At 65.9% G+C, this 455364-nt stretch carries 413 protein-coding genes, 6 tRNA genes, 3 pseudogenes and 1 riboswitch (2 of these 423 only partly in view); of the genes and pseudogenes, 195 read left to right on the top strand and 227 right to left on the bottom strand.

Annotated features, from left to right (window positions below):
• From KAQ61_RS18335 to KAQ61_RS18290, 10 genes are all read left to right on the top strand, one after another.
• Positions 1–549, top strand: the 3' end of a protein-coding gene (locus tag KAQ61_RS18335) for a flagellin N-terminal helical domain-containing protein (protein ID WP_210930083.1). Its footprint begins 858 nt before the window's first position; only the last 549 of its 1407 coding nucleotides appear in the window; its start codon lies off the left edge, out of view; its stop codon occupies positions 547–549.
• 262 nt (positions 550–811) lie between these two features.
• Positions 812–1921 (top strand): DegT/DnrJ/EryC1/StrS family aminotransferase, encoded by a 1110-nt coding sequence (locus KAQ61_RS18330; RefSeq protein ID WP_210930082.1) that lies wholly within the window; start codon positions 812–814, stop codon positions 1919–1921.
• A 40-nt stretch (positions 1922–1961) separates the two neighbouring features.
• A complete protein-coding gene (locus KAQ61_RS18325) occupies positions 1962–2186 on the top strand; it encodes an acyl carrier protein (RefSeq protein WP_210930081.1) in 225 nt (74 codons plus the stop codon).
• Between the two features lie 33 nt (positions 2187–2219).
• On the top strand, positions 2220–3599 hold the full coding sequence (locus KAQ61_RS18320; RefSeq protein ID WP_210930080.1) for an AMP-binding protein: 1380 nt from the start codon (positions 2220–2222) through the stop codon (positions 3597–3599).
• A 33-nt stretch (positions 3600–3632) separates the two neighbouring features.
• The gene (locus KAQ61_RS18315) at positions 3633–4424 is read left to right on the top strand and encodes a methyltransferase domain-containing protein (protein ID WP_210930079.1); all 792 of its coding nucleotides are present in this window, start codon (positions 3633–3635) and stop codon (positions 4422–4424) included.
• Positions 4425–4467: 43 nt separating this feature from the next.
• Positions 4468–5541, top strand: coding sequence for a LuxE/PaaK family acyltransferase (locus tag KAQ61_RS18310; RefSeq protein WP_210930078.1), 1074 nt, complete (start codon positions 4468–4470; stop codon positions 5539–5541).
• Positions 5538–6818, top strand: coding sequence for an acyl-CoA reductase (locus tag KAQ61_RS18305; protein ID WP_210930077.1), 1281 nt, complete (start codon positions 5538–5540; stop codon positions 6816–6818). Before KAQ61_RS18310 ends, KAQ61_RS18305 begins: the two co-directional genes overlap by 4 nt.
• A gap of 2 nt (positions 6819–6820) precedes the next feature.
• Positions 6821–7486, top strand: coding sequence for an acetyltransferase (locus KAQ61_RS18300; RefSeq protein ID WP_210930076.1), 666 nt, complete (start codon positions 6821–6823; stop codon positions 7484–7486).
• A gap of 7 nt (positions 7487–7493) precedes the next feature.
• Positions 7494–8255, top strand: coding sequence for an SDR family NAD(P)-dependent oxidoreductase (locus KAQ61_RS18295; RefSeq protein ID WP_210930075.1), 762 nt, complete (start codon positions 7494–7496; stop codon positions 8253–8255).
• Between the two features lie 87 nt (positions 8256–8342).
• Positions 8343–9275, top strand: coding sequence for an IS5-like element ISAav2 family transposase (locus tag KAQ61_RS18290; RefSeq protein ID WP_043387407.1), 933 nt, complete (start codon positions 8343–8345; stop codon positions 9273–9275).
• A gap of 102 nt (positions 9276–9377) precedes the next feature.
• Here KAQ61_RS18290 and KAQ61_RS18285 read toward each other — a convergent pair whose 3' ends face one another.
• Positions 9378–12230, bottom strand: a complete 2853-nt coding sequence (locus KAQ61_RS18285) for an O-linked N-acetylglucosamine transferase family protein (RefSeq protein ID WP_210930074.1) — start codon at positions 12228–12230, stop codon at positions 9378–9380.
• A 1-nt stretch (position 12231) separates the two neighbouring features.
• Positions 12232–12963, bottom strand: a complete 732-nt coding sequence (locus KAQ61_RS18280) for an LbetaH domain-containing protein (RefSeq protein WP_042413579.1) — start codon at positions 12961–12963, stop codon at positions 12232–12234.
• 379 nt (positions 12964–13342) lie between these two features.
• On the opposite strand from KAQ61_RS18280, the gene motA reads away from it, so the two are divergent.
• From motA to KAQ61_RS18235, 9 genes are all read left to right on the top strand, one after another.
• Entirely contained in the window at positions 13343–14200 is an 858-nt protein-coding gene (gene motA / locus KAQ61_RS18275; RefSeq protein ID WP_043382790.1) for a flagellar motor stator protein MotA, read from the top strand.
• A 3-nt stretch (positions 14201–14203) separates the two neighbouring features.
• Entirely contained in the window at positions 14204–15184 is a 981-nt protein-coding gene (motB, locus tag KAQ61_RS18270) for a flagellar motor protein MotB (RefSeq protein WP_042413582.1), read from the top strand.
• A gap of 76 nt (positions 15185–15260) precedes the next feature.
• Positions 15261–15650: a chemotaxis response regulator CheY gene (cheY, locus tag KAQ61_RS18265; RefSeq protein ID WP_042413586.1), complete on the top strand. Its 390-nt coding sequence runs from the start codon at positions 15261–15263 to the stop codon at positions 15648–15650.
• Between the two features lie 4 nt (positions 15651–15654).
• Positions 15655–16431, top strand: coding sequence for a protein phosphatase CheZ (locus tag KAQ61_RS18260; protein ID WP_210930073.1), 777 nt, complete (start codon positions 15655–15657; stop codon positions 16429–16431).
• A gap of 240 nt (positions 16432–16671) precedes the next feature.
• The gene (flhB, locus tag KAQ61_RS18255) at positions 16672–17823 is read left to right on the top strand and encodes a flagellar biosynthesis protein FlhB (protein ID WP_210932004.1); all 1152 of its coding nucleotides are present in this window, start codon (positions 16672–16674) and stop codon (positions 17821–17823) included.
• A gap of 21 nt (positions 17824–17844) precedes the next feature.
• A complete protein-coding gene (gene flhA / locus KAQ61_RS18250; protein WP_210930072.1) occupies positions 17845–19971 on the top strand; it encodes a flagellar biosynthesis protein FlhA in 2127 nt (708 codons plus the stop codon).
• Positions 19968–21491, top strand: coding sequence for a flagellar biosynthesis GTPase FlhF (gene flhF / locus KAQ61_RS18245; RefSeq protein ID WP_210930071.1), 1524 nt, complete (start codon positions 19968–19970; stop codon positions 21489–21491). The genes flhA and flhF overlap by 4 nt, the downstream gene beginning before the upstream one ends.
• Positions 21484–22266, top strand: coding sequence for a hypothetical protein (locus KAQ61_RS18240; RefSeq protein WP_210930070.1), 783 nt, complete (start codon positions 21484–21486; stop codon positions 22264–22266). The genes flhF and KAQ61_RS18240 overlap by 8 nt, the downstream gene beginning before the upstream one ends.
• Before the next feature lie 4 nt (positions 22267–22270).
• A complete protein-coding gene (locus KAQ61_RS18235; protein WP_183303274.1) occupies positions 22271–22987 on the top strand; it encodes an RNA polymerase sigma factor FliA in 717 nt (238 codons plus the stop codon).
• A gap of 180 nt (positions 22988–23167) precedes the next feature.
• Here the strand turns inward: KAQ61_RS18235 and KAQ61_RS18230 are convergent, their stop codons facing one another.
• From KAQ61_RS18230 to flgA, 3 genes are all read right to left on the bottom strand, one after another.
• The gene (locus KAQ61_RS18230; protein WP_043382774.1) at positions 23168–23533 is read right to left on the bottom strand and encodes a hypothetical protein; all 366 of its coding nucleotides are present in this window, start codon (positions 23531–23533) and stop codon (positions 23168–23170) included.
• Between the two features lie 113 nt (positions 23534–23646).
• On the bottom strand, positions 23647–23973 hold the full coding sequence (flgM, locus tag KAQ61_RS18225; protein ID WP_042413606.1) for a flagellar biosynthesis anti-sigma factor FlgM: 327 nt from the start codon (positions 23971–23973) through the stop codon (positions 23647–23649).
• 92 nt (positions 23974–24065) lie between these two features.
• Complete coding sequence (gene flgA, locus KAQ61_RS18220) at positions 24066–24806, bottom strand: flagellar basal body P-ring formation chaperone FlgA (protein ID WP_210930069.1); 741 nt, start codon at positions 24804–24806, stop codon at positions 24066–24068.
• A 170-nt stretch (positions 24807–24976) separates the two neighbouring features.
• On the opposite strand from flgA, the gene flgB reads away from it, so the two are divergent.
• From flgB to KAQ61_RS18110, 22 genes are all read left to right on the top strand, one after another.
• On the top strand, positions 24977–25402 hold the full coding sequence (gene flgB / locus KAQ61_RS18215) for a flagellar basal body rod protein FlgB (protein ID WP_210930068.1): 426 nt from the start codon (positions 24977–24979) through the stop codon (positions 25400–25402).
• Between the two features lie 29 nt (positions 25403–25431).
• Positions 25432–25836 carry a flagellar basal body rod protein FlgC gene (flgC, locus tag KAQ61_RS18210; protein ID WP_042413612.1) on the top strand — a complete coding sequence of 135 codons (405 nt, stop codon included), beginning with the start codon at positions 25432–25434 and terminating at the stop codon, positions 25834–25836.
• A gap of 23 nt (positions 25837–25859) precedes the next feature.
• Positions 25860–26525: a flagellar hook assembly protein FlgD gene (locus KAQ61_RS18205; RefSeq protein WP_043382769.1), complete on the top strand. Its 666-nt coding sequence runs from the start codon at positions 25860–25862 to the stop codon at positions 26523–26525.
• A 17-nt stretch (positions 26526–26542) separates the two neighbouring features.
• On the top strand, positions 26543–27832 hold the full coding sequence (gene flgE / locus KAQ61_RS18200; RefSeq protein ID WP_210930067.1) for a flagellar hook protein FlgE: 1290 nt from the start codon (positions 26543–26545) through the stop codon (positions 27830–27832).
• Positions 27833–27864: 32 nt separating this feature from the next.
• Positions 27865–28602 carry a flagellar basal-body rod protein FlgF gene (gene flgF / locus KAQ61_RS18195; protein WP_045265617.1) on the top strand — a complete coding sequence of 246 codons (738 nt, stop codon included), beginning with the start codon at positions 27865–27867 and terminating at the stop codon, positions 28600–28602.
• Positions 28603–28636: 34 nt separating this feature from the next.
• Positions 28637–29419 carry a flagellar basal-body rod protein FlgG gene (gene flgG / locus KAQ61_RS18190; RefSeq protein ID WP_042413623.1) on the top strand — a complete coding sequence of 261 codons (783 nt, stop codon included), beginning with the start codon at positions 28637–28639 and terminating at the stop codon, positions 29417–29419.
• Positions 29420–29538: 119 nt separating this feature from the next.
• Positions 29539–30282 carry a flagellar basal body L-ring protein FlgH gene (locus KAQ61_RS18185; RefSeq protein ID WP_081770697.1) on the top strand — a complete coding sequence of 248 codons (744 nt, stop codon included), beginning with the start codon at positions 29539–29541 and terminating at the stop codon, positions 30280–30282.
• 21 nt (positions 30283–30303) lie between these two features.
• Complete coding sequence (locus KAQ61_RS18180; protein ID WP_210930066.1) at positions 30304–31449, top strand: flagellar basal body P-ring protein FlgI; 1146 nt, start codon at positions 30304–30306, stop codon at positions 31447–31449.
• The gene (gene flgJ, locus KAQ61_RS18175) at positions 31446–32402 is read left to right on the top strand and encodes a flagellar assembly peptidoglycan hydrolase FlgJ (RefSeq protein WP_210930065.1); all 957 of its coding nucleotides are present in this window, start codon (positions 31446–31448) and stop codon (positions 32400–32402) included. Before KAQ61_RS18180 ends, flgJ begins: the two co-directional genes overlap by 4 nt.
• Positions 32403–32423: 21 nt before the next feature.
• Complete coding sequence (flgK, locus tag KAQ61_RS18170; protein WP_210930064.1) at positions 32424–34394, top strand: flagellar hook-associated protein FlgK; 1971 nt, start codon at positions 32424–32426, stop codon at positions 34392–34394.
• 24 nt (positions 34395–34418) lie between these two features.
• Positions 34419–35624, top strand: a complete 1206-nt coding sequence (gene flgL, locus KAQ61_RS18165; protein WP_210930063.1) for a flagellar hook-associated protein FlgL — start codon at positions 34419–34421, stop codon at positions 35622–35624.
• A 110-nt stretch (positions 35625–35734) separates the two neighbouring features.
• Complete coding sequence (locus tag KAQ61_RS18160; RefSeq protein WP_338026728.1) at positions 35735–36961, top strand: HDOD domain-containing protein; 1227 nt, start codon at positions 35735–35737, stop codon at positions 36959–36961.
• Positions 36962–37148: 187 nt separating this feature from the next.
• Positions 37149–37748 (top strand): LysE family translocator, encoded by a 600-nt coding sequence (locus KAQ61_RS18155; protein WP_042413644.1) that lies wholly within the window; start codon positions 37149–37151, stop codon positions 37746–37748.
• Positions 37749–37974: 226 nt separating this feature from the next.
• Positions 37975–39159 carry an aminotransferase-like domain-containing protein gene (locus KAQ61_RS18150; protein WP_210930062.1) on the top strand — a complete coding sequence of 395 codons (1185 nt, stop codon included), beginning with the start codon at positions 37975–37977 and terminating at the stop codon, positions 39157–39159.
• A 96-nt stretch (positions 39160–39255) separates the two neighbouring features.
• On the top strand, positions 39256–40200 hold the full coding sequence (locus KAQ61_RS18145) for a PhzF family phenazine biosynthesis protein (RefSeq protein WP_244982944.1): 945 nt from the start codon (positions 39256–39258) through the stop codon (positions 40198–40200).
• 114 nt (positions 40201–40314) lie between these two features.
• Positions 40315–41502 carry an imelysin family protein gene (locus KAQ61_RS18140; protein ID WP_210930061.1) on the top strand — a complete coding sequence of 396 codons (1188 nt, stop codon included), beginning with the start codon at positions 40315–40317 and terminating at the stop codon, positions 41500–41502.
• 78 nt (positions 41503–41580) lie between these two features.
• Complete coding sequence (locus KAQ61_RS18135; RefSeq protein ID WP_210930060.1) at positions 41581–43059, top strand: di-heme oxidoreductase family protein; 1479 nt, start codon at positions 41581–41583, stop codon at positions 43057–43059.
• Positions 43059–44063 (top strand): imelysin family protein, encoded by a 1005-nt coding sequence (locus tag KAQ61_RS18130; RefSeq protein WP_210930059.1) that lies wholly within the window; start codon positions 43059–43061, stop codon positions 44061–44063. The genes KAQ61_RS18135 and KAQ61_RS18130 overlap by 1 nt, the downstream gene beginning before the upstream one ends.
• The gene (locus tag KAQ61_RS18125) at positions 44047–45213 is read left to right on the top strand and encodes a DUF1513 domain-containing protein (protein WP_210930058.1); all 1167 of its coding nucleotides are present in this window, start codon (positions 44047–44049) and stop codon (positions 45211–45213) included. Before KAQ61_RS18130 ends, KAQ61_RS18125 begins: the two co-directional genes overlap by 17 nt.
• Before the next feature lie 197 nt (positions 45214–45410).
• The gene (locus KAQ61_RS18120; RefSeq protein ID WP_210930057.1) at positions 45411–46082 is read left to right on the top strand and encodes a histidine phosphatase family protein; all 672 of its coding nucleotides are present in this window, start codon (positions 45411–45413) and stop codon (positions 46080–46082) included.
• A 150-nt stretch (positions 46083–46232) separates the two neighbouring features.
• Complete coding sequence (locus KAQ61_RS18115; protein ID WP_210930056.1) at positions 46233–46841, top strand: hypothetical protein; 609 nt, start codon at positions 46233–46235, stop codon at positions 46839–46841.
• A 120-nt stretch (positions 46842–46961) separates the two neighbouring features.
• The gene (locus KAQ61_RS18110; protein WP_210930055.1) at positions 46962–48605 is read left to right on the top strand and encodes an alkaline phosphatase D family protein; all 1644 of its coding nucleotides are present in this window, start codon (positions 46962–46964) and stop codon (positions 48603–48605) included.
• A gap of 184 nt (positions 48606–48789) precedes the next feature.
• On the opposite strand, the gene KAQ61_RS18105 is transcribed toward KAQ61_RS18110, so the two are convergent.
• Positions 48790–50736, bottom strand: a complete 1947-nt coding sequence (locus tag KAQ61_RS18105; RefSeq protein WP_210930054.1) for a sensor domain-containing diguanylate cyclase — start codon at positions 50734–50736, stop codon at positions 48790–48792.
• A gap of 214 nt (positions 50737–50950) precedes the next feature.
• On the opposite strand from KAQ61_RS18105, the gene KAQ61_RS18100 reads away from it, so the two are divergent.
• The gene (locus KAQ61_RS18100) at positions 50951–52459 is read left to right on the top strand and encodes an ABC transporter substrate-binding protein (protein ID WP_244982943.1); all 1509 of its coding nucleotides are present in this window, start codon (positions 50951–50953) and stop codon (positions 52457–52459) included.
• Positions 52460–52939: 480 nt separating this feature from the next.
• Positions 52940–53272, top strand: a complete 333-nt coding sequence (locus KAQ61_RS18095; RefSeq protein ID WP_210930052.1) for a hypothetical protein — start codon at positions 52940–52942, stop codon at positions 53270–53272.
• Positions 53273–53298: 26 nt separating this feature from the next.
• On the opposite strand, the gene KAQ61_RS18090 is transcribed toward KAQ61_RS18095, so the two are convergent.
• Positions 53299–54960, bottom strand: coding sequence for an adenylate/guanylate cyclase domain-containing protein (locus KAQ61_RS18090; RefSeq protein ID WP_210930051.1), 1662 nt, complete (start codon positions 54958–54960; stop codon positions 53299–53301).
• A 197-nt stretch (positions 54961–55157) separates the two neighbouring features.
• Between KAQ61_RS18090 and KAQ61_RS18085 the strand changes: the two genes are divergently transcribed.
• The 3 genes from KAQ61_RS18085 (at position 55158) to KAQ61_RS18075 (ending at position 56747) form a co-directional block, all read left to right on the top strand.
• The gene (locus tag KAQ61_RS18085) at positions 55158–55874 is read left to right on the top strand and encodes a Crp/Fnr family transcriptional regulator (RefSeq protein WP_210930050.1); all 717 of its coding nucleotides are present in this window, start codon (positions 55158–55160) and stop codon (positions 55872–55874) included.
• 99 nt (positions 55875–55973) lie between these two features.
• A complete protein-coding gene (locus KAQ61_RS18080; protein ID WP_210930049.1) occupies positions 55974–56300 on the top strand; it encodes a DUF4148 domain-containing protein in 327 nt (108 codons plus the stop codon).
• A gap of 45 nt (positions 56301–56345) precedes the next feature.
• Positions 56346–56747 carry a DoxX family protein gene (locus tag KAQ61_RS18075; RefSeq protein ID WP_210930048.1) on the top strand — a complete coding sequence of 134 codons (402 nt, stop codon included), beginning with the start codon at positions 56346–56348 and terminating at the stop codon, positions 56745–56747.
• A 198-nt stretch (positions 56748–56945) separates the two neighbouring features.
• Here KAQ61_RS18075 and KAQ61_RS18070 read toward each other — a convergent pair whose 3' ends face one another.
• Entirely contained in the window at positions 56946–57833 is an 888-nt protein-coding gene (locus KAQ61_RS18070; RefSeq protein WP_042413676.1) for a creatininase family protein, read from the bottom strand.
• Positions 57834–57933: 100 nt separating this feature from the next.
• On the opposite strand from KAQ61_RS18070, the gene KAQ61_RS18065 reads away from it, so the two are divergent.
• Positions 57934–60204 (top strand): protein-disulfide reductase DsbD family protein, encoded by a 2271-nt coding sequence (locus tag KAQ61_RS18065; protein WP_210930047.1) that lies wholly within the window; start codon positions 57934–57936, stop codon positions 60202–60204.
• Between the two features lie 381 nt (positions 60205–60585).
• Here KAQ61_RS18065 and gltS read toward each other — a convergent pair whose 3' ends face one another.
• Positions 60586–61812, bottom strand: a complete 1227-nt coding sequence (gene gltS / locus KAQ61_RS18060) for a sodium/glutamate symporter (RefSeq protein ID WP_231499166.1) — start codon at positions 61810–61812, stop codon at positions 60586–60588.
• 234 nt (positions 61813–62046) lie between these two features.
• Here gltS and hemE point away from each other — a divergent pair, with 234 nt between their 5' ends.
• From hemE to KAQ61_RS18045, 3 genes are all read left to right on the top strand, one after another.
• The gene (gene hemE / locus KAQ61_RS18055; RefSeq protein ID WP_210930046.1) at positions 62047–63180 is read left to right on the top strand and encodes a uroporphyrinogen decarboxylase; all 1134 of its coding nucleotides are present in this window, start codon (positions 62047–62049) and stop codon (positions 63178–63180) included.
• 397 nt (positions 63181–63577) lie between these two features.
• Positions 63578–65743 (top strand): replication restart helicase PriA, encoded by a 2166-nt coding sequence (gene priA, locus KAQ61_RS18050; RefSeq protein ID WP_210930045.1) that lies wholly within the window; start codon positions 63578–63580, stop codon positions 65741–65743.
• A gap of 181 nt (positions 65744–65924) precedes the next feature.
• A complete protein-coding gene (locus tag KAQ61_RS18045; protein ID WP_043382704.1) occupies positions 65925–67058 on the top strand; it encodes an asparaginase in 1134 nt (377 codons plus the stop codon).
• Positions 67059–67384: 326 nt separating this feature from the next.
• Here the strand turns inward: KAQ61_RS18045 and KAQ61_RS18040 are convergent, their stop codons facing one another.
• Positions 67385–68338 (bottom strand): AEC family transporter, encoded by a 954-nt coding sequence (locus KAQ61_RS18040; RefSeq protein ID WP_042413692.1) that lies wholly within the window; start codon positions 68336–68338, stop codon positions 67385–67387.
• 203 nt (positions 68339–68541) lie between these two features.
• On the opposite strand from KAQ61_RS18040, the gene KAQ61_RS18035 reads away from it, so the two are divergent.
• From KAQ61_RS18035 to KAQ61_RS18025, 3 genes are all read left to right on the top strand, one after another.
• Complete coding sequence (locus tag KAQ61_RS18035; protein WP_210930044.1) at positions 68542–70605, top strand: ATP-dependent helicase; 2064 nt, start codon at positions 68542–68544, stop codon at positions 70603–70605.
• A 175-nt stretch (positions 70606–70780) separates the two neighbouring features.
• Complete coding sequence (locus KAQ61_RS18030) at positions 70781–71980, top strand: phospholipase A (RefSeq protein ID WP_210930043.1); 1200 nt, start codon at positions 70781–70783, stop codon at positions 71978–71980.
• A gap of 251 nt (positions 71981–72231) precedes the next feature.
• Positions 72232–72660, top strand: coding sequence for a hypothetical protein (locus KAQ61_RS18025; protein WP_210930042.1), 429 nt, complete (start codon positions 72232–72234; stop codon positions 72658–72660).
• A 51-nt stretch (positions 72661–72711) separates the two neighbouring features.
• Here KAQ61_RS18025 and KAQ61_RS18020 read toward each other — a convergent pair whose 3' ends face one another.
• Positions 72712–73200 (bottom strand): universal stress protein, encoded by a 489-nt coding sequence (locus KAQ61_RS18020; protein WP_210930041.1) that lies wholly within the window; start codon positions 73198–73200, stop codon positions 72712–72714.
• 90 nt (positions 73201–73290) lie between these two features.
• Between KAQ61_RS18020 and tgt the strand changes: the two genes are divergently transcribed.
• Both tgt and KAQ61_RS18010 read left to right on the top strand, forming a co-directional pair.
• Complete coding sequence (tgt, locus tag KAQ61_RS18015; protein ID WP_210930040.1) at positions 73291–74463, top strand: tRNA guanosine(34) transglycosylase Tgt; 1173 nt, start codon at positions 73291–73293, stop codon at positions 74461–74463.
• Positions 74464–74601: 138 nt separating this feature from the next.
• Positions 74602–76077 carry a GGDEF domain-containing protein gene (locus KAQ61_RS18010; RefSeq protein ID WP_210930039.1) on the top strand — a complete coding sequence of 492 codons (1476 nt, stop codon included), beginning with the start codon at positions 74602–74604 and terminating at the stop codon, positions 76075–76077.
• A gap of 89 nt (positions 76078–76166) precedes the next feature.
• Here the strand turns inward: KAQ61_RS18010 and KAQ61_RS18005 are convergent, their stop codons facing one another.
• From KAQ61_RS18005 to KAQ61_RS17990, 4 genes and pseudogenes are all read right to left on the bottom strand, one after another.
• A complete protein-coding gene (locus KAQ61_RS18005) occupies positions 76167–77258 on the bottom strand; it encodes a zinc ribbon domain-containing protein (protein ID WP_210930038.1) in 1092 nt (363 codons plus the stop codon).
• Between the two features lie 63 nt (positions 77259–77321).
• Positions 77322–78632 (bottom strand): annotated as a pseudogene (locus KAQ61_RS18000) (MFS transporter); the annotation flags it as partial.
• A complete protein-coding gene (locus KAQ61_RS17995; protein WP_210930036.1) occupies positions 78629–79900 on the bottom strand; it encodes an FIST N-terminal domain-containing protein in 1272 nt (423 codons plus the stop codon). The pseudogene KAQ61_RS18000 and the gene KAQ61_RS17995, both read right to left, overlap by 4 nt.
• A 52-nt stretch (positions 79901–79952) precedes the next feature.
• A complete protein-coding gene (locus KAQ61_RS17990; protein ID WP_210930035.1) occupies positions 79953–80834 on the bottom strand; it encodes a PhaM family polyhydroxyalkanoate granule multifunctional regulatory protein in 882 nt (293 codons plus the stop codon).
• A gap of 230 nt (positions 80835–81064) precedes the next feature.
• Between KAQ61_RS17990 and KAQ61_RS17985 the strand changes: the two genes are divergently transcribed.
• From KAQ61_RS17985 to KAQ61_RS17975, 3 genes are all read left to right on the top strand, one after another.
• The gene (locus KAQ61_RS17985; protein ID WP_210930034.1) at positions 81065–82090 is read left to right on the top strand and encodes a Bug family tripartite tricarboxylate transporter substrate binding protein; all 1026 of its coding nucleotides are present in this window, start codon (positions 81065–81067) and stop codon (positions 82088–82090) included.
• 81 nt (positions 82091–82171) lie between these two features.
• A complete protein-coding gene (locus KAQ61_RS17980) occupies positions 82172–83662 on the top strand; it encodes an NAD(P)-binding domain-containing protein (protein ID WP_210930033.1) in 1491 nt (496 codons plus the stop codon).
• Entirely contained in the window at positions 83659–84816 is a 1158-nt protein-coding gene (locus tag KAQ61_RS17975) for a CMD domain-containing protein (RefSeq protein ID WP_210930032.1), read from the top strand. Before KAQ61_RS17980 ends, KAQ61_RS17975 begins: the two co-directional genes overlap by 4 nt.
• A 68-nt stretch (positions 84817–84884) precedes the next feature.
• Here the strand turns inward: KAQ61_RS17975 and KAQ61_RS17970 are convergent, their stop codons facing one another.
• The 29 genes from KAQ61_RS17970 to KAQ61_RS17830 form a co-directional block, all read right to left on the bottom strand.
• Positions 84885–85400, bottom strand: coding sequence for a copper chaperone PCu(A)C (locus KAQ61_RS17970; RefSeq protein ID WP_210930031.1), 516 nt, complete (start codon positions 85398–85400; stop codon positions 84885–84887).
• Between the two features lie 248 nt (positions 85401–85648).
• Positions 85649–86035 carry a hypothetical protein gene (locus KAQ61_RS17965; RefSeq protein WP_210930030.1) on the bottom strand — a complete coding sequence of 129 codons (387 nt, stop codon included), beginning with the start codon at positions 86033–86035 and terminating at the stop codon, positions 85649–85651.
• 117 nt (positions 86036–86152) lie between these two features.
• Positions 86153–88240 (bottom strand): exodeoxyribonuclease V subunit alpha, encoded by a 2088-nt coding sequence (recD, locus tag KAQ61_RS17960; RefSeq protein WP_210930029.1) that lies wholly within the window; start codon positions 88238–88240, stop codon positions 86153–86155.
• Positions 88237–92037: an exodeoxyribonuclease V subunit beta gene (gene recB, locus KAQ61_RS17955; RefSeq protein ID WP_210930028.1), complete on the bottom strand. Its 3801-nt coding sequence runs from the start codon at positions 92035–92037 to the stop codon at positions 88237–88239. The genes recD and recB overlap by 4 nt, the downstream gene beginning before the upstream one ends.
• Complete coding sequence (gene recC / locus KAQ61_RS17950; protein ID WP_210930027.1) at positions 92034–95600, bottom strand: exodeoxyribonuclease V subunit gamma; 3567 nt, start codon at positions 95598–95600, stop codon at positions 92034–92036. The genes recB and recC overlap by 4 nt, the downstream gene beginning before the upstream one ends.
• 170 nt (positions 95601–95770) lie before the next feature.
• Entirely contained in the window at positions 95771–96103 is a 333-nt protein-coding gene (locus KAQ61_RS17945; RefSeq protein ID WP_210930026.1) for a DUF3325 domain-containing protein, read from the bottom strand.
• Positions 96100–97743, bottom strand: a complete 1644-nt coding sequence (locus KAQ61_RS17940) for a PepSY-associated TM helix domain-containing protein (RefSeq protein ID WP_210930025.1) — start codon at positions 97741–97743, stop codon at positions 96100–96102. The genes KAQ61_RS17945 and KAQ61_RS17940 overlap by 4 nt, the downstream gene beginning before the upstream one ends.
• The gene (locus KAQ61_RS17935) at positions 97740–98069 is read right to left on the bottom strand and encodes a DUF3649 domain-containing protein (protein WP_210930024.1); all 330 of its coding nucleotides are present in this window, start codon (positions 98067–98069) and stop codon (positions 97740–97742) included. The genes KAQ61_RS17940 and KAQ61_RS17935 overlap by 4 nt, the downstream gene beginning before the upstream one ends.
• A gap of 244 nt (positions 98070–98313) precedes the next feature.
• A tRNA-Phe gene (locus KAQ61_RS17930) sits at positions 98314–98389 on the bottom strand.
• 96 nt (positions 98390–98485) lie between these two features.
• Positions 98486–99196, bottom strand: coding sequence for a response regulator (locus tag KAQ61_RS17925; RefSeq protein WP_210930023.1), 711 nt, complete (start codon positions 99194–99196; stop codon positions 98486–98488).
• Positions 99197–99241: 45 nt separating this feature from the next.
• Positions 99242–101533, bottom strand: a complete 2292-nt coding sequence (locus KAQ61_RS17920) for a sensor histidine kinase (protein ID WP_244982942.1) — start codon at positions 101531–101533, stop codon at positions 99242–99244.
• Positions 101534–101541: 8 nt separating this feature from the next.
• A complete protein-coding gene (locus KAQ61_RS17915) occupies positions 101542–102228 on the bottom strand; it encodes a DUF4390 domain-containing protein (protein ID WP_420839352.1) in 687 nt (228 codons plus the stop codon).
• On the bottom strand, positions 102182–103564 hold the full coding sequence (gene rsmB / locus KAQ61_RS17910; RefSeq protein ID WP_210930020.1) for a 16S rRNA (cytosine(967)-C(5))-methyltransferase RsmB: 1383 nt from the start codon (positions 103562–103564) through the stop codon (positions 102182–102184). Before rsmB ends, KAQ61_RS17915 begins: the two co-directional genes overlap by 47 nt.
• The gene (locus tag KAQ61_RS17905; protein WP_210930019.1) at positions 103561–104145 is read right to left on the bottom strand and encodes a LemA family protein; all 585 of its coding nucleotides are present in this window, start codon (positions 104143–104145) and stop codon (positions 103561–103563) included. The genes rsmB and KAQ61_RS17905 overlap by 4 nt, the downstream gene beginning before the upstream one ends.
• Before the next feature lie 97 nt (positions 104146–104242).
• Entirely contained in the window at positions 104243–108451 is a 4209-nt protein-coding gene (rpoC, locus tag KAQ61_RS17900; RefSeq protein WP_210930018.1) for a DNA-directed RNA polymerase subunit beta', read from the bottom strand.
• Between the two features lie 121 nt (positions 108452–108572).
• The gene (rpoB, locus tag KAQ61_RS17895) at positions 108573–112685 is read right to left on the bottom strand and encodes a DNA-directed RNA polymerase subunit beta (RefSeq protein WP_210930017.1); all 4113 of its coding nucleotides are present in this window, start codon (positions 112683–112685) and stop codon (positions 108573–108575) included.
• A gap of 280 nt (positions 112686–112965) precedes the next feature.
• On the bottom strand, positions 112966–113343 hold the full coding sequence (gene rplL, locus KAQ61_RS17890) for a 50S ribosomal protein L7/L12 (RefSeq protein WP_042413790.1): 378 nt from the start codon (positions 113341–113343) through the stop codon (positions 112966–112968).
• Between the two features lie 40 nt (positions 113344–113383).
• Complete coding sequence (gene rplJ, locus KAQ61_RS17885; RefSeq protein WP_042413794.1) at positions 113384–113911, bottom strand: 50S ribosomal protein L10; 528 nt, start codon at positions 113909–113911, stop codon at positions 113384–113386.
• A 228-nt stretch (positions 113912–114139) separates the two neighbouring features.
• A complete protein-coding gene (rplA, locus tag KAQ61_RS17880; protein ID WP_042413797.1) occupies positions 114140–114835 on the bottom strand; it encodes a 50S ribosomal protein L1 in 696 nt (231 codons plus the stop codon).
• Position 114836: 1 nt separating this feature from the next.
• Positions 114837–115268: a 50S ribosomal protein L11 gene (rplK, locus tag KAQ61_RS17875; RefSeq protein ID WP_042413800.1), complete on the bottom strand. Its 432-nt coding sequence runs from the start codon at positions 115266–115268 to the stop codon at positions 114837–114839.
• 99 nt (positions 115269–115367) lie between these two features.
• Entirely contained in the window at positions 115368–115958 is a 591-nt protein-coding gene (nusG, locus tag KAQ61_RS17870; protein ID WP_042413802.1) for a transcription termination/antitermination protein NusG, read from the bottom strand.
• The gene (secE, locus tag KAQ61_RS17865) at positions 115958–116341 is read right to left on the bottom strand and encodes a preprotein translocase subunit SecE (RefSeq protein WP_210930016.1); all 384 of its coding nucleotides are present in this window, start codon (positions 116339–116341) and stop codon (positions 115958–115960) included. The genes nusG and secE overlap by 1 nt, the downstream gene beginning before the upstream one ends.
• Before the next feature lie 88 nt (positions 116342–116429).
• Positions 116430–116505, bottom strand: a tRNA-Trp gene (locus KAQ61_RS17860).
• 17 nt (positions 116506–116522) lie between these two features.
• Positions 116523–117713, bottom strand: a complete 1191-nt coding sequence (gene tuf / locus KAQ61_RS17855; protein WP_045265651.1) for an elongation factor Tu — start codon at positions 117711–117713, stop codon at positions 116523–116525.
• A 73-nt stretch (positions 117714–117786) separates the two neighbouring features.
• Positions 117787–117861 (bottom strand) — tRNA-Thr (locus KAQ61_RS17850).
• Between the two features lie 30 nt (positions 117862–117891).
• Positions 117892–117965, bottom strand: a tRNA-Gly gene (locus tag KAQ61_RS17845).
• Between the two features lie 56 nt (positions 117966–118021).
• Positions 118022–118107: transfer RNA gene (locus tag KAQ61_RS17840), tRNA-Tyr, on the bottom strand.
• Positions 118108–118175: 68 nt separating this feature from the next.
• Positions 118176–118251: transfer RNA gene (locus KAQ61_RS17835), tRNA-Arg, on the bottom strand.
• A gap of 80 nt (positions 118252–118331) precedes the next feature.
• Positions 118332–118976: a TetR family transcriptional regulator gene (locus tag KAQ61_RS17830; protein WP_210930015.1), complete on the bottom strand. Its 645-nt coding sequence runs from the start codon at positions 118974–118976 to the stop codon at positions 118332–118334.
• 201 nt (positions 118977–119177) lie between these two features.
• Here KAQ61_RS17830 and KAQ61_RS17825 point away from each other — a divergent pair, with 201 nt between their 5' ends.
• From KAQ61_RS17825 to KAQ61_RS17810, 4 genes are all read left to right on the top strand, one after another.
• Positions 119178–120425, top strand: a complete 1248-nt coding sequence (locus tag KAQ61_RS17825; protein WP_420839416.1) for an efflux RND transporter periplasmic adaptor subunit — start codon at positions 119178–119180, stop codon at positions 120423–120425.
• Positions 120426–120437: 12 nt separating this feature from the next.
• Entirely contained in the window at positions 120438–123599 is a 3162-nt protein-coding gene (locus KAQ61_RS17820; RefSeq protein WP_210930013.1) for an efflux RND transporter permease subunit, read from the top strand.
• Positions 123592–125037 carry an efflux transporter outer membrane subunit gene (locus tag KAQ61_RS17815; protein ID WP_210930012.1) on the top strand — a complete coding sequence of 482 codons (1446 nt, stop codon included), beginning with the start codon at positions 123592–123594 and terminating at the stop codon, positions 125035–125037. Before KAQ61_RS17820 ends, KAQ61_RS17815 begins: the two co-directional genes overlap by 8 nt.
• A gap of 118 nt (positions 125038–125155) precedes the next feature.
• The gene (locus KAQ61_RS17810) at positions 125156–125680 is read left to right on the top strand and encodes a c-type cytochrome (protein WP_043387517.1); all 525 of its coding nucleotides are present in this window, start codon (positions 125156–125158) and stop codon (positions 125678–125680) included.
• 43 nt (positions 125681–125723) lie between these two features.
• On the opposite strand, the gene KAQ61_RS17805 is transcribed toward KAQ61_RS17810, so the two are convergent.
• Positions 125724–126257, bottom strand: coding sequence for a DUF2946 family protein (locus tag KAQ61_RS17805; protein WP_210930011.1), 534 nt, complete (start codon positions 126255–126257; stop codon positions 125724–125726).
• Positions 126258–126380: 123 nt separating this feature from the next.
• Between KAQ61_RS17805 and KAQ61_RS17800 the strand changes: the two genes are divergently transcribed.
• The 3 genes from KAQ61_RS17800 to KAQ61_RS17790 are packed head-to-tail and all read left to right on the top strand — an operon-like array spanning position 126381 to position 128451.
• On the top strand, positions 126381–126968 hold the full coding sequence (locus tag KAQ61_RS17800) for a LemA family protein (RefSeq protein WP_210930010.1): 588 nt from the start codon (positions 126381–126383) through the stop codon (positions 126966–126968).
• Between the two features lie 40 nt (positions 126969–127008).
• Positions 127009–127902: a TPM domain-containing protein gene (locus KAQ61_RS17795; protein WP_210930009.1), complete on the top strand. Its 894-nt coding sequence runs from the start codon at positions 127009–127011 to the stop codon at positions 127900–127902.
• 6 nt (positions 127903–127908) lie between these two features.
• Positions 127909–128451, top strand: a complete 543-nt coding sequence (locus KAQ61_RS17790) for a TPM domain-containing protein (RefSeq protein ID WP_210930008.1) — start codon at positions 127909–127911, stop codon at positions 128449–128451.
• A 36-nt stretch (positions 128452–128487) separates the two neighbouring features.
• Here KAQ61_RS17790 and KAQ61_RS17785 read toward each other — a convergent pair whose 3' ends face one another.
• From KAQ61_RS17785 to KAQ61_RS17740, 10 genes are all read right to left on the bottom strand, one after another.
• Complete coding sequence (locus KAQ61_RS17785) at positions 128488–129141, bottom strand: DUF1294 domain-containing protein (RefSeq protein WP_244982941.1); 654 nt, start codon at positions 129139–129141, stop codon at positions 128488–128490.
• Positions 129142–129302: 161 nt separating this feature from the next.
• Positions 129303–129719, bottom strand: a complete 417-nt coding sequence (locus KAQ61_RS17780) for a F0F1 ATP synthase subunit epsilon (RefSeq protein WP_042418847.1) — start codon at positions 129717–129719, stop codon at positions 129303–129305.
• 76 nt (positions 129720–129795) lie between these two features.
• Positions 129796–131205 (bottom strand): F0F1 ATP synthase subunit beta, encoded by a 1410-nt coding sequence (atpD, locus tag KAQ61_RS17775; protein ID WP_042418852.1) that lies wholly within the window; start codon positions 131203–131205, stop codon positions 129796–129798.
• Between the two features lie 34 nt (positions 131206–131239).
• Complete coding sequence (atpG, locus tag KAQ61_RS17770; protein ID WP_042418857.1) at positions 131240–132109, bottom strand: F0F1 ATP synthase subunit gamma; 870 nt, start codon at positions 132107–132109, stop codon at positions 131240–131242.
• 18 nt (positions 132110–132127) lie between these two features.
• The gene (atpA, locus tag KAQ61_RS17765) at positions 132128–133687 is read right to left on the bottom strand and encodes a F0F1 ATP synthase subunit alpha (RefSeq protein WP_210930007.1); all 1560 of its coding nucleotides are present in this window, start codon (positions 133685–133687) and stop codon (positions 132128–132130) included.
• 43 nt (positions 133688–133730) lie between these two features.
• Positions 133731–134270: a F0F1 ATP synthase subunit delta gene (locus KAQ61_RS17760; RefSeq protein ID WP_042418863.1), complete on the bottom strand. Its 540-nt coding sequence runs from the start codon at positions 134268–134270 to the stop codon at positions 133731–133733.
• A 10-nt stretch (positions 134271–134280) separates the two neighbouring features.
• Positions 134281–134751, bottom strand: a complete 471-nt coding sequence (locus KAQ61_RS17755) for a F0F1 ATP synthase subunit B (protein WP_042418867.1) — start codon at positions 134749–134751, stop codon at positions 134281–134283.
• Positions 134752–134786: 35 nt separating this feature from the next.
• Positions 134787–135035: a F0F1 ATP synthase subunit C gene (gene atpE, locus KAQ61_RS17750; protein WP_011803767.1), complete on the bottom strand. Its 249-nt coding sequence runs from the start codon at positions 135033–135035 to the stop codon at positions 134787–134789.
• 46 nt (positions 135036–135081) lie between these two features.
• Entirely contained in the window at positions 135082–135945 is an 864-nt protein-coding gene (atpB, locus tag KAQ61_RS17745; protein WP_043387312.1) for a F0F1 ATP synthase subunit A, read from the bottom strand.
• Between the two features lie 21 nt (positions 135946–135966).
• Positions 135967–136443: an ATP synthase subunit I gene (locus KAQ61_RS17740; protein WP_210930006.1), complete on the bottom strand. Its 477-nt coding sequence runs from the start codon at positions 136441–136443 to the stop codon at positions 135967–135969.
• 281 nt (positions 136444–136724) lie between these two features.
• Between KAQ61_RS17740 and KAQ61_RS17735 the strand changes: the two genes are divergently transcribed.
• Genes KAQ61_RS17735 through lipA form a run of 3 tightly spaced genes read left to right on the top strand, consistent with a single transcriptional unit; the run spans position 136725 to position 138725 of the window.
• The gene (locus KAQ61_RS17735) at positions 136725–137021 is read left to right on the top strand and encodes a YbeD family protein (RefSeq protein WP_244982940.1); all 297 of its coding nucleotides are present in this window, start codon (positions 136725–136727) and stop codon (positions 137019–137021) included.
• Positions 137018–137734 carry a lipoyl(octanoyl) transferase LipB gene (lipB, locus tag KAQ61_RS17730; protein WP_420839351.1) on the top strand — a complete coding sequence of 239 codons (717 nt, stop codon included), beginning with the start codon at positions 137018–137020 and terminating at the stop codon, positions 137732–137734. The genes KAQ61_RS17735 and lipB overlap by 4 nt, the downstream gene beginning before the upstream one ends.
• Positions 137735–137744: 10 nt before the next feature.
• A complete protein-coding gene (gene lipA, locus KAQ61_RS17725; protein ID WP_043387309.1) occupies positions 137745–138725 on the top strand; it encodes a lipoyl synthase in 981 nt (326 codons plus the stop codon).
• Between the two features lie 400 nt (positions 138726–139125).
• On the opposite strand, the gene ptsP is transcribed toward lipA, so the two are convergent.
• From ptsP to KAQ61_RS17705, 4 genes are all read right to left on the bottom strand, one after another.
• Positions 139126–140892: a phosphoenolpyruvate--protein phosphotransferase gene (gene ptsP / locus KAQ61_RS17720; protein ID WP_210930004.1), complete on the bottom strand. Its 1767-nt coding sequence runs from the start codon at positions 140890–140892 to the stop codon at positions 139126–139128.
• Positions 140893–140979: 87 nt separating this feature from the next.
• A complete protein-coding gene (locus KAQ61_RS17715) occupies positions 140980–141249 on the bottom strand; it encodes an HPr family phosphocarrier protein (RefSeq protein WP_042418895.1) in 270 nt (89 codons plus the stop codon).
• Positions 141218–141679, bottom strand: a complete 462-nt coding sequence (locus KAQ61_RS17710; RefSeq protein ID WP_042418898.1) for a PTS sugar transporter subunit IIA — start codon at positions 141677–141679, stop codon at positions 141218–141220. Before KAQ61_RS17710 ends, KAQ61_RS17715 begins: the two co-directional genes overlap by 32 nt.
• A gap of 81 nt (positions 141680–141760) precedes the next feature.
• Positions 141761–142348, bottom strand: coding sequence for a hypothetical protein (locus KAQ61_RS17705; protein WP_244982939.1), 588 nt, complete (start codon positions 142346–142348; stop codon positions 141761–141763).
• A 128-nt stretch (positions 142349–142476) separates the two neighbouring features.
• Here KAQ61_RS17705 and KAQ61_RS17700 point away from each other — a divergent pair, with 128 nt between their 5' ends.
• The gene (locus KAQ61_RS17700) at positions 142477–142980 is read left to right on the top strand and encodes a TlpA disulfide reductase family protein (protein WP_043387303.1); all 504 of its coding nucleotides are present in this window, start codon (positions 142477–142479) and stop codon (positions 142978–142980) included.
• Positions 142981–143110: 130 nt separating this feature from the next.
• On the opposite strand, the gene KAQ61_RS17695 is transcribed toward KAQ61_RS17700, so the two are convergent.
• A complete protein-coding gene (locus KAQ61_RS17695; protein WP_210930003.1) occupies positions 143111–143572 on the bottom strand; it encodes a c-type cytochrome in 462 nt (153 codons plus the stop codon).
• 141 nt (positions 143573–143713) lie between these two features.
• Between KAQ61_RS17695 and KAQ61_RS17690 the strand changes: the two genes are divergently transcribed.
• From KAQ61_RS17690 to KAQ61_RS17680, 3 genes are all read left to right on the top strand, one after another.
• Positions 143714–144397: a cytochrome b/b6 domain-containing protein gene (locus KAQ61_RS17690; RefSeq protein ID WP_210930002.1), complete on the top strand. Its 684-nt coding sequence runs from the start codon at positions 143714–143716 to the stop codon at positions 144395–144397.
• A 72-nt stretch (positions 144398–144469) separates the two neighbouring features.
• Positions 144470–144961 carry a GNAT family N-acetyltransferase gene (locus KAQ61_RS17685; RefSeq protein WP_162524762.1) on the top strand — a complete coding sequence of 164 codons (492 nt, stop codon included), beginning with the start codon at positions 144470–144472 and terminating at the stop codon, positions 144959–144961.
• A 400-nt stretch (positions 144962–145361) separates the two neighbouring features.
• Positions 145362–145934, top strand: coding sequence for a hypothetical protein (locus tag KAQ61_RS17680; protein WP_210930001.1), 573 nt, complete (start codon positions 145362–145364; stop codon positions 145932–145934).
• 89 nt (positions 145935–146023) lie between these two features.
• Here the strand turns inward: KAQ61_RS17680 and KAQ61_RS17675 are convergent, their stop codons facing one another.
• The 21 genes from KAQ61_RS17675 to KAQ61_RS17575 all read right to left on the bottom strand — a co-directional run bounded on the left by KAQ61_RS17675 (position 146024) and on the right by KAQ61_RS17575 (position 160715).
• Complete coding sequence (locus tag KAQ61_RS17675) at positions 146024–146530, bottom strand: peroxiredoxin (protein ID WP_045265663.1); 507 nt, start codon at positions 146528–146530, stop codon at positions 146024–146026.
• 131 nt (positions 146531–146661) lie between these two features.
• Positions 146662–146931 carry a 30S ribosomal protein S17 gene (rpsQ, locus tag KAQ61_RS17670; protein WP_042418916.1) on the bottom strand — a complete coding sequence of 90 codons (270 nt, stop codon included), beginning with the start codon at positions 146929–146931 and terminating at the stop codon, positions 146662–146664.
• Positions 146932–146940: 9 nt separating this feature from the next.
• On the bottom strand, positions 146941–147138 hold the full coding sequence (gene rpmC, locus KAQ61_RS17665; protein ID WP_042418918.1) for a 50S ribosomal protein L29: 198 nt from the start codon (positions 147136–147138) through the stop codon (positions 146941–146943).
• A gap of 11 nt (positions 147139–147149) precedes the next feature.
• The gene (gene rplP / locus KAQ61_RS17660) at positions 147150–147566 is read right to left on the bottom strand and encodes a 50S ribosomal protein L16 (RefSeq protein ID WP_042418921.1); all 417 of its coding nucleotides are present in this window, start codon (positions 147564–147566) and stop codon (positions 147150–147152) included.
• A gap of 2 nt (positions 147567–147568) precedes the next feature.
• Positions 147569–148429 (bottom strand): 30S ribosomal protein S3, encoded by an 861-nt coding sequence (gene rpsC, locus KAQ61_RS17655; protein WP_042418923.1) that lies wholly within the window; start codon positions 148427–148429, stop codon positions 147569–147571.
• 16 nt (positions 148430–148445) lie between these two features.
• The gene (gene rplV, locus KAQ61_RS17650) at positions 148446–148778 is read right to left on the bottom strand and encodes a 50S ribosomal protein L22 (RefSeq protein ID WP_042418925.1); all 333 of its coding nucleotides are present in this window, start codon (positions 148776–148778) and stop codon (positions 148446–148448) included.
• A 9-nt stretch (positions 148779–148787) separates the two neighbouring features.
• Positions 148788–149063, bottom strand: a complete 276-nt coding sequence (rpsS, locus tag KAQ61_RS17645) for a 30S ribosomal protein S19 (protein ID WP_042418928.1) — start codon at positions 149061–149063, stop codon at positions 148788–148790.
• A 10-nt stretch (positions 149064–149073) separates the two neighbouring features.
• Positions 149074–149898: a 50S ribosomal protein L2 gene (gene rplB / locus KAQ61_RS17640; protein WP_042418931.1), complete on the bottom strand. Its 825-nt coding sequence runs from the start codon at positions 149896–149898 to the stop codon at positions 149074–149076.
• A 2-nt stretch (positions 149899–149900) separates the two neighbouring features.
• A complete protein-coding gene (rplW, locus tag KAQ61_RS17635) occupies positions 149901–150215 on the bottom strand; it encodes a 50S ribosomal protein L23 (RefSeq protein ID WP_042418934.1) in 315 nt (104 codons plus the stop codon).
• On the bottom strand, positions 150212–150835 hold the full coding sequence (rplD, locus tag KAQ61_RS17630) for a 50S ribosomal protein L4 (protein ID WP_042418936.1): 624 nt from the start codon (positions 150833–150835) through the stop codon (positions 150212–150214). The genes rplW and rplD overlap by 4 nt, the downstream gene beginning before the upstream one ends.
• Positions 150835–151509, bottom strand: coding sequence for a 50S ribosomal protein L3 (rplC, locus tag KAQ61_RS17625; RefSeq protein ID WP_043387293.1), 675 nt, complete (start codon positions 151507–151509; stop codon positions 150835–150837). Before rplC ends, rplD begins: the two co-directional genes overlap by 1 nt.
• 207 nt (positions 151510–151716) lie before the next feature.
• On the bottom strand, positions 151717–152028 hold the full coding sequence (rpsJ, locus tag KAQ61_RS17620; protein ID WP_005796953.1) for a 30S ribosomal protein S10: 312 nt from the start codon (positions 152026–152028) through the stop codon (positions 151717–151719).
• Between the two features lie 25 nt (positions 152029–152053).
• Positions 152054–153244 carry an elongation factor Tu gene (gene tuf, locus KAQ61_RS17615; protein ID WP_045265651.1) on the bottom strand — a complete coding sequence of 397 codons (1191 nt, stop codon included), beginning with the start codon at positions 153242–153244 and terminating at the stop codon, positions 152054–152056.
• Between the two features lie 174 nt (positions 153245–153418).
• Positions 153419–155527, bottom strand: a complete 2109-nt coding sequence (gene fusA / locus KAQ61_RS17610) for an elongation factor G (protein ID WP_042419053.1) — start codon at positions 155525–155527, stop codon at positions 153419–153421.
• A 154-nt stretch (positions 155528–155681) separates the two neighbouring features.
• On the bottom strand, positions 155682–156155 hold the full coding sequence (rpsG, locus tag KAQ61_RS17605; RefSeq protein ID WP_042419055.1) for a 30S ribosomal protein S7: 474 nt from the start codon (positions 156153–156155) through the stop codon (positions 155682–155684).
• 169 nt (positions 156156–156324) lie between these two features.
• A complete protein-coding gene (gene rpsL, locus KAQ61_RS17600; RefSeq protein ID WP_042419058.1) occupies positions 156325–156702 on the bottom strand; it encodes a 30S ribosomal protein S12 in 378 nt (125 codons plus the stop codon).
• A 156-nt stretch (positions 156703–156858) separates the two neighbouring features.
• Positions 156859–158028, bottom strand: coding sequence for a D-alanyl-D-alanine carboxypeptidase family protein (locus KAQ61_RS17595; RefSeq protein WP_043385779.1), 1170 nt, complete (start codon positions 158026–158028; stop codon positions 156859–156861).
• Between the two features lie 41 nt (positions 158029–158069).
• Complete coding sequence (locus KAQ61_RS17590) at positions 158070–158708, bottom strand: alpha/beta hydrolase (RefSeq protein ID WP_210930000.1); 639 nt, start codon at positions 158706–158708, stop codon at positions 158070–158072.
• Between the two features lie 87 nt (positions 158709–158795).
• Positions 158796–159140 carry a (2Fe-2S) ferredoxin domain-containing protein gene (locus KAQ61_RS17585; protein WP_042419133.1) on the bottom strand — a complete coding sequence of 115 codons (345 nt, stop codon included), beginning with the start codon at positions 159138–159140 and terminating at the stop codon, positions 158796–158798.
• Positions 159141–159153: 13 nt separating this feature from the next.
• Positions 159154–160251, bottom strand: a complete 1098-nt coding sequence (locus KAQ61_RS17580; RefSeq protein ID WP_210929999.1) for a VanZ family protein — start codon at positions 160249–160251, stop codon at positions 159154–159156.
• 41 nt (positions 160252–160292) lie between these two features.
• A complete protein-coding gene (locus KAQ61_RS17575) occupies positions 160293–160715 on the bottom strand; it encodes a CopD family protein (RefSeq protein WP_210929998.1) in 423 nt (140 codons plus the stop codon).
• Between the two features lie 250 nt (positions 160716–160965).
• Between KAQ61_RS17575 and hemB the strand changes: the two genes are divergently transcribed.
• Together hemB and KAQ61_RS17565 are read left to right on the top strand one after the other, a co-directional pair.
• On the top strand, positions 160966–161976 hold the full coding sequence (gene hemB / locus KAQ61_RS17570; protein WP_210929997.1) for a porphobilinogen synthase: 1011 nt from the start codon (positions 160966–160968) through the stop codon (positions 161974–161976).
• Between the two features lie 96 nt (positions 161977–162072).
• Positions 162073–163206: a magnesium transporter CorA family protein gene (locus tag KAQ61_RS17565; RefSeq protein ID WP_183303341.1), complete on the top strand. Its 1134-nt coding sequence runs from the start codon at positions 162073–162075 to the stop codon at positions 163204–163206.
• Positions 163207–163313: 107 nt separating this feature from the next.
• On the opposite strand, the gene KAQ61_RS17560 is transcribed toward KAQ61_RS17565, so the two are convergent.
• Positions 163314–164012: a dienelactone hydrolase family protein gene (locus tag KAQ61_RS17560; protein WP_043385700.1), complete on the bottom strand. Its 699-nt coding sequence runs from the start codon at positions 164010–164012 to the stop codon at positions 163314–163316.
• A gap of 122 nt (positions 164013–164134) precedes the next feature.
• Here KAQ61_RS17560 and KAQ61_RS17555 point away from each other — a divergent pair, with 122 nt between their 5' ends.
• On the top strand, positions 164135–164767 hold the full coding sequence (locus tag KAQ61_RS17555; protein ID WP_042419072.1) for a MarC family protein: 633 nt from the start codon (positions 164135–164137) through the stop codon (positions 164765–164767).
• Between the two features lie 31 nt (positions 164768–164798).
• Here the strand turns inward: KAQ61_RS17555 and KAQ61_RS17550 are convergent, their stop codons facing one another.
• The 6 genes from KAQ61_RS17550 to KAQ61_RS17525 all read right to left on the bottom strand — a co-directional run bounded on the left by KAQ61_RS17550 (position 164799) and on the right by KAQ61_RS17525 (position 169514).
• Positions 164799–165326 (bottom strand): hemerythrin domain-containing protein, encoded by a 528-nt coding sequence (locus KAQ61_RS17550; protein WP_043385696.1) that lies wholly within the window; start codon positions 165324–165326, stop codon positions 164799–164801.
• Positions 165327–165553: 227 nt separating this feature from the next.
• Entirely contained in the window at positions 165554–165772 is a 219-nt protein-coding gene (locus KAQ61_RS17545) for a CsbD family protein (RefSeq protein WP_042419078.1), read from the bottom strand.
• Between the two features lie 173 nt (positions 165773–165945).
• Positions 165946–166599, bottom strand: coding sequence for an ABC-type transport auxiliary lipoprotein family protein (locus KAQ61_RS17540; protein WP_210929996.1), 654 nt, complete (start codon positions 166597–166599; stop codon positions 165946–165948).
• Between the two features lie 11 nt (positions 166600–166610).
• Complete coding sequence (locus KAQ61_RS17535; protein ID WP_210929995.1) at positions 166611–167567, bottom strand: MlaD family protein; 957 nt, start codon at positions 167565–167567, stop codon at positions 166611–166613.
• Between the two features lie 3 nt (positions 167568–167570).
• Positions 167571–168383 carry an ABC transporter ATP-binding protein gene (locus KAQ61_RS17530; protein ID WP_210929994.1) on the bottom strand — a complete coding sequence of 271 codons (813 nt, stop codon included), beginning with the start codon at positions 168381–168383 and terminating at the stop codon, positions 167571–167573.
• A gap of 3 nt (positions 168384–168386) precedes the next feature.
• Positions 168387–169514: an MlaE family ABC transporter permease gene (locus KAQ61_RS17525; protein WP_183303345.1), complete on the bottom strand. Its 1128-nt coding sequence runs from the start codon at positions 169512–169514 to the stop codon at positions 168387–168389.
• 220 nt (positions 169515–169734) lie between these two features.
• On the opposite strand from KAQ61_RS17525, the gene KAQ61_RS17520 reads away from it, so the two are divergent.
• Positions 169735–171456, top strand: a complete 1722-nt coding sequence (locus tag KAQ61_RS17520) for a GMC family oxidoreductase (protein WP_210929993.1) — start codon at positions 169735–169737, stop codon at positions 171454–171456.
• 130 nt (positions 171457–171586) lie between these two features.
• Here the strand turns inward: KAQ61_RS17520 and KAQ61_RS17515 are convergent, their stop codons facing one another.
• Both KAQ61_RS17515 and KAQ61_RS17510 read right to left on the bottom strand, forming a co-directional pair.
• Positions 171587–171907 (bottom strand): hypothetical protein, encoded by a 321-nt coding sequence (locus KAQ61_RS17515; protein WP_042419096.1) that lies wholly within the window; start codon positions 171905–171907, stop codon positions 171587–171589.
• Between the two features lie 41 nt (positions 171908–171948).
• On the bottom strand, positions 171949–173256 hold the full coding sequence (locus tag KAQ61_RS17510; protein WP_210931994.1) for an ammonium transporter: 1308 nt from the start codon (positions 173254–173256) through the stop codon (positions 171949–171951).
• A 349-nt stretch (positions 173257–173605) separates the two neighbouring features.
• On the opposite strand from KAQ61_RS17510, the gene KAQ61_RS17505 reads away from it, so the two are divergent.
• From KAQ61_RS17505 to KAQ61_RS17485, 5 genes are all read left to right on the top strand, one after another.
• The gene (locus KAQ61_RS17505) at positions 173606–174364 is read left to right on the top strand and encodes a sulfite exporter TauE/SafE family protein (RefSeq protein WP_210929992.1); all 759 of its coding nucleotides are present in this window, start codon (positions 173606–173608) and stop codon (positions 174362–174364) included.
• A 291-nt stretch (positions 174365–174655) separates the two neighbouring features.
• Positions 174656–175426 carry an ABC transporter substrate-binding protein gene (locus KAQ61_RS17500; protein WP_042419106.1) on the top strand — a complete coding sequence of 257 codons (771 nt, stop codon included), beginning with the start codon at positions 174656–174658 and terminating at the stop codon, positions 175424–175426.
• A 113-nt stretch (positions 175427–175539) separates the two neighbouring features.
• Positions 175540–176322: an amino acid ABC transporter permease gene (locus tag KAQ61_RS17495; RefSeq protein WP_042419108.1), complete on the top strand. Its 783-nt coding sequence runs from the start codon at positions 175540–175542 to the stop codon at positions 176320–176322.
• A complete protein-coding gene (locus tag KAQ61_RS17490; protein ID WP_042419110.1) occupies positions 176319–177074 on the top strand; it encodes an amino acid ABC transporter ATP-binding protein in 756 nt (251 codons plus the stop codon). The genes KAQ61_RS17495 and KAQ61_RS17490 overlap by 4 nt, the downstream gene beginning before the upstream one ends.
• 120 nt (positions 177075–177194) lie before the next feature.
• Positions 177195–178121 (top strand): DMT family transporter, encoded by a 927-nt coding sequence (locus tag KAQ61_RS17485; protein WP_210929991.1) that lies wholly within the window; start codon positions 177195–177197, stop codon positions 178119–178121.
• A 387-nt stretch (positions 178122–178508) separates the two neighbouring features.
• Here the strand turns inward: KAQ61_RS17485 and mrdA are convergent, their stop codons facing one another.
• From mrdA to KAQ61_RS17465, 4 genes are all read right to left on the bottom strand, one after another.
• On the bottom strand, positions 178509–180566 hold the full coding sequence (gene mrdA / locus KAQ61_RS17480; RefSeq protein ID WP_210929990.1) for a penicillin-binding protein 2: 2058 nt from the start codon (positions 180564–180566) through the stop codon (positions 178509–178511).
• 62 nt (positions 180567–180628) lie between these two features.
• Positions 180629–181147: a rod shape-determining protein MreD gene (gene mreD / locus KAQ61_RS17475; protein WP_042419113.1), complete on the bottom strand. Its 519-nt coding sequence runs from the start codon at positions 181145–181147 to the stop codon at positions 180629–180631.
• Positions 181144–182148: a rod shape-determining protein MreC gene (mreC, locus tag KAQ61_RS17470; protein WP_210929989.1), complete on the bottom strand. Its 1005-nt coding sequence runs from the start codon at positions 182146–182148 to the stop codon at positions 181144–181146. Before mreC ends, mreD begins: the two co-directional genes overlap by 4 nt.
• 150 nt (positions 182149–182298) lie before the next feature.
• A complete protein-coding gene (locus KAQ61_RS17465; RefSeq protein WP_042419115.1) occupies positions 182299–183342 on the bottom strand; it encodes a rod shape-determining protein in 1044 nt (347 codons plus the stop codon).
• Positions 183343–183564: 222 nt separating this feature from the next.
• Between KAQ61_RS17465 and gatC the strand changes: the two genes are divergently transcribed.
• From gatC to KAQ61_RS17445, 4 genes are all read left to right on the top strand, one after another.
• Positions 183565–183864 (top strand): Asp-tRNA(Asn)/Glu-tRNA(Gln) amidotransferase subunit GatC, encoded by a 300-nt coding sequence (gatC, locus tag KAQ61_RS17460; RefSeq protein WP_154164672.1) that lies wholly within the window; start codon positions 183565–183567, stop codon positions 183862–183864.
• 21 nt (positions 183865–183885) lie between these two features.
• Positions 183886–185388, top strand: coding sequence for an Asp-tRNA(Asn)/Glu-tRNA(Gln) amidotransferase subunit GatA (gatA, locus tag KAQ61_RS17455; protein ID WP_210929988.1), 1503 nt, complete (start codon positions 183886–183888; stop codon positions 185386–185388).
• Between the two features lie 115 nt (positions 185389–185503).
• Entirely contained in the window at positions 185504–186952 is a 1449-nt protein-coding gene (gene gatB, locus KAQ61_RS17450) for an Asp-tRNA(Asn)/Glu-tRNA(Gln) amidotransferase subunit GatB (protein WP_210929987.1), read from the top strand.
• A gap of 27 nt (positions 186953–186979) precedes the next feature.
• Positions 186980–188317: a hypothetical protein gene (locus KAQ61_RS17445; protein ID WP_210929986.1), complete on the top strand. Its 1338-nt coding sequence runs from the start codon at positions 186980–186982 to the stop codon at positions 188315–188317.
• Between the two features lie 449 nt (positions 188318–188766).
• On the opposite strand, the gene KAQ61_RS17440 is transcribed toward KAQ61_RS17445, so the two are convergent.
• From KAQ61_RS17440 to KAQ61_RS17430, 3 genes are all read right to left on the bottom strand, one after another.
• Positions 188767–189693: an IS5 family transposase gene (locus KAQ61_RS17440; RefSeq protein WP_042419979.1), complete on the bottom strand. Its 927-nt coding sequence runs from the start codon at positions 189691–189693 to the stop codon at positions 188767–188769.
• A gap of 9 nt (positions 189694–189702) precedes the next feature.
• Positions 189703–190668: an IS481 family transposase gene (locus KAQ61_RS17435; RefSeq protein WP_047219922.1), complete on the bottom strand. Its 966-nt coding sequence runs from the start codon at positions 190666–190668 to the stop codon at positions 189703–189705.
• 600 nt (positions 190669–191268) lie between these two features.
• Positions 191269–192243 (bottom strand): tripartite tricarboxylate transporter substrate binding protein, encoded by a 975-nt coding sequence (locus tag KAQ61_RS17430; RefSeq protein ID WP_183303362.1) that lies wholly within the window; start codon positions 192241–192243, stop codon positions 191269–191271.
• Between the two features lie 404 nt (positions 192244–192647).
• Between KAQ61_RS17430 and KAQ61_RS17425 the strand changes: the two genes are divergently transcribed.
• The 3 genes from KAQ61_RS17425 to KAQ61_RS17415 all read left to right on the top strand — a co-directional run bounded on the left by KAQ61_RS17425 (position 192648) and on the right by KAQ61_RS17415 (position 196395).
• Entirely contained in the window at positions 192648–193694 is a 1047-nt protein-coding gene (locus tag KAQ61_RS17425) for a metal-dependent hydrolase (protein ID WP_210929985.1), read from the top strand.
• A 661-nt stretch (positions 193695–194355) separates the two neighbouring features.
• Entirely contained in the window at positions 194356–195252 is an 897-nt protein-coding gene (locus KAQ61_RS17420) for a DUF817 domain-containing protein (RefSeq protein ID WP_210929984.1), read from the top strand.
• Positions 195253–195861: 609 nt separating this feature from the next.
• On the top strand, positions 195862–196395 hold the full coding sequence (locus KAQ61_RS17415; protein ID WP_042412117.1) for a GNAT family N-acetyltransferase: 534 nt from the start codon (positions 195862–195864) through the stop codon (positions 196393–196395).
• A 66-nt stretch (positions 196396–196461) separates the two neighbouring features.
• Here the strand turns inward: KAQ61_RS17415 and serA are convergent, their stop codons facing one another.
• The 3 genes from serA to KAQ61_RS17400 form a co-directional block, all read right to left on the bottom strand.
• Positions 196462–197694 carry a phosphoglycerate dehydrogenase gene (gene serA / locus KAQ61_RS17410; protein ID WP_042411866.1) on the bottom strand — a complete coding sequence of 411 codons (1233 nt, stop codon included), beginning with the start codon at positions 197692–197694 and terminating at the stop codon, positions 196462–196464.
• A gap of 245 nt (positions 197695–197939) precedes the next feature.
• Positions 197940–200111 carry a methyl-accepting chemotaxis protein gene (locus KAQ61_RS17405; RefSeq protein WP_210929983.1) on the bottom strand — a complete coding sequence of 724 codons (2172 nt, stop codon included), beginning with the start codon at positions 200109–200111 and terminating at the stop codon, positions 197940–197942.
• Between the two features lie 359 nt (positions 200112–200470).
• Positions 200471–201568 (bottom strand): GGDEF domain-containing protein, encoded by a 1098-nt coding sequence (locus tag KAQ61_RS17400; RefSeq protein ID WP_210929982.1) that lies wholly within the window; start codon positions 201566–201568, stop codon positions 200471–200473.
• A gap of 311 nt (positions 201569–201879) precedes the next feature.
• Between KAQ61_RS17400 and KAQ61_RS17395 the strand changes: the two genes are divergently transcribed.
• A complete protein-coding gene (locus KAQ61_RS17395; RefSeq protein WP_210929981.1) occupies positions 201880–202116 on the top strand; it encodes a hypothetical protein in 237 nt (78 codons plus the stop codon).
• 45 nt (positions 202117–202161) lie between these two features.
• Here the strand turns inward: KAQ61_RS17395 and KAQ61_RS17390 are convergent, their stop codons facing one another.
• Both KAQ61_RS17390 and pyrE read right to left on the bottom strand, forming a co-directional pair.
• Positions 202162–202770, bottom strand: coding sequence for a DUF4124 domain-containing protein (locus tag KAQ61_RS17390; protein WP_210929980.1), 609 nt, complete (start codon positions 202768–202770; stop codon positions 202162–202164).
• Positions 202771–202835: 65 nt separating this feature from the next.
• Positions 202836–203534 carry an orotate phosphoribosyltransferase gene (pyrE, locus tag KAQ61_RS17385; protein WP_210929979.1) on the bottom strand — a complete coding sequence of 233 codons (699 nt, stop codon included), beginning with the start codon at positions 203532–203534 and terminating at the stop codon, positions 202836–202838.
• Here pyrE and KAQ61_RS17380 point away from each other — a divergent pair.
• Entirely contained in the window at positions 203533–204345 is an 813-nt protein-coding gene (locus KAQ61_RS17380; RefSeq protein ID WP_045265686.1) for an exodeoxyribonuclease III, read from the top strand. The genes pyrE and KAQ61_RS17380 overlap by 2 nt on opposite strands.
• Here the strand turns inward: KAQ61_RS17380 and KAQ61_RS17375 are convergent.
• The 8 genes from KAQ61_RS17375 to alr form a co-directional block, all read right to left on the bottom strand.
• Positions 204334–205068, bottom strand: a complete 735-nt coding sequence (locus KAQ61_RS17375; RefSeq protein WP_210929978.1) for a hypothetical protein — start codon at positions 205066–205068, stop codon at positions 204334–204336. The two genes, KAQ61_RS17380 and KAQ61_RS17375, sit on opposite strands and share 12 nt — an antisense overlap.
• On the bottom strand, positions 205061–206302 hold the full coding sequence (locus KAQ61_RS17370) for an O-antigen ligase family protein (protein WP_210929977.1): 1242 nt from the start codon (positions 206300–206302) through the stop codon (positions 205061–205063). The genes KAQ61_RS17375 and KAQ61_RS17370 overlap by 8 nt, the downstream gene beginning before the upstream one ends.
• 12 nt (positions 206303–206314) lie before the next feature.
• A complete protein-coding gene (locus KAQ61_RS17365; RefSeq protein WP_210929976.1) occupies positions 206315–207091 on the bottom strand; it encodes a glycosyltransferase family 2 protein in 777 nt (258 codons plus the stop codon).
• Positions 207092–207103: 12 nt separating this feature from the next.
• A complete protein-coding gene (locus KAQ61_RS17360) occupies positions 207104–207928 on the bottom strand; it encodes a glycosyltransferase family 2 protein (protein ID WP_244982938.1) in 825 nt (274 codons plus the stop codon).
• Between the two features lie 99 nt (positions 207929–208027).
• Positions 208028–208237: a zinc-finger domain-containing protein gene (locus tag KAQ61_RS17355; protein ID WP_042411883.1), complete on the bottom strand. Its 210-nt coding sequence runs from the start codon at positions 208235–208237 to the stop codon at positions 208028–208030.
• 91 nt (positions 208238–208328) lie between these two features.
• On the bottom strand, positions 208329–208769 hold the full coding sequence (locus KAQ61_RS17350; RefSeq protein WP_210929975.1) for a glycerate kinase: 441 nt from the start codon (positions 208767–208769) through the stop codon (positions 208329–208331).
• Between the two features lie 73 nt (positions 208770–208842).
• Entirely contained in the window at positions 208843–210228 is a 1386-nt protein-coding gene (radA, locus tag KAQ61_RS17345) for a DNA repair protein RadA (RefSeq protein ID WP_042411887.1), read from the bottom strand.
• A 281-nt stretch (positions 210229–210509) separates the two neighbouring features.
• Positions 210510–211625 (bottom strand): alanine racemase, encoded by a 1116-nt coding sequence (gene alr, locus KAQ61_RS17340; RefSeq protein WP_210929974.1) that lies wholly within the window; start codon positions 211623–211625, stop codon positions 210510–210512.
• A gap of 143 nt (positions 211626–211768) precedes the next feature.
• Between alr and lplT the strand changes: the two genes are divergently transcribed.
• The 3 genes from lplT (at position 211769) to KAQ61_RS17325 (ending at position 214574) form a co-directional block, all read left to right on the top strand.
• Positions 211769–213061: a lysophospholipid transporter LplT gene (gene lplT / locus KAQ61_RS17335; RefSeq protein WP_210929973.1), complete on the top strand. Its 1293-nt coding sequence runs from the start codon at positions 211769–211771 to the stop codon at positions 213059–213061.
• A 75-nt stretch (positions 213062–213136) separates the two neighbouring features.
• Positions 213137–214018, top strand: coding sequence for a DMT family transporter (locus tag KAQ61_RS17330; protein WP_045265694.1), 882 nt, complete (start codon positions 213137–213139; stop codon positions 214016–214018).
• A 64-nt stretch (positions 214019–214082) separates the two neighbouring features.
• The gene (locus KAQ61_RS17325; protein ID WP_210929972.1) at positions 214083–214574 is read left to right on the top strand and encodes a glutathione peroxidase; all 492 of its coding nucleotides are present in this window, start codon (positions 214083–214085) and stop codon (positions 214572–214574) included.
• A gap of 51 nt (positions 214575–214625) precedes the next feature.
• Here KAQ61_RS17325 and KAQ61_RS17320 read toward each other — a convergent pair whose 3' ends face one another.
• The 5 genes from KAQ61_RS17320 to KAQ61_RS17300 form a co-directional block, all read right to left on the bottom strand.
• The gene (locus tag KAQ61_RS17320) at positions 214626–215366 is read right to left on the bottom strand and encodes a ProQ/FINO family protein (protein WP_210929971.1); all 741 of its coding nucleotides are present in this window, start codon (positions 215364–215366) and stop codon (positions 214626–214628) included.
• A gap of 97 nt (positions 215367–215463) precedes the next feature.
• Positions 215464–216705, bottom strand: a complete 1242-nt coding sequence (glcF, locus tag KAQ61_RS17315) for a glycolate oxidase subunit GlcF (protein WP_210929970.1) — start codon at positions 216703–216705, stop codon at positions 215464–215466.
• A gap of 55 nt (positions 216706–216760) precedes the next feature.
• Positions 216761–217873 carry a glycolate oxidase subunit GlcE gene (gene glcE / locus KAQ61_RS17310; protein ID WP_210929969.1) on the bottom strand — a complete coding sequence of 371 codons (1113 nt, stop codon included), beginning with the start codon at positions 217871–217873 and terminating at the stop codon, positions 216761–216763.
• Between the two features lie 260 nt (positions 217874–218133).
• Entirely contained in the window at positions 218134–219498 is a 1365-nt protein-coding gene (locus KAQ61_RS17305) for an ammonium transporter (protein ID WP_081888822.1), read from the bottom strand.
• Positions 219499–219524: 26 nt separating this feature from the next.
• Entirely contained in the window at positions 219525–219863 is a 339-nt protein-coding gene (locus tag KAQ61_RS17300) for a P-II family nitrogen regulator (protein WP_042411906.1), read from the bottom strand.
• Between the two features lie 206 nt (positions 219864–220069).
• Here KAQ61_RS17300 and KAQ61_RS17295 point away from each other — a divergent pair, with 206 nt between their 5' ends.
• Positions 220070–221608 carry a YifB family Mg chelatase-like AAA ATPase gene (locus KAQ61_RS17295; RefSeq protein WP_210929968.1) on the top strand — a complete coding sequence of 513 codons (1539 nt, stop codon included), beginning with the start codon at positions 220070–220072 and terminating at the stop codon, positions 221606–221608.
• Between the two features lie 61 nt (positions 221609–221669).
• On the opposite strand, the gene KAQ61_RS17290 is transcribed toward KAQ61_RS17295, so the two are convergent.
• Positions 221670–222587, bottom strand: coding sequence for a LysR family transcriptional regulator (locus tag KAQ61_RS17290; RefSeq protein ID WP_210929967.1), 918 nt, complete (start codon positions 222585–222587; stop codon positions 221670–221672).
• A gap of 76 nt (positions 222588–222663) precedes the next feature.
• Here KAQ61_RS17290 and KAQ61_RS17285 point away from each other — a divergent pair, with 76 nt between their 5' ends.
• The 4 genes from KAQ61_RS17285 (at position 222664) to KAQ61_RS17270 (ending at position 225743) form a co-directional block, all read left to right on the top strand.
• Positions 222664–223881, top strand: coding sequence for a YbfB/YjiJ family MFS transporter (locus tag KAQ61_RS17285; protein WP_244982937.1), 1218 nt, complete (start codon positions 222664–222666; stop codon positions 223879–223881).
• A 46-nt stretch (positions 223882–223927) separates the two neighbouring features.
• Positions 223928–224527, top strand: a complete 600-nt coding sequence (locus tag KAQ61_RS17280) for a glutathione S-transferase family protein (protein WP_210929966.1) — start codon at positions 223928–223930, stop codon at positions 224525–224527.
• A gap of 155 nt (positions 224528–224682) precedes the next feature.
• The gene (locus KAQ61_RS17275; RefSeq protein WP_210929965.1) at positions 224683–225147 is read left to right on the top strand and encodes a DUF4878 domain-containing protein; all 465 of its coding nucleotides are present in this window, start codon (positions 224683–224685) and stop codon (positions 225145–225147) included.
• Complete coding sequence (locus KAQ61_RS17270; RefSeq protein ID WP_210929964.1) at positions 225144–225743, top strand: YiiX/YebB-like N1pC/P60 family cysteine hydrolase; 600 nt, start codon at positions 225144–225146, stop codon at positions 225741–225743. The genes KAQ61_RS17275 and KAQ61_RS17270 overlap by 4 nt, the downstream gene beginning before the upstream one ends.
• 11 nt (positions 225744–225754) lie before the next feature.
• Here KAQ61_RS17270 and KAQ61_RS17265 read toward each other — a convergent pair whose 3' ends face one another.
• Positions 225755–226531 carry an SDR family NAD(P)-dependent oxidoreductase gene (locus KAQ61_RS17265; RefSeq protein ID WP_210929963.1) on the bottom strand — a complete coding sequence of 259 codons (777 nt, stop codon included), beginning with the start codon at positions 226529–226531 and terminating at the stop codon, positions 225755–225757.
• Positions 226532–226635: 104 nt separating this feature from the next.
• On the opposite strand from KAQ61_RS17265, the gene KAQ61_RS17260 reads away from it, so the two are divergent.
• From KAQ61_RS17260 to KAQ61_RS17250, 3 genes are all read left to right on the top strand, one after another.
• A complete protein-coding gene (locus tag KAQ61_RS17260) occupies positions 226636–227553 on the top strand; it encodes a LysR family transcriptional regulator (protein WP_210929962.1) in 918 nt (305 codons plus the stop codon).
• Between the two features lie 176 nt (positions 227554–227729).
• The gene (locus KAQ61_RS17255; RefSeq protein WP_244982936.1) at positions 227730–228350 is read left to right on the top strand and encodes a hypothetical protein; all 621 of its coding nucleotides are present in this window, start codon (positions 227730–227732) and stop codon (positions 228348–228350) included.
• Positions 228351–228379: 29 nt separating this feature from the next.
• Complete coding sequence (locus tag KAQ61_RS17250; protein ID WP_210929961.1) at positions 228380–228952, top strand: hypothetical protein; 573 nt, start codon at positions 228380–228382, stop codon at positions 228950–228952.
• A 13-nt stretch (positions 228953–228965) separates the two neighbouring features.
• On the opposite strand, the gene KAQ61_RS17245 is transcribed toward KAQ61_RS17250, so the two are convergent.
• The 4 genes from KAQ61_RS17245 to KAQ61_RS17230 all read right to left on the bottom strand — a co-directional run bounded on the left by KAQ61_RS17245 (position 228966) and on the right by KAQ61_RS17230 (position 233685).
• The gene (locus tag KAQ61_RS17245; protein WP_210929960.1) at positions 228966–229742 is read right to left on the bottom strand and encodes an ABC transporter ATP-binding protein; all 777 of its coding nucleotides are present in this window, start codon (positions 229740–229742) and stop codon (positions 228966–228968) included.
• Positions 229739–230500 carry an ABC transporter ATP-binding protein gene (locus KAQ61_RS17240; protein WP_210929959.1) on the bottom strand — a complete coding sequence of 254 codons (762 nt, stop codon included), beginning with the start codon at positions 230498–230500 and terminating at the stop codon, positions 229739–229741. The genes KAQ61_RS17245 and KAQ61_RS17240 overlap by 4 nt, the downstream gene beginning before the upstream one ends.
• Positions 230497–232392 (bottom strand): ABC transporter permease, encoded by a 1896-nt coding sequence (locus KAQ61_RS17235; protein ID WP_244982935.1) that lies wholly within the window; start codon positions 232390–232392, stop codon positions 230497–230499. The genes KAQ61_RS17240 and KAQ61_RS17235 overlap by 4 nt, the downstream gene beginning before the upstream one ends.
• Before the next feature lie 93 nt (positions 232393–232485).
• On the bottom strand, positions 232486–233685 hold the full coding sequence (locus KAQ61_RS17230) for an ABC transporter substrate-binding protein (RefSeq protein WP_210929958.1): 1200 nt from the start codon (positions 233683–233685) through the stop codon (positions 232486–232488).
• Between the two features lie 366 nt (positions 233686–234051).
• On the opposite strand from KAQ61_RS17230, the gene KAQ61_RS17225 reads away from it, so the two are divergent.
• The 3 genes from KAQ61_RS17225 (at position 234052) to KAQ61_RS17215 (ending at position 236625) form a co-directional block, all read left to right on the top strand.
• Complete coding sequence (locus KAQ61_RS17225) at positions 234052–234822, top strand: ferredoxin--NADP reductase (protein ID WP_042411928.1); 771 nt, start codon at positions 234052–234054, stop codon at positions 234820–234822.
• A gap of 104 nt (positions 234823–234926) precedes the next feature.
• The gene (locus tag KAQ61_RS17220) at positions 234927–235730 is read left to right on the top strand and encodes an IclR family transcriptional regulator (RefSeq protein WP_042411930.1); all 804 of its coding nucleotides are present in this window, start codon (positions 234927–234929) and stop codon (positions 235728–235730) included.
• Positions 235731–235851: 121 nt separating this feature from the next.
• Complete coding sequence (locus KAQ61_RS17215; RefSeq protein WP_210929957.1) at positions 235852–236625, top strand: SDR family oxidoreductase; 774 nt, start codon at positions 235852–235854, stop codon at positions 236623–236625.
• A 176-nt stretch (positions 236626–236801) separates the two neighbouring features.
• Here KAQ61_RS17215 and KAQ61_RS17210 read toward each other — a convergent pair whose 3' ends face one another.
• From KAQ61_RS17210 to KAQ61_RS17190, 5 genes are all read right to left on the bottom strand, one after another.
• Positions 236802–237971 (bottom strand): ABC transporter substrate-binding protein, encoded by a 1170-nt coding sequence (locus tag KAQ61_RS17210; RefSeq protein ID WP_210929956.1) that lies wholly within the window; start codon positions 237969–237971, stop codon positions 236802–236804.
• Between the two features lie 177 nt (positions 237972–238148).
• On the bottom strand, positions 238149–238856 hold the full coding sequence (locus tag KAQ61_RS17205; protein WP_210929955.1) for an ABC transporter ATP-binding protein: 708 nt from the start codon (positions 238854–238856) through the stop codon (positions 238149–238151).
• On the bottom strand, positions 238843–239607 hold the full coding sequence (locus KAQ61_RS17200; protein ID WP_043385576.1) for an ABC transporter ATP-binding protein: 765 nt from the start codon (positions 239605–239607) through the stop codon (positions 238843–238845). Before KAQ61_RS17200 ends, KAQ61_RS17205 begins: the two co-directional genes overlap by 14 nt.
• Positions 239594–240568 (bottom strand): branched-chain amino acid ABC transporter permease, encoded by a 975-nt coding sequence (locus tag KAQ61_RS17195; RefSeq protein ID WP_154164032.1) that lies wholly within the window; start codon positions 240566–240568, stop codon positions 239594–239596. Before KAQ61_RS17195 ends, KAQ61_RS17200 begins: the two co-directional genes overlap by 14 nt.
• Before the next feature lies 1 nt (position 240569).
• Entirely contained in the window at positions 240570–241433 is an 864-nt protein-coding gene (locus KAQ61_RS17190; RefSeq protein WP_210929954.1) for a branched-chain amino acid ABC transporter permease, read from the bottom strand.
• 297 nt (positions 241434–241730) lie between these two features.
• On the opposite strand from KAQ61_RS17190, the gene KAQ61_RS17185 reads away from it, so the two are divergent.
• Entirely contained in the window at positions 241731–242072 is a 342-nt protein-coding gene (locus tag KAQ61_RS17185; protein WP_042411941.1) for a YqcC family protein, read from the top strand.
• A 75-nt stretch (positions 242073–242147) separates the two neighbouring features.
• Here the strand turns inward: KAQ61_RS17185 and garD are convergent, their stop codons facing one another.
• The 3 genes from garD to KAQ61_RS17170 form a co-directional block, all read right to left on the bottom strand.
• Positions 242148–243701, bottom strand: coding sequence for a galactarate dehydratase (garD, locus tag KAQ61_RS17180; protein ID WP_210929953.1), 1554 nt, complete (start codon positions 243699–243701; stop codon positions 242148–242150).
• A 97-nt stretch (positions 243702–243798) separates the two neighbouring features.
• Complete coding sequence (locus tag KAQ61_RS17175; protein WP_210929952.1) at positions 243799–244800, bottom strand: Bug family tripartite tricarboxylate transporter substrate binding protein; 1002 nt, start codon at positions 244798–244800, stop codon at positions 243799–243801.
• 53 nt (positions 244801–244853) lie between these two features.
• A complete protein-coding gene (locus KAQ61_RS17170; RefSeq protein WP_210929951.1) occupies positions 244854–246149 on the bottom strand; it encodes a glucarate dehydratase family protein in 1296 nt (431 codons plus the stop codon).
• A gap of 186 nt (positions 246150–246335) precedes the next feature.
• Between KAQ61_RS17170 and KAQ61_RS17165 the strand changes: the two genes are divergently transcribed.
• From KAQ61_RS17165 to KAQ61_RS17130, 8 genes are all read left to right on the top strand, one after another.
• Positions 246336–247145, top strand: a complete 810-nt coding sequence (locus KAQ61_RS17165; RefSeq protein WP_210929950.1) for a FadR/GntR family transcriptional regulator — start codon at positions 246336–246338, stop codon at positions 247143–247145.
• Between the two features lie 241 nt (positions 247146–247386).
• On the top strand, positions 247387–248364 hold the full coding sequence (locus KAQ61_RS17160) for a Bug family tripartite tricarboxylate transporter substrate binding protein (protein ID WP_210929949.1): 978 nt from the start codon (positions 247387–247389) through the stop codon (positions 248362–248364).
• Positions 248365–248412: 48 nt separating this feature from the next.
• Positions 248413–249324 carry a 5-dehydro-4-deoxyglucarate dehydratase gene (kdgD, locus tag KAQ61_RS17155; protein ID WP_210929948.1) on the top strand — a complete coding sequence of 304 codons (912 nt, stop codon included), beginning with the start codon at positions 248413–248415 and terminating at the stop codon, positions 249322–249324.
• 49 nt (positions 249325–249373) lie between these two features.
• Positions 249374–250333, top strand: coding sequence for a Bug family tripartite tricarboxylate transporter substrate binding protein (locus KAQ61_RS17150; RefSeq protein WP_210929947.1), 960 nt, complete (start codon positions 249374–249376; stop codon positions 250331–250333).
• A 251-nt stretch (positions 250334–250584) separates the two neighbouring features.
• The gene (locus tag KAQ61_RS17145) at positions 250585–251568 is read left to right on the top strand and encodes a 2-hydroxyacid dehydrogenase (protein WP_210929946.1); all 984 of its coding nucleotides are present in this window, start codon (positions 250585–250587) and stop codon (positions 251566–251568) included.
• A gap of 36 nt (positions 251569–251604) precedes the next feature.
• Positions 251605–252942, top strand: a complete 1338-nt coding sequence (locus tag KAQ61_RS17140) for an enolase C-terminal domain-like protein (RefSeq protein ID WP_210929945.1) — start codon at positions 251605–251607, stop codon at positions 252940–252942.
• 48 nt (positions 252943–252990) lie between these two features.
• Positions 252991–254091, top strand: a complete 1101-nt coding sequence (locus tag KAQ61_RS17135; protein WP_043385551.1) for an SMP-30/gluconolactonase/LRE family protein — start codon at positions 252991–252993, stop codon at positions 254089–254091.
• A gap of 33 nt (positions 254092–254124) precedes the next feature.
• On the top strand, positions 254125–255573 hold the full coding sequence (locus KAQ61_RS17130) for an aldehyde dehydrogenase family protein (protein WP_210929944.1): 1449 nt from the start codon (positions 254125–254127) through the stop codon (positions 255571–255573).
• Between the two features lie 186 nt (positions 255574–255759).
• On the opposite strand, the gene KAQ61_RS17125 is transcribed toward KAQ61_RS17130, so the two are convergent.
• The gene (locus KAQ61_RS17125; RefSeq protein WP_210929943.1) at positions 255760–256659 is read right to left on the bottom strand and encodes a YihY/virulence factor BrkB family protein; all 900 of its coding nucleotides are present in this window, start codon (positions 256657–256659) and stop codon (positions 255760–255762) included.
• 270 nt (positions 256660–256929) lie between these two features.
• On the opposite strand from KAQ61_RS17125, the gene KAQ61_RS17120 reads away from it, so the two are divergent.
• Positions 256930–258492, top strand: coding sequence for an acetyl-CoA hydrolase/transferase family protein (locus tag KAQ61_RS17120; RefSeq protein WP_045265713.1), 1563 nt, complete (start codon positions 256930–256932; stop codon positions 258490–258492).
• Between the two features lie 72 nt (positions 258493–258564).
• Here KAQ61_RS17120 and KAQ61_RS17115 read toward each other — a convergent pair whose 3' ends face one another.
• Positions 258565–259260 carry an LrgB family protein gene (locus KAQ61_RS17115; protein WP_042411949.1) on the bottom strand — a complete coding sequence of 232 codons (696 nt, stop codon included), beginning with the start codon at positions 259258–259260 and terminating at the stop codon, positions 258565–258567.
• 3 nt (positions 259261–259263) lie between these two features.
• Positions 259264–259731 carry a CidA/LrgA family protein gene (locus tag KAQ61_RS17110; RefSeq protein ID WP_244982934.1) on the bottom strand — a complete coding sequence of 156 codons (468 nt, stop codon included), beginning with the start codon at positions 259729–259731 and terminating at the stop codon, positions 259264–259266.
• A 77-nt stretch (positions 259732–259808) separates the two neighbouring features.
• Here KAQ61_RS17110 and KAQ61_RS17105 point away from each other — a divergent pair, with 77 nt between their 5' ends.
• Positions 259809–260720 (top strand): LysR family transcriptional regulator, encoded by a 912-nt coding sequence (locus KAQ61_RS17105; RefSeq protein WP_210929942.1) that lies wholly within the window; start codon positions 259809–259811, stop codon positions 260718–260720.
• A 50-nt stretch (positions 260721–260770) separates the two neighbouring features.
• On the opposite strand, the gene argE is transcribed toward KAQ61_RS17105, so the two are convergent.
• Complete coding sequence (argE, locus tag KAQ61_RS17100; protein ID WP_210929941.1) at positions 260771–261931, bottom strand: acetylornithine deacetylase; 1161 nt, start codon at positions 261929–261931, stop codon at positions 260771–260773.
• Between the two features lie 531 nt (positions 261932–262462).
• On the opposite strand from argE, the gene KAQ61_RS17095 reads away from it, so the two are divergent.
• The gene (locus tag KAQ61_RS17095; RefSeq protein ID WP_210929940.1) at positions 262463–264493 is read left to right on the top strand and encodes an acetate--CoA ligase family protein; all 2031 of its coding nucleotides are present in this window, start codon (positions 262463–262465) and stop codon (positions 264491–264493) included.
• A gap of 103 nt (positions 264494–264596) precedes the next feature.
• On the opposite strand, the gene KAQ61_RS17090 is transcribed toward KAQ61_RS17095, so the two are convergent.
• A complete protein-coding gene (locus KAQ61_RS17090) occupies positions 264597–265658 on the bottom strand; it encodes an NAD(P)-dependent alcohol dehydrogenase (RefSeq protein ID WP_210929939.1) in 1062 nt (353 codons plus the stop codon).
• 124 nt (positions 265659–265782) lie between these two features.
• On the opposite strand from KAQ61_RS17090, the gene KAQ61_RS17085 reads away from it, so the two are divergent.
• The gene (locus tag KAQ61_RS17085; protein WP_210929938.1) at positions 265783–266274 is read left to right on the top strand and encodes a copper resistance protein NlpE N-terminal domain-containing protein; all 492 of its coding nucleotides are present in this window, start codon (positions 265783–265785) and stop codon (positions 266272–266274) included.
• A 262-nt stretch (positions 266275–266536) separates the two neighbouring features.
• Positions 266537–266917 carry a hypothetical protein gene (locus tag KAQ61_RS17080; RefSeq protein ID WP_043378236.1) on the top strand — a complete coding sequence of 127 codons (381 nt, stop codon included), beginning with the start codon at positions 266537–266539 and terminating at the stop codon, positions 266915–266917.
• A 112-nt stretch (positions 266918–267029) separates the two neighbouring features.
• On the opposite strand, the gene yjjJ is transcribed toward KAQ61_RS17080, so the two are convergent.
• From yjjJ to KAQ61_RS17065, 3 genes are all read right to left on the bottom strand, one after another.
• Positions 267030–268394 carry a type II toxin-antitoxin system HipA family toxin YjjJ gene (yjjJ, locus tag KAQ61_RS17075; protein ID WP_210929937.1) on the bottom strand — a complete coding sequence of 455 codons (1365 nt, stop codon included), beginning with the start codon at positions 268392–268394 and terminating at the stop codon, positions 267030–267032.
• A 124-nt stretch (positions 268395–268518) separates the two neighbouring features.
• A complete protein-coding gene (gene metH / locus KAQ61_RS17070; RefSeq protein ID WP_210929936.1) occupies positions 268519–271257 on the bottom strand; it encodes a methionine synthase in 2739 nt (912 codons plus the stop codon).
• 38 nt (positions 271258–271295) lie between these two features.
• A riboswitch (S-adenosyl-L-homocysteine riboswitch) is annotated at positions 271296–271405 on the bottom strand.
• A 147-nt stretch (positions 271406–271552) separates the two neighbouring features.
• Entirely contained in the window at positions 271553–272041 is a 489-nt protein-coding gene (locus KAQ61_RS17065) for a PACE efflux transporter (protein WP_420839346.1), read from the bottom strand.
• 70 nt (positions 272042–272111) lie between these two features.
• Between KAQ61_RS17065 and KAQ61_RS17060 the strand changes: the two genes are divergently transcribed.
• From KAQ61_RS17060 to KAQ61_RS17050, 3 genes are all read left to right on the top strand, one after another.
• Positions 272112–273032, top strand: coding sequence for a LysR family transcriptional regulator (locus KAQ61_RS17060; protein WP_210929935.1), 921 nt, complete (start codon positions 272112–272114; stop codon positions 273030–273032).
• A gap of 129 nt (positions 273033–273161) precedes the next feature.
• The gene (locus tag KAQ61_RS17055) at positions 273162–274133 is read left to right on the top strand and encodes a Bug family tripartite tricarboxylate transporter substrate binding protein (RefSeq protein ID WP_210929934.1); all 972 of its coding nucleotides are present in this window, start codon (positions 273162–273164) and stop codon (positions 274131–274133) included.
• 64 nt (positions 274134–274197) lie between these two features.
• On the top strand, positions 274198–275544 hold the full coding sequence (locus KAQ61_RS17050) for a hypothetical protein (RefSeq protein WP_210929933.1): 1347 nt from the start codon (positions 274198–274200) through the stop codon (positions 275542–275544).
• A 1-nt stretch (position 275545) separates the two neighbouring features.
• Here the strand turns inward: KAQ61_RS17050 and KAQ61_RS17045 are convergent, their stop codons facing one another.
• Positions 275546–276448: a LysR family transcriptional regulator gene (locus KAQ61_RS17045; protein WP_210929932.1), complete on the bottom strand. Its 903-nt coding sequence runs from the start codon at positions 276446–276448 to the stop codon at positions 275546–275548.
• 151 nt (positions 276449–276599) lie between these two features.
• On the opposite strand from KAQ61_RS17045, the gene KAQ61_RS17040 reads away from it, so the two are divergent.
• The 7 genes from KAQ61_RS17040 to KAQ61_RS17010 all read left to right on the top strand — a co-directional run bounded on the left by KAQ61_RS17040 (position 276600) and on the right by KAQ61_RS17010 (position 283905).
• The gene (locus tag KAQ61_RS17040; RefSeq protein ID WP_210929931.1) at positions 276600–277493 is read left to right on the top strand and encodes an HTD2 family dehydratase; all 894 of its coding nucleotides are present in this window, start codon (positions 276600–276602) and stop codon (positions 277491–277493) included.
• Between the two features lie 69 nt (positions 277494–277562).
• On the top strand, positions 277563–278729 hold the full coding sequence (locus KAQ61_RS17035) for an acyl-CoA dehydrogenase family protein (protein WP_210929930.1): 1167 nt from the start codon (positions 277563–277565) through the stop codon (positions 278727–278729).
• A 158-nt stretch (positions 278730–278887) separates the two neighbouring features.
• The gene (locus KAQ61_RS17030) at positions 278888–280060 is read left to right on the top strand and encodes a CaiB/BaiF CoA transferase family protein (RefSeq protein WP_210929929.1); all 1173 of its coding nucleotides are present in this window, start codon (positions 278888–278890) and stop codon (positions 280058–280060) included.
• Between the two features lie 49 nt (positions 280061–280109).
• Complete coding sequence (locus KAQ61_RS17025) at positions 280110–281465, top strand: MmgE/PrpD family protein (protein WP_210929928.1); 1356 nt, start codon at positions 280110–280112, stop codon at positions 281463–281465.
• A gap of 106 nt (positions 281466–281571) precedes the next feature.
• Positions 281572–282579 (top strand): tripartite tricarboxylate transporter substrate binding protein BugD, encoded by a 1008-nt coding sequence (locus KAQ61_RS17020; protein ID WP_210929927.1) that lies wholly within the window; start codon positions 281572–281574, stop codon positions 282577–282579.
• Between the two features lie 64 nt (positions 282580–282643).
• Complete coding sequence (locus tag KAQ61_RS17015; RefSeq protein ID WP_210929926.1) at positions 282644–283021, top strand: VOC family protein; 378 nt, start codon at positions 282644–282646, stop codon at positions 283019–283021.
• Positions 283022–283032: 11 nt separating this feature from the next.
• On the top strand, positions 283033–283905 hold the full coding sequence (locus tag KAQ61_RS17010) for an HpcH/HpaI aldolase/citrate lyase family protein (RefSeq protein WP_210929925.1): 873 nt from the start codon (positions 283033–283035) through the stop codon (positions 283903–283905).
• 51 nt (positions 283906–283956) lie between these two features.
• Here KAQ61_RS17010 and KAQ61_RS17005 read toward each other — a convergent pair whose 3' ends face one another.
• Positions 283957–285264, bottom strand: a complete 1308-nt coding sequence (locus KAQ61_RS17005) for a Glu/Leu/Phe/Val family dehydrogenase (protein WP_051519304.1) — start codon at positions 285262–285264, stop codon at positions 283957–283959.
• A gap of 132 nt (positions 285265–285396) precedes the next feature.
• On the opposite strand from KAQ61_RS17005, the gene KAQ61_RS17000 reads away from it, so the two are divergent.
• On the top strand, positions 285397–285603 hold the full coding sequence (locus KAQ61_RS17000) for a hypothetical protein (RefSeq protein ID WP_210929924.1): 207 nt from the start codon (positions 285397–285399) through the stop codon (positions 285601–285603).
• A gap of 9 nt (positions 285604–285612) precedes the next feature.
• Complete coding sequence (locus tag KAQ61_RS16995; protein ID WP_210929923.1) at positions 285613–286551, top strand: fumarylacetoacetate hydrolase family protein; 939 nt, start codon at positions 285613–285615, stop codon at positions 286549–286551.
• A gap of 202 nt (positions 286552–286753) precedes the next feature.
• On the opposite strand, the gene KAQ61_RS16990 is transcribed toward KAQ61_RS16995, so the two are convergent.
• The 5 genes from KAQ61_RS16990 to KAQ61_RS16970 form a co-directional block, all read right to left on the bottom strand.
• Positions 286754–290068, bottom strand: a complete 3315-nt coding sequence (locus KAQ61_RS16990; RefSeq protein WP_210929922.1) for a bifunctional diguanylate cyclase/phosphodiesterase — start codon at positions 290066–290068, stop codon at positions 286754–286756.
• 259 nt (positions 290069–290327) lie between these two features.
• Positions 290328–291392 (bottom strand): homocysteine S-methyltransferase family protein, encoded by a 1065-nt coding sequence (locus KAQ61_RS16985; protein ID WP_210929921.1) that lies wholly within the window; start codon positions 291390–291392, stop codon positions 290328–290330.
• A 97-nt stretch (positions 291393–291489) separates the two neighbouring features.
• The gene (gene alkB / locus KAQ61_RS16980; RefSeq protein WP_210929920.1) at positions 291490–292152 is read right to left on the bottom strand and encodes a DNA oxidative demethylase AlkB; all 663 of its coding nucleotides are present in this window, start codon (positions 292150–292152) and stop codon (positions 291490–291492) included.
• A gap of 4 nt (positions 292153–292156) precedes the next feature.
• Entirely contained in the window at positions 292157–292963 is an 807-nt protein-coding gene (hutG, locus tag KAQ61_RS16975; RefSeq protein ID WP_210929919.1) for an N-formylglutamate deformylase, read from the bottom strand.
• 65 nt (positions 292964–293028) lie between these two features.
• Positions 293029–294411: an FAD-binding oxidoreductase gene (locus tag KAQ61_RS16970; RefSeq protein WP_210929918.1), complete on the bottom strand. Its 1383-nt coding sequence runs from the start codon at positions 294409–294411 to the stop codon at positions 293029–293031.
• A gap of 285 nt (positions 294412–294696) precedes the next feature.
• Between KAQ61_RS16970 and KAQ61_RS16965 the strand changes: the two genes are divergently transcribed.
• Positions 294697–296565, top strand: coding sequence for a phosphoenolpyruvate carboxykinase (GTP) (locus KAQ61_RS16965; protein ID WP_210929917.1), 1869 nt, complete (start codon positions 294697–294699; stop codon positions 296563–296565).
• 172 nt (positions 296566–296737) lie between these two features.
• Here the strand turns inward: KAQ61_RS16965 and KAQ61_RS16960 are convergent, their stop codons facing one another.
• The gene (locus KAQ61_RS16960) at positions 296738–296953 is read right to left on the bottom strand and encodes a hypothetical protein (protein ID WP_210929916.1); all 216 of its coding nucleotides are present in this window, start codon (positions 296951–296953) and stop codon (positions 296738–296740) included.
• 146 nt (positions 296954–297099) lie between these two features.
• Here KAQ61_RS16960 and KAQ61_RS16955 point away from each other — a divergent pair, with 146 nt between their 5' ends.
• From KAQ61_RS16955 to KAQ61_RS16945, 3 genes are all read left to right on the top strand, one after another.
• The gene (locus tag KAQ61_RS16955; RefSeq protein WP_042411995.1) at positions 297100–298056 is read left to right on the top strand and encodes a LysR family transcriptional regulator; all 957 of its coding nucleotides are present in this window, start codon (positions 297100–297102) and stop codon (positions 298054–298056) included.
• A gap of 55 nt (positions 298057–298111) precedes the next feature.
• Positions 298112–298966 (top strand): metallophosphoesterase, encoded by an 855-nt coding sequence (locus tag KAQ61_RS16950; protein ID WP_210929915.1) that lies wholly within the window; start codon positions 298112–298114, stop codon positions 298964–298966.
• Positions 298967–299068: 102 nt separating this feature from the next.
• Positions 299069–299494, top strand: a complete 426-nt coding sequence (locus KAQ61_RS16945) for a universal stress protein (protein WP_210929914.1) — start codon at positions 299069–299071, stop codon at positions 299492–299494.
• 77 nt (positions 299495–299571) lie between these two features.
• Here KAQ61_RS16945 and KAQ61_RS16940 read toward each other — a convergent pair whose 3' ends face one another.
• The 3 genes from KAQ61_RS16940 to KAQ61_RS16930 form a co-directional block, all read right to left on the bottom strand.
• Positions 299572–300840, bottom strand: a complete 1269-nt coding sequence (locus KAQ61_RS16940) for an ATP-binding protein (protein WP_420839345.1) — start codon at positions 300838–300840, stop codon at positions 299572–299574.
• A 7-nt stretch (positions 300841–300847) separates the two neighbouring features.
• Positions 300848–301576 (bottom strand): response regulator, encoded by a 729-nt coding sequence (locus tag KAQ61_RS16935; protein WP_043378282.1) that lies wholly within the window; start codon positions 301574–301576, stop codon positions 300848–300850.
• 138 nt (positions 301577–301714) lie between these two features.
• On the bottom strand, positions 301715–303058 hold the full coding sequence (locus KAQ61_RS16930) for an AmpG family muropeptide MFS transporter (protein ID WP_210929912.1): 1344 nt from the start codon (positions 303056–303058) through the stop codon (positions 301715–301717).
• 58 nt (positions 303059–303116) lie between these two features.
• On the opposite strand from KAQ61_RS16930, the gene KAQ61_RS16925 reads away from it, so the two are divergent.
• The 3 genes from KAQ61_RS16925 to KAQ61_RS16915 all read left to right on the top strand — a co-directional run bounded on the left by KAQ61_RS16925 (position 303117) and on the right by KAQ61_RS16915 (position 305732).
• Complete coding sequence (locus KAQ61_RS16925) at positions 303117–303803, top strand: AraC family transcriptional regulator (RefSeq protein ID WP_210929911.1); 687 nt, start codon at positions 303117–303119, stop codon at positions 303801–303803.
• A 65-nt stretch (positions 303804–303868) separates the two neighbouring features.
• Positions 303869–304765 (top strand): DMT family transporter, encoded by an 897-nt coding sequence (locus tag KAQ61_RS16920; protein WP_210929910.1) that lies wholly within the window; start codon positions 303869–303871, stop codon positions 304763–304765.
• 49 nt (positions 304766–304814) lie between these two features.
• Complete coding sequence (locus KAQ61_RS16915) at positions 304815–305732, top strand: M48 family metallopeptidase (RefSeq protein ID WP_210929909.1); 918 nt, start codon at positions 304815–304817, stop codon at positions 305730–305732.
• Positions 305733–305821: 89 nt separating this feature from the next.
• On the opposite strand, the gene KAQ61_RS16910 is transcribed toward KAQ61_RS16915, so the two are convergent.
• The 5 genes from KAQ61_RS16910 to azu form a co-directional block, all read right to left on the bottom strand.
• Entirely contained in the window at positions 305822–306772 is a 951-nt protein-coding gene (locus KAQ61_RS16910) for a lactate/malate family dehydrogenase (RefSeq protein ID WP_043378290.1), read from the bottom strand.
• Positions 306773–308281 (bottom strand): SLC13 family permease, encoded by a 1509-nt coding sequence (locus KAQ61_RS16905; RefSeq protein ID WP_042412010.1) that lies wholly within the window; start codon positions 308279–308281, stop codon positions 306773–306775.
• 272 nt (positions 308282–308553) lie between these two features.
• Positions 308554–308763 (bottom strand): hypothetical protein, encoded by a 210-nt coding sequence (locus tag KAQ61_RS16900; RefSeq protein WP_210929908.1) that lies wholly within the window; start codon positions 308761–308763, stop codon positions 308554–308556.
• A 23-nt stretch (positions 308764–308786) separates the two neighbouring features.
• Positions 308787–309425: an MBL fold metallo-hydrolase gene (locus tag KAQ61_RS16895; RefSeq protein WP_045265744.1), complete on the bottom strand. Its 639-nt coding sequence runs from the start codon at positions 309423–309425 to the stop codon at positions 308787–308789.
• A 99-nt stretch (positions 309426–309524) separates the two neighbouring features.
• Positions 309525–309980: an azurin gene (azu, locus tag KAQ61_RS16890; protein WP_244982933.1), complete on the bottom strand. Its 456-nt coding sequence runs from the start codon at positions 309978–309980 to the stop codon at positions 309525–309527.
• Between the two features lie 426 nt (positions 309981–310406).
• Here azu and KAQ61_RS16885 point away from each other — a divergent pair, with 426 nt between their 5' ends.
• Entirely contained in the window at positions 310407–310913 is a 507-nt protein-coding gene (locus tag KAQ61_RS16885) for a flavin reductase family protein (protein WP_244982932.1), read from the top strand.
• A gap of 81 nt (positions 310914–310994) precedes the next feature.
• Here KAQ61_RS16885 and minE read toward each other — a convergent pair whose 3' ends face one another.
• The 4 genes from minE to KAQ61_RS16865 form a co-directional block, all read right to left on the bottom strand.
• Positions 310995–311258, bottom strand: a complete 264-nt coding sequence (minE, locus tag KAQ61_RS16880; protein WP_042412016.1) for a cell division topological specificity factor MinE — start codon at positions 311256–311258, stop codon at positions 310995–310997.
• A gap of 6 nt (positions 311259–311264) precedes the next feature.
• A complete protein-coding gene (gene minD / locus KAQ61_RS16875) occupies positions 311265–312077 on the bottom strand; it encodes a septum site-determining protein MinD (RefSeq protein WP_210929907.1) in 813 nt (270 codons plus the stop codon).
• A gap of 67 nt (positions 312078–312144) precedes the next feature.
• A complete protein-coding gene (minC, locus tag KAQ61_RS16870; protein WP_210929906.1) occupies positions 312145–312918 on the bottom strand; it encodes a septum site-determining protein MinC in 774 nt (257 codons plus the stop codon).
• 121 nt (positions 312919–313039) lie between these two features.
• Positions 313040–315124 (bottom strand): acetoacetate--CoA ligase, encoded by a 2085-nt coding sequence (locus KAQ61_RS16865; protein ID WP_210929905.1) that lies wholly within the window; start codon positions 315122–315124, stop codon positions 313040–313042.
• Between the two features lie 228 nt (positions 315125–315352).
• On the opposite strand from KAQ61_RS16865, the gene ubiM reads away from it, so the two are divergent.
• From ubiM to KAQ61_RS16850, 3 genes are all read left to right on the top strand, one after another.
• Positions 315353–316639: a 5-demethoxyubiquinol-8 5-hydroxylase UbiM gene (gene ubiM / locus KAQ61_RS16860; RefSeq protein ID WP_210929904.1), complete on the top strand. Its 1287-nt coding sequence runs from the start codon at positions 315353–315355 to the stop codon at positions 316637–316639.
• 245 nt (positions 316640–316884) lie between these two features.
• The gene (locus tag KAQ61_RS16855; protein WP_210929903.1) at positions 316885–318177 is read left to right on the top strand and encodes a solute carrier family 23 protein; all 1293 of its coding nucleotides are present in this window, start codon (positions 316885–316887) and stop codon (positions 318175–318177) included.
• A gap of 380 nt (positions 318178–318557) precedes the next feature.
• The gene (locus tag KAQ61_RS16850; protein WP_210929902.1) at positions 318558–320072 is read left to right on the top strand and encodes an acetyl-CoA hydrolase/transferase family protein; all 1515 of its coding nucleotides are present in this window, start codon (positions 318558–318560) and stop codon (positions 320070–320072) included.
• A gap of 83 nt (positions 320073–320155) precedes the next feature.
• Here KAQ61_RS16850 and KAQ61_RS16845 read toward each other — a convergent pair whose 3' ends face one another.
• The 4 genes from KAQ61_RS16845 to recQ form a co-directional block, all read right to left on the bottom strand.
• Positions 320156–320299, bottom strand: a complete 144-nt coding sequence (locus KAQ61_RS16845; protein ID WP_162858920.1) for a hypothetical protein — start codon at positions 320297–320299, stop codon at positions 320156–320158.
• Between the two features lie 136 nt (positions 320300–320435).
• Positions 320436–321635, bottom strand: coding sequence for a threonine ammonia-lyase (locus KAQ61_RS16840; RefSeq protein WP_210929901.1), 1200 nt, complete (start codon positions 321633–321635; stop codon positions 320436–320438).
• 157 nt (positions 321636–321792) lie between these two features.
• The gene (locus tag KAQ61_RS16835) at positions 321793–323463 is read right to left on the bottom strand and encodes an acyl-CoA dehydrogenase family protein (RefSeq protein WP_210929900.1); all 1671 of its coding nucleotides are present in this window, start codon (positions 323461–323463) and stop codon (positions 321793–321795) included.
• 89 nt (positions 323464–323552) lie between these two features.
• On the bottom strand, positions 323553–325418 hold the full coding sequence (gene recQ / locus KAQ61_RS16830; RefSeq protein WP_210929899.1) for a DNA helicase RecQ: 1866 nt from the start codon (positions 325416–325418) through the stop codon (positions 323553–323555).
• Between the two features lie 206 nt (positions 325419–325624).
• Here recQ and KAQ61_RS16825 point away from each other — a divergent pair, with 206 nt between their 5' ends.
• Both KAQ61_RS16825 and KAQ61_RS16820 read left to right on the top strand, forming a co-directional pair.
• Entirely contained in the window at positions 325625–326182 is a 558-nt protein-coding gene (locus KAQ61_RS16825; RefSeq protein WP_210929898.1) for an acyloxyacyl hydrolase, read from the top strand.
• 98 nt (positions 326183–326280) lie between these two features.
• Positions 326281–326706: a hotdog fold thioesterase gene (locus KAQ61_RS16820; RefSeq protein ID WP_043378714.1), complete on the top strand. Its 426-nt coding sequence runs from the start codon at positions 326281–326283 to the stop codon at positions 326704–326706.
• Between the two features lie 70 nt (positions 326707–326776).
• Here KAQ61_RS16820 and KAQ61_RS16815 read toward each other — a convergent pair whose 3' ends face one another.
• Entirely contained in the window at positions 326777–327547 is a 771-nt protein-coding gene (locus KAQ61_RS16815) for an aspartate/glutamate racemase family protein (protein ID WP_210929897.1), read from the bottom strand.
• Between the two features lie 2 nt (positions 327548–327549).
• Positions 327550–328431 carry an amino acid ABC transporter substrate-binding protein gene (locus KAQ61_RS16810; RefSeq protein ID WP_210929896.1) on the bottom strand — a complete coding sequence of 294 codons (882 nt, stop codon included), beginning with the start codon at positions 328429–328431 and terminating at the stop codon, positions 327550–327552.
• Positions 328432–328730: 299 nt separating this feature from the next.
• Here KAQ61_RS16810 and KAQ61_RS16805 point away from each other — a divergent pair, with 299 nt between their 5' ends.
• Positions 328731–329951 (top strand): D-amino acid dehydrogenase, encoded by a 1221-nt coding sequence (locus KAQ61_RS16805; RefSeq protein ID WP_210929895.1) that lies wholly within the window; start codon positions 328731–328733, stop codon positions 329949–329951.
• A 133-nt stretch (positions 329952–330084) separates the two neighbouring features.
• Here KAQ61_RS16805 and KAQ61_RS16800 read toward each other — a convergent pair whose 3' ends face one another.
• Together KAQ61_RS16800 and KAQ61_RS16795 are read right to left on the bottom strand one after the other, a co-directional pair.
• The gene (locus KAQ61_RS16800) at positions 330085–330984 is read right to left on the bottom strand and encodes a LysR substrate-binding domain-containing protein (RefSeq protein WP_045265754.1); all 900 of its coding nucleotides are present in this window, start codon (positions 330982–330984) and stop codon (positions 330085–330087) included.
• Between the two features lie 170 nt (positions 330985–331154).
• Positions 331155–331727: a cob(I)yrinic acid a,c-diamide adenosyltransferase gene (locus KAQ61_RS16795; RefSeq protein WP_210929894.1), complete on the bottom strand. Its 573-nt coding sequence runs from the start codon at positions 331725–331727 to the stop codon at positions 331155–331157.
• Between the two features lie 163 nt (positions 331728–331890).
• Here KAQ61_RS16795 and KAQ61_RS16790 point away from each other — a divergent pair, with 163 nt between their 5' ends.
• Both KAQ61_RS16790 and KAQ61_RS16785 read left to right on the top strand, forming a co-directional pair.
• The gene (locus tag KAQ61_RS16790; protein ID WP_042412043.1) at positions 331891–332232 is read left to right on the top strand and encodes an EF-hand domain-containing protein; all 342 of its coding nucleotides are present in this window, start codon (positions 331891–331893) and stop codon (positions 332230–332232) included.
• 129 nt (positions 332233–332361) lie between these two features.
• Positions 332362–333774, top strand: a complete 1413-nt coding sequence (locus KAQ61_RS16785) for an FAD-binding oxidoreductase (RefSeq protein ID WP_154164144.1) — start codon at positions 332362–332364, stop codon at positions 333772–333774.
• A 244-nt stretch (positions 333775–334018) separates the two neighbouring features.
• Here the strand turns inward: KAQ61_RS16785 and KAQ61_RS16780 are convergent, their stop codons facing one another.
• Complete coding sequence (locus KAQ61_RS16780; protein ID WP_420839343.1) at positions 334019–335290, bottom strand: MFS transporter; 1272 nt, start codon at positions 335288–335290, stop codon at positions 334019–334021.
• 72 nt (positions 335291–335362) lie between these two features.
• On the opposite strand from KAQ61_RS16780, the gene KAQ61_RS16775 reads away from it, so the two are divergent.
• Positions 335363–336265 (top strand): helix-turn-helix domain-containing protein, encoded by a 903-nt coding sequence (locus KAQ61_RS16775; protein ID WP_154164146.1) that lies wholly within the window; start codon positions 335363–335365, stop codon positions 336263–336265.
• 60 nt (positions 336266–336325) lie between these two features.
• On the opposite strand, the gene KAQ61_RS16770 is transcribed toward KAQ61_RS16775, so the two are convergent.
• From KAQ61_RS16770 to KAQ61_RS16740, 7 genes are all read right to left on the bottom strand, one after another.
• Positions 336326–337192: a class I SAM-dependent methyltransferase gene (locus tag KAQ61_RS16770; protein ID WP_210929892.1), complete on the bottom strand. Its 867-nt coding sequence runs from the start codon at positions 337190–337192 to the stop codon at positions 336326–336328.
• Positions 337193–337338: 146 nt separating this feature from the next.
• Positions 337339–338253, bottom strand: coding sequence for a ParB/RepB/Spo0J family partition protein (locus tag KAQ61_RS16765; RefSeq protein ID WP_210929891.1), 915 nt, complete (start codon positions 338251–338253; stop codon positions 337339–337341).
• 9 nt (positions 338254–338262) lie between these two features.
• Positions 338263–338823 (bottom strand): RBBP9/YdeN family alpha/beta hydrolase, encoded by a 561-nt coding sequence (locus tag KAQ61_RS16760; protein ID WP_210929890.1) that lies wholly within the window; start codon positions 338821–338823, stop codon positions 338263–338265.
• Between the two features lie 61 nt (positions 338824–338884).
• The gene (locus tag KAQ61_RS16755; RefSeq protein ID WP_210929889.1) at positions 338885–339655 is read right to left on the bottom strand and encodes a ParA family protein; all 771 of its coding nucleotides are present in this window, start codon (positions 339653–339655) and stop codon (positions 338885–338887) included.
• Positions 339656–339851: 196 nt separating this feature from the next.
• On the bottom strand, positions 339852–340523 hold the full coding sequence (rsmG, locus tag KAQ61_RS16750) for a 16S rRNA (guanine(527)-N(7))-methyltransferase RsmG (RefSeq protein ID WP_210929888.1): 672 nt from the start codon (positions 340521–340523) through the stop codon (positions 339852–339854).
• Positions 340520–342484 carry a tRNA uridine-5-carboxymethylaminomethyl(34) synthesis enzyme MnmG gene (mnmG, locus tag KAQ61_RS16745; protein ID WP_210929887.1) on the bottom strand — a complete coding sequence of 655 codons (1965 nt, stop codon included), beginning with the start codon at positions 342482–342484 and terminating at the stop codon, positions 340520–340522. The genes rsmG and mnmG overlap by 4 nt, the downstream gene beginning before the upstream one ends.
• A 326-nt stretch (positions 342485–342810) precedes the next feature.
• The gene (locus KAQ61_RS16740) at positions 342811–344484 is read right to left on the bottom strand and encodes a methyl-accepting chemotaxis protein (RefSeq protein ID WP_210929886.1); all 1674 of its coding nucleotides are present in this window, start codon (positions 344482–344484) and stop codon (positions 342811–342813) included.
• Between the two features lie 276 nt (positions 344485–344760).
• Between KAQ61_RS16740 and KAQ61_RS16735 the strand changes: the two genes are divergently transcribed.
• The 3 genes from KAQ61_RS16735 (at position 344761) to KAQ61_RS16725 (ending at position 347658) form a co-directional block, all read left to right on the top strand.
• Positions 344761–344955 carry a heavy-metal-associated domain-containing protein gene (locus KAQ61_RS16735; protein WP_210929885.1) on the top strand — a complete coding sequence of 65 codons (195 nt, stop codon included), beginning with the start codon at positions 344761–344763 and terminating at the stop codon, positions 344953–344955.
• A gap of 110 nt (positions 344956–345065) precedes the next feature.
• Positions 345066–346310 carry an acetyl-CoA C-acyltransferase family protein gene (locus KAQ61_RS16730; protein WP_338026726.1) on the top strand — a complete coding sequence of 415 codons (1245 nt, stop codon included), beginning with the start codon at positions 345066–345068 and terminating at the stop codon, positions 346308–346310.
• A gap of 313 nt (positions 346311–346623) precedes the next feature.
• A complete protein-coding gene (locus KAQ61_RS16725; protein WP_210929883.1) occupies positions 346624–347658 on the top strand; it encodes a sensor domain-containing diguanylate cyclase in 1035 nt (344 codons plus the stop codon).
• A gap of 172 nt (positions 347659–347830) precedes the next feature.
• On the opposite strand, the gene KAQ61_RS16720 is transcribed toward KAQ61_RS16725, so the two are convergent.
• Positions 347831–348823 carry a recombination-associated protein RdgC gene (locus KAQ61_RS16720; RefSeq protein WP_210929882.1) on the bottom strand — a complete coding sequence of 331 codons (993 nt, stop codon included), beginning with the start codon at positions 348821–348823 and terminating at the stop codon, positions 347831–347833.
• 287 nt (positions 348824–349110) lie between these two features.
• Here KAQ61_RS16720 and KAQ61_RS16715 point away from each other — a divergent pair, with 287 nt between their 5' ends.
• Positions 349111–349653 (top strand): Spy/CpxP family protein refolding chaperone, encoded by a 543-nt coding sequence (locus KAQ61_RS16715; RefSeq protein WP_210929881.1) that lies wholly within the window; start codon positions 349111–349113, stop codon positions 349651–349653.
• 1440 nt (positions 349654–351093) lie between these two features.
• On the opposite strand, the gene KAQ61_RS16710 is transcribed toward KAQ61_RS16715, so the two are convergent.
• The 4 genes from KAQ61_RS16710 to dinG all read right to left on the bottom strand — a co-directional run bounded on the left by KAQ61_RS16710 (position 351094) and on the right by dinG (position 356360).
• Positions 351094–352035 carry a TIGR03915 family putative DNA repair protein gene (locus KAQ61_RS16710; RefSeq protein WP_210929880.1) on the bottom strand — a complete coding sequence of 314 codons (942 nt, stop codon included), beginning with the start codon at positions 352033–352035 and terminating at the stop codon, positions 351094–351096.
• Positions 352036–352038: 3 nt separating this feature from the next.
• Positions 352039–353328: a putative DNA modification/repair radical SAM protein gene (locus KAQ61_RS16705; RefSeq protein ID WP_210929879.1), complete on the bottom strand. Its 1290-nt coding sequence runs from the start codon at positions 353326–353328 to the stop codon at positions 352039–352041.
• Positions 353329–353480: 152 nt separating this feature from the next.
• Entirely contained in the window at positions 353481–353834 is a 354-nt protein-coding gene (locus tag KAQ61_RS16700) for a zinc ribbon domain-containing protein YjdM (RefSeq protein WP_210929878.1), read from the bottom strand.
• 360 nt (positions 353835–354194) lie between these two features.
• The gene (gene dinG, locus KAQ61_RS16695) at positions 354195–356360 is read right to left on the bottom strand and encodes an ATP-dependent DNA helicase DinG (protein WP_210929877.1); all 2166 of its coding nucleotides are present in this window, start codon (positions 356358–356360) and stop codon (positions 354195–354197) included.
• A 900-nt stretch (positions 356361–357260) separates the two neighbouring features.
• On the opposite strand from dinG, the gene KAQ61_RS16690 reads away from it, so the two are divergent.
• Both KAQ61_RS16690 and KAQ61_RS16685 read left to right on the top strand, forming a co-directional pair.
• Complete coding sequence (locus tag KAQ61_RS16690) at positions 357261–358109, top strand: undecaprenyl-diphosphate phosphatase (RefSeq protein ID WP_210929876.1); 849 nt, start codon at positions 357261–357263, stop codon at positions 358107–358109.
• 54 nt (positions 358110–358163) lie between these two features.
• Positions 358164–359480, top strand: coding sequence for a hemolysin family protein (locus KAQ61_RS16685; RefSeq protein ID WP_210929875.1), 1317 nt, complete (start codon positions 358164–358166; stop codon positions 359478–359480).
• Between the two features lie 147 nt (positions 359481–359627).
• On the opposite strand, the gene KAQ61_RS16680 is transcribed toward KAQ61_RS16685, so the two are convergent.
• The 5 genes from KAQ61_RS16680 to KAQ61_RS16660 form a co-directional block, all read right to left on the bottom strand.
• Positions 359628–360485: a protein NO VEIN domain-containing protein gene (locus KAQ61_RS16680; RefSeq protein ID WP_244982931.1), complete on the bottom strand. Its 858-nt coding sequence runs from the start codon at positions 360483–360485 to the stop codon at positions 359628–359630.
• A 38-nt stretch (positions 360486–360523) separates the two neighbouring features.
• Positions 360524–360931 carry an NUDIX hydrolase gene (locus KAQ61_RS16675; protein WP_210929874.1) on the bottom strand — a complete coding sequence of 136 codons (408 nt, stop codon included), beginning with the start codon at positions 360929–360931 and terminating at the stop codon, positions 360524–360526.
• Positions 360932–360956: 25 nt separating this feature from the next.
• Complete coding sequence (locus KAQ61_RS16670; RefSeq protein ID WP_043378377.1) at positions 360957–361358, bottom strand: YkgJ family cysteine cluster protein; 402 nt, start codon at positions 361356–361358, stop codon at positions 360957–360959.
• A 263-nt stretch (positions 361359–361621) separates the two neighbouring features.
• Complete coding sequence (locus KAQ61_RS16665; protein WP_042412082.1) at positions 361622–361939, bottom strand: hypothetical protein; 318 nt, start codon at positions 361937–361939, stop codon at positions 361622–361624.
• Between the two features lie 32 nt (positions 361940–361971).
• The gene (locus KAQ61_RS16660) at positions 361972–362511 is read right to left on the bottom strand and encodes a PepSY domain-containing protein (RefSeq protein WP_210929873.1); all 540 of its coding nucleotides are present in this window, start codon (positions 362509–362511) and stop codon (positions 361972–361974) included.
• 313 nt (positions 362512–362824) lie between these two features.
• On the opposite strand from KAQ61_RS16660, the gene KAQ61_RS16655 reads away from it, so the two are divergent.
• From KAQ61_RS16655 to KAQ61_RS16640, 4 genes are all read left to right on the top strand, one after another.
• Positions 362825–363763, top strand: a complete 939-nt coding sequence (locus KAQ61_RS16655) for an ABC transporter substrate-binding protein (RefSeq protein ID WP_043378384.1) — start codon at positions 362825–362827, stop codon at positions 363761–363763.
• Positions 363764–363835: 72 nt separating this feature from the next.
• Positions 363836–364696: an ABC transporter permease gene (locus KAQ61_RS16650; protein WP_051519322.1), complete on the top strand. Its 861-nt coding sequence runs from the start codon at positions 363836–363838 to the stop codon at positions 364694–364696.
• Positions 364689–365489, top strand: coding sequence for an ABC transporter ATP-binding protein (locus KAQ61_RS16645; RefSeq protein ID WP_210929872.1), 801 nt, complete (start codon positions 364689–364691; stop codon positions 365487–365489). The genes KAQ61_RS16650 and KAQ61_RS16645 overlap by 8 nt, the downstream gene beginning before the upstream one ends.
• Positions 365489–366307 carry an alpha/beta hydrolase gene (locus tag KAQ61_RS16640; protein WP_244982930.1) on the top strand — a complete coding sequence of 273 codons (819 nt, stop codon included), beginning with the start codon at positions 365489–365491 and terminating at the stop codon, positions 366305–366307. Before KAQ61_RS16645 ends, KAQ61_RS16640 begins: the two co-directional genes overlap by 1 nt.
• Before the next feature lie 57 nt (positions 366308–366364).
• On the opposite strand, the gene KAQ61_RS16635 is transcribed toward KAQ61_RS16640, so the two are convergent.
• The 5 genes from KAQ61_RS16635 to dnaA all read right to left on the bottom strand — a co-directional run bounded on the left by KAQ61_RS16635 (position 366365) and on the right by dnaA (position 374514).
• Entirely contained in the window at positions 366365–367048 is a 684-nt protein-coding gene (locus KAQ61_RS16635; protein ID WP_210929871.1) for a GntR family transcriptional regulator, read from the bottom strand.
• An 84-nt stretch (positions 367049–367132) separates the two neighbouring features.
• A complete protein-coding gene (atzF, locus tag KAQ61_RS16630) occupies positions 367133–368920 on the bottom strand; it encodes an allophanate hydrolase (protein WP_210929870.1) in 1788 nt (595 codons plus the stop codon).
• A gap of 214 nt (positions 368921–369134) precedes the next feature.
• Entirely contained in the window at positions 369135–371717 is a 2583-nt protein-coding gene (gene gyrB, locus KAQ61_RS16625) for a DNA topoisomerase (ATP-hydrolyzing) subunit B (protein WP_210929869.1), read from the bottom strand.
• 148 nt (positions 371718–371865) lie between these two features.
• Positions 371866–372987: a DNA polymerase III subunit beta gene (gene dnaN, locus KAQ61_RS16620; RefSeq protein WP_042412102.1), complete on the bottom strand. Its 1122-nt coding sequence runs from the start codon at positions 372985–372987 to the stop codon at positions 371866–371868.
• Between the two features lie 117 nt (positions 372988–373104).
• The gene (gene dnaA, locus KAQ61_RS16615) at positions 373105–374514 is read right to left on the bottom strand and encodes a chromosomal replication initiator protein DnaA (RefSeq protein ID WP_042412104.1); all 1410 of its coding nucleotides are present in this window, start codon (positions 374512–374514) and stop codon (positions 373105–373107) included.
• 345 nt (positions 374515–374859) lie between these two features.
• Between dnaA and rpmH the strand changes: the two genes are divergently transcribed.
• From rpmH to KAQ61_RS16535, 17 genes are all read left to right on the top strand, one after another.
• Positions 374860–374994 carry a 50S ribosomal protein L34 gene (rpmH, locus tag KAQ61_RS16610; protein WP_042412105.1) on the top strand — a complete coding sequence of 45 codons (135 nt, stop codon included), beginning with the start codon at positions 374860–374862 and terminating at the stop codon, positions 374992–374994.
• 61 nt (positions 374995–375055) lie between these two features.
• Positions 375056–375556, top strand: coding sequence for a ribonuclease P protein component (locus KAQ61_RS16605; protein ID WP_210929868.1), 501 nt, complete (start codon positions 375056–375058; stop codon positions 375554–375556).
• A 3-nt stretch (positions 375557–375559) separates the two neighbouring features.
• Positions 375560–375832, top strand: a complete 273-nt coding sequence (yidD, locus tag KAQ61_RS16600) for a membrane protein insertion efficiency factor YidD (protein ID WP_081770599.1) — start codon at positions 375560–375562, stop codon at positions 375830–375832.
• Positions 375829–377532 (top strand): membrane protein insertase YidC, encoded by a 1704-nt coding sequence (yidC, locus tag KAQ61_RS16595; RefSeq protein WP_210929867.1) that lies wholly within the window; start codon positions 375829–375831, stop codon positions 377530–377532. Before yidD ends, yidC begins: the two co-directional genes overlap by 4 nt.
• Before the next feature lie 204 nt (positions 377533–377736).
• Positions 377737–379179, top strand: coding sequence for a tRNA uridine-5-carboxymethylaminomethyl(34) synthesis GTPase MnmE (gene mnmE / locus KAQ61_RS16590; protein ID WP_210929866.1), 1443 nt, complete (start codon positions 377737–377739; stop codon positions 379177–379179).
• 239 nt (positions 379180–379418) lie between these two features.
• Complete coding sequence (locus KAQ61_RS16585; protein ID WP_042412110.1) at positions 379419–380741, top strand: tyrosine-type recombinase/integrase; 1323 nt, start codon at positions 379419–379421, stop codon at positions 380739–380741.
• A 208-nt stretch (positions 380742–380949) separates the two neighbouring features.
• Complete coding sequence (locus KAQ61_RS16580) at positions 380950–382500, top strand: type I restriction-modification system subunit M (RefSeq protein ID WP_210929865.1); 1551 nt, start codon at positions 380950–380952, stop codon at positions 382498–382500.
• Positions 382490–383848 carry a restriction endonuclease subunit S gene (locus tag KAQ61_RS16575; RefSeq protein WP_210929864.1) on the top strand — a complete coding sequence of 453 codons (1359 nt, stop codon included), beginning with the start codon at positions 382490–382492 and terminating at the stop codon, positions 383846–383848. Before KAQ61_RS16580 ends, KAQ61_RS16575 begins: the two co-directional genes overlap by 11 nt.
• An 84-nt stretch (positions 383849–383932) precedes the next feature.
• Positions 383933–384838, top strand: a complete 906-nt coding sequence (locus KAQ61_RS16570; protein WP_244982929.1) for a DUF3800 domain-containing protein — start codon at positions 383933–383935, stop codon at positions 384836–384838.
• A 218-nt stretch (positions 384839–385056) separates the two neighbouring features.
• Entirely contained in the window at positions 385057–388161 is a 3105-nt protein-coding gene (locus tag KAQ61_RS16565) for a type I restriction endonuclease subunit R (RefSeq protein ID WP_210929863.1), read from the top strand.
• 120 nt (positions 388162–388281) lie between these two features.
• On the top strand, positions 388282–388770 hold the full coding sequence (locus KAQ61_RS16560; protein ID WP_042416219.1) for a hypothetical protein: 489 nt from the start codon (positions 388282–388284) through the stop codon (positions 388768–388770).
• Positions 388771–388883: 113 nt separating this feature from the next.
• Entirely contained in the window at positions 388884–389120 is a 237-nt protein-coding gene (locus KAQ61_RS16555; RefSeq protein ID WP_042416223.1) for a helix-turn-helix transcriptional regulator, read from the top strand.
• Positions 389121–389130: 10 nt separating this feature from the next.
• A complete protein-coding gene (locus tag KAQ61_RS19040; protein ID WP_338026725.1) occupies positions 389131–389481 on the top strand; it encodes a hypothetical protein in 351 nt (116 codons plus the stop codon).
• Between the two features lie 86 nt (positions 389482–389567).
• The gene (locus KAQ61_RS16545; protein WP_210929862.1) at positions 389568–390794 is read left to right on the top strand and encodes a plasmid recombination protein; all 1227 of its coding nucleotides are present in this window, start codon (positions 389568–389570) and stop codon (positions 390792–390794) included.
• A gap of 46 nt (positions 390795–390840) precedes the next feature.
• Positions 390841–391131, top strand: coding sequence for an HGGxSTG domain-containing protein (locus KAQ61_RS18995; protein ID WP_276514448.1), 291 nt, complete (start codon positions 390841–390843; stop codon positions 391129–391131).
• Between the two features lie 100 nt (positions 391132–391231).
• A complete protein-coding gene (locus tag KAQ61_RS16540; RefSeq protein WP_210929861.1) occupies positions 391232–391501 on the top strand; it encodes a hypothetical protein in 270 nt (89 codons plus the stop codon).
• A 12-nt stretch (positions 391502–391513) separates the two neighbouring features.
• Entirely contained in the window at positions 391514–391813 is a 300-nt protein-coding gene (locus KAQ61_RS16535; protein ID WP_210929860.1) for a putative barnase/colicin E5 family endoribonuclease, read from the top strand.
• 28 nt (positions 391814–391841) lie between these two features.
• Here KAQ61_RS16535 and KAQ61_RS16530 read toward each other — a convergent pair.
• From KAQ61_RS16530 to cbiE, 5 genes and pseudogenes are all read right to left on the bottom strand, one after another.
• A pseudogene (locus KAQ61_RS16530) lies at positions 391842–392009 on the bottom strand (IS5/IS1182 family transposase); the annotation flags it as partial.
• Between the two features lie 871 nt (positions 392010–392880).
• Positions 392881–393723: a precorrin-6A synthase (deacetylating) gene (cobF, locus tag KAQ61_RS16525; RefSeq protein WP_210929859.1), complete on the bottom strand. Its 843-nt coding sequence runs from the start codon at positions 393721–393723 to the stop codon at positions 392881–392883.
• Positions 393720–394550: a precorrin-4 C(11)-methyltransferase gene (gene cobM / locus KAQ61_RS16520; protein ID WP_210929858.1), complete on the bottom strand. Its 831-nt coding sequence runs from the start codon at positions 394548–394550 to the stop codon at positions 393720–393722. Before cobM ends, cobF begins: the two co-directional genes overlap by 4 nt.
• A gap of 4 nt (positions 394551–394554) precedes the next feature.
• Positions 394555–395025 carry a cobalamin biosynthesis protein gene (locus tag KAQ61_RS16515; protein WP_244982928.1) on the bottom strand — a complete coding sequence of 157 codons (471 nt, stop codon included), beginning with the start codon at positions 395023–395025 and terminating at the stop codon, positions 394555–394557.
• Positions 395022–396221: a precorrin-6y C5,15-methyltransferase (decarboxylating) subunit CbiE gene (gene cbiE / locus KAQ61_RS16510; RefSeq protein ID WP_210929857.1), complete on the bottom strand. Its 1200-nt coding sequence runs from the start codon at positions 396219–396221 to the stop codon at positions 395022–395024. The genes KAQ61_RS16515 and cbiE overlap by 4 nt, the downstream gene beginning before the upstream one ends.
• On the opposite strand from cbiE, the gene KAQ61_RS16505 reads away from it, so the two are divergent.
• Positions 396220–396987 (top strand): cobalt-precorrin-6A reductase, encoded by a 768-nt coding sequence (locus KAQ61_RS16505; protein WP_210929856.1) that lies wholly within the window; start codon positions 396220–396222, stop codon positions 396985–396987. The two genes, cbiE and KAQ61_RS16505, sit on opposite strands and share 2 nt — an antisense overlap.
• On the opposite strand, the gene cobJ is transcribed toward KAQ61_RS16505, so the two are convergent.
• The 7 genes from cobJ to KAQ61_RS16470 form a co-directional block, all read right to left on the bottom strand.
• Positions 396948–397763 carry a precorrin-3B C(17)-methyltransferase gene (cobJ, locus tag KAQ61_RS16500; protein WP_210929855.1) on the bottom strand — a complete coding sequence of 272 codons (816 nt, stop codon included), beginning with the start codon at positions 397761–397763 and terminating at the stop codon, positions 396948–396950. The two genes, KAQ61_RS16505 and cobJ, sit on opposite strands and share 40 nt — an antisense overlap.
• Positions 397757–398521, bottom strand: a complete 765-nt coding sequence (gene cobI / locus KAQ61_RS16495; protein ID WP_210929854.1) for a precorrin-2 C(20)-methyltransferase — start codon at positions 398519–398521, stop codon at positions 397757–397759. Before cobI ends, cobJ begins: the two co-directional genes overlap by 7 nt.
• Positions 398511–399140 (bottom strand): precorrin-8X methylmutase, encoded by a 630-nt coding sequence (locus KAQ61_RS16490; RefSeq protein WP_210929853.1) that lies wholly within the window; start codon positions 399138–399140, stop codon positions 398511–398513. Before KAQ61_RS16490 ends, cobI begins: the two co-directional genes overlap by 11 nt.
• Positions 399062–400483, bottom strand: a complete 1422-nt coding sequence (locus KAQ61_RS16485; RefSeq protein WP_210929852.1) for a precorrin-3B synthase — start codon at positions 400481–400483, stop codon at positions 399062–399064. Before KAQ61_RS16485 ends, KAQ61_RS16490 begins: the two co-directional genes overlap by 79 nt.
• Positions 400484–400545: 62 nt before the next feature.
• Positions 400546–402483 carry an esterase/lipase family protein gene (locus tag KAQ61_RS16480; protein WP_210929851.1) on the bottom strand — a complete coding sequence of 646 codons (1938 nt, stop codon included), beginning with the start codon at positions 402481–402483 and terminating at the stop codon, positions 400546–400548.
• A 66-nt stretch (positions 402484–402549) separates the two neighbouring features.
• Positions 402550–403626, bottom strand: coding sequence for an Lnb N-terminal periplasmic domain-containing protein (locus tag KAQ61_RS16475; protein WP_244982927.1), 1077 nt, complete (start codon positions 403624–403626; stop codon positions 402550–402552).
• Positions 403627–403773: 147 nt separating this feature from the next.
• The gene (locus tag KAQ61_RS16470; protein WP_045265806.1) at positions 403774–404331 is read right to left on the bottom strand and encodes an adenine phosphoribosyltransferase; all 558 of its coding nucleotides are present in this window, start codon (positions 404329–404331) and stop codon (positions 403774–403776) included.
• A 264-nt stretch (positions 404332–404595) separates the two neighbouring features.
• On the opposite strand from KAQ61_RS16470, the gene KAQ61_RS16465 reads away from it, so the two are divergent.
• From KAQ61_RS16465 to lptC, 3 genes are read left to right on the top strand one after another with little or no spacing between them, the layout of a single operon-like run.
• Entirely contained in the window at positions 404596–405597 is a 1002-nt protein-coding gene (locus KAQ61_RS16465; protein WP_244982926.1) for a KpsF/GutQ family sugar-phosphate isomerase, read from the top strand.
• Positions 405597–406157: a KdsC family phosphatase gene (locus KAQ61_RS16460; RefSeq protein WP_210929850.1), complete on the top strand. Its 561-nt coding sequence runs from the start codon at positions 405597–405599 to the stop codon at positions 406155–406157. Before KAQ61_RS16465 ends, KAQ61_RS16460 begins: the two co-directional genes overlap by 1 nt.
• Positions 406154–406753, top strand: coding sequence for an LPS export ABC transporter periplasmic protein LptC (gene lptC / locus KAQ61_RS16455; RefSeq protein ID WP_154164819.1), 600 nt, complete (start codon positions 406154–406156; stop codon positions 406751–406753). Before KAQ61_RS16460 ends, lptC begins: the two co-directional genes overlap by 4 nt.
• A gap of 95 nt (positions 406754–406848) precedes the next feature.
• Here the strand turns inward: lptC and KAQ61_RS16450 are convergent, their stop codons facing one another.
• Both KAQ61_RS16450 and KAQ61_RS16445 read right to left on the bottom strand, forming a co-directional pair.
• Entirely contained in the window at positions 406849–407283 is a 435-nt protein-coding gene (locus KAQ61_RS16450) for an RNA recognition motif domain-containing protein (RefSeq protein WP_043378435.1), read from the bottom strand.
• Positions 407284–407497: 214 nt separating this feature from the next.
• On the bottom strand, positions 407498–407842 hold the full coding sequence (locus KAQ61_RS16445) for an RNA recognition motif domain-containing protein (RefSeq protein ID WP_042416267.1): 345 nt from the start codon (positions 407840–407842) through the stop codon (positions 407498–407500).
• 465 nt (positions 407843–408307) lie between these two features.
• Between KAQ61_RS16445 and KAQ61_RS16440 the strand changes: the two genes are divergently transcribed.
• The 4 genes from KAQ61_RS16440 to otnI all read left to right on the top strand — a co-directional run bounded on the left by KAQ61_RS16440 (position 408308) and on the right by otnI (position 411670).
• The gene (locus KAQ61_RS16440) at positions 408308–408886 is read left to right on the top strand and encodes a TMEM165/GDT1 family protein (RefSeq protein WP_183302682.1); all 579 of its coding nucleotides are present in this window, start codon (positions 408308–408310) and stop codon (positions 408884–408886) included.
• A 111-nt stretch (positions 408887–408997) separates the two neighbouring features.
• Entirely contained in the window at positions 408998–410128 is a 1131-nt protein-coding gene (metX, locus tag KAQ61_RS16435) for a homoserine O-succinyltransferase MetX (RefSeq protein ID WP_210929849.1), read from the top strand.
• Complete coding sequence (gene metW, locus KAQ61_RS16430) at positions 410125–410709, top strand: methionine biosynthesis protein MetW (RefSeq protein WP_042416273.1); 585 nt, start codon at positions 410125–410127, stop codon at positions 410707–410709. The genes metX and metW overlap by 4 nt, the downstream gene beginning before the upstream one ends.
• A 139-nt stretch (positions 410710–410848) precedes the next feature.
• Positions 410849–411670, top strand: coding sequence for a 2-oxo-tetronate isomerase (otnI, locus tag KAQ61_RS16425; protein WP_210929848.1), 822 nt, complete (start codon positions 410849–410851; stop codon positions 411668–411670).
• Positions 411671–411826: 156 nt separating this feature from the next.
• Here otnI and corA read toward each other — a convergent pair whose 3' ends face one another.
• The 4 genes from corA to tsaB all read right to left on the bottom strand — a co-directional run bounded on the left by corA (position 411827) and on the right by tsaB (position 415021).
• Positions 411827–412813 carry a magnesium/cobalt transporter CorA gene (gene corA, locus KAQ61_RS16420; protein WP_042416278.1) on the bottom strand — a complete coding sequence of 329 codons (987 nt, stop codon included), beginning with the start codon at positions 412811–412813 and terminating at the stop codon, positions 411827–411829.
• A 203-nt stretch (positions 412814–413016) separates the two neighbouring features.
• A complete protein-coding gene (locus KAQ61_RS16415) occupies positions 413017–413826 on the bottom strand; it encodes a uracil-DNA glycosylase family protein (RefSeq protein WP_210929847.1) in 810 nt (269 codons plus the stop codon).
• A complete protein-coding gene (gene rimI, locus KAQ61_RS16410) occupies positions 413817–414251 on the bottom strand; it encodes a ribosomal protein S18-alanine N-acetyltransferase (RefSeq protein WP_244982925.1) in 435 nt (144 codons plus the stop codon). The genes KAQ61_RS16415 and rimI overlap by 10 nt, the downstream gene beginning before the upstream one ends.
• Before the next feature lie 71 nt (positions 414252–414322).
• On the bottom strand, positions 414323–415021 hold the full coding sequence (tsaB, locus tag KAQ61_RS16405; RefSeq protein ID WP_210929846.1) for a tRNA (adenosine(37)-N6)-threonylcarbamoyltransferase complex dimerization subunit type 1 TsaB: 699 nt from the start codon (positions 415019–415021) through the stop codon (positions 414323–414325).
• Positions 415022–415188: 167 nt separating this feature from the next.
• On the opposite strand from tsaB, the gene dacB reads away from it, so the two are divergent.
• Positions 415189–416580, top strand: a complete 1392-nt coding sequence (dacB, locus tag KAQ61_RS16400) for a D-alanyl-D-alanine carboxypeptidase/D-alanyl-D-alanine endopeptidase (RefSeq protein ID WP_244983100.1) — start codon at positions 415189–415191, stop codon at positions 416578–416580.
• A gap of 372 nt (positions 416581–416952) precedes the next feature.
• Here dacB and KAQ61_RS16395 read toward each other — a convergent pair whose 3' ends face one another.
• From KAQ61_RS16395 to purE, 3 genes are read right to left on the bottom strand one after another with little or no spacing between them, the layout of a single operon-like run.
• Positions 416953–417951, bottom strand: a complete 999-nt coding sequence (locus KAQ61_RS16395; protein ID WP_210929844.1) for an L-threonylcarbamoyladenylate synthase — start codon at positions 417949–417951, stop codon at positions 416953–416955.
• A gap of 9 nt (positions 417952–417960) precedes the next feature.
• Entirely contained in the window at positions 417961–419136 is a 1176-nt protein-coding gene (locus KAQ61_RS16390; protein WP_210929843.1) for a 5-(carboxyamino)imidazole ribonucleotide synthase, read from the bottom strand.
• Entirely contained in the window at positions 419133–419627 is a 495-nt protein-coding gene (purE, locus tag KAQ61_RS16385) for a 5-(carboxyamino)imidazole ribonucleotide mutase (RefSeq protein ID WP_042416303.1), read from the bottom strand. The genes KAQ61_RS16390 and purE overlap by 4 nt, the downstream gene beginning before the upstream one ends.
• A gap of 256 nt (positions 419628–419883) precedes the next feature.
• Here purE and trxA point away from each other — a divergent pair, with 256 nt between their 5' ends.
• On the top strand, positions 419884–420840 hold the full coding sequence (trxA, locus tag KAQ61_RS16380; RefSeq protein WP_210929842.1) for a thioredoxin: 957 nt from the start codon (positions 419884–419886) through the stop codon (positions 420838–420840).
• 89 nt (positions 420841–420929) lie between these two features.
• Entirely contained in the window at positions 420930–421919 is a 990-nt protein-coding gene (locus tag KAQ61_RS16375) for a nuclease-related domain-containing protein (protein ID WP_210929841.1), read from the top strand.
• Positions 421920–421965: 46 nt separating this feature from the next.
• Here KAQ61_RS16375 and KAQ61_RS16370 read toward each other — a convergent pair whose 3' ends face one another.
• The 6 genes from KAQ61_RS16370 to KAQ61_RS16345 form a co-directional block, all read right to left on the bottom strand.
• Positions 421966–422319, bottom strand: coding sequence for a ribbon-helix-helix domain-containing protein (locus KAQ61_RS16370; protein ID WP_210929840.1), 354 nt, complete (start codon positions 422317–422319; stop codon positions 421966–421968).
• Positions 422320–422467: 148 nt separating this feature from the next.
• Complete coding sequence (locus KAQ61_RS16365; RefSeq protein ID WP_210929839.1) at positions 422468–423049, bottom strand: DJ-1/PfpI family protein; 582 nt, start codon at positions 423047–423049, stop codon at positions 422468–422470.
• Between the two features lie 136 nt (positions 423050–423185).
• Positions 423186–423707: an NUDIX hydrolase gene (locus KAQ61_RS16360; RefSeq protein WP_043378465.1), complete on the bottom strand. Its 522-nt coding sequence runs from the start codon at positions 423705–423707 to the stop codon at positions 423186–423188.
• Between the two features lie 60 nt (positions 423708–423767).
• Positions 423768–424298: a GNAT family N-acetyltransferase gene (locus tag KAQ61_RS16355; RefSeq protein WP_183302666.1), complete on the bottom strand. Its 531-nt coding sequence runs from the start codon at positions 424296–424298 to the stop codon at positions 423768–423770.
• A gap of 11 nt (positions 424299–424309) precedes the next feature.
• Positions 424310–425347, bottom strand: a complete 1038-nt coding sequence (locus KAQ61_RS16350) for an HD domain-containing phosphohydrolase (RefSeq protein WP_210929838.1) — start codon at positions 425345–425347, stop codon at positions 424310–424312.
• The gene (locus KAQ61_RS16345; RefSeq protein WP_276514471.1) at positions 425322–429020 is read right to left on the bottom strand and encodes a PAS domain S-box protein; all 3699 of its coding nucleotides are present in this window, start codon (positions 429018–429020) and stop codon (positions 425322–425324) included. The genes KAQ61_RS16350 and KAQ61_RS16345 overlap by 26 nt, the downstream gene beginning before the upstream one ends.
• 272 nt (positions 429021–429292) lie before the next feature.
• On the opposite strand from KAQ61_RS16345, the pseudogene KAQ61_RS16340 reads away from it, so the two are divergent.
• Positions 429293–429493 (top strand): annotated as a pseudogene (locus KAQ61_RS16340) (DUF2061 domain-containing protein); the annotation flags it as partial.
• Positions 429494–429781 carry a DUF2061 domain-containing protein gene (locus KAQ61_RS16335; protein ID WP_210931968.1) on the top strand — a complete coding sequence of 96 codons (288 nt, stop codon included), beginning with the start codon at positions 429494–429496 and terminating at the stop codon, positions 429779–429781. It abuts the pseudogene before it with no gap.
• 237 nt (positions 429782–430018) lie between these two features.
• Here the strand turns inward: KAQ61_RS16335 and KAQ61_RS16330 are convergent, their stop codons facing one another.
• Positions 430019–431020: a Bug family tripartite tricarboxylate transporter substrate binding protein gene (locus KAQ61_RS16330; RefSeq protein ID WP_210929836.1), complete on the bottom strand. Its 1002-nt coding sequence runs from the start codon at positions 431018–431020 to the stop codon at positions 430019–430021.
• 270 nt (positions 431021–431290) lie between these two features.
• Between KAQ61_RS16330 and KAQ61_RS16325 the strand changes: the two genes are divergently transcribed.
• From KAQ61_RS16325 to KAQ61_RS16315, 3 genes are all read left to right on the top strand, one after another.
• Positions 431291–433600: an NADP-dependent malic enzyme gene (locus tag KAQ61_RS16325; RefSeq protein WP_210929835.1), complete on the top strand. Its 2310-nt coding sequence runs from the start codon at positions 431291–431293 to the stop codon at positions 433598–433600.
• A gap of 131 nt (positions 433601–433731) precedes the next feature.
• Positions 433732–434130: a guanyl-specific ribonuclease gene (locus KAQ61_RS16320; RefSeq protein ID WP_045265826.1), complete on the top strand. Its 399-nt coding sequence runs from the start codon at positions 433732–433734 to the stop codon at positions 434128–434130.
• A 128-nt stretch (positions 434131–434258) separates the two neighbouring features.
• The gene (locus KAQ61_RS16315) at positions 434259–434684 is read left to right on the top strand and encodes a barstar family protein (protein WP_043378484.1); all 426 of its coding nucleotides are present in this window, start codon (positions 434259–434261) and stop codon (positions 434682–434684) included.
• 85 nt (positions 434685–434769) lie between these two features.
• Here the strand turns inward: KAQ61_RS16315 and rsmA are convergent, their stop codons facing one another.
• Genes rsmA through KAQ61_RS16300 form a run of 3 tightly spaced genes read right to left on the bottom strand, consistent with a single transcriptional unit; the run spans position 434770 to position 439407 of the window.
• The gene (gene rsmA / locus KAQ61_RS16310; RefSeq protein ID WP_210929834.1) at positions 434770–435543 is read right to left on the bottom strand and encodes a 16S rRNA (adenine(1518)-N(6)/adenine(1519)-N(6))-dimethyltransferase RsmA; all 774 of its coding nucleotides are present in this window, start codon (positions 435541–435543) and stop codon (positions 434770–434772) included.
• Between the two features lie 12 nt (positions 435544–435555).
• The gene (locus KAQ61_RS16305; RefSeq protein ID WP_420839341.1) at positions 435556–436956 is read right to left on the bottom strand and encodes a peptidylprolyl isomerase; all 1401 of its coding nucleotides are present in this window, start codon (positions 436954–436956) and stop codon (positions 435556–435558) included.
• A 12-nt stretch (positions 436957–436968) separates the two neighbouring features.
• Complete coding sequence (locus KAQ61_RS16300; protein WP_420839340.1) at positions 436969–439407, bottom strand: LPS-assembly protein LptD; 2439 nt, start codon at positions 439405–439407, stop codon at positions 436969–436971.
• Between the two features lie 75 nt (positions 439408–439482).
• On the opposite strand from KAQ61_RS16300, the gene KAQ61_RS16295 reads away from it, so the two are divergent.
• The 3 genes from KAQ61_RS16295 (at position 439483) to KAQ61_RS16285 (ending at position 442794) form a co-directional block, all read left to right on the top strand.
• Complete coding sequence (locus tag KAQ61_RS16295) at positions 439483–440580, top strand: aminoglycoside phosphotransferase family protein (protein ID WP_210929833.1); 1098 nt, start codon at positions 439483–439485, stop codon at positions 440578–440580.
• Between the two features lie 100 nt (positions 440581–440680).
• Positions 440681–441424, top strand: a complete 744-nt coding sequence (locus KAQ61_RS16290) for a 16S rRNA (uracil(1498)-N(3))-methyltransferase (protein WP_210929832.1) — start codon at positions 440681–440683, stop codon at positions 441422–441424.
• Positions 441425–441663: 239 nt separating this feature from the next.
• Positions 441664–442794, top strand: a complete 1131-nt coding sequence (locus tag KAQ61_RS16285) for a diguanylate cyclase (RefSeq protein ID WP_244982922.1) — start codon at positions 441664–441666, stop codon at positions 442792–442794.
• Between the two features lie 112 nt (positions 442795–442906).
• Here the strand turns inward: KAQ61_RS16285 and KAQ61_RS16280 are convergent, their stop codons facing one another.
• From KAQ61_RS16280 to pyrF, 5 genes are all read right to left on the bottom strand, one after another.
• Complete coding sequence (locus tag KAQ61_RS16280) at positions 442907–444406, bottom strand: M20 family metallopeptidase (protein ID WP_210929831.1); 1500 nt, start codon at positions 444404–444406, stop codon at positions 442907–442909.
• Between the two features lie 97 nt (positions 444407–444503).
• A complete protein-coding gene (locus KAQ61_RS16275) occupies positions 444504–446483 on the bottom strand; it encodes a methyl-accepting chemotaxis protein (protein WP_210929830.1) in 1980 nt (659 codons plus the stop codon).
• A 163-nt stretch (positions 446484–446646) separates the two neighbouring features.
• Positions 446647–447402, bottom strand: coding sequence for a 5'-methylthioadenosine/adenosylhomocysteine nucleosidase (locus KAQ61_RS16270; protein ID WP_210929829.1), 756 nt, complete (start codon positions 447400–447402; stop codon positions 446647–446649).
• A gap of 80 nt (positions 447403–447482) precedes the next feature.
• Positions 447483–449156 (bottom strand): long-chain-fatty-acid--CoA ligase, encoded by a 1674-nt coding sequence (locus tag KAQ61_RS16265; RefSeq protein WP_210929828.1) that lies wholly within the window; start codon positions 449154–449156, stop codon positions 447483–447485.
• Between the two features lie 294 nt (positions 449157–449450).
• On the bottom strand, positions 449451–450281 hold the full coding sequence (gene pyrF, locus KAQ61_RS16260) for an orotidine-5'-phosphate decarboxylase (protein WP_210929827.1): 831 nt from the start codon (positions 450279–450281) through the stop codon (positions 449451–449453).
• Positions 450282–450319: 38 nt separating this feature from the next.
• Between pyrF and KAQ61_RS16255 the strand changes: the two genes are divergently transcribed.
• Together KAQ61_RS16255 and KAQ61_RS16250 are read left to right on the top strand one after the other, a co-directional pair.
• Positions 450320–451204: a DMT family transporter gene (locus KAQ61_RS16255; RefSeq protein ID WP_154163092.1), complete on the top strand. Its 885-nt coding sequence runs from the start codon at positions 450320–450322 to the stop codon at positions 451202–451204.
• A 194-nt stretch (positions 451205–451398) separates the two neighbouring features.
• The gene (locus tag KAQ61_RS16250; protein ID WP_042416361.1) at positions 451399–451992 is read left to right on the top strand and encodes an exopolysaccharide biosynthesis protein; all 594 of its coding nucleotides are present in this window, start codon (positions 451399–451401) and stop codon (positions 451990–451992) included.
• A 116-nt stretch (positions 451993–452108) separates the two neighbouring features.
• On the opposite strand, the gene KAQ61_RS16245 is transcribed toward KAQ61_RS16250, so the two are convergent.
• The 3 genes from KAQ61_RS16245 to purB all read right to left on the bottom strand — a co-directional run.
• The gene (locus tag KAQ61_RS16245) at positions 452109–453302 is read right to left on the bottom strand and encodes a phosphoglycerate kinase (RefSeq protein WP_042416364.1); all 1194 of its coding nucleotides are present in this window, start codon (positions 453300–453302) and stop codon (positions 452109–452111) included.
• A gap of 79 nt (positions 453303–453381) precedes the next feature.
• Positions 453382–453942: a YaeQ family protein gene (locus tag KAQ61_RS16240; RefSeq protein ID WP_045265837.1), complete on the bottom strand. Its 561-nt coding sequence runs from the start codon at positions 453940–453942 to the stop codon at positions 453382–453384.
• A gap of 147 nt (positions 453943–454089) precedes the next feature.
• Positions 454090–455364: the 3' portion of an adenylosuccinate lyase gene (gene purB, locus KAQ61_RS16235; RefSeq protein ID WP_210929826.1), read on the bottom strand. Its footprint extends 105 nt past the window's final position; the window shows 1275 of its 1380 coding nt (coding positions 106–1380); its start codon lies beyond the right edge, outside the window; the stop codon is at positions 454090–454092.

Below are 455364 nucleotides of genomic sequence, written 5' to 3'. Positions count from 1 at the left end.
ATTGGCCAAGTGGTGGAAGCCGTCAACGCAAAAACCGCAGACACAGGTGTCACCGCATATCTGACCAAAAACGATGATGGCACTTACAAAATGGAGTTGATGTCCAGCAAACTTGCCTATGACGGTGTTGCTGCAGCAGAAGTCAAGATGTATGGCTTTAATGTTGCCAGCACGGGCATCGACGGCGATGGCACAGACCCAGCCTTTGCCGAGCCAGTTGATGCAGACAAAATTGGCATTGAAAGCATTGACGTCACCACCCAGGCCGGTGCATGGATTGCGCTGAAAAAAATTGACAGCGCGGTCGATCAGGTGAACAGCGCGCGCGCAACGCTGGGCGCGGTGCAGGCACGTTTTGAGAACACGGTCAACAACATCGACATTCAGGTAGAAAACCTGTCTGCCGCCCGTGGTCGCATCATCGATGCCGACTTTGCCAAAGAAACTGCCAACCTGAGCCGCACACAAATCCTGCAACAGGCCGGCACCGCCATGGTGGCCCAAGCCAACCAAATTCCGCAAAACGTGCTGCAGCTGCTACAGGGCTAAACATCTAAAACGGCGCCAACCAGGCCGGCGCGACCAAATAGCTGCTCACGCGTGTTTTCTCTGGCTTTCAGATCTCGTCATCTGGAACTCAGAAGATGCAGGCGTGAGTAGCTTTTTTTGGTGGCGCGGCAGAGAAATTCCCCGGTTCCCAATAGCAGAACACTTCTACTTTCCCCTGTCTTCTTGCCCTTTTGCCAGGAATACGTGCTGCTACGCTTGTTGCGAACGTCCACCCTATGACGCCGCAAGGCGCCCCCATGCCATGGCAGCAGAAAAAATCTACGTTACCCAGCCCTACCTGCCCCCCTTGGAGGAGTTCATCCCCTACCTGGAGCAAATCTGGGCCAATAAAGTACTGACCAACGGCGGCCCCTTTCACCAGCAACTCGAACAAGCACTGTGCCGCTATCTGGGGGTGTCGCACATCAGCCTGTTTAGCAACGGCACCCTGGCCCTGATTACCGCCCTGCAAGCGCTGCGCATTAAGGGGGAAGTGATTACCACCCCCTACTCTTTTGTTGCCACGGCCCACGCGTTGCTGTGGCAAAACTGCACACCCGTGTTTGTCGATATCGAGCCGCACACCCTCAACCTGGACCCCGCCAAAATCGAAGCGGCGATCACCCCGCAAACCACCGCCATCCTGCCCGTGCACTGCTACGGCAACCCCTGCGATACCGCAGCGATTCAAAAAATTGCCGACAACTACAACCTGCGCGTCATCTACGACGCGGCCCATGCCTTTGGCGTGCAAGATGCCGGAGGCAGCATCTTGCGCCACGGCGACCTATCGGTACTGAGCTTTCACGCCACCAAGGTCTTCAACACCTTTGAAGGCGGCGCCATCATCTGCCACGATGCCAAAACCAAACAGCGCATTGATCACCTGAAAAACTTTGGCTTTGTGGACGAGGTCACCGTTGTCGCTCCAGGCATCAACGCCAAAATGAGTGAAATCAACGCCGCTTTTGGCCTGCTGCAGCTGGAACACATGCCCCATGTCATGCAGCGCCGGGCCGAAATTGATGCCTATTACCGCGAGCAACTGGCCCATGTGCCAGGCATCAGCTGCCTGCCCCAAGGCCATCAGACCGTAGCCAATCACTCTTACTTTCCGATTCTTGTCGGGCCAGAGTACCCATTGAGCCGTGATGAGCTGTATGAAAAGCTTAAGGCCCATGGAATTTATGCAAGACGTTATTTTTATCCGTTGATTTCAGAATTTCCTATGTATAGGGGGCTACATTCTGCCACCCCAGCCAATGTCAATACCGCTAGCCATGTGGCAGAGCAGGTGTTATGCCTTCCTATTTATCCAAAATTAAAAAGCACCACCCAGGAAAATATTATTAATATCCTAAAAAAACCTTAAAAACCTCACCCCTCAAACATATACACAAGGAAAGCACCAAATGGAAGAAAAACTGCGAAAAATTTTTGCATCCAGCCTAGATATCAGAATCAATGATGTGCATGATGATTTGAAATATGCCACCATTGTTCAATGGGACTCCATTGCACACATGGCCTTAGTTGCTGCTATTGAAGAAGAATTTGACATCATGATGGATGCTGAAGACGTCATTGATATGAACAGTTTCTCCAAGGCCAAAGAGATTATTAAAAAATATCTTTGATACCTAACCCTTTCAAGACTCTCAAATTCAATAATGTTCTGGAGTTTTTGTGCGCAAGATGCCGACCGCATTGCTGCCATAGATGCCAATGGGCAAGCCCTGCGCTATGGTGAGCTGGCAGCGCGGGTGGCAGCAGGTGCAATGCACCTGCGTTGCCTGGGTACACGCCAACTGGGGCTGCTCTTTATCAGCAATACACTGCCCAGCCTGATTGCTTACTTGGCCTGCCTGCAAGCTCGCCATGTGCCCTTGCTCCTGCCTGCTGGCATGGCTGCGAACCTGGCCGACAGCCTGCAAGCTCATTACCAGCCTGACTGGATCATGGGAGAGCACCTTCAGGCCCCTCTTTTGAGAGGGGCAGACTTACCAATCGCCCACCCAGCACCCAACACCCAGCATCCAACTGCACTGGCCCCTGAACTGGCATTGCTGCTGAGTACCTCGGGCAGCACGGGTAGTCCTAAGCTGGTACGCCTGTCTTACGATAATCTCCAGGCCAATGCTGCAGCCATTGCCCAGTACTTGGAGCTAAGCTCGGATGATCGGGCGCTAACGTTGCTGCCACCCCATTACTCCTACGGGCTGTCCGTCATCAATAGCCATTTACACGTCGGGGCCAGTCTGGCGCTGAGTGATGTGAGCGTGCTGGCGCCTACGTTTGCCCAAACTATTCGTACGCAAGCCATCACCTCCCTAGCAGGAGTACCTACTATCTACCAAATGTTGTGGCGCACAGGTTTTAACCGGCAGGAATTTCCTTCACTACGCACCTTGACTCAGGCAGGCGGGCGGCTAGATGACAAGTTAATTCGCGCATTTTCCCAACTGGCCGATGCACGAGGTTGGCGCTTTTTCGTCATGTACGGACAGACAGAAGCCACGGCACGCATCAGCTTTGTACCGCCACATAGGCTGGCAGAGAAAATTGGCTCCATCGGCATTGCTATTCCTGGCGGGCACCTACACATTGACCCGACCAATGACGAACTAATTTACAAAGGCCCCAACGTGATGCTGGGCTATGCCACCAGTCGTGCAGACCTAGCTCAGAACGACGAGCAGCAAGGCTTGCTGCGTACCGGGGATATGGCATGCCAAGATGAGGAGGGGTTTTTTTACATTACCGGAAGGCTCAAGCGTTTCGTCAAGCTGGCAGGTAACCGCATCGGTCTGGATGAAGTAGAGCAGCATTTACAGAACAAGCTGGAGCTGCCTGTCATGGTTGCGGGCCGCGATGAGCGCCTAGTCATCTGGCTGGAAACAATGGATGAGACACTGTTGGAAACCACTAGGCAATGGCTGACCAGCCAGTTCGGCATTCACCACAGCCTTTGCCGCTTCAGACTGGTGCCATTCCTACCGATTCTGAGTAACGGCAAAAAAGACTATTCTGCCCTAATGGCTGATACATAACATGGAAATTTTCTTATTTTGCCTGCTGAATCTATGAATTGCCCCATTTGCAAGTCCAGAACCAATTTTTATTTTTCTAAGGTCTTTGATAACTACAACTTGGGAACCGTCGATTACTGGCGTTGTACGCAGTGCGGCTTTGTCATTTCCAAAACCCATGTAGAACTATCGCCCCAAGCATGGGAGCGACTCAATGTTACATATCACGCCACCTATCAAAATTTAGAAACCAACCCTGATGATCCAAAATGGATTTCTAGACTGGAGGCGCAGGCTGACATGCTGAAATGTGCAGCACAAATTGGACTCATCGAAAAGGGAAGTCGCTGGCTCGATTACGCTTGTGGAGACGGCAAGTTATCCGAACTTTTGCAGCAAAGGGATTTAAAACTACTAAAATACGAGCATTATATGCCTGCCAGATCTGATTACCTAAAAGAATCGGAATTAGAAGCAGGTAAGTTTGATTTTTTGCTGACCACCTCGGTATTCGAGCATCTCACTTGCAGAGAGCATTTTGATGCAATTGAACGATTAATATCCCCGCAGGGAGTAATGGGACTGCACACCCTTGTATGCGAAGAGATTCCCCCAGATCCCTCTTGGTTCTATCTACTACCCGTGCATTGCGCATTCCACACCAACCGCAGCATGCAACTGCTATTCAGGCAATGGGGTTACACCTGCTCTGTGTACCATCTTGAATCAAGACTTTGGCTCTGGTTCAAAGAGGATGCTGCAAGTATCCGGCTACGCCTGAAGAAAGCAGGTGATAGCGGCAATACCTTCATTTTCAAAGAGGATTTCGTTGATTACTGGAAGTGATAGCGTCACGCAACCACCTCAAGCCACACCGGATTTTCCACGTATGGCCCTTACACCGGAAATCCCACCCTACGACCTGAGGGCAGCAAACAAATCCCCCCTGCTGCGGGATGCCTTGAACGCATTGACAGCATGGCATGCTCAGCACTGCCTGTCTTACGCTAACATGCGCCAACGTATGTTTGGCACAGCCCCAGCCACCTGCTGCGAGGATCTGCCTTGGCTACCGGTGCGCCTTTTCAAAACCCAAGATCTGATGAGCTGCGAGCAGAGCAGCATCATTAAAACGCTTACCTCCAGTGGCACGACGGGCCAGGCCGTCTCACGCATCTATCTAGATCGTGAAACATCGTTGCGCCAGACGCGGGCACTGACGGCCATCATGACCAGCTTTCTGGGCAAGCAGCGCCTGCCGATGGTGATCGTCGATAGTGCCGACCTACTTAAAGACCGCAGCCGCTTCAATGCGCGGGCGGCGGGTATCTTGGGGTTTTCGGTCTTTGGCAGACAACACCACTACTGCCTCGATGCCGACCTGAACCTACAAATCGACGCACTGCAAGATTTTTTGACCCAGCACCGGGGCACGCCGATTCTGGTCTTCGGCTTTACCTTCGTGGTCTGGCAACGCTTGCTGCAAGCCGTCATCTCACAAGGTCGCAAACTGGACTTTGGCCCCGGCAGCACCCTGATTCACGGCGGCGGCTGGAAGCGCCTGCAAGACCAGCAGGTAGACAACGCCACCTTCAAGGCACTGTTGCGCGAGTACCTGGGGCTGGAGCGCATCTTCAATTACTACGGCATGGTCGAGCAGGTCGGTTCCATCTTCATGGAATGCGAGCACGGGCACCTGCACGCCCCGGCATTTGCGGATGTCATTGTGCGCGACCCGCTGACGCTGGAGCCGCTGCCGCCTGGGCGCGAAGGCGCAGTGCAAGTCCTGAGTGCTCTACCGGTGAGCTACCCCGGCCACTCCCTGCTGACGGAAGACCTGGGCGTGCTGCACGGCGAGGACGATTGCCCCTGTGGCCGTCACGGGCGTTACTTCTCCGTTCTTGGTCGTCTGCCTCAGACAGAACTGCGCGGTTGCAGCGATACCAGGACCATTCCAGCATGAACGCGATGCCGAAGATTACCTTTTTCCTGGGTGCACGCCCTGACTCCAGCCTGCCGGATGCGCTTGCGCACAGCAGTGCCTTGCCCGCCTGGGAGCCGTTTGACCCGCGTGCCGTCACCTTTGTTGGCAAGTTCTCACAAAAGCTGCTGACCCACCCACGCATCCGCGAATTCCCAGAACTAGCCGCACTGGCGCATTGGTTTCGCGCCGCACGCCTACGCGAGTTGGAGCAAACCCGCCCAACGCTGACAGATGCCATAGTGCGCGGTCGCGGCCTAGTGTTTCACCTAGCTCCAGCCAATGTGGACTCGGTTGCCATGTACTCGTGGCTGATTGCACTACTGGCAGGCAACGTCAACTGGGTACGGGTATCGCAAAAACCTTCGACCCAATTCGATTTCATCATGGCCGTGTTGCAGCAAACCTTGGCCGACGAGGCAGCGGGACACCCCATCGTCGGGCGCGTGGTGCTGCTGACTTACCCGCACGATGAGGCGGTTACACACACCATCTCCGCAGCCGCCATGTGTCGCGTAGTCTGGGGTGGCGATGCCACCGTGGCCGCCATCCGCGCCATTCCCTTGCGCCCCAGTGCCACGGAACTATGCTTTCCCGATCGCTTTTCTGCCGCCGCCATCAACGCCCCTACCGTGCTGGCACTCGATGATGCCGCGCTACACCAACAGGCCGCGGCCTTTTATAACGATGCCTTCTGGTTTGCCCAGCAAGCCTGCTCATCCCCCCGGCTGCTGGCCTGGGTCGGCCATGCCAGCGAATGCGCCCAGGCACAGCAACGCTTTTGGGCTGCGGTGCAAAGCCAAGTAGCGCGCATGCAGCCAGAAAACACCGCCGCTATGCACATGGCCAGACTAGGCGCGGCATTTGATCTGGCAGCACAGGCGCTGGCACACCCCAGCCCAGAGCAAACCGACGGCGCATACCCCTTCTTGCGCCTGACTTTGGAGCAACCGCTGAGCATTGGCATGAAAAACTTGCACTGCGGCAACGGCCTGTTTTTGGAACAACACCTGAACCACCTTCACGAACTGGCCCCACAACTAAGCGACAAGGAACAAACCTTGACTGTTTTGGGCTTTAACCGCGCTGAGTTGTTGGATTTGGTAGACAGCCTGCCGCCCCGTGCCATCGACCGTATCGTGCCATTTGGCGAGGCACTGAGTTTTGCACCGGTCTGGGATGGAGTGGACTTGTTTACCGCCTTCACCCGCCAAATCAGCCTTCCACCCCAAGCCCACTCAACACCCCAAGGAAGCTAACTATGTCACGCATTCTTATCGCTGGAGGCGGGGGCTTTGGCCTGGAAATGTATAGCTACATCACCGCCGATTTGGCCGCCACAGAAGCATCACAGCGCCCCCTGCTTGGTATCCTGAACGATGGCCCGGGCTGCGAAGTGCTACACAAAATCCCACAAGCGCTGTATTTCGGCAACATTCAGGACTACCATCCCCGACTCGGCGATGCTGTCACCATTGCTATCGGCAGCGCCTCCGCGCGCCGCAAGATTGCGGAGCTGCTGCGAGGACGCAGAGCCCACTGGCTGACCTACATTCACCCCACGGCATGGGTTGCTGACACTGCCACCATTGGAGAGGGCTCGATTATTTGCCCCAACAGCATCGTCAACGCTGGTGCCCATATAGAAGAAAACGTTGCCGTCAACGTGTTTTGTAGCGTCGGCCATGGTGCACGTATTGGCGCGCACTCGGTGCTATCACCCTATTGCTCTTTAAGCGGAGATTCAGCACTAGGAGAAGGCGGGTTCATGGGCACACGTGCCACGCTGTTCCCCAAAGTGGTGCTGGGCTCGAACTGTGTGGTGGACGCACACACCCCAGTCAAACAATCCACGCCAGATCGGAAAATCATCTCTAGCCGCGGCCAGTATCTAGTCCTTGACAACCGCACTGCTCCACGAATCTGAAAATCCCATGTCCATCCCACCCGTACTTCTGGATAGAAAAGTCGCCGTCATCACCGGTGCAGCACGCGGTATTGGCTTGGCAACCGCGCAAACGTTTTCCCAGGCTGGCGCCCATGTCATCTTGATGGGGCGCTCCCTGGGGGCCTTGGAGCAAGCCTGCACGCAGATTAGAACCGCCCAGGCTGATGCGCAGGTAGAAGCCATCGCCTGCAACGTGGCTGACCCACACAGCGTGCGCGATGCGTTTCAGGCCGTCTTTCGCAGCCATAAAAAGCTACACGCTCTGGTGGCCAATGCAGGGGTCCTGGACGATGCGCTGATCGGCATGGTCACGCCGCAGCAGATTGAGAACACCTTTGGCACCAACACCTTTGGCACGCTTTACTGCGCCCAATACGCCAGCCGGTTGATAGCGCGCTCAGGCGGGGGCGCCATCATCAATGTCAGCTCCATCATTGGACGCACAGGCAATGTAGGCCAGGCTGTGTATAGCGGAAGCAAAGCGGCCGTGATTGGCATCACTCAATCGCTGGCTAAGGAACTTGCGCCGCAGGCCATCCGCGTCAACGCCATTGCCCCCGGCTTTATCGACACGGACATGGCGCGCTCCATCGGCCCGGAAAAGTTCGCCGAGCGGCTAGCCTCTATCAAAATGGGGCGTATCGGTACGCCCGCAGAGGTAGCCAACGTAGCGCTGTTTCTAGCCAGCGATATGGCTAGCTATGTAACCGGTCAAGTAATTGGAGTTGACGGGGGAATGGCAATTTAGATGAATATAACTTGATACATAATTAATCATAATAAACCGTAGGCGTTGTTGCACAAATGCCGGTCGCAGCTGAGGTAGGCTCGGGAGATGAGAGAGACGAGCTGGGGTCGGGTTAAGTACCGCACAACGAACTGGAAGGCTTACAACGCAGCGTTGAAGGCGCGAGGTGAGCTGACCATTTGGCTCGATAGGGATATGCAGTGGCTAGCTCGGCCCACGGGCAAGCGTGGTCGTTGCCAGAAGTTCTCAGATGCGGCCATCCAGTTTTGCCTGACCATCAAGTGCTTGTTTGGCCAGCCCTTGCGCCAGACACTGGGCCTGGTTGAGTCGCTATTGGGTATGGCAGGCCTGCATTGGCCAGTGCCCGACTACAGCACGGTGTGTCGCAGGCAAAAGAGCTTGGATGTGCAGGTGCGCTACCGTGCAAGTGACAAAGGCTTGCACATGCTGGCCGACTCCACGGGCATCAAGTTCTTGGGCGAAGGTGAGTGGAAAACCAAAAAGCACGGTGCCGAGCGCCGCCGCCAGTGGCGCAAGGTGCATCTGGGTATTGATGCCCAGACACTGCAGATTCGGGCCATCGCAGTAACAACCAATGAAGTGGGCGACTCGCCCATGGCAGCAGACCTGCTAGGTCAAATTCCAAGCAATGAAGAGATAGCTAGCTTTACCGGTGATGGGGCGTACGACACGCAGGATGTACATAAGGCGTGCTACCTGCGGGGAGCCATTCCAATCATCCCGCCGCGCAAAGGAGCGAAGCTGCGCAAAGGGCTGGCATTTGCTCACCGCAATGAAGCGGTCAAGGCGTGTAGGCAGTTGGGGCGGGCTATCTGGAAACGCTGGAGCGGCTACCACCGAAGGTCACTGGTGGAGACCAAGATGAATTGCTTCAAGCGCCTGGGCGAGAAGGTCATGGCCAGGACGTTTGAGCGCCAGGTGACCGAGCTGCACATCCGAGCTTCAATCCTCAATCAATTTACCGCTCTGGGCACGCCCCAGACAGTCGCTGCTGCGTAAATCTATTTGGGATTGGGGATGCCTTGGCCTATGGCCGATTTATGCAACAAAGCCATGCAACAACGCCCTATCACGCTTGAAATCGAGTTTTGCAGAGTTTCCCTAAATAAATTTAAAAAACTCTTCCCAATCGGGAAAATCTTTATTAAAATCTATACTTTCATCATCTATTTTTATATTCCCTGGTTTGCTACCAGAGCACCACATTGACCAAACCGTTAAAAATGATTTAGTAAAACCATCAACTATCTGAGATATTTTTTCATTATTACTTTTAATTAAATATTTTCCCAAATTCTTTCTAATCATATTTAAAAATATTTTATTTTTAGCCATAAAAATAGCCTTCTGAATAAAGTCTTCAAAATCTCGTGCCACTAAGTATTTTTCAAGCCCTACTTGATGAGCCACTAAAGCACCTTGATAGCTTGGATAAGTTTTTCCGGCCAAAGTCAATGTCGGAACTCCCATCCACAATGCATGGAGTGTGGTGGTTCCACCAGTATATGGAAAAGTATCCAAACATAAATCAACCTGATTATGCAACTTGAGATACTCTGAAAAACCAGAACGCGGGTAAAAATACAATCGATCTTCAGAAATACTCTCTTCCTGGAACCAGGCCAATAGCTCTTCAGGAGCTCCATTAGCTGGCATTGCCGCCATTTGTAAACGGGAGTCAGGAACAGCCCGTAATACTGCTGACCACAAAGCAATCACCTCCCTATTGATTTTATTAAGTCGGTTAAAAGAGCCAAATGTAATAAAACCATTTTCTATACAGGGAGCAGCACCAACAGGTTGTATCGTACTTTTTCCATCAAAAGAAAATGCACGTGGCAGTCTGATAATTTTCTCAGTGAACTGGGGACTGATATTTTCCCCCGGCAACAAACTCTCTTCCGTCACAAGATAGTCCATTGCTTTCAACCCCGTCGTTCCAGGATATCCAAGCCACGTCATTTGCACTGGAGCAGGATGGCGTGCAAAAATCTTCAGTCGATCTCCAGCAGTATGGCCACTCATATCTACCAAGATATCAATTTGGTCTTCTCGAATTTTTTCAGCCAGTTTATCGTCTGACCATTGCACGACCGTCCGCCAAACATCCATATTTTTTTGGATAGCGAGCATTGATTCATCCACTGCACCGTGGTTGGAATAGGCATAGGTAATAAATTCTGGTCGCTTATGCAATTCTTCAAAGAATGGAATGACGAATTTAGCTACCGCGTGATTCCTTAAGTCAGCAGAAACAAAGCCTATTTTTAGAGGCCGATCGGTGGTACGGCTATTGGTGTAGGTGGTGTATTCCTTGCCTTTCACCTCTTCTTCAATCAATTTACCGTAAGCACGGTGCTCTCGGTACAGCTCTTCGGGGGTGATTTTGGTGCTATGACTCAGGGCAAACAGCATGCTGCTGCGGGCATGGGAGAAGTTAGGCGCAATTTTCAATGCTTTGCGAAAGCATGCAATCGCATCATCAGCGCGGCTAAGAGAAAGGTTCACAATCCCTAAATTGGTATGTAAGTGCGGAATATTGGGCAAGACTTTAATACTGGCCTTAATTTCCTCCATAGCTGCCAAGGGATCTTCGGTGGCATTCAATGCAGCGCTAAGGGTAATATGGGCCGCAGCGTAATCTGGCTGGGCTTTGATTGCACGGCGCAGCCATTCCAATGCTTCATCTTCTTTTTTCTGCTGCACCAGGTTACGGCCAATTTCATACAGGCTTTCCGGGCTTTCATTGTCGATTTCTGCACAGCGCAGCAAACCGGCTTCGGCTTCGGCAAATCGACCATGCACTTCCAATAAATGGCACAGGTTGCGCAGCGCCTGGGTGTAGCCAGGATGAATTTTTAAAGCTTGCCTAAAAGCATTTTCCGCAGCCCCTAATCGCTCTTGGTTGCGCAAGGTAACACCATAGGCATCCAATAACTCTGCAGAATTTGGACTTGCATCCACAGCGGCTTTAAAACAGACCAAGGCACCGTCTTGGTCACCTTGCAAGCGCAAAGTGGCGCCAAATTTTTCAAGAAAAATTGGATTGTTCGGCTCTTGCTGCAAGGCTCGGGCATAACTTTGCACAGCCTCTTCCAGCGCGCCTTGCGCCTGAAAAACTTGGCCCATCTTTGCATGCGCCGCAGCGTAGTCAGGCTGCATGCGCAGAATCCTCTGTAGAACCGCCGCTGCCTCATGCTGCTGCCCAGCACCCAGCAAGGCGTCTGCCCACAGCATCTGGGCGGATGCATCGGCAGGCAACAGGGATGCAGCCTGTCGATACGCTTCCAGAGCCTTTTGCCAATGCCCGGCACGTTTTTCCGACTCCGCCAGCAATCGCCAAACCGATGCCGATGTCGGGAATCGCACCAGCAAAGTCGAGGCATTCTTTATGGCACGCTCATATTTTTTCTGATTGAAGAGGCTCAGCAATTGCTGCAAATCGGCGATGCTTGGCTCGTCACCCACTGAAGCTACCGCCTGAACAGGCTGCGGCTCTGGCAGTGGAGCGGCCTTTTTCAAAGCGACAGCCACGAGATCGTTCACAGTGGTTCGGGCCAGGCGTATATCTCGCTCAAACGAGGCAATTTGCAAATCGTTGAGCCCATAACCACTGGCCAAACTCAAAACATGTTCGGCCACTTCCAAAGCATCCGCCTTGATCAGCGCATCGATATAACTAAACCAAAACTGCAGACGCGTTGGGTTGATATTGAGTGCGGCCTCAAAGTAGGGCAATGCGGTCGAAGGCTCCAACAGTTGCACCGAAAATAGCACCCCGATATTGTGCAAAGCGCTGGCATCTTCGGGATTCCCCCTTAGCAATTCCTCGTATTTTTTGCGTGCATCTTCAAACCGCCACTGCTGCTGCAGATAGATGGCACATTCCATGCCATCTTCCGGCAAGGATTCAAGAGTCTGGGCTACATTCACAGCCTTATTATTGATTTTCATTTTACCCTCTGCTCTTTTTAAGCATTTGCTTTTTACTCTCTATCAAACCCTGCAGCACATCTATCGCAGCACCTTCTGCCATCCGAGCGAGGTTCAAGAGAAATTTATCATTCTCTACTCGCAACCAGTTCAGGGGCATATTCCACCACTCCAGTTGCAAAAGGAGTTCACGGATTTTTTCCGAAAATCTAAATCTTACTAACCGCGCTGGTGAGCCAACGTAAACACCATATGGTTCCGATTTAAAGTTAGGCGGAAGCAAACTTCGGGCCCCGATCACGCAACCATTCTCCACAACGCTGCCACCGAGGAACATCGCTTCGTCACCAATCCAGACATCATTCTTGATCACTGTGTCCTGGTATTGCGGTACAGGCGTATTTTTCAAACCGTCAGCCAAAAAAGAAAGCATGGCGATGGAGATAGATTCCATATCATGCTGACCATTCAAAATAAACTTGAGCCGCAAACCACCTGCAACATATCTTCCTATTTTGAGTGACTGCGTGGCCGTGTCATACTTCACCACAGATCCGACACCAACACCGGAACATCTTCCAATATAAAAATCACCAAAACCCGCATCCAACAAATCATTATCCAACCAGTCCCTGAAGAACCCATGAGGAATGGTTGACATAGAACCATCTTCATATCTCAGGATATTAAAATTTTTTGACAATGGTGATTTTTTGTCTAGGCCACAAAAATTTTCTTCTGTCTGAATATTCATTGATCTGTCAGTTGAGATATGTGATTGCCATCAGTCGCTGCATGTTCTTCACTCAAACCTGCTCTTTGCGCAGACAGAGGTGCACTGCATACAAACACCTGCACGGATGTCTTGGCACGCCCGCCAGAAACGGCCACCGTCAGAAAAAAAACACGGACATCTGGGCGCCGGCGGACAAGGGCGGGCCGTGGCCTGCCTGCTGAACAAGCCGCCAGGACAAAGCATTCAAGGAACAGGCGAACTTGCCGATAACTGGCAGGTAGCCCACCTTGTGCATCCGAGCTTACCGAGCCATCCCCCACCCAAAACAAAGAAGAGACGCTGGCTTTCACACCAGTTCCTTCCTTTGATCGACATTCAGTCTGACAAAATCACCGCCATGCTTGTACTTATTGGTTACATCATCGCCTTCGGCTGTATCTTCGGCGTGTATGCCCTGCATGGCGGCAACATGAGTGTGCTTGCCAAAGCCCTGCCGTTCGAAATGGCCACCATCGGCGGCTCCGCCCTGGGCGCGTTCATCGTGACCAACCCGCCCAAGGTGCTCAAGGCGACGGCATCGGCGCTGGGCAGCTGCATCAAAAGCGCCAAGCACAACAAAGGCCGCTTCATGAACCTGTTAGCCTTGCTGTACGACCTGCTGCAAAAGGCCCGCAAGGAAGGCTTGATGGCCATCGAAATGGATGTGGAAGAGCCCCAAAATTCGGAAATTTTTCAGAAATATCCCGAACTGCTGGCAGACCAGCATCTGGTGGAGTTCATCACCGACTACCTGCGCATGATGGTGTCGGGCAACCTGAACTCGCACGAAATCGAGTCCCTGATGGAAAACGAAATGGATGCCCACCACCAGGAGGAGCACCGTGTGGTCACGGCGCTGCAGCGCCTGGCCGGTGCCCTGCCGGCGTTTGGTATCGTGGCAGCGGTGCTGGGGGTGGTGAACACCATGGGTTCCGTCGGGCAACCGCCTTCGGTGCTGGGCGGCATGATCGCCTCGGCGCTGGTGGGTACGTTCCTGGGCATTTTGCTGGCGTATGGCCTGGTGGAACCCCTGGCCGGGCTGATCGAGCAGCGCAACCAGGACGCCGCCAAGGAATACGAGTGCATCAAGTGCACGCTGATTGCGAGCATGCAGGGCTACAACCCACCCACAGCGATTGAGTTTGGCCGCAAGGTGCTGTACTCGACCGAGCGTCCGGGCTTCCTAGAGCTGGAAGAGCACGTCAAGAGGAAGTAATCCATGCCGCCACCCAACCAGCCCGGCGGCGCAGCCGCGGGCGCAGCGAATGACAAGAAGCTGCAGCCCATCATCATCAAGCGCGTCAAGAAGGGTGAACACGGTCACCACGGCGGTGCCTGGAAGATTGCCTATGCCGACTTCATGACGGCGATGATGGCCTTCTTCCTGCTGATGTGGCTGCTGGGCTCGACCTCCAAGGGGGACCTGCAGGGGATTGCCGCGTACTTCAACTCGCCCCTCAAGGTGGCGATGGCCGGGGGCGACGGCTCGGGCAACAGCTCCAGCGTCATCCCCGGGGGCGGCAACGACCTGACCAAGGTGTATGGCCAGGTCAAGCGCTCGGAAGCTGAGAGCGAAAGCCAGCGCCGCCAGGTGGACACCAAGCGCCAGCGCGCGCAGCAGGACGCCCAGCGCATCCAGGCCTTGCGCGCCAAGATTGACGCCATGATTTCCAGCAATGCCACGCTGAACGAATACCGCTCGCAGATCCGCATGGACGTGACACCCGATGGCCTGCAGATCCAGATCGTAGACGACCAGAACCGCCCGATGTTCGACATCGGCAGCGCCATGGTCAAGCCCTACATGCGCGACATCCTGCGCGAGGTTGGCTCAGCCCTGGGCGGGGTGGAAAACCGCATCAGCCTGGCGGGCCACACCGACGCTGCGCCGTATGGCATGGGCGAACGCGGCTACAGCAATTGGGAGCTGTCGACCGACCGGGCCAACGCCTCGCGCCGCGAACTGGTGGCAGCCGGCATGCCCAACGACAAACTGGCCCGCGTGGTGGGGCTGGCAGCCAGCGACCTGCTGCACCCGGACGACCCACGCGCGCCGCAAAACCGGCGCATCACGATCACCGTGCTGACGCATGAGGCAGAGGAACGCTTGCTGGGCAAGCAAACCCCGACTGTCCACCCAGACAGCAAATTGGAAACGGAAAAGCAGGACAATCCCCCACCTGCAGCCCAAACTCCGTGACAATTTGTGAAAACAGGACGAAGCCCGTGCTTGGCACAGGTTTCATTCAGAGCTTTTTTGACCGAAAGGGTCCCCCGTGGCCAACGACCTTCGCTTTTTGATTGTTGACGACTTCTCGACCATGCGCCGCATCGTGCGCAACCTGCTCAAGGAGAGCGGCTTCACCGAGGCCGATGAGGCCGAAGACGGCGTGGCGGCATTGCACAAGCTGCGCAACGGCAAGTTCGACTTCGTGGTGTCCGACATCAACATGCCGAACATGAATGGTTTCCAGCTGCTGACGGAAATCAAGTCCGACGACAAGCTCAAGCACCTGCCCGTGCTGATGGTGACCGCCGAAGCCCGCAAGGAAGACATCGTCGCCGCGGCCCAGGGTGGCGCGGCCGGTTACATCGTCAAACCCTTCACCAAGGCCACGCTGGAAGAGAAGGTGAACCTGATCCTGAAGAAGGTGGGCCTGGGGTAAAGCCATGGAACACACACCGCCCAACGCCGGCCCACCCGCAGGCTTCGACCATGGCGAGGTGCACAACAAGATCGGACTGCTGACACGCCAGCTGCACGACGCGTTGCGCGAGTTGGGCTATGCAGACCGCCTGCGCGGGACGGCCCAAGAGCTTCCGGATGCACAAAACCGCCTGTCCTACATTGCCCGCCTGACCGGCCAGGCGGCCGAGAAGGTGCTGACCCTGGTGGACGATGCCAAGGAGCGTCAGTCCAGCATCGTGGCGCGCACCAAGCAGATGCGCCAGTCCATGATTGCCGACCCGGTGGCGGCCGTGGCCAAGGGCCACATCATGAATTACCTGGAAGACATGGAAAAGGCCACGGAGATCGTGGACAACCAGTTGACCGACATCATGATGGCGCAGGACTTCCACGACCTGACGGGTCAGGTGATCGCCAAGGTGGTGACCCTGGCCGGCACGCTGGAGAACCAGCTGATTGAGCTGCTGCTGCAGACCGCCCCGCAACCGGCCGGTCACCAGCCACTGCTGGATGCGGGCGAGGTCAGCGCCGCTGCCGCCATGGCGACCGGTGCGGCCGTGGCCGCCGACCAGGCGGACGATCTGTGGGCGACAGCCCTGGCAGAGGCCGCCCCCGAGGAAGCGGTGCAGGACCCCAGCACGGCAGCCGACCAGCCGGCGCACCCGGTCTTGCAAGGCCCCGTGGTGGACCCCAACGCCCAGGACGTGGTCACCTCGCAGTCCCAGGTGGACGATTTGCTGGCCAGTTTGGGCTTTTAAGAAAAAAGTGAGCTGCCAGCGCTTGCATTTCAAGCACTTTAGATAGTTTTCTCTCTGAAGCACCTGAAAAACAAGCGCTAACAGCTCTGGTATTCAGAGCATTGCTCGGGCACCTAGCAGATTGCCCGCCGCCCGCCACCGCCGCGGGCGTTGAAATAGCGCCGCCTGTGGCGCGCTTTTCCCGCTTTAGCGTTCTGGCCGCTTGCGGACAATGGCATGAGACCTTTCCCTCATGCCGTCATGGAATCGAGCCAAGATAAATCCCTACCAGCCACCGCCAGGAAGCTGCAGAAAACCCGCGAGGACGGCCAGACGTCGCGCTCGCGCGATCTCGGCCACCTGGCCGTGCTGGGGGTGGGCTCGCTGGTCGTGATCGTGGGCGGCCCGACGCTGATGCACCACCTGCGCATCGCCCTGAGCCGGCAGATGTCGTTCAATGCCGAGACCGTGCTGTCGCCGCAACTGATGATGGAGCGCCTGGTGGACATGGCCTGGATCGGCATCCTGGGCTGCGTGATCTTTGCTCTGGTGATCAATGCGGCCTCGATCGCGGCCACGCTGATGTCTGGCGGTTGGATCTACAGCCTCAAGCCCATCATGCCGCAGTTCAACCGCATCAACCCGATCTCGGGCCTTGGCAACGTCTTCTCCAAGCAGCAGCTGATCACGGCGCTGAAGAACGTGCTGCTGATGCTCATCCTGGGCACGGTGGGCTGGTTCCACATCAAGTCCGGCATCCCGGACATGGCCTCCCTGCCCTCCTTGGGCGGCGCGGCCGCCCTGGCGCGCGTGGGCGACTGGATCGTGACCGGCCTGCTGCTGTTGCTGCTGGTGGTGTTTGCCGTGGCGTTGATCGATGTCCCGCTGCAGAAGTTCCTGTTCCTGCAGCGCCTGAAGATGAGCCACCAGGAAGTCAAGCAGGAACACAAGGAGTCCGAGGGCAGCCCCGAGCTCAAGGGCAAGATCCGCCAGAAGCAGCGCGAGATCGCCCAGCGCGCCAGCGTCACCGCCGTGCCCAAGGCCGACTTCGTGGTGACCAACCCCACCCACTATTCGGTGGCCCTGCGCTACGACGAAAGCAATATGGCGGCCCCCCAGGTCGTGGCCATGGGCGCCGACCTGGTGGCCCTGAAGATCCGCGAAGTGGCCAAGGCCCACGACATCCCCGTGCTGGAGTCCCCCATGCTGGCGCGTGCCCTATACGCACACGCCGAAATCGACCAGTCCATCCCGTCCACGCTGTACACCGCCGTGGCCCAGGTGCTGGCCTATGTCTACCGCCTCAAGGCCGCGATGCGCGGCGAGGCCCCTGCCCCGGGCGAGCTGGTTCAGCCCCTGGTGCCCCCGGAACTGGATCCGCACACCCGACGTGCTGCGGCCGCACAGTCTTAAGCGTTAGAAAGCACTGCCACCATGAGCACCGCCTTGTTCAAAAACCTGCAAGCCTGGAACGCCAAGAACGGCATGGCCCTCCAGAGCCTGGGCGCCCCCCTGCTGGTGATTGCCATCCTGGCCCTGATGGTCCTGCCCATGCCGCCATGGCTGCTGGACACCTTCTTCACGCTGAACATCGCCACCGCGCTGATGGTGATGATGATCGCCGCCTACATGGTGCGGCCACTGGACTTTGCGGTCTTCCCCTCGGTGCTGCTGCTGACCACGCTGATGCGCCTGTCGCTCAACGTGGCCTCGACCCGCGTGGTGCTGATGGAAGGCCACACCGGCCCCGGCGCTGCGGGCGCGGTGATCGAGGCCTTCGGCCACTTCCTGATCGGCGGCAACTTTGCCGTGGGCCTGATCGTGTTCGCAATCCTGGTGGTGATCAACTTCGTGGTGATCACCAAGGGTGCCGAGCGTATCGCCGAAGTCTCGGCCCGCTTCACCCTGGACGCCATGCCCGGCAAGCAGATGGCCGTGGACGCCGACCTGAACGCCGGCCTGATCGATGAGCCCGAAGCCAAGCGCCGCCGCCTGGAAGTGCAGGAAGAAGCCAACTTCTTCGGCTCCATGGACGGTGCCTCCAAGTTCGTGCGCGGCGACGCCATGGCCGGCATCCTGATTCTGATCATCACCATCATCGGTGGCTTCATCATCGGCATGGCCCAGCACGGCCTGAGCGCCGGCGATGCCGCCAACAGCTACGTCCTGCTGGCCGTGGGTGACGCGCTGGTGGCCCAGATCCCCGCCCTGCTGATCTCCGTGGCGTCGGCCATGGTCATCTCGCGCGTCGGCAAGGACAACGACACCGGCAAGCAGATCGCCGACCAGATGCTGGCCTCGCCCCGCGCCCTGGCCATCACCGGCGCCATCCTGATCATGCTGGGCCTGATCCCCAACATGCCCCACACCGTGTTCCTGCTGATGGGCAGCCTGTTTGGCTACGGCGCCTGGATGGTGCACCGCAAGAAGCAGCAAAAGAGCCAGGCCGCCGCCAGCGGTGCCGCCGGCGCCGACAGCAGCGCACCCAGCGGTGCACTGGCCGCACCCGCCCAGGACAGCGAGGCCACCTGGGACGACCTGCAGCCCGTGGACCTGCTGGGCCTGGAGCTGGGCTACCGCCTGATCGCACTGGTGGACAAGAAGCGCCAGGGCGACCTGCTGACCCGCATCAAGGGCGTGCGCCGCAAGTTTGCCCAGGAAGTCGGCTTCCTGCCGCCGGCCGTGCACGTGCGCGACAACCTGGAGCTCAAGCCCAGTGCCTACCGCATCACCCTGCGCGGCGTGATGGTGGGCGAAGGCGAGGCCTTCCCCGGCATGTACCTGGCCATCAACCCCGGTGGCATCAGCACGCCGCTGATCGGCACCCCCACCACCGATCCTGCCTTTGGTCTGCCCGCCCACTGGATCGACGAACGCCAGAAGGAAGCGGCACAAATGGCCGGTTTTACGGTCGTTGATTCGGAAACTGTGATGGCGACACATTTGTCACACTTGATGCAAATGCATGCTGCCAAGCTGTTGAGCCGTAACGAGGTGCAACAACTGGTGGAGCACGTGGCCAAGTCCGCGCCCAAGTTGATTGAAGAAGTTATTCCGAAGATGGTCACCGTCACAACGTTCCAGAAGGTCCTGCAGCTGCTGCTGGAGGATGCTGTGCACATCCGTGACATCCGCACCATCATCGAGACGCTGGCGGAGAACGCCGGCACGACCCAGGATGCCGCAGAACTGGCGCGCCGCGTGCGCATCGCCCTGTCGCCGGCCATCGTGCAACAAATCTACGGCCCCACCCGTGAACTCAACGTCATAGCGATCGAGCCCGGTCTGGAACGCTTGCTGGTGCAAGCCCTGTCCAACCCGCAAGCGCCTTCGCTGGACCCCGGTGTGGCCGACATGCTGACCCAACGCGCGGCCGAGGTCGCCAACAAGCAGGAAGAGCTGGGCATGCCCGCCTGCCTGCTGGTGCCCGACGCGATTCGCAACGCCATCGCACGCCTGGTGCGCCGTGTGGCCCCACGCCTGCAGGTGCTGGCGCACAGCGAAATCCCCGAGACCCACACCATCCGCATCGGCCCCATTCTTAAAGGTGCAAACGCATGAACATCCAACGCTTCTTAGCCCCCACGTCCCGCGAGGCACTGGACAAGGCGCGAGCCGCTTTTGGTGACAGCACCCTGATCCTGTCGAACCGCCCCACGGCCCATGGCGTGGAAGTCATGGCCACCGCGGAAGACGCACTGGGCAACCTGGACAAGGGCCGCACCACCAGCCCTGGCCTGATGGCCGCCATCCAGGCGCGCGAGGCCGAAGAGACCCGCGCCCCCAAGCAGGCGCCCAAGTCCCCGCTGCGCGTAGAACCCCAGCTGCAGCTGGCCAAGCCCGTGATCAAGGCCAGTGCACGCCAGAGCGTGGCCGAAGACACCGAGCAGCTGGCCATGAGCACCCTGTCCTTCCAGGACTATGTGCGCGAACGCATGCTGCGCCGCCGCAACGAAGAGATGAGCGACAGCGTCGCCACCGAGGCGCTGCCCACCTTCGCCCGCAAGAACCGCCTGGATGCCGTGCGCGACAGCGCCCCGCTGCCCACCGCCCCGTCGGTCATCAAGCACAACCCCCTGCGCGGTCTGGCGGTGGAGCTGCCCGCCGAACCCCGCAAGGCCAGCGCACCGGCCGCCGCCCCCGCGCTGATGCACGAGCTGCAGTCCGTCAAGGAGCTGATTGAAGAGCGCTTCAACACCCTGACCTGGATGAACCAGACCCGCACCAATCCGCTGCAGAGCAACCTGATGCTCAAGCTGATCCGCGCCGGTTACTCGCCCGCCCTGTCGCGCGCCATGATGGAGCGCCTGCCCCAGGACCACGGCCCCGCCGAGGCCCTGAAGTGGCTGATGCAGGTGCTGGAACGCAACCTGCGCACCGACCGCGCTGAGGCGCCCATCTGGGACAAGGGTGGCGTGTTCGCCCTGGTCGGCTCCACCGGAGTGGGCAAGACCACCACGGCCGCCAAGCTGGCCGCCCTGTGCGCGGCCAAGCACGGCCCCCACAACGTGGGCCTGATCACGCTGGACACCTACCGTGTCGGCGGCCACGAGCAGCTGCGTGCCTATGGCCGCATGCTGGGCGTGGTGGCCCACCTGGCGCACGACAAGGCCGCCCTGCAGGACCTGCTGGGCCTGCTGGCCGGCAAGAAGATGGTCATCATCGACACCACCGGCGTGGCCCCGCGCGACCCGCGCAAGGACGACATCCTGGAAGTGCTGAACCTGCCCGGCGTGGAACGCCTGCTGGTGGCCAATGCCGGCGCCCACGGCGATACGCTGGACGAATCCCTGGCCGCCTTCAAGCGCGACGGCTGCAAGCAGACCATCCTGTCCAAGCTGGACGAGGCCGTGAAGCTGGCCCCCGCCCTGGACGCCCTGATCCGCCACCAGATGGTGCTGCGCGGCATCACCAACGGCCAGCGCGTGCCCGAAGATTTCGAGCGTGCAAATGCCAGCGAGCTGGTCGCCACCTCCATGCGCGCCCACACCAAGTCGGCCTTCGATCCCTCGTCGCTGGACATGGACTTCTACTTCACGGAATCGTCCATCGGCAACGCCCAAGGGGCCTTGCATGCTTGAGAGCGTGTGGCACCAAGGTACCGGCCTGCGCTGGCAGGGCGTGCAGTCCTCGCTGCGCGTGCTGCCCGTGGTGCCCTCCGGTGACAGCGCCGACGCGGCCGCCCTGTGGATGGCCTGCGCCCAGCTGCAGCAACAGGGCTACCCCGTCGTGGTGCTGGATGGCACCGAACAGGAAACCCCCGCCCTGCCCGGGCTGCAGGATCTGCTGCAGCCGCGCCTGGGCTATGCACACACCGCCCTGCCGGCCGACACCGGCAATCCGCTGAGCGTCGCCACCCTGCCCGCAGCGCGCGGCATGGTGCAGCTGCAGCACAAGGCCTCGGTCACCGGCACCCGTCCGCTGGATCTGCTGTACCGCTATGTGCGCAACCACGCCCTGGTGGTGCTGCTGGCCCCCGCCCCCCTGCTGGTGGGCATGCTGCAAGGCTGCCGCCAGGCGCCGCTGCAGCTGGTGCCGGCGCAGTCGCGCAACGTGGTCAGCAGCTACCGCGCCCTCAAGCAGGTGGTTGCCGGCAGCGGCCTGATGCCGCGCCTGGTGGCCATGCGCCCCGCCGACTACGGGCTGGACCCGGTGCTCAAATCGCTGTCGCAGTGTGCGCTGCGCCATTTGCAGGCCGAGCCGCTGTGCGAACAATTCGATCCGCTGCAACCCCGGCACCTGCAACGCTGGGCCCTACAATGCCTGGAGCACGCCGAAACCGTGCAGCCGCCCCAAGAGATGGCGGCCCGCGAAGCGGCGTTTTCTTCTTCCTCGCCTGCTGTGTGGAGCCACTGAGTCGATGTACACCGCCCATGGTCAACTGGACCGCGATGCGCTGATTCGCCAGCATGCCCCGCTGGTGCGTCGCATCGCGCAACACATGATTGCCAAGCTCCCGCCCAATGTAGAGCTGGACGACCTGATCCAGGTCGGCATGATTGGCCTGGCCGATGCCCTGTCGCGCTACGAGGCCAGCCAGGGCGTGCAGTTCGAGACCTTTGCCGGCCAGCGCATCCGCGGCGCCATGCTCGACGAGCTGCGCGAGAACGACTGGATGAGCCGCAGCTCGCGCAAGGGCCAGAAAGACATCGAGAATGCCATCCACCGGCTGGAGCAGCAGCTGGGCCGTGCCCCCAAGGAATCGGAAATCGCCCAGTCCATGGACCTGGCGCTGGGCGAGTACCAGTCCCTGCTGTCCAAGGTGCGCGGCACGCAGCTGGTCTACCTGGAAGACATCACCCCCGGCGATGACGACAACGGCAGCTTCCTGGACCGCCATGTGGCCGATGCCGATGCCGACCCCTTCAGCCTGCTGCGCGACGACCGCATGCGCACCGCTTTGGTGCAGGCCATCGAGAGCCTGCCCGAGCGCGAAAAGTACGTCATGGGCATGTACTACGAGCACGACATGAACCTCAAGGAAATCGCTGCCGTGCTGGAAGTCACCGAATCGCGCGTCTGCCAGCTGCACAGCCAGGCCATCGCGCGCCTGCGCACCAAGATGCGGGCCCACTGACGACCCGGCACAGCCGGCCGCACCCCGTGCGGCATCGCAGTCCTCCCCGCCCACAAAAAAAGCGCCTCATGAGGCGCTTTAATTTTTTCAGGAGCGGTCACCGCAGGTGATTCCGGCGTTTGCAAGGCATTTGTGCCGCAAACACCCGAAAGACGAGCGCCATGCGCTCTCTTTTTAAGATCAACCGCTGATGTGGTACATGCGCGCCACCGAGGCGGCGCTGCCGGGCTGCTTGGCGCCGCCGTAGGTGTGGTGGACCGATTGCTCGGGGATCAGCGATGCCAGCTGCTGGCCGGTAATGGCCGACACCTTGGAGATGTGGCCGCGCATCTGCGTCAGGCGGCCGGACATGGCCTGCATGCGCTGCACGTTCTCGGGCGTGAACTGCTCGGCGCCAAAGCGCTGGGCCAGACCGGCGAAGGCCTGCATGCCGTCGCGCAGCTGGCGGATGGCCTGTTCGGTGGATTCGGGCTGGTTTTCCACGATCAGGGCGCTGACCAGGTCGATCATGCCGTCAATTTGTTCCAGGGCTTCGCTGAGTTGCATGGTGCGGGCGCGACAGGCGCAGGTTGAGCGGGTTCAGATGGAGTTGGGGCGTTGGTCGATCCGTTCAGCCGAAGGTCGGAAGGCTGAGCGGCGGCCAACGCCCCGGGAAGGCTTCAGGCGCGGGACAGACCCAGCAGCGCCGAGGCGTCCACCAGCATCTTGTCGGCGATCACGCTGGCATTCACCTTGAAAGTACCGTTGGCGATGGCTTCGCGGATGGCATGCACCTTGGCCATGTCCACATCCGACGAGGTCTTGCTGTTCTGGTCCAGGGAACGTGCCGAATTCGACATGGTCACGGGCACCCCTGCCGCATTGCTGCGGGTTTGCTGCACCACCTCGCTGGCGGTGCCGTTTTGTTTTTGCTGGGCTTGTTGCGCAGCGTTCTGCTGCAGCTTGGCTGCCAGCATTTCGACGTTGGTGTTCTGTCCGACCTTCATGTTTTTCTCCAATGTCCCCGCTCCGGGCTCTGTAGTCTTGCTATCGGCGGCGTGAAAGATAACTTGAGTATTTTCTTTCAAATCCGTCTGTATCACTGTGCAACCAAGACTTCCCCTTGCGGATTGACGGTTCCGGTGACGGTGCGCCCGTTGTCCATGCGCACCCGGATGTTCTGGCCGGCAGCGCCACCTTCCAGCGCCCGGCCAGTGCCGGTCACCATGAAGCCGCCGCCCTGGGCAATCACTTTGACGGTGGCACCCGGTTTCAGGATCTGCGCCGCCTTGACCATGGTCTGGCGCAGGGCCATCCCGGATGTCAGGTTGCGCGCCGCCGTCTGTCCCACCCAATCTTCGGGCATGGCGATGATGGCATGGGGTGACTCGGCCCAGTCCACTTCGGCCTGCATGGCGTGATCGTAAGTGAGCACTTCGCCCATGCTCACATTGTGGGTCAGCACCCAGGCGGGGCCGAAGGCCTGGATGGTGACCGGCAGGAACACATTCCAGGGCTTGGCACCTTCCACGCAGCGCAGGCCGATGCGGGTGCGGCCCCACAGCTTGCTGCCGCTGGGCAGGTAGGGATCGACATTCTGGCAGGGCGCCAGGTTCAGCCGTGGGTCCAGCCGGCCCACCTGCACTTCCATGCGCAACGGCATGGTCTGCATCTCGGCCGATTTGGACAGTGCACCCTGCAGCCACTCGCTGCTGATCTGCCCCAGGTCCTGCGCCCCAACCCCCAGCACCGCACCGCCCACGGCCACGCTGGCCAGCGTGCGCACCAGGGCGCGTGCAAGACGGAGAGGGGCGGCGGTCGAGAACAGGTCATGGGGCATGCCAGCCACTGTAGTCAGCCCTGCGACTTTTAAACCCCGAAAGTACCCACCCAAGCCTGCTTTCTTCGCGCTTTAGCAAATACGGCGGATTTCCATAATCACTGCACGTGCCAAAGTCCGCCCGACTGGGGCGCCCCGCATTCCGTTTTTCACACCGCACAAGGATTCGCATGCTCAACAAAATGACCGGACGTTTGGACTTCCACAGCGACGCTCTGCTGTTGCGTGCGGAGCGCCAGCGGGTACTGGCCAGCAACATCGCCAACGCCGACACCCCCGGCTATGTGGCGCGGGACTTCAACTTCGCCAAGACGTTGCAGGCCGCGCAGGGCGACAACGGCTCGGTGCGCCAGGCGCTGCAGGCCGCCAGCACCACGCACAGCCAGCACATGCCCCTGCCCACCGAGAAGTTCGGCACCGACGGCAAGGGCCGCCTGGGCTATTCGCTGACCTCGCAGCCCAGCCTGGACAACAACACGGTCGACCTGGACCGTGAACGTGCCAATTTTGTGGATAACGCCGTGCGTTACGAAGCCACGCTGCGCTTTCTGAACGGCAGCGCCAAAACCATGCTCAGCGCCATCACCGGCCAGTAAGCGCACCGACCTACAAGGAAACCACCGCCATGTCCATGTTCTCCATCTTCAGCGTCTCGGGCAGTGCCATCAGCGCCCAGTCGCAGCGCCTGAACGTTGTGGCCTCCAACCTGGCCAACGTCGACGCCGTCGCCGGCCCCGATGGCCAGGCCTACAAGGCCCGCGAAGTGGTCTTCCAGACCGCACCCATGGGCCCCGAAGGGGCGGCCGGCGTCAAGGTCAAGGACGTCACCGAAAACAACACCCCCGGTCGCCGCGTGCACAACCCCGAGCACCCGCTGGCGGATGCCCAGGGCTATGTGACCCACTCCAACGTCAATGCCGTGGACGAGATGGTCAACATGATTTCGGCTTCCCGTTCCTACCAGAACAACGTGGAAGTCATGAACACCGCTAAGTCGCTGCTGCTGAAGACACTGCAGCTGGGCCAATAAGCGCACACAGAAAGTAGGCACGCATGATTTCCGGCGTCTCCAACAACACCTCGTCCAACAGCAACGGCTCGCCCAAGACTGCGGCGGACATGCAGGACCAGTTCCTGACCCTGCTGGTGGCCCAGCTGCAGAACCAGGACCCCACCAGTCCGATGGACAACTCGCAGCTGACCTCGCAGATGGCGCAGATCAGCACCGTCAGCGGCATCGAAAAGCTCAACAGCACCGTGGAAAGCGTGACCAGCCAGTTCGCCTCCATGCAGATGCTGCAGGGTGTGTCCATGATCGGCCACACCGTGCTGTCCGCCGGCAACCACCTGGGCCTGGCCGCCAAGGAAGCCGAGGACGGCACCAAGCACCTGACCGGCACGGCGGCCTTCGACCTGGATGCCTCGGCCTCCAACGTCACGGTCACCATCACCGATGCCAACGGCAAGCTCGTGGACACGATCGAAATGGGTTCGGCCAACGCGGGCCGCAACTACTTCACCTGGGACGGCAGCGACTACACCGGCGAAAGCATGGACCTGCGCTTCAAGGTCACCGCCACCAACGGCGAAGCCGCGGTCAAGTCCACCACGCTGTCGCCCAACGCGGTGGTCGCCACCAGCATCAGCAACGGCTCGCTCATGCTGGAGCTGGCGAACGGTGAAAGCATCAACTACAACAGCGTCAAGGCTGTGTTCTAAATTCGTAGGAGTCAACCATGGGTTTCTATCACGGTCTGTCCGGCCTGAACGCTGCCAGCAAGAACCTGGACGTCATCGGCAACAACATCGCCAACAGCAACACGGTGGGCTTCAAGCACTCACGCGCTGAATTCAATGAAATGGTGGCCAGCGCCATGGGTGCATCCAGCAGCACCAACACCGGCATCGGTGTCAGCGTGGCCGCTGTGTCCCAGCAGTTCACGCAAGGCGTCACCACCCCATCCGCCAACGGCCTGGACATGGCCATCAACGGCGACGGCTTCTTCGTGGTGCAAACCGGCACCGGCACGGCCTACACCCGCAACGGCGCCTTCCAGCTGAACAAGGCCGGCGAACTGGTCACGGTCAATGGCGACAAGGTCCAGGGCTACACCGTCGACCCCACCACCGGTCTGCGCACCAGCGTGGCCCTGAGCAACCTGGTGTTCCCGGCCGGCACCCCCATACCCGCCAAGCAGACCAGCACCGTGACCGCCACGCTGAACCTGGACGCGCGCGTGGACCAGAATGCCGTGCCCGCCCCAGCACGTTCCACCTATGGCACGTCGCTGGAAGTGTTCGACGAACAAGGCATGGCCACTCCGCTGTCCATGTACTTCCAGAAGTCGGGCGCCAACACCTGGACTGTGTACAACAGCCTGGACCCCAATGCCATGCCCATCGGCCAGATGGTGTTCAGCTCCACGGGCAAGCTGCAAACCGTGGCCGCCTACAGCGGCGCGACCGACCCTGGTGGCCTGAACCCCGGGGATCCCGGCTACGTGCCCCAGTTCGCGGCCCCCACCGGCACCACGCTGACCACCACCGTCACCACCACCAACCCCAACAACCCCAACCCCGGCCCCTGGCCAGTGGACATCGACCTGGGCAAGGTGACACAGATGGGCAGCGCCTTCTCCGTGGCCAAGCTGACCCAGGACGGTTATGCGACCGGTGAACTCACCGCGGTGAACGTGGCCTCGGACGGCACGCTGATGGCCACCTACTCCAACGGCGTCACCCGCGCCGAAGCGCAGCTGGCCCTGGCCAAGTTCACCAACAGCCAGGGCCTGCAGCCCGATGGCAACAACAACTGGGTCGCCTCGAACGACTCCGGCCCACCGGTGTACGGCTCGGCCGGCAGCGGCAGCTTCGGCGTGATCCAGGGCAATGCCCTGGAGGAATCCACCGTGGACCTGACCGCCCAGCTGGTCGGCATGATGACCGCCCAGCGCGCCTACCAGGCCAACGCCCAGACCATCAAGACCCAGGACCAGATCTTCTCGACCCTGGTCAACCTGCGCTAAGCGCAGCCGACACGCGCAATTAGGAGTTTGTAATGGACCGCATCATCTACACCACCATGACCGGCGCCAACGCGGCCGCGCAGCGGCAGGCGGTGCTGTCGAACAACCTGGCCAATGTCTCGACCACGGGCTTCCGTGCCGAGCTGAGCACCTTCCGCTCGGTGCCGCTGCAAGGCCAGGGCTCCACCACGCGCGTGTTCGGTCTGGATGCCACTTCCGGCCACCTGGACCAGGCCGGCCCCGCCATCCACACCGGCAAGAGCACCGACCTGATGGCGCGCGGCAATGCCTGGTTTGCCGTGCAGGGGCTGGATGGCCTGGAGGCCTACACCCGCAACGGTGCCCTTGAAGTCACGGCCGAAGGCCAGCTGGTCACGGCCACCGGCCTGCCTGTACTGACCGATGGCGGCGCACCGATCGACATTCCGCAGAACGCCAGCATCAGTTTTGGCGGCGACGGCACGGTGGTGGCCACCCTGGCTGGCCAGGACCCGATCAATGTGGGCCGCCTGAAGATGGTGACCCCCAACCAGGAACAGACCCTGAAGCGTGGCGATGACGGCCTGTTCCGCTCGCCCCAGGGCGACCTGCCGGCCGATGCCAACGCCACCATGGTGGCCGGCTCGCTGGAAGGCTCGAACGTGAACGCCGTGGAAGCCATGGTCGGCATGATCGCCGCCTCGCGCCAGTTCGAGCAGCAGATGAAGCTGCTGACCACCGCCGAAACCAACGACAAGAGCGCCAGCCAGTTGCTGAGCCTGAACGGCTAAAGCCGGCCCCTGAATTACGGAAGGACACTTCACCATGATGAATTCCCTGTGGATTGCCAAGACCGGCATGTCTGCTCAGCAAACCCAGATGGATGTGGTTTCGCACAACCTGTCCAACGTCTCGACCACCGGCTACAAGCGCCAGAGCGCGGTGTTCGAAGACCTGATCTACCAGAACCTGCGCCAGGTCGGTGCCCAGGCCGACGAACAGAACGTGCTGCCCACCGGCATGCACCTGGGCCTGGGTGTGCGCACCGTGGCCACCACCCGCAACTTCACCCAGGGCACGCCCCTGGAAAGTGGCAAGGAACTGGATGTGGCCATCAGCGGTGACGGCTTCTTCCAGATCCAGATGCCCGATGGCACCACGGCCTACACCCGTGACGGCACCTTCAGCCGCAGCGCCACCGGCCAGCTGGTGACGGCGGGCGGCTACCCGCTGCTGGACGGCATCACCGTGCCCCAGGACGCCACCAAGCTGAGCATCAGCAAGAGCGGCGTGGTCAGCGTGACCGTGCCCGGCAACGCCCAGCCCCAGCAGATCGGCCAGCTCAACACCGCCTCCTTCATCAACCCGGCCGGCCTGGAGCCGATCGGAGAGAACCTGTACCGCGAAAGCGCCGCCTCCGGCGCCCCGCAGGCCGGCACCCCCGGCACCAACAACCTGGGCACGGTGATGCAGGGCTTCCTGGAATCGTCCAACGTGAACGTGGTGGAAGAGCTGGTCCAGATGATCCAGACCCAGCGCGCCTACGAGATGAACTCCAAGGCCATCTCCACCAGCGACCAGATGCTGGCCAAGCTCTCGCAGCTGTAATTCACACCTCTATTCAGAGCGCCTGGCGCCTGCGCAGCCAGGGTTTCAAAGCAAAAAGCATTGCAAACCCAGGCTGTACCAGCGCAAGCCGCTCCTGTTTTGCATTTCCCGGAGCGCTTATGTCCGCCGCCTCTCGCCCCTCCTCCCAAGTTTTCGCTTTGGCCCAGCGCACGCCCCGCATCGCGCTGTGGGGCGCGGCCAGCCTGGTCATCAGCGGTTGCGCCTTCAACGACCCGCCCCCGGTCGACCTGCAAAGCCAGACCCACCCGCTGCCTGCCACGGCGATTGCCGTGCCCCAGCAGCAGGCCCAGGCCACGGGCGGCCTGTTCCAGGCCAACCGCTACCGCCCACCATTTGAAAGCCGCCGCGCCCGCCTGGTCGGGGACATGGTCACCATCCAGATCGCCGAACGCGTGACGGCCAGCCAGCAGTCCTCGTCCACGGTCAACCGCGACAGCAGCATGTCGGCCGGCATCACCGACCTGCCGGTGCTGACCGGTGGGGCCCTGGCCACGGCCCAGAAGTTCGGCAAACTCGGCGTGGGCAGCAATGCCGACTTCGAAGGCGGCGGTGGCACCACCAGCGCCAACACCTTCACCGGCTCCATCACCGCCACCGTGGTCGAGGTGCTGCCCAACGGCCACCTGGTGGTCACCGGCGAGAAGCAGATCGGCGTGAACCAGAACGTCGATGTGCTGCGTTTCACCGGCACCGTCGACCCCTACCAGCTGCAGCCCAACAGCGTCATCAGCTCCACCCAGGTGGCCAATGTGCGCGTGGAATCGCGCGGCCGCGGCCAGCAAAATTCAGCGCAGGCAATTGGCTGGTTGTCGCGCTTCTTTTTGAGCTTTATCCCTTTCTAAAGCTCTCCAGAATTGGGCAGTATGAAAGTACTGTCCATGCTCCCCACATTCCGCAGCGCACGCCTCGCACTGGCGTTGCTGGCCCTCAGCGGCGGCATGCTGGCCGCTCCCGCCCACGCCTTGCGCATCAAGGAAGTGGCCTCGGTTCAGGGCGTGCGGTCCAACCAATTGACCGGCTATGGCCTGGTGGTCGGCCTCGATGGCACGGGGGACCAGACCACCCAGATGCCCTACACCACCCAGACGCTGTCCAACTACCTGCAGCAGATGGGCATCACGCTGCCGGCCACGGCCAACACCAACAACCTGCAGCTCAAGAACGTCGCGGCCGTGATCGTGACCGCCGAGCTGCCCGCCTTTGCCCAGCCCGGCCAACAAATCGACATCAACGTCTCGTCCATGGGCAACGCCAAGTCGCTCAAGGGCGGCACGCTGATCACCACGCCGCTGCGCGGCGCCGATGGCGAGATCTACGCCCTGGCCCAGGGCAACCTGGTGGTCGGTGGCGCTGGGGCCTCGCAAGGCGGCTCCAAGGTCCAGATCAACCACCTGAGCGCCGGCCGCATCCCCCAGGGCGCGCAGGTCGAACGGGCCGTGCCCACGCCCATCAATGACGGCGACACCATCAAGCTGGGCCTCAACGACACCGATTTCCAGACCGCCAGCCAGGTGGTCAAGGCCATCAACGGCCGCCACGGCATGGGCACCGCCATGGCCCTGGATGGCCGCACCGTGGAAGTGCGCGCGCCCGTGAACCCCGGCGCCCGCGTCGGCTTCATCGCCGACATCCAGGAGCTGACCCTGCCGATCAACAAGCCGGCCGCCAAGGTGGTGATCAACGCCCGCACCGGCTCCATCGTGATGAACCAGTCCGTGACCCTGGGCCCCTGCGCGATTGCCCACGGCAACCTGGCCATCACCATCGACTCCACGCCCGTGATCAGCCAGCCCGGCGCCTTCTCGCAGGGCCAGACCGTGGTGACCGAGAAGACCAACATCAACGTCACGCAGGAGCCCGGCAAGGTCATCCGCGTGCCGTCCTCGCCGCAACTGACCGATGTGGTGCGCTCGCTGAACACCCTGGGCGCCACGCCCCAGGACCTGCTGGCCATCCTGCAGGCCATCAAGGCCGCCGGTGCCCTGAACGCCGAGCTGGAGGTGATATGAGTCTGTCTCTGTCGGCCAACAATGCGCTGGCCACCGACATCAATTCGCTCAACAGCCTGAAGAGCCAGGCCAACGCGAACAACCCGCAAGCCGCCCGCGAAGCCGCCAAGCAGCTCGAGTCGCTGTTCATGCACGAGATGATCAAGAGCATGCGCCAGGCGACCATGAAAAGCGGCCTGCTGGACAACGACAGCTCCAAGCTGGCCGACTCGATGATGGACCAGCAGCTGTCCGTCTCCATGGCGGGCATGCCCGGCGGCCTGGCCGATGCCATCACGGCGCAGATCGCGCGCTCCATGGGCATCGATCCGTCAGAGGCCGGCGTCAATCCCGCAGCGGCCCTGGGCGGCACCGAACGCAATTTCAGCATCCCCTCCACCGTCAGCTTTGCCGGCCGCACTGCGCGCTATCCGGGGCTGTCGGGCAATTCGGGCGTGGGCAGCACGGCCTTTCTGGACGCCTATGCGCCGTCGCCCAAGGGGCGTGACAACTTCGTCCAGGCCCACAGCAGCGCGGCCGAGCGCGTGGCCCGCGACAGCGGCATTCCCGCCAGCTACATGCTGGGCCAGGCCGGCCATGAAACCGGCTGGGGCAAGAGCGAGATCCGTGGCGACAACGGCAGCAACTCCTTCAACCTGTTCGGCATCAAGGCCACGGGCAACTGGAAGGGCAAGGTGGCCGAGATCACCACCACCGAATACGTCGACGGCATTCCCCGCAAGGTCAAGGCCAAGTTCCGCGCCTACGACTCGTACGAGGACTCCTTCCGCGACTATGCCCGCCTGATCACGGAGAACCCGCGCTACGCGCAGGCAGTGGAAAGCACGGGCAACGCCAAGGCCTACGCCACGGCCCTGCAGAACGCGGGCTATGCCACCGACCCTCTTTACGCCAGCAAGCTGTCCCGCGCGATCGAAAGTGCCCGCGCCGCGCAGCAGGGCACCCAAGGTTAAAGCTTTAGAAAGACCTCCACCATGAGCTTGATGAACGTCGGCGTTTCCGCCCTGGTTGCCAACCAGCACGCCCTGACCACCACCGGCAACAACATCGCCAACGCGAATTCGGCCGGCTACTCCCGCCAGACCGTGGCCACCAGCGCCCTGATCGGCCAGAACGTGGGCAACGGCTTTGTCGGCAAGGGCGTGCAAGTGGCCACCGTCATGCGCCACTACAACGAACTGCTGGGCAAGCAGTCGAACGCAGCGAATGCCGCCAGCGCCGCCGACGCCATCCGCTACCAGTCGCTGATGCAGATGCAGGACGTGTACTCGGGTGGCGACAGCAGCCTGGGCGCCGCCATCAACAGCGTGATGAATGCCTTCGCGGATGTGGAGGCCGCACCGTCCGACGGCACCGCCCGCAACGTGGTGCTGACCCGCATGAGCGAGCTGACGGCGCGTTTCCGCGCGGCCTCGGCCACGCTCAAGGAACAGGACTACAGCACCCAGCAGCAGTTGGGCAACAACGTCACCCTGGTGAACAACCTGGCGGGCCAGGTGGCCGCGCTGAATACCCAGATCAGCCGCGCCGTGGCCTCGGGCCACCAGCCCAACGACCTGCTGGATGCCCGCGAACAGCTGATCCGCGAGATCAACCAGTACGTGCAGACCAGCCAGGTGGACGCCGACAACGGCGGCATCAACCTGTTCGTCGGCGGCAGCCAGCCGCTGGTGCTGGGCAGCAGCGCCGGCCAACTGAGCGTGGCCGAAACCACCGAATACCCGGGCAGTGGCAAGCTGTCGCTGTACTTCAGCCAGCCCAATGGCGAGCAGGTCGAGCTGACCGCCAATATGGTGGGTGGCGGCGAGATCGCCGGCCTGCTGAAATTCAACAACGACGACCTGGTCGTCGGCCGCAACCTGCTGGGCCGCCTGGCACTGGCCATCGGCTCGGAGCTGAACCAGCAGAACAAGCTGGGCCTGACCCTGTCGGGCAACTACGGCACCGACCTGTTCAAGCTGACCACGCAGACCCAGGGCTGGAGCAACATCACCGGCTACGACGTCAGCAACCCGGCCACCAGCGCCACGGCCACCGTGACCGACACACGCAGCCTGGTCGCCTCAGACTACAAGATCCTGTTCGACGGCAGCAGCAACGCCCAGCTGATCCGCATCTCCGACGGCAAGACCACCAACCTGCCCATCGACCCGGTGAACGGCATCGATGCCCAGGTCGATGGCCTGCAGTTCTCCGTGCCCGCCACGGTCACGGCCAGCGCCACCCAGGGCCAGAGCATCCTGTTCCAGCCCTTCAGCGCGGCCGCCGACGAAATCCAGCCGCTGGTGCACAACGCCGGCGACCTGGCCGTGTCCAGCGCCGTGACCGCCAAGATCAACCAGGGCAACCAGGGCACGCTGCAGATGAGCAGCCTGCGCGCCACGGACCTGGCCGGCGTGCCGGCCCAGAACGCCCCGGTGCGCATCACCTTCGACGGCGCCGGCAACTACAGCTACCAGACCTACGACCCGGCCACCAGCAGCTGGAGTGCCGCCTCGGCCGCCGCGCCCTACACCTCGGGCCAGGCCATCCAGATCAACGGCTGGAACATCACACTGACCGGCACGCCCAGCAACGGCGACAGCGTGGACGTGGGCAATGCCCTGGACCTGGGCGATGGTTACAAGCTGAACGCGGGCAATGCCTCGGCCTTCCTGGCCCTGCGCGATGCCACGATCTTTGACGGCGGCACCACGCTGAGCGACGGTTTCTCCTCGGCCATGGCCGTGATCGGCACGCGCACCCAAAGCTCCAAGTACGCGGCCCAGCTGTCGCAGACCGTGGCCAACAACCTGAATGCCGACCGCACCGCCGTGTCCGGCGTCAACCTGGACGAGGAAGCCGCGCGCCTGCTGCAGTACCAGCAGGCCTACCAGGCCTCGGCCAAGATCATTCAAACCGCGCAATCCTTGTTCGACAGCGTGCTCAACGCGGTCGGCGGCTGATTCATCAAGGTTTAGGAGTTCTCCATGAGCATTACACGCCTGGGTACGGCCAACATGTATGACCGCACCATCAGCAACATCAGCAAGCAGCAAGCGGAGCTGGCCAGCCAGATGGAACACACCACGGCCGGCAAGCGCGTGCTGCGCGCTAGTGACGACCCCGTGGCGGCCGCCCTGGCCGAACGCGCCCGCACCCGCCTGGACCGCATCGAGACCGACAAGCGCATGCTGGATGCGCAGACCGCCACCGTCGAGTACGCCGAAGGCACGCTGGGCGAAATCAACAGCGCCGTGCAGGAGCTGCGCACGCTGCTGGTGCAGGCCGGCAACGGCACCTACAACCAGACCCAGCGCGACACCCTGGTCGAGCAGCTGACCAGCCTGCGCGCCCAGATCCTCAAGTACAGCAACCGCACGGACAGCAACGGCCTGCCCCTGTTCCGCGGTCTGGACACCCAGGCCAACACACCGTTCCCGAATGGCGGCAACGGCATCCAGTCCGGCCAGCCCAACAGCAGCGAATACACCATCACCAACTCGCTGGATGGTGCGCTGGCCTTCTTCAGCGGCAAGACCGGCAACGGCGTGCTGGCCGTGGACGCCAACCCGGCCAACCAGGGCAAGGCCCACACCGACGCCGGCGTGATCAAGGACCCGGCCACCGCCACCGCGCTGACCGCGGCGGTGACCATCAGCTTCCACGACGACAGCGGTGTGCTGTCGTACAGCCTGGATGGCGGCACCACGATGCTGCCCTACAAGGCGGGCGACGCCATCGATGTCGCCGGCATGGCGCTGACCATCAGCGGCGAACCGGCCGTGGGCGACAGCTTCACCGTCAAGCCCAGCGAAACCATTTCCGTCTTCGATGCCATCGACCGCGCCATCTCCACGGTGCGCAACGGCGGCAACCCCGACGGCAGCACCAACTCCGGCGCCCTGGCCCATGGCATCGCCCAGTCGCTGGCCGAGCTGGACACCGCGCTGAACCGCATCTCCACCGTGCGCGGCGTCGCCGGGGACCTGCTGAACCAGGCCAAGCGCATGAACAACACGCTGGACGCCCGCGACGAGCAGGTGCAGGCCCAGCGCGTGGCCGCGGAAGACTACGACTCCGAAGGCATGGTGAAGGCGATTGCACAGCTCAAGACCCAGGAGACCGCGGTCTCGGCGGCGCTGCAGTCCTACGCCTCCATCCAGAAGCTGTCGCTGTTCGACTACATCCGCTGAGCGCTGCCCCCACTAGCCTGGGTGCGTGGTCCCGCAACGGCGGGGCCACCCGGTCCCGGGCGGCTGGCAACGGCAGCCCTCCCTAGACCTCAACACGGAGCGCTTGCGCTGTGGAATTCGTTCTGAATGCTTTGGTGATGGGCTATCGCCCGCTGTGGAATGCACAGCGCCACTTGGCGGGCGTGCAACTGTTCCTGCACGACACGCCCGACAACCCGGCCGACACGGCCCACCTGCTGCGCATCCTGCAGGAGATGTGGTCGCCCCACGCCCCCCTGCTGCTGCTGTCGCCACAATCGCCGGCGCTGCTGCAAGGTCTGCTGGCTCAGATCGGCCCCAACCTCTCCTGGGCGCTGGAAGTGCGCGCCGAGTGGCTGAACGCCAACGCCCTGCTGCGCGCCCTGACCACGCGCGCCGCCGAAAAGGGCGTGCGCCTGGTCTGGCGCGGCAGCATGGAACGCCTGCCCACGGCCCAGGAAGCCAACAACTTCGCCTGCAGCCTGCTGCACCTGGAACCCCAGGATGCGCTGGCGCTGATGCACGCCACGGCCGACCAGGCCGTGCCCCAGCGGCTGTCGCTGCTGGAAGGGCAGATGTACGAGGAGATCCACAGCCAGGCCCTGGCACGCCGCTGCCTGGAGCACTACCACGCCAGCGCCATCGCCGGCTGGCCCGACGAGGACGTGCTGCACAAGCTGCGCGGCGCCCGCGTGCTGCACCCCTCGCACGAGCACGTGCTGCGGCTGCTCAAGGCCGTCGATGCCGACCAGTCGCTGGAAACCTTTGAAGAAATCCTCAGCGAGGACCCGCTGCTGGCCTACCGCTTCATGCTGTACGCCAACTCGGCCGCCCTGGGCGCGCGCAACCCCATCAACTCGCTGCGCCGTGCGCTGGTGATGCTGGGCTACGGCACGCTCAAGGAATGGCTGGGCACCCAGCTGATCCACGCCAGCCACGAAAAGGACCTGCAGCCCATCCGCCTGTCGATGGTGATGCGCGCCGCGCTGACCTCGCACCTGCTGGATGCCGGCGTCAGCCAGGAGCTGCGCAGCGAGGTCTACCTGTGCGGCCTGTTCTCGCGCCTGCACGAGGTGCTGGACGAGCCGCTGGAGACCACGCTCACGCGCCTGCCGCTGTCCGAGCGCATCCCCCAGGCGGCCGTACAGGGCGAAGGCCCCTACGCCCCCAGCCTGCAGCTGGCCCAGGCGCTGGAAAGCGAGGACGGCGCCCACGCCATCCGCGCCCTGTGCGAGGAGCACGAGATCAGCCTGGAGCACGTCAACCGCACCCTGCTGCGCCTGGTGTGCGAATGGCCTAACCAGCGGCCCAGCTGGTAAAGCTCTCAAAAATCAAAGCAGCTGGCGCTCATCTGGCAAGCTTTTCATATCGAAAAGTCATCGAACATCAGACGAGATCAGCGCCAGCAGCTTCGGTTTTTGACAAGCTCCCCATGCCGTCGGTGAAAACGCGCTGGCGCGGCACCCCGCAGCGGCCTACAGTGCGCCCCTGTTGACCCCGCCCGCCATGCCCCTGCACGAATTCACCGCCCTGCTCATCCTGGCCACGGCCATGAGCTTCACCCCCGGCCCCAACACCACCTTGTCGACCGCCATGGCGGCCAACCACGGCCTGCGCCACAGCCTGCGCTTCGTGCTGGCCGTGCCCGTCGGCTGGACCCTGCTGCTGGGTCTGTGCGCCCTGGGGGTGGGCGCGCTGATCACCGGCCTGCCACCCCTGCGTGCGGGCATCAAGGCCGTGGGCATCGGCTACCTGCTGTGGCTGGCCTGGAAGCTGTCGGGCAGCGGCCAGCTGGCCCAGGCGCGGCCCGCGCAGCTGCAAATCAGTTTTGCCCAAGGGGTTTTGCTGCAATTCATCAACATCAAGGCATGGTTTTTGGCGTTGACCATCGTCGCAGGATGGGTCGCTGGCCAGGCCAACTTTGCCGAGCGCATGCTCGTCGTGCTGCCCGTCATGGCGAGCTACGCCTTCTGCAGCAACCTGTGCTACGCCTGCATCGGCGCTGCCTTGCGCCAGTGGCTGGCCCACGGCCGGCGCCTGCTGTGGTTCAACCGCCTGATGGCCGCCCTGCTGGTGGGCACCGCAGCCTGGATGCTGCGCGCCTGAAGCGGCGATGATTTTTTCGGCCCGGCCCCTGCAAGCTGCGGTGCTTCGCCCCACAATAGCTGCACCGGCGCCGCCGCCCATCCCGTGCCCGACGTCCATTGCCGCAGCGCCCGGCTATGCGTAGTTTCCGGGTGACGCGGCCATGCCCCACAACGGTATGCTCTTCGCACCACGCCTTGTCCGGCACGCGCACAGTGCGCGCGCCGCTTCTAGAGATTGAGTAGTTATGACGAATTGGACCCTGGCTGCACGTGCCGCCAAGATGAACTCCTCCGCGATCCGCGAGATTCTGAAACTCACCGACCGTCCCGGCATCATCAGCATGGCCGGTGGCCTGCCCTCGCCCGCGGGCTTCCCGATCACGGCCTTCACCGCCGCCTGCAACGCGGTGATGGAACGTGACGGCGCCGCGGCGCTGCAGTACTCCACCACCGAAGGCTTTCCTGCGCTGCGCCAGGCGATCGCCGACTTCCTGCCCTGGGACGTCAACCCCGAGCAGGTGCTGATCACTACCGGCAGCCAGCAGGCGCTGGACCTGATCGCCAAGATCTTCATGGACAAAGGCAGCCGCATCCTGGTGGAAAAACCCACCTACTTGGGCGCCCTGCAGGCCTTCACCCCCATGGAACCCGTGGCCGTCGGCGTGGACAGCGACGACGAAGGCATGCTGGTCGAGGACTTCGCCGCCAAGGTCGGCACCGGTGCCGACAAGGCCCGCATCGCCTATGTGCTGCCCAACTTCCAGAACCCCACCGGCCGCACCATGAGCGAGGCGCGCCGCCAGGCCCTGGTGGAAAAGGCCCAGGAACTGGACATCCCCCTGATCGAGGACAACCCCTACGGCGACCTGTGGTACGAGGGCGAGCCCCCCCTGCCGCTGGCGGCACGCAACCCCGAGGGCGTGATCTACATGGGCTCCTTCTCCAAGGTGCTGGCCCCCGGTCTGCGCGTGGGCTTCATCGTGGCGCCCAAGTCGGTCTACGGCAAGCTGACCCAGGCCAAGCAGGCCGCCGACCTGCACAGCCCCAGCTTCAACCAGCGCGTGGTCGCCGAGGTGATGAAGGACGGCTTCCTCCAGCAGCACATCCCCACCATCCGTGCCATGTACAAGGCCCAGCGCGATGTGATGCTGGTGGCCCTGGAGCGCGAAATGGACGGCCTGGACGTGAGCTGGACACGTCCCGTGGGTGGCATGTTCCTGTGGGTGCGCCTGCCCAAGGGCATGAACGCCCAGGACCTGCTGCCCGAAGCGGTCGAGCGCGGCATGGCCTTTGTGCCTGGCGCGCCCTTCTTTGCCGATGAGGCCGAGCACAACACCCTGCGCCTGTCGTACGTGACCGTCTCGCCCGCGCAGATCAACCAGGGCATTGCCGCCCTGGCCGCCGCCATCCGCGCGCTCCAGGCCAAATAATCGCCTGGACGCCACCCCGGGTGGCGTATCGTGCACAGCGCATAGCTTCTCGCAAGCTATGCGCTTTTTTGTTCGCTCTGATTGGGAACCCCCGCCATGTCCGCCCATTGCCCGCCCCTGACCACCCGCCCGTTCATGACCGTGGACGTCTTCACCGCCGAGCCCTACCGGGGCAACCCGGTGGCCGTGGTGCTGGATGGCCAGGGCCTGGACGAGGGCCAGATGCAAAGCTTTGCGCGCTGGACCAACCTGTCCGAGACCACCTTCGTGCTGCCGCCGACGGAGGTCGGCCGCGCCCAGGGCGCCGACTACCGCGTGCGCATCTTCACCCCGGCCGCCGAAATGCCGTTTGCCGGTCACCCCACCCTGGGCACCTGCCATGCCTGGTTGGCCCAGGGCGGCACACCCCAGAACCCTGCGCGCATCGTGCAGGAATGCGCCAAGGGCCTGATCCCCATCCAGCCTTCGGCCGCCGGGCTGGCGTTTGCCACCCCGGCCACCCGCGCCCTGCCGCTGCCCGCCCACCTGCACCTGATCTACGAGGCCCTGGGCATCACCAACGAACAGGTGCTGGACGCCGCCTACCTGGACAACGGCCCGCACTGGCTGTGCCTGCTGCTGGACAGCCCGGACACCGTGCTCTGCCTGGAGCCGGACCTGGCGCGCATCAAGGCCCTGGGCCACAAGGTGGGGGTGGCGGCGCGCTACCGGGCCGACGACGCCACACCGCTGATCGGCCGCGCCTGCCGCGAGGCCGAAGCCTTTGCCACCGGCCTGCGCGCCGCACCGGCCGCAGCCCAGGCCCAGCTGGAAGTGCGGGCCTTTTCCACCACGGGTGTCGAAGACCCGGTCACCGGCAGCCTGAACGGCAGCCTGGCCGACTGGCTGATCGCGCAGGGCCACCTGCAGGCGCCCTACATGGCCAACCAGGGCGCCTGCGTGGGGCGCGACGGCTGGGTGTCCGTGCAGCAGGACGCGCAGCAGCAACTGTGGATCGGCGGGCAGACCGTGACCTGCGTGCAGGGCACGGTGCTGCTCTGAGCGAAGGCCCGTCAGGCCACGGCCCGGCAGCGTTGCGATAAAGCAAATAAAAATAATTATCAATCGCGTAAAATCCGCGCATCTTTGATTCTGCCTTGTGCCACTGCCTGCCTTATGTATCGCTATCTGATTGCCAGTGCCCTGACCCTTGGTACCCTCGCGGCCACACCGGCCTCCGCCGCCCAACCCGCTGCGGCCAGCGCCGGCCCTAGCGCGCTCCAGGCCTCGGCCGTGGTGCAGCACTACAGCACCCTGGTGTATGCCAACTACAGTGACACCATCGCAGCCGCGCAGCAGATGCAAAAGGCGATCCATGCCTTCCTGGCCAAGCCCAGCCCCGCCACCCAGAATGCGGCGCGCAAGGCCTGGCTGGATGCCCGCGAGTTCTACGGCCAGACTGAGGCCTTCCGCTTCTACGACGGCCCCATCGACAACGCCGACGGCCCCGAGGGCCAGATCAACGCCTGGCCGATGGACGAATCCTATGTGGACTATGTGGTGGGCGATGACAACGCCGGCCTGATCAACAACCGCAAGCTGCCCATCACCAAGGAACGCCTGGCCGCGCTGAACGAGCACGACGGCGAGGAGAACATCTCCACCGGCTGGCATGCCATCGAGTTCATGCTGTGGGGCCAGGACCTGGACGACCACGGCCCCGGCGCGCGCCCCTACACCGACTTCGTGGACGGCAAGAAGCCGAATGCCGACCGCCGCCGCGCCTACCTCAAGGTGGTGACCGAGCTGCTGCTGGACGACCTGCAATCCGTGGCCGACCAGTGGAAGCCCGGCGTGAAGAACAACTTCCGCGCGGCCTTCGACCAGGGCGGCGACGAATCCCTGCGCAAGGTGTTCATCGGCCTGGGCTCGCTGTCGCGCGGCGAACTGGCGGGCGAGCGCCTGGAAGTGGCCATGGCCAGCCGTGACCAGGAAGACGAGCACTCCTGTTTCTCGGACAACACCCACCGCGACGCGGTCACCAACGCCCAGGGCATCCAGAATGTCTGGCTGGGCCACTACCAGCGCCGCAACGGCACGGTGCTGCAGGGCCCCGGCCTGCGCGACTGGGTGGCGGCACAGGACCCGGTGATCGCCGAAAAGACCTCGCTGCAGATTGCCAAGTCCGTGGCCTCGGCACAAGCCATTCCGGCCCCGTTCGACCAGGCCATCCAGGGCGCGCGCGACAGCGCCGCACGCGCCAAGATCCAGGCCACGATCGACTCCCTGACCCAGCAAAGCAAAGACCTGGTGGACGCGGCCAAGGCCGTCGGCTTCGAACAGCTGAACCTGGTCGACCCCTGAGCGGCAGCCACGGCTGCCTGTCCTCCTGCACCGCGGCCTGGCCGCGGTGCCTGTTTCCGGGCCTTCGGCCCCCTGCCTATGACCTTCTTGCTCCGCACCAGCAGCGTGCTGGCCACCGCCCTGGCGCTGGCCGCCTGCACCGCCCGCCCGGCCCCTGGCGACACAGCCGCCACCGCCGCAGATGCCGCGCAGGCCCTGTTTGCGCGCCCTGCCGCCGATGCCCAGCCCGGTGGCAAGACCACCGTGTTCTCCAACGGCCGCAACGCCTTCTCGCTGCCCGCCGCCAACCTGAATGACGCCGAACGCACGCGCTTCGTGGTGGGCAACTCCTTTTTCAAGCGCAACTGGGTCCAGGCCCCGGCCTCCACCACTGCGCGCGACGGACTGGGTCCGCATTTCCTGGCCCGCTCCTGCGGCGGCTGCCACGTGCAGGACGGGCGCGCCCAACCGCCCGACTTCCACAACCCGCTGGCGCCCCAGCCGTTTGCCGGCCTGCTGCTGCGCCTGTCGGTGCCCGGCACCGATGCCCACGGCGGCCCCAAGCACGAGCCCGTGTACGGCGATCAGTTCAACACCATGGGCATCCACGGCGTCCAGGGCGAGGGCGAGGTGCACCTGAGCTACGAGCGCATCGAGGGGCAGTACGCCGACGGCACGCCCTACACCCTGGAAAAGCCCCGCTACCACCTGCGCAACCTGGCCTATGGCCCCATGGCCCCCGACGTCATGGTCAGCCCGCGGATTGCCCCGCAGGTGATCGGCCTGGGCCTGCTGGAAGCCATCCCCGAGGCTGAGATCCTGGCCAACGCCCAGGCCCAGGCGGCCAGCACTGGCCCCATCAAGGGACAGCCCAACTACGTCTGGGATGCCTACGCCGAGCGCATGGTCCTGGGCCGCTTTGGCTGGAAGGCCAACGTCGGCAGCCTGGCGCACCAGACCGCCGGCGCCTTCCTGGGCGACATCGGCATCACCTCCAGCCGCTTCCCGCAGCAGACCTGCACCCCCGCGCAAAAAGACTGCCTGGCCGCGCCGAATGGCAATGCCAAGGGCCGGCAGGGGGTCGAGATCGAGGACTATGCGCTGGACGATGTCATCTTCTACCAGTCGACCCTGGCCCCGGCCGCGCGCCGTAACGCCCAGGACGAGGGTGTGCTGCGCGGCGAAGCCCTGTTCCATGCCGCCCAGTGCGCGCAGTGCCACCGCCCCAGCTACCGCACCGGCGCCGCACTGTTCCCGCGCCTGAGCAGCCCGGCCCTGTCCGGCCAGGACATCACCCCCTACACCGACTTGCTGCTGCACGACATGGGCGAGGCGCTGGCCGATGGCCGCCCGGACTTTGCCGCCAATGGCCGCCAGTGGCGCACGCCCCCGCTGTGGGGCATCGGCCTGCTGCCGGCGGTGAACGACCACCAGCGCCTGCTGCACGACGGCCGTGCCCGCGGCGTCGCCGAGGCCATCCTCTGGCACGGTGGCGAAGCCGAGGCGGCGCGGGAACAATTCCGCCACCTGCCGGCACCGGACCGGGCGGCCCTGGTTCAATTTGTGGAATCTCTGTGATGCGTTGCTCTTTCTTCTCCCTGGGCCTGATCGGGCTGCTGACCGCTGGCCATGCCCTGGCCGCCGCACCGACCACCCCGCCCCTGACCTCCGGTGCCGCCGCCCAGGCGCTGTACGCACAATGGTTTGTGCCGCAATCGGCGCAGGCCAGTGCCTCCGCACAGCAGCTGCACACCCAGGTGCAGCAGTACTGCGCCGGCCAGGCCAGCCTGGCGGCGGCGCGCGCCCAGTTCACCCAGGCCAGCCAGGACTGGGAGCGCCTGTCGGCGCTGGCCATGGGCCCGCAGATCGAACGCCGCACCGCGCGCATGGTCGACTTCCAGCCGCTGCGCCTGCCCCTGCTCAAGACCGCGCTGCGCAAGGCCCCCCAGGATCTGGCCGCCATGGAGACGGTTGGCGCACCGGCCAAGGGCTTCCCGGCGGCCGAGCATTTGCTGTGGGTCGACGTGGCCCAGCCCCACACCCCGGCCTGCCACTACGTCGGCCTGGTCGCTGCCGAGCTGGCCCAGGAAATGCACGACCTGCACCAGGCCAACTTGGCCGCCAGCGCCAGCACCACGCTGGATTTCCACAGCACCGCAGAATTCCTGAACCAGTGGATCGGCGGCCTGGAGCGGCTGCGCTGGCAGTCGATGGACAAGCCGCTGCGCAGCGCCAACCCGGGCAAGCCGGCCGCCGTCACGCGCGCGCCCAGCCAGGGCACGCTGGCCAGCTGGCAGGCGCAATGGGGCTCGCTGCGTCACCTGGCCGTCGGCGACGCCCGCCAGCCGGACCACGTGAGCATCGCCCGCCTGGTCGAAGCCCAGGGTTGGACGCGCCTGGCCGACGAGCTGCGCGCCGCCGTCCAGCAGGCCGATGCCGCCATGCAGGCCGTGGACCGTGTCGAGCTGGCACGCACCGCCCCCGCCAGCCGGGCGCTGAGCCAGCTCAAGCACCTGGTGGAAAACGACGTCGCCCTGGCCCTGGATGTCACCATCGGCTTCTCGGATGCCGACGGTGACTGAGCCCGCCTCGCGCACGCGCCGGCAGTGGCTGCAGGGCATGGCGCTGCTGGCCGCCTGGCCTACGCGCCCCTGGGCGCAAGCCGCCCAGACTCCCCGCTGGGCCGCGGCCTGGGCCGTCGGGCCCGACCTGTTTGTCGGCGTGCTGCAGGCCCCGGCCACCGCCACGGACCGCCTGCAGGTGGTCCAGGCCCATGCCATCCCCACACGGGCCCACGGCATGACCCAGCTGGCCGATGGCCGCCTGCTGTTTGCCAGCCGCCGCCCTGGCGACTGGCTTCTGCAGCTGCACCCGGATGGCAGCGCACACTGGCACTGGATCGAGCCCGACCGCGCCTTCAACGGCCACGTGATCGCCAGTGCCGACGGCCGGCAGCTCTACACCACCGAAACCGACCTGGCCGACAGCCAGGGCCTGATTGGCGTGCGCGACGCACAGACGCTGGAGAAGATCGCCGAATGGCGCACCGGCGGCATGGACCCACACCAGTTGCTGCTGGACCGCGATGGCAGCCTGGTGGTGGCCAACGGTGGCATTCCCACGCAGCCCGAGACCGGGCGCCGCAAGCTGCGCCTGGACCACATGGACTCGTCCATCGTCCGCCTGCGGCCCCAGGACCAGGGCGCCCTCGCCGGCCAATGGCAGTTGCCCGATCCGCGGCTGAGCCTGCGCCACCTGGCATGGGGCCCGGCCGTGGCCTGGAACCCCAGCCAGCGCTGGCTGGGCATTGCCCTGCAGGCCGAGCACGACCTGGCCGAGGACAAGCTCCACGCCCCGGTGCTGGCCCTGTTCGACGGCCAGCGACTGCACGCCGCCCCCCGCTCCACCGGCGCGCCCTGGCAGGGCTATGGCGGTGACATCAGCTGCGACGGCCACCTGTTTGCCGTCAGTTGCCCGCGCGCCGACGTGCTGAGCTGGTGGCAGCCCCCGGCCACACCGGACGCTGCGGCGCGCTGCCTGCGCCAGGATGCCCAGGCCGGCGTGTACAGCCTCAGCAACCCCAGCGTGATCCAGCCGCTGCAGCCGCCGCGCACGCCCGTGTGGTCTGGAGGCACGCAGCAGGTGCTGCAGTGGCCTGGCCAGACGGCCATCGGCCGCAGCGACCACCTGGCCCTGGACAACCATTGGGTGCAGCTGCCACCGCAGCTGTGAATGAAAAGTGGCTGAAGCGCTCATCCCATCAGCGCTGACAGCTATCAAAATCTTCTCTCCACCCCGTCCACGGCGCCCCAGCCTGCAGGCACACGCGGCTGCAGGCCGGCCTGGCCCCCGGGGACTGCGGCTCGGCAGCCACCATCGTCTCCGATAGGACAGGCATTCCGCATCGACCGCTTCCACAATCTGCGGCCATGGGAACCCTCTACCTTGTACGCCATGGCCAGGCTTCATTTGGCGCCGATGACTACGACCAGCTCAGCCCCCTGGGGCTGCAGCAGTCCCAGCAACTGGGCCGCTACTGGCACGAGCGCGGGCAGCGTTTCGACGCGATCTGCACCGGCACGCTGCGCCGCCATGTACAGACGCTGGAAGGCATCCAGGCCACCTTGCCCGGCCTGCCCGCGGCCCAGGCCCTGCCGGCACTCAATGAGTACGACAGCCACGCGCTGATCCGCTGCATCCACCCCGACCCGCTGCCACCGGCAGACACCCCGGAGCGCTACCGGGCGCACTTTCGCCTGCTGTGCGATGCCATCGCGCAATGGATGTCCGGCGTGATCAGCCCCGCCGGCATGCCCACCTGGGAAGGCTTTGCCGACGGCATCCGCCAGACCCTGGACCAGCTGCGCCGCCAGCACCCGGACGGGGACGTGCTGGTCGTCAGCAGCGGCGGCCCCATCTCCACCGCCGCGGGCCTGGTGCTGGGCGCGCCGGCCGAGGTGTCGATTGCCCTGAACATGCGCATCCGCAACACGGCCGTGACCGAACTCAGCACCAGCCCCAAGCGCCTGATGCTGCAGACCTTCAACACCCTGGGCCACCTGGATACGCCCGCCACCCGCGACTGGGTCACCTTCGCCTGAGGCCCTCTGCCGCCGCCCTGCTGCGGCAGTACCGCCGGTGGCTGCCCCCGCCACGGACCGCCACCGCGCACCGGCCACGCTGCGTACGCTGCAGGGACATTGGAATGGGCTTACAACCAAGGCTTTGTACCGCCACGGCAGCAGACCACCATGTCCGGAATCCCCCGCTCCCCGGCGCCCGGCGACCGCCCCGCGCAGCCCCCCAGCCTCGCCACCCTGCAGCAGCTGCGCACGCAGCTGGGCACGGCCCTGTCCTCCCACCAGGCCCTGGCGCTGTTCGCGGTGGAGGGCCCCGTCTGCACCCTGCTGGTCAGCGACAGCGACACCAGCCCGCCCGTGCTGCACCATCTGCCGCTGGGCCTGCAGTCGCTGAGCCAGCGCAGCTTCCAGCAGCGCATGCCCACGCCCGCCCAACTGGAGACCGGCATCATGGAGGTGGAAGACGCCGTCATGCCGCTGGCACGCCTGCTGCCCGCGCACACCCTGCTGGCGACGCGCGATCCCCTGCTGCGCCGCCTGGCCCTGCAGGCCGTCGGTGGCCATGCCCCGGGCCAGGTGCCCGCCATCACACGCGAGGCCATCGAGGCGCTGTTCGAACGCCTGGTGGCCCAGTCCAGCCGCCACTACAGCCACCAAGCCCTAGACCTGCCCCCCGATCCGCGCGCGGCCGCCGCACTGCTGGTCCTGCGCGAAATCCTGCACCACTGGCAGTGCACCCACCTGTGGCTGCTGCCGGACAGCGTGGATGCCGCCCCTTGAGCATTCCGCGGCCGGCACCCCGGTGAGCGGCATCGCGGCCGTGATGCCGGCGCGTCAGGTTGCCCTTGCGGCACGGACGAACTTTCATTCAAAACCACCTCCAGCGCGCACCATACCTGCATGAACAGCTCACTTTTCCATCGTTCGCTCACCGGTCGCCGTGGGTTGCTGCTGGGCGCCAGCCTGGGGGCGGTCCTGGCCCAGGTGCCCGCCTGGGCCCGCAGCGGCAGCGCCCAGCCCGACCACGACCCGTTCACCCTGGGCGTGGCCAGTGGCGACCCGCAGCCGGACAACGCCCTGATCTGGACGCGCCTGACCCCGCCCGCCCACTGGCTGGGCCAGGCCGAGGCCCCGCCGTTGCCCGCGCTGACCGTGCGCTGGGAACTGGCGCACGACCCGGCGTTCCGCCACATCGCCGCCAGCGGCCAGACCCAGGCCCTGCCCGAATGGGGACACGCCGTGCATGTGCAGGTCAACGGGCTGGCGCCGGGGCGCCACTATTTCTACCGTTTCATGCAGGGCGACGCCATCAGCCCCACCGGGCGCTGCGACACCGCCCCTGCGCCCGGGTCGGCGGTACCAAGGCTGCGCCTGGCCTTCGCCGCCTGCCAGCGCTGGGAGCACGGCCACTACGCCGCCTGGCGCTCCGTGGTGCAGGACCAGCCGGACCTGGTGCTGTTCCTGGGCGACTACATCTACGAGTACGCCCAGCCCGCGAACGCCGAAGGCCTGGCCCGCCCGCAACCGCTGCGCACCGCCCGCACGCTACAGGACTACCGGGACCGCTATGCACTGCACAAAAGCGATCCGCTGCTGCAGGCCGCACACGCGGTCTGCAACTGGAGCGTGATCTGGGACGACCACGAGGTGGAAAACGACTATGCCGCCGACCAGGGCATGGGCGATCCCGGCGCCTTTCTGGCCCGGCGCATGGTGGCCTGGCAGGCGTTCTACGAGAACATGCCGCTGCGCGCCGGGGCCCTGCAGCGCAGCCTGCAAGGGCTGCAGCTGTACCGCAGCCTGCGCTGGGGATCGCTGGCCCAGCTGCACCTGCTGGATGGCCGCCAGTACCGCAGCCTGCAGGCCTGTCGCACACCGGGCAAGGCCGACAGCGGCAGCGTGCACACGGACCGCTGCCCGGAGCTGTTCGACCCCGCCCGCAGCTTGCTGGGCCGCGAACAGGAAGCCTGGCTGGGCCGCCAGCTGCAGGCCGACAGCCGCCACCACCCCGAAGCCGCACGCTGGAGCGTGGTGGCCCAGACCACCTTGTTCACCGCCCGCCGCCGGCCCAGCGGCCACCAGTCCACCGACAGCTGGGACGGCTACCCCGCCGCCCGCCAACGCCTGAGCCAGCAGATCGCCGAGGCCGCCCCGCACAACAGCGTGCTGCTGGGCGGCGACATCCACCAGAACTACGTCTGCGCCGTGCCCACGCTGGCCGACCGCCCCCCGGGCGCCGGCAACCCGGTGCTGGCCAGCGAGTTCTGCACCACCTCCATCAGCTCGCGCAGCGGCACCACCCAGGACAAGGTCGACGCCCTGCGTGCCCACAACCCGCAGGTGCTGCTGGCCCGCTGCGAGGAACGTGGCTACAGCCTGGTGGACATCACCCCCACCACCTGGCGCACCCAGCTGCGCACCGTGGCCAACCCCTTGCGCGCGGACAGCCCGGTCACGACGCTGGCGCAATTTGCCGTTGAGGATGGAAAAGCCGGCCCGGTGGAAATTGGATGCAAACCGGCGATGGATGCAGTCCGTCAGTGAGCACATGGGCTTTGGAATCACGAATCGTGCGCTTGCGCTGAATGCCCATCGCGGGTGCGGGCATGGCAACGGCCTGCATCGCGGTACGGACTCTCCGCTGGGGATCAGGGAAACATTTCAGCAGCACCGCACGCCCCAAGGCGAGGTGACGCTAGCGGCACCATCCCGCCAGACCGGAGGCCGATCAGTCTGCGGTTTGCACGCACACCTGGTTGCGCCCAGCGCTCTTGGCTTGGTACAGCGCGGCATCCGCCATGGCCATCAAAGAGCGGCCTCCCAGACAGTCGCCCGTTCTCGGCGTCACGCTGGCAACGCCGACGCTGATCGTGACCACCTGCACTTCCGGAGCTGCGGCGTTCTCGAGGCCTTGCATTTGAACGTCCTGGCAAAGATGGCAGGCTATCTGCTCGGCCTGAGCAAGCGTGGTGTTGGGCAGTAACACCACAAACTCTTCCCCACCAAAGCGGAATGCAGACCCATCCCCCCCTTGCACCTGCTGCTCAAGGACGTGGGCCACTTGCTGCAGGCACACATCCCCCTGCAAATGGCCATAGTGGTCGTTGTAGCTTTTGAAATGGTCGATATCGATCACCAACACCGCCAAAGGCTGGCTGTCACGCATGGCATGTTCCCATGCCTGATCCAATGCCTCATCCAGGGCGCGGCGGTTGGACAGCCCGGTTAAGCTGTCTTTGCGTACCTGGTGCTCCAGCAAAGTACGGTATTTCTCCAGGGCCTGGTCCGTCGCCTTGCGCTGTGTGATGTCCTGGATGGTTCCTATGATTTTGGCCGTTTGATCGTATGCAGCGGCATCTTCCATTTCGCACCAGCACTCCAACATATGCGTATGCGACTGCATGAGTTGGGGACGCAGTTCGAACTCAATTTTCTGCACCGTCCCGAAACGCCGTACCTTGAACAGCTTGCGCAGCGTGCGTTTGATTTGTTCTGCGGGTATGTAGCGTGCCAAGTCGGAAAAATTCAGTTGCCGCTGGCCTTGCGTTCCCAATATCTCTGCCGCCATCGGGGACAGCATGATCTTCCGGTTTGAAAAATCGATCGAAAAAAAGCCCAGCAATGCCGTTTTCTGCGCTCGCTCCAGCCACTTCATGTGGTTTTCAAGTTCGACTTTGAGCACATGTTCGCGCTGACCCGTACGCCAGATCCAGTACAGCACCGTGGACAACATGAGTAAGACTGAAATACCGATCAGCAGGCCCAAGAAAACCCCTTCCTTGCGCTGATCGTGGGCAAATGCCTCAGTCACATCGATTTTGCTCACCAGCAACCACGGAGAATCCGGCACCACGCCACTGGCTGCCAGGACCTGGTGCCGCCGATAGTCTCGGCCGTAAAAAACGCCACGAATACCCGCAAAGGCCTGCACGGACACCAGATCATCCTGGTCGATGGAGGCCAGCCGTTCCAAAGGCTGGGAGATGCGATGTCGCAACGAATTAATGTGCACCACGTCCGAGCCTTCACGCTGCAACAGCATCGATTCCGCAGTGGCACTGCCTTGCTGAATGGCATTCAAGAGTGGAAACAGGTTGGCGCGCAAGTCCACCACCATCCACAGCACCCCCAGAGGCTGCAAACCATCGTACAAAGGGGTGAACACGGAAAACATGGGATACGCAAACTGGGTCTGCCGGTAAGGCTCGACCACCACCGCCTGAGCTTGCTGCAAGGCTTGCTTCAACGCCGCCTGTTCACGCTCAGGGAGCATGCGGTTATCCGCGCCCGCCGTTGTCACCAGGACGCGCCCCTCGGCGTCCAGTAACAGCACCTTGGCAAATTCATTGCGCTCTGTCAGGCTGCGCAGACGGTTCTGCAAATCATCCAGAACCGGTGCTTGCGGCTGAGCCAGCCATCGCGACAAAGCCTGAGCAAACAACCGGTCGTCCATCAGCGACTCGGCGGCGGCCAACGTGCGTGCCCGCCACTTGGCCAAATTCTGGAGCACCTGGTCGTTGCTGCTCTTGAGGGCGCTCTCTATCTGGTGGCGATAGCGCAGTTCACGCTCCGTATAGACGTGTATGCCTGCCCAAGCGAGTACCAGCTGCACGATCACCACAACGGCGATCACATGCCAGAGATGTTTGCCTTTGTACTGTTGAAGCTTGTGCATGCCGATTCAGCGATCTGCCGGCGCCCCCTGGACCATACCGGTACGCCAGTTCCCTGAGCTTATCCGCGCGTTACAAAGATGAAAGCCAACCTCGCAACATGACTCGTAGCGTCAAATAACTGCTGACAAGCCGCGTGCGTTTGGTCAATTATCGGATACTGATTGATGCATACGGTCATCGCAGCCAATAACCAAGGACGCCATGTTCCCTCTCATGCCTGTACCGAACATTCCTCGTCGCCGTTGCCTCCAGCAATTGGGCGCAACCGGCTTGGCGGCTTGTCTGCCACTCTCCGCTATTGCCCAACCCCGGCGTGACAGCGTAACGCTGAATATTGCACTGGAGCCTGATGGCCTGGACCCCACACGATTTGCAGCAGCCGCCTGCGGCCAGGTGGTGCTCTACAACATTTTTGAGGGCTTGGTCAAAATCAGCGAAAACGGAGCCGTCGAACCGTTGCTGGCATCCCGCTGGCAGATCGACGCCAGTCAACGCATCTACACCTTTGAGTTGGTGCCGAATGTGCGCTTTCACGATGGCGCTGCGCTGGATGTGGAGTGTGTGCTCTTCAGCTTTCGCCAAGCACAGGCTCCGAACTCTCCAAACAAGGCCAAGAAAAGCGTCTTTGACAACATTCAGCGCATGACCGCCAAAGGCGCTCTTCGCTTCGAGCTAGAACTGCGCAATCCTGATCCACATTTTCTTTTTCACTTGGGAGAAGCCAGCGCAGTCATCCTTCACCCTAATTCAGCCGCCTCTGCTGCCACGCAACCGATTGGTACAGGTCCGTATGCATTTGTCAGGTGGCGCAAGGGACACAGTGTGCAAATGCGCAAGTCTGCGACCTTTCGAGCACCAGAAAAAGCAGCGATTGAGCACGCCACGTTCCGTTTTATCAATAATTTGGAAGAGCAGGCTCGAGCCTTGGAGCAAGGCGAGGTGGATGTCTTCATCAATTTCATCACACACGATCTGCACCGCTTCCACGGCGATCCGCGCTACCAAGTGCTACTGGGCTCTTCCAGTGGCAAAGGCATGCTGGCCGTCAACCACCGCCACCCTGTCTTGAAAGATGTACGGGTACGCCGTGCAATCACCCATGCAATCGATCGCCAAGCTTTCGTCAGCAGCATTTTGCAAGGCAAAGGCAATGTCATCGGCAGCCACTTTGCCCCTACGGACCCTGGCTTCCTGAATCTTGCGCACCTGCATGCTTACAGCCCGGAGCGTGCCAAAGAGCTGCTCCAACAAGCTGGCATGAAGACGCCCCTGGAACTCACGCTGACCCTGCTTCCCGTTCCGTACGCCCGCGAAGGAGGCCCCTTCATCGCCGCGTATTTGGAGAAAGTTGGCATTCGGGTGCACCTCCAGCCAGTGACCTGGCAGGAGTGGCTGAGCAATACCTTCCAGGGGGACTTCGATCTGACGCTGATCAACCATGTCGAACCGCTGGATCACATGATCTATGCCGATCCCGGGTATTACTTTGGCTATGACAGCGCAGATTTCCGCGACCTGACGCAACGTCACGCAGCATCCCGCAACCCGCGTGAGCGCCAACTGTTGTACGCTGCCATGCAACGCTATTTGGCCCAGGATGCCGCCAACGTCTGGTTGTTCAATTCACAGGTCAGTGCCGTGGCGCGCAAGGGACTGCAGGGCCTGTGGATGAACTACCCCATCTTCACGCATGACATTGCGTCCTTGCGCTGGGCCAGCTAGGCACCGCAGGTGACGGGCGCGCGCACGGTGCCGAATCAGAGGGCACGCGGCACATTGCAGCCGTCCACCACCCTGCGCTCTGCGTGACGCCAGCGGCGCTGGCGCGGCCCGCCAGGGAACGGGCGAGTTGCTGCGTGCTGTGCGCTGCGATCAAAGGCCGCGGACGGGCCAACCTCTATTGCGCCCTGCCACGGCGCGCAGGCCTCAGCCCAGCGGTCTGGGCTCGGCGCCCACGGTCGTGGCCGGTAGCCGGTGCACCTCGGCCAGCAGGGCCGCCAGGCCGACCCCTTGCGTGCGGACAGCCCGGTCACGACGCTGACGCACTGGGTGGTGGAGCACGGCCGGCCCGGCCCCGTGACCGCCTAGGCCGCGGGCCATCCCACCGGGTGTCAGGCCTGGGGCTAGGATGCGTCTGACACATGGCGCCGTGGCCTGCAGGGCGCCGTGGATTCCGCCCATCGGGTACCACCGGAGCAGCCCATGACCCATGAAGAAAGATTCACCACCTCGCACTGGAAGACCCTGCTGCAGCAGGTGGTGCTGGTGGTGCTGGAGGTGCAGCACATGGCCAGCATCTGCCAGGTTGCGCTGGACGCCCCTGGCGTGGCCGAGCGTGTGCTGGCCAACGATGGGTACGTGGCCGGCCACAGCAACCCCGCCGCGTTCAAGAAGCTGCGCGATCTGATGCTGCTGCACCATGCCGTGACCCGGCAGATGGTGGACGAGCTGGGCGGCACGGCGGCCGTGACCATTGCCGAGCAGGTGCGCCAGCACCTGGCCGCCCACAGCCACCACGACCCCGATGCGCCCTAAGCACAGGCGCAAGGGCATGCCCCGGCTTACACGGCGTCCGGCAGCCAATGCTCGCTGGGCCGGGACACGGTATGCACCTCCAGCGGCTCGCTGCGGTCGCGCACAGGCACCGGCTGCGCAGCACCCAACTGGCCGTCCACCTGCGCCAGCCGGGCCACATAGGCGGATAGCACCAGGCGCACCTGTGCCACCTTGGAATACTCCTGCAGCCGGCTGGCGGTGTTGACCACCTCGCCCACGGCCGTGAACGTGGTGTTGTCGGCAAAACCGACGCGGGCCAGCAACACGCTGCCGGCGTGCATGCCCATGCCGAAGTCCAGCCGCTGGCCGAACTGCTCGGCAAAGCTTGCGCTCCAGGCCTGCATCTGCGCCTCGATGCGTGCGGCGGCCTGCACGGCTTGCCGGGCCGCCGTCGGCAGATCCGACGTGCGCCCGAAGATGGCCATGATGCTGTCGCCAATGAATTGGTTCGCCACCCCGCCACAGTCGTGGACGGCACTGCCCACCAGCGCGAAGTAGCGCTCCAGCACCCAGGACAGATCGACCGGCCACTGCCGCTCGGACAGGGCGGACCACTGGCGCAAGTCGACAAACAGCACCACCACCTCGTGCTCCTGCCCGGGTGCGGCCTCGGTGGCTGCGCTGCGCTCCCGGAACAGCGGCGTGACCTGCACATCCCCGCGGGGGCGCAGCTGGCACGCCAGCCGCACATCGGCCGGGGCCTGCACGCGCGCCAAGGTGGCGCGCTCATCGCGCGAGGGCTCGGGCAAGGCCGTGCCCAGGCTGCGCACCCGCACCCGGCAGGTCGAGCAGCGCGCCCGCCCGCCACACAGGGACAGGTGGGGAATGCCGTGGCACCGGCTGGCCTCCAGCACCGACCAGCCCACCGGGACCTGCACGCTGCGCCCCGGGTACTCCAGACGGATCTGCGCGGCGCCACGCGACCGGGCCTGCAGGCTGCGCAGCAGCCAGGGCACAGCCACCGCCAGCGCCAGCAGCAGCCCCCAGGTCCAGCGCACGCCCCATTTCACCCACTGCGCACTGTCGGCCACCTGGGCAGAGGCATAGGCCGGCGCCACCGGCGCCTGCCCGGCCCCCAGCTCCCGGCCCATGGACAGGACCCCGAGCACGGCCAGCACCGGCAACAGGGTGGCCGCAGCCAGCAGCACCGGCTGGCTGCGCTGCCACAGGCGGCGTGCCCGCCATGCGAAGTGCAGCCCCATGCAGCCATGCACCCAGGCCACCGTCAGCAGGCTGAGCTGCAGCGCAACACCCCAGGGGGTCCACAACAGGGCCACCACGCGCTCATAGTGCGTGGGCACCTCCCAGACCGAGGAGACCCAGCGGGTCGCCGCGAAGTGGGCCGCCAGCAGCAGCGGCAAGGCCAGGCCGCACCCCAGGCGCACGGCTTCGGCCACCGGCATGCGCCAAGTGCGCCGCTGCGCCGCCGCCAGCAAGGCCAGGCTGGCATGCACCAGCAAGGCGCCGTACAGCACGCCGGTGCCCGGCAGCGAATGCCAGACCGCATGCAGGCCCTCGCGCACCGCCTCGGCCGCGCGCAGCGAGACCAGGCCCGTCGCATGGTTCAGCAGGTGCAGCAGCACATAGATCCACAGCACCCAGCCACTGCACCAGCGCAGGCCGCGCACCGAAAGCCACGCCCCCGACTGTGGGGGGCGTCGCGTCATCCAAGGCTTCAACAAGGGAAATCGGTGCATGGGAGAAAATGGCGGTCATGGGCTGCGCGCAGTGTGCCCGGCACACCGGCCTGCGCAGCCTTTGGTGTCGGGTTCCCGCAGAAGGTTCACTCACCCGACAGGGCGGCGTGGCTGCCGCACGGCCGGGGCACCGGCCCCTGCCGCTTTTTTCGCTGTTGCTCGCCACCATGTCCCGTCCTGCCGCTCCCTCCCTCCTGGCCTTGCGCCGCGTGCACCTGCTGGCAGAGTGCAGCGACGCCACCCTGCAACGGATCGCAGCTCGCTGCCACTGGCGCAATGTGGCCGCCAAAACCCCGGTGTTCACCCGCGCCTCCGCAGGCAGCGATGTCTACTTCCTGCTCAGCGGGCTGGTGCGCATCACCACCTACTCGCAGCAAGGGCGGGAAGTCTCCTTCCGCGACCACGCCCCGGGTGAGCACTTTGGCGACCTGTCCGCCATCGATGGCGAACAGCGCTCTGCCGACGTGATCGCCCTGCAGGACAGCCAGCTGCTCAGCTTGGGCAGCGCCGATTTCCTGGAGTTGCTGGAGCAGGAGCCCCTGCTGGCACGCCGCATGCTGCAGCACCTGACCCAACTGGTGCGCCAGCTGACGCAACGCGTGCTGGAGCTCAGCACCCTGGGGGTGCCCGCGCGCCTGCATGTGGAACTGCTGCGCCTGGCCCAGGACGTGCAGCCCGATGGCAGCGCACGCATCGACCCCATGCCCACCCACGCCGTGCTGGCCAGCAAGATCAGCACCAACCGCGAGCAAGTGGCGCGTGAGCTGGCTGCCTTGACCCAACAAGGCCTGCTGCGCAAGGCCGGTTCTAGGGTGCTGCACATCGCATCCCTGCACGATTTGCAGGCCCTGGCGGCAGCCGCTACCACCCACGCGGGCGATTGAAAAAACTGTGCGTTTAGGCACATACGTGCCGCGGGCCAATCCAGACACTGGAGTCCATGCAGCCAGTACCGCGCTGCCCCACTCCAAGGATTGAATGTCATGCAATTTGCCCCACACCTGCGCGCCCTGACCATCGTATCGGCCTGCATGGCCGCCAGCACCGCCTTTGCTGCCCCGAACGCGGTGGTTTCGCAAGAAGTCTGGGCCGGCCCCGAACCCGTCGTGGTGGGCCAACCGCTCACACGCGCCGAAGTCCAGGCCGACTGGGAGCTGTGGCAGCAGGCCGGGCTGGATGCCTATGTCCAGGGGGACCGCAGCTTCGCCAACGACCCCAGCTATGAGGCCCGCCTGGCGCAGTACCAGCAATCGCGCAAGGGCACGGCCTACACCGCGCTCGTCCAGCGCCTGCAGGCGCAAGCCCAGTAAGCCGGTAGCCCGGCGCAGCTTCCCCCCTTGCTTCACAGGCTTGTTATGAACGCTTCATTCACACCCCTGGCCTCTTTGCTGGCCCGTGTGCTGCTGGCCGCACTGTTCCTCTACAGCGGCTTTGGAAAACTGATGGCCCCCGAAGGGTCCATGGCCTATATCGCCAAGGCCGGCTTGCCCCTGCCCATGCTGGCCTATGCCGGCGCCCTATTCGCCGAACTGCTGGTGGCGGGCGCCTTCGTCCTGGGCTACCGCACACGCTGGAGTGCCTGGCTGCTGTGTGGCTTCACGCTGATGACCGCCGTGGTGTTCCACAACAACTTCGCTGACAAGATGCAGCTGCTGCAGTTCATGAAGAACCTGTCGATTGCCGGCGGCTTCCTGCAGTTTGCCCTGTGCGTCCCCGGCGCCTGGACGCTGGACCACAAGTTCGGCCGGGCGCGCTGAGCCCCGGGCGTGCACCGCGGCGCACCGGCGCCCATTCCCCCAGGCACGCTCACAGCAGATGCCTGACCCGTGCGGACCTTCACCGATTGCGGCGGAGGTCCGCTCGCGGCCTTGTAGAGAAGCCAAAGGGAGGCGGCCACGCGCGCCGCCCAAAAAAGCCGCTGTGCGGGGGCAATGCCCGCCCGCGCCGGGAGCGTTTCAGCCCAGGGGGCTGGGCTCGGCGCCCACGGTCGTGGCCGGCAGCCGGTGTACCTCGGCCAGCAGGGCCGCCAAGCTGACCCCCACGGCCTCCACCAGCGCCTGACCGCGCGCCGCATCGGCCGCAGCGGCGTTGCCGGCCGCACCGCAGGGGTTGTAGTCCTGCATGGCCCAGCCCAGCTTGGCGCTTTTGCCGTTGCCCAGAATGGGATAGTCCCGGGCGCGTTCCTCGGAGGTGGAGGCGAAGTTCTGCGCGTGCTGCATGCGCACCAGCGCGGGCGCCAGGTGCAGCAGCATCGAGGTTTCCATTTCCCCGCCGTGCACGCCAAAACGGTGTTCGTGGGCACTGAAGGCCGCATCGGCCCCGTGCAGCGGCAGGTTGAACCAGCTGCTGTGGTACACCAGCAGCCCGCACTGCATGCGCAGCTGGCGCGCGACGATGTCCATGCTGCTGACGTTGCCGCCGTGGGCGTTGAAGATCAGCAGCTTGTGCACGCCGGCGCGGGCCACGCAGGCGCCGATTTCGGTCCACAGCGCCAGCAGCGTGGCGGGCGACAGCCCCAGCGTGCCAGCGTAGCTGGCGTGTTCCAGGCTCAGCCCGATCTGCTGCGTGGGCAGCACCAGCACCGGCACCTCGGCCGGCAGATGCGGCAGCGCGGCGGCGACCATGCCGTCCACCAGGGTGCTGTCCACCGACAGCGGCAGGTGCGGGCCGTGCTGCTCCACCGCGCCCACGGGCAGCACCGCCACGGTTTGCGCGGCCAGTCCACTGCGCTGCGCCAGGGCGAAGTCACGGGCCGACACCCCGGCCCAATGGCGCGCGGGCCAGGCCGTCAGCGGCACATCGGGGACATCGGGCGGGTTCACGGGGAGGGGGAAGGAGCACATGGCCCTGATCTTAGAGCGTGTTGCGGCGGTACGCCGCCGCCCGGCCGAAAGGCGCCCTGCGGAAGGAACCACAATACGGTTTCCGCCTCCAAGCTTTGCCATGCCGATATCTGCCCCCGCTTTTCTCCGCCGCCTGCCCCTTGCCTGGGCGCTGATCCTGTTGAGCCTGCTGCTGGTGTGCGGCGCCGCGCTGCCGACCGCGGCCCAGGCGCAGCTGCAGCTCAAGCTGGGCGGCGCGGCGGCGCAGGGGCCCTCCGATACCGTGGTCACGCCGCGCGTGCGCGCCCAGCTGGTGGCACTGGCGCCCGAAGGCATCGCCCCGGGGCGGCCGCTGGCGCTGGGCCTGCGCATCGAGCACCAGCCCGACTGGCACACCTACTGGAAGAACGCGGGCGACTCCGGCCTGCCCACGCAGCTGACCTGGCAGCTGCCGGCCGGCCTGCAGGCGGGCGAGATCGCCTGGCCCGTGCCCCAGCAGATCCGCGTGGGCGACATGCTGAACTACGGCTACGAAGGCACGGTGCTGCTGCCCGTGCCGCTGCAGGTGGCGCCCGACTTTGTCCCCGGCAGCGACGGCGGGGTAGACATCCGGCTGCACGCCAGCTGGCTGGTGTGCCGCGTGGAATGCATTCCGGAGGAAGGCAACTTCCTGCTGCGCCTGCCGGCCTCCGCTCCCCAGAGCCTGTGGAGCGCGGCCTTCGAGGCCGCCCACGCCCAGGCGCCGCTGGCGCTGGACACGGCCCAGGCCAGCGCCAGCGCGCCGGACGGCGGCGAGCGCCTGCAGCTGCGCGTGGCCGGCCTGCCACAGGCGGCCCACGGCCAGACCCTGGCGCTGTACCCCGAGACCGCCGACACCCTGGTGCATGCCGCCGTGCTGGGCCAGGACTGGCACCAGCGCTGGGACGGCGCCGTGTGGACCGCCGACGTACCGCTGTCGCCGATGCGCGGCGAGGCCCCGCCCCAGCTGCCCCTGGTGCTGGGCCTGCCCGCCACCGGCACCGACGTGGCCCACGCGCCGCCCGCCCAGGCCTGGCGCGTGCAGGCCACGGTGCAACAGCCCTGGCAGGCGGCCCAGCTGGCCAGCGTGTCGCCCGCGCTGGCGGCAGCCCTGGCCGCCAACCAGCAGGCCGCGGCCACGCTGCCGGCCCCGCCCGCGCCCAGCGCCAGCGCCGCCACCTGGCTGCTGGCCGTGCTGGGCGGCTTGGTCGGCGGCCTGCTGCTCAACCTCATGCCCTGCGTGTTCCCGGTGCTGGCGATCAAGGTCATGGGCTTTGCCCGCCATGGCACGGACACCGCGGCCCAGCGCCGCCACGGCCTGGCCTATGCCGCCGGCGTGGTCCTCAGCTTCCTGGCCCTGGGCGGCGTGCTGCTGGGCCTGCGCGCGGCGGGCGAACAGCTGGGCTGGGGCTTTCAGCTGCAGTCGCCGGCCGTGGTCGCGGCGCTGGCCGCGCTGTTCACCCTGATCGGCTTGAACCTGGCCGGCGTGTTCGAGTTCGGCCACGTCCTGCCCAGCCGGGTCGCCAACCTGCACGCCCGCCATCCGCTGGGCGATGCCTTCCTCTCCGGCGTGGTGGCGGTGGCGATTGCTTCGCCCTGCACCGCGCCGTTCATGGGCGCCTCGCTGGGCTTTGCCGTGGGCCTGCCGGCGGCGCAGGCGCTGTCGGTGTTTGCGGCCCTGGGCGTGGGCATGGCCCTGCCGTATGTGCTGGTCAGCTGGGAGCCGGCGCTGCTGCGCTGGCTGCCCCGCCCCGGCGCGTGGATGGACACCTTCCGCCGCGCCATGGCCTTCCCCATGTTCGCCACCGTGATCTGGCTGGTGTGGGTGATCGGCCAGCAGACCGGCATCGACGGCGCGGCCACCCTGCTGGCCCTGCTGCTGTGCCTGGCGGCCCTGGCCTGGACGCTGACGCTGCGCGGCCGCACGCGCGCGGTGCTGGCCCTGCTGGTGCTGGCGCTGGCCGGGTGGCTGGCCCACAGCCTGGGGCGCAACCTGCTGGAGCCCGCGCCGGTGGCCACGGCCACCTCGGCGCGCGACACCTGGCAGCCCTGGTCGCCCGACGCCCAGGCGGCGCTGCTGGCCGCCGGTCGCCCCGTGTTCGTGGACTACACCGCCGCCTGGTGCGTGACCTGCCAGGTCAACAAGCGCACCACCCTGGCCGATGCCGAGGTGCTGGCCGACTTCGCGCGCCGCAACGTGGCCCTGCTGCGCGCCGACTGGACGCGGCGCGACCCGGCCATCACCCAGGCCCTGGCCGCCCTGGGCCGCAACGGCGTGCCGGTCTACGTGCTGCTGGCACCGGGCCAGCCCCCGGTGGTGCTGACCGAGCTGCTGTCGCGCCAGGAAGTGCACACGGCCCTGGCGCAGCTGTAAAAACCAGAGCGGCTGGCGCACGTCTAGACTGAATTTCAGATCAAAAACCATCTGAAACAGCCTATGGACGCGCGCCAGGCGCTCTTTTTTCAGATGGCCATAAAAAAACCGCTGCCGGTCCCCAGGGGCGCGGCAGCGGTTCGGTGTTGGCGTGGACCAAGGTTCGGTTGCTTGTGAAGGGGATCAACCAGCCTTCACCCAAAATTCTTCATCAGCCCACGAACGGTATTGTGCAAGCGGCAGATGACAGCCAGATGACGCATCCAGCCCCCTGGTTGCTGGAGCACCAGGCAGGGCATGCCGCAGCGGCCCTGACCACCGCACGATCCCACGTGGACCACGGCGATGGTCCCCATGACCGCCCCCTGGCCTGCGCCCCGCTCAGATCAGCAGCTGGATGATGAGCGCGTTGACGATGTCGACAAAGAAGCCGCACACCAGCGGCACGATGATGAAGGCCCGGTGCGCCGCGCCATGGCTGCGGGTGACGGCCGTCATGTTGGCCACGGCCGTCGCGGTGGAGCCCAGGGCGATGCCGCCAAAGCCCGCAGTGATCACCGCCGCCTCGTAGTCGCGGCCCATGCAGCGGAACACCAGCCACAGCGCGAACAGCACGGTCATGCCGATCTGCAGCGCCAGCACGGTCAGCACAAAACCCATCACGCCCTGCAGCGCCCACAGCTGCAGGCCCATCAGCGCCATGGTCAGGAACATGCCCAGGCAGATGTCCGAAATCATGGCCAGGCCCTGGCGCATGCTGTGCCAGTGGAACTGGCCCAGCTTGCGGCGCTTGCGCGACAGCATCCACTGCCCCAGGGTGTTGCGCAGCACGATGCCGCCGATCAGGCAGCCGACGAACATCGGCAACTGCAGCCCGGCCTCGTGGAACAGCGGGGTGATCACGCCGCCCAGCATCAGCGCCATGTTCAGCCACAGCCAGGCGCGCAGCACGCCGTAGTAGTCCAGCGTGACGGTGAGCTGCTGGTTGGGCACGCCCACATCCAGCGGCCGGGCGCCGCTGCCGTGCACGGCGTGGCGGCGCATCAGGTAGCTGGCAATCGGGCCGCCGATGGTGCAGGCCGCAATCATGCCCACCATGTTGCTGGCCATGCCCAGCTCGACCGCATTCGCGATCCCCAGGCGCTCGACGAAGATCGGCCCCCAGGCCAGCGTAGTGCCCACGCCACCGGTCAGGGAGATGGAGCCGGTCATCAGCCCGGCGCGCGCATCCAGCCCGAACAGCTGCGCCACCCCCATGCCCAGCAGGTTCTGCAGCACGATGAACAGCGTGGCCAGCGCCAGCAGGATCAGCAGCGGCTTGCCGCCCTCCTTCAGGGTGCGCAGGTCCGAGCGCAGGCCGATGGCTGCGAAGAAGTACAGCAGCAGGGTGTCGCGCACGTTCAGGTCGAACTCGATGCGCGTGCCCAGCAGCGCATACGCCAGGCCCACCACGCAGGCGCACAGAAAACCGCCAACCACCGGCTCCGGCACGCTGTAGCGGCGCACCACGCCCCAGTGTGTGGCGATCTTCTGTCCGGCAAAGAACAGCAGGATGGCCAGGGTGAAGCTCTGGAAGGCGGGGATGTGCAGGGTCTCGGGCAGGGTCACGGCGGGCAAGTTGGCAGCAAGATGTAACAAAACAAAGCCGGCGATTGTGCATGAAGCCGGCAGACGCACCAAACCACGGCTTGCGCTGTATCAGTACACCTGCAGCTTGCGTCCAGTACTGCGCGGCGGGCACAGGGCGGCCCGGGGGCATCCGGTACACTGCCCGCTCCCCAGAACCGTCTGTCAGCCCGGGCCCCGCGCCCAGGCTGCGGTCCTTTCTCCGTGCGAGCGCCCATGTCTTTTGCCCCCCTTCTGAACGACACCTTCCTGCGCGCCTGCCGTCGCCAGGCCACCGACTACACCCCGCTGTGGCTGATGCGCCAGGCCGGGCGCTACCTGCCCGAGTACAAGGCCACGCGCGCCCAGGCCGGCAGCTTCATGGGCCTGGCCACCAACGTGGACTACGCCACCGAAGTCACGCTGCAGCCGCTGGAGCGCTTCCCGCTGGATGCCGCCATCCTGTTCAGCGACATCCTGACCGTGCCCGACGCCATGGGCCTGGGACTGTCGTTCGCCGAAGGTGAAGGCCCGCGCTTTGCCAAGGTGGTGCGCGACGAGGCCGCCGTGGCCGAACTGGCCGTGCCCGACATGGACAAGCTGCACTACGTGTTCGACGCCGTGACCAGCATCCGCAAGGCCTTGAACGGCCGCGTGCCGCTGATCGGCTTCTCGGGCAGCCCCTGGACCCTGGCCTGCTACATGGTCGAGGGCAAGGGCAGCGACGACTACCGCCTGGTCAAGAGCCTGATGTACGCGCGCCCCGACCTGATGCACCGCATCCTGGCCGTCAACGCCGACAGCGTGGCCGCCTACCTGAACGCCCAGATCGACGCGGGCGCCCAGGCCGTGATGATTTTCGACAGCTGGGGCGGCGTGCTGGCCGACGGCGCGTTCCAGGAATTCAGCCTGGCCTACACCAAGCGCGTGCTGGCGCAGCTCAAGCGCACCGGCGTGGATGGCACCGACGTGCCGCGCATCGTCTTCACCAAGGGCGGGGGCATCTGGCTGCCCGACATGAAGGACATCGACTGCGAAGTGCTGGGCCTGGACTGGACCGCCAACCTGGGCAAGGCCCGCGCCATCGTCGGCGGCGCAGTCGGTGGCCCCGGCAAGGCGCTGCAGGGCAACATCGACCCGAACGTGCTGTTCGCCCCACCCGAGCAGGTCGCCGCCCAGGCGCGCGCCGTGCTGGACAGCTTTGGCCGTCCGCACACCGACACCACGACGAACGGTCCCACCCACATCTTCAATCTGGGGCATGGCATCAGCCAATTCACCCCACCGGAACATGTGGCCGCCCTGGTCGAGGCCGTGCACAGCCACTCGCGCCAGCAGCGCCAGAGCGCCGCAGCCACGCCACAGCACTGAGCACCCACTCACATGCAGTTTGTAAGTTTTCGGCTTACAGACTGCATGGCAGACCGGGGCGCGGCAGGACGCCCGTTTGCAGCCAAAAAACAACAACTCCGCCCAAGCAGCGGGCATCCCCCTGAGATTTACACGCACTTGACATGTGCACGGCCTTCGACTTATGCACAACTTGGTGCATGCAGCCACCGGCCTTGCTTGCCCCCAAGGCTATAGCAAAAAATCACGCCTTATCGTAGCAAGCCATTGTTTTAAAACACAAAAGTTCGTCACACCTTTGTCATGCCCGATTTTTTTCCCGCGCATGCCTTTCGGGCGACGCCAGCTGTGGTAAACAATCCCCACAAAGTTATCCACAGAAACGTCCCGTGCTTCGGGACTTCCTTCTCCGACACGCATGTCTGACCCGGCTCCTACACCGCATGTAGTGCATGTGGCGGTCCACACCCCCATGCACAGCACGGTGGGCGGGCCTTTGAGCTACACCCACCCCAGCCCCCTGCCCCCCGGCACCCTGGTGCGCGTGCGCCTGGGCACACGCCCTCTGCTGGGGGTGGTCTGGGAGGCACCCCAGGACGCCGAACCGGCACCGGCGCACGTGCAGCTGCGCGCCCTGGACGCCGTGCTGCCCCTGCCCCCGCTGGATGCCAACTGGCTGCGCCTGGTGGCCTTTGCCGCCCGCTACTACCAGCGCAGCCTGGGCGAGATCGCCATGGCCGGCCTGCCCCCGGCGCTGCGCAGCGCCACGCCAGAGCAGTTGGCCAAGCGCCTGCAGCCGCCGGCGCCCAAGAAGCCCCCCCGCAAGTCCGCCCGCGCCGCCGCCGAGGCGGCGGTGGAACCCGTGGCCGCTTTGCCCGCCCCGCCCGAGGCGGCCGTCACCCTGAGCGCCGAGCAGCGCGACGTGGTCGACCAGATCGCGCAGCACCCCGGCCCCTTTCTGCTGTACGGCAGCACCGGCAGCGGCAAGACCGAGGTCTACCTGCGCGTCGTGCAGCGCGCCCTGGAGGCCGATCCCCAGGCCCAGGCCCTGGTGATGGTGCCGGAGATCAACCTCACGCCCCAGCTGCAGGAGCGCTTTGCCACGCGCTTCGCCCCGCTGTTCGGCCCCCAGTCCGTGGTCAGCATGCACAGCGGCATGACCGAGGTGCAGCGCCTCAAGAGCTGGCTGGCCGCCCACCAGGGGCAGGCGCGCATCCTGCTGGGCACGCGCATGGCGGTGTTCGCCAGCCTGCCGGGGCTCAAGGTGATCGTCGTCGACGAAGAGCACGACCCCAGCTACAAGCAGGAAGAAGGCGCGCGCTACTCGGCGCGCGACCTGGCGCTGTGGCGCGGCCATGCCTGCGGCGCCCAGGTGCTGCTGGGCAGCGCCACGCCCTCGCTGGAAAGCTGGCACGCCAGCGACCCGGCCGTGGGCCGCTACCTGCGGCTGCACATGCCCAGCCGCATCGGCGCCGGGGCCTTGCCGCGCGTGCGCCTGGTGGACATGCGCCAGCAGCCCAAGCGCACCGTGTTCGCCCCGCCGCTGCTGGAGGCCATCACCGCGCGCGTGCAGCGGGGCGAGCAAAGCCTGGTGCTGCTCAACCGCCGCGGCTTTGCCCCGGTGCTGTTTTGCACCGATTGCGGCTGGAAAAGCGACTGCCCGCACTGCAGCGCCCACCAGGTGTTCCACAAGGGCGACCGCAGCCTGCGCTGCCACCACTGCGGCCACACCCAGCGCGTGCCGCCGGCCTGCCCGTCCTGCGGCAACCCCGACATCCTGCCGCTGGGCAAGGGCACGGAGCAGCTGGAGGAAGAGCTGGCCCGCCTGCTGCGCAACGTGCAGCGTCCGGACGGCCAGCCGGCCCGCGTTGGCCGCATCGATGCCGACACCACCCGCCACAAGGGGGCGCTGGAGGCCCAGCTGGCCCAGGTGCACGAGGGCGAAATCGACGTGCTGGTGGGCACGCAGATGGTGGCCAAGGGCCACGACTTCCGGCGCATCACCCTGGTGGCCGCGGTGCAGCCGGATGGCGCCCTGTTCTCCAGCGATTTCCGCGCCCCCGAGCGCCTGTTCTGCCTGCTGATGCAGGCCGCCGGCCGGGCCGGGCGCGATGCCGGCTACGTCAGCGACCAGGGCAGCCAGCCCGAGATGTGGGTGCAGACCGCGGAGCCGCAGCACAGCGTCTTCACCGCCCTGCGCCAGCACGACTACCCGGCCTTTGCCGCGCGCCAGCTGCAAGAGCGGCACGACGCCGGCATGCCGCCCTTCGCCTTCCAGACCCTGGTGCGCGCCGACGCCAAGACCCAGGCCGCGGCCCAGGACTTTCTGCGCGCCGTCAGCGACGCGGCCCGCCAGGGCCAGCTGCCGCACCTGGACGACGTGTTCCTGTACCCGCCCATCCCCATGAGCGTGCAGCGCGTGGCCAATGTGGAGCGCGCCCAGATGCTGATCGAGGCCGCCGACCGCCGCGCCCTGCAAAGGTTTTTGCACGCCTGGCAGCCCTGGCTGCACTGGGTGCGCAGCCAGCCCCAGCACAAGGGCGTGGTGCGCTGGCTGATGGATGTGGATCCGCTGTCGCTGTGAAAAGCGTTTTGCAACACTTTTTGCCAGTTCACCCATATCCCGCCTGCGCAGGCCGCTCCTGATTTGTGCGCGCCCCGCTGGGCTCGGTGTTTGTCCGAATGCCAGACGGGCGCGGATGTTGCATCGTGCGCAGCAGCAACTGCCCGCCGGGCGGTGCACTTTCTTTTTTCGGGAACTTCCCATGTCTCTGACTTCCACCTTCCGCCTGAGCCTGATCTCGGCGGCCCTGGCCCTGGCTGGCTGTGCCTCGCAGGCGGCCGGCCCCGGCACCGCGGCGGCCCCAGCCGCTGCCGCTCCCGCCACCACGGCGGCGGCCCCCGCCAGCGCCAAGCCCCATGTGGTGGTGCTGGCCACCGGCGGCACCATCGCCGGCGCAGGCGCCTCGGCCATGAACAGCGCCACCTACTCGGCCGCCAAGGTGCCGGTGGACAAGCTGCTGGCCGGCCTGCCCGAGCTGGGCAACATCGCCAAGGTGTCCGGGGAGCAGGTGTTCCAGATCGCCTCCGAGAGCTTCACCAACGACCACCTGCTGAAGCTGGCCCAGCGCGTGTCGCAGCTGGCCAAGCAGGCCGACGTGGACGGCATCGTCATCACCCACGGCACCGACACCCTGGCCGAGACCGCCTACTTCCTGAGCCTGACGGTGCACACCGACAAACCCATCGCCGTGGTCGGCTCCATGCGCCCCGGCACCGCCCTGTCGGCCGACGGTGCGTTGAACCTGGTCAACGCCGTGAGCGTGGCCGCCTCCAAGGACGCCAAGGGCAAGGGCGTGTTCGTCACCATGAACGACGAGATCAACACCGCCCGCGACGTGAACAAGGACATCAACATCCAGACCGGCGCGTTCCAGAGCCAGTGGGGCCCACTGGGCATGGTGGTGGAAGGCAAGAACTACTGGTTCCGCGCCCCGGTCAAGCGCCACACCAACCAGTCCGAGTTCAACATCGACAGCATCACGGCCCTGCCGCAGGTGGACATCGTCTACGCCTACGGCAACGTGCAGCCCACGGCCGTGAACGCCCTGGTCGCCGGCGGCGCCAAGGCCATCGTGCACGCCGGCACGGGCAATGGCTCGGTGGCCGACCGCATGGTCAAGCCGCTGCAGGACGCGCGCGCCAAGGGCACCGTCATCGTGCGCGCCTCGCGCGTGCCGTATGGCTTCGTGCTGCGCAACGCCGAGCAGCCCGACGACAAGTACGACTGGGTGGTGGCGCACGATCTGCGCCCCGAAAAGGCGCGCATACTGACCATGCTGGCCCTGGCCAAGGGCGCCAGCACGCAGGAGCTGCAGCGCATGTTCTGGGAGTATTGAGCCCCTCTGAGGCGCGGTGCGCCTTCCCCCTCCCGCGCGATGCGAGAGGGGGGCGCCACTGGCGCGGCGGTGCGGCCCTGGCTTGATGGTCACGTGCGGGGCCACGCCCGATGGCGCAGACAGGTCTCCCATCAGCGCCCAGTGCAGTCCCTGACTGTGCTGGGCGCTCTTGTTTTCACGAGCATCTCTCGCGCACACCGCCCACGCAGCGTGCCGCCAGGCACGCACCGGCACCGCCAGGTCACCAAGCCGCCAGGCAGTACGCACCCGGCACCGATACGCGTCAAATTGCCTTCCAGCCCAGTGCCCACCTGCGCTGCACGCTCTTATTTTTTCAGCAACAGATCCACCACCAGCGAAAAGCTCACAAAGGCCAGCGCCGTGCTCACCAGGATGATGCGCGCCACGCGCCCGCCGTGGGCGCCGAAGCGCTCGGTCAGCAGCGACACATTGCTGGCACTGGGCAGGGCCGCCACCAGCACCAGGGCCACCACCGTCTCAGGGGCCAACGCGGCGCCGGCCGCCAGCGCCAGCTGGCAGGCCAGCCAGACCAGCAGCGGGTGCAGCAGCAGCTTGGCCAGGGCGATCGGCACGTAGTGGCGCGCGGCCACCTGTTCGTGCTGGTTCATCTGCGAACGCGCCAGCACCGCCCCGATGGTGAACAGCGCCACGGGCGAGGCTGCCCCGGCCAGCATGGCCACGGTCTGGTCGATGGGCCCGGGCAGCTGCAGCGCGCTGGCCGAGGCCACGGCCCCCAGCGCAATCGCCCAGGGCATGGGGTTGGTCAGCATGCCGCCCAGGGCCTTGCGCAGTGCCGGCAGGGCCCCGCCTTCACCCTGGCCCAGGCGCGACAGCGCGATGCACAGCGAGGTGGTGATCAGCATGTCGATGGCCATGGTCAGGATCACCGTGCCGGCGCTGCCCGCGCCCAGCAGCGCCACCAGCAGCGGCACGCCCATGAAACCGGAGTTGGGAAAGGCCGCCACCAGGGCGCCAAACGCGGCGTCGTTCCAGCCCCAGCGCCGGCGCGTGGCCAGCACCGTGCCGGCCACCAGCAGCAGGCCGCAGCCCAGGTAGACGGCACCGACCACCGGGTCCAGCAGTTGGGCGATGGGCGTCTGCGCCCCAAAGCGAAACAGCATGCACGGCAGCGCGAAATACAGCACAAAGGTGTTCAGCCCCGGAATGGCGGCCAGCGGCAGCACCCCGCGGCGTGTGGCGATGAAGCCGCACAGCACCAGAGCGAAGAAGGGGAAGGTGACAGCAAGAATGGACAGCACGGTGGGCGATTGTGGCAGCAGCGCCCGGACGTTCGCCTACACCGCTTACGCGCAGGCGACAAGTGTTGCCGTCTGCAAACTCTTGGCCCACGCGGGCAAGGCCAGGGCCCCTCGCGGCACCGGGTGGGCTTGCGTATGATGGGGCACGCCTGCCTGCCAGGCGTTTGTTGTTTGTCCGTCTTTGCTGCCCCCCTTCCTGCCCCATGTCTGCTGGTCTGAACCTCGCCCAACTCCAAGCTGTCCATTACACCGAAGGCCCCTGCCTGGTGCTGGCGGGCGCGGGCTCGGGCAAGACACGCGTGATCACGCACAAGATCGGCCGGCTGATCGACAACGGCCTGGCGCCCAAGCGCATCGCCGCCATCACCTTCACCAACAAGGCCGCCGCCGAAATGCGCGAGCGGGCCAAGGGTCTGATCGGCAAGGCCGCCAAGGACGTGATGATCTGCACCTTCCACTCGCTGGGGGTGCGCATGGTGCGCGAGGACGGCCACGTGCTGGGCCTCAAGCCCAGCTTCAGCATCCTGGACCAGGACGACGTGACCGGCATCCTCAAGGACTGCGCCGGCGGCACCACCGACGTGGCCACGGCGCGCCAGTGGCAGTGGACCATCAGCAACTGGAAGAACGCCGGCTGGGACAGCCGCAAGGCCCTGGCCATGGCCCAGGACGACCACGAGCGCAGCATCGCCCTGATCATGCAGCGCTACGAGGAGCGCCTGACCGCCTACCAGAGTGTGGACTTCGACGACCTGATCGGCATGCCCATGCGCCTGCTGCGCGGCCATGCCGAGGTGCGCGAGAAATGGCAGCGCCTGCTGGGCCATGTGCTGGTCGACGAGTACCAGGATACCAACGCCACGCAGTACGAACTGCTCAAGCTGCTGGTGGGCGAACGCGCCCACTTCACCGCCGTAGGCGACGACGACCAGTCCATCTACGGCTGGCGCGGCGCTACGCTGGACAACCTGAAGAAGCTGCCGGTGGACTTCCCGCAGCTCAAGATCATCAAGCTGGAGCAGAACTACCGCTCGACGTCTGCCATCCTGCGCGCGGCCAACAACGTGATCGGCCCCAATCCCAAGCTGTTTCCCAAGACCCTGTTCTCGGAGCTGGGCGAGGGCGAGCCGGTGCGCATCGTCGACTGCGACACCGAGGAGCACGAGGCCGAGCGCGCCGTGGCGCGCATCCTGAGCCTGCGCGCCAACGCCAACCCACAACCGGCCTGGAAGGACTTCGCCATCCTCTACCGCGCCAACCACCAGGCCAAGCCGTTCGAGAAGGCGCTGCGCAAGGCCAGCATCCCGTACAAGGTCTCGGGCGGCACCAGCTTCTTTGACCGGGCCGAAATCAAGGACCTGTGCGCCTGGTTCCGCCTGTGGATCAACAACGACGACGACCCGGCCTTCCTGCGCGCCATCGGTACGCCCAAGCGCGGCATCGGCCACACCACGTTGGGCAAGCTGGGCGAGTTTTCCTCCCAGCACAAGCTGTCCATGTTCGGCGCCCTGTTCAGCCACATGCTCGAGGCCGTGCTGCCCAAGAAGGCGCACGAGGGGCTGCTGGAATTCGGCCGCTACATCAACGACCTGGAATACCGCGCCCGCCACACCCTGGGGGCCGAGGCCAGCCGCAGCTTCATGCTCGACTGGCTCAAAGAGATCGGCTACGAGCAGTACCTCTACGACAGCGAGGACAGCGAGACCGTGGCCGCCGCGCGCTGGAGCAATGTGCTGGAGTTCTGCGACTGGATGAGCCAGCGCGCCGGTGGCCAGATCGAGGACGCGGCCGGCACCACCACGCAGACCGAGGTCAAGAGCCTGCTGGAGATCGCACAGAACATCGCCCTGCTGTCCACCATCAGCGAACGCGAGAAGGAGCAGGACATGGTGGTCCTGTCCACCCTGCACGCCAGCAAGGGCCTGGAGTGGCAGCACACCCAGCTGGTGGGCGTGACCGAGGGCATGCTGCCTTTCAAGCTGGACGACGACGAAGGCCGCCAGCAGAAGGTCAGCGACGACGTCGCCGCCCGCCTGCAGGAAGAGCGCCGCCTGATGTACGTGGGCATCACGCGCGCCCAGCGCACCCTGGCCGTCAGCTGGACCAAGCGCCGCAAGAAGGGCCGCGAGATGGTGCAGTGCCAGCCCAGCCGCTTCATCAAGGAGATGAACCTGGACGCCGCCACCGCACGCGAAGACCCGCGCGAAAAGCTGCGCCAGCTGCGCGAGCAACTGGCTCGCAAGGCCGAAGCCGCGCCCAAGCCCTGATTTTTTCATAGCTGGCCACGCAAGCCCCTCCTGGGCTGCATGGCCCAAAGCGCAACATTTGCACACCGCGACCGCCGGCAACGTCGCCTTTGGCTGACGCCACCGCCTGGACACAGCCCGTATGCTGCGCCAGCATTCCACCGAGGCTGCACAGCAGCACCGCCCCGACACCGCCATGGCACGATCCCTGACCCCTTCCCCCCGCCTGCACTGGACTTCGCTGGCCACCGCGCTGGCCACCCTCACTGCCCTGCCCGCCGCCCAGGCCCAGGCGCCCGCCGCCGTGCGCGAGGAGGCCTGGCGCCAATGCGCCGCCACCACCGACAACCAGGCCCGCCTGGCCTGTTTTGACACCTGGGCGCAGCAACAGCAACCCCTGACCCCGCCCCCGGCCAGCACCTGGCAGGCCCCGGCGGCCAGCGCCAGCCAGCAGCCCGAGGCCGTGCTGCAGCAGGCCGCCAACGCCCCCATGGTGCAGGCCGACGTGCTGCCCGGCCAGGGCCTGGTGCCCACCAACGGCGGCTGCCGCGACCCGCGCTACAGCGAGATCTCGCGCTTTTTCGAGCTGGAGCCCGGCAGCGACTGCGGCACCTTCACCTTCCGCGGCTACAAGCCACTGTCGGTGTCGGTGCTGCGCAGCGACCACATCAACCAGCAGCCCAGCAGCCCCGGCAAGGAGCCCGCCCCGGTGCGCGACTACCAGCCACAGGAAATGCGCATCCAGCTGTCGGCGCGCACCAAGATCGCCTCCGGCCTGCTGACCGACTCCAGCTCCGGCCGCAAGGACTCGGTCTGGGTCGGCTACACCCAGCAGTCGTTCTGGCAGGTGTTCAACCCCGATCTCTCGCGCCCCTTCCGCACCACGGACCACGAGCCCGAGATCTTCTACGTCTACCCCACCGACGCCGCGCTGCCTGGCGGCTGGCGCTGGCGCTACAGCGGCGCCGGCATGGTGCACCACTCCAACGGCCAGAGCGATCCGCTTTCGCGCAGCTGGAACCGCTGGTACGTGATGACCGGCGCCGAGCTGGGCCACCGCTGGCAGGTCCACGCCAAGCTGTGGAAGCGCATGTCCGAAAGCACGCCCGACGACGACAACCCCGGGATCCAGAACTACTGGGGCCGCGGCGAGGTGAAGCTGCTGTGGAACGTCAACGACACCAACACCCTGGGCCTGACGGCGCGCGGCAGCCTGGGCAAGGGCTACGGCTCGGGCCGCCTGGAATGGCTGCGCACCATCGGCTCGGGCTGGAACGGCGGCAAAAGCAACCTGCGCCTGCACGTGCAGCTGTTCAGCGGCTACGGCGAAAGCCTGATCGACTACAACAGCAAGCGCACCTCGCTGGCCGTGGGACTGAGCCTGCTAGACTTCTGAGTGCGGTCACTTCGCAAACGATAGCTTCCAGCGCGCACCAAATGGGTGCTGGAAGCTATTTTTATTAACAATCATCACCGCCGGCGCTTCCGCCCATCGCCAGCGCTTGTGGCCGCCGCGGGCTTGGCGCAGAATCGGCGGCACGTGGGGCGCGCGGAGCCAGCGCTCCCACAAACAGGCGGGGCCCGTCCCGCCATTTCCTTTGTTTGCATGCATGGACGTTCGCAGACAATGCGGCACCAAGGATGACCATGAATCTGCAATACCAGCTCAAAGCCGGCAGCTACTACCTGTACGACATGCGCGACCAGCCCAGCGCAGTCACAGGCGAGCGCCGCTTCAAGCTGAAGACAGATCTGCTGGCCATCGCGTTCGACCTGTACACCGGCGAGGTGCACCAGCACGGCACACCCTCGCGCATCCAGTCCTGGGCCACCACCGCCCGCCGCCGCCTGCGCGCGGCCGGCCAGTGGCAGGCCGCCGAGGACATCATCGTCATCAGTGGCCCCTTCCCCGTCGAAGAAATCAACAAATGCCTGTGGATCCGCGGCTACTGCCGCCGCATGTTCCAGCGGCTGGCCTCCTTGCCGCACGGCAAGCTGCAACCGCGCGCCAGCACGCGCCAACAGGCCCACGGCAGCCAGACGCACAGCAAAGGCTGGCAGCGCCGCGCCGCCTGAAGGCATGCCCCACTCCGGTCAGGCCGCCGGTGGGGCGGCGCCGTCACGATCCTAGGATTCGACCTCTTCGACTTCAGGCTCATCCCCCAGCACAGACTGTGATGGGTCTTCGGGCAGCTTGACCACCAACACCGGGCGGGTGCAGCGGCTGATCACGGCCTTGGAGACCGAGCCCACCAGCACGCTCTCGATGGCGCCCATGCCGCGTGCGCCCAGCAGCACCAGGTCGGCATCGATTTCCTCGGCCATGTCGACCAGCACGGTGGCAGGTTCGCCCAGCACCACCTCCATGGAATAGCCAACGCCCGCGGCGTCCAGCAGGGCGGCGCCTTCGGCCATCAGGTGTTCACCCGCTTCCACGGCAGCGGCGGCAATCGCGTCCGAGTCCTGCGTGGCCAGCTGCAGCAGCGAGGCCGGCTCCTGCACGTTCACCAGGGCGATTTCCGCACGCAGCCCCCGGCCCACCAGGGACAGGGCCTGGTGCACGGCCTGCAGCGATTCCTGGGAGCCGTCGATGGCGATCATGATGTTGGCGTACATGGCGTTCTCCTTGTCGTAGTGGCGGACTGGGTTCCACTATAGACCCGCCCAACGCGGCCCGCCACGGCTTCTGGGACAATGCGCGCCATCATGCTGCAGTTCGAACTTCTCACCACCGATCCGACCAGCCACGCCCGCCGTGGCACCTTGACCCTGAACCACGGCAAGGTCCAGACCCCCATCTTCATGCCCGTGGGCACCTACGGCACCGTCAAGGGCGTGATGCCCCGCAGCCTCGAAGAAATGGGTGCGCAGATCATCCTGGGCAACACCTTCCACCTGTGGATGCGCCCTGGCCTGGACATCATGAAGACCTTCGGCGGCCTGCATGGATTCGAGAAGTGGAACAAGCCCATCCTGACCGACTCGGGCGGCTTCCAGGTCTGGTCGCTGGGGGCGATGCGCAAGATCACCGAAGAAGGCGTGCACTTCCAGAGCCCGGTGAACGGCGACAAGCTGTTCATGTCGCCCGAGGTCAGCATGCAGATCCAGACGATCCTGAATTCGGACATCGTCATGCAGCTGGACGAGTGCACGCCGTACGAGACCAACGGCCACAAGACCACGGAAGCCGAAGCGCGCAAATCCATGGAGATGAGCCGCCGCTGGGCCCAGCGCTCCAAGGACGAGTTCGAGCGCCTGGAGAACCCCAACGCGCTGTTCGGTATCGTGCAAGGCGGCATGTACACCAATCTGCGCGAGGAGTCGCTGCAGGCGCTGGTGGAGATGGATTTCCCCGGCTACGCCGTGGGCGGTGTCTCGGTGGGCGAGCCCAAGGACGAGATGCTGGAGATCATGGCCCACACGCCCCACCTGCTGCCGGCGAACAAGCCACGCTACCTGATGGGCGTGGGCACGCCCGAGGACCTGGTGCAGGGCGTGGCCGACGGCGTGGACATGTTCGACTGCGTGATGCCCACGCGCAACGCGCGCAACGGCACGGTGTTCACGCGCTACGGCGATCTGAAGCTGCGCAACGCACGCCACAAGACCGACCACCAGCCGCTGGACACCACCTGCACCTGCCACGCCTGTGCCGGCGCCAGCGGCGTGAGCTGGGACAACGGCGGGCGCGACGGCTTCAGCCGTGCCTACCTGCACCACCTGGACCGCTGCGGCGAGATGCTGGGCCCCATGCTGACCACCATCCACAACCTGCACTACTACCTGAACCTGATGCAGGAAGTGCGCAACGCGCTGGACGCCGGCACCTTCGCCCAGTTCCGCGCCCAGTTCAAGGCCGACCGCGCGCGCGGCGTCTGAGCCCGCGGCATGCCCACCAGCCAGCCTCCTGCGGGAGGCTTTTTTGCGCCCGCTGGACGGGCCTGCCACCGGCCCAAGTCGACGAACGGCAGCAGGCCGGTCCTGTGTCCTACTTGGGCGCCGCAGGAAATGCCGAGAATGGGTGGGCCCCCACTCCTGCAGCCCCTGCGCCCACCCGTGTCCCTGGATGCCTCCGCCCCTTCTGTCCAGCCCCCGTCCGTCTGGCGCGGGCAAGCCGCGCTGACCGCCGGCATCCTGTTGGCCTGCCTGGTGGGCGTCTACAGCCGCCCGCTGGGGTCCATGGCGGCCTTCTGGCCGGCCAATGCCATCTTGCTGGGCCTGCTGCTGCGCCACCCCGAGCTGGCGCGCCACCCAGGCAGCTGGCTGTGCGCCCTGCTGGCCTACATCGCTGCCGACCTGCTGACCGGTGCCACGCCATTCATGGCCCTCACGCTGAACCTGGCGAACCTGATCGGCGTGCTGGCCGGCTGGCTGCTTCTGGCACGCGTGCGCAACCAGGTGCTAGGCTTCCAGAACCAGCGCTCCGTGATGACCGTCTTCCTGGGGTGCCTGCTGGCGGCCACGGTCAGCACGCTGGCGGGGGCTTGGCCCAGCGCGGTCGCCTTCCACATGCCCTTGTGGCAGTCGGCGCTGCTGTGGCTGTCGGCCGAGTTCTACAACTACGTGCTGATCCTGCCGGTGTTCCTGGCCGCCCCCGGCGGCTGGCCCTGGACCTGGCCATTGACCAAACAGCAACGCTCCTGGAACGACGCCCTGCCGCTGCTGGCCCTGGTCCTCAGCGAGGCCCTCAGCCAGCTGATCGGCGGCAACGGCGCGATGGCCTTCAGCATCCCCGCCATGGTCTGGTGCGCGATGAGCTATGGCGTCTTCCCGATCACCGTGCTGAGCCTGCTGGTCTGCCTGTGGAAAACCGGGTTGCTGGCCTTCAGTTCCTTCGACTTTGTCGTTGAGCACCTGGACGATGTGCTGTCCTACCGCACCGGGCTGGCAATGCTGTCGCTGGCGCCCCTGGCCGTGGCCAGTGCCTACACGCTGCGCATGCAGGCCCTGCAGAAGCTGCACCACGCGGTGCACCATGACTATCTGACCGGGGTGCTGGCGCGGCGTGCGCTGATGGAGCGCGGCCAGAAGCTGCTGTCGCGCCTGGAGGAGGATCGCCAGTCCGTCGCCGTGCTGATGCTAGACCTTGACCATTTCAAACAGGTCAACGACCGCTACGGCCATGCCCAGGGCGATGTGGTGCTGCAGACCTTCGCCCGGCTGGCCAGCGAGGCGCTGCGCCCCGACGATCTGCTGGGCCGCCTGGGCGGTGAGGAGTTCGCCATCCTGCTGCCACGCACCCAGCGCGAACAGGCCCTGGCCGTGGGCCAGCGTATCTGCAAGCGCCTGCGCGACCACCGTTTTCCGCTGGAGGACGGCGCCCCCTTCCAGGTCACGCTGAGCATCGGCCTGCACGCCGTGGTGTCGATTGGCGCGCAGGACAGCATCGAGCAGTTGCTGTCCAAGGCCGACGCGGCGCTCTACATGGCCAAGCGCAGCGGCCGCAACCAGGTGCGCCAGTACGGGCCGGCGCTGGCCCCGTCATCCATGTAAAACCATAGCTGCTGGCACACTCTGCGCGCTGACTTCAAGCATCAAAGCATTGGAAACCCAGCCACAGCGCGCGCCATGCGCTCTCTTTTTTACCAATCTTTGGAAGATGGCGGCGTGACCGGTGCGTCCGGCGCCACCGCATCCGGCGTGGCGGCTGCGGCCCCGCAGTGGAAGCAGAACTTGGCAAAGCTGCTCTTGCGCGACTGGCAGGCGGTGCAGGGTTCGAACAGGCCGATGCCGCAATGCGGGCAGAAATCGGTCACGCCATCCTTGAGGTCCACGGCCCGCTCGCAGCCCGGGCACACGCCCTTGCTGAGGTGGCCCCAGGCCTTGTCGTAGGTCATCTGCGTGCGCCGCTGGGTGGCCGGCAGGGCCTCGGCCTGGCGCTGGCGCTCCAGATAGCGCTGCAGCGCCACGATGGCCCAGCGCCCGATCAGCACCGTCAGCACAATGCCCACGGCCGAGCGCACATAGCCGCCATAGCTGGGCAGGTAGGGCACCAGCTCGACAAAGAAGGCGAACAGCGCGAAGAAGATGAAGCCCCAGACAAAGGGCCACCAGGGGCTCTTGCGCTTTTTCACGAACAGCCAACCGGCCAGCACCAGCAGAGGCAGCGTGAGGGCCAGGCGGTAGAGGAACACCCGCAGCTCCTGCGCGCGCTGGGCACGCTGCAACGCCTCGTGCGCCGTGTCTTCCAGCGCCTGCAGACGGTCGCCCACGCGCGTGGACTGCTGGCGTGCATTCAGCAGTGCTTGCTCCTGGTCCTGCAGCTGCTGCTGGGCCTGGCGCTCAGTCTGGCGCAGTTGCTCCAGCGCCTGGGTGCGGCGGATCACCTCGGGGTCCTGCTCGCTGCGCTGGGTGGCGGAGCGCGTGGCAATCCAGTTGCTGAAGGTGTCGCGCGCCGCCTGCGTGTCGCTGCGCGCCTGCTGCCAGCGCAGCTGGGCCTGGTCGCGGGCCTCCAGCGCCTGGCGCTGCGCCGCGCGCAGCGATTCCTGCTCATTGCGCAGGGGCTGGGCCTGGCGCAGGTCCAGGAAGTCGTCCAGCTCCAGGCGCTGCTCAACCTGGGGCAGGTCGTCCACCACCGCCGAGCCCAGACCGATCAGGAAGCTGGCAAAGACCACCGCCACCAGCCACAGGCCCCGACGAAACCAGGTTTCCGACCAACGCAAAGATTTACCCACGGCCTACCTCCTCATGTACTGCGCGCATTATGCGGATGGCGGATGCATGCGCCCCGCCAGGCGCAGCAGCCAGTGCTTGCTGCGCCGCAGGTACTGCGGGTCGCGCCAGCACATCAGGGCCACGAACACGGCATTCGCCGCCCCCATGCACAAGAACAGCTGCGGCACCGTCAGCCCGGCCGCCAGCAGGGCCCCGGCCAGCACGGCCGACGACACCATGAACAGCGCATTCAGGATGTTGTTGGCCGCGATGATGCGCGCCCGGTGGGTGACCGGACTGCGCTGCTGGATCAGGGCGTACAGCGGCACGCTGTAGACCCCGGCGGCCAGCGACAGGCCGAACAGGTCCAGCAGCACGCGCCAGCGCCCCGGGGCGTGCCAGAAATCCGCCAGCCCCAGCATGCCGGCCGTGGGCGGCAGGCCTTGCAGCGTCCACCACAGGTCGACCGAGCACACGCTCATGCCCAGCGCGCCCAGGGGCACCAGGCCGGGCTCAACACGCCCGCGGGACAGGGACTCGCACAGCAGCGCCCCGGTACCCACGCCCAGCGAGAACACCACCAGCAGCAAGGCGGCCACCTGCTCGCTGCCATGCAGCACCTCCTTGGCCAGCACCGGGAATTCCGCCAGGAACACGGCCCCGAAGAACCACATCCAGCTGATGCCCAGCACGGCCCGGAACACCAGGCCATCGGTGCGCGCCAGCCGCAGGTTGGCCAGGGTTTCGGACCATGGGTTCCAGTTCATGCGGTGCACCACCGCCGGCGTGCCCTGGGGTGGAATGGCGCCAGCGGCCCAGCGACCCAGCAGGGCCAGCGCCAGGCAGCTGGCGGCCACATGGATGCGCCCGACCTCGGGCGTGGCGATCAGCACCCCACCGACCATGTTGCCCAGCAGGATGGCGACGAAGGTGCCCATCTCCACCATGCCGTTGCCCCCGGTCAGCTCCGAGGGCCTAAGCACCTGCGGCAGGTAGGCGAACTTGGCCGGACCGAAGAAGGTGGAATGCACGCCCATGCCCACCAGGCACAGCAGCAGCAGGGCCGGCCACTGCAGGACAAAGCCCAGCAAGGCCGCGGCCATGATGGCGATCTCGCAGTCCTTGACGCGCCGCATCAACACCGCCTTGTCCATGCGGTCGGCCAGTTGCCCGGCCGTGGCCGACAGCAGCACGAACGGCAGGATGAACAATGCCCCGATCACCAGCCCCGCCACCGAGGGCGGCAGCCAGGCCACCTGCAACTGGTAGGTCACCAGCACGGTCAGCGCGAACTTAAACAGGTTGTCGTTGGCCGCCCCCAGGAACTGGGTGGCAAAGAAAGGACCGAACCGCCGCTGGCGCAGCAGTCCGAACTGGGGGGTGTGGTCGCTCATGTCAAAGCCTGCAGCGGCTGGGTGAAAACCAGCAACTGTGCACTCATTTGCTGCAGCGCGGTGCCATCGACTTCATAGGTGCTGGTAAAACCCAGCAGCGGCACGGGACCCAGGGCATGGCGGATCAGCTGCAACTCCGCATCCACCTGGGCGCTGCGGGGCACCGGGTGGCGCAATGCGCTGCGGATGTAGATGGCCCCGCAGATGCTGCGGCCAATCGCCGCGGCCTGGCCATCCTGGGCCGGCGTGGGCTCTGGCGCCAGCCAGTCGCCGATCTCGGCGCAGGCCCGGCGCACCTCGGCGCGCGCTGCCTGCTCGTCCGCCTGGCACAGGGTCACGCTCTGCCCCGGCTGCGGCAGGCCCTCGACAAACACCGCCTGCCGCAGAGGGTCGATCCCCACCACCGACAGCACGTGGGCCGCCAGGGCCACGCTGGCGCCGTAGACCCAGGGGTGGGGGGGTGACAGCGCCAGCAGCGTCTGCCGCAATTCCCCCGGCAGCCGATGGGGCGCCGCACCGGGCGCTGCCAGGGCCTCCTGCCAGTTCAAGTGGCCAAACAGCACCTCCAGGGCCGGCCGGCCATCCAGCGCCAGCAGGGCCGCACCTTCGGCGTGGGTCACGGTGTGGGATGGCCCCATCGGCCGGCAGCCCTGAATGCCCACGCTCAGCAACTCCACCCCAGGCCCGAACAACACCCCCGACAGCCCGCCTTTTTGCACCCCGCCACCGCCCACCGTGGCCGGCAGGCGGCCCGATGCCGTGCTGCCCCAGGCCCACTGGGCATGGTCCTGGCCCAGATAGCCTAGGCCACCCAGCAGATCCGGGCATTCGAGCTGGCGCGCCAGCTCGATCAGTTGCGGCACCAGCACGGAGGCCGCAGCATCGCCATGCACCAGCGCCGCCTGCGCGGTCACGCCCGGCTGCGCCGGTTTGTGGGTGGTGATGTCGGAAAACAATTGGTAGTCGCCCGGCGCCAGCACGGGCAGCATCACCGCCACCGCGCCGGTGTGCCCATAGTCCATGTCCCCGGCCAGCACCGAGTGCGCGGCACAGCCAGCCCAATGCTGCACCTGGGGCAGGGCCTGTGCCAGCGTACCCACGATTTCGGCCGCGTGCGCCGCCAGGGAGGCCGAGACATAGACCAGGCCCAGGCCATGCCGGACCGTCGGTGGCTGCATGCTGATCTGCGCCTGCAACTGCACGATCACCTGCCGGGTCGCGTGCTGCCACAACGGATGACCGGCATGGGCGCAAGGGAAAAACGGCATCACGCGATCGCTCCTTGCGCAGCCACCGCCGCGCCGTGATCAGCCCAGGGACTCAGCGCGCGCCCGCTTTGCGTGCTGCAGCGGACTTGGTCTTCGCCGCCGGTTGGGTAGCGGTGGACTTGCGCGGCGCAGACTTGGTCGTCTTGCTCGCCGTGACCGTTTTGCCAGAAGCTGGTGCACGCTGGTGCGCCGCGGCGGCGGGTGCTGGCTGGCGGGTGGTTTTCTTCGCCGCCGGCGTTTTGGCGGCCGGCGCGGCCTCCGCCGTGGCGGGCATGGCCTGCGACACCGCCTGGCGCACCATGTCGCTGGCGGTCTGGACGGCCACCTTGGCGAAGTCGGAGCCCATCTGCGTGGCCTGCTTCACGGCCTGCTGCTGGGCCGGGTCCAGCAGGGCCTGCTGGGCGATCTGCTGGAACTGCTGGGTCAGCGCCCCCCACCATTGCATGGCCGTGGCCATCCCCGCAGCCGGGGCGGCCTCTGCAGCCGAAGGGGCCGCAGGCTCGGCCGCGTCTGCGGCCGGCGGCACCGGCGCAGCGGGGGCCGGATCGGCGGCCTCCTGGGCCGGCAGGGGCCAGTTGGACAGCGGCTGGTCCGCGGCCGCGTCCACCGCCGCCTTGGCAGCGCCCGCGAAAGGGAAGCCCTGGGCCAAGTCCGCCAGGTTCACATTCATGCCCTGCAAGGTGGACAGCGTCATGCGCTGCACCTGCAAGGCCTGCACCGTGGCGCTGAGGGCGCGGTTGTTCTGCTCCAGCCAGAACTGCACCGCCTTGAGTTCTTCGATGCGTTTGTCGATCTCTTCCACGCTGACCGTGGGGGCGACCCAGTGGGCAAACGGCGGTACCGCCGCTGTGCCCTGGCCGGCCTTGCCCAGGTTCTGCAAGAAATCGAAGCCGGGGATGAATTTGCTGAAACCGAAAGCCGAGGTGTCACTCATAGCAAGCCTGCAAGCAAGAGCCCATGAAAACCCAGGCGCATCCAGCGCTCCGGGCCGCGTGCCACAAGCTTACTGCACAAGGGCGCGCCTGGCTTGTCGTCTGCAACGCACACCGCGCCCCGGCCGAAGCGGACGCGGAAGCACGCTTTATTCCGCATAAGCATATAAAAGCCCGTAATTATTTTGCAATCAAAATAAAGCGATCCCTGATTTTTTAAACGCTTTGCACCATGCGCCTGCTGTCCCGTCCCCTGTCCCGGTCCTTGCGGGCCGCCCCGTCCTCCCTGGCCGCGATGGCGGCACTGGCGCTGCTGCCCTGGGCCGCCCAGGCGGCCGAACCTGCGGCCTGGCCCCAGCACCCCGTGACCCTGATCATGGGCTTCAATGCCGGCTCCGGCGTGGACATGGTCGGCCGCTCGATCCAGGAGCCCGTGTCGCAGCGCCTGGGCCAGCCCATCATCATTGACTACAAGAGCGGCGCAGCCGGCAACATCGGCAGCGAATACGTGGCGCGCGCCAAGCCCGATGGCTACACGCTGTACTTCGGCACCGCCGCCACGCACGGCAGCAACGCCGCGCTGTACAAGAACCTGCCCTTCGATGTGGAGGCCGACTTCATCCCCGTCGCGCCCATCATCGACGTGGCGAACGTGCTGACCGTCAACCCCAACGTGCTGGACGTCAAGAACCTGCAGGAGTTCGTGGCGGCCGTCAAAGCCAACCCCGGCAAGTACAACTACGCCTCCACCGGCAACGGCGCAGGCACCCACATGGCCTTCGCCGAACTCAATGCCCGCCTGGGCCTGGACATGGTGCATGTGCCCTACAAGGGCGGCCCCGAAGCCATCGGCTCGGTGCTGCGCGGCGAGACCTGCTGCATCATGAACCAGGTGCAGAGCGTGCTGCCCCACTACAAGGCCGGCAAGGTGCGCCTGCTGGGCGTGACCACGGCCAAGGCCGTGGAAGCCGTCAAGGAAGTCCCGACCATCGCCTCCAGCGGCATTCCCGGCACCGAGGGCTTCAACAGCTCGATCTGGTTCGGCGTGTTCGCCCCCAAGGGCACGCCCGCACCGGTCATCCGCAAGCTCAGCCAGGCCATCCATGAGGCGCAGCAACTGCCCGAGGTGCGCGATCGCTTCACCGCCCAGGGCAACACCCTGCGCATCGAATCGCCCGAGCAGTTCAAGCGCACCGTGCACCAGGACCGCCTGAAGTGGGCCAAGGTGGTCAAGGACGCCAAGATCAGCATCGACTGATTCCACGTTTAGGATCGCAGCACTGCCTGCTGCTCTGCGCCTGCCGCTCTCACGAGCTTCAGGCGTTTTTTGGATTTTGTTATGTCTTTTTCCGCTGCTTCACACCCCCAGCCGGCTGGTCTGCCGGCCCTGGAAGAACGCCTGCGCGACGATTTCACCACCCTGGGCTGGCCAGCCAAGAGCTGGCTGCCCGCCCGCACCCACCACGGCGAGGCCGTGCACGACGTGCTGGTGATCGGCGCCGGCCAGGCCGGCCTGGCGCTGAACGTGGCCTTGCGCCAGGTTGGCATCCGCCCGGTGCTGCTGGACCGTTCGCCGCGCGATTTCGAGGGCCCCTGGGCCACCACGGCGCGCATGGAGACCCTGCGCTCGCCCAAGGAGCTGACCGGCCCGGCGCTGGGCATTCCTGCGCTGAGCTTCCGCGCCTGGTTCATTGCGCAGTTCGGCCTGGAGGCCTGGACCGCCCTCGACAAGATTCCGCGCCTGCAATGGATGGACTACCTGCGCTGGTACCGCCGCGTCACCGGCGCCGATGTGCGCAACGCGCACGAGGTGCTCGCCGTGCGACCCCAGGCCGATGGCCTGGTGGCCCTGGACGTGCGCGCCGACGGCCACACCCGCACCTGGTTCACGCGCCGCCTGGTGCTGGCCACCGGCCGCGACGGTCTGGGTGGCGCGCAGGTGCCGGCCTTCATGCACGGCATCGATCGCCGCTTCTGGGCCCACTCGTCCGATGCCCTGGACTACACCACGCTGGCCGGCCGGCATGTGGGCGTAGTGGGCGCGGGCGCCTCGGCCATGGACAGCGCCGGCACGGCCCTGGAGCTGGGCGCCGCCAGCGTGGACCTGCTGGTGCGCCGCAGCGACCTGCCGCGCATCAACAAATCCAAGGGCTCGGGCGTGCCCGGCCTGACCCACGGCCAGTACCTGCTGTCCGATGACTGGAAATGGCGCATCCGCCACTACATCAACGCCCAGCAGGTGCCCCCCCCGCAGGGCAGCACCCTGCGCGTGGCGCGCCATGCCAACGCCCACTTCCACCTGGGTTGTGCGGTGCAGCGCGTGGAACCCGTGGGTGACAAGCTGCACGTGCACACCACCCAGGGCGTGTTCGTGCTGGACTTCCTGATCGTCTCCACCGGCTTTGCCATCGACTGGCGCCTGCGCCCGGAGTTTGCCGACATCGCCCCCCACGTGCGCCTGTGGAACCAGCGCTACCAACCCGCCACCGGGCAGGAGGATGCGGAGCTGTCCGCCTCCCCCGACCTGGGCGCATTGTTTGAATTTCAGGAGCACACACCCGGCGCCCAGCCTGGGCTGGAGCGCATTCACTGCTTCTGCTACCCGGCCGCTCTGTCCCACGGCACGATCTCGGGCGACATCCCCGCCATCAGCGACGGCGCCCGCAAGCTGGCCCAGGGGCTGGCCGCGCTGTTCTACCGCGAGGACATCGAGCACCACTTCGCCCAGCTGCAAGCCTATGCCGAACCCGAACTGGACGGCACGGAGTGGACCGCCGCGGACAGCGCCGCACGCATTCGCCAACTGCACGACGGAAACGTTTTTTCATGACCGACACCATTGACCGCCTGGCCGGCCTCGCCGCCGGCAACCCCGTATTCGCCACCCGCCACGAGCGCAGCAAGGTCGCCGTGGCCACCCAGGCCTGCGAAGACCTGCTGCTGGGCGACGCCCTGACGGCTGGCCTGTCGCAGATCGAACGCCTGGTGCTGGCCGCCGAACAGGCCCGCGTCAGCGGCGTGGACGCCCTGGCGGCCGAGTACCGCGCCCGCGCGCTGGCCCTGGGCGACGTGCTCCCCCCCGCGCTGCGCAGCGTCCTGGACCAGGCCGGTACGCAGACCGGCGATGCGCGCCTGGATGCCATGCTGCACTTTGTGCGCACCCTGGCTCTGAAGCCTGCGCACAGCGACCAGGCCACGCTGCTGGCCATCCCGGCGGCCGGCCTGTCGGTGGACGACACCGTGCTGCTGGCCCAGTTGGTCGGTTTTGTGGCCTACCAGGCCCGCCTGCTGGTCGGCGTGCAGGCCATGGCGGCGCTGGGCGGCATCGCCCAGCGTGCGGCCCCCGACACCGTGGCGGCCGCACCTTTTGTGCACCCCGCCAACCTGCCCGCTCCGGGCGAGCCGCTGCGCCGCAACGGCTTCACCAGCGAGACGCTGGACTGGAAGTCCTGGCTGCCAGTGCTGGACCCGGCCACGGCCACGCCCGAACAGCAGAAGGTGCTGGAGATCAGCCACCCCAAGGCCAAGACCATGGACTTCTACCTACTGCTCGGCCGCCAGCCCACCGTGCTGCTGGAGCGTTCACAGGCCTTCAACGCCATCATGTATGCGCCCGGCGGCCTGTCGCGCGCGGAGCGTGAAGTGGCGGCCACGGCCGTGTCGCGCAGCAACGGCTGTGTGTACTGCGCCTCCGTGCATGCCCAGCGTTTCGAGCAACTGGCCAAGCGCAACGACGTGATGGCCCAACTGTTCGATGACCCCGACACGGCCGGCACGAATGCGCGCGAGCGCGCCATCATCCAGGCCTCGCTGGTACTGACGCGCGCACCGGGCGCGTTCGCCGCCCGCGACGTACAGGCCCTGCGCGAGGCCGGTCTGTCCGACCTGGAAATCCTCGACATGCTGCACTCGGCCGCGCTGTTCGGCTGGGCCAACCGCCTGATGCTGAACCTGGGCGTGGAAATCTGGCCCCAGGCCGCCTAAGCCCGGACGCCCCAGGGACCGGATACACCGCCCCCACCTGGCGCACGCCGGCTGGGGGCGGTGGTCCCTCAGTGCTGGTGGCCGCCCGCGGGCATGGCATGGCCGCCATGCCAAGCGGCCTCACCGCCCTTGGGGGCCATGCGCTGCACCGGCACCTGCAGATGCAGGCGTGACTCCGCACCCTGGGCATCCTGGAACACCAGGGTCACGGGCACTTGCGTGCCTTCCTGCAGCGGGGCCTTGAGCTGCTGGAACATCAGGTGCAGGCCTCCGGGCTTGAGTTCGACGGTCTGGCCCGCAGGCAGGTCCAGGCCATCCAGGGCGCGCATGCGCATCACATCGCCCTCCATCTTCATTTCATGGATCTCGCCCACAGCCGCGGCCGGCGTGCGCACGCCCACCAGGCGCAGCGGCTCCTTGGCCGTCAGGCGCACAAAGGCTCCTGTGGCCTGCTGCCCGGCCACGCTGGCACGCGCCCAGGCGCCTTCGGCGGCGACATGGGCCGCATCGGGATGGGCCATGGCAGGGGTTGTCAAGACAGCGCTCAGCAGCGCAGCGGCGATCCACATGGGGGTCTTCAACATCACAAATAGCTTTCAAAAATTCAGGACTCAAGGCAAGCGTGCCACCACAGCAGCGTCCGCTTGCGTGTGCTGTGCACGTGCCAACCGCCTCCACGCGGCGGGGGATGGATAACGGCCTAAGAGGGTGGGGAGGTTAGGCACACACCGACGGCCTGCCCATGGCGCGTGCGGACAACGCCGCCGCGCCCCCAGGCCCCCACCCACACCGGCGTGCGCCGGCTGTGAACACGTGCAGAAAAGACCGTGCGTCAGCCCGGTGGGCCGCGCGCCAGCGGCCCATAGGTCCAGCGCGCCGCCACCGGCACCCAGGCCCAGTCCACCGGGCGGTCCGGCGCTGCGGCCCGGACGCGGGTGGCCTGCACAGCGGGCGGCGGCGCCAGCACCGGCATGCACAGCGGGCAATCAATCAGATGGTGCAGCGCCGCCGACGCATCGGCAACGTCCGTGCTGGCCGGGCTGCGCACCCAGTGCGGCACGCTGTCGCCGGAGCACAGGCGCTCCAGGCTGCCCAGGGCCAGATGGGCCCGCGCCAGCGGTGCCCCAACGCCGGCCGCCACCACGCACAGCCACGCCGCCAACACCCAGACGGTGTAGCGACGCAATCGGAGCGACAGGGCCAGCAGCATGTCAGCCATTCTAGGGCGTGCCCGCCGGCCGGGGCGCAGCAGATCCCCGGCACAGCACCATCAGCATAGGACTATGACTCCCATCGGCTTCCAGCGCCTGTCCCACCTGCGTGCACCGCTCTGTTTTCAGGACGGATCGTCGGCTGCAAGCCAGCGCAGCAAGCCACTGCTGCGCCGGGTCGGGCTGGCGATGGCCGAGGCCAGCAGCCCCGGCGCCTCGGACCACAGCGAGAACGCCTGGCGCGCCCGCGTGATGCCGGTGTAGACCAGCTCGCGGCTGAGCACATTGCCGCCCTGCGCGGCCAGCACCAGGGCCGTGTGCTCGAACTCCGAGCCCTGGCTCTTGTGCACCGTCATGGCGAAGGCGGTCTCCACATGAGCCAGGCGCGCTGTGCTGACATGGTGCAGGTGCTCGCCCTGCAGGAAGTACACGCGCAGCCGCGCCGGGTCGGCAAAGCCGGGCAGCGCCATCCCGATGTCGCCATTGAACACGCCCAGTTGGGCATCGTTGCGCGTGACCATGACCGGGCGGCCCCGGTACCACTCGCCCTCCATGCGGATGGCACCCTGGGCCTGCAAGGCCTGCTCCACCGCGCGGTTCAGGCCCGCCACGCCCCAGGCGCCCTCGCGCACGGCGCACAGCAGGCGGTAGCGGTCGAAGGCGGCCAGCACGTCCCGCACCCATTGCTGGTGCTCGGCCTCGGTGGCAAAGCCGCCCTGGCCACGCTGCGCCAGCCGCTCGGCATAGGCCGCATAGCTGGCCCTGCCGCCACGGCCCTGCACGGCGCTGCGCACCACGGCCTCGACCTCGCCGCCTTCGCGCGCCCAGAGTTCGGCCTGCGGGCCGGCCTGGGTTTGCGTGCGCAGCAGCGCCATGGCACCGGGGGCATCGCCGGCATTCACGGCCAGCGCCAACTGGCCAATCGGGCCGCTGAAACGGCGGCTTGCGCGCAGCATGACGGTGTGCTGGGCCAGCGGCAGCGCAGGGCCACTCGCCCGATAGGACGCCGGCAGCGACTGGCCCGTCACGCGCTCGGCATAGGCCACGGTGTCGGGTGCGTAGTGGCCCTGCTGCGCATCGCGGCACAGGTCGCCCAGCACAGCCCCGGCCTCCACCGAGGCCAGCTGGTCCTTGTCGCCCAACAGAATCAGGCGCGCCGTGGGCGGCAGGGCCTGCAGCAGCGCGGCCATCATCTCGAGGTGGATCATGGAGGCCTCATCGACGATGAGCACGTCGACATCCAGCGGATGGCCCGCATGGTGGGCCAAGCGCCGCGTGTCGGGCCTGGCGCCCAGCAGCGCATGCAGGGTGCGCGCCGCGCCCATGCGCTGGACCAGCGCTTCCAGATCCAGATCGCGGCCCACGGCCCCCTGCAGCTCCCGCAGCGAACTGTCAATCGATTGCTTGAGTCGCGCCGCTGCCTTGCCCGTGGGCGCGGCCAGCGCCACGCGCAGCTGCGCGGCATCCGGCGCCGTAGCAAACAGCAGCGCCAGCAGGCGCGCCGCCGTATAGGTCTTGCCCGTGCCCGGGCCACCGGTGATGACGGACATGCGCCCGCGCAGCGCCAGCGCGCAGGCCAGCTGCTGCCAGTCCACCGCCTCCGCGGCCGCGGCGGACGCGCTGAACAGCCGCCCCAGCCAGTCGCGCACCCGGGGCTCGTCCAGCGCCAGCGCATCCGCCGCCGTGCGCTGGGCGATGTGGGTGGCCACGCTGCGCTCGTAGTCCCAGTAGCGGCGCAGGTACAGCAGGGGCGCCGGGCCATCCCACAGCACCAGCGGCTGCCCGCGGTCGGCCACGACCGCCCCGGGCGGCACGACGCGCACCACGGGGCTGCGGCGCAGGGCCTGCAGCCAGTCGCTGGTCTGGCGCGGCAACTGCTCCCACAGCGATAGCTGCAAGCGCACAGCCTCCTTGGGCCAGGCCAGAATTTCATTCGGATGACTGGCCAACGCCGACAGGGGCAGGCAGCTGTGGCCACGCCCCTCCATCTGCGCCAGCACGGCGGTGGCCACCAGCAGCGCGGGCGCGGCCTCGGCATCCTGTTCGGCCACAAAGGCGGCCAGGGCACTGTCCAGGCGGCGCAGCAGGCCGGCATCGGCCAGGCGCTCCAGCGCGGCCAGCCAGTCGGTGGTGCTCAACACCACGGTGTCGCCGTCATCGGCGGCGGCAAACAGGTCCAGCGTTTGCAGATCGGCTTTGCGGCGGCCCTTCATGGCTGCACCTCCTGGGGTTCTTCGGCGCGGTCGTCGAGCAATGCTTCCAGCCCTTGGAGCAAATCCAGCGATGGCTGCAGCACCTGCATGCCGGCGGCCTCGCCATCGAGGCCGCGCAGGAAGAAATAGAGCGCACCGCCCAGTTGCTCCTGGGGGTCGTACGCCGCGCCCAGCCGGCTGTGCAGCAGGCGGTGCAGGGCCAGCAGATACAGCGCGGCCTGCACGTCATAGCGGTGCTCCAGCATGGCCTGCGCCAACGCCCCGGGGCCATAGGCCGCCGCATCCTGGCCCAGGTGGTTGGTCTTGTAGTCCAGCACCCAGTAACGGCCGCCATGCTGGAACACCAGGTCGGCAAAGCCCATCAGCATGCCGTGCAGCTCGCGCTCGGGCAGCGCCGGGCGCGGCCGACCGGGCAGGATGTGCTGGCGGCACAGCGCGTCGATGCGCGGGGCCGACAGGCGCTGCGCCGGCAGCCAGAACTCCATCTCGGGCAAGAGCGCATCGCCTTCGCCCAGCTGGGCCAGCGAGACACCGAGCGGCGCCAGCGGCTGGTGCACCACGGCGCGCAGCCATTGCAACGCATCGGCCGCCTGCGCCTGGCGGCCCGCGCGCTCGCAGCGGCGCAGCAGGCGGTCCGCCAGGGGTTCGCTGGCCTCGGGGTCGTCGTCGGGCTGCAGCGCAAAGTGCTCGGCGGCCAGCCATTCCAGCTGGTCGTGCAGGAAGTTGCCCACCACCGGGCCGCGCATGAAACGGTGCCAGACCGCCGCATCGCTGCGCGCGCCGGCGCGGGCTGAGGCCACGCTGGGCAAGGCAGTCATGGCGTCGTGGATGGCACCCAGGTCCAGCGCGGCGTCAGCGGCCTCTTGGGCCTGCAGCGCGCGCTCGTCCTCGGCGGGGCTTTGTGCGGCCACCGGCAGGACCGGCAGGCTGGGGGCGGCCATGGCGCGGGTCAGCGACGAAAAGCTGCCGATGCCCCAGCGGCGGTCGAACTGCGCCGCATACACGGGCGCTGCGGCCAGGACGGGCAAGGCCTGCGCCGGCACATAGCGCGTGGGCACGGGCAGTTCGGCCGGCAGGTCCACCACGGCGATCTGCGTGCAACGCTCGGCCAGGTCCTGGATGCTGGCGCGCCAGCCAGCTACGGATTGTGAAGCATCCCCCGCAAGCAGGTAGCCAGCAGCGCCCTGTTCGTTCACACAATGTTTGCTGCTGCCGCGCTTCATCGGCGCCAGCCCCATCCACAGCGCATGGCGCGGGCGGGTCAGCGCCACATACAGCAGGCGCAGGTCCTCGCGCAGGCGCTCCTTGTCGGCCTGCGCCAGCTGCGCCTCGTTGTAGTCCAGCACCAGCTCGCGCGCGGGAGCGCCATCGATCTGCACGGGCAGCGACAGATAGGCCGCCTTGCCATCCACTGGCCGAAAGCTCCCCGCAAACGGCAGACAGACCACGGGATACTCCAGCCCCTTGCTCTTGTGCACGGTGACGACCTTGACCAGATCGGCATCGGACTCCAGCCGCACGATCTGGGCATCGCCGGCCGCGCCCGGGTTCTCGATCTGGGTGGCCAGCCAGCGGATCAGCGCCTGCTCGCCTTCCAGCTGGGCACTCGCGCCTTGCAGCAGCTCGGCCAGGTGCAGATAGTTGGTCAGACGGCGCTCGCCGCCCATGTCCTTCAGCCAGCGCGCCGGCAATTCAAAGCGGTACAGCGTCTGGCGCAGCATGGCCAGCACGCCCAGGCGCAGCCAGAGACTGTGCAGTTCCTTGAGCAGCTCGCTGCGCGCATCGAAGGCCTCGTCATCGCTGGCCAGCCAGGCCAGCTCGTCAAACGACAGACCCATCATGGGCGTGGCCAGACCGGCACGCACGGCCAGTCCGTCCAGAGGCGCTGCCACGGCACGCAGCCACAGCAGCAGATCCTGCGCCTCGACGCTGGCGAAGACCGAGTCTTGATCGGAGAGATAGACCGAGGCCACATTGCGCCGCGCCAGTGCACGGCGCACGGCTGAGGCCTCCTTGCCAGTGCGCACCAGCACCGCGATATCGGCCGGACGCAGGCGCTGCAGCGGCTGGCCGGCTTCGGCAAAGCCCGTGGCACCGTCCATCAGCCACTGCACGATCTGGCTGGCGCAGAACTCCGCCCCACGGCGGCGGATGTCGTCATTGCTCAGCGGCGCATCGCTGCTGCCATCCCAGGCCATGGTCAGCGCAGCCATGCGCTGGCTGCCTTGCATCAGCAGTTCTTTGCGGCCGTTGGCTTTGACGGGTTCGAACGGCAGCGGATTGCGCTGCCCGGCGCGGAACAGGAAGGCCCCTTCCCCATCGCGCACCTCGGCCTGCACAAACCATTGGTTGACCGCATCGACCAGCGCCTGCGTGGAGCGGAAGTTGGTGTCCAGCACATAGTGGCGGTCCTCGGTCGCTTGCCGGGCCTGCAGGTAGCTGTAGATGTCCGCCCCCCGAAAGCCGTAGATGGACTGCTTGGGGTCGCCGATCAGCAGCAGCGCGCTGTCCGCGCGGTTGTCGGCCGTGCGGTAGATCTGGTCGAACAGCCGGTACTGCAGCGGCGAGGTGTCCTGGAACTCGTCAATCAGCGCCACCGGATACTGGGCCAGGATGCCGGCTTGCAGCGCGGGGCCGTTGTCGCCGGCCAAGGCGGCATCCAGGCGCTGCAACATATCGGCAAAGCCAAAGGTGCCCGCCTGGCGCTTGAGCCACAGCAGGCGTTGCTGCACATGCACGGCCGCATGCAGGCGCAGCGCCACATGCAGGGATGGCAGTTGCGCCAGGGCCTCAAGCAGTTGTTCCAGCTCGGCAAACTCGACAGGCAGCAGCAAGTCCATGGTCGAGCCCTTGAAGGCCTCGGCCATGCCCTCGGGGCTGAGGCGCTTGCGCGCGGAGTCGCTGAGTTCCAGCGGCCGGTGCAGCGGGTCTTGCGCCCAGGCGGTGAGGCTCTCGAACCAGCCCTGGTAGTAGCGGGCCTGCAGCTTGCGCTTGTCCCACAGCGCGGCGCGGCCGTCGAGCTCACCCTCAATCCAGCGCAGCATGCGTTCGGCCTTGGCGTCCCAGCCAGCGGCCAGTGCCTGCAACCGCTGTGTGCGCTCCGCCTGCGTCTGCGCAATGCACGCCCCCAAGGTCCCGGTACCCGCTGCAGCGGGCACGTGCTCACGCAGTAGCGACTGCATGTCTTTGACCAGCGCATGCACATCGGGCCAGACCTGCAGCGCCGTCTCCAGCACCTCGCCCGACAGCGGGTAGCACTGCTGGCGCCAGTAATCCTGGGCCGCCTCGGTCTGGCGCTGGCTTTCATCGGCCTCCAGCGTTTCGTCGAACAGGTTGCCGCTGTCGAAGGCATGCTCGCGCAGCATGCGCTGGCACCAGGCGTCGATGGTGTGGATGGCGGCATCGTCCATGCACTGCGCCGCCATGTCCAGACGCCAGGCGGCGGTGTCGCGCTCAGCGCCTTCGGCATAGGCATCGCGCAGATCGCGCAGGAAGCTGTCGTGTGGCGCCGGTTCGGCCTCGCCGCGAAAGCACTGCACGGCCTCGATCAGGCGGGCACGGATGCGGTCCGACAGCTCGCGCGTGGCGGCCCGCGTGAAGGTCATGACCAGGATGTCGGGTGGCATCAAGGGCCTGGCAAAACCGTTCTCGGCGCCATGGCCCAGCACCAGCCGCAGATAGAGCGCTGCAATGGTCCAGGTCTTGCCTGTGCCCGCGCTGGCTTCGATCAGGCGCGAGCCCCAGAGCGGGAAATGCAGGGGCTGCAGCGGCTGGCTGGTGGTTGGATGCGCGCTCATGCCGGCTCTCCCGCTGGTTCTTCTTGATTGGTCATCCCGGGCAGCGCTTCGGTCTGCACCTGCGCAGCCAGCCAGTCATGCAGCGGTCCATAGACCTCCTTGGCCAGTTGGTGAAAACGCAGATCGGCCGTCAGCGCCTCCCAGTCGGGGTAGCAGCGCCCCCAGCTGGGGTCCTCGCACTCGCCGCCCAGCAGGTAGCCGCCCTCGTAGGCCTGTGCGGCGGCGTTCAGGTCGTCCTGGCCGGCAGCGATGGCGGTTTTGAGCGGCAGCGGCAAGGGGTGGTTCTGGCCCGCCAGCCATAGCTGCATCAGAGCCTGCAAGCGCTGCTTGGCAGCTTGCGGCTCCAGCGGCTGCACCCAGACCAGGGTGTCGCGTGCGATCACGCCCATCAGCGTGTCGCTGCCCGTGCTGGACAGCGCCAGGCTGCGCACATAAACGGGCAGCAGCTTGTAAGCCTGAAGTTCGCCCTTTTTGTTCCGCAGCGTGCGCGGCTCCAGCGCAAACCAGCAGCGGCTGTGACCCGCATCCGAAGACGGCTCTTCACGCTCCTGCAAGCCATCCATCCAGTCGTCCAGCGTGACCGCACCGGAGTGCAGCAACAGCCGCTCGCGCGGCGCCGCATGGGGCCATAGTCGCATCTGCTGCTGCCAGGCCAGCAACGACGGCGTGGCCTGGGCCTGCAAGGCCTCGGCCTCGCGCCTGCCAAGACCTGCCAGCGGCAACACGCCGGCACGCCCAAGACGCTGCACCTGGCGCTGCACCTGCAGGCCCACGTCCAGCGCCGCATCATGCGCCAGCTGCGTGCGCACGCCTTGCTGCAGCTGCTGAATCAGGCCGTAGGCGGTCAGGCCATCGACGCTGAAAAGCTCGTCGTCCTCCAGCAGCTCCTCGTCCTGCTCAAAACGCACCTGCAAGCGATTGCGCAGAAAGCTGCGTGCGGGATGGCGCAGAAATTCCGTCAGGCGCGCCAGCGTCAGCGGCACTTCGGGGTCGGGCTCGAAGGCAGCCACGACCGGCAGCACCTGCGCTGCCCGCTCTTCATGCGCGCCATACCATTCGCGCGCGAAGGTCGACAGCCCTGAAGCCTGCTCGAAATAGCGGCGGCTGAAGGGCTGCAAAGGATGCTGGCGGGTACGCTGGGCCAGCAGCAGCTCTCCGCGCTCGCGGGCGGAAAGTCCTGCGCTGCCTTCACCCTGCCAGCCCTGGCTCAGATAGTCGCGCAGCTGCGAGACCAGCACCGAGGGTGGCTGCTCGCTGTTGTCGCGCACATGGCGGCCGGCCCAGCTGATATAGAGCTTGCTGCGGGCCGACAGCAAAGCATCCAGCATCAGCTGGCGGTCATCGTCGCGGCGCGCGCGGTCGCCGGGGCGCTGCTGGCCGGGCTGGGCCATCAGATCGAAGTCCACGCGCGTGGCGCGGCGCGGGTAGTCGCCATCGTTCATGCCCAGCAGGCACACCACGTCGAAGGGAATCGCGCGCATGGGCATCAGCGTGCAGAAGGTCACGCCGCCGGCGCGAAAGCGCTGGTTCAGCGCGGGCTCGGACAGGGCTTGCAGCCAGGCCTCCTGCGCCACCTCCAGCGGAATCAGGGCGTCGAAGCCCGCTTGCTCGCAGGCGGCCTGCCAGCCGACCAGGGCCGTGTCGAGTGCGGCGCACAGGGCCTGGTCCTCATCGCCCTGCGCGACAAAGAAGTCGTCCATCAGGCGGCGAAAACGCTGGGCCCAGACCTCGGGGGCTGCCGCTTCACCCGCCGTGTGCCACCACTGCAGCATGCGCCCCAGCAAGCTGGCCAGCGATCCGGCCAGCTCGGCCGTCAGGCCGCCCACTTCGTCATAGGGCTCCATGCCGGCAAACGCCTGTGCATCGTCGAAGGGGGCCTGCAGCGCCGGCCCGCTGGCATAGCCCAGGAGCATGCGGCGCAGGCCGAACCAGGCGCTGTTGGGATCACCACAGGCCGCCAGGCCCAGCTGGGCGCGCTGCGCATGGTTGAGGCCCCAGCGAATGCCGGCACCGGCCATCCAGTGCGTGAGCTGGGGCAGATCGTCGCTCGCCAGTCCCACGCGCGCCGCCACGGCGGGGACATCGAGCAGATCGCACAGCTCGCTCAGGCGGCAGCGCTGCTGCGGCAGCTTGAGCAGCCATTGCAGCGCGGTCACCAGCGGGCTGCTGGCTCGCGCGCCCACATCGGCAATGTCAAATGGAATATGGCGCGCATCGTGGCGGCCGTACTGGCCGAACACGGCGCGGATGGCGGGCGCGGCCTCTTCGATCGACGGCAGCATGACCACCACATCGCGCGGCGCCAGTGCGGCGCGGCCCGCCGCGGCAGGCTCGGCCAGCCATTGCAACAGTTGGTCGTGCAGCACTTCAAGCTCGCGCACCAGACCATGGGCCTTGTGGAAGACGATGGACTGGTCGGCCGCGGCGATCTCGACTGCGGGGTGCTCCGACAAGGGCACCAGATCGCGGATGCGCTGCTGCACCTGGACCAGCAGCGGTGCGTCGATCAGCGCGCCCGCATCGGCCTCGTCATACACATCGACGCGCGGCCAGCCCCATTGCGCGGCGGTATCGTCCGTGGTGTCAAAAGCATCGAGCTGGCGCACATAGTCGCGGCTCTGCCGACCCCAGGCCGCCAGCAGCGGGTGGGCATGGGCGTGCATGGCCTCCAGCGGAATCTGTGCCAGATCCCTGCCGCCCTTGTCGGCATGGCGGCGGCGCTGCTGGCGCAGCAGCTCGCGCCCGTCGATGGCATCGGCCCAGTGAAAGCGGCAGGGGTTGGGCACGGCAATCAGCACCTGGCTGTGCTGGGCAATGCCGCTGAGGAACTGCATCAGCGACAGCGGCATCTGGCTCATGCCGAACACCACCACGCGGCGCGCCAGCGGCGTGACCGGCGGCTGACCGCTGTGCAGCGCGTCCAGAACCCGCGCCAGCAGGGCCGGGCGCGTGGCGGCGCGCTCCTGTTCATCGAGTTCGGCCAGCAGCTTGCGCCACAGCTGGGGCTGCCAGCGCTGTCCTTCGGGCACGGGCGCGTCGGGGCGGCACGCGGTGCGCAGCACCTCCTCGCCCTGCTCCCAGGCGGCCAACCAGTCGGCGCGGTAGATCTGGTACTGGTCGAACAGGTCGGCCAGCTTTTCGGCCAGCTGCAGCAGGCGCTGCGGCTCGCCAGGGCGCAGAAAGTTGGCAATCGGCGCAAACGCCGGCTCGCCCAGACACTGCGGCAGCAGGCGCATCAGGCGCCAGATCATGGGCGTCTTGTCCAGCGGCGATTCGCGCGGCACGGCGTGCTGGCCCAGAATCTGCCGGTAGCTGCGCCAGACAAAGCGCGCCGGCAGCTCGACCTGGGCCGCAGCGCACACGCCCTGCTGCTCGGCCATGCGCATCTTGAACCACTCGGCCATGCCGTTGCTTTGCACCAGCACGATCTCGGGCTCCAGCGGGCCCAGCGGGTGGGCCTGCATCCAGGCCAGCAACGTGTCGGCCAAGGTCTCAGTGCGGTTGCCATGCAGGGCCATCAGGCCCGGTGCCACAGAAGAAGCCACAGGCCCTTCTCCCCTCATCGTTGTTGTGTGCTGGAAAGCCGCAAGCCTGCCATGGCCGCCGCCTGGGGGCAAGGCTTGCGCCAGCAAGCTTCAACAAAAAGAGCGGCCAGCGCTTGCCTATGCTAGGTTTTCGATCATTTGCATGATCAAACCCAGATTAGACCAGCGCAGACCGCTCCTTTTTCCGATCAGGCAAAGATCCGGACGCCCAGCCCCACGGCGCCGGCCGCACTGCAGGCGGCCAGCACCCGCACCTGCCGCGGCGCATAGGTCAGCACCAGGGCGACAGCCAGGGCCGCGGGCGTCAGCACCCCCAGCCAGGCGGCCACGGCCACCGAGGTGCCCCAGCGCTGCAAACACACCCACAACGCGGCCAGCAGCAGCGCCGTGCCCAGCGCCCGCCAGCCCCAGGCAGCCCGGGCCGGCAAGGCCGCGCCCGGCTGGCTGTGGTGGCGCTCCATCGCCTGGCTCAGGGCCGCAAATGCTGGCACCGCCAGCAGTCCTGCCATCCATGCGTTCATGCTTGCTGCTCCGGTGTCGCCAGGCCAGGGGCCACGCTGCGGGTCGCACGCTGCGGCACGGCCGTGCCCTGCAGGCGCAGCCACAGCCGGCGCGCCACCACGGCGTGCAGGGCGGCCAGCGCCAGCATCATCAGGTCAAAGCCTGCGATGCTCCACTGCCCCTGGGGCAGGGTGTGCCACAGCCCGGCCCCACCCGTCCAGGCGTTGAGCAAGGGCAGCAGGGCAAAACCGATGGCCGCCAGCAGCATCTGCTCCAGCCATGCCCGCGCATGCGGGCGCACGGCGGCGTGCAGCAGGCTGGCCGCCCAGGCGATGAAGAAGCAGCTGATCTCGACACTGCTGCGCTCCAGCACGTCCACCGGCACGCAGCGGTTGGCCCAGAAATAGGTCGCCACCGCCACCGACAGGCCCGCCACGGCGGCCACGTTCAACACCTCCACCAGCCGGTGGCCGCGCGGCGTGAAACCCAGCTTGCGGCGCTCGGGCTGGCGCTTGACCACCCACAGCACCAGCCCGGTGGCCGCCATTGCCGTGCCGACCACACCGGACAGGAACAACAGCCAGCGCACCGCGGGATCGGCAAAACGCCCCAGGTGCACGCTGACCATGCTGTTCATCACGGCACTGACCGCCGACGGTGGGCGCACGGGCTGGCCCGCAGTCATGGCCCCGGTCACCCCGTCAAACACCAAGCGTTGCCCCATGCCGCGGTTCAGCAGCAGGCTGTCGCTGCCTTGCGCCCGCAGCTCCACCGTGGCGCGGTCCGTCTGCGGGTGCTGCACGCTGATGCTGCCCACAACCAGGCCCGGGTATGCGGCCTGCGCGGCAGCCAGGATCGGTGCGATGGGCGCCAATGGTGCTGGCGTGCTGCGGGCCTGGCGACCCTCGCCACGCTCGCCGTTCGGCACCCCCATGGGCATGCCACGGCGCTCGGCATTGAAGCGCTGCGGCTGGCCGTCGTAGACCGCCTGGGCGCCCCAGGGCATCAGCATCGTCATCAGCAGCAGCAATCCGCTGAAGGTGATGACGATGTGGAACGGCAAGGCCAGCACCGCCGTGGCGTTGTGCGCATCCAGCCAGGAACGCTGACCCTTGCGTGGCCGGAAGGTGAAGAAGTCCGTGAAGATCTTCTTGTGGGTGATGACGCCGCTGATGATCGCCACCAGCATCACCATGGTGGCGATGCCCACGATCCAGCGCCCCCAGATGCGCGGCATGGCGTACAGCTCGAAGTGGAAGCGGTACAGGAAGCTGCCGCCACGGGTCTCGCGCACCGGCAGCACCTCGCCCGTGCCGGCATCCAGGTGGGCGCGGCGAATGCCTTCGCGGCCGGGCGGAGCCCCTTCGGGGCGCCAGCTCACCTCCACCGCCGTCTGCCGCGCGCTGGGCAGTTGCACGCTCCAGTTGCTGGCACCGGGCGCCAGCGTCTGCAAGGTACTGAACGCCTTCTCGGCCGCCCCCGCCTGGGGCACGGAGGCATGCAGCTCGGGCCGCATCCAGTCGTCGATCTCGTCGACGAAGTAGCTCAGTGTGCCTGTGAAGAACACGGCATACAGCAGCCAGCCCAGCAGGAGACCACTCCACGTATGCAGCCAGGACATGGACTGGCGCAGGCCCTCGGCCTTGCCATCCGCCCTCATGGCTGGCCTCCGTACAGCCACCACACCGTGGCCAGCAGCACCGCAGCGGGCACCGCCAGCCCCAGCCAGGCCCGCGTGGCCGTGGCACAGGCAAACACCCACAGCACCGCCACGGCATAGACCACGAAGGACAGCATGGTGGACAGGGTCACGGCATCGGCCCTGGCCATGCCGGCACGGTGGGCCACCAGGCCCAGGGCCGCGGCACAGGCGGCACTCACCGCATAGCCCCCGCCGACGGCCGCCACCGCGCGCGAAGCGACGGCCCAGCGGTAACGGACCAACGTGGTCCCGCGAGAGGCGGAAGACGCCACATCAGCACGCATGGTGACCTCCGGCCAGCCCCGGCATCCAGAACAAGGCGCGCACGCTTGGCGCACCTGCTATCGGGTGTGATCGCATGATCGACAGCTCCCAGTGTTATTAATGATAATTATTCTTATTTTATTTATTTAATCTGGGGCTGCCTGTGGCGCTGGACATGAACCCTGGTTGATTTACCAAAGATTTACGCAGACGCCAGGCACAACGAAAAATCCCCTGACCATTGCTGATCAGGGGATTTGAATTTGGTGGCCTGGGACGGGATCGAACCGCCGACACGCGGATTTTCAATCCGCTGCTCTACCAACTGAGCTACCGGGCCTTTACAACTTCAGAGCAGTCTGTCGTTGTACCGAAGCCATGATTGTATGCGAACTTTTTGGCCCCAAAATGAAAAACCGGATTTTTTTGAAAAAACTTATCCGCGGCGGCTGCGCCCCAGGTCCACGCCCAGCTGGCGCAGCTTGCGGTACAGGTGGGTGCGTTCCAAACCAGTCTTTTCTGCCACGCGGGTCATGGAGCCGCCCTCGCGCGCCAGGTGGAACTCGAAATACGCTTTTTCAAACCCATCGCGCGCTTCCCGCAAGGGACGGTCAAGATCGAAGTCCTGGTGGGCACTGGGCATGGCATCCACCGCACGCAAGCCCAGGTGGGGGCGCACCATGGCCTCGCCAGCGCCCACATCGGCCACAGGGGTCACAGGGGTCACACCTACCAACACGCCACCGGCCACCGGCGCTGCGGGCTTGGTGGCGGGTGCACTGGCGTTCTTTGCCAAGCCCTGCTCCACCGCCTTGAGCAGCTTCTGCATGGTGATGGGTTTTTCCAGGAACGACAGCGCACCGATGCGCGTGGCCTCCACGGCCGTGTCGATGGTGGCGTGGCCACTCATCATGATCACAGGCATGGTCAACTGCCCGGATGCGGCCCACTCCTTGAGCAGGGACACGCCATCGGTGTCGGGCATCCAGATATCCAGCAGCACCAGATCGAAGGCGCCTGCATTCCGGGCGGCACGCGCCTGTGTGGCGTTGGCCGCCAACTCAACACTGTGACCTTCATCATTGAGGATCTCCGACAGGAGATCTCGGATGCCCAGTTCGTCGTCCACCACCAGTATGTTTGCCATGGGTTCGAAAAGCTATGTGCTTACAGGTTTCAGGTTCACCGCCTCTCACGGTGCCTCGGTGTTTATGGGGACAAATGATAGCGACACTTGCGCGCCTTTCACCAAGCCCCCCTCCAAACGGTTTGTCAAATCAATCCGTGCGCCGTGTTCGTCGGCAATTTTCTTCACCACGGCCAGCCCCAGTCCTGTGCCTCGCACCTTGGTCGTGACATAGGGTTCGAAGGCGCGCTGCAGGATGTGGGGTGCAAAGCCTGTGCCACTGTCGCAGATCGACAGGCGCACGCGTTTGCTGCTTTCCACCCATTGCGTGGAAATTTCCACGGGCACGGGCGCCACCCCCAGGGCCTGCGCCTGCTGCAGCGTCGCATCTTGCGCGTTTTGCAGCAGGTTGTGGATGACTTGGCGCAACTGCTGTGTGTCCCCGGCAATCCAGGGACAGTGTGGATCCAGCTTGGCCTGGACCGACACCTCGGCATTCTCCTCGCCATACAGCTGCAGCAACTCCAGCACCAGCGCGTTCAGGTCCAGGGGCTGCAACTCGGCCGCCGGCAGCCGAGCATAGTCGCGAAACTCGTTGACCAGCCGCAGCATCGCACCCACCTGGTCAACGATGGTCTTCACCGAGCGGTTGAGCAGGGCCTGGTCCACCGGTTCGAGCTTGTCGTTGAGCTTCAGTGCCAGGCGCTCGGCCGACAGCTGGATGGGCGTGAGCGGGTTCTTGATTTCATGTGCCACGCGACGCGCCACCTCGGCCCAGGCCTTGGAACGCTGGGCCGATACGATTTCCGAAATATCGTCAAACACGATCAGGCGACGCGACTGCGGCAATTCGGCGCCCCGCACAACCAGTGTCGTCTTGTCGTGCGGCACTTCGCCGCCTTGCGGGTCGGCATCCTGGTGGAACGGCAGCTCCAGTACCTGCTGCCAGCGGTCGCGCCCGGCATCGCCCCCCCTGTCCCCGAGGAACAGCGCAAACTGCTCGCGCACCATGTCAGCCATCACCTGCAGACTGGGCACTTCGTCCAGCCTGCGCCCCATGTACACCGCCATCGGCATGCGCAGGATGCGCGTGGCGCTGGGATTGATGGACAGCACGTGCCAAGCATCGTCCAACACCAGCACACCGGACGTCAGGTTGTCCAGAATGGTCTGCAGGTTGGTGCGCGCCGCCTTGACCTCGCCCATGCTCTTGTCGACCGCCATGCGGGCATCCAGCAGCTGCTGCGTCATCAGGGCAAAGGAGCGCGTCAGCCCGCCCAGCTCGTCCTGGGTCTGCAGGGCCATCTTGGGCGTCAGGTCGCCACGCGCCACATCGCGCACGCCCTGCGCCAGCACCAGCAGCGGCCGCGCCAGCTGATTGCCCAGCAGCACGGCCAGCAGCACCGCGCCAAACACCGCCAGGAACAGGCTCAGCGTCAGCGTGCCGATGTACATGCGCTGCAGCCCCTGCCGGGCCAGGGCGCGCTCCTGGTACTCGCGGTTGGCATCCTGTACCGCCAGGGCATTGGTCACCAGCGCGCTGGGCAAGGGAATGGAGGCCTGCAGAAAGCGTTGTTCCCCACGGAATTCCCAGCGCAGATTGGTCACCAGCGCCAGGGTTTTGACGTACACCGCCTGCACGTTGTCGCGCGCCTTGGTGGCGGCCACCTCGTCCAGACCTTCGATGCTGGCCATGGGTTTCAAGCCGGCGCGCAGGCTGCGCAGTTGCTGCGCGCTGGGGCGCTCCGGCGCCAGCTCCAGCAGCGACGTCCCGGCGCTGGCCACCGCTACGCCCGCGCTGTTCCAGAGGATGACGTCGGTCGCACCCAGCTGCTCGCGGATGCGCTCCAGCACCAGGCCCGCCGCGGCATCCGGCACCTGGGCCAGTTGCTGGCTGGCCGAGCGGGTGTTGTTGGCCATGTCGTTGGCGATCGTCTCCAGCGTCACGCTGGCGAGGTTCACCCCGGCGCTCAGCGCCCCTTCCACCTTGACGTCAAACCAGCTCTCGATCGAGCGCGACACAAACTGGTAGGACACCACATAGATCAGCAAGCCGGGCACCACGCCCACCAGGGCAAAGATGGCGGCCAGCTTGAACAGCAGGCGGCTGCCGAACTTGCGCTGGCGCCAGCGCACGGCCAGGCGCACGCCCATCCACAGCAGCACCACCAGCAACGCCGCCGCCACCAGCACGTTCAGCCCGAACAGCCAGGCGTAATGCCGCTCGTACAGCTCCCGGTTATTGGTCGCCTGCATCAGCAAGAACAGCAGGATCAGGCCGAGGGCACACATCACGGCACCGGCCACCCCCAGGGCCCAGCGGGTGGATTTGCGGCTCGCGGAAACGGAAGCGTCCATGGAGGACCTCATTGCAAAACGCCCAGGTCCACGCGCTCGGTGTGCGTGACCAGCAGGTTCCAGCCCGAACGGCCCAAGGCACCGATCTGCAGGGGACGCGGAAACTGCGAAATATCGATCCGGAAGCGCAGCTGCAGCACGGCCTCGCCCTGGCTCGGCAGCTCGGCCGCCGGGCCGATGTGCCAGCGCACGATGCGCTGCATGGCCTGCAGGGCTTCCTGCAGGCCCTCGAAGGAACTGGACAGCGCCGCGCCAAAGCCCTGCCCTTCGAACGGCTGGCTGCCGGTGTACAGGCGCCAGCGCCGCGTCAGGGGCTGGTAGCTCAGGCGCATGTAGCGCTGGGCGCTGAGCAGCTCCTGGTCGCTCCAGTACCAGCGCTCGCGCACCATGTTCACTTCGGCCACGAAATGCACGGGAATGCCTTTGAGCAGCGCATCCAGCACCAGCTCGGGCAGCGACCAGGGCAGGCTGGCCGTCAGCAGCAGGCTGCCCCCTTCGCGCTGCAACTGCACGGCCGATGGCGCCGAGGCGCTGGCGGCCGGCTCGCCCGACTGGGCCCAGGCCGCAGATGCGCAGGCCATGCCCGCCCCGGTGGCCAGCACGGCCAGCGCCAACGCACGGCGCTGCTGCCCGTGCGCAGGCAGGGCGTCAGGCGTGTTTTTGCAGCAGGGCGTAGAAGAAGCCGTCGTGGTCACCCGCGCCATTGTCCGGGAGCTGACCGGCCTGCGCCGGAATTCCCGGAATTAAATGCCCGGGAGACGCCAATAACTGCGCCTGGCTGTTGCGCGCAAGAAACGCTTGAATCTGCGCATCGCCCTCGGCCTTGAAGACCGAGCAGGTGCAGTACAACAGGCGTCCGCCGGCTTGGAGCAGGGGCCACAGCGCATCCAGGATCTGCGCCTGGATGGCCGCCAACTGCGCCACATCGCTGTCCCGGCGCAGCCAGCGCACATCGGGATGGCGGCGCACGATGCCGGAGGCGGTGCACGGCGCATCCAGCAAGATGGCGTCGAACAGCTGGCCACCGTTGGCCTGCTGCCACCACTGCGCGGGCTGGCCCGCATCGGCCACCAGCACCTTGGCATGGTCCTGCAGGCCGGTGCGTTGCAGGGTGTCGTGGATGCGGGCACTGCGCTCGGCATCCACCTCCAGGGCCGTCACCTGCAGGGGCGAGGCCGCCCCGGCGAACTCCAGCAGGTGGGCGGTCTTGCCGCCGGGGGCCGCGCAGGCGTCCAGCACCTGCAAGGGCTGGTCCAGATCCAGGCCCTGCAGCAACAGCGGGGCCGCCAGCTGCGCCGCACCGTCCTGCACCGACACCACCCCTTCGGCAAACCCCGGCAGGGCCTGCACCGCCTGGGGCTGGGCCAGCTCCACGCCATCGGCGCCGAACACACGGCTATCGATATGTATAGCTGTCAGCGCTTGCTGGTATTGGGCTGGAGTGCTTTTTTGTCGATTCACCCGCAAGCTCATGGGCGCGTGCGCATTGTTGGCCTGCAGGATGCGCTGCCAGTCCTGCGGGTGATCGGCCTTCAAGCGATCAATCCACCATTGCGGATGGTTCCAGCGTGCCACCGGGTCGCCGTCGGTGGCGGCCACCAGGGCATCACGCTCGCGCAGGAAACGGCGCAAGCAGGCATTCAGGAAGCCGGCCTGGCGCTGCAGGCTGCCGCGCTTGGCCGCCTCCACCGTCTGGTTGACCAGGGTGAAGGGCTCGTACGGGGCCTGTGCCGTGTCCCAGGCCAGGGCCAGGGCCGTGCACAGCAGGGCATCCACCTTGGCCGGTGGGGCCTTGGGTGCCAGCTGCTTGCGCAGCGCCTGGGCCCGTCCCAGCTGGCGCAGCACCTGGAACAACAGGGCCTGCACCCCGGGGCGCAAGCGTGCCGGGGCGGCCGCCACCGCGGCAGTGCCCGACTGGCCGGACAGGATCATCTGCAGGCCCTGGGCCACCAGCGCCAGCTGCTGCCACAAGGGAATGGGCGCCGCCGCCTGTGCGGCCGGGGCCGTGTCTGGAAAAATTTTTCGCGTCATGCCGTCTGCTGCATCAAAAGCGCAGCGTCTTGTTGAAAGCTGCGGCCAGGCTTCATGCCCAGGATGCGTGCCAGCACCCAGGCCGGGAATTGCCCGATCGCACGGTTGTAATCCTCCACGGCCGCATTGAACTGCGCCGTGCAGTGGCGCTGCACCACCATCAGTTGGCCCCAGTCCTGCGGGCCAGCAGGCGGCGCCTCGGCCCCCTCACCGCCCTGGGGCTCGGGGCACAGCTGCGCATAGGCCTGCCAGGCCACCTGCAGGCTTTGCCAGGCGCTGTCCAGCGCGGCAATCGCCTCGGGCCGCAGCGGGTGCTGGCGCGCCTGCTGCAAGGCCAGCTCCAGCAAATCGGCGCTGGGCAGCAGGGCGTGGCGGGCATGCTGGGCCGAGGCCTCGGCGCCCTCCCCCGCTTCGGCGCGCGCGTAGGTGCGCAGCCATTCCAGGGCGAGCACGAACTGTGCATCCAGTGCCGCAAAGGCACTCTTGCAGGTGGTGCGCAAGCGCTGCAAGCGCTTCCAGGCGCCCGCCACCCAAAACACGGTGATGGCCAGCGACAGCCATTCCAGCGACAAAATCCACATAGGCGCAGTGTAGCGAGGAGCAATAAAAACGCTCCCTACCCACCCGCAGGCAAGTAGGGAGCGTGGAGCACGGGCCTGGTCTCAGGCCACGCGTCGCTTAGGCAGCGCTGTCTTCGGCGGAAGCCTCGACATCACCGGCCATTTCAGCCGCTTCGGCTTCGGCGATGGCACGGCGCTCGGCGTCGTCCATGGCGTCCTTGGCCTTGCGGGCCTGGTGGTAGGCCAGGCCGGTACCGGCAGGGATCAGGCGACCCACGATCACGTTTTCCTTCAGGCCGCGCAGCTCGTCGCGCTTGCCCATGATCGCCGCTTCGGTCAGCACGCGGGTGGTTTCCTGGAAGGACGCCGCAGAGATGAACGAGTCGGTCGACAGCGAGGCCTTGGTGATACCCAGCAGCACGTTGGAGTACGTGGCAGGGATCTTGCCTTGGGCCTGCAGCGCTTCGTTGGTGTTGAGGATCTCGGAACGCTCCACCTGCTCGCCAGCGATGTAGGTGGACTCGCCGATGTTCTCGACCACCACACGACGCAGCATCTGGCGAACGATCACCTCGATGTGCTTGTCGTTGATCTTCACGCCCTGCAGACGGTACACGTCCTGCACTTCGTCCACGATGTAGCGCGACAGTTCCTCGATACCCAGCAGGCGCAGGATGTCCTGTGGATCGGCGGGGCCGTCCACGATCAGCTCACCCTTGTTCACCACTTGGCCTTCGTGGACCAGGATGTTGCGCTCCTTGGGCACCAGCTCTTCCCAGACCTTGCCTTCCAGATCGGTGATCTGCAGGCGGACCTTGCCCTTGGTTTCCTTACCAAAGGACACGGTACCGGTCATCTCGGCCAGCGTGCCCTTGTCCTTGGGCGTACGGGCTTCGAACAGCTCGGCCACACGGGGCAGACCACCGGTAATGTCGCGGGTCTTCTGACCTTCGACGGGGATACGGGCCAGCACTTCGCCGGGGCCCACGTCCTGGCCGTCGCGCACCTGGATCAGCGCGCCCACCTGGAAGCCGATCGTCACCGAGTGGTCGGTGCCGGGGATCTTGACTTCCTGGTTGTTGGCGTCGATCAGCTTGACCTGGGGACGCACCACCTTGGCAGAACCACGGCGCTTGGGGTCGATCACGACCAGGGTCGACAGACCGGTCACATCGTCCACCTGCTTGGCCACGGTCAGGCCTTCTTCCACGTTCTCGAATTTCACCTGGCCGGCGTATTCGGTAATGATGGGGCGGGTCAGCGGATCCCAGTTCGCCAGGATCGTGCCGGCCTTGATGGCCTGGTCGGCCTTGATCGTCAGGATGGCGCCATAAGGCACCTTGTGACGCTCACGCTCGCGACCGTTGTCGCTGATGACGATTTCGCCGGAGCGGGAAATCACCACCAGTTCACCCTTGGTGTTGGTCACATAGCGCATCGTGGCGTTGAAGCCGATCGTGCCGTTGGACTTGGCTTCCACACTCGAGGCGATGGCAGCGCGCGACGCGGCACCACCGATGTGGAAGGTACGCATGGTCAGCTGGGTACCGGGTTCACCGATGGACTGCGCAGCGATCACACCCACGGCTTCGCCCAGGTTCACCATGCCGCCGCGACCCAGGTCACGGCCGTAGCAGGTGGCGCACAGGCCGTAGCGGGTTTCGCAGGTCAGCGCGGTGCGCACCTTGATCTCGTCCACGCCCTGGGCTTCCAGCTCTTCGATCAGGTCTTCGTTGAGCAGGGTGCCGGCAGGCAGCAGCACGGAACGGTTCTCGGGGTGCAGCACGTCTTCGGCGGTCGAGCGGCCCAGCACGCGGTCGCGCAGGGATTCGATCACTTCACCGCCTTCGACGATGGCGCGCATCAGATAGCCGTTGGAGGTGCCGCAGTCCTGTTCGGTCACGACCAGGTCTTGCGTGACGTCCACCAGACGACGCGTCAGGTAACCCGAGTTCGCGGTCTTCAACGCCGTGTCGGCCAGACCCTTACGGGCACCGTGGGTCGAGATGAAGTACTGCAGAACGTTCAGGCCTTCGCGGAAGTTCGCGGTGATGGGTGTCTCGATGATCGAGCCATCGGGCTTGGCCATCAGGCCACGCATACCGGCCAGCTGACGGATCTGCGCTGCAGAACCCCGGGCGCCGGAGTCGGCCATCATGTAGATGGCGTTGAACGACTCCTGGTCCACTTCGTGGCCGTGGCGGTCGATGGTCTTCTGGACCTTGAGCTGGTCCATCATCACCTTGGACACGTCGTCACCGGCCTTGCCCCAGATGTCCACCACCTTGTTGTAGCGCTCGCCGGAGGTCACCAGACCCGAGACGTACTGCTGCTCGATTTCCTTCACTTCGGACTCGGCGCGGGCCAGGATCTCGGCCTTTTGCGGAGGCACCAGCATGTCGTCGATGGACACCGAGAAGCCGGCGTGCGTCGACAGGCGGAAGCCGTTTTGCAGCAGCTTGTCGGCGAACACCACGGTGGCCTTCAGACCGCACTTGCGGAAGGAGGAGTTGATCAGCTTGGAGATCTCCTTCTTCTTCAGCGCCTTGTTCATGTGGCTGAACGGCAGGCCCTTGGGCAGGATCTCGGACAGCAGGGCGCGACCCACGGTGGTTTCCACCAGGCTCAGGCTCTTGACGAATTCGCCGCTTTCCTTGTCCTTGGTCCACTCGGGCAGGCGCACGCTGATCTTGGCGTGCAGCTCGACTTCACCAGCGTCCAGGGCGCGTTGCACTTCGTTGGTGTCCACGAACACCATGCCTTCGCCCTTGCCGTTGATCTTGTCGCGGGTGGCGTGGTACAGGCCCAGCACCACGTCCTGCGAAGGCACGATGGAAGGTTCGCCCGAAGCGGGGAACAGCACGTTGTTGGAGGCCAGCATCAGCGTGCGGGCTTCCATCTGTGCTTCCACCGACAGGGGCACGTGCACAGCCATCTGGTCACCGTCGAAGTCGGCGTTGAAGGCCGCGCAGACGAGGGGGTGCAGCTGGATGGCCTTGCCTTCGATCAGGATGGGCTCGAACGCCTGGATGCCCAAACGGTGCAGCGTAGGCGCACGGTTCAGCATCACGGGGTGTTCCTTGATGACCTCTTCCAGGATGTCCCAGACCACGGGGGTGCCGGATTCGACTTCCTTCTTCGCGGCCTTGATGGTCGTGGCGATGCCCATGGCCTCGAGGCGCGAGAAGATGAAGGGCTTGAACAGCTCCAGGGCCATCAGCTTGGGCAGACCGCACTGGTGCAGCTTGAGGTAAGGACCCACGGTGATCACGGAACGACCGGAGTAGTCCACGCGCTTGCCCAGCAAGTTCTGGCGGAAACGACCGCTCTTGCCCTTGATCATGTCGGCCAGCGACTTCAGGGCACGCTTGTTGGCGCCCGTCATGGCCTTGCCACGGCGACCGTTGTCCAGCAGCGAGTCCACGGCTTCCTGCAGCATGCGCTTTTCGTTGCGCGCGATGATTTCAGGGGCCTTCAGCTCCAGCAGGCGACGCAGACGCGAGTTGCGGTTGATGACGCGGCGGTACAGGTCGTTCAGGTCGGAGGTCGCGAAGCGGCCGCCGTCCAGGGGCACCAGGGGACGCAGGTCCGGGGGCAGCACGGGCAGCACTTCCAGCACCATCCACTCGGGCTTGATGCCGGACTTCTTGAACGCTTCCAGCAGCTTCAGGCGCTTGGCGTTCTTCTTGACCTTGACTTCGGAGCCGGTCAGGTCGCCACGCAGGCGCTCGATCTCGCTGTCGATGTCGATGGATTCCAGCAGGTCCTTGATACCTTCGGCGCCCATCTTGGCCGTGAATTCGTCGTAGCCGAACTCTTGCTGCTTGGCGTCGTAGTCGTCCTCGGACATGATGCTGAACTTCTTCAGCGGGGTCATGCCGGGGTCGGTCACCACGTATGCTTCAAAGTACAGCACGCGTTCGATGTCGCGCAGCGTCATGTCCAGCACCAGACCCAGACGCGAAGGCAGCGACTTCAGGAACCAGATGTGGGCGCAGGGCGCGGCCAGGTCGATGTGACCCATGCGTTCGCGACGCACCTTGGTCTGGGTGACTTCCACGCCGCACTTTTCGCAGATCACACCACGGTGCTTCAGGCGCTTGTACTTGCCGCACAGGCATTCGTAGTCCTTGATGGGACCAAAAATCTTGGCGCAGAACAGGCCGTCGCGCTCGGGCTTGAACGTACGGTAGTTGATGGTCTCGGGCTTCTTCACCTCACCGAAAGACCAGGAACGAATTTTCTCGGGCGAAGCCATGCCGATCTTGATGGCATCGAAATGCTCATCCGGCGTGAATTGCTTGAACAGGTCGAGTAGCGATTTCATGTAACTCTTTCCCTTTTCACAAAATTTATAGCTGCCAGCGCTTGGAGTGCAAGGATTTCAATATCGAAACCCTTGCAAACTCTTGATCAACAAGCGCTAGACGCTCACTTTCTTTAAGGCCTTAGGTACGTTCGAGTTCGATGTCCAGGCCCAGGGAACGAATTTCCTTGACCAGCACGTTGAACGATTCGGGCATACCGGCTTCGATCGCATGTTCGCCCTTCACGATGGATTCGTACACCTTGGTACGGCCCACCACGTCGTCGGACTTCACCGTCAGCATTTCCTGCAGCACGTAGGCGGCGCCGTAAGCTTCCAGCGCCCACACTTCCATTTCACCGAAACGCTGACCACCGAACTGGGCCTTACCGCCCAGAGGCTGTTGCGTCACCAGCGAGTAAGGACCGGTGGAACGGGCGTGCATCTTGTCGTCGACCAAGTGGTGCAGCTTCAGGTAGTGCATGTAGCCGATGGTCGTGGGACGCTCGAACTGCTCGCCGGTGCGGCCGTCGAACAGGTAAGCCTGCGTGCGGGTCTCGGTCAGGCCCTTGCGCGCCTTCAGATCGTCCGGATACGCCAGCTTCAGCATGTCCTTGATTTCCTGCTCGGAAGCGCCGTCAAACACGGGGGTCGCGAACGGCACACCGGTCTTCAGGTTTTCGGCCATGTTCAGCACGTCGGCATCGCTCAGCAGCGACAGGTCTTCCTTGCGGCCACGCGAGTTGTAGACCTCTTCCAGGAAGGCGCGCACTTCGGCCACCGCAGCTTCGTCACGCAGCATGTCGCCGATGCGCTGGCCCAGGCCCTTGCCGGCCCAGCCCAAGTGCACTTCCAGCACCTGACCGATGTTCATACGCGAAGGCACGCCCAGCGGGTTCAGCACGATGTCGGCGGTGGTGCCGTCGGCCAGGTAAGGCATGTCTTCGACCGGAACGATCTTGGAGACCACACCCTTGTTACCGTGGCGGCCGGCCATCTTGTCACCAGGCTGCAGGCGGCGCTTGACGGCCAGGTAGACCTTGACCATCTTCAGCACGCCAGCAGGCAGCTCGTCGCCCTGGGTCAACTTCTTGCGCTTCTCTTCGAAGGCCAGGTCGAATTCGTGGCGGGTCTGCTCCAGGGAGTTCTTGATGGACTCCAGCTGGGCGGCCAGTTCGTCTTCCGCAGGACGGATGTCGAACCAGTGGAACTTCTCCACGCTGTCCAGGTAGGCCTTGTCCAGCTTGGCGCCCTTGGCCAGCTTGTTGGGGCCACCGTTGGCGGTGCGGCCGATCAGCAGCTTCTCGATACGGTCGAAGGCGTCGGCCTCGACGATGCGCAGCTGGTCGTTCAGGTCCAGGCGGAAGCGCTTCAGCTCATCGTCAATGATCTGCTGGGCGCGCTTGTCGCGCTGGATGCCTTCACGGGTGAAGACCTGCACGTCGATCACGGTGCCGGACGAACCCTGGTCCACACGCAGCGAGGTGTCCTTCACGTCGGACGCCTTCTCGCCGAAGATGGCGCGCAGCAGCTTCTCTTCGGGCGTCAGCGTGGTTTCGCCCTTGGGCGTGACCTTGCCGACCAGCGTGTCGCCGGGCTGCACTTCGGCGCCGACGTAGATGATGCCGGACTCGTCCAGACGGTTCAGCTGCTGTTCCGACAGGTTCGGAATGTCGCGCGTGATTTCTTCGGCGCCCAGCTTGGTGTCACGGGCCATGACCACCAGTTCCTCGATGTGGATCGAGGTGTAGCGGTCTTCGGCCACCACGCGTTCGGAGATCAGGATCGAGTCTTCGAAGTTGTAGCCGTTCCAGGGCATGAAGGCGATCAGCATGTTCTGACCAATGGCGATTTCGCCCAGGTCGGTCGATGCACCGTCGGCAATCACGTCACCCTTGGCCAGCACATCGCCGCGCTTGACCACGGGACGCTGGTGGATGTTGGTGTTCTGGTTGGAACGCTGGTACTTGATCAGGTTGTAGATGTCCACACCGACTTCACCGGCCACGGCTTCCGCGTCGTTCACGCGGATCACGATGCGGGTCGCATCCACGTAGTCGACGGTGCCGCCACGGCGGGCTGTCACCACGGTGCCGGAGTCGACCGCGGCCACGCGCTCGATACCAGTACCCACCATGGGCTTTTCGGGACGCAGCACAGGCACGGCCTGGCGCGACATGTTGGCACCCATCAACGCGCGGTTCGCGTCGTCGTGCTCCAGGAACGGAATCAGCGAGGCGGCCACCGACACGATCTGTGCGGGCGACACGTCCATGTACTGCACGCGCTCGGGCGACAGCAGGGTCGATTCACCCTTTTCACGCGCCGACACCAGCTCGCCCACCAGACGGCCTTCGGCGTCCAGCTCGGCGTTGGCCTGGGCGATGATGTACTTGCCTTCTTCGATGGCCGACAGGTAGTCGATTTCCATCGTCACCTTGCCATCCACCACACGGCGGTACGGGGTTTCGATGAAACCGTACTCGTTCAGGCGGGCGTACAGGGCCAGCGAGTTGATCAGACCAATGTTCGGACCTTCAGGCGTTTCGATCGGGCAGACGCGGCCGTAGTGGGTCACGTGCACGTCACGCACTTCGAAGCCGGCACGTTCGCGGGTCAGACCACCTGGGCCCAGGGCGGAAACACGGCGCTTGTGCGTGATTTCGGCCAGGGGATTGGTCTGGTCCATGAACTGCGACAGCTGCGAGGCACCGAAGAACTCCTTCAGGGCCGCAGAGATGGGCTTGGAGTTGATCAGATCGTGGGGCATCAGAGGCTCTTGCTCGGCCTGACCCAGACGTTCCTTCACAGCCTTTTCGATACGTGCCAGACCGGTGCGGTACTGGTTTTCGGCCAGTTCGCCCACGCAACGCACGCGGCGGTTGCCCAGGTGGTCGATGTCGTCGACTTCGCCCTTGCCGTTGCGCAGGTCCACCAGCAGCTTGACCACGGCCAGGATGTCTTCGTTGGACAGCACCATGGCGCCGGTCGCACCGTCGCGGCCCACGCGGGCATTGAACTTCATGCGGCCCACGCGCGACAGGTCGTAGGTGTCAGCGTTGTAGAACAGGCGGTGGAACAGGGCCTGCACGGCGTCCTCGGTCGGAGGCTCGCCAGGACGCATCATGCGGTAGATGGCGACGCGGGCAGCGAACTCATCCACGGTTTCATCGGTGCGCAGGGTCTGCGAGATGTAGGCGCCCTGGTCCAGTTCGTTCGTGTAGATGCACTGCACGTCCTGGATGCCGGCGCTGCGCAGCTTCTTCAGCAGCGCTTCGGTCAGCTCTTCATTGGCCTTGGCGATGATTTCGCCAGTGTCAGGGTCAATGATGTTCTTGGCCAGCACACGGCCGATCAGGAAGTCTTCGGGCACGCTGACGTACTTGGTGCCGGACTGTTCCAGTTCACGGGTGTGGCGCGCGGTGATGCGCTTGTCCTTGGCGACCACGACCTTGCCCGACTTGTCGGTGATGTCGAAACGCGCCACTTCGCCGCGCAGACGGTCGGCCACAAATTCCATTTGTGCGCCGCTGTCCATCAGACGGAAGTTGTCGTTGACGAAGAAGTGCGCCAGGATCTGCTCGGGGTTCATGCCGATGGCCTTCAGCAGGATCGACACGGGCATCTTGCGGCGACGGTCGACGCGGAAGTACAGCAGGTCCTTGGGGTCGAACTCGAAGTCCAGCCAGGAGCCGCGGTAAGGAATGATGCGCGCCGAGAACAGCAGCTTGCCGGAGCTGTGGGTCTTGCCCTTGTCGTGTTCGAAGAACACGCCAGGCGAGCGGTGCAGCTGGGACACGATCACGCGTTCCGTGCCGTTGATGATGAACGAGCCCTTGTCGGTCATCAGGGGCACTTCGCCCATGTAGACCTCTTGCTCCTTCACTTCCTTGACCACCTTGGACTGGGCCGTGGAGGACTCGCGGTCATAAATGATCAGTTGCACCTTGGCGCGCACGGCCGAGGCGAAGGTCAGACCACGGGTCTGGCACTCACGCACGTCGAACGCAGGCTTGGCCAGGTTGTATTCAACAAACTTCATCTCCACAAAACCGTTGTGGGAGACGATGGGGAATGCCGATTCAAAGGCCGCTTGCAGGCCTTCCATCGTACGTTTCTTGGGGGCTACGTCTGCTTGCAGGAATGCGGTATAGGCATCTTTTTGCATCTGCAGCAGGTAAGGCACTTCGAGCACGCTGTCGCGGCTGCCGAAACTCTTGCGAATTCGCTTGCGTTCGGTGTAAGAATAGGCCATGAGATCTCCGGGCAAAGACATGAGTCCTGGGTCTGCGACGACACTGTCCAGCAAAAAGTCACACACTTTCACTGGCTTGGCGGTTGGCCACTACCAACCATGGCTGACGGCGATGCATTGCACATCGCCCGAACCAAGGCATCTTCTGCTGTCGGGTTGTCAGAAGACACTAGAAAAACTGTCGGCAACAGGCTTTCTGGTGTGCTCTCAAATACCTTATCCACAAGCACCAAAGGCTGGAGTGCCTTTTCAGACACTCCAGCCCCAGGAATGGACTGAATTACTTCAGTTCAGCCTTAGCACCGGCTTCGGTCAGCTTCTTCACAGCAGCTTCAGCGTCAGCCTTAGGAGCGGCTTCCTTCACGACCTTAGGAGCGCCGTCCACCAGGTCCTTGGCTTCCTTCAGACCCAGACCGGTGATTTCGCGCACGGCCTTGATCACGGCAACCTTGTTGGAACCGGCTTCAGCCAGCACCACGTTGAACTCGGTCTTTTCTTCAGCAGCGGCAGCACCGGCGCCAGCGCCAGCAGCAGCAGGAGCGGCCATAGCGGCAGCGCTCACGCCAAACTTCTCTTCAATGGCCTTGACCAGGTCGTTCAGTTCCAGAACAGTCATGCTGTCCAGGGCGGTCAAGAATGCGTCTTTATCGAATGCCATGTTAATTTCCTAACAATTTGTTGGTTGTTTGTTGCCGCAATTAAGCTGCAGCGGCTTCTTCGGCGGCAGGTTGCTCTGCGCCTTCGCTCTTCTTTGCGGCCAGCGCGCCCAGCACCACGGCTGTACGCGACATAGGCGACATGAGCAAGCCACACACTTGGGCCAGCAGAACTTCCTTCGAGGGGATGTTTGCCAGCTGCTTCACGCCGTTCACGTCCAGGGCCTTGCCCGAAAACGCGCCACCGCGAATCACCAACTTGTCGTTGGTCTTCGCGAAGTCGGCCACCACCTTGGCGGCAGCCACTGCGTCTTCAGAGAAGCCATAGATCAGGGGACCAGTCATCTGGTCAGCCACCACTTCAAACGCGCTACCAGCCACAGCACGGCGTGCCAGGGTGTTCTTCAACACGCTCAGGCTCACACCCTTGCTGCGTGCATCGGAACGCAGTTTGGTCATGTCGGCGACCGTGATGCCACGGTATTCCGCGATCACAAGCGTTTGAGCTTTAGCGGCGAGGCTGGTCACTTCATTGATGACCGCTTCTTTCTCACTGCGATTCAGACTCAAGGTCTACTCCTTCAAATGCGCATACCCGGTTGCCCCGGTACGCGCGCTCTTGTTGCAGCGACCAACTGTTAGAGGGACATTCATCCATCTGCAGCGGGATCGCCATCTGCGCTGGAAGTATTAAGTGGCAAGCCACACCAGCGGTCTTGGATGACCTACGCCGCTGTAAACAGCGGCGTAGCCCACCACATCGGCTCGCTATTTCTAGCAAGCCGAATATTCTAGCAATTAAGCTGCGATGGATTGCGTGTCGACGCGAACACCCACACCCATGGTGGAGGAAACCGCCACCTTGCGCAGGTACAGGCCCTTGCTGGAAGCAGGCTTGGCCTTGTTCAAGGCATCAATCAGAGCAGCCAGGTTGCCTTGCAGCTTGTCGTTGTCGAACGAGCGACGGCCAATCGTAGAGTGGATGATACCGGCCTTGTCCACGCGGAACTGCACTTGACCTGCCTTGGCGTTCTTCACGGCCGTGGCAACATCAGGAGTCACAGTACCAACCTTGGGGTTGGGCATCAGGCCACGGGGACCCAGGATCTGGCCCAGCTGACCCACGATACGCATTGCATCGGGCGCAGCGATCACGATGTCAAAGGGCATGTCACCAGCCTTGACCATGGCAGCCAGGTCGTCCATACCAACCACATCTGCACCAGCGGCCTTGGCTTCTTCAGCCTTGGCGCCTTGGGCAAACACGGCCACGCGGGTGGTCTTGCCAGTACCGTGAGGCAACACCACAGCGCCGCGCACCACTTGATCCGACTTCTTGGCATCCACACCCAGCTGCACGGCCACGTCGATGGATTCGTCGAACTTGGCAGTTGCAGCATCCTTCACCAGCGCCACGGCGTCAGCAAAGGCGTACAGCTTGGTGGAGTCCACCTTGCCCTGCAGGGCTTTTTGCTTCTTGGTCAACTTGGCCATTTTACAAACCCTCCACGATCACGCCCATCGAACGAGCAGAACCCGCCAGCGTGCGCACGGCGGCGTCAACGTCAGCAGCGTTCATGTCCTTCAGCTTGGTCTTGGCAATTTCTTCCAGCTGTTCGCGGGTGATCTTGCCGACCTTGGCCTTCAGAGGGTTCGAGGAACCCTTGTCCAGCTTGATGGCCTTCTTGATCAGCACGGTGGCAGGAGGTGTCTTGATGACAAAAGTGAAGCTCTTGTCAGCAAACGCTGTGATCACCACAGGCAGAGGCAGGCCGGGCTCAACACCTTGGGTCTGCGCATTGAATGCCTTGCAGAATTCCATGATGTTCAGACCACGCTGACCCAGCGCAGGACCGATTGGAGGGGATGGGTTGGCCTTACCAGCTGGCACTTGCAGCTTGATGAAGCCGACGATTTTCTTCGCCATGTTTTAGCTCCTTACGGGTGATAGCGCCAAACGCACATGCATTTGGCTCCCCGGGGTTAAAGCCCCAATATTTCAATACGCGGGGCCATCAAACGTACCTCAGGTTTTTTCAACCTGAGAGAACTCCAGCTCCACGGGCGTCGAACGACCAAAAATGGCCACCGACACACGCAGACGATTCTTCTCGTAGTTCACTTCTTCGACACTGCCGTTGAAGTCGGTGAACGGACCTTCCTTGACACGCACCAGCTCACCCACCATGAACTCCACCTTGTGGCGAGGCTTATCGGAGCCCTCTTGCATTTGGTTCACAATTTTCTGAACTTCAGCTTCAGAAATCGGAGCAGGACGATTCTTTGCACCACCCACGAAACCGGTCACTTTGCTGGTGTGCTTCACCAAGTGCCACGTATCGTCTTCCATGACCATCTCTACGAAGACATAGCCAGGGAACAAGCGCCGCTCGGTTGTTTTGCGTTGACCGTTCTTCATCTCCACCACTTCTTCGGTAGGGACTAAGATACGACCAAACTTATCTTGCATGCCGGCACGCTGAATGCGCTCGGTGATGTTGCGCTCTACAGCCTTCTCCATGCCCGAGTAGGCATGGACAATGTACCAACGCAGATCCGGATTGACGGGAGCAGTCGCACCAGCCTCACCCGACACAGGTTCGATTGCATCAGTCATTAGCTTCTCCAGCCCAAAATGAGATCGTACAGAACCCATTCAAGCGTTTTATCTGTCAGCCACAGGAACAATGCCATGACCACCACAAACGCAAAAACGTAGGCGGTCATCTGCAAACTTTCCTTGCGAGTTGGCCACACTACTTTTTTGACTTCTTTCCAGGAATCTTTGCCAAAAGCAAGCAATTGCTTACCCTGCTCAGACACAGAAAAAATCGCAGCAGCAGCAATCAAGCCTGCCACGAGAACACCCCATTGAACCAATGGACCTTGCTGTGCCAGAAAATAGAACCCCGCCACAGCAGCGATCACCAAAAACAAAGCGCCAAACAGCTTGGCCTTGTCAGCACCCGTACTGACTGTTTCTACTTGCGATGTGGCCATATCTCACTTTATATGTTGCGAACAATGTCGCCGCACAAGACACTTAAGCCCGCCAGTTTCTGGCGGGCTTAGCGTTACCACTACATCGTGGCAGGGGCAGTAGGAATCGAACCTACAACCTTCGGTTTTGGAGACCGACGCTCTGCCAATTGAGCTATACCCCTAAACCCTAATTACCTAATTAAGCGAGAACCTTAGCAACCACGCCAGCGCCCACGGTACGGCCACCTTCACGGATAGCGAAGCGCAGACCTTCTTCCATAGCGATAGGAGCGATCAGCTTCACAGTGATGGACACGTTGTCGCCAGGCATCACCATTTCCTTGCCTTCGGGCAGCTCGATGGAGCCAGTCACGTCCGTGGTACGGAAGTAGAACTGAGGACGGTAGTTGTTGAAGAAAGGCGTGTGACGGCCACCTTCGTCCTTGGACAGCACGTACACCTCAGCTGTGAAGTGGGTGTGGGGCTTGATGGAGCCGGGCTTGCACAGCACTTGGCCGCGCTCCACGTCTTCACGCTTGGTGCCGCGCAGCAGCAGACCCACGTTGTCGCCAGCTTGACCTTGGTCCAGCAGCTTGCGGAACATTTCCACGCCCGTGCAGGTGGTCTTCTGGGTGTCCTTGATACCGACGATTTCGATTTCTTCGCCGACCTTGATGATGCCGCGCTCGATACGACCGGTCACCACGGTACCACGACCAGAGATGGAGAACACGTCTTCCACAGGCATCACGAAGGCGCCGTCCACAGCGCGCTCAGGCGTGGGGATGTAGGAGTCCAGAGCTTCAGCCAGCTTCAGGATCGCGGGCTCGCCCTTGTCGGACTGATCGCCTTCCAGAGCAAGCTTGGCGGAACCACGCACGATGGGGGTGTCGTCGCCGGGGAAATCGTACTTGTCCAGCAGTTCGCGGACTTCCATTTCCACCAGTTCCAGCAGTTCCTCGTCGTCCACCATGTCGCACTTGTTCAGGAACACGATGATGTAAGGCACGCCCACCTGGCGAGCCAGCAGGATGTGTTCGCGGGTCTGAGGCATGGGGCCGTCAGCAGCGGAGCAGACCAAGATAGCGCCGTCCATCTGGGCAGCACCGGTGATCATGTTCTTCACATAGTCAGCGTGGCCAGGGCAGTCCACGTGAGCGTAGTGGCGAGTGGCGGTTTCGTACTCGACGTGCGAAGTGTTGATCGTGATACCACGGGCCTTTTCTTCAGGCGCGTTGTCGATCTGCGAGTAGTCCTTGGCTTCACCGCCGAAGTGCTTGGACAGCACGGTGGCGATAGCAGCAGTCAGGGTGGTCTTACCGTGGTCAACGTGGCCAATGGTGCCCACGTTCACGTGGGGCTTGGTGCGCTCGAACTTTTCTTTTGCCATTTTTTCGACTCCGAAAAAAATCAAATGCTAACGATGTTTCGGCGCAACCATCTGACACAGAAGCACCACTAATTGGTGCCCATGGGCAGGATCGAACTGCCGACCTCTCCCTTACCAAGGGAGTGCTCTACCACTGAGCCACATGGGCATAAGTCTGCACAAGCAAACTTATGAATCTTGGAGCGGGAGACGGGAATCGAACCCGCGTCATTAGCTTGGAAGGCTAGGGTTCTACCATTGAACTACTCCCGCAAACCTGGGTTTGCGCGCATCGCCAAGCGATGCTTAAATCTCTTCACCTTGAAAGGTGGTGGAGGGAGCTGGATTCGAACCAGCGTAGGCGTAAGCCAACAGATTTACAGTCTGCCCCCTTTAGCCACTCGGGCATCCCTCCGAAGAGATTTAGATTGTAGCAGATTTTTTTATCGCAAAAATATTTTTAGGTATTTTCTTGAGCTTGTTTGGCGCGGCTGGCGGGGATCGAACCCACGACCCTTGGCTTCGGAGGCCAATACTCTATCCACTGAGCTACAGCCGCTAACGACACCCGCTACACGCGAACCACCAAAAAATCTGCAGCCCGCATTCTAACCCGCACTTTTGCGCCGCTTCAGGGAATCACGCAATTTCTTTTTGCAAATCGAACCCCAACCCCTTCAAGTACAGCGCAACAGCCAGCATCCCCTCCGCCTCCAGATCAAAAGATTGCCCATCCCGCAGCAACCAGAAATGCAGCACACCATCAAAGATAGCCTGTAACCCCCGCGCCGCATTTTGACCAGACACAGGCAAGCACACACCTTCTTGCTGAGCTGCCAACACCAACGCCTGCTCTATCTGCAGCGCAAACCGAAGTGCACCCTCTATGCGCCGCTGGCGCACATCCAAGAGCTCACCCACACACTCAACCTTGTACAAAGCAATATCAAATACGCGCCGAGTTGCCGTGTCAGTACTCACAGACCTGAACACCATGCGCAGAACACCCAGGATCTCGGGCAGCACCGCACCGTGCTGCATGAACTTGGCTTGGCCAGCCTCCCACGCCTGCTCGAACGGCAAAGTTGTCCTTTGCATCAAGGCATCAAAAAGATCTACCTTGTCCTTGAAGTGCCAATAAATGGCACCTCGCGTCAAGCCTGCAGCTTGCGCCACCTCCGACAACGAGGCACCCGCCACCCCCTTGGCAAAAAACACCTCCGCGGCAGCATCCAGCAACTTGTTGCGCGTTGCCTCCGCATCCTCTTTGGTACGACGAGCCACAAATCGCCCCTTTCAAGCAAAAATCATCACCGCATCACCCCCAACATCAGCAAGGTAGCGATGACTTGTCGTTAATTATACATTCGCGTATGTATGTATAATTTCCAGACTAACCCGGCCTTTACACTTTGTGCAGAGGCCTATTCTTGTTCTGATCTGTCCCATCCAACCGTACGGCTGCCCACTCTCCCTTCCATGAGGATGTCCATGAACCGCTTCCCCCCTCCTTTTGCACTCCGCCGTCCGATGATTGGCGCATTGGCTTTGGCATCTCTCCTGGCATTGACAGCCTGTGGCAAGGGCGACCAGCCAGCCGGCCATGCAGGCGGTGAAGCGCCCGCTCCCCAAGTGGGCGTGGTGGTCGCCCAGCCCGCGGACGTGGCCTTGGTCACTGAACTGCCGGGCCGCGTCGAGGCCTCGCGCACCGCCGAAGTCCGTGCTCGCGCCTCCGGCATCCTGCTCAAGCGCCTGTTCCGCGAAGGCAGCGACGTCAAGGCCGGTCAGCCTCTGTTCGAAATCGATGCCGCGCCCTACCGCGCCACGCTGCAAAGCGCGCAGGCTGCGGTGGCCCGCGCCGAAGCCACGGTGGCCCAGGCCAAAGCCCTGACCGAACGCTACAAGCCCCTGGTGGAAGCCAATGCCATCAGCAAACAGGACTACACCACGGCCGTGGCCGCCCAGAAACAGGCCGAAGCCGACCTGGCATCGGCCAAGGCCGCCGTGGAAACCGCCCGTATCAACCTGGGCTATGCCTCGGTGACAGCCCCCATCTCGGGCCGCATCGGCCGCGCCCTGGTGACCGAAGGTGCGCTGGTAGGCCAGGGTGAAGTCACCCAACTGGCCACCATCCAGCAGATCCATCCCGTCTATGTGAACTTCACGCAGTCGGCCTCGGACGTCATGCGCCTGCGCCGCGCCATGGAAGCCGGCCAGCTCAAGAAGGTCAGCGGCCAGGATGCGGCCAGCGTGCGCATCGTGCTGGACGACGGCACGGAATACGGCCAGACCGGCAAGCTGCTGTTCTCGGACCTGACGGTGGACGCCACCTCGGGCCAGATCACGCTGCGCGCCGAAGTGCCCAACCCCGGCGGCCAGTTGCTGCCCGGCCTCTACGTGCGTGTGCGCCTGGAGCAGGCCCAGGCAGCCGATGCCATCCTCGTGCCCCAGCAGGCCGTGACCCGCAGCGACCAGGGCGACAGCGTCATGGTGGTCGATGCCGAAGGCAAGGTTGCTCCACGCAAGGTGCGCATCGGTTCGGCCAAGGGTACGAACTGGGTGGTGCTTGAAGGCCTGAAGCAAGGCGAGCAGGTGATGGTCGACGGCTTCCAGAAGCTGCGCGGCGCGCCCAAGGTCCAACCCGTGCCATGGCAGCCCGACGCCGCCAAGGACAACGGTGCCCAGCCCGCCGCCGCGCCTGCGGCCGAAGCGGCCAAGGCAGACAACAAGTAAGGAGCGCCGCAGATGGCCAAGTTCTTTATCGACAGACCCATCTTTGCATGGGTCATCACCATCTTCCTGATGGTGATCGGGGCGGTGTCCATCACCAAGCTGCCCGTCGCCCAGTACCCCGCCGTGGCGCCGCCGACCATCCAGGTTTCAGTGGCCTACCCCGGCGCCACCGCCCAGACGCTGGAAGACAGTGTGCTCGCCGTCATTGAGCGTGAGATGAACGGCGCCACAGGGCTGGCCTATGTGGAAACCACCAGCCAGGCCAACGGCACAGGCACGGTGGTGCTGAGCTTCGAGCCAGGCACCAATTCCGACCTGGCCCAGGTGGACGTGCAAAACCGCCTGTCGCGCGCCACCCCGCGCCTGCCGGCCGCGGTGACGCAGCAGGGCGTGCGTGTGGAGCAGTCGCGCTCCAACTTCCTGCTGTTCTCGATGATCACCACCGAGAACCCGAACTTCAGCCTGGACGCCCTGAACGACTACGCCGCACGCAACATCGTGCCCGAGCTGCAGCGCGTCACGGGCGTAGGTTCGGTCACGCAGTTCGGCGCCGAGCGCGCCATGCGCGTCTGGGTCGATCCGACCAAGCTCAAGGGCTTCAAGCTGTCCATCGACCAGGTCAGCGCCGCTATCAAGGCCCAGAACGCCCAGGTGTCCGCCGGCAACCTCGGTGACCTGCCTGCCGTCAGCGACCAGCCCATCGCCGCCACCATCGTCGTGCGCGGCCAGCTGAGCACGCCCGAGCAGTTCGGCAACATCGTGCTGCGCGCCAACACCGACGGTTCGTCGGTGCGCCTCAAGGACGTGGCCCGCATCGAGCTGGGCTCGCAAAGCTACAGCACCTCGGCCCGCCTGAACGGCAAGTCGGCCGTGGGCCTGGGCGTGCAGCTCACGCCCTCGGCCAACGCCCTGGCCACGGCCACGGCTGTGAAGGGCAAGCTCGCCGAGCTGCAGAAGTTCTTCCCCGAAGGCGTGTCCTTCTCCGTGCCCTACGACACCTCGACCTTCATCTCGGTCTCGATCGAGAAGGTGGTCCACACCCTGCTGGAAGCCGTGGTGCTGGTGTTCCTGGTGATGTACCTGTTCCTGCAGAACATCCGCTACACCCTGATCCCGACCATCGTGGTGCCCGTGGCCCTGCTGGGCACGTTCGCCGCGCTGTTCGCCATGGGCTTCTCGATCAACGTGCTCACCATGTTCGGCATGGTGCTGGTGATCGGTATCGTGGTGGACGACGCCATCGTGGTGGTGGAGAACGTTGAGCGCATCATGGCCGAAGAGGGGCTGCCGCCCCTGGAGGCCACACGCAAGGCCATGAGCCAGATCTCGGGCGCCGTGATCGGCGTGACCGTGGTGCTGATCTCGGTGTTCGTGCCGCTGGCCTTCTTTGCAGGCTCCACCGGCAACATCTACCGCCAGTTTGCGGCCACCATGGCCACGTCCATTGCCTTCTCGGCCTTCCTGGCGCTGTCGCTCACCCCGGCCCTGTGCGCCACCCTGCTCAAGCCGGTCGATCCTGACCACCACAGCGAAAAGAAGGGTTTCTTTGGCTGGTTCAACCGCCGCTTCAAGAGCGCCACGCACAGCTATGAAGGCGCGATGGGCTCCCTGGTGCGCCGCGGCGGCCGCATGATGGTCATCTACCTGGTGCTGGTGGCGGCCGTGGGCTATGTGTTCACCCGCCTGCCCACCTCCTTCCTGCCCAACGAAGACCAGGGCTACATCATCACCAACGTGCAGCTGCCGCCTGGTGCCGCCGAGGCACGCACCAGCGAAGCCCTCAAGCGCGTCGAGGAATACATGCTGGCCCAGCCCGAGGTGAAGAACATCGTGACGGTGTCGGGCTTCTCGTTCTCCGGCCAGGGCCAGAACGCCGGCCTGGCCTTCGTGATCCTGAAGGACTGGAGCGAGCGTGCGGGGGCCGAGCACTCGGCCAGCGCCGTGGCGGGCCGCGCCTACATGGCGCTGAGCCAGGTGCGCGACGCCTTCATCTTCGCGCTCAGCCCTCCGCCCATCCCGGAACTGGGTACGGGCACCGGCTTCAACTTCCGTCTGCAGGACCGTGGCGCCAAGGGCCACGATGCCCTGATGGCCGCGCGCAACCAGTTGCTGGGCATGGCCTCGCAAAGCAAGATCCTGGCAGGCGTGCGCCCCGACGGCATGGAAGACGCGCCCCAGATGCAGCTGGAGATCGACCGCGACAAGGCCAGCGCCCTGGGCGTGGGCTTTGACAGCATCAACTCCGCCCTGTCCACCTCGCTGGGCTCCTCCTACGTGAACGACTTCCCCAACCAGGGCCGTCTGCAGCGGGTGGTGGTCCAGGCCGATGCCAAGGCGCGCATGCAGCCCGAGTCCATCCTGGACCTGCCCGTGCTCAACAACCAGGGCCAGGTGGTGCCGCTGTCGGCCTTTGCCTCCACGCGCTGGATCACCGGCCCGATGCAGACCGTGCGCTACAACGGCTATTCCTCGATGAAGCTGGCAGGCGATGCCGCACCAGGCTATTCGACCGGGGATGCCATGGCCGAGATGGAACGCCTGGCCGCCCAGTTGCCCGAAGGCTTCGGCTTCGAGTGGACCGGTCTGTCGCGCGAGGAAAAGCTCGCCGGCGACCAGGCCATGGTGCTCTACGCCTTCTCGCTGCTGGCCGTGTTCCTGTGCCTGGCCGCGCTGTACGAAAGCTGGTCCATCCCCTTCTCGGTGATGCTGGTGGTGCCGCTGGGCGTGCTCGGCGTGTTGCTGGCCACACTGACCCGGGGCATGGCCAACGACGTGTACTTCCAGATCGGTCTGGTGACCATCATCGGCCTCTCGGCCAAGAACGCCATCCTGATCGTGGAATTCGCCAAGGACCTGCAGGCCCAGGGCAAGAGCGTGATCGAAGCGGCGCTGGAAGCGGCACACCTGCGGTTCCGCCCCATCATCATGACCTCGCTGGCGTTCACCTTGGGTGTGGTGCCCCTGTTCATCGCCTCGGGCGCCAGCTCGGCCAGCCAGCGTGCCATCGGCACCGGCGTGATCGGCGGCATGATCACCGGCACCGTGCTGGCCGTGGTCTTCGTGCCCGTGTTCTTTGTGCTGGTGCGCAGCTTCTTCAAGGGCAGCGAACGACAACGGAAGATATATGCCGCGCACGCGCAAGCCGCCGGCATTGAGGAGAGCAAGCATGAGTAAGACCCCGAGCCTTCGCCTGTCGGTGCTGGCCACCGCCGCGCTGCTGGCCGGCTGCTCGCTGGTGCCCAAGTACGAGCGCCCGGCAGCCCCTGTGCCCACGGCCTTCCCCACGGTCTCCGGTGCCACGGCACCGGCCGCCGCCGAAGGCCAGGCCAGTGCGCCCGTGCCCTGGGAGCAGTTCTTCACCGACGCCCGCCTGCAGCGTCTGGTGCGTCTGGCGCTGGAGAACAACCGCGACCTGCGGGTGGCCGTGCTGAATCTGGAACAGGCCCGCGCCCAGTTCCAGATCCGGCGCGCTGACCAGTTCCCCACGGTGAACGCGGCGGCCAATGCCAGCCGTGGCAACAGCCAGATCACGGGCGACATCGTCAACAACTTCCAGGTGGGCCTGGCGGTCTCGGCCTGGGAGCTGGACTTCTTTGGCCGCATCGCCAGCCTCAAGGAACAGGCCCTGGCCCAGTACCTGGCCAGCGACGAGGGCCGCAAGGCCACCGAGCTGAGCCTGGTGGCCAGCGTGGCCAACGGCTGGCTGACCCTGCTGGCCGACGAGGAGCTGCTGGACATCTCGCGCCGCACCCTGGCCACGCGCGAGGAGTCCATCAAACTGGCCAAATTGCGTTTCGACAACGGCGTGGCCTCGGAACTGGACTACCGCCAGGCCCAGTCGCTGACCGAAGCCGCACGCGCCACCTATGCGCAGCAGATTCGCCAGCGCAGCCAGGACGAGAATGCCCTGGCCCTGCTGCTGGGCCAGCCCCTGCCGGACGACCTGCGCGCCGGCCTGAAGGGGGCCAAGCTGGCTGATGCGGCTGCCATGACCAGCCTGCCAGCGGGCCTGCCGTCCGACCTGCTGGTGCGCCGCCCCGACCTGCGCCAGGCCGAGCAGCAACTGATCGGCGCCAACGCCAACATCGGCGCAGCGCGTGCGGCCTTCTTCCCGCGCATCGCCCTGACCTCCCAGGCCGGCACGGTGAGCAACGAGCTCTCGGGCCTGTTCAAAAGCGGCAGCTGGGGCTTTTCCATCGCACCTTCGCTGACCCTGCCCATCTTCGACGCCGGCCGCAACCAGGCAAACCTCGAAGTGGCCCAGGCCAGCCGCGGCATCGCCCTTGCCCAGTACGAAAAGGCCATCCAGACCGCCTTCCGCGAAGTCTCGGATGCCCTGGCCGGCGAAGCCACGCTGGGCGAGCAGGCGCGGGCCCAACAAGCCCAGATCGAGGCCGAGCAGGCGCGCCTGCGCCTGTCCGAACTGCGCTACAGCAACGGTGTCGCCAGCTACCTGGACCTGCTGGACGCCCAGCGTTCGCTGTTCACGGTGGAGCAAAGTGCAGTGCAGGTGCGTCTGGCCCAGCTGCAGAACCAGGTCGCCCTGTACAAAGCCCTGGGTGGCGGCTGGTCCGAAGCCAGCCTTGGCAAGCAGGAAACCACCAATCGTTGAGGTGCGTCAACTCTGTACCACAGCGGCCGCCAAACGGCCGCTGGGGGACTGGGGCAAAAAAACCCCATCGATATAATCCGCCGTTGGTTTTTCCCCGCCCCGATAACCAGAGGACGCCATGAGCGACAAGCACCACGAAGAAGCCCATACCGGCCCCATCAAGAACCCCAAGCAGTTGCTGATCACGGTACTGCTTGCCTTCATCCTGCCCGTGATCCTGATCATTGGTCTGGTCACCTTCGTGGGCTCGGCGCCCAAGACCGGTGCCGGCGTGGGCATGCAGGAGCTGGCCCAGGCACAGCGCCTGCAAAAGGTGGGCTCCGTGGAGATTCGTGATGCCAACCGCCCCCTGCGCGGTGGCGAGGATGTGTACAAGGGCCAATGTGCCGCCTGCCACGCCACCGGCGTTTCGGGCGCGCCCAAGTTTGGCGCTGCGGGCGACTGGGGTCCCCGTCTGGCCCAAGGCTTTGACGCCCTGGTGCACTCGGCCCTCAAGGGCAAGGGTGCCATGGCCCCCCAGGGTGGTGGCGACTTCAACGACCTGGAAATCGCCCGTGGCGTGGCCTTCATGGCCAATGCAGCCGGCGGCAACTTCCCAGAGCCTCAGCCTGCCGCCCAGGAAGGCGACGCCGCAGCGAAGTAATCGCCAGCGTGCTCCAACAGAAAGGACCCCCAGGGTCCTTTTTTCATGCCTGCGCTGCGGCCCGCTGCGGGCTGCGCACGAACTGGAAGCGCTGCGGCAGCGCGTCCCAGGCCAGGGGCTGGGGGTGCCAGTGCCCCTGCTCCACCACGTCGGCCACATGCACCATGTCCTGCGAGTGCACCACGCCCAGCACCCCGGCACAGCGCAGGTAGACACGGCCTTCGTCATCCATCCAGCAGTCCTGCACCTGCGCCTGGGGCACGCCCGTGTGCGAACAGACGCCGCCCTGCGCATCCACGCGCCAGACCATGGGCGTGTGCTCCAGCTCCACGTACACCCGCTGCGGGCCGTTCTGGAAAAACCATTGGCCTTGTGCGTCGGCCTCGTAATTGCGCCCGATGAAAGCCAGCAGCTTCTCGTGCTCCACCAGGGTCCCCTTGCTGTGTGGAAATGGGCCCTGCGCCTGCACCCCCGCATCCCGCAGCCACCACTGGCCGCGGGCATCCAGGCCCAGCCAGCCGTGCACATGCGGCACATTCGGCCATTTGATCAACGCCTGCTTCACGATCTCATCCATGCTGTCGGTCCTTTGCGCGCTGCCACTTGGCGGCGCCTAACGGTTGCCCGCATTTTGCCTACAAACCCGGGGCATGGTCGGCCACCACAATGGCGCCAGGAATTCCTCTGAAGGGACATGTGCATGAAACGTCTGCTCGCCATCCTGCTGATCGCCACCTCGCTGTCGGGCTGCGGCTACAACGATTTTCAGCGCCTGGACGAAGACACCAAGGCCAAGTGGAGCGAGGTGCTGAACCAGTACCAGCGGCGCGCGGACCTGGTGCCCAACATCGTCGCCTCGGTCAAGGGCGAGGCCAACTTCGAGCGCGACACCCTGACCCAGGTGATCGAAGCCCGCTCCAAGGCCACCGCCATCCAGGCCACCCCCGAGCTGATCAACGACCCCGCCGCTTTTCAGCAGTTCCAGCAGGCCCAGGGGCAGCTGGGCAGCGCCCTGTCGCGCCTGATGGTGGTAGCCGAGCAATACCCGCAGCTGCAGGCCAACCAGGCCTTCCGCGACCTGCGCGTGACACTGGAAGGCACGGAAAACCGCATCAACGTGGCCCGCAATGCCTACATCCAGTCTGTCCAGGCCTACAACGTGCTGGCGCGCAGCTTTCCCACCAACCTGACGGGCAAGCTGTTTGGCTACCAGCCCAAACCCAGCTTCACGGTGGCCAACGAGGCCGAGATTGCCCGCCCGCCGAGCGTCGACTTTGGCAGCAAGTAAGGCCGGCGCGCCCCTGCACCGGCCCGTTGAGGAAGCAAATATGGCTGTATCGCGCATGTGGCAAGCGCTGCTAGCTATCGTTCTGAGTGCATGCTGGCTGCCCGGCTGGGCACATGACGTGCTGCCCGTGCCCGCACTCACCGCCGCGCTGATCGATCAGACCCACACCCTGTCGGTCGAAGAATCCCGGGCGATCGAGCAACGGCTGCGCAGCATCGAAGCCAAGTCGGGCTCACAGGTGGTGGTGCTGATGGTGCCAACGACCGCCCCCGAAGACATCGCCCCCTTCGCCTACCGCGTGGCCAGCAGCTGGAAGATCGGCCGCAAGCACGTGGGCGACGGCCTGTTGATCGTGGTCGCCAAGGACGACCGGCGCATGCGCATCGAGGTGGCCCGCGCCCTGGAGAGCGCCATCCCCGACCTGGCCGCCGCGCGCATCATCGACCAGCAGATGGCCCCGCAATTCCGCCAGGGGCACTATGCCGCCGGCATCCTGGCGGCCCTGGACCAGATAGCCGCGCGCATCGCCGGTGAGGCCTTGCCGGCACCGCAGCCGCCCACCGCCGCCCGTGACCGGGTGGACCTGGAGAGCCTGGCCATTTTTCTTTTTTTCGGGGTGATGGTCATCGGCCCACTGCTGCGCCGCCTGCTGGGCAACAAGCGGGGCGCGCTGCTGGTGGGCGGGGGTGCCGGGGTGCTGGCCTACGCGGTCACCACCAGCCTGTGGCTGGCCGGGGGCGCCGGGGTGCTGGCCGCCCTGGTGACCTTGCTGGCGAATGGCCCACGCGGTGGGGGCGGCCCGCCACTGGGGGGTGGCTGGAATGCGGCCGGCCGGGGAGGCTGGCGCGGCGGGGGCAACGGGGGTTGGGGCGGCGGCTTTCGCTCTGGCGGGGGCGGCAGCTTTGGGGGCGGTGGCGCTTCCGGGAATTGGTGACGCGCCATGGCCCGCCTGCTGCAACGCCTGTACCGACTGTGGCACCACCGCTGGGTGGAGGGCCAGGTGCGCGAGACCTTCCCCGACGACGTGCTACAGCGCCTGGAGCGGGCCGTCGCTGCCAGCGAGCGCCTGCACACCGGCCAGCTGCGCCTGTGTGTGGAAGGCGGACTGCCCTACAGCTACATCTGGCGCCACGCCAGTGCCCGCGACCGGGCCGTCGGGCTGTTTGGCAAGCTGCGCGTGTGGGACACCGAGCACAACAATGGCGTGCTCATCTACCTGCTGCTGGCAGAGCACGCCATCGAGATCGTGGCCGATCGCGCCATGACCCGTGCGGTGCCGCAACTCACCTGGGATGCCATCGTGCGCGACATGCAACAGTCTTTTCAGCAGGCCGCCTACGCGCAGGGGTTGGAGCAGGCGCTGGAACTGGTGTCCGAATTGCTGGTGGCGCACTTCCCGCGCAGCCCCGCAGACCGCACCGACGCCGCAGACAACCTGCCGGATGCCCCGGTGGTCCAGGGCCGTTTCACCAAGGATGTCTAGCCCACGGCCGGGCGCGGCTGGAAAGAATTTTTCACGCTAGAGGGTCCAGCGCGCCAGCCACTCACGCCCTGCGGGCGACTGCAGCCCCACGAACACCACCACATTGCCCAGCACGGTCAGCCAGAAGCGTCCGCGGAAATCGGCTTTGCGGCTTTTGTGGCGCAACCACTGCTGCGCCACAATGGCGCCCGGCCAGCCCCCGAGCAAGGCCAGGGCATGCAGGGTGGATTCCGGCGTGCGCCAGTGCCCCGCCTGGGCTGCCCGCTTGTCCTGCCAGTAGGCGCAGAACGTGACCAGGCTGAGCACCGCGTACCCGGGCAACACCCAGCGCGGCACGCCCCAGACCGCGGCGGAGCCGGCCCACACCAGCGCAAACGCCAGGATCGCCACATAGCCGCAGCCCCCACTCGCCCGCGCACCGCTGGACACCCGGCCCGCCGTGCGCTGGGGACCGCCTGCGTGTGGGCGCACGGCAGGCCGCCATGTCACCTGCTGCGCCCGTGGCTTGCCACCTTCCATGCCCACGGCAAATTCCAGGCGCGACCCCACCTGCGGACGGGACGGGGGTTGGGGCCGTGGCTGCCAGGCGCTGATGTGCACGAACACGCGCGCACCACCCTGGTCCGGCTGGATGAAGCCAAAGCCGCGGTCATCGTTCCACTCCACCAGACTGCCGTGATAGCGCAGCATCAACATCTTTCAAAAACCGGAGCTGCCAGCGCTTGATCAGCAACGCTTTCAGCATATTTATCGATGCAAAGCCTTGTACATCTAGCGCCAAGTGCTTTGTTTTTGAGAACAGGCATAAAGAAAGCCACCTTGCGGTGGCTTTCTTTGCAGAGACCGGTCGATCAGCGCTTGCCGCGGTACTTGCGCAGCGCGGCCATCTGTGCCGCCAGCACAGCCAGCTCGGACTGGGCCTTGGCCATGTCGACGTCATTCTTGGCGTTCTTCATGGCTTCCTCGGCGGCCGCCTTGGCCTGGGAGGCCTTTTGCTCGTCCAGATCCTTGCCACGGATGGCGGTGTCGGACAGCACGGTCACGCAGTGGGGTTGCACTTCCAAAATGCCACCGGCGACGAAGATGAATTCTTCGCTGCCATTGGGCAATTCGATGCGCACGGAACCGGGTTTGATGCGGGAGATCAGCGGCGTGTGCTTGGGCAAGATACCCAGCTCGCCCGCTTCACCAGGCAGTGCGACAAAGCGCGCTGGACCGGAGAAGAGGGATTCCTCGGCACTGACCACATCAACGTGGATGGTGTTCATCTTTGCTCCTGAGAAAAGGTGGGACTGGGCTTGTTGCGACGTGCCACCGGGGCGGGCGCCCCGGTTTCACGACAGCTTAAGCAGCCAGCTTCTTGGCCTTTTCGAAGGCTTCGTCGATGGTACCGACCATGTAGAAAGCCTGCTCGGGCAGATGGTCGCACTCACCGGCGCAGATCATCTTGAAACCACGGATGGTTTCGGCCAGAGGCACGTACTTGCCAGGGGCGCCGGTGAACACTTCAGCCACGTGGAAAGGCTGCGACAGGAAACGCTGGATTTTACGAGCACGGGCCACGACCAGCTTGTCTTCAGGCGCCAGTTCGTCCATGCCCAGAATCGCGATGATGTCGCGCAGTTCCTTGTAGCGCTGCAGGGTGCCCTGCACTTCGCGGGCCACCTTGTAGTGCTCTTCACCCACCACTTGGGGGTCCAGCTGGCGGCTGGTGGAGTCCAGAGGATCCACGGCAGGGTAGATACCCAGCGAAGCGATGTCACGCGACAGCACCACGGTGGAGTCCAAGTGGGCGAAGGTCGTCGCAGGCGAAGGGTCAGTCAAGTCGTCCGCAGGCACGTACACGGCCTGGATCGAAGTGATGGAGCCCACCTTGGTCGAGGTGATACGCTCTTGCAGACGGCCCATTTCTTCGGCCAGCGTAGGCTGGTAGCCCACAGCGGAAGGCATACGGCCCAGCAGCGCGGACACTTCGGTACCGGCCAGGGTGTAACGGTAGATGTTGTCCACGAAGAACAGCACGTCCTTGCCTTCGTCACGGAACGACTCGGCCATGGTCAGGCCGGTCAGCGCCACGCGCAGACGGTTTCCTGGAGGCTCGTTCATCTGGCCGTAAACCATCGCCACCTTGGACTCGCCCAGGTTCTCCTGGTTCACCACGCCGGCGTCCGACATTTCGTGATAGAAGTCGTTGCCTTCACGGGTACGTTCACCCACACCAGCGAACACCGACAGACCGCTGTGGGCCTTGGCGATGTTGTTGATGAGTTCCATCATGTTCACGGTCTTGCCCACACCGGCGCCACCGAACAGACCCACCTTGCCGCCCTTGGCGAAAGGGCAGACCAAGTCGATCACCTTGATGCCGGTTTCCAGCAGCTCCTGCGAAGGCGACAGTTCGTCGTACGCAGGGGCCTTGCGGTGGATGGCGGCCGTCAGGGTCTGGTCCACGGGACCACGTTCGTCGATGGGGTTGCCCAGCACGTCCATGATGCGACCCAGGGTCGCCTTGCCCACGGGCACGGTGATGGCGGAACCGGTGTTGGTCACCATCAGGCCACGCTTCAGGCCGTCGGAAGAACCCAGCGCAATGGTACGGACGATGCCGTCGCCCAGCTGCTGCTGCACTTCCAGGGTCAGGGCCGAGCCTTCCAGCTTCAGCGCGTCGTACACCTTGGGCATCTGGTCACGTGGGAACTCCACGTCCACCACGGCGCCGATACATTGAACAATCTTGCCTTGTACTTGAGCCATTCTTTGCTCCAATCTGTTTGTCTGTTAAAGCCGTTTACACAGCGGCAGCGCCTGCGACGATTTCCGACAGTTCGGTCGTAATCGCGGCCTGACGCGTCTTGTTGTAGACCAGCTTCAACTCGCTGATGACGTTGCCAGCGTTGTCGGTTGCGGCCTTCATGGCCACCATGCGCGCCGATTGCTCGGACGCCATGTTTTCCGCCACTGCCTGGTACACGAGGGACTCCACGTAACGCACCAGCAGATCGTCAATGACGGTCTGGGCATCAGGTTCGTAGATGTACTCCCACGATGCACCCGTCTTCTCGGCTTGCATTTGCTCGTTCGACAGTGGGAGCAGTTGCTCCACCACCGACTCTTGCTTCATGGTGTTGATGAACTTGGTGTAGCTCAGGTACACCGCGCTCAGCTTGCCTTCAGCGTATTGGTCCAACAACACCTTGACAGGCCCGATGAGCTTGTCGAGGTGGGGCTGATCGCCCAGTGCTGTGGCTTGAGAGACCACCTTGGCACCAATACGGCTCAGGAAAGCCAGTCCCTTGCTGCCAATCGCCACGGCCTCCGCCGAAGTGCCCGCATCTTGCAGTTCACGCAACTTGGTCGTGACGACACGCAACACATTGGTGTTCATGCCGCCGCACAAGCCCTTGTCGGTCGTCACCACAATGATGCCGGCCTTCTTCGCATCAGCATGCACTTGCATGAAGGGATGCTGATACTCAGGATGTGCTTCGCCAAGATGAGCTGCAATATTGCGGACTTTTTCGCTGTATGGACGGGCAGCCAGCATCCGTTCCTGCGCCTTGCGCATTTTGGATGCAGCCACCATTTCCATGGCTTTGGTGATCTTCTTGGTGTTTTCCACCGATTTGATCTTGCCGCGTATTTCCTTGCCTGCTGCCATGATGGCTCCTCGTCCGGTTTAAGCGAACGACTTCTTGAACGCAGCGATGGCAGCGGTCAATTCAGCTTCGTCCTTGCCTTCCTTGTCGAAAGCGCGGGTGGCGTTCAGGCGGTCCAGCAGGGCGCCGTGGCTGGTCTTGAGGAACTGGTGCAGACCGGCTTCGAAGGGCAGCACTTGCTTGACTTCGATGTCGTCCATGTAGCCCTTGTTCACGGCGAACAGCGTCGCGCCCATCAGCGCTGTGTTCAGCGGCGAGTACTGGGCCTGCTTCAACAGTTCGGTCACGCGGGCACCACGATCCAGCTGCTTGCGGGTTGCGTCATCCAGATCGGAAGCGAACTGCGCGAACGCAGCCAGTTCACGGTACTGCGCCAAGTCGGTACGGATACCGCCGGACAGGCCCTTAACCAGCTTGGTCTGGGCAGCACCACCCACGCGGGACACCGAGATACCGGCGTTGATCGCAGGACGGATACCAGCGTTGAACAGGCTGGTTTCCAGGAAGATCTGGCCGTCGGTAATCGAAATCACGTTCGTAGGCACGAAGGCAGAGACGTCGCCAGCCTGTGTTTCGATGATGGGCAGCGCAGTCAACGAACCGGTCTTGCCCTTGACAGCGCCCTTGGTGAAGGCTTCGACGTAGTCGGCGTTCACGCGAGCGGCACGCTCCAGCAGACGGCTGTGGAGATAGAACACGTCGCCGGGGAAAGCTTCACGTCCTGGAGGACGACGCAGCAGCAGCGAAACCTGGCGGTAGGCCACAGCTTGCTTGGACAGGTCGTCATACACAATCAGGGCATCTTCACCGCGGTCGCGGAAGTATTCGCCCATCGTGCAGCCGGAGTAAGCCGACACGTACTGCATCGCAGCAGATTCGGAGGCCGTTGCAGCCACGACGATGGTGTATTCCATCGCGCCAGCTTGCTCCAGCGCGCGCACCACGTTCTTGACGGACGAGGCCTTTTGACCGATCGCCACGTAGATACAGGTAACGCCTTGACCCTTTTGGTTGATGATGGCGTCGATCGCAACAGCGGTCTTGCCAGTCTGGCGGTCACCAATGATCAGCTCGCGCTGACCACGGCCCACGGGCACCATGGAGTCGATGGACTTGATACCGGTTTGCAGAGGCTGATCCACGGATTGACGTGCGATCACACCAGGCGCAACCTTTTCGATCACGTCGGTCATCTTGGCATTGATGGGACCCTTGCCGTCGATAGGCTGGCCCAGCGCATTCACCACGCGGCCGATCAGTTCGGGACCCACGGGAACTTCCAAGATACGGCCAGTGCACTTCACAGTGTCACCTTCGGCGATGTGGGTGTACTCACCCAAGATCACCGCACCGACGGAATCACGCTCCAGATTCAGCGCCAAGCCATACGAAGGCTGGCCATCGGCGGAAGCGGGGAATTCCAACATTTCGCCTTGCATCACGTCCGACAAGCCGTGCACGCGCACGATACCGTCCGTCACCGACACCACGGTGCCTTGGTTACGGATATCGGCAGTTGCTTCCAGCCCTTCGATGCGGCTCTTGATCAATTCAGAAATTTCTGCGGGATTGAGTTGCATGACTCTTTCCTTCTTTCTTTGGTTAGCCGAGACCTCAATCCGCTTACGCAGTGAGGGCCGCTTTCATTTGTTCCAGACGAGCCTTGACGGAGGTGTCCAACACCTCGTCGCCCACCACCACGCGAACGCCACCGATCAAAGATGCATCGATCTGGACGGACAGGTTCAGCTTGCGGCCGAAGCGCTTTTGCAGCGCATCGCTGATGTCGTTCAGAGCTGCATCCTCTACGGGGAAAGCGCTGTAAACGATAGCGTCGGACGAGCCATTGAGGCGGTTCACGATGGCACGGAACTGCACAGCCACTTCAGGCAGTGCGTCCAGGCGACCGTTTTCAATGATGACGCGCAGGAAATTGCGAGCGGCATCGGGCAAAGCCGAACGGGCCACGCCAGTGATGACGCCGAGCACTTGCTCGACCGTCACCTTGGGGCTGTCGGCCAGTTGACGCAATTGCGGATCAGCGGCAATCGCCGCCAATTCCTCCACCCAAGCGACAGTGCCGTTCAAGTCAGCTCCGCTGGCGGAGCTGGCCTTGAACAAGGCTTCAGCGTAAGGGCGGGCAATGGTGGCGAGTTCTGCCATTTTGCTTTCCTTACAGCTCTGTCTTCAGGCGGTTCAGCAGATCAGCGTGAACGCCGGCATTCACTTCCTTGCGGAGGATCTGCTCGGCGCCCTTCACGGCCAGTGCAGCGACTTGCTCACGCAGTGCTTCACGGGCTGCAACGGCTTGCTGCTCAGCTTCGGCGCGGGCAGCAGCAACAATCTTGTTGCCTTCTTCTGTCGCGCGGACCTTGGCCTCTTCAATGATGGCCTGGGCGCGGCGATCGGCGTCCGCAAGCCGCGATGCTGTCTCGTTGCGCGTCTGGCTCAGTTCCTGCTCAACGCGCTTGTTGGCAGCGCTGAGCTCGGTCTTGGCCTTGTCGGCAGCAGCGAGGCCATCGGCGATTTTCTGGGCTCGCTCATCCAACGCCTTCGCAATCGGGGGCCACACGAACTTCATCGTGAACAGCACCAAGATCAGGAAGACGATGCACTGAACGAACAGGGTCGCGTTAATACTCACGGCAACACCTTTCTTTCTAGGGCGTTGATCGGAGCTTAGGCCAGGACGAAGGGGTTGGCGAAAGCGAACAGCAGGGCGATAGCAACACCGATCAGGAAAGCGGCGTCGATCAGACCAGCCAAGATGAACATCTTGGTTTGCAGTTCGTTGATCAGCTCAGGCTGACGGGCCGAGGATTCCAGGAACTTACCGCCCATCAGTGCGATACCGATCGAAGCGCCGATAGCGCCCAGACCAACGATCAGACCACAAGCCAGAGCGACGAGACCGAGAATGTTTTCCATGATGACTCCTAGGGATTAAAGGAAAGTTGAAGTTGAAAGGGAAAGGTCAGTGGGCTTCATGCGCCTGGCCGAGGTAAATCAGCGTCAGCATCATGAAAATGAAGGCCTGCAGGGTGATGATCAGAATGTGGAAGATCGCCCAGATAGAGCCCGCAATGATGTGCCCCACAGGGAGCAACACACCAGAGAGCGACATGGCAGCCGCGCCGCCCATCAGGGCAATCAGGCAGAACACCAACTCACCAGCGTACATATTGCCGAACAGTCGCATACCGTGCGAAACCGTCTTGGCAACATATTCAATGATCTGCATCAGCAGATTAACCACGCCCAGGATCAGGGCGAAAACGGGATTCTTCGACGTACCGAAGGGCGCGGTCACCAGTTCGTGCGCCCAGCCGCCAGCACCCTTGATCTTGACGCTGTAGAAGAAGCACAGCAGCAGTACGCCCGTCGACAGACCCAGAGTGGTCGACAGGTCGGCCGTGGGCACCACGCGCAGATAAGCGTGCGAATCACCCTGAGCGGTCTGCCACAGCACGGGCAACAGGTCCACGGGCAGCAAGTCCATGGCATTCATCAGGAAGATCCAGACGAACACGGTCAGCGCCAGAGGGGCGATGAACTTGCGCGATTCAGCATTGTGGATGTTGGCCTTGGCCTGGGTGTCGACCATTTCCACCAGCATTTCAACCGCAGCCTGGAAACGGCCGGGCACGCCAGCCGTGGCTTTGCGGGCCGCCAGCCAGAGCACGAAAAGGCCGATCACACCGCAAATCAGGCTGACCGCGACGGAGTCGAGATTCACCACCGAGAAATCGATGATGGAGTTTTGCTTGATATTTTGCAGATGCTGCAAGTGGTGAACAATGTATTCACTTGCGGTTGGAGCGTGCGCGTCGGCTGCCATCGGTGAACTCTTCTCTCAATATCAATCGGTTTTTCGGACACTGGCCCGTCCTGTCACCAGAACCAGCCAATACGTTTTCATCGTTACCACCATCCCTGCCAGCAACGCCAGCCAATGCAGGTTTGGCACCAAGACAGGGGCTGCGGCCAACATGGCGATGCACAGCACCAGCTTGACAAATTCCCAGGCAAAAAGCCTTGCAATCGCACTCGACGCATACCCTGCACGCCCGCTGTTGCGGGCCACGCCACGGGCAAACAGCGCCGCAGGCACCACGATCGCCAGTGCGCCATAAGCGGCCGACCAGCCGGCCTCGCGACCTGCCACCAGCGCTGCCACCACGGCGCACAGCGCGCCCACCACCACCTGGGCGGCAAGCACACGCCACATGGACATCCGGGGCTGTCGCTGTCGCCACGCCTGCGCTTCTTCGGGCGTCAGGGGCTTGATTTGCGGCTCTTCGTCCTCAAATTCCGTTTCGTGGGCTTGGTGTTTCATGTTGTCAGATGCGCCAGCGCTCAAACCGGAATTTTCACAAAGCCTCTGATTATACGTAGAAACCCGTTTTGCAAGCGCCACCTGCAGCAGGTTGCGGGGGTTTTCCCGGACAATTCCCGCAGCTTATGTCGTCGTGCGGCAACAAGACATCGGGTTTACACCGTTGTAAAAGCACGTAAGTTGCCTTGCAAGACACCTAAACCCGCACCCACGACCAGCGGCGCAACCATAGCGCACAATGGTCTTCGCACCAAGCAAAACCCTTTGCTCCATTTTTCATCATGACCATGTCCGATACATCCGCTAGCACCGATTCCCGCAAGGACTCGCTGATCGAGTATCCAAGCCTGTTTCCCATCAAGGTGATGGGCCTGCACGCGGAAGACTTTGTGCACGCGATCACGCGCGTGGCCCTGCAGTTCGACCCTTACTTCGACGCCAGCACCATCGAGCAGCGTCCCAGCAGCGGCGGCAAGTACCTCGGTATCACCATCACCGTGACCGCCACCAGCCGCGAGCAACTCGACGACCTGTACCGCGCCCTGACCAGCCACCCCCTGGTCAAGGTGGTGCTTTGAGCCAGGTGGCACCGCACGCCATCGACGCGCGCCTGCTAGGCCGCGTGGACTATGCGGCCTGCAACCAGGCGATGCAGGACTTCACCGCCCACCGCGACGAGCACACGGTCGACGCACTGTGGTTGTGTGAGCACGCCCCCACATTCACCCAAGGCCTGGCCGGCAAGGCCGAGCATGTGCTGGTGCCCGGTGGCATTCCCGTCGTGGCCACCAACCGCGGTGGCCAAGTGACTTACCACGGCCCCGGCCAGGTGGTGGCGTATCCGTTGCTGGATTTGCAGCGCCGAGGTTACTTCGTCAAGGAATACGTCTACCGCCTGGAAGAGGCCGTGATCCGCACCCTGGCGCACTTTGGCGTCACCGGCCACCGCGTGGAAGGCGCTCCCGGCATCTATGTGCGCCTGGACGATCCCTTCAGCCACGCCATGCTGGCACAGCGCCCGCAGCGGCGCGCGCCCGGCAGCCCTGCGCCCCAGCCGGACTTCACCGGGTTGGGCAAGATTGCCGCGCTGGGCATCAAGGTCAGCCGCCATTGCACCTACCATGGCGTGGCCCTGAACGTGGCCATGGACCTGGAGCCCTACCACCGCATCAACCCTTGCGGCTACGCAGGCATGGCGACCGTCGACCTTTCTACAATCGGCATCCAGACAACCTGGAACGAGGTGGCGCAAGTGTTCGGCAGCCAGCTGATCACCCGCCTCGCGCCCTGAGACCACCATCATGAGCAGCAACGAAGTCGTGCGCGAAGCACAGTCCGCCGAGAACTACAACCCGCTGGCCAAGCAGAAGGCGGCCGCCAAGCTGTCGCGCATCCCCATCAAGGTCGAACAGGGCGAAGTCCTGAAGAAGCCCGAGTGGATCCGCGTCAAGGCGGGCAGCCCCACCACGCGCTTCTACGAGATCAAGGACATCCTGCGCGAGCAGAAGCTGCACACGGTGTGCGAGGAAGCCAGCTGCCCCAACATCGGTGAATGCTTTGGCAAGGGCACGGCCACCTTCATGATCATGGGCGACAAGTGCACGCGCCGCTGCCCGTTCTGCGACGTGGGCCACGGCCGCCCCGACCCGCTGGACGTGGACGAACCGCGCAAGCTGGCCGAGACCATCGCCCGCCTGCGCCTGAAGTACGTGGTGATCACCAGCGTGGACCGCGACGACCTGCGCGACGGTGGCTCGGGCCACTTCGTGGAGTGCATCCAGCAAACCCGTGCGCTGTCTCCCACCACCCAGATCGAAATCCTGGTGCCCGACTTCCGCGGCCGCGATGACCGCGCGCTGGAAATCCTGAAGGCCGCGCCACCCGATGTGATGAACCACAACCTGGAAACCATCCCGCGCCTGTACAAGGAAGCGCGTCCAGGCTCGGACTACCAGTTCTCGCTGAACCTGCTCAAGAAGTTCAAGGCCCTGCACCCGAATGTGCCGACCAAGAGCGGGCTGATGGTGGGCCTGGGCGAGACGGACGAGGAAATCCTGGAAGTGATGCGCGACATGCGCGCCCACGACATCGAGATGCTGACCATCGGCCAGTACCTGGCGCCCACCAACAGCCACCTGCCCGTGCGCCGCTACGTGCACCCCGACACCTTCAAGATGTTCGAGGCAGAGGCCTACAAGATGGGCTTCAGCCACGCCGCCGTCGGCGCCATGGTGCGCTCCAGCTACCACGCCGACCAGCAGGCGCACGCCGCGGGCGTCTGAGCCCGCACCGCGCACAAAAAAAGCAACCCGCGGGTTGCTTTTTTTTATAGCGCTTGGCGCTCTAGGAGTGCTGACTTCAGCAGCAAAACATTTCGAAAACAAGCAGCAACGCGCGCTGGCTGCTCCTGTTTCATGATCTACATTCACCGTGCGAAAAGATGCGTGGCTAACCGGGCAGTCCGCTGGCTGGCAAAAAACGACGCACAGGCTTGACAGGCCTGTTTGTCGCCCCACGATGAAACCTGAAAGGGCCGGTTCTTGGCATCCCCCACCAGAAGACGTGCTTCCAAGAACCTAGTGCTACGCATCATAGCACTGAATGAGAATTAATCTCAATTAAATTGCAACAATACGCAACCCGCTTTGCGACGGAATGGCGCGCGCGCCCCGGTTTCCCGTGTTACTGCGTCACTTCCAGCAGTGCCGCCGGACTTTCGGCCGCCAGTACCGTCTGCGCCCAGGGCTGCAGCTTGCGCGTGTCGGCGCGCAGCACTTCCTGCTTCACGCTCAGGATCTGCGCCGGGTGCATCGAGAAGCTGCGCAGGCCCAGGCCCAGCAGCAGGCGCGTCATGCCCGCATCGCCCGCCATCTCGCCGCACACGCAGACCTGCTTGCCCATGTCGTTGGCTGTCTGGATGACCTGGGCCACCAGGTGCAGCACGGCCGGGTGCAGGGGGTCGTACAAATGCGCCACGGCCTCGTCGGCGCGGTCGATGGCCAGCGTGTACTGGATCAGGTCGTTGGTGCCGATGGAGACGAAATCAAAATGCTGCAGCAGGCTGCGCACCATGATGGCGGCGGCGGGAATCTCGATCATCGCGCCCAGCTGCACCGGCCCCTGGGCCACGCCCCGCGCGTCCAGCTCGGACTGGGCCAGCTTGACCTGCTGCACGATGCTGTGCACCTCGTGCTGGTGCGACACCATGGGAAACAGCAGCTGCACCGGGCCCAGCGCCGCGGCGCGCAAGATGGCGCGCAGCTGGGTGCGAAACATCGCGGGCTCGGCCAGGCTCCAGCGGATGGCGCGCAGTCCCAGCGCAGGGTTCAGCGAGATGTCGCGGCTGACTTTGTCCAGCGGCTTGTCCGCCCCCACATCGATGGTGCGGATCGTCACCGGCAGGCCCTGCATGCCCTGCACGGCAGCCTTGTAGGCCTCGAACTGCTCCTCCTCGCCGGGCAGCTTGCCTTCGCGCCCCATGAACAGGAATTCGCTGCGGAACAGCCCCACGCCGGCGGCCCCGGCATGCACGGCCGCGCCGGCATCGCCGGGCTGCTCGATGTTCGCCAACAGCTCCACCTTCTGGCCATCCAGCGTGATCGCCGGGGTGTGGCGCAGGCGCGCCAGTCGCTCGCGCTCCAGCACGTCCTGGCGCTGGCGGAAGCGGTACTCCTCCAGGATGATGGGCGAGGGGTCCACCAGCACCACGCCGGCATTGCCGTCGATCACCACCCAGTCATCCTGGCGGATCAGCTGGCTGGCGGCGCGCGCGCCCACCACGGCGGGAATGTCCATGCTGCGCGCGACGATCGCGGTGTGGCTGGTCTTGCCACCGACAGCCGTCACAAAACCGGCAAACACGCTGCGCTTGAACTGCAGCATGTCGGCGGGCGACAGGTCCTGCGCCACCAGCACCAGGGGCGCGTCGGCCAGCCCCTCCAGCATGGGCTGCGAGCCATCCTGCGCCGGCGCGGGCGGTAGGGGCGGGGCCGCCACGGGGCTGGTGGCCTGGCCACGCATCTGCCGCAGGACGCGGTCGGCCACCTGCTCCAGGTCGGTCTTGCGCTCGCGCAGGTAGGGGTCCTCCATCTCGTCGAACTGGCGCGAGATCTGCTCCAGCTGCGTCATCAGCGCCCACTCGGCGTTGTACAGCCGCTCGGCCACCCAGTGGCGCACGCCCGCCGCCAGCACCTCGTCCTGCAGCAGCATCAGGTGCACTTCCAACAGGGCGGCCAGCTCGCCCGGCGCATCATCGGGCAGGTCGCTGACCAGGCGTTGCAGCTCGTCGACCACGGCCGCGCGGGCCTTGCGGGCGCGGTCCAGCTCCGCCTCGACCTGGTTCGCGTCGATGAAGTAGTGCCGCACCTCAACCCGGCTGGCGGCCACCACCACCGCCCGCCCAATCGCAATGCCGCGCGAAACGGCCAGCCCATGGATGGCAAATGTCATGCCTTGATCCTTTTCAACGATGCTCTTGCTGGGCACCGACGGTGCACCATGCAAAAAAACGCAGCCTAACTGCTGCGTTGCCCGTGTTTATTGGCCTTCGCCAAACTTGTCGTTGATCAGTGCCACGAGTGCGTCCAGGGCTTCCTGCTCCTGGGGGCCATCGGTTTCCAGCTCCACCACGGAGCCCACCCCGGCCGCCAGCATCATGACGCCCATGATGCTCTTGGCGTTGATGCGCCGCTCGCCCTTGCTCATCCAGACATCGCAGGGGAAGCTGCCGGCCAGCTTGGTCAGCTTGGCCGAAGCGCGGGCATGCAAGCCCAGCTTATTGCTGATGGTGATCTCTGTCTTGACCATGTTCTTTCCGGGAATTCTGGTTGCGTGGGGCATTGCTGGCCGCCACTTGCAGCATGCCTTGCTGACCGCCTGCCAGCGCACGCGCGGCCTGCTCGTCCAACGGTTCGTAGCGGTAGCAGATGGCGCGCAGCAGCATGGGCAGGTTCACCCCCACCAGCAAGCGCGCGGCACTGCCCTCCACCAGCCGGTGGGCCACATTGCTGGGCGTCGCACCGAACACATCCGCCAGCACCAGGGTGCGCTCGGCCCCGCTGTGCGCCAGCAGGGTGCGTGCCGCCTGCAGCGTGTCTTCGGGAGATTCGTTGGGCGGCACATCCAGCACGCTGACATCCTGGGCGCTGTCAGCAAACACGTGCAGCGCACATTCGCGCAAGGCGTGCGCCAGCGGGGCGTGGGCAATCAGGAGGATGTGGTTGGCAGTCGTGGTCATAAGGCCTTAGTCTGGATTGCCATTATGGCGCGCCAGCCACGCGGTGAACGCCGCACAGCGCAACTGTGCTGGCCGATCCGCTCAGGGGCGGGCTTGCAGCACGATGCTGTTGAAGAACTGGCCCGCGATCTTGTGGTGGGCCTTGGGGGCATAGACCACGGCATGGAAGATGCGCGCCTTGGCGCCCTCCTTGCGTGCAAACCAGACGCCGTGGGTGGTGATGGTCCAGCCTGCGGGGCCGACACCCTCCACCGTGGCGCGGATGGAACGCCCCAGGTCCATGGCGCCTGCGGGCACGAAGGGGGCACCGCTCTTGTCGCCCGCGCCTTCACCATCCACGGCCTTGAGGCGGGTCAGCACCGCGGCCTCCCAGAACGCCAGGGCATCGTCGGCCTGGCTGGCGTCATCCAGCACCCAGTGCGACAGGGCGAAGGTGGAATCCACGGCGTCGCAGCCCATCATGTTGACCGGCACGCGGCCCAGGGACATGCCGAAGTCCACCGGCGTGCGGGCGAACTGCGGATCGCACGGAAACTGCATTTCCAGCCCTGCGTCGTCCAGCGCGACGGGGCGCCAGGGCAACTCCGGTTCGTGCTTGCCACAGGCGCCCAAGGCCAGCGCAGCAGCGGCAACCATGGCACAACGCATCAGGGGGAAAATCTTGCTCATGCCTGGATTATCGGCAAACCCCGGACGAACTGGATGCTGAACTTCTTCGGGGTAAACCACTCCATACATGGGCGTGCTGCGGGGATCTGCCTGGGGCCGCATCCCGGCAACTTGGCACAATACGACGTATGGCAATCAAACATCTGGTGGCAGGCGTGGCGCTTGCTGCATTCGCAGGCCTGGGGGGCTATGTGCTGTGGGGCGAGTCCGCGCAGCCCGCGCCCAGTTCGCAATTCGTGCTGCTCGACGGCTCCAGCACCACCACGCAGCAACTGCGCGGCAAGGTGACGCTGGTCAACTTCTGGGCCACCAGCTGCGTGACCTGCGTAGCGGAAATGCCAGAGGTCATCGCGACCTACAACAAGTACAAGGACCAGGGCTATGACACCCTGGCCGTGGCCATGCAGTACGACCCACCCAGCTATGTGGTGAACTTCGCCCAGTCGCGTCAGTTGCCCTTCAAGGTGGCGCTGGACAACACTGGCCAAATCGCCAAGGCCTGGGGCGATGTGAAGCTGACCCCCACCACCTACATCGTCAACAAGCGCGGCGACATCGTGAAGACCTACATCGGGCAGCCCAACTTTGAAGAGCTGCACCAGTTGATCGAAAAGCTGCTGGCCGAGGCCTGAGACGCGCCAGTACCATCTCAAAAAAAGAGCTGCCAGCGCTGGATGGCGTTGGGTTTCGGGCTTTAAAAGCCTTGAAACCCAATCCACACCTGCGCTGGCAGCTCTTTTTTATTCAAATAACCAGGGGCTATCAACGGTTGCGGAAGGCGTCGTGGCAGGCCTTGCAAGTCTGGGCCGCAGGACCGAAGGCGGCCTTGAGCTGTGCCAGATCCCCGGTCTTGGCGGCCGCGGCCAGCTTGCCGGCTTCGGTCACGAAATCCTTGGCATGGCCGTCGAACTTGGCCTTTTCCTTCCAGACTTCGGGCTTGGTCTTGCCCCCCTCGGTGCCTGCGCCGAACGCCTGCCAGGGCAAGGTGGCCAGCGTCTCCAGCACAGCGCCGTTCTGCTTGGCCAGATCGGCGTTGAACTCGGCCCGTCCGTTGGCCATGGCGCCCAGCGAGCCAAAGTGCTGGCTCATCACGAACAAGGCATTCTGGCGGTACTTGACGGCATCTTCGGTCTTGCCAAACTTCAGCGTGTCGGCCGATGCCGTCGCACCCGCCAGCGCCGCATACAGAGCCAGCGCAGCCACGGACAAGGTTTTGAACTTCATGGGGAACTTCCTTTCTCGGTATGAACCAGACAACCCTGGTTGTAACAGGGGAGTATCGCCGCGCCCCGGCAGTTCCCCAACCCTCCGGCATTTTTTGATGCGCCGCAGCATCTTTCCCCTTCCGCCCCGTACATTCCACCCATGAGCTCACCCACCACCACCCGCCTGCGCATCTGGGACCTGCCCACGCGCCTGTTCCACTGGTCGCTGGCCGCCAGCGTGATCGCCCTGATCGTCACCGCCAACATCGGCGGCAACGCCATGGAATGGCACCTGCGCCTGGGGCACGTGGTCCTGACCCTGCTGCTGTTTCGCATCATTTGGGGACTGGTTGGCGGGCATTGGTCACGTTTCACCACCTTCATCCCCGGCCCCGCGCGGCTGCTGCGCCACCTGCGCGGCCAGAGCCGCCCCGCCGACAAGGCCGGCCACAACCCACTGGGGGCGCTGTCGGTGCTGGCCATGCTGGGCATCCTGGGCCTGCAAGTGGGCACCGGACTGGTCAGCGATGACGAAATCGCTTTTGCCGGCCCCCTGGTGCGCTTTGTCTCGTCCGACACCATCGCCTGGGCCACCAGCTGGCACAAAGGCTGGGGCCAGTGGCTGCTGTGGACGGTGATCGGCCTGCACCTGGCCGCCATCGTGTTCTACAGCCTCGTGCGGCGCGACAAGCTGGTGCCCGCCATGCTGCACGGTGACAAGGGCGGCCTGCCCGCCGACCTGCCCGCCAGCCGCGACGGCCTGGCCAGCTGGGCCTCCGCCCTGCTGTTCGCTGCGGCCTGCGCCGTGATGGCCTACTGGGTCTGGACCCGGGCTGCGTTCTAACCACGGTATCCCTGGCTGCGGCATGCCGCTACACTGGGCTTTTGTTTTGCCCTTGAACACCCAGTTTTGAACGTGGACCACCCCAGCGTGGCCGTCGCCCTCGCCGCGACGCCCCAAGACATGGCCAGCGCCGCATTGCTGTTCAGCGAATACGCCGACAGCTTGGCCCTGGACCTGGCCTTTCAAAATTTTGCCCACGAGTTGGCCACCCTGCCCGGCGACTATGCCGCGCCCCGCGGCAGCTTGCTGCTGGCCCATGTGGGCGATGCCCTGGCCGGGTGCTGCGCCCTGCGCCCCCTGGACACCGCCGACTACCCGAATGCGGCCGAGATGAAGCGCCTGTACGTGCGCAAGGCCTTCCGGGGCTTCGGCCTGGGGCGCCAGCTGGCCGAAAGCGCCCTTGATGCAGCGCGCCAGGCGGGCTATGCCTGCGTGCTGCTGGACACCCTGGACGACATGGAGGCGGCGCGCAACCTCTACACCGACCTGGGGTTCACGGCGATCGAACCCTACTACCACAACCCGATTGCCGGGGCGCACTACCTGAAGGTCGACATCTTCTGAACGACCGCCGCACCGGTCCAGACGCCTGCACAGTGCAAGGTATGGCACTGCAGGGACACACGCAGCCAAGCAAGGCACTGCACACGCCACAGGAAGGCTTGATCGCGTGGCGTGGTGTTACGCCGCATTCACCACAGATCCCACACATTCCCGGCAACCGCGTGGGCTCCACCCGCGCTTGTGCAGCCCTCGGGATTTGGCGCATCGCCGCCGTCGGCCTTACACCGCGATCGACACCTTCTTCCACCACATCACACCGCTGACGGCAGCGTGGTGTGTGTGACCGACACGCGGGATCCGCGCTGGATGCGGGAACGCAGCCCGTGAATAATGCAGCAACAGCGTCGATGGCCACTCCCGCACGGACCCGGCGTTGCGACACAGAACCGACCACTTGCCCATGATCCCCACCGACCGCCCCGTGCTGGGCCGAGACCTTGAGACCGTGCGCCAGGCCTTCGGGCTGGCGACCCAGGACATCATCTGGGTGCTCGGCATGTCCATCACCCGCTGGATGCAGATCGTGCGCCAGGCCCCGGATGCGCCGGTCAAAGACCCAGCCCTGGCCCTGCTGGTGCGCTTTCTGGCACAGCACCCGGAACTGGCCGTCGTACCCAAAGTCCCGACGGCTTCGGAAGTTTTCAGCCTGATGAACGAGGCCACGGACGTCGAGCTCAAGCGTTTTGCCACCTACTTTGGCGCCGAGGCATCCGCCTCCTACCGCTGGATGCGCCCCAACGCACGGCCGGCCTCGGTGGTGGTCCGCCTGATGCACTTCATGAAAACCGCCCTGCTGATGCACGACACGGCAGGACGCGCGCACCTGCTGGAGGGCTGGCGCCAGACTGTGGCCGGCGAAGCCAGCCACCGCGGCGTGCCCGATGTCTTCCAGTCCGGGCGCTGGAGTGTGGTGCCGTTGGTGGACAAAGGGGCCCCCTCGTCACAGCTTCCACCAGCCACCACCCCGCCCTAGCCCCCCCCCACCGGCGAGTGCCGCAGCTGGCGCCAAGCACCATAAAAAAAGCGCTGCAGAAGCAGCGCTTTTTTGCAATCCTCGGCGGCTTAGGCCTTGGCTTGGGCCAACAGCGTGGCGGCGTCCGAGACTTCAAACTTGCCGGGGCCTTCGACGTTCAGGCTCACCACCTTGCCGTCCTTGACCAGCATGGAGTAGCGGTTGCTGCGCAGGCCCAGGCCCTTGCCGTTCAGATCCAGGGTCAGGCCCGTGGCCTTGGCAAACGCGGCGTCGCCGTCGGCGATCATGCGCACCTTGCCGGTGGCGTTCTGCTCACGCCCCCAGGCGCCCATCACAAACGCATCGTTCACGGACACACACCAGATTTCGTCCACGCCTGCCGCCTTAAAAGCCTCGGCCTGCTCGATGTAACCAGGCAGGTGCTTGGCAGAGCAGGTCGGGGTGAAGGCGCCGGGCACGGCGAACAGGGCAATCGTCTTGCCTGCGGCAGCCTGAGGCAGCTCCACAGGGTTAGGGCCGATGCTACAGCCATTGCCTTCCACTTCCACGTACTCCATCAGCTTCACTGCGGGCAGCGCGTCTCCAACCTTGATCATTGTGTGTCCTCCAGGATGTGCATCGCCTTGGCTTGTTCCCGTGCGCACAGCGCCGGGCAAGGCGACAAATAAAAAAGCGACCCACATTGTGGGTCGCTTTTCAAGACTATGCAGTCAAAGCGGTTGAACGCTTAAACCAGAGCAGCCTTTTGCACCAAGCGGGTTGCCACCCAGTTCTTGGTCTTCGACAGCGGACGGCTCTCGGTGATTTCGATGGTGTCACCCATCTTGAATTCACCTTGCTCGTCGTGAGCGTGGTACTTCGAGGACTTCACCACAATCTTGCCGTAGATGGGGTGCATCACGCGACGCTCCACCAACACGGTCACTGTCTTAGCGCGCTTGTCGCTCACCACCTTGCCAATCAAGGTGCGCTTGAGGGATGTTTTAGCTTCCGTCATGTCGGCTCCTTACTTGGCGGCTTGCTTTTCAGCAAGAATGGTCTTGGCACGGGCGATCTCACGGCGTGTGGCCTTCAGAGTCGATGTGTTGCCAAGTTGTTGCGTGGCCTTTTGCATACGCAGACCGAAGTGGGCCTTTTGCAGGGACTTCACTTCAGCTTCCAGGGCGGCCACGTCTTTTTGGCGGAGTTCAGCAGTTTTAGTCATGTTGATTCTCCTTATTCACCAATGTGACGGGACACGAAGGTCGTACGCAGAGGCAGCTTTGCAGCGGCCAGGCGGAACGCTTGACGTGCCAGCTCTTCAGGAACACCCACGATTTCGTAGATGATCTTGCCGGGCTGGATTTCGGCCACGTAGTACTCGGGGTTGCCCTTACCGTTACCCATACGCACTTCAGCAGGCTTGGTGGAGATGGGTTTGTCGGGGAACACACGAATCCAGATACGGCCGCCACGCTTGACGTGACGCGAAATCGCACGACGTGCGGCTTCGATCTGACGTGCAGTCAGACGGCCACGGTCGGTAGACTTCAGACCGAAATCGCCGAAAGCAACAGCGTTGCCACGGGTAGCGATACCGGTGTTGCGGCCTTTGTGTTCCTTACGGAACTTGCGGCGTGCAGGTTGCAGCATGTTTATTCTCCTTTACCGTCCGCTGCTGTAGCGGGCGCGTCAGTCTTGCGAACGCGCTTAACGGAGTCAGCGCCGGCACCAGCAGGCTTGTCGCTGCCGTCTACAGGAGCTGCGTTACCGCCTGTGGGGCGGCGGGCACCACGGCCTGCGCCGTCACGGCGACCATCGCGGCGGGGGCCGCGTGGACGACGCTCGTCATCAGGACGGGGAGTCTCGACGGCGGGCAGGTCGTTGCGGCCCAAGGTATCACCCTTGTAGACCCAGACCTTCACGCCGATGATGCCGTAAGTCGTCTTGGCTTCGGAGAAGCCGTAGTCGATGTCAGCACGCAGAGTGTGCAGAGGCACGCGGCCTTCGCGGTACCACTCGGTACGGGCAATTTCGATACCGTTCAGACGACCGGACGACATGATCTTGATGCCCTGGGCACCCAGACGCATGGCATTCTGCATCGCACGCTTCATAGCGCGACGGAACATGATGCGCTTTTCCAGCTGCTGGGTGATCGAGTCAGCGATCAGCTTGGCATCGATTTCAGGCTTGCGCACTTCTTCGATGTTCACAGCAACGGGCACGCCCAGGCGAGTGGCGAGTTCCTTCTTCAGGTTCTCGATGTCTTCGCCCTTCTTGCCGATCACAACACCAGGACGGGCCGAGAAGATGGTGATGCGGGCGTTCTTCGCAGGACGCTCGATCAGCACGCGTGCCACAGCAGCGTTCTTCAACTTCGCCTTGAGGTACTCGCGAACCTTGATGTCTTCGGCCAGCATGCCGGCGAAGTCACGGTTGCTAGCGTACCAACGGCTAGCCCAGTTACGGCTCACAGCAAGGCGGAAGCCGGTAGGATGGATTTTCTGTCCCATATTCTTCCTTTAGGCCTCAGTTACCAACTGTCACGTAGATGTGGCAGGTAGGCTTGCTGATGCGATTGCCACGGCCCTTAGCGCGAGCGGTGAAACGCTTGAGCGTCGTGCCTTGCTCGACGTAGATGGTCTTGACCTTCAATTCGTCGATGTCGGCGCCGTCGTTGTGCTCGGCATTGGCGATAGCGGATTCCAGAACCTTCTTCACGATCACAGCAGCTTTTTTCTGCGTGAAGGTCAGAATGTTCAGAGCTTGATCCACCTTCTTGCCGCGGATCAGATCCGCGACCAGGCGACCCTTGTCAACCGACAAGCGGACGCCACGGAGGACTGCACGTGTTTCAGACATGGTCGTTCCTTACTTCTTGGCCTTCTTGTCGGCGGGGTGACCCTTGAAGGTACGAGTCAGTGCGAATTCGCCCAACTTGTGACCCACCATTTGGTCGGTGATGTAGACAGGCACGTGCTGCTTGCCGTTGTGCACGGCGATGGTCAGACCGATGAACTCGGGCAGAACCATGGAGCGACGCGACCAGGTCTTGACGGGCTTCTTGTCCTTGGTAGCGACGGCCTTTTCAACCTTGGCAACCAAGTGATGGTCAACAAACGGACCCTTTTTGAGAGAACGAGTCATTTGCTACCCCTTACTTCTTACGACGCGACACGATCATGCTTTGTGTGCGCTTGTTGTTACGGGTACGGTAGCCCTTCGTCAGGTTGCCCCATGGGTCAACAGCGTGACGGCCTTCACCGGTCTTACCTTCACCACCACCGTGCGGGTGGTCGATCGGGTTCATGGCAGTACCACGGACGGTAGGACGGATACCCATCCAACGCTTCACACCGGCCTTGCCGTACTGGCGCAGGCTGTGCTCTTCGTTGGCAACTTCACCGATGGTGGCGCGGCACTCGATGTGAATCTTGCGCACTTCGCCGGAACGCATACGCACTTGAGCGTAGACGCCTTCGCGAGCCAGCAGCGTAGCGGAAGCACCTGCGGAACGGGCGATTTGCGCGCCGCCGCCGGGTTGCAGCTCGATGCAGTGGATGGTCGAACCCACGGGGATGTTGCGGATAGGCAGGGTGTTGCCCACGCGAATCGGAGCTTCGGAGCCGCTCACGATGGTCGCGCCCACAGCCAGATTGCGGGGAGCGATGATGTAGCGACGCTCGCCGTCGGCATAGCACACCAGAGCGATGTGGGCCGTACGGTTGGGGTCGTACTCAATGCGTTCCACCTTGGCGGGGATGGCATCCTTGTTGCGACGGAAGTCCACCACACGGTAGTGGTGCTTGTGACCACCGCCCTTGTGACGGGTTGTGATGTGACCGTTGTTGTTACGGCCAGCCTTCTCCGACTGCGATTCCAGCAGTGGAGCATAGCCAGGGCCCTTGAACAGGTGGTCACGCGTCACCTTCACCGCGCCACGACGGCCAGGCGAAGTTGGTTTGAGTTTGATAACAGCCATGATTAAGCAGCCTCCCCAGACAGGTTCAGCTCTTGACCGGGCTTCAGACGCACATAAGCCTTGCGCACGTTGTCGCGGCGGCCAATGGTCTTGCCAAAGCGCTTGGTCTTGCCCTTGGTGTTCACCACAGAAACGCCAGCCACTTCAACCTTGAACAGCAGTTCCACTGCAGCCTTGATTTCGTGCTTGGTAGCGTTTTGCAGCACCTTAAAAGTCACAGCGTTGGACTTTTCGGCAGCCATGGTGGCCTTTTCGGACACGATGGGAGCGACCAACACTTGCATCAGACGACCTTCGTCAAACTTGAGCGTGCTCATGCGAACATCTCCTTGAGTTTGTCGATTGCGCCCTTGGTGATGAGCACTTTCTTGTAATGCACCAGAGAAACGGGGTCTGCGTAGCGGGGTTCCACCACGAACACGTTCTTCAGGTTGCGCGAAGCCAGGTACAGATTCTCGTCGATCTCTTCGGCGATCACCATCACCGACGACTGCAGATTCATGGACTTGAACTTGTCAGCCAGAACCTTGGTCTTGGGAGTGTCAACGGTCAGGGACTCCACCACTGCCAGACGGCCTTCGCGGGCCAGCTGGGACAGGATGGAAGCCATACCGGCGCGGTACATCTTCTTGTTGATCTTCTGCGAGAAGTTTTCTTCAGGCAGATTCGGGAAGACGCGACCGCCCCCACGCCACAGAGGCGAGGAAGACATACCGGCACGTGCACGGCCTGTACCCTTTTGCTTGAAAGGCTTGGCGGTGGTGTGACGGACCTGTTCACGATCCTTCTGAGCGCGCGTGCCCTGGCGTGCGTTGGCACGGTAAGCAGTCACGATCTGGTGGATCAGGTCTTCGTTGTACGCACGGCCGAACACAGTCTCAGGCGCGTCGAACTTGGACGCGGCTTGGCCTTGTTCATTCAGGAGTTCGAGCTGCATTAGTTCGCTCCTTTGGAAGCTTTAGCCTTGATGGCAGGACGCACCGACACGAAGCCACCCTTCGCGCCAGGGATTGCACCCTTGATCAATAGCAGTTGGCGTGCTTCGTCGATACGAACCACGTCCAGGTTTTGGGTTGTCACGGTCACATCACCCATGTGACCAGTCATGCGCTTACCGGGGAACACGCGACCTGGGTCTTGTGCCATACCGATAGAACCGGGCACGCGGTGCGAACGGCTGTTACCGTGCGAGTTGCGCTGTGCACCGAAGTTGTGGCGCTTGATCGTGCCCTGGAAGCCCTTACCGATGGAAGTGCCTTGCACGTCCACTTTCTGGCCAACGCTGAACAGATCGGCCACGGGCAGGGCTGTGCCTGCTGCGTACTTGGCAGCGATCTCTTCGGTCACTTGGAATTCTTTGGTGACTTCACCGGCTTCAACACCTGCCTTGGCGAGGTGACCGGCTTGAGGCTTGGTCACGCGAGATGCCTTGCGTGTACCGAATGTGACTTGCAAAGCCACATAGCCATCGTTCTCTTGGGTTTTGACCTGGGTCACGCGGTTGTTGGACACATCCACCACTGTGACGGGCACTGCGTCCCCATCATCAGTGAACAGACGCATCATGCCCACCTTGCGGCCCAGCAACCCCAGGGAGTTGCTCAGACTCATTTGTTTGCTCCAAAACTTTCGCCGCTGTAACTGCAATTGGCCCAGCGTTGCACCCAACCAGAATGCCCGGTAAAGCGCACGAAAGAAGGTTAATAAAACTTCGCCAGAAAAGCGAAGCCCCAAATTTTAACGCGAACTGCTTTTTCAAGCAAGTTCGCGTTAAAAGAAGACCTTACAAGGCACCGCGAACGGTGCCCGTGCGAGTTCTTATTGCAGTTTGATTTCGACGTCCACGCCAGCAGGCAGGTCCAGCTTCATCAAAGCGTCCACGGTCTTGTCGGTAGGATCGACAATGTCCATCAGACGTTGGTGCGTGCGGATTTCCAGCTGGTCACGCGAAGTCTTGTTCACGTGGGGCGAACGCAGGATGTCGAAGCGCTTCATGCGGGTAGGCAGAGGCACGGGACCCTTGACGATCGCGCCAGTGCGCTTCGCGGTATCAACGATTTCAGCTGCAGACTGGTCGATCAACTTGTAATCGAAAGCCTTCAGGCGGATGCGGATTTTTTGCTTGGACATGTTAATTCCTAGTTTTTTCTAAGAATTAAGCGAGAACCTTAGCAACCACGCCAGCGCCCACGGTACGACCACCTTCACGGATAGCGAAGCGCAGACCTTCTTCCATAGCGATAGGAGCGATCAGCTTCACAGTGATGGACACGTTGTCGCCAGGCATCACCATTTCCTTGCCTTCGGGCAGCTCGATGGAGCCAGTCACGTCCGTGGTACGGAAGTAGAACTGAGGACGGTAGTTGTTGAAGAAAGGCGTGTGACGGCCACCTTCGTCCTTGGACAGCACGTACACCTCAGCTGTGAAGTGGGTGTGGGGCTTGATGGAGCCGGGCTTGCACAGCACTTGGCCGCGCTCCACGTCTTCACGCTTGGTGCCGCGCAGCAGCAGACCCACGTTGTCGCCAGCTTGACCTTGGTCCAGCAGCTTGCGGAACATTTCCACGCCCGTGCAGGTGGTCTTCTGGGTGTCCTTGATACCGACGATTTCGATTTCTTCGCCGACCTTGATGATGCCGCGCTCGATACGACCGGTCACCACGGTACCACGACCAGAGATGGAGAACACGTCTTCCACAGGCATCACGAAGGCGCCGTCCACAGCGCGCTCAGGCGTGGGGATGTAGGAGTCCAGAGCTTCAGCCAGCTTCAGGATCGCGGGCTCGCCCTTGTCGGACTGATCGCCTTCCAGAGCAAGCTTGGCGGAACCACGCACGATGGGGGTGTCGTCGCCGGGGAAATCGTACTTGTCCAGCAGTTCGCGGACTTCCATTTCCACCAGTTCCAGCAGTTCCTCGTCGTCCACCATGTCGCACTTGTTCAGGAACACGATGATGTAAGGCACGCCCACCTGGCGAGCCAGCAGGATGTGTTCGCGGGTCTGAGGCATGGGGCCGTCAGCAGCGGAGCAGACCAAGATAGCGCCGTCCATCTGGGCAGCACCGGTGATCATGTTCTTCACATAGTCAGCGTGGCCAGGGCAGTCCACGTGAGCGTAGTGGCGAGTGGCGGTTTCGTACTCGACGTGCGAAGTGTTGATCGTGATACCACGGGCCTTTTCTTCAGGCGCGTTGTCGATCTGCGAGTAGTCCTTGGCTTCACCGCCGAAGTGCTTGGACAGCACGGTGGCGATAGCAGCAGTCAGGGTGGTCTTACCGTGGTCAACGTGGCCAATGGTGCCCACGTTCACGTGGGGCTTGGTGCGCTCGAACTTTTCCTTTGCCATTGCAAATTCTCCGAATAAAAGAGCAAACCTGTGTGGGGTTTTAAGGTCTGCATCGCATTGCTGATTCACTTCGCACAGGGAACAAAGTGGCACGCGATCGCAGACCGGCAATCTGTGTTGAAAGCGCCACGAGGGCGCCTTCAACCAAACCGTCGATTATGACCGATTTGCTAATTACTTAGCGCGGGCAGCCACGATGGCTTCGGCCACGTTACGAGGAGCTTCAGCGTAGTGCTTGAATTCCATCGTGTAGGTCGCACGACCTTGTGTCTGCGAACGCAGCGAGGTGGCGTAGCCGAACATTTCGGACAGAGGCACTTCGGCCTTGATGGCCTTGCCGCCACCGACCATGTCGTCCATGCCCTGCACCATGCCGCGACGGGAAGACAAGTCACCCATCACGGTGCCGGCGTAGTCTTCAGGTGTTTCCACTTCCACGGCCATCATGGGTTCCAGAATGACGGGACTTGCCTTCTTGGCGGCTTCCTTGAAACCGAAGATGGCAGCCATCTTGAACGCCTGTTCGGACGAGTCCACGTCGTGGTACGAACCGAAGGTCAGCGTGACCTTCACGTCCACCACGGGGTAGCCAGCCAGCACGCCGGAAGTCAGGGCTTCGATCACGCCCTTTTCCACGGCAGGGATGTATTCGCGAGGCACCACACCGCCCTTGATGGCGTCGACGAACTCGAAGCCCTTGCCGGCTTCTTGAGGTTCGACCGTGAACACCACGTGACCGTACTGACCCTTACCACCGGACTGGCGCACGAACTTGCCGTCCACGTCCACCACCTTCTGGCGAATGGTTTCGCGGTAGGCCACTTGGGGCTTGCCCACGTTGGCTTCCACGTTGAATTCGCGCTTCATGCGGTCCACGATGATTTCCAGGTGCAGTTCGCCCATACCGGCGATGATGGTCTGACCGGATTCTTCGTCGGTACGCACGCGGAAGGATGGATCTTCTGCAGCCAGGCGCGACAGGGCGATACCCATCTTTTCCTGGTCGGCCTTGGACTTGGGTTCCACAGCCTGTGCAATCACGGGCTCGGGGAACACCATGCGTTCAAGCACGATGGGAGCGTCTTGCGAGCACAGGGTTTCGCCGGTGGTCACGTCTTTCAGGCCCACGCAGGCAGCGATGTCGCCAGCACGGATTTCTTCCACTTCCACGCGATCGTTGGCCATCATCTGCACGATACGGCCAATACGCTCCTTCTTACCCTTCACAGAGTTCAGAACGGATTCACCCTTGGTCAGAACGCCCGAGTACACGCGCACGAAAGTCAGCTGACCCACGAACGGGTCGGTCATCAGCTTGAACGCCAGCGCAGAGAACTTCTCTTCGTCATCGGCCTTGCGCGACAGCTTGGTTTCTTCGTTGTCGGGATCGGTGCCTTCCACGTCAGGAATGTCGATGGGCGAAGGCAGGTAGTCGATCACGGCGTCGAGCATGCGCTGCACACCCTTGTTCTTGAACGCGGTGCCGCACAGCATGGGCTGAATTTCCACAGCCAGGGTACGGGCGCGCAGGCCGGCCTTGATCTCTTCTTCCGACAGCGTACCTTCTTCCAGGTACTTGTTCATCAGGTCTTCGCTGGCTTCGGCAGCCGCTTCGATCATGTTTTCGCGCCACTTTTCGGCAGTTTCCTGCACGTCAGCGGGGATCTCGGCGTAGTCGAACTTCATGCCCTGGGACGCTTCGTCCCAGATGATGGCCTTCATCTTCAGCAGGTCCACGACACCCTTGAAGTTGTCTTCGGCACCGATTGGCACCACGACAGGCACGGGGTTGCCCTTCAGGCGGGTCTTGATCTGGTCCACGACCTTGAAGAAGTTGGCACCGGTACGGTCCATCTTGTTCACGAAGGCTAGACGAGGCACCTTGTACTTGTTAGCCTGACGCCACACGGTTTCCGACTGGGGCTGCACGCCGCCCACAGCACAGTACACCATGCAAGCGCCGTCCAGCACGCGCATGGAACGCTCCACTTCGATCGTGAAGTCCACGTGGCCGGGGGTGTCGATGATGTTGAAACGGTGCTCAGGGTAGGACAGGTCCATACCCTTCCAGAAGCAGGTCACGGCAGCGGAGGTGATGGTGATGCCGCGCTCTTGCTCTTGCTCCATCCAGTCCGTGGTCGCAGCGCCGTCGTGCACTTCACCCAGCTTGTGGGTCACGCCTGTGTAAAACAGGATACGTTCAGTGGTAGTGGTCTTACCTGCGTCAATGTGGGCCGAGATACCGATGTTGCGATAACGGCCAATGGGGGTCTTGCGAGCCATGATTGATCCTTGATTGATCGTATGGGAGAGAGTCTGCGATCACCCTGCCTTGTGCGCCGGGGCCAGCAGTTCTATATGGGGGTGCCTTGAATCGAGACAAGGCCGCCGGCAAAAATTGCGAGCGGCCCGTCTGATTCAATCTGCGCTCGGCAGATTAGAAGCGGAAGTGGCTGAATGCCTTGTTGGCTTCGGCCATGCGGTGCACTTCGTCACGCTTCTTCATGGCGCCGCCACGACCTTCGGTCGCTTCCAGCAGTTCGTTGGCCAGGCGCTGGGCCATGGACTTCTCACCACGCTTGCGGGCGGCTTCCTTGATCCAGCGCATGGACAGAGCCAGACGACGGACGGGACGCACTTCAACGGGCACCTGGTAGTTGGCACCACCCACGCGGCGGGACTTCACTTCCACCATGGGCTTCACGTTGTTGATGGCAGTGACGAACACTTCCAGAGCTTCCTTTTCAGGCTGCTTCTTGGCGATCAGATCCAGGGCACCGTAGATGATGCGCTCTGCAACCGCCTTCTTGCCGCCTTCCATGATCACGTTCATGAATTTGGACAGCTCGACATTGCCGAACTTAGGATCCGGCAGGATTTCACGTTTGGGGACTTCGCGACGACGTGGCATTTTTTACCTCTATCTTTGCTTCAGTTGGTGTCTTTTCAGGCACCGCGAGAGCCATTCAACAAAAACTCTCACTTACTCGACCCACGCAAGACATTTGCGCTTTGGGCCACTACGTTTGACCGCGCCAGTCAGGCGAATCAAACACCGATTGTTTTCAAGCCAGGGCTGATTACTTGGCCTTAGGCTTCTTAGCGCCGTACTTGGAACGGGCTTGCTTACGGTCCTTGACGCCTTGCAGGTCGAGGGAACCGCGCACGATGTGGTAACGCACACCAGGCAAGTCCTTCACACGGCCGCCGCGCACCAGCACCACGCTGTGCTCTTGCAGGTTGTGGCCTTCACCGCCGATGTACGAGATCACCTCGAAACCGTTGGTCAGACGCACCTTGGCCACCTTACGCAAAGCCGAGTTAGGCTTCTTGGGCGTGGTGGTGTACACACGGGTGCACACGCCACGGCGTTGGGGGCAGTTTTCCATAGCAGGGCTCTTGGATTTGATAACTTCGACCGTGCGGCCCTGACGCACGAGTTGGTTAATGGTTGGCATATATACGTCCCTAAACGTAAAAAACGAAAACGTGAAACCCTTCGGAAATTCCGAAAAGCCCTCGAATGTACCAGTTTGGCAAACCCGGGGCAAGTCGCACGTGATTAACGGCAGCACCCCCAGGAGCCCAGAGGTGCTGCCGTCGGTCTGGAGCCGTTACCGGATCCAGAGACGGATGGAGTCCCACAGACGGCGGAAGAAGCCGCCTTCATTCACGGCCTCCAGGGCCAGCACCGGCAGCTCGGCCGCCACCTGGTCACCGACCAGCACCTTCAAGGTGCCCACCTGCTGGCCTTTGGTGATCGGCGCCATCAGCGGATCGGTGCGCACCAACTGCGTCGTCACCTTGCCGGCGCTGCCCGAGGGCACGGTCACCACGGTTGCAGCTTCGCGGCCCACCTTGATGGTGCCTTGGGAGCCCTTCCAAATCTGCGCTTCTTCCATGGGCTGGCCGGCATCGAACAGCTTGACGGCGTCGTAGGCGGTGTAGCCCCAGTTCAGCAGCTTCTGGCTTTCGTTGGCCCGCGCGTTGTCGCTGGCCGCGCCCAGCAAAATGGAGAGCAGTCGACGCCCGCCCACATTGGGGATTTCGCGGTTAGCGGTCGACACCAGGCAGTAGCCCGCGGCATTGGTGTGGCCGGTCTTGAGGCCGTCCACCGAGGGGTCGCGGAACAGCAGGGTGTTGCGGTTGCGGCTGTTGGCGGCCGGCGTGCCCTGGTAACGGTATTCCTTGATGGAGTAGTAGTGGGTGTACTCGGGGAAGTCGCGCATCAGGCGCATGGCCAGGATGGACAGGTCGCGCGCCGTGGTGTAGTGCCCGGCCTCGGTCAGGCCCTCGGGGTTCTTGTAGCTGGTGCCGGTCATACCCAGCGCCTTGGCCTGCTCGTTCATCAGGCGCACGAAGTTGTCCTTGGTACCGCCCACGCCTTCGGCCAGCGCCATGGTGGCGTCATTGCCGGACTGCACGATCATGCCCTTGAGCAGGTCTTCCACCGCCACCTGCATCTTGGGGTCGATGAACATCCGCGAGCCAGGCATCTTCCAGGCCAGCTCGCTGACGGGCAGGCGCTGCTCCAGCGTGATCTTCTTGGCACGCAGGGCATCGAACACCAGGTAGGCCGTCATCAGCTTGGTCAGCGAAGCGGGCTCCACCTGGGCGTCCACATCCTTGGAGGCCAGCACCTGGTTGGCGGTCACATCCACCAGCATGTAGGTGTGCGCGGCAATTTCAGGGGGCTGCAGCGGGGCGATTTGGGCGCTGGCCCACAGGGGCGCCAGCGCCGCGGTCAGGGCCAGCGTGCGCAAGGAGGAGAAAACAGGCTTCATGAACAACTCGGTTTATCAAAGAATCAACAAGGGGCTAGCGGTCACGTTGGCACGTGACCGGCGCTCAGGTGGCGGACCACCAGCCCTTTGAGCAACGGCAATTGTCCGTGGAAGAAATGACCTCCATCGGGCACAACTGTTACAGGCAGTATCTGCGGGCGCACCCAATCCATCACGGACTGCAGCGGCACGGTGTCGTCCTTTTCGCCATGCAGCACCAGGGTGCGCGCGTGCGCCGCCGGCGGCAGGGAGGCGGGTTCGAAGCGGCTGGCCGCCGTGCCCACCAGCACCACCTGCTCGACGCGGCCCTCGTCCCACAGGGCGGCCACGGCGTGCGTGGTGACAAAGGCCCCGAACGAGAAGCCGGCCAGCGCCAGCGGGCCCTGGGGGGCCACCTGGCGCACCACCTCCACCAGGTCCTGGGCTTCGCCGCGCCCGGCGTCGTGCACGCCGGCGCTGGCGCCTACGCCGCGGAAGTTGAAGCGGATGGTCTCCCAACCGGTTTGCACGAAGGCACGCGCCAGGGTCTGCACCACCTTGTTGTCCATGGTGCCGCCATACAGCGGGTGCGGGTGGGCAATCACCGCCACGCCCCGGGGGGTGCCCACCGGGCGGTCGCGCAGGGCTTCGATGGCGCCTGCGGCGCCGGTCAGGGTGAATCGTTCGGTTTGGGCGTTCACAGCAAACTACCTAATTCATAGCTGTCCGCGCTTGTCAGATCAGCACAAACTGCCAAAAACACTTGCAATGCGGCGTCTGAGTCGGTTTCAGCGGCCAAGTTCCGGCGGCACCAGCAAACGCTCCACCACCTGACCATGCTTGAGGTGCGACTCGACGATTTCGTCGATGTCGGCCGTGTCCACGAAGGTGTACCAGGTGCCTTCGGGATAGACCACGGCCACGGGGCCAGCGGCGCAGCGGTCCAGGCAGCCGGCCTTGTTCACCCGCACCTGGCCCTTGCCGGCCAGGCCGGCGTCCTTCACCGCCCGCTTGCAGTGGTCAAAGCCTTCCTTGGCGCCGTGCAGGTGGCAGCAGTCCTCACCGTTGGGGCGCTCATTGAGGCAGAAAAAAATGTGGCGGCTGTAGTAGCCAGGGGCAGTGTTGTCGCTCATGGTGCTGTGCATTCTAGGAGTCGCCCTGGCGCTGGGACAGGCGCAAGGCCACATACGCGAGCACGGCATAGGGCCAGAGCCAGCCCAGCCACTGACCCAGCCCGTAAAAGCGCATGAACCGGCCCTGCTCCCAGGACTGCAGGGTCTCGGCGAAATACGGGTTCAGCGGCGCCTGGTTGAGCCAGTTCAGCTGCCACATCAGTACCAGCAGCAACAGCACCGCGCACCAGCGGCGCCCGATGGGCAGCAGGCAGACGGCAAACAGCGCCGCCGCCACCATGCCGGCCTGGGTCGGCAGGGTCAGCCAGGCCCAGGCGTGCACCGGCCCATAGGCCATGGCCGAGGACAGCGCCGTCGCCGCCACGCCGGCCACCCCGGTCAGCAGCGCGAACACCGCGCGCCGGCCGCGGTGGACGATCAGCAGGTAGCCCAGCAGGCAGGGCGCCAGCAGGCCCAGCATGACGCACAGCATTTCGGCGCTGGGCATCAGGGGCACCAGCGGGGCCTCGCGCAGCGGCAGCCAGTCCATGAAGGGCGTGCCTTCGAGCCATTCGTCCAGCGTGGTGTCCAGGCGCTCCAGCACCTGCCCCAGGCCGAAGGGCAGCGCCGGCGGGAACAGCAGGGCCAGCGGCCACAGGCCGATCAGCACCAGGCCGCCATGCGGCTGGTGGCCGAACCAGCGCTCGCGGAATACGCTCCAGCGCTCCAGCAGGCCCAGCCACTCCAGGCCCGCCGCCAGCACCGCGCCCACTAGGGCGCCTGCGGCGTTGAGCACGAAGTCCATGTTGGACGGCACGCGCCGTGGCAGGTAGATCTGCAGGAACTCCATGCTCAGCGACAGCACGGCCCCGCACAGCGCCGCCCACAGGATGGCCCAGGCGCGCATGCCGCTGCGCACGCCGCCCAGCGCCAGCAGAAAGCCCAGGGGCACGTAGCCGATGATGTTGGTGTTGACGTCGAACCACGTCCAGTACGGCGGCGGCAGCAGCGCCGTGGCGAACACCCAGGGAGAGATGCCCTGCACCCGCCAGCCTTCGAACGGGAACAGGCTGGCGAACACGATCAGCAGGGTGTACAGCAGGGCCAGCGGCCATGCCGAGGTTTTGAACACAAACAGCCCCTTTCCAGTCCGGGCTCAGACGGTTGCGAGAGTTAGAACGGCTTGACCACCGCGAGGACCACGATGCCCATCAACAGGAACACGGGCAGCTCGTTGTACCAGCGGAACCAGCGGTGGCTGCGCGGGCAGGCCTCGGCCATCAGCTGGCGCAGCAGGTGGCCGCAGCTGTAGTGGTAGGCCAGCACCAGCGCCACCAGCACCAGCTTGGCATGCACCCAACCGCCCGACTGCCAGAAGCCATAGCCGAACAGCAGCCACAGACCCAGGCCCACGGCGGGCACCGCCAACAGGGTGGTGAAACGCAGCAGCCGCTGGGACATGCCGATCAGGCGCTCACGCTCGGCCACCGAGCCGGGCGGCACCATGGCCAGGTTCACAAAGATGCGCGGCAGATAGAACAAACCCGCAAACCAACTGGTCACGAAGACGATATGAAAAGCTTTGACCCACAACATGGACACAGTGTAAGCCCGCCCCTGGCCTGGGCTGGCGCACAAAAAAAGGCCCGGCATCAAGCCGGGCCGAGAAATTCCTCTGGAAGAGGCCTGCTCAGGGAGGTGAAGCAGGGAAAGCAGCAAGCCGCTTTCGAGGCGAAATCTAGCACCCCGCCGCCCCCGGCACACGGGGACTATCCCCAAGGCATGACCCAGCGGCACCCTGCGCAATCCCTCGCCAGCGCCGACCGACAGGCGCACAATGCGCGGCATGCATCTGTCGAACCCTACCCCTTTCCCGCAAAGCCGTCCGCGCCGCCTGCGCCGCGACGCCTTCACCCGCAACCTGGTGCGCGAAAACCGCCTGACAGCCCATGACTTCATTTACCCGGTGTTCGTGCACGAGGGCACGCAGCTGCGCCAGGCCGTGCCGTCCATGCCCGGCGTGGACCGCCTGAGCCTGGACCTGCTGCTGCCCGTGGCCGAGGAGTGCGTGAAGCTGGAGATCCCCTACCTGGCGCTGTTCCCCGCCATCGATGCCAGCCTCAAGACCCCCGACGGCAAGGAAGCCCTGAACCCCGACGGCCTGATCCCCCGCGTGGTGCGCGCGCTGAAAAAGGAATTTCCCCAGTTGGGCGTGATGACCGACGTGGCCCTGGACCCCTATACCAGCCACGGCCAGGACGGCATCCTCGACGAGAGCGGCTACATCCTCAACGATGAGACCGTGGAAGTGCTGGTCGGCCAGGCCCTGGCCCATGCCGAAGCCGGTGTGGACATGGTCGCCCCCAGCGACATGATGGACGGGCGCATTGGCGCCATCCGCGAGGCGCTGGAGCTGCAAGGTCACATCCACACCCGCATCATGGCCTACAGCGCCAAGTACGCCAGCGCCTTCTACGGCCCCTTCCGCGACGCCGTGGGCACGCGCGGCGCCCTGGGCAAGGCCGACAAGAACGTCTACCAGATGGACCCCGCCAACTCCGACGAAGCCCTGCGCGAGGTGGCGCTGGACATCGCCGAAGGCGCGGACATGGTCATGGTCAAGCCCGGCCTGCCGTACCTGGACATCGTGCGCCGCGTCAAGGACGAGTTCGGCGTGCCCACCTTCGCCTACCAGGTCAGCGGCGAGTACGCCATGCTCAAGGCCGCGGCCGCCAACGGCTGGCTGGACCACGACGCCGTGATGATGGAAAGCCTGCTGGCCTTCAAGCGCGCCGGGGCCGATGGCATCCTGACCTACTTCGCCATCGACGCCGCCAAGCGGCTGCGCGGCTTGTAAGCGCCCCTCGCCCGTGTCTGCGTGCGCGCAGACACGGTTTGGATAGCTGCCAGCGCCTGTACAGTCTGCGTTTTGCGGCCATTTGACCTTGTACCTATGCGACTGCTGCTGATCCAGCCTGCCACCAAGCAGGTGCTCGACCTGGGCACCTGGCCCGCGTCCGACGCCCCCCTGCCCGCGCCCGAGGCCGGCAGCTTCTACTGGCTGTCGTGCGAGCGCACCGAGTTCGAGACCCAGATCGCGGCCGTGCAACGCCTGCTGCTGCAGCTGTGCGGCACACCCCTGGTGGACCTGCACATCTCCGACCTGCTGAACGCCCAGATCCCGTCCACCTTCGACTACACCTCGGACTACGACGTGATGCTGTTCCGGCGCCTGGACCTGCCGCCGCCGCCCGCAACCGGCAGCGCAGACGCCGGCGCCCGCCCGGCCAGCGCCCCGCTGCTGAAGAACCTGGACACCGCCCCGGTCGGCTTTGCCGTGTTCGACCAGTTGCTGTTCAGCGTCCACCCCGGCGCGTGCCCGGTGCGCGCCCACCATGTGCAGCGCCTGCTGGCCCCCGGCACCACGCCGGAAAAGCGCGCCGGCAGCCGCCTGCCTGCCAGCAGCGCCGACCTGATGCTGCGCCAGCTGGACCTGATGGTGGACGGCTTCCTCAGCCTGCGCCGCGACATGGCCAAGCAGATGGACCAGTGGCAGATGGCCCTGCTCAACCCCAACTCGCGCTTTCACGACTGGGGCAAGGTGCTGCAGGCGCAGCTGGGCCTGCACCAGCTCAACGAAATCTGCGAAGACCAGCGCGCCGCCGTGCAGGACTGGATCGACATGCTGGAGAGCTGGCCCGAGGAAAGCGAGACGGCCGAGCGCCGCGCACGCGAGCTGCTGCGCGTGCGCTCGCGCGACGTGCTGGAGCACATCGAGCGCGTCAGCCACCACGTGCACCGCATGGAGCTGAGCGCCGAGGCCGCGGTGCAGATGCACTTCTCGGCCCAGAGCAACCGCGCCAACGACATCATGCGCACGCTGACCACGTTGACCGCCATCTTCCTGCCGCTGAACCTGATCGCCGCCGTGTTCGGCATGAACTTCGACGTGCTGCCCCTGGTGCACAAGGAAGACGGTTTCTGGTGGGCCATGGGCGCCATGGCCGGCATCGGCCTGGCCCTGCTGGTGTTCTTCCTGCGCCGCCGCTACATCGAGCGCGACACCCTGATGGGCGAGAACACCTGACAAACTGGGAGCACCCCGCGCGCACCCGCGCTGGGTTTGCGAGTTAAAACACGCCAAAACCTAGGCATGGCACGCGCCAACCGCTCTCCTTTTGCATCAGACCCGCATCAGGCCCGCGCCAGGTGCTGGTCGAAGAAGGCCAGCGTGCGGTCCTTGGCCTGGATGGCGCTGGTCTCGTCGTAGCTGCCGCGCTGGTCGCAGTTGAAACCATGGTCGGCGTCGTACACATGCACCTGCACCCCGGGGTGCGCCCGGCTGAAGGCCTGCACGCCGTCCAGCGCAATGTGCGCATCGCGCGCGCCAAAGTGGGCCAGCACCGGCACGCGCGGCGTGCGCGCCAGCTCCGGCGACACGGTCATGCCCCCGCCGTAGTAGCACACGGCGGCCGACAGCTCGCTCACCCGTTCGGCCGCGCGCCAGGCCAGCAGCCCGCCCCAGCAAAAGCCCACCATGCCCACGCCGGCCACGCCGTCCTGCTGCAGGGCCCATTGCGCCGCGGCGCGGATGTCCTGCAGCACGCCCTCGCCCGGCAGGGCCTCGGCCGCGGCCTTCAAGGCCTTGCCGCGCGCCATGCCCTCGGCGTCATAGCCCAGCTGCACATCGAACTCCAGCCGCGTGAACAGCGCCGGGGCGATCGCCACGAAACCGCGTGCTGCCAGGCGGTCGGTCACGGCGCGGATGTGGCTGTTGACGCCGAAAATCTCCTGCGCCACCACCACGGCCCCGCGCACCGGGCCCTCGGGCCGGGCCACCCAGGCCGGCACCGCCGTGCCATCGGCGGCGGTCAGTGAAATAAAGCTGCCCATGGATCGCATCTCCTTGTTATCGTTGGGCGGCCTGCCGTGTCCCTGCCGGCCGCAACACTGGCAACTTTAAGCAATCTGCGTTCCACTGAGAACCTGTCCACCCTTCCCCGCACTGCCCGCCCATGGATCTGAAACCGCTGATCACCCTGGTTGCCATCGTCAATCCGCTGGCCATCGTGCCGTTTTTCATCCACTACACGCAAGGCTTCGATGCTGCGCAGCGTGCCCAGACCATCCGCACGGCGTCGTTCAGCGCCTTCGTGGTGATCGCCGCCTGCGCGCTGATCGGCCTGCAGGTGCTGGATTTCTTCAACATCTCGCTGCAGAGCTTCCAGGTCGGCGGCGGCCTGCTGCTGCTGATCAGCGCGATGAACATGCTCAACGCGCGCCCGGCCGAAGACCGGCGCCACGAGGACACGCTGGAAGCGGGGGTCGAGAAGGCCGCCATGGGCAACAGCATCGCCGTGGTGCCGCTGACGATCCCGCTGCTCACCGGACCGGCCGCCATGTCAACCGTGGTGATCTACGCCGACCAGGCGGCCACTTTCTGGCAGCACCTGGCCCTGGTGGGCTATGGGGTGGTGGTGGCGGCCGCGGTGTGGGCCAGCTTTTCCATGGCCGAACCGATTGCCCGCGTGCTGGGCAAGACCGGCATCAACGTGATGACGCGGCTGATGGGCCTGATCCTGGCCGCCCTGGCCGTGGAAGTGATGGCCGGGGGCCTGATGAAAATTTTCCCTGCGCTGGCGGGCTGACAGCGCGTGCCGGCCGGCACAGGGGCGGCACTCAGACCGCCGACTGTGCCACCTTGTCGGCCTGGGCGCCGTGCTGGGCGTGGTCGTCCGGGGTGGAGCAGGCCCCGCCGCAGCCGCTGATGGGCTGCGCCGGCAGGGCATCGCTGTGCAGCAGGGCGCCGCTGGCGGGGTCAAAGCCCACGCTCTGCATGTGCTGGGCCAGGGCCGCATCCATGGTCTGGGCGTGGTAGCTGAACCAGGAGGCCAGCTCCGGCGTCATGCCGCGGATCATGCTGTAGTCCCCCTCGTCCCCGCGCTTGCCACCTTCTCGCATGATGTCCAGCACCACCTTGTGCTGCGTGGCGTGGCAGTTGCCCGTGGCAAAGCCGGTGGCCAGCATCCAGCGGTCTTCCTGTCCGAAGTGCTCCTCGGTGTGTGCCACCAGCGCCTGCCACACCGGCATCAGGGCCTCGTCCGGCGTGGCTTCCACCTGCGCCATCAGGTCCACGAACTCCTTGTGCGTTTCGTCCATGACTGGAACGTTCAACTCCAGGGCCGTGCTCCATTCCAATGTCGCCATAGCGCCCTCCTTCGTCCAAACTGTGCAAAGCCGAAAGCTTACGAAGCCTATCTCGTAGGGGTTTGAGACAGGTCAAAGCCCGGCCGGCACAGGGCGGCGGCCTACAGGCACCACCGGGCCAGACGGCAAAAAGCCCCGCATGCGGGGCTGGGGCTGACACAGGGTGGGTGCGCGCCTGCGGGCGGGATCGCGCCCGGGGACGACGCCCCCCTGCGGGCGACTATGGATCAGCGGTCAAAACGGAAGTCGGGGTGGCGCTTGTGCCATTCGGCCAGCTGCTTTTCCGCCTCTTCCTTGGCCAGGCCATGGCGCTCCTGCAGCTTGCCCAGGAACTGGTCGCGCTTGCCGGCGATCACGTCCACATCGTCGTCGGTCAGCTTGCCCCACTGCTCGCGAATCTTGCCCTTGAATTGCTTCCAGTTTCCTTGGATACGGTCTTCATTCATGGAATTTTCCTCAGCGTGAAATCAACATTGACTGCACATGGAATGCGTAAAAACCAACACATTCACATTCCTGCAGCGCGAAAACTCACTTTAAGAAAAATCCATGGCGCAACGTGTCGTCGATGCGGGACAGGGCCGGTCGGACCAGACCGACCCGGCGTGCCAGAGCGCGTTTAACGCTTGGACACGGTTTGCAGCCACTGGGTGAGGGCGCCCCCCAGCACGTCCACCCCCTGGGCCAGGGCCTGCACCCCGGCCGCGGCGTTCGGCGCCGACGCGGGCTGGCGCACCTCCAGCACCCGCTGGGCCAGCAGCACATCGCCCTGCGGCGCGGGGTCCACCAGGGTGGCGCGCACGCGCACCCAGCCCACGCTGTCCTGGGCACTGGTGAAGACATGGCTGAACTCCTCCAGCGCCAGGCGCAGCACAGGCACCTGCCGCCCCTGCACGCTGGGCGGTGCTTCGCCCGGGGCCGCCGACAGCACCACGCGCCCGCCCTGGGTCAGGTGCTCGCGCAAGCGCTGCTGCACCATCTGCGCGGGCGGCACACTCCAGCGCGCCTGGGTGTAGGCGCGCAAGACCTGCGCATCCGCATACGCCAGGCGGTAATGCACCAGGGTGCTGCCATCGGACAGCAGAGGCGCCTGCACGGGCCCCAGGGCCACGGCCGGCAAGGCCACGGCCGGCGGCGCCGCCAGTGCGGCCGGTGCCCCCAGGTCATAGCGGGTCACGGCCTGGGGCGGCCGCGGCAGGGTGCTGCAGCCCGCCAGCCAGACGACCGCCGCCGCCCAGAACCAGGCGCGGCGTGGAGTGATCAGTGCGCGCATATGCATCTTCCTTACTGGGCCACAGGGGCCACAAAACCGGGCTCGCCGGGCCCGGGTTGTCCGGCATCCACCCCATACAGCAGGGATTGCGGGTTGTCGCCAATCCCCGCCGCGGCACTGCCCATGCGGCGCGCGGCCGAGGAGACATCGCTGGCGGCCTGGCTGATGCCGGGCAGGGTGGCGCGGTCCAGGCGCTCAGCCGCCCGGGCCATGGCCTGCGAGCCTTCGGTGATCCGCGCCAGGGCACCATCCGGGCCTTGCACGGTCGTGGTCATGCGGCGCACCTCCTGCGCCAGCGCGCCGGCTTCCTGCCCGGCCTTTTCCATGGCCTGCAGGGCACGGCGGGCATCCTGGGTCATGCCGGGCAGCTCCTGCTGCAAGGTGGTGTGCATGGAGCGGGTCACGCCGCTGACATTGCTGGCCGCATCCGACAGGTTGAGCAGCAGGCTGCTGAAGCGCTCCTGGTTGTCATCGCCCAGCAGCTGGTTGATGCGCCGGGTGGCCTCGTCGACCTTGCTCAGGATAGTCATGCCCTGGTCGGCCAGCACGCTCAGCGGCGAGGACTTCATCAACAGCCGCGGGATGCCGCCAGGGCCCTCGGGCAGGGCGGCCATGGGCTCGGTCACGTCGTCCAGCTGGATGTGCGCAATCCCGGTCACGCCCTGGTAGCCCAGCATGCCGAAGGTGGTGGTGGGCGAGACCGGGGCCTTGCTGTCGACCGCGATGCGGATCAGCACATTGCCCTGCTGGGCCTGGTCGAAGGTGATCTCGGTCACCTTGCCCACGGCCACGCCCTTGTAGCGCACCGTGGCCTGGTTCTGCAGGCCACTGATGGTGTCGCCGGTGGACATTTCGTACAGGGTGTAGTCGTGGCGGTCGCGCGTCAGCCACAGGGCCAGCGCCCCCAGCAGGACCAGCAGCGCCAGCACGAAGCTGCCGGCCGCCATGGCGTGTGATTTGTTTTCCATTGCTCAATGCCCTCCTTGCGGAGCGGGTGCCATGGCCCGGCGGCCCCGCTCGCCCTGGAAGAAAGTGGTGATGAAGGGGTGCTGGAATTGCGCCACCTCCTGTGGCGTTCCGGTCACCAGCACGCGTTTCTCGGCCAGCACCGCCACGCGGCTGGACAAGGCGAACAGCGTGTCCAGGTCGTGCGTGACCATGACCACGGTCAGCCCCAGCTCGGCGCGCAACTCGCGCAGCAGGGCGCAGAATTCGTCAGAACTGGTCGGGTCCAGCCCGGCCGTCGGCTCATCCAGCAGCAGCAGCGGCGGGTCCATGATCAGGGCGCGCGCCAGGGCCACCCGCTTGACCATACCACCGGACAGGTCGGCCGGCATGCGCGTGGCGTGCTCGGGCTTAAGGCCGACCATGCGCAGCTTGACCATGGCGGCCTCGTCGACCATGGCCGCGGGCAGCGTGCCCAGCTCGCGCAGGGCAAAGCCGATGTTCTCCAGCACGTTGAAGGCCGAGTACAGCGCCCCGTGCTGGAACAGCATGCCGACGCGGGCGGCCGCGCCTTCGGTGCACAGCTCGGCCGCTGGCCGACCCAGCGTGGTCACCGTGCCGCGCCCCGGCTGCAGCAGCCCCAGGATCTGGCGCAGCAGCACCGTCTTGCCCGTGCCCGAGCCACCGACGATGGACAGCATGTCGCCCTGGTACACCGTCAGGTCCAGGTCCTGGTGCACGGCAAAGGCGTTGTCGCCCTCGCCGAACACGCTCCACAGCTTGTCGACCTGCACCATGGCGCGGGGCGTCTGCGGGCGGGGGGATGCGGCTGCATTCATGGCTCAGAACCCCACATCCTTGAAAGCGATGGCGAACAGGGCGTCGACCACGATCACCATGGTGATGGACGACACCACCGAGGCCGTCGTGCCCGCGCCCAGGCTCTGGGTGTTGGGCTGCACGCGCAGCCCCCAGTGGCAGCCGATCAGCGCGATGAACACCCCGAACACCACCGACTTGGCCATGGCCAGCACCAGGTTGCCGATCTCCACCGCGTCCGGCAGCGCCTGCAGGAAGTAGCCGGCCGAGATGCCCATGGTCATGTCGGCCGCCAGCATGCCGCCCGCCAGCGCCGCCAGCGTGGTCCACAGGCTGATGAGCGGCATGGCCAGCGCCAGCGCCAACGCGCGCGGCATGACCAGGCGAAAGCCATGGCGGATGCCCATGACCTGCATGGCGTCCAGCTCCTCGGTCACGCGCATCACGCCGATCTGCGCCGTGATGGCCGAACCCGAGCGCCCAGCCACCAGGATGGCGCCCAGCAGCGGCCCCAGCTCACGGATCAGCGAGATGCCCAGGATGTTCACGATGAAGGCCTCGGCGCCGAACTGGCGCAGCTGCAGCGCCATCAGGTAGGCCAGCACCACGCCGATCAGAAAGCCCACCAGGGCCGTGATCGGCAGCGCCGTGGCCCCCATGCTGTACAGGTGGCCAGAAAAATCACGCCAAGGCCCTTTGCGCGGATCGCGCAGCAGGCGGCCGATGTCCAGCACCAGCTGCCCCACCAGCTCCACCAGGTGCTGGAAATGGTCCAGCGCGTGCAGCACCAGCAGGCCCAGCTGGTTCACCCGGTCCATCATGCACAGCGGGGCCGGCGCCGGCGCGGGTTCCTGGCGCAAGGCGGCCACGCGCGCCAGCATGGTGCGCTGGGCATCGGTCAGGCGCACCCGCTGCGGCCAGGCGTACTGCCAGTGGCGCCACAGCAGCTGGGCGCCGATGTGGTCCAGCCATTGCAACGCCTGCAGGTCCCAGCCCGTGGCGGCGTTCGCCGGATGGCTGCGCAGGGCGCGCTGCAGCTGTTGCCACACCGGGCGCTGGCCCAGCTCCGCCGCGCCCCAGCGCCCCTGCAACTGCACCCAGGCGCCTTCGGCGTCCTGGAGGGTTTGCAAACGGGGAAGGGTATCGGTCATGGCGTGAAAAAAGTCGAAGCGCTGCCAGCTTACAAGCTTTGGCCCCGGCCGCGAACCACGGAACGCAAGCCAGCAGCCGGTGCATTTTGCAGTGCAACACCGAAATCGTCAGACCAAGACTACACGCTTTCCCTATCGACAGCCCCGGGGCATTCCACACAATGGAACCACGGTTTCCAATCCGGAGGCCGATTGATGCCCGGTCACACGGGCTTGCTTCATGAGTGACACCTCTTTCGACTACATCGTCATCGGAGGCGGCACTGCAGGCGCCCTGCTGTGCAACCGCCTCAGCGCCGACCGCAACGTGCGCGTCCTGCTGATCGAAGCCGGCCGCAAGGACGATTACCACTGGATCCACATCCCCGTCGGCTACCTGCACTGCATCGGCAACCCCCGCACCGACTGGCTCTACCAGACCGAGGCCGACGCCGGGCTCAACGGCCGCAGCCTGCGCTACCCGCGCGGCAAGACGCTGGGCGGCTGCTCCAGCATCAACGGCATGATCTACATGCGCGGCCAGGCGCGCGACTACGACCAGTGGGCCGGGCTGACCGGCGACGACAGCTGGCGCTGGGAGCAGGTGCTGCCGGCCTTCATGAAACACGAAAGCCACTGGCGCCTGGACGAGGGCCAGCCGCCCAACCCGGCCTTCGCCAGCCTGCACGGCCACAAGGGCGAATGGCGCGTCGAGAAGCAGCGCCTGCGCTGGGACATCCTGGATGCGTTCTCCCAGGCGGCGCAACAGGCCGGCATTCCGGCCACGCAGGACTTCAACGGCGGTGACAACGAGGGCGTGGGCTATTTCGAGGTCAACCAGAAGGACGGCTGGCGCTGGAACACGGCCAAGGCCTTTCTGCGCCCCAAGTGCTATGGCCGCCCCAACTTCGAGATGTGGACCATGGCCCAGGCCACGCGCCTGGTGGTGGAGCGCCAGGCCGATGGCGCCCTGCGCTGCACCGGCGTCAAGGTCTGGACCGGCGACGAGCTGGCCCACCTGACGGCCACCGAGGAAGTGATCGTCTGCGCCGGGGCCGTCAACTCGCCGCAGTTGCTGCAGCTGTCGGGCATCGGCCCGGCCGAGGTGCTGCACCAGGCCGGCATCCCGGTCACGCTGGACCTGCCCGGCGTGGGTGCCAACCTGCAGGACCACCTGCAGATCCGCTCGGTCTACAAGGTGCGCGATGCGCTCACCCTCAACACCCTGGCGGCCAGCCCCTGGGGCAAGCTGCGCATCGGCATGGAATACCTGCTGCGCCGCACCGGCCCGATGAGCATGGCGCCCTCGCAGCTGGGCGCCTTCACGCGCAGCCGCCCCGAGCTGGAGCACCCCAACCTGCAGTACCACGTGCAACCCCTGTCGCTGGATGCGTTTGGCGAGCCGCTGCACAGCTTCCCGGCCTTCACCGCCAGCGTCTGCAACCTCAACCCCACCAGCCGTGGCACGGTGCACATCAAGAGCCCGAACTTCGAGGACGCGCCGGCGATTGCGCCCAACTACCTGAGCACCGCCCAGGACCAGCAGGTGGCGGCCGACAGCCTGCGCGTGACGCGCCGCATCGTCAGCCAGCCGGCACTGGCGCAGTATGCCCCCGAGGAATGGAAGCCCGGCACCCAGTACCAGAGCGACGAGGAGCTGATCCGCCTGGCCGGCGACATTGCCACCACCATCTTCCACCCCGTGGGCACCACCAAGATGGGCCGCGACGACGACCCCATGGCCGTGCTGGACAGCCGCCTGCGCGTGCGCGGCGTACAGGCGCTGCGCGTGGTGGACGCCGGGGCCATGCCCACCATCACCAGCGGCAACACCAACAGCCCGACGCTGATGCTGGCGGAAAAGGCCGCCGGCTGGATCCGCGCCGAACGCAAGGCGCGCGAGGGCCAGCCCCCCATGGCGGCGGCCGCCCCCGAAGCACCGGCCCAGGCGTTGACCGTGTGAACGGTCTCGCTGCCGCCGGCTGGATTAAAAAGTGAGCTACCTGCGCTGATCAAAATCCAACTTCGGCACTGAACCGCGCTGAAATCCAGATTTTCCGCGCGCAACCAGCTCCTTTTTCAGGACTCCCCCGCTAACGCAGCCCGCCGATGTAGCGCCCGGCCTCGTCGCCCGGCGGGGCCGCATCGCGCAGGCGGTGCGCCACACGCTCCACCAGCGGCACCGCCGGGGCGGGGGCCGCAGCACCGGCGTCCAGCAGGGCCGCCAGCCGGTCGGCCAGACCGGCCAGGGCGGCATCGCCGTCCTCCGCAGCGCGGGCCCGCGCCACGCGCACGATCTCGCGAGCGTACTCGTCGTTGAGCGCCATCCAGTCGGTATCGGTCACGCGGCCCGCCTTGCGCCGCAGCGCCACGTGCAGGTGGGCGGCTGCGGCCATGCGTTCGGTGTTCGCCATCGGCATCCTCCTTGTGCGGGCGGCCCAGGCCGCCGGGTGGGTCAGGCGCCCACGTGTTCGCGGTGCTCGCTGATGTCCAGGCCCTGCTGCTCGGCCTGGGCATCCACGCGCACGCCCACCAGGCGGTCGGTCAGCCACATCAGCACGCAGGTGGCGGCAAAGCTGAACGCCGCCACCGCGACCACCGCCACGGACTGCGCCAGCAGGTTGCCGCTGGCCCCGGAAATCGTGCCGCTGACCAACACCCCGGTCAGCAGCGAGCCAACGATGCCGCCGATGCCGTGCACGCCGAACACATCCAGCGAGTCATCGGCCCCCAGCCAGCGCTTGAAACCCGTGGCCCCCCAGTAGCAGACCAGCCCGGCGATGGTGCCGATCAGCAGGCCCGCGCCCATGTCCACAAAGCCCGCCGCCGGGGTCACGGCCACCAGCCCGGCCACCAGGCCCGAGCACAGACCCAGCACCGACATGCGGCGGTGCAGCAGCCATTCGCCCAGCGCCCAGCCCAGGGCGCCACCCGCGGCCGCCAGGTGCGTGACCACCATGGCCAGGGCCGCGCGCCCGTCGGCCGCCAGGGCCGAGCCGCCGTTGAAGCCGAACCAGCCCACCCACAGCAGGCAGGCGCCCAGCATGGTCCAGCCCAGGTTGTAGGGCTGGAAGGCCTCGCGCCCATAGCCCGTGCGCTTGCCCAGGTAGCAGGCGCAGGCCAGGCCCGCCGCGCCGGCGTTCACGTGCACCACGGCGCCGCCGGCAAAGTCCAGCGCGCCCATGCGCGCCAGCCAGCCGCCCGGCTCCCACACCCAGTGCGCCACGGGCACGTAGACCAGCAGGGTCCACAGCGCCATGAACAGCATCAGCGCCACAAAGCGCATGCGCTCCACCAGGGCGCCGACGATCAGGGCCGCCGTGATGATGGCGAAGGTCAGCTGGAACAGGGCGTAGGCCGCCTCGGGGATGTGCGGCGCCATGTGGCTGACCGCCAGTTGCTGCTGCGCCAGTTGGTAGTCCAGGCCCCCGAACCACAACCGCTCCAGCCCGCCAATCCAGCGCGAGGAGGGGGTGAACGCCAGCGAATAGCCCACGGCAAACCACACCACGCTGACCACACAGGCCGCGCCCAGCACCGCCGCCAGGGTGTTGAGCACATTCTTGCGGCGCACCATGCCCGCGTAGAACAGGGCCACGCCGGGCAGCGTCATCAGCAGCACCAGGGCCGTGGCCACCAGCACCCAGACCGTGTCGGCCTTGTCGATGGCCGCAAACCCCACCATCTGCTGGGCCTGCCCGGCCGCTGGCAGCAGGGCCAGCAGCGCCACGCCCGGGGCCAGACGGCCCCACCTGCTTCGCATCTCCATGTCGCTCCCCCGCAGTGTTGTTGCCGCCAGCCAAGCACAAGCCATGCCTGCACACCGGCCGCCAAACACCCACAGCGCACAGTGTCATTCGGCCGTCACACACCGCACCACCAGCTTGCGGGAAATCCCCGATGCACCAAACCAACGCAGGGTCTACAGTCCAGACCACTCTAGCGCGCACCAAGGTGCAGCAAGGAGGGCCCGAGGAGACAACTCGATCCACAACCAGACCAATATCTAAAAAGCATCCACCAATGAGATGCCTTTCCCCCAGCGCCGGCCAGACCGGCGCTTTTTATTTGTGTTTTAGCGCTCCGTGAACAGCGCACAATCAGCGCCCATCATGGAATGGATTTTTGTCTCTCTGGCTTCGGCCCTGGCCGGTTTCGTGGATGCCATCGTGGGTGGTGGCGGACTGATTCTGGTGCCCGCAATGTTTGCCGCCTTCCCGCACGCGGCCCCCGCCACCCTGTTTGGCACCAACAAGAGCGCCGCCGTCTGGGGCACAGCGATGTCGACCTGGCAGTACAGCCGGCGCATCCGCATCACCTGGCCGATGATCATCCCCGGCATCGTGGCCGCCGGGGTGGGCGCATTCAGCGGCGCCTGGGCCGTCACCCTGGTCAACCCCGACTTCCTGCGCAAGCTGCTGCCCTTCATCCTGCTGGGCGTGCTGCTCTACACCCTGGCCAAGAAGGAGCTGGGGCGCGAACACACCCCCATGCACAGCCTACGCACCACGCAGTGGCTGACGGCCGGCATCGGCCTGGTCATCGGCTTTTACGACGGCTTCTTCGGCCCGGGCACGGGCAGCTTCTTCGTCTTCCTGCTGGTGCGCCTGCTGGGCTATGACTTCCTGAACGCGTCGATCAACGCCAAGCTGATGAACGTCACCACCAACCTGGCGGCCATCGTGCTGTTCGCGCTCAAGGGCCATGTCTGGTGGCACTTTGCCGTGCCGCTGGCGATCGCCAACGTGCTGGGCAGCGTACTGGGCACCTGGATGGCGCTGCGCCACGGCGCCGGCTTTGTGCGCGTGATCTTCATCGTGGTGGTCAGCCTGCTGATCTGCAAAACCGGCTGGGACGCCTTCGGCGCCTGAGCCGGCGCGGCACATCCCCCGTCAGTGGCGAGGCCTGCCGTCTGCACGGACGCTGGCCGGCTTTTATAATGGCAGCCTGCTTCGCCTGACGAGCCGCACATTCTTGGTGCATGTGCACCACCGCTTTGCGGCGTAGCCCGGCCCACCGCTGTGATGGTCTGATGTCCTCAGACCGGCGGTCCGGCGGCTACAGCCCCCTCCTTTCTTGACCGCTGCATCGCTGTGAGCGGCGCCCCATCCGCATGGGGCCGGGGCCCTTGCCAGCGCGATGGCGCCAGGAGCACCTCTTTCATGCAACGCTTTTCCGTCATTGCCGCCGCTGCGCTGGCTCTGCTGGGCACTTCGGTGGCCCAGGCACGTCCCCTTGAAGCCATCCAGAAGGACGGCACCCTGCGTCTGGCCACCGAAGGCTACTACGCCCCCTTCGCCTACTTCGAGGGCAAGAAGCTGACCGGCTTCGAAGTCGATCTGGCCGAACACCTGGCCCAGAAGATGGGCCTGAAGTTCGAGTGGAAGACGATTTCCTTCGATGCCCTGCTGACCGGCCTGAAGCAGGACCGCTGGGACCTGGTCATCTCGTCGCACGGCATCACGCCCGAGCGCGAGAAGGCCATCACCTTCACCGCCCCGCACTACTGCTCGGGTGCGCAGGTGATCGCCCGCGACGCCAGCATCCAGGGCGCCAAGGACCTGGCCGGCAAGACCGTGTCGGCCCAGACCGGCACCACCTACCTGGACTACGTGCAAAAGAACGTGCCCGGCGTGAAGCGCGTGGTGAACTTCCCCACCAACGAAGCCGCGATGAACGCCCTGATGACCCAGCGCGCCGACGCCTGGGTGACCGAGCGCTTCCTGGCCAAGGAAATGCTGGCCAAGAACCCCAAGATCAAGTTCCACCAGGGCGAGCTGCTGTTCGTCGAGCGCATTGCCGCCGCCGTGGCCAAGGACAACCAGCCCCTGGCCGCCGCCTGGAACCAGGCCTTTGCCGCCTCCCTGAAGGACGGCAGCTACGCCAAGATCTCGCACAAGTGGTTCCAGGAAGACATTCGCTGCCCACAATAAAACCTGCCCGGGCGGTGTGATCGCCAGGCCGGGTGCCTGGCACGCCGCCCCATGACGCCCTGAGGCTTTGGCCCCCAGGGCGTTTTTGCGTTGTTTAACCTGCTGTTCTTTCCATGCTCACTGCACTTTGGCCCTCGCACTGGAGCCGCACCCAGCGCAGCAATGCCACCCTGGTCACCGCCCTGTTGCTGATGGTGGTGGTCGTCGCCCTGCTGGGCGAGCTGCTGGCCCTGCTGCCCGAACCCATCGGCGACCACGCCGCCGAATTTGCCGATGGCGCCCGCACCACGCTGTACCTGACCCTGGTCAGCGGCGCGGCCGGCCTGCTGTTGGGCGTGCTGGCCGCCGTGGCGCGCACCTCTGGCCATGCCGTGCTGCGCAGCGTGGCCGGCGCCTATGTCTGGATCATCCGTGGCACGCCGCTGCTGGTGCAGATCCTGTTCATGTACTTCGCCCTGCCGGTGCTGGTGCCGGGCCTGAACCTGCCGGACTTTGCCGCCGCCTGCGTGGCCCTGGCGCTGAACGTCGGTGCCTACAACGCCGAAGCCGTGCGCGCCGGCCTGAACGCCGTGCCGCGCGGCCAGACCGAGGCCGCCCGTGCCCTGGGCCTGCCCAAGGGGCGGGTGTTCCTGGACGTGGTCTTTCCCCAGGCGTTCAAGATTGCGCTGCCGCCCCTGGTCAGCAACTTCGTGGCCCTGCTCAAGGACTCGTCGCTGGCCTACGCCATCGGCGTGGTGGAGCTGACCAACGTCGGCAACCGCATCCAGTCGTCCACCTTCCAGCCGGTGGAGACGCTGATCACCGTCGGCCTCACCTACCTGGTGCTGACCACGCTGGTGACCCAGGTCACCGCCGCCATCGAATACCGCTTTGACGTGGAGGGCCGCCAGAAGTGAGCCATGCTGCCAACACCCGCACGCCCTACATCGTCTGCGAGCGCGTCACCAAGTCGTTTGGTGCGCACCAGGTGCTGAAGGGCGTGTCCACCCAGTTCTGCCAGGGCGAGGTGACCGTGATCATCGGCGCCTCGGGCTCGGGCAAGTCCACGCTGCTGCGCGCGCTGAACCGCCTGGAGCCGCACGACGGCGGGCGCATCACCATCGCCGGCGTGGAGGTCACGGACCACGAGGCCACGCTGCAGCAACAGCGCTGCGAAGTCGGCATGGTGTTCCAGCAGTTCAACCTGTTCGGCCACATGACCGTGCTGGACAACGTGACCCTGGCGCCGCGCCGCATCCGCAAGACGCCGCGCGCCACGGCCAACGCCCAGGCCCTGCAGCTGCTGGAGCGCGTGGGCATGGCCGCCCATGCGCACAAGTACCCCTGGCAGCTGTCCGGCGGCCAGCAGCAGCGCGTGGCGATTGCGCGCGCCCTGGCCATGCAGCCGCAGGTCATGCTGTTCGACGAGCCCACCAGCGCCCTGGACCCGGAGATGGTGCAGGAAGTGCTGGAGGTGATGCGCGGCCTGGCCCGCGAGGGCATGACCATGATCGTCGTCACCCACGAGATGGGCTTCGCCCGCGAAGTGGCCGACCGTGTGATGTTCTTCGACCAGGGGCAGATTGCGCACGAGGCCCCGCCGGCCGAGTTCTTTGCCCGCCCGGGCAACGAACGCATTGCCGCCTTCATCGGCCGCATGGCCCACTAGACGCCCCCGCCATCATCACCATCAGGAGCAGTTGGCGCTTGTCATTCCTTGGTTTCAGACTGTTTTGACCATAAACCCCAGCAAATGCGAGCGTGAGCCGCTCCTTTTTTCATACATCGCATGCGCACCGAACGCCTGGGCCTGGCGGCCCTGCTGACCGTCACCGTGGTCTGGGGCACCACCTTCCCCGCCATGAAGCAGTTGTCCACCGACCTGTCGGCGCTGCAGATCATCTGGCTGCGCTTCGGTCTGGCGACCCTGGTGCTGCTGCCGCTGTGGCGCGGCATCCGGCGTGCCGAATGGCACTGGGGCTTGGGCCTGGGGGTGCTGAACTTCCTGGCCTTCTGGCTGCAGATCGAAGGCCTGGCGCTGACCACCAGCAACCGCAACGCCTTCGTCACCGGCCTGAACGTGCTGCTGGTGCCGCTGATCGCCTGGCTGGTGCTGCGCCGCCGCACCGGCTGGCAGGTCTGGGCCGCCTGCGCCCTGGCCATGGCCGGCATGTGCCTGATGTTCTTCGAGGACACACCCTGGAACCGGGGCGACACGCTGACGCTGTGCAGCGCCGTGGTCTACGCCCTGTACATCCTCGGGCTGGAGGCCGCCGCGCGGCGCCACCAGGCGGCCCCCCTGCGCGCCACGCGCATGGCGGCGGCGCTGGCCGGCTCGATGTGGACCTGCACCACGCTGATGCTGTGGCTGCAGCCCCAGGGGTTCGAGCGGCTGCAGACGCAGGCGCAGGCCCTGTCCCCCGGCGCCTGGCTGGCCATCGCCTACCTGGGCCTGGTGGCCAGCGCCCTGGTGGTGGTGCTGCAGGCCTGGGGCCAGCAGCGGCTGGACGCCATGCGCAGCGCCATCGTCTTCGGGCTGGAGCCGGTGTTTGCCGCGCTGACCGCCTGGTGGCTGATCGACGAGCGCATGGGCGCGCTGGCCCTGTGCGGCGCAGCGCTGATGGTGGTGGCGCTGATCTTCAGCCAGTGGACGCCACCGCAGGCTGCACCACGTGCCCGCAGCCTGCCTCCGGCCACGGCAAAGCCCAACGCCTGACGCCCAATACCGTGCTGCAGGCGGGGTGCGCACGCGCCTGTGCTGCGCGCCATGCAAGGCTGAGCACCCGATCCCGTAGAAGGACTGGCGCTTGTGCCCTGCAGGGACAACGCCCGCCACGCGGTATTGGCGGCATGCGCGCCTGCATGGCCCCAGCGCCTGGGACCGTCGATCCTGCCGTGGCGGGAGATGGCGTGCGGCCGACTGCCAGCGTCTGCGCGCGTGGGCGGGGCAGCACCATCCCGGACGGCACGCCCGGTGCGGCACATCGCGCCCGACCTGCCGGTGCTGGATGTGCCCCCCATCGGTGACTGCCTGCAAGGGCTGGCGCTGCGGCCCACGCGGCGCCCGGATAGCCCAAGCTGTCCGGCCCACCCGGACTGGCGCTCAGTCCTCGACCTCGGGCTCGGCCGGATTGCTGTCCTGTGCGTGCGGCACCGCCAGGTCGCCGCCGCTCAAGGTTTCGAGGGCGCGCGGCGCCCCCAGGCTGGGCAGGTCCACGCGCTCGTAGCGGGCCATCATCTCCTTGCCACTGCGTGGTGTGCCAATGGGGGTGGTGGCCTGGCCCTTGCGCATGGCAGCCATGTCTTCTTCGCTGGGGTAATGGTCCAGCAACCAGTAGTCGAAGACCCGCCGCGCAATCGGCGCGGCCGCGGCGGCGCCGAAGCCCGCGTTTTCCACGATCAGCGCCAGGGCGATCTTGGGGTTTTCGGCTGGGGCATAGGCCATGTACAGCGAGTGGTCGCGCTGGTGCTCGGCCAGCTTGGCCGCGTTGTACTTGTCCTTCTGGCCAATGGTCACGGCCTGGGCCGTCCCCGTCTTGCCGCCCGAGGTGTAGGGCGCCCCGGCGAACACACGGCGAGCCGTGCCTTCGACCGTCACGGCCGCCACCGCGCTGCGCACGGCTTCGACGTGCTCGGGCTTGTAGCCCATGGGCGTGCCCGGCTCCTTGTACAGCGCCTCGTACTGGCGCGAGACCGCCCCCAGCGTCGCCTTGCCCAGGTGCGGGCGGTGCTGCACGCCATGGTTGGCCAGCATGGCGGTGGCGTTGGCCACCTGCAGCAGGGTGAAGTGGTTGTAGCCCTGGCCGATACCCAGGGAGATGGTTTCGCCCGCATACCACTTGCGCTGCTCGGGGCGCTTGTAGGTGTTGCGCTTCCACTCGGTGCTGGGCAGCACGCCACGGCCTTCGCCCTGCACATCGATGCCGGTCGGCCTGCCAAAGCCCATGGGCGAGAGGTAGTCGTGGATCATGTCCACGCCCATGTCGTTGGCCAGCATGTAGTAGTACACGTTGGACGATTTGATGATGGAGCGGCGCAGGTTGGTCGGCCCGTTGGGGTGGCCTGAGCGGAAGGTGTGGCCGCCAAAGGTCCAGCTGCCGTTGTCTTGGATGGTGGTGTCCACCTTGCGCTTGCCCGACTCCAGGCCGGCCAGGGCCATGAACGGCTTGTAGGTGGAACCTGGCGGGTAGGTGCCACGCAGCGCACGGTTGAGCAGGGGGCGGTCGATGGAGTTGTTCAGCAGGTCCCAGTTTTCCTGGTCGATGCCGTCGACGAACAGGTTCAGGTCGTAGGACGGCTTGCTGACCATGGCCAGCACTTCGCCATTGCGCGGGTCGATGGCCACCAGCGCGCCGCGGCGCTCGCCATACAGGTCTTCCACCAGTTTTTGCAGGCCCACATCCAGGGTCAGCACCACCGAATCGCCCGGCGTCGCTGGACGGCTGTTGAGGCGGCGCACGGCAAAGCCGCCGGCCGTGGTCTCCAACTGCTCCCAGCCGGTCAGGCCGTGCAGCTGCTTTTCGTAGCTTTGCTCGATGCCCAGCTTGCCGATGACTTCGGTGCCGCGGTAGTTCGCATAGTCGTCGCTGTCCTCCAGCGCTTCCTGCTCTTTCTGGTTGATGCGGCCGATGTAGCCCACCACGTGGCCGGCCACGTCCTGCAACGGGTAGTTGCGGAACCAGCGGGCCTTGATGTCCACGCCGGGAAAGCGCCAGCGCTGGGCCGCGAAGCGCGCCACTTCCTCGTCGGACAGGCGGCTGCGCAGCGGCACGGACTCGAATCGCTTGGAATCCTCCATCAGGCGGCGGAACTTGCGCCGGTCGCGGGGCGAGATCTCCACCAGCTCAGACAGGGCGTCGATGGTCTCGTCCATGTCCTTGACCTTGGAACGCGTGATCTCCAGCGTGTAGGCCGAGTAGTTGGTCGCCAGCACGATGCCGTTGCGGTCCAGGATCTGGCCCCGGTTGGGCACGATGGGCACCACGGCCGTGCGGTTGTTCTCGGCGCGCTCGGCAAAGGCGTCGTGGCGCACCACCTGCAGCACGAACAGGCGGAACAGCAGAATGCAGAACAGCAGCAGCACCAGCAATGCCACCGCGCCGACGCGCAGCCGGAACTTGTACTGCTCGGCTTCGCTGTTGCGTACCTCAAACCGGCCCATGGCAGCTCCTGCAAGTGCCCAGGGCGGGAAGAAAGCGGAAGAAGCCCGGCATCAGACAGCCCTTACAGCGGACGGTTGCTGTCCGCATCGGGGGCGCGGCGCTGCGGCGCCAGCAGCACGGCGCTCAGCAGGGGCCACAGCAGTGTCTCCAGCACTGGGGCCAGGGCCACCGAGAAGCCGGGGAACATGCCACCCGCCACCATGCGGATCAGCATCTGCAGCAGGTGGGCGCCGGCAAACATGGGCAGCACCTGCAGCGCCTGGGTCAACGGCGAGAACCACATCATGCGCCGGCTGGCACGCTGCGAGGCATAGACCACCAAAACATAAGTAAGCGCATGCTGACCCAGCAAGGCCGTCTGCTGCACATCGACCCCCAGGCCCAGCACAAACGCCACCCCCATGCCCAGACGGTGCGGATGGTGCAAGGCCCAGAAGGCCAGCACCATCATCAGCAGATCGGGCATCCAGACAAAGCCGCCCAGGGGCAGCAGGCTCAGCAGGAACACCAGGGCAATGCTGAAGACGATGAAACCGGGCTTGACCGGCATCAGCAGTTGCTGACCGCGCGGCATGATCATGGCTGGGCTCCTGGTCCTGGTCCTGGTCCTGGCAGGTTGCTGGCGCCGGCACGGCGCTGGGCAGATTTGTCTTCGCGCTGCGCCTTGGCCTCCTGCGGCGTGGGCACGCTGGGCTGCACCTCGGGCACATGGGCGGCTTTCAGCACGTTCAGCGGTGTCAGCACCATCACGTGGCGTGCGCCGTCCAGGCGGGCCACGGGTTCGCAGTAGATGCGCAGGAAAGGCGACTGGTTGCGCCGCTCCACCTCGATCACGCGGGCCACCGGCAAACCGGCCATGTAGACACCGTCCACGCCGCTGGTGACCAGCTCGTCGCCCACCTGCACATCCGCATCATTGGGCATGAAGCGCAGCTCCATGCCGTCGGTGCGCAGGTTGGAGGCATCGCCGTAGGCCACGCCCCGCACGCCGGTGCGCTCCACCATCACCGGGATCACCTGGTCTCGGTCGGACAGCAGGGTCACCTCGCTGGAGAACGGCTGCACGCGGGTCACCTGCCCCAGCACCCCGACATCGTCCATCACCGGGCTGCCGGGCTCGACGCCGGCCACTTGGCCCTTGTCCAGCACCACGCGGCGCGTGTAGCTGTCCGGGGTTTCGTACATGACCTCGGCCGCCACGGTGGGCACCACCAGGCGGGGACGCAGGCCCAGCAGGCTGCGCAGTTGCTGGTTTTCTTCCAGCAGCTGCTCGGCATTGTGGGCCTTGATGGTCATCTCGGTCATCAGGCGGCGTGCCTCCACGGCCTCGGCCTGGGCGGCATGCAGATCGCCGAAATAGGCCTTGCCGCTGGACAGCCAACCCACGGGCTGCATCACCGCCCATTGCAGGGGGAACAGCACCACGGAGACGGCCTGGCGCACGGGCTCGGTGAGCTTGAAGCGCACGTCGGCCAGCATCAGCATCACGGACAGGGCGCTGAGCAGCAGCACCCGCGTCGTGGGCGAGGTGCCGTGCTTAAAGAGGGAGGGCGCGTCGCGCTCCAGCGTTCTCAGGCTCATGCCGCCCCCCTCACGGGATGCGGCATTTCACGGACGGGCGAACCGCCCGACCTGCTGACTGCGCGAGCTTTCACAGAGAACATGGAGAACCATTCCAATCAGGGCCTACCGCCAGGGCATCCAGGGCCGCGCGGCAGGCCGTCAAGCGCATCAGTCGCTGGTGAAGATGCTGCCTTGGCGGTCCAGGCTGTCCAGGGCCATGCCGCAACCGCGCACCACGCAGGTCAGTGGCTCTTCGGCGACCAGCACGGGCAGGCCGGTTTCCTCGGCCAGCAGGCGGTCCAGGTCACGCAGCAGCGCGCCACCACCGGTCAGCATCATGCCGCGCTCGGCAATGTCGGCGCCCAGTTCGGGCGGCGTCTGCTCCAGCGCATTCTTCACGGCCGAGACGATCTGGTTCAGGGGTTCGGTCAGGGCTTCCAGCACCTCGTTGGAGCTGATGGTGAAGCTGCGCGGCACGCCTTCGGACAGGTTGCGGCCCTTGACTTCCAGTTCCTTGACTTCGGAGCCAGGGAAGGCCGAGCCGATCTGCTTCTTGATCAGTTCCGCCGTGGGTTCGCCGATCAGCATGCCGTAGTTGCGGCGGATGTAGCTGATGATGGCTTCGTCGAACTTGTCACCACCGACGCGCACCGAGCCCTTGTAGACCATGCCGCCCAGCGAGATCACGCCCACTTCGGTCGTGCCGCCACCGATGTCCACCACCATCGAGCCGGAGGCTTCCGACACGGGCAGACCGGCGCCGATACCGGCAGCCATGGGTTCCTCGATCAGGTACACAGCCGTGGCACCGGCGGCTTCGGCAGCGTCCTTGATGGCGCGGCGCTCCACCTGGGTCGAGCCGCAGGGCACGCAGATGATGATGCGCGGGCTGGGCGTCATCACATTGCGGGGGTGCACCATCTTGATGAACTGCTTGATCATCTGCTCGGTGATCACGAAGTCGGCGATCACGCCGTCCTTCATCGGGCGGATGGCTTCGATGTTGCCGGGCACCTTGCCCAGCATGGCCTTGGCTTCGGCGCCGACGGCCTGGATCACCTTCTTGCCGTGGGGACCGCCTTCGTGGCGGATGGCGACCACGGAAGGTTCGTCCAGCACAATGCCCTTGTCGCGGGCGAAGATCAGGGTGTTGGCAGTGCCAAGGTCAATGGCCAGATCGGTGGAGAAGTACCGACGGAAAGCTCCGAACATTCAATTTTCCTCTCAGGCACAGCATGCGCTTCGGCCTGCCATCGCCGGGGTGTAGATCAACAGGAATCAGGGGGAATCAGGGATTGGCTTTTCTACACAATCACCACCCTGCGGGGGTGCGAATCGTGCAAAGACAAGATAATACCGTATCCCCTGTGAATAACTCATGGCGGCGCATGCCGTCTGACAGCTTTACATCCGGTTTCGAACCGCAGAAAACCTATGGCACTCACCTCCCAAGACATTGACCGCATCGCCAACTTGGCGCGGCTTGCCCTCTCTCCAGAAGAAAGTGAGCGCATGCTATCGCAATTGAACGGATTTTTCGGCATCGTCGAGAAAATGCAGGCTGTGGATACCTCGGGCGTGCAGCCGCTGGCCCACCCCGTGGCAGCCATCCAGGACATCGCCCTGCGCCTGCGCGAGGATGTGGCCAGTGAACCCAACCAGCGTGAGGCCAATATGCGCAACGCCCCTGCGCAGGGCGAGGGCTTGTTCCTCGTGCCCAAGGTCATCGAATAAGCGCAAGGCACAGCATTTCCCATGAGCACTACCGAACTGCACCACCTGAGCGTGGCCGAGCTGGCCGCCCAGCTGAAGAACAAACACGTCTCCGCCGTCGAAGCGGCCCAGCACTTCCTGGCACGCGCCCAGGCGCACCAAAACCTTGGTGCCTTTGTGGCTATCGACGAAGCCACCACCCTGGCCCAGGCCCGGGCGGCCGATGCGCTGATCGCCTCCGGCCAGGGCGGCCGCCTGGCCGGCGTGCCGATCGCGCACAAGGACATCTTCGTCACCCAGGACTTCCCCACCACCGCCGCCAGCAAGATGCTGGCCGGCTACCAGTCGCCGTTTGACGCCACCGTGGTGCGCAAGCTGGGTGTCACCGAAGGTGGCGCCGGCATGGTGACCCTGGGCAAGCTCAACTGCGACGAATTCGCCATGGGCGGCGCCAACGAGAACTCCGCCATCGCCCCCGTGGGGTTCGATGCGCCCCAGCCCGTGCGCAACCCCTGGAACCCCGAGCGCGTGCCCGGTGGCTCCTCCGGCGGTTCTGCCGCCGCCGTGGCGGCCCGTCTGGCCCCAGCCGTGACCGGCACCGACACCGGTGGGTCGATCCGCCAGCCCGCCTCGTTCTGCGGCATCACCGGCATCAAGCCCACCTATGGCCGTGCCAGCCGCTACGGCATGATCGCCTTCGCCTCGTCCCTGGACCAGGCAGGCCCCATGGGCCGCAGCGCCGAAGACTGCGCGCTCTTGCTGAGCGAGATGTGCGGCCCCGATCTGGACCGTGACTCCACCAGCCTGGACCATCCCGCCGAAGACTTCACGCTGAAGCTCAACGACAGCATCGAAGGCCTGCGCATCGGCGTGCCCGCCGAGTTCTTTGGCGAAGGCCTGGCCGATGACGTGCGCGCCGCCGTGGATGCCGCGCTGAAGGCATACGAAAAGCTGGGCGCCAAGCTGGTGCCCATCAGCCTGCCGCGCACCGAGCTGTCCGTGCCCGTGTACTACATCCTGGCGCCGGCCGAGGCCTCGTCCAACCTGTCGCGCTTTGACGGCGTGAAGTTCGGCCACCGCGCCCAGCACTTCACCGACCTGAACGACATGTACAAGCAGACCCGCGCCGAAGGCTTTGGTGACGAGGTCAAGCGCCGCATCATGATCGGCGCCTACGTGCTGTCCGAGGGCTACTACGACGCCTACTACCTGCAGGCGCAGAAGATCCGCCGCATGATTGCCGACGACTTCCAGGCCGCGTTCAAGGACTGCGACGTCATCGCCGGCGCCGCCGCGCCCACCACCGCCTGGGCGATTGGTGGCAAGGCCGACCCCGTCAGCAACTACCTAGCCGACGTGTTCACCCTGCCCGCCTCGCTGGCCGGCCTGCCCGGTTTGAGCCTGCCTGCCGGCTTTGGCAACGGCGGCCTGCCCGTGGGCCTGCAGCTGATCGGCAACTACTTCTCGGAGGCCAAGCTGCTCAACGCCGCGCACCGCTTCCAGCAGGCCACGGACTTCCACCTGCAACGCCCCGCCGGTATCTAAACCATAGCTGCCAGCGCAAGCGGGATCAGCGCCAGAGGCCAAAAACACTATCAGCCTCTACCCCTCCCGCCGCGCTGCCAGCACAGCATGCACAGCAGCAAGGACACACGACAACATGACTGCGAAACTGATTCAGGGCTACGAAGTCGTCATCGGCTTTGAAACCCACGCCCAACTGGCGACCCAATCGAAGATCTTCAGCCGCGCCAGCACCGCCTTTGGCGCCGCGCCCAACACCCAGGCCTGCGCCGTGGACCTGGCCCTGCCCGGCACCCTGCCGGTGATGAACAAGCAGGCCGTGGAATGCGCCATCAAGCTGGGCCTGGCCCTGGGCTCCCACATCGCGCCGCGCAGCATCTTCGCACGCAAGAACTACTTCTACCCCGACCTGCCCAAGGGCTACCAGATCTCCCAGTTCGAGATCCCCGTGGTGCAAGGCGGTGAGGTCAGCTTCTACGTCGGCGACAAGCAGCACACCGTGCGCCTGGTGCGCGCCCACCTGGAAGAAGACGCCGGCAAGTCCGTGCACGACCAGTTCCCCAGCGAATCCGGCATCGACCTGAACCGCGCCGGCACACCGCTGCTGGAAATCGTGACCGAACCCGATATCCGCAGCACCGAAGAAGCCGTGGCCTACGCCAAGGAACTGCACAAGATCGTCACCTGGATCGGCATCTGCGACGGCAACATGCAGGAAGGCTCGTTCCGCTGCGACGCCAACGTGTCCGTGCGCAAGCCCGGCGCCCCCCTGGGCACCCGCCGCGAGATCAAGAACCTGAACTCGTTCAAGAACATGCAGATCGCCATCGACTACGAGATCCGCTGGCAGATCGAGCAGATCGAGGACGGCTACAGCATCCAGCAGGCCACCGTGCTGTTCAACCCCGACACCGGCGAAACCCGCGCCATGCGCACCAAGGAAGACGCGGCCGACTACCGCTACTTCCCCGATCCCGACCTGCCCCCGCTGGTCGTGGCCGACAGCTGGGTGCAGCAGGTCAAGGGCGCCATGCCCGAACTGCCGCGCGCCATGGCCGCGCGCTTTGTCGAGCAGTACGCCCTGCCCGAGTACGACGCCACCACCCTGACCCAGTCGCAAGCCATGGCCGCCTACTTTGAGCGCACCGCCCAGGCCTGCGGCCAGGCCAAGCTGGCCAGCAACTGGGTGATGGGCGAAATCTCGCGCCGCCTGAACACCGAGGAAATCGGCATGGACGCGGTCAAGGTCAGCAGCGAACAGCTGGCCGCCCTGATCGGCCGCATCAGCGACGGCACCATCAGCAACAACGCCGCCAAGCAGGTGTTTGAAGCGCTGTGGACGGGTGAAGGCGCTGACGTGGACGCCGTCATCGACGCCAAGGGCCTCAAGCAGATGAACGACACCGGCGCGCTGGAAGCCATCATCGACGAGGTGATCGCCGCCAATCCCGGCAACGTCGAGCAATACCGCGCGGGAAAGGACAAGGCGTTCAACGCCCTGGTCGGGCAGGTGATGAAGGCGTCCAAGGGGAAGGCGAATCCCGGGCAAGTCAATGAGCTGTTGAAGGCAAAATTGATCGCATAAAAAAGATCGTTACAAGCCACGCATTGCGTGGCTTTTTTTTATAAAAAAATGAGACAAGAAATTCACCAAACAAACGAAGTCTTCACCCCTAGCAAGCCTGCGAAGAAGACTTTTATTGAACGAGAAACTGTTCGCGAAAAATTAGTCCGAGCCCTAATGACCCCAGGAAAGCAGATCGTCGTGTTCGGTCATTCCGGTGTTGGGAAAAGCACACTTTTACAAAACAAACTTCTTCAAACCTACGAGCATCACATTACTACCAGATGTATGCGAGGAATGAAATTTGATCAAATCATTTTTGATGCGTTTTCACAGCTAGACTCTTACTACATATCAGAGAAAACTCAAAAAAATGAAATAGGCTTTAAAATATCCGTCGAGCCTCCAAAACTTTTCACAGATATAAAAAGTCAGTTCGAGATCCATAGAAAATCAGAAGGTCAAAATAAACTAACACCAATTATTCCACCGCAACTTACCCCTCCTACGCTTGGAAAATTAATTGGTGAAAGCAATGCCTGCTGGGTTATTGAAGATTTCCATAAGATTGAAGATGGAGAAAAGCATTATCTATCTCAACTTATGAAGGTTTTCATGGATTTATCAGATGATTATCCATCATTGAAAATAATTGCAATCGGCGCAACAAATACAGCTAGACAAGTCATTGATTATGACCCTGAAATGAAACATCGCGTTTCAGAGATTCACGTCCCATTAATGACTGCAGAAGAAATAAAATCAATAGTTGTAAAAGGAGAAGCCCTTCTCAACATAGGATTCCCAGAATTATTTAAAAATCTAATTGTTCAACACTCTGCAGGAATGGCTTCTGTTGCACATACTCTCTGTTTGAACATTTGCTATTCCGCGAATGTTCTAGAAACAGCACCCTCCTCAATAAAAATAACAAAGAAAAATTGGGATGAGGCACTTCTCAGCTATATAGAAGAATCCTCTGACAATATTCAAAGCTCGTTCGAAAAAGCGCTGAATCAAAAGAGAAAATCAAAATTTCATCACGAAAAAATAATCATCCAAGCTTTGTGTGACTTTAAGAATGGCGAAGCAGGTCGATTAGATTTATTGCAAAAAATCCAACGCGAGTTCCCTGAATACCCAAACACCGGATTCAAACAACGCTTAGAAAAATTAAGCCTTCCAGAAAAAGGGCGAATTTTGAAGTTCAATGAAAACTCTGGCACATTTTCTTTTTACGATCCGATCTACCATGCTTATGCACTTGCGCATAGGCGTGCAATTTTCGAGTCTAAGGAAAACTCCAGCATATCGCCAGAAGTAACTGCTTTTTTAGAAGCCTTGGAAGAACTACTCAGCAAAAACAAGCCTGCCGAGGTTGAGTAATCGAGTGTTTAAATGCGCCAGTACTTCGTTCTCGGACGACTTACTTTCTTGTTGCGCAACAAGAAAGTAAGCACAGAAATGCTCCCTGCTGCCCGCGACCCTTCGCTGTGCGCTGCGGCACGGGCAGCAGGGAGTTAAACGACCGGCAAGGGCTGTGCTTTCAGTGAAAAGCCGTTGATTTTTCCCGACGGTCGCGACGCGCTTTCAAGCCAGCGTGCAGGAACTTGAAGCGTTTTTGGCCTCTAGCCCAATATTCACCTGCGTCAGCAGCTATCAGTTTCACTGCAGCCTGGCTTCCTCTCCATCAACCCTTCTGACTGCGCCAAGGCGCGCAGACCCCGGGACGGGCGGGTGTGCCGAAGGACACACCCGCTTCGTAGACTGATCCGCCGCGGGGCGCTGTTGCATAAATCCAATTTGAGGCGATTGACCCCAACCCCCAGCCGTGGCTATGCCACGGCTGCCGTCTGAGGACGGCCAAGTTCAGTAAATCGATTCAAGATGGCTGCTCGGATATGCAGCTCGTTCACTTGGCGTTCAAAGGTGCGGGACATCACCCGCTCGCCCAAACGTTTGATGCAGTTCATCTTGGCTTCCACCAAGCTTCGCCGGTGGTAGCCAATCCAGCGTTTCCATATACTTCGCCCCAGCCGCCTGCACGCAGCAATCGCTGCATTGCGGCGCTCGAACACAGCACCCCTGCGCACTCGTGCATTCTTGCGGGGAGGAATGATGGGGATTGCACCGTGCCTGATGACCGCTTCATAGGCGGGCTGTGTATCGTAGGCGCCATCACCGATAAGACTTTGAAGCGTTTCATCGGGCGGCAGTTGCTCCAGCAAGTCGCTGAGCACTGAGGCATCACTGACGTTATTACTCGTCACGCAGATGGCCCGAATCTGCAAGGTATCCGCATCGATACCAATGTGCAGCTTACGCCATTGACGGCGGTATTCAGCGCCGTGCTTTTTGCATTTCCACTCGCCTTCACCCAGAAACTTGATGCCTGTCGAATCAACCAGCAGGTGCAAGCCTGCTTTACTGCGGGTGTACGGAATCTGGACATCCAAATCTCGCTGCCGCCTGCACAGGGTGCTGAAGTCTGGAGAGGACCAGGCAAGGCCACACAGTTGCAGCACCGACTCCACCAAGCCTGTAGTTTGTCTCAGCGCCAAGCCAAACAGGTTCTTGAGCGTCAAACAGAATTGAATGGCAGCATCCGAGAACTTCGGGCTTCGCCCGCGTTTGCCGCTTGCAGCGGCAAACCAACACATGCGCTTGTCCAGCCACACCGTCAAAGAGCCGCGGGCCTTGAGAGCTGCGTTGTACTGTTTCCAGTTTGTGGTGCGGTAGCGGGGCTTACGGGAGTGGCTCATGCCGCAAGCCTACCTGTCAGGTCCCGGATGATTACGCACGTTCTTGACGAATAAATCAGGTGCTTTCATCTTCCATTTTTTGAGTGCTTGGACTGGGGCTTCATGCCCCAGTGCCTTTTGTGGCAAGTGGTGGTTGTACAGCCAGACAAACCTGTGCAGTGTCTTCTCCAAATCCTCTGCGCTGTTGAAGTGATGCGAGCGCAGCACCTGGCTCAGGCGGCCATTGAAGCGCTCAACCATGCCGTTGGTTTGTGGCGTCTTTGGCTTGGTCAGCCGATGCTCTATCCCCAATGCTTGGCATAACTGGTCGAATTCGTGCTCGCCTGAGGGCTGACGTGTGCGGCTTCCAAACAATCGGTCTGTGAACTCTTTGCCGTTGTCGGTGAGGATGGTGTGGATCTTGAACGCTGCAGCTTTGCGTACGGCAGCCAAGAAGGCTTTGGCGGATGCTGCCGTCTTGTGCTGCTTGATATCAATGAACACCCAGCGTGTAGCTCGATCGATGGCAACAAAAACATAGCGGCGCTTGTCCTCATCGTGCATCTGGGGCAGGTACTTCACATCTACATGTACATAGCCAGGCTCATACGCCTTGAAGGGTTTGTGCTCGCCCTCAGGCTTGGGCTGTACGGGCAATCTGGAGTGGCCTCGTCTGCGCAGCAAGCGATCCAGCGCCGAGCGGCTCATGGCAGGCTCAATGAACTCTCGCACCACCGCCAATAAGTCATCCAGAGGTAGCCGCAGCTGGCTGCGCAGATAAATAACCAGCTCTTCCTGCCCTGCATTGAGAGTCGTTTGCAGGCGGTGGGCCGTGTGGCTGGCGTCATGCACCGTGGTTCTGCCCCGCCACTTACGCACGGTCCCTATGCCAATGCCGTATTGCTGCGCCAACTCTCGATCAGTACCACTGGCTTGCTGCAATGCCAAACGGGTGGCAGGTGTGGTCGTAGCGTTCTTATGAAGGCTGATCAGCATGGCAACTCCTTGGCACGGGATTGCCATGTTGCCAGAACTGCTTGCAGTACCTCTCGGCCATGCAGCATCAGCATGGCAACTCCTTGGCACGGGATTGCCATGTTGCCAGAACTGCTTGCAGTACCTCTCGGCCATGCAGCAACGGACGCTTGTTTTTAAGCAGCCAATCGTCCGGGACCCGACACCTACCGCTTGCTGAGCAACGATTTATGCAACAACGCCCCGCCGCGGCTGTTTGAGCGGAGCGGCCTGCCGCGCAGCGAGTTCCGCGGCGCCGCCCCGGGGTCGAGCACCGCGGCTGCCCCGATGCGCAGCATCGGGGTCGCAGGCAGAGGGCCGCCTTTTCTTTGGTTCCTTTCTTTTGGCGGAGCAAAAGAAAGGAACTGCGCCGCCGGGCGCACATCCCGGCCCGCTGCGCCCCGCGCATCCCCAAACACCAGCCAAGAGGCGCAGCGCCAAGACAGCACAGCCGAAAAGCGCTTCTCCCTCAGCCCCCTAGGACTTAAAGCCTTTTTGGCCTCCAGCCCAGTCCGCACCTGCACTACCAGCTATCACTTTCAATGAAAGCACCTCAGCAGGCGGTGCACCCGGACACGCGCCTCAGTCCACCGAAGCCCCCGACTGCTTCACCGCCTGCCCCCACTGCGTGATCTCCGCCGCCACAAACGCATCCATCTCCGCCGGCGTGGTGGGCACGGCCTCCGAACCGCGGTCGCTGATGAACTTGCGCATCTCGGGGCTGCGCAGGATGGCCACGGTTTCGCGGTTGAGTTTGTCGATGATGTCCTTGGGGGTGCCCTTGGGCGCCATCAGGCCCAGCCAGCCCACGGCCTCGAAGCCACGGAACTCGGGCAGTCCAGATTCGGCGATGGTGGGCACCTCGGGCAACTGGCTGGATCGGGTGCTGGAAGTCACGCCCAAGGGGATGGCCTTGCCGGCCTGGATGTTGGCCAGGGCGGCGGTGACTGAATCCACCATCAGCGGCACTTGCCCGCCCAAAAAGTCGGCCTGCGCCGGGCCGCTGCCCTTGTAGGGGATGTGCTCGATCTGCAGCTTGGCGCGCGCCTTGACCATCTCGCCGCTCAGGTGCTGGGTGCCACCGATGCCGGCACTGGCGTAGTTCCAACGCCCGGGCTCGGCACGGGCCTTGTCCACCAGGTCTTTCATGCTGCGCACGCCCACGCTGGGGTGGGCCAGGAAGACCAAGGGCACCTTGGCAATCAGGCTGATGCCCACCAGGTCCACACGCGGGTCGAAGTTCACCTTTTTGTACAGCGTCTGGTTCACGGCCATGGCGCTGCCGGCGACCAGCAGGGTGTAGCCGTCGGCGGGGCTGCGCACCACCTGCTCACTGCCGATGTTGCTGCCCGCGCCGGCTTTGTTTTCCACGACCAGGGGCTGGCCCAGGGATTGGCCCAACTTTTCAGCCAGGGCGCGGGCAAAGATGTCGGTCGCCTGCCCGGGTGGGAAGGGCACGATCAATTTGATGGGTTTGTCGGGGTAGGCCGCAGCCACCGGGGCCGCAAAAGTCGTGGCAGCGCAGGTCGCGGCCGCCAGAAGCAGGGTTTTGTGCATCGTGTTGTCTCCTGCCATCCAGCTTAGTCCGTCGCCCACGCTGCCGCATCGCGACAATCCCGCAAGCCCCAGGGCAGGATGCCTCCCGCGGAATTGTTGGCCGTTGTGCCACCTTGCCCCATATCAGCAGGCATCCGCCGCTGTCCATCTCGCTGCGATCAACGCGACAGTGGATGGGTCACGCGGCCCTCTGATGTGTGGGGCACTTGGGTTGGGCGCGCCCCACATCACCTGCGCCGCCGGGCGCCTCCCGGCCACAGCCAGACCACCAGGCAAGTCACCTGTAAAGCCACCACACACAGAACTTTTCCCTGCCCAGCCCGCCTAATACGGGCAACGTCTGCGCTTCGCCCTGGCCCGCGCCGGCCCTCACCCTGCAACACCTTCGCGAGAACCCCCACCCTATGGACTCTCTGACCCAAGCCGTGCTCGGCGCCAGTGTGACCGTGGCCGTCATGGGCCGCCGCACGTCCTTTGCCAAGGCTGCCCTGGTGGGCGCCGTGGCGGGCACGGTGCCCGATCTGGATGTGCTGATCGACCATGGCGACGATCTGCTGAACATGGTGCGCCACCGGGCCGAGTCGCATGCGCTGTTCTTTCTGACGCTGGCGGCGCCGCTGTTCGGCTGGCTGACGCACCAGCTTGTAGACCGCAAGGCCCCTGCGGGGGCGCCCAATCTGACGTGGCGCTGGAGCCTGGCCTGGCTGCTGGCCCTGCTGACGCACGTGGGCATCGACGCCATGACCAGCTATGGCACGCAGTTCCTGCAACCCTTCACCGACCACGCCTTTGCCGTGGGCAGCGTGTTCATCATCGATCCGCTCTACACCCTGCCACTGCTGCTGGGCCTGCTGTGGTCCGGCCTGCGCGCGCGGCGCGGGGTGGACTGGCGCGGGCCCAACCGCTGGGCGCTGGTCTTCAGCTGCTGCTATTTGCTGTGGAGCGTGGGCGCCCAGCACCAGGTGCGCGGTGTGGCGCAGCAGGCCCTGGCCGATCAAGGCGTGCCGGACGCGCAGTTGTTTGTCTATGCCACGCCGTTCAACACCGTGCTGTGGCGGGTGCTGGCGATCACGCCCACGCACAGCTACGAAGGTTTTTACAGCCTGCTGGACCAGGGGCAGCACATCCCCCTGACCGCCACGCAACGCGGCCAGGAATACCTGCAGCGCTGGGCCAGCGTGCCGGCGGTGCAGGCCATGCAGCGCTTCACCCAGGGCCCCATCCGCATGGAACTGCGCGACGGCCGCGTGCTGCTGACCGACCTGCGCATGGGCCAGGAGCCGCACTACAGCTTTGTCTTCGACCTGGGCACGCCCGCGCAGCTGGATGCCGGGCAAACCCAGCCGCACAAGGTCAGCGCCGTGCTGTCGTCCGGCTTGGACCTGGCTGGCCTGGTTGATCGCATCCTGGGGCGTGATCTGCGTGCCCCCGTCGCGCCGGTGCACCCATAAGCGCAGGCCGCACGGAGACTCGCGTTTTCTAAAAAATGAGCATCCAGCGCTGACTGGATCAGCGCCAGCCGCCCATTTCATCCAAAGTAGCGAACACCACCCTCGGTACACCGTAGCTGCGCCTGGCCGTACCCGGCGTACTGTCTGCGGCTTCACGCCTTGTCGCTACCGCCCACCTGTGGTGGGCGGGGTGGTGTTGGCCACGCTCAAAACCTGGTCGCCCCGCCAGCGCCACCGGCTCAACACCCCGTAGCGGGCATCCCAGCGCGTGCGCGTGCCAAGACGCGCACGCTTTCGGGTTTGCTTCTGATTCCCGGCAGTGGTTTGAACGGAGTGACGCCGTCGCACAGGGCGCTCTGCCGGACCACCCGCTGCCAGCGTCGTCTTGTCTTGGGTCTCCACGCACATGGCTGCGCACGATACGTGGCGCCCCGCGCAAGCGCGAACCCCGGCTTCTTTGGACGCAGCAAAAGCAATCGGGTCGCTGCCAGGCGCCTTCTGCCCCCTGTCGCAAGCACCCGCGCAGCATCAAAAAGCGCCACAGACCGCATCCGCACGCCGCCGCCCATGGTGCGCCCTGCCACAGCACCGCCACCGCCCCAAGGCATACTCCCCCCTCACGCCCAACCCGTCCCATCCGCACCACCGCGCCCCCCCTCGCATGTCCGCCACGCCCCTGCCAACCGCAGCCCCTGCCAGCGCCAGCACCCTGGCCTCCCTCAACGCCCTGGACGATTTCCTCCTGCACCCGCCGCGCCACTGGCAGCCGCGTGGGCTGCAGCGTGCGGGGCTGGAGTTTCTGTGGTTCGGCATCAAGGAGGCGCGCAGCTGCCTGTTTGTGGGCCTGTTCTTCCTGGCCGTGTTCGCCGTGCCGCGTGCGGGCGTGCTGGGCCTGCCACGCTACGACGTGCTGCTGCTGGCGGCCCTGGCCATCCAGATCGCCATGGTGGCCACCAAACTGGAGACCTGGGACGAGCTGAAGGCCATCTCCCTGTTCCACATCGTGGGCTTCGCGCTGGAGGTGTTCAAGACTTCCAGCGGCATCAAGTCCTGGGCCTACCCCGACTTCGCCTACACCAAGCTCTGGGGCGTGCCGCTGTTCTCGGGCTTCATGTACGCGGCCGTGGGCAGCTACATCATCCAGGCCTGGCGCCTGTTCGACCTGCGCATCCACCACCATCCGCCGCACTGGATGGCAGCGCTGATCGCGGTGCTGATCTACGCCAACTTCTTCACCCACCACTACATCGGCGACTACCGCTGGTACCTGGCAGCCTGCGCCCTGGGCCTGTACGCACGCACCACGGTGGTGTTCCGCCCGCTGGACCGCGACCGCCAGATGCCGCTGCTGCTGGCCTTTGTGCTGATCGGCTTCTTCATCTGGCTGGCCGAGAACATCTCCACCTTCGCCGGGGTCTGGAGCTACCCCAACCAGCTGGGCGCCTGGTCGGCCGTGCACGTGGGCAAGTGGAGTTCGTGGTCCATGCTGGTGGTGATGACCTTCACCATCGTGGCCAACCTCAAGCACATCAAGACCAAGATCCACGTGCCGCACTGAGGCGCTGCTGCGCATCTGGAGCGGCCATGGGCCCGGCCACCAGCGTGGAGGGTGTGCGCTGCAAAGTTCTTTTCAACCTCCCCCGGCGCGGTGCCGCGCGACGACCCGGTCAGAGGCCGAGGGGCTGCTTCCCTGTCGGACCGGCTGCACAGTGCTTTGCAGCGGGCATGCCCCAAGGCATGGGCATGCCAAGACGCGCAAGCGCATGGCGGTTCTTGGTCCTGAAGGCGGTCTGTCTGCAGGCCGTGCCGCCGCAGCGCAGTCCAACCCACGGCACTGCCTGCGGCCACCGTTGTCTGCTCTGGGACCTTTACACGGCGGCGGCGCATTCGGCCTTCCATCCCTACGCCAGCGCGCACCCCGGTTCTGTGGCCACCGCTCCAGCCATCGGAGCAGCGCCAGGCGTTTGCGTGGTTTGATCCACCCCATAGCGCCACAGCCACCGCCCCTGGCACGGAGGTCCGCCCGCAGGCATCAGACGAACCACGTCCAGCGCCCGATGATTACCACACATGCCATGGCCCGCCCGCGACTGCCGTGGATGCCGCCCGCTTGCCAAGCCAGGCACCGCCACCACAGAATCGCCGCATCTCCATCCCGAAAGCCACCGTGGAACTGATCTTGCTGCGCGCCCAGGATGCGCACCCGCTCTGGGTGTTGGAAACCACGCACCGCGCCTACTTCGAAAGCTGGGTCAATCCCCGCCCCGACAACTTCTACACCCCCGTCGGCTTTGACCATGCCCTGCAGGCGGCCCTGCAGCTGCAGGCCGCGGGCCAGGCCTTCCACTACCTGATCTGGCTGGGTGGCGAGCTGGCAGGGCGCATCAACCTGACCCAGGTGCGCCCCGCGCCGTACCACAGCGCGTCGCTGGGCTACCGGATTGCGCCCACGCACAGTGGCCAGGGGCTGGCCAGCGCCGCCGTGCAGGCGGTGATGCACAAGGCTTTTCAGGTGCATGGCCTGCAGCGGCTGGAAGCCACGGCGCGGCCGGAGAATCCGGCATCGATCCGGGTGCTGGAGAAAAATGGTTTTCACCGTTTCGGCCACTCGCGCTGCAGCATCCAGCTGCACCGCCAGTGGTTCGACCTGCTGTACTTCGAGGCCCACGCCCAGCCCCAGGCGCCCGCCGCCCCGGTGTGAGCGGCGCGCCACCCGCGCCCGTGCCGCGGTGCCCCAGCGGGGCGGCGCGGCGCGAGTCTGCGGCGCTCAGAACAGCACGCGGCAGCGGATGGTGCCGGTGATCTCGGCCAGCTGCGCCAGCGGCAGGTCCTGGGCTTCGGCGCCGATGTCCATCACCACATAGCCCAGCTTCTCGTCGGTGCGCAGGTACTGGCCGACGATGTTCAGGCCATGCTGCGCAAACACCTGGTTGATGGCCGACAGCACGCCAGGCACGTTGTGGTGCACGTGCAGGATGCGCTTTTGCCCGGGGTGGGCCGGCAGTGCCACTTCGGGGAAGTTGACGGCCGAGGTGGTGGTGCCGTTGTCGCTGTACTTGACCAGCTTTTCCGCCACTTCCAGGCCAATGTTGGCCTGCGCCTCCATGGTCGAGCCACCGATGTGCGGGGTCAGGATGACGTTGTCCAGGCCACGCAGGGGCGAGGTGAACTCGTCCTTGTTGGTGCGCGGCTCGACCGGGAACACGTCGATGGCCGCCCCCAGCAGCTGGCCCGCGCGCAGGGCGTCGGCCAGGGGATCAATCTCAACCACGGTACCACGCGAGGCATTGATCAGGATGGCGCCGGGCTTCATCGCGGCGATTTCGGCGGCGCCGATCATCCATTGCGTGGACGGCAGCTCGGGCACGTGCAGGCTGACGATGTCGCTGGTGGCCAGCAGCTCCTGCAGCGAGGCGGCCTGGCGCGCATTGCCCAGCGGCAGCTTGGTGACCACGTCGTGGAACACGACCTGCATGCCCAGGCCCTCGGCCAGCACCGACAGCTGGGTGCCGATGGAGCCGTAGCCGACGATGCCCAGGGTCTTGCCGCGGATTTCATAGGCGTTGTCGGCGGTCTTGAGCCAACCGCCACGGTGCGCCACCGCGTTCTTGGCGGGAATGCCGCGCAGCAGCAGGATGGCTTCGCCCAGCACCAACTCGGCCACGGAACGGGTGTTGGAGTACGGGGCGTTGAACACCACCACGCCGTGCTGGCGCGCCGCGTCCAGATCGACCTGGTTGGTGCCGATGCAGAAGCACCCGACGGCCACCAGCTTCTGGGCAGCGGCAAACACCTCGGCCGTCAGCTGGGTGCGCGAGCGGATGCCGACAAAGTGCACGTCGGCAATCTTGCGCAGCAGCTCCTCGGGCGGCAGCGCCCCGGACACCGTTTCGATGTTGGTGTAGCCCGCGTTGTGCAGCACCTGCAGGGCGCTGGGGTGGATACCTTCCAGCAGGAGAAACTTGATCTTCGACTTGTCCAGCGACGTCTTGGGGGTCATGACTTGGCTCCGATTGCTCAATCCCCCATTACAGCGGATTCGCGATACCGCTACGCGGGATAGGTGCTCCGCCGGCCCGCCACAGCCCGGCGCCTGGGCCCTGGGTTGCCTGGTGGGGGCGGGCATCCGTTCTCATAAAAAAAGAGCTGCCAGCGCAGTCAGGACAAGCGCTGGCAGCCATTTTCATGCCCAACACACCGTGCAGGCCCCGAAGGGGAGATGCGGGCCGTGCAGGCGGTTCAAGCTCAGAAGGTTTCCCAGTCGTCCTCGGCCGTGGTCGCCAGGGCCTTGGCCTTGGGGGCGGCAGCAGGGGTTGCAGGGGCCGGGGCGGGTGCCGCGGCCGCACTGGGTGCCAGGGCCGGGGACCGTGGCGTGGTCGCTGCCGCAGCAGTGCGGGCCGGCGCGGATGGCGCGGCCGGGGCCCCCCGCGGCGCCAGCACCGGGCTGCGCAGCGGGTTCACGGGGCCGCCCTGCAGACGGAAGATGGAGACGGCGCGCACCAGCTCTTCGGACTGCTTGCGCAGGCCTTCGGTGGCCCCGGCCATTTCCTCGACCAGGGCGGCGTTCTTCTGCGTGGTCTGGTCCATGTGGGTGACGGCCTCGGCCACCTGGGCCACGCCGTTGCTCTGCTCGCCGCTGGCGTGGCTGATGTCGGTGATCAGCTGGGTGACCTTCTCGATCTCGGTGATGGCCTGCTCCATGGTCTCGCCGGCGTGCGCGGCCTGCTGGTTGCCGGCATGGATTTCGGCCACGCTGTGGCTGATGAGCTGCTTGATTTCCTTGGCGGCCTCGGCACTGCGGCCCGCCAGGGCGCGCACCTCGCCCGCCACCACGGCAAAGCCGCGGCCATGCTCACCGGCGCGCGCGGCTTCCACCGCCGCGTTCAGCGCCAGGATGTTGGTCTGGAAGGCGATGCCGTCGATCACGCCAATGATGTCGGCAATCTTCTTGCTGCTGGCATCGATGCCCTGCATGGTCTGCACCACCTTGCGCACGGCCTGGCCGCCTTCGGTGACCACGCGCTGGGCTTCGCGCGTGCGCTGGTCGGCGGACTGGGCATGGTCGGCGTTGTGGGCCACGGTGGAGCCCAGCTCCTCCATGGCGGCGGCGGTCTCTTCCAGGGCGCTGGCCTCGCTTTCGGTGCGGGTGGCCAGGTCCTGGTTGCCCTGGGCGATTTCGGCGCTGGCCAGGGCCACGCTGTGGGCCTGCTGGTGCACGGTGCTGACCACGCGGGTCAGGCCGGTGCTGGTGTTGTTCATGGCCTCCAACAGGTGGCCGATCTCGTCCTGGCGGTCGCTGCGGATGCGCACGGTGAGGTCGCCTTCGGCAATCGCGTCGGCCATGCGGCTGGCTTCGTTCAAGGGGCGCACGATCATGCGGCGGATCAGCCAGAACCACACGGCCGCCAGCACCAGCACCGCACCCAGGCCCATGGCGGCGAACTTGATGATCAGCGCCTGGGTTTCGGCGGTGAATTCATCCACGTAGGCGCTGGAGGCGAACACCCAGTTCCACGGTGCGTAGTGGCCAAACACGGCCAGCTTCTCGCGCGCCTGGCTCTCGCCGGGGTTGGTCCAGGGGTAGGTGATGCTGCCCTGCTTGCGGTCCAGCATGTCGCGGATGAAGAAATGGCCGTCGCTGTCCTGCGAATCGCTGATGTTCTTGCCTTCCTGCGCGGGGTGCACCACCAATTGACCGCGCTGCGGGCCATCCTCGGCGCGCAGCACGAAGTAGTAGCCGCTCTGGCCGACCTGCAGGCTGCGGATCGAGGCCTTGAGGTGGTCCAGCAGCTCCGAGAAATCCTGTCCCACAAAGGCGATGCCGACGGTGGTGCCCGCAGCGTCCTTGAGCGGGCGGTAGTGCGTCATGTACTGGCGGCCGAACAGGTTGGCCAGGCCCATGTAGCTCTGCCCCGACTGGATGGCAGCGTAGGCAGGGTGGGCACGGTCCAGCAGACTGCCCAGGGCGGCTTCGCCCTGCTCGTTGTTCAGCGTGGTGGCGATGCGCAGGAAGTCACCCTGGCCCTGGGCCGCGAACACGGTGGCCACGGCGCCGGTGCTGCGTGTGAAGCCCTGGATGTGCACGTCGTTGCCGTTGAGCAGCTCGCCATTCAGGCTGAGCAGCGGCTCGCTGCCGCTGCGGTCCAAGGTGAGCGTGCCCTGCAGGCTGCGCGCCAGGCTGTCGGCCAGGAACTGGGTGCGCTGGCGCAGGTCCTTGTCGTTGGACTCAATGAAGCGGTGCAGCATCTGGATGCCTTGCTGCATCTCGCTGTGCATCTTGGACTGCAGGGAATGGCTGACGCCCCAAGCAATGCCCAGGACCAGCAGTCCCAGGATGGACGCGACCCAGACAAAATTGGTGATCGCCAGCTTGGCGCCCAGCCCTTGGCGGCGCCAAAAACGTTGGCCGATGTGCATCGGTCATCTCCTTCACGGCGTTCCACGCCGTTGTTGTGTGCGCACGGGTGTGGAATGCCGCTGCACAGCACCCCCAGTCATGCTTTTGCGCAAAAACATGCTGACCAAGCGCAAGGCTTGGTGAATCTGGGGCTGGAGCGTAGCGAGACTGCCGCAGCTCGCCCTTGATGTCGATCAAGCGGTAACCAAGTGTTGCAATCTGTGACTCAGGGTTTGTCCCGCGCCGTTTGCAAGCTGCACGCAAGCTGGCGGAAGGCAGGCCGGTGCCGCGCCAAGGGTGTCACACGCCAAATTGCGCTGCAGCACTCGTCCTTGCTGCGCAGGGCGCTCTCAAATTGTCTCAATGCGAGCCCTGCGGCTCAGGCTGCCTCGGTCGCCACCTCGTCCACGCCCACCTGGCCGGTGCCGCCCTCCTTGGCCTGGTAGAGCAGCACATCGGCGCGGTGCATGGCAATCGCCAGGGTGTCGGCCTCGCGCACCATGGCCAGGCCAAAGCTGGCACTGACCGGCTCCGGTGCGCCCGCCTCGGGACCCTCCCAGAGCTGCTCCTGCACCTGCAGGGCGATGCGCTGCACCAGGGCCTGGGCATTGGCCATGTCGATCTGGCGCAAGGCCAGGGCAAAGGCCTCCTCGCCCAGGTGGGCCACATGGTCGCCCTCGCGCACGTTGGCGCGCAGGATCTGGGCAAAGCGGCGCTGCACCTGGGCACGCGGCCCCCGCTGCACCGGCAGGTGTTCCACATCGCACAGCGCCAGCACGCGGATCTGGCGTACAAACGGCCGCAGCCCGCAGGCGGCCTCGAACGCGTGCCGGTCGGCCAGACCGGTGTCGCTGGCGGAGCGGCGGTCGGCCCCTCCGCTGCGGTGGCGCGTGTCGGCCCAGACGCAGGCCAGCATGGTGGTGGTCAGCAGCCCGGCGCCGACCAGCAGTTCCAGCACGCCCACGCCCCAGCCGGGCACATAGGCCAGCCCCCAGCGGCCCACCCAGGGCTGGGCCAGGACGCCCAGCAGACCCAGCAGCCAGACGCCCAGCAAGGCGGTATCCCCGCGGTGGCGGATGGGCGCGCGCCACGCCCCTGGCAGGCCATGGCCCAGCACCACGGTCAGGCCCAGGGCCTGCAGCTCCCCACCGGAGACACCGGGCAGCGCGGTGGCCCCCAGCAGGCCCGCCAGCACCAGCGCCGCGCCCGCCACACACCCCAGCCACTGCACCCGGCGGCCAAAGCGCTGGGCCAGTGCCTGGGCCGCAGCCACCACAGCACCCAGCGCCCACAGCGATTCCCACCCGGCCACATCCCAGGCCCCCAGCACCGAGGACGGCAGCATCGACAGGGCCGCCAGGCACAGGCTGGCCGCCAGCCACAGCAATTCGCCATGGTTGCGGCGCCGCCACCAGACGGTGGCACACACCAGAGCAGCCACCACCAGCAGCCCCGAAGGAACAAAAACCAGGCTCATCGTGCCTCACACTGCGCGAAACAAAAGGGACCGGCGTGCACACCGCGCAGCACACGCCATCCAGCCCCAGTATTGGGGCGTGGCAGGCGTCCGCGCCACGTCGCAGCAATGCCTGCCTGCACGCCAGACAAGGGCGCAACTTGGTCGCGCCAGGGCGGATGCCGCACGCGGGACAGCGCGCTGTGCGCCGGCATGAACGCCTCCGCTGACACCCCCATGGCAGCCACCGTTGCCCCCTTGTGGTGGGTCGCAAGCCATGCCACAGTCAAGGCCATGCCGACTTCGCCTGGTTCTTTTTGAGGAGACATGCCATGACCAGCAGCCCCGCCCCGATCAACCTCGACAAGCTGCGCAATGCCGTGCAGCGGTTTGGCCGCATGAGCTTCACCACCTCGCAACTGGCCGCGGATTACCACCGCGGCGATGAGATCCTCAGCGCCCCGGAGACGGCACTTTTTGACGAGCTGCTGCGCCGCCACGCGCCGCTGCTGGGGATTGCCCCCCAGCCATCCAGCGCCGGTGGCGATACGGTCTGGCTGGCCTTGTAAGCCCGCCTGCAGTTTTCATGGGCATGCCCGCGCGGCATGCCTTTTTTATGGGCGCGGCGGCGTGCCCGCCTGCGGGTTCCACAGCGGCTGCAGGCGTTGCAGCTCGGCATCAAAGCGGTTGTGCATGCGCCGGGCATCGTCCTGGTGGCCCTGCAGCAACAGGCGCTGCTCCTGCATTTCCTGATCGACCTCCTTCATGCTGGTGCGCAGGCGGGCCGGCGCCTTGCCGGGGTCCTTGGCGTAGAACTCCAGCTCCTGCTGCAACTGCGCCTGCTCGCGGCCCAGCAAGCCCAGGCGCTGCTGCACCATGGCCTGCTGCTCCTCAATGGTCTGCAGGCTGTCGCGTCGCGCCGCATCATGGCTGCGGCGGTCTGGGTAGCGCGCCAACAGGGCAGCATCGCGGCGGCGCTGCTCTTTTTCACGTTGCTGTAGCAAGGCAGCCTGGCGGCGCTGCTCCAGACGCTCCGCCATCTCGGTCTCGGTCAGCGCCGGGCCGAGCCGTGAGCGCTCCATGCCGCTGGGGCCCAGCACGCGCTGTTCACGGTCCTGGCACTGCGGAATGGGGCGGTCCGAGGTCAGGTGCTGCCCCGAAGCGTCCGTGCAGGTGTAGACGCTGGAGCTTGGCGCTTTTTGCGCCATCACCGCGGCCGTCAATCCAAGGTTCCAGAAAATCAGGCATCCAATGTATCGAGCAAGCCGCATGCGGTGATGAAGGTGTATCAGTCGTTCACTCCATAGCGCTGGCGGTAGGCGAGCACCCGTTCGTGGTGCTGTGCCATGTCACCCTCGCCCCCCCGGGACCCCAGGAAGGACAGCAGGTCCGACAGCGTGGCAATCGCGCAGACTTGCAGGCCCAGCTGGTTGCGCACGTATTGCACGGCACTGTGGTCCACATCTTTGCCATTCTCGGTGGCTTTTTCCTGGCGGTCCAGCGCAATGGCTACGGCGTGTGGCGTGGCGCCTGCAGCTTGGATCAGGGCAATCGATTCGCGGGCGGCCGTGCCCGCGCTCATCACGTCGTCGATGATGAGCACGCGGCCGCGCAGCGGGGCACCGACCAGGGTGCCGCCTTCGCCATGATCCTTGGCTTCCTTGCGGTTGTAGGCAAACGGCACGTTCTTGCCCAGGCGTGCCAGCTCGACCGCCACAGTGGCCGCCAGGGGGATGCCCTTGTACGCCGGACCAAAGACCATATCGAATTCCATGCCACTGGCCACAATGGCTTTTGCATAGAATTCGGCAAGATGCGCCATCTTGGCGCCGTCGTCAAACAAGCCGGCATTGAAGAAATACGGGCTCATGCGCCCTGCCTTGGTCTTGAATTCACCAAACCGCAGGACCCCTGCATCCACCGCAAACTGCACAAATGCTTGCGCCAGTTGATCGTTCTGTTCCTGCTGCGCGCCACTGATAGACATGGATTCTTCCCTTTTCAAATTGACCAGCCTCAACCTCAACGGCATCCGCTCTGCCGCGTCCAAAGGTGTGGAGGACTGGATCGCGGCGACCGGCCCGGATTGTATTTGCGTGCAAGAGGTCAAGGCCCAAGCTGTGGATATCGAGGGCAAGTTCGACACCCTGGCCGGCATGCCCGGGGTATTCCATTTTGCGCAGAAGAAGGGCTATTCCGGCGTCGGCATCTACAGCCGTCACGAGCCCAGCGATGTGATCGTCGGGTTTGACCCCGAAGAGTTCGATGCCGAAGGACGCTACGTGGAAGCGCGCTTCGACACCCCTGCGCGCAAGCTGTCCATCATCAGCAGCTACTTTCCCAGCGGTTCGTCCGGCGAAGACCGCCAGGCCGCCAAGTTCCGTTTTCTGGCCAAGATGCACTCCCACCTGATGCGCCTGAAGGGCGAGCGAGAATTCGTGCTGTGCGGCGACATCAACATTGCCCACCGCAAGGAAGACCTGAAGAACTGGCGCAGCAACCAGAAGAACAGCGGCTTCACGCCCGAAGAACGTGCCTGGATGGACATGCTGCTGGCCGAGACCGATACCGGCGGCATCAAGGACGTCTACCGCTGCCTGCAACCCGATACCACGGATACCTGCTACACATGGTGGAGCAACCGGGGCCAGGCCTATGCCAACAACGTGGGGTGGCGCCTGGACTACCACCTGGCCACCCCGGCCCTGGCCGCCCTGGCCCGCGCCGAGTCGATCTACAAGGGTGAGAAGTTCTCAGACCACGCACCGGTCACGGTGGGTTACGACCTAAGCCTTTGACACAAAGGCCTTGATCCGATTGAGCTGCTGGCGCAGCCAAACACGTATCTTGGATTTCTTTTTATTGGCGTTGGGGTTGGCCATGCTCACGCCTTCGCCAATGTGTGTACACAGGCTTTGCGTCGCATACGCCACAAAGTGGCCATGCTTCTTCATATGCACAGAAACATGGCGTTCTTTTTTGAATTGAACAAAATTACCAATATCTCTTATTTTTTCTATCTTGATCAAATGTGGGTTAAAACTGTACCCATACCACTCCGGATGCACATGGCTTAGATTGTAATAATCAACATCTTGTGCAGACTCTTCGCTTATTTTATTTCGTTCTGTCTCTTGCAAAAATTCGGCGGGATTTCTCAAGCAATAAGACGTCACTTTTTGATTGGCATCCAAGAATTTCTTGATTTTTCCAAATGAAATTTCTTCAGGAAAAATCCAGTCATCTTCGGTATGAAAAATATACGGTGTCTGGATACCAGCATACAGTCTATCAATCGCGCCATGGTGCCCGCGTTTGATGCCGTCAGACAGCAGGAGACCGTTTGGATAGATAGACTTGAAAACATCGTCACAGCGTGGATCTGCAAAATCATTGATGGCCGCCACCTGCGCAAACTGCCATTTCTCCTGAATGCTTTTCAAAGACTGCTCCAGCAAATCTGGACGCCCCCCCATGGTGAGGCACAGCGTAATATCTGAAAACTCTTGAGGCTTAGGCATTTTTGACTTTCATCTCCAGGGATTTCATGGCAGAGAAGAAAAACACCATGGAGAATATATAAAACATATGGCCTATGCTGAGATCGAAAAAAGTCTCCGTCAATCCATAGACCACATAGCATACGGGCACAGACAAACCGACAATCCGCAAAGCCAGATAGTGCTGTCTATCCGGCAACGCCACCTTGGTCAACCGTCGCGGTGTGGGATAGAAAATAAACGCAGGCACCGCATAAATCCCCAACAGCATCAGCACACCCAGCGCGCCACGGCGTGACCACATTTCTAAAAACTCATTGTGCGAATGTGCCATTTCCAGCATATACGGATGGGTGTCCCCGCGCTCCACATAGGCACGCTTGCCTTCTTTGACGCCTTTGTCACCCCAGCCGGTCAGCGGTTTGTCCAGACCCAAACGCCAAGACAGTCGCCAATGCTCCAGGCGCGCACCCACGGAAGTCTGCGCTTGCTCACCACCATCTTCCCAATAACGCTGCGTCTGCTCCAAGGCTGTTTGCACACGCGTTTCAACAGCTGGCACTTGGAACACCACCCAACACACCAGCACCACGCCCACCATCAAGCTGCCACCCAGCTTGATTCTTGTCTGTATCTCTTCAACAAACAAGATCCATAGCATGGGGAAAACTGCCATCACCAACCACCCCCCACGGGACATGGAGAGCAGCGACGCCAGACACGCGGCGCTAGCACCCACGACCAGCAGCGACCGCTCCCAAGTTGGCCGATTTCTCAACGTCGCGAAACAAGCACAAGCAAATGCGATGGAAAGGGCAATATCCCCAAAACGAATTGCATTCGTAAATCCCTCAGCACGACCGACGGTTTGGTGCTGAAAAATCGCCAACACCGCGGCCCCTAGGGCACCAACGATCAGCCCCCAACGAAGAAACTTGGTGTTGACAAAGATTGCGCTGCTGGCGACCAAACACAACGCTCCCAAACCATACCGCAGCCCAGCATCGTTGTTGCTGCTCCAGGTCCACCATCCATCAAAAGAGTGGCTCCATAGCACCCCCACGGCCAAGAAAAAAAACAGAAACAACTTGGCATCGGCATCTAGTGTTTTTTTACGCCATGTGGGAATACCACACACGGCCGCCAGTACAGCGACCAAAGCACCGACCGAATATCCACCCGGCAAAGACAGGCACAATGCAAAAAATAAAAAAACTGCACTGTTTTGCAAAAAACTCAAATTATTGATCGACATACTTGGATTCACTTAGCCACGTTTCTTGGCTTGCTCCAGAAAATCTCGATCAATCTCGAGCGCAACATATCGAAAAAAGCATTCCAGGGCGACAAAGAAACTGTGCAGAAACCCCGCACGCCCGCACAAAAAACCACGGTGGAAGAAATACAGGCGAATGAAATTGGCGATCGCCGACCCCATGCCACGCAGCACGCCTCCGCGTTTGCCGGACTGCATGCGTTTGTAGGCACCCAACTGCACATACTGGGCCAGTTTCTGCAGGCTGCCGTAAATCGTTTCGCGCGAGTAATGCGGCAGGCGCTGTTTCAGCAGGCGCACCGGCAGCGTCGGGTCTTTCAGCTTCGCGCCTTCGTGCACCACGCCTTCGAATTGCAGGATCTGCGCCCGCGGGAACAGCCGCGGGATCCCGCCCGAACTGCGCATGCGGCCCAGGGACTGGCCATAGGCGATCTGCTCCCAGGCCACCTCCCACACACACGCCACATTGGCATCGACGATGGCACGCATTTCCTGCGCCAAGGCCGGCGTGACCACCTCGTCGGCATCGAGAAAGAAAATCCAGTCCCCGGTGGCATGCTGCAGGATGCGGTTGCGCTGCACCGCAAAGCCCTGCCAATCGGGATAGCTGTAGACCTCCACGCCCTTCGCCGTGGCGATCTCCACCGTCGCGTCGCTGCTGCCGCTGTCGACCACAATGATCTGGTCGGCAAATGCCGCGCTGTCGATGCACGCCGCAATGCGACGCTCCTCGTTCATGGTGAGGATGCCAATGGTCAAAGTTGCCATGTGAAATTTTTGTCAGTAATGGGTGGGCGCGCCCCACAGGCCGCGGATGCGCCCCCACAGGCGCGAGACATGCTTGGGCGACGGAGCCACAATGCGCAGCGCCAGCAGCGCCAGCGCGCCAGTCAGCGATTGCAGGCGGTGCGCCGCCGCCGCCTGGGGCCCCTGGTGCTTGGCCGTGAACAGCACCTTGGAGCGCGCATGGTGGTAGCCACGCCCATACTCCACGCGCAGCGGACGGGGGCCACGCACCGAGCCGCGGTTCGAGTGCGCCACACGCACGGCGGGCTGCACGATCACCGGCTTGCCGGCCTGCAGCAGGCGCAGGCACATGTCCTCATCCTCGTAGTAGAGGAAGAAGCGCTCGTCGAACCAGCCTTCGGCCGGGGCCTGGTCCATGCGCAGCAGCATGGCCGCTCCACAGGCATTGCCGACACAGGTCACGCCTTCGGCCGCCGGCCCCTTGGACGACCACCAGTCACGCACCCAGCCGTAGTTGACCTGCAATCGGCCATCACTGCCCACCAACTGCGGCACGACGATGGCTGCATCCGGCCATTGCTGTGCCGTGTCGAACAGGGCCTGGGCATCGTCCGACTGCAAAGCGCAGTCGGGATTGATCATCAGGCAGTAGGGCGTGGCCGCCGCCTGGAACCCGCGGTTGTTGGCCACGCCAAAGCCCATGTTCTGCGGCAGGGCGATGATCTGCGCCTGCGGCAGCACGGCGCGCATGCGCTCGGGCGTGCCGTCGGCGCTGCCGTTGTCGACAATGGTGACATGCGGCCAGCCGCGCAGCTGGGCCCCCAGGGCCTCGGCACAGTGGGCACTGTTGAAGGTCACGATCACCGCCGTGATGTGCGCCAAAGCAGGACAGCGCTCCCTGAGAGCGCTGTCCTGAAAATCTGTCACGGGGTGCGTAGCAGCGGTCATTGAAAAAGCTTAGTGGCCACCGGCAAACACTTCGCCGGCCTTGAGCTTGTAGACCGTGCCGCAGTATGGGCACTTGCCTTGGCCGTCGTGTGCCACATCGATGTACACCTTGGGGTGGCTGTTCCACAGCTTCATGTCGGCCTTGGGGCTGGGGCAGTAAACACCGCCTTGCTGGTTCAGGTCCTTGGCAGCCAGTTCGACGACGGCAGTAGTACTCATGGTGGGTGTCTCTCTCGCAGGTGGCGCCGCTGGTGCGTGCCAGCGGCTTGAACGTCAAAATCGGTGGGGTCGTGCCCCTTCGGCCGGGATTTTAAAGGCCTTGGGCGCCGTCTGGTTGCTTGTCGGCCTCCGCTGCCTCGGCGGGGCTGGGACGCACCAGGGTCCACTGCACCAGGCGACCGTGCACGAACTCGCAGGTCACATGGGAGTCCGTGCCGTCGGTCCAGCGGTAGATTTCCGGGTCCTGCCCCTCTTCGGACAGACGCTGCCCCAGCGAACGGGTCATGGCCACCACGTGCATCAGGTTCACCTTGGGCTTGAGCTTGGCATTGAGCATCACGGCGCTGCCGACATAGCCCATGGGCCGCTCGGAGGCACGGCGCATCACCGTCATCAGCCGCGTGAAATGCAGCAGCAGCCACATCACGATGCCGCCGCCCACGGCGGCCACGCCCATCCAGCCCAGCGCGTCATAGGCCAGGTACAGCAGGACCGCCAGGCCCAGGGGAATCACAACATTGCGCATATTCATGGGCGCTATTGTCTTATGGAGCGCGCAGGCCCTGCGTGCGGGCAGTGCGTAGTCTGGGGTTTTGCCGGGCCCGTCACCCCATGGCGCGCACGATGTTCATGGCCTCGTCCACGCGCTCCACGGCGTGCAGGGTCAGGCCGGGGATGGGCTTTTTGGGTGCATTCGCCTTGGGCACCACGGCCACGGTGAAGCCCAGCTTGGCGGCTTCCTTGAGCCGGTCCTGGCCGCGCGGCGCGGGCCGCACCTCGCCGGCCAGGCCGACTTCGCCAAACGCGATAAAACCCTTGGGCAGCGCTTTGCCGCGCAGGCTGCTGGTGATGGACAGCATCACCGCCAGGTCGGCCGCCGGCTCGCCGATGCGCACGCCGCCCACGGCGTTGACGAACACGTCCTGGTCGGCGCAGGCCACGCCCGCATGGCGGTTGAGCACCGCCAGCAGCATGGCCAGCCGGTCCTTGTCCAGGCCGACCGACAGGCGCCGGGGCGCAGGGCCGCCGCCATCCACCAGCGCCTGGATTTCCACCAGCAGCGGGCGCGTGCCTTCCAGCGTCACCATCACGCAGCTGCCGGGCACGGGCTCGGTGTGCTGGCTCAGGAAGATGGCACTGGGGTTGCTCACGCCCTTCAGACCTTTTTCGGTCATGGCGAAGACGCCGATCTCGTTGACCGCGCCAAAGCGGTTCTTGATGGCACGCACCAGGCGGTGCGGGCTGTGGGTGTCGCCCTCAAAGTACAGCACCGTGTCGACCATGTGCTCCAGCACGCGCGGGCCGGCCAGCGCACCCTCCTTGGTGACGTGGCCGACCAGGATCACCGTGATGCCCGTGCCCTTGGCCATGCGCGTCAGGTGGGCCGCACACTCGCGCACCTGGGCCACCGAGCCGGGAGCGCTGGTCAGCTGGTCGGAGTACATGGTCTGGATGGAGTCGATGACCACCACGGCGGGCTGCGTGGCCTCCACCGTGGCCAGGATTTTTTCCAGCTGGATCTCGGCCAGCAGGTTCACCTGGCTGCCGTCTATCCCTAAGCGCCGCGAGCGCAGCGCCACCTGGGCGCCGCTTTCCTCGCCGGTCACATACAGCGTGGGCAGGCCGGCGCGCTGCAGTGCGTCCATGGCCTGCAGCAGCAGGGTGGACTTGCCGATGCCGGGGTCGCCGCCGATCAGCACCACCCCGCCCTCCACCACGCCGCCGCCCAGCACGCGGTCCAGCTCCTCGATGCCGCTGGGCGTGCGCGCCACGTCCTGGGCCTCGATGGCGGCCAGCGGCGTCACGGGCTGGGCATTGGCCAGGCCGGCATAGCCCTGGGGGGCGCTGAGGCGGTTCTTGCCGCCCGAGGCGGCCTCGGGCACGCTTTCGATCAGGCTGTTCCAGGCGCCGCAGTTCGGGCATTTGCCCAGCCAGCGCGGCGTGGTGCCGCCGCAGGCGTTGCAGGTGTAAATGGTTTTGTCTTTGGCCATGCCCGCACTATATCGGCGGCACCCGGTCGCGCTGGGCTGGCAACGGATGTCCCCGATGGGGCGCACCGCTGGATCGACGACAGGAGCGGGGCGCCGCCGGGTACGGCCGTGTCTGCACGCACTGGGGGGCGCCAATTTCTAAAAAGAGAGCAGCTTGCGCAAGCTCTCTGCGACTTTCAGCAACCAAAGTCCTGCAAACAATGATTTGGCAAGCGCCAAGCGCTCTCCTTTAGGGAGTGGTGGGTGACGACGGATGGCGTGCCGCCTGGACCGCGACCCGCTCAGGGCCGCAGCGCGTCCTCGTCGCTGACCACGGGCACGCGCGCGGCCACGGCGCACATCAGTTCGTAGCCCACGGTGCCCGCGGCGGCGGCCACTTCGTCGATCGACAGCACGCTGCCGTGGCGCGGCGAGCGCCCCCACAGCACCACCTCGCTGCCCAGCTGCGCGTCGGGCACGGGCGTCAGGTCCACACAAACCATGTCCATGCTGACGCGGCCCAGCAGGCGGGTGCGCACGCCATTGACCAGCACCGGCGTGCCGGTGCCGCACAGGCGCGGATAGCCGTCGGCATAGCCGCAGGCGACCACGCCCAGGCGCAGGTCGCCCTCGGCCGTGAAGGTGGAGCCATAGCCCACGGTGTCGCCGGCGTGCAGCTGCTGCGTGCCGATGATCTGGCTGGTCAGGCTCATGGCCGGCTGCAGGCCCCAGTGGTCCGCCGTGTGCGTGGGGTAGTCGGGCGAGCTGCCGTACAGCACGATGCCGGGGCGCACCCAGTCGCCGCGCACGGCCTCGCGCGTGCCCTGCAGCAGGGCCGCAGCGCTGTTGCTCAGGCTGCGCTCGCCGGGCAGGTCGTGCGTGGTCTGCTCGAACACCTGCAACTGGTGCGCAGTGCCGCGCGGGCCGTCGGCGTCGCTGAAGTGGGTGATGAAGGAGATCTCCTCCACCTGCGGCAGCGCGTTGAGGCGCGCCCAGGCGCTGCGAAAGCGCTCGGGCGTGAAGCCCAGGCGGTTCATGCCGCTGTTCATCTTCAGGAACACGCGGTGCGGCACCTGGGTCTTGTGCGCGGCCAGCCAGTCGATCTGGGCATCGCAGTGCACGGTGTGCCACAGGCCCAGGCGCGAGCACAGCTCCAGATCGCGCGGCTCGAACACGCCCTCCAGCAGCAGGATCGGGCCGCGCCAGTCCAGGGCGCGCAGGCGCTGGGCCTCGGCAATTTCCAGCACGGCAAAACCATCGGCCGCACGCAGGCCCTGGAAGGCATGCTCCACCCCATGGCCATAGGCATTCGCCTTGGCCACGCACAGCAGCTGGGCGTCCGGCGCGGCGCGGCGCACCTGTTCCAGGTTGTGGCGCAGGGCTTGGGGGTGGATGGTGGCGAGAATGGGGCGCGGCATGGCGAAAAGTTTCCTGAGGGCAAACGACAGGCATTCTGGCACTGATGGCTAAGGGCTGCGTGATATAACCGCCAGTCGTTCGCCACTGGGACAACCCTTTTTCGTGCACTGGCCCCCGTGGTCGCGCGTGCGCACAGCATTTCATGAAGCGCGGTTTCTACACCATCATGTCAGCGCAGTTTTTCAGCTCGCTGGCCGACAACGCCCTGTTCGTCACAGCCGTGGAGCTGCTGCGCACCGGCGGTGCGCCCGAATGGCAGAGTGCCGCCCTGGTCCCCATGTTCGCCCTGTTCTACGTGGTGCTGGCGCCCTTTGTCGGCGCCTTTGCCGATGCGCTGCCCAAGGGCCGGGTGATGTTCATCAGCAATGCCATCAAGGTGGTGGGCTGCCTGCTGATGCTGTTTGGCCACCACCCGCTGCTGGCCTATGCTGTGGTGGGTCTGGGGGCCGCGGCCTATTCGCCCGCCAAGTACGGCATCCTGACCGAGCTGCTGCCCCCGTCGCAGCTGGTCAAGGCCAACGGCTGGATCGAGGGGCTGACCATCACCTCCATCATCCTGGGCGTGCTGCTGGGCGGCCAGCTGGTCGGCCCCGTCATCTCCGGCCACCTGCTGGCGCTGAACCTGCCCGGCGTGGACAACGCCGCCGAAGCGGCGATCGGCGTGCTGGTCTTCGTCTACGCCCTGGCGGCGGCCTTCAACCTGCGCATCCCGCGCACCACAGCGCCCCTGGTGCCGCTGCGCCAGGACCCGACCCAGGGCCTGTTCGGCAATACCCTGGCCCTGCTGCCCGACTTCCGCGACTGCAACCGCCGCCTGTGGCGCGACAAGCTGGGCCAGATCTCGCTGTCCACCACCACCCTGTTCTGGGGCGTGTCCGGCAATCTGCGCTACATCGTGCTGGCCTGGGCCGCCGTGGCCCTGGGCTATGGCACCAGCGAGGCCTCGGCCCTGGTGGGCGTGGTGGCCATCGGCACGGCCGTGGGCGCGGTGATGGCCTCGATGCGCATGCGCCTGCAGCACGCCACGCGCGTGATCCCCATGGGCATTGCCATGGGCCTGCTGGTGATCTGCATGAACTTCATCAGCAACCTGTGGGTGGCCGTGCCCTTCCTGATCGTGCTGGGCGGGCTGGGCGGCTTCCTGGTCGTACCGATGAACGCGCTGCTGCAGCACCGGGGCCATAACCTGATGGGCGCCGGGCGCTCCATCGCCGTGCAGAATTTCAACGAACAGGCCTGCATCCTGGGCCTGGGCGCCCTGTACGCCCTGAGCACCCTGTGGGGCCTGTCGGCCTATGGCGCCATCACCGGCTTCGGCGTGATCGTGGCCTTCACCATGTGGCTGATCGGCCGCTGGTACCGCCACAACTGCCGCAAGCACGGCGGTGAGGTGCGGCGCCTGCTGAGCATTGCCCGCTACGATCACCACCACTGAGCGCCCCACGGCCCCTCTCTTTCATTCTTCATAGCATCCGGCGCAGGCAGCACCTGCGCCGGAACCATTTTTGACATGCATTCCTGGCCCTACCTCGCCCTGTTGTTCAATGCCATGGTCTGGGGCCTGGCCTGGTGGCCGTTCCAAACCATGCGCGCCGCCGGCCTGGCCGCGCCCTGGGCCACGGGCATGATCTACAGCGTGCTGGCCCTGGGCACCATCCTGTGCCTGCGCGGCAGCCTGGCGCAGTTCCTGCGCCACCCGGTGCTGTGGCTGCTGGCCCTGTCCTCGGGGCTGACGAATGTGTCGTTCAACACCGCGGCCTCCACCGGCGACGTGGTGCGCGTGATCCTGCTGTTCTACCTGATGCCCGCCTGGACGGTGCTGCTGGCCTGGCGCTTCCTGGGCGAACGCCCCACGCCCCAAAGCCTGCTGCGCCTGGTGCTGGCCTTCAGCGGCATGGCCCTGGTCATCGTGCCGCCGGGTGCCACCTGGCGCAGCCTGACCGCGGGCCTGGGCCTGCCCGAGTACCTGGCCATCTTCGGCGGCCTGTGCTTTGCGATGACGAATGTGATCCTGCGCCGCTGCTTTCACACGCCCAGCATGGCGCGGGTGCTGGCCATGTTCCTGGGCTGCATGGGCATGGGGCTGGCGACCGCCACGGCCGGCTACCTGGGTGGCCAGTTCCCCGGCATCCCCGCGCCGGCGCCGGGCTGGATCGCCTGCGCCGTGGGCATGGCCGTGCTGGTGGCCATCGGCTCGTGGGCCTTGCAATACGGCGCCTCGCGCATCCCGACCAGCACCACCTCGTTGATCATGCTGTCGGAGGTGCTGTTCGCCAGCATCTCGGCCTGGCTGCTGGGCGCCACCGAACTCACGCCGCGCATGCTGCTGGGCGGGGCCCTGATCGTGGGCGGCGCCCTGCTGGCCGTGCTGCAGCACCGGCGCCCGCACTGAGGCGGGGCCACGGCCGCAGGCGCTGTGCTACAACCACAGTCCCCGCTTGCACCCCGAGGCCCGCATGCCCCAGCTGTCCGACTTCTCCGCCACCCGCATCGACGGCCACAGCGCCCCCCTGTCCGCTTACGCAGGCCAGGTGGTGCTGGTGGTCAACACCGCCAGCGCCTGCGGCTTCACCCCGCAGTTCGCCGGGCTGCAGCAGCTGCACCAGCGCTACGCCGGCCAGGGCCTGGTGGTCCTGGGCTTTCCCTGCAACCAGTTCGGCCAGCAGGACAAGGGCAGCAACAGCGAGATTGCCGGCTTCTGCCAGCGCAACTACGGCGTGGACTTTCCGATGATGGCCAAGGTGGATGTGAACGGCCCGCAGGCCCACCCGCTGTTCCAGTGGCTCAAGGCGCAGGCCCCCGGCCTGCTGGGCACGCGCCGCATCAAATGGAATTTCACCAAGTTCCTGATCGGGCGCGACGGCCAGGTGCTGCGCCGCTACGCCCCCCAGACGCCGCCCGCCCGGCTGGAGGCCGACATCGCCCAGGCACTGGCCACCCAGATCTGAGCCACAAAAAAGGGCCCCGAGGGCCCTGGTGGTGCGGACGGCGGCGCGGCGTCAGGCCGTGCGCGCGGCCTGCAGTTGGCCCGCGCGGTGCAGCTGGCGCATCACCGTGTGGGCGTTCATGCCATACATCTCGGCAAACGCGTGCACATCGCCCGAGCCGCTGGCCACGTAGGCGCGGTGCACGGCTTCGGCCTTGGCGTCCTGCTCGGCCACCTCATCCAGGGCGACGTCCAGCAGGGCCTGGGTGTCGGCATCGCGCACCTGCAGCGATTCCAGGTAGGCCTCGCGCGACAGGCCACTGTCGATGAAGGCCAGGGCCATGCGGCGGCGCAGCTTGGCCTGCAGGTCCTCGCCATCGCGCGGCTTCTTGCGCTTGAAGACCTCGACCAGAGCGTGGAACACATGGCCCGGGGCCATGGCTTCCACCACGGTGCCTTGCAGGTCGTGGCGCGGCGCACCGGCGGCCACGGCGTTCAGGTAGCGGGTCGAGCGCGTGTGGATGGCCAGGGCCACCTTCAGGCCCGCCTTGTCCAGGGCTTCGCCATGCAGGGCCAGCAGGTCCTGGTAGATGCCGCGCTTCAGGGGCAGGACCGTGGCGCCGAACAGCGTGGGGTGCAGGGTGGCCAGTTGCGCCAGCACGGGGTGCACTTCGCGCGCGGGACGGGCTGCGGCCGGCGCCGCGGGGCGGCCACGGCCACCGCGCTGCTGCGGGCGACGGTCTGCGCGGGCCGGCGCTGGCGCCGAGGCACCGGGCACGGAGTTGTCAACGGTGGAGGACACGGATTCGGTCATGGGCTGGGGCCAGTGCAGGAAAAATCAAACCCGCGATGATGCCAGCATTGCACGGTCTGTGTGAATCCCCGGCACTTTGGCCGCACGCTCCGCCCCCTCAGGCCAGGGCTTCGTCCAGCACTTCCACCCAGTGGCGCACCGGCACCGGGGTGCCGCTTTGCAGGTGGACGATGCAGCCGATGTTGGCCGACAGGATCGCCGCCGGCTGCGGCGCCACCTCGTCCAGGGCCTGCAGCTTGCGGTCGCGCAGGGTCTTGGCCATGGCCGGCTGCAGCACCGAGTAGGTCCCCGCCGAGCCACAGCACAGGTGGGATTCGGTGCGCGCCGTCAGCAGCTGGAAGCCCAGCCGGGACAGCTGCGCCTCGACCACCCCCTTGAGCTTTTGCGCATGCTGCAACGTGCACGGCGGGTGGTAGGCCATGGGCTGCGCCGGCACCCGGGCGCGGTCCTGCAGCTTGTCGGCCAGCTCGGGCAGCAGGGCGGGCAACAGCTCGCTCAGGTCGCGCGCCAGGGCGCTGGTGCGGGCCGCCTTGTCGGCGTAGTCCGGTTCATCGCGCAGCACATGGCCCCAGTCCTTGAGCATGGCCCCGCAGCCCGAGGCATTGCTGACGATGGCCTCGACCTCGCCGGCCTCGATCAGCGGCCACCAGGCATCGATGTTGGCGCGCATCTGCGCCTTGCCGCCGTCGTGGTCGTTGAGGTGGTATTTCACCGCGCCGCAGCACTGCGACTGCGCCACCACCAGGGTCTGGATGCCCACCGCGTCCAGCACGCGCGCCGTGGCGTAGTTGATGTTGGGCAGCATTGCTGGCTGCACGCAGCCCTGCAGCAGCAAGACCTTGCGCGCATGGCTGCGCGTGGGCCAGGCGCCGTGCTCACCCTTGGGCGGTACCTTGGCCTGGATGGCGGCAGGCAGCAGCGGGCGCACGGCCTGGCCCAGTTTCATGGCCGGGGCAAACAGTGGCGACGTCAGGCCTTCCTTCAAGGCCCAGCGCTGCAGGCGCTCGCCCAGCGGGCGCGGCACCTGCGCGTCGACCACCTTGCGGCCGATGTCCACCAGGTGGCCGTACTGCACCCCGCTGGGGCAGGTGGATTCGCAATTGCGGCAGGTCAAGCAGCGGTCCAGGTGTTGCTGGGTGGCGCGCGTGGGTGCCTGCCCTTCCAGCACCTGCTTGATCAGGTAGATGCGGCCCCGCGGGCCATCCAGCTCGTCGCCCAGCTCCTGGTAGGTGGGGCAGGTGGCGGTGCAAAAGCCACAGTGCACGCATTTGCGCAGGATGGCTTCGGCCTCCTGGCCTTCGGGCGTGCCACGGTATTGCGGGGCGAGGTGGGTTTGCATGGTGGGGTGTCTCTGGAATGGTTTTGATGGGGTGCCGGGCCGTGCGGGCCCCGGTTCACGCCATGGTGCGCCCGGGGTTGAAAATGCCCACCGGATCGAAGGCCTGGCGCAGCTGGGCCTGGATGCGCTGCACCGCCGGGTTCTGCACATCAAATATCGGGCTGGCGCTGATCTGGTCTGCGCTTTCAGCTCTGAATAGCGAAGCACTACCCCCCACAGACTGCGCCAGCGCCTGCAGCGCCGGCCCCTGGCTGCGCGGGGCCTGCACCCAGCGCAGGCCACCGTGCCACTCGATGAGCGGCGCGCCCACCCCGTGCGGCAGCGCCAGCACCGGTGCGGTCTGCGGCACCGACAGGCGCCACAGGACGTGGTCGGCCGCACGCTGCGCAAACCAGGGCAGGGTCTGCTCGCGGCAGGCCTGCCAGTCGGCGGCCGTGGCGGCATCGTCCAGGCGCACCCCGCCCAGGCTGCGGCAAGCGGCCTCGACAGCGGCGCGCGCGCCGCGCAAGCGCAGATACAGCGTGCCGGTGTCGGCACCCGCCGCGTCGGGCACCCAGCAGCTGGCATTCAGCGGCAGTGGCTGACCGCCCCACTGGTTCAGGCGCTGCAGGGCCTCGGCCTGCGACAGGCCGTCAAAGCGCAGCGTGGTCTCGCCCGGCGCCACCGGCAGCACCTTGAGGCTGACTTCGGTGATCAGCCCCAGCGTGCCCCAGCTGCCCGCCATCAGGCGCGAGACGTCGTAACCGGCCACGTTCTTCATCACCTGGCCGCCGAAGCGCAGCAACTCAGCGCGCCCGTTCAAGATTTCCACGCCCAGCACATAGTCGCGCACCGCACCCACGCTGGCGCGGGACGGGCCGGACCAGCCGGTGGCCACCATACCCCCGACCGTGGCGGCGCCGAAGTGCGGTGGCTCGAACGCCAGGCACTGGCCCTGGGCGGCCAGCACGGCCTCCAGCTCGGCCAGCGGCGTGCCGGCGCGCACCGTCACCACCAGCTCGCTGGGCTCGTAGCTGACGATGCCGCGCCAGTCCCGGGTGTCCAGCAGGTCCCCCTGCAGTTGCAGGGCGTGGAAGTCCTTGCTGCCACCGCCGCGAAGCCGCAGCGGGGTGTGGTCAGCAAGGGCGGCGCGTATGCGCTCGGTGATCTGGAAAAGGGCTGCGTCCATGGCCGTGCATCGTAGCCGTGCTGCCGGAATTTGCCAGTCGCTGCCGTGTGAATTTTTTGAACGCCGGGTGTGAATCAGCAGGACGCGCAGCGCCCTGGGCCTGCGGCGGCCATGCATCTCAGGCACCACGCCCCACCGCAGGCGATCACCCGCCTGCCAGGGGGGAGCTGGACCGCTGGCGGCGGACCGGCCATGAAAAAACCGCCCCGAAGGGCGGTTTCAGCTTGCGCGGGGGCGGGGGTGCCGCCCGGGCGCCTTGCTCAGCGGTTGTAGGCCGACTCACCGTGGGTGGTGATGTCCAGACCTTCGCGCTCAGCATCTTCAGCGACACGCAGACCCACCAGGACATCTGCGACCTTGAAGCAGATGAAGGAGACCACACCGCACCAGACCATGGTCACGATCACGCTCTTGAACTGCACCCAGACCTGCGCACCCATGGCGAAAGTGTCGGGGGTCAGACCACCCGTGCCGCCCAGGCTTTGCGAGGCGAACACACCGGTCAGGATGGCACCCAGGATACCGCCCACACCGTGCACGCCGAACACGTCGCAGGTGTCGTCGACCTTCAGCATCTTCTTCAGGCCCGACACGCCCCACAGGCACAGAGGGCCAGCGATCAGACCCATGACGATGGAACCCATGGGGCCCACGAAACCAGCGGCAGGGGTGATGGTCACCAGACCCGCCACGGCACCCGAGGCGGCACCCAGCATGGAGGCCTTGCCCTTGTGCAGGGCTTCGGCCACGATCCAGGACACGGCGGCGGCGCCGGTCGCCAGGATGGTGTTGATGAAGGCCAGGCCAGCGATGCCGTTGGCGGCACCGGCGGAGCCGGCGTTGAAGCCGAACCAGCCCACCCACAGCAGGGAGGCACCGACCATGGTCAGGGTCAGGCTGTGCGGAGGCAGGGCTTCCTTGCCGAAGCCGATGCGCTTGCCCACCATGTAGGCACCCACCAGGCCGGCCACGGCCGCGTTGATGTGCACCACGGTGCCGCCGGCGAAGTCCAGCGCGCCATCGGCCGCCAGCAGACCACCGCCCCAGACCATGTGGGCCATGGGGATGTAGCTGAAGGTGAACCACAGCACGGAGAAGATCATCACGGCCGCGAACTTGATGCGTTCGGCAAAGGCACCCACGATCAGCGCCACGGTGATGGCGGCAAAGGTGGACTGGAAGGCCACGAATACGTATTCGGGGATGGTGGGCAGCATGGCCGACAGGGTGTCGGGCGTGATGCCGGCCAGGAACAGCTTGTCGAAGCTGCCGAAGAACTTGCCTTCACCGCCGAAGGCCAGCGAGAAGCCGTAGATCGCCCACAGCACGGTGATCAGCGAGAACACGGTGAACACCTGGGCCAGCACGGACAGCATGTTCTTGGAGCGCACCAGGCCACCGTAGAACAGGGCCAGGCCAGGGATGACCATCAGGATCACCAGCATGGTGGAGGTCAGCATCCACGCGGTGTCGCCGGCGCTCAGGACGGGGGCAGCAGGCGCGGCCGCTTCGGCGACGACTTCGGCCACCACCGCCACGGCGGGGGCAGCTTCTTGCGCAATGGCACCGGTGGCGGCGGCCAGCAGGCCCAGACCCAGTGAGATGGCAGGGAGCGATTTTTTCATGTCAGTCTCTTGCATTAGGGGGTGGGTTACAGGGCTTCCTTGCCGGTCTCGCCGGTGCGGATGCGCACGACCTGCTCCAGGTCGTAAACGAAAATCTTGCCGTCGCCGATCTTGCCGGTGCGGGCTGCGCCTTCGATGGCTTCGATCACCTGCTCGAGCACGGCATCGTCGACCGCGGCTTCCAACTTCACCTTGGGCAGGAAGTCGACGACATACTCGGCGCCGCGGTACAGCTCGGTGTGACCTTTTTGGCGGCCGAAGCCCTTCACCTCGGTCACGGTGATGCCCTGTACGCCAAGCTGTGACAGTGCTTCGCGCACCTCGTCGAGCTTGAAGGGCTTGATGATGGCTGACACCATTTTCATAAGACGTTCCTCCGGGAAGCTGGCAGTTGTAAAAAGTGTTGTGACAAGCCCTTTAAGCATGGAGCGTGCCAACCAACGGCCTTGCAGCGGAGCAGGCCCGCGTTCTACAGTGCACATCTGGAAACATCGCGCGTTGCACCACTTTAGTGCAAACCCACGGTGGCATGTGCTGCTTTTTTGTGCACCTTTTGAGGGAGGACCGCCCCATGAGCCTGGCTTGCGTCCAAAGTCGTGCCCTTTTGGGGCTGCAAGCGCCCGCCGTCACCGTGGAAGTGCATCTGGCCAACGGCCTGCCCAGCCTGGCCCTGGTGGGGCTGGCCGACGTGGAGGTCAAGGAAGCCCGCGAGCGCGTGCGCTGCGCCATCGTCAACAGCGGCCTGGAATTTCCAACCAACAAGCGCATCACCGTGAACCTGGCGCCGGCCGACCTGCCCAAGGACTCCGGCCGCTTCGACCTGCCCATCGCCCTGGGCATCCTGGCCGCCAGCGGGCAGATCGATGCGGCGCGGCTCCACGGCTGGGAGTTCGCGGGCGAGCTGTCGCTGTCCGGCGAGCTGCGCCCGGTGCGCGGGGCCCTGGCCACCAGCCTGGCCCTGCCCTGGGGCCAGACCCCGGCACGCCTGGTGCTGCCGCTGGACAGCGCCGCCGAGGCGGCCTGCGCCCCGCAGGCCGAGGTCTATGGTGCCGCCCACCTGCTGGATGTGGTGGCGCAACTGCTGCCCCCGGGTGCCACCCCGCATGACCGCGCCAGCACGGGCTGGCAGCGCATGCTGCCGCCACCGCGCCAGGCGCCCCGGGTCCTGCTGGATCTGGCCGAGGTCAAGGGCCAGGTCCAGGCCAAGCGCGCCCTGGAGATTGCCGCCGCCGGCAGCCATGCCGTGCTGCTGGTCGGCCCGCCCGGGTCGGGCAAGTCCATGCTGGCCCACCGGTTTGCCGGCCTCCTGCCGCCCATGACCGAGCAGGAAGCCGTCGAAAGCGCGGCCATCGCCAGCCTGTGCGGGCGCTTCCAGGCCACGCAGTGGGGCCAGCGCCGCACCGCCCACCCACACCACACGGCCAGCGCTGTGGCCCTGGTCGGCGGGGGCTCACCGCCCAAGCCCGGTGAGATCTCCCTGGCCCACCATGGCACGCTGTTCCTCGATGAATTCCCCGAATTCAGCCGCAGCGCGCTGGAGGCCCTGCGCGAGCCACTGGAGACCGGCTGCATCACCATCGCCCGCGCCACGCACAGCGCGGAGTTCCCGGCGCGCTTCCAGCTGATTGCGGCCATGAACCCCTGCCCCTGCGGCTTCTGGGGCAGTGCCCAGCGCAACTGCCGCTGCACGCCCGACCAGGTGGCGCGCTACCAGGGCAAGCTCAGCGGCCCGCTGCTGGACCGCATCGACCTGCACGTCGAGGTGCACAGCCTGCCGGCCGAGCAACTGCTGGCCAGCACCGAGGGCGAACGCAGCCAGGCCGTGCAGGCCCGCGTGGCCCAGGCGCGGGCGCGGGCCCTGCAGCGCCAGGGCTGCAGCAACCAGCTGCTGCAGGGCGACGCGCTGGAGCAGCACCTGCAGCTGGAGGACAGCGCCGCCGCCCTGGTGCGCAAGGCCGCCGACCGCCTGGGCTGGTCGGCCCGCGCCACCCACCGCGCGCTGCGCGTGGCGCGCACCATCGCCGACCTGGCCGGCAGCCCCCACATCGCCAGCGCCCACGTGGCCGAGGCCATGCAGTACCGCCGCACCCTGGTGCCCGCGAGTCCCTGAGCGTCGCCTCAAAAAAACCTGCCAAATTGGCCTGCAGCGCTTGCTGCGCCTGCGCAGGGCGCTATGCCATCAGGAGTTCTTCGGCTTCGGCCATGGCCTGGGTCGGTGCCACGGTCTCGTGCAGCAGCTGCACCCAGGCGCGCAGCGCGGGTGACCAGCTGGCCTCGGGGCCGGTGACCAGGCAGGTGTCCACCCGGGCGATGTCGGTCAGCCCCGGGGGCAGCGCGCAGCCCTGCACGCCAAAGCGCGCCTGCTGGGCCTGCACCACGGACTGGGGCAGCAGCGCATAGCCCATGCCGGCGGCGACGCAGCCCAGGATGGCGTCCAGCGAACCCAGCTCCATGATGCGCGCCGAGGTGATGCCCTGGCTGGCCAGCAGCAGCTCGATGCGCTGGCGGTAGCTGCAGCCCTGGCGGAAGGCCAGAAAGGGCTGCTGGCACAGCTGCTGCGGCGTGGGGAACTGCGCCAGCGGCGCACTGCCGACCAGCACCAGGGTTTCGCGGAACACCGGCCAGGCCTGCAGCCGCGGCTGCGGTGGCTGGCCGGCGACCAGGGCGCAGTCCAGCCGCCCGGCCAGCATCTCGTCGACCAGAAAGGCCGTGGGGCCGGTGCGCAGCTCCATCACCATGCCGGGGTGGCGGCGGTGCAGCTGGGCCAGCAGCGGCGGCAGGCGCAGCGCGGCCGTGGTCTCCATGGAGCCGATGCACAGCGCCCCCGGCGCCGCCTGGCGGCCCTGCAGCAGGGCCAGCACCTCGTCGTGCGAGGCCAGCATGTGCCGCGCATGGCCACGCAGCAGCCGCCCGGCCGAGGTGGGCACCACCGGCGTGCTGCGCTCCAGCAGTTGCGCGCCCAGCTCTTCCTCCAGCTTCTTGATGTGGGCCGTCACGTTGGACTGCACGGTGTGCAGCTGCTGCGCGGCCGCGCCGAAACTGCCGGTCTCGCACACGGCCTCGAAGATGCGCAGGGATTTGAGTTGCATGCCACCACCTCATCACGAAAGAAGATTTTTGCCTTCATTTTGAATCATTGGACAAGATGCAGCACGCCGCTAAGCTGTGGACTCCTGCCACCCGACCCTGCGCGCCGTGATCCAACGCAACGAACTTCCGCTTTTCCTCACCGGCTTTCTGGCCACGCTCAGCGGCGTCGGGCTGGCGCGCTTTGCCTACACCGCGCTGATGCCGCAGATGGTGCTGGCCGGCTGGTTCACCGGCGAGCAGGTGGCCTACCTGGGCGCGGCCAACCTGCTGGGCTACCTGATCGGGGCGCTGGCCGCCGCGCCGCTGGCCGAACGCCTGGGTGCCGTGCGCGTGCTGCAGGGTTGCTGGATCGCGGTGACGCTGAGTTTTCTGGGCTGCAGCATGGCCCAGCCCATGGCCGTGTTCTTCGTCTGGCGCCTGGTGTCCGGCATCGCCGGGGCCACGCTGATGGTGCTGGGCCCCTCGGTGGCCATGGCGGCCACGCCGCTGGCACGCCGTGCGGCGCTGGGGCCGCTGATGTTCAGCGGCATCGGCGTGGGCGCGCTGCTGTCGGCCACCCTGGTGCCGGCCCTGGCCCAGCAAAGCCTGAGCGCCGTCTGGTGGGGCCTGGCCCTGGTCTGCGCGGCCACCACCTGGTGGGGCGTGCGCCAGGCGCGCCAGCTGCCGGCGCCCGTGCCCATGGCGGTGACGCCCGGCCCCCAGGTGCCGAGCCCGCCCGCCCTGGTGTGGAGCCTGCCGGTGGTGCTGGTGTTCCTGGCCTACACCACGGATGGCTTCGGCTTTGTGCCGCACACCGTGTTCTGGGTGGACTACCTGGCGCGCGAGCTGCACCTGGGCGCCGGCTATGCCTCTACCCAATGGGCCATGTTCGGCCTGGGTGCCGTGGCCGGCCCGCTGTGCGCCGCGCTGTGTGCCACGCGCTGGGGCTGGTGGCGCACCACCACCGGGGCCTACGCCCTCAAGGCCGTGGCCATCGGCCTGCCCCTGGTCTGGGCCGGCTTTGCTGGCCATGCGGTCTCGGGCTTCATCGTCGGGGCGCTGTCGCCCGGCATGGCGGCCATCACCTCGGGCTACCTGATGCAGCTCATCGGCCCGGCGCGCCACAAGCGCATGTGGGGCTATGCCACCGCCGCCTTTGCGCTGCTGCAGGCCACGGCCGGCTATCTGATGGCCTATGTCTACGCCAGCACCGGCAGCTACCGCAGCCTGTTTGCCCTGGGCTGCACGGCCCTGGCGCTGGGCACGCTGCTGGTGGCGTTTTCGCGCCAAAAAACCGCGCCCGCCCAGTCCTGACCAGCGCTGACAGCTTCTTTTTTTTGCATCTCACAGTGAACCCACCATGCAACTGTTTCTGAACGCCACCTCGCCCTTTGCCCGCGTGGCCCGCATTGCCGCCCTGGAGAAAGGCTTGGCCGAACGCGTGCAGCTGGTCTGGTCCGACCCCTGGAACCACGACCCGGCCCTGCTGGCCGTCCACCCGCAGCTGCGCATCCCGGTGCTGGTGACGGACGAAGGCCAGGCGATCGCCGAATCCCTGCTGATCGCCCAGTACCTGGACCAGATCGGCACCGGCCCGGCCCTGGTGCCCCCCGCGCAGTGCGCCGCGGTGCTGGCCCAGGCCAGCGTGGGCTATGGCCTGATGGAAGCCGCGTTTGCCGTGGTGATTGCGCGCAAGTACCAGGGCACCGAGGCCGATGCCAGCGTGCTGGGCCAGCGCCGCCTGGCCGCCCTGGGCCGTACCCTGGCGCAGCTGGAGCAGACGCCGCCGCGCCCCGTGGGCGCCGACTTCGGCCTGGACCAGATCACCGTGGCCGTGGGCCTGGAGTACGTGCGCTTTCGCCTGCCGGCGCTGCTGCCCGCCGAGGCCACCCCGCGGTTGCACGCCTGGCTGGAGGCGGCCCGCCAGCGCCCCAGCCTGCACGCCACCCGGTTTGAGTGAGGGCCTGGCCCCGGCACCGCCGCTGCGGGGTGCTGTCACACCCCACCGCACCCCCATAAATCGATAGCTACTTCCGCAGGCAGCACAGGCCATCCAGTCTTTTTTCATGCCCCGTCTACTACACTGGCCCATTGCTAATTTTTGGGGATGGTCCTGTGTCTTCTTCTGTTTCTGCCTGCGTTTCCCGCCGCCACTGCCTGCTGGCGGGCTTGTTCACCGCCTCGGCCCTGGGCCTGGCCGGCTGCGCCACCGCGCCTGCTGACACCGCCGCCCCCGCGGCCACCCCCGAGGAACTGCAGGATGCCCTGGTGCAGCGCTTCTACCGCGCGCTGGCCGATGGTGATTTCGACCGGAGCATCAGCATGGTCTCGGCACGCAGCCTCTCCAAAGAGCAACTGGCCGAGTTGACCCCCAAGCTGCGCCAGATGCTGGCCGGCGCCAAGTCCAAGGTCGACGCCAAGGGCGGGCTGCAAAAGGTGGAGATCGTCGAACGCGTGCCCTCTGCCACCCGAGAGAACGTCATCCAGCTGCGGGTGCTGGTCACCTACGGCGATGGCAACACCCGCCGCGAGCGCATGAACCTGTTCCTGGACAACGGCGTCTGGAAAGTCCAGCTGTGAGTGTGTGGCGACGCCACGGCGTCGCCTTCGGTCTGGCCCTGCTGGTCGGTGGGCATGTCGGGGCCACCCCGCCACTGCCCGCACAGGCCGCCGCCGGTGACCTGCTGTTCCGCCAGGGCACGGAGACCATCAGTCACCTGGTGCGCGCCGTCGACACCGGCGACTTCAGCCACGTGGGCCTGCTGGTGGCACCGGCCGATCCCACCGGCCCCTGGCAGGTGCTGCATGCCACCCCGTCCGAAAAGCCCGGCCAGCCCGATGCCGTGGTGCTGGACACGCTGGACTTCTACCTAGACCCGCAACGCGCCCGGGCCTACCAGCTGTACCGGGTGCCCGCCAGTGCCCCGGCCCGCCAACAGGCCGTGGCCTGGGCCCTGGCCCAGCAGGGCCGCGCCTTCGATCTGGTGGATGCCGAACGCGGCCTGTACTGCACCACGCTGGCGGTGCAGGCCTGGCAGCACGGCGGTGTGGCCCTCGACGTGGCCTACACCGAGGTGACCCTGCCGCTGCTGCGTGGCCGCTACCTGCTGCCCAGCGGCCTGCGGCGCGCGCCCCAGCTGCAGGCCCTGACGCCCGTGCTGCCGATCACGCCGTAGCCGGCCGCGGCTCAGAGGAACATGCCGCCCGAGGCCTCGATGCGCTGGGCGTTGATCCAGCCCGTGCCCGGTTGCAGCAGGGCGGCAATCACCCCGCCGATGTCATCGGGCTGGCCGACACGGCCCAGGGCCGTCTGGCTGGCCACCATGGCATTGAGCTGGGCGTTGTCGCGCACCGCGCCACCGCCAAAATCGGTCTCGATGGCGCCCGGCGCCACCACGTTCACGGTGATGCCGCGCGCGCCCAGCTCCTTGGCCATGTAGCGGCTCAGCACCTCGATGCCGCCCTTCATGGCCGCATAGGCGGCGTAGCCCGGCAGCGCAAAGCGCGCCAGCCCGGTGGACACGTTGAGGATGCGCCCGCCATCGTTCATCAGCGGCAGCAGCTGTTGCGACAGGAAGAACGTGCCCTTGAGGTGGATGTTGACCAGCTCGTCGAACTGCGCCTCCGTGGTCTCCATGAAGCTGGCGTGGATGCCGATGCCGGCGTTGTTCACCAGAAAGTCGAAGCGCTCGCGCTGCCAGTGCTGGGCCAGCGCGGCCTGCACCTGCTGGGCAAAGGCGGCAAAGCTGCGGCTGTCGGCCACGTCCAACGGCAGGGCCAGCGCACTGCGGCCCAGGGCCTCGATCTCGGCCACCACGGCCTGGGCCTCGGAGGCCTGGCTGCGGTAGGTCAGGATCACGTCGGTGCCGGCACGGGCCACGTGCAGCGCAGCGTTGCGGCCCAGGCCACGGCTGCCGCCGGTGATCAGGGCGATAGGGGAAATGCTCGGGGAGGGGGTGGTCATGGACAGCTCCTGGGGGGTGACAAGGTCGATGGCTAGACTTTATTGATGACCACTGGCCAGATAAACCCTGCAAAATCGATCACATCGTTCACAACCGACGAACAATGAATCCCTTGGAGCGCATGCGCATCTTCACGCGGGTGGCCGAGCTGGCCAGCTTCACCCAGGCCGCCGACACCCTGGGCCTGCCCAAGGCCAGCACTTCCACGGCCGTGCAGCAGCTCGAAACCCAGCTGGGCACCCGCCTGCTGCACCGCACGACCCGGCGCGTGCAGCTCACCCAGGACGGCCAGGCCTATTACGAACGCTGCAAGGACCTGCTGGCCGACCTGGACGAGCTGCAGGCCATGTTCCAGCACCGCGAGGGCGGCCTGCAGGGCCGGGTGCGCATCGACATGTCCACCGGCATGGCGCGCAACGTGGTCGTGCCACGCCTGCCCGAGCTGCTGGCGCGCCACCCCGCGCTGGAGCTGGAGCTGAGCAGCACCGAGCGCCGCGTGGACCTGGTGCGCGAGGGCTTTGACTGCGTGCTGCGCACCGGCGCGGTGGTGGATGCCAGCCTCGTCGCCCGCCCGCTGGGCCAGGCGCGGCAGGTCAACTGCGTGAGCCCCGGCTACCTGCGCCAGCACGGCACCCCGCAGTCGCTGGACGATCTGGGGCACCACCGGCTGGTGCACTTCGTGAACACCCTGGGCGCACGCGCCACCGGCTTCGAAGCCGTGGTGGACGGCGCGCTGCTGGTCCTGCCCATGCCGGGCGCCATCACCGTCAACAATGCCGAGGCCTACATGGCCAGCTGCCTGGCCGGGCTGGGCATCATCCAGGTACCGCGCCTGGGTGTGGTGGACCTGCTGGCGCGCGGTGAACTCGTGGAAGTGCTGCCGCAGCACACCGCACCGCCCATGCCGCTCACGCTGATGTACGCCACGCGCCGCCACCTGCCGCGCCGGGTGCGGGTGGTCATGGACTGGCTGGCGGCGGTGGTGGCCGAGCACCTGGCGGCCGAAGCGACGGCCGGCTGAAGGTTGCGCCAAGGCAACAAAGCGGCAGATACACGCCCGGCTGTCGCCGGCGGCGCCGCGCTTTGTAACAAAACTCCTACACTCCCGCGGCCCCTCTGAAGGCCCTTTCGGCGCCGTCACGGGGCCCCCGTTCCGCGGCCTGTGCCGCGGCCCCTGGTCTTCTCCTTTGCTTCACCATGCCCTCCCATTCGGCTTCCTGGCTTGCCAGCACCGCCCGTGCCTTGCTCCTGGCCTCCTGTGGTCTTTTCCTCGGCGGCTGTGCCTCCGTCTATGTGGACACCGCGACCCGCGACATCCCGGCCGCAGACATCCAGCCCCCCGCGGCGCCGGCCCCCGCGCGGTTCACGTTCGAGTTCCAGACCCAGGGGGCGCCCAACGCCCAGGCCACCCAGTTGCTGGCCGCACAGGTGCGCGCCCAGGTGGCGGCCAGCGGCCTGTTCCAGGAGCTGCGCGACACGGCCGGTGACGGCGGCTGGCTGCAGGTCACGCTCAACAACGTGCCCATCACCAAGGATGCGGCCCAGCAGGGTTTTGTGACCGGTCTGACCTTCGGCCTCGCGGGCTCCGCCGTGACCGACGGCTACATCTGCACGGTGAGCTACCTGCCGCCCGCAGGCGGCGCGGCCGTGGTGGCCTCGGCCCGCCACGCCATCCACACCACCCTGGGCAATGCCTCGGCCCCCGCTGAAGCGGTCAAGGCGCAGAACATGGAGGACGCCGTGCGCACCATGGTCCACCAGGTGCTGGCCCATGCCTTGCGCGACCTCTCGCGCGAACCGCGCTTCCAGCAGCCCTGATGCGCGCACCCGCGCCTGGGTCACTGTCCATGCATTGCGCCACCCGGCTCTTCGCCCTCGCCGGCGTGCTGCTCACCACCGGCTGCGCCCAGATCACCATGGGCCCGCCCCAGCCCACCGTGGAAAACACCCAGGCGCTGCGCGGCAGCCCGCTCGCGCCCGCCCAGGTGGGTGTCTTCACGCTGGAGGCCGGCAAGCCGGCGGCCATGGACCGCAGTCACGCCCTGCGCGGTGCCAACTCGGTGCAATCGCCCATCCAGGGCTCCTTTGCCCAGTACCTGCGGGAAAGCCTGGTGGTCGAACTCGATGCTGCCGGCCTGTTGCGCCCCGATGCGCAGACCGTGATCACGGGCACGCTGCTCCACAGCGCCGTGGATCCAGCCATGGGCACGGGCACGGCCTCGCTGCAGGCCCGTTTTGTGGTGACGCGCAGCGGGCAGCCGCGTTACGCCAAGGAACTGGGCGCCCGCGCCGAATGGGAGTCGTCCTTCATGGCCGCGGTGGCGGTCCCGCTTGCGGCGGCCCACTACCAAGGCCTGTACCGCCAGCTGGTGGGCCAGCTCGTCAGCGACCCGGACTTCCGCCGCGCCCTCGCGCCATGACACCGCCCACCGCCTAGACCCCCAGGTACTGCTGGCGCACGGCGGCATCGCCCGCCAGCGCCGCCATGGCGCCGGACCAGACGATCTGCCCCTTCTCCAGCACATAGGTGCGGTCGGCCACGGCCTGGGCGAAGGGCAGGTTCTGCTCGGACAGCAGGATGCCGATGCCCGCCTGCTTGAGCTGCAGGATGGTGCGCGCCATCTGCTCCACGATCAGCGGCGCCACGCCCTCCGAGGGCTCATCGAGCAGCACCAGGCAGGGCTGGCCCATCAGGGTGCGCGCCACGGTCAGCATCTGCTGCTCGCCACCGCTCATGCGGCCGCCCAGGCGATCGGGCATTTCGCCCAGGTTCGGAAACAGTGCAAACAACTTTTCAGGCGTCCAGTGCGGCACCGCCGTCCCGTCGGGCCAGGTGCGCGGCGGCTGGCGGCCGACTTCCAGGTTCTCCAGCACCGTCAGCTCGGTGAAGATGCGCCGGTCCTCGGGCACATAGCCCAGGCCACGCTGGGCGATCTGGTGCGCGGCCTTGCGCGCCAGGTCCTCGCCCCTGAAAAGAATTTTTCCTTCGCGGCGCGGCACCAAGGCGGCAATGCTTTTGAGCGTGGTGGATTTGCCCGCGCCATTGCGCCCCATCAGCGCCACGACCTCGCCGCGCCCGACCTGCACCGACACGCCGTGCAGGATGTGGGCGGCGCCGTACCAGGCGTGCAGGCCGTCGACCTGCAACAAGGGTGTTTTAGGCTGTTCGCGCGCGTCCTGCTTGCCCATGCTGCTCTCTATTTCCATCATTTTTCTGCCTCCAGCACCCAGCCCGTGCCCAGGTAGGCCTGCTGCACCCGCGCATCGTCGCGGATGGCCTGCGGCGTGCCTTCGGCCAGCAGCTGGCCGCGCACCAGCACGGTCACGCGGTCGGCCAGACCAAAGACCACATCCATGCTGTGTTCGGTGAACAGCACGCCCATCTGCCGCGCGCGGGCCAGGTCGCGCGTCAGCTGCATCAGCGCCACGCGCTCGCCCGGCGCCATGCCGGCCGTGGGTTCGTCCATCAGCAGCAGCTGCGGGTCGTGGGCCAGTGCCAGCGCCAGCTCCACGCGCTTCACGTCGCCATAGGCCAGTTCGCTGCAGGGCCGGTCGGCCTGCGCCGCCATGCCCACCTGCTCCAGCAGGGCCAGCGCATCGTCCCGGCGGTGGGCTGCGGCGCGCGGCCACCAGCGGAAGGTGCGCCGGTCGTGCGACAGCAGGGCCAGCTGCACGTTCTCGACCACGCTGAACGAGGCAAAGGTCTGCGCGATCTGGAAGGTCCGCCCCACGCCCCGTCGCCAGATGGCGCGCGGCGCCAGCCCGGCGATGTCCTGGCCGCGCAGCAGCACGCGGCCACGGTCCGGCACCAGCTGCCCGCCGACCATGTTGAAGGTGGTGCTCTTGCCCGCGCCGTTCGGCCCGATCAGGGCCAGCATCTCGCCGGCCTGCAGCGCCAGGGACACGCCCTGCACGGCCTGCACGCCGCCAAAGGATTTGCTCAGTTGTTCGACCTGCAGCAGTGTCATGCCCCACCTCCGCGCCGCGCCAGCCAGCGCCCCAGCCGCTGCGCCGATCCGGCCAGCCCCTGCGGGAACAGCAGCACCAGCAGCAGCATGATGGCGCCCATCAGCGCGCGCCAGTAATCGGTGTTGCGCGCCACCGTGTCGTGCAGCCAGGTGAAGGCCGCCGAGCCGACCACCGGCCCCGCCAGGGTCTGGATCCCGCCCAGCAGCACCATGACCAGCGCATCCACGCTGCGGGTCACGCCCAGGCTGTCGGGGGCCACGCTGCCCTTGGAAAACACGAACAGTGCCCCGGCCACGCCCGCAAAGCCCGCGGCCACCACCAGGGCCGTCCACTGGATGCGGCGCACGTCCAGGCCAATCGCATCGGCGCGCACGGCGGAGTCGCGCGCGGCGCGCAGTGCATAGCCCAGGGGCGCAAACAGCAGGCGGCGCAGCAGGTACAGGCCCGCGGCGCAGACGGCCAGCGCCAGCCAGTAGAAGGCGGCCCCCTGCTCGGCCCAGGCCGAGGGCCAGACCCCGGTCAGGCCGTTGCTGCCGCCGGTGACCGCATCCCACTGGAACACGATGGCCCAGGTGATCTGCGCAAACGCCAGGGTCAGCATGGTCAGGTACACGCCCGACAGGCGCACGCAGAACCAGCCGTACAGCAGGGCCCCGGCCACGGCGGCCAGGGGCCCCACCAGCAGGGCCGCTTCCATAGGCAGATCCAGCGCCCGCACGGCCAGGGCCGCGCCATAGGCCCCCAGGCCGAAGTACGCCGCATGGCCGAACGAATGCAACCCGCCCGGGCCCAGGATGCAGTGCAGGCTCGCCGCAAACAGCGCGGCGATCAGCATGTCGGTCAGCAGCACGGTGGCATAGCTGTCCTGCCCGGCGGCCAGCGGCAGCAGCACCAGGCCCAGCAGCAGCACGGCCCAGGCGGTGCGGCCGGCCCCTCCGGCGGGGCGCAGCGGCTGCTCGGGCGTGCCTGCCGCGCGCGCCGGGGCCTGGGGCCGGCCCAGCAGGCCCCAGGGGCGCCAGATCAGCACGGCGGCCATGACCAGGAATTCCACCACCAGCGTCAGCTTGGAGAACGACACCGTCACCCCCAGCACCTCCTGCACGCCCAGCCAGATGCACACGGCCTTGATCTGCGCAATCAGCAGCGCGGCGATGAAGGCGCCGGGGATGCTGCCCATGCCGCCCACCACCACCACCACGAAGGCGGCGCCGATGGTGGTCATGTCCATCTCCAGGCTGGCCGGCTCGCGCGGCAGCTGCAGCGCACCGGCCAGGCCCGCCAGCAGCGTGCCCAGGGCGAACACCGCCGTGAACAGCCAGGCCTGGTTCACGCCCAGCGCGCCGACCATCTCGCGGTCCTGCGTGGCTGCGCGCACCAGGATGCCGAAGCGCGTGCGCGTCAGCAGCAGGGTCAGGCCCAGCAGCACCAGCGGGCCGACGGCGATCAGCAGCAGGTCATAGGTGGGAAAGCTGCGGCCCAGGATGTCGACCGCACCCTCGAAGCCCGCGGCGCGCGGCCCGAACAGCTCTTCCGGCCCCCACAGCCACAGGGCCGCGTCCTTGATGACCAGCACCAGGGCAAACGTGGCCAGCAGTTGGAACAGCTCGGGCGCCTGGTAGATGCGGCGCAGCAGCAGCATTTCGGTCAGCGCACCCAGCACGCCGCAGACCAGCGGCGCCAGCAGCAACGCCGGCCAGAAGCCCAGACTCGGCGCCAGGGTCTCGACGCTGGTGAACGCCAGGTAGGCGCCCAGCATGAAGAACGAGCCGTGCGCGAAATTGATGGTGCGCGTGACCCCGAAGATCAGCGACAGCCCCACGGACACCAGGAACAGCGACGACGCGCTGGCCAGCCCGTTGAGCAATTGGGCCAGCAGGCCAGATGCGCTCATGCGGCAATGCTCCTCAAACTCAGGATTGCTGTGTGGCAGGTGTGAAAAAGCCACCCGGGCGCCCAGGCCCGGGTGGCTGTTCGCCCCGGTGGCTTATTGTGCGCTGGCGGGACGCAGCTTTTTGACCTCGGCGTCCGAGGGCTGGTAGTCCTTGCCATCGGCATAGTAGAAGTCCACCATCACGCCACGCTGCAGCTCCTTGCTGTAGGTGGTCTTGCCCACGTAGGCGCCCATGGTGGACTGGTGGTCCTGCGCGCGGTAGGTGATGGGGCCCCAGGGCGTGTCCACGTGCAGGCCCTGGAAGGCGCGGATCAGGGCCTCGGTGTCGGTGCTGCCGGCCTTGCGGATGCCCGCGGCCAGCGACTGGATGGCGTTGTAGCCGACGATGGTGCCCAGGCGCGGATAGTCCTTGTACGCGGCCTGGTAGGCCTTCAGGAAGGCATCGTGGGCCGGGGTCTTGATGGCGTACCAGGGGTAGCCGGTGACGATCCAGCCCTCGGGCGCTTCCTGGCGCAGCGCGTCCAGATACTCGGGCTCGCCCGACAGCAGGCCCACCACCTGGCGGCCCTTGAACAGGCCACGGGTGTTGCCTTCGCGCACGAACTTGCCCAGGTCCACCGAGAACAGCACGTTGAAGATGGCATCGGGCTTGGCATCGGCCAGTGCCTGCACCACCGCGCCGGCGTCGATCTTGCCCAGCGGGGGCGCCTGCTCGGCGACGAACTCGATGTCCGGCTGGGCCTGCTGCATCAGCTGCTTGAAGGTGGCCACGGCCGACTGGCCGTACTCGTAGTTGGGGTAGACGATGGCCCAGCGCTTCTTGTTCAGCTTCTTGGCCTCCTGCACCAGCATCGCCGTCTGCATGTAGGTCGAGCCGCGCAGGCGGTAGGTGTAGCGGTTGCCATTGGCCCACACCACCTTGTCGGTCAGGGTTTCGGAGGCCAGGAAGAAGCGCTTCTTCTGCCCGGCGTAGTCGGTCAGCGCCATGCCCACGTGCGACAGGAAGGAGCCGGTCAGCACGTCGATCTTTTCGCGCGTGTACAGCTCTTCGGCGGCGCGCACGGCGTCGCCGGGGTTGCCGTTGTCATCGCGCACCACCAGCTCCACCTTCTTGCCCAGCAGCCCGCCCGCGGCGTTGATCTCCTGCACCGCCAGGTCCATGCCCTTCTTGTAGGGCTCGAGGAAGGCCGGCATGGCCTTGTAGCTGTTGACCTCCCCAATCTTGAGCACCCCCTGCGCCCAGGCAGGAACAGCGGCCAAGGCCATCAAGGGCAACGCCCAGCGCTTTTGCATATGTCGTCCTCCACGGCGCCACCCGGTGCAGCTCTGCGCGTCTGCTGGCGGATGTCGCCCATTAATACTCAAATTGAGTATTTTTGATCTAAAAAGTGCCGCCACAGCGCGCACGGTCACTTATGCTAATTCCGAGCATTAATCCTTGTCAAGCCAGACAGGCAGGTGCTTATTACTAATCCATATCAAATCTCGGACGGCAACCGCACCCGTGGGACCGCATTTCTCGGACAATAGCGGTCTACCTTATAAGAAGCCGGCCCGCTATACCCGCTGTGCATATGCGCAGCACCCCAAGGTTCGCCACCTGGCTGCTAACGCTCGGGCAGGCTGTGCCCATTTTTGCTTTACCCGTCTTTTGCCATCATGAGTGCTTTCCTCGAAGAACGCGTCCTGTCCGTGCACCACTGGACCGACCGCCTGTTTTCCTTCACCACCACCCGCGACACGTCGCTGCGCTTTTCCAACGGCCACTTCACCATGATCGGCCTGAAGGTCGACGGCAAGAACCTGTTGCGCGCCTACTCCATCGCCAGCCCCAACTACGAGGAGCACCTGGAGTTCCTGTCGATCAAGGTCGAGGACGGTCCCCTGACCTCGCGCCTGCAGCACATCCAGGTCGGTGACACCATCATCGTCGGCAAGAAGCCCACGGGCACACTGCTGATCGACTACCTGCTGCCCGGCAAGAACCTGTACCTGATCGGCACCGGCACCGGCCTGGCGCCCTGGCTGGCCGTGGCGCGTGACCCCGAGACCTACGAGAAGTTCGACAATGTGGTCGTGGTGCACGGCGTGCGCGAGGTCAAGGAACTGGCCTACCAGGAGATGTTCGAGCAGTTGCCCGAGCATGAATTCCTGGGCGAGATCGTCAAGGGCAAGCTGCACTACTACCCCACCGTGACGCGCGAGCCCTTCCGCAACCAGGGCCGCATCACCGACCTGATCAACAACAACGTCTTCCCGCAGAACCTGGGCCTGCCCGCGCTGAACCCCGAGACCGACCGCGTCATGCTCTGCGGCAGCCCCGCCATGCTGGCCGATCTGAAGCACATGATGGAAGTGCGCGGCTTCAAGGAAGGCAACACCACCACGCCCGGCGACTTCGTGATCGAACGCGCCTTCGTCGAGAAGTAATCCCGCTCTCTCTGCCCAAGGCCCGCCCCGGTTCGCCGCGGCGGGCCTTTTTGTTGGCGAAAGCCCTGTGGCGCCGCGCGCCGGGGGTTTCCATAATCCAAGGCATGCCTGCCCTTCGCGACCCGGCCCTGCCCGCCGCCCCCGACCGCAACTACATCACCGCCCTGGCACGCGGTCTGGAGGTGCTGTCATGCTTTCGCTCCGGCGAGAAACTGCTGGGCAACCAGGACATCGCGCGCCGCTGCGGGCTGCCCAAGTCCACGGTCTCGCGCCTGACGCACACGCTGACCGCGCTGGGCTACCTGATCCACGTGCCCGAAGAAGGCAAGTACCGCCTGGGCACGGCCACGCTGGCCCTGGGCAGCGCCATGCTGTCGGGGCTGGATGTGCGCAAGATCGCGCGGCCGCTGATGCAAAAGCTGTGCGACCTGACACAGGCCGAGGTGGCCCTGGCCGCGCGCGACCGGCACAGCATGGTCTACATCGAACACTGCCCCAGCCCGCTGCCCATGGACTCGGACCTGGACATCGGCACACGCCTGCCGCTGGGCACCACGGCCGTGGGCCGCGCCTGGTTGGCGGCCTGTCCGGTGAAGGAACGCCTGCAGGCGCTGGATTACCTGCAGGCCCATGCGCCCGAGCAGTGGGCCGCCGTCCAGCCCCTGGCGGCGCAGTGGCCGCAGCACCAGGAGCGCCCCCACCCCTGGCTGACCACCTCCTTCGGCGACTGGCTGCCGCACGTCAACGCCATCGCCCTGGCCTTCTCGCCGGGCCGTGGCCTGCCGCTGATGGCCATCAGCTGCGGCGGCCCGGCGCGGCTGATTTCCGCCGACCTGCTGATGTCCCGCGCCCGGCCCGAGCTGGAGCGCATGGTGCGCCGCCTGCAGCAGGCCATCTACCAGGCCTAGCGCCGCGCCGGCGGCAGTTACCGAGACGACAGCGCCGCCGCGCCGCCTCTCCTAGGATGTTTGCTGGAGCGTTCCGCGCTGCGGGCCCTCCAGTCCACACCAACAAGCAAGGAGACACGGCATGAGCGTCCGACAACTGTTCAACCTGGCCGGCAAGACCGCGCTGATCACCGGGGGCTCGCGCGGCCTGGGCCTGCAGATGGCCGAGGCCCTGGGCGAGATGGGGGCCCGCCTGGCCATCACGGCGCGCAAGGCCGACGAGCTGGCCGCCGCCAAGGCCCACCTCGAAGGCCTGGGCATCCAGGTCGCCACCTTCACCAACGACCTGCAGCAGTTCGACGCCATTCCGGCGCTGGTCGATGCCGTGCTGGCCGAGCTGGGCAGCATCGACATCCTGGTGAACAACGCCGGCGCCACCTGGGGCGCCAAGGCCGAGGACTACCCCGACGCAGCCTGGCACAAGGTCATGAACCTCAACGTCTCCGCGCCCTTCTTCCTGACGCGCGAGGTGGCCAAGCGCGTGATGATTCCCAAGGGCCAGGGCAACGTCATCATCACGGCCTCGGTCGCGGCCTTCAAGGGCACGCCACCGGGCATGCACACCGTGGCCTACAACACCTCCAAGGCCGCCGCCGTGCACCTGGCGCGCACCCTGGCGTCCGAGTGGGGGCCGTACGGCATCCGCGTGAACGCCATCTGCCCGGGCTTTTTCCCCAGCAAGCTGGCCAACGGCCTGATCGACCAGCTGGGCGACCAGCTGATCGCGCGGGCACCGCTGCGCCGCATCGGCGGCGAGGAGGACCTGAAGGGCGCCGCCGTCTACCTGGCCTCGGACGCCTCGCGCCACATGACCGGCCAGGCCCTGGTGCTGGACGGCGGCGCCAGCCTGATCTGATCGAAAAAAGGAGCGGTTCGCGCTGAACATTCAACGATTTCAGACACAAAACACTTTGAAATCATGGTTGGGCGCGCGCAAACCGCTCTTTTTACTGATGATTCCATGGCCAGGATGGCCCAACAAAAAGCGCACCGAGGTGCGCTTTTTGTGGGGGGTGTGACCGACCTGTCGGTTTATTTCTTTTCGGTGCTGATCACGGTGATCTTGCCGTCCTGCACCGCACCGCCGCGCTCGCGGGTCAAGGTGCCGCCCTTGTCGTCCACGCCCAGCACACCGCCGGGGTTCACCTGGGGCGACAGCGCCTTGTAGCCCGCATCCAGCTTGGCGTGGATGGCCTTGGCATCGGTGGCCGAGCCGGCCAGCTGCATGGCCTTGGCCGTGGCATGCACGGCGGTGTAGTTCCACAGGGCCTCGGAGCCGGGCACGCGGCCCGCGAACTTCTGGCCGAAACGCGCGATGAAGGCCTGGTTGTCGGGCGAGGGGTCGGCCGACACGGGCAGCACGCCGATGGCGCCTTCCAGCACCTCCAGGCCGCCGACGACGCGCGCCATCTCATCCAGCTTGGCCTGGTCCATGACCAGGAAGCCGCCCTTGAAACCCAGCTCGCGCGCCTGCTTGACGACCAGGGCCGTGGGCTCGGAGGCCCCGCCGACGAACAGCACATCGGGCTTGGCCGCCAGCGCCTTGCTGACGCCGCTGTAGAAGTCGGTGGCACGGTTGTAGCTCATGGGGTTCTCGGCCACCACGCTGCCGCCCAGCTTTTCCCAGCCGGGCTTGAAGGCCGCGGCCCAGGCCTTGGCGTAGTCGTGGTCCGCCCCCACCATGGCCACCTTCTTGCCGTAACGCTGCATCAGGTAGCTGGAGAAGGGCTCGATGTAGGTGGTGAACTCCGGCGGAATGCGCAGCGTCAGCTTGTTGCCGCGGTTGGTGATCTGCGGCACCGAGCTGTAGGCCAGCACGATGAAGTTGCTGCGCTCGTTGGTGGTCTGCACCGCGAAGATGCCACCGGAATGCGGCACCAGGATGGCCGCCGTCTTGTGCTGCTGCACCAGGCGCTGAGCGTTGATGGCGGTCTCCGACGGGTTGTACTTGTCGTCCAGCGGCACGATCTCGAACTTCACCTTCTTGCCGCCCACCTCCAGGTTGGCGGCATTGAGTTCGTCGGCCGCCAGCAGCATGCCGTCCAGCGCATTCTTGCCGTACTGCGCGGCACCGCCCGACAGCGGCCCCGAGTAACCGATCTTGACCACGTCCTGCGCCATCGCCGGCGCAGCCCAGGTGGCCGCACAGGCCAGGGCCAGCCCGGTCAGCTGGCGGCGATTGAGTCGAGAAAATGCACGCATGGTTGTCTCCTTGTGTGTGGTGTGTCTTGCGTTGCGGAACCAGAACTGCGCACCTCGGCGCAGTGAAAATCGCTCACCTTCGCGGGGGACATCGCGCCAGGCCCGCCCCACAGCGAGGATGTCGCCCCCTCCGGCGGACCCGCCAGAGCGGAGGAAGGCGCAAACCGCCTCAGGGGGTCATGCCCCGATGTACGCCTTGCGGATCGAGTCATCGGCCAGCAGCGCCGCGGGCGCGCCTTCGCGCACGATGCGGCCGTTTTCCAGCACGTAGGCGCGGTGGGCGATCTTCAGCGCCGCAAACGCGTTCTGCTCGGCCAGCAACACCGTGGTGCCGGCTGCATTGATGCGCTCGATGACCTCGAACATCTGCTTGATCACCAGCGGCGCCAGGCCCAGCGAGGGTTCGTCCAGCAGCAGCACCCGGGGGCGGCCCATCATGGCGCGGCCGATGGCCACCATCTGCTGCTGCCCGCCCGACAGCGAGCCGGCCGGGTCGTGCTGCTTGTCGCGCAGGATGGGGAACAGGGCGAACACCTCCTCCAGCGTCTGGCGGCTGGGGCCAGGGTCGCGGCGGTGCACGTAGGCGCCCAGCTCCAGGTTTTTGCGCACGCTCATCTGCGGGAACAGCTTGCGCCCCTCGGGGCACTGCACCACGCCGGACTGCACGATGGCCGAGGGCTTGCGGCCCACCAGCTCCTGGCCATTCCAGGTGATGGAGCCGCCGGCGGCCTTGTGGATGCCGCTGGCCGTCAGGAACAGCGAGCTCTTGCCGGCGCCGTTGGCACCCAGCAGCACCACCAGCTCGCCCTGGGCGGCATGCAGGCTGACCTGGTCCAGCGCCAGGAAGCTGCCATATTTCAGCGAAACGTTCTCAAACTTCAGCATGCTCGCTCCCCAGGTAGGCGTCGATCACCGCCGGGTTGCGGCGGATCTCGTCGGGCGTGCCTTCGGCGATCTTCTCGCCGTAGCTCAGCACCAGGATCTTGTCGGCCAGGCTCATGATCATGCCCATCTTGTGTTCGATCAGCGCCACCGTCATGCCGTGCCGCACGAACTTGCGGATCAGCTGGGCCAGGCCCTCGGTCTCCTCCGGGTTCACGCCGCCGGCCGGCTCGTCCAGCAGCAGCAATTGCGGGTCGGTGGCCAGCGCCAGCGCAAAGGCCACGCGCTTGCGCTCCTCCTGCGTGATGTCGCCCGCCAGGCGGTGGGCGATGTGCGACAGACCGACGAAGTCCAGCGCATCGCGCGCCTTCTCGCGGCACACGCGCTCCTCCTCGCGCAGGCGGCTGGAGCCGCGCAGCACATCCCACAGCCCGGAGCGCGTGCGCAGGCGGTGGCCGACGATCAGGTTGTCCAGCACCGAGGCCTTGTCGAACAGCGACGTGGCCTGGAAGGTGCGCGCCACGCCCAGCTGCGCCACCTGGTCCGGGCGCAGCGAGGTCACATCGCGCCCGTTGAAGGTGATGGTGCCGCTGGTGGGCTTGTGCATGGAGCTGATCAGGTTGAAGAACGTGGTCTTGCCCGCGCCGTTGGGACCGATGATGGCGTTGATCTTGCCGGCCTCGATCACGGTGCTGACGTCGTTGACCGCCGCCAGCCCGCCGAAGCGCTTGGTCAGGTGTTCAATCTTGAGCATGGGGCCGGCCCTCCTTGGCCGCACGGCGCGCGCGCCACGCCAGAAAACTGCCCACGATGCCGTGGGGCAGGAAGATGACCAGCGCCACCAGGATGGGGCCGAAGACGATGAAGCGGTACTCCTGCAGGAACTGCAGCGACTGCGTCAGCCACGGCATGCCGATGGCGCCCAGCAGCGGGCCCAGCACCGTGCCCAGGCCGCCGACGATCATGAAGATCATCATGTCGAAGGTGTGGTGCGTGCCGGCCAGGTCCGGGCCAATGAAGCGCACGAAGCCCGCGTACAGCCCGCCCGCCATGCCGGCGTAGAACACGCTGAGCATGAAGGCCAGGGTCTTGTTGCGCATCAGGTTGATGCCCAGCGCCTCGGCCAGCTCGTCGCTGTTGCGGATGGCGATGAAGGTGCGCCCCAGCAGCGACTTGACGATGCGGCGCATGGCCCACACGGCCAGCACCAGAAAACCCAGCGTGAGGTAGTACAGCGCCAGCGGAGACTCGAAGCTGATGGCGCCGATCGGCTCGGGCGCGGGGATGCCCATGATGCCCACCGTGCCGTGCGTCAGGCCCTCCCACTTCTCGATGATGAGGAACATGATGTAGCCCACGCACAGGGTGAAGATGGCAAAGAAGTGCCCCTTCAGCCGCAGCGACAGCAGGCCCACGCCATAGCCCAGCACCACGTTCACCACCCCCGCCATGGGGAAGGCGGCCCAGAAGCTCCAGCCATGGTCTACGGTCAGGATGCCCACGGTGTAGGCACCGACGGCCATGAAACCGGCATGCGCCAGGTTGAGCTGGCCGGTGTAGCCCGTGATCAGGTTCAGCCCCAGCGTGGCGATGGCGAAGATGTAGGCCGTGCTCATCACCGTCAGGTGGTAGTCGTTGCCCGCCACCCAGGGAAAGGCCAGGCTGGCCGCCAGCAACAGCCCCCAGGCCAGTTTGCTATCAATAAAAGCTTGCATCTCAGCGCCCCCTCTTTGCAAACAGGCCCTCGGGGCGCATCGACAGGATCACCACCAGCAGCACGAAGGCGATGATGTCCTTGTAGTCGGTCGAGATGTAGTAGGCGCCGAAGCTCTCGGCAAAGCCGATGATCAGCCCGCCCACGATGGCACCGGGAATGCTGCCCATGCCGCCCAGGATGATGATCACGAAGGCCTTGGTGATCACCAGATGGCCCATGGCCGGGTAGACCAGGTTGATGGGCGCGTACAGCGTGGCCGCCACGGCCGCCAGCACGCCGGAGATGGCAAAGGTCAGCATGGCCACGCGCTGAGCGTCGATGCCGACGATGGAGGCCCCGTCGCGGTTTTGCGCCATGGCGATGATGGTCGAGCCCACCAACGTCCGCGTCAGGAACAGGTGCAGCGCCACCATCAGCGCAAAGGCCGCGGCAATGATCAGCAGGCGCTGGGCCGGCGCAGTCACGCCGCCCAGGTCGATGATGCTGGTATAGGGCGTCTGCATGCGCTGGAAATCCGCACCCCAGAGCGCCTGGGCCGCCGCCTCCAGAAACAGCAGCACGCCGATGGCGGCCACCATGGGGTGGATGCCCGAGGCGTTGCGCAGCGGCGTGAAGACCAGCCGCTCGCTGACCACGGCCATCGCCGCCACCACGCCTGCGGCCACCAGCATCGCCAGCCAGTAGCCCAGGCCCCAGGCGTTCATCGCGTGGAAGGCGACGAAGGCACCGACCATGTAGAACGCACCGTGCGCGAAATTGGGTACGTGCAAGATGCCGTAGACCAGGGTCAGCCCCAGCGCCACCAGCCCGTAGATACCGCCCAATGTCAGGCCATTGAGCACTTGCTGCAAAAGAACGTCCATCACGCCCTCCTGCCCTGGTGGCCGTCGCGCACGCCTGCGCCAACGGCCGTGGTGTTGTTCTGCATCCCTGTCTCCTTGATCGGTTGGCAGCGCTGGCCGGCACCCCGCTGTCAGTCCAGACTAGGGCCAGCTTTCGCAAATAAACAGTGGGAAATTCCGCCATGCAGAACAATTCCGGGCAAACCCCGAAGGTTTGAAGGCCCGCGCAGTAACCTAGTTGACGCGGCCTGCGGGGAAACCTTATGAGGGCAACCACGGTGACCTGTCAGGGATTGGCGAAGCGGGGACAATCGCACCATGAGCGATACATCCACCACCTTGCGCCACCACCTGCAGCAACTGGAAGCCGAACTGCGCGCGGCCGCCCTGTGGGGCGCGCAGCCGCCGTCGGAGCAGGCCCTGGCATCGACCATGCCCTTCATGTACGACACCCTGCAGATCGAGGAATGGCTGCAGTGGGTGTTCGTGCCGCGCCTGCATGCGCTGCTGGACGCCAACGCCCCCCTGCCCGGCAACTGCAGCGTGCACCCGCTGGCCGAGCACGAATGGAACAGCCGCTTTCCCCAGGGCCCCCACGCCACGGCCTTGCAGGTGTTGGCCCGGATCGATGCCACACTGACCGTGGCCGCCGCGGGCTAGGCCACACCCGGGCATCCCCCCAAAAAGCAAAGCGCTGCCTCGGCAGCGCTTTTTGCAGGGGGCGGCGCCGTGCGCTCAGGTCACCGGCGCCGGGTTGAACAGCACCAGCTGGTTGGCCAGCTTCCACTGTTCGGCCCAGGTCTTCTTGCGGCCGCTGGCCACGTCCAGCATGAACTGGAACATCTCCCAGCCCACGTCGGCAATCGTCTTCTCGCCCGTGGCGATGGTGCCGGCATTGATGTCCATGAGGTCGTGCCAGCGGCGCGCCAGGTCGTGGCGCGTGGCCACCTTGATCACCGGCACCTCGGCCAGCCCATAGGGCGTGCCACGGCCCGTGGTGAACACGTGCAGGTTCATGCCGGCGGCCAGCTGCAGCGTGCCGCAGATGAAGTCGCTGGCCGGTGTGGCGGCGTAGGTCAGGCCCTTGCGCTGCAGCTTCTCGCCAGGTGAGAGCACGCCCGTGATGGGGGCGCTGCCGCTCTTGACGATGGAGCCCATGGCTTTTTCCACGATGTTCGACAGACCGCCTTTCTTGTTGCCGGGCGTGGTGTTGGCGCTGCGGTCCACGCGACCTTTGTTAAGGTAATTGTCGTACCAGGCCATCTCGCGGATCATGGCCTCGGCCACCTCGGGCGAGGACGCGCGCGAGGTCAGCTGGTCGATGCCGTCGCGCACCTCGGTCACTTCCGAGAACATCACGGACGCGCCCGCGCGCACCAGCAGGTCGGTGCAAAAGCCCACGGCGGGGTTGGCCGTGAAGCCGCTGAAGGCATCGCTGCCGCCGCACTGCACGCCGACCACCAGCTCGCTGGCGGGCACGGTCTCTCGGCAGCGCGCGTTGAGGCGGCGCAGGTGCTGCTCGGCCTGGCGCAGGATGGAGTCCACCATGGACATGAAGCCCACATGGGCGTCGTCCTGCAGGCAGACCACGTCGAGTGCCTGTTCGCGCTCGTCCACGATGGGGAAGCTGCCCGGGGGCAGCAGGCGCTCGGGCTGCAGCTTCTCGCAGCCCAGGCTGACCACCATGACCTCGCCGCCGAAGTTCGGGTTCAGGCTGAGGTTGCGCACGGTGCGGATGGGGATCACGGCATCGGGGGCGTCAATCGCCACACCGCAGCCGTAGGTGTGGGCCAGGGCCACCACGTCGTCCACGTTGGGGTACTTGGGCAGCAGCTCGGCCTTGATGCGCTGCACGGCAAAGTCGGTCACGCCGGCGACGCACTGCACGGTCTGGGTGATGGCCAGGATGTTGCGCGTGCCCACGGAGCCGTCGGCATTCCGATAGCCCTCGAAGGTATAGCCCTCCAGCGGCTCCAGCACGGGCGGCTGCACGGTGGCGATGGGCAGGCCTTCCAGCGAGCGCGCCTCGGGCATCTGCAGCAGTTTTTCGTGCACCCAGCTGCCTGCGGCAATCGGCTGCAGCGCGTAGCCGATCGCCGCGTTGTAGCGGCGGATCACCCCGCCGGTGGGGATGTCCACCAGGGCCACCTTGTGCGCCTGGGGCACGGCGTCACGCAGGGTCAGGCCGCTGGGCAGCACGGTACCGGCAGGCAGGCCGCCATCGTTGGCGATGATGGCCACGTTGTCGGCCGCGTGCATGGTGATGGCAAGGGGAAGGGGGGTGCTCATGGCAATCTCGTCTCGGTTATCCGGGGCCCCGCACGCGGGACCCCGCGCACCGCAACCGCCGCCCGGAGGCGGCGGCACGGCGCGCACAGGGGTGGGCTCAGTCGGCCTTGATGCCAGCCGCCTTGATCACGGCCGCCCACTTGGTCACTTCGGCCTTCTGGAACTCGGCCAGCTCGGCGGGCGTCATGCGCGAAGGCTGCATGCCAAAACTCTTGAGGCGGGCCTGCACCTCGGGCGTGGCCACGATCTTCATGATCTCATCGTGCAGGCGGTCGACGACGGCCTTGGGGGTGCCGGCCGGCGCAAACACGGCCTGCCAGGAACCCATGTCGAAGCCTTTTTCGCCGGATTCGGCGATCGTGGGCACATCGGGCAGCGACTCCAGGCGCTTGGAGCTGGTGACGGCAATCGGACGCAGCTTGCCGGCCTGGATGTGCGGGCCCACGACCAGGGCGGTGTCGAACATCATGTCCACCTGCCCGCCCATGACGTCCTGCACGGCGGGGCCGCTGCCCTTGTAGGGCACGTGGGTGAACTTCACGCCGGTCTGGTAGGCCAGTAGCTCCATCGCCATGTGGTTGGAGGTGCCATTGCCCGGCGAGGCCGAGGTCAGGCCGCCGGCCGAAGCCTTGGACTTGCTGCCGGCCAGCACTTCGGCCAGGGTCTTGTAGGGGCTGGACGCCGGCACCACCAGCACCAGCGGACCGGAACCCAGCATGGCGATGGGGGTGAAGGACTTGACGGGGTCATAGTCCAGCTTGGAATACAGGCTCACGTTGATGGCGTGCGAGCTGATGGTGCCGCCCAGGATGGTGAAGCCATCGGCAGGCGCACGGGCCGCCAGGGCCGAGCCCACGCTGCCACCGGCACCGCCCTTGTTCTCGATGATCACCGACGTGCCCAGCGCCTTGTTCAGCGGCTGTGAAATCACGCGTGCCAGGGTGTCGGTATTGCCCCCGGGTGGGAAGGGCACCAGGTAGGTGATGGGCTTGCTGGTGGGCCAGTTGCCCTGCGCCAGGGCGGGCGCGGCGAGCATGGATGCGGCCAGCAGCAGGGAGCTGGCGGCGAGGGTGCGCTGGATCAGGGTGCGACGTTGCATGGTGGTTGTCTCCTGTGGAACAAAAGCGTCTTCTTGCGCTGTGGATGGGTGAATCAAAAACGGGGTTGGTGGCCGGTGAAAGACGGGTCGTACTTGCGCATCTGGCCCAGGTCGTCGCGGTTGCGGATGCCGCAGTGCAGGTAGTTGTCGTGCAGGCGCGCCAGGGCCGTACGGTCCAGCGTCACGCCCAGGCCGAGCGTGGTGGGCACGCGCAGGCTGCCCTGCTCGAACTGCAGGCGGCCACCTTCGACGACTTCCTCGTCCTGCCAGGGGTAGTGGGTGTCGCAGGCATAGGTCAGTTGCGGCACGCTGGCGCACAGGTGCGTCATGGCCACCAGGCTCACGCCCAGGTGGGAGTTGCTGTGCATAGACAGGCCCAGATCGAAGGTTTGGCACAGCGTGGACAGGCGCTGTGTGGCGCGCAGGCCGCCCCAGTAGTGGTGGTCGCTGAGCACGATCTTCACCGGGCAGCCCATGTCGGCATTGCGGCGGAATTCGGCAAAGTCGGTCACCACCATGTTGGTGGCCAGGGGCACATCGCATTCGCGCGCCACGGCGGCCATGCCGTCCAGGCCCGGTGCCGGGTCCTCGTAGTACTCCAGCACGCCGCGCAGCTGCTGCACGATCTGCAGGCTGGTTTCCACGGTCCAGTTGCCATTTGGGTCGATGCGCAGCGGTGTGCCGGGGAAGGCCTCGGCCAGCGCCAGGATGCCGGCGGCTTCCTGCTCGGGCGGCAGCGTGCCAGCCTTGAGCTTGATGCTCTGAAAGCCGTACTGGTCGATCATGCGCCGGGCCTGGGCCACGAGCTGCGCCGGCGTCAGGGCTTCGCCCCAGGCGTCGGGGGCGTAGGGCTGGCCCACGTGCTCGGCGTACTTGTAGAACAGATAGGCTGAATACGGCACGCGGTCGCGCGCAGGTCCGCCCAGCAGGTCGACGATGGGGGCCTGGGCCATCTGGCCCTGCAGGTCCAGCATCGCGACTTCGAAGGCGCTGACCACCTTGGCCACGGTCTTGGACACATGGGTGCCCGGGGCCAGCGAGACCTGCTGGCCGAGGAATTCCGAGGCCGTGAGCTTGGGCGGCGTGACCAGGGCCGCCACGCGGGCCTCCATGTCGTTCAGCGCCCAGGGCGACAGGCCGACCAGGGCCGGCGCGGCCTTGGCCAGCGCCTCCAGCATGGGCTGGTCGCCATAGCTTTCGTTGATGCCGACCAGGCCCGAGGCGGTTTCGATCTCGATGATGGAGCGCAGGGCCCAGGGCTCGTGGATACCGGCCGCGTTGAGCAGCGGGGGATCGCGGAAGGCAATGGGCGTGATGCGGATGTGGCGGATCGCGTGGGAAGTACTCATCGTGCAAGATCAGGGATGGATATCGGGCGCAGGCCTGTGTATCCAGCGTTCCGGGAACGCGGGCGCCGCCTGCCGCCCGGCACCCGCAAGCGAGCGGCCAGGGCAGCGACAGGGGGTGACCCGGGCTGGGCCACACAGGTTTTGAGGTACGTTGTCATACAACATAAAGCGATTATCATCATGCCCATGCGCAGCCTGACATCGGAATTACCCCAAGCCCCCGCCACTTCCGTGCCCCAGGAGGGTGCTGCCCTGCGCAGCAAAGCCGGGCGCGGCAGCCGCAACCTGGCCAGCCTGTTGTCGGAGGAGTTCGGCCACAAGATCCGCCAGGGCCTGCTGCGCGAGGGGGACAAGCTGCCCACCGAATCCGAGCTGGTGCGCAATTACGACGTCAGCCGCACCGTGGTGCGCGAGGCGCTGTCCAAGCTGCAGGCCGCTGGCCTGGTCGAAACCCGCCACGGCATCGGCACCTTCGTGCTGCCGACGCGGCACAACCCCGGACCGGTGCTCAGCGCCCATGAACTCAGCGAATCGGTGGATGTGCTGGCCGTGCTGGAGCTGCGCATCAGCCTGGAGACCGAGGCCGCCGGCCTGGCGGCCCAGCGCCGCCAGCCCCAGGACCTGGAGGCCATGCGCGCCACGCTGGAGGCCTTTGAATACCACTTCGCCCAGGGCAACGACACGGTGGCCTACGACCTGGCTTTCCACCTGAGCATCACGCAGGCCACGGGCAACCGCTATTTCCAGGACATCCTGGAGCACTTTGGCAACCTGCTGATCCCGCGCAACCGCATCACCTCCATCCACACCTCGCCCCGCGACCCCGACTACCTGCGCCGCGTGAACCGGGAGCACGAGGAAATCTATTCCGCCATCGAGCGCCAGGATGCGGAATCGGCCCGCGCGGCCATGCGCATCCACCTGACCAACTCGCGCGAACGCCTGCGCCTGGCCCAGCGCCTGAGCCAGTCCGCCCAGCCCAGCGCCGACGCCTGAGCCCCGGTCGAGCCGGGCCGCGCCCGCCGCGCACCACGGCGCGGACCACCAACGTGGCAAAACAAAAACCATAGCTATTGGCGCTTGATGCAACTGCGCCAGCGGGCATTTTGACCCTCAAAGCGCCCACCACCCGCCAGCGCCAGGACCGCCCATCCCCGCGTTTCCCCTAGTACTCGACGGCTTGGAATTGCAAACCCCTAGTTGTATGATGACTGATCACAACAAGGAGACAAGCACCATGGTCCGTCGCTCTCGCGTCCTGCTCTCACTACTGGCCCTGGCGGCCACCAGCCTGCTGACCGGCCCGCTGCTGGCGGCCGATGCCTGGCCCAGCAAACCCATCCGCCTGGTCGTGCCCTACCCCCCGGGCGGCAGCTCCGACATCATTGCGCGCACCATCGGTCCCTTGCTGACGCAGCAGCTCAAGCAGCCCGTGATCATCGAGAACAAGCCCGGCGCCAACGGCAACCTGGGTGCCGATTTCGTCGCTAAGGCCCAGCCCGACGGCCACACCATCCTGCTGTGCGACCTGGGCGCGCTGGCCATCTCGCCTTCGCTGTACACCAAGCTGCCCTTCGACCTGGGCAAGGACCTGCGCGGCACGGCCATGCTGGCCTACTCGCCCCACCTGCTGGTGGTCCACCCCTCGGTGCCGGCCAACAACCTGCAGGAGCTGGTGGCCCTGTCCAAGAAGCAGGACCTGAACTTCGCCGTGACCGCCACCGGCAGCGCCCCCCACCTGGCCGGCGTGGAGCTGGCCCGCGCCACCGGCGCCAAGTGGGAATACGTGCCCTACAAGGGCGGCGTGCAGTCCATCCAGGACACCGTCGCCGGCCAGACCCAGGTGCTGATGAACGGCATGCTGGCCACCTTCCCCCATGTGCAAAGCGGCAAGCTGAAGCTGCTGGGCCTGTCCAAGGGCGCCCGCATGCCCCTGGCCGCCGACGTGCCCACCATCGCCGAACAGGGCGTGCCCGGTTTCGAGACCGGCACCTGGCAGGGCGTGGTCGTGCCGGCCAAGACCCCCGAAGCCGTGGTGCAGCGCCTGCACGAAGCCCTGGTGACCGCCATCCGCAACCCGGAAGTGCGCGCACGTCTGACCGGCCAGGGCGCCGAGGTCGTGACCATGAACCCCGCCGAGACCGCCCGCTTCATCAGCACCGAACGCCAACGCTGGCAGAAGGTGGTGCAGGAAGTCGGTCTCAAGCTCGACTGACCCCCCGTTTTTCCGCTCTCCCGTCCACCCTTTTCTTCAGTGAACACCATGACCCCCCAAGACCTGAAACAAGTGATGAGCTCCGGCCTGCTGTCTTTCCCCGTGACGGACTTCGATGCCCAGGGCAACTTCAATACCAAGGGCTATGCCGCACGCCTGGAATGGCTGGCCCCCTATGGCGCCAGCGCGCTGTTCGCCGCCGGCGGCACGGGCGAGTACTTCTCGCTGTACGGTGAGGAATACGGCCAGATCATCAAGACCGCGGTGGACACCTGCCGCGGCAAGGTGCCCATCATCGCCGGCGCCGGTGGCCCCACCCGCACCGCCATCGCCCACGCCCAGGAGGCCGAGCGCCTGGGCGCCCACGGCATCCTGCTGCTGCCCCACTACCTGACCGAAGCTGGCCAGGAAGGCCTGATCGCCCATGTGGAGCAGGTCTGCAAGAGCGTGAAGTTCGGCGTCATCGTCTACAACCGCGACCGCAGCCGCTTCACCCCCGAGTCGCTGGCCATCCTGGCCGATCGCTGCCCCAACCTGGTGGGCTTCAAGGACGGCATGGGCAACATCGAGACCATGTCCTCGATCTTCATGAAGATGGGCGACCGCTTCTCCTACCTGGGTGGCCTGCCCACGGCCGAGGTCTATGCCGCCGCCTACAAGGCGCTGGGCACGCCCGTGTATTCGTCCGCCGTCTTCAACTTCATCCCCAAGACGGCGATGCAGTTCTACGAAGCCGTGCGCACCGACGACCAGGCCACGCAGCACAAGCTGCTCAAGGAATTCTTCATGCCCTACCTGCAGATCCGCAACCGCGTGGAAGGCTATGGCGTCAGCATCATCAAGGCCGGCGCCAAGATCGTCGGCCACGATGCCGGCCCGGTGCGCGCCCCGCTGTCGGACCTCAAGCCCCACGAGGTGGAAGAGCTGAAGGCCCTGATCGACAAACTCGGCCCCCAATAAACCGATCCCCGGCAGGTGCCCGCACCTGCCGGCCCCAGGAGACACGCGCATGAAAAAAATACTGATCGCAGTGGGCGCCCTGCTCGCACTCTCGGCCCAGGCCTCCGGCAGCTTTCCGGACAAGGCTGTCAACGTCATCGTGCCCTTCCCGGCCGGCGGCTCCACCGACATGGTGGCCCGTGCCGTGGCCCTGAGCATGGGAGAGCAGCTGGGCAAGCCTTTCGTGGTGGAAAACCGTCCTGGGGCCACCGGCACCATCGGCGCCGGCGCCGTCAAGCGCGCCCCGGCCGATGGCTACACCCTGCTCGTCGCCTCACTGGGCCCCTTCGTGGTGACGCCCCACCTGATCAAGAACGTCCCCTACGACGCCAGCAAGGATTTCGACTACATCACCATCCCCGTGCAGGCGCCCAACGTGCTTGTCGCCAGCACCTCGCAAAAGGCCCGCACCGTGGCCGAGGTGATCGCCACCCTCAAGGCCAACCCGGGCAAGATCAGCTTCGCCAGCTCGGGCAATGGCTCCTCCGACCACCTCTCGGCCGAGCTGTTCTGGCAACAGACCGGCACCGAGGCCATGCATGTGCCCTACAAGGGCGGCGCACCGGCCATCACCGACCTGCTGGGCGGCCAGGTGGACTTCTCGTTCCAGAACGTCAATGCCGTCCTGCCCCACCTGCGCAGCGGCAAGCTGCACGCGATTGCCGTGACCGGCACCCAGCGCTCGCCCGTGCTGCCCGATGTGCCCACGCTGGCCGAGGCCGGAGTCGAGGGCGCCGAGGTCTACTCCTGGCAAGGCATGGCCGCCCCCAAGGGCCTGCCCGCCGATGTGAAGGCCAAGCTGGCCAAGGCCGCGATTGCCGCCGTGCAGCAGCCCGACATCCGCAAGCGTTTTCTGGAGCAGGGACTGGAGATCGTGGGCAACACGCCCGAGGAATTCACGCGCTTCCAGGCCCAGGAAAACGAACGCTGGAAGCAGTTGATCCAGACCCGAAAAATCACGGCGGATTGACATGCCGCACCGCCTGCGTCGCTTGGCCCCTTCGCCCTTCCTGGCTGTGCCAGAGCTGGGCGGGGCGGCCCGTGCGCGGTGCCCACGACCTCTGCACGCGCCCGTTGCAAACGGCCTTAAGGACCCCGCGCACGACGGGCCACTGAGATAGAAGCGTGGGTTGGCCTCCAGGCCATCTCCGCAGGCCTGCCACCCGGCAGGCCCTTTCCACCGGGGCTTCAGGCCCCCGCAAATTCCAAGGATTTCCCAGCATGGCGACCACCCGACCACGCGTTCTGCAATACGGCAAGATGCCACTGCCCCAGCTCGATGCCGAGCTGGCCCAGGCCTATGCGGTGACGCTGCTGTCCGAGCAGCCGGACCCCGACCGCTTCCTGGCCGATCACGGTGCGCAGTTCGAATACCTGGTCACCTCGGCCGCCATGGGCCTGCCCGCCCGTGTGGTCGACGCTCTGCCAAAGCTCAAGTTCGTGAGCAGCTTCGGCGTGGGCTTTGACGCCCTCGACAAGGACGCCCTGCTGCGCCGCGGCGCGCGTGTGGGCTACACGCCCGGCGTGCTCGACGACTGTGTGGCCGACCTGGCCTTTGCCCTGCTGCTGGACGCTACACGCGGCCTCAGCGAATCCGACCGTTTCGTGCGCCGCGGCGACTGGAGCCGGGGCCGCTTTGGCATCCGCACCCGCGCCAGCGGCAAGCGTCTGGGCATCTTCGGCATGGGCCGCATCGGCAGCACCGTGGCGCGCCGCGCCTCGGGCTTCGACATGGAAGTGGCCTACCACAACCGCCGCCCCGTCGAAGGCTCGTCCCACCAGTACCTGCCCTCGCTGCTGGAGCTGGCGCGCTGGGCCGACATCCTGGTCATCACCGCCGCCGGCGGTGAAGGCACGCGCCACCTGGTGAATGCCGAAGTGCTGGCCGCGCTGGGCCCGCAGGGCTTCCTGGTCAACGTGGCCCGCGGCAGCGTGGTCGACGAGGTCGCCCTGGCCGATGCCCTGGAGAACAAGCGTATCGCCGGTGCGGGCCTCGACGTATTCGAGGACGAGCCCCGCCCCCTGCCGGCCCTGCTGGCCCTGGACAACGTGGTGCTGGCACCCCATATCGCCAGCGGCACGCATGAAACCCGCCGCGCCATGGCCGACCTGGTGCTGCGCAACCTGGCGCAATTCATCGCCACGGGCGAGCCCGAGGCCGAAGTGCCCTGGTCGGCAGCGCAGCAGACGGCCACCGCCGCATAGACCCTTTCTTTTCCGACACAGCCCCCAAAGACCGCCATGTCCAGCACCCCGACCATCACCGAAATCGAAGTCATCCCCGTCGCCGGCCGCGACGGCATGCTCATGAACCTCAGCGGCGCGCATGCGCCCTACTTCACCCGTAACATCGTGCTGGTGCACGACAGCGCGGGCCGTACGGGGGTGGGCGAGGTCCCCGGCGGCGAAGGCATTCGCCAGGCGCTGGAGGACAGCAAGCCGGTGCTGATGGGCCGCTCCATCGGCCAGCACCTGCAGCTGCTGCAAGAGGTGCAGAAATCCCTCGAAGGCCGCGACACCGGCGGCCGTGGCCTGCAGACCTTTGACCTGCGCATCGGCGTGCACGCCGTGACCGCCATCGAATCCGCCCTGCTGGACCTGATGGGCCAGCACCTGGGTGTGTCCGTGGCCGCGCTGCTGGGCGAAGGCCAGCAGCGCGAGCGCGTGGAAATGCTGGGCTACCTGTTCTTTGTGGGCCCCAGCGACCAGACCGGCATGGACTACGTCAAGCCCGGCGAAGACACACTGGGCACGGACGACTGGCACCAGGTGCGCCACATGACGGCCATGACGCCCGAGACCATCGTGCGCCAGGCCGAAGCCGCCTACGCGCGCTACGGCTTCAACGACTTCAAGCTCAAGGGCGGCGTGCTGGCCGGCGAGCAGGAGGTCGAGGCCGTCACCGCGCTGGCCCAGCGCTTCCCCGAGGCCCGCGTCACCCTGGACCCCAACGGCGGCTGGCTGCTCAAGGATGCCATCCGCCTGATGCGCGACATGCGCGGCGTGCTGGCCTATGCCGAAGACCCCTGCGGCGCCGAAGGCGGTTTCTCGGGCCGCGAAGTCATGGCCGAATTCCGCCGTGCCACCGGCCTGCCCACGGCCACCAACATGGTCGCCACCGACTGGCGCCAGATGGTGCACGCCCTGTCGCTGCAGTCCGTGGACATCCCCCTGGCCGACCCCCATTTCTGGACCATGGCCGGCTCCGTGCGCGTGGGCCAGACCTGCCGCGACTGGGGCCTGACCTGGGGCTCGCACTCCAACAACCACTTCGACATCTCGCTGGCCATGTTCACCCACGTGGCCGCCGCCGTGCCCGGCAAGGTCACGGCCATCGACACGCACTGGATCTGGCAGGACGGCCAGTACCTCACGCAGAACCCGCTGCAGATCAAAGGCGGCTTCGTGGAAGTGCCCAAGACCCCCGGCCTGGGCGTGACCGTGGACCGCGCCGCCCTCAAGCACGCCAACGCCCTGTACCTGGAACACGGCCTGGGCGCGCGCGACGACGCGATCGCCATGCAGCACCTGATTCCCGGCTGGAAGTTCGACAACAAGCGCCCCTGCATGGTGCGCTGAACCCCGCCGCGCCCGGTTCACCCCCTCGACACACACAGGAGACACGCCATGCCATCCACCCTCAACCGCCGACGCCTGCTGCAGGGCGTGGGCGCCTCGGCACTGGGTGCCATCGGCGCCAGCGTCGGTGCGCAGTCCTTCGGCTTTGTGCCGAACCAGCGCTACCCAGACCCGGCCGTCTACATCCTGGACCCCAGCTTTGCCAAGTACCGCATCTACAGCAGCACCGTGGAGCAGTTGGGCAGCGGCATGCGCTGGGCCGAAGGGCCGGCCTACTTCCCGGACACGGGCACGCTGATCCTGTCGGACATCCCCAACAACCGCCTGATGAAGTACGAGGAAAAGACCGGCCGCTTCTCGGTGCACAAGGAGGGCGTGAACTATGCCAATGGCAACGCCTGCGACCGCCAGGGCCGGCTGATCAGCTGCGAGCACTCGGTCACGCGCCGCGTGGTGCGCACCGAGAAGAACGGCCAGATCACGGTGCTGGCCGACCGCTTCGAGGGCAAGCGCCTGAATGCACCCAACGACGTGGTCGTGAAGTCGGACGACAGCATCTGGTTCACCGACCCGCTGTTCGGCATCAATGGCGAGTGGGAAGGATCGCGCGCCACGCCCGAGCAGGCCACCACCAATGTCTACCGCATCGGCCGCGACGGCCAGATCACCGCCGTCATCACCGACCTCGTCAACCCCAACGGCCTGGCGTTCTCGCCCGACGAGAAAAAGCTCTACGTCGTCGAATGGAAGGGCACGCCCCACCGCAGTGTCTGGAGCTTCGATGTTTCGGCCGATGGCCACACCCTGTCCAACAAGACCAAGCTGATCGACGCGGCCGGCCCCGGCGCCCTGGATGGCTTTCGCGTAGACCGCGACGGCAACCTGTGGTGCGGCTGGGGCTTCTCGGGGGCCTTCGCGCCCGAGGCCTCCGACATCGGCGGCGGCATGCAGGCCCACCTGCCCCTGGGCAAATCCGAGGAGATGGACGGTGTCAAGGTGTTCAACGCGCAGGGCAAGCCCATCGGCTTCATCCGCCTGCCCGAACGCTGCGCCAACCTGGCCTTCGGCGGCCCCAAGCGCAACCGGCTCTACATGGCCAGCAGCCACTCCCTCTACGCGCTCTATGTGGAAACACATGGCGCCGTGTGACACACAGCCCCTCTTTCATCCCCCAGTACACCCATGACCCAGTACCACAACCTCATCGACGGCCAATGGACCCCCGGCCTGTCCTACGCCCCCAACACCAACCCCAGTGACCTGTCCGATGTGATCGGTGAGTACGCCCAGGGCGGCGCCTCCGACGTGCAGGCAGCCGTGGCCGCCGCCACTGCCGCCTTCCCGGCCTGGTCCACCTCGGGCATCCAGGCGCGTTCGGACGCCCTGGACAAGATCGGCACCGAGATCCTGGCGCGCAAGGCGGAGCTGGGTGAGCTGCTGGCCCGCGAGGAAGGCAAGACCCTGCCCGAAGCGATTGGCGAAGTCGGCCGTGCCGGCCAGATCTTCAAGTTCTTTGCCGGTGAATGCCTGCGCCTGAGCGGCGAGACCGTGCCGTCGGTGCGCCCCGGCATCGGTGTGGAGATCACGCGCGAGCCGATCGGCGTGGTCGGCCTGATCACGCCCTGGAACTTCCCCATCGCCATCCCGGCCTGGAAGATCGCCCCGGCCCTGGCCTTCGGCAACTGCGTGGTGCTCAAGCCCGCCGACCTGGTGCCCGGCAGCGCCTGGGCCCTGGCCGACATCATCCACCGCTCGGGCATTCCTGCCGGCGTGTTCAACCTGGTCATGGGCCCAGGCCGTGTGATCGGGGAAGCCCTGGTCAACCACCCCGATGTGGCGGCCATCAGCTTCACCGGTTCGGTGGGCGTGGGCCGCGGCATTGCCGAGGCCTGTGTCAAGCACGGCAAGAAGGTGCAGCTGGAGATGGGCGGCAAGAACCCGCAGATCGTGCTGGACGATGCCGACCTGAACCAGGCGGTGGAGCTGTCCGCGCAAAGCGGCTTCTACTCCACCGGCCAGCGCTGCACGGCCTCGAGCCGCCTGATCGTGACCGACCAGATCTACCCGGCCTTCATCGAGGCGCTGCAGGCCCGCATGGCGCGGATCAAGGTCGGTGATGCGCGTGCCGCCGGCACCGACATGGGCCCGGTGGTCAGCCAGGCCCAGCTGGAGCAGGACCTGAGCTATGTGGAGATCGCCAAGGCCGAAGGTGCCCGTCTGGCCGCCGGTGGCGCCCGCGTGGCCTGCCACACGGGCAGCGGCAAGGACGGCTACTACCTGGCGCCCACGCTGTTCGTGGACACGGAAGCCGGCATGCGCATCAACCGCGAAGAAGTGTTTGGCCCCGTGGTCAGCGTGATCCGCGTGAAGGACTACGAGCAGGCGCTGGCCATGGCCAACGACACACCGTTTGGCCTGTCGGCCGGCATTGCCACCACCAGCCTGAAGTACGCCACGCACTTCAAGCGCCACAGCCAGGCCGGCATGGTGATGGTCAACCTGCCCACGGCGGGGGTGGACTACCACGTGCCGTTTGGCGGGCGCAAGGGCAGCAGCTACGGGCCCCGCGAGCAGGGCCGCTATGCCCAGGAGTTCTACACCACGGTCAAGACGGCCTACACGCTGGCGTAAACCGGGTTCCACTTTCTTCTCTTGATACCGGGCCTTCGGCCCGGTTTTTTTACGCCCGGGCAGCGGGCATGCGAACCAAAACAGGCTGCAGCCCAGGTGCCACAAGCGCCAGGCGCTCTGATTTTAGAAGAACAGCGCCGCAGCACGGTGCCGACCAGGCCCCTGCACCGCCAAGCGCACCCAGCCTCAGGGCGGCACTGCAGCCCTAAGGTCCAGCGCCTTGGCCACGCTGGCGGCCAGCAGCAGGATGGCGGACGTCACGTAAATCCACATCAGCACCACCACCAGCGACCCCGCCGCGCCATAGGCCGAAACCACGGCCGCCGTGGACAGGTACCAGGCCAGGGCCTGCTTGCTCAGCGTGAACAGCGCGGCCCCGACCACGGCACCGCAGACCAGGTGGCGCAAGGCCGGCCGGATCCCGGTGCCCAGGCGCATCAGCCCCACAAACAGCACCGTGACCACGGCAAAGGACACGGCTTCGTTCAGCACGCTGATGAGCAGCCCCGGCGGTGCCATGTCCAGCCAGGCGCCGGCCAGCTGGGTGAACAGCTTCAGCGCGGTGGACAGCAGCATGGTCACCAGCAGCAAGAAGCCCAGCACCAGCACATAGGCCAGCCCGCGCAGGCGCAGCGTGGCCAGCTTCCACCAGACTTTGCGCGGTGGCGGGGCATCGCTGCGCCCATGGCGCCACAGCTTGTCCAGGGCGTTCTGCAGTTCCACAAACACCCCGGTGGCGCCCGACAGCAGCAGCACAAAGGCCACCAGCGATGCCAGCCGCCCTTCAGCAGGCCGCTGCGCGCTGGCCATGGCCGCCTGCACCACGCTGGCGCCGCGTTCGCCCATCACGCCGTGCACCTGCTCCAGCAAGGTGCTTTCGACCACGCTGCGGTCCATCCACCAGCCCAGCAGGCCGACCACCAACAAGACCAGCGGCGACAGGCTGAGCAAGCCATAGAAGGTCATGGCCGCGCTCATGCGCAGGCCGTCGGCCTCCAGCCACAGCCGCACGGCGTCGATCAACGGGGTGAAGGGGCGCGCCAGTCGTGCCGCGCCAGCTGTCCAGCGAGAAAGTGCAAGGGCCATGCCGGCGATTGTGACCGCCACCGTGGTCGGCCCCGTGTCAGCCCATGCCGTCGCCGCGCCCACGGGGTTGGCCTGCACCGGTTTTTGGGGGCGCCCGGCGTGGACCAAAGCACGGCTGGCACCCTCTGCGCCACCCGCGTTTTCCCTGATCAACTACGCTGGCATTGGGCTGGGGCTTGTGTTTCACTGCGGGTTGCCGCCTAAGGTGCAACCCTAAAAAAGACAACAAGGCGCACATGCAACGACAGTGCCGCCGTGGAGACCGCCCCTATGCACACGACTTTCACCCACGCTTCCCCCGCGGACCGCGTGCTGTGCCCCGCCCTGCGCGAACGCATCATGACGGCCGACCAGGCAGCCAGCCTGATCCAGTCCGGCATGACGCTGGGCATGAGCGGCTTCACGCCAGCCGGCGCCCCCAAGGCCGTGCCCCAGGCGCTGGCGCGCCGCATTGAAGAACAGAACGCGCAGGGCGGCAACTTCCGCATCAGCCTGTGGACGGGGGCCTCCACCTCGGCCGAGCTGGATGGCGCCCTGGCCAAGGTGCACGGCATCGAACGCCGCCTGCCCTACCAGTCCGACCCGACGGTGCGCAAGGAGATCAACGACGGCCGCATGCAGTACGTCGACATCCACCTCTCGCACGTGGCGCAGTACGTGTGGTTCGGTTTTCTGGGCCACCTGGACGTGGCGGTGATCGAGGTGGCGGGCATCCTGCCCGACGGGCGCCTGATCCCCTCGACCTCGGTGGGCAACAACAAGACCTGGCTGGAGCAGGCCGACAAGATCATCCTGGAAGTCAACAGCGCCCAGCCGGCCGAGCTGGAGGGCATGCACGACATCTACTACGGCGCCGCCGTACCGCCCAAGCGCAAGCCGATTCCCATGGAGCACCCGTTCGACCGGATTGGCGACCCCTACCTGCACTGCGACCTGAGCAAGGTGATTGCCGTGGTGCCCACACAGCAGCGCGACAAGCTGGCCGGCTTCACGCCGCCCGATGCCGACTCGCAGCGCATTGCCCAGCACATCATTGACTTCCTGCAGCACGAGGTGCAAGTGGGCCGCCTGCCGCCCGAGTTGCTGCCCCTGCAGTCCGGTGTGGGCAACATCGCCAACGCCGTGCTGGCCGGCCTGAACCACGGCCCCTTCGACCACCTGAACGCCTACACCGAAGTGCTGCAGGACGGCATGCTGGACATGCTGGAATCCGGCAAGCTGGATACGGCCTCCACCACCTCACTGGCGCTCAGCCCCGCCGCCATGGAGCGCTTTCTGGCCAACATCGAGTACTACCGCCAGCGCATCATCCTGCGCCCGCAGGAAATCTCGAACCACCCCGAACTGATCCGCCGCATGGGTCTGATTTCCATGAATGCGCTGATCGAGGCCGACATGTACGGCAACGTCAACAGCACGCACGTCATGGGCTCGTCCATCATGAACGGCATCGGCGGCAGCGGCGACTTTGCGCGCAACGCCTACCTGTCCATCTTCATGACGCCGTCCATGGCCAAGGGCGGCAAGATCAGCTGCATCGTGCCCATGGTGTCCCACGTGGACCACACCGAGCACGATGTACAGGTCATCGTCACCGAGCAGGGCCTGGCCGATCTGCGCGGCCTGGCGCCGGTGCAGCGCGCACGCTTGATCATCGAGAAATGCGTGCACCCCGACTACCAGGCCGCGATGACCGACTACCTGGAGCGCGCGCTGCGCGAGGCGCCGGGCAAGCACACGCCGCACCTGCTGGACGAAGCCTACGCCTGGCACCAGCGCTACCTGAAGACCGGCAGCATGCACGCGCCCGCCCCGATCCTGCGCGCCGCCTGAGTGGCAACGCCACGCAATTCAGCATCCGATTGGCTTCTAGCGTTTGCCCCATCAGCGCTAGAAGCTATATTTTTAGAAGAATATATTCCGCACCCAGGGCGCCGCCAGCACATTCACGGCGCCGGCAATCATCATCACCAGCGAGGCCACCACGGCCTGCACCTCGCCGAACTGGCGCGCCTTGGCCACGCCGCTGCCGTGGGCCGCACCGCCGAAGATGGCGCCGGCTGCCAGCTTGCTGCGCACGCGCGGCAGCAGGCGCAGCACGGTCTCGCCCATCAGCATGCCGCTGACGCCGGTCAGCAGCACGAACAGCGCCGCCAGATCGGTGGGCCCGCCCAGCACCTTCTCGGCCTCGATGGCGAAGGGCGTGGTGACGGAGCGCACGGCCAGGCCCTTTTGCAGCGCTTCGGACAGGCCAAACAGATCGGCAAACGCGATGGTGGTGGCGATGGACACCGTGCTGGCCACCAGCACGCCGGTGGCGATCGACATCCAGTGCTTGCGCAGCAGCTGGCGGTGTTCGTGCAGCGGCAACGCAAACGCCACCGTGGTCGGCCCCAGCAGCCACACCAGCCAGTGCGTCTGGGCGATGTACTGCGGGTAGCTGACACGGGTCAGCAGGGCCAGGCCGATCAGCACCATGGGCGTGGCGACGATGGGCATCAGCAGCGGGTGCGGGTGTTGGCGGTACAGGCGCTTGTTGAACGCGTAGCAGGCCACGGTGGCCAGCAAGGACAGCACGCCGATGACTTCGTTCGACAGCATGGCTCAGCCCCTCGACGGTGTGGTGGTCTCGCGCGAGGACCGGCGCCGCGCCAGCCACAGCTCGAAACGGTAGACCCGGTCCACGGCCAAGGCGGTCGCGGCCATCACGCAGGCGGTGCTGGTGACGATGACCGCCAGGATGCGCAGGCCCTGGTGGCGGATCAGGTCGGGGTATTCGGTGACCACCAGCATGGCGGGCACAAAGAACAGCAGCATCTCGGCCAGCAGCCAGTTGGTGCCGCTTTGCAGCCAGCGGGCCTGGACCAGGCCGGTGAACAGGCCCACGGCCAGCAGGCCGAAGCCGATCAGGCCGGCCGGCATGCCCCAACCAAAGTGCTGGCGCAGCACGTCCATGCTCACCCAGATGGCGCTGAGCAGGCCCACCTGCAGCACCCCCTTGGCCAGCGGCCAGGCACGCTGCGCGGCACGGGCGGTGAAGGGCTGGGCGGTGAGGAACGAAAACTTTGACATGGCGCAAAGTCTAGGGTTTACCCATATATTCGTAAAATGAATAATTCCCATCAAAGCGATGCCATAAAGGAATCCCTATGGACCTGCGTGCCCTGCGCTATTTCATCGAGGTCGTGCGCCAGAACGGCTTCACCCGCGCGGCCCAAACGCTGCATGTGACCCAGCCGACCATCAGCAAGATGGTCAAGGCGCTGGAGGACGAGCTGGGCGGCCCGCTGCTGCTGCGCGAGGGCCGGGGCGTGCAACTGACCGACGCCGGCCAGGTGGTTCATGACCGCGGGCTGGAGATGCTGGAGCAGGCCCGGCTGCTGCGCCAGCAGGTGGCCGAGGTGGATGACATCACGCGCGGCGAACTGTCGGTGGGCATCATGCCCACCGCCGGCCACTACATGGCGCCGGTGATCGCCCGGTTCCAGCAGCGCTTTCCGGGCGTGAACCTGCAGGTCAACGAACAGGGCGCGCGCGCCCACTACCAGATGATCCAGGAGGGCCAGCTGGACCTGGCGCTGGGCCTGTTCGACGCGCCCGACCCGGCGGTGGAACGCTACACCGTGGCGCGCCAGACCACGCGCGTGGTGCTGCCTGCGCACCGCGTGACCGACCCCAACCTGCCGATGCGCTGGCAGGACCTGCGCGAGCTGCCGCTGGTGCTCTACACCTCGGACTTCGCGCTGCACGAGCATGTGCTGCAGCAGTGCGCGGCGGCGGGTTTCACGCCCCGGGTCACGCTGCAGACCCGCTACTGGGACTTCATCGGCCACCTGGTGGCCGCCGACGTGGGCGTGGCCGTGATGTTCGAGCACGTGATCGCCCAGTACGACCCGCAGCGCGTGGCCAGCCGCCCGCTGGTCGGTCCGGCGATCACCTGGGACGTGGCCCTGATGTGGCGGCCGGGCTACCTGTCACGCGCTGCCCGGGCCTGGCTGGACTGCGTGCGCGAGGTCTATCCGCCCGCGGATGGTCACACCCCAGCCACAGCAAAAACATAGCTGCCCACGCAGTCAGGGCAAGCGCTGCAGCCTGTTTTGACTTCAACTCGTTAGAGCGACTGCGCCAGCTTGCGCAGGAACTGCTCGCAGCGCGCCAGCTGCGCCAGCTCCACGTATTCGTTGGCCTTGTGCGCCTCGGTGATGGCGCCGGGGCCGCAGACCACGCTGGGGATGCCGGCCTGCTGGAACAGGCCAGCCTCGGTGGCGTAGGCCACCTTGCGCTTCTCGCGGTCGCCGGTCAGCGCCTGCACCAGGACGTTGATGGCCTCGGTGTCGGCGCTGTTGAAGGACGGTGCGCCGGCCAGCGATTCGAACTCGATGCGCGCCTCGGCGAACTCGCGGCGCATGCGCGGCAGCAGCTCCTGCTGCACATAGGCTTCCACCTGGGCCTGGATGTCGTCGGGCGCCATGCCGGGCAAGTTGCGGAACTCGTAGGCGAACTCGCAGTGCTCGGGGATGGTGTTGACCGCAATCCCGCCGCTGATGCGGTTGGTGGTCATGGTGGTGTAGGGCACGTCGAAGAACGGGTCGTACGGCCCCTGGGCCTTGAAGGCCTCGGCCAGGTCGCGGATGCGGCAGATCAGGCGCGCCGCGTATTCGATGGCGTTGCTGCCGCTGGGCGTCAGCGAGGAATGCGCCGCCTTGCCATGCACCTTGCAGCGCCACACGTTGATGCCCTTGTGCGCCACCACGGGCTGCATGCTGGTGGGCTCGCCCACGATGCAGCCGTCAAAGCGCTGGCCCTGCAGCTTCAGCTGCTCCAGCATCACGGGCGCGCCGATGCAGCCCACCTCCTCGTCGTACGACAGGGCAAAGTGCAGCGGCTTGCGCCGCGGCATGGCCAGGAACTCGGGCACCAGGGCCAGCCCGGCGGCGATGAAACCCTTCATGTCGCAGGTGCCGCGCCCATACAGGCGGCCGTCGCGCTCGGTCAGCGCGAACGGGTCGGTGTCCCACTGCTGGCCATCGACCGGCACCACGTCAGTGTGGCCCGACAGCACGATGCCGCCCTGGGTGCCGCCATCCTGGGCCGGCAGCGTGGCGAACAGGTTGGACTTGGCGCCGTCGGGCGACTTGAACAGCTGCACCGGCACGCCGTGCGCGGCCAGCGCATCGCGCACATGCTCGATCAGGTGCAGGTTGGAGTTGCGGCTGGTGGTGTCGAAGGCCACCAGGGTCTGCAGCCAGTTGCGGGTGTGGGGTGTGGTCATGGAAAAGTCGCTAGGCAATCCGCCCGGGCGCACCGCGCCGGGCCTCACGGCGAGTGTACGGTGCAGCCCGGCTGTGCCAGCGGCCCGCGCAGCCATCGCCCCTGCCCCCGGCGTGGCAAACCCCGCCCCTTGGCGGACTGTTGCCCAGATGGCCCGCCATCCTGTTAAGCTGGCGCCCGTTGTTTTCTGCCGATGGAGCGATGGCAGACAATGGTTGCCCGGCGGCATCGCTCCGCTCTTTTGAACAGGCCCCACACCGCAAGCCAGCAGTCCGCGCACGTGGGCTGGGCTTGGAAAGTCCCGTATGACTGACATTCACATGCCGCTGCGCGTGGATGGGCCTGCCCTGGTGCAGCGCCGCTGACCCCCTGGCCCCGCCACTGCCTGCGTCCATGCCTGCGTCCAACGCCCCCCTTTTCCCCGTGTGCTGGCACACCACCGCCGGTGGTACCCTGCACCGCGCCTGCTGGTCCTGGCAGCGCGGTCCACGGCCAGCAGACACCCCCCGTTTCAGACCCTGAAGGCTTGCTTATGCGCGTCCTCAACCCCTCTGTCCCGCACATCGAGAAAGTGCACAACTGCCAGCAGGCCTACGTCCTGCGCACCCGCCACTGGACGGGCAACAACCTGTGGAGCCCGCACCCGGTGCTGGAGGCCCAGCTGCTCGACATGGAGCCGCCCCTGTGGCCCCAGCTCGAAGAGCTGCTGCACGCCCTGCTGCAGGCCGTGGCCCTGCCGGACCGCGTGTGCGAAGGCCATCCCCAGTCCAACGGGCGCGGCACCATCGTGCTGGAGGCCAGCGAGGCCGCCCTGGGCCGCTGCGTGCTGCAGCAGGCCCTGGAACTGCTGGCCCTGTCCGCCACGCAGCGCGCGGTCGAATGGGCTGCCGCCCTGGCCCGCATCCGCTTCGTGATCGATGAGGAATGCCTGGGCCCCAGCACCGCCTGCATCGCCAACGCCGCCCTGCAGCGCTACCTGCCCGCCTACCGCCTGTTCCCCAAGGGCAACCTGGTGCAGCTGGGCATGGGGGCGGCGCAGCAGCGCATCTGGACGGCCGAGAGCGACCAGACCGGGGCCATCGCCCAGGACATCGCCTCGGACAAGGCCCTGACCAAGCGCCTGCTGGCCAATGCCGGCATTCCCACGCCCCAGGGCGACCTGGCCGCGTCACCGGCCCAGGCCTGGCAGATCGCCCAGCGCCTGGGCGTGCCGGTGGTGGTCAAGCCGCTGGACGGCAACCGCGCGCGCGGCGTCAGCCTGGACCTGGTGGACCAGGCCTCGATCGAAGCCGCCTGGCAGCTGGCCAAGCGCGAAGGCACCCAGGTGCTGGTGGAGCGCTGCATCCGCGGCCATGAGCACCGTGTGCTGGTGGTCGGCCACCAGGTGGTGGCGGCCACGCGCGGCGAGACCCTGGGCGTGGTCGGCGACGGCCAGTCCACCGTGGCCGAGCTGGTGGAAGCCCAGATCAACCAGCACCCACGCTGCCTGGTGGACATGACGCTGGAGCGCATCGAGCTGTCACAGAACGCCAAGATCCTGGTCGAGCTGCAGCGCCAGCAGCTGCAGCCGGAATCCGTGCCCGCCGCCGGCCAGGAAGTGCTGCTGCTGCGCACCGGCAACCTGACCGTGGACTGCACCGACGAAGTCCACCCCGACGTGGCCCACCACGCCATCATGGCGGCGCGCACCATCGGCCTAGACATTGCCGGCATCGACATGGTGCTGCAGGACATCCGCCAGCCCATGCTGGAGCAAGGCGGCGCCATCGTCGAAGTCAACGCCGGCCCCAGCCTGCTGATGCACCTGTACCCCGTGCACGGCCAGCCGCGCGCCGTGGGCGAGGCCATCTGCACCCACCTGTTCCCGCACCCGGCCGACGGCCGCATTCCCGTGACCGGCATCCTGGCCGAGGCCGACACCGGCCTGCGCATCGCGCAGACCCTGGCCGTCTGGCAGCAGGCCCAGGGCCACACCACGGGCGTGGCCAGCGGCGATGCCATGTACCTGCAGGCCCAGCGCATGCTGCCGCCCGCCAGCCCAGCCCCCTCGGCCGGCCAGCGCGTGCTGATGCACTGCGCCGTCACGGCTGCGGTGATTGCCCAGGACCTGGACACCGCCGTGCAGGACGGCTGGGCCTACGCGCAGTGCGACCTGGCCATCATCCAGCCCGAATCCGGCACCGACGCCGCCGTGCAGCGCCGCGTGCTGGCGGCCCAGCTGCGCAGCGTGCGCCCCGGCGGCACGGCCGTGCTGACCCCGGGCGACGCCGCGCTGGAAGACCTGGCGCCGACCTGCCCCGGCCGTGTGGTCTGGGTGCACCCGGATGAACAGCACCCGGTGCTGCAGTCGCACCGCCGCCAGCAGGGCAGCGTGGCCTTCCTCCGCGACGGCCAGGTGGTCTGCGCCGACGGCACCACCGAAACCCGGCTGCCCCTGCCACCCCAGCAGGCCCACTGGGATCCGTACGCCTGGCTGGGCGTGGCCGCCGCCGGCTGGGCGCAGCAATGGCCACTGCCGGTGCTGGACGTGATCGCCCAGCAAAGCGGCGTGGACCCGCGCTGAGCACCTGCACAGGGCTTTTCAGCTTTTGTGGCTGACTGCACAGGCAGGACGTGCCTGGGAGGTGGTTTCACCCCTCAGGCACGCGCGGGCTGCAAAAGCCTTTTCAGCCCTGGCCCGCGAAGCGCGCCATGTCGATCACGAACCGGTACTTCACGTCGCTGCGCAGCATGCGCTCGTAGGCGGCGTTGATGTCCTCCAGCGCGATCACCTCGGTATCGGCGGTGATGCCGTGCTGGCCACAGAAATCCAGCATCTCCTGCGTCTCAGCGATCCCGCCGATCAGCGAGCCCGCCAGCGCCTTGCGCCCGACCACCAGGGCGCTGGTATTCAGCGGTGGCTCCTGGCTGCCCAGAAAGCCCACCAGCACCAGCGTGCCGCCCGTGGCCAGGGTGGGCGTGTAGGGATTGAGGTCGTGCGCATACGGCACAGTATCGAGGATCAGCTCGAACTGGCCGCGCACCGCCTTCATCTGCGCCTTGTCGGTGCTGATGACCACGCGGTCCGCGCCCAGGCGCCGGGCGTCGGCCTCCTTGCCGGGGGAACGGCTGAACAGCGTGACCTCGGCCCCCAGGGCCCTGGCCAGCTTCAGGGCCATGTGCCCCAGCCCGCCCAGGCCGACCACGGCCACCTGGCTGCCCGGCCCCACCTTCCAGTGGCGCAGGGGCGACCAGGTGGTGATGCCGGCACACAGCAGCGGCGCCGCACCGGCCAGGTCCAGCCCGCCCGGCACCTTCAGCACGAATTCCTGGCGCACCACGATCTGTTCCGCATAGCCGCCCTGGGTGGGGCTGCCATCCACGCGGTCGACGCTGTTGTAGGTGTAGGTGGCGCCGCGCTCGCAGTACTGCTCCCAGCCCTTGGCGCAGGCGCGGCAGGCCTGGCAGCTGTCCACCATGCAGCCCACGCCGACCACGTCACCGGGCTGGACACGCTGCACCGCACTGCCCACGGCGCGCACGCGGCCGATGATCTCGTGCCCCGGCACCGTGGGATAGACCGTCCCCCCCCAGTCGTTGCGCGCCGTGTGCAGGTCCGAGTGGCACACGCCGCTGTAGAGGATGTCGATCACCACGTCCTCGGGACGCGGGTCGCGCCGCACAAAGTGGAACAGCCCCAGCGGGCTGGTGGGCGACTGTGCGGCATAGCCGCGGGTGGCTTGGCTCATGGAATGCTCCTGTGCAGGGGTAAGAAATGGCCTACATGCTTTCACTGGCCGGGGCGATAGGCAGCACGGCCATTGTCCCTAGCATGGCAACAACCACCATTAAAAAACGCTATCGTTCCTGCCCATGACGCACCACCCCACCGCCCGCCGGGCCCTTCTGCTGTCGCTGGCCACGGCAGCCCTGCTGGCCGGCTGCCAGAGCCCGCCCCCCACCGAAAGCGTGCCGCCGCCGCACATCGACCTGCTGGGCCGTGGCCCGCTGGGGGACGTGCCGCAGACCATGCTGGACTGGGCCGGCACCTACCAGGCCATCCTGCCCTGCAACGGTTGCCCCGGCATTGCCATGAGCGTGCAGCTGCGCGCCGACCAGACCGCCGTGGTGCGCGAACGCCGCCTGGGCGGCGATGCCGAACCCACGCCGGCCCAGACCTACCAGGGCCCCTTCCGCTTCGACCCGCCCGCCGGCAGCATGGTGACGCTGGGCCAGGAGGCCGAGCCCCCGGCCTACCGCTTCTTTGTGGCCGAAGGCTGGATCGAACTGCGCGACCGCCACACCGGCGCCGCGCTGACCAGCACCCCGGCCTACCGCCTGCGCAAGACCAGCCTGGCCCCCTGAGGCCCCGCGCACACCCCTGCTCACGCAGCAGACCTTCACAGCCCAGCGCGGCGCCACGGTCTCGCACCCAGCGCCCGCCCGCCGGCACACCACCGTTCAGGGCGCCGCCAGACACGCGTGGGACACGCTGGCCGGCGCGCCGGCACCACACATTCGCTTGCACGCAGTAACAATTGTTAAACTTTGGCACTTCGAGGCCTGCCCCGCGCAGCTGCCATCGGGCTGAAAACGGTTTCAGTCGTGCTGCCAAGAGAAATTGTTCATGCGTTTGCCACATTGGGCGGCACTGGCCGCTGCGTTCGTTCTGTCCGGGTGCTTTGACGAGCACGCCCTGCCTGAGACCCTGATGTTCCCGCCCGGGATCGATATCGAATACCTGGGCAAGCCCGCCAAGCTCTACGGCACCTCGCAGTGCGCCCAGGGCCAGCTGACCGGCAACTCCTGCCTGATCTTCCCCCCACACGAACCCCGCGCCACCGGCGTCATCCTGTCGGGCCAGCAGGTGCGCGAGGTGGCCCTGACCGCCATCCGCGACCCGCAGGACCCCGTGCGTTTCATCGTCCAGGACGCCCAAGGCCGCCGCCTGCTCAGCACCACCGGCCGGCACGACGAACACGCCAACATCCAGCTGGCACCGTACTGAGCCGGCCTGCGGGTGGGTGCCTGCAAGTTGCAAGCCTTTTTGGGCTGCAGCGCTTGTGCAGCAAGCGTGAGCAGCTACGTTTTTCGAATCCAGCCTCTCAAGGACCGAAGGCTCACCCCTGCTCCACCCAGCCCCAGAAGGTCTGAGCCAAAGCCTGGGCCTCATCCCACACCTCCAGCATGGCGGCCGTGGGCTGGACCGTGTCCATGGACCAACTCCATGCAGGGACTTCCCCCTGCACCGGCATGAAACGCATGGGCAGCATGTCGTAGCAAGGGGCCAATGCCCAACGCCTGCCAGTCCACAGCAGCGAGATATTTCCGTAGTGGCGGTCGGTGTTGGCAATCAGCTGACCAAAGGCATCCCACAGCTTCAAACGCCGCATCTCCTCCTGGCTCAGCAAACCCAGGTCGTGCAAGCGCTGCGCAGTTCTCGACCACTGATCGACCGTGCCCGCGAACTCGGCGTTGAAGGACTCCAGCGACACCATGCCGATGCGTCCCGGCGTCTGTCCCAACAAATCAGGCTCTGAACGGTCAAAACGCTCTGCAGCCAGAAAGACGCGGCCCTCCAACGCATGCAATTCGGTGTGTGCGACAGGCTGTCCTGCCGCTTGCAGGGTTTGCAACGCCAGGTGCTCGCAACGCAGCAGCCTGCGGACACGATCCGCCACCGGGTTGCTTTCCGCGGAGGAAAATTTCACGATCCAACTGCGCCCCTCACCATCTACACAGCAGAACTTGGGCTGCTCCCCGCCTGCGCTGGAGCCTGGCACAGCACCGTCCATGGCAGCCTGTGCCAACGCAGGGTAGTCCTCGGGCTCCGCCACGGGCCACCCTTGGCCGACCTGCTGCAAGTGGCGCTGCAAGGCAGGTTCTCCCACGATGAGATTGCCCGGCAAATCGTCACCAAACATTGAGATCGCGAGCAACATATCGTCGTCGCTCCACTGGCGGGGATCGCTGCCCAGCGCCTGCCCCCAGTGCTGCTTGGCAAAACGACGCCCTAAAAACCCCTGGGGGCGCATGTCCTGGATCAACCATGGCAATCCATCGAAGTAGGCACCGCCACTCAACATGGCGCGCAGCCCCTCACCGTCGACCCAATAGCCACCGCCATGCAACGCATGCAGTGTGCCCAGGGCCTGCAAGCGACCGGTCACATCCACCGCCGTCACCGGTATCTGCGGCCCAACGCCGAACACATGACGCGGTACCCCGTAGTGTTGATTGCGTCCCTGCCCCAGCTTGACCACATCCCCGCTCTGCACCAGCGCCGCTAACGCACGCGAGGCAGTAGGCTGGCTCACCTGCAGTCGTTCCTGCAACTGCACGCTGCGCAGCGGCTGCCCATGCTGGAGCAAGACCGACAGCATGCTCTGCATCAATTCAGACCGGGCATTGGACATGATTGTGGAAGATGAATAAATATTTGAATAGATTATTGAATAGATAAAAAATGATTGCCAGTAATACATTTCATAAACTTAAAGGCAATTTTGGCTAATTTTTACAAACAAGTTGCCACCGGATTGAATAGAAAATACAAAGAAAAAGGCCACGCACCGCGTGGCCTTTTTCTCGCTCTCAACAACTCGCCCATCACCCCAGATTCGGCGCCAGGAAGCGTCGCAATGCGTCGATGTCCATGCCACGGCGCTCGGCCATGTCGGCCAACTGGTCTTCACCGATCTGGCCCACGTTGAAATAGCTGGCCTCGGGGTTGCCGATGTAGAAGCCGCTGACGCTGGAGGCGGGATTCATCGCCAGGCTTTCGGTCAGCGTCATGCCAATCTCTTCGGCCTGCAGCACCTTGAACAGGTCGATCTTGGCCGTGTGGTCCGGGCAGGCGGGGTAGCCGGGCGCGGGGCGGATGCCCTGGTACTGCTCCTTGATCAGCTGCTCGTTGCTCAGCTGTTCGTCGGCAGCATAGCCCCACAGGTCCTTGCGCACGCGCTCGTGCAGGCATTCGGCAAAGGCTTCGGCCAGGCGGTCGGCCAGGGCCTTGAACATGATGCCGCTGTAGTCGTCCAGCGCGGCCTCGAATTCCTTGTCCTTCTTCTCGGCGCCAATGCCGGCGGTCACGGCAAACAGGCCGGCGTAATCGGCAATACCCGAATCCTTGGTGGCCACGAAGTCGCTCAGGCAGCGGCTGGGGCGCAACACGCCGTCCACGGCCTGCTTTTCGGTCTGCTGGCGCAGGCCATACCAGGTGGTCAGCACCTGGCTGCGTGACTCGTCGGTGTAGAACACGATGTCGTCGCCCACACGGTTGGCAGGGAACAGGCCCATCACGCCGTTGGCCTGCAGCCAGCGGCCTTCGATGATCTTCTTGAGCATGGCCTGGGCATCGGCCAGCACCTTGCGCGCCTGCTCGCCAACGATCTCGTCCTGCAGGATGGCAGGGTAGGGGCCGGCCAGGTCCCAGGTCTGGAAGAACGGGCCCCAGTCGATGTACCTGGCGATCTCGGCCAGGTCGAAGTTCTTGAACACGCGGCGGCCCAGCACGCGTGGCACCACGGGGGTGTGGGCCACCACGGCGGCATTCGCGCGCGCCTGGGCCAGGGGCCACAGCGGGGTCTTCTTCTTGTTGGCGTGCTGGCTGCGCACCTTGTCGTAGTCGGCGCCCAGTTCATCCAGATAGGCCTGCTTGCCCTCGCCCAGCAGGCTTTGCGCCACGCTGACCGAGCGCGAGGCATCGGGCACATAGACCACCGGGCCTTCGTAGTTGGGCGCAATCTTCACGGCGGTGTGCACGCGCGAGCAGGTGGCGCCGCCGATCAGCAGCGGGATCTTCTTGATGCGGAAGTAGTCGTCCTTGTGCATCTCGCCGGCCACGTACTGCATCTCTTCCAGGCTGGGGGTGATCAGGCCGGACAGGCCGATGATGTCGGCCCCCTCGGCCTTGGCGCGCGCCAGGATCTCGTGGCAGGGCACCATCACGCCCATGTTGATGACCTCGAAGTTGTTGCACTGCAGGACCACAGTGACGATGTTCTTGCCGATGTCGTGCACGTCGCCCTTGACGGTGGCGATGACGATCTTGCCCTTGCTGGTCACGTCCAGGCCAGCAGCTTCCTGCTGGCGCTTTTCTTCCTCGATGTAGGGCACCAGGTGGGCCACGGCCTGCTTCATCACGCGCGCGGACTTGACCACCTGGGGCAGGAACATCTTGCCGGCGCCGAACAGGTCGCCCACGATGTTCATGCCGTCCATCAGCGGGCCTTCGATCACATGCAGCGGACGGCCGCCCTTGGCCAGCACCTGCTGGTAGGCCTCTTCCGTGTCCTCGGTGATGAAGTCGGTGATGCCGTGTACCAGCGCGTGCGCCAGGCGCTCGCCCACGGTCTTGGGGGCCTCGGGCGTACCGCGCCATTCCAGCTTTTTGCTGTCGTCCTTGGCGGCGCCCTTGGCGCTGTCGGCAATCTCCAGCAGGCGCTCGGCGGCATCGGGGCGGCGGTTCAGCACCACGTCCTCGACGCGCTCGCGCAGCGTGGGCTCCAGGTCGTCGTAGACACCGATCATGCCGGCGTTGACGATGCCCATGTCCATGCCGGCCGCAATCGCGTGGTACAGGAACACGGTGTGGATGGCCTCGCGCACGGGGTCGTTGCCGCGGAAGGAGAACGAGACGTTGGACACGCCGCCGGACACCTTGGCACCGGGCAGGTGCTGCTTGATCCAGCGCACGGCCTCGATGAAGTCCACGCCGTAGTTGTTGTGCTCTTCAATGCCGGTGGCCACGGCAAAGATGTTGGGGTCGAAGATGATGTCCTCGGGCGCAAAGCCGACTTCATCGACCAGGATGCGGTAGGCGCGTTCGCAGATCTCGATCTTGCGGGCAAAGGTGTCGGCCTGACCTTTTTCGTCAAACGCCATCACCACGGCAGCCGCGCCGTAGCGCTTGACCAGCTTGGCGTGCTTCTTGAACTCCTCGACGCCTTCCTTCATGGAGATAGAGTTAACGATGCCCTTGCCCTGCAGGCAGCGCAGGCCGGCCTCGATCACCTCCCACTTGGAGCTGTCCACCATCACCGGTACCTTGGCGATGTCGGGCTCGGAGGCGATCAGGTTCAAAAAGCGCACCATGGCGGCCTTGCTGTCCAGCATGGCCTCGTCCATGTTCACGTCGATGATCTGCGCGCCGTTTTCCACCTGCTGGCGCGCCACGGCCAGGGCTTCTTCGTACTGCTCGTTCAGGATCAGGCGCGCAAAGGCCTTGGAGCCGGTGACGTTGGTGCGCTCGCCCACGTTGACGAACAGCGTGTCCTCGCCGATGAACACGGGCTCCAGGCCCGACAGGCGCATGGGAGGAATAGAAACGGGGGCAGCAACGGTCATCGCACTCACCTGTGTGAAAAAACTCAGTCAATCGTGGGAACAGGTGAACGCCGTTGCAGTGGCGGCTGCTGCACAACAGCCGCAGGCCCCAAGCCTGACAGCGCAGCCAATCACTGGCTCGCGCGCTGCTGCAGCGCTCCTTGGGGCGAAGCCCGTGATTTTAGAGGGCTGCGGCGGATTGCGGCAGCCTGCATGCGCTATGCCCGGTGACGGCGGGGGCGCTGGCGGGCGATGGAAGGTGTTTTTGGCTGCCAGCACTTATGCAGTCAGCGCCAGCAGCTATCAAAAACGTAGATCAGACCTGGGGCGCCAGCACCTGGGCCGAGGCCGGCAGGCCGAAGACACGGTCAAAACACCAGTTGAAGACGTAGGTGTAGATCAGGAAGAACACCAGCAAGCCGGCCTCCAGCACCGTGGCTTCCCACAGCGAGATGCCGAACCACCAGGCCATCAGCGGGATCAGGATCAGCGCCAAGCCGCCCTCGAATCCCACGGCATGCACCACGCGGCGCAGCACCGAGCGGCCCTTGGTGGCCTGGCGGGCCTCCCAGCGCTCGAACAGCCAGTTGAAGCTGAGGTTCCACAGGATGGCCAGGGTCGAGGCCACCACGGCCATCACGCCGGAGCTGCCCGCGCCCTGGCCGATGGCCATGAACAGCAGGCTGGAGGCCACGATGGCGATGAGCTCGTACAGACCGACAAACACAATGCGGCGCTTGGCGCCTTGCAGGCCCACGGCCTGGGAAACAACTGACACGGTAGAAGACACGGAAGAAACAGACATGCGGCGCAGTGTATGTTCATAAAATTGACAGCAAAAGTTAGGTTATTTCAGTTTTATTGATAGGTCAGCCATGCCCTTCCCCCCCGAACAAGTGCCGCTGTTCCTGGCCGTGCTCGACACCGGCTCGTTCTCAGCCGCCGCGCGCCAACTGGGGCGCGTGCCCTCCGCCGTCAGCATGGCCGTGGGCCAGCTGGAGGCCGAACTGGGCCTGCAGCTGTTCGACCGCCGGGGCCGCGAGCCCACGCCCACGGCCGCCGCGCGCGCCCTGGAACCCCAGGCCCGGCTGCTGGCCCAGCAGCTGCAGCAGTTGAACCAGCAGGCCCTGGCCCTGCACCAGGGGCTGGAAGAGCGGCTGACGCTGGCGATTGCCCCGGAGCTGCTGACCACCCCCTGGGCCGACGCGCTGCGCCCGGTGACCGAGCGCTACCCAGCCCTGGCGCTGGAAGTGCTGGTCGCCCCGCAGGCCGATGCGCTGGAGCTGCTGCACGCCGGCCGGGCCCAGCTGGCCCTGGTGTTCGAGCGCAGCAGCCTGGACGGCCGCGAGGACTTCCAGGAGATGGGCCACGAGGTGCTGGTGGCCGTGATGGCCCCGCACTTCGCCCCGTGGCAGGCGCAGCAGGCCCTGCACGGCGCCGGTGCGCGCCTGAGCGTGGACCACCTGCTGGGCCAGCGCCAGGTGCTGGTCGCCAGCCGCGACCCGCAGCAGACCGACCCGCGCTTCGTCTTTTCGCGCCAGCTGTGCCGCACCGACAGCCACCAGGCGGCGCTGCAGCTCATCAGCGCCGGCCTGGGCTGGGGCTGGCTGCCCAAGGGCCTGGTGGAGTCGCACATCGCGGCCCAGACGCTGCTGGAGATCCCGATGCAGAACCTGAGCAACGGCACGCGCCTGTTCGTTGACTGGGTGTGGTCCCAGCAGCGGCCGCTGGGCCTGGCTGCGCAGCACTTCGTGCAGGGGCTGCGCCAGCACGCGCCCTGGGGGCGCACGCCCTGACCGCGCGGCGCGGCACTGTCCTTGCTTGCGGGGGGCACCGGCTGGCGGCCTCGGGTCCACCCTCTTGAGGGGGTGACCGCGGTGCGCCAGCATGCCTGTCTGCCCCACCCCGCACCAAGGAGTCCCCGCATGATCGATCGCCGCCAGTTCCTCTCCGTCAGTGCCGCCGCCCTGGGTCTGCCCAGCAGCGTGCTGGCGCAAACCGCCTGGCCCACCCGCCCGGTGCGCGTGGTGATTCCCTACGCCGCCGGCGGCGTCACCGACAGCGTCGGCCGCAAGCTGGCCGAACACCTGGGCCAGCAACTGGGCCAGGCCCTGGTGGTGGAGAACAAGGGCGGTGCCGGCGGCACCCTGGGCATGGCCGACGTGGCCCGCGCCCCGGCCGACGGCTACACCCTGGCCCTGAGCGCCATCAGCCCGCTGACCCTGTCGCCCCACCTGGGCAAGCTGCCCTACGACCCGTTCAAGGACATCGTGGCCGTGGCCCCGATGATGTATTCGCCGGTCTATGTGCTGGGCACCAGCGCCCTGTCGGCCACCAGCTGGCAGGAGCTGCTGACGCGCGCCAAGGCCCAGCCCGGCAGCATCCGCATGGCCACCTCGGGCATGGGCTCGGTCGGGCACATCATGCTGGAGCAGATCCAGGCCCAGACCGGCGCCCGCTTCACCCACATCCCCTACAAGGGCGTGGGCCAGACCGTGAACGATGCGGCCGGCGGCCACTTCGAGGTCATGCTGGGCAACCCCTTTGGCACGATCAACGGCCTGATCGAACAGGGCCGCCTGCGCGTGCTGGCCACCACCGGGCCGCAGCGTGCGCCCAACCAGCCCCAGGTGCCGACGCTGGCCGAACTGGGCATGCCCGCGGCCAACCTGACCTCGCTGTTTGGCTTCATGGCGCCCGCCGGCACGCCCCCCGAAATCGTGGCCCGGCTGAACCAGGAGGTGCAGCGCGCCCTGGCCGCCGCCGACGTGCAGCACACGCTGCGCAGCACCGACAACGTGGCCCTGCACCACAGCCCGCAGGAATTTGCCGCCCTGCTGCAGCAGGAAAGCCGCAACAACGCCGCCATCATCCGGCAGGCCAACATCCAGCTCTGAGCCACCGGCGCACGCGCCACCCGGCCGTGCATGGGCACGCCAGGTTTTGCACTACAGTCGGCGCGTGACCCAAGCCCTTCCCCCCTCCAGCAGCACCCCGCCCCTGGCGGCCCCCTCCGTCACGCCCCCCGGCGCCAGCACGGGCGGTGCGGGCTTTGGTGCGGCAGCGGCCGCCCAGGGCTTGCCGCCACCGGCCAGCACCGGCACGCCGGCGGCCCCGGCATCCCCAGCGCCGCCGACGACCACAGCCACCACAGCCACTACAGCCACTACAGCCACCACAGCCACCACAGCCACCACAGCCACCAGCAGTGTCACGGCACCGGCCCGTGCAGCCCAGGTGGCACCGGTGGTGGCCGCCGTGCAGGCGGCCCTGGCCCAGACCGTCAACCTGTCGCCCCAGGCGCAACTGGCCGTCAAGCTCGACGCCTTCCACCATTTAGTGGCCAATCTGGTCACCCAGATTCCGGCCGGCAGTGCCACCCTGCCCGGCAACTGGCCGGCCGCCGGGGTCAGCCCACAGCTGCAGGCCTTCGTGACCGCCCTACTGCAGAACGCCACCGCCGGCCAGCCGCTGCCGCAGCAGCTGGTCAGCCTGCAGGCCTGGCCCACGGCCCTGGCCAATGCCGTGCTGCAACTGGCCGGGCAGGCCGCGGCGGCAGAGGGCGCACCGCCCGCCCTGGCCGCCCCCCCACAGGCCGCCCAGGCGGCTGGGACGGCCACGGCCGACATCCGCCTGCCCAGCCTGCAGAACTGGCTGGTGCAACAAGGGGTGGTGCAGGGCACGGATGGCGAACGTGCTTTCACGCTGTCGCTGCGCGTGCCGGTGGCCTGGGCCCAGGCCCAGGCGGCCCTGGGGGCGGCCTTGCCGCGTCCAGCCGAAGGCCCTGGCGCGACCCCCACCGGTGCTGCGCTGCCCATCGCCTGGGCGGGGCCATCCACCCCGGCAGGCATGCCCAGCCTGGCGGGCCTGCTGCAGCTGCCGTTTGCCGGCAGCGTGCAGCAGTTGAGCAGCGGCAGCATGGGCCTGGTGATGCAGCCGCAGGTGCTGCCCGGCACACCGGCCGCGGCCGCCGCCCAGGCCATGCGCACCAGCGCCATCCTGCAGCTGGAGTTTCAGCCATTGGCCCAGGCCGTGCAGAGCGCGCAGGCCGCGTCGGTCTATCTGCCCGCCCACCTGGTGCCGCAGGAGGTGCAGGCCATGCTGCAGAACAAGGCCACCGACCCCTGGCTGCTGATGGCCCAGGCGCAGGCCGAAGGCCAGGGCCGCAAGCAGCCGAAGAACGCCAACGAGCAATCGCTGTTCTGCAACCGCGCCGGCTGCCAGTACCAGGGCCGCGCCCTGTGCGCCCAGCCCTTTTGCGCCGAAATGAACTACCTGTGGTCCGTGGACCGCGCCCAGCGCCGCTGACTCAGGCGGGCGGGACTGCGTGGTGGCGCTGCACGGCGGCCATCAGTTCCTGCACATGGCTGGCCGGCGCCACGCCTTCGCGCACCAGCATGTAGCGCGGGCGCACCGCCCAGGCGTCGCTCAGCGCGATGCGGCACAGCCGGCCATCGGCGGTGCTGCGCAGGGCCGCGCTTTCCGGCACCACCGCCACGCCCACCCCGGCCGCGACCATGCGGCACATGGCATCGAAGTTCGACACCTGGATGCGCAGCTTGAGCGTCTGCCCCAACTGCTGGGCGATCTGGCTCAGAAAGGTCTGCAGCGTGCTGCTGCGGTGCATGCCCACGAAGCGCTCGTGCAGCACCTCGGCAAAGGCCACCGCGGCCACGCCCTGCCAGCGCGCATCGTTGGGCGCCACCAGCACCAGGCGGTCGGTGCTGAAGTGCAGGCTGCGCAGGCCGTGCGTGTCGACCTCGCCGGCAATGATGCCCAGGTCCGCGCGGCCTTCGCGGATGTCGCTGGCGATCGCGGCGTTCGGGCGCTCCTGCAGGTCCACGCTGATGTGCGGGTGCGCCATCAGGTAGGCGGCCAGGATGTCGGGCATGAACTCCGTCACCGCCGTGGTGTTGGCAAAGACCCGCACATGGCCGCGCAGGCCGGCGCCGTACTCCTGCAACTCGGACTGCAGCTGCTGGGCCTGCTGCAGCATCGCCCGGGCGTGGAACAGGAAAGCCTCGCCCGGCGGCGTTAGGCGCACGCCGCGAGCCTCTCGAATCAGCAAAGGCATGCCGGCCTCTTCCTCCATCGCCTTGATGCGTGCACTGGTGGCCGCCAGTGACAGGTGGGATTGCTCCGACGCCTTGGTGAGGCTGCCGCTTTTGGCCACCTGCAGGAACAGCTGGAAGTCTTTCAATTCAAGGCGCATGGTGATTCCGGGTTAGTACCAGGGTGCGCCTGGCTTTTGAAAAACCGAAGGCTTGCTCCCAAAAGCTGTGATTGTAGAAAGCCTGGCGGCGCCAGAAGATGGCGGCAACACCCCCTGCTCCAGGCCGCGTGCCTGATGGAGAGAACGCCGCATGAACCACGCTGTGACACCCCAGATCGACCCCGCCCTGCTGGCCCATCTGCAATCCTGGCAAGGCAAGTCCGAGACCACGCCCGACACCATCACCGCCGCGCCGCTGCGTGCGCTGTCGGCCACGCTGGACCGCGATGACCCCGCCCCCCACGCCGGCACGGCCGTGCCGCCGCTGTGGCACTGGCTGTACTTTCTGCCACACGCCCGCCAGAGCGAGATCGGCCCCGACGGCCACCCGCAACGCGGCGGCTTTCTGCCGCCCGTGCCCCTGCCACGCCGCATGTGGGCCGGCGGGCGCCTGCGCTGGGACACGGCCAACCCGCTGCAGGTCGGGCAGGCGATGGAGCGCGTGTCCACCATCCGCTCGGTGACGCACAAGGCCGGGCGCTCGGGCGAGTTGCTGTTCGTGCTGGTGGAGCACCAGTTCCGCAACGCCCAGGGCGTGTCCCTGACGGAGGAGCACGACATCGTCTACCGCGCCGCCGCGCAGCCCGGGGATGCGGCCCCCGTGCCCGTGCGCCCGCCGCTGGACGGCCAGCCAAGCTGGTCGCGCGTGATCACGCCAGACGACGTGCTGCTGTTCCGCTACTCGGCGCTGACCTTCAACGGCCACCGCATCCACTACGACCGCAAGTACGTGACCGAGGTGGAAGGCTACCCAGGGCTGATCGTGCACGGCCCGCTGATCGCCACGCTGCTGATCGACCTGCTGCGCCGCAGCCTGCCCCAGGCCCAGGTGCAGAGCTTCAGCTTCAAGGCCGTGCGCCCCACCTTCGACCTGCACGCCTTCAGCGTGCATGGCAAGCCTTCGGCCGACGGCAAGACCATCGAGCTGTGGGCCCAGGACCACGAAGGCTGGCTGACCATGCAGGCCACCGCCACCCTGGCCTGACACATCCAAAACAGGAGCTGCCAGCGCTTGCCGGACAAGCGCTGCAGGCCCAAAACGCTTGAAACCGCCATGATCGAAAAAACCCTCTCCCACAACCACCACGAGATCCGCGACGCCATCCGCGACCTGTGCCAGGCCTTCCCCGACGAGTACTTCCGCCAGGTGGACGAGGCACGCGCCTACCCCGAGCAGTTCGTCCACGCACTGACCGAGGCCGGCTGGCTGGCCGCGCTGATCCCGCAGGAGTACGGCGGCTCGGGCCTGGGCCTGACCGAGGCCAGCGTGATCATGGAAGAGATCAACCGCTGTGGCGGCAACTCCGGCGCCTGCCACGGCCAGATGTACAACATGGGCACGCTGCTGCGCCACGGCTCCGAGGCACAAAAGCAGAAGTACCTGCCCAAGATTGCCTCGGGCGCCTGGCGCCTGCAGTCCATGGGCGTGACCGAGCCCACCACCGGCACCGACACCACCAAGATCAAGACCAGCGCCGTCAAGAAGGGCGACCGCTACGTCATCAACGGCCAGAAGGTCTGGATCAGCCGCATCCAGCACAGCGACTTCATGATCCTGCTGGCGCGCACCACACCGCTGGCCGAGGTGACCAAGAAGAGCGAAGGCATGTCCATCTTCATGGTCGACCTGCGCGAAGCGGAAAAGAAGGGCATGACCGTGCGCCCCATTCCCAACATGGTCAACCACGAGACCAACGAGCTGTTCTTCGAGGACCTGGAGATCCCCGCTGAGAACCTCATCGGCCAGGAGGGCCAGGGTTTCAAGTACATCCTCGACGGACTGAACGCCGAGCGCACGCTGATCGCCGCCGAGTGCATCGGCGACGGCTACTGGTTCATGGACCGCGTGACCCAGTACGTCAAGGACCGCAACGTGTTTGGCCGCCCCATCGGCCAGAACCAGGGCGTGCAGTTCCCGATTGCCGAGAGCTTCATCGAACTGGAAGCCGCCAACCTGATGCGCTGGAAGGCCTGCGAGCTGTTCGACGCGCACGAAGCCATGGGGGCCCAGGCCAACATGGCCAAGTACCTGGCGGCCAAGGCCAGCTGGGAAGCGGCCAACGTCTGCCTGCAGTTCCACGGCGGCTTCGGCTTTGCCTGCGAGTACGACGTGGAGCGCAAGTTCCGCGAGACACGCCTGTACCAGGTGGCGCCGATCTCGACCAACCTGATCTATTCCTACGTGGCCGAGCACCTGTTGGGCCTGCCCCGTTCTTTCTGACATGGACAACCCCCTGAGCGGCTGCACCGCCTCCCCCTTCGCTCGCGCTGTGCGCTGCGGGCAGGGGGACGACGCCCTCGCTGCGGGGCGGCCCTGGCTCGGCGTCTCTGGCCCAGGCCGCGCCGCATTGCAGGCCCACTTCGGATATTGGATTGCACATGATTCGACCTCTTGACGGCATCACCGTCGTCTCTTTGGAACACGCGGTGGCCGCACCGTTTTGCACGCGCCAGCTGGCCGATTTGGGGGCGCGCGTCATCAAGGTGGAGCGGCCCGGCAGCGGCGACTTTGCGCGCGGTTATGACCAGCGCGTCAACGGCCAGTCCTCGCACTTCACCTGGATCAACCGCAGCAAGGAAAGCCTGGCGCTGGATGTGAAACAGCCCCAGGCCAAGCAGGCGCTGCTGGAGCTGCTGAAGGCCGCCGACGTGCTGGTGCAGAACCTGGCACCCGGCGCGGCCGCGCGCATGGGCCTGTCGTACGCGGCCTTGAAGGCGCACAACCCGAAGCTCATCGTCTGCGACATCAGCGGCTATGGCGCCGATGGCCCCTACCGCGACAAGAAGGCCTACGACCTACTGATCCAGAGCGAGGCCGGCTTCCTGTCGGTCACCGGCACGCCGGAGACGCCCAGCAAATCCGGCATCTCGGTGGCCGATATCGCCGCGGGCATGTACGCCTACACCAACATCCTGTCGGCCCTGCTGCTGCGCGGCAAGACGGGCAGCGGCAGCCACATCGACGTGTCCATGCTCGAAGCCATGGGCGAGTGGATGGGCTACCCGCTGTACTACGCCTACGACGGCGCGCCACCGCCGCCGCGCACCGGTGCCAGCCACGCCAGCATCTACCCCTATGGCCCCTTCGTCGCTGGGGACGGCAAGACCGTGATGCTGGGCCTGCAGAACGAGCGCGAATGGAAGGCCTTTTGCGACACCGTGCTGCAGCAGCCCGCAGTGGCCACCGACGCCCGCTTCTGTTCCAACGCCCAGCGCAACGCCCACCGCGAAGCCTTGCAGGCGCTGATCCTGCAGACCTTTGCCGCGCTGACGGCGGCGCAGGTGGTGGAGCGGCTGGAGGCCGCCGGCATTGCCAACGCCCGCGTCAACGACATGGCCGACCTGTGGCAGCACCCGCAGTTGCAGGCGCGCCAGCGCTGGCGCACCGTGGGCACGCCCGCAGGCGAGGTGCCGGCCCTGCTGCCACCCGGCGTGAACAGCGCCTTCGACTACCGCATGGACCCGATTCCCGCCGTGGGCCAGCACAACGCCAGCATCCTGGCCGAGCTGGGCTGGAGCGCCGAGCAGATCGCCGCGCTGGCCGCTGCCTGATGCACCAAACATAGCAGTCAGCGCAAGCCCTGCCTGTACCGGAGACCTTATGAAGCAAGAAACTGCCATCCAGATCCATCCCCTGGCCACCTTTGCCGCCCAGCTGCGCTGGGACGATGTGCCCCAGCCTGTGCAGCGCAAGGCCGAGGACCTGTGGGTGGACTGGTTCGGCTCGGTGCTGGCCGGGCAGAACGCCCGCCCGGTGCACAGCATTGCGCGCTTTGCGCTGTCGCAGGGCCCGGCATCGGGGCCATGTGAAGTCATTGGCCAAAGCACCACAACATCCCCCATGATGGCCGCACTGGCCAATGCTGCGGCCGCGCATGTGGCCGAACAGGACGATGTGCACAACGGCTCGGTGTTCCACCCCGCAGCAGTGGTCTTCCCGCCGGCCTTGGCCGTGGCCCAGAGCCTGGGCGCCAGCGGCGCGCAGCTGATGGCCGCCTGCGTGGCGGGCTATGAAGTCGGCATCCGCGTGGGCGAGTTCCTGGGGCGCAGCCACTACCGCATCTTCCACACCACGGCCACCGCCGGCACGCTGGCCGCGGCCGCCGCCGTCGGCCACCTGCTGGGCCTGACACCGGCGCAGATGCAGCACGCCTTTGGTTCGGCCGGCACGCAGTCGGCGGGCTTGTGGGAGTTTCTGCGCACCGCCGCCGACAGCAAGCAGCTGCACACCGCGCACGCCGCCGCGGCCGGCCTGATGGCGGCCTACTTGGCCAAGGACGGCTTCACCGGCGCGCAGGACATCTTCACCGGGCCACAGGGCCTGGCCGCCGGCATGAGCACGGACGCCCATCCCGCGAAGCTGAGCGACGGCCTGGGCACACGCTGGGCCACGGCCGAAACCAGTTTCAAGTGGCATGCCTCCTGCCGCCACACCCACCCGGCCGCCGATGCGCTGCTGCAGGTGATGCAACACAACCATTTGCAGCCCGCCGACCTGGCCCAGGTGACCTGCCATGTGCACCAGGGCGCCATCGATGTGCTGGGCCCCGTGGTGGAGCCCAGCACGGTGCACCAGAGCAAGTTCTCCATGGGCACCGTGCTGGCCCTGGCCGCGCGCTTTGGCCATGCGGGTTTGACCGAATTCGACAGCCACTTCCTGGCCCCGGACACTGTGGCGCTGCGCGAGAAGGTGCGGATGGTGCTGGACACCGAGGTGGACACCGCCTACCCGCAGCGCTGGATCGGCAAGGTCACGGTGCAAACCACCGATGGCCGCACGCTGCACGGCCGGGTGGCCGAGCCCAAGGGCGACCCGGGCAACACCTTGAGCCGCCAGGAGATCACCGACAAGGCCTTGCGCCTGGCGGCCTATGGCAGCCAGGTGCCCGCCGCGCAGGCCGTGGCCCGGCTGTGGCAGGTGGCCCTGTGGCCCCGTGTGCAGCGCCTGCTGGACTGAGCAACTGTTTTTGCATGCCGGTGGCGGGGGCCGCCGGCATGTGTTCCCCCCGGGCACAGAGGCGACACCGACAACGCCCGTCCCATGTTCTACCTAGGAGACCACCATGACCCACCCATCCACCTCTTCCTCGCGCCGCTGGGCACTGAAGGCCTGCGCCGCAGGGGCCGTGCTGGCCTGCAGTGTGGGCCCGGCCCTGGCCAGCAACTGGCCCGACAAGCCCGTCACCCTGGTGGTGCCCTATAGCGCCGGCGGCCCCACCGATGTGGTCGCCCGCCTGCTGGCCGTGCCCATGGGCCAGAGCCTGGGCCAGAGTGTGCTGGTGGAGAACACGGTGGGCGCCGGTGGCACCATCGCCCCCACGCGCGTGGCCAAGTCCAAGAACGACGGCTACACCATCCTGATCCACCACATGGGCATGGCCACCGCGCCGGCGCTGTACAAGAAGCTGCCCTATGACCCGCTCAAGGACTTCGAGTACATCGGCCAGGTGCTGGACGTGCCCATGACGCTGCTGTCGCGCAAGGACTTCCCGGCCAACAACTTCCAGGAGCTGCAGGACTACGTCAAAAAGAACCAGGACAAGGTGTCGCTGGCCAACGCCGGCATCGGTGCGGTGTCGCAGCTGTGCGGCATGCTGTTCATGCACCAGTTGGGCGTGAAGCTGACCACCATCCCGTACAAGGGCGCCGGCCCGGCCATGAACGACCTGATGGGCGGCCAGGTCGACCTGCTGTGCGACCAGACGACCCAGACCGTGCCCGTGATCAAGGATGGCAAGCGCGCCAAGGTGTTCGGCGTGACCACGTCCGAGCGCCTGTCCTCGCTGCCCGACATTCCGACCCTGAACGAGCAGGGCCTGAAGGGCTTTGACGTGAAGGTCTGGCACGGCATGTACGCCCCCAAGGGCACGCCCAGCGAGGTGGTCACCAAGATCAACCAGGCGCTGAACGTGGCCCTGAAGGACGCGACCGTGAAGGCCCGCATCGCGGACCTGAGCTCGGACCTGGTCTCGCCCGAGAAGGCCACGCCGGAAGGCCTGCGCAAGCACCTGGAAGCCGAAGTGGCGCGCTGGGGCAAGGTGATCCGTGAAACCGGGGTCACGGCCGAGTAAGCCCCCGACAGGCGCGCGGCGGCCGGTGGCGGCCCCGCGCGCCGCCCACCTGGAGACTGTCCCCATGATTGACCACCTGGACCACCTGGTGCTGACGACCACCGACGAGGCCGCGTGCACGCACTTCTACTGCACCGTGCTCGGCATGCAGCTGGAAGTGTTCGGCGCGGGCCGCAAGGCCTTCGTCTTCGGCGCGCAGAAGATCAACCTGCACATCGCCGGCCGCGAGTTCGAGCCCAAGGCACAGCACCCCACGCCCGGCGCCCTGGACCTGTGTCTGATCACGCGGCTGCCCATGGACCAGGTCCAAGCCCGGCTGGCCGCGCATGGCATTGCGGTCGAATGCGGCCCGGTGGCCCGCACCGGCGCGCAAGGCCCCATCACCTCGGTCTATGTGCGCGACCCCGACCAGAACCTGATCGAGCTTTCCCAATACCCGTGACGCCGTCGACCATGTCCCCCCTGCTGCGCAATGCCTGCTCTTTCCTCTTCGTTCCGGCCAGCCAGCCCGAGCGCCTGACCAAAGCCCTGGCCAGCGGCGCCGACCTGGTGATTGCCGACTGGGAGGACGCCGTGGCCCCGGGCGCCAAGGCGGACGCCCGCCGCATGCTGGAAGCGGCCGTGCAGGCCCTGCCGGCCGCGCAGCGCGCCCGGCTGCTGGTGCGCACCAACGCCACCGGCACGGCCTGGTTCACGGCGGACGTGCAGGCCCTGGCACGCCTGGTGCAGCTGGGCGTGGCCGGCGCCGTGGTGCCCAAGGCCGACCACCCCGCCACCTTGCAGCAGCTGGCCCAGGCGACCGGCCCCCACTGCGCCCTGGTGCCGCTGATCGAAAGCGTGGCCGGCCTGGATGCTGTGGATGCCCTGGCCCAGGCGCCGCAGGTGGTGCGCCTGGCGTTTGGCCACCTGGACTTCCAGGTCGATGCCGGCATGCAGTGCGGCCCCGACGAAGGCGAGCTGCTGCCCACCCGCATGGCCCTGGTCATGGCCAGCCGCCGCGCGGCCCTGGCCGCGCCGATTGACGGCGTGACCGTCGACACCCGCGATGCGGCCCGCACCGCCGCCGACAGCCAGCGGGCCCTGCGCATGGGCTTCGGCGGCAAGCTGTGCATCCACCCGGCGCAGCTGGCAACGGTCCACCAGGTGTTTGCCCCGAGCGCCGCCGCCGTGGCCCAGGCCCAGGCCGTCGTGCAGGCCATGGCCGACGCTGCCGGGGGCGTCTGCACGGTCGACGGCAAGATGGTCGATGCCCCGGTGCTGCAGCTGGCGCAGCGCACGCTGCAGCGGCATGCCTGGGCACAGCAGCGCACGGCCCCCACGGCATGAAAAAAAGCGGCCCAAAGGCCGCTTTTTTTGAGAGGTGCGCGCAGCGCACGATCAGGGGTACAGACCGCGCATTTCGCGGGCGTGCAGGATGCGCTTGCACGCCACGATGAAGGTGGCCGTGCGCAGGCTGACCTTGTTCTCCTGGGCCACCTGCCAGATGGAGGCAAAGGCCTCCTGCATGATGCGCACCAGGCGGGCGTTGATCTCGTCCTCGCTCCAGAAGAAGCTGGAGAAGTCCTGCACCCATTCGAAGTAGCTCACTGTCACGCCGCCAGCGTTGGCGATCACGTCGGGCAGCACCAGCACGCCCTTGTCGTTCAGGATGTCGTCGGCCTCGGGGGTGGTCGGGCCGTTGGCGCCCTCGATCACCAGCTTGGCCTGGATGCGGTGGGCGTTGTCCTTGGTGATCTGGCCTTCCAGTGCGGCCGGAATCAGGATGTCGCAGCCCACGCCCCAGAAGTCGTCGTTCGCCATGGATTCGGCACCGGCGAAGCCGCCGACACCTCCCTGGGTGCGCACGTGCTCCAGCAAGGCCGCCACGTCCAGGCCGCTGGCGTTGTAGATGGTGCCCGTGTGGTCCTGCACCGCCACCACCTTGGCGCCCGCATCGGCAAACAGCTTGCCGGCGGTGCCGCCCACATTGCCGAAGCCCTGGACCGCCACGCGCGCCCCTTCCACGGGCAGGCCGGTCAGCTTGGCCGCTTCCACGCCCACGGTGAACACGCCGCGGCCCGTGGCCTCGACACGGCCCAGCGAACCGCCCAGGTCCACGGGCTTGCCCGTGACCACGCCGGTGGCGGTGGCGCCGGTGTTCATGGAGTAGGTGTCCATCATCCAGGCCATGATCTGGCCATTGGTGTTCACGTCCGGTGCGGGGATGTCCTTGGAGGGGCCGATCAGCAGGCCGATCTCGCTGGTGTAGCGGCGCGTCAGGCGCTCCAGCTCACCCTTGGACAGCTTGCGCGGATCGACGCGGATGCCGCCCTTGGCGCCGCCGTAGGGCACGTTCACGGCCGCGTTCTTCACCGACATCCAGGCCGACAGGGCCATCACTTCGGACAGCGTCACGTCCTGGTGGAAACGCACGCCGCCCTTGCCGGGGCCGCGGCTGAGGTTGTGCTGCACGCGGTAGCCCTCGAAGTGGGCGATCGAGCCGTCATCCATTTCGATCGGCACATCCACGATCAGGATGCGCTTGGGGCGCTTGAGCGTCTCCACCCAGCGAGCCAGCGATCCCAGATAGGGCGTCACGCGGTCCACCTGCTTCAGGTAAGTGCCCCAGGGGCCGACGTCGTCGGGGTTCAGGTAGGAGGGCAGCGCGTGCTGCATCAATTGCGCGGAATGGTCATGGACTGGCATGGAAACAACCTTTGAGAAATGGTGCGACAGACGCACAGCAAAAAGCAGGCAGGGCTCGCTTTTTTTCAGCGTACGCACGGCCCTTCTTGCTGTCCAAAGCCTCTTGCTTGTCAATCTATGCATTTAATGCATATGGATGCTTTTCCACTCAACAATCAGCAACTCAGCATCAACGCCAAATTATCTACCTGCAATTGTGAAATGCCTATCCGCGATATTTTTTGCGTGCCGCCACTGCCCGGTGCAGGCACCAATCCCGCGTTTGCGGCAAGGGAATCCGCCTGCGCTGTGCGGGATCCTGCGCGCCTCCGCGCCACGCCGCGCCAGCTTTTGCCATGATGCCGAACCATGTCGACCGATTCCCCCCAAGATTGCACCACGGGCTTCTGTGCCCAGGGCCCGTCCCCCTTTGCCAACCAGCCGCCAATGGGCCTGAACCTGCTGGCCAAGGATGACCCCGAGGACATCCTGCCCGACTGGCCCCAGGTGGCACCCGAGCTGCCCGCAGACGCCTATGCGATTGCCGACGCCCTGTGGTGGTCGCGCAAGCTGGGCGAGCGCTCGGCACGCGCCGAGGACATGGCCTTCATGCTGCAGGACGCGGACGCAGCCCGCGCCGTGCAGCGCGCCCTGGCGCGCACCTGGCGCTGGTGGCCCGAGGGCAGCGTGCCCCGCTACTGGAAGTCGGGCGCCCCGCAGCGCAGTGCCCCCCTGGTCCATGCGCCCCTGCCCGAGCCGGGCGTGCATGTCGGTGTGGACGTGGCCCCCGCGCCGGGCACGGTGTTCAGCCTGCGTGGGGTGGAGGGCGAGATCGCCCTGCGCCTCGGCCAGGACGTGAGCGCCGCCGACGCGGCCGCACTCACCCCAGACACGGCCGCCGCCCTGGTGGATGCCTGCGCCGTGGCGATTGAATGGGTGGACAGCCGCTGGCGCGAAGGCCTGCAGGCCCCGGCACTGACGCTGCTGGCCGACGGCCAGTGCCACGGCGGCCTGGCCCTGGGGCCCTGGCAGGACTTTGCCCCCCTGCGCCAGCACGACTGGATGCGGCAGACCTGCACGCTGCAGATCAACGAGGGGCCGGCCCAGGCGTTCACCGGCACACACAGCCTGCAGGACCCCACCTGGCTGCTGGCAGGCTGGCTGCAGCACGTGACCCAGCACTACGGCACGGTGCCGGCCGGCACCGTGGTCACCACCGGCACCTGGACCGGTTGCCCCACCGTGCAGGCCGGCGACCGGGTGCAGCTGCAGTTTGAGGGCCTGGGCGCGGTGGCCTGGCAGTTCTAAGCACTACGATCTCGCAGCACTTTCATAGCATCCAGCGCTGGTTGGACGGGCGCTAGACGTCGATTTGACTCCATAAGGCATGGGCCACCATGCCGGGGGGCGGCCCGGATGCCCAAACAGGCCGGCCGCCGTCCAGCGAAAGACCAGGCAGCCCAGCCCCTCTGGCGCCCACCCCCTCCCCGCCCAGGGCGGCGGGCGGCGCTCACTGTGGCAAGGCCAGCGACGACCGGTGGCGCTGGGCGAACGCGGCAAAGGCCTGCGGCTCCAGCGGCCGGCTGTACCAGTAGCCCTGCATCTCGTCGCAGCCATAGGCCTGCAGCAGCTGCGCCTGCTCGGCGGTTTCCACGCCTTCAGCAATCGTGCGCAGGCCCAGGCTCTGGGCCAGGCGGATGATGGCGGTGACGATGGCTTGGTCGCTGCCCTGCTCCGCCAGGTCGCGCACAAAGGACTGGTCAATCTTCAGCTTGTCGATGGCATAGCGCTTCAGGTAGCTCATCGAAGAGTAGCCCGTCCCAAAGTCGTCCAGCGCCACGCGGAAGCCCGCGGCATGCAGCTTGCGGATGGTGATCTCGGCCTGCTCGGGCTGCTTCAGCGCCACGGCCTCGGTCAGTTCCATCTCGATGCGCTGCGGCGCCACCCCGACCCGCTGCAGCGTGGCCAGCACCTCCTCCACGAACTGGGTGCGGCCGAACTGCGCCGCCGACACATTGACCGCCACCACCAGCTCCGGCAGTCCCTGGGCGTCCCAGGCGCGCAGCTGCAGCGCGGCATGCTCCAGCACCCACAGATCGATGGCCACGATGGTGCCGCTTTGCTCGGCGATCGGGATGAATTCCGCCGGCGAGACCAGTCCCCACTGCGGATGGCGCCAGCGCAACAAGGCCTCGGCACCGGTCAGGGCGCCGCTGTCCAGTGCGCACTGCGGCTGGAAGACCAGGAACAGCTCACCGTGCCGGGTGGCGTGCTTGAGGCCCGAGGCCAGCTCCAGCGAGCGGCGCGTGTGCGCCTGCATCTCGGGTGCGAAAAAGCGCAGCGTGTTGCCCCCGTCCTGCTTGGCGCGGTACATCGCCACCTCGGCCGCCGAGGCCAGGGTGCCCACCGTCTGGGCGTCGTCCGGGAACACCGCCACGCCGGCCGAGGCGCCGGTCATCAGCGTGTGCCCCTGCAGGCGCACCGCCGTCTGCAGCAGGGTCAGCGCGGCCTGCACCATCAGCGCCACGGCCGCCTGGTCCGCGCGGGGCACGATGGCCACATACACGTCGCTGGAATAGCGCGCCAGCGGCACCTGCGTGCCCAGGCTGCGGCGCAGGCGGTTGGCCTGCTCCACCAGCAGCTCGTCGCCGGCCGCGTGACCCAGGCTTTCGTTGACCAGCTTGAACTGGTCCAGGTTGAACCACAGCAGCGACAACCGATCGTGCTGGGCCGTGCTGCGTTCGATGGCCTGGGCCAGCTGTTCCTCGAACGACTTCTTGTTGCTCAGCCCGGTCAGGGTGTCGAAGTTCGACAGCGCGCGGATGCGTTCCTCGTCCTCGCGGCGCCGGCTGATGTCCTCCTTGTGCGCCACGTAGTGCGTCACCTGGCCGAAGGCGTCGCGGATGGGGTAGAGCGAGGCGCTCTCGGTGTAGGTCTGCCCGTTCTTGCGGCGGTTGATCAGCTCGCCCTGCCAGGACTGGCCCTGGGGCAGCTTGTGCCACATCTCGGCATAGGTGCTGCGCGGCGTCAGCCCGGACTGCAGCAAGCGCGGGTTGCGGCCCAGCACCTCCTCGGCGCTGTAGCCGCTGACCTCGGTGAAGGCGCGGTTGACGTAGAGGATGTTGGCCTGGGTGTCGGTCATCATCACCGGCGAGGGGCTCTGGTCCAGCGCCTCGGACAGGCGGTGGATGATGGCCTCCTGGCGCCGCTGCATGATGCGTTGCCAGATGGTGTCGGCCAGGGCCTGCAGGGTCTGCACGTCCTGTTCGCTGTAGCCCTCGGGCTTGTTGCCCACCGCCAACACCATGCGCACCCGCCCGCCCTCCACCACTGGCAGACAGGCACAGCGCTGCACCAGGGTGGTGTCGCCGCACTGGCTGGGCCACACCACGGCGCGGCGCTGGCGCAGCACCTCCTGCCAGGGCAGGGCCTGGGCCACGGCCTGCTGGTCCAGGCCCTGCGGGATCAGCGCCATGGCCAGGTCCATCCCCTGCTCATCGGGCCGCGCAAACAACAGCAGCGCCACGGGGCTGTGGCTCAGGCGCCGGGCATGTTCCACGCCGCGGTGCAGAAAATCGCTTTCCAGCTCGTAGCCGTCGTGGTGCTGCAGGTCCAGCAAGGCGGCATTCAGAAAGGACTCGGCCATCAGGTGCTGCTCGTTGTGCACGGCATTCGTGACATCGCGCAACAGCACCAGGTAGGTGGATGGTTGCCCGGGGGGCGCCGCCTTCTTGGCCACGGCCAGCTCGAAATAACGCAGCCCGTCGGCCTGGGACAGGCAGATGCGCTGGCCGCGGGCCACGCCCTGGGAATCGGCCTGCGCCAGCGCCGCCAGGCAGGTGGCTGCGGCCTCGGGCGGCAGGACCTCGGTCACAGACCTGCCCAGCAGTTGCTGGTTCGAGGCCGCCAGCCTGTCGGGATCGTTGGCATGCACCTCCAGGTACACCCCGCTGCGGTCCATTTCGAACAGCAGGTCGGGCAGGGTTTCCAGCGTGGCGCGCTGGCGCGCTTCGGCCTGCTGCAGCCCCAGATAGGGCTGGCGCACGGTTTCGACGAACAACCCGCGGTACAGGAAACCGTAGGCGATGATCTTGTACAGGTGCCCCGCCAGGTTGTAGACATCGGTCACATTGGCGTACAGCGTGAAGAAGTACTCGCCAATCCCCAGGATGAACGCCGCCAGCGCCAGGTAGATGCGCCCGGGCTCGCGCGTGCCCTGGGCCACGAAGCCCAGCCCCGCCACGAGGTAGGCCAGCATCAGCGCATATTCCAGCTGGATCTTGAGGGGCGTCAGCCCGCTGCCGGGCACGAAGGTGCGCGGAATGATCTGTGGATGGACCAGCAGCAGGTAGTGCACGGCCCCGACGATGCCGCCCATGGCCAGCAGGCTGAGGTAACGCCCCCGCCGGTCCAGCCAGCCGCTCCAGCCCTGGGGCCACAGCGCCGCCCACAGCAGCGCCGCCGCGGCCATGGCCCGCGCCGCCAGCCAGAAGTTGATGGCCTTTTCCGGGCCGCTGGGGGTGATGAAGTCCGGCATGCCGGCGTACGACAGGGCGTGCGACAGATCCAGCAGCGCCACGCCCAGCAGGCCGATGCCCAGCACCAGGGCGCGACCGTTGAGGCGGTATTTCTGCGTGACCCAGACAATGCTGAAGACCATGGCCGCCACGGCGATCGACAGCATCTCCATGATGGTGTGCAGCGGCAGGTAGCTGGCCAATCCGCGCGCCGCATCGGGCGCCGGCAGGATCCGCACCAGCAGCAGCCCGGCCAGCAGGGCCAACAGCCAGTACGCCGATTCGCGAAGCTCCCGGTGGTGGGTCATGGGTGCAAACTTCTTTCAGACATGCAGAAATGCCCCATGACGGTGCGTCACGGGGATCTGCACGGATTGTTGCATTCACTGACCCATTTGCGGCACAGCAAGATGCGCGCCCCCGCGTGGTGATTCGAATTCACCACAACGGCATGGCAGCGGCAGGGCGCATCAAAAAGCAGAGCGCCTTACGCGCTCGCAGCAAGCACAAGCGGTCAATTTGACCTGCAGTCGCCCGGTAAGGGGGCGGCAGGCCGTGGTGCGCGCCTCAGGCGTTGGCGGGGTAGAACAGCTTGCGGCCCTGGTCGGCCGACACGGCCTTGGCGATGGCACCGATGTGGTCGGGCGTGGTGCCGCAGCAGCCGCCGACGATGTTGACCAGGCCTTCGGCGGCGAACTCGTGCACCAGGCGGCTGGTCACGTCGGGCGTTTCGTCGAAGCCGGTGTCGCTCATGGGGTTGGGCAGGCCGGCATTCGGGTAGCAGCTGATGAAGGTGTCGGGCGCGGCCTTGGCCAGCTCCTGGATGTAGGGGCGCATCAGCGTCGCACCCAAGGCGCAGTTCAGGCCCACCGACAGCGGGTTGCTGTGGCGCACGCTGTGCCAGAAAGCGGTCACGGTCTGGCCCGACAGGATGCGGCCCGAGGCATCGGTCACGGTGCCGCTGATCATGATGGGCAGCAGCTCGCCCGTGGCTTCGAACGCTTCCTCGACGGCGAACAGCGCGGCCTTGGCGTTGAGCGTGTCAAAGATGGTCTCGACCAGGATCACGTCCGCGCCGCCTTCGATCAGCGCCACGGTCTGCTCGAAATAGGCCTTGCGCAGGGTCTCGAAGTCCACGTTGCGCGCACCGGGGTCATTCACATCGGGGCTGATGGACGCCGTCTTGGGCGTGGGGCCCAGGGCGCCGGCCACATAGCACTTGCGGCCGTTGACGCTGTACTTGTCGCAGGCGGCGCGCGCCAGCTGGGCGCTGCGCAGGTTCATCTCGCGCGCCAGATCGGCCATGTGGTAGTCCTCCTGCGCCACGGTGGTCGCGCCGAAGGTGTTGGTCTCGATCAGGTCGGCCCCGGCGGCCAGGTACTTTTCGTGGATGTCGCGGATCACATCGGGGCGGGTCAGCGACAGCAGCTCGTTGTTACCCTTCACGTCGTGCGGGAAGTCCACAAACCGCTGGCCGGCACCGTCGGCGCCCGCATAGCCCTCGCCCCGGTACTGGGCCTCGCCCAGCTTGAAGCGTTGGATCATGGTGCCCATCGCGCCATCAAGGATGGCAATACGCTGTTGCAGCAGGGCGGGCAGTTCTTGGGCGCGGGTGTAGTGGGGCAGGCTCATGGGGCCCGATTGTAGGAAGCTGTGCATGCCCTGCGCCGCTGCCCGTGGATTCCCGGCCCCCGCATCTGGCGCACGCCCTCCCAGCCGATGGCGCAGCTCAGCCGCGGTAGGGGCGCTGCGCCATGCGGAAGGTCAGATTCCAGCGCTCGGCCCCCAGCAGGTGGTGCTGGCCCGCCGGCAGCGGCCGCACCCCATGAAACACCATGCGCGAGGCCCCGCCCCAGACCAGCACATCGCCATGCTCCAGCCGCAGGCTGCGCACCGGGTCGCTGCGCTGCAGGCCACCCCAGACAAAATGACAGGGCAGGCCCAGCGACACCGAGACGATGGGTGCGGTCTTGTCGCGCTCATCGGCGTCGTGGTGCAGGCCCATGCGGGCACCGACGGCATAGGCATTGACCAGGCAGACATCCGGGTCAAAGCCCGGATAGCCCGCCTGCGCAGCCAGGGACTGGGCCTGCTGCTGCAAAAAAGTGGGCATGGCCGGCCACGGGCGGCCGCTCAGCGGATCGCTGCGTGTGTAGCCATAGCCCTGGTGCCCGGCGGCGGCCCAGCCCCATGTGCCGCAGTTGCTGGTGCGCACCGACATCGGCCGCCCGCCGGCCGTGAAAGCGGCCTGCAAGGGCTGCTGCGCCAGCACCTGCCGCACGGCCGCGATCCAGGCCGCGTCCTGGCGCGCAGCCCAGCCGCGCAGCAAGACCGCGCCCTCGGCCAGCGGCTGGGCGGGCTGGGGCTCGGTGTCGAACAGCGGCAGGCTCATGCACTCATGCGCGGGCGAAGTCCAGCGCCGCCTGCAGCAGGCGCTGCAGCGTGGGCTGGATGCGCGCGGCGCGCTCGGGCAGGAAGTCGAACGGCATCTGCTCCTGCATGTAGCTGCACTGCGTCATCTCCAACTGCACGGCGTGGATGCCGCGCGCCGGCGCACCGTAGTGGCGCGTGATATGGCCACCCTTGAAACGGCCGTTGAGCACGGCCGTGTGGCCGGGCGCCGTCTGCGCGATCTGCAGCAGCTGCTGGGCCAGGCCCGCATCGCAGCTGGCCCCGTCAGCCGTGCCCAGGTTCAGGTCGGGCAGCTGGCCCTCGAAGAAGCGCGGCAGCACCGAGCGGATGCTGTGCGCATCCCACAGCACAACCCGGCCGTGCGTGCGCTGCAGGCGGTCTAGCTCGGCGCGCAGCTGGTCGTGGTAGGGCTGCCAGTACAGGCGCTTGCGGCGCTCGATCTCGGCCGCATCGGGCTCTTGCGCCGCCGACGCATACAAGGCGGTGCTGGCGAAGCTGTCAACCGGGCACAGGCCGGTCACGCTCTGGCCCGGATAGAGGCTGGCGCCATCGGGCGCACGGTTGAGGTCGATCACATAGCGCGAATGCGTGGCCACCAGGAGGGAGGCCCCCAGGGCCTGGGCGCAGGCGTACAGCTGGGGCATGTGCCAGTCGGTGTCGTGCACCTCGCGGGCCTCGGGCGTCAGCCGGGCGGCGATGTCGGCGGGCAGATGGGTGCCGGCATGCGGCATGGAAATCAGCAGCGGCGCCGTGCCTGGATGGAAAACAAAGGGCAAAGGAGCTTGGGACATACGCAATCAGCTATCAAAAAACATGCCATGGCCCCGGCGCCGCACAGCGCCGCGGGCCCGGGCCATCAGAACACCTTGCCGGGGTTCATCAACCCCAGTGGGTCCAGCGCGGCCTTGATGGCACGCATGGCGGCCAGCTCCTGGGGCGTGCGGCTCAGGGCCAGGAAGGGCTTCTTGTGCAGGCCGATGCCGTGCTCGGCGGACACGCTGCCGTGGAAGGCGCCCACCACGCGGTACAGCTCAGCCTCGACCGCCTCGCACGCGCCGCCCACCGTGGCGCCGTCGGTGGAGACGTGCAGGTTGCCGTCGCCCACATGGCCGAAGAACAGCGTGTGGTGGCCGGGCCAGCACGCGTCAAACGCAGCCTGGATGGCTGCGGCGAAGCGCCCGATCTCGGCCTGTGGCAGGCTGACGTCGAAGTTCACCGGCGGGTGCATCTGGGTGTTCAGCTCGGCCGGGGCTTCGCGCAGCTTCCACAGCGTCTTGGCCTGGGTCTGCGACTGGGCGATCACGGCATCCACCACCTCGCCAGCTTCCATGGCGTCACCCAGGGCGGCTTCCACGGCCTCGCGCAGGCTGGCCTCGTCCTTGCCGTCCACGTCGATCAGCGCCAGCAGCGGATGGCGCTCCGCCAGCGGGGCCTGCAGCTGCTGCCACTGCACGGAGGCCTGCACGAAGTTGTCCCACATCAGCTCGAACGCGGCCACGCTGTTGCCGAAGCGACCCTGCATGCGCTGCAGCACGGCCAGCGCCTGGTCAAAACCCGGCAGGGCCACCAGGGCCGTGGCCTTGGCCTGCGGCAGCGGGCGCAGGCGCAGCAGCACGCGGGTGATCACGCCCAGCGTGCCCTCGGCGCCGATGAAGAACTGCTTGAGGTCGTAGCCCGTGTTGTTCTTGAGCATGGGCCGCAGCATGGGCAGCACCGTGCCGTCGGCCAGCACCACTTCCAGGCCCAGCACCTGCTCGCGCATCATGCCGTGCTGCAGCACGCCATTGCCGCCGGCATTGGTGGCCACGTTGCCACCGATCTGGCAACTGCCGCGCGCGCCCAGGTCCACGCCGAACGCCAGGCCCGCGTCCACGGCGGCTTCCTGCACGGCCTGCAGCGTGGCCCCGGCCTGCACCGTCATGGTGGCGGAGCGGGCGTCGATGGCTTCGATCGCCGGCATGCGCTCCAGCGACAGCGCCACACAGTCGGCGCTGGGCACGGCGGCGCCGGCCAGGCCGGTCAGGCCGCCCTGGGGCACCACGGGCACGCGGTGCTGGTGGCACAGGCGCAGGGTGGCGCTGACGTCTTCGGTGCTGCGGGGGCGGACCAGGGCCAACGGAGCGACGGGGGGCGTGCCGCTCCAGTCGGTGTGGTAGCGCGCGGGCACGGCATCGCCGGACAAGACCGCTTCGGCACCCAGGGTTTGGCGCAAGGCCTGCAGAAATTCTTGGGGGGACATGACTCAACCTTTCACTGCCCGCATTGTGCGGCGGCCAGCCATCCAGTGCCGGCAGCACCCGCCATCGCCAACCGGCAAGGCGGCGCTTGCATCATCCATTACACACATATAGTGATGCACCAAATGCATAGATTTACCGCATTCATGGATGGCATTTTTATGACGGCTCCCTAGAATGGCCGCCTGCTGCTGCAAAAAGCAGCAACCGGACCGTCAGAAAACGGTTGTGCCAGCCTCCGCCATGGGGCCTGGCATAACCGCTTTTAAACATCCTGGAGACTTCTGATGAACGCCCCCGCCCCCCAAGCCCTGCAAGTGCAGGCCCCGGCCTATGTGAAGAACCCCAAGCTGATCGCCTGGGTCAGCGAAATGGTGGCCCTGTGCAAGCCCGCCAAGGTGCACTGGTGCGATGGCTCGCAGGCCGAGTACGACGCCCTGTGCGAGCAACTGGTTCAGGCGGGCACCTTCAAGAAGCTCAACCCCGCCAAGCGCCCCGGCAGCTACCTGGCCTGGTCCGACCCGTCGGACGTGGCGCGCGTGGAAGACCGCACCTACATCTGCTCCGCCAAGAAGGAAGACGCCGGCCCGACCAACAACTGGATGGCCCCGGCCGAGATGCGTGCCACGCTGAACCCGCTGTTTGACGGTTGCATGGCCGGCCGCACCATGTACGTGGTGCCCTTCTCCATGGGCCCCCTGGGTTCGCCCATCGCCCACATCGGCATCGAGCTGTCCGACAGCGCCTATGTGGCCGTGAACATGAAGATCATGACCCGCATGGGCCAGGCCGTGTACGACGTGATCGGCACCGATGGCGAGTTCGTGCCCTGCGTGCACACCGTGGGCGCCCCGCTGAAGGACGGCGAGAAGGACAGCACCAGCTGGCCCTGCAACCCCACGACCAAGTACATCGTCCACTACCCCGAAACGCGCGAAATCTGGTCCTATGGCTCGGGCTACGGCGGCAACGCCCTGCTGGGCAAGAAGTGCTTTGCACTGCGCATCGCCTCCACCATGGGCCGCGACCAAGGCTGGCTGGCCGAGCACATGCTGATCCTGGGCGTGACCAACCCCGAAGGCCAGAAGTACCACGTGGCGGCGGCCTTCCCCTCGGCCTGCGGCAAGACCAACTTCTCCATGCTGGTGCCCCCCGCCGGCTTCGCCGGCTGGAAGGTCACCACGATTGGTGACGACATCGCCTGGATCAAGCCCCAGGCCGACGGCAGCCTGCGCGCCATCAACCCCGAGGCGGGCTACTTCGGCGTGGCCCCCGGCACCAACCTGCTGACCAACCCCAACTGCATGCGCAGCCTGGACAAGAACGTCATCTTCACCAACGTGGCGCTGACCGACGACGGCGACGTGTGGTGGGAAGGCCTGGAAAAGGACCAGGGCAAGCTGCCCGACCACCTGATCGACTGGAAGGGCCAGGACTGGACCCCCGCCATCGCCAAGGAAACCGGCGCCAAGGCCGCCCACCCCAACGCCCGCTTCACCGTGGCCGCGACCAACAACCCCGCGCTGGACGAAGCCTGGGATGACCCCAAGGGCGTGAAGATCGACGCCATCATCTTCGGCGGCCGCCGCTCCACCACCGTGCCCCTGGTGACCGAAGCGCGCAACTGGACCGAAGGCGTCTACATGGCTGCCACCATGGGTTCCGAAACCACCGCCGCCGCCTTTGGCGCCCAGGGCGTGGTGCGCCGCGACCCCTTCGCCATGCTGCCGTTCGCCGGCTACAACATGAGCGACTACTTCGCCCACTGGCTGAAGCTGGGCGCCCAGATCGAAGCGCAAGGCGCCGCCCTGCCCAAGATCTTCACCACCAACTGGTTCCGCAAGGACGCCGACGGCAAGTTCGTCTGGCCCGGCTACGGTGAAAACATGCGCGTGTTGAAGTGGATGATCGACCGCATCGAAGGCCAGGCCCAGGGCCAGGACACCGCCTTCGGCGTGGCGCCCCAGTACGGCGAGATCAACTGGACCGGCCTGAACTTCAGCGCCGAGCAGTTCGCCACCGTCACCGGCATCGACAAGGCCGCCTGGAACGAAGAGCTGAAGCTGCACACCGCCCACTTCGAACAGCTGGCCCAGGGCCTGCCCCAGGCCCTGCTGGACACCAAGGCTGCACTGGAAGCCCGCCTGTCCGCTTAAAAAGTGAGCTGCTTGCGCTGGTGTTTGAAGACGTTCAGGCATCCAGCGCAGCCAAAAGCAAAAGGAGCATGCGCTGCATGCTCCTTTTTTTATGCACCCACAAAAAAGCCGCTGACGGCGCAGCGGCGGTTTTGGGGTTTTGGGGCGTTGGCCCGCAAGGGCCGGGGGCGCCTTAGCGCTGGCCGGCGGTCGCCGACATGGCGCGCGACAGGTCGGCCATCACGCGGGCATCCTGCAGGGCCATGTCCCACGTCAGCTCATCGGCGCGCACGGCACGGCGCGCGGCCTTCCAGGCCTTCCACTGCTGTGCAGCGATGGAGATCAGCCAAGGGAACAGGGCTTGGGGAGCCTGGCGGGGAGTGGAATGGGCGATGGTCGAGGTGGTCATGGTCAGGGCCTAAAACGTGCGCCTGGGTGTGGACTTGTGGTCCATCGGTCAGTGCACAGCCGCAATACTAGGGTTATCCCTAAAACACTTCAAATTTATATTTTGAATCATCATCATTCACCACAGTGATGATTAAATCTTCCGCCATGACGCCCCACGACTTTCGCCTGCTGGACCTGAACTTGCTGCGCGTGTTCGATGCCGTCATGGCCGAGGGCAGCCTGACGCGCGCTGCCGACAAGTTGGCGCTCACACAACCTGCTGTCAGCAACGCCATGCGCCGCCTGCGCGACGCCCTGGGCGATGAGCTGCTGGTGCGCCGCGGCCATGGCGTACAGCCCACGCCGCGCGCCCAGGCGCTGTGGCCCGTGGTGCGCGAGGCCCTGGACAACCTGCAGCACAGCCTGGCGCCGCAGCGCTTCGACCCGGCCAGCGCCACCACCACCCTGGTGCTGGCCATGGCCGATGCCACGGCCTCTACCCTGATCCCCAACCTGGTCGGCATCCTGGAGCGCGAGGCCCCGCAGCTGGCCATCCGCATCGTGCCGCTGACCACCCGCGACCCGCGCGGCCTGCTGGATGCCGAGACCGCCGACATGGCCGTGGGCTACTTCCCCGCCGTGCTGGCCGACCTGACCGCCCGCGCCCAGGCCGGCACCCTGGTGGCGCACGAGCACCGGCGCCTGTACGACGGCGAATACGTGGCCGTGATGCGCAAGGACCACCCCCTGGCCTGGATGCCGTTGACGCTGGAGCACTACTGCGCCGCCCGCCACCTGCTGGTCAGCTTTTCGGGCCGCGCCTACGGCTTCATCGACGAGGCCCTGGCCGCCCTGGGCCGCGAGCGGCAGATCGTGATGACCGTGAACCAGTACACCACGGCCGCCCGGGTGGTGGCCCAGTCCGACCTGGTGACCGTGCTGCCGCGCCACTTCGTGCCCATCACCGGGCTGGCGGCGCAGCTGCAGGTGCACCCGCTGCCGCTGGAAGTGCCCGCCGTGCACGTCGACGCGCTGTGGCACAAGCGCGGTCCGCACCGCCCCGCCTACGACTGGCTGCTGCAAGCGCTGAACCGCGCCGCCCTCAAAGCCTTCAGCCCCTGAACACCCTGCGTCCCGGCGATGCCGGACAATGGCCGCCGAGCACCTTCTTGTCGCCATGAACCTGCAACTGCTGTCCGACCTCCACCTCGAAGTTCACCCCCACTTTCAGCCCACCCCGGCCGCCGATGCCCAGGTGCTGGTTCTGGCCGGAGACATCGGCTCCTACCAGGCCGGCAGCCTGCTGCAGGGCGAGTATTTCGGGCTGGAGCGCTTTTCGCCCCTGCCCCAGTTCGCCGGCTGGCCCTGCCCGGTGGTGTTCGTCCCCGGCAACCACGAGTACGACGCCCAGGACTGGGACGCGGCCCACGACCGCCTGCGCCGCGTCTGCGATACGCTGGGCCTCATCTGGCTGGAACGCGCCACCACGGTGCTGGACGGCGTGCGCTTTGTCGGCACCACGCTGTGGACCGACTACGACGCCATCGCCCTGCTGGACGATCAGGTGCAGGCCGGCGACGTCGGTCGCCTGCTGAAGCTGCGCGAGAAGTCCTTCCGCGCCGCCAACTTCTACCTCAGCAAGACCGGTGGCACCCGCCACGGCCAGCCCTTTCTGGCCGAGCCCATGCGCGCCCAGGCGCTGGAATGCCAGGCCTGGCTGCGCAACGCGCTGCAGCAACCCTGCGACGGCCCCACCGTGGTCGTGACCCACTTCGCCCCCAGCCTGCGCAGCAGCGACCCGCGCTACGGCCTGGTGCCCGGCACGGCCGGCTTTTGCAATACGCTGGACGAGCTGCTGCCCCAAGCCCAGCTGTGGCTGCACGGCCACCTGCACGCCCCCAGCGACTACACCGCCCTGGGCCGCCATGCCGATGGCCGCCCCTGGCAGTGCCGCGTGGTGGCCAACCCGCTGGGCTATGCGCGCAAGGGCGAGCAGGCGCATTTCCAGCCCAGCCGCTGCATCCGCTTATGATTTCTGGGCTTTCCCGCTGCGTCGCCCCAAAAACATGACGTAAGTCAAGACAACATTGGCGCCAGTGATTACGCTGTCCCTTGTCCTTTTGGAGAATTTGCCATGAAAATCCTGCTCGCTGTCGACGGAAGCCCCTTCACCAAGAAAATGCTGGCCTACCTGGCTGCGCACGAAGAGCTGATCACCGCAGGCCGCCATGAATACACCGCCCTGACCGTCCAGCCGGCCCTGCCTCCCCGCGCCCGCGCGGCCCTGAGCAAGGACATGGTGGATGAGTACTACGCGGAAGAATCGGCCAAGGTGCTGGACCCCGTCACCAAGTTCCTGGCGCAAAGCGGCATCACCGTGCACACCCGTGCCGAAATCGGCCCTGCCGGCACCACGATTGCCAAGATCGCCGAAGACGACAAGTTCGACCTGATCATCATGGGCACCCACGGCCACGGCTCGCTGGGCAAGCTGGTGATGGGCTCGGTCTCCACCCAGGTGTTGGCCAACTGCTCGGTGCCCGTGATGCTGATCCGCTGATCCCGCACACGCACACTGCCAAAAGGGCTGCCAGTGGCAGCCCTTTTTTGTGGGTGGAAGGTTCCTCCGGCGCGGTCTCAACCGGCCGCCTGCAGCGGCAGGCGCAGCACGAAGCTGGCGCCGGGGCGCCCGTCGCGGCGGTCCTCGCAACGCACGCTGCCACCATGGCGCTGCGCAATGCTGCGCACCAGGGACAGGCCCAGGCCCACGCCCCCCGAGCGCTCGCTGGCCCCGGGCAGGCGGTAGAACTTTTCAAAGATGCGCTCGCGCTGCGCCGGCGGCACACCGGTGCCGATGTCCTCGACCCGGATCACGGCCATCGCCCCCTCGCGCGACAGCGTCAGGCTGACCTCGCCATGGCTGTAGCGGCGGGCATTCTCCAGCAGGTTGCGCAGGGCGCGGCGCACCAGCTTGGCAATCGCCGGCACCTCCAGGCCCTCGGTGGCCTCGACGTCCAGGTCGGCATCCACGCGCGCGCATTCCTCGGCGGCCAGCCCGATCAGGTCCACCGCTTCGGTGCTGCCCACGTCCACCTCGGGCGACTCCAGCCGGCTGGCCAGCAGGATCTCGTCCACCAGTTGGTCCAGCTCGGCGATGTTGCGCTGAATCTCGGCCTTGGCCGCCGCCACCGAAGCGCTGTCGCCGCCCATCAGCTCCAGCCCCATGCGGATACGCGCCAGCGGCGAGCGCAGCTCGTGCGAGGCATTCGCCAGCAGCGATTTGTGCGACTGCACCAGGGCCTCGATGCGGCCGGCCGCGGCATTGAACTGGCGCGCCAGGTCGGCCACCTCGTCGCGCCCCTCGGTGGGCACGCGCACGCTCAGGTCGCCTTCGCCGAACCGCTGTACGCCGCGCTGCAGGTTCTCCAGCCGCTTGAGCAGGCGCCGGATGATGGGGAACACGCCCACCACCACCACCAGGCCGATCAGGCCCAGCAGCCACAGGAAGCCGAACGGCGGCCGCAGCCAGAAGGCCCAGTCCTGGCCGCCATGCCCTGGGGGCGGGCGGCCGCCCCCGGCGCGTTCGCGCGGATTGCCGCCACCAGGCTGGGCCCGCGGGGCCATCTCCAGGTGGTAGGTCTGACCGTCCGTGCCCTCGATGTTGAACACCACGCCGTCCGCGCCGGGGCGGCGGATGCGCTCGAACGGGCCCTGCAGCAGGATCTGCCCCTGCCCGTCCCGGATCACCAGTTCGCGCGCGTTGTTGGTCTGCTGGGCGTTGTTGCTGGCGTTGTATTCCTCCGCCACGCGCCAGGCCCAGCCGACCACCAGGGTCAGCACGGCCACGCCGCCCACCACCGCCAGCCAGATGCGCAGGTACAGCCGCTGGGAAAAGACCTTGAACATGCGCACCTCAGTCCTGCTGCTTGGCGAAGACATAGCCCACGCCGCGCACCGTCAGGATGCGCTTGGGGGCCTTGGGGTCGGCCTCAATGGCCGCGCGGATGCGGCCCATGTGCACGTCGATGGAGCGGTCGAAGGCCTCCAGCTCGCGGCCACGCACGGCCTCCATGATCTGGTCGCGCGTCAGCACGCGACCGGCGCGCTCAGCCAGCGCCACCAGCAGGTCGAACTGGTAGCTGGTCAACTCCGCCGGCTGTCCGGCCACGGTCACGGTGCGGGCGTCCCGGTCGATCTCCAGGCTGCCGAAACGCAGGGCCGGCGTGCTGCGCACCGCGCTGGCGGCGGGCGCATCGTCGCCACGGCGGCGCAGGATGGCGCGGATGCGCGCCAGCAGCTCGCGCGGCTCGAAGGGTTTGGGCAGGTAGTCGTCGGCGCCGATCTCCAGGCCGATCACACGGTCCATGGGGTCGCCCTTGGCCGTCAGCATCAACACCGGCACCTTGGCGGCAGGCCCCTGCATGGCGCGCAGGCGGCGGCAGACTTCCAGCCCGTCCATGTCGGGCAGCATCAGGTCCAGGATGACGAGGTCCGGCAGCGCCCCGGCACCCTGCAGCTGGGCCAGGCCGCTGGTGGCGTCGGCACAGTGTTGCACCGACAGGCTGTTCTGGCCCAGATAGGCGCTGACCATGTCGGCCAGGCGCACATCGTCCTCGATCATCAACAGGTTGTGTGTGCTCATGCCCGCCAGTGTAGGGGGCCTGTTTGTCTGTCACGTAAAGCCCGGGTAAAGCGCAGGCCGCCCGGGCGGCGCGGCGCAGCGGCCGGCCTGTGTGGGCCGAACCGCTAGTTCAAAGCCATAGCAGTCTGCGCAGGCGCATCAAGCGCTGGCGGCCTTTTTGATGCGTGAGGCCAAGGCCACCAGCAGCAGCACCGGCAGGCCCAGGCAGGCCGTGCCGACGAAGAACGTCGCATAGCCATGGACGTCGACAAACGCGCCCGAAAAGCCGGCCAGCCACTTGGGCGCCAGCATCATCATGGAGCTGAACAGCGCGTACTGCGTGGCCGAGTACTGCACGTTCGTCAGGCTGGACAGGTAGGCGATGAACGCCGCCGAGGCGATGCCCCCGGCGAGGTTGTCGGCGCTGACCACCAGGGTCAGGCCGGTCAGGTCGTGGCCGCGCGTGCTCAGCCAGGCGAACAGCAGGTTGCTGGCGGCCGACAGCACAGCCCCCAGCATCAGCACGCGCATCACGCCGATGCGCATGGAGATCACCCCGCCGATGAAGGCCCCCACCAGGGTCATGATGACGCCGAAGACCTTGCTGACCGTGGCCACCTCGCCCTCGCTGTAGCCCATGTCGACGTAGAAGGGGTTGGCCATGATGCCCATCACCACGTCGCTGATGCGGTAGATGCCGATCAGCGCCAGGATCAGGATGGCCTGCCAGCCGTAGCGGCGCACAAAGTCGACAAACGGGGCCACCAGCGCCTCGCGCAGCCACTCGCCCAGGTTGCGCGCCGGGGTCTGCGCGCGGCCCGCTGGCTCCGGCGACAGCAGCACGGTGCACACGCCGACCAGCATGCTGGCGGCCATCACGCCATAGGCCAGCTGCCAGGCGCCATGCACATAGGTGGTGGTGCCCTGCAGGGCCGCCGCCACCAGCCACAGCGCCCCAGCGCCGGCCCAGATCATGGCCAGCCGGTAGCCCGTCTGGTAGGTGGCCGCCAGCGCGGCCTGGCGCTCGGCGTTGGCCGATTCGATGCGGAAGGCATCCAGCGCAATGTCCTGCGTGGCCGAACCGAAGGCCACGGCCAGGGCGCACCAGACCATGCGGTTCAGGTCCTGCTGCGGATCGGTGAAGGCCATGCCCAGCAGCCCGCCGATGATCAGGCCCTGCGCCAGCAGCAGCCAGCTGCGCCGGCGCCCCAGCCAGCCGTGCAGCACCGGCAGCGGCAGGCGGTCCACCAGCGGCGACCACACCCACTTGAAGGCATAGGCCAGACCGACCCAGCTCATGTAGCCGATGGTGGAGCGGTCGATCCCGGCCTTGCGCAACCAAAATGAGAGCGTACCCAGCACCAGCAGCAAGGGCAGACCGGCCGAAAAGCCCAAGGCCAGCATGCGCAGGCTGGCGGGTTCGGCATAGACCTTGAGGGTGTCCGCCCAGGAGCGGCGGGGCGAAGCGGAAGCGGGGGCAGCAGGGCGAGAAGCGTCGGGCATGGTGTGGGCAACAAGCGTTGTGCCATTATCACCAGCGCCACCCTCTTCGCCCGCCACCATGCCGTCGCCCTCACTGCCTGTTACCCTGGATTGCAGCCTGCGCCACTACGGCGGGGAGCATCCTGCGCACGCGCACGCCACGCACGCCCAGCTGCTGTACGCGCTGTCGGGCCGCATGGAGCTGGAGGTGGACGGCCACAGCGCCTATGTCGACACGGTCACCGGCCTGTGGATCCCGGCCGGCACGCGCCACGCCTACCTGGCACCGCCCGGGGCGCAGATGCTGGTGATGGACGTGGTGGCCCCGCCCTGCTCGGCGCTGGACAAGCTGCGGCGCTTTCAGGTGCCGCGCGCGGCCAGCTGCCCGCCCCAGGCCCTGGCCGCGACCGAGCGCCTACAGCTGCTGCTGGACGCCCCCACGCTGCTGCCGCGCCGCGGCGTGGACGTGCAGGCCCTGGAGGCGCACATCCGCGGCGCACTGCACACCCCCTGGCCCACGGCCCGCATGGCGGCGTGGTGCCACCTCAGCCCGCAGCGCTTCCACGCCCGCTGGCTGGAGTTGACCGGGCGCACGCCGCAGCAATGGCTGCGCCAGCTGCGCCTGGACCAGGCCGAGCGCCTGCTGGCGCGCGGCCGCAGCCTGGAAGCCAGCGCCGCGGACTGCGGCTACGCCAGCGCCAGCGCCCTGGCCTATGCCCTGCGGCGCGACCGGGGCACCGGCGCGCGCGCCCTGCGCCGGCGCTGACCCGGTGCGCGCAGAATGCGCGTTGCTCGACATTTGCCGGTGCCGCCGCTGGCAGCATCGCCCCCATGCAGTCCTCGAATTCTTCCGCCCACGGCATCCTGCTGGTGCTGGGTGCCGCCATGCTCTGGGGCACCACCGGCACCGCCCAGAGCTTCGCCCCGACCGACCTCTCCCCCTACTGGGTGGGCGCCCTGCGCCTGGTGGTGGCCGGCGCCTTCTTCGTCGCCCTGTGCGGGCTGGTGGGGCGCAGCGACCCGGCCCGCCGCCCGCTGGACCTGCCGCGCCTGCTGGTCTGCGCGCTGTGCATGGCCACCTACAACCTGACGTTCTTTGCCGGACTGCAGCGCACCGGCGTGGGCTTTGGCACGGCCGTGGCCCTGGGCTCCAGCCCGATCTGGGCCGGCCTGCTGCAGGCGGTGCTGCTGCGGCGCTGGCCCGTGGGCCTGTGGTGGCTGGGCACCACCATCGGCGTGGTCGGCGGCTTTGTCATGGGGTTGGGCAAGCCCGGGGACTGGCAGGTCTCCTGGCTGGGCATCGGCCTGTGCCTGCTGGCCGGCCTGACCTACGGGGCCTACGCCGTGCTGAGCCAGACCCTGGTGCGCCAGGCCGGCGTGGCACGCGTCAATGCCTGGGTCTTTGGCAGCGCCGCCCTGCTGTCCCTGCCGCTGGCGGCGGTGCTGGGCGGTGAGCCCCAGCTCAGCCCCCGCGGGCTGGGCGTGGTGCTGTACCTGGGCCTGGTGGCCACCGGCGTCGCCTACCTGCTGTTCTCCAGCGGCCTGCGCACCGTGTCGGCCGCGACCAGCGTGGCCCTGAGCAAGTTCGAACCCATCACCGCCTTCGTGCTGTCCATCCTGATCGTGGGCGAGGCGCCCACCTGGCTGGCCGTGAGCGGCCTGGCCCTGGTGCTGTGCGGCCTGTGGCTGGTGGTGCACAGCGAAATGCGCCAAGACCGACACGGCTGAGGGCGCAGACGCTTCTACACTTGGGATGGATTGAGGATGGACACCCCCTATGCACCCTGCACTGCCCCCCCACACCCCTTCTGATGACCACCCCGCCGGCTGCTGGTGCGGCCAGGAGGACGCCTGCGCCCCGGCCGGCACACCGCGCAGCCTGTGGCAGGCGCGACGGGCCTTTCTGCTGCTGGGCGGCACGGCCACGGCCAGTGCGGCGCTGCCAGCCTGGGCCCAGGTGGATGTGGGGCAATCTTCGCGCCTGCGCCACCTGGTGCCGGCCGAAGAGCTGGAGCAGGCGGCCGAGCAGGAATACGCCAAGCTGCTGCAGGAGGCCCGCAGCCAGGGCAAGCTGGTGCCCGCTGGCGATGCCCAGACCCAGCGCCTGCAACGCATTGCCCAGGCCCTGATCCCGCACACCGCCGCGTGGAACGAGCGCGCCCGGCAGTGGCAGTGGTCGGTGGCCCTGATCCGCAGCAACGACATCAACGCCTTCTGCATGCCGGGCGGCAAGATCGCCTTCTTCACCGGCATCATCGACAAGCTGCGCCTGAGCGATGACGAGATCGCCATGGTCATGGGCCACGAGATGGCCCACGCCCTGCGCGAGCACTCGCGCGAACAGCTGGCCAAGAACACCGCCACCAGCCTGGGCATTTCCCTGGGGGCCCAGCTGCTGGGCCTGGGCGATGTGGGCAACTACGCGGCCCGCCTGGGCGGCCAGTTGCTGAGCCTGCGCTTCAGCCGCAACGATGAAAGCGATGCCGACCTGGTCGGCCTGGAGATCGCCGCGCGCGCGGGCTACAACCCGAACGCCGCCGTCAGCCTGTGGGAAAAAATGGGCAATGCCACGGGCAGCAACGCCAATGGCCTGGCCTTTCTGTCCACCCACCCCAGTGGGCCCGAGCGCATCCGCGAACTGCAGCGCAACGTGCCGCGGGTCACCGGCTTGTACGAGGCCGCGCGCCGCCGCTGAGCGCGGCGCCCCCATCCAGCACAAAAAGGCCCGCGGATGCGGGCCTTGTGTGTGGCGGGTGTCTGCGGGCGCGGCCGCAGGGGCGGCGCTCAGCGCTGCAGGGACTGCAGCCCGTCGGCAATCGTGCCGGCCAGCAGCGCCGCGCTGGCGCGCAGGGCCTCGGTCTCCTGGGCATTCAAACCGGGCAGGAACGGGGTCGAGGCCCCGCGCGCGCCGATCAGGTGGGGCAGAGACACGCAGGTGTCGCGCACGCCCAGCAACTCGGGCATGCAGGTGGACACGGCGAACACCGACTGCTCGTCGGCGACGATGGCCTTCACCAGCCGCGCAATGCAGCCGCCGATGCCGAAGTTGGACACGCCCTTGCCGGCCTTGATGCGGTAGGCCGAGGTGCGCACGTCCTCGGCCATCCGCGCCTGCATGGCGGCGTCGATGGGCCGGCCCAGCTGGGCGGCAAACTCCGTCACCGGCATGCCCGCCACCTGGGCATGGCTCCAGTGCAGCACAGACGAATCCCCGTGCTCGCCCAGCACATAGGCGTGGACGGACTGCGAGGCCACGCCCAGGTAGTCGGCCAGCCGGTCGCGGAAGCGGATGGAGTCCAGCGAGCAGCCGGTGCCAATCGCCCGGCCCGGCGGCAGGCCGTAGCGGTGCACGGCGATGGCGGGCATCACGTCCACCGGGTTGGTGGCGAACAGCAGCACGGCGTCGGGCGCCACCTTCAGCACCTGGTCGATGATGGTGTCCGTCATCTTCAGGTTCTGCTGCAGCAGCTCCAGCCGCGTCTGGCCGGGCTTGAGGCTGGCGCCGGCGGTGATGACCACCACCGAGGCCCCGGCCAGGTCGGCGTAGTCGCCTTCGCTGACGCGGGCGGCCGTGCCAAAGGCGGCAGCGTGGCCGATGTCGGCCGCTTCACCGGCGGCGCGGGCCTCGTTCTGGTCGACCAGCACGATCTGGCTGATGCCCGGCGTGGCCGACAGCAGGTAGCCGGCGGCCGCGCCGACCTGGCCGGCGCCGATGATGCCAATGCGTGCCCCCATTTACAGCACCCCCATGGCGGGCCACAGGGTGGCGGACAGCAGCAGGATCAGGCCCAGGCCGGCCAGCGTGACCACGATGCCGACCTTGGCGAACTGCGCGGTGTTGAAGGCATTGGTGCCGTAGCACAGCATGTTCTGCGGCGCGTTGGTGGGCAGGATGAAGCCGAAGGAAACCACGAAGCTCTGGATCATGACGATGCCAAACGCGGTTTCGGGGCTCACGGGCAGGGTCTGCGTGAAGGCGATCATGATGGGGATCAGCGTGCTGGCCAGGCCGGTGGCCGAGGCAAAGCCCAGGTGCAGCACGATGCTGAACACCGACAGCGCGGCAATCACGCCCACCACGGGCAGGGCCGACAGGCCCATCTGGCCCAGCGTCTGCTGCGCCAGCCAGCCGGCGGCGCCGGTCTTGGACAGCAGGTTGCCCAGCGAGATGGAGGCGGCGAACAGCACGATCGTGCCCCAGGGCACCAGCTTTTCGGCCTGCGACCAGTGCATCACCCCGATCTTGGGCATCAGCAGCAGGGCAATGCCGATCTGGGTGGTGGTGGTGGTGTCAAACGGGTGCAGCATGCCCTCGGTGGACCACATCACCAGCAGCAGTGCCGCCACGGCCATCAGGCGCTTTTCGGAACCGCTGACCGGACCCAGCTCGGCCAGTTGCTGGCGCAGCTTGGCGGTCATGTCCTCGCCGGCGGGCACCTGGGGACGCAGGATCCACATGGCGGCAAAGAACAGCACCACGCACATGCCGATGGTGAACGGCAGGGCGGTGATGAACCACTGGCCCCAGGTGATGTTGTGGCCAAAGGCCTGCTGCATGAAGTTCAGGCTGATGATGTTCTGCGCCGCGCCGGTCTTGATCGCCATGTTGAAGATGGAGCAGGCACTGGCGGTGACGATCATCAGCGTGGCGCCCAGCGAGCTGTTCACGGCCAGACCCAGGGCGGCGGTGATGCCGATCATGATCGGGATCACGGCGCCCACGCGGGCCGTGGCCGAGGGGATGAACAGGGCCAGCACGAAGCCGACGATCATCGCGCCCAGCACCAGGCGGGCCGGCGAGACGCCGATCTTGCTCATGACGATCAGCGCAATCCGCTTGTCCAGGCCCGTGTGCTTGAGTGCCACAGCCAGGAACAGCGCGGCCGCCACCAGCAGCACGGCGGTGGACGAGAAGCCGCTGAGCATGGTGGTCAGCGCGGCCGAGGAATTCATCACCTTGCCGCCTTCGGTCAGCGAGGTGCCCATCAGCCCCAGCACGGCGGCGCCGGTCAGGATCACCGCGCTGTTGGCGGGCGAAACGCATTCGCTGATCCACAGCACCACGACCAGCACCAGCAGACCCAGGGCCACCTGGCCCGAGGCGCTGAGGCCGGCCGGCTGCGGCAGGGCCAGCACGATGCCGTACAGCACCAGGGCCAGCAGCAGGAAGGCGAGTTTTTTGTTGGAATCGGGTTCCGGTCTGGAGGTGATGGGACCGGTTTCGGGTGCGGGCGTAGACGCCATAGGAACTCCTCGCAAGCAATGCATCGTTACGTGATGCAAGCATGCTAGTTCTTGCGGGGAGGTTTAGGTATTAACCCGTATGCGTTCTGCGCGAGATTTGATCCGCGTCAAGAGTCCCGCGGGCACGGCACGCGCGCCACGCCCGCCCATGGCGCAGCCGACCGGCACGGGCGCAGCTGCGCTGGCGAGCGTGAGAAAATCTCAGAAAAGTGAGCTGTCAGCGCAATATGCATGGGCGATAGCACTGGTTTTCATTCCAATTCCGGCATGCCCTAGTAGCTGCGCAGCACGGCGCGCAACAGCCACCCGGCCCCCGCCAGCAGCAGGCGCAACCCGCAGAACACGGCGCCCATCACCGCCGCGTGGCGCAGGAACTGCGGCCAGTCCATGACCCACGGCTGCCCCTGCCACGCGGCCCAGCCGGCCGCCAGGGCGGGCACGACCAGCAGACCGATCACCGCGGCCACAACCAGCAACCGCAAGCAATGGCGCGCCGTGGCGCCCATCAGGTGTTGCCGACGTAGGGGTTGGTCTGGCGTTCGCGCCCGAAGCTGCTTTCCGGGCCGTGGCCGGGGATGAACACGGTCTGGTCGCCCATGGGCCACAGGCGCTGGACGATGGAGTCGATCAGCTGCTGGTGGTTGCCCTGGGGAAAGTCGGTGCGGCCGATGCTGCCGGCAAACAGCACGTCGCCGACGAAGCAGCGCTCGGCCTGCGGGGCGTGGAAGACCACGTGGCCCGGCGTGTGGCCGGGGCAGTGGCGCACCTGCAGCACCTCCTGGCCGATGGCCACGGTGTCGCCGTCGTGCAGCCAGCGCGTGGGCTCGAACGGTTCGGCCGGGGGAAAGCCGAACATGGCGCCCTGCTGGGGCAGGCCGGCGATCCAGAAGCGGTCGCCCTCGTGCGGGCCGATGATGTCCAGCTGGCGCTTGCGCGCCAGCTCGGCCACGGCGCCGGCATGGTCGATGTGGGCGTGCGTCAGCCAGATGGCCTTGAGCTGCAGGCCCAGGCGCTCCAGTTCCCACTCGATGATGTCGATGTCGCCGCCGGGGTCGATCACCGCCGCCTCCAGCGTCTGGTCGCACCAGACCAGGGAGCAGTTTTGCTGGAAGGCGGTGACAGGAATCGTGTGGTACTGGAACATGGCGGTCTCTGCAAAGTGGCTGCTGCGATTGTGCCCAAGCCCGGGCCGGAAAAAAGCCGGGCGCCGGGCTGCAGGCCCACCTTCTGCGGGGGACGCCGCTCAGCTGCCCAGCTTGAGCACGCCGCGCATGATGAAGGAGTGGCCCGGGAAGGAGCAGAAGTAGGTGTACTCGGTGCCGGCCTTGAGCTTGGCGACGTCCAGGTTCACCGAGGTGGTCTCGCCACCGCCAATCATCTTGGTGAACGCCAGCACGCGCGCATCGCCGGGCTTCACGTACTCGTTGGCCGCGCCGGCCTTCAGGCCATCGGCGGCCGCAGCGTTGGTGTCGGCCGTGGTGGCCACCACGATGTTGTGGCCCATGGTGGACTTGGACATCTTGCCGGTGTGCTTCAAGGTCATGGTGAAGCTGGTGCAGGACTTGGGCACTTCCACGTTCTTGATGTTGAACTGCATCTGGTCATTGCCTTCGATGGTGACGGCGCAGTCGGCCGCCAGGACCGGGGTGGCAAGGCTTCCAAGGGCCAGCAGGGCGACAGTCGTGCAGATTTTTTTCACGCAAACATCCTTTGCATCAAGGGGGAGGAAAGATGGCGCAACACCGGCGGCGCTGCTTCTGTCGGCATTCTGAAAGCAATCCCGGACAAAATCCGCCTTGTTCGGCGTACGTGCCACAACGCGGGGGCGGTTTGCTGCGCCTCCTTTGACCCCTATCAAACCGCAGGGCGTCCCCCAGCCCCTGTCTGCTGCATTTACAGAAGCTGGTGGCGCTGGCTCCATCGACGTTTCAGGCATTTGGATATCTGAAAACCTTATTTACCAAACGCAGGCAGCTATCAAAAAATACAGCCCCTGTGCCGCAGGTGACGCCCGCCCGCGCCGCGGGCGGCCAGGCCGGCTAGCATCGGCACGCACATTAGCCCCACCCACACAGCGCTCTATCAGAGTTTGCATAATCTCCCACCTACTTAGATCAACGCTGTCGTGAATACCCCCTCTCTTGCGGCACCGCCCGACGCGGCCGCTTTCACCGAACGAGATTTCCGCAACGCCCTGGGCCAGTTCGCCACGGGCGTGACGGTGGTGACGACGGTGGATGACCAGGGCCGGCCCGTGGGCATGACGGTGAGCTCCTTCAACTCGGTGTCGCTGCAACCCGCCCTGGTGCTGTGGAGCCTGGGCTGCCACGCCGGCAGCTACCCGGTGTTTGCGCAGTGCACGCACTACGCCATCCACGTGCTGGCGGCGCACGACAAGCCGCTGGCGCTGCAGTTCGCACAGCGCGGGGTGGACCGCTTTGCCGGCATCGCCTGGCAGCCCAACGCCCAGGGCGTGCCCGTGCTGGAGGGGGCGCTGGCCACCTTCGAATGCCGCGCGCGCAGCCAGTACCGCGAAGGCGATCACCTGATCCTGGTCGGCGAGGTGCTGGCCTGCCGCCACGCGGCCCACGCCACACCGCTGCTGTACCACCGCGGCCGCATGCAGGACTGAGCGGCCCTTCACCATCTCCAACAAAAAACCGCAGACCCGGTCCCGGGTGCTGCGGTTTTTTGTTGGGCTGGAAACGGCGGGTCAGCGCACGGCTTCGGGCAGTTCGATCTTCACTTCCAGCACTTCCAGGTTGTCCTGGCGCTCCAGCTGGACCTTGATGTCCTCGGGGTTGATGGAGACGTACTTGGACACCACGGCCATCAGCTCGCGCTGCAGCGCGGGCAGGTAGTCGGGCTGCCCGCTGCCACCGCCCACGCGTTCGCGGGCCAGGATGATCTGCAGGCGTTCCTTGGCGACGGAGGCAGACTTTTTCTTCTCCCCCAGCAACATAGAAATGATGGACATGGCTGCTTACCTCCCGCCAAAGATGCGCTTGAAAAATCCGGGCTTTTGCGCATCGGTGAAGCGCATGGGACGCTCCTCGCCCAGAAAACGCGCCACCACGTCCTTGTAGGCTTCCGACACGTCCGAGCCGTCCATGTGCACGGCGGGCACGCCCTGGTTGGAAGCCTGCAGCACGGTCTCCGATTCCGGAATCACGCCGATCAGCGGGATGCGCAAGATGTCTTCGATGTCCTGGATGGACAGCATCTGCCCATCTTCGACACGGTTGGGGTTGTAGCGTGTGATCAGCAGGTGCTCCTTCACGCCCTGGCCGCTGACCGCCTTCTCGGTCTTGGAGCTGAGCATGCCCAGGATGCGGTCCGAGTCGCGCACCGAGGAAACCTCGGGGTTGGTCACCACCAGCGCCTCGTCGGCATAGTGCATGGCCATCAGCGCGCCGCTTTCGATCCCGGCGGGCGAGTCGCAGATGATGAACTCGAAGCCCATGCCCGCCAGATCGTCCAGCACCTTCTTCACGCCGTCCTGCGTCAGCGCTTCCTTGTCGCGGGTCTGCGACGCGGCCAGCACGAACAGGTTGTCGCACTGCTTGTCCTTGATCAGGGCCTGGTTCAGGTTGGCCTCGCCATGGATCACGTTGATCAGGTCATAGACCACGCGGCGCTCGCAGCCCATGATCAGGTCGAGGTTGCGCAGGCCGACGTCAAAGTCGATCACCGCCGTCTTGTGCCCGGACAGGGCCAAGCCGGACGCAAAGCTTGCACTCGTGGTGGTCTTGCCTACGCCACCTTTACCAGAGGTCACTACGACGATTTTGGCCATGTTCAAAGGGTTCCTTCGCGAAGAATCTTGTTCGGATAGACGTTCAACGGGCGTCCTGGGATGGTGCTCATGCTAAACGCATTGGCTCGATCACCAGCTTTTCACCCTCTAATCGGGCTTGGGCCGGCTTGCCGGCGATGTCCTGGGGCAGGTCGGTCTCCAGCGCCCGGTAGTTGCCGGCGATCGACAGCAGCTGCGGCTCCATGCAGGTGCTGAAGATGCGGGCGTCGGTGTTGCCGCGCGCACCCGCCACGGCGCGCCCCCGCAAGGGCGCATAGACGTGGACGTTGCCGTCGGCGATGACTTCGGCGCCGTAGCTGACCACGGCCATGACCACCAGGTCGGTGCCGCGCGCATAGACCTGCTGGCCCGAACGCAGCGGCTTGTCCACGATCAGCGCGTTCGGCGCGGGCGCCGGCACTTCGCGCACCACCTCGACCTCCACCGGCACCTCGCGGATGACTTCCACCTCGCGCACCTCCACCGCCGCGGGCTTGGCACGCGCAGGCTGGGCGTCCGGGGCCGGCATCAGGCCTGCCGCATGGGCGGCGGCCATCTGCGCGGGTGAGCCGCCACAGACCGCCACCGGCAGGGTGCGGTGGCGCTTGAGCGCCTTGATCAGCTTGGGAAAGTCGATGTCCTCGGTGCTGTCGCGCACATGCTGCAAGTCAATCAGCACCGGGTCGTTGTCAAAGAAATCGGGGTCGTCCGCCAGGCGCTGCGCCAGGTCCCGGGTCAGGACGGCCACTTCGGTGTCCCGCAGCGCCACGGCCATCACGGGCAACTGGGCACTTTTGAGGTCAAAGCTGGAACGGGCGGTGCCCTGCGAGTCAACGGCCATGATGGGGAGTGCGGTTAGGGGAAGGGGCGCGAACTCAAAACGCGCCAAGTGTACCCCGCCAGCCTGTGCCCAGACCGTGCCCCCGGGGGCACGGCCAGGCCGCAGTGGGGCGGCCGGCGTCTCAGACGGCGGCGCTGGCGGGCGCTTGCTTGCGCTGCGCGTAGCGCACAAACCAGTCCAGGCTGCCCGGATTGGCCATGGTGTCCGGGTTCACCACCTTGGCCAGGGGCTGGCCCAGCAGCAACTTCTTGATCGGCAACTCCTGCTTCTTGCCGGTCAGGGTGCGCGGGATCTCGGCCACCTGCAGGATCTCGTCGGGCACGAAGCGCGGCGACAGCGCCTGGCGGATGGCCGCGGCAATCCGGGCCTGCAGCGCATCGTCCAGCACCAGGCCGGCGCGCAGCACCACGAACATGGGCATGAAGCTCTCGCGCCCCAGGTACTCCAGGTCCACCACCAGGCTGTCCAGCACCTCGGGCAGGGCTTCGACGGCGCTGTAGATCTCGCTGGTGCCCATGCGCAGGCCGTGGCGGTTGATGGTGGCATCGCTGCGGCCATAGATGGTGCAGCCGCCGTGCGGCGAGACCTTGAGCCAGTCGCCGTGCCGCCAGACGCCGCCCATCGCGGCCGGGCCATCGCCGCCGCCGGGCTGGCGGCCGTGGCCGGCGGGGTACATGTCGAAGTAGCTGCCCAGGTAGCGCTGATTGCCGTCATCCCCCCAGAAATACAGCGGCATGGACGGAATGGGCTGGGTGCAGACCAGCTCGCCCACGGCGTCAGTCACGGGCTCGCCGGCCTCGTTCCAGGCCTCCACCGCCGCGCCCAGCATGCGGCACTGCATCTCGCCCGTGTACTGCGGCAGCTCGCGGTTGCCGCCGATGAAGGCGCCGCAGAAGTCGGTGCCGCCGGACAGGTTGTTCCACCAGAGGTCCGGCGTGCCCAGGCGCGCGAACTGCTGCGTGCCCCAGGCCTGCACATCGGGCGCCAGGGGCGAGCCGGTGCTGCCCAGGCCAGTGATGCGCGACAGGTCCCCGCACTGGGCCAGGTCCAGGCCAGACTTCATGCAGTTGGCATAGAAGGCCGCACCCGCACCAAAGCTGGTGACGCGGTGGCGGGCTGCAAAGCGCCACAGCACGCCCCAGTCCGGCTGGTCCTTGCTGCCACCGGGGCTGCCGTCGAAGATCACGCAGGTGGTGCCGCCCAGCAGGCCGGCGACCTGGGAGTTCCACATCACCCAGCCGGTGGAGCTGTACCAGTGGAAGCGCTCGCCCCAGCTCTCGGGGTCGTAGCTGCAGCCCACATCGTTGTGCAGGGCCTTCATGGCCAGGGCCACCAGCATGATGCCGCCGTGCCCGTGGACGATGGGCTTGGGCAGGCCGGTGGTGCCGCTGGAGTAGACGATCCACAGCGGGTGGTCGAACGGCAGCCACAGCGGGGCAAACGCCTGCACCGCGGCATCGTCGCGCGCCAGCACCGCGTCCCAGCTGCTGCTGTCGGCCACGGGCTGGGTGGCGTGCGGCGTGCGCAGCACCAGCAGGTGCTGCACGCTGGGCAGCTGGGCGCGCAGCTCGCTGGCAATCTGGCCCCGGTCCATGGACTTGCCGGCGTAGTGCACGCCGTCCACGGCGATCAGCACCTTGGGGGCGATCTGCTTGAAGCGGTCCAGCACGGCCGCCGTGCCCATGTCGGGGGCGCACACGCTCCACACGCCGCCCACGCTGGCCACGGCCAGGAAGGCGACGATGGCCTGCGGGATGTTGGGCAGGTAGGCGGCCACGCGGTCGCCGGGCTGCACGCCCTGGGCCTGCAGGTGCAGCGCCAGCGCGGCCACCTGGCGGCGCAGCTCGGGCCAGGACAGCTCGGTCACCTGGCCCTGTTCGTTGTCGGCCACCACGGCCGGCATGCCGGCTGCGTGCGCGGCCTCCACATGGCGCAGCACCTGCTGGGCATAGTTCACCTGCGCGCCGGGAAACCATTGCGCGCCGGGCATCACGTTGCGCCCCAGGGCCGCGCTGTGCGGCGTGGGCGACTGCACCGCAAAGTAGTCCCACACGCTCTGCCAGAAGGCGTCCAGGTCCGTGACCGACCAGCGCCACAGCGCGTCATAGCGGTCGAAGTGCAGGCCGCGGTGCTGGGCCAGCCAGTGCTGGTAGCGGCGGATCTGGGGCGTGCGCGGCACGGCGGCGGAGGGCGTCGATGTAAGCATGCGGTCAGCGTAGCGAGCGCCCCCCGGTCCCGCCATGCCAGCAGCCCGGATTGACAAACGGCGGGTGACGACCGTTGGTCAGGCCGCCGCAGAAGCCGCACCCACCCCATGCTATTGACGCAGTACAAGCCCGGGCCGCCCCAAACCGACGCACAATCGACACTGCCCTTTGCCGGGGCACGCCCCAGACCGGGTCACAATTGGCCCACTTTCACCGTGATAGCACCCATGTCCATGCACACCGATGTCCTCATCGTCGGCGCAGGCCCTGCCGGCCTGTCGCTCGCCATCTCCCTGGCCCACGCAGGCTTGCAGGCCACGGTGCTGGAACTGCAGGGCGAATCCCAGCTGGCCCAGCCCGCTCCCGACGGTCGCGAGATCGCCCTGACCCACCCCAGCGTGCAGACCCTGCAGCGCCTGGGCACCTGGGCGCGGCTGGCCGACCACGAGATCGGCAGCATCCGCGAGGCCATCGTGCACGACGGCCCGGTGGGCCAGCGCTCCACCCTGGACATCGTGGCCGCAGGCAGCGGCACCGACTACCTGGGTCGCATCGTGCCCAACCACGCGCTGCGCCGCACCGCCTGGGAGGTCGCCAGCAGCACCGAAGGGGTGCGCATCATCACTGGCGCGCGCGTGACCCAGGTGCGCACCACGCCCACCCACGCCGAGGTGCACTACACCACCGAGGACCAGGGCGTGCGCGTCGACGCCGAGCCGCTGCAGGCCCCGCTGGTGGTGGCTGCGGACAGCCGCTATTCGGCCGTGCGCCGCATGCTGGGCGTGGGCGCGCAGATGACCGATTTCGGCCGCAGCGTCATCGTCTGCCGCCTGAGCCACACCCAGCCGCACGAGGACAAGGCGCACGAGTGCTTCGGCTACCACCGCACCCTGGCCATCCTGCCCGTGCAGCCCGACCCCGCCACCGGCGAGCTGCTGTGCTCGGCCGTGGTGACCACCGATTCCGCCGACGCGCAGCAGCTGATGCAGCTGTCGCCCCAGGAATTCGCTGCCCACGTGCAGCACCACTTCCAAAGCCGCCTGGGCGACATGCAGCTGGTGGGCGAACGCCACATCTACCCGCTGGTGGCCACCTATGCCCACCGCTTCAGCGGCGACCGCTGGGCCCTGCTGGGCGATGCCGCCGTCGGCATGCACCCAGTGACGGCGCATGGCTTCAACCTGGGTCTGTCCGGGGTGGAACGCCTGACGGCCGCCATCGTCTCCGCGCGCGGCGCGGGTCAGGACTGGGGCCAGGCCGGCGTGCTGGCCAGCTATGCCCAGGGCCACCACCGCCATGCCTGGCCCATCTTCCAGGGCACGAACACGGTGGTGAAGCTGTTCACCGACGCGCGCCCCATGCCGCGCCTGGTGCGCCAGGCGGTGATCCAGGCCTCGCGCCGCATCCCGCCGATCAAGGCGGCCATCGTGGCCCAGCTCACCGGACGCAGCCCCTGGACCCTGCTGGCCGATCGGCTGCGGCGGCCACCGTTTTTTCCGCGCAACAGCCGCTGACCGACTGCCACTCAAAAACATGAGTGGCTTGCGCTGATGCTGGGCGGGTTTCGTGCCAAAAACACCTTGAAACCCAGCCGCAACGCGCGCCAACAGCTCCTAAAAATAATGCCTTGCGCCGAGCGCCCTGGCACGCCGTCTGCTTGACCCCGGCAGACAGGCGCGCAGGGCTGCCTGGCGCGGGCATGTCGTGCGTGCAGGAAAGCCTCTAACATCGCGCCAGCAATTTTTACGGAGCAATACAAATGGGAATGTTTTCCTGGACTGAAAAGTCCCCCGCCGTGCTGCAGAACGGCGGCGTGATCGGCCCCGACGAGCGTCTGCCCTGGGCGCAGACCGGTCTGATGGGCATCCAGCACGTGATCGCCATGTTCGGCTCGACGGTGCTGGCCCCCATCCTGATGGGCTTTGACCCCAACGTCGCGGTGCTGATGAGCGGCATCGGCACGCTGATCTTCTTCCTCATCACCGGCGGCCGCGTGCCCAGCTACCTGGGCTCGTCCTTCGCCTTCATCGGCGTGGTGATCGCCGCCACGGCCTATGCGGGCCAGGGCGCCAACGCCAACATCGGCCTGGCCCTGGGCGGCATCATCGCCTGTGGCCTGGTCTACACCCTGGTGGGCGTGATCGTGCACCTGGTGGGCACCGGCTGGATCGAGCGCTTCATGCCCCCGGTGGTGACCGGCGCCGTGGTGGCCGTGATCGGCCTGAACCTGGCGGCCATCCCCGTCAAGAACATGGCGTCCAACAACTTCGAAGCCTGGATGCAGGCCGTGACCTTCGTGTCCGTGGCCCTGGTGGCCGTGTTCACCAAGGGCATGCTGCAGCGCCTGCTGATCCTGATCGGCCTGATCATCGCCAGCATCGTCTACGCCGTGCTAACCAACGGCCTGGGCCTGGGCAAGCCCGTGGACCTGGCCGGTGTGGCCAACGCCGCCTGGTTCGGCCTGCCCACCTTCCACGCCCCGGTGTTCAGTGCCAACGCCATGCTGCTGATCGTGCCCGTGGTCATCATCCTGGTGGCCGAGAACCTGGGCCACATCAAGGCCGTGACCGCCATGACCGGCAAGAACCTGGACCAGTACATGGGCCGGGCCTTCATCGGTGACGGCGTCGCCACCATGGTCTCCGGCGCGGCCGGCGGCACCGGCGTGACCACCTATGCCGAGAACATCGGCGTGATGGCCGCCACGCGCATCTACTCCACCGCCGTGTTCCTGCTGGCCGCCGTGCTGGCCGTGCTGCTGGGCTTCTCGCCCAAGTTCGGCGCGCTGATCCAGGCCATCCCCCTGCCCGTGATGGGCGGTGTGTCCATCGTGGTGTTCGGCCTGATCGCGATTGCCGGCGCCAAGATCTGGGTCGACAACAAGGTGGACTTCTCCGACACCAAGAACCTGATCGTCGCCGCCATCACCCTGATCCTGGGCACGGGCGAATTCACGCTGAAGTTCGGCGAGTTCGCACTGGGCGGCATCGGGACCGCCACCTTCGGCGCCATCCTGCTGTACGCCCTGCTAGACCGCGCCCGCAAGTCCTGAGGCAGGGGCGGCCCGGCCGCCCTGCATCCCCTGCACCGGTCTGCCCCTGGCAGACCGGTTTTTTTATGCTGATGCTGCACCGCAGCAACTGATAGGTGTTTACCCTAATCTTCGTTGTGCGTGCGCACACTCTCCTTGAAACTCAATAAAAACAAGGTACTGGTCGCAGCTTTGGCAAAGCGGGCAACGCTGCAACCAAGGGTTAACACTGATACCATCGACGCCGGAGATTCGGGCCCACGGAGATGTACGCAGGCCAAGAAGCCGGACACCCCCGCAGGCGATCCGGCCCGGACGCACGGCGCCCCCTGCACACCTCTGTCGCCCTCGAAAAGCCGCCTGCCCAGGCGGCTTGTTTTTGCAAAGTTGGAGAAACCTCGATGAGCCTGGCAGAGCGCGTGCGCTACCCCCAATTCCACAACCGCATCATGACGGCCGAGGCCGCCGCGGCCCTGATTCCGCACGGCGTGAACGTCGGCATGAGCGGCTTCACCGGGGCGGGCTACCCCAAGGCCCTGCCCCAGGCGATTGCGGCCCGCGCCAAGGCCGAGCATGCTGCCGGCAAGCCCTACAAGATCAACGTCTGGACCGGTGCGTCCACCGCCAGCGAATGCGACGGTGTGATGGCCGAAGCCCACGCCCTGGGCCAGCGCCTGCCCTTCAACACCGATCCGACCGCACGCAAGGCCATCAACAGCGGCGAGATCGACTTCATCGACATGCACCTGTCCCACGTGGCGCAGCATGCCTGGTTCGGCTTCCTGGGCCACATGCACGTGGCCGTGGTGGAAGTGCTGGGCGTGACCGCCGACGGCCTGCTGATCCCGTCGACCGCCGTGGGCAACAACAAGACCTGGCTGGAGATCGCCGACAAGGTGATCCTGGAGGTCAACACCAAGCCACCGGCCAAGATGGAAGGCATGCACGACATCTACTACGGCACCGCCATCCCGCCGCGCCGCATGCCCATCAACATGACGCATGCCGACCAGCGCATCGGTGACCAGTACCTCAAGGTCGACCCCAACAAGGTCATCGCCGTGGTGGAAACCAACAAGGGCGACCGCGACAACGTGTTTGCCGCGCCCGACGCCAACTCCAACACGATTGCCGCCTCCATCATCGACTTCCTCGCGCACGAGATGCAGATGGGCCGCCTGCCCAAGGAGATGCTGCCCATCCAGTCGGGCGTGGGCAATGTGGCGAATGCCGTGCTGGCCGGCCTGCTGACCGGCCCGTTCGAGAACCTGCTGGGCTTCACCGAAGTGCTGCAGGACGGCATGCTGGACCTGCTGCGCGCGGGCAAGATGAGCAAGGCCTCGGCCACGTCCATCTCGCTGTCTGCGGCAGCCTACAAGGACTTCGAGGACCACATCGACTTCTACCGCGAGCGCATCATCCTGCGCCCGCAGGAAATCTCCAACCACCCCGAGCTGGTGCGCCGCCTGGGCATCATCGCCATGAACTCGATGATCGAGGCCGACATCTACGGCAACATCAACTCCACCCACGTCATGGGCACGGGCATGATGAACGGCATCGGCGGCTCGGGCGACTTCGCGCGCAACGGCTACCTGTCCTTCTTCGTCACGCCCTCGGTGGCCAAGGACGGCAAGATCAGCTGCATCGTGCCCATGTGCTCGCACGTGGACCACACCGAGCACGACACGCAGATCATCGTCACCGAACAAGGCCTGGCCGACCTTCGCGGCCTGTCGCCCAAGCAGCGTGCGCGCGTGATCATCGACAAGTGCGCGCACCCGGATTACCGCGACCAGCTCAACGACTACTTTGACCGCGCCCGCGCCCAGGGGGCACAGCACACGCCGCACCTGCTGACCGAGGCGCTGAGCTGGCACCAGCGCTTCATGGACAGCGGCGACATGCGCGTCTGAGCCACGCCGCGCCCACAAAAAAACCAGCTGCACGGCAGCTGGTTTTTTTTAGGGATGTGCCCCGCTGAAAAGCGCTTTTCAGCCTAGGCCATGGTGACCGCAATGAAGGCCAGCAGGAACATCATGGCCGCGCCCACCAGGGGCAGGACCACGGGAATCACGGGCACCACCGCTTCGACCGCATCTTCGGGCGGCTGGGGCGTGGCGGGATCATGGGACTCGTGCATGGGCGCAACCTCCTCACTGCAAAGCGTTGAACAAGGGCCGGTGCCATCCAGGCGACCGGCACCGGTCCATTCTAGGCAGCCGGCACAGCGTGCGCGCACTGGCTAACCCTGAGGCCGCGCCGTGCTGAAAAGGTCTTTACAACCGCACGGCCTCCATGCCGGCCGCGCGCAGCGCCTGCAGCACCTGCTCCACATGCGCCTGGTTGCGCGTCTGCAGCACCAGGTCGATGTCCACGTTCTGCGCCGCCAGCAGGGTGAAGGCGCGCTGGTGGTGCACCTCCTCGATGTTGGCGCCGGCCTCGGCCACGGTGGCGGTGATCTGCGCCAGCACGCCGGGCACATCGCGCGCGCTGACGCGGATGCGCGCCAGCCGCCCCGAGCGAGCCATGCCCCGTTCGATGATGGCCGCCAGCAGCAGCGGGTCGATGTTGCCACCCGACAGGATCAGGCCGATCTTGCGGCCCTTGAACTGCGCGCCATGGCGCAGCAGGGCCGCCAGGCCGGCGGCGCCCGCGCCTTCGACCAGGGTCTTCTCGATCTCCAGCAGCATCAGCACGGCCTGCTCGATGTCGCCCTCGTCCACCAGCAGCAGCTCATCGACCAGCTCGCGCACCACCTCGCGCGTGATGGCGCCGGCCGTCGCCACGGCAATGCCTTCGGCGATGGTGGAACTGCCCATGGGCAGGTCGCGGCCCTGCACGGCGTTCAGCATGGACGGGAAGCGCTGTGTCTGCACACCGACCACGCGGATGTCGGGCTTGAGCGCCTTGGCCGCCGTGGCCACCCCGGCGATCAGGCCGCCGCCGCCCACGGACACCACGAGGGTGTCCAGGTCGGGCTGCTCGGCCAGCATCTCCAACGCCAGCGTGCCCTGGCCGGCGGCCACGCCTTCGTCGTCGAAGGGGTGCACAAAGGTCAGGTTCTGCGCATCGGCCAGCGCATAGGCGTGCTGGCGCGCAGCCTCCAACGTGTCGCCGTGCAGCACCACCTCGGCGCCAAAGCCGCGCGTGCGCTCCACCTTCACGCCGGGCGTGAAGCGCGGCATGACGATCACCGCCCGCACCCCCATGCGCTGGGCGTGGTAGGCCAGGCCCTGGGCGTGGTTGCCCGCACTCATGGCGATCACGCCACGCGCCTTTTCCTCGGCGGTCAGCAGCTGCAGGCGGTTGCAGGCGCCACGCTCCTTGAACGAGGCCGTGAACTGCAGGTTCTCGAACTTCAGGAACACCTGGGCACCGACGATGTGCGAAAGCGTTTGCGACTCCACGCAGGGCGTGCGCAGGATGTGGTCGCGCAGGCGGGTGGATGCGGCTTGGATATCGGAATAGGTCAGCATGGTCTGCACATTCTGGCGCAAGCCCCGGCGGCATGGCGGCGTGGGGCGGGCAAAAAACTTTTCAGATTCAGGAGCATTTGGCGCGCGCATGGCCTGCACTTCAGGCATGAAACTGCTTGAAAGGCAGGCTGCACGCGCGCCAGCTGCTGCATTCTTTTCAGTACGGCAGCGCGCGCTGCAGGATGGCGGCGCTGTCCAGCCCCTGGACCGGGCTAGCGCCCAGCACCCCGCCGCTGGCGCAAGGACCGCAGCGCGTGGCGATGAAGGCATCGGCCACCGCCGCCGGGGCATGGCGGCGCAGCAGGCAGGCCTGCGCCACCAGCACCAGTTGCTGCACCCAGTGGCGCGCCTGGGCCTCCATCGCGTCGGGCGCCTGGCGCAGGGCCCGCTGCAGCCCCTGCGCCAGCGCATGCACGGCCGCGTGCAGCGGGGCATCGCCGGCCGCCTGCTGCTGCAGGTCGTGCAGCAGCAGCGCGGCGGCCTCCGGCTCACGCGCCAGGGCGCGCAGCACGTCCAGGCACATGATGTTGCCCGCCCCCTCCCAGATCGAATTCACCGGCGCTTCACGCAGCAGGCGCGGCATGACGCTGGTCTCCACATAGCCGTTGCCGCCCAGCACCTCCATGGCCTCGGCCACGCAGGGGATGGCCCGCTTGCAGACCCAGAACTTGGCCGCCGGCGTCAGGATGCGCTTCCACGCGCGCTCCAGCGGCTGGGCGTCATGCTCAAACGCCTGGGCCAGGCGCATGCCCAGCGTCATCGCGGCCTCGCTCTCCAGCGCCAGATCGACCAGCACGCTGCGCATCAACCCGTGCGTGGCCAGGGACTGACCGAACGCCTGGCGCTGGCGCGCATAGGCCAGTGCCTGCACGGTGGCCGTGCGCAGCATGGCAGCACTGCCCAGCACGCAGTTCAGCCGCGTCTGGGATGCCATCTCGAGGATGGTGGGAATGCCGCGCCCGACTTCACCGATCAGCAGGCCCCAGGCATCCTGGAATTCCACCTCGCTGCTGGCATTGCTGCGGTTGCCCAGCTTGTCCTTGAGCTGCAGGATGCGGATGGCGTTGCGCGTGCCGTCGGGCCGCCAGCGCGGCACCCAGAAGCAGCCGATGCCGTCGTCCGGCGCCACGCGCGCCACCACCAGGTGGGCGTCGCTGGTCGGTGCCGAGAAGAACCACTTGTGCCCGCGCAACCGGTAGGCCCCACCACGCCCGCCGGTGCCCAGGGGCGTGGCCGTGGTGGTGTTGGCGCGCACGTCCGAGCCGCCCTGCTTTTCCGTCATGCCCATGCCCACCCACAGCGCCGTCTTCTCGGCCAGCGGCACATCGCGCGGGTCGTGGCTGCGGCTGAACAGCCCGGCCTGCACCTGGGGCCACAGCGCCGGTTCCCGGCGCAGCAGCGGGATGGCGGCCGTGGTCATGGTGGCCGGGCACAGCGTGCCCTGCTCCACCTGGCCGTGCAGGTAAAAGCCCGCGGCCCAGGCACTGAAGCGGCCGGGCTGCGCGGTGTCGAACGGCAGGCCGACCAGGCCCTGCTGCCGGTACAGCGCCAGCAGCCCATGCCAGGCCGGGTGGAAGTCCACGCGCTCGTCCAGCCGACCGCGCGCATCGAAGCGCTGCAACTGCGGGCCGTGGCGATTGGCCTGCTCCGCCAGCGCCCAGGTGGCCGGCTGGCCCAGGGTCTGGGCATAGGCATCCAGCTGGGGCCACCAGGCCTGCGCCCCGGCGCGGCGCAGGGCGTCCTGCAGCGCCGGGTCGGACTGCAGCAGGTGGTAGTCGCGCAATTCATCCACCTGGTTGTGGATGTCGTGGGTGTCCCAAAGGTGCATGGCCGCTCCCGCGCTGTGGAGCGACCAGTCTAGAAGCTGCAAGGCCGGCGCAGCACCGGGTGAACACCAGCCCCGGGGGGCGGCGATCTTCAGCGGCTGGCGCCCACCACGCGCAGCACTTCCTGGCCATAGGCTTCGAGCTTTTTCGCCCCGATGCCGCTGATGCCCTGCAGGGCTTCCAGCGTCTGCGGGTTGCGCTCGGCAATGCCGGCCAGCGTGGCGTCGTTGAAGATGACGTAGGCCGGCAGGTCGTGGGCCTTGGCCACTTCCGAGCGCCAGGCCTTGAGGTTGATGAAGCGCGCCTGCGCATCCGGCCCCAGGTGCATGGCCGCCGCGCTGGTGGTGGCCCCGCGCTTGCCGCCGCGGCTGCGCGTGGCGGCCACGGATTCGCGCAGCAGCACCTGCACATCGCCGCGCAGCACGGCACGCGACTGCGGCGTCAGCGTGAGCGTGTCGAAGACATGGCCGCTGTTCTCGCTGGTCACCTTGTGCAGGCCCAGGGCCCCCGTGGCCAGCAGCTGGCGCATCACGCCGCGCAGCTGCTGCTCGGAATAGTCCTTGCCGATGCCGAAGGTGGAGATCTTGTCGTGCAGGAACTGCGTGACCTTGTCCGTCACCTTGCCGCGCAGCACGTCCATGATGTGGCCCGCGCCAAAGGTCAGCTGGCTCATCTCGTGCACACGGAAGATGGTGGACAGCAGCTTGCGCGCGGCATCCGTGCCGTCCCAGATGGCGGGTGGGTGCAGGCAGTTGTCGCAGTTGCCGCAGGGCTCGGACGCTTCCCCAAAGTACTGCAGCAGGCGCACGCGGCGGCAGTCCGTGGCCTCGGCCAGCGTCAGCAGGGCATCGAGCTTGCCGCGCAGCACGGCCTTGAAGGCCTCTTCGGCCCCGCCCTCGTCGATCATGCGGCGCTGGTTGACCACGTCCGAAATGCCATAGGCCATCCAGGCCTGGGCCGGCAGACCATCGCGCCCGGCGCGGCCGGTTTCCTGGTAGTAGCCCTCGATGTTCTTGGGCATGTCGACGTGGGCCACAAAGCGCACGTCGGGCTTGTCGATGCCCATGCCGAAGGCGATGGTCGCCACCATGACGATGCCCTCTTCGCGCAGGAAGCGGTTCTGGTGCAGCTGGCGCATCTCGGATGGCAGGCCCGCATGGTAGGGCAGCGACTGGATGCCGTTGTCCTGCAGGGTCTGCGCCAGCTCTTCCACGCGGCGGCGCGACTGGCAGTAGACGACGCCGGCCTCGCCCTCGTGCTCGTGCTTGATGAAGCGCATCAGCTGGTGCGTGACGTCCTTCTTCTCGACGATGGTGTAGCGGATGTTGGGCCGGTCAAAACTGCTGACAAACTGGCGCGCACCCTCCAGGTGCAGGCGCTCGACAATGTCGGCCCGCGTCAGCGCATCGGCCGTGGCCGTCAGCGCGATGCGCGGCACGCCGGCATAGCGTTCGTGCAGCACCGACAGCGCGCGGTATTCGGGCCGGAAATCGTGGCCCCACTGGCTCACGCAATGCGCTTCGTCGATGGCGAACAGGCCCAGCTGGCCCTGGGCGTACAGGTCGTCCAGCAAGCCCAGAAAGCGCGGCGTGACCAGGCGCTCGGGGGCCACGTACAGCAGGTTCAGCTTGCCGCACTGCAGCTGCCACTCGACCTCCTGGGCCTGGGTGTAGTCCTGCGAGGAATTCAGGTAGGCGGCCTCAACCCCGGCTTCGTGCAGCGCACCGACCTGGTCGTGCATCAACGCGATCAGCGGCGAGACCACGATGGCCACACCGTGGCCCTGCTGCTGGCGCACGATGGCCGGGATCTGGTAGCACAGGCTCTTGCCGCCGCCCGTGGGCATCAGCACCAGGGCATCGCCCCCGTCCGTCACATGTTCCACGATGGCCTGCTGCGGCCCGCGAAAGGCGGCATAGCCAAAGATATCGTGCAAGACAGTGTGAACGGCGGACACTAGACAATCCCAACAGGCGGTGAAACAAAACGGCGGCCAGGCAGGGGCCGACCGCGTATTGTGCGCTGCACGACGCCCCGGCGGCGGCGCGCCTGGCTTTGACCTTCATCCACCCGCCGTGCGCTTTGGGGTCTTGACTGACAGCCTGGTGATGGGACTGTTCCGAACAATGGAGCATCGGGATTGCACCCTTTGCGGAGGTCTGTATGACACACATTCGACACTGGCTGGCCCTGGCATGCCTGGCGGGCGGCCTCCCCGTGCTGGCACAAACTGCCCCCAGCCCCCCATCCCCCACGATGTACCTGCAGGCAGGCGCTGGCGAAGACAGCAGCCAGGCCCTGGTGCTGGGCGTCACGCTGCCGTGGAAATCCTGGTCCTGGCCGCTTGGCGGGGGGCTGGTCCGCGGTCACTGGGACCTGTATGCCGGTGCCTGGTCCGGGCGGGATCTGGCCCAGGACCGTTTCCACACGGCCGTCATCGGCGCCGGCCCCAGCCTGCGCTGGCGCGGGCAGCAAGGAGTGTCGCCATGGTTCCTTGAGGTGGGCACCGGCCTCATGGTGTCCCACAAGCACTTCTACGCCAGCGATGAGCGCATGGCCACGCGCTGGAACTTTGCCTCCCACCTCGGGCTGGGCATGAACTGGGGCCCACGCCAGGAGCACGAACTCTCGCTGCGCCTGCAGCACGCCTCGAACGCCGGCGTCAAGGAACCCAACCCGGGGGTCAATTTCCTGCTGCTGCGCTACGCCCACGCGTTCTGAGCGCGGCCGGCCCACGGCGCCGCGCTGTCACCCAGCCAACAGCGCCGCCTTTCGCAACGCCGCATGATGCGGCGTTGTCTATTTGCAAGGATGTGAACATGGCCCTCTGGCTCAAACCCGCGATTCTGGAAGAGATCAACGCCCGCAGTGCCGACACCGCCGTGGCCCACCTGGGCATCGAGATCACAGAGGTCGGCGACGACTACCTGGTCGGCCGCGTGCCGGTGGACCACCGCACCAAGCAGCCTTTCGGGCTGCTGCACGGCGGCGTCAGCGTGGTGCTGGCCGAGACCCTGGGCTCCATCGCTGCCTTCCATGCCAGCCCCGAGGGCCACCTGGCCGTGGGCCTGGACATCAACGCCAACCACCTGCGCGCCGTGCGCAGTGGCTGGGTGACCGGCACGGCGCGGCCCGTGCACATCGGCAGGACCACCCAGGTCTGGCAGATCGACATGGTGGACGAGCGCGGCCAGATGAACTGCGTCTCGCGCATCACCATGGCCATCCTGCCGCCCAAGGACTAAGGCCTGGCCCGATGCTGCGGGCACCTGCGCCCGTGCAGACCGAGGCCCCGCCGGCAGCGGTGCTCCGTGCTCAATGCACGCCAACCGTCTCGGGGGCGTAGGCGCGCTGCACCAGGGCCTGGGCCAGCACCCAGGCGGGATCGACCAACGCCCGCCCCTGCGCCTGCGGGGCCTGCGGCAGGGCCAGCGGAATTTCCGTGCAGCCCATGATGACCGGCACGTCCCCGTGCCGCTGCAGCATCTGCCCCAGCACCGCGCCCAAACGCTGTTCGGCCAGGGCCATGTGGCCGCTCTTCACACCCTGGTAGATGCCCTCCATGAGCTGGGCCACACCCTGGGCATCGGGCACCAGGGGCTGGACCCCGCAGGCACGCAGGGCCAGGTCGTACAGCCCCGTCTGGTAGGTGCCCGCCGTGGCCAGCACAATGGCCTGGCGCGCCCCCAGGGCCTGCACGTGGCGCGCGGTCTCCTGCGCAATGTGCAGGATGTGCAGCTGCGGAAACAGCGCCTGCAGCTGGGCATGCCAGACATGGGCCGTGTTGCAGGCCATGGCGATGCTGGCCACGCCCAGGGCGGCCAGCCGCCCCACCCCCTGCTGCATGTGCAGGGCAGGCCCCGTCGGCGCCTGCGGATCGCCCAGCAGCGCCTGCGAACGGTCCGGGATCGGCATCTGCACCAGCCAGTGCTCCGGAAACGCCTGGTCGCGAACTTCCTGGCCCTGCGCCCGCAGGTGGCTGCTGCAGGCCTGCACAAAGAGGCGCACGAAGTCAGCGCCCGCCGCCGGCCCCATGCCCCCCAGAATCCCCACCGCGCGCGGTGGGCTCCATCCCCCGGCGGTCATGGTCAGAACGCCGCCTTGTCGCTCAAGTCGCTCAGGTTCTGCTTGAGCTGCGTCGACATCGGCAGGCCCAGCGCGGCATTCACCGGCGGGATGGGCTGCATGAACCACTTGTCGTACAGCTGCGTGAACTGGCCGGACTTCATCAGATTGCCGATCACACCATCCACCAGCGCCTTGAACTTGGGGTCGTCCTTGCGCACCATGCAGGCATAGGGCTCCACCTGCAGGGCCTGGCCCACCACCTCGTAGTCGGCGGGGCTGCGCGAGTTGGAGATCAGGCCGAACAGCAGGATGTCATCCATGCCGAAGGCCGCCGCGCGGTCGTTCTGCACCAGCAGGAAGGCGTCAGCATGGTCCTTGGGCGTGACCATCTCCAGCTCCCACTTGTGCTCGGCATTCGCCTTGCGCAGCACCTGCAGGTTGGTGGTGCCGGCGGTCACGGCCACGGTCTTGCCCTTCAGGTCGGCATAGTCCTTGATGCCGGCGCTCTTCTTCACCAGCAGGCGGGTGCCGGTGTAGAAATGGTTGATCGCGAAATCCACGTCCTTGGCGCGCGTGGTGTTGTTGGTGGTGGAGCCGCACTCCAGGTCGACCGTGCCGTTCATCAGCAGGGGAATGCGGTTCTGCGAGGTCACCGCCTGCCAGTTCACCTTCAGGTCGCTCTTGCCCGTGGCTTTCTTGACGGCCTCGACCACGGCGTTGCTGATGTCCACCGCCATGCCCACCGGTTTGCCCTTGTCCAGGTAGCTGAACGGCACGGAGGATTCCCGGTAGGCCATGGTGATCTGGCCGCTTTGTGCCACCTTGGCCAGGGTGTCGGCGTGTGCGCCGGCAACAGCGGCCAGACCCAGGCTGGCGCAGAGCAATGTGGAGCGAAGTTTCATGCTGTTCCTCTCAAGTGGCGGAAGTGGCTGCGAATGTGCAGGGCCAGTGTAGGAACGCACTGCCGCCTTGTGCGATGCCAATCGACGGTGCACCCATGCCGGATATTTATGCTTTCCTCAGGGTTTCCCCAAGACAGGGCGAACTGTGTGTCGCGGCGGTGCAGACCGCCCGTTTGCGGGCATCCGGTCACTGCAGGCACGCCGCACACCCATAACCTGGGCGCATACCCCAGAAACAAAACGCCATGGCCGCACTCCCGCCCCCGCCCCTACAGTCGGGACCACAGGGAGAACAAGACATGCATGTGTGTATCGTGGGTGCGGGCATTGTGGGTTTGACGACGGCGTACGCCCTGCAGCAGGCGGGCTACCAGGTCACGGTGCTGGAGCGTGCGGCGCAGCCGGCCATGGGCGCCAGCGGCGGCAATGGCGCGCAGTTGAGCTATTCGTACGTGCAGCCCCTGGCCGACCCGGGCATCTGGGCTAGCCTGCCCAAGCTGCTGCTGGACCCGGATTCACCGCTGCGCTTTCGCCTGCAGGCCGACCCGCGGCAGTGGGCCTGGGGCCTGCAGTTCCTGGGCGCCTGCAACCGCCACACCTCGGCCGCCAGCACCCAGGCCTTGCTGCAGCTGGCCACTGAAAGCCGCCTCGCCTTCGAGGCGCTGCAGGCGCGCGAACAGCTGGACTGCGACCACGCCACGCCCGGCAAGCTGGTGCTCTACCCGACCCAGGCCAGCCTGGATGCCGCGGCGCGCCAGGTGGCGCTGCAGGCCCGCCTGGGCGGGGCCGCGCAGCACCTTGTCAGCGCCGCCGAGGCCGCACGCATCGAGCCCGCCCTGCACCACTACGCCGCGCACATCGCCGGGGCCGTGCACACGCCCAGCGAGAGCGTGGTCGATGCGCGCGCGCTGTGCGAGCAGCTGGCCCGTGTGCTGCAGGCCCGCGGCGCGCAGCTGTGCTGGAACACCGAGGTGCTGTCACTGGCGCGCACGCACGACCGCATCACCGCCGTGCACACCGCGCAGGGGCCGTTGCAGGCCGACCACGTGGTGCTGGCCAGCGGCTGGGAAAGCGCCGACCAGGCACGCCGCGTGGGCGTTCGTATCCCGGTCTATCCGCTCAAAGGCTACAGCATCACGCTGGATGCCTCGGCCCAACCCGAGGCCGCGCCCCGCGTCAGCGTGACCGACACGCGCCGCAAGGTGGTGTTTGCACGCCTGGGTGATCGCCTGCGCGTGGCTGGCATGGTGGAGATCGTGGGGACCGACACCGCCGTGCACCCGGCCCGCATCCGCAGCCTGCAGCAGTCCACGCAGGCCGTGCTGCCGCAGTTGCGCCACGGCGACGCGGTGCAGCCCTGGACCGGCATGCGCCCGGCCACGCCCACGGGCCTGCCGATCACCGGCCGCGCCGCCGGCGGGCCGCGCAACCTGTGGCTGCAGACCGGCCACGGCGCCCTGGGGCTGACGCTGTCCTTCGGCTCGGCCCAGCGCCTGGTGGCCGCACTGGCCCAGGCCTGAGGCCTGACCGGAAAGCGGCGTACACGCGCCAGTCCCCCAGGTTGACGGTGGTGATGCGGTGCGAAGCCGCAGGCCGTGCATACCAGCCGTACGCCCCAACCCAGCAACGGTGTACAAGGCCTGAGGGCCGGTCCTAGAGCAGCTCGCGCAGGGCCTTGCGCATCTCCTGCGTCATGGCGCGGGCCAGCACCGAGCTGGGCCGCTGCGCCAGGTGCAAGGCGTTCACGCTGACGGTGATGCGCGGCAACAGGGGCAGCACGTGCACCTTGCGCTTATCGGCCGCCGAGGCCGTGCAACCGTCCACGATGGCAATCCCCAGCCCATATTCCGCCATCGACAGGGCGGCGTGGTAGGTCTGCACTGTGACCACCGGCGACAGGCCCACGCCGTGTTCGCGGCAGGCCTGGTTGATGCGCATGCCCAGCGGGTCGCGGGCATCCAGCGCCACCACCGGCAGGTCGGCCAGGTCCTGCAGCGCCATGCCCGCCGGCTTGATGCGCGAAGGCGGCAGCAGGCCCTTGGGCACGATGCAGTGCATGTCCACCTCGGCCAGGGATTCGCGCTCCAGCGCGTGCTGGCCCGCGGAGCTGATGACGAAGCCGACATCGGCCTCCTGCAGCAGCAGGCCGGACACCACCTGGGGCGTGTGCAAGGCCTGCACCGTGACCTGGACCTTGGGGTATTTTTTGCGGAAACCCGCGACGGCATGCGGCAGCACCTCGCGGCTGAGGGCAAACACCGTCAGCACCTGCAGGCGGTCGGTGACGGCACCGTGGCGCAGGCCCGCGGCCAGGCGCTGCACCTCGTCGAGCTGCTCATACAGCTTCTCGACATGCGGGAACAGGGCCATGGCCTCGTTGGTCGGCGTCAGCCGCCCGCGGGCGCGCTCGAACAGGGCGAAGCCCAGCTGCAGCTCGGCGTGCTGCAGGGTGCGGCTGACGGCGGGCTGGGTGACGTTGATCAGCCGCGCGGCCGCGCTGACGCTGCCCGTCTGCATGACGGCATTGAACACCTCGATGTGACGTAAACGCATCCCCGGGCTCCTTGTTGCGGCCCTGTGATTCTTGTCGATCTGCGGCCTGCACCGCGCAACCGCTTCAACAAAAAGAGCAGCTGGCGATGGTCAGAATTGGTTTGCAAAGCTTTTTCAATTCACAACCCTCACTCAGACAGCGCCAGCAGCTCACTTTTTCAGTTCGAAGCTCACTCGCCATCGTCCTGCATCTGCGCCAGGCGCTCGCTCTTCCAGTACACATCGTCGCCGCCGTCCACGCGGTTGAGCACGCGCGCCAGCACGAACAGCAGGTCCGACAGGCGGTTCAGGTACTGGCGCGGCGCAGCGCGCATGGCCTCCTGCTCCTGCAGGGCCACCACATGGCGTTCGGCGCGGCGCGCCACGGTGCGGCAGACATGGGCCTGCGACGCGGCGCGCGTGCCGGCCGGCAGGATGAACTCCAGCAGCCGCGGCAGCTGCGCGTTGTAGTGCGCCAGGGCCGTGTCCAGGTGCAGCAGCGCGTCGTCCTTGAGCAGCTCGTAGCCGGGCATGGACAGCTCGCCGCCCAGGTTGAACAGCTGGTGCTGCACCTCGACCAGCAGCGCGCGCACGTCGTCAGGCAGCGGCTCGCACAGCAACAGGCCGATGTGGGAATTGAGCTCGTCTACATCGCCCATGGCATGCGGGCGTCCGCTGTGCTTGGACACCCGGGTGTTGTCGCCCAGACCCGTGCTGCCGTCATCCCCGGTGCGGGTGGCGATTTGTGTGAGGCGATTGCCCATCCGAAAAACTCCTGCATGAACGCCCCGGCCGGGGCCTTGCCGCGATTGTGCGTTACATAGCGCAGGCAGATGTTCACCCGGGAAACAGCCTGCAAAAAGCGTGGACATGCCCTGGCGCCCACGGTGCAATGCAAGCCTGTTGAACTTTCCCAGGAGCCTTGCCATGCCCACCAGCCGGCGCCAACTGCATGCTTTCGATGTGCGCAGCGTACTGCTGTTCGCCAGTCTGACCCTGGGCGGCACCGCCGCCGTGATGGCCCAGAACCAGGGCACGCCCCCCGCCAAAACCGCCAGCACCACAGCCACGACCACCACCACGGCCACGCTGGCCATCACCCCGACGGCCGTGTTCAAGCGCGCCGACCGCAACCGCGACGGCCAGCTCTCGCGCGAGGAGGCCGAGCACCTGCCCAGCGTGGCCGCGCAGTTCGACCAATGGGACCGCGACGGCAACGGCCAGCTGTCGCTGCAGGAGTTCCTGCAGCACACCCAACCTGCGCGCTGAGCGGCGCCTGCGGCCCGGCGCCCAGGCCGCCCCAGGGCCCCTGCTTGGCGAGTGCGGCCCCAGCCGATGGCGGGCGCAGCGCCCGCGGTGCCGGTGGTATTCTTTTGCCCCTGTCTTGGAGTCCGCCACATGAATGCCCCCACCGCCACCGCCCACCTGCAACCCCGCGCCATTGCGCCCGCGTTTCTGGAGGCCCTGGCGGCGCGCTTTGGCAAGCAGTGCTCCACCGCCCAGGCCGTGTGCGAACAGCACGGCCGTGACGAAGGCTCCATCCAGGCCCCGCCGCCCGTGGCCGTGGTCTATGCCGAAAGCACGCAGGACGTGGCCGATGCCGTGCAGCTGGCCGACCAGTACACCGTGCCGGTGATCGCCTACGGTGCCGGCTCCTCGCTGGAAGGCCATTTGCTGGCCGTGCAGGGCGGCATCAGCATCGACGTCAGCCGCATGAACCGGGTGCTGCGCGTCAACGCCGAGGACATGACCGTCACCGTGCAGCCCGGCATCCTGCGCAAGCAGCTCAACGACGCCATCAAGGACCAGGGCCTGTTCTTCCCCATCGACCCCGGGGCCGACGCGTCCATCGGCGGCATGACCGCCACGCGCGCCAGCGGCACGAATGCCGTGCGTTACGGCACCATGCGCGAGAACGTGCTGGCGCTGGAGGTGGTGACCGCCAGCGGCGAGGTCATCCGCACCGGTAACCGCGCCAAGAAAAGCGCCGCCGGCTACGACCTGACCCGCCTGATGGTGGGCAGCGAAGGCACGCTGGGCATCTTCACCGAGATCACGCTGCGCCTGTTCCCGCTGCCTGAAGCGGTGAGTGCCGCCGTGTGCTCCTTCCCCACGCTGGCCGACGCCGTGCACACCGTGATCCAGACCATCCAGATGGGCGTGCCGATTGCCCGCGTGGAGCTGGTGGACGGCGCCACCGTGGCCATGGTCAACAAGCACAGCCACCTCACGCTGCGCGAGGAACCGATGCTGCTGATGGAGTTCCACGGAAGCCCCAACGGCGTGAAGGAACAGGCCGAGCTGGTGCAGGACATTGCGGCCGAATTCAACGCCCAGGGCTTTGAATGGGCCGACACGCCCGAGGAGCGCACGCGCCTGTTTACCGCGCGCCACAACGCCTACTTTGCCGGCATCCAGAGCCGCCCCGGCTGCCGCTCCATCACCACCGACACCTGCGTGCCGATCAGCCGTTTGGCGGACTGTTTGCTCGAGTCGATTGATGAAGTCAACGCCAGCGGCATTCCTTACTTTTTGGTCGGCCACGTGGGTGACGGCAACTTCCACTTCGGCTACCTGATCGACCCCGACAGCGCCGACGAGCGCGCCCGCGCCGAAGACCTGAACCACCGCCTGGTGCGCCGCGCCATCGCCATGGAAGGCACCTGCACCGGCGAGCACGGCATCGGCATCCACAAGCAGGACTTCCTGCGCGAGGAATGCGGCGACGGCGCCATCGCCATGATGCGCGCCATCAAGCTGGCCCTGGACCCCAAGCAGATCCTGAACCCCGGCAAGATCTTTGCGCTGTAAGCGCAGCCCACCGCCGCTTGGCGGTCGAGGCCCAGCGTGCAACCGCAGACCGCACACCCGGTACGGCAAGGCAACGACGTACCGCGGGTGGCGTGATCCGCTCCAAAAATCAAAGCGGCTCGCGCTGGTCATCACTGGATTTCAAGGTGTTTTCTTTTTGAAATCCAGCAGGGACAAGCGCTAACCGCTACAAAAAAAGGCCGCGGTTGCGGCCTTTTGTATTGGTGGGGTGAAGCAATGGTGCTCAGGCGACCGCCTGCGCCGCCATGCGCTTGTGGTGCAGCTGCACGCCCACCGCACTGGCGGCCAGGACGCTGATGGCCAGTGCCAGCGAGGCGCCAAAGAACACCTGGCTGTGCAACTGGTGGTCCATCATCCAGCCAAACATCGGCGCCGCCACGGCAAAGCCCGTGTCCAGGCCCGAATACACCGTGCCATAGACACGGCCCGTGGCCCCGGCCGGCGTGGCGCGCTTGATCAGCATGTCGCGCGAGGGGCCGGCCAGGCCGTGGCCAAAGCCCGCCACCGAGGCCACCACCAGGGCCAGCGTGCCCGGCAGCCAGCCCGTGGCCACCAGGGCCAGGCAGGCCGCCGCCAGCAACAGGAAGGTGGCAATGATCTTTTCCAGCCGCTGCGTGCGCTGCGCCAGAAAGCCGCCGCCGACCATGCCCACGGCACCGCACAGCATGAAGCCCGTGACCACCAGGGCGGTCTGCGTCAGCGGCAGCTCGTACATCAGGTGCAGGATGGTGCTGGCGAAGTTCTGGATGGCGCTGAGCGCCACGGTGCTGAAGAAGAAGAAGGCGAAGCACATCCACACGGCGGGCAGCTTCAGGTAGGCGAACGGGCTTTCGCCCGAGGCCGCCGCCGCCGCGTGGGCCTTGGCATGGCCCGCGGCGGTATCAAAGGCCCGGTCGTCCAGCCAGCGGCGGTTGCACCACATGGTGACCAGCACGCTGGTGGCAAACAGCGCGCCACAGACGCAGGCGATGCGCCACGACCCGGTCCAGGTGGTGATGCCCATCATGAACACCGGGGCCATGGCCCAGCCGATGTTGCCGGAGATGCCATGCACCGAGAACGCATGACCGATGTTGTTTGCCGTGACGCGCTTGTTGAGGATGGTGAAGTCCACCGGGTGGAAGGGCGCATTGCCCAGGCCGGCAAAGAACGAGGCCGCCAGCAGCATGGTGTAGTTCTGCGCGGCTGCCGCCATCAGGCCGGCCACGACAAAGCTGCTCAGCGCCGCCAGCAGCACGCGCTGCGCACCCACCTTGTCGACCAGGAAGCCGGACAGCATCTGCCCCACGCCCGAGACCACGAAGAACAGCGACACCATGGCGCCCAGCTGCGAGTAGCTGGTGTTGAAGTCGGCGATCAGCCAGGGGAACAGCGGCGGCAGCAGCAGGTGGAAGAAGTGCGAGGAACCATGGGCCAGGCCCACCAGGCCAATGGTGCGCGCATCGCGGCGCTCGGGGGCAGCTGTTGCAATCTCGGAAGCAGTCATGCGTCGCATCTTAGGCAGCAGGAGCGCGGCAGGTATGCGATAGTCGGCCAAAAGCTATCGCAAAACTGCCAACCACGCACCATGTCTGCCCACTTTGTGCTGCCACCGGCCGCCGCCGGGGTGAACCCCCACCGCCACGCGCGCACGCTGGCGCAGATTCCGCTGCTGGACCCGGTGCTCTACCAGCCGCATGCGCAGCGCCCCGTGCGCTCCAAGATGCGCGAGCTGGACCGCGACACGCTGATCATGCCGCACGCCCACGCCTGGGCGCAGCTGGCCATTTCCACCGGCGGCGTGATCCGCCTGTCGCTGGCCGACGCCACCTACATCGTGCCCCCACACCGCGCCGTGTGGGTGCCGCCCGGAGTGGAACACGCCGTGACCATGGTGGAGACCGCGCGCCTGTACACCCTGTACTTCCTGCCCGAAGCGCATGGCGGCGGCCCGCAGGCGCGCTGGATGGCGGCGCCGGACTGGCAGCAGTGCCGCGTGCTGGAAGCCAGCCCCCTGCTGCGCGCCCTGGTGGTGGAAATGGACACCGGCAGCGACGAGGCCGCCCCGCTGTCGCCCGCCGTCGTGGCGCGCGAGCACCACCTCAGCGCCCTGATCTGCGAGGAACTGCGCCGCGCCCGCATCATGCACCTGGGGGTGCTGCTGCCCCAGGACAAGCGCCTGAAGAACCTGTGCGAGGCCGTGCTGCAGGACCCGACGCGGCACGAACGCCTGGAGGACTGGGTGCTGGACACCGGGGCCAGCCTGCGCACCGTGGCACGCCTGTTCCGCAGCGAGCTGGGCTGCACCTTCACCCAGTGGCGCCAGCAGGTGGTGCTGGCCCAGGCCGTGGCCCTGGCGGCGCGGCACTGGTCGATTGCCCAGATCGCCGCCGAGCTCGGCTACACCCCCAGCGCCTTCAGCGCGCTGGTGCGGCGCACCGTGGGCATGACCGCTGCCGCCTTCCTGGGCCAGGGCCTGGGTGCACCCTGAGGCTACGCAGCGATCGCGGCTGCAGCATTGGTGCGTTCCCCTGCTCGTGGATGGACGTGCTCAGTGCGAGCGCCGACGCCCGCCCGGGCGGCCCTTGCGCGGATACAGGTTCTGCCCATTGACCTGGATGCCCGGGGTGCGCAGCGGCAGCATGCCGGCCACCTCGTCGTCCTCGACGCTGGCATGGTCCACCTCGGCCAGCGGCGCCTGGTAGGCATAGACCTCGCGGCCATCCGCCAGCGCGGCCACGTGGACCGGCGTCGCATCAGGGATGGGGAAGTTCAGGCTGACCAGCCAGCTGCCGGCAGGCATCTCGCCCAGCGATTTGACCGCGGCGCGGCTCATGCTCTCGGGCCGCTGGAACAGGTAGACCAGGGCGTAATCGCCCCAATCGACCTGCCACAGGTCCCCGCGCCGCACCGTGGCCCAGGGGCAGCGCAAGGCGCTGGCCCAGCGCAGCGGCCAGCTCCATTCCACGCCATGCACCCGGGCCTGCGGCCAGGCACGGTGCAAGGCCATCAGGCCATCGCCCAGGCCGCTGCCGGCATCCAGCACGCGCGCGCCCTCGGGCAGCGTAATGCGGTCCGACAGGCCATCCAGCGCGCCGGTCGGCGTCGGGAACACCGGCGCATCGCGCCAGGCATTCAGGGGATAGACCAGCAGCATCACGGCCAGTGGCAGCAGCCACAGCCAGGCAGGCACGGCCCCAGCCGACACCACCAGCCACGACAGCGGAAAGCCCAGGGCCATCATCAGCCGCCGCCACCAGGTGGCCCCCAGCCAACTGCCGGCCAGCCCGACCAGCAAGGCCGCACCCAGCGCCCCCCACCAGGGGGCCCAGGACTGGAGTACGCCAAAACAGAGCCATGCCAGGGCCCACACTAACAAGGCCGGCAGGGGCCAGATCAGCCGATTCAAGAATGTCATCCCCCGATGGTGCCCGAAACCGGATCCCCGCAGGGCCCTCCCATGCGCTGAAATGCGTGCAGGCCTGGGACGCAGCCACCCGGCCCCTACAAAGAAAAAAGGCCTTCGTGCGAAGGCCTTGGGGGGGTGAGCGGCTGCGCGTCCGCTTAGCCACGCAGGCGTTCGATCAGGCCATTGAGCTCGTCCAGCGAACCGAACTGGATGGAGACTTCGCCCATGTCCTGGACCTTGCCGTGGCGCTTGACGCGCTTTTTCACGCGCACCTCGACCTGGGCCATCAGCAGGTCGGACAGCTCTTCCTCCACCCGCTGCACGTCGCGCGACTTGGCGGGCTTGCGGGCCTTGGCCGCCGTGCCGTCGTCGGCCTCGGCGACCTTCTTGACCAGGGATTCCGCCTCGCGCACGGACAGCTTGCGCGCCGTGATCTGGTTGGCGGTGGTGATCTGTTCGGCCTTGTCCAGGGCCAGCAGCGCGCGCGCATGGCCCATGTCGATGTCGCCGGCCATGAGCATGGTCTGCACCGGCTCGGCCAGGTTCAGCAGGCGCAGCAGGTTGGACGCGGCCGAGCGCGAGCGCCCCACGGACTGCGCCGCCTGTTCGTGCGTGTAGTGGAACTCCTGGACCAGGCGCGCCAGGCCCTGGGCTTCTTCCAGCGGGTTCAGGTCTTCGCGCTGGATGTTTTCGATCAGCGCCATGGCGGCGGCGGCTTCGTCGGGCACATCGCGCACCAGCACCGGCACGCTGTCCAGGCCCGCCAGCTTGGAAGCGCGGAAACGGCGCTCGCCAGCGATGATTTCGTACTTGCCAGCGTGTGCCCCCTGGGCCAGCTTGCGCACCAGGATGGGCTGCATGATGCCCTGGGCCTTGATGCTTTCGGCCAGCTCGTACAGCGCGCCTTCGTCCATGCGCGTGCGCGGCTGGTACTGGCCCGCCACCAGCTCGGTCACCGGCAGGCTGCTGGGTAGGTCGCTGCCGCTGCCGGCGGCCGGGGTGTCGTCCACGGTGGGGCCGAGCAATGCTTCCAGACCACGCCCCAGGCCCTTGGGTTTCTTGGTTGCCATGCTTGTTCCTTATTCCTTGATCAGGCGGCGCAGCAGCGCATGCCCGGCATCCCAGCGGCCCAGGCCGCTGGCGGTGTTGATGTGGCCCGCAGGCCCGAGATCGACCAGCTCCGCCCCCCAGGCCTGGGCGAAATGCTGGCTGCGGTCCCAGCGGCAATACGGGTCGTCTTGGCTGGCGGCCACGATGCTGGGAAACGGCAGCCGGGCCTGGGCCACGGGCTGCCAGCCGGGCAGCTGTGCCGCCACCGGCTCGGCCTCGGTATCGGCCGGGGCCACCAGCAGCGCGCCCAGCACCCGCGTGCGGGCCAGCGGCGAATGGGCGGCCCACCAGGCGGTCAGCACACAGCCCAGGCTGTGCGCCACCAGCACCACAGGCTGGACACTGTCCACCACCGTCTCCTGCAGGCGCGCCGACCAGTCGCCGCGCAGCGGGCGCTGCCAGTCGTGCTGCTGCAGGCGTTCGTAGCCGTACAGGGCTTCCCACTGGCTTTGCCAATGCAGCGCGTCCGAGTTCTGCCAGCCGGGCAGCAGCAAGACGCGGGCGGAGGGGGTCATGACTTCTTGATTCATAGCTGTCAGCGCTGGCTGCATCGGGGCTGGAGGCCTTTTTGGCTTAAAACCCCAACGCCCCTCACATCTTCTGGATGCGCTGGACCATCTCTTCGGCAAACTCGATGAAGGCCTTGCTGCCCTTGGCCGCGGGGTCGAACACCACGCCCGGCACGCCGTAGCTGGGGGCTTCTGCCAGCCGCACATTGCGCGGGATGACGGTGTCGAACACCTTGTCGCCGAAGTGGGACTTGAGCTGGTCGCTGACCTGCTGCTGCAGCGTGGTGCGCGGGTCGAACATGACGCGCAGCAGCCCGATGATCTGCAGGTGCTTGTTCATGTTGGCATGCACCTGCTTGATGGTGTTGACCAGGTCGGTCAGCCCTTCCAGCGCAAAGTACTCGCACTGCATGGGCACGATCACGCCGTGGGCCGAGCACAGGCCGTTGAGCGTCAGCATGGACAGACTGGGCGGGCAGTCGATCAACACAAAGTCGAAGTCGGACTGCACCGCCTCCAGGGCCGCCTTCAAGCGCTCGTTGCGGCGCTCCAGCGCCACCAGCTCGATCTCGGCACCGCTGAGTTCGCGGTTCGCGCCCAGCACGTGGTAGCCGCACTTTTCCGACAGCACGGCCGCTTCCTGGATCGACGACGACTCCAGCAGCACGTCGTACACGCTCTGCTCCATGGCCCGCTTGTCGATGCCGGAGCCCATGGTGGCATTGCCTTGGGGGTCCAGGTCCACCAGCAGGACACGCTGACCAATCTTGGCCAGACCCGCCGCCAGATTCACTGCGGTAGTGGTTTTGCCGACGCCACCCTTTTGGTTGGCAATACAGAAAATTTTGGCCATGAGAGATTGCTGATGGAAAGTAACCGGGCACCCGGAGAACACACAAGGCGGGCCGCACACACAGGCCGCACAAGGGAAAAAGGCCCAGCGCGGAGGCTGAGGCCTTTCAATACAGCCGGTGCGCGATGCGTTGCCGTCCTGCAGGCACCCGGTATTGAAAACCCGAGTTTATGCGAGCTGCACGCCGCATGCACTGTCAAAGTGTGTCGGCCACCGGCTTCATCCACACAATACAACGCTCGGCATCCAGGCCGGGGACGGTCAATCGTTCCACGTGAAACACCTGCACGCCGGCACCCAGTGCGTCGATTTCGTCCTGCGGGTGCTTGCCCTTCATGGCCAGCCAGACCGCGTGCGGCGCCATCGCGGCACGCGACCAGGTGGTGAAATCCACCAGCGAGGCAAAGGCGCGGCAACTGACGATGTCATACGGGCCGGACAACGATTCCACACGTGCATGGATGCCGCGCAGATTGGGCAGCTTCAGTGCCACGGCGGCCTGCTGCAGGAAGGCGGCCTTCTTGGCCACGGTGTCCACGCAGTGGATGTCCACCTCGGGGCAGCACACGGCAAACACCACACCGGGCAATCCCCCGCCCGAGCCCACGTCCAGCTGGGCCGTGCGCTCGCCTGCGGCCTTGCCCAGCGACTGCACATGGCGCCGCAGTGCCGGTACAGCGGCCAGGCTGTCCAGCAGGTGGTGGGTCATCATCTCCTGCGGGTCGCGCACGGCCGTCAGGTTGTAGACCTTGTTCCACTTCTGCAGCAGGTCCAGAAAAGCCATCAGCTGGTCCACCTGGGCCGTGGACAGATTCAGTTGCAGCGCCTGGGCGCCCTGTTCCAGCTGCTTGCGCAGATCAACACTCATGCGGACTCCTTGGCAGCCGCGGTCGTGAACTCCTTGAAGCCGCCCTTCTTCAGGTGAATCATCAGCAGCGAGATGGCGGCCGGTGTCACCCCGGAAATGCGCGAAGCCTGGCCCAGAGTTTCGGGGCGGTGCTTCTGCAGCTTCTGACGCACCTCGATCGACAGGGCACTGACCTGCATGTAATCCAGCTCGGCCGGCAGCTTCAGGGTTTCGTAGTGCGCAGCACGCTCCACCTCGTCCTTCTGGCGATCGATGTAGCCGGAATACTTGGCGGCAATCTCTACCTGTTCCAGCACAGCCTCGTGCAGCTCGCCCAGTGTTTCACGTGAAACCGCTTCCGACTGGTACTTGCCATCGTCCATGGACACCAGGGTGCCGTACTCCACGCCGGGGCGGCGCAGCAGGTCGAACAGGTTGTACTCGCGCTCGATGTTCTTGCCCAGCACGCGCTCGGCTTCCACCGCCGGCAGGCTGCGCGGGTTCACCCAGGTGGCCTTCAGACGTTCTGTTTCACGTGAAACAGCGTCGCGCTTGCGGTTGAACATGTCCCATTGCGCATCCCCGACCACACCCAGCTGACGACCAATTTCGGTCAGGCGCATGTCGGCATTGTCTTCACGCAGCTGCAGACGGAACTCGGCCCGGCTGGTAAACATTCGGTAGGGCTCGGTCACGCCCTTGGTGATCAGGTCGTCCACCAGCACGCCCAGGTAGGCCTCGTCGCGGCGTGGGGTCCAGGCGTCCTGGCCACGCGCCTGCAGCCCGGCATTGATGCCGGCGAACAGGCCCTGGGCGGCAGCTTCCTCGTAACCCGTCGTGCCATTGATCTGGCCGGCAAAGAACAGGCCCTGGATCTGGCGGGTCTCGAAGCTGGACTTCAGCGCCCGGGGGTCGAAGTAGTCGTACTCGATGGCGTAGCCGGGGCGCAGGATGTGGGCGTTCTCCAGGCCCTTCATCGAACGCACCAGGGCGTACTGGATGTCGAAGGGCAGGCTGGTGGAAATGCCGTTGGGATAGAACTCGTGGGTCGTCAGCCCTTCGGGCTCCAGGAAGATCTGGTGGCTGTCCTTGTCGGCAAAGCGGTTGATCTTGTCTTCCACGCTGGGGCAGTAGCGTGGGCCCACGCCCTCGATCTTGCCGGTGAACATGGGGCTGCGGTCAAAGCCGCTGCGGATGATCTCGTGCGTGCGCTCGTTGGTGTGCGTGATCCAGCAAGGCATCTGGCGCGGGTGCATGTCGGAATGACCGCGGAAGCTGAACACCGGCACATGGCCTTCGTTCACACCGCCGGGCATGCCGTCGCCGGGCTGCTCGGTGCACTGACTGAAGTCGATGCTGCGCCCATCGATGCGTGGTGGTGTGCCGGTCTTCAAACGGCCCTGGGGCAGCTTCAGCTCCTTCAGGCGTGCCGACAGCGTCACGGCCGGGGGATCGCCGGCGCGGCCCGCGGCGTAGTTGTCCAGGCCCACGTGGATCTTGCCGTCCAGGAAGGTGCCTGCGGTCAGCACCACAGTCTTGGATTTGAACTGGATGCCCACCTGGGTGACGGCGCCCACCACGCGGTCGCCCTCCACCATCAGGTCGTCCACGGCCTGCTGGAACAGCCACAGGTTGGGCTGGTTCTCCAGCATCTCGCGGATCGCGGCCTTGTACAGGATGCGGTCCGCCTGGGCACGCGTGGCCCGCACGGCCGGGCCCTTGGAGCTGTTCAGGATGCGGAACTGGATCCCGCCCATGTCGGTGGCCAAGGCCATGGCGCCGCCCAGGGCATCCACTTCCTTGACCAGGTGGCCCTTGCCAATGCCACCGATGGACGGGTTGCACGACATCTGGCCCAGGGTCTCAATGTTGTGGGTCAACAGCAATGTTTGGCAGCCCATGCGGGCAGCCGCCAGCGCCGCTTCGGTGCCAGCATGACCGCCGCCGACGACGATCACATCAAATTCTTGGGGGTACAGCATGTTCAAGCTCCATCGCAGTGGCGTGTTCATCCACCTGTGGCAGCCGGGGGCATTCCACGGCTGCGGCCCACGCGGTCGGGAGTGAGGCATGGGCAAACCCTTGATTTTCCCACCCTTTCCCAGGGATGTCTTTGACCCATTGAGCGAGCAGGACTTTCACCATCCGCCGCAAGGACGGGGCCATGGTCTTGGTCCGGCCTGCGCGACCTGGCAAGCCCCATCCAACACCGCCTTGCCCCGGTGGCATACCACTCTCGCCCGGCCATGAAAAAAGGCTTCCTGCGGGAAGCCTTTTCGCCGGAGACCACCCCGAAGGGTGGCCGCACTCAGCCCAGCAGCGGCGCCTCGGCGCGCTGCGCGGTGGATGCCACAGGCACGGCGCCGCCGTCGCGTGGCAGGCTGTAGGGGCGTGTCGCAGCAGACAGCGCTGGGGACTGGTTGCTCAGGATGAACTGGCTGACCACGTCCGACAGCTGGTGGGTCTGTTCCTTGAGCGACTCGGCGGCCGCGGTCGACTGCTCGACCAGCGCCGCATTCTGCTGGGTCATCTGGTCGATGTCACCCACGGCCTGGTTGACCTGCGAGATACCGGTGGACTGCTCGTTGGCCGCAGCGGTGATCTCACCGATGATGTCGCCAACCCGCTGGATGCTGCCCATGATTTCCTGCATGGTCTTGCCGGCTGACTCCACGTGGCGCACGCCGCCATCGACGGCATTCACGCTGCTCTGGATCAGTCGCTTGATGTCGCTGGCCGCTTCGGCGCTGCGGCGCGCCAGCAGGCGCACTTCGCCGGCCACCACGGCAAAGCCACGGCCTTGCTCGCCGGCGCGCGCGGCTTCGACCGCGGCGTTCAGCGCCAGGATGTTGGTCTGGAAGGCGATCGAATCGATCAGACCGATGATGTCGCCGATCTTGCGGCTGGAGCTCGAGATCTCGTGCATGCTCTCGACGGCCTGCGACACCACCGAGCCGCCTTGTGCCGCGGTTTGCGAGGCCGACGCCGCCAGCTGGTTGGCCATCTGCGCCGACGAGGCGGTCTGCTGCACCGTCGCCGTCAGCTGCATCAGCGACGCCACGGTCTGCTGCAGATTGCTGGCGGTCTGTTCGGTGCGGGCCGACAGGTCGCCGTTGCCGACGGCAATTTCCTGGCTGGCGGTCGCGATGTTGCCGCTGGCGTCGCGCACGCGGCCCACCATGCGGTTCAGGTTGTCCTGCATGGACTTCAGCGCATTCTGCAGGTCGGACACTTCGTCTTTGCCCACCACGTCGAGCTGCTCCGTCAGATTGCCCTTGGCGATGGCATCGGCCAGGCGCTTGGCATCGGTCAGCGGACGGCAGATCGACACCATGTTCAGCAGGGTCAGCGGCGCCACCACCAAGGTGGTGATCACCAGCGCCAGCACAAACAGCCACTGGGTCTGCGACGCCACCTGGCTGCCGCGGGCCTCGGCGGCCTGGGCCTGGGCCTGCAGCAGCTGCTCCAGGGTCTGCAGCTGCTTCTCGGCCTCGACAAATTCGGCGCCGGCACGGCGGCCCACGCGCTGCGCCACGGTGGCGCTGTCATAGCCGTTGTCCAGCAGCTGGCGGGCCACCGGCGCAAACAGGGTCTGGTACTGCTCCAGGTGCTTGAGCAATTGCTGCACCACGGCGCCATCCTGGGCCGGGGCCACCTGGGCCAGGGCCGCACCCGCAGCCTGCACCGCCTGCAGGCTGGTCGTCCATTCGGCGTGCGTCTTCTTCAGCTGTTCGGGCTGCTCATACTGGATGATCATTTCCTTTTCCAGGTTGCGCACCTGGGTCAGGCTGCCCTGCAGCTTGGCCACCAGGCCCGCCTGCTGGAAAGGACCGTTCAGAAAACTCTGGTTGAGGTCGTAAATGCGGAACATGCCGAACATACCGGCACCGCCCAACAGGCCCAACAACACCAGCACCACCGCAATGGCGCCGAGCATGCGCACCCGGATGGTGAACATTCGCATCAGTGCAAACAGACCCATGATCTGATTTCCTCTCTATCGCTTGACATCACCCAGCACAGCGCCAGATGCCCTGTCCCAACCATCTCCGGCATGCAGACCGAAGCATGCAGGCGCGCAAGAACCACGGGCAGAGTTTGCCAGACAAGACTGACAACAAAGGCTAAAGAAAACCCCGTCTTATGGTTACTTCCAGAAACACTCTACGGCATGCATGTGTCCTCACCGTGTTCCACGTGGAACAGGCGGGCCGCAGCGCTACAGTCGTGCTTTTCCCCATCCACTGAAGGAGCCCCCATGGAACACGTTTTCCAAGTCCAAGGCATGACATGCGGCCACTGCGAACGCGCCGTGAAGCAGGCCGTCGCCCAGATCGATGCCCAGGCCACCACCACTGTGGAGTTGGCCACGGGCCGGGTCGTGGTGCACAGCAGCGGCACGCGCGAGGCCCTGGCCCAGGCCATCCGGGAAGAAGGCTACACCGTCGCCTGATCGCCCAGCGCAAGGGCGGCGTGCCGTGTGCGGTGTACCGCACGAGACAGCCGCCCGTTGTGCCGTCGCGGCGGTGTCGGTCCAATCGGGCGGGCAGGCTTGGCGAGTTCATGTTGCAGTTGCACAATCTTTCCAGCCATGTTCGAAACAATTCTTGGAGACACCGCATGAGCACCCGCGAGATTTTTGTCGTCAGCGCCGCCCGCACCGCGATTGGCACTTTTGGCGGCAGCCTGAAAGACGTTGCCAACACCCAGCTGGCGACCACCGCCGTCAAGGCGGCCATCGCACGTTCCGGCCTGGACCCCGCCGCCGTCGGCCATGTGGTGATGGGCAATGTGATTCCCACCGACACCAAGGACGCCTACCTGTCGCGCGTGGCCGCCATCGACGCGGGCTGCCCGATCGAGACCCCGGCCTTCAACGTCAACCGCCTGTGCGGCTCCGGCCTGCAGGCCATCGTCTCGGCGGCCCAGGCCATCGCACTGGGGGATTGCGACGTGGCCATCGGCGGTGGTTCCGAATCTATGAGCCGTGGCCCCTACTTTGACCAGGCCGCGCGCTGGGGCGCACGCATGGGCGATGCCAAGAGCATCGACTACATGCTGGGCATCCTGCACGATCCCTGGCAGAAGATGCACATGGGCATCACGGCCGAAAACGTGGCCGAGCGCTACAAGATCAGCCGCGAGATGCAGGACGCCCTGGCCCTCACCAGCCAGCAGCGCGCCGCGGCCGCCATCGCAGCCGGGCGCTTCCAGGAACAGATCGTGCCCGTGGAAATTGCCACGCGCAAAGGCACGGTGCTGTTCGACACCGACGAACACGTGCGCGCCAGCACCACGCTGGAGGTGCTGGCCGGCATGAAGCCGGCGTTCAAGAAGGAAGGCGGCAGCGTCACCGCCGGCAATGCCTCGGGCATCAACGACGGCGCCGCGGCCGTCACCCTGGTGGCCGGCGACCGCCTGGCCGCCCTGGGGGTCCAGCCCCTGGCCCGCCTGGTGGGCTATGCCCACGCTGGGGTCGATCCGGCCTACATGGGCATCGGCCCCGTGCCGGCCACCCAGAAGGTGCTGGCACGCACCGGCCTGAAGGTCCAGGACATGGACGTGATCGAGGCCAACGAGGCCTTTGCCGCCCAGGCCTGCGCCGTCACCCAGGAGCTGGGCCTGGACCCCGCCAAGGTCAACCCCAACGGCTCGGGCATCTCCCTGGGCCACCCCGTGGGCGCCACCGGTGCCATCATCACCACCAAGGCCATCTATGAGCTGCAGCGCACCGGCGGCCGCTATGCCCTGGTGACCATGTGCATCGGCGGCGGCCAGGGGATTGCCGCCATCTTCGAGCGCGTCTAAGCGCCGCCACCCCGCTCCGGCAGGTGCACCTGCCGGCCGCACACCGCCCGGATGTGCCGGACGGACCTGCGGCCCCGGGACCGGCACATCCGGGCTGCCGGCGCGGGGTTGCATCATTCCACATCTTTTCAGGCGCTGGCCCGCACCCAGTCTGCGCAAGCAGCTCCTGTTTCTGAAAACTGCCCCCGCCCCCACGCGAAAACCCTGCCAGTACGGCGGAAAGCATGGTCCAGACAGCGCGCCACAGCCACTATGCTTGGCGGTTCCGATGTCCCTTCCCCACGCCCCTGCGGCACGCTGACGGTTGTTTGCCATGGATCCCCTGCTGACTCGCCTCTCCCATTCCTTGCACCAGGCCCAGAGCCAGGAAGAATTGGTCCGCCCGCTGCTGGAAATGCTGGAGCAGGTCACCCAGCTGGAGTCCACCTACCTCACCCGCATCGATCTGGAGCAGGACTTGCAGCACGTGCTCTACGCCCGCAACACGCGGCAGATGCAGATCCCCGAAGGCCTGTCCGTGCCGTGGCAGGACACGCTGTGCCGGCGCGCACTGAGCGAGGGGCGCATGTGCACCACGGATGTGGCCGCATGCTGGGGCGACTCGCAGGCGGCACGGGCACTGGGGATCCAGACCTATGTCAGCGCGCCCGTGCGCATGTCGGACGGCCAGCTGTACGGCACCTTGTGCGCCGCCAGCGCCCAGACCGCCCTGCTGCCGCCGGACACCGAAAGCGTGCTGCAGCTGTTTGCCAAGCTGATCGCCCAGCATGTGGAGCGCGAACAGCTGCTGCAACGCCTGCAGGCCCACAACGCCCAGCTGGCCCACCAGGCGTTCACCGACCCACTGACCCAGCTGCCCAACCGCGCCGCACTGCGCGAGGAGCTGCAGCGCCTGCTGGCGCGCGCCCAGCGCACGCACAGCAGCGTGCTGGTGGCCTTCATCGACCTGGACGGCTTCAAGGCCGTGAACGACCGCCACGGCCATGCGGCGGGCGACCTGTTGCTGCGCACCCTGGCACAGCAGCTGCACCACAGCCTGCGTGCGGGCGACATGGTGGCCCGCATGGGCGGGGATGAGTTTGTGGTGGTCACGCCGGTCGACGGCACGGCGCGCGAGGTGGCCGTGGCGCAGCAGGGGCTGGAGCAGCGGCTGCGCGCCGCCTCGGTCTGCGACCTGGTGCTGCCCCAGGGGGGCAACCTGCACTACCCTGGCGCCAGCGTGGGCGTGGTACCGGTGTCCGGCGACTTCAGCGTCGACCAGGCACTGCAGCAGGCCGACCACGCCATGTACCACGACAAGCAGTTGCGCCACCCCCGGGGTGGGCGCCCCGGCAGCGCCCTGCACTGAACGCCCCCAGCCCCCGCTGCGGCCAGCCAGACCTGGGGCCTGTGATCTTCAAGCGGCCCACACAACCCCGTTCCTCGGAGATGGGCGCTAGAGGCGAGGTGGACAGCCGCGGACCGGACTTGCGTACGACCCGGCCCAGCCACACACGCCCCCAGGCTTGTGTGGGCCGCCCTTAGAAGGGTGCCTCTTCCGGGGCCGTGTCCACCGGTGCGCTCGCGGCGCCGGTCACCACACCCTTGCGGCCGGCAGGCACGGCCGTGCCCACCGCATCGCCCACGGCGGTGCGACCTTCGCCGCCCAGGGCCGTGAACAGGTCGGGGATCAGCTTGCTCAGCTCGCCGGTGGCAATCGCTACATCGGTGTCAAAGCCCCCCTCGTCGCTAGCCTGGTCCAGCATGGTATCCAGCAGCGCGATCTTCTTGACCTGCAGGGCATCGGTCAACACGAAGCTGACGCGCTCGTCCCAGGTCATGGCCAGCTTGGTGGGCAGCTTGCCGTGTTCCACGTGCTGCTTGACCTCGTCGATGTCCAGCGGATGGCGGGCATAGCGCACCACGGCCTTGGACTCATCGGCGGCCTTGAGCTCGCATTCGCGGTCGATGGAGAAGCCCGCCGGCGCTTCCTGTGTCAGCAGCCAGTGCGCCATCGCCGCCTGGGCGCTGATCTGGGTGTCCACCAGGGCCACGCCAAAGCCCTGCAGGCTTTCTACCAGCAGGCTCACCACCTCGTCGGCCTTGCCCTGGGCACCGGTGTCCAGCACCAGCAGCTGGGCCTGGGGGTCGATCCACACCCACATGCTGGACTGCTTGGTGAAGGCCATGGGCAGCAGATCCAGCTTGGCCTCGTCCTTGAGGTCGCGCTTTTCCTTCTTGCCCGGTTTGCGGCCAAACTCCAGCTCGATGGCATCGGCCTTTTCCTGCACCTTGCGGTTCAGCACGCTGGCCGGCAGCATCTTGGATTCGCTCATGAAGCGCAGGATCCACTGTCCGCCCACGCTTTCGGCCAGCAGGCCGTGGGCCTCGCCGCGTGGCGGCACCCAGCCCGACGACTGCTCCTGTGTGGCACCACAGGGCTGGAATGGCGCCTTCTGCAGCGCCGCTTCCACCTGCTCCAGCGAGCCCTGCCATTGCGCCGCAATGCGGTACACGATCATGTTCTTGAACACGCAGTCACCTTTTCCTGAATCTGCATCAAAGTCTGTGACGGGGCCCGGCCTGCGGGCCATTCCGTCATGAAAATAAGAGCTGTCAGCGCCCGTTCTGTCTGGCTTGGATGGCAAAAACACTTCCAACCACCCACCGCCTGACCGCAGCGCGACAACCCAGCTTTGTATTACTTTACACAGCAGCAGCAAAGCCTCACCAACGGCTTACACAGAAACCGCACACTTGCAGCCATGCACTGCCGAACCTCTTGGCAGATCCGATGGAAACCACCACCAAGGAGTACACCATGGCCCTCTTCCAACGTAGCCTGACCGCCGCTGTCGCAGCCGCCGCCCTGGCCGGTGCGTTTGCACTGCCGGCTTCGGCCCAACCTGCCGCCCCCACGGCCGGCCCTGCCGCCACCGCCCCGGCAGCGCGCCACCAGGCACCCGACTTTGCCAAGCGGCACGCCGAACGCACCGAGCGCATGAAAACCCTTTTGCAGCTGCAGCCTAACCAGCAAGCCGCCTGGGACAAGTATGTGCAGGCCACCACGCCACAGCCCCGCCCCGCTGCGGGCGAGCGCCCCGACCTGCGCAAGCTGACCACCCCCGAGCGCCTGGACCTGGCCCAGAAGATGCGCAAGGAACACACGGCCCACGCCGAACAGCGTGACCAAGCCACCCGCAGCTTCTACAACAGCCTGAATCCCAGCCAGCAAAAGGCCTTCGACGAACTGACGGCCCACCGCCCCGGCAAGTTCCACTATGGCGGCCAGGGCGAGCGCATGGGCCACCAGCCCGGCCACCCCCACGGCCTCGCCGGCCAACCCATGGGCCGTGGCGCATAAGCCCCCTCCACTCCCACCCAGCAGGTCCCAGGACCTGCTTTTTTTTCGCCGGTTGCGCCCCGGACTGCAAAAGCTTTTTCAGTTGCGCACACCGCACGCAGGCCATGTCCAGGGTGTGCATGGCCTGCAGCACGCCGCTGGCCGCCACCGCCCCGAGATCCGGAGGTCACGCCCTCCTCACCGGCACGTCACACCCCGGGCCGCCTGCCCGCATGACCGACATCGGATTCCGGTAACCCGACAAAACTCCATCAAAACAAGCACTTGCTGCATCCACGCAGGGGTTTTGGTAACTCCGGGTTTTCCCTGTAATTGGATTACACGCCCGGCGTGCTCTCATTTTTGTAACGCGATTACGTGACGCCACCACCCGCTCGCCGCTCTGTCCAGGGCCTGTGGATAAACGTGGGTAGAAAAAAATAGCAACCTGCTGTTTATCCACAAGCGTTTCCAGCCGCTGCAACTTGTACCCAAATCCGGTCGTCACCGTCCCTGGGTTCAGACACATGGTTTGGGTAAGGACAAGTCCTTGATCTGAAAAAAGTATTTCACCTTATCCACACTCACAGCCCATCCCTACTATTACTACCAATTAAAAATAGAAGACATAGAGATAACTACCGCGCGAAAAAATTCGCGCTTTTTCCGTCGTTGCATTTTTTTCAGTGTTCCGTTTTTTTCCGGCATTCGGCCTGACGTGGGCGGATGCGCTGTTCACAGTCGGGACGGTTCTGCGTAAAACACCGTTCATTTCAGTTATTCACATCAAAAAAAATAGCAATAAGTGACGTATTTATAAGAAAAAACACCAAATAACAAAGTTACATCAGAGACAAGCAGACCATGTGGATAAATCGTGTTGAAAAAATGAGATATCCACAAAAAAGCACGCCATCGGGAAATTATCCCTGAAGGCAGTACAGCAGGAACAGGGCCTGCCCCACATGATTGGCAGGGACACAAGTGCTTGATTTCCGGATGAAAAGCACAGTTGTCCACAATCCCTGGGGATGCTTACTACTACCTACTATCCTTATTAAAAAAAAACAAAGAACAAGTCAGAGGCAAGCACCGCAGGAGCAGGATCCCGATCGTCTCCAAAACGTAAGTGCTTGGTGGGACAGACAAAGACCGTCACGTCCAGTGTGCAGGACCACATTTCCGCGCGCATGGGTATGAAAATGGTTTTTCAGTCGGTTGCCGCGTTGGGAACGGGACTTATCCTGATCGGGTGTTCTGTCCACAGGAAGTTATCCCAGCCTCTGGATAACTGGGGTGATCACGCCACCGCACCGCGGTAAGGGCATTCAAAAAAATTCAATGCTGAAGGTGAGGCCTGCGCAATAGGGGGCACCCAGGCCCTGAAGCAGGTGCGCAGTGGCTGGCGCCCAATCAAAAGCCGCCCCGCTTGGCGAGGCGGTCAGCGGCCACGACAGGCCCTCAGGCGCGGCGTGGCAGCTTGCGCTGGGGCATGGACGGGGCACTGGCCAGCATGGCCGCGCTGCGGGCCTGGGCCGCCTGGACCAGCGGGGTGATGAGCTGTGCCTCGGGCAGGTGGGCCCAGTAGTGGCGGGGCATCTCCCGGCACATGGTGGCCACTTTCAGGCGCGCAGGATTGAAGATGTGGGCGTAATAGGTCAGCCACAGGGCTTCGCCGGCATCGGCGGGTGGTGCGGCATCGGCACGGGCACCGGGCCCCCAACTGAGCACGCCTGGCCGCCCTGCCAGGGGTTGCAAGGCCTGCTGCGGGGCAATGCCGTGGTCGGCCAGCGCCGCCACACTGGGCGCCTGGGGCCACCAGCGCAGGCAGGCCAGGGGCGTCAGGATGGCCCAGCGCATGTTGCTGAAGCGGCCGACAAAGAAGGGGGCCACGGCATGCACGATGTGGTGCTGGGGCTCGAACCAGGCCACGTGCAGCGGGCCACTGCCGTCGTGCAGGGCATCGGCCAGGGCCACGGGGCGAAAGCGCACGAAGGCATGCATCTGGTGCACCTCCCGGTGCACGGCCTTGCACAGGTACTGCAGGTGCACGCGGTCGGCATCCAGGGGATCGTGGCGCACGCCGGGCGTGTGCTGCATGCGCCACAGCAGGCGGTACAGCAGGGCAAAGCGCTCGGGGCTGTGGTGCAGCAGCGCGTGCTCGGCCAGCTCCGGCCACCAGCGCGGCACGGTCAGCGGGCGCTGCTGCGTCGGCGGCAGATCCTCGCAGGGGGTGACCTGCGGCGTGGGCGTGAACAGGTCGGGGTGCTGGCCGTGGGCCGCTTCGGTCTGCCATTCCACCAACTGCGGTGGCACCTGCTGCGCCCACAGCCACCTGGCCAGGCGGCGCCAGTGCGCGAAATCGGTGCCGTCGCCGGGCAGGATGAGGTGCTGGCGGTCCATGGCTCAGAACAGGCTGGCTTGCTGCGGCTGCGGGGCCACGGGCTGGACCAGGCGGCGGGCCAGCCGGGGATCGTCCAGGCTGCGGCCGGGGTGCCAGTCCAGGCATTCCACGAATGGCAGGATCCGGGCGCAGGGCACGCGCAGGCGTTCCAGGTCGGCCCGGCGCAGCTGGCGCCAGCGCCGCGCGGCCAGCAGCTTGTCGACCGACAGCACGCCCAGGCCGGGCACGCGCAGCAGCAGCTCGCGCGCGGCGGTGTTGAGGTTGACGGGAAAGCGCTCGCGGTGGGCCAGGGCCCAGGCCAGCTTGGGATCGTGCTCCAGCGACAGCATGCGCTGGCCGGGGGCGCCTGCGGGCACCAGCTCGCCGGCCTCGAAGCCGTAGAAGCGCACCAGCCAGTCGGCCTGGTACAGCCGGTGCTCGCGCACCAGGGGCGGGGCGATCAGCGGCAGCTCGGCGCTGGCGTCGGGGATGGGGCTGAACGCCGAGTAGTAGACGCGGCGCAGGCCATAGCCGCTGTAGAGGCGGGCGCTGGTGAGGATGATGTCGCCGTCGTCCGCCGCGTCGGCACCGACGATCATCTGCGTGCTGTGCCCGCCGGGCGCAAAGACCGGGGGCCGGGCCGGCCGCGTGCGGCGTGCCTGGGGGCGCGAGACGATGGCGCTGCGGGCCGCGGACTGGCGCTCGGACTGGGCGCTGCGGATGTGCTGGTGCAAATGGCCCATGCCCTGGTGGATGCTGGCGCTGCTTTTCTCGGGCGCCAGCTGTGCCAGGCCCTGCACGGTGGGCAGCTCGATGTTGATGCTCAGGCGGTCGGCGTACAGGCCGGCCTGGGCCAGCAGGGCCGGATCGGCATCGGGGATGGTCTTGAGGTGGATGTAGCCGTGAAAGCCATGCTCCAGGCGCAGGCTGCGGGCCACGCCGACCAACTGCTCCATGGTGTAGTCGGGGCTGCGGATGATGCCGCTGGACAGGAACAGGCCCTCGATGCAGTTGCGCCGGTAGAAGTCGAGCGTGAGCTGCACCACCTCGGCCACCGAGAAGCGGGCGCGCGGGATGTTGGAGCTGACGCGGTTGACGCAGTACTTGCAGTCGTAGAGGCAGAAGTTGGTCAGCAGGATCTTGAGCAGCGACACGCAGCGCCCATCGGGCGTCCAGCTGTGGCAGATGCCCATGCCGGCGGTCGAGCCGATGCCGCCCGCCTGGGCCGTGCGCTGGGCACTGCCGCTGGAGGCACAGGAAGCATCGTATTTGGCGGCGTCCGCCAGGATGGCGAGTTTGTTTTGCAGGTCCACTGTATAAATATACAGTTATCTGTCATGTTCTGCACCTAAAAATGCCAACGCCAGGCTGCCGCGGGTGGGCCGCAGGCCTGGCGTTGTCATCTGTTTTTGCCGGCCAGCGCTCATATGGCAAGCGCTGGCAGCTATGGTTTTTAAGGCCTGCTTTAGGCCTTTTTCAGGAATTCCGACTTGAGGATGAAAGGCCCCTGCTCGGTCTTGCAGTCCACGTCGTGGTCGCCGTTGTCGTAGACCAGGCGGATGCCCTTGATCTTGCTGCCCTTCTTGATCACGGTGGACGAGCCCTTGACCTTCAGGTCCTTCACCAGGATCACGCTGTCGCCATCGGCCAGGGGCGTGCCGTGGGCGTCCTTGACGACGCGCGGGCCGGCGTCGTCTTCGTCCGCGGTGGCCTGCGCCGACCATTCATGGGCGCAGTCGGGGCAGATGAACAGGTCCGCGTCGGGGTAGGTGTTGGGCTGGCCGCATTGGGGGCAGGCTGGAAACTCGGTGGCGCTCATGGCAATCCCTCTCTGGATCGGTGCAAGTGGTATGAAATAAATAGCTGCCAGCGTAGGTGATTTCTTGAATTCCAAGCGATTTAGTCTTGAATGCAAGTCATATTGCGCGCAAACAGCTCCTTTTTTAGCGATCTGGGCAGGTTGCAGTCCCTGGCCGGATTGCGGGCTGGCGCTGCAAGGTCGCACCGTGCAGGACCCCCGCTGGCATGTCGGGCCGTGTTGCCGGCCGTGCTGCGGGCCATGGCTGCTTCTGCGACAGCGTGGTGCCGCCGGGGGGCCCACGGCGCCGCATCGGTGGCCTCAGCGGCTTCAGCCCGGGCGCGGTTCACCCCACGGCGGTGGGCACAGCGCCGGCTGCGCCTACGCGGCGCGCTTTTCCAGCGTGAACGGTGGCAGGCCGTTGAGCAGTTGCTGGCCGTAGCTGGTGGCCACCAGGCGGCGGTCGTAGCAGTAGACGTGGGCCTGGTCCTCCTCGGTGCGGATGGCGCGGCCCACCCACTGCGCCAGGCGGATGGCGGTGGCGGGCACGACCAGTTCGTTGAACGGGTTGCGACCGCTGGTGCGCAGCCACTCGGCGCGCGACTCGCCCACCGGGTCGTCCGGCGGGGCAAACGGCAGCTTGGTGATGAACAGCGATTCGCACAGCGCGCCCGGCAGATCCAGCCCTTCGCCGAAGGACTGCATGCCGAAGATGATGCTGGGCAGGCCCTGTTCCACACGCTGGCGGTGGTCGGCCAGCAGCATGGCGCGCGGCATGGCGGTCTGCACCAGCACCTGGCTGCGCATGGCCGTGGGCAGGGCATCGACGGCCTGGCGCATCTGGTCGCGCGAGGTGAACAGCACCAACGCCCCGGCCTGGACCTGGCTCAGGTCGTGCAGCAGCCGCTCCACCATCTCCTGCGTGAAGGCGGCGGCTTCGCGCGGGTCGGCCCGGGTCTGGTGGGCCACCAGCGTGCCCTGGGCCGCATAGTCGAAGGGGCTGGCCACCTCCAGCGTCTGCACGGCCGCATCGCCGTGCAGGCCGGCCTCGCGCAGGAAGAAGTCGAAGCTGCCGCAGCTGGTCAGCGTGGCGCTGGTCAGCACCGCGCCGCGCACCTGGCTCCACAGGTGGTGGCGCAGCGTGGCACCGGGCAGGATGGGGCTGGCATGGGCCTTGACGACGATGTAGTCGCCCTCCACCTCCACGGTGAACCATTTGGCGTTGGGCACGCTTTCGGAGCCGTCCTCGCGCGTCTCGGGCTGCTGGCTCAGCAGCTGGGCCGTGTCGTGCACGGCCTCCAGGCGCGGCGCCAGCGTGCCGACCTGGGCGTACAGCTGGGACAGGCGCTGGGCTTCGTCGGGCTTGTCCTTGATCTCGGCCTTCAGGGCCTTGGCAATGGCCCGCAGCACGTCCAGAAAGCCGCTGGCGTGGTGCATGACCTGGGCCAGGGGGTCCAGCAGGGCCGGGGGCAGATCGCCGCGTGGCACGCGCACACGGGCCGGGCCGAAGCGATCGCGCTGGCCCTTGAGGGTGTCGCCATAGGTTTCCATGACCAGGCGCGCCAGTTCGCTCAGGTGTTCGCGCAGGCCGCTGCTGTGGCCTGCGATGTCGGCCAGCTCGTCCACCTCCATCAGCTGGCCCACGCGCAGGGCGCGGCTGGCCAGCTTGTCGATCCATTGCAGGCGGCTGAGGTCCATGTCGCAGGCGAACTGCGACAGCGCCGTCTGCGGCAGGTGGTGGGCCTCGTCCAGGATCAGCAGGCTGTCGCTGAGCTCCGGCAGCAGGCGCGCGCCCAGGCTGGACAGCAGCAAATCATGATTGGCGACAATGACTTGCGCCGCCACCATGTCCTTGCGGCGCTCGTAGTAGGTGCAGCTGGAAAACACCGGGCAGTGCTTGCCGGTGCAGGAGCTGCCCTCGGCCGCCACGGGGCCCCAGGCCTCGGCTTCAGGCGGGTTGGGCAGGCTGTCGCGGTCGCCATTCCATTCGCCGCTGGCCAGGGCATCGGCCATCGAGGCATAGAACTGCATGCGCGCCTCGGTTTCGGCGCGGGGCCGCGCCTTGCGCTGCTCGGCCGCTTCTTCGGCGAACAGATCGTCCGCGTCCTCGCTGTTTTCGCCCGAGCTGGCCAGGCGCTCCAGCTTGAGTTTGCAGACAAAACGGCCCCGCCCCTTGGCCAGCGCAAATTTGAACGGTATTGGCAATTGCTGCGCCAGTGCCGGCAGGTCCTTGTTCACCAGCTGCTCCTGTAGCGCCACCGTGGCCGTCGAAATCACCACGCGCGTGCCACGCGCCAGGGCCATGGCGATGGCCGGGGCGGCATAGGCCAGCGACTTACCCACCCCCGTACCCGCCTGGACGACAGCGATGGATTTTTTCGGTTCCGGAGCCCCCTCCTCGACCTTGCCGAGCTGGGCGGCCGCCAGGGTCTGCGCGATCTGGGCCGCCATTTGGCGTTGGCCCTCGCGCACCCGGAACCCCGGGATGGCGGCGACGACGGCGTCAAAGGATTCCAGGGCCTCGGTGGCCCATTTTTTTTGGCTCATTGCGGGAATTTCAGACCGGGCAATCCGGTCAAGAAGACTGAAAAATTGTTTTCAATACAGATGCAGAGCACCACATGCATCTTTTTCTTTATCAACATCCTGTGCGATATCGGATGTTTTGCTGATTTTTTCAGCACCAAAGAGGGTCTAACAAGTGCACTATCCGGCAGATTTCTGCCAGCCACTCTGCTGTGGACAATTGATTATAGATTGTGGATGGTGAACCTGTCGGTGCCGGGGATGCCACCTGGATTGCACCACGCCCTGTGGCATAAACCCTGTGGAAAATCCCGGGAAGCATGACGTGGAGATGTTGAAAAAATATTTTCAATCAACACATCCTTGTGCACAGCCTGATGGATGCACGCAGCTGTGGATAAGTAGAAAATAGAGTCCAAGTGGGTTGGAAAATTTGTCCACATTCTGGTGTACAAAGTTATCCACAGTCTGTGTGCAGATGGACGCTGCATGCGATGGTGCCGGCGTGCAGGCACACCATGCCGCATGGATGGAGTCAACGCTGCAGCGCGTGCACTTGCTTTGTTGTAAAAATTATTTTTCGACCGTGCATCTGGTGGCGATGACTTGTAATTTTGTGTATTTGTTTTCAAAAACACCGACAAACATCGCTGATGTACTTTGATGTTTGTACATTTTTTTATGAAATAAAGATGATGAGATAGGTTTTGTATAAAAAATAACGGATATGGCACGCAATGTGACGGGCTGAAGCCTGCAGGTGCCATGGCGGCGGCTGTCGATGGCGGTGGCGGGCGCCCTGCGCCGAGGTTTCGCGTGGCCCCTGGCCACTGCGGGGCCGGGAGTTGGCGCCGCCTGCGTGGCAGGCCCGGGCGCTACACTGCTCAGCGCTCCGTTTCCGCTTTTTTTCCACTGATTCCTATGAACGCCACTTTTGGCTGGCTGGACGCCCTCATCCTGGGCCTGGTCCAGGGTCTGACCGAATTCCTGCCCATCTCTTCCAGCGCCCACCTGCGCATCCTGGGTCCCTTGCTGCCCGGTGGCGCCGATCCGGGCGCGGCCTTCACCGCCATCACCCAGCTGGGGACCGAACTGGCGGTGCTGATCTACTTCCGCAAGGATGTGCTGCGCATGCTGGTGGCCTGGTTTGCCAGCCTGCCCGTGATTGGCAACCGCCGCCCGGGGGAAGCCCTGCACTCCGATGCCAAGCTGGCCTGGCTGGTGATCCTGGGCACCATCCCCATCTGTGTGCTGGGCCTGTTGCTGCGCAGCTGGATTGAAACTACCTTCCGCACGCTGGCGCTGACGGCCGTGATGCTGATCGTGTTCGGCCTGATCCTGGGCTGGGCCGAAAAGCGCAGCACCCAGACGCGCCAGATTGGCCAGTTGGGCTTGCGTGACGGCATCGTGCTGGGCTTTGCCCAGGCCATGGCGCTGATCCCGGGCGTGTCACGTTCCGGTGGCACGATTACTGCAGGCCTGCTGCTGGGCATGACCCGCGAGGCGGCGGCGCGCTTTTCCTTCCTGCTGGCCATTCCGGCGGTGCTGCTGTCGGGCTTTTACCAGCTGCTGTTCAAGCGCGATCCCATGAGTGGCGAGCAATGGATGCTGACCTTCATGGCGACTGCGATTGCCTTTGTCGTGGGCTATGCGGTCATCGTCTGGTTCATGCGGCTGATCTCCAACAAGGGCTTCGGCTTCTTCGTGATCTACCGCGTGCTTTTAGGGCTTGCCATCCTGGCTGGCCTGCATTTTGGATTTATCCAGTAACCTTGCAGTGTTTTTGTTACCCCGAGCGAGTTTGAAAGGACGCTCAACCACATCATGGAAATTCCTATACTTATCGCCCTCATCCTGCTCAATGGCGTGTTTGCCATGTCTGAAATCGCGCTGGTCACAGCACGCAAGGCAAGGCTTCAAAAATTGATCGATGAGGGCGATTCCGCCGCAGCTGCCGCCCTGAAGCTCGGCGAAGACCCCACCCGCTTCCTGTCCACCATCCAGATCGGCATCACCTCCATCGGTGTGCTGAACGGTATCTTTGGTGAGGCCGCCCTGGCCCAGCCCATGGCGGAATGGCTGGTGCAGCTGGGCATGGCGTCCAACTACGCCAGCACCTTGTCCACGGCCGTGGTGGTGGTCTTGATCACCTATGTCTCCATCGTGGTGGGTGAACTGGTGCCCAAACGCCTGGGACAGACCAACCCCGAATCGATTGCCCGCCTGGTGGCCCGCCCCATCAATCTGCTGGCCAAGCTGACCAAGCCCTTTGTGCTGCTGCTGACGGGGTCGACCCTCGCCCTGCTGCGCCTGCTGGGCGTGCGCCAGACCAACGACAGCAGCGTGACGGAAGACGAGATCCACGCCGTGCTGGCCGAAGGCACCACCTCGGGTGCCATCGAGCAGAACGAGCACACCATGATCCGCAACCTGTTCCGCCTGGACGATCGCCAGATCTCCTCGCTGATGGTGCCGCGCTCGGACGTGGTCTGCCTGGACGTGAGCTTGTCGTTCGAAGAGAACATGGCCATCCTGGAATCCCAGGACCATGCGCGCTATCCCGTGATCGACGGCAACTTCGAGAACCTGCTGGGCGTGATCAACTCGCGCCAGTGGCTGGCCCATGCCCTCAAGGGGCAGCGTGACCTCAAGGACGCCAAGGACCTGATCCACAAGCCCATCTACATCCCGGAAACCATCACCGGCATGGAGTTGCTGGAGAACTTCAAGCAATCCGGTGCGCCCATGGCGTTCGTCATCGACGAGTACGGTGAAGTGCAAGGCATCGTCACCGTGCGTGACCTGACCGAGGCCATCACCGGCGAGTTCGTGACCGAGGACCCCAGCGACGCCTGGGCCGTGGAGCGCGAGGATGGCAGCTGGCTGCTGGACGGCCACATCCCGGTCGTGGAACTCAAGGATCGCCTGGGCCTGAAGACCGTGCCCGAAGAGGAAAAGGGCCGCTACCAGACCCTGAGCGGCATGATGATGCTGCTGACCGGCAAGCTGCCCGCCGTGACCGACAGGGTGGTCTGGGAAGCCTGGGAGTTCGAGGTGGTGGACATGGACGGCAAGATCATCGACAAGATCCTGGCCACCAAGGTGGAAGTCCCCGAGATCGACCTCTCCGACGAGGCCTGATCCCCCGCCAGGGCACACCCTGAAAAAAGCAGCCGCAAGGCTGCTTTTTTTATGCTGGTGCCGCAGTTGGAGGGGGCTCAGGCGCGAGGCTGACCCCGTGAATGCATGGTCCGCGCTGGCAGCAGCACACTGCCCTGAGCCTCTTGCTTAGAGGCTAGCCCGGTAGGTCACGGGGTCCAGCGTGCAATGGCTGGCGATATTGCCTGGCAAGGCAAAGAATTTGGGCTGCCTGCGAAACTCGAAGATCCGATACAGCTGAAATTTTTCGGCTTCGGCCTGGGACGTCGCCAACTCGTTGTGCGTCACGTAGAACGGGGTGTTCTTGGCAAAGCTGGTGGTTTTCACCTCAATCCAGCATTCCTGGCCGTCCAGGTCAAAAGAGCGCACATCAAACCCCAACCCGTCGCCCAGGGTGACGGCCACATGCTCTACGCGGTCGGCCAGACCGGGCAGGCCATGGCGCTGCAGTTTCCAGCGCTCGTAACCTACAACAAATTCCTCCCCGGCCAAGCCCAGCGCCTGGTTGCGTGCCTCTTGCGCCAGATAGTCGCGGCGTGCAGGACTGCGCACGGCGTAGGCAGCGTTGGTTTCACTGACCTGGTGCCTCGCTTCGGGGGCTGCTTGCCATGCATGGTCAAACGCAGGATGCGGCAGGGTGTGTGCGGGCAAGGTCACTGCGGCTTGCACAGTGGCCGCCAGATGCGGGTGCCGCATCACCTGCTGCTCCACTTCTTGCAACAGGCTTTTTTGAAAGTTGTTGCGGGGCTTGTAGCCTTGGATGCTGGGGTATTGCAACAGCTGCATCACCGCACTGATGTTGCAGTACTTGAATTCGACGGCGCCGGCGGAGCGTTGGCCGGACAGCTGTGCCAGCACCTGCTCGCGGTAGGTGCTTTTGCGATAGCGCTGGCCCGCCAGCTCCAGTGTCAACATGTCGAGGTAGCTGCGAACAACGACAGCAACTTCTTGATCGCTCCAGGCGGTGTGGGATGTTTCATGATCCATGTCGGCATCTTGCCAGGCATGGATGGCACGCGGCTGGCTCAGTCCGCCATCTGCTGCAGCGCGGGCAGCACCTGCTCGTGCAGCAGCGGGGCCAGGGTGGCGGGGTGGGGGCCGTCCAGCGCCAGCCAGTCCATGGCCTCGATCTCGGCGGCGATCTGCACGGCGGGCGTGTGCGCCAGCCGGGCGTAGAACACCTGGGCCTGCACGCGCGTATCGGCCTCGTTGGCGGCGCGGTTCTCGAAGTGGGCCAGGGGCTGCAGGCGGTCCATGGGGGCCTGCCATTGCAGCTCTTCCTGCAGTTCGCGCTGCAGGGCCTGGAGCGCGGTTTCCCCGGCGTCGATCTTGCCGCCAGGCAGCATCCAGAACGGGCTGCCGCGCTTGCGCACGACCAGCAATTGGCGTTCGGGGTTGATCAGGCAGGCGGTGGCCAGGTGCAGGGTGTGCATGGGGATCAGGGGGGAAAGAATGTCTTCAGCGCATGCGCTTGTCGCCATAGGCGCACCAGCCGGGCTTGGGGCCCTTCTTGGGGTGCAGGCGGCAGGTTTCGGGGCGCCGTTCATAGACCGTGCAGCGGCGCGTGCTGGCGTCCAGAAAGTTGCAGTCCCCGCTGGCGCGGCGGGCCATGGTGAAGATGTTGTGCTTGGGGTTGTAGTGGTCGATCAGCCGGGCCTTGAGCAGGCGCTTGGCGATCAGCTTGTGGTCGACGTTGTCGACCTCGAAGGCATCCACCAGCCCCAGGCGCACCAGGTCGGGCAGCTGCACTTCCAGCGGCATGGTGCAGCAGTTGGCGGCGCAGCTGTCGCACAGGCCGGGCTTGTACTTGCTCCAGGTGTCGAGCCGGTCTACGTCCACGATGCGGATGGCGGGTTTCATGCGGAAAAGGGGGCGGGATGCGCTATCAGAAAGAGGAGCAGGCAGCGTGCGTTTTGCAAGGTTTTCAAATAGAAAACTGGTTGGAAACCACGTCCAGAATGCGCTGCCAGCTATGAATACATTGGGCTGCGCTGCCTGGCGGTGACCGGGCGGCAGCGCCTGCGGCAGGCACTATAGCGGCTGGGGGCGTGGCCCGGGGCCGCCTGCAAAAAAGCCTGCGCACCAGGCGCAGGCTTCGGGGGCAAGGTGGGTCCCGCGGGGACTCAGCGTGACTGGTGCACGCCCAGCAGGAACTGGCTGCACATGGATTGGGGCGAGGCTTCGCGCGCGCTGTGGTCCGAGATGCTGAGCTTGTCCGCCACCGCGCGGTGGTCGCGCTTGAGCGTGCTGCCCGTGACCATGCCCAGCTGGCGCACCTGCTCGGGCGCCAGCATCTGCAGGCGCACGGCCTCCTGCATGGCCACGCACACGCTGCTGACGGCGTCGTAGCGCGCCATGGTATGGGCGTAGAAGAAGTAGCCGCCGGCAAAGCCGAGCAGGGCCGTGAGCGCAGCGATCAGTGCAGCTTGGGTGCGGTTCATGGGGTGGGATGGTGTTCTGTCACAAGGGGGCGTCAGTCGCGCTTGGCGCGCAGCACCTTGCCATCGGCCGCATCCAGCTTGACCTCCATCAGGCGGTGGTCGGCCTGCAGCACATCGACCTGGTAGCTGATGGTACCCCAGTGGTTGTCCAGCTCGGCCTTCATGGCCTTGCCGGGCGTGTGCGCCGTGGCAGCGCGGATGGCCTGCAGGATGTCGATCTTGGCGGCCTGGCTGCGCTCCACATCCTTGCGCTTGGCCGCGCCGTCGTTCTCGTGCAGGCGGGCCTGGCCGGTTACCGCGTCCACCCAGACTTCCACGCTCTGCCGCTGCGGCGTGAGGATGTGGGCCTCGTAGCGCACGCCGGCCCCGTCGCCGTCATCCAGCTCGATCTCGATCACCTGGCCCGGCGTCATCTGCGTGGCGTTCTGCACGGCCTGCTCCAGGCTGATCTTCACGGGCGCGGTCAGCGCCTGCCACTGTGCCGGGGTCTTGGCATGGGCGCCCAGGGCCAGTGTGGCGGCGGCCAGGGGCAAGGCGATGCGGTGGGACAGCCGGTGGTGCCAATGCTTCATGAGCGTTCTCCTTGGTAACGATGCAGGACAGGTGCACACCTCAGCCAGTCGGCCCCCGCCGGGCGTGGGACGGGGTCGCGTCGCGCGCCGTTGGCGGCGAGTCTGGTGCACGGCGCGGGGCATGCTGAGCACAAATGGTGCGCCTTTCACGATATGGGGGATTTTGTCGGCGATTTCCAGAGTTTTGGCGCAAAAAACATCCATTCCCAAACTGGCACGCCACTTGCTGAACTGTGCCTGTGCCGGCTTGTGTACAAGGATGTATTCAAGTGCGGTCCGTCTGTCACAGCCCTTGTTTGATGAAGGAAACGCCATGCTGTCTCGCCGCCTCCTGCTCGCTTCTCTGACCTCTTCCGCCCTGGCCCTGTCCGTGGCCACACCCGCCCAGGCGGCCGACAAGGTGATCAAGGTGGGCACGCTCAAGCTCATCCACGGCATCACGCCCTACTTCTACGACAAGTTCACGCCGGCCGGCTACAAGATCGAGGTGATCCCCTTCGAGACCCCCACCGACGGCAAGAACGCCGTGGTGACCAAGTCGGTGGACTTCGGCACCTACGGCCTGGCCGCCGCCACGCTGGGTGCGGCGGCGGGCGAGCCCGTGGTCATCGTCGCGCCCACCTGCAATGGCGGCATGGCGATCGTGGTGGGCAAGCACAGCGGCATCGGCAGCTTCAAGGGCCTGCAGGGCAAGCGCGTGGGCATCCTGCCCGGCTCCACCCAGGAGGCGGTGTTCAACGACCGCCTGAAGTCCGAAGGCATGACGCTCAAGGACATCAAGTCCGTGCGCGTGTCCTTCAGCGAAATGGCGGGCGCGCTGGAGCGCGGCGACATTGACGCCTACGTCGGTGCCGAGCCCGGCCCCTCCATCAGCGTGACCCGGGGCGTGGGCAAGGTGCTGGAGTTCCCGTACAGCACGCCCACCGGCAAGGTCAACATGGTCATGACCACGCACGCCGACACGGTCAAGAAGGACCCGGAACTGGTCAAGGTGTTCCTGGAGATCCACCGCAAGGCCTCCGAATACGCCATGGCCCACCGCGCCGAGCTGGTGCAGATGGCCGGTGCCAAGCTGGGCTTCGCCCCCGACGTGGCCAACCTGGCGGCCGACAACGTGGAGCTGACCTGGAAGATCGACGAGGACTGGATCACACGCAGCAAGTACTACGGCTCGCTGATGCTGGAGCGCAAGCAGATCCGCAAGCTGCCCGACTACAGCAGCTTCATCGTCACCGGCTTCAACCCCCAGTAAGCCCGCCCCGCCTGGCGGTGTGCTGCACCGCCGGGCCCCTGGCCTCCCCTGCCCGCTTCCGGAATGCCTGCCATGTCGTCTTCGCCCCCCTCTTTCACACCCGCCACGTCCCCGGTGGCACTGGCCATGCCGCCCCAGCCCAGCGCGGCCCGTGTCTGGATGACCACCTGGCTGGTGCCCGCCGTGCTGCCCCTGCTGCTGCTGCTGGCCTGGGACGTGGCCGTGCGCGCCACGGGAACCATGCTGGTGCCTTCCCCCCAGGAAGTGGGCCTGATGCTCTGGGATTTCGCCTTTGGCGGCATCTATGACGACGCCTTCAGCGCCACCCTGCCCACGCACTGGCTGCAGTCCATGTCGCGTGTCTACGGGGCCTTTGCGCTGGCCGCGTTGGCCGGCATTCCGCTGGGCCTGGTGATCGGCAAGAACGCCGCCATCCGCCGCTTCGTGGACCCCACGCTGCAGATGCTGCGCCCGGTGCCGGTCACGGCCTGGCTGCCGCTGTCCATGATCTTCTTCGGCGTGGGCCCCAACGCTGCCATCTTCCTGGTGTTCCTGGGGGCGTTCTTTCCCATCGTCATCAACACCACCTTTGGCGTGAAGTCGGTCGAGCCGCGCCTGTTCGAGGCCGCCGCCATGCTGGGCTGCAAGGGCACCTCCATGTTCCGCCAGGTGGTGCTGCCGGCGGCCATGCCCTCCATCTTCAACGGCCTGCGCCTGGGCCACGGCATCGCTTGGTTCCTGATCGTGGTGGGCGAGATGACGGGCGTGCCCGAGGGCCTGGGCGCGGCCATCATGGACGGCCGCATGCTGTCGCGCACCGACGTGGTGATCGCCGGCATGGTGGTCATCGGCTTCACCGGCTTTGTCACCGACCGCCTGCTGGTCACCCTCAACAACCGTCTGCTCAAGTGGAGCCCGCAACACCATGTCTGAGATCCTTGCCCATCGCACCCCTGCGCCCATCCTGGACATTGCCAACGTCAGCAAGGTCTTCTCCCTGCATGGCCGCCCCATCCACGCGCTCAAGGACGTCAACCTGCAGATCCAGAAGGGCGAATTCGTCTGCCTGATCGGCGCCTCGGGCTGCGGCAAGTCCACGCTGCTGCGCATCATGGGTGGCTTTGAAAGCGTGTCCACCGGCGTGGCCCGGATGTACCACACGCCCATCAGCGAACCCGGTCCCGACCGCGGCATGGTGTTCCAGGACTATGGCCTGTTCCCCTGGCTGACCGTGCGCCAGAACATCGCCTTCGGGCCCAAGCAGCGCGGCCTGCCCGAGGTCAAGCTGCGCGAGATCGCCGACCACTACCTGCACATGGTCGGCCTGAGCAAGTTTGCCGACCACTTTCCCCACCAGCTGTCGGGCGGCATGAAGCAGCGCGTCTCCATCGCGCGGGCGCTGGCCAACGACTGCGAAGTGCTGCTGATGGACGAGCCCTTTGGCGCCCTGGATGCGCTGACGCGCGAAGTGCTGCAGCAGGAGCTGCTGGACATCTGGGCCAAGACCCGGCTGACCGTGATCTTCGTCACCCACGCGGTCGAAGAAGCCGTGCTGCTGGCCGACCGCGTGGTGGTCATGACCGCCGGCCCCGGCCGGGTGGAGCGCGACTACCGCATCCCGCTGGAGCGCCCGCGCCACATCACGACCCCCGAGTTCAACCGCGTGCGCCAGGAGCTGACCGAGCTGCTCAGCAGCCACGTGGCCCACCACGCCAAGGCCGCCTGATGGTGATCGACACCCTGCTCCACCTGCCCCAGGCCGTGCGCGACGCGGCCTATGACAACACCCGCGCCGTGGCCAGCAGCGCCCAGCAGCTGGCGGCGTTTGAAGCGCGCAGCATGGCCGTGGTGCAGCAGCACGCCGCCGATCTGGACGTGGCCTATGGCCCGGGCGCGCGCCAGCGGCTGGATTACTTCCACGGCCCGGCCGGTGCGCCCACCCTGCTGTTCATCCACGGCGGCTACTGGCAGATGCGGCACAAGAACAGCTTCCGCTTCGTGGTCCAGGGCGCCTTGCAGCAGGGCGTGCATGCGGCCCTGATCGGCTACACGCTGGCACCCCAGGCCAGTCTCACGCAGATCGTGCAGGAAGTACGGCAGGGCATTGCCGCTGTGCGCCGGCAGGCCCTGGCGGCTGGCGGCAGCGGCCGCATCCTGCTGTGCGGTTGGTCGGCGGGCGGGCATCTGACGGTCCTGGGCCTGGACGGCGACGGGGTGGTGGGCGGCCTGGGGATCAGCGGCATCTATGCGCTGGAGCCGGTGCGCCACACCTACCTGAACCAGGCCCTGCAGCTGACGCCGGCCGAAGTGGACCAGCTCAGCCCGCTGCAATTGCCGGTGGTCGACAAGCCGCTGGTGCTGGCGTATGGAACGGCCGAGCTGGCGCAGCTGCAGGCGCAGACCCAGGCCTTTGCCCACTACCGCCAGGCGGCCCCGGGCGCCTGTCTGGCGGTGCCGGGTGCGGACCATTTCAGTATCTTGAATGCCCTGGCCGATCCGCAGGGCGTAGCGCTGCAGGCCTTGCTGGCGCTGGACCGGGCCTGACCCACGCCTGCACCGCGCTGACGGTCATTCCGCGTTTTTCATAGCTGTCCGCGCAGGTCAGGCGGCCGCTTCCAGCCTTTTTGGCTTGGCATTTTGCAGGGTGTGCAAGGTGATGTTCTTCACCTCGTCGCGGCTGACGCGGATGTGCTTTTGCAGCAGCACCTTGGCCTGCAGCCCGTCGTGCTGCAGCAGCGCGCGCAGGATGCGGCTGTGCTCGTCGTAGGTGACGTCGATGCGGTAGTTGCGCGTGAATTCCAGGCGCCGCACGATGCGGATGCGGTCCGTTATGTCGCGGTGGATGCGCGCCATCTCCAGGTTGCCGCTGGCCTCCATCAGGTCGATGTGGAAGCGCTCATCGATGTGCGACACCGCATGCTGGTCCGTCAGGCGCTCCTGCAGCGGCACGCACCACAGCGCGCACAGTGCGGCCAGGCGCTGCTCCAGGTCCGGGTCCACCACCAGCAGGTCCACGGCCGCACACTCCAGCACGGCGCGCACGTCGTACAGCTGCTCGAACACCGCGAAGTCGATGCTGTTGACCACCCAGCCCATCTTGGGCATGACCGAGATATAGCCCTCGCGCTGCAGGCGCACCAGGGCCTCGCGCACGGGGGTGCGGCTCATGCCCAGCTGGGCGCCGATTTCGCTTTCGCTGAAACGGTCTCCGGGCACGTACTGAAAATTATCGAAAGCCTGTCGCAGCTTGTCGTAGGCCATGTTGGCAAGGCTGGTGGGCGCCACGGGCGTCTCCTGCGGAATTGGGGGGATGCGGTTGTATCGGGTGCAGGGCGTGCCTGATTCAGGTGCACGCCCTGCACCAGGGTGTTACGCCGCCATGCAATACGCGCGCCAGCCCCCGAAATGCGTGATGTCCTGGGCATGGCCCAGGGCCATGCCTTCGCAGATGAAGCCCTTGACGTGGCGGCCATCCTGCAGCGTGACCGTACCAATGCCCAGCGGCGCGGGCACACCGGCCACAAAGCGCCCCAGGTTGGCGACGGGCATGTCCCAGACCTCCACGGCGATCGCGGCCCCGTCCTCGGCCCGGGCCAGTCCGGGTTTGGCGGGCACCGTGCCGGCCAGCGCATACAGGCGGTAGTAGGGTGCCGTGTGCGTGGCTTCACGGAAGCGCGCCCCGCAGGCCAGCAGCTCGTGGTTCAGCGGCATGCCGCGCAGGTGGGCGCCGACCACGGTCAGCGCAATCGTCTCGCCCTGCGTGGGCACGTGCCAGCGGGGCAGCGCGCCCAGGGTGCGCGTGGGCAGGCCTGTAGCCCCGGCGGTGAGTGGGGTCTGGGCTTCCAGGGCCTGGGCCCAGCGCACCAGATCGGGCTCGCGCCAGGCCGGCGCAATCAGGGTGATGCCGAACGGCAGCCCGCTGGGCAGTTGCGCGGCCGGAATGGCGATGGCCGACCAGCCCAGCAGATTCACGAAGTTGGTGTACGTGCCCAGCTCGGAATTGGCGGCCACGGGTTCGGCCTGCAGATCGGCCATGCTGGGGTGGCGCGGTGCCGTGGGCACGCACAGCACGTCGCAGTCCTGCCAGATTTTTTCCGCCTCGCGCTGCAGCGTCTGCAGCTGGTACTGCGCGGCAAAGGTGTCCACGGCATTGAAGCGCTGGTGCACGTCCAGCACCTGGCGGATCACGGGCAGCAAGGCCTCGGGCTGCTGCTCGTACAGGCGGCGCGCACCCACCACCCGCTCGGCCACCCAGGGGCCGTAGTACAGCAGCTGGGCCACCTCGAACAAGGTGTCGAAGGCCCGGGTCTGCACGCTGGCCACCTGGGGCTGCAGCCGCTGCGCAAACTGGGTGAAGGCGGCCTCGTAATCGGCGGCCAGCTGGCGCCCGCCCGGGATCGCCACCCGCAGCTGCGCCAGCGGCCGGTGCGCGGGGATGGCGGGCCGCGCCTGCGAATAGGCATCCTGCGCGTCGGGCCCCTCCATGATGGACAGCGCCAGGGCGCTGTCGGCCACATTCAGGGCCAGCACGCCGATGCAATCCAGCGTGCGGCAGGCGGGCACCAAACCGGTGCCACTGACGGCACCGGGTGTGGGCTTGAGCCCCACGATCTGGTTGAAGCCCGCGGGCACGCGGCCCGAACCGGCCGTGTCCGTGGACAGGGCAAACGGCACCAGCCCGCGCGCCACCACCGAGGCCGAACCCGAGCTGGAGCCGCCCGAGACCAGCGTGGGATCAAAGGTGTTGGGCACGGCCCCATAGGGCGATCGCACCCCCACCAAGCCGGTGGCGAACTGGTCCAGGTTGGTCTTGCCCAGCACGATGGCGCCGGCCTGGCGCAGCCGCTGCACGGCCACGGCATCCTGCGCCGCCACATAGGCAAATGCCGGGCAGGCGGCGGTGGTGGTGAAGCCGGCCACATCAATGTTGTCCTTGGCGGCAAACGGAATGCCGTACAGCGGCAACTGGTCGCGGCCCACGGCATGTTCCAGGGCCTGCAGTTGCTGCAGCTGCGCCTGCAGCTGTGCCTCCGTGGCAATGCTGATCCACGCCGTGTCATCGGCCTGCAAGGCCTGGCGCTGCTGCTCCAGCAGCGCAGCCGGTGCTGCGCCACCGTGGTAGGCGTGCTTCCAATCGTCGAATGTGCCAATCAGCATGATGAATACCCAGATGTATACAAGATGCGGAGTTAAAGCAGATTGCGTGCCAATTGCAGCGGTTGCGTGGCGCGTTGTCGCCGATGAAGTTGCGGCGGGGTTCGACTGCATCGCCCACCAGCTCTGGAGCAGCGGCAGACCAAGAAAAAAGGCTTGAAGCCTTTTAGGACTTCAAGCCTTGTGCAGCTTGCGCTGAAAGCTCCGATTTTTGAAATCAAACGTCGATGTTGCCGGCCCGCAGGGCGTTGTCTTCGATGAAGTTGCGGCGGGGTTCGACCTCGTCGCCCATCAGCATGGTGAACACGCGGTCGGCTTCGATGGCGTCGCCGATCTGCACCTGCAGCAGGCTGCGCACATTCGGGTCCATGGTGGTTTCCCACAGCTGTTCGGGGTTCATTTCACCCAGACCCTTGTAGCGCTGGCGGCCGGTGGTGCGTTCGGCTTCGCTGATCAGCCACTGCATGGCCTGGCGGAAGTCGCCGACCTTTTCGGTCTTGGCTTTTTCGCCTTCGCCGCGCGTGACCTTGGCGCCTTCAGCCAGCAGGCCGGCAAAGCTTTCGGCTTCGGCCGACAGGGCGGCGTAGTCGTGGCTGCGCACAAAGTCCTGCGTGAGGATGGAGCTCTTGATGTTGCCGTGGTGGTGGCGGCTGATGCGCAGGATCGGGTTCTCGCTGACGGGGTCGATCTCGGCGGTCACGGCGGCGGGCACGCCGGTGGTGGTCAGCTCGCGCAGCTTGGCCTCCAGCACGGGGGCGCAGGCCTGGGCTTCTTCCAGGGTGTCCAGCTTGATCTTCACGCCGTCGGCGATGGCGCGCAGGGCTTCCTGGTCCAGGAAGTTGGACAGGCGCTCAATCACGGTCTCGGCGGCCAGGTGCATGTCGGCCAGCTTGGCCAGTTCCTCGCCCTCGATGGTGCGGGCGTTGGCACCGCCGGTGTGCACGCTGGCGTGGTTCAGCGCGATCTTGAGCAGGTACTTGTTCAGCGCCGGGCCGTCCTTGAGGTACAGCTCTTCCTTGCCGTTCTTGACCTTGTACAGGGGCGGCTGGGCGATGTAGATGTGGCCGCGCTCGACCAGCTCGGGCATCTGGCGGTAGAAGAAGGTCAGCAGCAGTGTGCGGATGTGGGCACCGTCCACGTCCGCGTCGGTCATGATGATGATGCGGTGGTAGCGCAGCTTGTCGGGGTTGTAGTCGTCCGAGTTGCTCTTGCCCGAATCGGCGCTGACCTTGCCGATGCCGGTGCCCAGGGCCGTGATCAGGGTGATGATTTCCTGGCTGGACAGCAGCTTTTCGTAGCGGGCCTTTTCCACGTTCAGGATCTTGCCGCGCAGGGGCAGGATGGCCTGGAACTTGCGGTCGCGGCCCTGCTTGGCGGATCCACCTGCGGAGTCACCCTCGACGATGTAGATTTCGCACAGCGCGGGGTCTTTTTCCTGGCAGTCGGCCAGCTTGCCGGGCAGGCCCATGCCGTCCAGCACGCCCTTGCGGCGCGTCATTTCGCGGGCCTTGCGCGCGGCTTCACGGGCGCGGGCGGCCTCGATGATCTTGCCGCACAGGATCTTGGCGTCGTTGGGGTTCTCTTCCAGGTAGTCGGTCAGTGTCTTGGCGACGATGTCTTCCACCGGCGCACGCACTTCGGAGCTGACCAGCTTGTCCTTGGTCTGGCTGCTGAACTTGGGCTCGGGCACCTTCACGCTCAGCACGGCGCACAGGCCTTCGCGCATGTCGTCCCCGCTGACTTCGACCTTGGCCTTCTTGGCCAGTTCGTGGTCGGCGATGTACTTGCCGATCACGCGGGTCATGGCCGCACGCAGGCCGGTCAGGTGGGTGCCGCCATCCCGCTGGGGGATGTTGTTGGTGAAGCACAGCACCTGTTCGTTGTAGCCGTCGTTCCACTGCATGGCCACCTCGACACCGATCTCGGTGCCGGGGATGCCGCCGTAGCTGTCGGCCGGGCGGCTGCCCGTGGCGTAGAACGAGGTGGGGTGCAGCACCTTCTTGTTGGCGTTGATGAAGCCGACAAAGCCCTGCACGCCGCCGGCGCCGGAGAAGTCGTCTTCCTTGCCATCGCGTTCGTCCTTCAGGCGGATGCGCACGCCGTTGTTCAGGAACGAGAGTTCGCGCAGGCGCTTGGCCAGGATTTCGTAACGGAACTCGAAGTTTTCCTTGAAGATGTCCTGGTCGGGCAGGAAGTGCACCTTGGTGCCGCGCTTGTCGGTCTCGCCGATGACGCGCATGGGCGAGGTCTCGAAGCCGTCGACCACCTCGATCAGGCGGTTCTGCACAAAGCCGCGCGAGAAGTCGATCTCATGCACCTTGCCGTCGCGGCGCACGGTCAGCTTCAGCCAGATGGACAGCGCGTTCACGCAGGACACGCCCACGCCGTGCAGACCGCCCGAGACCTTGTAGCTGTTCTGGTTGAACTTGCCGCCGGCGTGCAGCTCGGTCAGCGCGATTTCGGCGGCCGAGCGCTTGGGCTCGTGCTTGTCGTCCATCTTCACGCCGGTGGGAATGCCGCGGCCGTTGTCGATGACGGACAGCGAGCCGTCGGCGTGGATGGTGACCAGGATGTCGTCGCAGTGGCCGGCCAGCGCTTCGTCGATGGAGTTGTCCACGACCTCGAACACCAGGTGGTGCAGGCCGGTGCCGTCGGAGGTGTCGCCGATGTACATGCCGGGGCGCTTGCGCACGGCCTCCAGGCCTTCCAGGATCTGGATGGCGCCTTCGCCGTAGCCGGTGTCAGCGGGGGCGCTGGCGGGTGCTGCGGTGGGGTTTTCTGGCTGGTTCTCGTCGGTCATGAAGGTGCCTTACTGCTACAATAACAGGAGCTATTTGCGCTTGTATTGCCTGGAAATTACCAATAAATCATTTGAAAAAGAAGCGCTGGCATATGCCAGCTGCTCCTTTTTTGGGATGGACAGGCTAACACGCCGGTCCACGGGCGCATCAGATGCGCATGGGCATGACGACGTACTTGAAGTTGTCGTTGCCGGGGATGCTGACCAGGGCCGAGCTGTTGCTGTCGGCCAGTTCGATCTTGACCATGTCCTGCGACATGTTGGCCAGCACGTCCAGCAGGTAGGTCACGTTGAAGCCGATGTCGATGGTGTCGCCGCCGTAGTCGATGTCCAGCTCATCCACCGCCTCTTCCTGGTCGGCGTTGTTGGACGCCACGCGCAGCGTGCCGGGCTCGATGGTCAGGCGCACGCCCTTGAACTTGTCGCTGGTCATGATGGCCGTGCGCTGCAGGCTGGCCAGCAGCGGGGCGCGGCCCAGGGTCACGCTGTTGTGGTGGTTGCGCGGGATGACGCGGTTGTAGTCGGGGAACTTGCCCTCGACCAGCTTGGTCACGAACTCCATGCCGCCAAAGGTGAACTTGGCCTGGTTGTTGGCGAACTGCATCTCGATGCGGGGCGAGTTCTCGCCGCCCACGTCGGACAGCAGGCGCTGCAGCTCCAGCACGGTCTTGCGCGGCAGGATGACTTCCTGCTTCTCGCCCACGTCCACGTCCAGCTCGGCGCTGGCAAAGGCCAGGCGGTGGCCGTCGGTGGCCACCAGGCTCAGCGTGTTGCCTTCGGCGACAAACAGGATGCCGTTCAGGTAGTAGCGGATGTCCTGCACTGCCATGGCAAACGACACCTGGCCCATCAGGTCCTTGAGCACCTTTTGCGGCACGCTGAAGGCGGGGCCGAAGTTGGCGGCCTCCTGCACCAGCGGGAAGTCCTCGGCCGGCAGGGTCTGCAGCGTGAAGCGGCTCTTGCCGCCCTTGAGGATCATCTTGCTTTGCTGCGACTCCAGGCCCACGGTCTGGTCGCCGGGCATGGTCTTCAAGATATCGATCAGCTTGCGCGCGCCGATGGTGGTGGAAAAGTCGCCGGTGTCACCGCCGAGTTCGGCCGTGGTGCGGATCTGGATTTCCAGGTCGCTGGTGGTGAACTGCAGGGCGTTGCCGGTCTTCTTGATCAGCACATTCGCCAGGATGGGCAGGGTGTGGCGGCGTTCAACGATGCCGGACACCGATTGCAGGACCGCGAGAACTTTGTCTTGTGTGGCTTTCAGGACGATCATGTCAACCTCTGTGTTTCAGGATGCGGGTCTCTTGTGGATGGGGCAGCCTCCCTCTCGCGGCCACCCAAACCCCCTCATTTTGCCCGGTAGGCCCGGGCTGGGCGAGGGAAAATTCCATCAGCCTTTGAGCGTTTGCTCCAGCACATGCAATTGCTGGTTCAGCTCGGTCAGCTGCTGGCGCTCGGCGGCAATCTTGCGCACCGCGTGCAGCACCGTGGTGTGGTCGCGGCCGCCAAACAGCTCGCCGATCTCGGGCAGGCTCTTTTGCGTCAGCTCCTTGGCCAGGTACATGGCGATCTGGCGTGGACGGGCAATCGACGCCGGGCGCTTCTTGCTGTACATGTCCGCGACCTTGATCTTGTAGTAGTCGGCCACGGTTTTCTGGATGTTCTCCACGCTGATCTGGCGGTTCTGGATGCTCAGCAGATCGCGCAGCGCCTCGCGGGCCAGCTGGATCGACACTTCCTTCTGGTTGAAGCGCGAGTACGCCAAGATCTTGCGCAGTGCGCCTTCCAGCTCACGCACGTTGGAGCGCACGTTCTTGGCCACGAAGAAGGCGACTTCCTCGGGCATCTCGGCGTTCTCGGCGCGGGCCTTGTTGATCAGGATGGCCACGCGCATCTCCAGCTCGGGCGGCTCTATGGCCACGGTCAGGCCGGAGTCGAAGCGCGAGACCAGGCGCTCGTGGATATTGGCCAGACCCTTGGGATAGGTGTCGGACGTCATCACGATGTGGCTCTTCTTGGCCAGCAGGGCCTCAAAGGCGTTGAAGAACTCTTCCTGCGTGCGGTCCTTGTTGGCGAAGAACTGGACGTCATCGATCAACAAAAGGTCGAGCGAGTGGTAGCGTTCCTTGAACTCGTCAAAGGTGCGGCGCTGGTAGGCCTTGACCACATCTGAAACAAATTGTTCAGCGTGGATGTAGAGAACTTTGGCGTCGGGCCGGTCTTTGAGCAACTGGTTGCCCACAGCGTGCACCAGGTGGGTCTTACCCAGACCCACACCGCCGTAAATGAACAGCGGGTTGTACAGGTGGCCGGGCGAGGCGGCGACGTGCATGGCGGCCGAGCGGGCCATGCGGTTGGCCGTGCCTTCCACCAGCGTCTCGAACGTCAGGGCGGAATTGAGGCGGTTGCGGAAGACGGGCGAGGCCGGTTCCTCCGCGCTGGGGCTGGAGGTGGGCGCTGCGCTGGGGCTGTCGGAGGGCGTGTTGCGCTCGCCGGCATAGGGGCGAACATACGTGCGAACAACGCTTTCGCGCTGAGCAAGCGCTAACTCCAGTGCCACGGGCTGGCCGTACAGGTCTTCCAACAGGCCCGCGATGCGCGCGGCGTACTGGGCGCGGATCCAGTCCAGCTTGAAGCGGTTGGCGACATACACCGTCACCTTGGAGAAATCCTCCGCCACGTGCGCGGTCAGGGGCTTGATCCAGGTGTTGAACTGTTGCTCGGGCAGGTCCTGGCCGAGCTGCTCGACGCAGGCCAGCCACAGGCCCAGGCCGGCGTCGTTGGTGGGTTCCTCGGTCATTTCAATCGGAGCGCTTTTTGTGGATAGGAGGAACGGTGATGGGGCTGTGATTGTAGCTTTTCAAACGGTTATCCACAAACACGGACGACTTTTGCACCGGTCTGGTGCAGGGGGCGTATTTTGGACCATCTTTAGAGGGTCATTGCAAGAGGTGGCTAACACTGAGATAATTTTGGGTTTCCCTGAATGTGTTCAGGGTGATAAGCCCCGCGCGAAGCTTTTATTTGCGGCCGCTTGCCCCTGGCAGGCGCCTTGCAGATGTGCTTGGCTGGGGGAATTTGGGCAGTGTGCATTCATGAGGAATGCATGGGCCAGTAAAAAACTGAACCTTCTCAAGGAACGAACATGAAGCGTACATACCAACCCTCCAAGACCAAGCGCGCTCGCACCCACGGTTTCCTGGTCCGCATGAAGACCAAGGGCGGCCGCGCCGTGATCAACGCACGCCGCGCCAAGGGCCGCAAGCGTCTGGCCGTCTAAGGCAAGCACGCTTGGCCGACTGCCTGACACCAATCCCTGCTGCATGGCAGGGCCTGTTGTGATGCAACGGCTCAAAACGCGCCCCCAATTTCAGGCAACGATGTCCGGGGGAACCGTTTCCCGGACGCCGCACTTTGCTTTGCACCGCCTGGTGCTGGGCGCTGCGGATGTTGCCAAGGACGCTGTGCCAACAGGGCCCGGTGCCACGCTTTCTGAGCAGGCACCGCAGGCCCTGTTTGTCGTGCCCGGGTGCCAAATGCCCCAGGTGTGGCTGGGCCCCTTGGTGCCCAAGCGCTGGGCCAAGCGTTCGGTGACGCGGCACACCATCAAGCGGCAGATCTATGCCGTGGCCAGCGAATTCGATGCGCAGCTGCAGGCCTTGCCGCCGGCGGCGTATGTGGTGCGCCTGCGTGCCGGCTTTGACCGCAAGCAGTTCATCAGCGCGACCTCGGAGCCGCTGAAGCAGGCGGTGCGTGCAGAGCTGCAGCAGCTGCTGGCCCACGCCACGCGCCGCAAGGCGCCCAAGCCGGCGGCCGATGCCTCTGTGCAGGAAGCGGGCTGAGCCATGGTGCGCGCCCTGCTCATGGCCCTGGTGCGTGGCTACCGTTTTTTCCTGAGTCCGTGGCTGGGCTCGGCCTGCCGTTTTGAACCAACCTGTTCCGCCTACTCTTTGAAGGCGTTAGAGCAGCATGGCGCAGCGGCCGGCACTTATTTGACACTGCGGCGACTGGTACGCTGCCATCCGTGGTGTGATGGCGGGCATGATCCGGTGCCCGACCACCCGCCCAAGCTGTTTACCGGTTTGACCTCCTCTTCCTCACCAAAGAAGTCTTCATGAACGACATTCGCCGCACCATTTTGTGGGTGATATTTGGCTTTTCCATGGTTTTGCTGTGGGACAAATGGCAAATCCACAACGGCAAGCAAGCCACGTTCTTCCCCACGCCCGTGACGGCCACCGCGCCTGCCGAGAGCAAGCCGGCGGAAGTGCCTGCGGCCGTGGCCGCTGCAGTGACGGCGTCGCCCAGCGACGTGCCCGGTGGCGCGGACGCCGCCCCGGTGGCCCGCGAGAAGATCACCGTCACCACCGACGTGATGCGCCTGACCTTTGACGGCCAGGGCGGTGCACTGGTGCACGCCGAGCTGCTGAAGTACGCCGCCGACGGCGACCACAGCCAGCCCTTCGTGCTGTTCGACGAGAGCAGCAGCCGCGTCTACATGGCGCAGACCGGCCTGATCGGCGGCAACTACCCCACGCACAAGACCGTGATGACGGTGCAGCCCGGCGAGCGCACGCTCAAGGACGGCCAGAACGAGCTGCAGGTGCGCTTCGAGTCGCCCGTGCAGGACGGCGTGAAGCTGGTCAAGACCTTCACCCTCAAGCGCGGCGCCTACGACATCGGCGTGCAGCACGAGGTGGTGAACGCCGGCACGGCCGCCATCACCCCCCAGCTGTACCTGCAGCTGCTGCGTGACGGCAACGCGGTCGACGGCGGCAATGCCTTCTACTCCACCTTCACCGGCCCGGCCATCTACACCGACACCGCCAAGTACCAGAAGGTCGAGTTCAAGAACATCGACAAGGACAAGCTCGACTTCGAGAAGTCCTCCACCAGCGGCTACGTGGCCATGGTGCAGCACTACTTCGCCAGCGCCTGGCTGCTGGGTGACGGCATCCAGCGCGACAACTACGCGCGCAAGGTGGGCGACAACCTGTACGCCGCCGGCATGATCACCCCCGTGGGCACGCTGCAACCCGGCGAGACCAAGACCGTGCAGGCGCGCCTGTTCGCCGGCCCCCAGCTGGAAAAGACCCTGGAAGCCCTGGCCCCCGGCCTGGAGCTGGTCAAGGACTACGGCTGGCTGACCATCCTGGCCAAGCCCCTGTACTGGCTGCTGGACAAGATCCACGGCATTCTGGGCAACTGGGGCTGGTCCATTGTCGGTCTGGTGCTGTTCCTGAAGATCCTGTTCTACTGGTTGAACGCCAAGGCCTACGCCTCGATGGCCAAGATGAAGGCCATCAACCCCAAGATCATGGAGATGCGTGAGCGCCTGAAGGGCAACCCGCAGCAGATGCAGCAGGAGATGATGCGCATCTACCGTGAGGAGAAGGTCAACCCCATGGGCGGTTGCTTCCCCATCATGATCCAGATCCCCGTGTTCATCGCGCTGTACTGGGTGCTGCTGTCGTCGGTGGAAATCCGCCACGCGCCCTGGATTCTGTGGATCACCGACCTGTCGGCCAAGGACCCCTTCTTCATCCTGCCGCTGCTGATGACCCTGTCCTCGCTGCTGCAGACGGCCCTGAACCCCGTGCCGCCCGATCCAATGCAGGCCAAGATGATGTGGTTCATGCCCCTGATCTTCAGCGTCATGTTCTTCATGTTCCCGGCCGGCCTGGTGCTGTACTGGCTGACCAACAACATCCTGTCGATCGCCCAGCAGTGGGTCATCAACACCCGCATGGGCGTGCCTCCGCAGTTCAACCTGCCCAGCTTCAAGTCGGCGCCCGCAGACACCGCCAAGAAGAAGTAAGCCGCCCCGCTGACATCCCCCAAAGGCCGCGCAAGCGGCCTTTGGTTTTTAAAACAAGAGCGCACTGCGCGCGCCGGGACTGCGTTTCACAGTCGATTGACTGCAAAGTCGTTGATTACCAAGCGCAGTGCGCTCCTGTTTTGAAAGCCTGTTTTGCGTGCCCCTGGCTATCATGGGCACCGCCCCTACTGAGGACGTGACGCCATGCTTGCCCGCCATTCCGATCCCATCGTCGCCATCGCCACCGCCCCCGGGCGCGGGGCCGTCGGCATTGTGCGTGTCTCCGGCAAGGCCATCGGCGCCCTGGTGCGCCACCTGCTGGGCAAGGACCTGAAGCCGCGCGAGGCCAGCTACCTGCCCTTCAAGGACGCCAAGGGCGCGCCCATCGACCATGGCCTGGCGTTGTACTTCCCCGGCCCGAACAGCTACACCGGCGAGGACGTGCTGGAGCTGCAGGCCCACGGCGGCCCCGTGGTGCTGCAGCTGCTGCTGGCGCGCTGCCTGGAGGCCGCGCAGGCGCTGGGTGCCGACGGCGCTCCGCTCCTGCCTGGCCTGCGCCTGGCCCAGCCCGGCGAGTTCACCGAGCGCGCCTTCCTCAACGACAAGATCGACCTGGCCCAGGCCGAGGCGATTGCCGACCTGATCGATGCCAGCACCGAGGCCGCGGCGCGCAGCGCCAGCCGCTCGCTGTCGGGCGACTTCTCGCGCGAAATCGGCGAGCTGCGCGAAGCCCTGGTCCACCTGCGCATGCTGGTCGAGGCCACGCTGGACTTCCCCGAGGAAGAGATCGACTTCCTGCAAAAGGCCGATGCCTATGGCCAGCTGGACGCGCTGCGCGACCAGCTGGGCCAGGTGCTGGCCCGCACCCAGCAGGGCGCGCTGCTGCGCGAAGGCATCAAGGTGGTGATCGCCGGCCAGCCCAATGCCGGCAAAAGCTCGCTGCTGAACGCGCTGGCCGGGGCCGAGCTGGCCATCGTCACCCCGATCGCCGGCACCACGCGCGACAAGGTGCAGCAGACCATCCAGATCGACGGTGTGCCGCTGCACGTGATCGACACCGCCGGCCTGCGCGACAGCGAAGACGAGGTGGAGCGCATCGGCATTGCCCGCGCCTGGGACGAGATCGCCGCTGCCGACGCCGTGCTGTTCCTGCACGACCTCTCGCGCATGGCCGAGGCCGGTTACGTGGCCGACGATCTGGAGATTGCACACACGCTGGCCGCACGCATTGCGCCGAACATTCCCGTCATCGACCTGTGGAACAAGACCGACCTGGCCGCGCCCGGCGCGCAGATGCAGACCCTGGCGCCCTTGGTGGGCCGCAAAGGGACGGAGCAAAGCCTGAGCCTGTCAGCCCGCACGGGTGAGGGGCTGGACGCCGTGCGCCAGCGCCTGCTGCAGGTGGCGGGTTGGCAGTCGGCGGCCGAGGGCCTGTACATTGCCCGCGCGCGCCATGTGGAGGCGCTGCAGGCCGTGGGCGCCCACCTGGAGGAAGCGCACGCGCAGCTGAACGTGCCCGGCCCGGCGCTGGACATCCTGGCTGAAGAACTGCGCCTGGCGCAGACGGCGCTCAACAGCATCACGGGCGAATTCACATCCGACGACCTGCTGGGCGTGATCTTCTCCAGCTTTTGTATTGGAAAATAAATTTGGTTCCGCAACGGTCCGGATTGTTCTGTTTTCTGATCTACAACCCATTGATAAATCATTGATATTCATCCAGGTTGTTCTTGGATGTTCCGCATGGATCCGTCAGAATGTGTGCCCAGATGTGTGCCCATTTTGAGAATGGTGTGCCCATCAGAAATATGTCGGTGTGCCCTTGATGATTTTTTAAGCAATCACCTTGCTTCCCATGGGCACACCTCCTCGAGGAGACTGCGCCCATGCCACTGACGGACACCAAGCTCAAAGCATTGAAACCACGCGACAAGTCGTACCAAGAAGCCGATGAAGGCGGCTTGTTTGTCGAGGTCTTGCCCAGTGGCCAAAAGACATGGCGCTTGCGCTATCGCATGGGGGGGCGTGGCGCCAAGCAGGAGAAAGTGACCCTGGGTGAATACCCGGTCTACAGCTTGGGGGATGCGCGTGCTTGGCGGGAGGCATCCAAAGCCTTGGCGGCCCGGGGCGTGTCACCGATGGCACTCAAGCGGGGCGATCTGGTGTCTGCAGATGCCACGCCTGCTGCCAAGGAGTTGGCGGATAGTTATCTGAAGCACTGGTGCCAGAAAACGACTGAGAAGGCCCGTGCCAAAGAAGAGCAGCGCCAGCAAGAGGATTCGGTGGCTGCCTTTGCGTGGCGCTGGTTTGCAGAGATTGCCGAACCATCCAATAGCAACCCGCGCAATGTGCGGCGGGTGCTGGAGAAGGACATCATTCCGGCGATTGGGACCCAGCAGGTGTCGGACGTAACGGTCGAGGATGTGCTGGCCATCACCGACCGCATCAAGGCGCGTGGCGCCGACCAAATGGCATTGCAAACCCGCAATGTGTTGAAGCGCCTTTTTGCCTATGCGATTGCGCGGCAGAAGATGCAATTCAATCCTGCGGCAGCGATCGAGGCCAAGTTCATCGCCCAGGCGCGCAGCCGGGACGTGGCCCTCAGTCCCGAGGAAGTGGGGCGCTTGCTGCGTGGGATTTACCAGTCCGGCATGAAGCGTGCGCACAAGCTGGCGCTGCACCTGCTCATCTTGTGCATGGTGCGCAAGACCGAGTTGGTGCATGCCCGCTGGGAAGAGCTGGATCTGGAAAACGCCGAGTGGTGCATCCCGATGGAGCGCATGAAGAAAGACCGGCCTCACTTTGTCCCCCTGTCGCGCCAAGCCGTGGCCATGTTTGAAGAGTTGAAGGGCCTGGCCGGCGGATCAGAATGGGTGTTTCCCAGCCGCAGCAGCTTGCACCAGCCCATCTCTCAGTCCACCCTGAATGTGGCCGTGCGTGCCTTGGAGCTGGATGTGCGGGATTTTGTGATCCACGATTTCCGCCGCACAGCCTCCACCCTGTTACATGAAGCCGGTTTCAACTCAGACTGGATTGAAAAGTCCTTGGCGCACGAGCAAAAAGGCATCCGTGGCGTTTACAACCGGGCGCAATATGCGGAGCAGCGCCGCGATATGTTGCAGTGGTGGGCGGACTTTGTAGACAACCAGATTGACGAGGGTCGCAAAGTCATCATCGGTCGGTTTGGCAAGACGTACCAGGCGGCGTGAGCCTCTGTCGGGACTCCCCCACGGCCTTTGACAGGGGCAATGCCTCTGCTGGCGCTGCCTGCGGGCTCATCTTTGGGCCTGCAGGTTGGCGCCACGCTGCCGGATAGGCAGCTTGGGCATCCGGGATGCTGCGGATCGCCGCTAAGATGAATGCAGTTACAAATCAAGCCAGTGTCTCTTGGGACCCTGACCGTACCTGTTCTTCCCCATGCTCGACGACATCAAAAAAACCCTCTGGGCCACCGCCGACAAGCTGCGCGCCAACATGGACGCCGCCGAATACAAGCACCTGGTGCTCGGCCTCATCTTCGTTAAATACATCTCCGACACCTTCGCTGCGCACCACGCCACGCTGATGCAGCGCCTGGCCGACCCGAACGACGAATACTTTTACGGCGATGCCGACCCCGCCGACATTGCCGCCGAGCTGGAAGACCGCGACTACTACAAAGAGGCCAACGTCTTCTGGGTGCCCGAAGGCGCACGCTGGGAAGCCCTGCGCAACGCGGCCAAGCAGCCCGACATTGGCAAACGCATTGACGACGCCCTGACCCTGATCGAGGCCGAGAACCCCAAGCTCAAAGGCATCCTCGACAAACGCTACGCCCGCGCCCAGTTGCCCGACGGCAAGCTGGGCGAGCTGGTGGACCTGGTGTCCACCATCGGTTTTGGCGAAAACGCCGCCCAGGCGCGCGACGTTCTGGGCCAGGTGTATGAATACTTCCTGGGCCAGTTCGCCAGCGCCGAGGGCAAGAAGGGCGGGCAGTTCTACACCCCCGCCAGCATCGTCAAAACCCTGGTCGCCATCCTGAGTCCGCACGAAGGCAAGGTGTACGACCCGTGCTGTGGGTCGGGTGGCATGTTTGTGCAGTCTGAGAAGTTCATCGAAGCCCACGGCGGCAAGCTGGGCGACGTGAGCATTTACGGGCAAGAGAGCAACCCCACCACCTGGCGCCTGGCCGCCATGAACCTGGCCATTCGCGGCATTGACTACAACCTGGGCCGCGAGCCTGCCGACACTTTCACCCGCAACCAGCACCCCGACCTGCGGGCCGACTACATCCTGGCCAACCCGCCCTTCAACATCAGCGACTGGTGGCACGGCAGCCTGGAAGGCGACCCGCGCTGGGAGTTTGGCGACCCACCCCACGGTAACGCCAACTATGCCTGGTTGCAGCACATGCTGTACCACCTCAAGCCCACGGGTCGCGCAGGCATCGTGCTGGCCAACGGCAGCATGAGTTCCAGTCAGAACAACGAAGGCGTGATCCGCGCCGCCATGGTCGATGCCGATGTGGTCGACGTCATGGTGGCCCTGCCGGGCCAGTTGTTCTTCAACACCCAAATCCCCGCCTGCCTGTGGTTCCTGGCCAAGCAGAAAGCGCGCAAGGGCGAAGTGCTGTTCATCGACGCCCGCAAGCAGGGCCGCATGATCAGCCGCGTTCAGGCCGAGTTGACGGACGACACCATCGCCCGCATCGAAGCCGTGGTGGCCGCCTGGCGCGGCGAGCCGGGAGCGGGCATTTATGAAGACGTGAAAGGCTTTTGCCGCAGCGTGCCCCTGGCCGAGATCGCGCAGCACGGCCATGTGCTCACCCCTGGCCGGTATGTGGGCGCAGAAGAGGTGGAAGACGACGACGAAGCCTTTGCCGACAAGATGCGGAAGCTCACCGAAAAGCTGGGTGAGCAAATGTCCAAGGGCGCCGAGCTGGATGCGGTGATTCGGGCGAAGCTGGGGGGGCTGGGGTATGAGTTTTGAGTGGCCACGAACTACTTTTGACCAACTTTGTGACATAAAACGCGGCGCTTCACCCCGTCCAATTCACGATTGGCTTGCACCTACCGGAATTCCATGGGTCAAAATTTCAGATGCCACTGCTTCAACCTCGCCGTTTATATCCAAGACGGCAGAGTTCATTCGACCAGAAGGAGCGAAGAAAAGCGTCGAAGTTTTCCCTGGTGACTTCATCCTATCGAACAGTGCAACTCCGGGTATTCCGAAGTTCATGCAGATTCACGCATGTGTGCACGACGGTTGGATGCTGCTCAGAAATTTTCGTGGCCTTGACCAGTGGTACTGCTACTACCTCCTACAAACTGAGCGCGAAAACCTTATCAGGCAAGGTAATGGCTCAGTTTTTACCAACCTTAAAACTGAAATCCTGAAAAAGCATGAGGTGATAGTCCCACCTTTGGATTATCAAAAGCAAGTCGCGGCATTCCTACGGACACTCGACGACCGCATCGCCCTCCTGCGCGAAACCAACGCCACCCTTGAAGCCATCGCCCAGGCACTGTTCAAGTCCTGGTTCGTCGATTTCGACCCCGTGCGCGCCAAGATGGAAGGCCGCACGCCCGAAGGCATGGATGAGGCCACGGCGGCGCTGTTTCCGGATGGGTTGGAAACGTCGGAGTTGGGGGCGGTGCCGAGGGGATGGGTACTCAAGCCATTTGGCGCGCTTTTGGCGCACAGCATTGGTGGCGATTGGGGATCTGAGCAGCCGGAAGAGAAGAACACCGTGCGCGTTGCCATCATCAGGGGCACCGACATTCCCGACTTGCAAAACGGGCGGGATAACCGAGTGCCGATCCGGTACACCAGCGAGAAAAAACTATCAACTCGCCAGCTTCAAGATGGCGACATAGTGATTGAGGTATCGGGCGGCAGTAAGGATCAGCCGACGGGTAGAGCGCTCTATGTGACGGACGACCTACTAAAGCGATTCGACTGCCCTGTGGAGCCAGCAAGCTTTTGCCGTCTTTTCCGGCCTGTTGATCGAGCAACAGGGGTACTGCTTGGCCAGCATCTTCGATTTATCTACAACCAAGGAAAGACTTGGGAGTACCAAAATCAAAGCACTGGCATCGCCAACTTTCAAACGACGCACTTTCTTGAGAAAGAGCTAGTGGCTGTTCCCCCTGATTCCGTGCTCAACGTTTTTTCAGAGATAGTTCGTGCATTGGTGGATCGCACTCTCACGATTCAGATTGACGAACTGACCCAAATACGCGACACCCTGCTCCCCCGCCTGATCTCCGGCCAACTGCGCCTGCCCGAAGCCCAGGCCACCACTGAGGCCGCTTTGGGCGGCGTCCCGCAAGCATGAATGCTGTGTATTTGATAGCTTCTTGCGCTTGTTGAACGAGCGCCAGAGGCCTTTTTTGTTATTGAACTTCGTCAACCCCACACCATGACCCCCGCAGGCACCCAATACGCGCTGTTTGAATCCGTCGAGGCGATACCCGTTGAGCAGGCTCCGCAGGAACTCGCGGGTCGTCGGTTCAGCGACTACGTGGTGTATGTGGATGAAAGCGGTGACCACTCCCTGGCCAGCATTGACAGGGACTACCCGGTGTTCGTGCTGGCGCTGTGCGTCTTTCACAAACGGCATTACGCAGAAAAGATCGTGCCGGCCGTCGAGAAGCTGAAGTTCAACTACTTTGGTCATGACAGCGTGGTGCTGCATGAGAACGAAATTCGCAAACAGAAGGGCGACTTCACCTTTCTGGCCCATCGGCCCACGCGCGATGCGTTCATGGCGGGGCTGACCTCGATCATGGAAGCCAGCAACTTCATCCTGATTGCGTGCGTGGTGGACAAAGCACGGATGCACCGATCCGCTGGGGCACTGACCAATCCGTACCACATTGCACTGGGTATGGGGTTGGAGGCACTGCGTGGTTTTCTGGCCGAGAAGGGGCAGGATGGCGTGAAGACCCATGTGGTGGTGGAGTGCCGTGGCAAGAAAGAAGATGCCGAGCTGGAGTTGGAATTTCGCCGTATCTGCGATGGCGACAACCCCGGCAACCGGGTGTTGCCGTTTGACGTGGTGTTCGCCGACAAAAAGACCAATTTGGCGGGTTTGCAGCTGGCCGACCTGGTGGCTCGGCCCGTCGGGTTGAATTACCTGCGCCCTGCACAGCCGAACCTTGCGTTCGATGTGCTGAAGAAAAAGTTCTACTGTGATGGTGGCCGTGCCTGTGTGGGCACCGGCTATCAGGATGTGGGCTTGGTGATTTATCCGCCCCAGAAAGCGAAAAGCCCCGATGAACCCACCGAGGCTGTAGCGCCGACCAGGAACCCCCAATCCACTTAGGTACGAAGTTTAGCCTAATGCCCGGATTACTGCCAAGAGCATCGATATGGCCCCCATCACGACCGCAGCAAGGACAGCCGTTGGCTACGTTGGCAGCCACTGTGGATGTGGCCGTCTGGCTGAGATGCGGAGTGTTTGCTGGGTGAGAGTACCGGGCGTAGACCCGCCGAAATACACAAGCGGAGCCATGGGTTGGTGCCGCACTGGAGGGATTGAGCATGACTGAAGAGCAACTCGAACAAGAAACCCTGGCCTGGCTACAAGACGTGGGCTACACCCATCGGTATGGGCCCGACATCGCCTTCGACGGGTCTTCGCCCGAGCGCGCCGACTACCGCCAGGTTGTTCTGCCCTTTCGGCTGCGCGAGGCCATCAACCGCCTGAACCCAGGCATTCCCGTGGCTGCCCGTGAAGATGCCATCAAGCAGGTTTTGGATCTGGGCATCCCCTCTCTGCTGTCTGCCAACCGTGCCTTCCACAAGCTGCTGGTGGGCGGCGTGCCGGTCCAGTATCAAGAGGACGGAGAGACACGCGGCGACTTCGTGCGCCTGATTGACTGGACGCACCCCGAGAAGAACGAATGGTGGGCCGTCAACCAGTTCACCATCAAAGGCCCGCACAAAACCCGTCGCCCCGACATCATTCTGTTCGTCAACGGCCTGCCGCTGGCGCTGCTGGAGCTGAAGAATCCTGCCGACGAAAACGCCAACATCTGGAAGGCGTTTGACCAGATCGAGACATACAAGGAGCAGATCCCGGACGTGTTCCAGTACAACGAGGTGCTGGTGATTTCGGACGGCACCGATGCCTTGATGGGGTCCCTGTCTGCCAACGCCGAGCGTTTCATGGCCTGGCGCACGATTGATGGGGTGAACATCGATCCCCTGGGGCCGTTTCAGGAACTGCAAACGCTGGTGCGCGGTGTGCTGGCGCCCCAGTATCTGCTGGACTACATCCGTTACTTCGTTCTGTTCGAGGACGACGGACAGCTGGTTAAGAAGATCGCGGGCTACCACCAGTTTCATGCAGTGCGTGCTGCCATCGAAGAAGTGGTGGCAGCGTCGCGGCCTGGTGCATCCCGCAAGGGCGGGGTGGTGTGGCACACCCAGGGCAGCGGTAAGAGCATCACCATGACCTGCTTTGCCGCCCGTGTGATGCAGGAAGCCGCGATGGAGAATCCCACCATCGTGGTGATCACCGATCGCAACGATTTGGATGGTCAACTCTTTGGCGTGTTCAGCCTGGCCCAGGACCTGTTGCGGGAACAGCCGACCCAAGCACTGACCCGCCCAGACCTGCGCGCCAAGCTGGGCAATCGTCCCTCGGGCGGCATCATTTTTGCCACCATCCAGAAGTTCATGCCGGGGGAGGATGAGGACATCTTTCCCGTGCTGTCCGAGCGCAGCAACATCGTGGTGATCGCCGACGAAGCGCACCGCACCCAATATGGCTTCAAGGCGACCCTCAAAGGCAAGCCTGGCGAAGAAAAGTACCAGGCAGGCTATGCCCAGCACCTGCGTGATGCGTTGCCCAATGCGACGTTTGTAGGCTTTACCGGCACCCCGGTCAGCAGCTCTGACCATGACACCCGCGCCGTGTTTGGTGAGTACATCCATGTGTACGACATGCAGCAGGCCAAGGAAGATGGCGCTACCGTGGCCATCTACTACGAGTCTCGCTTGGCCAAGCTGCGGCTGAAAGACGAAGACCTGCCAGCCATCGACGACGAAGTCGATGAACTGGCCGAGGACGAGGAAGAAAGCCAGCAAGCCAAACTGAAAAGCCGCTGGGCCGCCCTGGAAAAAATCGTTGGGGCCGAGCCCCGTGTGGCCAGCGTGGCCGCTGACCTGGTGGCGCACTTTGAAGAGCGCAGCACCGCCCAATCGGGCAAAGCCATGGTGGTGGCCATGAGCCGCGACATCTGTGTGCACCTGTACAACGAGATCATCAAGTTGCGCCCTGGCTGGCACGACAGCGACCCAGAAAAAGGCGCTATCAAGATCGTGATGACCGGCTCTGCCAGCGACAAAGCCCTGCTGCGTCCCCATATCTACGACGGCAAGGTCAAAAAACGCCTGGAAAAACGCTTCAAGGATCCCGCTGATCCGCTGCGCCTGGTGATCGTGCGCGACATGTGGCTCACCGGATTCGATGCCCCGTGCGTACACACCCTGTATGTGGACAAGCCCATGAAGGGCCACAACCTGATGCAAGCAATTGCGCGCGTGAACCGTGTGTTCAAGGGCAAGCAGGGCGGCCTGGTGGTGGACTACATCGGGATTGGCAACGAACTCAAGGCTGCCATGAAGGAGTACACCGCCAGCAAAGGGCGGGGCACCCCCACAGTGGATGCCCGCGAGGCGTACAGCGTGCTCATGGAGAAGCTCGATGTACTGCATGCGCTGCTGCATGGTTGTGACTACAGCGATTTTTTGACCGGCGGGCACAGCAGCTTGGCGCGGGCCGCTAACCATGTGCTGGGCCTTAAGCCCGAGGGTGGCAAAGACGGCAAGCGCCGTTTTGCCGACACCACGCTGGCGCTAACGCAGGCTTTTTCTTTGTGTTGCACGCTGGACGAAGCAAAGGCCGTGCGTGAAGAGGTGGCCTTTATGCAGGCGGTCAAGGTGATCTTGACCAAGCGCGACATCACCGCCAAGAAACGCACCGACGAACAGCGCGACGAGGCCATCCGGCAAATCATCAGTAACGCTGTGGTGTCTGAGCAAGTTGTAGATATTTTTGATGCGGTTGGTCTTGATAAGCCCAATATTGGGCTGCTGGACGATGAGTTCCTCGCCCAGGTGCAGAACCTGCCAGAGAAGAATCTGGCGGTGGAGTTGTTGGAGCGCTTGCTGGAAGGCGAAATCAAGAGCCGCTTTGGCAGCAACGTGGTGCAGGAAAAGAAGTTCTCCGACCTGTTGGGCAACGTGATTAAGCGCTACCAGAACCGCTCGATTGAAACCGCCCAGGTGATGGAAGAACTGGTCGAGATGGCCAAGAAGTTCCGCGAGGCCGCCAGCCGGGGTGAGCTGCTGGGTCTGACCGAGGACGAGGTGCGCTTTTACGACGCCTTGGCTACCAATGAATCAGCGGTGCGGGAGCTGACCGATGAAACCCTCAAGAAGATCGCCCACGAGCTGACCGAGAACCTGCGCCAGAACCTGAGCGTGGACTGGAATGAACGCGAGAGCGTGCGGGCCAGGCTGAGGCTGATGGTCAAGCGGGTTTTGCGCAAGTACAAGTACCCACCAGATGCGGCTGATGCGGCGGTAGAGCTGGTGCTGCGTCAGGCGCATGCCCTGGGTGAAGAGTGGGCGATGTAGACCTTGCACTGCTTGTCATGATCGACGCTGTTCATTTGCAGCAGAGAGCTGTTGAGCCGATGCGGCAGCCTGGGTGTGAATGGTCCGAATGCACACCACACTGACAACGAAAGGAAAACGATGAAGTGGGATCTCAGCAGTGACGAGGGGTTGGATGCTGCGCTGTGCAATTTCGAGGCAGGGCACGATCCAGAGCTGGCGCTGCAATTGGCAGAGTATTTCAACCAGCGGCTGAAAGATGCCGATGTGGTGTCGATACAGGACCCGTTGTTCATTCGGTACTTTCGCATCGTCATGGGGCGTTTGTGCGATGACACGGACGAGTGGCACAAGCAGAGAAAGCGGTCCACGCCGGAACAAGCGTTTGGGTTCACGCTGCCCCGTGGAAAACACCAGCGCGAGGATACGGAGCTCCGTGATATTCGCTGTGCTGCCTATGTCGTGTGGGCACGCCGTCAAGGACAAACCAAGCTGGAGGCAATCGGGGAGGCAGCGAATCGTTTTCACAGTGCGGATGCTGGGGACAAGGCGGTAGAGAAGGCCTATATCAAGTACCAGGATGTTTTCAATGGCTTCCCTGCGTCTGTTTTGGAAAATCTGTTTGCATAAGCAACCCCTGATAAAGCGCTTTATCAGGGGTTAGGCGATCGGGAAAATTTTTCGAGACTGCGGCCGTGCCGGTGCAGAACGCATCGGCTTTCTGAATCTCTAGGAGGTAAGAAATGGCCGCACCAACTACCAAAGCGCTGACCATCATTCGTCGCAAACAACTGGAGGCGCGCACAGGGCTGTCGCGTTCCAGCATCTACGCCAAGATGCGTTGGAACCCCAAGCGCCCGGGGGATTTCGACTCCACCTTTCCCAAACCCATCTCCGTGGGTGCCAAGGCCGTCGGCTGGGTTGAATCGGAAGTAGATGAGTGGTTGACAGCGCGCGTTGCTGCCAGCCGCCAGAAGTAAGGGGGCGATCATGAATTTTGATCGTGACCTCCTGCCGAAGGCTTCGACTTTTGATGAAGTGCAAGGGCTGAAACTGACGGGCCGTGGAAACCGGAAGACCTCGGAGTGCCGCTGCCACGGTGGTAGCGATTCCACGCGTATCAACACAGACACTGGTGCTGTGGTCTGCATGGCAGGCTGCCTGGACGAAGAAACCCGCTCCCACATCACTACCGCCGAGGCGGCTTTCCACCTCAACCGCTCCGAGCAGACCCTGCGCCTGTGGGCCTGCAAGGAAACAGGGCCGCTGCGCCCTGCCCGCATCAACAACCGCTTGGCCTGGTCGGTCGCCGAGCTGCGCCGCGTTTTGGGTATCCACTAAACCGCTGCCCCGCCATGCGTTCGCTGGCCCTCTTCCACCCAGCCGTGCTCGTCACGGCTGGAGTCATTTGAGGGGCACGCGTGCAGATGGACCGCCGAACACGCCCTGCCAACCTGCTGGTGCGCTTTGCCAAGCTCAAGGGCCCCACGGCAGCGCTACGGGCTGCTCGGCACAATCTGCGCGAGCTGGCTTTGACGCCCAACATCACCCCAGGCCAGCAGCATCTCAACTTCGTCTTGCTCGGGCACCAGACGGCTGATGCGGTCAACGCCGCCTACAAAGCACAGCTGGAAGCAGCAGGGATCGACAAGCTCCGGGTGGATGCCGTGCGCCTGATCGAGGCCTTGGTCAGCCTGCCTGTGGGCATCCACGATGACGAATCCGCGTACTTCCAAGCTGCTTTGGACTGGATGGCCACAGAGTTTGGCAGCGCCAACCTCCTGAGCGCTGTCGTGCACAAGGATGAAAGCGCACAGCACATGCATGTGCTGATCGTTCCCCTGGTCCAGGGCCGGATGCAAGGCTCGGATTTACTGGGTGGTAAAGCACAGCTGCGTGCGCGCTTGGCGCGCTTTGAACAAACCATGCAGCCCCACGCAGCCGCTTTAGGCCTGCTGGACCATTCCGAGATGGCGCTGACGGCAGAACAAATGGCCGGGGAAGTCATTCGCGCACTCCAGCACCGCAAAGACCCGATGTGGAAAAGCTGCGTGGCCCAGCTGCTTCGCAACTGCATTGAAGAAGCCCCCCAGGCGTTTTATGCAGCCCTGGCCCCGACGTTGGGGCCCGCCGATACCCTGAGTCCGCCTCGCCCTCGTTGCCGCCCCAAGGGCACGAAAACGATGGCTGAGTTTTTTACCAAGCCGATTGCCAAGCTCCGTGGCGCGGCTGCGGAGCGCTACCGCCAAAGCCCGGAATACCAGCGTGCCCACATCACGGCACCGGCACGGACCAAGCCTGCCGCCAGCATGGTGGGTGCCCGTCCCATCTCAGAAGCTTCTCGCAGTTCTTCACCCCCAGCGAATGTCCTAGTCACGCTGAAGTTGCCGACCCTGCCAAAGCGAACCCTATGCTCTGTAGGGTTCGCTGGCGCTGGTCCCACTTGGCCCATCCATACCAGCCTTGGCATCCTGGCCCAGCCTCGATCGACACTCCAGGCAAGCATCTCCAGGGTACGGGCAGCACCAATCCCATCGTGGCCGGCCGCAAAGTCCCCGCAACCGACTCCTCAACGCACCAGTCGGCTGGTGGCGCCTGGCTTGCTGAACTGCATGCTTTTGCAATGGTGGCTGCTCAAAGCGCGAGTGCCCTGAGATTGGACGACGCACAAATTCGTTCAATTGCAAGACAAAGGCCCCCATGCACCAACCCACTCAACGACATGCCATACCGGCGCCAGCATCTGGCAATCAGAGCGCTGATCACGAACCTGCGTCCGTCCATCTCCACAGCGACTGCTGTGGCGCGAGGACGCGCAAGGGCACTCCCTGCAAAAGCAGGGTCCTGTATCGCGGCGGACGCTGCAAGTTGCACGGCGGCTTGTCCACGGGACCCAAAACCAAAAAGGGCAAGGCTGCCAGCCGCCGTAATGGAAAGAAAGGCGGTCGCCCCAGGAAGAACCGACAAACTGAACGGAAAGGCACGGCTTAAAACCCAACCCCATGAGAACCAGACAAAACTTGACATTTCCAAGGTACAAAAACTTGGAAATGCTGCGCTAGATTGTTGGTGGCTGGTGGGTCACTGTGAGATGGAAATCAAGCTGAACGACACCGCCCGCATGCTGGCGAGTCGGGGAATTGGGCACGATGGATTGTTTGACCAGCAGCTGGCCCCCAGCCTGAACCAGATCGCCACGATGCGCCGTGCCCAGGTGGATGCCAAGATTCAGGAATACGGTCTGCGTGGTGGTATCGACCTGTGCTGCCGCGTGGCGGTCGAAGAAGTCCTGGCCGAAATGGCCCAGACCACGCCCAAGCTGCATTTCGTGCAACGCGCCATCGCCGAGATTCGCTCCTGACTGCGCCAGCATGTGTCCGGCTTCCGTTCGCTGGCGCTGTCCGACGCCGAAATCATCCGTGACTACATCCTGCCGGCCCGCGCCATGCACCGCGCGGGCCTGGGCTGGGTGGACTTCGTGTGGGGGGATGACAAGCGCGGGATCGCCCACATCCTGGCGCAACGCCAGGCCAAGGACGGCATGACACGCCAAGAGGCTATCCAGCTGCTGGAAGAAGGCCTGGTACAGACCATTGCGAAGGGGGAAGAAGCGCGCCGGATCGAGGTGGGTAACTCTACCCCTGCACGGCGTTGTTGCATAAATCCAGTTTGAGGCGAGTGACCCCAGACCCCGGCCGTGGCTAGGCCACGGCTGCCGTCTGAGGACGGCCCAGTTCAGTAAATCGATTCAATATGGCTGCTCGGATGTGCAGCTCGTTGACTTGGCGTTCAAAGGTGCGAGACATCACGCGTTCACCTAGCCGCTTGATGCAGTTCATCTTCGTTTCCACCAGACTTCGCCGGTGGTAGCTACGCAAACCGCCACTACACCTACGCGGACGGCCTGGGAGCGAGCACTGAAAGTATTGTCGCGGACAGCGCAGATGCTTGCAATGCAGTGTTCAGCCGCTTGCAAAGCACGGTGCTGGTTGAGATTTGCGCGCGCAACAGCCTGTTCTCGGCCCAGGTCCAGTTTGTTTCGCTGCTGCTGGACCGGCAGAACGCAGCGCTTGACCTGTATCGGGGGCTGGGCAGCGGTAGGCAGGCTCCAACCGGGTAGGGGTGCCGACGGCGCCTCTTTGATCCGCTTCACCCTGCATTCCAGATTGCAGAAAAGCTGCAATCTAGTTTGCGTGAAAGCAGCAACCTAGTTTGCTGGAAACCAGCAAACTGGATTGCGAGAAACCAGCAAACTGAGACAGCACTTTTAACCAACCAAACATCAGTCCGGTGCCAGTGGCCAGACAACTGCGCCCGCGCCCGCTTTTGGGGTTAGCTGCACACCAGCGTGGAAAGCCACGCAACATCATGAGCGCCCGCGCGAAGGTGTTTAGAACGTTGAGCGGTGCCTAATCCAGAAATTTCGCCTCTATGTGTGCTCGTGAAGAAAAGCATTCCAACAGGGGCAGGTCAGATGCGTGTGCCCATATGTGTGCCCATTTAAAATTATTAAAAAATAAAGTTGTTTTATATCAATGGATTAGTCTTGTTTTCTAGCTTCTGCATCGGAAGTGAGCGCGGCGCCGCCCTGTGCGCAGGGTGGCTGCCCACCTTGGGTGGATGGCCCAGGTACGGTCTGCGCGGCACTTAAAAAACAGAGCGCTTGGCGCACCAAGACAAAGGACTTCCAGCCTCAAAAGACTGGAAGTCCTTGTCGCATCAGCGGTATCCGCTACTTTTTCACACGTTGAACGCCGTGGCAGGGGCTGCCGCGCTGCGGCGGCGCAGCAGGTAGATGTCCATGATCCAGCCGTGCTGCGCGCGCGCGGCGGCGCGCGTGGCCAGGATGCGCGCGCCGGCCTCGGTCAGCGGGCCGTGGTCCAGCACCTGCTGGGCCATGCCCACGTAGGCGCCCCACCAGATGTCAACCTCCTGCGCCAGCGCCGGCGGCAGGTGGGTGAAGCTGCACTGCCCATCCAGCATGACGACCACGGTGTCCACCCCGGCGGGCCAGCCGTGGTCGCGCAACTGGCGGCCGGTGGTCACGGTGAAGGGCTGGCCGATCTCGTTCACCGCCAGCGCGTGGGCGGCGGTCAGGGCCTGGACGGCGGTGATGCCAGCCACCACATGTACCTGCACGGGCGGCGGCTGCATGCGCGCGGCGATGCGCAGGGTGCTGTCGTACAGCGAGGGATCGCCCCAGACCAGCAGGGCCACGTGCAGCGGTCCTTCGGCCTGGCGTGGCTGCAGCCCGTCGGCCAGGGCCTGGGCCATCGTCGCCTGCCAGCAGCGGGTGATGGCGGCATGCCATTCGTCCACCTGGGCCAGGTAGTCATCGCCCTGGCTGCGGCGCACGGGCATGTCAAAGCCGGCCACGCGCGGCGGCGTGGGCACGTCGGCCAGCACGGCATCGCACAGCGACTGGCGCAGCGCGGCCAGCTCGGCCTTGTCCTCGCCCTTGTGCGGCAGCAGGATGAGGTCGGCCGTGCGCATGGCCTGCAGGGCCTGGCGCGTGAGGTGGTCGGGGTTGCCCGTGCCAATGCCGATCAGCGTCAGGGCCACGGGGGGCAGGGGGCGGCTCATGCCGCGTCGTGGCCCAGGGGGCGGTCGGTGGCGGTGTCCACGGCAGTGCCTGCGGCGGGAAAGCGCGGCTCGGTGCCCAGGGGGCGGTAGCGGCGGTCGTAGTCGGCGGCGTAGAGGCGGCTTTCGCCAAAGTCCTCGGCGCTGATGCTGCGGCCCACCAGCATGATGGCCGTGCGCTCCATGCGGCTGGACACGGCCTGGGCCAGCTGGCCCACGGTGGTGCGCACCACGGTCTCATCGGGCCAGCTGGCGCGCCAGACGATGGCGGCGGGGCAGTCGGCGCCGTAGTGGGGCAGCAGCTCGGCCTGCACCTTCTCGGCCACGTGGATGGACAGGTGGATGGCCAGCACCGCGCCGGTGGCGGCAAAGGCGGCCAGGTTCTCGCCCTCGGGCATGGCGGTGGCGCGGCCCGAGGTGCGCGTCAGCACCAGGGACTGGCACAGGCCGGGCAGGGTCAGCTCGGCACCCAGCGTGGCGGCCGCGGCGGCGAACGAGGGCACGCCGGGCGTGACGCTGTAGGCAATGCCCAGCTCGCGCAGGCGGCGCAGTTGTTCGCCCATGGCCGACCAGACGGACAGATCGCCCGAATGCAGGCGGGCCACGTCGTGGCCCTGGGCCTCGGCGGCCTGGATTTCCGCCACGATCTGGTCCAGGTCCATGGACGCGGTGTTGACGATGCGCGCGCCTGGCGGGCAGTGCGCCAGCAGTTCGCGCGGGATCAGCGACCCGGCATACAGGCACACCGGGCAGCGGGCCATCAGGTCGCGTCCGCGCACGGTGATCAGGTCGGCGGCGCCGGGGCCGGCGCCGATGAAATGCACGGTCATGCCGTTACTCCTCAAGGGGAGAGGCGATAGCCTCTCCGGATACACAATCAAAAGACGGGGTGGCGCAGGCCAGCGCCAGCGTGGCGCAGCCGTCGGCAGTCACCCAGCGCGGCCGCCACAGCCGTGCGCCGGGGCCGGCGGCTATCAGTGCGGCGGCCTCGGCCACGCTGCCCGTGCCATAGCGCGCCAGCAGGCGCGCCGACTGGGTAGGCACCGGCTGGCCGGCCAGCTGCGCCGGCGGCAGGGCCAGCAGGCGCGTGGCCCACGGCAGTTGCGCGCGCCAGGCCTGCAGGGCCGGGTGGTCGGCCTTGTGCGCCAGCACGGCCAGGGTGGTGACGGTCGGTGCCTGGCCTGCCGGCCAGGCCGGTTGCTGCACCAGCCAGTCGCAGGCCTGTTGCCACAGCGCCTGCAGGTGGTCCGCACGGGCCGTGGCGCGCAGGCCCAGGCCTGCCACCAGGGTCAACGGGGCGTTCACCGCTGCCACACCCACTGCACCAGCGGGCGCGCGGCCTTCCAGCTGCGCATGCGGCCCAGGGCCTCCACGCTGGACAACTCCAGCCGCTGCAGCTGCCCGCCGTGGCTGGCGTGCAGCTGGACCAGCAGGGCCTGGGTTTCCAGCGTCACGCCGTTGACCACCAGGCGGCAGCCCGCGGGCATGGCCGCCTGCAGATGTTCAAACAGGGTGGCATCGAAGCCGCCGCCCACAAACACGGCCTGCGGCCGCGGCAGATCCTGCAAGGCCTGGGGCGCTGTGCCGTGGATGCAGCGCAGCGCCTGCTGCAGACCAAAACGTTGGGCGTTGCGCGTGATGTTGGCCACGCGCGTGGCGTGCTGCTCGATGGTGATGGCCTGGCCCCCGGCCAGGCACCACTCCACCGAGATCGAGCCGGAGCCCCCGCCGATGTCCCACAGGCATTGACCGTGGCGCGGTGCCAGGGCGGCCAGCGTCATGGCGCGGATGGGGGCCTTGGTGATCTGGCCATCGTGGGCGTACCAAGCGTCGGGCCGGCCCGGGGTGGTGGGCAGGCCTTCCTGCTGCGCGCTCTGTGCCAGCACAGCCACGCAGACCGGCGATTGCGCCGGGTCTTCGGCCAGGGCGGTGGCGACGGCCTCGGCCGCCAGCATGCGGCAGCGTTCGCGCGGGCCGCCCACGGCCTCCAGCACCCACAGCGTGCTGCGGCCCCAGCCTTCGGCCTGCAGCCAGCCGGCAAAGTCCACCACGGCGGCGCCGTCGCGCAGCAGCACGATCAGCTGGCGCCCGGCCCGCAGCTGCGGCAGCACCTGCGCCACGGGGCTGGCGTGCAGGCCCAGGCACACGCTGTGTTCCAGCCGCCAGCCCAGGCGGGCGGCCACCAGCGAGAATGTGGCGCTTTGGGCGTGGCAGTTCCATTCGTGGGGCTGCAGATGCTGGGCCAGTGTGCCCCCGGCCCCAAACCAGAACGGGTCGCCCGAGGCCAGCACCACCACCGGCTGGCCGCGCAAGGCCAGGACGGGGGTGGGATCAAAGGGGATGGGCCAGGCGCGGCCCCGCGCGCCGGCCTGGGCCAACTCCAGGTGGCGCGGTGCACCGAAAATGGTGTGTGCCGCCTCCACGGTACGGCGTGCCGGGGCGCTCAGGCCTTCCAGCCCGTCTTCGTTCATTCCGACCAAGGTCAGCCACGGATCAGCCATGACACATGTTCTCCTGCTGGGTGGCACCAGCGATGCCAGCCTGCTGGCCCGCCGCCTGCACCAGGCCGCGGTGCCCGCGGTGTTTTCGTATGCGGGCGCCACCCGCCAGCCCGCCGCCCAGCCCCTGCCCACGCGCTGCGGCGGGTTTGGCGGGGTGGAGGGGCTGGTGCAGTTCATCCGCAGCCAGGGCATCAGCCACGTGGTGGATGCCACCCACCCGTTTGCCGCACAGATGAGCCGCAATGCCTGCGCGGCCTGCGCCCAGACCGGCACGCCCTTGCTGGCGCTGGAACGCCCCGCCTGGCAGCCCGAGGACGGCGACCGCTGGCAGATGGTGGCCGACATGGACGCGGCCGCCCGCGCCTTGCCGGCAGCGCCGGCCCGCGTCTTCCTGGCCGTGGGCCGCAAGCAGCTGGCGGCATTCAGCCAGATTCCGCAGCACCAGTATCTGCTGCGGGTGGTGGATGTGCCGGAAGCGGGCTCTCTGCCTGTGCAGGGTGCTACGGTGCTGGTAGCGCGTGGCCCTTTCGGTGCCGAGGCCGAGCGCGCCTTGCTGGCCACCCACGGCATCGAATGGCTGGTGACCAAGAACGCCGGGGGCGAGGCCACGCGTGGCAAGCTGGAGGCGGCGCGGGCCTTGGGCCTGCGCGTCATCATGGTGCAGCGCCCGCAGGTGCCGGCGCGCGCGTCCACAGACCAGGTGGACGCGGTGATGCACTGGCTGGCTCATGCCGCCGTGCCCGGCGCCACCGCGTCCCTGCCGTAGGAACGCGGGGTGTAGATCCACGGCCCCACGCGGCGCGTGGTGCTGTTGCCGACCAGCACCACGGTGCGCATGTCGGCCATCTCGGGCTGCACGTCCTGCAGGGCGCACACCGTCAGCCGCTCTTCGGGCGTGGAGACGGCGCGGGCAAAGACCAGCAGGCGCTCGGGCTCGCAGTGCGTGCGCAGCAGTGCCAGCAGGCGGTTGAAGCCTTCGGGCCGGCTGAGGGAGCGCGGGTTGTAGAAGGCCATGGCAAAGTCGGCCTCGGCCGCCAGTTGCACGCGTTTGGCAATCACCGACCAGGGCTTGAGGTTGTCCGACAGGTTGATGCAGCAAAAGTCATGGCCCAGGGGGGCCCCGGCGCGCGCGGCGGCCGCCAGCATGGCGGTGATGCCGGGCAGCACCTGGATGTCCAGCGTGTGCCACAGCGCGGCTTCGGCGGGTGCGGCGTGGTCCACGGCTTCCAGCACGGCGCTGGCCATGGCAAACACCCCGGGGTCCCCCGAGGAGACGACGACCACGCGGTGGCCTTGCGCGGCCAGCGCCAGCGCATGGCGCGAGCGGTCGATCTCGACCCGGTTGTCCGAGGCGTGGAAACGGATGGCGTCCACGTCTGCCGCGGTCTGGGCCTGCAGCAGGGCGCGGGCACGCTCCACGTAGGGGACATAGCCAATCACATCGGTGGCCTGCTGCAGGGCGGCGCACACCTCGGGGGTGGTCTGCGGCAGGGCCCCGGGGCCCAGGCCGACGATGCTCAGGCGTCCGGCGGGGCTCACCATGCGGCCTCCGGGCGGCGGCCCTGGCCATGGACCAGGACGATGGCGAAGTAGGGGCAGGCCGCATCGCCCACGTCCTGCAGGCGCTGGACCTGTTGCTGGGCGGTGGTGCCGTTTTCCACCAGCCAGGCGGCCTCGGTGCGGCCGCAGCGCTGCAGTGCACGGCGGATGCGCGGCAGGTTGCGCCCCACTTTCATGATGACCAGGGCGTCGGCGGTCTGCATGCGGCGCACCAGCTCGTCCTCGGACAGCGTGCCGGTCATGACGCTCAGCACGTCGTCGCCCCAGGTGATGGGGGTGCCGGTGGCATGCCAGCAGCCCACCATGCCGGGGATGCCGGGCACCACGTCCACGGGCACGTCGCCGCGCGCCTGCAGGCGGGTGTAGAGGTGCATGAAGGAGCCGTAGAGGAAGGGGTCGCCCTCGCACAGCACCACCACCTGCGTCTGGCGGGCCAGCGCGGCCAGCCGTTCGCACCACTGGTCGTAGAAGCGCGACAGCTGCTGCACATAGGCCTCGCTGTCCACCGGCAGTTCGGTGGTGACGGGGTATTCCATGGCGTACTCGACCACGTCCTCGGCCAGCAGGCCTTGCACGGCCTGGCGCGCCTTGCCGGGGCGGCCGGGCTTGCGGAAAAAGGCCACATGGCGCGCCTGGCGCACCAGGCGGTCGGCCTTGACGCTCATGAGTTCCGGGTCACCGGGGCCCAGGCCCACGCAGACCACGCCCGTGGGGGGCACCATCGCGGGCTTATTCAACATGGCTGGCCAGGGCGTTGATGGCGGCCACGGTCATGGCCGAGCCGCCCAGGCGGCCACGCACGATCATGGCGGGCACGGGCAGGTCCTGCATCAGTGCCTCCTTGGATTCGGCGGCACCGATGAAGCCCACGGGGCAGCCAATGATGGCCGCGGGGCGCGGGCAGTCGGGCTGCTGCAGCATGTTCAGCAGGTGGAACAGCGCGGTGGGGGCGTTGCCGATGGCGACCACGGCACCGGCCAGGTGGGGGCGCCACAGCTCGACCGCGGCAGCGCTGCGGGTGTTGTGCATGCGGGCGGCCAGTTCGGCCACGCCGGGGTCCTGCAGGGTGCAGATGACGGGGTTGTTGGCCGGCAGGCGTGAGCGCGTGATGCCCTCGCTGACCATGCGCACATCGCACAGGATGGGGGCGCCGTCCTGCAGGGCCTGCTGCCCGGCTGCGAACAGGTCGGGGGAAAACTGGATGTGGGGTGCGAGTTCGACCATGCCGGCGGCATGGATCATGCGCACCGCGACGCGCTCCTCCCCCGGGGTGAAGCGTGTCAGATCGGCTTCGCGGCGGATGGTGGCAAAGGACTGGCGGTAGATTTCGGCGCCATGGGTTTCGTAGACGTGAGCCATGCAATCTTTTCGGAGAACAAGCGTGGATTGTCGCGCAGGCCGGACGCCGGCAGCTCCAGGCAGGCGGCATCGCCGGCCGTGCCCTCGCGCACCACGGCGAAGCTGGTGTGGGCGCGGCCCTCGGCATCGGTGCTGCGCTGCGCGCGCAGCGTGACGGTGGCCGGGCGCTGGCGCGCACAGCCCTTGGCGCAGCCCGAGATGTGCAGGTGGCTGCCGGCGGGCATTTGCGGCGCCAGCGCCAGCGCCAGGGCTTGCGTGGGCGCCAGGGCCTGGTCGCAGCCCGGGGCACCCGTGCAGGCTGAGATGCGCAGGCGCGGATCGGTGGGGGTGGTGATCCAGTGCGCCGCCTGGTCCAGCCCGGCTTGGCGTGCCCAGGGGTCTGCCGCAGGGGACTCCACGCCTTCGATGCACAGCATGCGCCAGGGCGTGATGCGCAGCTCCGGGGGCGTGCCGTGTGCGCCGGCGGTGTGCGGCAGGGCCTGGGCCAACCGGGCCAGCGCGGCGGCGGAAACGCGCCCTAGGGGCGCCGCGACCAGATAGCCGGTTGCGGCCGTCCAGCCCGGCGCGGGCTCCGCATCGCCACCCGGGTGGGTCACAGGCGGGGTGTGCCAGCGCACCCCTGGGGGCAGGGGCCAGTCGGGCAGGCGCTGGTGCTGGCTGTGGTAGGCCGCCAGCTGGCTGACCATGCGCCCGGGGTGCAGCCCTTGGGCGCGGCGCTGGCGTGCCTGTGCGGCACTCCAGCCGGCCAGCAGCAGCACGCAGGCGATGGCGTGCTCCAGCGTGGGGGAGGCCAGGGCCTGGTCCACGCCCTCGGGCTGGACCCACCAGCGGTGGGGCGCTGGTGCGCCGTGCTCCGCGGGCAGGCACAGCAGGCGCACATCGGCAGGAACCGTGGTCAGCAGGGCGTGCTGATGCCCAGCGACGAGCCAGCCGAATTTGGCCGGCAGGCCCTGCAGCACTTCTTCCGGTGTCTGTTGCAGCGCGGATTGCAGGGCCTGGGCGCTGGCCAGCACCCCGTCGCCGGGCTGGTGCAGCGGGTCGATCACGATGGCGCGCAGCTGTTCCTGGCGGACGTCGGCATCCAGCAGCTGCGCCGCGGCCAGGGCCTGCAGCACGGCGCCGTGCTGCTGCGGGTCCACACCGCGCAACTGGACATTCGCACGGTTCGACAGCTCCAGCGTTCCGCTGCCATAGCGGGTGGCCAGCTCCGCCAGCAACACGGCCTGCGCCGCGCTCAATCGGCCCAGCGGGGGGCGCACGCGCACGACCAGCCCATCGCCCGAAGCCATGGGTTGCCAGGCGCCCGGGCACCAGCCCTTGATGCGCGGAGAGGTGGGGGGCATGTGGGGTTCCATGTCGAAAATTGTGGCGGGATTGCGCGGGCGGACCCTTGACCCATCTGGACTTATGGCTTGCTTGGGGCGTTGCTTGGCAGCAGTTGGTTGTGCAGGATGCGGCGGATTTCCACGATGGCGCGCGGGTGTTCCTGCACGCTGTGGCTGAAGGGCACGATCAGCTCCGAGGCGGCCCCCTCCAGGTGGGCGCTGCGGTAGGGCACGATGCCATCGCTGCTGTCGGCCAGCGGCAGGTTGGGCGTGTCGTTGCCAATGATGGAGTGGTAGCGCACGCGGGGGCTGATTGGCAGGTTGGCCATCAGGCGCACGTACTCGTCCGCGTCGCTGAGGTTGTCGATGCTGTTGGGGATGCGCAGCAGCGAGTCCTTGCCGATGCGTGGCGAGGCGTGGGCCAGCTGGCGCGTGAGGTCGGCGAACTGCTCGACCATGGAGAACGGCAGCGTGATCAGGTTGGACACCCAGCGCGCGATGCGGTTGTTGGCAAAGTCCGTGCCGCGGTGCGGGGCTGCGATGAAGATGGCGCTGCTGACCTGGGGCACGGGTTCGAATTCGACAAACGGCCGCAGCTGTTCGTCCAGCTGGTCTGGGTCCAGGCCGTAGGTGTCGGTGATGGACGCCAGCACCTGGCCCTGGGTGCTGCTGACCATCAGGCGGGCCAGCACCCCGCCCATGCTGTGCCCCACCAGGGTGATGTCCTGCGAGGCACGCGCCGTGCCCTGCGGGTCAAAGTGCTGCAGCGTGCGTTGCAAGGCCTGGCGAATGGCCTGGTTGTTCAGCGCCAGCGGGGCGTTGGTGGGGTAGTAGACCTGCCAGATCTGGTAGTTGCGGCGCAGGTTCTCGTCGCCCAGCACCTCGTTGGCCACGTTGATCCAGGCCTCGGGACTGCTGGCCAGTCCGTGCAGCATGACGATGGTGCGTCGGTTCGGGTCGTAGGGCTGCATCAGGTAGATGCTGGGGCGCACGATGCCGTTGCTCAGCCCCACCAGGGTGCGCAGCGCCTGGGTGGCAAAGCCGGAGCGCGCCAGCCACAGCCCGTAGCCCGAGGAGAAGTTGCCCGCCAGCGGCACCCTGGTGCGGGCCAGCTCGACCTGGCGGACACGGTAGGGGTCGAAGGCCTGCAGCTGCACCTCGCGCGTGGACAGGACCTCTTCCAGGGTCTGCCCTGCAAAGTTCAGCACCACGGTGACGGCGGGAAACAGCGACTCCTGGTAGGGCGGGCGTGGCGGGCCTTCCAGCATGCCCTGGGCGGTGCGTGCCAGATAGCGGTCCGCATCGCTCTGGAACACGGCCACCAGCTCGGCACCGAAGCCATCGCGGCGGTACTGGTTGCGCAGCCCGGAAAAGCGCAGCGAGGTGGCGGGCACCAGTTCGTTGGGGATGTTCTTGTTGGCGGGCAGCCAGACGCCCGAGAAGTCCGAGGCCAGGTGCCAGCTGCCCAGGGTGATGGGCGCGGACGGGGCGGCCTCGCCGCGCAACGCGAACAGGCCGGTGACCGCCTGTTGTACGGCGTGGTTGTAGTAGTCGCGCACCTGGACCTGGCGGTCTTCGAAGGCCCGGTCGCTGGGCTTGCGCTGGGTGAAAAACAGGTAGGCCCAGGCGTGGCGTGCGGCTTCCAGCCAAGCCTGCACATCCTCGGGGGTGCGTGTGCCGGGCAGCGAGGGTACCTGCTGCGCCTTGCGCGCCTGCAGGATCCACAGCTCGGCCAGCGTCGCCATGCGCTGCTCGTCGTACAGGCCGGTGGCGGTGGCGATCGTGTAGTGGCACCAGGGGACGTCGGCCAGGCAGCGCTTGCTGTCCAGGTCCAGCACCCGCAGCGCCTCCTGCGCTGCGGGGCTGAGTTCGCCCGAGGTCAGCACGTCGCTGCGCCGCTCGGCCAGGTAGGTGGCCGGATCGGTGGTGCGGACGGTGACACCGGCGCACCCTGTCAGCAGGGTGGCCAGAGCAAGCACCAGCCCCAGGTGCCAGCGGGAGGGCGAAAACAGCGTCATAGTGCGCGAGTGTAGGCGCCATGCCATGCCATGCCATGCCGGACCGGTGGCCGCAGGCGGGGCCGGCTAGCGCATGCCGGCGCGGATGTGGCGCGAAAAGTCGATGCTGGCCTGGGTGTCGTCCAGGCCGGGGGCGGGTTGCCAGCTCTGCGCGCGGGCGTTGATGTGGCCGTTGCTGCGCTGCAGCGGCAGCGGTTGCATGGATTCCAGGCCGCCGGCGTCGCGCAGGTATTCCGGCAGGTAGCCCGAGGCCAGCAGGCGCCAGTCCAGGGGCAGTTCCTGTCCGATGCGCCGTGCCAGCTGCCAGACGATGGTGGTGCAGTTGGCCGTGAGCGTGTGGTAGAAGCGCGGCGCTTGCGCCAGCTGCGAGGCCTGCTGGGCGTAGGCCAGGAACAGCTCCTGCATGGCGGCGGGCGACAGCTTCGCGCGGTACAGGTGCACCTCTTCACCTCGGGCGTTGGTGCGCACGGCCAGGATGTCCCGCTCGTCGGCGGCCACCAGGGCCATTTCGTACTGCTTGAAGAAGCCGGCCAGGGCGTCGAAGTGCTCGCCCTGCTCTTTGCGGATTTCCACGGAGAACACGACGTGCTCGCCGTTGTCGAACCCGAACGACACCAGGGTGTGGGCGATGGCCGGTCCCATCCAATACGACAGTGCCACGTCCACGCTGCGCAGCCGTGCCAGATCGTAGTTCCGGGTTTCCCAGCGCGGGGTGTAGTCGGTCTCGCTGCGCCAGATGAAGTTGCGCACATGGCGCAGCTGGATGTGCTGGGGCGCGTTGTATTCGGGCGCGGCCTCGACCAAGTGCGCGACGTCATCGGCCCAGCGCCGGTCGCTGCGCGGGGTGAGGGTGCTCCACCAGGCCAGCAAGGCCAGCATCAGCACCAGCCCGCCGGCCATCACCGGCAGGGTGCGCCGTTGCAGCGCGCCGTAGCCCAGCAGCACCAGCCAGGCGAATCCCCAGACCAGGGCCAGGGCTGTCGCGATGTTGTGGGTCTGCGGGGCTTCCAGGTACAGGGCGGTGCCGCCCCAGGCGCCGCACAGCATGGCCCCCAGGCACACCAGCAGCCAGGTCAGCGCCCCCAGTCCACGCCGCCAGCGCTGGGTGACAGGCATGAAACGGTGGCTGGCGGGGTAGGGCATGGGGAGCAAGGTGAAAATGTAAACAAACCAAGTTTGCCGTGACACATCGGTGAACGCTGTCACGGTATGTATCTGTGGTCCCCGGGGCACAGGTACAAAAAAGCCGGCAGGGCCGGCGGGGTGTGCACCACAAGGAGGACGCAGGCCTCAATGACCGGCGAAATCCACCAGGGTGAACAGCGGCAGCTTGCCGGTGGTGCGCAGCAGCTCGGAGCCACCCAGCTCGGGCAGGTCGACAATCGCGGCGCCCTCCATGACGGTGGCGCCCAGCTTCTCGATCAGTTTCTTGCCGGCCATCATGGTACCGCCGGTGGCAATCAGGTCGTCAATCAGCAGGACCTTGTCCCCAGGCTTGACTGCATCGGTGTGCAGCTCCACGGTGGCGCTGCCGTATTCCAGCTCGTAGGTTTCCTCGACGGTGGTGAAGGGCAGCTTGCCTTTTTTGCGAATCGGCACGAAGCCCACGTTTAGCTCATAGGCAATGACAGCGCCCAGAATGAAGCCCCGCGCGTCCAGACCTGCCACCACGTCGGGGCGCTTGTCGGCATCCATGTAACGGTGCACGAAGGCATCGATCAACACGCGGAATACCTTCGGGTCCTGCAGCAACGGGGTGATGTCGCGAAACTGCACGCCGGGCGCAGGCCAGTCGGACACGGTGCGGATGTGCTGGCGAAGGTAGTCGTTGACGCTGGTGGTGTACATGGGACGCAGTTTTCAAAGCCGCAAAAGGCTGCTGGGGCAGGGGCTGCATCGGCAGCGCTCCTGCTGGAAACGAAGGGCCTTGCCGGTCGCAAGGCGGTGAATGCAAAAAGTGTAATCAGTGGCGGATTCTGACGCAGTGGCACGCGCGATCAGGTCGGCGCCCGTGGGTGGTTTCTGCGGCGGAGCCACCACCCTGGCCCTGCTTGCGCTAGGCGTAGGTCCGATGGGGCGGCGGGGTCTCGGCCGCCCCGATAAAATCCGTCCATGAACATCCCCATGCCGACCTCGCCCGTACTGGGCGCGTCGCAGGCCCTGGCCACGGCGCGTGAGACTTTGACCATTGAAATCCAATCGCTGCAGGCGCTGGCCCAGCGGCTGGATGATCGCTTCGTGCAGGTGGCACAGGCCATGCTGGCGACGCCCGGGCGCGTGGTGGTCATGGGCATGGGCAAAAGTGGTCACATTGGGCGCAAGATCGCCGCCACCCTGGCGTCGACCGGCACCCCGGCCTTCTTTGTGCACCCGGCCGAGGCCAGCCATGGCGACCTGGGCATGGTGACCGACAAGGACATGGTGCTGGCGATCTCCAACAGTGGCGAGAGCCACGAGCTGACATCGCTGCTGCCGGCCCTCAAGCGCCAGGGCGTGCGGATTGCCGGCATGACCGGGGGCCTGACCTCCAGCCTGGCCAAGCACGCGGACTGGGTGCTGGACACCAGCGTGGAGCGGGAAGCCTGCCCCTTGAATCTGGCGCCCACCGCCAGCACCACGGTGCAGCTGGCCCTGGGCGATGCCCTGGCGGCCGCCCTGCTGGAGGCGCGCGGCTTCAAGGCCGAAGACTTTGCGCTGTCCCACCCCGGCGGTGCCTTGGGCCGCAAACTGTTGACCCATGTGCGCGATGTCATGCGCAGTGGTGACGACGTGCCGCGCGTGCTGGAGCAGGACGGATTTGACCGCCTGATGCGCGAGATCAGCGCCAAGAACATGGGGGCCAGTGCGGTGGTGGATGCCGCAGGGCGGGTGCTGGGCATCTTCACGGATGGTGACCTGCGCCGCCGCATCGAAGACGGCACAGATCTACGTGCGGCCAAGGCCGCAGACCTGATGCACCCCCAACCTCGCACGATCAGTCCCGATGCCCTCGCAGCCGATGCGGCCCAGTTGATGGAGCGACACGGCATCACGTCGGTGCTGGTCACGGATGCAGCAGGGACTCTGGTGGGCATGGTCCATATCCGGGACCTGATGTTGGCCAAGGTGATCTGATGGACGAAATGCAAATGGACAGGTCGGTGCGTTGCGAGGCCTCGGTGCTTGCCAAGGCCCAGCAGGTGCGGGTGGTGTTCCTGGATGTGGATGGCGTGCTGACCGACGGGGGCCTGCTGTTCAGCGAGCACGGCGAGACCCTCAAGCGCTTCAACACCCTGGATGGGCACGGCATCAAGCTGCTGCAGAAGGCGGGAATCGTGCCTGCGGTGGTCACGGGGCGGGATTCCGCGCCGCTGCGCTTGCGCCTCAAGCAGTTGGGGGTGCAGCATGCTGTCTACGGCACCGAAGACAAGGTGCCGGCTGCGCAGTCCATTCTGGACAGCCTGGGGCTGGATTGGAACCAAGCCGCCGCCATGGGCGATGACTGGCCTGATCTGCCCGTGATGCAGCGCTGTGCCTTGGCGTGCGCACCGCGCAACGCCCACGTGGAAAATCTGGCCCGCGCCGATTGGGTGAGCGACCTGCCTGGTGGCCAGGGAGCGGTGCGCCAGTTGTGTGATCTGCTGCTGCAGGCCGGTGGGCACTACCACCGCTTGCTGGAGACCTATCTGCGATGAAAAAAACCTTGCAACGCGTCTGGGAGCAGCTGTCCATTTACCTGCCCATCATGCTGATGGCAGTGCTGGCCTTGGGCACGTGGTGGCTGGTGCGCAATGCCCCCAAGCCGTTGGCAGGTCCGGTGGATCAGGTGGCATCGGCCGACCCGGATTACACGATGCGTGATTTTTCGGTGCACCAGTTCGACGCCAGCGGGCGTCTGCAAAGTGTGATCCAGGGGGATATGGCGCGCCATTTGCCCTTGTCCGACACCTTGGAAGTGGATGCGGTGCGCACGCGCAGCATTGCGCCGGATGGCACGGTCACGACCTCTGCCGCCCAACGCGGTATCAGCAATTCGGACGCCTCTGAGGTGCAGCTGTGGGGGGATGCCAAGGTACGGCGCGTGGTGCCCGGTCAGCCCCAGGCGGCTTTGCAGGTGGAGGGCGAGTTTCTGCACGCCTGGACGAAGGAAGAGCGCGTTCGCTCCCATTTGCCCGTCGTGCTGACACGCGGCGGAAGCCGTTTTGTCGGAGACAGCATGAATTACGACAATCTGTCCCAAGTGATTGAACTCAAGGGGCGGGTGCGGGGTGTGATCGAATCACGCAAGTGATGAATACGGCTGCGTAAGAATATAAGAAATATAAATGTAGGATTATTCTTGCAAAATAAAAAAGGCCCTCGGGGCCTTTTTTATTTTGCAAGAAGTTAATGGTCGTTCTTGAATCGGTTTCCCCCTTCGGGGTTCTGTCCATAACCTGGGTTGCCGCGCCCACGTGGGCCGGTGCCATAGGGGCTGCGAAAGCTGCCTTCCCCGCGGCCGGCAAACCCGTTGTTGCCTGCATTCGGGTTGCCGCCATAGCTGCCGTAGCCCCCGGAACGGGGCGGGCGGGGCTCCATGGGGCGCGCTTCATTGACCACCAGGCTGCGGCCGCCCAGGGGTTGGCCATTCATGCCCTGAATGGCTGCACTGGCCTCGGCGTCACTGCCCATTTCCACAAAGCCAAAGCCTTTGGAACGCCCGGTATCGCGCTCCATCATGACTTTGGCACTGGCCACTGTGCCAAATGGCACGAAAGCCTGTTCCAAATCGTGATCGCGAACGCCATATGGCAAATTGCCTACATACAACTTACTGCCCATCACTCGCTCCTCAGCCGAAACCAATACGGTGCCGATATCTTGAAAGCACCCATTTGTTGGGATTGGTAAACAGAAAGCGGAAATTCCGCAGAAACATTATCCGCAGAGTTTTTATGGAAATACAAGCGGTTTAGGAAAAATAAAACGGCCATAAAAAAAGGAACCTTGCGGTTCCTTTTTTTATGGAGCGTCGCGTCAAGACGCTCGTTCGGGATTAGTAGCTGTTACGGCCACCACCGAAACCACCGCCGCCGAAGCCGCCGCCGTTGCCACGGCCACCGCCGAAGCCACCGCTACGGGGAGGGCGGGGTTCCATGGGGCGTGCTTCGTTCACGACCAGATCGCGGCCGCCGAAGTTTTGACCGTGCATGCCTTGGATGGCAGCTTGGGCTTCAGCATCGCTGCCCATTTCCACAAAGCCGAAGCCCTTGGAACGGCCGGTGTCACGCTCCATCATGACCTTGGCGCTTTGCACAGCGCCGAATTCGGAGAACGCCTGCTCGAGGTCGTTGTCGCGGAAAGCGTAAGGCAGGTTGCCCACGTAAAGTTTGTTGCCCATGGAGGACTCCTAGAAAAAGACTTGAAACGCGATGGAGCCCTAACCGAAAGCCAACCTGAGGCTTGACCTACCTTAGAGACGCAAACGCACTTGCTCCTGTACCCGAGTACCCGGGAGCGAGCCCATTATGTCGCAAGCTCTCTGGAGGTCACTGGGGTTTTGTCAAATTTGTGCTCCTATACAACAAAGCACTCGTATTAACCCGCAATTCCATCTTGATAACAGTGGTGTGCTTGGGCGGAAGGCGATAAATATTGCAAATCGCTACAATAGCTCCCGTCTTTGGGGAGTAGTCCGTTTGGCGTGCAATGCGCCAAAAGCATGTATCAACAGACTTGGCGCGAGTGCGCTATGGTGCATGCGGCTTCAAAAGCTGGGCAAGACCATTGGCTGCAACCGTATCCAGGCTGGACGCGGCGGCAGTCAATGCGTGTTCAGTCCGGCCGTATAACCTTCCCCCACCTTATGGAAGCCTTCCTCGTCTCGACCGGTATTGTTGCCCTGGCTGAAATGGGCGACAAAACGCAGTTGCTCTCCCTGGTCCTTGCCGCACGTTTTCGCAAACCCTGGCCGATTGTTCTGGGCATTTTTGTTGCCACCGTGGTCAATCACGGCCTGGCCGGTGCCGTCGGCTCGTGGGTGAACGCCATGATCGGGCCCGACGCCATGCGCTGGATCCTGGGCCTGTCCTTCATCGCCATGGCAGTCTGGATGCTGATCCCGGACAAGCTCGAAGATGACGAGGTGGCCGGGCATTCGCGCTGGGGGGTGTTCGGCACCACGGTGGTGGCGTTCTTCCTGGCCGAGATGGGCGACAAGACGCAGATCGCCACGGTGATGCTGGCCGCGCAGTACAACGCTTACCTGTGGGTAGTGCTGGGCACGACGCTGGGCATGATGCTGGCGAATGCCCCCGTGGTGTGGCTGGGTGACAAGCTGGTCAAGAAGGTGCCGATTCGCCTGGTGCATGTGATTTCGGCGCTGATCTTCCTGGTGCTGGGCGTGGTGGCCTTGTTTGCTACAGGGGTGCCGGGTTTGGCATAATGACCCGCATGCGCCGATTTGCTTCTGCTTGCGGGCGCTTTATAAATCCTGCTAAAGACGAAACCGCTTGCACAGAACCCGGCCTCGTTTTTAGCGATGCCGGGTTTTTTCATGTCCTTCATCGCCACACCACAAACCATGCACTTTCCGGATGCGCTGCCGCTGCAAAGCGGCAAGCACATCCGTGACTACACCCTTGCGTACGAGACCTATGGCACGCTGAATGCCGATCGCTCCAACGCCATCCTGGTCTGCCATGCGCTGAATGCCTCGCACCACGTGGCGGGCGTGTACGCCGGCCAGCCCAAGAGCGAGGGCTGGTGGGACAACATGATCGGCCCCGGCAAGTCCGTGGACACCAACAAGTTCTTCGTCATTGGCGTCAACAACCTGGGCTCCTGCTTTGGTTCGACCGGTCCTATGCACACGAACCCGGAGACCGGCGAGGTCTATGGCTCCAGCTTTCCCGTGCTGACGGTGGAGGACTGGGTCAATGCCCAGTCCCTGCTGCTCGATCGCTTGGGCGTCGCACAACTGGCTGCCGTGCTGGGCGGCAGCCTGGGGGGCATGCAGGCCCTGAGCTGGACCCTGCAGTATCCCGAGCGCATGCGCCACGCCGTGGTGGTGGCCAGTGCGCCCAATCTGAACGCCGAGAACATCGCCTTCAACGAGGTGGCGCGCCGCGCCATCGTCACCGACCCGGACTTCCACGGCGGTGATTTCTACGCCCACGGCGTAGTGCCACAGCGCGGGCTGCGCATCGCCCGCATGATCGGCCACATCACCTACCTGAGCGACGATGTGATGAACCAGAAGTTCGGCCGTGCCCTGCGCAACGGCCCCGACATCCAGTTCACCACGCAGGACATCGAGTTCGAGATCGAGAGCTACCTGCGCTACCAGGGCGACAAGTTCAGCGGCTACTTCGACGCCAACACCTACCTGCTGATCACGCGTGCGCTGGACTACTTTGACCCTGCCAAGAAGTACGGCGGCAGTCTGAAGGCGGCGCTGACCCGCAGTCTGGCCAAGTTCTTCCTGGTCAGCTTCACCACCGACTGGCGCTTTGCGCCGGGGCGCAGCCGCGAGATCGTGCAGGCCCTGCTGCAGAACGGGCGCGACGTCAGCTATGCCGAGATCGACGCGCCCCATGGGCACGACGCCTTCTTGCTCGACGACCCCCGCTATCTGGCCGCGATGCGCGCCTACTTTGACGGCATTGCCAAGGAGTTCACCGCATGAGCGCGACCCCCACCATGCAAGCATTGGCACAGCTGGTGCCCCAGGGCGCCCGCGTGCTGGATCTGGGCTGCGGCGACGGCAGCTTCCTGCAGTACCTGCAGCGCGAGCGGGGCTGCACCGGCTATGGCGTGGAGATCGATGACGCCAACGTGCTGGCCTGTGTGCAGCGCGGCATCAACGTGCTGCAGCTGAACCTGGACGACGGCCTGGCCATCTTCGAGGACAACAGCTTCGACATGGTGCTGCAGATCAACACGCTGCAGCACCTGCGCAACACCGAGACCATGCTGCGCGAGACCGCGCGCGTGGGCCGCATGAGCGTGGTCAGCTTCCCCAACTTCGCGCACTGGCCCAACCGCTTCTCGGTGCTGCGCGGGCGTATGCCGGTGACGCGCCACCTGCCCTACCAGTGGTACGACACGCCCAACATCCGCGTGGGCACGTTCAAGGACTTCGAGGTGCTGGCGCACAAGAACCGGCTGCACGTGGTCGATGCCTTTGGTTTGCGCGAAGGCCAGGTCATCCGCAGCTGGCCCAATCTGCGCGCCAGCACGGCCGTGTTCTGCCTGGAGCGGGGCTAGGCGCGACCGTGGGCGGGCCGGCCGCGCGCCGGCATGACCCCGGTGCCCTCGGGGTGAGCCGGAGGGCCGCGACGACGCGGGGTGGCCACCAACCGACCAGCGTCAAAGCGGCGGCGGTGCAATTTCCCATAATGCAGCCATGCCCCGCTGTGCCGCCAACCTCTCGCTGATGTACACCGAGCTGCCTTTCCTGGCCCGCTTCGGTGCGGCCGCCCGGGACGGTTTCCGGGCGGTGGAGTACCTGTTTCCCTATGCTTACGCGGCCGAGGAGCTGGCGCAGCAGCTGGCGCAGCATGGCCTGCAGCAGGTGCTGTTCAACGCCCCGGCCGGGGGCGGGAATCTGGCGGAGATGGCCCAGGCCTGGGAGGCCGGGCGGCGCGGCAGCCTGTGCATGCCCGGGGAAGAGGCCCACTTTCGCGAAGGCGTCTGGCAGGCCCTGCACTATGCCCGGGTGCTGGGCTGCCCGCGCATCCACGTCATGGCCGGCCTGGTGCCGCACGCGCTGGCGCGCGAAGCCCTGGTCAGCACGGCCCACGAGAACCTGCGCTGGGCGGCGCAGGCCGCCGCCGACGTGGGGGTGGAGGTGCTGGTCGAGCCGATCAATGGGCGCGACATGCCGGGCTATTTCCTGCAGACCCAGGACCAGGCCCACAGCCTGGTGCAGACCGTGGCGGCACCCAACCTGAAGGTGCAGATGGACCTGTACCACTGCCAAGTCATGGAGGGCGATGTGGCCACCAAGCTGCGCACCTACCTGCCCACGGGGCGCGTCGGCCACATCCAGGTGGCGGGCGTGCCGGAGGGGCACGAGCCGGATGGGGGCGAGCTGCACTACCCCTATCTGTTCGACCTCATCGATGTCCTGGGCTACAGCGGCTGGGTGGGCTGTGCATACCGCCCGCGCCACGGCACCAGCCAGGGGCTGGGCTGGATGGCGCACCCCGCCTGCCGCATGGGCTGAGGGCGCGGCGGCCGCGCGGTGTGGCCACCGTGGCTGCGAAAGATGGGTGAAAAAGTGAGCGTGTGGCGCGCGTTCTGCCTTGATTTCAGACGTTAAACCACCTGAAATTGGCTTGGAGCGCGCGCCAGCTGCTCCTTTTTTGGATTGCCTGCCGCCTTACTTGAGCCAGCCGCGCTTGCGGAAGTACAGCATGGGCCCCACGGCGCTGAGCACCATCAGCAGCAGCACGTAGACGTAGCCGTATTCCCATTCCAACTCGGGCATGACGCGGAAGTTCATGCCGTAGACGCTGGCGATCAGCGTGGGCGGCAGCAGGGCCACGCTGGCCACCGAGAAGATCTTGATGATCTTGTTCTGGTTGATGTTCAGGAAACCGACGGTGGCGTCCATCAGGAAGTTGATCTTGTCGAACAGGAAGGCCGTGTGGCTGTCCAGCGACTCGATGTCGCGCAGGATCTGGCGTGCGTCCTCGAACTGCTCGGCATTCAGCATCTTGCTGCGCATCATGAAGCTGACGGCGCGGCGCGTGTCCAGCATGTTGCGGCGGATGCGGCCGTTCAGGTCCTCCTGGCGCGCGATGTCGGCCAGCACGGTCTGGGCGTCGCTGTCGGTGACGTTGCCGTCCAGCACCTGGGCACTGACCTTCTTCAGGTCGTCGTAGATGCCTTCCAGCGTGTCGGCGGAGTATTCGGCGTCGGCGTCGAAGAGCTTGAGCAGCACTTCCTTGGCCTCTTCGATCAGTCCGGGCGCGCGGCGCGCACGCAGGCGCAGCAGGCGGAAGACCGGGATGTCTTCCTCGTGGATGGAAAACAGCACGCCGCAGCTTTTCAGCTCGGTGTTGTGCTGGTTCAGGATGAAGGCCACGCGCACGCTGCGCGGGTCGTCCTCGTCGTCCACCAAGAAGTCGCTGCGGATGTGCAGCTCGCCGTTGTCTTCCTCATAGAAGCGGGCGGATTCCTCGATGTCCTCGTCGGTCGCGTCTTCGGGAATCGACAGACCGTAGTGCTGCTTGATCCAGCGCTTTTCCTCGAGGGTGGGCGACTCCAGGTCGACCCAGATGGGCTGGAACTGCTTGAGTTCTTCCAGCGATTCGATCTCTTCCTGGACCAGACGGCCATTGGACAGCGAAAAGATATTGAGCATGCAGCTCTCCCAAATGTTGTTGTGGCTTTGGCGGGGATGCAGGGTGCGCTTCCAATCCTTCCGCGTTGGCCATCGGGCACTGGGAGAGGATGGAAGCTACCAACTAGGGTAGGTTTCCACGGAGTTATCTCCAAAATATGACAAGCCCTCAATTATGCCGGGCATCCTGGTGGACAGGGGGCCGGGGCCTTTCGGGCGCAGGCTCAGGGCGCCGGGGGGGGGCGCAGCGCGTGGGCGCGGCACAGATCGGCCCAGGCGGCCGGCTTGGCGTGCGGTGAACGCAACAGGTAGGCCGGGTCGTAGCTGACCACGGCGGGCGTGCCGTGCAGCTGGTGCACCTGGGCGCGCAGGCGGCCCAGGGCTTCCTCGCTGCCCAGCACGGCGCGGGCCGCATGCAGGCCCAGCACCAGCACGCGGGCCGGGCGGGTGTGCTGTAGGCAGTGCGGCAGGGACTGGTCCAGCGGCTGCCAGTCCACCGCCTCGGCCGCCAGGCCGGCGGCCGACAAGGCTTCGCTGCCGGGGCGCTGCACCCCGGCGATCCAGACATGGGCGCTGTGGTGCAGGCGCAGGGCGCGCAGCATGTTGTCCAGCAGCTTGCCGCTGTCCCCGGTCAGCGGGGCGCCCGGGTGCGGGCCTTCCCAGATCACCAGCCAGCCATCGTCGGCGCTGCCGCCACCAGCCTGGGGATAGGCCTGCACGGCCGGGGCCATGCGCCAGGCCGTGGCCGGTGCGGCCTCGGCCGCTGGGTCGGGCACCGCCTGGGCACGCGGCTGCGGCGCAGGCACTGCTGCCGCCACTGCGGGGGCGACGGGCGTGGGGGCTGCGGTGGGCACTGGGGGCGCGGCAGGGTGTACGGCGACCGCGGGTGCCGCCACCGGGTCCGCCACGGCCACCACCGCGACGGCCGGGGCCGCCGCGGGCACGGGTGCCCCCGCTGCGGGCTTGGGCCACCAGATGGTGATGCCCATGTCCTGCAGCATGGCGCGTTGGCGGGTGTCGAGGTTCAGGGCCATAGGGACATGCTCATCAAGATGGCGGTTTCACGTTCGCCATGGTGCACCGGATAGTACTTCTTGCGCGCCCCCACCTGGGCCAATCCATAGTGTTCGTACAAACGGCGTGCGCGCTGGTTGCTTTCGCGCACCTCCAGCCATAGCCACTGGGCGTGGGCGGTGTGGCGGCTCCAGTCGCACAGGGCCCCCAGCAGCGTGCGGGCCAGGCCCTGGCCCTGGTGCAGCGGCGAGACTGTAAGGTTCAGCAGGTGCACCTCGTCCAGGATCTGCATGGCGACAAAGTAGCCCAGCACGGTGTCCCCGTCCAGCAGCACCTGTGCGTGGTAGCCGCTGCGCAGCGCATCGGCAAAGTTGCCGCGGGACCACGGGTGGGTGAAGGCCACGTTCTCGATGGTCAGGATGCTGTCCAGCAGCTCCTCGGTCATGGGCTGCAGCGCGCAGGGCGGGGCCCGCGGCGGCACCGTAGGCGCGGGGAGCGGCGAGGGCTGGCGGTGCATCATGCGTGCGGGGCGGGTTGGCTGGCGGCCCGTGCGGCTTCGCGCTCGGCCGTGGTCAGGGCCACCTTATCGCGGATGTACAGCGGCAGGGCGTAGGAAGCGTCCACCAAGTGACCGTCGGCCATCAGCCGCGGCGCCAGGCGCAGCAGGGCGGTGGCCGTGGGCAGGGCTGGCAGGTGTGTCGCCTGGGGTGCCAGGCGCTCGGCATAGGCGGCCTTGGCGTTGCCCACCACGCTCAGCCCTTCGGGCACCTGCAGTGCCTCGGGGGCGCACAGGCCGAGGGCGTGCGTGGCGTGCCAGAGGCCCTCGGCCCAGCGGTAGCCGGCGTGGTAGACCTCGGACATGCGGGCGTCCAGCACCGCCATGACGTCGGTCAGGCCATGCTGCTCGCGGGCCTCTTCGGCCACGGCCAGCAGGGTGTCGACGGGCAGCAGCGGCTTGCCGGCCCCCAGGGCCAGCCCCTGGGCAATCGCGCAGGCGGTGCGCAGGCCGGTGAAGGACCCCGGCCCGCGGCCGAAGACGATGGCATCCAGGTCCGCGAACTGCAGGCCCAGCGCCTGCAGGCCTTGCTGGATGCTGGGCAGCAGGGTGGCCGAGGAGTTGGCGCCGCCGGCCGCCTGGTGCTGCCACAGCGCTGTCCCGCGCTGCAGGGCGATGAACAAGGTGTCGGTGCTGGTGTCGAAGGCAAGCAGATTCATGGGGTGGGCGGCCAGGGCAGAGGGCGCACGCGGTGGCGCCAAAGCTGCGAATTATCGGCCGGTGGCGGCGCGCGCGTGCGGGCCCTGGCGCAAACCCGCGTGGCGCACGCTGGCCGGTGCAGCCCCTACACTTTGCGGCTATGTCTGAACGTATGTGGTGGCGCAGCATGCGCCTGGGGGTGGCGGGCGGTGTGCTCGCCGCCGGTGGTGGGGCGCTGGCCCAGTCCTTGCCGGCGCCGGTGGAGGCCGCGCTGGCGCGGGCGCAGATTCCACGCGAGGCCGTGTCCATCTATGCCGCGCCGGTCGAGGCGCAGCAACCGGTGCGCCTGGCGTGGCAGACCCGCACGGCGATGAACCCGGCTTCGGTCATGAAGCTGGTGACCACCTATGCCGCCCTGGAGCAACTGGGTCCGGCCTATGTCTGGCGCACGCCGGTCTATCTGGACGGCGTGGTGGACCAGGGCGCGTTCCGGGGCACGGTCTACATCCAGGGCGCGGGCGACCCCAAGCTGGTGTCCGAGCGGCTGTGGCTGCTGCTGGGGCGCCTGCAGGGCATGGGGGTCAAGGTCATCGTCGGCGATGTGGTGCTGGACCACAGCGCGTTCCAGGTCTCCGGCCACGATGCGGCGGCCTTCGACAACGAACCCTTCCGGCCCTACAACGCGGGCCCCGACGCCCTGCTGATCAACTACAAGACCCAGGTGCTGGGCTTCATCCCAGACCCGGCCGCGGGCGTGGCGCGCATCCATTACGAGCTGCCGATGGCGGGCGTGCAGGCGCCGGCCAGCGTGCCCCTGGCCCCGGCCGGCACGGCCTGCGGCGACTGGCGCACCCAGTTGCAGGCCGACTGGAGCGACCCGCAGCGCATCCAGCTGCTGGGCCGCTACCCGGCCAGCTGTGGCGACAAGAACTGGCCCGTGGCCCTGGCCGGCCCCGAGCGCTTTGCCGCGCGGGCCGTGGAGGGCATGTGGCGCAGCATGGGCGGGCAGATCACCGGCCGCGTGCGCGATGGCCAGGTGCCGCCCGGCCTGAAGCCTGCCTGGGACAACGTCTCGCCCGCCCTGGGCGAGGTGGTGCGCGACATCAACAAGTTCAGCAACAACGTGATGACGCAGCAGCTGCTGCTGACCCTGGGCAAGGAGCGCATGGGCGTGGGCAGCTTTGATGCCGGGCGCACGGCCCTGTCCCAGTGGTGGCAGCTGCGCTGGGCGGCGGCCGAGATGCCGGTGGTGGACAACGGCGCGGGCCTCAGCCGCAACGCCCGCATCGGCGCCCAGGCCCTGGGGCGCATGCTGCAGGCGGCCTGGCATTCGGCGGTGATGCCGGAGTTCGTGGCCTCGCTGCCGATTTCCGGCACGGACGGCACCTTGCGCCGCAGCAAGGCCAGCGCCAACGCCCACCTGAAGACCGGCTCGCTGCGCGATGTGAACAGCCTGGCGGGCTATGTGCATGGCTACAGCGGCCAGCGCTATGTGCTGGTGGCCATGGTCAACCACCCGAATGCCGGGGCCGCCAGACCGGTGCTGGATGCCTTGGTGGACTGGGTAGCCCAGGATTGAGTGCATAAAAAAAGAGCACCTTTGAGTGCTCTTTTTTTTATGCCCGTGTTTAATTTATGCGTTTAAGGCGATAGCCCTCACCTTCCATGCATAGCTTCTGAAGTGCATCACGCTCTCCAATAGGAGTTTTTTGAAGCTTGATGTTGTACTCGCACTTAGACATATCGGAGCGCGTTGTATGCGTAGATGCCCCTTCTTTGACGTAGGCATAGCGAGGCGGTGCACTGCATGCAGATAGAGATGCCGCGGCGAGCAAGCTGAGAGCCACAATTAATTTCACTTTCCCTCCTAGCTGGTTTGTATTTCTAGATCGATAAATCTAAGGATGTGGAAGGTGTGAAAAGTGTCTCGTGCGTGACTCTTTAACTGTAGTTAACCTGCTGCCGCAGCGCGCTGCAGGCGGTCGCGCACGCCTTCCCAGTCGGCGCTGTCGGGCGGGGTCTCGATCCAGATCAGCCGCACGCCCAGCTCGTCAAAGTCGCGCAGCGTGCCAAACAGCTCGCGCGCCGTGGCCAGGGCATCGCCGGGCATGGCGCGCAGGTGGATGGCGCGGCTGGCGGACCGCAGCGGGCTGCGGTGGTAGACGGCGATGTGCCGGCCCTCGGGGCCCAGCAGGTCCAGCGCGGACTGCAGTTGCCCAGCGTCCATCAGGCGCACCTTGGCATTCGGTGCGTAATGGGCCAAAAGTGTGCCTGAAGCGCGTGGGGTCTGTGCAGGCAGCTCTTCTTTCGAGAGTGGTCGGGTGCCGCACGCACGTTCAATGTCGTCGCGCGTGATGGCGCCGGGGCGCAGCAGCACGGGCACGCCGCGCGTGCAGTCGACGATGGTCGATTCAATGCCGACCTCGCAGGCGCCACCGTCCAGCACCAGCAGCGCGTCGCCAAACTCGGCGGCCACGTGCTGGGCCGTGGTGGGGCTGACGCGGCCGAACTTGTTGGCGCTGGGGGCGGAGACGCCCCAGACCGGCGGATTCAGCTGCTGGCAGGCCTGGAGGACCGCATGCGCCACGGGGTGGCTGGGGCAGCGCAGGCCCACGCTGTCCTGGCCGCCGGTGGAGGCCTTGGCGGCCTGCGGCAGGCGCGGCAGGATCAGGGTCAGTGGGCCCGGCCAGAACGCGTCGATCAGTTGCTGGGCAAACACCGGCACGGCCTGGGCATAGCGGGTGATGGCGGCGGCGTCGGCCACGTGCACGATCAGCGGATGGTTGGCCGGGCGCCCCTTGGCGGCAAAGATCTGCGCCACGGCCGCGTCGTTGTCGCTGTCGGCGGCCAGGCCGTAGACCGTTTCGGTGGGCAGGCCCAACAGCTGGCCTTGTTGCAGGGCCCGCGCAGCGGCTTGCACCGAGGCGTCCAGCGTTCCATCCAGAATCACGTCAGTTCCTTAAAACGCCGGGATGCCGAGGATGTCGGCGGCCTTCAGCGCAGTGGCGCGGGCCTGCTCGGGCGTGGCCGCGGTGATGTTCAGGTGGCCCATCTTGCGGGCGCGCTTGGCATCGACCTTGCCGTACAGGTGCAGGTGGGCGCCGGGCAGGGCCAGGATCTGCGCCCAGGCGGGCGTCTGGGCGGTGTCGCCGTGCTTGAACCACAGGTCGCCCAGCAGGTTCAGCATGACGGTGGCGCTGTGCTGGCGCGGCTGCACCAGGGGCAGGTTGGTCATGCAGCGCACCTGCAGCTCGAACTGCGACACATCCAGCGCGTTCTGGCTGTAGTGGCCGCTGTTGTGCGGGCGCGGGGCGATCTCGTTGACCACCAGCTGGCCGTTGTCCAGCACAAAGAATTCGACGCACAGCACGCCCACGTAGTCGAGGCCGATAGCTACGGATTTCGCAGCGGCTACCGCTTGCTCTGCCTGCGCGGCGGGCAGGTTGCCGGCATACACCTCGGTTACGGCCAGAATGCCGTCGCGGTGCAGATTGCGCTGCACCGGCAGGTTGACGATGTCGCCATTGCGGCCGCGCGCGACGATGACCGAGCATTCGTGCGCCAGCGGCAGCATTTTTTCCAGCACGCAGGCCACCTGGCCCAGCTCCTCCCAGCCGGCGGCCAGCTCGGCCCGGGTCTTGACCCGGATCTGGCCCTTGCCGTCGTAGCCCATGCGGGCCGTCTTCAGGATGCCGGGCAGCAGCGCGTCGTTGACGGCTGCCAGCTGGGCGGCCGTTTCGATCACGGCATAGGGTGCGCAGGGCACGCCGCATTTCACGAAGTGGGCTTTTTCGGCCGCACGGTCCTGGGCAATCGCGACCGAGGCGCCGGCCGGCGAGACGGGCAGGCTTTTGGCCAGCCGGTTCAGGGCCGCTGCGGGCACGTTCTCGAATTCGGTGGTCACGGCCGCGCACAGCGTGGCCAGCTCGGCCAGGCCCTGTGCATCCTCGTAACCGGTGCGCACATGGTGGTGGCTGACCCGGCCGGCAGGGCTGGTGGCATCCGGGTCCAGCACGGCGGTGAAGTAGCCCATGGCCTGGGCTGCGTGGGCAAACATGCGGCCCAGCTGGCCGCCGCCCAGCACGCCCAGCGTGGCGCCGGGCAGGATCACGGCGCGATCGTCGGCGTGGCTCATGCGTTCACCGGCAGGGTCATGGCGCGCGCGGCGTCGGTCTGCTCGGCGCGGAAGGCGTTGAGCTGGGCGCGCAGCGCGGGGTCTTCGTTGGCCAGCAGGGCCACGGCAAACAGGGCCGCGTTGGCGGCACCGGCGTTGCCGATGGCAAACGTCGCCACGGGCACGCCCTTGGGCATTTGCACGATGGAGTGCAGCGAATCCACGCCCTGCAGGTGGCGGCTGGCCACGGGCACGCCCAGCACGGGCACGGGGGTCTTGGCGGCAATCATGCCGGGCAGGTGGGCGGCCCCGCCGGCCCCGGCGATGATGGCCTTCAGGCCACGCTCGGCCGCAGCTTCGGCGTAGCGGAACATGTCATCCGGCATGCGGTGGGCGGAGACTACCTGCGCTTCGAAAGCGATACCGAACTGCTGGAGGATGGCTACTGCGTGCTGCATCGTGTCCCAGTCGCTGCTGGAACCCATGACGACGCCGATCTGGATGGGGTTCATGTTCTCTGTGGGGCGGCTGTGGCCCGGCCTAGTGGAACCTTCGATTTTACTTTTATGGGGGCGCCCGCGCGCGTGCAGGGTCGTGCGCGGGCGGTGCCGCCCGCCCAGGCTTGAAATTGCGCCGCCTTCCCCCACGTCTGAAGGCATCTGCACCCAGGGATGGCGGGGCCGTGATTTGCTGGAGAATCGACGGGTCCGCGCCATGGGTGCGCTAACACGGAGGGCGCTGGGCGCGCTCCGCCACAGGGTTGCCAACATGATTGACGTCACCATTGAGAATTTTGAAGCCGAGGTGGTCACCGCCTCCATGACTACCCCGGTGCTGGTGGACTTCTGGGCCACCTGGTGCGGCCCCTGCAAGACCCTGGTGCCGACGCTGGAGAAGCTGGAGACCGAGTACGCCGGCCGCTTCACGCTGGCCAAGGTGGATGTGGATGCCAACCAGCAGATCGCCGGCATGTTCGGCATCCGCAGCGTGCCCACCTGCGTGCTGATGGTCGGTGGCCGTCCCGTGGACGGCTTCATGGGCGCCCAGACCGAAGGCCAGGTGCGCGAATTCCTGGACAAGCACCTGCCCAGCGCCGGTGAACTGCAGGCCGAGGCCGAAGTGGACGAAGCCCAGCAGATGCTGGAGTCCGGCGACACCCAGGCCGCGCTGCAGAAGCTGGCCGAGGCCCTGGCGGCCGATCCCGCCAACGACGATGCACGCTTTGACTATGTGCGCCTGCTGATCGCCACCGGGGGCTACGAGGAAGCGGCCGGCCTGCTGGTCGAGCCGCTCAAGCGCATTCCCCAGGCGCTGCGCTTCGAGGCGCTGCACCAGTGGCTGCAGTGCATGCAGTTCGTGCAGCAGGACGACCGCGGCAACTGGCCGCTGGAGCAGTTCGATGCGGCCATCGCCCAGAACAAGCGCGATTTCGACACCCGCTTTGCCAAGGCCCAGGTGCTGGCGGCCGAAGGCCAGTGGACGGCCGCCATGGACGAGCTGCTGGAGATCGTGATGCGCGACAAGGAGTGGAATGGCCAGGCGGCGCGCAAGCTGCTGGTCGGCATCCTGGAACTGCTGACCCCGCCCAAGCCCAAGAAGCAGGACGCTGTGCCCGGCAAGAGCGCTGGCGGCATCGAGCTGCTGGGCAAGGGCGCGGGCGAGCAGGACGCGGCCACGGCCCTGGTCAACAGCTACCGCCGCAAGCTGAGCATGGCGCTGAACTGAGCGCCCCGGCGCCCGTTGGTCGAGGAGCCCTTGTGGCTCCTTTTTTGTGCCCGTTATGCTGGGCGCCGCAACAACAGCAGGAGGCGGGCATGGCGGCGATGTGGCAACAACTTCACGGCGTGATGGGGCTTTGGCTGCTGCTGGCCGTGGGCCTGGCGCTGCTGTCCGGCGTGCTGCGCTCCGCCCGCTTCAAGGGCTGGTTGGGCGAGCGCCTGGTGCGCCGCTGGCTGGCGCAGGGGCTGGACCCGCAGCACTACCACGCGCTGCACGACCTGACGCTGCGGCTGCCCGATGGCAGCACCACGCAGATCGACCATGTGGTGGTCTCGGTGCACGGCGTGTTTGTGCTGGAGACCAAGCACCTGCAGGGCTGGATCTTTGGTGCGGAGCGGCAGCAGGAGTGGACGCAAACCTTCTACCGCCATCGCGTGCGCTTCCAAAACCCGCTGCGCCAGAACTGGCGCCACCTCAAGGCCCTGGAGACGCTGCTGGGCGTGCCGCTGGCCCACCTGCATTCGGTGGTGGTGCTGACGGGCACGGCCCAGTTCAAGACCGCCATGCCGGCCCAAGTGGTGCAGGGCGCGGCGGTCGTGCCCTATGTGCGCAGCTTCAACGCCCAGCTGCTGGCGCCCGAGGCGGTGCAGCGCATCCTGCAGCAGTTGGACGCGCAGCGCCTGGCGCCGACCCGCGCTACGCACCGTGCCCATGTGGCCCACCTGCGCCAGCGCCACGCCCGGGCCGAGGGGGCGTCGCCCGCTTCCACTCGCGTTTTGGCGACCGTGCCTGCAACGGCAACGGCAACGGCAACGGCGCCTGCGGTGGCCCCGCGGCCACCACGCCCGCTGGCGGACGCGGTGGAGGCCGCCATCCCCGGGCGGACGGAGCCGGTGCTGCACCCGGAGCCTGTGCCCACAACACCGCAGGCCACCGAACCCTGCCCGCGCTGTGCGGCGCCCCTGGTGGCCCGCAGCGTGTCGCGCGACGACGGGGCCTGGCTGCACTTCTGGCGCTGCCAGCGCTTTCCCGAGTGCCGCCACATGCTGCCGCGCACGGCGCAGGTCTTGCCGCTGGAGGAATGAGAGCGCCAAGCGCTTGCTGGATATGGGATAGAGGCTTAAAAGACCCTCAATGGCACAGTGCCGCGGCAGGCACCGAGGCCTGCGCGCTGGGGCCCAGGCTGCGCACGGGGATGCTGCGGTCCTGCGGAATTTCGCCCGACAGCTGCAGCGCCAGATAGCGCGTGCAGCACACGCGCAGGAAGGAGGCGAAGTTGTCGATGGCGCCGCGCTCGGCCAGCAGCTCGTCGTAGAGCTTGGTGCACAGCTGCGGCACGGTGTAGCCGTCGCGGCTGGCGATCTCCTCCAGCACCTGCCAGAACAGGTTTTCCAGGCGGATGCTGGTGGCCACACCGTGCAGGCGCAGCGAGCGCGCGCGGTGGGCGTAGAGCTGCGGGTCCGCGCTGATGAAGACTTGGCACATGGTGGGACTCCCGGAGGACGGTCAGGCCGCCATGGTGGGCGCGCGGGCGGTCCGCGTCAATGCGGGTTTGCCGCCGCAAAAAGAGAAGCTGCTGGCGCAGGCCAGCAGCGCCTTGCACGCATTTTTCACGCAGAACGTTTGCCTGGGCTCAGTGGCTGATGCGGGTGCCCAGCAGCGCCAGGAACTGTGCCAGCCAGGCCGGGTGGGCGGGCCAGGCCGGGGCGCTGACCAGGTTGCCCTCGGTGTGGGCCTGGTCCACGGGAATGTCGGCGTAGGTGCCGCCGGCCAGTTCGACCTCGGCGCGGCAGGCCGGATAGGCCGAGCAGGTGCGCCCCCGCAGCACGCCGGCGCCGGCCAGCAGCTGGGCGCCATGGCAGACCGCCGCCACGGGCTTGTGGGTGTCGAAGAAATGGCGCACGGCCGCACAGACGGCGGGGTCGTTGCGCAGGTATTCGGGGCCACGACCGCCGGGGATGACCAGGGCGTCGTACTGGGCGACCTGCAGGTCGGCAAAGCTGGCGTTCAGCGTGAACTTGTGGCCCGGCTTCTCGCTGTAGGTCTGCGCCCCTTCGAAGTCGTGGATGGCGGTCTTGATGTGGTCGCCGGCCTTCTTGCCGGGGCAGACCGCGTGCACGGTGTGGCCCACGGCCAGCAGCGTCTGGAAGGGGACCATGGTTTCATAGTCCTCGCAGTAGTCGCCGCAGATCATCAGAATTTTCTTGGCTGCCATGGTGTCTCCTGGAATGGTTGTGGTGGCCATTCATTGTGGAAGTCACGGGCAGGTCGGGGGTATTAATGGGTTACTACAGCGGAGCACGGCGCCCCCATCTCCCGGGGTGCGCCACCGCGGACCGGGCCGCACCGGCCTACAGGCGGGCCAGCAGGTCCTGGGTGTGTTCGGTGGGCTGGGGCACCGAGTAGATGCTGGGGTCGGCCTGGATCAGGCGGGCGTCGAAGCGCTGGCCCGCCAGGTAGTCGCGCACGGACTGCAGCACCACGGGGCTGCGGTGCAGGTGGGCCGTGGCCTGCAGCTCCTCCAGCGACAGCCACACGGTGCGCACGATGCCCTGGTCCAGCACGCGGTGGGCGTGGTGCTGGCCCAGCTCGCCGGTGAAGGCAAAGCGCATGTAGGTGATGTCCGAACCGGTGCGGGTGCGGATGAAGCGGTTCATGTAGATGCCGACCAGGGCCGTGGGTTCAAAGCTGTAGGCGGTCTCTTCCAGCACCTCGCGCGTGCAGGCCTGCAGCGGGGTCTCGGCGGGGTCCAGGTGACCGGCGGGGGTGTTCAGGCGCAGACCGTCGGCCGTGTTTTCTTCCACCAGCAAGAAGCGCTGGTCACGCTCGATCACGGCCGAGACCGTGACATTGGGTTTCCATCGGTTAGGCATGCGGGCATTATCGCGAGCCCGTCGGGCTGGCCTGTCAGCTAAATCCGCATCTGTCAGAAATCAGAGCGCTGCCGTCATGTACGTGGCGCCCGGACCGTAGGTTTCGAGGTGCATGGACTGTTGTGCATCCAGCACGGGTTTTACAGAAAAACCTTGACGTTCCCAGTACGTCTGTGAGCCCTGGACCGACACCAGGGCCGCCTGCTGCACGCCGCGCTGGCGCGCCGCGGCAAACAGGTGCTGCACCAGGTGGCGGGCCACGCCCTGGCCGCTCAGCTCTGGCAGGACCGACATGTCGTGCAGGTACAGCACATGGGGGCCGGGTGCGGGGGCGCTGAAGTCGCCATCGAGCGGCGTGATCTTGCCGGGGTTGGACCAGTAGGCCGCCAGGTAGGCCAGCAGCGCGGTCTGGCCCGGGCGCACCACACCGATGGAGCACTGGTGGGGGCAGGCCAGCCGGCGTGCGAACACCGCCTGGCTTTCCAGGAAGCTGTCGCCGTAGCAGACTGTCTGCACGTGCAGCAGGCTGTCGATGTCGTGCGCGCCCAACGGGCGCAGCGTCCAGGAGGCAGGCAGGGTGGGCGCGGTCATGGGGGCGATTATCAGAGACAGTCCTCGATAGCGGGTTCGGGCACCTCGTCTCGCCAGCGCTGGCGTATGGCTTCCAGTTCGTGGCGCAAGCCCAGGAAGACGGGGACCAGGTCGGGGTCGAAATGCCGGCCCGACTGGTCCGCGATGTGTGCCAGGGCCTCGTCCACCGACCAGGCGCGCTTGTAGGGGCGGACCGAGGTCAGGGCATCGAACACATCGGCGATCGCCACCATGCGTGCGGCCAGCGGAATGGCCGTGCCGCGCAGGCCCAGCGGGTAACCGCTGCCGTCCCACTTCTCGTGGTGGGCCAGGGCGATGGTGCGTGCCAGCTGCAGGACGCCGTCCTCGTGCGCACCGATGATCTCGGCGCCAATCGCCGGGTGCTGGCGCATGATCTGCCATTCGCTGTCGTTCAGCGGCCCGGGCTTGAGCAGCACCGCATCGGGCACACCGATCTTGCCCACGTCGTGCATGGGGGCCGCGTGCAGCAGCTCGTCGGCCCATTCCGGGCTGCAGCCGATGGCCAGGGCCAGGGCCTGGGCAAAGTGGCTCATGCGCAGCACGTGCATGCCGGTCTCGTTGTCCTTGTACTCGGCCGCGCGGCCCAGGCACTGCACGATCTGCAGCCGCGACTGGCGCAGCGCCTCGGCACGCACCAGGGACAGGTGGGTGCGGATGCGGGCCCGCACCACGGGCGCCCGCACGGGCTTGACGATGTAGTCCACGCCGCCGGCCTCGAAGCCCTCGGCCTCGTCGCCCATTTCGGACAGGGCCGAGACGAAGATCACTGGGGTGCCACGGGTCTCGGGCCGGGCCTTGAGCTGGCGGCAGACGTCGTAGCCGTTGAGCCGCGGCATCATGATGTCCAGCAGGATCAGGTCCGGCGGCTGGTCCTGCGCCAGCTGCAGCGCCCGCGTGCCGTCGGTGGCAAATTGCAGGCGGTAGTCATCGCCCAGGATCTGCCGCAGCACGTGCAGGTTGGTGGGTTCATCGTCGACCAGCAGCAGGCGGGGCCGGCGGTCGTCATGGCTGGGGGGCGAGGTGGGCATGGGGTTCGTCATCGACACAGGTTTCCAGGCGGGTGGACAGGGTACGCACGCATTCCAGCGCCCGTTCAAATTCAAACAGATCCAGGGCCTCCAGCAGGGCCGCCAGTTCCGGCGCGGGCAGCAACTGCTGCAGGGTCTGCAGGGCCGGGCTGGCGATTTCGCCCTGCTGCAGGGCCTCGCCCAGCGCGCGCAGCGCGGTCAGGGCCTGGGATTGCTGCGCGGAAGACAGTGTGGCAGCAGTCCGTGGCGATGCGGCGGGCGTGGCGGCCGGTGCGCTGGCGCGCAGCAAGGCCTCTACCTGGGCCAGGGCCGTGGCCAGTTGCGGCAGCTGGGGCTCCAGCGCGGCGCGGTCCTGGTGCTGGGCATCGTGCTCCATCTGGGCCAGCAGGGCCTGCAGGGGCTGCAGACCCAGGTTGCCGGCGGCGCCGCGCATGCGGTGCACGGTGCTGCGGATGGCCTCCCAGTCGCCCAGTTGCACCAGCTGGCGCAGCTCCTGGGTGCGGCCTTGTTGCTCGCCCAGAAAGCGGGTCCAGGCGGCGCGCAGGGGCTCGACCCCGCCCCAGAGCGCCAGCCCCGCGTCCCAGTCGGCCACGCTGCCGTCCAGCGGGTAGGCCGAGGCGGTCACGGAGGCAGCCGCCTGCAGGGCTGCGCCGGCAGGTGTGGCGGGGGGGTGTTCGGACAGCACGCGCGCCATCTCGGCCATCAGCTTGGGCAACTCCAGCGGCTTGGTGGCAAAGCCGTCCATGCCGGCCGCGTCGGAGTTCTGCCGGTCCTGGGCCAGCACGCTGGCCGACAGGGCGATGATGGGTATGTGGCGCTGGCCGTGTGTGGCCTCCCAGTGGCGGATGCTGCGTGCGGCCTCCAGGCCGTCCATGTGGGGCATCTGCAGGTCCATCAGGATCAGGTCGAAATCCTGGGTCTGGCGCAGGTACACGGCTTCGTGCCCGTCATGGGCCAGGGCCACGTTGTGGCCGTAGCGCTGCATCACGACCTGCAGCAGCTCCAGGTTCTGCGGCACGTCGTCGACCGCCAGGATGCGCAGGGCGGGCAGCGTGGCGCTGTGGGCTGCGGGGAGGCGGCGCTCCGGCGCTTGTCCGGCCGGCAGCGGCAGTTGCACGAGGAATTCCGTGCCGGCGCCCAGCTGGCTGCGCACGCTGATCTGGCCGCCCATCAGCTGGGTCAGCTGGCGCGAGATGGTGGTCCCCAGGCCTGTGCCGCCGTAACGGCGGGTGGTGGACGCATCGGCCTGCGCAAACGGGTCGAAGATGTGCGACAGCTTTTCCTGGGCGATGCCGATGCCCGTGTCTTGCACGCGCAGCTGCAGCATGCCCTGGTGGTAGCCGACCTCCAGCAGCACGTGGCCGCGTTCGGTGAACTTCACGGCATTGCCCATCAGGTTGGTCAGCACCTGCTGGATGCGCAGCGCATCGCCGCGCAGGTAGGCCGGCACCTGCGGCTGGATGTCCAGCAGCAGGTGCAGCCCCTTCTTTTCCGCCTGGATGCGCAGGGTGCCGACCACCAGGTGGCAGACGTCGGCCACCACGAAGTCCTCTTCTTCCAGCTGCACCGCGCCCTTGTCCAGCTTGGCGGTGTCCAGGATGTCGTTGAGCAGGCGCAGCATGGAGCGCGCCGAGCGGTAGACGGTCTCCACGTAACGCTGCTGGGTGGCGCCCAGCGGGGTGTCCAGCAGGGTCTCGGAGAAGCCGATGATGGCGTTCATCGGCGTGCGGATCTCGTGGCTCATGTTGGCCAGGAAGGTGCTGCGCGCGGCGGCGGCGGCCTCGGCCTTTTCCTTGGCCTGCAGCAAGGCGTCGGACAGGGTGCGGCTGGCGGTGATGTCGGTCAGCAGCTGGGTGATGCGCAAGGTCTTGCCGCCGGCGTCCAGGATGGGGCTGAAGGTGGTCTGCACCCACAGCAGCTCGCCGTGCTTGACGCGCGCCTGGCATTCGAGGCTGGCAAAGTCCCCGCGCTGCAGCTGTTGCCACATCAGGGCGGTCTCGGCGTGGCACTGCGGGGTGTCCAGGCAGAACAGGTGGTAGTGCTCGCCCTGCACCTCGTCCAGGGTGTAGCCGAACATGTCGAGGAAGTTCTGGTTGGCGTGCAGCACGTGGCCGTCCAGGCTGTATTCAACGACCGCCACCGCGCGGTTGATGGCGGTCACCGTGCCTTCGAATTCGGCGTTGCGCGCCTTGGTCTCGGTGTGGTCGATGAGCACGCCGTCGATCCAGCGCAGCTGTCCGTCGTCGTCGTACACGCCGCGCCCGCTTTCGCGCACCCAGCGCACGCTGCCATCGCGGTGGCGCAGCCGGTACTCGTGGCTGTAGGCCACGCCGGCATCGATGGCGCTGTACACGGCCTCGGTCAGCCCGGGGATGTCCTGGGACAGCACCAGCGCCTCCATGCGCTGGGGCTGCGACAGCAGGGCCTCGGCGGGCCAGCCGGTGAGCGTCTCCACGGGCTTGCTCAAGAACAGCGGCTGCCAGATGCCACCGCCCGCACGGCGGAAGGTGACGCCGGGGATGTTGCTGATCAGGGTGCGGTGCTGTTCCTCGCTGTGGCGCAGCGAGGCCTCCATGGCGCGGCGCTGGCGGATGTCGGTCAGAAAGCCGACAAACAGGGGCGGTCCCTCGGTCAGCACGCGGCCCACGGCCAGGCGCACGGCGACCTGCTCGCCCTCCTTGTGCAGGGCATGGACCTCGCGCCCGGAGCCGATGATGCTGGTGGCCCCGGTGCGCAGGTGGCGCTGCAGGTAGCCGTCGTGCGCCTGCTGGTCGGTTGGCGGCATCAGCATGCTGACGTTGCGGCCCAGGACTTCTGCGGCGGACCAGCCCAGCAGGCGCTCGGCCGCCGGGTTGAAGGCGCAGATGCGGCCATCGCCCTCGATCATGATGATGCCGTCCACCGCGGTGTCGACCACGGCGCGCAGGCGCGCTTCGCTGCGGAGGATTTGGGCAAACAGCTGGTTTCTGCGCACACCCAGGTTGACCCCCAGCACCAGCAGGCCCAGGGCCAGACAAACCGCGGCTGTGACGATGGCCACCGGCCAGTAATTGGGGGCCGTGGGGTCGGGGGCCACCTCCAGTCCGGCGGGCAGGTAGATGGCGCCCATGGCGGCGTAGTGCATGCCTGCCGCCGACAGGCCTAGCAAGCTGCCACTGAGCAGGGTGACGTAGAGGACACGGGCGCCAGATTGCAGCAGCCGCTGATGGACTGCCAGCGCCAGGGTGGCCAGGCCGACTCCGACGACGACGGCCAACACCAAGCCTTGCCGGGCGTAGTAGGTGTAGCTGGCGGTGTCCGAAGCGGTCATGCCGCCGAAGTGCATGGCAGCGACGCCAATTGCAAACAGGCTGCCACCGCCCAACAGGCGCAGGCCACGGGTGGCGGGGCGCTGCAACTCGTGCATCACCCAGCAGGCCCCCAGCAGGCTGGGCGTGACCGACAGGGCGCTGTACAAGGGCGAAAAAATGCCATTGGCACAAGGTGCAAACGCCAGCATGCCAATAAAGTGCATGCTCCAAATGCCACCGCCCAGAGAACAAGCCCCCGATGTCCGTGCCAGCACGCGTGTGAAGCGCTGGCTGGCACTGCGCGTCAGTGCGGACATGTGCAGGGCCATGACGGCGCTGCAAATAGCCACTCCAACTGAAATGGCAACCAGCCAAGGGTTCATCCAGGCCCATTGCATGGGTACGTAGAGATCTGGGTCAGGCAGAAGGCGTATCCACATGGTTGCGCACGGTGAGAGCGTAAAGCGCACATCTTGCCCGCTTTGGGCAAGAGGATGGAATTGACGCACAAGCCGTCACGCTTTAGGGCGGCGTCCTGCCCACAGCCTGCGGGGTGTGGCATAGGGACGGTGTATGGCTGGCATTGAAACTATCGAATTCAATACGTAATTGATAACAACTATCATTTCTGCATTGATCTGACCGAGGAGCCGCCATGTCCCCCCTGCACCACCTGCTGCGCAAGCACGCCACCGCCTTGTTGAAGGCGGGTAGCTACTACGGCGTGCACATCGTGGTGGCCGCCGCCGTGGCCTATGCGGTCACCGGCAACTGGCTGGCGGCCCTGACGCTGAGCCTGCTGGAGCCCTCGGTCCAGGTGGTGGCCTACTTCCTGCACGACAAGGCCTGGGCCCGGGTGCCGATCGCGCGCTACCGCACCCTGCTGAAGACGGTCAGCTACTACGGGGTGCACCTGGTGGTGGCGGCGGGCGTGGCCTATGCGGTCACGGGCGATTGGGTGGCGGCCCTGACGCTGAGCCTGCTGGAGCCCACGGTGCAGATGCTGTTCTTCTATCTGCACGAGACGCTGTGGGAGCGCCAGGCGCAGCGCCGCCAGGCCGCGGCAGGGTCGTGCGCTGCGGCGGCGGTCGGCCCCCAGTTGCCGGTCTGCGGCCACCGCAGCGTGCTGCAGCACAGCGCTTGAACCCCCGGGAGCCCACGATGCCCATCTCAACATGGACCCGGTTTGCCCAATGGCTGGTACAGCGGCTGGCCAGCCTGGCACCTTGCCACGGCTAAAAAAGGAAGCGCACAGCGCTTGATGAATCAAACTTTGCGATACAAAACTACCGCAAATCCTTTCAGATTGAGCGCAAGCTGCTCATAAAAAAACCTGCACACCAGGGCGTGCAGAGTGGATGGGCGCGCGGGTGGCGCAGGCTCAGTCCAGCGTGATCTTGGCGGTCTTGATCACTTCGCGCCACTTGTTGATTTCGCTGTTCAGGAACACCACCGACTCCTTGGGCGACAGGCCCGAGGGCAGCACGCCCACGGCGTCCAGCTTGGTCTTCACATCCTCCTGGGGCAGGATCTTGGCGATCTCGCGGTACAGGCGGTCGATGATGGGCTGGGGGGTGCCGGCCGGCACGGCGGCCATGAACCAGGCGTCGGCGGTGAAGCCCTTGAGGCCGGCTTCATCCATGGTGGGCACCTCGGGCATGGCGGGCAGGCGCGTGTTGTGCGCCACGGCCAGGGCGCGCACATTGCCGGCCTTGAGTTGCGAGTTGATGGTCACGGCCGTCAGGAAACCGAAATCGGTTTCCCCCGCCACCAGCGACACCACGGACGGGGCGCTGCCCTTGTAGGGCACGTGCGTCACGTTGACCTGCGCCTGGATGGCGTACAGCGCGCCGCCCAGGTGGTTGGGGCCGCCCGTGCCGGACGAGGGGTAGTTCAGCTTGCCGGGGTTGGCCTTGGCCGTGCCGGTCAGGTCGGCCAGCGACTTCAGCGGGCTGTTGTTACCCACCGTCAGCACCAGCGGGCTGCGGCCCACCAGGCTGATGGGTGCCAGGTCCTTGAGCGGGTTGTAAGGCAGCTTGGGGTACAGGCCGGGGGCCATGGACATGCCGCCCACATCGCCCAGCACGATGGTGTAGCCATCGGGGGCGGACTTGGCCACGCGGTCCACGCCGATCGTGCCGTTGGCGCCGGGCTTGTTCTCCACCACCACCGAGGTGTTCAGGCTCTCGCTCAGCTTCTGCGCCAGCAGGCGGCCCAGGATGTCGGTCGAGCCACCGGGCGAGAACGGGATCACCAGCGTGATCGGTTTGCTGGGGTAGGCATCGGCCGCGTAGGCAGCGCCCGTCCAGGCGGTGGCCGCCAGTGCCACCGCGCCCAGGGCTGCGCGCCAGCCGCCCGCCAAAGAGTGAGCCAAGTGAGGCATTAGTTCTCCTAATTCGTGGTTAGTGTTGTTAATGGTGGCCAGCATATCGGCAAAACGCGCCGTGGCGGCCGGTCAGGCCGTCTGTTTGCGCGCATGCGGGGCTGCTGGATTGGGCATGTTCCGGTTACAGGTGTTTGACCCGACCCCATTACTGGATAAGCCGTGGTTTTGATAGCAACCACCTACAATGGATCGCTCAATTCCAAAGATTGAACACGGCCAGCCGCCGGAGTGCAATCAATTTATCAGCGTCCTGGGAGACGAGACGACATGTCCGAGAACACCACCCCCGCCCTGCCCGACAAGCGCGCGCTGCTGCGCCAGTCCGCCCTTGAGTACCACCAGTTCCCCAAGCCCGGCAAGGTCGCCATCGCGGCCACCAAGCCCATGGCCAACCAGCACGACCTGGCGCTGGCCTATTCGCCCGGTGTGGCGGCGCCCTGTGAAGAGATCGTCAAGGACCCTGCGGCCGCGTTCAAGTACACCAGCCGCGGCAACCTGGTGGCGGTGATCTCCAACGGCACGGCGGTGCTGGGCCTGGGCGACATCGGCGCGCTGGCGTCCAAGCCGGTGATGGAAGGCAAGGGCGTGCTGTTCAAGAAGTTCGCCGGCGTGGATGTGTTCGACATCGAGATCAACGAGAAAGACCCGCAGAAGCTGGTCGACGTGATCGCCGCGCTGGAGCCCACCTTCGGCGCCATCAACCTCGAAGACATTAAGGCGCCCGAGTGCTTCTTCGTGGAGCGCGAGCTGCGCAAGCGCATGAACATCCCCGTCTTCCACGATGACCAGCACGGCACGGCCATCACCGTGGCGGCGGCCATGGTCAATGCGCTGAAGGTCGCGGGCAAGAACATCGGCGAGATCAAGCTGGTGGCCTCGGGCGCCGGTGCGGCCGCCCTGGCCTGCCTGAACCTGCTGCTGGAAGTCGGCCTGAAGCGCGAGAACGTGTTCGTCACCGACATCGCCGGTGTGGTCTACGAAGGCCGTACCGAGCTGATGGACGAAGACAAGGCGCTGTTTGCGCAAAAGACCGACCTGCGCACCCTGTCTGAAGTGATCGCAGGCGCGGACGCCTTCCTGGGCCTGTCCGCCGGCAACGTGCTGAAGAAGGACATGGTCGCCAAGATGGCGGCCAGGCCCATCATCTTCGCCCTGGCCAACCCCAACCCCGAAATCCTGCCGGAAGACGTCAAGGCCGTGCGCGACGATGCCATCATCGCCACCGGCCGCACGGACTATCCCAACCAGGTCAACAACGTCCTGTGCTTCCCCTACATCTTCCGTGGGGCCCTGGATTGCGGCGCCACCACCATCACCACCGAGATGGAAATCGCGGCCGTGCACGCGATTGCCACCCTGGCCGAGGCCGAGCAGTCGGAAGAAGTGGCGGCTGCCTATGTCGGGCAGAGCCTGAGCTTCGGTGCCGAGTACCTGATTCCCAAGCCTTTCGATCCGCGCCTGATGCTGGTCGTGGCACCGGCCGTGGCCAAGGCTGCGGCCGAGTGCGGCGTGGCCCAGCGGCCGATCCAGGACATGGATGCCTACCGCGAGCACCTCAAGACCTTCGTCTATGCCTCCGGCACCGTGATGAAGCCCATCTTCACCGCCGCCAAGAAGGCCGCCAAGAAGCGCGTGGCCTACTCGGAAGGCGAAGAGGAGCGCGTGCTGCGTGCGGCCCAGATCGTGGTCGATGAGCGCATCGCCCGCCCCACGCTGATCGGCCGCCCGGCCATCATTGCCCAGCGCATCGAGAAGTTCGGCCTGCGCATGGAGGAAGGGCGCGACTATGACGTGGTGAATGTCGAGCACGACGAGCGCTACCGCGATTTCTGGCAGACCTACCACCGCATGACCGAGCGCAAGGGCATCACCGCCCCGATCGCCAAGATCGAAATGCGCCGCCGCCTGACGCTGATCGGCTCCATGCTGCTGCACAAGGGTGAGGTCGATGGCCTGATCTGCGGCACCTGGAACAACACTGCCATCCACCTGCACTACATCGACCAGGTGATCGGCAAGAAGGCCGGTGCCACCACCTACGCCTGCATGAACGGCCTGATGCTGCCCGAGCGCCAGGTGTTCCTGGTCGACACGCACGTCAACTACGACCCCTCGGCCGAGCAACTGGCGGAGATCACCGTGATGGCCGCCGAGGAAATGATGCGCTTCGGCATCAAGCCCAAGGTGGCGCTGCTGAGCCACTCCAACTTCGGCTCCAGCAACCAGCCCAGTGCCATCAAGATGCGCCAGACCCTGGAGCTGCTGCGCGTGCAGGCGCCCTGGTTGGAAGTGGACGGCGAGATGCACGGCGATGTGGCGCTGGACGGAGAGGCGCGCGCCAAGCTCATGCCCAACAGCTCGTTGACGGGTTCCGCCAACCTGTTGGTGCTGCCCAACATCGATGCCGCCAACATCTCCTACAACCTGCTCAAGCAGGCGGCCGGCGGTGGTATCGCCATCGGTCCGGTGCTGCTGGGTGCCAACCAGCCCGTGCATGTGCTGACCCCCAGCACCACGGTGCGCCGCATCGTGAACATGACGGCGCTGACCGTTGCGGACGCGAACGCCGCACGCTGAGCCGGTCTGCATCAAGAAAGGGCTGATTGCTGGTGGCAATCGGCCCTTTTTTCTTGCAATTTGCAGGGGGCTGGGTCACACTTGCGGTCGATTTTCTGGGCGGAGCCAGGACTTCTGAAAGGTGTTGCGTAATGCGGGATGCGACCATCCGGCGCGTGTTGCGGGCCGTTGGGGCCATGGCGGTGGGTCTGGCGCTGGCCGGGGGGATGCCACTGGCGCAGGCCAGGGGGCCATTGCCCGTGGAGTCGGTGGCTCTGGCAGAGCTGCCTTCGCAAGCGCGCACCACCTATCGCTTGATTTTCCAGGGCGGCCCTTTTCCCTACGACAAGGATGGCTCGGTGTTTGGCAATCGGGAGCGCCTGCTGCCGGCCTACCCCCGGGGGTATTACCGGGAATACACCGTCAAGACACCCTGGGCCCGCGACCGCGGCGCGCGGCGCATCGTTTGCGGTGGCGTGCCTCCGAACCAGCCCGAAGCCTGCTACTACACCAGCGACCACTACAACAGTTTTCGGAAGATCACGCCATGAGCGCACTTGACTTGGACTGGAATCGCAGCCATCCCGCGTTGGGGAACTTGTGGGTTAGCGCGCTCTCCATCACACCTTCTGCCCCAGCTTTGTGTGGGCAGCTACGATCGATAGAAAGAACTCCGGAGATGGACACTTCGTTTTGTCCCGAACCTCAAAACCTCTTGCGTGGTGTGCGCAGCAACATCGTGCAGTCCATCCGTGCGTTCCGCATCAGTGACCTGCAGCAGGCCGCCCAGGCCACCGGTCAGCATTTCCTCTACGCCAACCTGGCCCATGCACAGACCAAGCAGGACGCCCTGGACCTGATTGCGGTGCAATTCCACTTTCCCGCCCACTTTGGCAAGAACTTTGACGCCTTGTACGACTGCCTGACCGATCCGCTGCACAAGGCCGGCCCCCAGCCTGGGTTTGTGGTGGTGCTGGACCAGCTGCCAATCGCGCACAAGTTTGACAAGGAGGTGCGCGAGCAGTTTCTGGACTGCTTCCGCGATGCGGCGGATTACTGGGCCGAGCGCAAGATTGCCTTCCGCTGCTTCTACTCCTTCCTTTGAGGCGTGATGCCCACAAAAAAGCGCCCCGTAAGGGCGCTTTTTTTATGCCTCGCATCGGCCTTGGAGGCAGGTGGCGTATGCGTTGTCAGCTCTCTTTTTGAGAGAGTTGTGCGGCCAGCGCCTCGTACTCGGCCACGGGCACTTCTTCGGCGCGGCGCTGCAGGTCGAAGCTCCCGGCAAAGCCTTGGTCCTCCAGCCATTTGCCCAGCGTGTTGCGCAGGATCTTGCGGCGCTGGCTGAAGGCCACACGCACCAGCTCTTCCAGCAGCTGCGGGTTCAGTGCCGCAGGTTGGGCCCTGGGCACCATGCGCACCACGGCGCTGTTGACCTTGGGTGGCGGATCAAAGCTCTCGGGGGGCACGAACAGCACGTTCTCCATGGCGTAACGCCACTGCAGCATCACGGACAGGCGGCCGTAGTCCGAGGAACCGGCGTCGGCCACCATGCGGTCGATCACTTCCTTTTGCAGCATGAAGTGCTGGTCCTGCACCACGTCCACATGCTCGAGCAGGTGGAACAGGATGGGCGAGGAAATGTTGTAGGGCAGGTTGCCGGCGATGCGCAGCTTGGGCGCGCCCAGTTCGGCTGCCAGGGCGGTGAAATCCACCTTGAGCACGTCGGACTCGATCACGCGCAGCTGTGGCTTGCTGCGCAGGCGTGCGGCAAGGTCACGGTCCAGCTCGATCACGGTCAGCTGGCCAGTGCGCTCCACCAGGGGCTGGGTCAGCGCCATCAGGCCGGGCCCAATCTCGACCAGGGGCTGGCCGGGCTTGGGATCGATCGCGGCCACGATGGAGTCGATGATGCCGTGGTCGGTCAGGAAGTTCTGACCGAAGCGTTTACGGGGAATGTGTTTCACGCAGAGAAAAATTTATTGCGGTGGCTCGCGGTATTCCACATAGGCCTGGCCGCGCAACTCCTGCAGCCAGGTGGCCTGCGCTTTCTCGAGCTTTTGTTCGCGCACCACGTCGCGCAGCATTTCGCGCTGCTCGCGTGGGGTCAATGTGGCTTGGCGACGCTCCACCAGTTGGATCAGGTGCACGCCAAAGCGTGACACCACCGGTTGGCTGACCTGTCCGGGCTGCAGGGCGTTCAGGGCTTGTTCAAACTCTGGCACATAGCGGCCAGGGCCTGCCCAGCCCAGGTCACCACCACTGGCCGCGCTGCCGTCTTCGGAGTATTGGCGGGCCAGGTCCTCGAAGCGGGCGCCACGGTCCAAGCGCTGGCGCAGCTCCAGCAGTTGCTGGGCGGCTTCACGTTCGCCCAATTGTGGCGAAGTGCGCAGCAGGATGTGGCGTGCATGGTTTTGTGTCACCACGGCAGCCACGCCATTCGCGCTCTTGTCCACGACTTTCAGGATGTGGAAGCCTGCGGCCGAGCGGATCGGGCCGACGACACCGCCCACGGGCGTGGTGCCCACGGCCTCGATGAACAGGCTGGGGTAGCGGTTGGCCGGGCGCATCCCCAGGATGGCCTGTCCGCCCTCGGAGAAACGGCGCGCCACGGTGGCAAAGTCGGGTTCGCTGCGGGCGGCCTGCAGGGCCTGTTCGGCCAGGGCCTGGCGTTGTGCCACTTCGGCCGGGCTGGCGCGCTCGGGCACGGTGATCAGGATGTGCCCCAGGTTGATGGTGCTGTTGGCCATGTCGGTCTGGCCGCCCTGGCTGCGTTGCTCGGCCATATAGCGGTCGATGTCCTGCTCGGACACGCGCACGCGGCCATCCACTTCGCGTTCCTGCAGGCGCTGCATCAGCATCTGGTTGCGAATCTCGTCGCGGAACATCTTCTCGGTCACACCCTGGCCGGCCATTTCGCGGCGCATGGCGTCGGCACTCATGCCATTTTGGCGGGCCAGGTTCTGGATGGCCTGGTCCACGGCGTAGTCGTCGACCTTGATACCGGTTTCCTTGGCCGTCTGGATCTGGGCCTTCTCCACAATCAGGCGCTCGAGCACCTCACGGGCGAGTTCGTCCTGGTCCGGGGTCTGGCGGGCACCCTGGGCCTGCATGGCTTGCAGGACCCGGCGCATGCGGGCGCGGACCTCGTTGTTGGTCACAGGCTCCGAATTGACGATGGCCACGATGTAGTCGGCCGAGCGCAGCCCGGCTGCCTCGGGCGCGCGGGGAGCAGGCTGGATGGAGCTGGACAGGGCGCGGGACAGGTCCTGGGCACCAGGCTGGCGCATGACTTGTGCATGGACCACCCCCGCGGACACAGCGGCCGCACAGACAAGCCCAAGGGCGAAATGGCGTGGCATAGAAATCAGGTGACGCATGGGGGAAACAGGTTAGTCGTAATTGCTGAAACGGCTGGGGACCGGACCGGAGCGGTCGCGCAACGGGCGATAGCCAGGGACATTCTCTTGGAGGCTGCGCAGGGGGTCGGCGCCCAGGCTCAGGCGCGAGAAACCGACAAACTCCAGCTGGAACAGCAGGCGGGTGTTGGAGTCGCTGCGGCTATTTTGCATGCGCTCGACCACCACGCGGCCGATCCAGCAGCAGCTGTCGTACTCAAAGCCGACGATGGCATCGACCAGCTTCTTATCGTACATGCTGTAGTTGAGGCGGCCGACGCTGTACCAGCGCCCGCCACTGGCGGGTGCGCCGAAAGTGTCCTGGCGGCCGCCGCTTAGTGGCCATTGCCAGCCGAAGTCGATCTGCTCGCTGCCCTGGTTGGCGACCTGTAAGCTGTTTTCGCGCTGGTAGCGGTAGGCGGCGCTCAGGGTCTTGTAGGGCCCCGGGGTGTAGCGGCCACTGATGGCCGAGCGCGCGGTGCGCTGGGTGTCGCGGTTGTATTGCACCAGGGCATCGGTGCTCCACTTGGTGTTCCAGTTGACGCCCGCACCGACCAGGATGTCGGACCAGCCCTTCTGGCCCAGCGTGTCATAGCCCAGGCCGACGCGCTGGTCGGCAAATCGCAGCCGCTGGGCCACCCCGAAGCGGGCGACTTCGGCACCATCGGTCGGGTTCAGGTAACGGGTGGTCAGGCCCAGCGTCACCATGTGGTTGTCGGCAATCCGATCACGCCCGGTGTAGCTGTTCTCACTGTAGATGGAGCCAAAGTTGAAGTCCGCCAGTGCCGTGTCGTACAGCGGCAGCATGCTTTGGTCGCGGTAGGGTGTGTAGGTGTAGAACGCCCGGGGCTCCAGCGTCTGGACATAGTTCTGGCCCAGCGCGAGGGTGTCCCGTTCGAAGACCAGGCCGCTGTCCAGGCTGAACGTGGGGATGGCCAGGGATTTGTTGTTGGGGCGCGAGGCCGAAAAGTCGTCGAACTGGTAGTTGGCCGCATGCAGCTGGACTTTCGGGGTGATGAAGCCACCTGGCAGCAGGAAGGGCCGGCTGAGCGAGGTCAGGCTGTAGCTGCGCTGGCCGTTGTCGGGGTTGTTGCGCTGGTCCCAGGTGTCGGCTTCGAATCGCGTGGTCTCGGCCATCAGGGTGACGTCCCAGCCCTGAGCGGCCCAATCGTTGGTGTTGTAGTTCCAGCGCAACTGGGGCATGCGGTTGAAGGGCGGGGCAATCGGCGCATCCACGTCCTGCAGCACCTGCCAGCGCTTGGCTGACAAAGACAGCTCGTGGCGACCGGTTGTCCACGACAGCGCGGCATCGCTGCCGATCAGCCGTTGCTGGTAGCTGCTGCGGCTGCCGCTCAGGCTGGAAAAATCGCGCCAGTAGTTGTCGTCGCTGACGCGGTTCAGGTTCAGCTTCAGTCCCAGATCGCCGAGGGGGGCGTTCAGGCTGCCCTGGTGCTTGAAGCCATAGGCCCAGCGCGCGCGGTCGCGCAGCTTGTCATCGGGCATGTACTGCAGATCGAGCCCGCCGTTGTAGCCAGGCTCCAGGTAACGGAACTGTGTCCCCAGGCTCACGCCGCGTTTGCTCATCAGCATGGGCGTGATGGTGGCATCACGGTTGGGGGCGATGTTCCAGTAGTAAGGCTGGCTGTACTCCACCCCGCTTTTGCTGTCGATGCCGATGGTCGGTGGCAGCAGCCCCGACTTGCGCTTGTCGGACAGCGGGAAGCTGATGGCGGGCACGGGTAGGATGGGCACGCCCTTAAACTCCAGTGCTCCCCCATAGGCGACCCCCACGTCTTCCACATGGTCCAGCTCGATGCGGTCGGCGCGGATCATCCAGTCGGGGGTCCAGCTGGCGCTGTCATCGCGCAGGCAGGTGGTGTAGGTGGCCCGGTAGACCACGGAGTGGTCCCGGTCGAGGAACTGCACCCGGTCGGCGTCACCATGGCCCTGGGTGGCCAGGAACTGGTAGGTGGCGTTGTTGAAATCGCCCTGGAAAGCATCGACCTGCATTTTCAGTGCCGTGCCCTGGTAGACGTTGCCGGCGCGGTTGATATGGACGTTGCCCTGGGCATGCACGGTGTCGTCGGCCAGGGTGTATTCCACGCGGTCGGCGCGGATCACAGTGTCGGCGCGGCGCAGCTCGGCACCGCCTTCCAGCACGGCGTTGATGTCCGCCTGACCAGAAATCTGTTCGGCCCGGATGTACGAGGGCAGCTGACCGCGCAGCATGGGGTCCACGGCTTCCTGCAGCTGGGCGCTGGGCTTGAGTTGCGGGGCGGGCAGGGCACTGTGCCACAGGCTGTGCCCGGTCTGGCCTTGCGCGTGGGCGGTCCAGGGGGTCGTGGCAGCCCAGACCAGCGCCAGGGACGCGGCCAGCGGGCGCAGACGGTGGGGCAAGGGCTGCGATGTCAAGGCGGGGGCGTGGGAGCTCACAGGCGCATGTAGTCGGTGCGGGGATGGAGGGCAAGCCCAGAGGTCATCCGAGCCGTTTGTAGAATCGGATTATCCATGAGCGATCCTATCCTCCCTCCATCTTCCGTTGTTTGGACCGATGCCGGTCGTCAAACTTTGTTTGCACACTGGCTGTCCGGCTTGGTGCAGCCGCATGCGCTGCGCCCGGAAAGTCTACGCCCCGCCTCGGCCGATGCCAGCTTTCGCCGTTACCTGCGCATCGACACGCAGCAGGGCGACAGCCTGATCATCATGGATGCCCCACCGGACAAGGAGGACTGCCAGCCCTTCGTGCGCGTGCAGGCGCTGATGCAGGCGGCCGGCCTGCCCGTGCCCCAGGTGCTGGCCTGGGCGCAGGCCGAAGGCTTCATGCTGCTGACCGACGTGGGCCAGCGCACGCTGATCGAGATCCTGCACCCCGACCAGCCCCGCGAGGCCGAGCCCTGGTACCGCGAGGCCACCGACCTGCTGCTGCGCTGGCAGCTGGCGTCCCAGCCTGGCGTGCTGCCGGCCTACGACGAGGCCCTGCTGCGCCGGGAGTTGCAACTGTTTCCGGATTGGTACATTGCCCAGCACCGCCAGTGTGCGCTGGATGACAAGCAGCAGGCGGTGCTCGCCAAAACCTTTGACACCATCGTGGCGCACAACCTGGCCGTGCCCAGTGTCTATGTGCACCGCGACTTCATGGCGCGCAACCTGATGCTGCCCACGCAGCCCGGCGGCGGCCTGTCGGTGCTGGACTTCCAGGACGCGGTGTACGGCCCGGTCACCTACGACATCGCCAGCCTGCTGCGCGATGCCTTCCTGACCTGGGAGGAAGACTTCGTCATCGACATCACCGTGCGCTACTGGGAGAAGGCGCGCAAGGCCGGCCTGGTCGGCGCCAAGAGCGCCAGCGGTTGGGGCGACGACTTCGGCGAGTTCTACCGCGCTGTCGAATGGATGGGTCTGCAGCGCCACCTCAAGGTGGCCGGCATCTTCGCGCGGCTGACGCTGCGCGACGGCAAGCCCAAGTACCTGGCCGACACGCCGCGCTTCATCCACTACCTGCGCTCCACCTGCAGCCGCTACCGTGAGCTGGGGCCGCTGCTGCGCCTGATCGACCAGATCGAGAACATCCAGCCCCAGGTGGGCTACGCCTACGGGCGCATGTAAAACCATAGCTGTTGGCGCTCGATGTTGCTGGTTTTCAAATCGAAAAGTATTTGAAACCTAGGCTTGTAGAGCGCGGGCAGCTTCTTTTTTTGAGGCTACCATGCCACGCTTTCACTGCCCCTTGCCGCTGTCCGCGGGCCTGGACGTCGACCTGCCCGCCGGCGCGGCGCGCCATGTGCAGGTGCTGCGCCTGCAGCCCGGCGACACCATCACCCTGTTCGAAGGGGCGCAGGACGGCCCCGGCGGCGAGTGGCAGGCCACCATCGTGCGCATGGGTCGCAGCGATGTGCAGGTGCGCGTGGACCAGCACCTCCCCACCGAACGCGAAAACCTGCGCCCCGTGCACCTGCTGGCCGGCATCACCGCCAACGAACGCATGGACTGGCTGGTGGAAAAGGCCACGGAACTGGGTGTGACCAGCATCACCCCCCTGCTGGCCGAACGCAGCGTGCTCAAGCTCAAGGGCGAGCGCGGCGACAAGAAGCGCGCCCACTGGCAGGCCGTGGCCGTGGCCGCCTGCGAACAGTGCGGTCGCAACCGCGTGCCCGTGGTCCACGAGGCCGTGACGCTGGCGCAGTGGCTGCAGGCCCAGCCCCAGGTCCACGGCGCCCTGCGTGCCGTGCTGTCGCTGGCCGACGGCACCCAGCCCCTGCCCAGTCTGCTGGGCGCGGCCGATGCCGGCCCCACCCAGCCGGTGTACTTCCTGTCCGGCCCGGAAGGCGGGCTGACGGCGGCGGAAGAGGCGTTGGCGCGCAGCCACGGATTCGCCCCAGTGACGTTGGGGTCACGCGTGCTGCGGGCCGAAACCGCCCCCCTGGCTGCCCTGGTGCTGGCCACGGCCTGAGTGGCATCCACCGGCGCTGGGCGCCGCAGTGGCCGCCCAGCATGCGCGCCAGAACGACATTTATTGCACATGAATAGGTGAAAACCCTGGGTTTCTCTTTTTAGACCCTGTCCAAAATGCTTGTAACTAATTTTTACAAACACTGAAGTCTGGCGGCACGACCCCTGGGCTTGGAAAGGGGTGCTGACTTGGGCAGCTTGGTGCGGCGGGGCGCAGACATACTCTTTTCGACCGACCCCATGCTGCGGGTGCGGGCCAGCATGGCCATGCTGGCCGTCTGGCTCATGGTCTGCAGCAGCGGCGTGATGCTGTGGCTGGCGCACGCCGGCTATGCCGCGGTGGCGGCCATGACCTGGTGGGCCCTGGTGGCCACGGGCGGGCTGGTGGTGATGGCCGCCCTGGTGCGCCTGGACCTCACGGCGACCTGGCGCGATCCGGCGCTGACCTTTCCGCAAATCCTCTGGGCCGTGACCAGCAGCGCCGTGGCCTATGTGCTGATCGGGGAGGTCAAGGGCGTGATCCACGGCCTGCTGGCGCTGACGCTGCTGTTCGCGGCGCTGAATCTCAAGGCCAAGCAGATCGTGGCCGTGTCGCTGTATGCGCTGGGCACCTTCTCGCTGGCGGTGCTGTTCTCCATCCACCTGAGCCACGAAAGCGCGCCGGAGATCGCCTATGCAGCCGTGCTGCTGATCATGCTGCTGGGCTGCATGCTGCTGAGCCTGCAGCTGTACCAGCTGCGCGTGCGGCTGCGCCGCCAGCGCCAGGAGCTGGTGCTGGCCCTGGCCGAGAACCGCGAGCTGGCCTCGCGCGATCCGCTGACCGGCGTGCTCAACCGCCGCCACATGCTGGAGTTGATGCACCTGGAGCAGCGCCGCTGCCTGCGCGGGCAGCGCACCATGTGGTTGGCGCAGATGGACATCGACCACTTCAAGCAGATCAACGACACCCATGGCCATGGCGTGGGCGATCTGGCGCTGATGGCCTTCACCCAGGTGGTGCGCGAGAACATCCGCAGCTCCGACGTGCTGGCGCGCTGGGGCGGCGAAGAGTTCGTGCTGCTGCTCAGCGACACCCACCTGGACGGCGCCCTGCTGACGCTGGAGCGCGTGCGCGCGGCCGTGGAAGCCGCCGAGGTCGAGGGCGGGCCGCCGGGCTTGCGTATGACCGTGTCCATGGGCCTGGCCGAGCACCAGCCCGGCGAGGCGGTGGAGCTGACGCTGGACCGGGCCGACAAGGCCTTGTATGCGGCCAAGCGCGCAGGGCGCAACCGCGTGGCGCTGGGCGAGGGCATGCGGCCACCGCCTGCGACGCCGGCCGCATCGGGGCCGGACCCTGCCCGTGTGCCGGACGAGGTGCTGGAAGATATGTGAGCGGCCGGCGCGCGTCTGCCGCGCATTTCAGGTTGTTAATACGCTGAAAACAACAAAGCACCTGCGCCAGGCGCTTTCTTTCTGGGAGTGCCTTGCGGGCGCTGCGCGGGGGTCAGTCGCGGCCGGCCGCGGTGGCTGGCATGGGCATGGCGGCGATCACCTGGGCCACGGCCGCCGTCAGCTTCTTGGCGTAGGGCACGTGCAGGAATTCGTTGGGGCCGTGGGCATTGCTCTTGGGGCCGAGCACGCCGCAGACCATCATCTGTGCCGTGGGGAAGCCCTGGCTGAGCATGTTCATCAGCGGGATGGTGCCGCCCTGGCCGATGTAGCCGCAGTCCGCGCCAAAGTGGGCGCGGCTGGCGGCGTTCAGCGCGTTTTCGAACCAGTGGGTCATGGGCGGGGCATTCCAGCCGCTGGAGCTGGACAGGCCTTCCCAGGTCACCTTGGCCTGGTAGGGGGCGTTGTCCTCCAGCAGCGTCTTCATCTCCTGCACGCAGGTGGCGGCATCCACCAGGGGCGGCAGGCGCAGGCTGAGCTTGAAGGCGGTGTAGGGCCGCAGCACGTTGCCGGCGTTCTGCAGCGTGGGGAAGCCTTCCGCGCCGGTGACGGACAGCGTGGGCTCCCAGGTGCGCTTGAGCAGGGCCTGCACCGGGTCGGTGGTGGTGGGCAGGGCCACCAGGGTGGAGCCGCCGCAGTCGTGGTGCGCCCAGGGGAAGCGCCGGTAAGTCTCGTCGCCCAGGATGGCGGCGGTGGCGCGGGCCTGGGCCAGGCGTTCGGCGGGCACCTCGCAGTGGAAGCTGGCGGGCAGCATGCGGCCGGTGGCGCTGTCTTCCAGGCGGTCCAGCACCTGGCGCATGATGCGGAAGGACGAGGGCACCAGGCCCGAGGCGTCGCCCGAGTGGATGCCTTCGGTCAGGATCTCCACCTTCAGCGTGCCGCTGGCCATGCCGCGCAGGCTGGTGGTCAGCCACAGCTGGTCGTAGTTGCCCGCGCCGCTGTCCAGGCAGATCACCAGTTCCACCTCGCCCAGGCGGGGGCGCAGGGCGTCGATGTAGGGCAGCAGATCGCGCGAGCCGCTTTCCTCGGCCGTCTCGATCAGACCGACGATGCGCGGGTGGGGCACGTTCTGGCTCTTGAGCGCCTGCACGGCGGCCACGCTGGCGTAGACGGCGTAGCCATCGTCGGCCCCGCCGCGGCCATACAGCTTGCCGTCTTCGTACTTCGGCGTCCAGGGCCCCAGGTCGCTGCGCCAGCCTTCGAATTCGGGCTGCTTGTCCAGGTGGCCGTACATCAGCACCGTGGGGGCGCCGGGGGCGTTGGCACCGGGCTGGGTGCCTTCCACTTCAAAGAACAGCACCGGCGTGCGGCCTTCCAGGCGCACGATCTCCAGTTTCAGGCCGGCCACCTTCTGCGCGTCCACCCAGGTGGCGGCGTTGCGCAGCACCGTGTCCAGCAGGCCCTGGGCCGCCCAGTCGGGGGCGAACATGGGCGACTTGGCGGGGATGGCGATGTAGTCCTTGAGCTGGGTGACGATGTCGCGGTCCCACTGCTGGCTGACCTGCGCCAGCGCCTGGGTGGTGTCCAGCGCGGTGGGGGGAATGCGTGCGTTCATGGCGGTCTCCTGAAAGGCGTGGCGGCGCGGGGCCGCCGATGGTCCCGATTGTGCGCCAACCACCGCGGTGGCCGGGTGAAGGCGCACGGGCTGTGTGTCAACCGCGGGGCAGCAGGGCCTGCGGGGCCGCCGGGCTGTCGCCGGAGAGTTTGAACACGGCCACCGAGGCTTCCAGCCCCTGGGCCTGCTGGCGCATGCTTTGCGAGGCGGCGGCCGACTCTTCCACCAGCGCGGCGTTCTGCTGCGTCATCTGGTCCAGCGCCATGACGTCCTGGTTCACCTGGCTGATGCGCGTGGACTGCTCGGAGGCCGAGGCTGCGATGTCGCCGATGATGTCCCCCACGCGCTGCACCGAGCCCACGATCTCGTCCATGGTCTGGCCCGCGTCCTGCACCAGGCGGGCCCCGGAGGCCACTTTGTCGACCGAGGTGTGGATCAGCGCCTTGATCTCCCGCGCCGCTTCGGCGCTGCGCTGGGCCAGGGTGCGTACCTCACCGGCCACCACGGCAAAGCCGCGGCCCTGTTCGCCGGCGCGGGCGGCTTCCACCGCCGCATTCAGCGCCAGGATGTTGGTCTGGAAGGCGATGCTGTCGATCACGCCGATGATGTCGCCGATCTTGCGGCTGCTGGCATCGATCTCGCCCATGGTGGTCACCACGTCGCCCACCACCTGGCCGCCGCGCGCCGCAACTTCGGCCGCCGAGGTGGACAGCGTGTGCGCCTGGCGTGCCGCATCGGCCGACTGGTGCACCCCCTGGGTGACGTCCTCGATGCTCTGCACGGTGCGCGCCAGGCTCTGGGCCGTGTGCTCGGTGCGCTCGGACAGGTCGGCATTGCCCTGGGCAATCTGGCTGCTGGCGCTGGCAATGCTGTGCGCGGCGGTGTCCACCTGCCGCAGCATGGCCACGTAGCGCTGGCGCATGCCTTCGACCTCGTGCACCAGGGCGCCCACCTCATCGCGGCGCCGGCTGTGGAAGGGCTGGGTCAGGTCGCCCTGGGCAATGCGGGTGATGGCCTGGGTCAGCTCGCGCAGCGGGGCGGTGATGCCGCGCTGCAGGGTCCACAGCAGCCCCAGGGCCAGCACGATCAGGGCGGCGCCCATGGCGGCCCACAGGCCCCACAGCGCCTGGCGCTGGGTGGCCATGGCCTCGTGGTCGGAGACTTCGGTGATCACCCACCAGCCATTCTGGGCGGGGCGCATGATGGCCCAGGGGGCCTGGCCCTGGTCGGGCAGCAGGGGCGTCACCTGGGGCACGAAGCCATCGCTGTCGCTGGCCATCTCTTCCAGCGAGGCCCGGGCCTGGGGGAAGACGTCCAGCACCTTGCGGCCGGTGTGGCTGCTGTGCGCCACGAACACTGCCTCGTCCAGGCGCTTGCCGGGGGCGATCACCAGGGCCCCGCCGTGTTCGAACAGGCGGGTGCTGGTCACCTGCTGCTGCATCGCGGCCTGGAAGGCACTCAGGTCCGTGCCCACAAACAGGATGCCGACCACCTGGCCGGCCGCGTCGCGCAGCGGCACATAGGCCGTCATATAGGGCTTGCCGAACAGGTTGGCGCGGCCCACGTACGACTGGCCGGCACGCACCAGCGCATAGGCCGGGTGCTGGTGGTCCAGCAGGGTGTGCATCACGCGTTCACCCTGGGTGTTGCGCAAGGACGTGGCAATGCGCACGAAGTCCTCGCCCCGGCGGGCAAACACCGTGGCCACGCCGCCGGTGTCGTTGCTGAACTTGTCGACGGTGGCAAAGTTGTCGTGCAGCGACACGCCATCCAGGCTGAGGGTGCCTGTCGTGGTGTCCAGTGCGACCGTGCCGCTGTAGTACTGGCCAAAGGCCTGCGAGGCGCGCTCCACCATCTGCCGGTTGGCCTGCTCCACGGTGTCGATGGAGGCCACCAGCCCCTGGGTGGCGTGCTGGACGCTGTTGCGCAGCTGGGTGCGTGCGGTGTCGGTGCTGAGGTGGGTGATCACGCCGCCCAGCACCAGCAGCACGAGGGCGAGCATGCCGATGCCCAGGGCAGTCACCTGGCGGGCGAGAGAGCGGTGGTAGGTCGGGGCAGAGGGGGCCTGGGGTTGCATGACTTCGGAGGGCAAGACGGTGGGGGCATCACAAAGAAAAGCGCCAAGCCTCGATACAAATCAATGGCTTGGCGCATGTCCGGATTGTAGGGATGGCACCCGGTCAGTCAGTGATTACACCTAGATACCTTCCGGATATGGGACGTGCGACGTTGCGGGCGGGCTACAGGCGGGCGTGTGCGAGCAGGTGGTCCACCATGTGCAGGGCATAGCGGCTGGCGATGCGCTCGACGAACGCGGGGAAGTCCACGTGGGCGCTGTCGTCGGCCCGGTCGGAAATGGTGCGGATGGCGGCAAATGGCAGGCCGTAGTCGGCGCAGACCTGGGCGATGGCCGCGCCTTCCATTTCCACGGCCAGCGCGGCGTGTGCGGCCGTCTGCAGATCGTCCACGATGCGCTGCGAGGCTTCGGCCGTGGCGATGAACTGGTCGCCACTGACCACCAGGCCCGCATGGGCGCGCGGTGCGCGTGTGCCCAGCAGGGGGTCCTGCCAGGTCGCGGCCTGGGCCGTGCAGGCCTGTGCGGCCTGCTGCAGGCGCTGCACCAGGGCCGGGTCGCAGGCAAAGGCCGCCGCCCCATAGCCCGGCACCTGCCAGCGCGGGAACAGGGGGCGCACATCCATGTCGTGCTGCAAGAACGCCTGGGCCACGACCACGTCGCCCACCTGGACCCCAGCGCCAATGCCGCCGGCCACGCCGGTGAACACCAGCTGCTGCACGTCCAGGTGCTCGATCAGGGTGGTGGTGGTGGTGGCCGCCGCCACCTTGCCGATTCCGGTCAGGCCCAGCACCAGGCGTTGGCCGTGCAGGTGGCCGCGCACAAAGCGCCGGCCGGCGCGGGCCACGACCTGGGTGTCTTCCAGCAGGGCGGCCAGGCCGTGTTGTTCTTCGGGAAGGGCGCTCAGGATGGCGAGGGTCATGGCACGGCTTTCGGGCATGCAAAACGGCCCCGCAGGGCCGTTGGGTGGGACACAAAGGTCCGCCAGTGTACGGGCAGCGCTCAGCGCAGCTCGCGGCGCAGGATTTTGCCCACCGGGGTCTTGGGCAGCTCGGTACGGAACTCGATCACGCGCGGCTGCTTGTAGCCGGTGAGGTTGTCGCGGCAGAACTTGCGCAGCGTCTCTTCGGTCAGGCCGGCGTCCTTCTTGACGACCACCAGCTTCACCGCCTCGCCCGTCTTCTCATCGGGCACGCCGACCACGGCGCACTCCAGCACGCCGGGGCACATGGCCACCACTTCCTCCACCTCGTTGGGGTAGACGTTGAAGCCGCTGACCAGCACCATGTCTTTCTTGCGGTCCACGATCTTGATGTAGCCGCGCTCGTCCATGGTGCCGATGTCCCCGGTCAGGAAGAAACCGTCGGTGGTGGTGACCTTGGCGGTCTCGTCGGGGCGTTGCCAGTAACCGGCCATCACCTGCGGGCCCTTGACCGCGATCTCGCCGGTCTTGCCCAGCTCGGTCACGGTCTGGCCGTCCTCGCCGACCAGCTTCACATCGGTGCCCGGCACGGGCATGCCGATGGTGCCGGTGAATTCCTTGGCGGTCACCGGGTTGCAGCTGACCACGGGGCTGGTCTCGGACAGGCCGTAGCCTTCCACGACCGGGCAGCCGGTCTTCTCCAGCCACAGCTTGGCCACGGCGCCTTGCACGGCCATGCCGCCGCCCACCGAGACCTTCAGGTGGCTCCAGTCCACGCTGTTGAAATCCGGGTGGTGGGCCAGGCCGTTGAACAAGGTGTTCACCGCCGGGAAGTTGTGGAACTGGTGTCGCGACAGCTCCTTGAGCGTGCCCGCCAGGTCGCGCGGATTGGGGATCAGGATGTTCTTGCCGCCGGTGTGCATGGCCAGCATCATGTTCACGGTGAACGCGAAGATGTGGTACAGCGGCAGGGCGCAGACGCTGGTCACCTGCTCGCCGCTCTTGCGGATGTTCTGCAGCACGGGGTTGAACCAGGCTTCGCACTGCAAGGTGTTGGCGATGATGTTGCGGTGCAGCAGCACGGCCCCCTTGCTCACGCCGGTGGTGCCGCCGGTGTACTGCAGCACGGCGATGTCGTTGGGTCCGATGGCGGGGCGCTTGAAGGGCGCGCGCGCACCCTGGCGCAGGGCCTCCTTGTAGCGCACGGCCTTGGGCAGGTTGAAGGCGGGCACCAGCTTCTTGACGTTGCGCACCACGTAGTTGACCAGGGTGCCCTTGAGCGTGCCCAGCGTGTCGCCCATGGCGCACAGCACCACATGCTCGACGGCGGTCTTGGCGATGCACTGCTGCAGGGTGTGGGCGAAGTTCTCGATGATGACGATGGCCTTGGCGCCGGAGTCCTTGAGCTGGTGCTCCAGCTCGCGGGCGGTGTACAGCGGGTTCACGTTCACCACCACGTAACCGGCGCGCAGGATGGCCGCCACCGCCACGGGGTACTGGGTCACGTTGGGCATCATGATGGCGATGCGCTCGCCCTGCTGCAGCCCCAGCGACTGGAAGTAGTTGGCCAGGGACTGGCTTTGCCGGTCAATCTCGCCGAAGCTGCTGTCCTTGCCCATGAAGGAATACGCAGCGCGCGGGGCATAGGCCTTGAAAGCCTGCTCCATCAACTCTACGAGAGAGTGGTAGCTGCTGGGATCAATTTCGGTGGGCACGCCTTCGGGATAGGCCGCCAGCCAAGGACGCTCGCTCATGCTGTTGTCTCCGCTCATTGTTGTGATGCCGAATCGGCAGACATGGCGGTGGATGGCACCCTCCCCATGCCCAGGGTCCAGGCCCTTTGTCAGGATTGTGGTGGGAGGGTTTGCGGGGGCATCTCTGTGCTAACCCTAGGTTTTTAGCGTATCGAATATCTTCTGCGTAAAAAAACGAACGACAGTGCGTTTTTTGCGACAACGGTTGATCTCCATCAGCCGCAGCGGCTATGAAAAAAGCCCGCGCTGCGGGCATGCAGGGCGGGCGGTGCGGGGTGCCGGTGGGGCGTTGCGTCAGGCGGCCTGGGCCGCGCGGTTCAGCGTGTCCCGGGTGTCCTGGGCTGCCTGGCGTGCAGCGGCGGCAAAGTCATCCCCGGAAGAGGCGTACAGGATGGCGCGCGAGGAATTGATGATGATGGGGCCGCCGCCGATGCGGGCAGCCTTCACGGTGGCCACGGCATCGCCGCCCTGCGCACCCACGCCGGGGATCAGCAGGGGCAGGCTGGGGGCCACGGCGCGCACGCGCTCAATCTCGTGCGGGCGGGTGGCGCCCACCACCAGGCCGAGCTGGCCGTTGGTGTTCCAGGGGCCCTGGGCCAGCTTGGCCACATGCTCGAACATCTGGGGCTGGCCGGGCAGGTCGGCCAGGGTCTGGGCCTGCAGGTCGTCACCGCCGGGGTTGGAGGTGCGGCACAGCAGGAAGGCGCCCTTGCCCGCGTACTTCAGGTAGGGCGTGATGGAGTCGAAGCCCATGAAGGGCGACAGGGTCACGGCGTCGGCGCCGTAGCGCTCGAAGGCTTCCTTGGCGTACTGCTCGGCGGTGGAGCCGATGTCGCCGCGCTTGGCGTCCAGGATCACGGGCACGTGCGGCGCCACCTTGCGCATGTGGTCCATCAGCTTTTCCAGCTGGTCTTCGGCGCGGTGGGCGGCAAAGTAGGCGATCTGGGGCTTGAAGCTGTTCACCAGATCGGCGGTGGCATCGACAATCGCGGCGCAGAAGTCGTAGATCTTGGAAGCGTCGCCACGCAGGGCGGCGGGGAACTTGGAGGGCTCGGGGTCCAGTCCCACGCACAGCATGGAGTTGTTGCGCGTGGACGCGTCGCGCAGCATGTCGAGAAAAGTCATGAGCAGCAATTGTAGGTGGCGGGCACAATCTACGCCCTATGCCTGCCTTTACCCCCCGACAACTGACTCTTCTGGTGCTCTTGACGCTGATCTGGGGGGTGAACTGGCCCGTCATGAAGCTGGGCGTGATGCACTTTCCGCCGCTGAGCTTCCGCGCCCTGTCCATGTGGATCGGCGTGGCCGTGGTGCTGGTGGTGCTGCGCCTGCAGAACCAGCCGCTGGGCATTGCCCGGGCGCACTGGGGCACGCTGGCGCGGCTGACGCTGTTCAACATGGTGATCTGGCACTGCCTGGTGATCGTGGCCATGCCCATGGTGTCCAGCGGGCGCGCGGCCATCCTGGGCTACACCATGCCGATCTTCTCCGCCGTGCTCGGCAGCCTGGTCTGGCGCGACCGCCTGGTGGGCCGTGCCTGGTGCGGGGTGGGGGCGGCCTTCCTGGGGGTGTTGCTGCTGCTGTGGCACGAGTTCGGGGCCCTGGGCAGCCGGCCCACGGGCGCGCTCATGATCCTGTTTGCCGCGTTCTGCTGGGCCATCGGCACGCAGATGATGCGCCGCGCTGCCATGCCGGTGCCGGTGCTGACCATGGCCTTGTGGATGATGCTGATCACCGCCGTGGTGCTGTCGCTGGGCGCCTTCACGCTGGAGCGGGCGCAGTGGCAGAGGCCGGATGACGTGGCCCTGGGCACCATCCTGTTCAACGGCCTGCTGGTCGTGGGTTTTGCCCAGGTGGTGTGGTTTGTGCTGGCGCGCAGCCTGCCGCCCGTGGCGTCGACGCTGAGCGTGATGTTCATCCCGGTGCTGGGCGTGTTCAGCGGTGCTTGGTGGCTGGGCGAGGTGCTGCACTGGCAGGACTGGACGGCCGTGGGCCTGATGGTGCTGGCAATCGCCTCGGTGCTGTGGCCGGCGCGCAAGGCGGGCTGAGGCGACGCGGGTCTGCCACCACCCGCGGCAGTGGGGCCTGCATGGACGGTGCTTCATGCGGGCGGCCGCATTTTGTGTGACCATGCCGGCGCAGCCTGCGGTCGGGTGCAACTTTTGCCGCCCGGCGCACTCCCACTGCGCTCGGCCAGTACCGCCGCCCGGGTTGGACTTTTTCAGGCTTTACAAAGGATTCCATGCTGAGCCACCTGCTCACCTCCATCATCAACGACATCCACGGCGACACCATCACGCTGCGCAAGCTGCTGGAGCGCTGCGGCCGTGAAGGCATGCTGCTGGTCTGCGCCATCGCCTGCCTGCCGTTCCTGATTCCCGTCTCCATCCCCGGGGTGTCCACGGTGTTCGGCGCGGCCATCGTGCTGCTGTCGACGGCGCTGTTCCTGGACCGCCTGCCGTGGCTGCCGCAGCGCATCCTGGACAAGGACCTGGACGCCAACAAGCTCAAGCCCGTGCTGCACAAGGGCGTGGGCATGGTCGGCAAGCTGGACCGCTGGCTGCAGCCGCGCTGGTCGGGCCTGACCACATCGCCCATGCAGCGCTTCAACAGCGCCGTGCTGGTGTTTGGCGGCCTGCTGCTGATGGCGCCGCTGGGGCTGATTCCGTTCTCCAACACCGTGCCGGCTGTGGGCATTCTGCTGCTGACCGTGGGCATGATGCAGCGCGATGGCGTGTTCGTGCTGCTGGGCTACCTGGGCCACGTGCTCACGGTGGTGTACTTTGGCGTGCTGGCCTACCTGGCCTGGGTGGGCGGCAATTTCGTGCTCAGCTGACGCGGCACGGCGGCAGTGATCGCCCCCATGCAAAAAGCCACCGCAAGGTGGCTTTTTTTGATAGCTGCCAGCGCAGGCAGGACAAGCGCTGGAGGCCAATTTGGCCGTGAACGGGTTTAACCGTTGGCGCGCTTTTCCAGAATCTCGAAGGCCGGCAGGGTCTTGCCTTCCAGCACTTCCAGGAAGGCGCCGCCGCCGGTGGAGATGTAGCCCACCTGGTCCTCGATGCCGTACTTGGCGATCGCGGCCAGGGTGTCGCCACCGCCGGCAATGCTGAAGGCGGGCGATTCGGCAATCGCCTGGGCCACGACCTTGGTGCCGTTGGCGAACTGGTCGAACTCGAACACGCCCACAGGGCCGTTCCAGACGATGGTGCCGGCGCTCTTGAGCATCCCGGCCAGCTTGGCGGCGGTTTCGGGGCCAATGTCCAGGATCATGTCGTCGTCGGCGACTTCGGTGGCTTGCTTCACGGTGGCCACGGCGTCGGGCGCGAAGGCCTTGGCGGTCACCACGTCGGTGGGCACGGGCACGGCGGCGCCGCGTGCGGCCATGGCGTCGATCACGGCCTTGGCTTCACCGACCAGGTCGGGTTCGGCCAGCGACTTGCCGATCTTCAGGCCGGCGGCCAGCATGAAGGTGTTGGCGATGCCGCCGCCGACGATCAACTGGTCCACGTTCTTGGCCAGGGACTGCAGGATGGTCAGCTTGGTCGACACCTTGGAGCCGGCCACGATGGCGGCCAGGGGGCGTGCAGGCGCGGCCAGGGCCTTGCTGATGGCGTCGATCTCGGCCGACAGCAGCGGGCCGGCGCAGGCCACGGGTGCGAACTGGGCGATGCCGTAGGTCGTGCCTTCGGCGCGGTGGGCGGTGCCGAACGCGTCGTGCACGAAGATGTCGCACAGGGCGGCCAGCTTGCGGGCCAGTTCTTCCTTGTTCTTCTTCTCGCCCACGTTCACGCGGCAGTTCTCCAGCAGCACCACCTGGCCGGGCGCCACCCGCACGCCGTCCACCCAGTTGGCGACCAGGGGCACGTCGCGGCCCAGCAGCTCGGACAGGCGCTTGGCGACGGGGGCCAGCGAATCGGCGGGCTTGAATTCGCCTTCGGTGGGGCGGCCCAGGTGGCTGGTCACCATCACGGCGGCGCCGGCCTTCAGGGCCATCTCGATGGCGGGCACCGAGGCGCGCACGCGGGTGTCTTCGGTGATGTCACCGGCGTCGTTCAGGGGCACGTTCAGGTCGGCGCGGATGAAAACGCGCTGGCCCTGGACTTTGCCTTGGGCGCACAGGTCGGAGAAGCGAAGGATGTTCATGGCAGCAACCGTGGAAGTCTTGTAGAAGAGTGGAGTACGAACTGGGGCGCATTGTAGGTGCGCGCCCCTCGAAAACGCCTTATTTCCAGCGTTCGGGCTCGACAAACACCGTGCCCTTGTCGCTGGACAGGGTCAGCTGGCCTTCCTGGATGGTGGCCTGCAGTTGCATGCTGCGCTCGGCCAGGTTGCCCAACTCTTGCGCCACCTCGGAGGGGATGAAGTGCACCTGCAGCTTGCTCTGGCGGCCCACCTTGCCCTCCAGGCCCTTCCACCAGACGTTGGCCGCGTGGTTGAAGGGGTAGACGATCACGTGGTCCGACTTGTTGCAGGCCTTGGTGATGGGCTTTTCCTCGGGCTGGCCGACTTCGATCCACAGGCGCTTGGCGCCGGTGAAGTCGGTGATGTGCACGTCCGGATCGTCCGGGTCGGACAGGCCCACGCCAAAGCCCAGGGTGCCGTCGCCGTTGCACAGGTCCTGCAGCTGCCAGGCATTGAGGGCCAGCGCGACCAGGCGGATCATCATGCGGTCGTCGGTCTCGCTGGGGTGGCGCGCCAGGGTCAGGTTGTGGTCGGCGTAGTAGTTGTGGTCGATGTCGGCGATCGACAGGTTGGCTTTGTAAACCGTGGATTTCAGGGCCATGGCGGGCGTTCTCGCAGTGCGTGCCCGCGGGCGGGCTGAAAAGATTTTTTCAAAAACAAGAGCTGCCTGCGCAGGTGTTTCCTCGCTTTGGCAGCTCTTGAAGGCTGAAGCACTTGTGTGACAAGCGCTGTCAGCTATGGTTTTGCGTTACACGCGGCGGGCCAGCTCGGCCGCCTTGCCGATGTAGGAGGCCGGTGTCATGGCCAGCAGGCGGTCCTTGTCGGCCTGGGGAATGTCCAGGCTGCGGATCAGGTGGTGCAGATCGGCCGCCTGCACGGTCTTGCCGCGCGTGACTTCCTTGAGCTTTTCGTAGGCACCGGCCACGCCGTAACGGCGCATCACGGTCTGGATGGGCTCGGCCAGCACTTCCCAGGCGTGGTCCAGGTCTTCCTTCAGGCGCTCTTCGTTCAGCTCCAGCTTGTTCAGGCCGGTCATCAGCGAGGTGTAGGCCAGGGTGGCGTAACCCAGGGCCACGCCGATGTTGCGCAGCACGGTGGAGTCGGTCAGGTCACGCTGCCAGCGGCTGACGGGCAGCTTTTCCGACAGGTGCTTGAGCAGTGCGTTGGCCAGGCCCAGGTTGCCTTCGGCGTTCTCGAAGTCGATGGGGTTGACCTTGTGCGGCATGGTGGACGAGCCGATCTCGCCCGCCTTCAGCTTTTGCTTGAAGTAGCCCAGCGAGACATAGCCCCAGACGTCGCGCGAGAAGTCCACCAGGATGGTGTTGGCGCGGGCCACGGCGTCGAAGAACTCGGCCATGTAGTCGTGGGGTTCGATCTGGATCGAATAAGGCTGGAAGTTCAGGCCCAGACCCTGGGGTTCGGGCGTCTCGATGACCTTCTTGGCGAAGGCTTCCCAGTCGAAGTCGGGCCAGGCCGACAGGTGGGCGTTGTAGTTGCCCACGGCGCCGTTCATCTTGCCCAGCACCTTGACGTTGGCGATCTGCTCCGTGGCCTTTTGCAGGCGCACCAGCACGTTGGCGATTTCCTTGCCCACGGTGGTGGGGCTGGCGGTCTGGCCGTGCGTGCGGCTGAGCATGGGCACATCGGCGAACTGGTGCGCCATCTCGCGCAGCTTCAGCGTGATGCGGTCCAGCGCCGGCAGCACCACCATGTCACGGCCCACGCGGATCTGCAGGGCGTGGCTGGTGTTGTTGATGTCCTCGCTGGTGCAGGCAAAGTGCACGAATTCCGCGGCCTTCTGCAGCTCGGGGCGGCCATCGAACTTGCCCTTGATCCAGTACTCCACGGCCTTCACGTCGTGGTTGGTCGTCTTCTCGATCTCCTTGATCGCCGCTGCGTCGGCTTCGGAGAAGTTGCTCACCAGACCGTGCAGGTAGGTGCGTGCACCTTCCGACAGCGGGGCAAACTCCGCAAAGCCAGCATCCGACAGCGCGATGAACCAGGTGATTTCCACCTGCACGCG

Source organism: Comamonas aquatica (genome assembly GCF_018064205.1).
Classification (GTDB): Bacteria; Pseudomonadota; Gammaproteobacteria; order Burkholderiales; family Burkholderiaceae_C; genus Comamonas; species Comamonas aquatica.
The sequence above is the reverse complement of the archived record's forward strand: the minus strand, read 5'-3'. Positions and strand labels throughout refer to the sequence as shown.

Excerpts from the sequence above, each read along its gene's own strand:
- KAQ61_RS17215 (WP_210929957.1), top strand. The coding sequence starts at position 235,852 with ATGAGCGTCCGACAACTGTTCAACCTGGCCGGCAAGACCGCGCTGATC.
- minD (WP_210929907.1), bottom strand. The coding sequence starts at position 312,077 with ATGGCCAAAATCGTCGTAGTGACCTCTGGTAAAGGTGGCGTAGGCAAG.
- KAQ61_RS16285 (WP_244982922.1), top strand. The coding sequence starts at position 441,664 with ATGCTGCGGGTGCGGGCCAGCATGGCCATGCTGGCCGTCTGGCTCATG.
- priA (WP_210930045.1), top strand. The coding sequence starts at position 63,578 with ATGTCTGACCCGGCTCCTACACCGCATGTAGTGCATGTGGCGGTCCAC.
- KAQ61_RS16305 (WP_420839341.1), bottom strand. The coding sequence starts at position 436,956 with ATGCGTCACCTGATTTCTATGCCACGCCATTTCGCCCTTGGGCTTGTC.
- KAQ61_RS18035 (WP_210930044.1), top strand. The coding sequence starts at position 68,542 with ATGTCTGCTGGTCTGAACCTCGCCCAACTCCAAGCTGTCCATTACACC.
- KAQ61_RS16930 (WP_210929912.1), bottom strand. The coding sequence starts at position 303,058 with ATGCCCGACGCTTCTCGCCCTGCTGCCCCCGCTTCCGCTTCGCCCCGC.
- KAQ61_RS16850 (WP_210929902.1), top strand. The coding sequence starts at position 318,558 with ATGAGCCTGGCAGAGCGCGTGCGCTACCCCCAATTCCACAACCGCATC.
- rsmB (WP_210930020.1), bottom strand. The coding sequence starts at position 103,564 with ATGACGCGAAAAATTTTTCCAGACACGGCCCCGGCCGCACAGGCGGCG.
- KAQ61_RS16960 (WP_210929916.1), bottom strand. The coding sequence starts at position 296,953 with ATGACCACCTCGACCATCGCCCATTCCACTCCCCGCCAGGCTCCCCAA.
- rpoB (WP_210930017.1), bottom strand. The coding sequence starts at position 112,685 with ATGGCCTATTCTTACACCGAACGCAAGCGAATTCGCAAGAGTTTCGGC.
- trxA (WP_210929842.1), top strand. The coding sequence starts at position 419,884 with ATGATTGACGTCACCATTGAGAATTTTGAAGCCGAGGTGGTCACCGCC.
- alkB (WP_210929920.1), bottom strand. The coding sequence starts at position 292,152 with ATGAGCCTGCCGCTGTTCGACACCGAGCCCCAGCCCGCCCAGCCGCTG.
- hutG (WP_210929919.1), bottom strand. The coding sequence starts at position 292,963 with ATGTCCCAAGCTCCTTTGCCCTTTGTTTTCCATCCAGGCACGGCGCCG.
- KAQ61_RS16470 (WP_045265806.1), bottom strand. The coding sequence starts at position 404,331 with ATGTACACCACCAGCGTCAACGACTACCTTCGCCAGCACATCCGCACC.
- flgG (WP_042413623.1), top strand. The coding sequence starts at position 28,637 with ATGATGAATTCCCTGTGGATTGCCAAGACCGGCATGTCTGCTCAGCAA.
- alr (WP_210929974.1), bottom strand. The coding sequence starts at position 211,625 with ATGCCGCGCCCCATTCTCGCCACCATCCACCCCCAAGCCCTGCGCCAC.
- rpmC (WP_042418918.1), bottom strand. The coding sequence starts at position 147,138 with ATGACTAAAACTGCTGAACTCCGCCAAAAAGACGTGGCCGCCCTGGAA.
- rpsL (WP_042419058.1), bottom strand. The coding sequence starts at position 156,702 with ATGCCAACCATTAACCAACTCGTGCGTCAGGGCCGCACGGTCGAAGTT.
- KAQ61_RS16570 (WP_244982929.1), top strand. The coding sequence starts at position 383,933 with ATGACCCCCGCAGGCACCCAATACGCGCTGTTTGAATCCGTCGAGGCG.
- flgF (WP_045265617.1), top strand. The coding sequence starts at position 27,865 with ATGGACCGCATCATCTACACCACCATGACCGGCGCCAACGCGGCCGCG.
- KAQ61_RS18075 (WP_210930048.1), top strand. The coding sequence starts at position 56,346 with ATGAACGCTTCATTCACACCCCTGGCCTCTTTGCTGGCCCGTGTGCTG.
- KAQ61_RS16725 (WP_210929883.1), top strand. The coding sequence starts at position 346,624 with ATGGATCCCCTGCTGACTCGCCTCTCCCATTCCTTGCACCAGGCCCAG.
- mreD (WP_042419113.1), bottom strand. The coding sequence starts at position 181,147 with ATGATCATGCCGCGCGGTCAGCAACTGCTGATGCCGGTCAAGCCCGGT.
- KAQ61_RS17010 (WP_210929925.1), top strand. The coding sequence starts at position 283,033 with ATGTCCCCCCTGCTGCGCAATGCCTGCTCTTTCCTCTTCGTTCCGGCC.
- KAQ61_RS17185 (WP_042411941.1), top strand. The coding sequence starts at position 241,731 with ATGAGCGATACATCCACCACCTTGCGCCACCACCTGCAGCAACTGGAA.
- rpsS (WP_042418928.1), bottom strand. The coding sequence starts at position 149,063 with ATGACTCGTTCTCTCAAAAAGGGTCCGTTTGTTGACCATCACTTGGTT.
- KAQ61_RS16640 (WP_244982930.1), top strand. The coding sequence starts at position 365,489 with ATGGTGATCGACACCCTGCTCCACCTGCCCCAGGCCGTGCGCGACGCG.
- rplL (WP_042413790.1), bottom strand. The coding sequence starts at position 113,343 with ATGGCATTCGATAAAGACGCATTCTTGACCGCCCTGGACAGCATGACT.
- rpsJ (WP_005796953.1), bottom strand. The coding sequence starts at position 152,028 with ATGTCCAAGCAAAAAATCCGCATCCGCCTGAAGGCTTTCGATTACAAG.
- KAQ61_RS18260 (WP_210930073.1), top strand. The coding sequence starts at position 15,655 with ATGGAACACACACCGCCCAACGCCGGCCCACCCGCAGGCTTCGACCAT.
- rplA (WP_042413797.1), bottom strand. The coding sequence starts at position 114,835 with ATGGCCAAGTTGACCAAGAAGCAAAAAGCCCTGCAGGGCAAGGTGGAC.
- KAQ61_RS18330 (WP_210930082.1), top strand. The coding sequence starts at position 812 with ATGGCAGCAGAAAAAATCTACGTTACCCAGCCCTACCTGCCCCCCTTG.
- KAQ61_RS18290 (WP_043387407.1), top strand. The coding sequence starts at position 8,343 with ATGAGAGAGACGAGCTGGGGTCGGGTTAAGTACCGCACAACGAACTGG.
- KAQ61_RS16575 (WP_210929864.1), top strand. The coding sequence starts at position 382,490 with ATGAGTTTTGAGTGGCCACGAACTACTTTTGACCAACTTTGTGACATA.
- KAQ61_RS16765 (WP_210929891.1), bottom strand. The coding sequence starts at position 338,253 with ATGGCAACCAAGAAACCCAAGGGCCTGGGGCGTGGTCTGGAAGCATTG.
- KAQ61_RS17760 (WP_042418863.1), bottom strand. The coding sequence starts at position 134,270 with ATGGCAGAACTCGCCACCATTGCCCGCCCTTACGCTGAAGCCTTGTTC.
- otnI (WP_210929848.1), top strand. The coding sequence starts at position 410,849 with ATGCCCCGCTGTGCCGCCAACCTCTCGCTGATGTACACCGAGCTGCCT.
- KAQ61_RS17500 (WP_042419106.1), top strand. The coding sequence starts at position 174,656 with ATGCAACGCTTTTCCGTCATTGCCGCCGCTGCGCTGGCTCTGCTGGGC.
- KAQ61_RS16690 (WP_210929876.1), top strand. The coding sequence starts at position 357,261 with ATGAACGCCACTTTTGGCTGGCTGGACGCCCTCATCCTGGGCCTGGTC.
- atpG (WP_042418857.1), bottom strand. The coding sequence starts at position 132,109 with ATGGCAGCAGGCAAGGAAATACGCGGCAAGATCAAATCGGTGGAAAAC.
- KAQ61_RS16820 (WP_043378714.1), top strand. The coding sequence starts at position 326,281 with ATGGCCCTCTGGCTCAAACCCGCGATTCTGGAAGAGATCAACGCCCGC.
- KAQ61_RS17690 (WP_210930002.1), top strand. The coding sequence starts at position 143,714 with ATGAGCTCACCCACCACCACCCGCCTGCGCATCTGGGACCTGCCCACG.
- KAQ61_RS16970 (WP_210929918.1), bottom strand. The coding sequence starts at position 294,411 with ATGTCCCCCCAAGAATTTCTGCAGGCCTTGCGCCAAACCCTGGGTGCC.
- KAQ61_RS17265 (WP_210929963.1), bottom strand. The coding sequence starts at position 226,531 with ATGACCACCCCCTCCCCGAGCATTTCCCCTATCGCCCTGATCACCGGC.
- KAQ61_RS16450 (WP_043378435.1), bottom strand. The coding sequence starts at position 407,283 with ATGGGCAGTAAGTTGTATGTAGGCAATTTGCCATATGGCGTTCGCGAT.
- rsmG (WP_210929888.1), bottom strand. The coding sequence starts at position 340,523 with ATGAGTGTTGATCTGCGCAAGCAGCTGGAACAGGGCGCCCAGGCGCTG.
- KAQ61_RS17005 (WP_051519304.1), bottom strand. The coding sequence starts at position 285,264 with ATGCCAGTCCATGACCATTCCGCGCAATTGATGCAGCACGCGCTGCCC.
- KAQ61_RS17560 (WP_043385700.1), bottom strand. The coding sequence starts at position 164,012 with ATGGGCAGCTTTATTTCACTGACCGCCGCCGATGGCACGGCGGTGCCG.
- KAQ61_RS17515 (WP_042419096.1), bottom strand. The coding sequence starts at position 171,907 with ATGGCGAACACCGAACGCATGGCCGCAGCCGCCCACCTGCACGTGGCG.
- KAQ61_RS17170 (WP_210929951.1), bottom strand. The coding sequence starts at position 246,149 with ATGAGTACTTCCCACGCGATCCGCCACATCCGCATCACGCCCATTGCC.
- KAQ61_RS16545 (WP_210929862.1), top strand. The coding sequence starts at position 389,568 with ATGGACCGCCGAACACGCCCTGCCAACCTGCTGGTGCGCTTTGCCAAG.
- gatC (WP_154164672.1), top strand. The coding sequence starts at position 183,565 with ATGGCACTCACCTCCCAAGACATTGACCGCATCGCCAACTTGGCGCGG.
- KAQ61_RS16645 (WP_210929872.1), top strand. The coding sequence starts at position 364,689 with ATGTCTGAGATCCTTGCCCATCGCACCCCTGCGCCCATCCTGGACATT.
- KAQ61_RS16800 (WP_045265754.1), bottom strand. The coding sequence starts at position 330,984 with ATGCGTTTACGTCACATCGAGGTGTTCAATGCCGTCATGCAGACGGGC.
- KAQ61_RS17695 (WP_210930003.1), bottom strand. The coding sequence starts at position 143,572 with ATGAAGTTCAAAACCTTGTCCGTGGCTGCGCTGGCTCTGTATGCGGCG.
- KAQ61_RS16950 (WP_210929915.1), top strand. The coding sequence starts at position 298,112 with ATGAACCTGCAACTGCTGTCCGACCTCCACCTCGAAGTTCACCCCCAC.
- KAQ61_RS17055 (WP_210929934.1), top strand. The coding sequence starts at position 273,162 with ATGATCGATCGCCGCCAGTTCCTCTCCGTCAGTGCCGCCGCCCTGGGT.
- atzF (WP_210929870.1), bottom strand. The coding sequence starts at position 368,920 with ATGCTGATTGGCACATTCGACGATTGGAAGCACGCCTACCACGGTGGC.
- dinG (WP_210929877.1), bottom strand. The coding sequence starts at position 356,360 with ATGAGCCAAAAAAAATGGGCCACCGAGGCCCTGGAATCCTTTGACGCC.
- KAQ61_RS17205 (WP_210929955.1), bottom strand. The coding sequence starts at position 238,856 with ATGCTGAAGTTTGAGAACGTTTCGCTGAAATATGGCAGCTTCCTGGCG.
- KAQ61_RS17030 (WP_210929929.1), top strand. The coding sequence starts at position 278,888 with ATGATTCGACCTCTTGACGGCATCACCGTCGTCTCTTTGGAACACGCG.
- KAQ61_RS16605 (WP_210929868.1), top strand. The coding sequence starts at position 375,056 with ATGCAACGGCTCAAAACGCGCCCCCAATTTCAGGCAACGATGTCCGGG.
- rpsC (WP_042418923.1), bottom strand. The coding sequence starts at position 148,429 with ATGGGACAGAAAATCCATCCTACCGGCTTCCGCCTTGCTGTGAGCCGT.
- KAQ61_RS17970 (WP_210930031.1), bottom strand. The coding sequence starts at position 85,400 with ATGTTGAAGACCCCCATGTGGATCGCCGCTGCGCTGCTGAGCGCTGTC.
- KAQ61_RS17370 (WP_210929977.1), bottom strand. The coding sequence starts at position 206,302 with ATGTCGATCAATAATTTGAGTTTTTTGCAAAACAGTGCAGTTTTTTTA.
- KAQ61_RS18135 (WP_210930060.1), top strand. The coding sequence starts at position 41,581 with ATGACCTTCTTGCTCCGCACCAGCAGCGTGCTGGCCACCGCCCTGGCG.
- flgA (WP_210930069.1), bottom strand. The coding sequence starts at position 24,806 with ATGCCCCATGACCTGTTCTCGACCGCCGCCCCTCTCCGTCTTGCACGC.
- cobF (WP_210929859.1), bottom strand. The coding sequence starts at position 393,723 with ATGAGCCGCCCCCTGCCCCCCGTGGCCCTGACGCTGATCGGCATTGGC.
- KAQ61_RS17150 (WP_210929947.1), top strand. The coding sequence starts at position 249,374 with ATGAAAAAAATACTGATCGCAGTGGGCGCCCTGCTCGCACTCTCGGCC.
- rplP (WP_042418921.1), bottom strand. The coding sequence starts at position 147,566 with ATGCTGCAACCTGCACGCCGCAAGTTCCGTAAGGAACACAAAGGCCGC.
- KAQ61_RS16390 (WP_210929843.1), bottom strand. The coding sequence starts at position 419,136 with ATGAGCCACGCCGACGATCGCGCCGTGATCCTGCCCGGCGCCACGCTG.
- KAQ61_RS16445 (WP_042416267.1), bottom strand. The coding sequence starts at position 407,842 with ATGGGCAACAAACTTTACGTGGGCAACCTGCCTTACGCTTTCCGCGAC.
- rpsG (WP_042419055.1), bottom strand. The coding sequence starts at position 156,155 with ATGCCACGTCGTCGCGAAGTCCCCAAACGTGAAATCCTGCCGGATCCT.
- KAQ61_RS17520 (WP_210929993.1), top strand. The coding sequence starts at position 169,735 with ATGAGTGACACCTCTTTCGACTACATCGTCATCGGAGGCGGCACTGCA.
- KAQ61_RS17795 (WP_210930009.1), top strand. The coding sequence starts at position 127,009 with ATGGCTGTATCGCGCATGTGGCAAGCGCTGCTAGCTATCGTTCTGAGT.
- rplW (WP_042418934.1), bottom strand. The coding sequence starts at position 150,215 with ATGAGCACGCTCAAGTTTGACGAAGGTCGTCTGATGCAAGTGTTGGTC.
- KAQ61_RS18205 (WP_043382769.1), top strand. The coding sequence starts at position 25,860 with ATGATTTCCGGCGTCTCCAACAACACCTCGTCCAACAGCAACGGCTCG.
- KAQ61_RS16280 (WP_210929831.1), bottom strand. The coding sequence starts at position 444,406 with ATGAACGCACGCATTCCCCCCACCGCGCTGGACACCACCCAGGCGCTG.
- KAQ61_RS18080 (WP_210930049.1), top strand. The coding sequence starts at position 55,974 with ATGCAATTTGCCCCACACCTGCGCGCCCTGACCATCGTATCGGCCTGC.
- KAQ61_RS17430 (WP_183303362.1), bottom strand. The coding sequence starts at position 192,243 with ATGCACAAAACCCTGCTTCTGGCGGCCGCGACCTGCGCTGCCACGACT.
- KAQ61_RS17425 (WP_210929985.1), top strand. The coding sequence starts at position 192,648 with ATGGACTCTCTGACCCAAGCCGTGCTCGGCGCCAGTGTGACCGTGGCC.
- KAQ61_RS17535 (WP_210929995.1), bottom strand. The coding sequence starts at position 167,567 with ATGGAAAACAAATCACACGCCATGGCGGCCGGCAGCTTCGTGCTGGCG.
- KAQ61_RS17805 (WP_210930011.1), bottom strand. The coding sequence starts at position 126,257 with ATGGATGAGATCGTGAAGCAGGCGTTGATCAAATGGCCGAATGTGCCG.
- KAQ61_RS17290 (WP_210929967.1), bottom strand. The coding sequence starts at position 222,587 with ATGCAACTCAAATCCCTGCGCATCTTCGAGGCCGTGTGCGAGACCGGC.
- rplC (WP_043387293.1), bottom strand. The coding sequence starts at position 151,509 with ATGAGTCTGAGCAACTCCCTGGGGTTGCTGGGCCGCAAGGTGGGCATG.
- KAQ61_RS16825 (WP_210929898.1), top strand. The coding sequence starts at position 325,625 with ATGACACACATTCGACACTGGCTGGCCCTGGCATGCCTGGCGGGCGGC.
- KAQ61_RS16925 (WP_210929911.1), top strand. The coding sequence starts at position 303,117 with ATGCCGTCGCCCTCACTGCCTGTTACCCTGGATTGCAGCCTGCGCCAC.
- KAQ61_RS18155 (WP_042413644.1), top strand. The coding sequence starts at position 37,149 with ATGCCCCTGCACGAATTCACCGCCCTGCTCATCCTGGCCACGGCCATG.
- corA (WP_042416278.1), bottom strand. The coding sequence starts at position 412,813 with ATGCTCAATATCTTTTCGCTGTCCAATGGCCGTCTGGTCCAGGAAGAG.
- KAQ61_RS17565 (WP_183303341.1), top strand. The coding sequence starts at position 162,073 with ATGCGACTGCTGCTGATCCAGCCTGCCACCAAGCAGGTGCTCGACCTG.
- KAQ61_RS16710 (WP_210929880.1), bottom strand. The coding sequence starts at position 352,035 with ATGGACCGCCAGCACCTCATCCTGCCCGGCGACGGCACCGATTTCGCG.
- rplK (WP_042413800.1), bottom strand. The coding sequence starts at position 115,268 with ATGGCGAAGAAAATCGTCGGCTTCATCAAGCTGCAAGTGCCAGCTGGT.
- KAQ61_RS17175 (WP_210929952.1), bottom strand. The coding sequence starts at position 244,800 with ATGCAACGTCGCACCCTGATCCAGCGCACCCTCGCCGCCAGCTCCCTG.
- KAQ61_RS17465 (WP_042419115.1), bottom strand. The coding sequence starts at position 183,342 with ATGTTCGGAGCTTTCCGTCGGTACTTCTCCACCGATCTGGCCATTGAC.
- KAQ61_RS16910 (WP_043378290.1), bottom strand. The coding sequence starts at position 306,772 with ATGGGGGCACGCATTGGCATCATCGGCGCCGGCCAGGTCGGCGCGGCC.
- KAQ61_RS16845 (WP_162858920.1), bottom strand. The coding sequence starts at position 320,299 with ATGCACGAGTCCCATGATCCCGCCACGCCCCAGCCGCCCGAAGATGCG.
- KAQ61_RS17255 (WP_244982936.1), top strand. The coding sequence starts at position 227,730 with ATGCCCTCCCATTCGGCTTCCTGGCTTGCCAGCACCGCCCGTGCCTTG.
- KAQ61_RS16370 (WP_210929840.1), bottom strand. The coding sequence starts at position 422,319 with ATGTGCCAAGTCTTCATCAGCGCGGACCCGCAGCTCTACGCCCACCGC.
- KAQ61_RS17810 (WP_043387517.1), top strand. The coding sequence starts at position 125,156 with ATGAGCGACAAGCACCACGAAGAAGCCCATACCGGCCCCATCAAGAAC.
- rpmH (WP_042412105.1), top strand. The coding sequence starts at position 374,860 with ATGAAGCGTACATACCAACCCTCCAAGACCAAGCGCGCTCGCACCCAC.
- KAQ61_RS17135 (WP_043385551.1), top strand. The coding sequence starts at position 252,991 with ATGCCATCCACCCTCAACCGCCGACGCCTGCTGCAGGGCGTGGGCGCC.
- KAQ61_RS16675 (WP_210929874.1), bottom strand. The coding sequence starts at position 360,931 with ATGCACACCCTGCACCTGGCCACCGCCTGCCTGATCAACCCCGAACGC.
- recD (WP_210930029.1), bottom strand. The coding sequence starts at position 88,240 with ATGAAGGGCCGCCGCAAAGCCGATCTGCAAACGCTGGACCTGTTTGCC.
- KAQ61_RS17735 (WP_244982940.1), top strand. The coding sequence starts at position 136,725 with ATGACCATGTCCGATACATCCGCTAGCACCGATTCCCGCAAGGACTCG.
- KAQ61_RS16240 (WP_045265837.1), bottom strand. The coding sequence starts at position 453,942 with ATGGCCCTGAAATCCACGGTTTACAAAGCCAACCTGTCGATCGCCGAC.
- KAQ61_RS18125 (WP_210930058.1), top strand. The coding sequence starts at position 44,047 with ATGCCGACGGTGACTGAGCCCGCCTCGCGCACGCGCCGGCAGTGGCTG.
- KAQ61_RS16685 (WP_210929875.1), top strand. The coding sequence starts at position 358,164 with ATGGAAATTCCTATACTTATCGCCCTCATCCTGCTCAATGGCGTGTTT.
- KAQ61_RS17400 (WP_210929982.1), bottom strand. The coding sequence starts at position 201,568 with ATGAGCCTGGTTTTTGTTCCTTCGGGGCTGCTGGTGGTGGCTGCTCTG.
- KAQ61_RS16360 (WP_043378465.1), bottom strand. The coding sequence starts at position 423,707 with ATGCCTAACCGATGGAAACCCAATGTCACGGTCTCGGCCGTGATCGAG.
- KAQ61_RS17080 (WP_043378236.1), top strand. The coding sequence starts at position 266,537 with ATGCGTTTGCCACATTGGGCGGCACTGGCCGCTGCGTTCGTTCTGTCC.
- KAQ61_RS18235 (WP_183303274.1), top strand. The coding sequence starts at position 22,271 with ATGTACACCGCCCATGGTCAACTGGACCGCGATGCGCTGATTCGCCAG.
- mnmE (WP_210929866.1), top strand. The coding sequence starts at position 377,737 with ATGCTTGCCCGCCATTCCGATCCCATCGTCGCCATCGCCACCGCCCCC.
- tgt (WP_210930040.1), top strand. The coding sequence starts at position 73,291 with ATGCTGCAGTTCGAACTTCTCACCACCGATCCGACCAGCCACGCCCGC.
- atpE (WP_011803767.1), bottom strand. The coding sequence starts at position 135,035 with ATGGAAAACATTCTCGGTCTCGTCGCTCTGGCTTGTGGTCTGATCGTT.
- KAQ61_RS16865 (WP_210929905.1), bottom strand. The coding sequence starts at position 315,124 with ATGCTTACATCGACGCCCTCCGCCGCCGTGCCGCGCACGCCCCAGATC.
- KAQ61_RS16790 (WP_042412043.1), top strand. The coding sequence starts at position 331,891 with ATGCCCACCAGCCGGCGCCAACTGCATGCTTTCGATGTGCGCAGCGTA.
- KAQ61_RS17945 (WP_210930026.1), bottom strand. The coding sequence starts at position 96,103 with ATGAACGCATGGATGGCAGGACTGCTGGCGGTGCCAGCATTTGCGGCC.
- KAQ61_RS16485 (WP_210929852.1), bottom strand. The coding sequence starts at position 400,483 with ATGCCCCCCACCTCTCCGCGCATCAAGGGCTGGTGCCCGGGCGCCTGG.
- KAQ61_RS17440 (WP_042419979.1), bottom strand. The coding sequence starts at position 189,693 with ATGAGCCACTCCCGTAAGCCCCGCTACCGCACCACAAACTGGAAACAG.
- KAQ61_RS16730 (WP_338026726.1), top strand. The coding sequence starts at position 345,066 with ATGTTGCAGTTGCACAATCTTTCCAGCCATGTTCGAAACAATTCTTGG.
- KAQ61_RS17820 (WP_210930013.1), top strand. The coding sequence starts at position 120,438 with ATGGCCAAGTTCTTTATCGACAGACCCATCTTTGCATGGGTCATCACC.
- flhF (WP_210930071.1), top strand. The coding sequence starts at position 19,968 with ATGAACATCCAACGCTTCTTAGCCCCCACGTCCCGCGAGGCACTGGAC.
- KAQ61_RS17975 (WP_210930032.1), top strand. The coding sequence starts at position 83,659 with ATGACCGACACCATTGACCGCCTGGCCGGCCTCGCCGCCGGCAACCCC.
- atpA (WP_210930007.1), bottom strand. The coding sequence starts at position 133,687 with ATGCAACTCAATCCCGCAGAAATTTCTGAATTGATCAAGAGCCGCATC.
- KAQ61_RS16345 (WP_276514471.1), bottom strand. The coding sequence starts at position 429,020 with ATGAACCCTTGGCTGGTTGCCATTTCAGTTGGAGTGGCTATTTGCAGC.
- KAQ61_RS17700 (WP_043387303.1), top strand. The coding sequence starts at position 142,477 with ATGGCAATCAAACATCTGGTGGCAGGCGTGGCGCTTGCTGCATTCGCA.
- KAQ61_RS18120 (WP_210930057.1), top strand. The coding sequence starts at position 45,411 with ATGGGAACCCTCTACCTTGTACGCCATGGCCAGGCTTCATTTGGCGCC.
- KAQ61_RS18280 (WP_042413579.1), bottom strand. The coding sequence starts at position 12,963 with ATGAATATTCAGACAGAAGAAAATTTTTGTGGCCTAGACAAAAAATCA.
- lipA (WP_043387309.1), top strand. The coding sequence starts at position 137,745 with ATGAGCAGCAACGAAGTCGTGCGCGAAGCACAGTCCGCCGAGAACTAC.
- KAQ61_RS16505 (WP_210929856.1), top strand. The coding sequence starts at position 396,220 with ATGACACATGTTCTCCTGCTGGGTGGCACCAGCGATGCCAGCCTGCTG.
- KAQ61_RS17985 (WP_210930034.1), top strand. The coding sequence starts at position 81,065 with ATGCGCCTGCTGTCCCGTCCCCTGTCCCGGTCCTTGCGGGCCGCCCCG.
- KAQ61_RS17320 (WP_210929971.1), bottom strand. The coding sequence starts at position 215,366 with ATGACCGAATCCGTGTCCTCCACCGTTGACAACTCCGTGCCCGGTGCC.
- KAQ61_RS17045 (WP_210929932.1), bottom strand. The coding sequence starts at position 276,448 with ATGCGCCTTGAATTGAAAGACTTCCAGCTGTTCCTGCAGGTGGCCAAA.
- KAQ61_RS17165 (WP_210929950.1), top strand. The coding sequence starts at position 246,336 with ATGCGCAGCCTGACATCGGAATTACCCCAAGCCCCCGCCACTTCCGTG.
- KAQ61_RS16415 (WP_210929847.1), bottom strand. The coding sequence starts at position 413,826 with ATGGCCCTGAACCTCGACACCCGCCAACGCGCCATGCTGCAGGACATG.
- KAQ61_RS17020 (WP_210929927.1), top strand. The coding sequence starts at position 281,572 with ATGACCCACCCATCCACCTCTTCCTCGCGCCGCTGGGCACTGAAGGCC.
- KAQ61_RS16935 (WP_043378282.1), bottom strand. The coding sequence starts at position 301,576 with ATGAGCACACACAACCTGTTGATGATCGAGGACGATGTGCGCCTGGCC.
- flgK (WP_210930064.1), top strand. The coding sequence starts at position 32,424 with ATGAGCTTGATGAACGTCGGCGTTTCCGCCCTGGTTGCCAACCAGCAC.
- KAQ61_RS16555 (WP_042416223.1), top strand. The coding sequence starts at position 388,884 with ATGGCCGCACCAACTACCAAAGCGCTGACCATCATTCGTCGCAAACAA.
- KAQ61_RS16355 (WP_183302666.1), bottom strand. The coding sequence starts at position 424,298 with ATGACCGCGCCCACCCTGCCTGCCTCCTGGACGCTGCGCCCGTTGGGC.
- KAQ61_RS16565 (WP_210929863.1), top strand. The coding sequence starts at position 385,057 with ATGACTGAAGAGCAACTCGAACAAGAAACCCTGGCCTGGCTACAAGAC.
- KAQ61_RS16700 (WP_210929878.1), bottom strand. The coding sequence starts at position 353,834 with ATGAGCGCCACCGAGTTTCCAGCCTGCCCCCAATGCGGCCAGCCCAAC.
- KAQ61_RS17200 (WP_043385576.1), bottom strand. The coding sequence starts at position 239,607 with ATGCTCAAGATTGAACACCTGACCAAGCGCTTCGGCGGGCTGGCGGCG.
- KAQ61_RS17295 (WP_210929968.1), top strand. The coding sequence starts at position 220,070 with ATGAGCCTGGCTTGCGTCCAAAGTCGTGCCCTTTTGGGGCTGCAAGCG.
- KAQ61_RS16760 (WP_210929890.1), bottom strand. The coding sequence starts at position 338,823 with ATGAATCAAGAAGTCATGACCCCCTCCGCCCGCGTCTTGCTGCTGCCC.
- rplD (WP_042418936.1), bottom strand. The coding sequence starts at position 150,835 with ATGCAGCTCGAACTCCTGAATGAACAAGGCCAAGCCGCGTCCAAGTTC.
- KAQ61_RS17675 (WP_045265663.1), bottom strand. The coding sequence starts at position 146,530 with ATGATCAAGGTTGGAGACGCGCTGCCCGCAGTGAAGCTGATGGAGTAC.
- gatB (WP_210929987.1), top strand. The coding sequence starts at position 185,504 with ATGACTGCGAAACTGATTCAGGGCTACGAAGTCGTCATCGGCTTTGAA.
- KAQ61_RS16985 (WP_210929921.1), bottom strand. The coding sequence starts at position 291,392 with ATGAGCCTGCCCCACTACACCCGCGCCCAAGAACTGCCCGCCCTGCTG.
- KAQ61_RS17375 (WP_210929978.1), bottom strand. The coding sequence starts at position 205,068 with ATGCCTAAGCCTCAAGAGTTTTCAGATATTACGCTGTGCCTCACCATG.
- KAQ61_RS17510 (WP_210931994.1), bottom strand. The coding sequence starts at position 173,256 with ATGCGAAGCAGGTGGGGCCGTCTGGCCCCGGGCGTGGCGCTGCTGGCC.
- KAQ61_RS17585 (WP_042419133.1), bottom strand. The coding sequence starts at position 159,140 with ATGAGCGACAACACTGCCCCTGGCTACTACAGCCGCCACATTTTTTTC.
- KAQ61_RS16835 (WP_210929900.1), bottom strand. The coding sequence starts at position 323,463 with ATGCACCTTTGGGACACCCACGACATCCACAACCAGGTGGATGAATTG.
- metH (WP_210929936.1), bottom strand. The coding sequence starts at position 271,257 with ATGACCGTTGCTGCCCCCGTTTCTATTCCTCCCATGCGCCTGTCGGGC.
- KAQ61_RS18100 (WP_244982943.1), top strand. The coding sequence starts at position 50,951 with ATGCCTGTACCGAACATTCCTCGTCGCCGTTGCCTCCAGCAATTGGGC.
- rpoC (WP_210930018.1), bottom strand. The coding sequence starts at position 108,451 with ATGAAATCGCTACTCGACCTGTTCAAGCAATTCACGCCGGATGAGCAT.
- KAQ61_RS17355 (WP_042411883.1), bottom strand. The coding sequence starts at position 208,237 with ATGAGTACTACTGCCGTCGTCGAACTGGCTGCCAAGGACCTGAACCAG.
- KAQ61_RS18025 (WP_210930042.1), top strand. The coding sequence starts at position 72,232 with ATGAATCTGCAATACCAGCTCAAAGCCGGCAGCTACTACCTGTACGAC.
- KAQ61_RS17230 (WP_210929958.1), bottom strand. The coding sequence starts at position 233,685 with ATGCAAAAGCGCTGGGCGTTGCCCTTGATGGCCTTGGCCGCTGTTCCT.
- KAQ61_RS18325 (WP_210930081.1), top strand. The coding sequence starts at position 1,962 with ATGGAAGAAAAACTGCGAAAAATTTTTGCATCCAGCCTAGATATCAGA.
- secE (WP_210930016.1), bottom strand. The coding sequence starts at position 116,341 with ATGGCCACATCGCAAGTAGAAACAGTCAGTACGGGTGCTGACAAGGCC.
- KAQ61_RS16275 (WP_210929830.1), bottom strand. The coding sequence starts at position 446,483 with ATGCAACCCCAGGCCCCCTCTGCCCCGACCTACCACCGCTCTCTCGCC.
- KAQ61_RS18145 (WP_244982944.1), top strand. The coding sequence starts at position 39,256 with ATGTCCGCCCATTGCCCGCCCCTGACCACCCGCCCGTTCATGACCGTG.
- dnaA (WP_042412104.1), bottom strand. The coding sequence starts at position 374,514 with ATGACCGAGGAACCCACCAACGACGCCGGCCTGGGCCTGTGGCTGGCC.
- tuf (WP_045265651.1), bottom strand. The coding sequence starts at position 153,244 with ATGGCAAAGGAAAAGTTCGAGCGCACCAAGCCCCACGTGAACGTGGGC.
- serA (WP_042411866.1), bottom strand. The coding sequence starts at position 197,694 with ATGACCCCCAAGACGTCGCTGGACAAGTCGAAGATCAAGTTTCTCCTG.
- mnmG (WP_210929887.1), bottom strand. The coding sequence starts at position 342,484 with ATGCTGTACCCCCAAGAATTTGATGTGATCGTCGTCGGCGGCGGTCAT.
- KAQ61_RS17800 (WP_210930010.1), top strand. The coding sequence starts at position 126,381 with ATGAAACGTCTGCTCGCCATCCTGCTGATCGCCACCTCGCTGTCGGGC.
- KAQ61_RS16460 (WP_210929850.1), top strand. The coding sequence starts at position 405,597 with ATGGACGAAATGCAAATGGACAGGTCGGTGCGTTGCGAGGCCTCGGTG.
- KAQ61_RS17190 (WP_210929954.1), bottom strand. The coding sequence starts at position 241,433 with ATGGACGTTCTTTTGCAGCAAGTGCTCAATGGCCTGACATTGGGCGGT.
- KAQ61_RS17905 (WP_210930019.1), bottom strand. The coding sequence starts at position 104,145 with ATGTGGATTTTGTCGCTGGAATGGCTGTCGCTGGCCATCACCGTGTTT.
- KAQ61_RS16785 (WP_154164144.1), top strand. The coding sequence starts at position 332,362 with ATGAATGCCCCCACCGCCACCGCCCACCTGCAACCCCGCGCCATTGCG.
- KAQ61_RS18230 (WP_043382774.1), bottom strand. The coding sequence starts at position 23,533 with ATGCAACTCAGCGAAGCCCTGGAACAAATTGACGGCATGATCGACCTG.
- tuf (WP_045265651.1), bottom strand. The coding sequence starts at position 117,713 with ATGGCAAAAGAAAAGTTCGAGCGCACCAAGCCCCACGTGAACGTGGGC.
- KAQ61_RS17250 (WP_210929961.1), top strand. The coding sequence starts at position 228,380 with ATGCATTGCGCCACCCGGCTCTTCGCCCTCGCCGGCGTGCTGCTCACC.
- KAQ61_RS17220 (WP_042411930.1), top strand. The coding sequence starts at position 234,927 with ATGCCTGCCCTTCGCGACCCGGCCCTGCCCGCCGCCCCCGACCGCAAC.
- lplT (WP_210929973.1), top strand. The coding sequence starts at position 211,769 with ATGAAGCGCGGTTTCTACACCATCATGTCAGCGCAGTTTTTCAGCTCG.
- KAQ61_RS17545 (WP_042419078.1), bottom strand. The coding sequence starts at position 165,772 with ATGAATGAAGACCGTATCCAAGGAAACTGGAAGCAATTCAAGGGCAAG.
- KAQ61_RS18130 (WP_210930059.1), top strand. The coding sequence starts at position 43,059 with ATGCGTTGCTCTTTCTTCTCCCTGGGCCTGATCGGGCTGCTGACCGCT.
- KAQ61_RS17495 (WP_042419108.1), top strand. The coding sequence starts at position 175,540 with ATGCTCACTGCACTTTGGCCCTCGCACTGGAGCCGCACCCAGCGCAGC.
- KAQ61_RS17920 (WP_244982942.1), bottom strand. The coding sequence starts at position 101,533 with ATGGACGCTTCCGTTTCCGCGAGCCGCAAATCCACCCGCTGGGCCCTG.
- KAQ61_RS16245 (WP_042416364.1), bottom strand. The coding sequence starts at position 453,302 with ATGAACATCCTTCGCTTCTCCGACCTGTGCGCCCAAGGCAAAGTCCAG.
- KAQ61_RS18320 (WP_210930080.1), top strand. The coding sequence starts at position 2,220 with ATGTTCTGGAGTTTTTGTGCGCAAGATGCCGACCGCATTGCTGCCATA.
- KAQ61_RS16740 (WP_210929886.1), bottom strand. The coding sequence starts at position 344,484 with ATGGGTCTGTTTGCACTGATGCGAATGTTCACCATCCGGGTGCGCATG.
- KAQ61_RS16805 (WP_210929895.1), top strand. The coding sequence starts at position 328,731 with ATGCATGTGTGTATCGTGGGTGCGGGCATTGTGGGTTTGACGACGGCG.
- KAQ61_RS16815 (WP_210929897.1), bottom strand. The coding sequence starts at position 327,547 with ATGACCGCCGGGGGATGGAGCCCACCGCGCGCGGTGGGGATTCTGGGG.
- KAQ61_RS16295 (WP_210929833.1), top strand. The coding sequence starts at position 439,483 with ATGAGCGATCCTATCCTCCCTCCATCTTCCGTTGTTTGGACCGATGCC.
- KAQ61_RS17540 (WP_210929996.1), bottom strand. The coding sequence starts at position 166,599 with ATGCGCGCACTGATCACTCCACGCCGCGCCTGGTTCTGGGCGGCGGCG.
- KAQ61_RS17715 (WP_042418895.1), bottom strand. The coding sequence starts at position 141,249 with ATGGTCAAGACAGAGATCACCATCAGCAATAAGCTGGGCTTGCATGCC.
- KAQ61_RS17780 (WP_042418847.1), bottom strand. The coding sequence starts at position 129,719 with ATGAACACCATCCACGTTGATGTGGTCAGTGCCGAGGAATCCCTCTTC.
- KAQ61_RS18180 (WP_210930066.1), top strand. The coding sequence starts at position 30,304 with ATGAAAGTACTGTCCATGCTCCCCACATTCCGCAGCGCACGCCTCGCA.
- KAQ61_RS16995 (WP_210929923.1), top strand. The coding sequence starts at position 285,613 with ATGTCGACCGATTCCCCCCAAGATTGCACCACGGGCTTCTGTGCCCAG.
- KAQ61_RS17025 (WP_210929928.1), top strand. The coding sequence starts at position 280,110 with ATGAAGCAAGAAACTGCCATCCAGATCCATCCCCTGGCCACCTTTGCC.
- glcF (WP_210929970.1), bottom strand. The coding sequence starts at position 216,705 with ATGCAAACCCACCTCGCCCCGCAATACCGTGGCACGCCCGAAGGCCAG.
- KAQ61_RS17525 (WP_183303345.1), bottom strand. The coding sequence starts at position 169,514 with ATGACCGATACCCTTCCCCGTTTGCAAACCCTCCAGGACGCCGAAGGC.
- KAQ61_RS17035 (WP_210929930.1), top strand. The coding sequence starts at position 277,563 with ATGATCGAAAAAACCCTCTCCCACAACCACCACGAGATCCGCGACGCC.
- cobM (WP_210929858.1), bottom strand. The coding sequence starts at position 394,550 with ATGACCGTGCATTTCATCGGCGCCGGCCCCGGCGCCGCCGACCTGATC.
- KAQ61_RS17000 (WP_210929924.1), top strand. The coding sequence starts at position 285,397 with ATGGATGCTTTTCCACTCAACAATCAGCAACTCAGCATCAACGCCAAA.
- KAQ61_RS17825 (WP_420839416.1), top strand. The coding sequence starts at position 119,178 with ATGTCCATGAACCGCTTCCCCCCTCCTTTTGCACTCCGCCGTCCGATG.
- atpD (WP_042418852.1), bottom strand. The coding sequence starts at position 131,205 with ATGGCTCAAGTACAAGGCAAGATTGTTCAATGTATCGGCGCCGTGGTG.
- KAQ61_RS18140 (WP_210930061.1), top strand. The coding sequence starts at position 40,315 with ATGTATCGCTATCTGATTGCCAGTGCCCTGACCCTTGGTACCCTCGCG.
- KAQ61_RS18070 (WP_042413676.1), bottom strand. The coding sequence starts at position 57,833 with ATGTGCTCCTTCCCCCTCCCCGTGAACCCGCCCGATGTCCCCGATGTG.
- KAQ61_RS16315 (WP_043378484.1), top strand. The coding sequence starts at position 434,259 with ATGGACACTTCGTTTTGTCCCGAACCTCAAAACCTCTTGCGTGGTGTG.
- KAQ61_RS16940 (WP_420839345.1), bottom strand. The coding sequence starts at position 300,840 with ATGTTCAAGGTCTTTTCCCAGCGGCTGTACCTGCGCATCTGGCTGGCG.
- KAQ61_RS17235 (WP_244982935.1), bottom strand. The coding sequence starts at position 232,392 with ATGAGCGCATCTGGCCTGCTGGCCCAATTGCTCAACGGGCTGGCCAGC.
- KAQ61_RS17325 (WP_210929972.1), top strand. The coding sequence starts at position 214,083 with ATGCCCCAGCTGTCCGACTTCTCCGCCACCCGCATCGACGGCCACAGC.
- KAQ61_RS17790 (WP_210930008.1), top strand. The coding sequence starts at position 127,909 with ATGGCCCGCCTGCTGCAACGCCTGTACCGACTGTGGCACCACCGCTGG.
- cobI (WP_210929854.1), bottom strand. The coding sequence starts at position 398,521 with ATGTTGAATAAGCCCGCGATGGTGCCCCCCACGGGCGTGGTCTGCGTG.
- kdgD (WP_210929948.1), top strand. The coding sequence starts at position 248,413 with ATGACCCCCCAAGACCTGAAACAAGTGATGAGCTCCGGCCTGCTGTCT.
- KAQ61_RS17505 (WP_210929992.1), top strand. The coding sequence starts at position 173,606 with ATGGAATGGATTTTTGTCTCTCTGGCTTCGGCCCTGGCCGGTTTCGTG.
- KAQ61_RS16440 (WP_183302682.1), top strand. The coding sequence starts at position 408,308 with ATGGAAGCCTTCCTCGTCTCGACCGGTATTGTTGCCCTGGCTGAAATG.
- ptsP (WP_210930004.1), bottom strand. The coding sequence starts at position 140,892 with ATGACATTTGCCATCCATGGGCTGGCCGTTTCGCGCGGCATTGCGATT.
- KAQ61_RS16365 (WP_210929839.1), bottom strand. The coding sequence starts at position 423,049 with ATGGCAGCCAAGAAAATTCTGATGATCTGCGGCGACTACTGCGAGGAC.
- KAQ61_RS16990 (WP_210929922.1), bottom strand. The coding sequence starts at position 290,068 with ATGACCCACCACCGGGAGCTTCGCGAATCGGCGTACTGGCTGTTGGCC.
- flgB (WP_210930068.1), top strand. The coding sequence starts at position 24,977 with ATGCTCAACAAAATGACCGGACGTTTGGACTTCCACAGCGACGCTCTG.
- KAQ61_RS17300 (WP_042411906.1), bottom strand. The coding sequence starts at position 219,863 with ATGAAAATGGTGTCAGCCATCATCAAGCCCTTCAAGCTCGACGAGGTG.
- KAQ61_RS16375 (WP_210929841.1), top strand. The coding sequence starts at position 420,930 with ATGGCGGCGATGTGGCAACAACTTCACGGCGTGATGGGGCTTTGGCTG.
- KAQ61_RS18185 (WP_081770697.1), top strand. The coding sequence starts at position 29,539 with ATGTCCGCCGCCTCTCGCCCCTCCTCCCAAGTTTTCGCTTTGGCCCAG.
- KAQ61_RS16840 (WP_210929901.1), bottom strand. The coding sequence starts at position 321,635 with ATGCTGACCTATTCCGATATCCAAGCCGCATCCACCCGCCTGCGCGAC.
- mrdA (WP_210929990.1), bottom strand. The coding sequence starts at position 180,566 with ATGGGCCGGTTTGAGGTACGCAACAGCGAAGCCGAGCAGTACAAGTTC.
- nusG (WP_042413802.1), bottom strand. The coding sequence starts at position 115,958 with ATGACTGATGCAATCGAACCTGTGTCGGGTGAGGCTGGTGCGACTGCT.
- KAQ61_RS17060 (WP_210929935.1), top strand. The coding sequence starts at position 272,112 with ATGCCCTTCCCCCCCGAACAAGTGCCGCTGTTCCTGGCCGTGCTCGAC.
- rpsQ (WP_042418916.1), bottom strand. The coding sequence starts at position 146,931 with ATGACGGAAGCTAAAACATCCCTCAAGCGCACCTTGATTGGCAAGGTG.
- motA (WP_043382790.1), top strand. The coding sequence starts at position 13,343 with ATGCTTGTACTTATTGGTTACATCATCGCCTTCGGCTGTATCTTCGGC.
- KAQ61_RS16905 (WP_042412010.1), bottom strand. The coding sequence starts at position 308,281 with ATGGCGTCTACGCCCGCACCCGAAACCGGTCCCATCACCTCCAGACCG.
- KAQ61_RS17595 (WP_043385779.1), bottom strand. The coding sequence starts at position 158,028 with ATGAAGCCTGTTTTCTCCTCCTTGCGCACGCTGGCCCTGACCGCGGCG.
- garD (WP_210929953.1), bottom strand. The coding sequence starts at position 243,701 with ATGAGCACCCCCCTTCCCCTTGCCATCACCATGCACGCGGCCGACAAC.
- KAQ61_RS17550 (WP_043385696.1), bottom strand. The coding sequence starts at position 165,326 with ATGGCGACATTGGAATGGAGCACGGCCCTGGAGTTGAACGTTCCAGTC.
- KAQ61_RS16270 (WP_210929829.1), bottom strand. The coding sequence starts at position 447,402 with ATGACCCTCGCCATCCTGAGCGCCCTTCCCGAAGAACAACACGGCCTG.
- tsaB (WP_210929846.1), bottom strand. The coding sequence starts at position 415,021 with ATGAATCTGCTTGCCTTCGACACCAGCACCGACACCTTGTTCATCGCC.
- KAQ61_RS17350 (WP_210929975.1), bottom strand. The coding sequence starts at position 208,769 with ATGAATATGCGCAATGTTGTGATTCCCCTGGGCCTGGCGGTCCTGCTG.
- KAQ61_RS17065 (WP_420839346.1), bottom strand. The coding sequence starts at position 272,041 with ATGTCTGTTTCTTCCGTGTCTTCTACCGTGTCAGTTGTTTCCCAGGCC.
- KAQ61_RS16480 (WP_210929851.1), bottom strand. The coding sequence starts at position 402,483 with ATGACGCTGTTTTCGCCCTCCCGCTGGCACCTGGGGCTGGTGCTTGCT.
- yjjJ (WP_210929937.1), bottom strand. The coding sequence starts at position 268,394 with ATGTATTACTGGCAATCATTTTTTATCTATTCAATAATCTATTCAAAT.
- KAQ61_RS18115 (WP_210930056.1), top strand. The coding sequence starts at position 46,233 with ATGTCCGGAATCCCCCGCTCCCCGGCGCCCGGCGACCGCCCCGCGCAG.
- KAQ61_RS17085 (WP_210929938.1), top strand. The coding sequence starts at position 265,783 with ATGACGCACCACCCCACCGCCCGCCGGGCCCTTCTGCTGTCGCTGGCC.
- KAQ61_RS17485 (WP_210929991.1), top strand. The coding sequence starts at position 177,195 with ATGCGCACCGAACGCCTGGGCCTGGCGGCCCTGCTGACCGTCACCGTG.
- cbiE (WP_210929857.1), bottom strand. The coding sequence starts at position 396,221 with ATGGCTGATCCGTGGCTGACCTTGGTCGGAATGAACGAAGACGGGCTG.
- KAQ61_RS17305 (WP_081888822.1), bottom strand. The coding sequence starts at position 219,498 with ATGAAAAAATCGCTCCCTGCCATCTCACTGGGTCTGGGCCTGCTGGCC.
- KAQ61_RS17110 (WP_244982934.1), bottom strand. The coding sequence starts at position 259,731 with ATGTCAAAGTTTTCGTTCCTCACCGCCCAGCCCTTCACCGCCCGTGCC.
- KAQ61_RS16810 (WP_210929896.1), bottom strand. The coding sequence starts at position 328,431 with ATGAAACTTCGCTCCACATTGCTCTGCGCCAGCCTGGGTCTGGCCGCT.
- yidD (WP_081770599.1), top strand. The coding sequence starts at position 375,560 with ATGGTGCGCGCCCTGCTCATGGCCCTGGTGCGTGGCTACCGTTTTTTC.
- purE (WP_042416303.1), bottom strand. The coding sequence starts at position 419,627 with ATGAACCCCATCCAGATCGGCGTCGTCATGGGTTCCAGCAGCGACTGG.
- rimI (WP_244982925.1), bottom strand. The coding sequence starts at position 414,251 with ATGACCGAGGAGCTGCTGGACAGCATCCTGACCATCGAGAACGTGGCC.
- KAQ61_RS18150 (WP_210930062.1), top strand. The coding sequence starts at position 37,975 with ATGACGAATTGGACCCTGGCTGCACGTGCCGCCAAGATGAACTCCTCC.
- KAQ61_RS17195 (WP_154164032.1), bottom strand. The coding sequence starts at position 240,568 with ATGCAAGCTTTTATTGATAGCAAACTGGCCTGGGGGCTGTTGCTGGCG.
- KAQ61_RS16780 (WP_420839343.1), bottom strand. The coding sequence starts at position 335,290 with ATGCGACGCATGACTGCTTCCGAGATTGCAACAGCTGCCCCCGAGCGC.
- KAQ61_RS18240 (WP_210930070.1), top strand. The coding sequence starts at position 21,484 with ATGCTTGAGAGCGTGTGGCACCAAGGTACCGGCCTGCGCTGGCAGGGC.
- KAQ61_RS17995 (WP_210930036.1), bottom strand. The coding sequence starts at position 79,900 with ATGCCGTTTTTCCCTTGCGCCCATGCCGGTCATCCGTTGTGGCAGCAC.
- KAQ61_RS16755 (WP_210929889.1), bottom strand. The coding sequence starts at position 339,655 with ATGGCCAAAATTTTCTGTATTGCCAACCAAAAGGGTGGCGTCGGCAAA.
- KAQ61_RS16475 (WP_244982927.1), bottom strand. The coding sequence starts at position 403,626 with ATGCCCTACCCCGCCAGCCACCGTTTCATGCCTGTCACCCAGCGCTGG.
- KAQ61_RS17365 (WP_210929976.1), bottom strand. The coding sequence starts at position 207,091 with ATGGCAACTTTGACCATTGGCATCCTCACCATGAACGAGGAGCGTCGC.
- KAQ61_RS18085 (WP_210930050.1), top strand. The coding sequence starts at position 55,158 with ATGTCCCGTCCTGCCGCTCCCTCCCTCCTGGCCTTGCGCCGCGTGCAC.
- KAQ61_RS17160 (WP_210929949.1), top strand. The coding sequence starts at position 247,387 with ATGGTCCGTCGCTCTCGCGTCCTGCTCTCACTACTGGCCCTGGCGGCC.
- dacB (WP_244983100.1), top strand. The coding sequence starts at position 415,189 with ATGCGCCTGGGGGTGGCGGGCGGTGTGCTCGCCGCCGGTGGTGGGGCG.
- KAQ61_RS17140 (WP_210929945.1), top strand. The coding sequence starts at position 251,605 with ATGTCCAGCACCCCGACCATCACCGAAATCGAAGTCATCCCCGTCGCC.
- fusA (WP_042419053.1), bottom strand. The coding sequence starts at position 155,527 with ATGGCTCGCAAGACCCCCATTGGCCGTTATCGCAACATCGGTATCTCG.
- KAQ61_RS17380 (WP_045265686.1), top strand. The coding sequence starts at position 203,533 with ATGGATTCTTCCCTTTTCAAATTGACCAGCCTCAACCTCAACGGCATC.
- KAQ61_RS17990 (WP_210930035.1), bottom strand. The coding sequence starts at position 80,834 with ATGAGTGACACCTCGGCTTTCGGTTTCAGCAAATTCATCCCCGGCTTC.
- KAQ61_RS16465 (WP_244982926.1), top strand. The coding sequence starts at position 404,596 with ATGAACATCCCCATGCCGACCTCGCCCGTACTGGGCGCGTCGCAGGCC.
- flgE (WP_210930067.1), top strand. The coding sequence starts at position 26,543 with ATGGGTTTCTATCACGGTCTGTCCGGCCTGAACGCTGCCAGCAAGAAC.
- rplB (WP_042418931.1), bottom strand. The coding sequence starts at position 149,898 with ATGGCTGTTATCAAACTCAAACCAACTTCGCCTGGCCGTCGTGGCGCG.
- KAQ61_RS18010 (WP_210930039.1), top strand. The coding sequence starts at position 74,602 with ATGGGTGGGCCCCCACTCCTGCAGCCCCTGCGCCCACCCGTGTCCCTG.
- KAQ61_RS16775 (WP_154164146.1), top strand. The coding sequence starts at position 335,363 with ATGTCTGCCCACTTTGTGCTGCCACCGGCCGCCGCCGGGGTGAACCCC.
- rplV (WP_042418925.1), bottom strand. The coding sequence starts at position 148,778 with ATGTCTGAAACACGTGCAGTCCTCCGTGGCGTCCGCTTGTCGGTTGAC.
- KAQ61_RS16290 (WP_210929832.1), top strand. The coding sequence starts at position 440,681 with ATGCCACGCTTTCACTGCCCCTTGCCGCTGTCCGCGGGCCTGGACGTC.
- KAQ61_RS16945 (WP_210929914.1), top strand. The coding sequence starts at position 299,069 with ATGAAAATCCTGCTCGCTGTCGACGGAAGCCCCTTCACCAAGAAAATG.
- atpB (WP_043387312.1), bottom strand. The coding sequence starts at position 135,945 with ATGGCAGCCGACGCGCACGCTCCAACCGCAAGTGAATACATTGTTCAC.
- KAQ61_RS18065 (WP_210930047.1), top strand. The coding sequence starts at position 57,934 with ATGCCGATATCTGCCCCCGCTTTTCTCCGCCGCCTGCCCCTTGCCTGG.
- mreC (WP_210929989.1), bottom strand. The coding sequence starts at position 182,148 with ATGAGCCTGAGAACGCTGGAGCGCGACGCGCCCTCCCTCTTTAAGCAC.
- metX (WP_210929849.1), top strand. The coding sequence starts at position 408,998 with ATGTCCTTCATCGCCACACCACAAACCATGCACTTTCCGGATGCGCTG.
- KAQ61_RS17785 (WP_244982941.1), bottom strand. The coding sequence starts at position 129,141 with ATGCTGCGCTATCACGGCAGTCTGGTGGAGTGGAACGATGACCGCGGC.
- KAQ61_RS17245 (WP_210929960.1), bottom strand. The coding sequence starts at position 229,742 with ATGATGGAAATAGAGAGCAGCATGGGCAAGCAGGACGCGCGCGAACAG.
- KAQ61_RS17575 (WP_210929998.1), bottom strand. The coding sequence starts at position 160,715 with ATGTTGTGGGTCAAAGCTTTTCATATCGTCTTCGTGACCAGTTGGTTT.
- KAQ61_RS16650 (WP_051519322.1), top strand. The coding sequence starts at position 363,836 with ATGTCGTCTTCGCCCCCCTCTTTCACACCCGCCACGTCCCCGGTGGCA.
- KAQ61_RS16325 (WP_210929835.1), top strand. The coding sequence starts at position 431,291 with ATGTCCGAGAACACCACCCCCGCCCTGCCCGACAAGCGCGCGCTGCTG.
- KAQ61_RS17225 (WP_042411928.1), top strand. The coding sequence starts at position 234,052 with ATGAGTGCTTTCCTCGAAGAACGCGTCCTGTCCGTGCACCACTGGACC.
- KAQ61_RS17395 (WP_210929981.1), top strand. The coding sequence starts at position 201,880 with ATGACCAGCAGCCCCGCCCCGATCAACCTCGACAAGCTGCGCAATGCC.
- KAQ61_RS16920 (WP_210929910.1), top strand. The coding sequence starts at position 303,869 with ATGCAGTCCTCGAATTCTTCCGCCCACGGCATCCTGCTGGTGCTGGGT.
- KAQ61_RS17680 (WP_210930001.1), top strand. The coding sequence starts at position 145,362 with ATGATCCCCACCGACCGCCCCGTGCTGGGCCGAGACCTTGAGACCGTG.
- KAQ61_RS17015 (WP_210929926.1), top strand. The coding sequence starts at position 282,644 with ATGATTGACCACCTGGACCACCTGGTGCTGACGACCACCGACGAGGCC.
- KAQ61_RS17405 (WP_210929983.1), bottom strand. The coding sequence starts at position 200,111 with ATGCACATCGGCCAACGTTTTTGGCGCCGCCAAGGGCTGGGCGCCAAG.
- radA (WP_042411887.1), bottom strand. The coding sequence starts at position 210,228 with ATGGCCAAAGACAAAACCATTTACACCTGCAACGCCTGCGGCGGCACC.
- motB (WP_042413582.1), top strand. The coding sequence starts at position 14,204 with ATGCCGCCACCCAACCAGCCCGGCGGCGCAGCCGCGGGCGCAGCGAAT.
- KAQ61_RS16490 (WP_210929853.1), bottom strand. The coding sequence starts at position 399,140 with ATGGCTCACGTCTACGAAACCCATGGCGCCGAAATCTACCGCCAGTCC.
- KAQ61_RS18105 (WP_210930054.1), bottom strand. The coding sequence starts at position 50,736 with ATGCACAAGCTTCAACAGTACAAAGGCAAACATCTCTGGCATGTGATC.
- KAQ61_RS18995 (WP_276514448.1), top strand. The coding sequence starts at position 390,841 with ATGCACCAACCCACTCAACGACATGCCATACCGGCGCCAGCATCTGGC.
- KAQ61_RS17555 (WP_042419072.1), top strand. The coding sequence starts at position 164,135 with ATGGATCTGAAACCGCTGATCACCCTGGTTGCCATCGTCAATCCGCTG.
- hemB (WP_210929997.1), top strand. The coding sequence starts at position 160,966 with ATGCATCTGTCGAACCCTACCCCTTTCCCGCAAAGCCGTCCGCGCCGC.
- flgM (WP_042413606.1), bottom strand. The coding sequence starts at position 23,973 with ATGAAGGTCGGACAGAACACCAACGTCGAAATGCTGGCAGCCAAGCTG.
- KAQ61_RS17240 (WP_210929959.1), bottom strand. The coding sequence starts at position 230,500 with ATGACACTGCTGCAGGTCGAACAACTGAGCAAATCCTTTGGCGGCGTG.
- hemE (WP_210930046.1), top strand. The coding sequence starts at position 62,047 with ATGTCTTTTGCCCCCCTTCTGAACGACACCTTCCTGCGCGCCTGCCGT.
- KAQ61_RS16540 (WP_210929861.1), top strand. The coding sequence starts at position 391,232 with ATGGAAATCAAGCTGAACGACACCGCCCGCATGCTGGCGAGTCGGGGA.
- KAQ61_RS17105 (WP_210929942.1), top strand. The coding sequence starts at position 259,809 with ATGGACCTGCGTGCCCTGCGCTATTTCATCGAGGTCGTGCGCCAGAAC.
- KAQ61_RS16265 (WP_210929828.1), bottom strand. The coding sequence starts at position 449,156 with ATGAGCGAGCGTCCTTGGCTGGCGGCCTATCCCGAAGGCGTGCCCACC.
- yidC (WP_210929867.1), top strand. The coding sequence starts at position 375,829 with ATGAACGACATTCGCCGCACCATTTTGTGGGTGATATTTGGCTTTTCC.
- KAQ61_RS16330 (WP_210929836.1), bottom strand. The coding sequence starts at position 431,020 with ATGCCTCACTTGGCTCACTCTTTGGCGGGCGGCTGGCGCGCAGCCCTG.
- KAQ61_RS18110 (WP_210930055.1), top strand. The coding sequence starts at position 46,962 with ATGAACAGCTCACTTTTCCATCGTTCGCTCACCGGTCGCCGTGGGTTG.
- KAQ61_RS17115 (WP_042411949.1), bottom strand. The coding sequence starts at position 259,260 with ATGCTGTCGAACGAAGTCATCGGCGTGCTGTCCTTGCTGGCCACCGTG.
- KAQ61_RS16320 (WP_045265826.1), top strand. The coding sequence starts at position 433,732 with ATGCGGGATGCGACCATCCGGCGCGTGTTGCGGGCCGTTGGGGCCATG.
- KAQ61_RS16855 (WP_210929903.1), top strand. The coding sequence starts at position 316,885 with ATGGGAATGTTTTCCTGGACTGAAAAGTCCCCCGCCGTGCTGCAGAAC.
- KAQ61_RS17965 (WP_210930030.1), bottom strand. The coding sequence starts at position 86,035 with ATGGCTGACATGCTGCTGGCCCTGTCGCTCCGATTGCGTCGCTACACC.
- KAQ61_RS17530 (WP_210929994.1), bottom strand. The coding sequence starts at position 168,383 with ATGAATGCAGCCGCATCCCCCCGCCCGCAGACGCCCCGCGCCATGGTG.
- KAQ61_RS18305 (WP_210930077.1), top strand. The coding sequence starts at position 5,538 with ATGAACGCGATGCCGAAGATTACCTTTTTCCTGGGTGCACGCCCTGAC.
- flgJ (WP_210930065.1), top strand. The coding sequence starts at position 31,446 with ATGAGTCTGTCTCTGTCGGCCAACAATGCGCTGGCCACCGACATCAAT.
- KAQ61_RS17935 (WP_210930024.1), bottom strand. The coding sequence starts at position 98,069 with ATGCGTGCTGATGTGGCGTCTTCCGCCTCTCGCGGGACCACGTTGGTC.
- KAQ61_RS17925 (WP_210930023.1), bottom strand. The coding sequence starts at position 99,196 with ATGGCAAACATACTGGTGGTGGACGACGAACTGGGCATCCGAGATCTC.
- KAQ61_RS16735 (WP_210929885.1), top strand. The coding sequence starts at position 344,761 with ATGGAACACGTTTTCCAAGTCCAAGGCATGACATGCGGCCACTGCGAA.
- KAQ61_RS17740 (WP_210930006.1), bottom strand. The coding sequence starts at position 136,443 with ATGAAACACCAAGCCCACGAAACGGAATTTGAGGACGAAGAGCCGCAA.
- pyrF (WP_210929827.1), bottom strand. The coding sequence starts at position 450,281 with ATGACTTTTCTCGACATGCTGCGCGACGCGTCCACGCGCAACAACTCC.
- glcE (WP_210929969.1), bottom strand. The coding sequence starts at position 217,873 with ATGGACGCAGCCCTTTTCCAGATCACCGAGCGCATACGCGCCGCCCTT.
- KAQ61_RS17710 (WP_042418898.1), bottom strand. The coding sequence starts at position 141,679 with ATGACCACGACTGCCAACCACATCCTCCTGATTGCCCACGCCCCGCTG.
- KAQ61_RS16255 (WP_154163092.1), top strand. The coding sequence starts at position 450,320 with ATGCCTGCCTTTACCCCCCGACAACTGACTCTTCTGGTGCTCTTGACG.
- KAQ61_RS18030 (WP_210930043.1), top strand. The coding sequence starts at position 70,781 with ATGGCACGATCCCTGACCCCTTCCCCCCGCCTGCACTGGACTTCGCTG.
- KAQ61_RS16350 (WP_210929838.1), bottom strand. The coding sequence starts at position 425,347 with ATGCCCACCTCGCCCCCCAGCCATGACGACCGCCGGCCCCGCCTGCTG.
- KAQ61_RS16670 (WP_043378377.1), bottom strand. The coding sequence starts at position 361,358 with ATGAAACCCGCCATCCGCATCGTGGACGTAGACCGGCTCGACACCTGG.
- gatA (WP_210929988.1), top strand. The coding sequence starts at position 183,886 with ATGAGCACTACCGAACTGCACCACCTGAGCGTGGCCGAGCTGGCCGCC.
- KAQ61_RS16965 (WP_210929917.1), top strand. The coding sequence starts at position 294,697 with ATGAACGCCCCCGCCCCCCAAGCCCTGCAAGTGCAGGCCCCGGCCTAT.
- recB (WP_210930028.1), bottom strand. The coding sequence starts at position 92,037 with ATGAGCGCGCATCCAACCACCAGCCAGCCGCTGCAGCCCCTGCATTTC.
- KAQ61_RS17040 (WP_210929931.1), top strand. The coding sequence starts at position 276,600 with ATGAACCACGCTGTGACACCCCAGATCGACCCCGCCCTGCTGGCCCAT.
- KAQ61_RS17815 (WP_210930012.1), top strand. The coding sequence starts at position 123,592 with ATGAGTAAGACCCCGAGCCTTCGCCTGTCGGTGCTGGCCACCGCCGCG.
- KAQ61_RS17435 (WP_047219922.1), bottom strand. The coding sequence starts at position 190,668 with ATGCTGATCAGCCTTCATAAGAACGCTACGACCACACCTGCCACCCGT.
- KAQ61_RS16895 (WP_045265744.1), bottom strand. The coding sequence starts at position 309,425 with ATGTTCCAGTACCACACGATTCCTGTCACCGCCTTCCAGCAAAACTGC.
- KAQ61_RS17980 (WP_210930033.1), top strand. The coding sequence starts at position 82,172 with ATGTCTTTTTCCGCTGCTTCACACCCCCAGCCGGCTGGTCTGCCGGCC.
- KAQ61_RS18295 (WP_210930075.1), top strand. The coding sequence starts at position 7,494 with ATGTCCATCCCACCCGTACTTCTGGATAGAAAAGTCGCCGTCATCACC.
- KAQ61_RS17260 (WP_210929962.1), top strand. The coding sequence starts at position 226,636 with ATGAATCCCTTGGAGCGCATGCGCATCTTCACGCGGGTGGCCGAGCTG.
- KAQ61_RS16560 (WP_042416219.1), top strand. The coding sequence starts at position 388,282 with ATGAAGTGGGATCTCAGCAGTGACGAGGGGTTGGATGCTGCGCTGTGC.
- flhB (WP_210932004.1), top strand. The coding sequence starts at position 16,672 with ATGGAATCGAGCCAAGATAAATCCCTACCAGCCACCGCCAGGAAGCTG.
- minC (WP_210929906.1), bottom strand. The coding sequence starts at position 312,918 with ATGGCCGTTGACTCGCAGGGCACCGCCCGTTCCAGCTTTGACCTCAAA.
- KAQ61_RS16795 (WP_210929894.1), bottom strand. The coding sequence starts at position 331,727 with ATGGGCAATCGCCTCACACAAATCGCCACCCGCACCGGGGATGACGGC.
- KAQ61_RS16770 (WP_210929892.1), bottom strand. The coding sequence starts at position 337,192 with ATGACATTCTTGAATCGGCTGATCTGGCCCCTGCCGGCCTTGTTAGTG.
- gyrB (WP_210929869.1), bottom strand. The coding sequence starts at position 371,717 with ATGACCGACGAGAACCAGCCAGAAAACCCCACCGCAGCACCCGCCAGC.
- KAQ61_RS18095 (WP_210930052.1), top strand. The coding sequence starts at position 52,940 with ATGACCCATGAAGAAAGATTCACCACCTCGCACTGGAAGACCCTGCTG.
- KAQ61_RS17145 (WP_210929946.1), top strand. The coding sequence starts at position 250,585 with ATGGCGACCACCCGACCACGCGTTCTGCAATACGGCAAGATGCCACTG.
- KAQ61_RS18020 (WP_210930041.1), bottom strand. The coding sequence starts at position 73,200 with ATGTACGCCAACATCATGATCGCCATCGACGGCTCCCAGGAATCGCTG.
- pyrE (WP_210929979.1), bottom strand. The coding sequence starts at position 203,534 with ATGTCTATCAGTGGCGCGCAGCAGGAACAGAACGATCAACTGGCGCAA.
- KAQ61_RS17940 (WP_210930025.1), bottom strand. The coding sequence starts at position 97,743 with ATGAGGGCGGATGGCAAGGCCGAGGGCCTGCGCCAGTCCATGTCCTGG.
- KAQ61_RS16585 (WP_042412110.1), top strand. The coding sequence starts at position 379,419 with ATGCCACTGACGGACACCAAGCTCAAAGCATTGAAACCACGCGACAAG.
- KAQ61_RS16955 (WP_042411995.1), top strand. The coding sequence starts at position 297,100 with ATGACGCCCCACGACTTTCGCCTGCTGGACCTGAACTTGCTGCGCGTG.
- flhA (WP_210930072.1), top strand. The coding sequence starts at position 17,845 with ATGAGCACCGCCTTGTTCAAAAACCTGCAAGCCTGGAACGCCAAGAAC.
- KAQ61_RS16715 (WP_210929881.1), top strand. The coding sequence starts at position 349,111 with ATGGCCCTCTTCCAACGTAGCCTGACCGCCGCTGTCGCAGCCGCCGCC.
- cobJ (WP_210929855.1), bottom strand. The coding sequence starts at position 397,763 with ATGGTGAGCCCCGCCGGACGCCTGAGCATCGTCGGCCTGGGCCCCGGG.
- KAQ61_RS18310 (WP_210930078.1), top strand. The coding sequence starts at position 4,468 with ATGGCCCTTACACCGGAAATCCCACCCTACGACCTGAGGGCAGCAAAC.
- KAQ61_RS17125 (WP_210929943.1), bottom strand. The coding sequence starts at position 256,659 with ATGGCCCTTGCACTTTCTCGCTGGACAGCTGGCGCGGCACGACTGGCG.
- KAQ61_RS16660 (WP_210929873.1), bottom strand. The coding sequence starts at position 362,511 with ATGAAGCATTGGCACCACCGGCTGTCCCACCGCATCGCCTTGCCCCTG.
- KAQ61_RS19040 (WP_338026725.1), top strand. The coding sequence starts at position 389,131 with ATGAATTTTGATCGTGACCTCCTGCCGAAGGCTTCGACTTTTGATGAA.
- KAQ61_RS18090 (WP_210930051.1), bottom strand. The coding sequence starts at position 54,960 with ATGACGCGACGCCCCCCACAGTCGGGGGCGTGGCTTTCGGTGCGCGGC.
- KAQ61_RS17090 (WP_210929939.1), bottom strand. The coding sequence starts at position 265,658 with ATGAGCCAAGCCACCCGCGGCTATGCCGCACAGTCGCCCACCAGCCCG.
- dnaN (WP_042412102.1), bottom strand. The coding sequence starts at position 372,987 with ATGATCGTCCTGAAAGCCACACAAGACAAAGTTCTCGCGGTCCTGCAA.
- KAQ61_RS17705 (WP_244982939.1), bottom strand. The coding sequence starts at position 142,348 with ATGAGCAAGATTTTCCCCCTGATGCGTTGTGCCATGGTTGCCGCTGCT.
- KAQ61_RS17330 (WP_045265694.1), top strand. The coding sequence starts at position 213,137 with ATGCATTCCTGGCCCTACCTCGCCCTGTTGTTCAATGCCATGGTCTGG.
- KAQ61_RS17130 (WP_210929944.1), top strand. The coding sequence starts at position 254,125 with ATGACCCAGTACCACAACCTCATCGACGGCCAATGGACCCCCGGCCTG.
- KAQ61_RS17420 (WP_210929984.1), top strand. The coding sequence starts at position 194,356 with ATGTCCGCCACGCCCCTGCCAACCGCAGCCCCTGCCAGCGCCAGCACC.
- flgC (WP_042413612.1), top strand. The coding sequence starts at position 25,432 with ATGTCCATGTTCTCCATCTTCAGCGTCTCGGGCAGTGCCATCAGCGCC.
- ubiM (WP_210929904.1), top strand. The coding sequence starts at position 315,353 with ATGTCCATGCACACCGATGTCCTCATCGTCGGCGCAGGCCCTGCCGGC.
- KAQ61_RS17280 (WP_210929966.1), top strand. The coding sequence starts at position 223,928 with ATGCAACTGTTTCTGAACGCCACCTCGCCCTTTGCCCGCGTGGCCCGC.
- KAQ61_RS16665 (WP_042412082.1), bottom strand. The coding sequence starts at position 361,939 with ATGAACCGCACCCAAGCTGCACTGATCGCTGCGCTCACGGCCCTGCTC.
- KAQ61_RS17120 (WP_045265713.1), top strand. The coding sequence starts at position 256,930 with ATGCACACGACTTTCACCCACGCTTCCCCCGCGGACCGCGTGCTGTGC.
- KAQ61_RS16250 (WP_042416361.1), top strand. The coding sequence starts at position 451,399 with ATGCTGAGCCACCTGCTCACCTCCATCATCAACGACATCCACGGCGAC.
- KAQ61_RS16655 (WP_043378384.1), top strand. The coding sequence starts at position 362,825 with ATGCTGTCTCGCCGCCTCCTGCTCGCTTCTCTGACCTCTTCCGCCCTG.
- KAQ61_RS18285 (WP_210930074.1), bottom strand. The coding sequence starts at position 12,230 with ATGAAAATCAATAATAAGGCTGTGAATGTAGCCCAGACTCTTGAATCC.
- lptC (WP_154164819.1), top strand. The coding sequence starts at position 406,154 with ATGAAAAAAACCTTGCAACGCGTCTGGGAGCAGCTGTCCATTTACCTG.
- metW (WP_042416273.1), top strand. The coding sequence starts at position 410,125 with ATGAGCGCGACCCCCACCATGCAAGCATTGGCACAGCTGGTGCCCCAG.
- KAQ61_RS18315 (WP_210930079.1), top strand. The coding sequence starts at position 3,633 with ATGAATTGCCCCATTTGCAAGTCCAGAACCAATTTTTATTTTTCTAAG.
- KAQ61_RS16915 (WP_210929909.1), top strand. The coding sequence starts at position 304,815 with ATGCACCCTGCACTGCCCCCCCACACCCCTTCTGATGACCACCCCGCC.
- KAQ61_RS18300 (WP_210930076.1), top strand. The coding sequence starts at position 6,821 with ATGTCACGCATTCTTATCGCTGGAGGCGGGGGCTTTGGCCTGGAAATG.
- minE (WP_042412016.1), bottom strand. The coding sequence starts at position 311,258 with ATGTCCATCATTTCTATGTTGCTGGGGGAGAAGAAAAAGTCTGCCTCC.
- KAQ61_RS17210 (WP_210929956.1), bottom strand. The coding sequence starts at position 237,971 with ATGCGTGCATTTTCTCGACTCAATCGCCGCCAGCTGACCGGGCTGGCC.
- KAQ61_RS16680 (WP_244982931.1), bottom strand. The coding sequence starts at position 360,485 with ATGGATCATGAAACATCCCACACCGCCTGGAGCGATCAAGAAGTTGCT.
- KAQ61_RS16580 (WP_210929865.1), top strand. The coding sequence starts at position 380,950 with ATGCTCGACGACATCAAAAAAACCCTCTGGGCCACCGCCGACAAGCTG.
- argE (WP_210929941.1), bottom strand. The coding sequence starts at position 261,931 with ATGACCACACCCCACACCCGCAACTGGCTGCAGACCCTGGTGGCCTTC.
- KAQ61_RS18045 (WP_043382704.1), top strand. The coding sequence starts at position 65,925 with ATGTCTCTGACTTCCACCTTCCGCCTGAGCCTGATCTCGGCGGCCCTG.
- KAQ61_RS17095 (WP_210929940.1), top strand. The coding sequence starts at position 262,463 with ATGCGCGTCCTCAACCCCTCTGTCCCGCACATCGAGAAAGTGCACAAC.
- flgL (WP_210930063.1), top strand. The coding sequence starts at position 34,419 with ATGAGCATTACACGCCTGGGTACGGCCAACATGTATGACCGCACCATC.
- recC (WP_210930027.1), bottom strand. The coding sequence starts at position 95,600 with ATGAGGGGAGAAGGGCCTGTGGCTTCTTCTGTGGCACCGGGCCTGATG.